Origin of the sequence: Algoriphagus ornithinivorans, from assembly GCF_900115305.1 — a bacterium.
Classification (GTDB): Bacteria; Bacteroidota; Bacteroidia; order Cytophagales; family Cyclobacteriaceae; genus Algoriphagus; species Algoriphagus ornithinivorans.
The window spans coordinates 56,505-505,365 of the sequence record NZ_FOVW01000001.1; the positions used below are offsets into that span (position 1 = coordinate 56,505).

Here is a 448,861-nt window from a genome sequence, read left to right on the forward strand (position 1 = left end):
GATGACCTCTGCCTACCGGCAGACAGGGAAGACCCAGCCACGGCCTTTAGGTTTGCAAAGTTGAATTATTTGAGAAAATCAGAGCTAATATCTTAACGATTATTAAGTGACTCAGATATTGAATAAATTAAAAAAGAATGGGGTGAACTTTCGCCTCGGCTAGGCTAGCGACCTCTTGCCAGTATCAGTCCCCATTCTTAGTTGAGTTGCCAGAACCAGTTAGAATTTTAGGCTTTAGGCCTGTTAAAGGTTTTAGTTTCCGCAACTCTCATTTGTTAAACTTCAATGTCTAAATTATGAAATTCAAATCAATTATTGGAGTCGATGTAAGTAAATCTACACTTGATGCCTATCTGAAGATCAACCAATGCCACGCAGTCTTTGAAAATAATGAGAAAGGTTACCAGGAGCTGGTGGAATGGGTAATGGAAAACTCTGGGTTAATACTCGCAGAAGAACTGCTTTTCGGATTTGAATCCACTGGGATTTATTCTTCAGAACTTGCTTTGTTTCTTGAAAAGCACTCCCTACCATTTTATATCATCTCAGGACTTGAATTAAAGCGATCCTTGGGAATAAGAAGAGGTAAGTCAGACAAGGCAGACTCTAAAGACATAGCTGAATATCTTTATGAAAAGCAGGAGAAGATTATCCCCACTGTTCTTCCCAAAAAGGTCATCCAGGATCTCAAAAAGCTGTTTAATTACAGAGAGCGACTTGTAAAAGACAGAGCAGCTTACATCACCCGTATCAAAGAATATGAAGCTGTAGTTTCAGAAATCAAATTAAAAGTCTATCAAAAATCCAATACCGAAGTAATCGCTTGTTTGGATAAGCAGATCCAAACCGTGGAGAAAGAAATAGACAAACTTTTACGCAAAGATGAACTGTTAATGAACCAATATAAGCTGATTAACTCTATCAAGGGCATAGGCCCACAGACAGCTGTTGCACTTATCGTCTTGACAGAAGGGTTTACCCTATTCGATAGCTGGAGAAAGTTTGCCAGTTATGCAGGAACAGCACCGTTTCCCAACCAGTCAGGTACATCCTATCGAGGGAGAACCAAAACCAGTCCGCTGGCGAATAAGAGAATTAAAACACTGCTGACATTATATGCAGGCACAGCCATCCAATACAGCACTGAGATGAAGACCTATTACAAGAGAAGAACCGGTGAAGGGAAAAGCAAAATGAGCACACTTAATATTATCAGAAATAAACTTATTGCAAGGGCTTTTGCTGTTGTCAACCGAAATTCCAGCTATGTAGACATACTAAAATATGCCGCATGAAAAAAAACTGAAAATCTTCTTGCTTAAACCTTAGAATACTGGCAGGCGAAGCTTCCGGATTCTGATCCTTTTAGCAGACAATAAGCCGTATTTTTGTCAATACTGGTAAGAAAGCGGATATCTATAATAATAAATAATCAAAAAGTCTAGAAACTGTTAACGTGGAAGAATCATCTAAAAAGGCTGAGTAAAGGTTTATCTTTTATTTACTCTCTACTCTCATTTGATTCTCCAAGAGCTCCTGATTTCGTATTTCAGCAGAAAGCATTTGGGCATAATTTCTACCCTTTTTTAAACCATATTGGGTGTATGCCTGAGATGCATAATCATGAGCCATGTGGAGGCTTCCTAATACTTCATAACCTACAGCAATATTGTAAAGTAATTTAGCACTGGTCTTATAATCAGCTCCAACTATCCCTTCTTCCCATGTTTGGATGGCTTCTTCCCATTTCCCAACTTCTGCAAAGCGGTTTCCATTCTCCAATGCTGGTTGAGTTTTGGACTTTCTGAAATATTCTCGGCTAATACTAATAAACATTGGAGCGATTTTATAAGCATAACCGGAGCCGGCAAGCTCTCCAACTATCCTAGTGGCATCTGCTTTTGCAATTAGCATTGCGAGAGCTTGAGTTTTGGTCTCTGCTTCAGCAGTCCAAGTATTGGTTTTTTGAAATCGTTGCTGGTCAACAATCGTTTTATTTTGAGGATCATACAGTCTAAAGCCCGCTGAGACATTAGCTACCCCTTCTAATCTCAATCCTTTTACTTCTACGGTTTGCGCATCTTTTCCCTCCCCAACTGTTTTTTTGATGATTGCTTCTTTTTCAGTGGTGATAAAATCAGAATTGAAATTTTCAAGAGCTAAAACGGCGTCAGCCTGATATTGCTCACAGAGTCTTTCTATCGTAAACCAATCCAGAGGTTGGGGGAAAACCTGCCCAAACATTCCACCTGTGAGTCTTTGGTTGGCACGTTTGATTTGATAGCGCGGGCTTGTATTCAGCTGTTGCTGTAAAGTGGCCAAAGTTGCTTCTATACTGTTTCTTACTTCAAAGGGCATTTCTCCAGTAATCAGGCCTTCAATGACATTCACCATTTCATTTTGTGGCTTAGTTCTGTCCACAATAACAATGGTCTGAACAGATGAGGGTACATTGATAGGGGCTGGTGTCAATCTTGTGAGAGTTACGCTCTTGGAGCAACTCATTGAAAGAATAGCGAGAGAAATCACTAAGAAAAAAGAGACTTGTTTGAAGCTTTTAAACATAGAGCTGGAATTTTCTGGAAAAATAGATCAAAAAAAATCCACAGAAAATAACCTGTGGATTTTATTGGGTTTAACCGATCAAATTGCCTTCATCATCCCACTGGGCGACTTTGGCTCTGTCTTCAGGTTTAAGGTAGAGAGCGCTATATTTTTCCGGATTGGAAAGGCCATGCTTGTTCAGAACTTCTTCTGGTACTCCGTCCCATACATTTGGCTGGTTACCTTTGTAGCCCATGTATTTCCAGCCTGCCTCTGTGGTAAAATACCCAGTACAGGTAAGATTTCTCAATAGGTTAAACCATTTCACTCCTCCTTCATAGGCAGGATCTGCTTTATCAGGCCAAGCTACTAATTCAACAATTTCAAGAACCTGATCTTTAGATAGCTCATTGAAAGGTTTTCCGAATTTTTCATCCGCTTCAAAGTCCAGCCACATCAATCCACCTCTCATAGGCGTCTGATAGTTGGGTTGGTCCAGCATCATGAAATCCATGAAATCTGTCACTTTAAGCTCCGTCGCAGCAGGAGATTCATTGTCAGCTGGCATTATGATGTCAATCAGCGTGTCAAGTTTTTTGCGCTCATCATCTGTGAAAAATTGATCAGCCAGTAATTTCGCGTCCCTGATTTTTTCCTCTTCAGTTCTTCCTCCAGGAGTTCCTCCTGTCAATACAGGCTCATGAGCGATGCTGCTATCTTCAGGATCACAGCCTGTCATCAGCAAGCCTGCCCCCAAAGAGCCTGTAAAGAGTAATTTTAGGTTTTCTCTTCTGTTCATGGCTTAGATATTTTTCTTTTTCAACTGATCAACTATATAATCTGATGTTCTCCATGATAGAGCCAAGATAGTCCAGGTTGGATTTTTGTCTGCCTGAGATACAAATGACCCAGCGTCTACAACAAATAAGTTTTTGCAGTCATGTGCCTGACAATTGGAATTCAACACAGATGATTTAGGATCATTCCCCATTCTGGTAGTTCCTACTTCATGGATAATTCTACCCGGAGCTGCCAAACCATACTTGCTTTCCGGTCCAGGTTTTTTGCCTAAAAGAATTGCTCCGGCATTGGTCAGGATTTCTTCAAAAGTATCCTGCATATGCTTAGCTTGTTTGATTTCCTGGTCTGTCCAATTGTAGTTGAATCTCAGTACGGGAATTCCATATTTATCCACTACGTTGGGGTCTATTTCACAGTAATTGTCATAACGAGGAACGCTTTCACCCCGTCCTGACATTCCTAAGGTAGACCCGTATATTCTTCGAATGTCTTTTTTCAATCCTTCACCATAGCCTCCATTCGGACTAGGGTTTCCAAACTCATCTTTGATATACTGTCGCATGCTATCCATACTCATGCCTGTGCCATAGGCTGGCTGACCCATGCCTCCCCAGTATTCGATATGGTAACCTCGGGCGAAGTCTAGTTTTTTGTTATCCAGCCACCATGGAGTATACATATGCATACCTCCAACGCCATCTTCATTATAGCGTTCACGATCGATCAAATCAGGCATGATACCCATGCGATCAGCTCCAGTAGAGTCATGTAGATACCTTCCTAATGCACCGGAATCAGCCCCAATCCCATTCGGATGACTTTTGGATTTGGAGTTCATCATAATTCTTGCGGATTCGCAGGCTGAAGCTCCTAATACTACTACCCGAGACTTCAACTTGTATTCCTTCATGTCCATTTTGGATACAAAGGATACTCCAGTTGCCAAACCTTGGTCATCTGTGGTAACCTTTCTAACCATGGAGTGAGTATAAAGGTCCACTTTTCCTCTTTTCATAGCTGGGTGTACCAAACAGGTACCCGCTGAGAAATCCGCATATGCCTGACAAGCCCGATTACATTGAGCGCAAAAAAAGCAAACACCCCGCTCATTATTGATAGGTCGGGTTAGCATGGAAAGTCTAGATGGGATCATCGGAATGGCAGCCTTGTCAGCCCCTTTTTTGATGAAAAGTTCATGCAGTCTAGGCTTGGGAGGAGGTAAGAAGAAACCATCAGGTTCATTATAAATGCCTTCTTTAGTCCCAAAAACTCCAATCAGCTTATCTACTTTGTCATAATATGGTTTGACATCTTCATATCCAATTGGCCAATCATCTCCCAATCCGTCAATGCTGGCTCTTTTGAAATCATTAGGTCCAAATCGCAAAGAAATTCTTCCCCAGTGATTGGTTCTACCACCTACCATTCTTGATCTAAACCAATCGAATTGGGTGCCATCTTTTCTGGTATAAGGTTCCCCTTCAATATCCCAGCCTCCGATTGCTTGGTCAAAGTCTCCAAAAGGGCGGATTCTTGTGCCCGCACCCCTTCTTGGCGATTCCCATGGCGGTCTAAGTTGGGTTCTGTCCTCGTCTTTGGCAGGGTCAAAATCTCCACCTGCTTCCACAACGGCAACGGATAATCCTGCTTCAGAGAGAACTTTGGATGCCATCCCGCCACCGGCTCCGGAACCTACGATGATCACGTCGTAAGCTTGTCCGGATTCTTTGATTTGAAAACTCATTTTCAAAAATTTTTAATGAAGTTGAAAATATAGAGCAAAAATTTCGAGTATAAAAAGGAATTATCGGAGAATCTTGAATTTGATCGACATTGTAAAAAGCCTTTTTCAATTTGTATAATGCTTAGTGCTCAATCCCCAATTAGAAAGATTCGGAACATTATGGAAAAAAAATGCTTTTATTTAAAATAGATTTTTGTTTTTTGAGCTAAAATTAAAATTCTACTCTGATTTTATTGTTTGCACCATATATCGAAATGAAGGATATGGTTTTCTATTTCTTGGTAATTAAAGGAGTATGAATGCTTCCTTTAAAATCAGAACACTTTATAAGTGATTGGATTTCAGATAATTTCAATAAAATTATAATTTTGATTAACCATCATCTAAATAGCATTGTGTATTAATGAATAATCAAATTCTAATTAATTTTTGTCCGACTGGAATGGTCCCACAAAAATCAATCACACCACATGTGCCAATTTCTCCCCAAGAAATAATAGAACAGACTCATGAAGCTTACGAGTTAGGTATTACTATTGCCCATTTGCATGCAAGGGATGAAGAGGGTATTCCTACTTATAAAAAGACAACTTATAGGGATATTTTTGAGGGGGTAAGAAAGCATTGTCCGAAACTTATAATTTGTGGCAGTAGTTCAGGCAGGAATTTCAGCGAGTTTGAAAAAAGGTCTGAGGTAATAGAGCTTCAGCCAGATATGTGTTCATTAACACTTTCTTCTTTAAATTTTTTGAAGCAAGCTTCAGTTAATGACCCAGATATGATAATTGCCTTAGCAGAAAAAATGGTGGATAATGGTGTTGTTCCTGAATTGGAGTGCTTTGACTTAGGGATGATCAATTATGGAAAATATTTAATAAAAAAAGGCATATTAAAAGGACCCTTTTATTGGAATTTGCTTTTTGGAAATATTGCTGGTTTTCAACCAAGTTTAATCCAAATTGGAACAGCGATTCAGGAAATCCCTGAGAGTCATATTTTTTCTTTAGGAGGACTGGGAGAACACCAATTGGCGGTTAATTCTATAGCTATTGCTCAAGGCTACGGTGTTAGGATAGGATTAGAGGATAATATTTGGTGGGATGAAAAAAGAACACGCCACTGTACTAATTTAGAGCTGGTTAGGCGAATTCACGACTTAATGGTAATCCACGGAAGGGAACTTCTAACCTCAGAAACTTTGAGAAAAATAGGTTTTTTTAATAAAAAGAAATTGGAGAAAATTAATTTACCAGTTTCTTCCAATTAATTAATAGTGGAATATTTAGGAGAAGAAAAACAAATTAACCAACTAATCCCCCTTGTTTCGGTCTGTGTTCCTGCATTTCAGCATGAGCCTTTTATCGAAAAATGCCTTGAAAGTATCTTAAGACAGGAAACAAGTTTTGATTATGAGATTTTGGTAGGAGAAGATTGTAGCACAGATCGAACGCGTGAAATCTGTATTGCCTTAGCTGATCGATACCCGAATAAAATTAGGTTGTTTCTAAGAGATGAGAAGGAAAAAGGCCGTAGGAAAGGAAAGTGGAAAGGAAAATACAACCATATGGCCCTTCATCGAGAAGCAAGAGGCAAATATGTTTGTATTTGTGATGGAGATGACTTTTGGACGGACCCAAAAAAGCTACAAATGCAAGTAGAGGTAATGGAAAAGTATCCGGATGCCTCGATATGTATCACCAATACCTTAATTGAGGGGGATGAGAAAGACCATATAATGGATCTCCCCTCAAATTTCACGATTTTTACACCTTCCCAATTACGCAAAAAAAACTATATGGGACATATAAGTAGTTGGATGATGAGGAATGAAATGGAGATTTTACATCAAAAGAAGGTTTTGGAAAAATCCTCCTATCTAGATATGCTCATTTTTACTTTTTACAAGATTCGAGGAAATACCATCTTTATCCCAAAAGTTACTTCCTGCTATGTGAACAACCAAAGAGGAATTTTTAGGTCAGCTTCAAAAAAGAAGAACCATTTGGAAATGTATAGGATTAATTGGCTTCTATTTTACTATTTGCATAAAGACCCTATTCATTTTCTCCGGTCTTTGTTATATCAATTAAGAAGATATTATGTCAACTTCATTAAGTCTTGAAATAAATAATTTGATTTCTAAAGAAGGTTTGATTTGGAACAGCTAATTATACTTGGTCATAGTAATGGAGGGATCCCGATTTTGATTGATCAAGCCATAGAAGTGTTAGGAGTTGAAAAGTTTATAGTAATTAAAAACCTCGATCTACCTGATATTGAATTAGAAAAGTCCGAATTCTCAATAAGCTTTCTTTCTGAAAAGGATTTTGATTTCTCTAAAATAGGCTCTCGGTCAGTTCAATTTGGGGTTCATAATTGCCCTGCAAAAAAGATCCTTTTTGATCATTTCAACAGCAAATATGGGATTGATAAATCAAGCTATATTAGTCTAATCCATCCCACTTCTTACATGGCGCAATCTGCAAAAGTTGGAACGGGAGCATTCGTCGAACCATTGACTGTTATTTCTTCTTTGGTTCAGTTAAAATTCGGAGTGACAATCAAACGTTCTGCATCCATAGGGCATCATTCTATCCTTCATGATTTTGTTTGCATTAACCCAGGTGCAGTTGTTTCTGGCTTTGTTGAGGTTGGGGAAGGAACAGTGATAGGTTCTGGTGCAGTGATTTCCAACAATATCAAAATAGGTAGTGGTAGCCTCATTGGCGCTGGAAGCGTAGTGACTAAAGATATTCCGGATGGAGTAATCGCCTTTGGAAATCCTTGCAAAGTAGTTCGAGAAAACCAAAACTGAAATTCGTTTTACTTCCAGTTAAAGCAATTAATCAATAATTGATTGAATAAAAGGCCATACTGTTTCAAATACTATTTGATGTCCTTCTTCGGTAGGGTGAATTCCATCTGGAAGATTCAAGTCTGGATTCCCGGCTACTCCTTCCAATAGGAATGGAATAAGGGTTACATTTTTTTCTTTGGCAACCGCAGGATAGATTTCTTGAAATTCTTTAGTGTATTCCTGACCCATATTAGGTGGAATCTGCATGCCAGCGAGGATGATTTTGGTTTGAGGGTATTTTTCCCTGACCTTATCTATAATGGCATTTAAGTTACTCTTGGTCTCACTCAGTTGAATTCCTCTCAAACCGTCATTACCTCCAAGTTCCAGGATGAAGATATCAGGCTGATCTTCCAAAAACCAATCTAATCTGCTTAGGCCTCCTGCGGTAGTTTCTCCACTCAGTCCTCCATTGATTACTTTATAATTTAGATTGAGACTATCTATCTGTTTTTGTACCAATCCGGCGAATGCATCTTCCTGGTCTATCCCATACCCAGCTGTCAGGCTGTTTCCAAAGAATAGAATGGTTTTTTTATCCTCTTGTTGCTGTTCTTTTTGAGATGATTCGATATCGTCCACCTTTTGAGTTTGTTTCGATTCCGAACAGGAGAAAAAGGCAAAGCTTCCAAAGGTTATAAAACTCAGGAATAAGAAGTTTAATTTTTTCATAGATCAGTTTACTTGTTCTAATTAAGGCATTTCAAAGAAAAAAGTTCGCGCTAGCAAAGGAAAAACTACCCAAGGCTGATAATTAAGCAGATTTTAACAGTTCGGAACCAAATATTACCAATCAGCAGTTTATCTCAAGTATATCCCTGCTTTTATTTTAACTTAGAAATCACTCTGTTAAAATCCATTTTAATTTAACAAAGGATCTTTTAGGATCGTTTTACTAGTTTATACCCGTTTCATCATCCAACTCTATGACCATACTTTCAATTAAGAATTTGAGTAAAACCTACCAAAGCGGAAGTCGAAAGCTGACTGTTTTGGACCAAGTAAATTTTGATATAAATTCCGGAGAAACCATCGCTATTGTTGGGCCATCCGGCAGTGGAAAAACTACCTTATTAGGACTTTGTGCGGGTTTGGACTCCTCATCAACTGGATCTGTGGTTCTCAATGGAAAAGCTCTGGAAAGTCTTTCGGAAGATCAAAGAGCTGCTGTTAGAAGCCAAGACGTTGGTTTTATTTTTCAGAATTTTCAATTGTTGCCAACTCTAACAGCCTTGGAAAATGTAATGGTTCCTCTGGAGCTCAAAAAGCGAAAGGACGCCCGGGCTAAGGCAATGGAGCTGTTAGAAAAAGTAGGCTTAAAAGATCGTGCAACCCATTATCCTACGCAGCTATCAGGTGGTGAGCAGCAGCGGGTCTCAATCGCTAGGGCTTTTGCAAATGAACCTAAAATACTTTTCGCAGATGAGCCTACCGGAAACTTGGATACAGAAACAGGTGAGATGATAGAAAAGTTGATTTTTGATCTCAATACAGAAAAAGGTACCACTTTAGTTCTAGTGACTCACGATTTGGAACTTGCCGGAAAAACTCAGCGAATCATTCATATTAAGGGCGGAAAGATACAGGAGGATGCAAATGCCTGATTTTGGATGGATAGTTAAGATGGCTTTCCGGGATTTCCGGAAAAACATCTCCCGATTACTCTTGTTCGTTTCCTCCATCGTGGTTGGAATAGCGGCGCTTGTGGCTATTAGTTCTTTTGGAGAAAATCTTACCCAGGATATTGACAATCAGGCCAAAGAGCTTTTGGGAGCTGATTTGGTTTTGGAAAATAGCAAGCCGATAGGTGATCAGCCGATTGATTCGATAGCAACTCAAACAGCTTCTGAAGTGAATTTTGCTTCCATGGTAGCCTTCCCTCAGACAGGTGCCAGCAGACTTACTCAGGTTAGAGCATTGGAAGGAGCTTTCCCCTTTTATGGATTTCTAGAAACTATTCCCGCAGAAGGAGATGCCGATTTTCGCTCTGGTGGGAAGAAAGCTCTGGTTGAAAAAACACTCATGGCGCAGTTCAACGCTGAAGTTGGCGACTTGATTAAAATAGGAGAGGTAGAATTTGAGATTGCCGGCGAACTCCAAAAAGTACCCGGCCAAACTGGAATCACGGCTACCGTTGCTCCTGCTGTCTATATTCCTCTGGAGTATTTGGAAGAAACAGGATTGGTTCAATATGGAAGTCGGGTCGAGTATAACCGGTATTTCCAGTTTACTGAAGGGACGGATGTAGAAGCACTGATTGAACCTTACAATGAACAATGGGAAATAGATCGTGTGGATGCGGATACTGTGGAGGACCGAAAAAGATCCACAGGAAGGTCTTTTGGTAATCTTTCCAACTTCCTTTCCTTAGTCGCATTTATTGCTCTTTTGCTGGGCTGTGTTGGTGTAGCCTCTGCTGTCAATGTGTTTGTTAAAGAGAAACTAGCTTCAGTGGCAGTTTTGAGATGTCTGGGAGTTTCCTCTAGGGATGTACTATATATCTATCTCTTTGAAATCAAAATCATGGGGCTAGTAGGAGCAATTTTGGGTGCTTTTTTAGGCACACTGCTTCAATTTGTACTTCCCGCAGTTTTTGCTGATTTTCTTCCTGTAGAGGTCACGGTCGGAGTCTCTTGGCTTTCAGTGGGATTTGGGATAATCACGGGGCTTTTTGTTTCCGTGTTATTTGCTATGCTCCCTTTACTGAAAGTTCGAAATGTCTCTCCAATGGCAACATTAAGACCTGAAACTGCAGATTCCGGGTTGTTGAAAGATCCTTTGAGATGGTTAGTGATAATTGGAATTCTACTTTTCATCTGGGGATTCAGTTTTTACCTGCTGAAGTCGGTGCAATTAGCCTTTGGTTTCTCGGGTTTTGTGGTCTTTGCTTTTGGGATTCTCTGGGCTGTAGGACAATTGATCATGTGGGCAGTACGGAAATTTCTACCGATATCATTGAGATATACTTTAAGGCAAGCTTTAGCCAACCTTTATAGACCCAATAATCAGACTATATCTCTGATTGCTACTATAGGCTTGGGGACTGCTATGATTAGTACCTTGTTTTTCCTACAAAACCAACTGTTAGAGGAAGCCAAGTTTGCCGATAAAGAAGATCAGCCCAATATGCTGATGTTTGACATTCAAACTCCCCAATTGGAGAATGTGAAAAGCAAACTGACTGACAGGGGTTTGAGGATTCTGCAGGATGTACCTATTGTGACAATGCAGCTCAATGAAATTAATGGGATTGATAAGCAGGAAAACGAGGAATTGTCAGAGGAAGAAGATTATTCCAGATGGTTATACAATAGGGAGTTTAGAGTTACCTACAGGGATACCTTAATATCTTCTGAGACATTGGCGCAGGGGGAGTTAATCCCAACCGGAACTAGAGGAGATTCTATTTTTGTGAGTTTCGCCAAAGATTTTGCCGAAGGAAATAATCTGAAAATCGGGGATGAGATAGAATTCAACGTGCAGGGAAGACCCATAAAAACCTATATTGGGAGTTTCAGGGACGTGAAATTCAATCAGGTTTCTACCAATTTTCTGGTTTTATTCCCAACAGGAGTCCTGGAGCAAGCACCAAAATTCCATGTCATTATCACCAAAACCAAAAATGACAGGGAGTCAGCGGATGTACAAGCTGAGATTGTGAGAGAGTTTCCGAATATTTCGGTAATAAATCTGGGAGCTATTGTAGAAACCTTGGAAGATATTCTCAATAAAATCAGTTTTGTAATTCAGTTCATGGCTTTCTTTAGTATTGCTACGGGCATTTTGGTCTTGATTAGTTCACTAATCATCAGTAAGTATCAGCGGATGAGGGAGAGTATTCTTTTAAGGACACTAGGAGCAAGTTCTTCCACTGTCCGAAAAATCAATACGATGGAATATTTCTTTTTGGGCTCCTTAGCCTCTCTATCAGGGATTATTTTATCCTTTGTCGCTACTTGGCTTTTAAGCTCCTTTGTTTTTGAAATGAGTTTCCGTCCTGCTTGGGGAGCTGGTCTGGTGCTATATTTGGCAATTACAGGATTGACCATCATTCTTGGTTGGTTGAATGGTCGAAGAATCATCAACCAGCCTCCAATGGAGATATTGAGGGGGAATGGGTAATAGTTTTTGATCAAAAGAAAAGCCTCTCAGACAAAATCTGAGAGGCTTTTTTTGGTGGAGCTGGCGAGATTCGAACTCGCGTCCAGATAAGGAAACACCGTACCGTCTACATGCTTAGTCACCGATTGGGTTTTCGACCAAACTATGCTGGGTGACACACCTGAGTTTGGCTTAGCGATTAGAACTTAAGCCTGCTTAATCGCATCGCAGGCCGCAGTCCAGTCAAGTCGACACCTCAATTCCATCCGGACCAGACAACGGATGGTGAGATGTGGCCGGGGAATCACTGTTTGTGACTCAACCCTTTAAGCGATCTATCCTAAAAGGTTAGATTAGGCAGCCATGGCGTAAGTATTTTCGCCATTTATGGTTCGTATGAATCTTTCAAGGCCGTACATACTCCAGCCTGCATGCAAGCCCGATCTTTACACTTACTGTCAAAACCGGTCAGCCCCATTTGCTATTGAGAAGACAAAAGTAATCTAAATTTGGTTCCGTTCAACGGGAACTAGGTATTATGTAAGAAGGGGAGAATGGAAGCGAGAGATGAGAGACGAGAAGCGAGAGACGAGAAGTAAGAGATTAGACGTGGGACTATGGAGTTGGGAAACGAGATGCGAGAGGCCTAGCTACTTTATCTTTCAATTTTAATTTTAAAATCATTCAATAAGATATTCTTCAATCTCAGTCCTTTATATAAAAACTTCAATTTTGCTCAAATTTGAAGAAGGCTGAATACAGAGATTTTTATATCTTGCGGTGATGGAAAATTTCGTCGTTTCGGCAAGAAAATATAGACCGGCTAATTTTAAAAGTGTCGTGGGGCAACAGCATATCACCACCACACTACAAAATGCGATCAAGAATAATCATCTTGCTCAGGCTTTCCTTTTCTGTGGACCTAGAGGGGTTGGTAAAACTACCTGTGCACGAATACTTGCCAAAACAATCAACTGCGAAAATAGAGAGGATGATCAAGAAGCCTGCGGAACCTGCGAATCCTGTGTTTCCTTCCAAAACAACTCTTCCTTCAACATATACGAGCTGGATGCGGCATCTAATAACTCGGTCGATGATATTCGAAATCTTGTAGATCAAGTTAGATATGCTCCTCAAAAAGGTCAATACAAAGTCTATATAATTGATGAGGTTCACATGCTCTCCAATCAGGCCTTCAATGCATTTTTGAAGACTTTGGAGGAACCTCCTAAGTATGCTATTTTCATTTTAGCAACTACAGAAAAGCATAAAATCATTCCTACCATTCTCTCCCGCTGTCAGATTTTTGATTTCAATAGAATTCAAATCAAGCATATTGCGGATCATTTGAAGCATATCGCAGATAAAGAAAGTGTAAGCTATGAGGATGAGGCGCTTCGCCTGATCGCCACCAAGGCGGATGGGGCATTGAGAGATGCACTTTCCATATTTGACCTGATCGTAACCTATTCGGCAGGTCAAAAAGTCACTTATAAAGAGACCATTTCTAACCTTCACATTCTGGATTACGACTACTATTTCAAAGTAGTGGATGCTTTATTAGAAGGAGATATTTCCCAGTCATTATTGATTTTTGATGAAATTCTTAAAAAAGGCTTCGATGGGCATAATTTCATCGTTGGTCTTTGCGAGCATTTCAGAGATTTGTTGGTAGTGAAAGATCCTGTGACTATAGATTTGATTGAAGTTTCCGAAAATGTCAAGGAGCGATACCTTCAACAAACCCAAGCAGCCAGTCAGTCTTTTTTACTTTCTGCTTTGAATGTTGCCAACCAATGTGACATTCATTATAAAACCAGTAAAAATCAGCGCCTTCATGTTGAGTTGGCTTTGATGAAAATGGCCAAATTACCTCAGGCATTGAACCTAGCTGCATTGGCAGTGGAGGAATCAAAAAAAAAAGCCTGAATAACGGAAAAGCGGTAGAGGAAAAACCCTCCGAAATCCCATTAGGTGCTGATTCTATTAAGGGGAAAACTACTCCTGTTCAGAAAACAATCTCGATTCCAACCAGTCTCTCTCAGACCAAAAAACTGGTCAAAGAGTTTGAACAAAAAAATACCCATGCTGCAAAACAGGCAGAGGATTTAGTAGAGTTTGTTTCTACCGTGGAGACTACTAAGCCTTTGACTCAGGAACTCCTAGATCAGCATTTACCTCAGGTTTTAGAGCATTTCAAAAAGCAAGGGAAAAGTCTGGAATTGGCCATTCTCAATCAACCAATCAAGGTAAAGGAGAATGAAATGATCTTGGAAGTGATGGGTCATGTGCAAGAAGAAAGAGCTCATTCCATGCGTCAGGAGTTAATGACCCTGATAAGAAACTTAACTGGTGCAGGAAAATTCCAGCTATCCTTGGAAGTCAAGGAAGAAATCGAAACTGCCAAAAATAAACTTTATACGAGTTCGGATAAATTCAATTATTTGTTGGAAAAGCATCCAGCTTTAAATGAGTTCAGAAAGAAGTTTGGACTGGAGACTGATTTTTAAAAATCCAGAGAGATTCCAAAATTGATCAGGTTTTGCAACTGTATAGCCTGTTTGGATGTGCCATCATCCTGCTTGATAAATACCTCCTCATCGTAGATTAGGACCGTTTCAATCCTTGTGGAAATGTATTTATTGACTTTCATTCGGATTGAAGAATTAAAGTTGACTACCATATTTCCAAATCTTTCATAATTGGAAAAGAGGTTAAGATCTGCCTTCCAATTGACATTTTCCATCAAGGAAATATCGGCGACAGAGGTGGCCAAAGACATCCCTGCTTCAGCTCTTACATTTTCTCCGGGCGTAACACCAAAAGCTCCAACATTACTGAGCGAGTCATTCATGACAATGGTAAATCGACCCGTGAAAGGTGAAAGGATGACCGATAGCTTGCCTTTGTTTGGATAGGTTTTTCTATAATTCAAACCAGTGGAAGACTGGACATATCCTGGAGAAAGCAGGTCCGATATTTTGGTTCTCAAATCGTTTTCACTTCCAGCCGGCCTGCTATACTTGAAACCTTCTAACAACTGAGTTCGGGCATCAATCTGAGTGGATAAGTAGAGTTTTTCTGAAATCTCCCGTCCGTAATTGCTGACAAATATGAAGTTGTCATTGGTCTTTCTGGTTTGAAAAGCTCTATCTGTCTGCCTGTTAAAACCTAGATTGATATTCAACTGCGTGTCCCAGACCTTTTTGTCTTTTTTGTAGTTGGCATAAAGGGAAACTCCTGTATTGAGGGCGAATGAACTCGTACCACCGGCTGCCCAGTTGCTCAAAGTAGACTGGACAATATTTAGATTGTAATTACCTCCGGTTTTCCAGAAAACTTCCTTGACAGGCTCATCAATCAATAAGGAATCACCAAGCATCAACAGTGTATCCCCGTTGATCAGAACAGTATCTGGAATGATCTGTATATCTTGAGCTAAAATCTTTCCGCTCAGGAGGAAAACCAAAAGTCCTGCTAGGAGAAGTAATCTGGGCATGAAAAAGGTCGAAATCAGGGCTTGAAGATAGTTAATTTCTGTCCAACGCTGATAATGTTCTGGCTTCCGATTTGGTTCCAAGATTTCAGCTGATCTACTGTAACGCCGTATTTTTTACTTATTGCATATAGCGTTTCTCCAGGAGATACTGTATGAGTCATTTTACTTGGCGTATTGCTGTAGCTAGGCTCAGGATCTTGGGTAGAAGAATAATTGACAGGAGCAGTCTGATTTTGAGACTGTGGCTCCGGGTCTGATTGAGCCACTCTAACAGGAGTTGATGAAGGTACAGTGACAACTGGAATTTCTTCCCCTCTTTTTCTGTGTTCCTGCAGGCTCAAGACCATTCCTGCCTTCAAATCCTCATCCCTTCTGATTCTGTTTTTTGCCTTCAAAGCTGAAAGCTTGATTCCATATTTTTGAGAAATACTCCAAAGAGTTTCTCCTGGCTGGACAATATGAGTTTCAATTTCAGCTTTAGACTTTTTCTTTTCAGTGTAATAATATTTTCCGGCTTCTACTTTTTCTTCCGGATCCAAGTCATTCAGTTTTCTGAATTTCTTCTCTTTAATTCCGATTTTATCGGCAAATTTTTCCAAGGAAGTCGTATTTGCGGCTAAAACACCATCCAACTCGTTGACAGTAATCTGATCAGGCTGAGTAGCCTTGGTGGTATTCCCTGAAATTCTAGGGTAAGAGTTGGCCTGCTTATAAGCCGGATAATATTTTTCCTCGGCTTTACTTTTTTGACTTGGTTTGGTCTGGCTAGGCTGTGACTCGATCACAGCAGGTTTGTAGTCCAATTTTCCTTCCTGGATATAAACCAAAGAAAATCCTCTGCCGGCCGGAATTTTTCCGTTGACAGCCCACTTATTCATCTCTTTTAGATGCTCTTCGGAGACCTGGTATTTTTTTGCAAGCTCCTTGAGCGAGGTGGGACCTTGTACCTGCACTTCAACCAAGCGCTGAGAGTTGCTCACCAGCATTCCTCCTATTTGGTTTTCAAACGCGACTTTGTGAGCAAGGAATTTTTTAAAATACCAGTGAGAATTTCTATCAATATCAATGATTCGCTGACTATTATATCGGTTTCCAAAATAAGCTTTAGCACCGCCTAAGCCCATTTGATAAGAAACCAAGGCACACATCCAATTATCAAAAGTGTTGTTATGCTTTTTTAAATAAAGGGCTGCTCCACGAGTGGAGTTCACTATATTTTTTCTGTCATCTATTTGGCTATCCACTCTCAAAAAGACTTCCTCTGCGGTGCCTTGCTTAAACTGCCAAAAGCCTACCGCATTGGAGGTTGAGACTGCATCAGGGATCAAACCACTTTCCTGAATCACTAGGTATTTTAGATCCAAAGGAACTCCAACGCTTCTGAGCTCCCGTTCTACGATTGGCATGTAAAGATTTACCCGCTCCAGCTTTACTTTGAAGTAGCTGGGGTTTCGGTACAAGGCATCAACATCTAATTGAATTTCTCTTCTAGCCTGAGGATTGATGCGGATAATCATGTCTGCAAATTCCATCTCCGCGGGCACCTGTGGAATCTGTGCCAGAATAGGAGTGGAAGCTAAAAGGAAGCAGGAAAAAATGAAAAATTGTAAACTTTTGAAATTCATGCTCGGTCGTCTTCTGATATCAGCCCTGCATGAGCAAAAATGATTCCCATTTTATGAAATCACAGTTTTCTTGCCATTAAGATTCCATCTCTGATGGGTAAAATACTGTTTTCTACTCGGGAATCTTGGTGAACCTTCCGATTGAAATCCAATATAGCCTCGGTGTCTTTATCTAATTTTTTTCTTCCTTCTGGCAATACTTTTCCAGACCAAAGTACATTATCTGCCAAAACGATACCCCCTGAAGGCATTTTATCGATCACCAAGTCGTAATAACTAGAATAATTGAATTTGTCAGCATCTATGAAAACCAGGTCAAATGGACCTTCCAAACTAGGAATAATATCCAGGGCGTTGCCTAATCTGTAGTCTATTTGTGAAGCAAGACCACTTTCTTCAAAAAATCCCCGGACCATGGTCTCCAGCTCATCATTGATATCAAGAGTTATCAGCTTTCCTCCTTCAGCCAGTCCTCTTGCCATACAAATTCCTGAATACCCAGTGTAAGTTCCTATTTCCAAAATCGTATTTGGACGAAGCATTTTTACAAACAGCTCCAGGATTTTTCCCTGTAAATGCCCCGAAATCATTCTAGGCATCAGGACTTTGGCCTGAGTTTCCCGGACAATTTTTTTCAAAAGAGCGTCCTCTTCTGAAGTATGGTATTCACAATAGGCTAATAATTCGGGATCTATAAACTCCATTTTAATTCGGTAAATAGGTGAGGTAGCTGAGTTGCTCTGGATTAAAAATTTCCTCGGCTATTGCTAATACCTCTTCTGCTGTGGTGCTTCTTATTTGCTCAAAGATACGTTCCAAAGGGTCTATTTTCCCATGATCGATCAGACTTTTGCCAAATACAAGCATCAACGCGGCATAATTTTCCTCTGCCATTGCCATTTGTCCAATAGCCTGCTCCTTAGCCATATGAAGTTGCATAGTCCCCAGCTTTTTGGTCCTGAGCTTATGCAATTCACGGTGGACAATCTGAGTGGATTTTTTTAAGGTCTTTTCTTCTGTACCAAAAAATATCCCAAAGAAGCCGGTATCTGAAAATGGCTGATAACTGGATTCAATGCTATACACATAGCCGTATTTTTCCCTTAAAGCCAGGTTGAGCCTGCTGTTCATGCTAGGCCCTCCCAAAATATTATTGAGAAGAAAAAGCTTATACCGGTTGGGGTCATGCTGTGAATAAGCTGGTCTGCCTAAGGCACAAAGAGATTGAGTAATGTCCCTGTTTATGGTTTTGACTTGAGGCACATAAGTGTGAAATGCACTCCTGGCATAAAGCGTCCTTTTGGGTTGGATTTCCGACAAAGGACCTTCAATTGCCTTTAATGCCTTAGAAAAGGAAATGTTTCCTACGATTGAAAAGACTACCTGTGAAGTGTCAAGCCTTGTGGATATAAAATCAAAAAAATCCTGCTGGCTGAATTTAGAAACAGTTTCTTCAGTACCAAGAATATTTCTTCCCAAGGAGTGGTTTTCAAATACCAAAGCATCCAGCTCATCCTGAATAGAGTCATCAGGAGAATCTCTATACATAGACATTTCTTCCAGGATTACTTGGCGTTCTTTCTCTATTTCTTTGGTAGGAAAAGTGCTGTTGAATGTGATGTCGAACAACAAGTCAGCTGCCTTGGAATAATGCTCTTTGAGCACCGATGCATAGAAACAGATTTTTTCTTTGGTGGTATAGGCATTCAGCTCTCCTCCCAAAGACTCCAGGCGATTGATGATGTGAAAGGTTTTCCTTTTCTTGGTTCCCTTGAAAGCCATATGCTCCCAAAAGTGGGCTAAACCTTCCTGTTCTTTGGTTTCATCCCGACTGCCTATATTTAAGACAAATCCGCAATGCACAAGTCGTGTATGTGTGACTTCCTGATGGACTATGCGGATACCGTTGGCTAGTTCTTTAATTTGATACATCTTAACTCTTTGAATTGAAGGTAGTAAAAATTCTACCTTTTAAACTCCCTACGAATAATGTTAAGTTTGTCTATCGAAGTTCAATTTTGGTTCTTATAAACAAGGAAATTCTAAAAAAGGTAATCCTTAAGAAATTAAATCTAGAGATTTTATGAAATATACACCTTTACCATCGGCTTTGTATGTAAAAAACAGGGCAAAGCTTGCAGCAAAAATGGCAAAAAATTCTGTTGCAGTTCTCAATTCCAATGACATCATGCCTACCAATGCGGATGGTACGATGAGATTTAGGCAAAACAATGATCTTTTTTACTTATCAGGGATTGATCAGGAGGAAAGTATCTTATTAATTGCCCCGGACTGCCCTAATCCTTCCATGAGGGAAGTGTTGTTTTTGCGAGAAACAAACGAGCACATAGCCATTTGGGAAGGACATAAGTACACGAAGGAAGAGGCTCAGGAAGCGTCTGGCATCGAGAATATACAGTGGCTTGCAAATTTTGATCAGGTATTTAATACAGTGATGGCTTTATCAGAGCAGATTTATTTGAATACCAATGAACATCTGAGAGCAGGAGTAGTGGTTGAGACAAGGGATGCCAGATTTATCAAAACCTGCAAGGAAAGATTTCCACTTCATGAATACGAAAGACTAGCGCCTATTATGCATGAGCTGAGAGGGGCTAAAGAACCAGCAGAAATAGATCAATTGCAGATTGCTTGTGATATCACAGAGAAGGGTTTTAGAAGAATCCTCAATTTCGTTAAACCAGGAGTAACAGAATTTGAAATTGAAGCCGAATACCTACATGAATTTGTAAGAAATAGGAGTAAGGGTTTTGCCTATGAACCCATCATAGCATCTGGTGCATCCGCTTGTGTACTTCATTACATCGAAAACAACAAAGCTTGCCAAGATGGAGACTTGTTGCTTATGGATGTCGGGGCAGAGTATGGAAACTACAATGCAGATATGACGAGAACTATACCTGTTAGTGGCCGATTTACAGAAAGGCAAAAGGCAGTGTACAATGCAGTATTAAGAGTGCAAAAGCAGGCGATGAATATGCTTAGACCTGGAGTGACTATCCAGGATTACCACAAGGAAGTTGGCTTGATCATGCAATCCGAATTGATAGGTTTGGGTTTGATTGATATGACGGATGTAAAAAATCAGGATCCGAATTGGCCTGCTTATAAAAAGTATTTTATGCACGGAACTTCCCATCATTTAGGCCTAGATGTGCATGATGTAGGTACTATGCACGGGCCTATCACTCCGAGGATGGTATTTACTGTTGAGCCTGGAATATATATTCGAGAAGAAGGAATTGGTATTCGATTGGAAAATAATATTGTGATACAGAAAGATGGATATTTCGACCTGATGCGGAATATTCCAATCGAAGCCGATGAAATTGAGGAGATAATGAATTCTTAAAAAATCTTCTGAATGATGCCCCCAAAACTTGAGACAAGTCTTGGGGGCATTTTTATTTCCTAACTTACTTCCATTGAATCTCTGCCATCACCGGAAAGTGATCGGAAGGATATTTCTTTCCATAATTGTCTGTTAATATTCCATGACGTATAACCTTAATCGGGCCATTGACGAAGATGTGGTCAATAATTCCGTCTGGCATTTTATCCCAATCAAATCCGGTAAATGTGCCAGCCGGGCCGTACGCTGGAATCTCAGAGATTAATCGGGCATCTTTCCAGCCAGAAGCAGAAGCGATGGTGGTATAGGCTGGGTTGTCAAGAGTCACATTAAAATCCCCCATCCAAATAACCGGGAGTTTTTCCTGGTTGATAGCATTGATTTGTTTCAAAACCAATTTGCTGCTTTCCTCTCTGGCTTGCTGACCGATATGATCATAGTGAATATTGAAGACATAAAAGGCCTTGCCGGATTGGTCTTTAAATTTACCCCAAGTACAAACCCGATTGAGGGCTGCGTCCCAACCTTTGCTCGGGCGCTCAGGAGTAGGGGAAAGCCAAAAAGTCCCGTGATTAAGTAGTTGATAGCGCTGAGGGTCAAAAAGAATTGCTGAAAACTCTCCCTTTTCCTCTCCGTCATCTCTTCCAACTCCTATGTAATCAAATTCCAAGTTGGACTCCAACTGCTTAACTTGATGAATCAAGCCTTCCTGAATACCGACAATTCCGATTTGATGAAATTGGATCAAAGAGACTACATGATGCAGCCTATCCTTCCATAAATTTCCCTCGTCTCCCGGGTTATCCCAGCGAATATTGAAAGTGGCAATTTGATGTTTGTTGCTTTGGGCGATGCTGGCTGAAGCACTTACAAATGCGAGAAAAAGACAAAGAATGATTGATTTTAACTTCATTTTGGAGGAACTATATGGTCAGAAAAGGTTTATCTATTAAAATTGAATCATAAATTGAAGAAATGAAAACCATTTATCCCAAAGACCTAGCCACACAGGAATTTCACGCACTTTTACAGGGTAGTATTGCACCACGGCCGATTGCTTTTGCTTCCACCATAGATAATGTGGGAAATGTAAATTTGAGTCCCTTTAGTTTTTTTAATCTATTCAGTACTAATCCGGCTATTTTGGTTTTTTCTCCTTCCAGAAGAGTGAGAGACAATACCACCAAGCATACTTTGGAGAATGTGAAAGAGGTTCCGGAAGTAGTCATCCACGTAGTTCACTATGGGATGGTAGAGCAAATGTCTTTGGCAAGTACTGAATATCCCAGAGAGGTGGATGAATTTGTCAAGGCTGGATTTACGGCAATTCCTTCCACCGAAGTTAAGCCGCCGCGTATAAAAGAGGCGAAAGTCGCTTTTGAGTGCAAGGTGAATGAGGTGATATCCTTAGGAGATCAGGGAGGGGCTGGTAATTTGGTGATTTGTGAGGTGATTGCAGTTCATGTAGACGAGGAGATTTTTGATGAAAATGGTGTAATTGACCCTAACAAAATTGATTTGGTAGCGAGACTTGGAGGGAATTGGTACTCCAGAACGAACGGAACCGCACTTTTTGAAATTCCCAAACCCTTAAGAACTATGGGGATTGGTGTTGATCAAATTCCTGAAGAAATCAGAAATAGCCCAGTTTTGACTGGTAATAATTTAGGGAGGTTAGGAAATGTAGAGCAGCTTCCTAATACTGAGGAAATCAAGGTTTTTGGAGAGAGTCCCATTCTGGAAGAAATGAGGTTGAGATTTAAAAATGATTATGATAGCTGGATCTATCATATCCATGAATTAGCCAAGCAATTATTGGAAAAGGGAGAAGTAGAAGCTGCCTGGAAAACATTGCTTCAAAAGCTTTAAAAATTCATAAAGCATAAAAAAGCTGACTCGAATGCCAATCATTTGTCAGCCTGAGCGGAGTCGAAGGATGTTTCCAGAATTAGGAATACATTTCGACTTCGCTCAATGTGACAAGGGTTCGTATAAGACAGCCAATTATGCTTATTTAATTATTATATCCTGTGGCATTCTGACTTGAATTCCCTGATAATGTTTCAGCTTATTTACTTTTTGATAAAGTCCAAAGTGTTCTCCCAATTGCGCTTGAAGGATTTTTGTTTCTACGCTTTCGCCCAGATCTGACATAATCTGCTCAAACCAAGGTTTGATCGTTGGATAATAAATAACGCGGTAATCATCTCCCGCCTCTATTTTGGCCACAGCAATTTCAATTGCTTTATCCAGTCCACCCAGTACATCCACTAAGCCTCTTTCCAAAGCTTGATTTCCAGTCCAAACTCTTCCTGAAGCAACTTCTTTCACTGCATCTGGACTCATTCCTCTTCCCTCAGCTACACGCTTGATAAAAGTGTCGTAACCATCTTCAATGGAGCTTTGTATGATTGATCTTTCTACTTCTGTCAGATCTCTTCCGGGATTCATGAAATCAGAAAGTTGCCCGGTATTGACAACATCTGTAGTGATACCCAACTTGTCATTGATTAGCTCCTGCACATTAAACCATAAGCCAAAGATCCCGATAGAACCTGTAATGGTGTTAGGTTGTGCAACAATAGTATCTGCCGGTGCGGAAATATAATATCCGCCAGATGCTGCGACTTCGCCCATGGATACGATCACAGGCTTCGCTTTTTTCGCTTCGGCCATTTCTCTCCAAATTACCTCAGAAGCTACAATTGATCCTCCGGGAGAGTTAACTCGCAGGACAATGGCTTTGATGTCATCATCTTTTCTTGCTTTCCGGATTTCCTTGGCAAATTTTTCCGAACTGATCACTCCATCAGCTTCACCTGAGACTATTTCCCCTTCGGCGATGATAACGGCGATTCTATTTTTGGAAGTAATATTCTTGGATTTTGCAACCGAACCTAAATCCGTAGCATTGATACTTGGAATGTCCTCATCCTCTTCTAAGCCTAGCTTTTCCCGAAGTTTGGCATGTACCTGATCTTCGTAGAGCAGTTCATTGACCAACTGATATTTCACCGCATCTTCCGGCTTTCTGACTAGCATCAAATCATTGATCAGGGTCATGCTGTCTAATGCCACAGATCTAGAGTTTGCTACCGCTTGAACCATCTGGTCATTGATATCATCCAAGAAATATTGGGTTTGCAGGCGGTTTGCCTCACTCATTTTATCTAAAATAAATGGCTCAACGGCACTTTTGAATTCGCCTACTCTGAATACTTCCGGCTCTATCCCTACTTTCTCGAAGAAGCCTTTTAGGAAAATTACCTCCGATGCTAATCCGTTGAAATCAATTCCTCCCAGCGGATTCAGGTAAATCTCATCTGCAACAGAAGCCAAATAGTAGCCACCTTCTGAATAAGCTTCATCATAGGCAATGATGAATTTTCCGGACTCCTTAAAGGCTTCCAGCTCTTCGCGCAATTCTAGCAAATTTGCTTGACCAGCTATAATCAAACCTGTATTAAGATAGATGCCTTTAACTTTTTCATTGGTTTTAGCTTCACGAATGGCTTTTTTCAAATTGACCAAACCTGCAGTCATTGGATTGCCAAAAGGATTGGCAAATTGGCCAAATGAAAGTTTATCATCACTGGTACGCTCCACCAATGTTCTGCCATTTAAATCGAGATGTAAAATGGTATTTTCTTTAACTGTTACTTCCTTTTCTCCAGTGGAGGCAACTATTCCTATCAATCCCAATAGGAGCAAAAAGCTTAAAATACTGAATACAAAAAGCCCTACGATGACGGCTAATACGTTTCCTAAGAATTTCATAATGAATACATTTGAAGTAGCTAAAATAGGCTAATTTGACGAGTCAATAAAGATAATTTCCTTCAGATTATGAATAATGAGGTTGTATTGATTTTGGGAGGTAATTTAGGTGATACCTTGACCTTGATTGAAGAGGCGAAAAAGCTGCTTCTTAATCTTGGAGAACTAAAAGGTAAGTCCTCTATTTATCGAACGGAGGCCTGGGGAAATGTGGCTGACCAGGATTTTTTAAATCAGGTAGTAGTGATCTCTACAGACTTGGAACCTTTGGAGTTTTTGAAGGAAATTCAAGGAATTGAAAAAGTATTGGGTAGAAAAAGGGTGGAAACTTGGGGGAATAGAACCATGGACATTGATATCCTGTATTGGAATCAAGAGGTAATTGACCATGAAAATTTAAAAGTGCCACACCCTTACTTGCAAAGAAGAAAGTTTGTGCTCATTCCTCTGGTCGAAATTTTACCGGATCAAATTCATCCAATATTAAATCAAACTAATTCCCAAATCTTGGAAGTTTGTCCAGATGAGTCTCTCGTTGAAATTTTGGAGCCATAAAAAAACTGCCTCTTATTAGGAGGCAGTTTTAGATTCTTAAAGTCCTGAAACTTGAGCTTCGGGATGAATTTTTTTAACTAAGCCCTGCAATACTTTTCCTGGTCCACATTCCACAAAATCCACAGCACCATCTTTTACCATGTTTTGTACAGATTGAGTCCATTTCACAGGAGCAGTCAACTGAGCAATCAAATTGGCTTTAATTTCAGACACATTGCTGACCGCAGTAGTACTTACATTTTGGTAAACTGGGCAGATTGGCTCGCTAAATGTAGTTTCTTCTATGGCTTTCTGTAATTTTTCTCGTGCAGGCTCCATTAATGGAGAATGAAAAGCTCCTCCAACAGGTAGGGGTAATGCTCTTTTTGCACCTGCTTCTTTCATTTTTTCACAGGCGATTTCAATTCCTTTGTTAGATCCGGAGATGACTAATTGGCCTGGACAGTTATAATTGGCAGGAACGACCACTTCGTTAGTAATTTGGCCACAGATTTCCTCTACTTTTTCGTCTGCCAATCCCAAAATTGCAGCCATGGTAGAAGGATTGATTTCGCAAGCTTCTTGCATAGCCATAGCTCGTTGATAAACTAATTTCAAGCCATCTTCAAATGCTAAAGTACCGTTGGCAACCAAAGCAGAAAATTCACCTAAAGAATGACCTGCAACCATATCAGGATTGAAGTCAGGGGTGGTTTTTGCCAAAATCACAGAATGAAGAAAAATTGCCGGTTGTGTCACTCTGGTTTGCTTCAGCTCCTCATCAGTTCCGTCAAACATGATATCGGTAATTCTGAATCCCAAAATTTCATTCGCTTTTTCAAAAAGCGCTTTTGCTTCTGGGTTTTCTTCGTAAAGTGCTTTTCCCATTCCGGGAAACTGGGCGCCTTGGCCTGGAAAAACAAATGCCTTCATGCGTTTTAATTTGTTGAGAGGGCAAATATAAGATTTTTCCTTTTGGTGGATGGTTAGTCCAATTCGTTCAACTGCTCAAAGTGATCTTGGAAAATTTTCCGCTTATTTTCACTTACCCATCGGATAAAAGCCTTCACTGCAGGGGCATGCTTTTTTTGCTTCAACCAAACCAATTTCCAGTCAGCTACAATAGGAAGTCCTTCGAATTTCAGAATGTGAATTCGCTTTTCTTTGATTTCGTTGACCATGGAGTAGGAGGATAGAATGGAAGCACCCAACCCAGCCATGATGGCTTGTTTCACGGCCTCGTTGGTAGCCAATTCCATTTTACTGTTGGTATTGATGTCCCTGTCATGAAAAAATTTCTCCATCATCACTCTTGTTCCGGATCCGCTTTCTCTCAAAATAAAGGGAATTTTATCCCATTTATTTTCACTGATTAGTTTTTGGTATTCTTCGGCTTTTTTTGGCGAGCAGGCCAAATACCATTTATTTTCCGCGATGACGATGCTTTCAAGGTTCATTTCATCCGGAGCAATCGATACTAGTGCCAAATCAGTGCTGTTTTCTTCCAAATGAGCCAACACTTTAAAGCGATTTGACACCTCCAGGTTGATTTCCACATGAGGATGGATTTTCATGAAATCAGCCATCAAATAGGGGATAATGTATTTCCCTGTTGATACAGCGGAGATTCTGATTTTTCCGGCCAATAAGCCTTTCAATTCCATCATTCGCTGTTCGATCTGATCCATTTCAGCGAAAATCCGCTCTGACATATCGACTAATTCCTGGCCAAATTCTGTGATGTGGATTTTCTTGCCAATGATTTCAGTGAGAGGTACATCAAAGTTCTCCTGTAGATTTTTCAACTGTACCGAAACAGCCGGCTGAGTCATATTCAAAGCCTTTGCTGCTTTGGTAATGCTTTGAAAGTGAGCAATGCTACTTAATGCTTTTAGCTGATTCAGAGAGATATTCATAATCAAGATTAATACAAAACTAATAAACGATAAAAAAATATTATGTTTTTGTTTTTTTTAATCTTTCTCTTTGGAATCTTTGTAGCATGGATTTCCAGATATTGATTAATAATCTCACCAACCCGAGTCTTTTGTTCTTCGTGTTGGGAATTTTAGCGGTCCGATTCAAGAGTGATCTGGAGATACCCGCAAACTCTGCCAAGTTCATTGCACTTTACCTGATGTTGTCCATCGGTTTCAAAGGTGGTCAGGAATTATCGCACAGTGAATTTGATATATCAATTGTTTGGGCCCTTTTATTTGGCCTGACACTTTCAGCAGGAGTTCCTTTTTATACCTTTTTTATTTTGAGAAAAAGATTGGGAACACCCAATGCCGCAGCGATCTCAGCAGCTTATGGCTCAATTTCAGCCGTAACATTTGTCGCCGCAGTTGCATTCTTGGATATACAAGGCACTTCTTTTGGAGGACATATGGTTGCAGTGATGGCATTGATGGAGGCTCCTGCAATTATTTCAGGGGTGATTTTATTGAGGAAATACTCTGATACCAAGCCTGAAGGAGGGATGAGACAAATTGTTAAGCATGCTTTGACCAACGCTTCAGTACTCCTGATTTTAGGAAGTTTGGTAATTGGGTTTATAGCGGATGAAAAACAAGCAGAAGGAATTAAGCCCTTTGTGACAGATATTTTCAAAGGCTTCTTGGCTGTCTTCTTATTGGATATGGGGATAAGCAGTGGTAGGAAGCTGAAATCCTTTTTCAAATACGGGTACTTCTCTACTGTATTTGCTATAGTAGTTCCTCTAATCAATGGGTGTATCGTGGCCTTTATCAGTCATTGGATTGCCCCTGAATCAGGTGACAGATTCATCTTCTCAATCTTGGCTGCTTCGGCATCCTACATTGCGGTTCCTGCTGCTATGAAATTAGCAAACCCTGAAGCCGATGAAGGACTTTATATCCCAATGGCATTGGCAATCACATTCCCATTCAATATCACCTTTGGAATGCCAGTTTACTGGATGATTATACAGTATTTCTAAATCGGGCTATTTTCCGGAGATAGAAACTTTGCCCTTTCTTCCGGTTTGGGTAATCGGCATGTGTTTTTTTTCCCAAACCATTTATACCTGTTTTTCCCAATCCAATCATAAACTGGGTCTCTCAACCATCTGGGTAAAATAATTAAGGGATAAAAAATTGGCCAAAGTCCAGCGAGATGTTTGGAGATTTTTAGTGCAGCTGTACTTCGGTAGAATACTTTTGAGTCCTGAATCAGCACCAAAGAGTCTAAATAATCTTCTTTGACATCAAATTTGGAAAGAATTTTTTTACTAAAATCATCCTGCAATGCTCCCACTAGAAACTGATTATTTTTATCATTTCTGATTATAAAATCAATGGAAGAATTGCAGAGATTGCAGACTCCATCAAAGAAGATGACGGATTTATTTTGACTCATCGAAGGATTTGAATGGTTCCTTTAAGAGTTCGCTCTCTCAAGCTTGGATCTAATACATCAAAGAATACTTTTCCGGAATAGAAGTAAGTACCAGCCGGTAAATCATTTCCATTTTTATCTCTTCCATTCCAGCGAATGAAAATATCATTCTCGTTTGACTCCAGACTATTGTAAGTAAATACTTCAGCTCCCCAACGATTGACAATCATAATCTCTACCCCAGTCACAAATCGTGGACATTGAGAGAATGGATTATCGAAAGCAGAGAATGTATCATTCAATCCATCTCCATTTGGTGTAAAGGCATTCGGTAGCACATAATTAGGGCAATTGTCTACGCAAACGATATTACTAGGCTCACTTTCATTACCAGATCTATCTATCGCAGTAATATAATAGCAACCTCTGTAATTAGGCAGATTGTTGATTCTTGTGGAAAGCTGGATAGCGGATAACTGGGCCACTAATTCAAACTGGCCTTCTTCACCATCTGGTGTGAAGTAAAGTCTATATCCTGCCAACTCGTCATCACATTCTCCTGAGAAGTCAGGCTCCCAACTTAAGTCATGAAAATAAGTGTTGGAATTACACGGTTGCTCCGCCACGTAGGCGCTACATTCCGGTCCTTCAAATGTCAAAACAGGTGGGCAAGGTAGTCTATTGTCATCCGGTTCAGCGCAGATTATTTGTGACTTATTTTCTAAAGGATATTCCAATCCATCCACGTTATAGGCACCCTTAGTGATGACATAATAACAGTATTCCAATTCCTTTTCTAAAGGAATTCCATTAAAGCTTCCATCATCCAAGTAGGTAAAACCGGCTGTGGTTACATCTACCTCCGCGATGAGTTCAAAGGTGTCTGTATCCTGTGCATTTGCATCAGTTCTATTTCTATATACCTCATGCTTAAATTCACTGACAGAATTATTCCAAGGAACTGTAAAGCTCCAGTTTAACTCAATGGCTTCATTGATGATGGTAGGTTCTAATCTTACCGATGAGGCGGAAGAAGAAGTATCAATCTTAGTATTGTTGTCTAATAATACTACACGATAATTGTAAACCAGATCCTCGGTATTCAGTCCGGTGTCAGTAAATAAGGTATCAGAGGTGATCCCTAAGCTAGTTCGGTTTTGATTTCCTGTAAAGCCTTCGCTTCTCAGCAATTCATAGGAATAAGGTCCAGGGAATTGAGTTTGATCAATATCATAAGGGGGAGTCCATTTGATAAATATCTCCCCGTCCTGAGTGTCTGTTGCCTCTACGCTTACATTGGTAATAATAGGAACGTCTACGTCAATCGTGATACAAATTTCATCAGATACTATACTTTCCCCTGATCTAGGAGCAGGGAATCCAGCTACCAATCTGTAGCAATATGTATTGCCTGGAGCTAGGCCTTCACCACCATTCAGGTCAGTGAAGCTAAAAGTCTGCATATTGGTTGTGCCAATTAGCTCATAACCTGGTCGAATACCTGTTTCGCAACTGTCTGGCTCATAGGGGTCAGAATTAATTCTTCTCCATATCTGCATTTCTGAAGCAGAATTAGCACATGCATAAGGATTCCAATTCAATTCTACAGACCTTCCCTGAAGTTGTTCCAATTCATTCCAAACAGGAGGTGGTCCGATCACTTTAATTCTCCAGGTTTTGACATCGACCAATGCCGGTCCGGACCTTGGCTGATCTGTGATTCGAACTCTCACATCATATTCTCTAGCCCGAACGTGATTGCAGACCGTTTGCCAATTGAAATTGACTATTCCAGGGCTTGGTTGGAAGGTAGAGACAGGGGCATAATTTGCTGGATTGGATATTTCCAAGGGCTCCCCGAAGACTTCTATTTTGATAGGATCTCCATCAGGATCCTGACCTTGGATTATTTCTTGGATATTGGTTCCTGCTACTACGCAGAGGTCCGGTGGTAAAATTAATTCTGGTCTTCGATTATTGGAGTTTTCAATAATGATCTGCATGTCTCGGACTACATACCCAATGCGGATCCATTTGCCATCCAGTTTTCGCCATTCTACTATCCTAAAGGCGACATTGAACTGACCTGCAGTACCTGGAGCATCCCAGATAAGATCTCCAAAAATAGGGTCCAATCTGAGGAAAGCAGGAGTAGCGCCATTTTCTTGACTGAAGCTAAATTCGCTGCTTGCAGGGCTTCTGTAATTATTTACCGGTCTTTGAAAAGCTTGCTTTGGTATATCTAATTCATATGAAAGGCTGTCCCCATCTGGATCAAAAGCTCCTGGGTTATGTATGTACCTAACATTAACAGCACCATTATCTACCGGAGGAATGGTAAGTACCGGGGAATTATTAACTCCAATAAATGGGTCTATGGTAATCTGAGTTTCTACATAAAAAGGAGTGTCAACCGAATTATCCATATTGAGGGTGAGGTCGTTTCTATTGAACTCCTGAAATCTGATTGTGTAAACTCCAGGACCCTGAAAAGTATGGCTAATTACGAATGTGTTTTTTTCAATCTGGTTTCCTAAACTTTCAACGAGAGAAAAATCACTTTGTGTATTGAGCTGTTCCACTCTTCCGTCGCCAAAGTTGATTGTTCCCGGACCGAAGACCACATTGGATCGGGTATCTGTATATCCGACTACTGTAATTCTATAGGTTAAAGTCTGTACGGAAGTTCTTTCGGCGATGATTTCTCCGGCACGAATGTGAGTAGCCCAAACAGTAACAAGGCCTAAAATGAAGTAGACGAATAAAAATCCGAGAGAAAGTTTAAGCTTCATGGTATTCCCGATTGATCCAATTTTATTTTAAAAACACTTGAAGAGACGAAAAGTTGACGCCTCGTGTTTAATTCTTCGAAATATACTTACGAAATAAAGGGAAGTAAGTAGAAATTCTCCGTAAAATCAAACAATAAAATCAAACAGCCTGTTGAATGAACTCATAGACTGGCTATTTAAAACGTTTGAACAACGATTTTATTTAGAACCTTTTAAAATAAGATAGGAGATTATGAATGGATTGTTTACTAGCTGTTCCACATGTAAATTTGGAGCAGTTATTATAAGACATTCGTTTTAAACTAATCCAAAAAAATTGTATGAGCTGGGTTACCAAAACCTTAAGTAGCACACTGGGAAGAAAATTGATCATGGGATTGACCGGTTTATTCCTCATCCTGTTTTTGACAGGGCACGTATCAGGAAATTTATTGCTTTTCAAAGGCGATGATGGTCAGGCATTTAATATTTATGCCAAATTTATGACTACTAATCCGGCAGTAAAGATCCTCTCTTATTTAACCTATATTTCTATCATTGGACACGTAATTTGGTCTATTTGGCTGACTAGACAGAATAAAGCAGCTAGACCAGTAGGTTACGCCGAGTCCAAAGCTTCTACCAATTCAACTTGGTCTTCCAGAAATATGGGGATTCTGGGTACTATCATTTTAATTTTCTTGGTAGTTCACTTACAAGGCTTTTGGTATGAAATGCACTGGGGGAATGTACCAACTGTTACCTATGAAGGAGAAGAGTACAAAGACCTTTTTAGAATAGTAACATTCGCATTTCAGAATGAATTATTGGTTGCAGGATACGTTATAGCAATGGGTTTCCTTGGCTTTCACTTATCGCATGGATTTGCAAGTGCATTCCAGACTTTAGGTTTAAGTCATAAAAAATATTCTCCTGCAATAGAAACTGTAGGTAAGATTTATTGTGTGGTGGTTCCTGCGGTATTTGCGAGCATGCCACTTTATATCTATTTCACTAGCTAATTTAATAGTCCCGTATGATACTAGATTCCAAAATACCTGCTGGTCCTTTAGCAGAAAAATGGACTAAGCACAAGTTTAACAGCAAGCTGGTCAATCCGGCAAACAAGAGAAAGTACGAGGTCATCGTAGTGGGTACAGGTTTAGCAGGAGCTTCTGCGGCAGCTTCTCTGGCAGAGTTGGGTTACAATGTCAAGGCTTTTTGTTTCCAGGATAGTCCAAGAAGAGCGCACTCTATTGCGGCTCAGGGCGGAATCAATGCTGCTAAAAACTATCAAAACGACGGCGACTCAGTATTCAGATTATTTTATGATACCGTAAAAGGTGGTGACTACCGTGCCAGAGAGGCAAATGTGTACCGCCTAGCGGAGGTATCAGTTAATATTATTGACCAATGCGTAGCTCAAGGTGTACCATTCGCACGTGAATACGGAGGTCTTTTGGCCAACCGTTCCTTCGGAGGAGCGCAGGTTTCCAGAACCTTCTACGCCCGTGGTCAAACCGGACAGCAATTGTTATTGGGAGCTTATTCAGCTTTGAGTAGACAAGTTGCTAACGGAAAAGTAAAATTATATCCTCGTACCGAGATGATGGACGTGGTGGTGATCGATGGTCAAGCCAAAGGTATTGTGACCAGAAATCTGATTACCGGGGCCATTGAAACACATGCTGCCCATGCAGTATTGCTTTGTACAGGAGGATATGGAAATGTGTTCTTCCTATCAACAAATGCAATGGGTTCCAATGTAACAGCGGCTTGGAGAGCTCACAAGCGCGGTGCTTACTTTGCGAACCCTTGCTATACTCAGATTCACCCTACCTGTATCCCAGTTTCTGGAGATCATCAGTCAAAATTGACTTTGATGTCAGAATCTTTGAGAAATGATGGTAGAGTATGGGTGCCTGCCTCCAAAGAAATGGCAGAAAAGCTGAGAAAAGGTGAGATTAAAGCAAATGATATTCCTGAGAATGAAAGGGATTATTATTTAGAGAGAAAATATCCTTCTTTCGGTAACCTTGTACCAAGAGATGTGGCTTCAAGAAATGCAAAATATGTTTGCGACGAAGGAAGAGGGGTGAATGAAACTGGTGAAGCTGTTTTCTTGGATTTCAGAGATGCAATCAAAAGAGATACTGAAGAGGTGATCAGAGCTAAATATGGTAACCTTTTCGATATGTATCAGCAAATCACCGGTGAAAACCCATACAAAGTACCTATGATGATTTATCCAGCTGTTCACTACACAATGGGTGGGCTTTGGGTAGATTACAATTTGATGACAACTGTGCCTGGTTTGTATGCATTGGGAGAGGCTAACTTCTCTGACCATGGTGCGAATAGATTAGGAGCATCTGCTTTGATGCAAGGTTTGGCGGATGGTTATTTCGTGATCCCTTACACTGTGGGAGACTACCTAGCTCAAATCGGACCAAAGCCAGTGGATACCAACCATCCGGAGTTCGAAAAGACTGCGAAAGAAGTGAAGGAGAGAATCCAAAAGCTTTTGAGCATTAAAGGGTCAAAAACCGTCGATTATTTCCATAAGAAACTTGGTAAAATCATGTGGAATGAATGCGGAATGGCTAGAACGGCTGAAGGTTTGTCAAAAGCTAAAGCTGAAATCAAAGCATTGAGAGCAGAATTCTGGAAAGACGTGAAAGTCCTTGGTGATAATGAGGAACTTAATCAGTCTTTGGAAAAAGCGCATAGAGTAGCTGACTTCCTTGAATTGGGAGAATTGATGATCGATGATGCTTTGAATAGAAATGAGTCCTGTGGAGGACACTTCAGAGAGGAATATCAAACTCCGGAAGGAGAGGCTTTGAGAGATGATGAAAACTTCGCTTACGTTGCTGCCTGGAAATACACAGGGGACAATCAGGAGGAAGAACTCTACAAAGAGCCATTGGAGTTTGAAAACGTGAAGTTGACCCAGCGCTCATATAAATAATCAAGACAAAAATTCATAGTAGTATGAAATTGACATTAAAAGTTTGGAGACAGAAAAACAACGCCGATCAAGGCAAGTTTGTCTCCTACCCTGTAGAGGGAATATCCAAAGACATGTCCTTCTTGGAAATGATGGACGTGCTCAACGAACAATTGACTGAAAAAGGAGAAGATCCTGTACATTTTGATCATGACTGTAGAGAAGGTATCTGTGGAATGTGCTCCATGTATATCAATGGTAAGCCACATGGTCCTCAGCAAACTACTACCTGTCAGTTGCACATGAGATCTTTTAACGACGGTGAGACCATCACCATCGAACCTTGGAGAGCGAAGGCTTTCCCAGTGGTAAAGGATTTAGTGGTAGACAGATCTTCATTTGACAGAATTATTCAAGCCGGGGGTTATGTATCCGTAAACACCGGTGGTGTTCCTGATGCAAACGAAATTCCTATCCCTAAGAAAATTGCAGATGAAGCGTTTGATGCGGCGACCTGTATCGGTTGTGGTGCTTGCGTAGCAGCTTGTAAAAATGCCTCGGCAATGCTTTTCACTTCGGCAAAGATCTCTCAATTGTCCATGTTGCCACAAGGGCAGGTAGAAAGAAAAGAAAGAGCAGAAAAGATGATTGCTCAAATGGATGCCGAGGGATTCGGAGCTTGTACCAATACAGGTGCCTGCGCAGCGGAGTGTCCTAAAGGTATTTCCCTAACCAATATTGCGAGAATGAATAGAGAGTATTTCTCTGCAGTGGTGAGTAGCGAAAACGTCTAAAATCCATATTTACGAAAAGAGCCAGGTTCGCCTGGCTTTTTTGTTTCTATACATTCAATTTGTGTTTTTTAAAGTGGAAATAGGACTGAAAAGTTATTTTTAACATAAAAACCCAATAAAATTTCAAATTAGAGGCTTTTTTGCTAACTTTGAAAAATTATATTTTAAAATCAATTGATACAAATCCAAAAACATAATGCATTCCATAGATCTCTTGATCTTCCTGATATACATGATCGCCATGCTAGGTGTGGGCTATTTTTTCATGAGAAAAAACACAGGACAGGAGGACTATTATGTTGGAGGCAGGAGTATAGGTAGTCTTCATATTGGATTATCAGTTGTAGCAACTGATGTAGGTGGAGGATTTTCAATTGGACTAGGGGGCTTAGGTTTCGCAATGGGGCTTTCAGGTTCCTGGATGCTTTTTACAGGATTATTGGGAGCTTGGCTTGCAGCAGTTATTTTAATTCCTAGAGTAAAGTCCGACCCGGCATTTGCCAAATTTTTCACCTTTCCTCAGATAGTAGGATATCTCTATAATTCCACCACTGCAAGAGTGGCAGCTTTGATCTGTTTTTTGGGATATTTAGGATTTACCTCTTCTCAATTATTAGCCGGTGCAAAATTGGCTTCAGGTACTTTTGAGGCTTTGGATTTGCAAACGGCTTTATTGATCATGGGTGCGATAGCAGTTGTTTACACCGTGATGGGAGGGCTTAAAGCTGTTATCTACACAGATACTATCCAATGGATTATTTTGATGCTAGGCTTGATGTTTATCGGTATACCCATGTCCTTTCATTATGTAGGTGGATGGCAGGGAATTCAATCCACCTTGCCAGCTGAATTCTTCTCCTTTTCCAATTTAACTTGGCAGGATTTATTCAATTGGGGAATTACTATTATCCCAATTTGGTTTGTAGGAATGACGCTCTATCAAAGGATTTTCGCAGCCCGAGATGTCAAAACAGCTAAAAGAGCATGGTTTATTGCCGGACTGTTTGAATGGCCAATCATGGCGCTGATGGGAGTTTCTTTGGGTTTACTTTCAAGAGTCGCGGTTGAGCAGGGTGCTTTAGAAGGTTTTACTACGGCCATGGATCCGGAAATGGGATTGCCTGTTTTGCTAAGCCAGATTTTGCCTGCGGGCATTTTAGGATTAATGATGTCTGCTTATTTTTCTGCGGTTCTTTCTACAGCTGATTCTTGCTTGATGGCTGCATCTGGAAATTTAACTACAGATTTGTTAGGCAAATATTTAAAAGGGAAATCTCACAAGTTGGAGATGAGAGTGTCCCAATTATTGACACTGCTGATTGGAATAGTAGCGATAGTAATTGCTTGGCAAATGACGGAAGTTCTAAGCTTGATGCTTTATTCCTATGCCTTCATGGTATCTGGTTTACTTGTACCAGTTGTGGCTGGGCTATTCTTTAAAAAGGATAATTCAAAAGCTGCGGTGTCTGCAATGATAATAGGAGGGGGCTTGACAGCTACCCTTACCTTCTTGGAAGTAGGGCTTCCATTTGGCTTGGATGCCAACTTATTTGGCTTAACTGCCTCTTTATTTACTTATATTAGTATTTATAAAATTGATCAAATCTTTATCCCTAGTAATAAATAATATGATAAAATTAGAAACTCTCTCCGCAATTGATAATGCAACTTTCCTTCAGAAAAATGAAATAGCAGATTTTCTGTTTGAGCATTTGGGAAAATATGGAGACCCTAAAGATGATATTATGAAGTGCTTGGATTATGCACTTGATCAGGGACTTCATGCAGGTGGCTTTGTAGTCATTGCTCGTGAAAGTGGGAAAATTGTAGGAACGCTGGTGATGAATAAGACTGGTATGTCTAGTTATATTCCTGAAAATATCCTGGTTTATATCGCTGTAGATGCTTCTCAAAGAGGAAAAGGGATCGGCGGAAAAATCATGGATATGGCTATCAAAATGGCAAATGGAGCAATTGCATTGCACGTAGAACCAGATAATCCGGCGAAAAAATTGTATGAAAGACTAGGATTTACAAACAAATACCTCGAAATGAGATTGAATAAGTAAGATGGCTTATCTCACATTAAATAAATCCAAGCTCAAAGACAACTTTGAGTTCCTTAAAAAGAAATTTAACGAAAGCGGCGTTGCATGGGGAGTAGTCTCCAAACTACTATGCGGTAATAGACTTTTTTTGCAGGAATTGATCAACCTTGGGGTTGATGAAGTTCATGACAGCCGAATCAGCAATCTTGCGATGGTCAAGAAGCTGAATCCAGAAGTTCAGACTGTTTATATCAAGCCTGTTTCCAAAAGGAATGTGGGCAAAATGGTAGAATTTGCTGATGTCTCACTCAACAGTGAATTGGAGACTATTCATTGGATCAGTGAAGAAGCTGTGCTCCAAAATAAAAAGCATAAGATCATTATTATGGTTGAAACCGGTGATCTGCGTGAAGGGGTGATGGGAGAACAGTTGGTTGATTTCTATTCGGAAGTTTTTAAGCTCCCAAATATTGAAATCATAGGTTTGGGCACGAATCTCAATTGCCTCAACGGAGTAATGCCTTCAACTGATAAGTTGATACAGCTTTCTTTGTACAAGCAAATCATCGAACTGAAATTCAATAAAAAGATTCCTTGGGTTTCGGCAGGCACTTCTGTGACTATTCCTCTGATGCTGACTCATCAACTGCCAATGGGAATTAATCACTTTAGAGTAGGGGAGACCCTATTTTTTGGAGTGGATCTGTTTGAAGAAAAAATAATCGAAGGGATGCATGGTGATGTATTCGAGCTGCATGCAGAGATCATCGAAATGCAGGAAAAACCTTTACTTCCAGTTGGGAATCTTGCAGCCAATCCTCAGGGAGAGGTGGCAGAAATTGATGAAAGCCTCTACGGACAGACCTCATATAGGGCAATTGTAGATGTAGGGCTTCTTGACGTTGACCCTAAGTATCTATTGCCAAAGGATTCCAGCATAGAAATATTAGGCGCTAGTTCAGATATGATTATCATTAATTTGGGAGAAAACCCGAATAAGTATCACGTAGGCGATGAATTGACATTTGACCTCAAATACATGGGGGCTTTGGGTATTTTGAATTCTAATTACGTGGATAAAACCGTCATATAAATAGAAAGCTGGTTAGGCTATTGGCATTAATTTTGGACTTTTGTTCGCTTACCAACTATTTTATTTATCATGAAAAAATACCTATTGATTTTAGGGTTTGGCTTATTGATGATAAGCAATGTCCAAGCTCAGTCTGGCATCGGTTTCAGAGGAGGTGTTAACTTCTTCAACTTCGGAGGAAGTGATGTTTCAGAAAATGATTACACCAATAGAGCAGGATTCCATGCAGGGATTTATGCCAATTTCTTACCGGATAGCCCTGTAAGCTTGGAGCCAGGTGTATTTTACTCTGTGAAGGGTACGCAAAATAATGATGCATTGAACAGCAGAGCAATTTTGAATTATGTTGATGTGCCTGTGCTATTACGTTTAAAGGCCGGAGATAGCTTCAATATATTTGCAGGACCTCAAGTCTCATTTTTACTAGATTCCAAATTTGAGGGAGATTTCGGGAGTTCTACGGTTTCCCTTCAGACTTCCAATGTCAGGGATTTAGACACTGGATTGGTCTTTGGAATTGGTTTTAATCCTGCCTCGGGTTTAAACCTCCAAGGTTCATATGATTTCGGAATGACTCCGGTTTTTAAGGACAGTGACGCTGATGTATACAATAGAGGGTTTAAAATTTCCTTGGGAATATCTCTTTGAAAACAATAGAAGGCAAAGAGGCTGTCCCAAAAGTGCAATTTGTCACATTGAGCGTCCCGACAATTGTCCGGGATCGAAATGTAGACCACAACGATAGAAATGGCCTTCGACTTCCTGACTGCGTCAGGCAGGCGCTCAGGCTGACACTAGAGCTAATTCTGAGACAGCCTCTTTTACTTTAAAGACAAAATCCAATCCCTAATCAGCTGAATTCCTTCTTCGTGGACAGTAGTTCTTCCAATTTCAGGCATAGCAACTCCCACCTCAGTACTTTTCATCCTGTGTAAAAGGATAGATTCATCAGGTTTCCCTGGTAAAATATCATAAGTGAATTTTCCCGCTCCTTTTCCTGCCGCTACTGGAGTTTTATTCAGCCCCAATTTTAAAGGGTCTGTTTCTTCATAATCTAAAAATAACCCTGAAGTACTGGCTGGTCCTTCTGCATTGTGACAATGAGCGCAGTTAATATCCAAATAAGCTCTTGCCCTCAGGTTAAGGGTTTGATTTTTATCCTCGTAATTAATCAGACTAGGATGTTTTTGTGGATTATCGAATCCTAATAATTTTCCTTTTTCCTGCCAAACAATTAATTGATTTTTAGGACTTGCTCCCTCAGTTTTTTCCCAATTGAGATGTTTAATTTGCGCTCCAATAGGAGCCATATGCTCATTCTTATTATGGCAAGATTTACACTGATTCTTATTGGGGATTAGATAGTCAATTACCTGTTCTTTCCCATCCAGACTTGTGAATTTTACCTTTGTTTGTCCGCCAACCACCTTGAGCTGAGCATCTGTTTGGGCTTCATTCCAGATATAAGGATAAGCTTCCCAACCCGTACTTCCTAAGATCAAAAGTCTAGTCTCAATAATTCTCTTTTTGTCCTCTGGTTTCCTGAAATCTTCCGGATAATAGAAGTTTTTGATGAATATGGTTCCCTCTGGAAAATTGATTTCCCCATCAATGATTTCAGCGATACTATCCTTAGGAATGGATACAAAACGAGACTTTAATGCATAATCAGTAAATAGGGAAGATGCAGGAGAGTACTCTAGAAGCTCTGAGTTTTGGTGTAATTTATTAAGCTCACCTTCAAAAAAGCTATAAGTAGATAACCACTTGTAGGGGAAATTTCCATCGGCATTTTCTTCTTCAACGGTAAGTTCAGCTACTGCCTCCTCCGAAGTCTCTTTTTTGCAGGAAAAAATAGCGAATAGAAGAATTCCAAAGGCGATCCAAGAAGTGAACTTATTCAAGATCATGATTATAAGCTTTGAATTACTGAAATATCAGTTGCAACAGAAACAGTGCAATTAGTAAATGGCTGGTAGTTTTTACTGGATTTAATTTCCTCTTTTCCTCCTGTCAGGTCAAAAAGTGTGAAGAAAAGTTCAGACATATTGGCTTCATCAATACAAATCTTCATGGGGTTGTTTTCAATAGTCTTGGAAAGATTTTGATCCCAGAAACCATCATAGATAATATCCTGGGTTTTGGCTTTTCCATGGGCATTATACAAACTGACCAATTGACCCAATTCCCTTGTCAAATCGGGGAATCCCTTACTTCTGTCATATTCATTGTCATGAACGTAAATATTGCTGGTATACGGAGACCAGTTTGGGGCATATGTAGGAAAACCAGTAATTTGATAGCTGGCTATGGCTATTCCGGCGGTTTTGTTTCTAAGGATTTTATTACCAAAAACTTCCACATCCTTTGCGGCTAGCAACACAATGCCTGAACCAGGAGGGATCATGGTTACGGTATTTCCGTTTGGTCCTTCTCCTATAGGCGTAGCAAAGTTCTTATGATTATTCTCTAAAATTTGGTTGTTGTAAATTTTGGTTCCTTTTCCGTCCGATTTAGGTAGGCCAGGAAGATTGAAGACCAAAATGCCGCCAGAATTATTTCTGGCAACATTATTAAAAACCTCAGCATTATCAGAATTTTCAATTTCTATTCCAGCGACATTTCCGAAGGCCAAGGAGTTTTTGACAATAATATTTTCTGACTGACCAACATATATCCCGGCATCCTTGGAATGAGATGCGACGCAATCATCAATGACTACATTTTTACACTGCACTGGGTAGATCGCATAAGTTCCATTTTTTGATTTATCCCCATTCGTCCATGTAACATTGATTTTCCGAAATACTATGCCATCCGTGTGCTGTGCTTTAATCCCATCTCCGGGAGCATCTTCTATAGTTAAATCCTCTATTTTGATATTATTCCCAACAATTTTTACACCCTCTCCACCGGTTTTAAGGCCTCTAAAAGAAAGGACTGTTTTCATCATTCCGGCTCCCTTAATGGTGACATTGGATTTATTATCCAAGATTAGCTGGGTATTCAACTCATAAAAACCTTCTGGGATCTCGATCACAGAACTATCCTCAGCCATAATAAAAGCTTCAATTATACGCTCTACTTCTTTTATACTTTTCTTAGGAAGTTTGGAAGAATCAAAAAGTTGCTCATGGTTGGATTCCGAGCATCCAATCAGTAATAGAAAAAAAACTAACAGAGCTGGGGGAAAGGCAATTTTTCTCATGTGTAGGCTAATTCTGGGTTATATCAAAATTAACCTATCCCTGATTTTTAGACCTTGATAAAAGTCAAAATTTCAAATTCTGGCTCGTATTCTACTGAGTGTTTCAATAGTCATATCCAGAAAAGAGGCGATTTGCCCCACTGAAGCCTTCTGTATAATCTTAGGCTTTTTATCCATCAATTCCAGATATCGATCCTTCGCGGATTTAAATTTGGAGAAGATTAATTGCTCCTCAAGCGCGATGTAATATTTCTCTAATATGATCCTGTAAGCCCTTTCCATTTCCGGAAATTCAACAAAACATTGTTGTAAATTCTGATGTGAAATCCGGTACAGCAATGATTTTTCCAAAGTTTCAATGGTTTCGTAGCTGGGACTTCTCGTTATAAACGAGTGCATTGCTGTAACAAATTCCCCTTCCAAAGAGAAAGAAACCGTGATATCTCTGTTTTCACGGGTATAATAGCTTCTTGCAGAGCCTTCAGAAATATAATACAAGTAGCCACTAACATGACCTTCTTGTTCCAGCTTAAAACCTTTTTCAGCTTTGATTTCTTCTAATTTTGAAATAAAACCTACTCTAGTCGCTTCACTGACAGTAGTAATATTTTCAAAGAGGCCCGTTGATTGTTTCATAGCACAAATTAAAAAAATCAACCGAATTACTTTTAAATAATGCGCTTCAGTTAGTTTTATGGAAATTTAAAACATAATGAACATATGAGAAAGGTTTTAACGCTATTCTTTGTGGTTGGATTGATTTCAGCCTCCCATGCTCAATTTGGATTGAGAGCTGGTTTTTCATCTTCCAATTTTTCAGATACTAATTATAAAGCGAATCCGGGATTCCATGGAGGGGTTTATTATACCTTGGGAACCGAGTCTTTAGCAATTGAGCCTGGAGTGCAATTTTCCCAAAGAGGCTTTGAAACTAACGCCATTCCCTCCGGAGCTGTTGTTACTGAAAGTTTGGATTATGTAGATTTCCCTCTACTGGTAAGGCTTTACATATTTCCTGTTTTGAATGTCTTTGCAGGGCCGCAATACAGTAAATTAATCTCAAGAAAAAGAGAAGAGCCGGGAGATGTGCAAACAGATATGAATGTTTTGGAGCAAAATGACTTTGCGGGAGTAGTGGGAATTAGCGCATCTCCAGTGCCCAAGTTGAATTTTCAAATCAGTTACGATATGGGGTTTTCTAATTTGAACTATTACGGGAGAAACGTTAAAAATCAGGTTCTGAAGCTTTCTGTTTCATTTGACCTTTACAGTACGTACTGATCAGTTTTCCTGCTGTCTATTTTTTAATCCTGTCAGGATTTTCTTCGATGAAGGATTTCCAGCCGGCACTTCTACCTCTTGTCTGAACTCGTCCCTCATGAAAATGATGGCATAAAGCCACAGCTAAGGCATCTGTGGCATCCAACATTTTCGGTAATTCTTCCAATTTAAAAAGGGTCTGTAGCATAGCTGCTACTTGTTCTTTGGAGGCATTACCATTTCCTGTTACTGATTGCTTGACTTTTTTCGGAGAATATTCAGTAATGGGAATTTCTCTGGCCAATGCTGCCGCCATTGCAACTCCTTGAGCTCTGCCTAATTTGAGCATGGATTGGACGTTTGCTCCGTAAAAGGGGGCTTCTAGGGCGACAGTGTCGGGTAAAAATTCATCTATGATCCCTGTGATTCTTTCAAAAATCTTCTTCAGTTTCAACTCATGCGTTTCGTACTTTTTAAGGTGGATCACGCCGTACTGCAGGAGTTTATATTGCTTTCCTTCGGTGAGAATCAACCCATAACCCATGACATTAGTCCCTGGGTCAATCCCCAAAATGATTTTTTCCTTTGATTCTTTTTTGCTTGCTTTACTCACATCCGCAAGTTAGCCCAAAAGATGCTAAGTTTTTATCTGCTTTTTGCTTGTTTCTATTTCCTAACGCTGCTGGGATTAAAGTCCTATTGGGAGCGACAAGCTCAGAACTATTCCGAACTTCGAACAGAAAACCTTTCTGCAAGCCTCTTAATCCCTTTTCGAAATGAAGCAGAAAATCTGCTTTCTCTCATATTTCAACTCAAAAAATTGAGTTATCCCAATTTGGAAATTCTCCTGATTAATGATCATAGTGAGGATAATTCATTTGAAATTCTGCTTGAGGCTTTCAGAGAAGATCATCGAGTTCAGGTGATACCTTCAATAGGAGAAGGAAAAAAAGCGGCATTAAGAACGGGAGTTAACTTGGCGGAGGGTGAATTGATTCTCACCTCAGACGCGGATTGTGTTTTTCCTGAAAATTGGGTGGAGCAAATAAGGGCAGCTTTTTCAAGTCCTCAAACTCAATTAGTAGCAGGACCAGTTCAAGTGCTGGGTAGAAATAATTTATTTAATGAATTTCAGAAGTTGGATTGGGCCAGTATTGCTTTGGTTACTCATTATTCTTTTGAAAATCAAAATCCCTTAATGTGCAGTGCTGCAAACTTAGCCTTTAGAAAATCAGCTTTTTTAGCTGTGGATGGGTATGTTGGAAATGAAAATTACCTTTCCGGCGATGATGAGTTTTTGTTGAAAAAGATACATGGTAAGTTTGGATCAGACTCCTGTATCTATTTAAAAAATCCCGAAAGCTTGGTTTTGACGCAGGCTGAGGAAAGCTGGGGAAAGTTACTTAATCAAAGAGCCAGATGGGCTTCTAAGTGGGATAAACACCAGTCTTTTTCTCACAGTATAGCGGGTTTAATCCCATTCTTAATTCAGTTGGTTTGGTTGAGTTCAGTGATTTTGCTTGTTGAAGGCTGGATGGGGATTTTGTTATTTCTTGGAATCTGGACTATCAAATATTTCACCGAATGGATGACTTTGGGAAAAGTCCTGAGTAGTTTTAAACTCCCAATTTCAAAAAGAGGAATACTTTTCACCACTTTTGCACATCCTTTTTATGTCTTATTAGTTGGAATGAAAAGTTTATCGGGAAATGGATACTGGAAAGGGAGAAAGATCATAAAGAAAAGTTTGGCTTGAATAATCATGAGCGAAGAGGAATTTGATTTATTGGATGAGCTCTACTTTGTACAGCCATTCAGTTATTTACAAGAATCTACCGGTTGGGAGGATGAATTGATCCTAAAAACCCTTCAATCCTTATATCAAAAGGGCTACATTAAGTGCTTATCCGCTCCGGATGAGGAAAGGTTTGATAAAGTAGATGTAATGAAAGAAGGATCGGAATTGCTGTACTTGGCTACCAAAGAGGGCTTAATGGCTCATAATGCATTATAAATTGATATCAGAAAATCATAAATATCAGCGTAAAGAACTGGAGCTTAAAGCGCTCTTAGAAATCACTCAAGCGATCAATGAAAATCAGCCTGAGGCGGTTTTAGGGGATATATTTAAGTTTACCTGCTTGGTTCACTTGAATATAAAATCTCTCCTTCTATATGTATCGAAGGAAGAAGGCTTTGAAAAAAAGATAGCGCATGGAGTAAAAGGTAAAGTGCCTCCATACATTCCGCGAGATCAGGTTAAAGATGAAAAAAAATCTGGGCAGCTGCGCTTAGAACTCAATGCTGAATTCTCTTTTGAAGAATTGGAAACTTACCTTCCGGTATATCATAAGGAAAAGATGCTGGCCATTCTTTTTCTGAGAAGAAAAGATAGGGAAGAGGAGCTGGATCTGAATTTTACTCAAGCACTGACTAATATTCTGGTGGTGGCTTTGGAAAATAAGCGTTTTGCAAGAAAACAACTTCAGCAGGAAGTTCTCAATCGTGAAATTTCTATCGCGTCTAAGGTTCAACAAATGCTCTTTCCTTCAAAATTGCCCGATGAGGAAAGATTAAAGGCAAAAGTGACCTATTTCCCTCACAGTATGGTAGGAGGCGACTATTATGATTTCATTCAGCAGTCTGAGGATGTGTCCTATTTCTGTATCGCGGATGTTTCGGGGAAAGGAATTGCAGCGGCTTTATTGATGTCTAATTTTCAGGCTACCTTGAGAACTCTTTTGAGAAGTGATGCCAACTTGCCGACAATTGTTAAGCAGTTGAATTACACACTTTTTGACAATACCCATGGGGAGCGATTTATCACGTTCTTTTTGGGTAAATTCAATCATAAAACCAGAAAGTTGGAATATGTCAATGCCGGACATAATCCTCCGATTTTATGTAGGGAGGATGAAAATGAAATAGAATTACTGGAAGCGGGAACCACTATTTTAGGGGCTTTTGAAGAGCTGCCATTTTTGGAAATCGGAAATAGAGACTTGTCGGCTGACTTTACGCTGCATCTCTATACAGACGGTTTGACAGAAACCTTGGACGAAGAAGAAAGAGAGTTTGGAGAAGATAGATTATCGGATTTTGTGAAGGATCATTTGTGCATTGATCCTGGAGATTTTCATGAAAAGTTTCTAGACGTTTTGAAGGCCTTCACCGGAGAAGTCCCTTTAAGGGATGATTTGACATTGTTCAGTTTGAGTTTCAAATAATGCCTTGGTTTCCCAAAACTCCCAAACTTGCTCCACTACTTTTTCCTAAAAGGATTTGGAAGAAGGATACTCCCCAAGTCTATTTGACTTTTGACGATGGACCAGTTCCCGGGGTTACGGATTTTGTGTTGAATGAGCTAGCAAAAAGAGGCCAAAAAGCTACTTTTTTTTTAGTGGGGGATAATATAAAAAAGCATACTGAACTGGCAAATAATCTCATTCAGGAAGGACATGGGATAGGAAATCACACCTTTAATCATCTTTTTGGAATCAAATATTCTACTGAAACTTATCTGGAGAATGTTCAGAAATGCGATGAGATCTTGGAGGATCGCCTAGGGGTCAAAGTTGGTTTATTCAGGCCTCCGTATGGTTGGATGACTAATACCCAAGCCCGAAAAGTTTCCCAAACACACCAAATCATCATGTGGGATGTGCTTTCTGCTGATTACGATCCTAAGCTAAGTGCTTCTCAAATATTATCTATAGCTAAAAAGCATACGGAACCGGGGTCTATCGTATTATTTCATGATCAAGAAAAAACTCGGCAAGTTTTGCCTGCTTTCCTTCCGGATTTTTTAGATTATGTGCTGGATCAAGGCTGGGAAACAGCCTCTCTCTAAATGCTCCTAGTTGCTGCCCTAATTTCCAGTTTTTTAATTCATCAATTTATAGTGGTGATCATTCGGATTAATCACTATTGGAAATCCTATGGGAATATTCAAAAGATGAAGGAATTTCCAAAAGTTTCTGTTCTTGTTGCAGCAAGAAATGAAGAACAACATTTACCCCAATTATTAGCATCTTTTGATTTGTTGGATTATCCAGAAGACCAAGTTGAATTTTTATTTGCAGATGATCAAAGCATTGATCAGACGCCTCAGTTATTAGACTCTTGGTGTCAAAAAAATAAAAATGCCAATTACCTCAGCGTTCAGGAGGTAAAATCAACTGAAAAAAATCCTAAAGCTTTTGCACTTGGGCTTTTAGCAAAAAAAGCACAAGGTGATTATTTTCTATTTACAGATGCTGACTGTAAAGTCAATCCTCAATGGATAAAGGGAATGATCTCTTCTTTTCAAGAAAAAACAGGAATAGCCCTAGGTATCACCCAAGTAGCTGGGGCCGGGATATCTTCGTTTTTTCAGGAAATTGATTGGTGGAATACTCAGGGCTTTGTCAAAGTTGCCTCTGATATCAAATTATCCACCACTGGTCTGGGGAATAATATGGCTATCAAAGCTTCTGCTTACAGAGAAAGTGGAGGGTTTTTGGAAATACCCTTCTCATTAACAGAAGATCTTGAAATCAGTAAGGCAGTCAGCAAGTTGGGCTATGAGGTGATTTCAGAAGTAAGTCCGAATACTTTGGCCTTTACCAAAGCTGAATCAAGTTTGGTGACGCTATTAGCGCAAAGAAAGCGCTGGATGTTTGGAGTAATGACCCTGCCATGGTTTTGGAAAGTGATCCTGGGATTACAGTTTTTTTATTTTCCTGCCATCATCTTTTTATACAGCTCCATAGGCTGGTGGATTTTGCTGGTTGCAGGCGCGAAATCCTTTTTCCAGGCCTTGTTTCACTATACTTTTGCAAAAAAAGCAGGGCGTAAGCTTTCATTTTGGAAGCTGTTAAGCTTTGATTTTTACTTTTTTCCTATCTCCCTCCTGACAATTCTTTATTACTTTTGGCCTTCTCCTGTAAAATGGAAATCAAGAAAATACCGATGAACCTGATTGATACTCACGCCCATATTTATTCTACCAAGTTTGATTCTGACTTAGACGCTGTTATTGAAGAAATTCGAAATAATGGTGTTGAGAAAATCTACATGCCCAACGTGGACGTAGCCACCATTGACAGAATGCTTGAATGCGAAAAGCGTTATCCTGGACTATGTATACCCATGATGGGTTTGCATCCCTGTGATGTCAAGGAAGACTTTTTAGCTCAATTGGAAGAGATGAAGGGATGGTTAGACAAAAGGCCCTTTGCAGCGGTAGGAGAGATCGGGCTCGATTTGTATTGGGACAAGACCTATTTCGAGCAGCAAAAAGAGGCGCTTCGAGTTCAAATAGCTTGGGCTAAAGAAAAGGAGCTTCCTATTGTGTTGCATTGTAGAGAGTCAATGGATGAAACCATAGAGATTGTTCGGGAAGAACATGATGGGAAATTGAAAGGGATATTTCATTGCTTTACCGGGAACTTAGTTCAGGCCAATCAGATTATCGAAATGGGTTTTTTGCTGGGAATAGGTGGGGTAAGTACTTATAAAAATGGAGGCTTGGATCAAGTTTTGCCTCACATCGCCATTGAAAATCTGGTTTTGGAAACGGATGCGCCTTACTTGGCTCCCGTTCCTTTTCGGGGAAAGAGAAATACACCTGCCTATTTGCCTTATATCGCAGAGCGAGTAGGGGATTTGTTGGAGCTTAGTAAAGAAGAAGTGGCATTAAAAACCAAACAGAATGCCCTTCGCTTATTTAAGGAATTTAGCTATGAATTATAAGATAGTTCGACTCAATACACGGATAAAGTCCAGTAGAACTTCTTCCGTCTTGATTATCTACACTGGTGGTACCTTGGGGATGGCTTATGATGAAAGTGGTTCGCTGGTGCCTTTTAATTTTGGTCAGATTCTGGAAAAAATCCCGATTCTTTCCAATATGGATATTGCCATCACGGTGATTTCTTTTCCGGAGCCCATTGATTCCTCCAATGTATCTATGCATCATTGGAAGGATATGGCTTATATCATTACAGAAAATTATGATAGCTACGATGGCTTTGTCGTATTGCATGGAACAGATACCATGGCCTATTCTGCTTCTATGCTGAGCTATATGCTTCATGGACTGAATAAGCCTGTAATTTTTACCGGTGCACAATTGCCTATTTCGGCAATGCGTTCTGATGCAAGGGAAAACTTGATGACCAGTTTGGAAATCGCAACTGCTAAGATTGATGATTATCCGATTGTTCCTGAGGTCTGTATTTTCTTTAACCACATGCTTCTCAGAGGTAATAGAGCTAAGAAGGTTCAAAGTGTGCACTTTGATGCCTTTGAGTCTGAAAACTATCCAAATTTAGCTGAATCCGGGATTGTCATCGATTATAATACGGCAGCGATCAGACCCTATGAGTCTCATCGAAAATTGGTTAATCTGAATGATTTGGATAACCGAGTGATGATCCTGAAGCTTTTTCCGGGAATTACAGAAAAAGTAATGGATGCATGCTTTGATATAGAAGGGCTGAAAGGCGTTGTTTTGGAAACCTATGGGTCTGGAAACAGTCCGAGTGAGGCTTGGTTTATGAAATCTTTAGAGCGGGCAATCAAAAAAGGCCTGATCATTTTAAATGTATCCCAATGCAATGGTGGTCGAGTCATTCAAGGGCGCTATGAGACATCGAAGGAGTTATTGAATGTGGGTGTAGTGAGTGGTGCAGATATGACTACCGAGGCTGCGATTACTAAATTGATGTTCTTATTGGGGCAGGAAAAATCCACTGAAGAAATCAGAAGGAAGCTGACCATTCCTTTGGCAGGGGAAATGACAGGCTGATAAAAATGCTGCAATTTTCGAGGTAAATTTGGAATCGGGGGGAATAATTTTTTTCTTTGCACTCCGATTCAGAAATGGATCGGGATAATCAACCTAGAGAGGTGTCCGAGTGGTTGAAGGAGCACGCCTGGAAAGCGTGTATACCCCTAAAGGGTATCGAGGGTTCGAATCCCTTCCTCTCTGCAAGTTAAAACCCTAACTATCAGAATTTTAGATAGTTAGGGTTTTTTAATTTAACCAGTTGCGAAGTCATCCGTTTTTTAAAAAGAGCCTCGGAATAAATTTTCCAGAATAGTACTCCATCTCATTTTAGAAGGCAATGAGTAGAAACAACACTTAAATGAAGTAATAGAAAGTTGAATTAAAAAATATACCCGAAAAGGTATTGTAATCATTATTTTTTAATAATTATACCCTTTTAGGTGTAATTTGGTAATATTTCTTTAAATTGTACCCAAAAGGGTATAAATAAATGACTTGGAATAGAAATAATGCCATATCAGAATTTGTTCGAAGGAGAAGAAAGGAAGCTGGGCTAACTCAATTGGAACTAGCTGATATTTCTGGTGTGGGAATACGGTTTATAAGAGAATTAGAACAAGGGAAACCGAATCTGATGGCGGATAAAATCAATCAGGTTTTATTGTTTTTTGGTCACACATTAACTCCAACTGAAATAAGTGATGAGACAAGGAGAAATTTGGGTAGCTAATCAATTGGCAGGAATTCTGGAAGAAGGTGAAGATGGGTATACATTTACCTATTCAGACAAGTACCTGAAATCAAAGAACCCATTGCCAGTTTCGCTGACATTGCCATTGCAAACAGAATCATATAAATCAGAAACTTTATTTCCTTTTTTTGACGGACTGATTCCTGAAGGATGGTTATTGGATGTTGCACATCAAAATTGGAAATTGAATCCAAGAGATAGAATGGGTTTGTTATTAAAAACTTGCAGGGATTGTATTGGGAATATTAGTGTGATTGAAATATGAATTTTTGTCTTGCATGTAATCGGGCATTGAATGGAGAATCTCAATATCATCAAAAGTGCCTCAAAGATTTTTGGAAGGAGGATGAACCTATTTTAAGTCTTAATCTGGACTTGGCTAATATTAAAGAACTTGCAAGAGAAAACATTTCTCAGAGGATAATTGTGACAGGAGTACAGCCAAAACTATCACTGGGTTTTATCGAAGAGAAAAAAGAGAAGAGATTAACGATTGTTGGAGCCTTGAATGGAAAATACATATTAAAGCCTCCATTTGATCTTTATCCTCAAATGCCGGAAATCGAGGCTTTATCGATGCTGATGGCCAAAGAGGCTGGAATAGAAACAGTTCCCTTTTTGCTAATACCTCTGCTAGGTGGTGAATTAGCCTACCTCACAAAGCGAATAGATAGAAGTCCAACCAATAAGAAGTTTCCAATGGAGGATGCCTGTCAATTTACAGGAAGACTTACCGAACATAAATACAGGGGTTCCTATGAGCAGATTGCAAAAGCCATTATCAACTTTAGTCATAACCCATTATTGGAAGTAGTGAAATTTTATCAACAGGTTATCGTCTCATTTTTGATAGGAAATAATGACATGCACTTTAAGAATTTTTCTTTGATAGCGTTTAAAAAAGGTGAATATCAATTATCTCCCGCTTATGATATGATTGCCACAAGCTTATTGATAAAAGACGATCCGGAGGAGTTAGCATTGAATCTTAATGGTAAGAAGAGAAAACTATCCAGGGAGGATTTTAATAATGCCATGTCAAAATCCAGCATTCCTGCCAAAGCAATCGAAAATCTTTGGGGTAGAGTTGAAAGTGGGATTCAAAGTTGGTCCGAGATAATCGACAAAAGTTTTTTGACCAAAACTACTAAGTTGGAATTCTCTTATTTAATTCAAGAAAGGGCGGATCGGCTGGGATTGAAATTATGATTTAAACGGTAGGCTTTTATTTTTCGCAGTTTGAATCAAAGATTCAACCAATAAGTCATTTTAAATACTAAGGCTCTTGACTTGGAGCTTCCAAACTGAATAAATCCATCAGGATTCATTTCTGCCAAATAATTGTCCGTGTAAACCAAGAAAATATCCGACACGGGAGCAAAGCGCCATTGCAATCGGGAATTGATATTTACATTCTCGATTTGGCTGTTGTATTGGACAAAGGTGGTCCAAAAAAGCTGCTTACTAAATGTAAAATCGAACCTTGGACCTATCAGGAAAAGATTGGAATCATTGTAGGGTTTGGGAAGTCTGATTCTGTTGAACTCGAAATCCAAACTGGTAAAGCCTAAAGGTTGATATCTCCACTGAACGCTTCCCTCCAAGTTGATTCTCGTTCCATTGAAATATTCGCCGGATCGAGTACCGAGATTGAAAGAAATGATTTTTCTTTCATCAGAACTGTACCGTGCAATGATCAAGTTATTGGTGTATTCGGTATTGGCCGGTAAAGCGAGTCCGTCTGACCCGCTGGGATCAAAGCCTCTGAATAGATAGGTGTATTGTCTTCGCGCCCGTAATGAAAACCGTGCGGAGGATTTCCAATTGATGTCATATAATAAATTGACATCCCAATCCAAAAATCCATAGGTCTTGTTGCCGACTACATCAAAATCGAATCCCGGTCCGTGTCGCTGAACTCCTCCAGTAGAAGGGAAGAAGCTTCGGCGATAAGTCATGGCTAATTGTCGGATGTCCGTTCTCCGAACAAAACCTACCTCCGGTGCATAGTTGGTGCCAACGGATTGGGATCGCATTTCCAAAGACCATTTTGGGACATTATATTCAAGTTCCACACCCATTGCGAAGGCACTGTCTTTTGCTACCTCATTGATGTTCTGATGATAAAAGAACTTTCCGGTAATTCGGTTATCAGCTGAAGCCAAATTATAATCCACACCGAAGGTCCTGTCATAGGCATTATACAAACTGTCAGCATATTTTTCGCGACTCTGGAAAGTTTGCTTATTGACAAGAAAGGCCGAGATATTGGATCTGGTAAATACCTTTTGCTGTAAAGAAACCATGGAATAATTATAGGATGGCAAGCTTGCAGCTTGATCATCAGAGACCTGCATGCTCAGAATTCCTACGCGGAGATTGTCATTGGCCTTTCCACTGATTCTGGCTCCAAAAGGAATGGGAGATTGAATGTTCTGTCCGGTGCTTTCATCTCTGGATACACCAATTCTTCTGCTAAAAAAAGGTCGGGTACCTCTATTTCCATAATTCGAAAATAAGTCTGCATTTTCCAGAAAAAACTGTCTTCTTTCAGGAAAGAAAATCTCGAATCTATCCAAATTGGTGACTTGCTGATCAACTTCCACCTGAGAGAAATCCGGGTTTACAGTTAAGTCAAGATTCAACCCGGGAGTGATGCCATATTTGATATCAAACCCTGCGTTGAAGCCTGTTACAGCATCAGTTTTATTTTCAAAATTCTTACTGGAGTTGCCTGATATATAGGGGATAAATGAAAGGTTTTTTCCGGATTTCTTGGTGGGTTCTTCCCATTGTGCAACACGCAATACTGCTAGATTAAAGAGCGTGAAGTTTCTGGAAATTGGTGCCCAAGTTGACCTTTCGGCACTTTCACTGTCAATTCGATAAAAATTTATATTCCACTCCTTCTGTCCTTCATTGAATCGTAAGGAATTCAGCGGAATTGCCATTTCCGCTACCCAATAGCCTCTGTATTGTTTTGCTTCACCTTTCCATACATTATCCCAATCGAGTGAAAAAGAACTCTCACCAGTTCCTCCGTTTGCGACTAAACCTTCTCTTCTTACGCCAAAAGGATTGATACCAAAAGTAAATGCATTGGTTCTATCTTGAAATGTGTCAAAAATGACTGTAAAATTATCATTTGCAGCTCCCCGAAAGTCTCGCCTTAATGAAGGGGTGACGTACTTTCTGTCCTGGTTATTGCTGTAAAGTATTCCCAGTACGTAGATATTTTTATCATCGAAAAGAACTTTGGCTACCGATTGATTAACCGCCAAAGCAGAGTCGAAAGGGAAATATTGCATCCAATTGTAGGCAGAATCCGCTAGGTTCCACGCCTCATCAATTTCCCCGTCTATTTGTATAGGTTGTTCAACCCTTTTGAAAATGATACTCTGAGCAGAAAGACCGCCTATACTCAAACTAAAAACTAAAATAAATAGAATTTTTCTTAGCATAGTGCAAAGTACAGCCGCTTAAATGGGGGGAGAATCTTATTTATATCAGCGGTACTTTCTTGTCCAAAGCTTGGGTGTTATTGTATATTATTATTGACTAGCTTCGGGCTGATATGTTATTTTTAAATCATAGCTAAAGTTTTAAACTCTAAAAAAGCAAGCTTATTCCAGCTGTGATTGAGTAGGGTAAAAGCACGAACCTCATTTTCAAAGTGAATTTGACTTTAAAAAAAATGCATCAAGGAAGAAAATATTTACTTCTCATTTCCACCTATTCTCTTTCTTCCACTTAGTTTTATTGGATGAACCCAGAAATACTGATTGATTTAGTGACCAAGAGAATGCCTTTTGGAAAATATAAGGGCCGTCTACTTTGTGATGTGCCAGAACATTACTTGGTCTGGATGCATGGACAGGGGTTTCCTGAGGGAAAATTGGGAATGTGGTTACATACCCTCTATGAAATCAGATTGAATGGGCTGGAGCAAATTTTAAGTGATCTAAAAAGGAAGTACCCTCAAAAATAAACCTGCCCAAAATATGGGCAGGTTTGATTGGGTTTTAAAGTCTTCCTCTCCTTTTGATTAGCTCGTTTCTTATTTCATTTGCCCGTTCTTCTGTGACATTATAATTCCACATCGTCACTACGGCCAGCAGAGCTGCAACTATGGGTACAATTACGTCTGCAATTCTAAGGTTAGTGAGTGTTTCCATAGTCTGAGTTGGCTGATTTTGATCCCAACCTACAAAGGATAGAATCATTCCGCTGAGGGTCAGTGCAATAGCGGACCCAATTTTTACCATCAGCCAATATACAGCTCCGAATGTACCCTCTTTTCGCGGCATTCCATTTCTCAATTCATCCAGGTCGCATAGATCGGCAGTCATACTCATCATTAAAGTGAATAAGCCCCCAATACCGAATGACATGAATGGTACTTGGATAAACATCAGCCAAGTGATCTCTGGATTGAAGCCCCACCATTTGATGCCATAGCCAATGATAGAGATAAAGGTCGAAATAATGAACGCATTCTTCTTACCATACTTGGTAGCTAGTTTGGTGATAATAGGAATTACCAAAAACATGGTGGATGCTGCTGCTAAAGTATTATACCAAGCAGGCCATTGACCGGCTACTCCATAATCTCCATTGAACATATAGTATACTATAATGAACAGTGAAAATTGAGCTACGATCTGAAAGCCATTAAATACCAAAAAAGTAGCACCGCATACTCTCAAAAATTGCTGATTGGTTAGAATCTCTTTCATCCCCTTGAAAAGATTCAGCATGTTCTTTTTGAAGTCTTTTAGGGATAGATTTGATTGACCAGTTAGATTAGTTTGGTCTATTTCTTTACAAAAAATGGAAGGAAGTATGGCGAGAATCAGACAGGCAATACCAGTAACAATGGCTACCGTTCTGACCCCCTCAGTTTGGGTTGGGAAAATATTAGGCTGTGCGATAACCCACCAAATCCAAGGGGCTATCATCCAGGCTAACTGCCCTATGATTTGAGAAGATGCCATTAGGCGAGTTCGCTCATTATAATCGGATGTCATTTCATACCCGAGCCCAATCAGAGGTGTAGCAAAAATGGTGTAACCGATATAGAATACAAATGATAGGGTCAGGATATACCAAAAATGAAAGTTGGAAGAGTCTTCTGGATTCAGCTGCCACATCATGATAAAGGTGATTCCTGCAATGAAGGAGCCTAAAAAGATATAAGGTTTTCTACGTCCCCATTTGGAGCGAGTATTGTCCGTGACATAGCCCATGATGGGATCGGTAATTGCATCCAAAAGGCGTGGTATGGATGAGAGGAGGGCAGCATCCAGTGGGTCCATTTTATAGGCAACCACCAAATAATACATAAATGCTCCCAGGGCGGCCGGGAACAACTGGTTAGCGAGGTTACCTGCGCCGAAGGCAAACTTCTGAACAAAAGGAACAATGTCCTCAGGGGCAGTTTTAAATTTTGACATGTTTTGGGTTGATGGTTAAAGGTTTTAGGGTTAATTCTGCAAAATCTGCTATTGCTTATCTACAAAAGCTTTTTTAACTATTTCAAATACTTCTTTTTTGGATCGGTCTACTCTGACTATTCCCCAATACTCTTCATTGGGAGAGCCGTCATAAGGAACTCCACTGCTATTGGGAGCCCAGCCTCCAGTATCTTGTTGGTCGGGATTACCTGCTTTCCACCATTCATCGGAAAAGGCAAATAAGGCAACCCCTGATCCAATTTCCTGGTTGTCAAAGACGGCCTTTAATATTTTCTTGGTAGCATCTGCCTGAGCTTTTTCATTACTCCCTGCCTGATACTGCTCTTTGGAAATCGTCATATAACTGTCAGCCCCAGCTTCAGAAAAATACATAGGTAAAGAACTGATTGCAGCCCATTCTTCATAAACAGTTTCTGGTTGATCCCATCGGTAAATATTCATACCCCAGACATCAATTTCAGAGCCCATGGTCAATGCCAAGGAATCCGGTAGCTCTCCGTGGGCCGTAGTCACTGGATGATAAGGGTCAGTCTCATGAATTTTTTTAGCAGCCTCATTCATGGCTTTGTACCAGTTTTTCATATCCCCCTCAAACCACTCCGGGTGATAATTATATTCATTCCCCAGCTCCCAAAGGAGAATGGCTGGATGATCCTTAAATTTTTTTACATAGTCTAAAAAGCTCCCTGATAGAATATCAAACTTTCCATTTTGATTGTATCCAAAGCCTAAGATGACTTTCAATCCAGCTTGATGAATTTGGTCCAATACCTCTTTCTCCTCAATAGGAGAGTAGACCCGGATGGTATTGATCCCGGCTTCTTTCATCAAGGTGAGATCTTCCTGAAGTCTTTTAAAAGTTCGTTCGGTCTCTCCCTTTTCAACTGGGTTATAACAAATCCCTTTGATAAAATAGACCTCATTGTCGACAATGATTTTTCGATTTTCGGTTCTCACCTGCCCGTTTGTGCAGGCAGGGAATAAGATGACCAAACTTAGTAAAGTGTAGAAAATTCTGATACTAGACTTCATGGTTGAGATTCTTTCTTTGTTGGAGGAACTAGCACATCTTTTAAAAGGGAATCCAAGTTGCCGTTATAGGTTTTTACAATTGGTCTCCCGTTTCTTGTTAGACCTTCAAATTTTCCCTCATCCACATCTTTCCAAAGTGCATATTTGGCTTGAGCATCCAAAGTGATCAGTCCGAAGTGATTTTCTGAACCCATAGGATTCTGAGCGTCTTTCCATTGCTCATCAAATGCCTCAAAATAGAAACAGGAAATTCCCGAAGCCTCTGTCCATTGTCTCATTAAATCATGATACATGGCTTGTTTATACTCATCAGTTGCTTTGGATCCTTCAGGGCCATAAAATCCATCAGAAACGGTGGCCCATCCAGTCTCTCCGATGTGAATAGGTTTATTAACTCCTATGCTTTTCATATAGGATGTGACTGAATCATATTGAGCTTTTGCAAAATCTCTGGCTCTAAGCATGGCTGCATCCACTCGCTCTAATTCTGACAGCTTAGACAAGCTGTCTGACTCCTTCCAAAAATCCGGGTTATAATGTGTGTTATGGTAAGGGTAAGTATGCATGGAGATATAATCCACGGCCTGATAAAGCGCTTCCAAATCTTCAGTATGATAGGATGCATCGCCTCCTCCCCATGATGCGAAATCATCCGAACTTGTAATCCAAAGATTTGAGGGAAGTTCGCCTTTGGATTTTAAATATTGTAAATGGTTTACCCACTTAAGGATTATATTGGGGCGTACAAAATAGCTAGCAGCCCAATTGACCATAGCTTCATTTCCGACTGCAATTACCTTCACAATATCTGGATACTCCTGAACCAATTTTACAGCCCGAGCTATCTCTCCTGCATTCTCCGGGCTTTCGGCTTCATGATTCGGGTTGTCCGTCCAGGCATTTTCGCAATCTATCCAAGCACCCAACATTACGTACATTTCGAAGGATGAATCCTCATTTTTTAGCTCTGAAATTGCCTTTAATAAATTTGGGGCTTCCATTAGCTGAACATTGTATGTTCGGAGAATTTTAATTCCCATTGCCCGAAGAATTTTTAAATCCTCCTTCAATTCAGCTATAGTAGGCTGTATATCTCTTGATTTTTCTTTGTAACCACCATAAGAAATAGCCCTGTATTCCGCATTTCCTAGAATATCAGCAGCTGTTTTTTCCGGTACTTCCTGAGTTTGTGATTGGCAATGCATCATCCCCATTGCCATGACCAAACCTAAGATCGATAAAGCCCAATTCTTCATCCTTTTAAGGTTTTTTGATATAAACATGGATTTCTGCGATTTCTCCTGTCCTCTGAAATAGCTTAGTGCTAAGTGATTCATTCAAAATGGTAGAAGGGATTTCTTTAACTTCCCCTTTTGAAAATTGCACTTTTATTTTTTCCTCTTCATGGATATGGTATACTATCGGTACCTGACAATAGGTGAAGGCTAGAGAGTTTGCGGGGATCTCCAGGGATTTTTCTTGATGATTAAGGTCGAAATAAGAAAAGCTTTGTGCTTGACTCAAAAATTCCTCTTTTCGGAGAATAGTAGTTTGGAAATAAATCTGTCCATCCTGAATCTTTATTCCTAGTTCTGTGAATCTTGTTAGAATATCTTCCTTCACCTGACCGGTCATTCCAGGTTGCTGAGCTCCTCTTCCTCCAGGAGTGTGTGAATAAGGGTCAGTTGGAAACGCTCCGTAAAGCTCTGGTGATTTATGGACTCCAATTCCCTCATTGATTTCAAAGTAATGTGTAATCAGTTTCCCAACAATTTCTTCGTTTTCTTGCTGTTCTATTGCTTGCACGCAGCATTCTTGGGCAGCAAGGGCTAGTTTGGAAACCATATGCCAATAAATTGAGCCCAAACCTTCGTATCCATAAAAAGTCCCGGATCTACCCGTAAAGGCTTTATGATTGAATACTGATTCAAAGGTTTGTAGTAAGGATTTCTTTTCCTTTTCAACTAATTCCTGATAGCTTCCATCTAATTGAGAAAGGGCTTTTTTGAGGCTTTCGGCATTGTTGAAATTCCCGTTAAAATGATAATCGCCTGAAACATCCTGCTCAATAATCTGTGTATTTCCTTTCTGTAAGAGTTTTTGAAGGAGTTTAGAATTTTTCACAGCTTCTTTCGGGACACGATTCCTATCTACAAACAGTGGACGCTGCTTATTCGGATAGAGTATATAGCTGTATTGATCCTCCCTGAATAATTCACTTTTCTTGAGTGAGTCTAAAACTTCCAAGCTCTCCTTTGGAGATAGGTACCCCGAACTCAAAACAGCTACCTGACCTTCAAGCATTTCACTCAGGTAGGAGATAGAAACCTCCTGATCATTTTCCAAAGTCATCAAGTTGTAAGCATGGTAGAGCCCATCCTTTCTTTTATTCGCTTTGATCGAATGATCTACAAATTGTAATGTAAGTTGTGTGAATTCCAGGAGCTGAGTTTTAGTCAAAGCAGCTTTTTGGGATGAAAATCCATTTTTGTAAATCACATTCCTAAATCTGCTACCTGCTTCTCCAAGTCCATCCATCACTGTCTTTCTGTCTTGATCGGAAATTTTACCTTTCAAAATTTGCTGATAGGATTTTAGAGTAGCTTCTATTTCATTGAAAAGCTTCACTAATTCTTCCGAAACGTGGGAGGATTCAAAATCTGAATTCTTAATTAACTTTTCAAAAAAGGATAAGAATCTTCTGATATAATATAAGGTCACCATGGAGACTCCATTACCTACCAAGGCGTTATTGGCGTCATTCCACTCGGGTCTTTGGGTATTCATCCAAATTCCACCTTCCGGTATGAAATTGGAAATTTTTGAAAGCAGCGTAGCTAGGAGTTTTTCCAGAAAGTTTACCTTATAAATCTCTTGATTACTCGCACTTAAAAGTGCCGCATCTGCTCCAATTTGTTCCCTTTTTTCTCTGATTTGATGGTCCAGGTCAAAATCAAAATCAATGGTATCTTTAGGGTTATCAATGATTTCCTTATAAGATTTGATCTTGTAGGGAACATTGGCATAAACAAACACATCCTTCTTGAAATTTGAGGATAATTTGTCAGCAAAGTGCTTTTCAGAAATTTCAAGGAATTTTAATAGGTAAATTATCTGGTGGTCGCCCCAATATCCAATGTAAGACCAGGGATCATCGGGCTCAATGGTTTCCCAGTCAAAACCATCTTTTGTAACCCGATAGGGATTATATCCATCGAAAGTGCTCGCATTTAAAAATTTGTGAATCATACTTTCAATGAATTCCGGGTAGGAGTAGGCTAAAGCCTCCCAGTTTTGAAAAATATCTCTCCAGTTTCCCTGATAATCCAAAACTTTGGAGCCATCAGATTCACTTTTTGTATTAATGGAAAATTTATTCCAAGGCCTACTTGGATCCCCGTGCCTTCTACTGAACTTGAGAGGTAAATACTCCAGGCAAAGTCTGCTGAAATCCTTGTCCTCACTATTCTCGGCTATTTGTTGAAGTTCGGTCTGAGGGAATTGCTCAGGGAGCAGCTCTATTTGATGTTTGTTTGCAGCAAATACTTTTTTATTCGCCTTGGCTAAGTATGGAACAAAGTCCTTTTTCTCAATAGAATAGTTATAATCAAATATTCCTCCCCGCATGATGTTGAATAAAACATTTGCAAAATGGCGGGAATTTCTTCGTTGATCGGAGCTCAGTTGTAGTCCGTCGGCAGATGCTGTAAGTGCTCTGAGGTTTTTGGTGCCGAGGGCAATATCAGCCTTGATTTCTGCTTGGAGATCTCCTGATTTTTTGATGTATTCAGATAAATTAATGACTGCAGACGGGCCTTTGTTCACGTCTGCCAGAATCATCCAACTTTTCTCTTCTTTGGGCTGAAGTTCAAGTTTTTTATGTATGAGATAAGCTCCTTTTTCAGCCCGTATATCATTTTCAGCCCGAATTTCTTCTCCTTTTCTAAAGGCATTCAACTGAAGAGAAGAAAGCAAAATTTGGGCATTTTTCAATCCTATATTCCAAGCCACATTTGCTTTGAGGGCTTCACTTGGCTCTGCTTTATCCACGATGATGGCGCTGAGAGTGAAGAGGCCTAATTGGGAATCGGATATGATTTCAGTCTTTTTATAAGCGTCAACCAGATTACTTGCTGATTGCTGCAAGTCTGGATTTACTCCAAACGGTAGCACATTTTGAATTCCGTCAATCAACTCCAGAGAAACTGGATTTTGACTTTGATTGACCAGTCTGCTGGTTTTTACAAAACCGAATTTATCGCTGAAATTCCAGGAGTAGCTAAAAAGAAGGTTGAGATCGTGATTGATTTCTTCGAAAATGATTTTGTTGCCAAACTCATTTTTGTAGAGGTTTCGGGTAAGTCGAAACACCCCTGTATATCTGTCAGAAAATGGTTCCCAAATTTTAAAAGAACCTCCCTCTTGGATTCTAAAAATGCTTTTATTGCCAGTAATTTCGTAGTACTCGGTGATTTTATCATCAGTATAATAGGGGAATAATGCATAATTGCTGTTTTTCCTACCGGCTGAAAGTCCTCCACTGCTTGAGATGAACAACCAGTGATCCGAGTCACTGACCACACTCATGAAAAATGGTCTTAAAGAATCAATATTTGGGATTTTATAATATCCTTCGTTTTCAAATTGGACGTAATCCATGTTTTATCTATAAAGGGTTTGTTTTGTCAATTGGGAAAAAGAAGGCAAAAATTCTTTGGCAAAACGCCATTTTCACTCTTTCTTCCTTCTATTTCAAATTTGAATATAATTTTTATTAGATGTGGATTGAAATTAATCAATAGATTGGCAAATGATACTTTTGAGATGTTATAGGACTTTCACAATTCTTTCACTTTTGAAAAAATAACCAATTTAATCGCTGATAAAGGCAATTTGAACGGGTATCAATGAGAAAGTGGATGGGAGGCTAATTATAAACTCTCGCTCTTTGAAAAAGCGAAGTAGGGTAGGTGACCTGATATTTTGAAAGATATTTTAATAAAAACCAAAGAATTTATTGAATACCTTTTTTGGTACAATTCTTTCGTTGAATTGTTTTTTCTTTTGGCTAAAAATGTGAACCTTTCGCCGAGTTTAGAAGAATACGGCTCTTTTTGAAGAATCAAGAAAATTCCCCGCTCGTGTAAAAATTGGCTTAATCATGCTCTAAAAGCGGAATTTTTCGAAAAAATCTAAAAGAGTCCATTGTTTTTTGAATATAAAAAATGATAACTTTAAAACTCGATTTTAGTGTAGAAACCATTTAACCTTTATCAAAAGTCTATTTAAAAATCACATTATGAGAAAGTTAATCGCTTTGTTCATGCTTGCAGGTATCCTATTCGCGCCTGTTTTCGCTAACGCACAAGAAGCAGAATCAGATTCTGCAGCACAAGAAGAAACAACCCCTGTAGCAGAACCTGCTGCAACTCCGGCCATCGTAGACGATGAGATCGTAGAGGAGGAAGTAGGCTTTCACCAAGTAGTTAAAGAAAAATTTATCGAAGGTGATCCTCTTTACATGACTCCAGTATTGATCTGTTTGATCTTAGGTCTTGCAGTGGCATTGGAAAGAATCATCACTTTGAATCTTTCTACTACCAACACTAAAAAATTGTTGGCTAAAGTTGAAGATGCTCTTTCTTCTGGAGGAGTTGAAGCAGCTAAGGACGTTACTAAAAGTACTAAGGGTCCAGTTGCCTCTATCTTTACACAAGGTCTAATGAGATACTCTGAAGGTATCGAAATGGTAGAAAAATCTATCATCTCTTACGGTTCAGTAGAAATGGGACGTTTGGAAAAAGGTCTTGTTTGGATCTCCCTATTTATCTCCCTTGCTCCGATGTTGGGTTTCATGGGTACAGTAATTGGTATGATCGGTGCATTCGACTCTATCGAAGCTGCTGGTGATATCTCTCCATCCCTTGTAGCAGGTGGTATTAAAATCGCCCTTTTGACCACAGTAGCTGGTTTGATCGTAGCGATCATCCTACAGTTGTTCTACAACTACTGCGTGGCTAAAATTGACTCTTTGGTTAATGACATGGAGGATGCTTCTATCACATTGGTAGATATCCTAGTGAAGCACAAATTGACTGGTAAGTAATAACTACCGGCATTTGCTGAATTTCAATCAATTGTTAATCCCAAAGAAGACATATTATGGATACTTATGATATTTTACTTTACGGAAGCTATCTACTCATTGCGGTAGGAGCAGTCGTATCCATCCTGATGCCTTTGATCCAATCTTTGGACAATCCAAAAAGCTTGGCAAAGACAGCCGCTGGCATCATTGGAATCGTAGTGTTGTTCTTCATTGCTTATTCTATTTCTAGCAACGAAGTACTTCCAAAATTTGAGGCAGACCCTTTTAACTTGACCCCTGCTGGTTCTCAGTTTGTAGGTGGTATGCTGATCACAACTTATATTCTCGCAATCCTTGCTCTTGTGAGCATTGTGTTTACAGAATTCAATAAAGCTATTAAGTAATTATGGCCAGAAAGAAAAATAGAATGAGCCAGGAGGTTAATGCAGGTTCGATGGCAGACATCGCCTTCCTGCTCCTAATCTTCTTTCTCGTTACTACGACGATCGCTTCGGATAAAGGTATCTTAAACGTACTTCCTCCGAAACTCGATCCTAATAATCCTCCGCCAGAAATTGATAAAAACGAGCGTAATATCTTTACGATATTGATCAACGCAAATGATCAGCTTTTGGTAGAAGGTGAATATGCTGAAGCAGACGGTTTGGATGAAAAGATTAAGCTTTTTGTCTTAAACTTTGGTCAGCCAAATGAAGAAGCTCAAGGTTTGTATAATTCGCTTCCAGCTTCTCTGAAAGCGATGTCTAGAAGAGACCCTGAATCATCTGATCATCCAGGAGAAGCGGTAGTATCTATTAAGACCAACCGTGGAACTAGCTATGATAGATATTTGGAGGTTTTTGACTTAGCAAAGAAAGCCTACTTCGAAATTTATGCGGAAAGGGTAAATCTAAGAACGGAAGAGTATCGTGCCTTAACAGGTAAAGATGAAGCTGAGCAGTCTTTGATTGACCGAGGAAAAGAAGGAATCCCAATGGCGATTTCTATTGCAGAACCTGATAAAATTGGTAGTTGATATGGCAAAGTTTAGCAAAAAGACCAAGACTTCTGAGAATATCCCAACCTCTGCCTTACCAGATATTATTTTCATGCTTCTATTCTTCTTCATGGTAACAACCGTGTTGAGGGAGCAGGAAATTTTGGTAGAGCAGAAGATACCTCAGGCTACCCAGCTTCAGAAGCTGCAGAAGAAGACATTGATTTCTTATATCTATATTGGTAAGCCGAAAAATACAGGCCTTTATGGCTCTGAACCTAGAGTTCAGGCCAATGATGCTTTGCTTACTCCTGCTGACATCGTTCAGTGGGTAAACCAAGAAAGAGATATGCTTCCAGAAGCTGATAGAAATATGATTACTATTTCTATGAAAATTGATAGAGATGTAAAAATGGGTCCGATTTCGGACGTTCAAACAGAACTAAGAGAGGCTGATGCCCGAAGGGTATTGTATGCTTCTGTGGGTAAAGTTCAAAAGGACTAAAATACCCAATATTTAAAAAAGCTGCTTCAATCATGAGGCAGCTTTTTTTTTGCCCTTTTGGTATTGCTCTTGTCTCCGATCACAAAAAATAGATTAGAATATCCTCTAATAAATTGTATTTTTCTAATTCATACCTGCGATCAATGCTAGCCAACCTGAAAAATAAAAAGAAAGTCCAAAATGCTTGGGCTATGTATGACTGGGCTAATTCTGTCTATAGTTTGGTCATTACTTCAACCATCTTTCCTGTTTATTACAATAGCGTTACCAAAGGATTGGATGATTCAGATATCGTATCTTTCTTTGGTTTTGAGATCATTAATACAGTCCTGTATTCTTATTCTATCTCTTTTTCTTTTTTGATCATTGCCATTATCTCCCCTTTACTTTCGGGTATGGCTGATTCAAGTGGAAAGAAACTTGAATTCATGAAGTTCTTTGCCTATTTAGGGTCAGCAGCTTGTGTTGGATTGTACTTTTTTGATGCAAGTAATGTGGAATGGGGAATCATCTGCAGTATCACTGCAAGTATTGGATATGCAGGAAGTATTGTGTTTTATAATGCCTATTTGCCTGAAATTTCTGAGGAGAAAGAATATGATTTACTGAGTGCCAAAGGCTTTGCCTTAGGGTATGTAGGTTCAGTAATACTTTTGGTCGTAAATCTTTTAATGATCCAAATGCCACATTTATTCGGGATCCCTGATGGAGGTGTAGCTGCAAGGTTATCTTTTTTAATCACGGGAATTTGGTGGGCTGGCTTTTCTCAAATACCGTTCAGAATTCTTCCAAAAAATCCATACAACAGGAAGTTGAAAAGGGAATTGCTATTTCATGGTTATCAGGAGATAAGAAAAGTGTTTTTTCAGATACGAGAAATTAAAGTTATGAATCGCTTCTTGGCTTCATTTTTCTTCTATTCCATGGGGGTACAAACGACTATGTATTTGGCGGCTACTTTTGGCGACAAGGAGTTGGGCTTACCAGGAGATCAATTGATCATGACTGTTCTTATCATCCAATTTGTAGCCATAATAGGTAGTTATCTGTTTGCTTTTATATCCAAAAAATATGGAAATAAGGTTAGTTTGGTGATTATGGTATTGATCTGGACAGGGATCTGTGCTGCGGCTTATCACGTGTATACAGTTTATGAGTTTTTTGCCTTGGCTTTTGTCGTTGGAATGGTCATGGGAGGAATTCAGTCTTTATCGAGATCTACTTATTCCAAGCTTATACCAAGAAATACCACTGATCACGCATCTTTTTTTAGCTTTTATGATGTGACGGAAAAAATGGCTATCGTTTTGGGTACTTTTTCTTACGGAGTCATTGAACAGCTGACTGGGAATATGAGGAACAGTGCCTTATCTTTAGGTATATTTTTCTTAGTAGGCCTAGGCTTTTTGCTATTGGTAAGTATTCCAAAGCAGGAATTGTCTCATTCAAAGGTATAGATCATGATCAAGATTTTAGCAGGAGAAAGTGTTTCCAAACTGGATCAACTCCATTGTAAGAGCGCTAATATCAGTTCCTATGAGTTGATGGAAAAAGCTGCGCAAGAATTTGAAAAATGGTTTTACCATCAAGAATTCTCAAAAGAATCTCCAATTCTAATATTCTGTGGGTCGGGAAATAATGGAGGTGACGGTTTTGCGATAGCAAGATTATTATCTCAAAAGAATCACAAGATTTTAGTAATCAAATGCTTTGGAGATAATTCAAAATTAAGTGCAGACGCCGGCAAAAATCTTGAAATGCTTCCGACTAAAGTTAAGGAAGTCTTTTTTAAGGAGTTTCAGGCACCTACAGAGCCTTGTATTATCATTGATGCATTTCTAGGCGTTGGGTTGAGCGGTCCCTTACGTGATAGCGCAAAACCAATTATAGAAAGGATGAATTCTCTTCAGGGGAAAAAAATTGCTATAGATATTCCGTCGGGCCTTCCTTCGGAAGGACTAGGTTCAGAGCTTTCTTTTCAGGCAGATGTGACAGTGAGTTTTGCTTTTCCAAAACTTGCATTGATCCTTCCTGAAAATGCGGAATCGGTAGGGGAATTGGAAGTATGTGATATTGGTATTCCAGATAAGAGGTATGAGGAGTTTGAAGGAAGCCTCTATTTTATTCAAGCGAAAGATATACCTGCTTTACATAAAAAATTCCATCGATTTTCTCATAAAGGAGACTTTGGGAAAATCCTGTTGGTAGGAGGCGGACATGGAAAAATGGGAGCCATTATTTTGGCGGCCAAGAGTGCATTACGGACAGGTTCAGGACTGGTCACTTGTCATATAGAAGAAAGTGAAAGACTCAGCATTCAGGCTGCTCTACCAGAGGCGATGTGTAATTGGGGGCTGATTCCCAATGCTGACTATTATGATGCGGTCGGGATAGGTCCAGGCTGGGGCGTAGAAAGTAGAAAGAATCAATTGGAGGCCTTGCTGAAAGACTTTCATTTCCCGATTGTTTTGGATGCAGATGGTATCAATATTTTGGCAAAATTTCCGGAATTGATTCCTTTGGTGCCCAAGAACTCAATTCTTACTCCGCATATAGGAGAGTTTCAAAGATTGGTAGGCCCAGCATCCAATCATCAGGAAAGAATGAATCAAGCCAAAGACTTTGCTATAAAGCATGAGTTGATCTTAATCCTAAAAGGTGCAAATACAGTGATTTCTATGCCTGATGGAAGGCAATTGATTAATAGCACAGGTACTCAGTTTATGGCTACAGGAGGAGCAGGTGATATTCTCACTGGAATGATTACTGGTTACTTGGGAATGGGATATAGTCCGGAATCAGCGGCAGTTTGCGGGGTTTTTCATCATGGATTGGCTGGTGAATTGGCGGGAAAACGAAAAGGTAGAGGAACCATAGCAGGTGACATCATTGAGTCGATCCCGGAAACCTATTTTTATTTGGATATTTCCTGATTTAACATAGTAAAAGCAAACTTTATTTTTTTTCTTGTGGTTCAAGGCTAAAGCAATTTTGATGAAGAAGGAAAAATTACTGCTTTGGACTTTGGCAGCTATCAATTTTATCCACATCGTGGATTTTATGATTTTGATGCCTTTAGGTCCGCAGTTGATGCGTGTGTTTGAGATATCTCCCCGGGAATTTGGACTGCTGGTATCTTCCTATACTTTTAGCGCAGGTATTTCCAGTTTTTTTGGAGCATTCTTTCTAGATCGATTCGATAGAAAAAAGATTTTGCTTTGGGTTTATGTGGGATTCTCTGTTGCTACCCTTGGCTGCGCATTGTCACCAACTTACCCGATTTTATTATCAGCAAGGATTGTTTCGGGTCTTTTTGGAGGGCTGACTTCCGCTCTGATTTTAGCAATTATTGGCGATGTTATCCCAGATGCAAGAAGGGGAAGAGCCATGGGATTGGTCATGGCGGCTTTTTCAGTTGCTTCTGTTTTAGGTGTTCCTTTAGGTTTGTTTTTAGCCAGTTTGTCGGACTGGCATACCCCATTTTATATCTTAACGGGCTTGTCTGTAATTAGCTTAGGAATGATTTTCCAATACGTTCCCAATATCACCGAGCATCTTGGAAAAGAAATTGTCAGACCTCATCCCTTGGAAGTGGTTCGCAGAGTTACAAGCAACCCCAATCAAATGCGGGCAATCACTCTTTCTGTAATGATGATGTTTGGGCAGTTTATGATCATTCCCTTTTTGAGTCCTTACACAGTGGCTAATGTTGGCTTTACGGAAATGCAGTTAACCTATATCTACATGGCTGGTGGAGCCTTTACTATTTTTACCTCTCCTTGGGTTGGGAAGATGTCTGACAAGTATGGGAAACTCCGGATTTTTACGATTTTCATGACCCTGAATGTGGTTCCAATTGCGATAATTACCAATTTGGGAGTAACGCCCATTCCTTATGTGTTATTGGTGTCGACAATGTTTTTTGTGACTTCCAATGGACGATATGTGCCCGCTGCAGCAATTATTACGGGCACCGCGCGGCCCGAAAATAGGGGGAGTTTTTTGAGCTTTAATTCAGCGATTCAACAATTGGCTACGGGTTTGGCATCTTTAATTGCAGGGCTCATTATTGGAGAAAATGCAGCAGGAGAATTGACTAATTTTAATTTGGTCGGATATATCGCTATTTTCTTCAGCCTACTGTGCATCCCTTTGGCCAGAAGAGTGAAGGTCGTGAGTTAGGAAAGCCATTGTTATTTGAATTCATGGAATAATTCGAGATATTGAAAGCTTGGGATGAATTCTATTCAATGGAAAAAGGAAAATCTTCTTGTGTCAATTGTGGAACAGAGCTTCAGGGTACTTTCTGCCATTCATGCGGAGAGAAGCAAATTGATCAAAAGGATAAAAGCTTAATTCATTTTTTGGAGGAATTTGTAGCCTCAGTTTTTTTTGCTGATGGAAAGTTTTTCAAAACGATCAAGCTTTCAATAACAAAGCCTGGTGAATTGACTCGTAGCTTTGTCGCCGGAATTCGGAAAAAATACCTTTCTCCTCTTCAGCTCTTTTTCTTCGCTAATTTGATTTATTTCATCTTTCCAGTCATCTCGACATTCAATACTACTCTGGATGTACAAATGTACCAACTTCCCTATAGCTCATCAGTGAGACCGGTTGTGGAGCAGTATTTGGAAATTAGGCAAGTCGATCCTGATGTATTCAAAGTCGAGTATGAACGAGCCTCCAATGCCAATGGTAAATTACTCTTAATAGTCTTGGTAGTACTCCAAGGCCTTTTTTTAAAACTTCTTTTCTTAAGAAAGAAAAAGCTTTATCTCATTGATTTTTTTGCCGGATCTGCATACTTCTATGGATTTTACACCTTATTTATTTTGGTGCTTTTTCCGACATTATTCAATTGGTTTTCGAGTTTATTCTCATTCGGTTTAGCATCAAGCATCAACGAATTGAGCTTATCAATAATTTTTATGCTGATCATAATAGGCTATATGTTTACAATGCTTAAAAGGGCTTATGATACTTCCAATAAAGGTGCATTATGGAGAGGGATACTCTTGGGTATATTTATTATTCCAAGTTTTATAATTTATCGATATATATTGTTTTGGGTTACTTTTTGGACTGTTACCTAATCAAATATTAAAAAAAAATCCCCGACATTTTTGCCGAGGATTTTTGTTGAAGGGTGTAGCTTTTGAATTAAAATTCTGCGTTTCCTGGAGTTCTTGGGAATGCTATCACGTCTCGGATATTTCCCATTCCTGTTACAAACTGGACCATTCTTTCAAAGCCCAATCCAAATCCTGCATGAGGTGTAGCTCCGAATCTTCTTGTATCTAAGAACCACCACATTTCCTCTTTTGGAATGTTCATTTCATCCATTCTTTGAAGAAGCACATCAAGTCTTTCTTCTCTTTGGGAACCCCCGATGATTTCCCCTATTCCTGGGAATAGAATATCCATGGCAGCAACTGTCTTTCCATCATCATTTTGACGCATGTAGAATGATTTGATTTCTTTCGGATAGTCTGTCAGAATTACAGGTTTTTTGAAATGCTTTTCTACCAAATATCGCTCATGCTCAGATTGAAGGTCAGCTCCCCAGGATTCAATCAGATATTGGAATTTCTTCTTCTTATTAGGATTGGAGTTTCTTAGAATATCTATAGCCTCAGTATATGAAATACGAACAAATTCATTGTCTACTACAAATTTCAATTTTTCCAGCAAGCTCATTTCTGAACGCTGGTCCTGCGGCTTAGATTTTTCTTCATCCAATAATCTGGATTCCAAGAATTGTAAATCTTCTTGGCAATGATCCAAAGCATATCGGATCAAATATTTAAGGAAGTCTTCGGCTAAATCTGCGTTGTCTTCTGCATCATAAAAAGCCATTTCAGGCTCAATCATCCAGAATTCAGCTAAGTGGCGGGTTGTGTTGGAATTTTCCGCTCTGAAAGTAGGACCGAAAGTGTAGATTTCAGAAAGTGCCATGGCTGCCAGCTCTCCTTCCAATTGGCCAGATACAGTCAAATTAGCTTCTCTTTCAAAGAAGTCTTGCTTGAAATCCACTTTCCCTTCTTCGGTCTTTGGAGGATTTCCAATATCCAGAGTTGTTACTTTGAATGTTTCCCCTGCACCTTCTGCATCAGAAGCGGTGATGATAGGAGTATGGATATAGAAAAAACCCTTATCATTGAAATATTGGTGCACTGCAAATGCCAAAGCATGTCTTACTCTGAAAACTGCACCAAATGTATTTGTACGCATTCTCAAGTGAGCGATTTCACGCAAGAATTCAAGGGAGTGTTTTTTAGGCTGTAAAGGATACTTCTCTGGATCCGCCTCGCCCAAAACTTCTATGCTCTTCGCATTCAATTCTGAGGATTGCCCTGCACCTTGAGATTCAACCACTGTTCCTGTGATTTTGAGACAGGCTCCTGTTGTGCATTTTTTCAGAATATCCTCCGAAATGACATTTGGATCAGCCACTACTTGGTAATTGGTAATGATAGACCCGTCATTCATGGCAATAAAGGAAACATTCTTGTTAGATCGCTTGGTACGAACCCAACCCATTAATGTGATTTCACTACCTATTAGACCCTGCTCTAGGATGGTCTTGATTTTTACCCGCTTGTTGAATGCCATGATTTCGTTTTGGTTTCAAATAAGGCTGATAGCCGAATTTTTTATAGTCTGCAAAAAAACGATTAAATAAGCTTTTTATCAAAAATTTGCTTGTTTTTCCTAACTTTGAATTCAGGGCTTTTTTTCTGAAAAAGTCCTTTTTTGAACCCAAAATGCAGGTTTTACTCAATTTCCAATGCAAAAGCTAAATCTTAGCCAGTCACTTTCACAGAAGCTTTCTCCACAGCAGATACAGTTTATCAAGCTGTTGCAGGTTCCTACAGCAGAATTGGATGCTAGAATTGAGGAAGAATTGGAGATTAACCCAGCACTGGAAGAAGGAAAAGATGAGAAGGAAGACCCAGCTCAAGACGAATATGAGGACTCTTACGATGAGGACCTTGGATCTGATGACAGAGATCTAAATCTGGATGATTATCTGGATGACGAGTATGGCGGATACAAAATGCAGGGTGATGGAAATTACAATTCAGATGAAGAAGATCGTGAGATTCCTATTTCTTCTCAGGCTTCTTTGCACGAATTATTAATTCAGCAGCTCAATTTTTTAAAGCTGGATGAGAGGCAAAAAATAATCGGGCAGCAGCTTATTGGAAGTATTGAAAATGATGGATATATCCGAAGGGATCTTGAGGCGATTATCAATGATTTGGCTTTTAGCCAAAATATAGAGACGGATATAGATGAGTTAGAGGAAATTCTGCGAAAGATTCAAACTTTTGATCCTGCCGGAATTGCTTCAAGAAATCTTCAGGAATGCCTCATTCTACAATTGGAAAGAAAAGAGCATCCTGAGGATCCCACAGTTCAGCATGCCTTACGAATCATGCATGATTGCTTTGAGGAATTTACCAAAAAGCATTACTCTAAAATCCAGAGGAAATGCGATTTGAATGAAGACGAGATCAAGGATGCTGTCAACTTGATTACAAAGTTAAATCCAAAGCCGGGAGGGGTTTCCGAGGGATTAGTTCGGACGCAGTACATTATACCGGATTTTATTTTGACCAATAATTCAGGGAAATTGGAAATAAGTTTGAACTCCAAGAACGCTCCTGAGTTAAGAATATCCAGATCATATGCGGATATGTTTGATGCCTATGATAAATCTGACAAAAAGGACAAAAAACTGAAGGAGACAGTCACTTTTGTCAAGCAGAAATTAGATGCTGCTAAATGGTTTATCGATGCGATCAAACAACGTCAAAATACTTTATTGAGAACCATGGAGGCTATTTTACAATATCAAAAAGAATTCTTTTTGGATGGGGATGAAACGAACTTACGTCCGATGATTCTGAAAGATATAGCAGAAAAAATAGACATGGATATCTCAACTGTTTCCAGAGTAGCCAACAGTAAATCCATTCAGACAGAATTTGGCGTTTATCCTTTAAAGTATTTCTTTTCTGAAGGTATTGCTACTGATAGTGGGGAAGATGTCAGCAATAGGGAGGTGAAATCTGTATTGCAGGCTATGGTAGATGAAGAGGATAAAAAGAGACCGCTTTCAGATGATAAGCTTGTGAAAATGCTGAATAAAAAAGGATATAATATAGCCAGAAGAACTGTTGCCAAATACAGAGAGCAATTACAGATTCCAGTGGCGAGACTTAGAAAAGAATTGTAGTGGGGAGAAGTCTAGCGCTGATTATTTCGGTTATTTTCCAGCCATTGATTATACCGACACTGGTTTTTGGTATGATTCTTTTTGTGGTACCCGAGGCAAGTAGTGTACCTTTTGAATTTAAAGTAAGGATCTTTTATTTGATCATGTTATCCACTTTAGCTATTCCAATGATTACGATACTTGGACTGAGACTTAGTGGTACAGTAAAGAGTCTTCATATGATCGATATCAAAGACCGACTGATTCCTTTTTGTGTGACCTCAGTATATTTTTTGATGACGGTCTATTTCATGTTTGAGATGTCTGAATTAGACCCCATATTATGGCAATCCTTGGCAGTAATTACTGCGGTTGTGGTGATCTTAACGATAGTCACCTTTTTTTGGAAGATGTCTGCTCATATGACTGGGGTAGGAGGGCTTTTAGCATTGGTAGTTGTTCTAGGAATGAATTTCCCGAATTTCACCATACTTTACCCTTTATTAGCCGCTTTATTGCTCGCTGGAGTGGTTGGTACTTCAAGATTGTTTTTGAATGCCCATAATCCCATGGAGGTTTATATTGGCTTTTTCTATGGCTTTTTTACCTGCTTTTGGGGATTTCTTTGGGTTTGGGGATAAAAAAAACCGGATTGAAAAACCCGGTTTCTTCTTATAATTTATTCAAAGCTTAGAATAGATTCACTGCAATTCCAAAACTAATTTGCTGTGATTGGTTAGCAGCTGGACCTTGTCCTTCTTGGAATAACCTGTTGAGTCCAAAATAGCTCCAAGCATAGAATCCTGGAGAACCTGCCTTTAGGGTTAGGCCATATCTCAATTTCTCTAAGCCATAATTCTGAGAGTCTTTGATTTTTCTGGTCAAACCATCCTCATCTGTGTATTTGATTTTGGAATGGGCATTATAAAGGAAGCCAATTTTTCCACCTACACTTACCCGAAATCCTTTAGTATAATTATTTCTATTGACATGGTAAGTCAGGTCAAGAGGTACTTCGAAATAGTTCAGCGAGAAAACATTCTTATCTACTGAGATATCATCCCCAAATACATCTGTCAACTCCAGGAAATCACTGGACTCAGGGCCTTTAGATGGATCATTGAAAAGATTCATCTCATCATTAAAAGCCAATTTGTCTGTGCCAATACCAAATCCAGGATCTAAAGTGAAACCGGAATTAGCACCGAATACTGAAATCGGATATTGGTAGTAGATATTGAGCGTTCGGGATCCAAAAAAACCTGTACTCATATCCTCAGGTCGGTTGTTGAGCACATTGAATCCAAATTCCACAACTAGATCTGCGGGAATATTGGGTCTTCCGCCTACAGGAACTTTTGGTTTCTGTACTGTTTCTTGAGCAAGCGCGAATGGGCCAATTGAAAATGCTAAAAGGACTATAAATAATTTTTTCATGTATTGGTTAATGTTTTTCAATAGTCACATGTAATCTTGCATGGCGGGTAGTCTTGAATGATGGTCTGACTGCCTATCTGCTCAATTGAATTAAAAGAGTGCTTAATTACAATGTATTGCGGGCAAAAATAGAAAATCCCTGAGGAATTAACCTGTTTTTGCTCTTAATAATTCTTAAGTGTCGAAATGAGTTCCTCCTCTACCTTTGTAAAAAAGCTTCAGAGAGATATTTGGAAAAAATCGATTTATAAGTACCTTTGCAAACCATTTCGGCCTCGTAGCTCAACTGAATAGAGCACTTGATTACGGCTCAAGAGGTTTCAGGTTTGAATCCTGACGAGGTCACGATAAAGCTCAACCCATCGAGGTTGGGCTTTTTTATTTCAACCTGAAGCCTTTTTATCTGGTAGGATATTTTTGATTTTTAAAGGAGGAGGTTTCAAGGTTGAATTCCCGCTTTGCGGGACAGGCTCTGACGAGGTCACGATAAAGCTCAACCCATCAAGGTTGGGCTTTTTGTTTTTAGCACTGATAAATTTTTTCAGATACCTGGAGCATCTTATTTTGGAAAGACGTGATGCGAAGCCAAGAAATTTTCAATGTGGGCAGGTTTCATAAAGCCCTTCACTGAATAGGCTATTTTCTTTTTTTCATATGTTCTACTTACTTTAGGAGTAGTTTAGTAATTATATGCGCATAGCGAGAAATTTCATTATTCTTTTAATTCTCTTTTTTTCATCTTGCGACAGCTGGCTGCAAGATATCGGCTTAAAAGATATTAAGCGAATTGACGGGCCATGTACCATTTTGTTGGTAGATGGTACTGTCATAGAAACTCCCTATAGTTTGGAAGTGACCATTCGAACTGAGGCAATCACATATCGAGATGAAAATGGAAAGCTATGGTCTCTTTTTAGAGAAGAATACGAAAGTTATTCCTGTCAATAAAAAAAAAGCAGCCCGAAGGCTGCTTTTAAATTTTAGTGTGCTGCTGTGACCGAAGGAACGTTTTTGGAGTTCTTTTGCCAGATAAATAAGACAATGAATAGCACAATTAATATGGATGGGAAAATGGTAAGCTTGAGAAGAGTTTCCTGACCGGTTGCCAATTCTAATTCAGCACCACTAAGACCCGCTGCTAAATTGGAGGCTCTTGCAGAATCAATCCAGCTACCGATGACAGGTTGCCAAATCGCAGTAGAGAACATTCCGACACCACCTATGATAGACATGCCCAAGGCCCCACTAAGAGGTACTCTTTGAGCTACTGCACCTACCATTACAGGCCAGAAGTAACATACTCCAATAGCAAAGATAAATGCCGCAAAGTAAGCCATTGGGCCAGTAACAATGCTAAATAAGTAAATACCGATAGTTGCGAAAATAGCTCCTCCTAGAAGTACTCCGGTTTGACCCAGTTTACCTACCACTGGACCTGCGAAGAATCGACCTACAGCCATTACTCCGGTTGTAAGAGCTAGAATCAACATACCGCTTGCTCCAGAGCTATCCAGTACCACATTTGCCCATTGCTGAGTTCCAAATTCAGTAATAGCTGTCAAAGCCATGCAAATGAAAAGGAAGATGTAAAGCGGGCTGATCATTGCCTTTAAGTTACTGGTAACAGAAGTAACTCCTTCGACGGTTGGTTTAGGAAAGGCTTTTCCAAAGAATAGAACGGCATAGGCAACGGTAGGCACCATCATAACCCAAATTTGAGCTTCCCAGCCAAATCCAGCATCGGTCATGAACTTTGAAATAAGAGAGCCAAGAACAATACCTCCAGGGAACCACATATGGAATCTATTCAGCATTTTATTCATAGTAACTCCAGTGTACATATCTGCAATCATTGGGTTACATGCAGCTTCTGTACATCCATTACCGAAGCCGATAAATAAAGTGGAAATCAAAAGAGTAGTATACCCATCAGCAAATATTGTCATCAGAATACCTATAGTGTGAGTTAAGAAGGCAATATTCATGATGATTTTTGGACCAACTGAGTGGTAAAATAGACCTCCAAGAATCATTGAAATAGGGAAGCCTAAGAACCACATGGAGTTGATGAAACCAAGTTGCTCGGCACTAAGCCCAAATTCCTCTCCGAGTTGCGGAAGAATTCCAGCACGGATTGCAAAGGTAAAGGCCGTGGTAATCAGCGCGAGACAGCTTGCATTGAAGAGCGCGTTACGGTTAATAGCTTGAGTCATAGAATAGGTTTTTTGGATTTAGGATTGATAATGCATTCGATTGAAACGTTTGAAAATAGGAAAAATATTGCAATCGGGCTTTTCCGCCAATAAAAATTTTAATCCTACCTATTCGATTACAAAAAGTGAGCTGGTTATTTTTTCCTCAAAACCATAAATTTTATTTCTCAAAGCAAGTACAACTGCATAGGTCCCTAACGGAACTTTATTCCCTTGCAGAGTTCTTCCATCCCAGTTAAGAATAGGTTTTTCTATTGGTATTTCATTTATGAAAGAATGAAAAATCAATTCTCCCGTTCGGTTGTAAATAAAAACCTCCGCTTCTGTTACCCCCAGGGATACTAATACCCTGAAGTCTCTGTTGGAGTCATTCAACACCATAGCATTCGGGAATACCACTTTAAAGTTACATGCGTCATAAGTCGTGAAGGTGGAGAAAAATTCGCAGCCATCAATCGTAGTAACAATTAATGAATAAGTTCCTACTTGGTCTGGTTTGTAAATCCTATTTGTTGAAACTAAATCTTCTTCAAAATACCACTCGTAGCTGGCATAATCTCCGGGATCTATACCGGGAAGATTATTTTTCTTGGAGCAAACTGTATAGACCTCTTCCAGATTAGGAGGTGTTAAAAAGGTGCTTTTTTCAACTTGAATAAAATTTCTTCCGATCTCGCAGCCTATTTTATTGAAAGCGACGGCTTCGTAGCTACCTTCTCTAGTGACTTCTATTTCAAATTGATTATGAAATTGAGGTAAATCTTCTCTATTGTCATTGATATCAAAGTAAATCCACTCAAGGCGGTTTACAGCGCTTTTTGTTGTGCTAAGAGTAATAGTTGATGTGCCCGGCTCAGGACAGATCTTAGATGCACTCAAATCCATTGGAACAGATAGGACAGGAGGTTCTATTTCGAATGCTATAGGTTCATTTGGACAACTTCCAGTTTCTAATGGTTGAACATTTAAAGTAAATTTCCCATTGGAGGTGGGGTAAAATAATTCTCCTCTTCCCACTATATCCCCAGATTCATTGAGCCAGCGGATAGACGTTTGTTCGGGTTTTAAACCTGTGATTTCGGTCTTATAAATCTTGTTCCCAAAGCAATCTTCTTCTAAAAGGATTAGATCGAAATTGATTTTAGGGATCACGTTGACCTCAAAAGTAGTTCTTTTTGGACAGCCTCCAGTGGAGCTATCTGAAGCTTTCCCCAAAAGTGAATAACTCCCACCTTTTGTGAGGATAAATGGCTCTCCCGAGTTTTTTGTGATCTCATTGCCTGAAGGGTCTGTCAGGGTAAGGATTAAATCTTCTGAAGTTTCAGGAATCAATTCGAAGCTTTCGCATATATTGATTTTTTTGGGAACGCTGAAGTTTACAAGATTTTTTGACTCGATGATTATTTCTTGGGTAGGGTAGGCACAGCCGTCAATATTTAATTCTAAAAAATATGTCCCCCCTGCTAATGTCTGTTCTACCACTTGCTGATTTTGGATAAATCCTTTTACTATGGTACCAATTCCATTAGACATTACTCTATATTCACCGTCTACATTTCCTTGGTTGAATATCAGTTTTAACTTTCCTAGGTTAACTCCAATTGCACCGCAGGTTTCAGGCTCAACTTCAATAGTTGGTTCATTGATATCAGGAACATCACCTGTGTTAATAGGGGGATCTTTAGGAGCTAGGTCTAGTAGAGTGGTTAATTTGCAACCATTGGAGTAGGCTGAAATAGTATAGATCTGAGCTTCAAGGTTTGAAAGCGAAACTACTTGATTTTCCGGCACATTAGACTGGAAGAAACCAATCTCTACCACTATCAATGAGTCTAAATCTGTTGAAGCATTAATGGTAAATGCACCATTATTTACTACACAGTTATCAGGCCTGTTTTGAATTGTAAAGTTTAGATTCGGTGATTCATTTACCGTAAATATTTTCCTTCTTTCTGATCTACAACCAGGGTAATTTGGGTCAATAGCACTAAAAATTATTGTATACTCTCCTGGACTTGAAATGTCGGTGTTGTTTAAAGGGATTTCAAAAGCCGACCCTAAATCTGTTTTATCGTTTGAGCTAGGTTTGATAATGCTCCAATCACCAGGATAAGGCGTATCTAACCCAGCAGATAGGGCTTCGCCTTGACAAATGGCACTTTTACTAAGTTGAATCTCAAAGTCGAGAGATGGTCCTACATAGGTAGTTCCGGTGATTAAACATTCTGCTGCACCAGAGGTGTTGTTGGTCAAAAATAATTCGACTTGATAAAAGCCTTCATCAAGCACAGTGACCGTGTTTTGGTCTCCAATTACTTTTCCATTAAAATCTTTCCAGATAAAAGTATAATCTGAAATAGTAGAAGTATTTGGATCAATTGCAGTTAGTTGAACAGGGGTATAGCTACAAATCAAATAATCAGGCAATAGAACTAATTCTGGTCCTTTCTTGACATTTACAGTCAAATCATCTTGGTAGATAATAGATGTAGCTCTTCTAACGCTAAGCTCTACCTTATAAAGTCCTATCTCATTGAATGCTACCTTAACGGTTTCAAACTGTGGGCCTCCACCGGTTCGGTCAAAAATCACATTTCCTTGTGGATCTGTAACCTCCCAGGAATAAACATCCTGAGGATCACCTCCTCCACTGAAAGTACCGATAACTCCACCGAAAATAATACATAGATTTTCAGGGCCTACCAAGTTGGGGTCAGCTTGATAAGCATGATTTGAAGAGTTAGGTTGAATTGCTTCAGTTATGACTTTTTTTGCGGCAAGGCCGCCTGTCATAACCAAAAACAGAATAAACAATACCCCAATCTTCCACTTAGGAAATTGAGCATTTGTTTTCACGGATTCCTTTCGTTGGGTGATATCTAATTTACTTGATTTTGAGGAAATAAGCTTAGCTTAATTCATCATTCAAAGATCAAAAATCCAACCAAAATAAGGAATACGGTTAATTGTTTCTTAAATATAAAAATCTGGAGGAGAAACTTGCCATCCTTAAAAAGATGGTAAGTAGGTTGGATTTATTCAACAACCAGCAGGGAGCCTATTGTCGTCTGATTTATATTCCTCTCTGTATTTGAATAATTTATCCGGATGGTATATGCTCCATTTGGAATCTTCCTTCCTTGGTAGGTCCCATCCCATGGACAAGTTGACTCCTCGGAAATAAGATTTTTATTTTCACAATGAAAAATTAATTCTCCCCATTGATTGAAAATCCAAACATCTAATTCGTCAATCAGATAATTGGTGTAAATCAAAAATTGCTTATCTGGGTCACTTGGTGTAAGTGCTGTAGGGAAACTTACTCTTAATTCACATTCTTCTTCTGTTGTAAAGGTAGTGGAATAGGAGCAGCCTTCTAGGCTCGTAACTGTCAGTGAATAATTTCCAATCAGATTAGGCTTGTATGTTGGGCTGGTAGAGACTAATTGTTCTCCAAAGTACCACTCGTAGGAAGCAAAGTTTCCAGGATTTAAGACAGGAGCTATTTCATATCTTGGGCATATTAGATAATTCTCCTCTAAAGCAGGTCTGACTACATCCTGACTTTTCAGAATCAAAACACTTTCCGTACCTAAAAGGCATGGGATTGAGTTGAATAGTCTTGCTTCGTAGCTGCCTTCGTTGGTTACTGAAATCTCTCTTAGATTGGTAAAGTTGCTTAATTGAGTCGATGTTCCATTAATATCTGTAAACCACCACTCAATTCTTGAAACCTCATCAAAATCTGTATCTAGCCTAATGTTTGTTGAGCTTGCATCTGGACAATAAGGGTCAGATTCAAGAGCTAGAGGCAAAGAAAGAACTGGAGGCTCAAACTCGAAAGAAATCGGTTCAATTTGGCAAGTGGTTGAATTCGCAGGTTGAACCTCTAAACTATAAGCTCCAGGGTTAGATATCTGAAGAAATTCATTTCCTCCGATAATTGTCCCATTAGCGTCTCGCCAAAAAATTTCTACCTCGTTGGCTTGATAATTTGATAAGGAGGCTTGATAAATTCGGCTTCCGGAACAATCTTCCTCAAATAATATGGGCTCAAAAACTACTGGCTCTACAATACTTACTTCAATTTCTTTTTGCTCTGGACAAAATGGAGTAGGGCTATCACTGTCAAATGCCAAGAAGGTATAAGTTCCTGGCTCGATAAGTTCAAAAGAATCGCCTGAATTTCCTTCTAGCTCTTCACCCGAAGGGGTGGTTACGAAAAATATCAGATTTTGATTAGTGGTTGGGAGAAGATCATAGCGCTCACATATGGTAATTTCCTGAGGAATGTCGAAAAGAACTTTTTCCGGAGTAAGATCTAATTCAACAGAGGATCTTCCAAGTTCGCAATTTTTGTTTATATCAGGAATAATGCTGAACACTGAAGCTTCATAAGTTCCCCCGACTCGAGTAGTAATTTCAGTTTGATTTTTTAACTCAGGTAGCTCAATAATATCTCCATTTTCATCAAATCGCCTCCATTCAATATCTGTTATTGCATCTGGAAAAGTAGTTTCCAAAGTAATCATGGCTTCAGGGCCGAATTCACAGAGCTTGGTAGTAGTTAGTGTAACATCTACCGACAAAACAGGATCTTCTATTTCAAATTCTTTGGGTGGAATAGGGCAAGCGGAGCTATTGGCAGGTTGAACTTCTAGCTTGAATGTACCGGTGCTTGTTGGATTTAGAAACTGATTATTCCCTACCACCTCGTCATTTTCATTATACCAAGTAAATATTACAGAGGTAGAGTCCCTATCATAAATTTCAGCTTTATAGGTTCTATTTCCTAAACAGTCTTCTTCGTTAAGTACCACCTCAAATTCAACAGGATCTACCAAAGTGACTCGGAAAGTTTGGGAAACAGGACATAAATCATCCTGATTTGGAAGCCGCCCTATAATCTTATAAGTCCCTTCTTCTGTAATAGTGAATGGCTCGTTTACGTTCCTGAACTCTGAATTATTGGAGGGACTGATTAACTCAAATTCTAGTGCTTGGGTAGTTTGAGGAGTGAGTTCAAAAGATTGACAGATAAAAAGATCACCTGGGATGGAATAATTAACAAGCTCTTTTCCGGGGATTTCAACAAACTCTTTTTTGGGTAGTGAGCAGGAATCTTGATTATAAAGTTCGAAGACAAATTTTCCTCCCGGAACGTCTATCAATAAATCCGATTTATCTGAAAAGGATTCATTCTTATAAATAGCTCCTTTCTCACCTAAAACTCGATAAAAACCATCTATAGGCCCATTGAGAAAGTTGACCTTGAAGCTACCATTAAGTTTTCCATCAAGTGTACATGTTTCCCCCTTTTCATCTGTTATTTGGAAATTTAGTTCGGTTGGAGGATTATCTAATGGGACAACTGAGGCATAAGAATTCCCACAATTTCCTAAAAAGCTTATCAAATTATATGCCCCTGACTCTAATCCAGATAAAGTAAATATATCCCCCGGCTCAAGGGATGGAGACACGACAGAAGTTCCTTCTACAATGACATAATCGATCTTCGTATTTGCCCTAATTTGAACTCCTCCATCGGGTATGTTACAGCCACTCGATCCAATTGAGCCTATGATTGTAAAGTCCGGGATTGGATTAAATGTGAATGTATTTTGGATTAATATTTCACAATCTACTGCATCAGGATTGATAACCTCATAGGTGACTTCGTAATCTCCAAAACCATCATTAAGTTGGTTTTGAAAAATAAAAAGAGATTCACTTGTGGTTAAAAAAGTTCTTGAGCTTTCCCCAGCTTTGTTTAAATACCAGTTTCCAACGCTACTTGGATTAGTTGAAAAAGTAATTCCTTGATCTTCACAAATAGAACTTAAACTTTGTTCAACTTTTATATCAGATGAGTTGCTAACTTCGGTCGAAAGGTTAGTGACACATTCAGATTTTCCAGAACTATTTGGGACGAATACAGTAACAAAATATTTACCTGAATTAACGACAGTTAAGTTATTCGCATTCCCAATTTCATTTCCCGATCCATCTCTCCAAATAAACTCATAAGAGGCAAAGTTTGGGGATGAAGGATTAATGGCTGTAAGATTTAATGGGTCTGTTCCACAAAGAGAATACTTAGCTTTTAAGGCAGGAGTGGGTCTGTCTTGGACTAATACATTGAGAGTTTGAAGAGGAAAGACCAAGACGCCTCTTCTCACAGAAAGTTCTACCCGATGAACTCCTCGAATTGAAAAGGTGTAATTAATTGTTTGTAGAAGAGCACCCCCAGAAATAGATAGTAATAGAGAATTGTTTGGGCCAAATATTTTCCAAGAATAAACATCAGCAGCAGGTATACCTCCCCCAGAAAAAGTTCCAATTACACTTTCTCCGCCCAGTGGAAAACATAGCGTTTCAGGACCTTGAAGATCGGGTTGATTTACTAATGGAAAATCAAATTCATCTTCTGAAAAATTAGCGCTGCTAGGTGTGAGTATAATTGAAAAAAAAAACACTCCTAACAAGAGCAAAATTGTTGCTCTATAGTTGGAGTGTAAGTCTTTCAATTTATTCAAATGCATTTTTATTGGAGTCAACCACTATTTTGGAACGTAAATCTACCAAATTCCCTGACTACCAAAAAATTAAGCCTCGATTAACTTTGAATTTAAGGTTTATTCATTTCACTATCTAACAAATACCCAATCGCCAAGATCACTCAAAGGCTCTGAGAACTCATAGCATTCTACATTAAAGGTTTTGAGATTTTCAGGATTTGTAATTCGATTTTTTATGGCAAAGTCAGTCATCAACCCTCTTGCCTGCTTTGCAAACAAGCCAATTACCTGGTATTTTCCGTCTCGATGTTCCTTGAAATGGATATTGATTACAGGCGATTTCAAGGTCTTTAAATCAACTGCCTTGAAATATTCCTGAGAGGCCAAGTTAACAACCGGTTTTCCGGCAGCTACTTGATTGATTGCTTTCGCAATTTTACTGTCCCAATACTCGTAAAGATTTTTTCCTTTTTTAGTTTCCAGTCGAGTACCCATTTCCAGCCTGTATGGCTGAATTAAGTCTAGTGGTTTCAAGAGTCCATATAACCCTGAAAGAATTCTTAAATGATTTTGAGCGAATTCGAATTCCTCTTCACTGTAATTGTCTACATCAATTTTGGTGTAAACATCTCCTTTGAATGCTAAAAGCGCTTGCTTAGAATTGTCAGGAGTAAACTCCTTTTGAAAAGTTTTAAATCTCTCTTCATTTAAGTTCGCCAAGCTATCACTTACTTTCATTAGGTCTGCGATGTCCTTCGAACTTTTCTTTTTCATTACTGATACCAAAGATTTGATATCAGAAGTGAATTCTGGTTGGCTGTATTCTTGGAAATTTGGAGTGCTGTAGTCTAAGGTTTTTGCAGGAGAAATTAGAATTAACATTACTGTATAATCGTTATTGCTTTGGTTATTTGTTCGGTTTTGTTCTGATCTATGCTAGTAAACCTTACAACTATGGCATATGTTCCGTTTGGAACGAATTTTCCATTCACAACTCCATCCCAAGGACAGAAAGGCTGAGCGGGCTCAAGATTTTGATGCTCACAATAGAAAATAAGCTCTCCCCATCGATTGAATACAAATACTTCCGCTTCATCAATATATTCATTGGCATAAAGAATGAAGTTTCTGGATGGGTCATTTAAAACAACACCTGTTGGGAAGGAGACCTTTAAAGAACAGTCTTCTAAAACCTCAAACGTTTCGACGTAAAAGCAACCCAAATTATCAGATACTGTTAATTCGTATATACCTGGTTGAGTAGGTGTGAAAATTGCATCCTGAGAAACCTCTTCTCCATTCAATACCCAAGAATAGTTGTCGTAATCTCCCGGATTAATGCTTTGGGTTACTCCTTCAATGGCGCAAATAGTAAACTCAGTAGGGACCACAGGAGGGATTATAATGGACTTTGCAACCTGAGCAGCTGCTCTGCCAAGATCACATCCCGCGGCACTTCTTAATAATACTTCATAGGTTCCTTCTTGGCTGGTTTCAATAATTGGTAGGTCGTCAAACTGGAGCAACCTTGTTCTAGTCCCACCTTGAACAGAATACCATTCAATGTTTGCAACATCACTTAGATCAGCTACAACTGTTAGGTTGGTAGATGCCTGATCTATACAGAAAGGAGTTACATCCAATTCCACATCTACAGTAAGTTCTCGGTATTCAGCTGTGAAATTAATCGGAGGCGTGGTACATAAACCTCCATTCCTAGGCTGTACTTCCAAGCTATAATCTCCATCTCTCGGTGGAGCAAAACTTTGTTGCCTTCCTACAATCACTCCGCCTGCATCTTTCCATAAAAAGATGACATCAGCTGGAACCGCGTTATTCAATTGTGCTTCATATCTAATGCCTACTTGACAATCGTCAATCGGACCTACCAATTCAAAGTCAATGGGCTGAGTTATGGTAGCATTGATGTTTATCTCCCTAGGACAATCTTCTCCACTTGGATCTTGGCCAAGAAGGGTATAAGCGCCTGTTTGAGTGATTGTGAAAGCCCCGTCTGTATCTGGTTGTATGATATTGCCACCAGGGCCAGTTAAGGTGAAGGTAAGCCCATCGGATGGGGTAGGGCTGAAGGTATAGCTTTCACAAGCCGTAAAATTGCTTGGTGCTGAGAACTGTACCAAGAATTTTTGTTCAACCGTATACAACTGAGGATCTGGAATAGCACAGTTACTAGGGTCTATAATTTCAACCGCATACTCCCCGTATGGAACTGGAATGTCCACAGAATTCACATTAGCTAAAGTTCCGGAAAAGACTTGACCATTTCCCTGTCGGGTAATTTGATAACTACCATTTACAGGAGACCCGCCAGTAAATGTGATTGAAATTAATCCTGGCTCAACTCCATTAGGCCCACATGTTTCATCGGTTGATGTCACTGAAAATTCATATCCTGCTGGAGGGTTACTGTTTTCAATGCTCACAGTGGCAATGTAAAAACAGCCGAAGGCATTTTCTGCCTCAATGGTGTATACATCCGGTAATAAATTATTTACCGCGATCACATCACCAGCATTGACATTGGTGAAAACTTCCCCGGTTTCCTGGACAGTGACTGTAGCAGCATTTGCCTGCATGGTAATTTCAAAGGACCCATCAGCAGTTGTACAATCAGTTGCCGGAGTCGTTTGAACTACGGTAAATAGCGGAAGCTCATTAACTATTAGATCAACTTTTTTCTCAACCTGACATCCTTCTAAAATCGGGTCTTCAGTCACAAAAATGATTTCATAATTTCCAGGACCAGGAAGGGTATTAACCAATAATTCCAATTCAAAAAACTCCCCTATAAGAACTCTATTTCCGTCCTGATCTCTTTCATAATACCATTCTCCGCTGATTGGCGTGTCAGGTGCAAAGTTGACAATCACATCTTCAAAGCAAACCTCTTGGGCATCCTGATTGATATCAAATTCAAAGGCAGGACCAACAAAGACCTCCGCCGTGGCAGGGCATGTTTCATAAAGGGCGATTTCATCATCACTTAATCCGTCAGGAATTCTATAGCTTACTACTACTGTGTAGATACTTTCCTCATCAACCGTAATTGTATTGGAATTTTGATCTCCAAATACCTGACCTGCTGCATTGGTCCACTGAAAATCATACAATCCTTCAGCTGGATCATAACCATCAATTGCTGTTAAAACTACTGGGGTTCCAGAACATAAAGTGGCATCAGATTCCAATGTTAAAGTTGGTGGAGCATCCACTTGAATTTGTAAGCTATCCACAAAGTAATTCTCTGTCGCACATCTGGTTACATTTAACTCTACTGTATACAAACCAGGCTCATCGAATAGTTGATCCAAATTCTGAAACTGATCTCCAGGGCCACCGAAATTATCCAAAATTACCGTGCCGTCATCTTTCGTAATCGTCCAGAAATAGGAATCAATGTCAGGTTCTCCGCCACCTTCAATCAATGCTCCAGCTCCATTCACAGGATCTAGACATAATCTCTCTGGAGCGAGTAAGGAAGGTTCAGGAATTGAACTTCCACTATTTTGGACAAAAGAAGGAAGTCCCAAATTTGCAGTCCCTGGCATGGGCTCAACAGAATTCTGGTTGAATGTACTACTGGAATTACAACCTGCGCCAACTGCAATTTGTCCAATTTGATTACTTCCTACTACAGCAACATAGATGTTGCCATCTGGACCGATTTGTAAGGCTCCCAAGTTGAGCCCGGAAGTGCCTCCTATTTGGTTTCGAGTGGAAAGAATACAAGCTTCTCTTTGAGGGCGCGTATTTGCATTACCAAAACAGGATGGACATGTGGCAGCATTAGGATCATCATTATCCACAGGTTGAATGGTGAATTCTTCCACTCCAGGTCCTCCATTTCTGTAAGACACAAAGACTTTTTCCCCGCTGTCTGAGAATTCCAAGCCATACACATCTCCATTACAGCCCAAATCGATTCGGGCATATTCTGTCATTCTGCCTGTACGAGCATTGAAATCAAAAATTTCTAATTTATTACAGCCTCCTTCTGAGATTGTGACAGCTACTTTACTCCCATCAGGGCTGAATTTCATGGCGCCAACTCCTGAGTTGAATCCATGATTACTTCCTACCGAACTGAGTACAGGTTGTCCTATTCCCTGAGAGGATACAGGATAAGCTCTAAAGGTGTTGTTCCCCAATTCATGGAAAAGTACCCAGGTAGTATCTCCGTTGTTAAAAGCTGCAGAATGCTCGGTGGAGGGGCTGAATAGGAAATTGTCCTTTGTTACCACATTACCTACTCCTGTTGGATTATCTGATTTGATGTCTACCAAGGAGAATTTTACTTGGTTACTTCCATTTGCACTTCTTTGAGTAGTGAAAAGGTAAAATAAAGTTTGTTCGTCCGGAACAGGAACAGCTATGACACCCTGACTAGATCCATTATCCCCACCAATGGCATCTCCATTAGCCATTAAATCTCCGTTTAAATCCCAGACGGACTCTCCGTCTGTATAAAACAATACCTGACCGGCTTCATCTGAAATGGTGGTTGTACCTGCCGGAATATTTTGAGGGTGCCTTTGGGCAATGGGTCTTGGAACAGGTGCATTCGGATCATTTGGATCGGGATTAAAGTCTATCCCTGCTCCATCTCCAAAATACCAGATATTATTGCTTTGATCTTGCAGGTCCCAGACCTTGACTCGGATTTCGGCATAGGCATAGCATTCTGAACCTGGCTCTCTCACCAAAACCCAGTATAGCCCTGGAAGACATACTTCATTCTCCTGCCTCGTACCCCAGCCTTCATCACGGTAATTTGACCAGAAATATTCGTATTGATCACCTCCGCCCGGAGGTGCTTCCCCGTCCTGTTGACCAGCCGAGTTTTGAGCCTCAAGAAGTGCCGCAATATCCACACATTGACCCTCGCAGATAGTGGTGTCTTGCGGCGTAAAGTTTGCCTCCAGATTATTTTCTGTCAATGGTATATCCTTGGTAACAGTCTGACTTTCCCCATCCGCAAATGTTACCGTCAATGTCACTGACACACTTTGTCCTTGAGCAGCATCAGCTGGAATCAAAAAGTGCTCTTGCGCATAATCTGCAGGTAAAGGATTGCCGTCAGAATCCGTAAGTGGAGGATTGAATTCCCAACTGAAAGAGACAGGCCTGTAATTTTCCGGCGTAATTTCGCTGGTCAGCTGAACAGGATTGTTGGCACAAGGCATATCTGGATCCCAGTCAAAGTCCACCGTTGCATCGATATCTGCGTTAGGAGCAAAAGTTGGAAAGATAGTACCACAAAAGTCAGCACCGGCAAAAGGATCAATTTCTACATTGATGTCATCAATCTCCTCTTCATTTGGATTGGTAACTTTCCCTATGAGTTGTGGTCCTCCATTGGTTTCTTCATAAATAAAATAGAGTTCTCCATCAGGCCCAACTTTCAAATCATAAACTGTTGAAGGTTGAGGATCTAAAGGAATTTCCTCTGGAGTTGCCGAGAGATCATTACTTGGAACTCTGAAAAGTTGACTTCCTCTGGAGAAATAAATGAAATTACCATCGGGAGAAAAGGTTGCTCCTTCAATAGAGTCTGTCCCTCCGGATTGGCTGATAGATGTTGGATTGCTGAAATTACCAGAGGAGGTATCAAAATCCATAATAATAATATCATCTCCGGGATTTTCTGGAATCAGAATCAATTTTCCACTATCCTTATCAAATACTATGGCTTTTGGAGTGAAAGGAAGGGGCTGAGTATCCGTTTGGGTAAAGTTGCCCGCTGTTCCTTCAATTCTCCTAGAAATTAAATTTCCTCCATTAAAGCTGATCAGGTAGGAAGGGGATGATGGCGATTTGACTACTAAAATTGCTCCCTGAGCATTCCCGATTGTTTGATCTTGCTCAATGATTTCTCCCAATGGACGCTCATTTCCTGTGGCTTGTCCTGGAGCATTCATATCAATCAAGGTGTAGAGCAATTGTCCCCCAGGGGATACATAGAATAAATAAAAGAGTTTATTTCCATCCGGCTCATATTCCAAAAAGCCAGAAGCCACTTGTTGTCTGGTATCAATTGGACCATTTAGATTTCCAACCTGGCCTTGAATGGGAGCTCCACTGTAATCATAAACGATAGAGCCATTTGAATAAAATAATGGCTGACCAGTGATGGGGTCAATCGTAACTGAGTTACTGAATTTATCCAGTATGATAGAACCGGGAAGACTTTGAACAGTCGGGCTTTGTCCTTTTCCGAAGGATAAATAATTATTTGGAGTGCCAGAACCGCAATATCCAAATATCCATTCATTGTCATTAAATCCCTGAGCAAGGGATACAGATGTATTTCCAGCCCAGAAAAATGCGCTTAAAAAGGTGAAAAAAAGGATAATATGTATGGAATGCGGTTTGCTTTTCATATTTTTCGAACTGCTATCTAAAACAACCTAGAGGAAGAAACGTTTTAGATGCTGACTGAATATTCAAATAAACGAACAAATCCTTGTTACGGTCTTCGCTGCTTATAGTTTTTTTCGGAATATTGGCTTTTGGCCTTAGCATGCCCTTGCATGCGCAGGATCCGCAATATAGCCAATATTATGCAGCGCCTTTGTATCTCAATCCAGCCATGGCAGGCGGAGAGCTTACAGGAAGGGTAGGTTTTAATTACAGAAACCAATGGCCAAGCATAGATGCTCAGTTTACTACTTTCTCAGCCTTTTACGATACTTACCTTCCTGATTACAATGCTGGAGTGGGTTTTCATGTAATGCAGGATACAGAAGGAGCAGCCAAACTTCGGTCTACGACTATTTCCGGTATTTTTTCTTATGAATTAAAACTGGGGGATAATTCCTATTTCCGACCTGGATTTCAGGCAAGCTACATTCGAAGAGAAATCGGATTTTATGAAAATTTAATATTTGCTAATCAAATCAATCCTAGTGATCCTTTCGGACCTACACTTCCTGGGTCTGATATTCCGGGTCTTGGTGATCCTGTAAGTATGCTTTCTCTTTCATTGGGAGGGATGTTTTTTACAGAAAACTTCTGGATTGGACTGGCTGCTCACCATGTTAATGAGCCGAATCAATCTTTTATCGATGGCTTAAGTCCCTTGCCAGCAAAATTTTCCCTACATGGGGGATATAGAATTGCATTGGGAGAGGGTAGTTTCCGTGGGGATTTTACTCATATCAGGAAGCAGCGATATTTGACACCAACCTTTAACTACAAAAGACAAGGGCCATTTGAGCAGTTGGATGTAGGAGCATACTTTTATGTGGAACCCTTGGTTTTTGGACTTTGGTACAGAGGACTTCCTTATAAGCCGATTAATAACCAAAGCAACCGTGATGCAGTTGTCATGATGGTGGGAGTGAATTTACTGAGTGGTTTGAATATCGGTTACAGCTTCGATTATACTGTGTCCCAGCTTGGAATACAGTCTGGAGGAGCTCACGAATTAAGCCTTTCTTGGACACTTCCGAATAACTACCAAGGCAAGCCCTCCAGAAGGGATACAATCTTGCCTTGTCCTAAATTCTAAACATTTTACATGAGTCCTGAGACTTTAAAATACCTCTTGATAGGAGTGGTGAGCTTTGGCTTATTGCTTGAGAAAATTTTAAGCTACCTGAATATCCAAAGACCTGTACCCAAAGTACCGGAAACTCTGGGGCAGTATCTCAGTTCAGAAAAGTTATTGGAAGCAAAAGCCTATCAGCGTGAAAATTACAACTTTGGCCTAGTCACAGGTATTTTTTCTTTCGCTTTAACAATCCTGTTTATCTATATGGGTTGGTTTGGCTGGATTGATGATTGGATTGGCAACTATATCAGCAATCCTCTTTTTCATTCTGTAGCCTTTTTTGCCCTCATATTTATTGGATCTGATTTGGTCAGCTTGCCTTTTGATTATTACAGCACCTTTGTCATTGAAGAAAAATACGGTTTTAATAAAACCAGTTTAGGTACTTTTTTCTCAGATAAACTGAAAGGATATATTCTTTCCTTGATCGTTGGCGGTGGCTTATTACTAGTTTTCCTATGGTTAATCCATCAGATGGGACCTCATTTTTGGTGGATTTTCTGGGCAGTGGCAGCTGTGTTCATGGTATTGGTCAATTTATTTTATACTGCTTGGATACTTCCCCTTTTTAATAAATTAACTCCTTTGGAAGATGGAGAATTGAAGCAAAAAATCATTCATTATGCCCAATCAGTTTCTTTTCCTCTGGAAAATATTCTGGTGATGGATGGAAGTAAAAGATCAGCCAAAGCCAATGCCTTTTTCTCAGGCTTTGGCAAGAGAAAAAAAGTAGTCCTGTATGACACATTATTAGAACAGCATCCACCAGATGAATTGGTCGCTGTTTTGGCTCATGAAGTTGGGCATTACAAGAAAAAGCATATCATTTTGGGCATGTTAGCCTCTGTATTGCAGGTTGGCTTACTGTTGTTTTTGCTTTCTCAATTTATTTTTTCAGAAAATATGAGCCTAGCATTAGGTGGGTCTGGGTGGTCTGCCCAATTGAATATCATAGGATTTACCATGTTATTTTCACCTATTTCCATGATAATTGGGATTGGGATGAACTGGCTCAGTAGAAAAAATGAATTTGAGGCAGATGCATTTGCTAAAGAAACTTTTGAAGGAAAGCCTTTGGCGGAAGCATTGAAAACTCTTTCAGTGAAAACGCTTACCAATATCAATCCTCATCCTTGGTATGTGTTTGTGAATTATTCCCATCCGCCTTTACTGCAGCGATTAGAAAAACTGGAAAATTGAGGGCGTAGGCTAAGAAGATAGAAATCGATACATTTTTTTTATCTTCAAATCTGCTTGAAGCCTAAAACCCATGAAAGACCTAGCCGATTTTCATTATCCACTTTCTGATCTTTTCTCACAGCCCAAATCCCAACAGGACTGGGATCAATACAGACTAAGTAAGGAACAAATTGAATTTTTTCACGAAAATGGATTTATCGCTGGGATCAAATTGCTGGATGAAAAACAAATTAAGGCTCTAAAAAAGGCCTTGGATGAGGTTATGGATCCTCAACATCCCTTACATCATTTGTTCCATGAGTTTCATAGCAATGAGTCTGGAGATCCCAATAAGGTTCTTTTTCATTCTTTAGGCCATTGGCGAATTGCTGAAGCCTTTCATGATGTAATTTGGAATCCTGCCTTTAGAATGGTTGCGAGTCAATTACTCGGAGATCGTGCAGTCCGATTTTGGCATGACCAACTCTTTTGTAAGCCTGCCCATCACGGGGGAAATGTGGCTTGGCATCAGGACTATAGCTACTGGACCCGAACTATCGAAATGCAACATTTGACTTGTTGGTGCGGACTGGATGATGCAACGGAAGAAAATGGCTGTTTGCAGTATGTACCCGGCTCGCATCGCTGGGGTTTATTGGAAAAGCCGGCACTTGCTGGGGAGATGGACGGATTGAAGCAAATGATGACAGCTGAGCAGATAGCAGAGTTCAAGCCTGTAGCTATTCCTTTGAAAGCAGGCCATGCGGCATTTCATCATCCTTTGTTAGTGCACGGAAGCTTTGCCAATTACTCTGATCGCTCCAGAAAGGCTTTTGTTCTGAATGTATTTGCGGACGGAACCATTTCAAATTCAGATGAACCGCTTTTGGAGGGAGTGCCTGTAATTCCAAAAGGGCAAAAAATGGAAGGGAAGTTTTTCCCGCTGATTTTTGATCCAGCGAATATTTAAAGACTGATTTTTTATAATTTTTTCCTAAAAGCAGTGCTTAGCTAATATTATGATTTAAAAAAACCGAATCTAAGGCAAATAGATCTCTAAAGATCGAATAAATCCAGTAAAGTATTTTGATTTTTAGGGAGTCAGACCGGGTGGAAAGTTTAACTTAGCTGATTAAAATCTGAATAAGTCTACCAATAATTCGAGATTATTGTTGCTTGCAATATTTCAGACTTCAAATTTTATCTTTCAAAATCTTAATAATGGCTTCAGGATTATTTGCCCTTCTCGATGATGTAGCTACACTGTTGGATGATGTCGCCAGCATGACCAAAGTGGCTGCTAAGAAAACAGCTGGGATTTTAGGGGATGATTTGGCGGTAAATGCCGAGAAAGCTTCTGGTTTTGTGTCCAATAGAGAGCTACCCGTACTCTGGGCGATTACCAAAGGCTCCCTTTTGAATAAAATCATCATTCTCCCATTATCTTTTTTACTGAGTGCTTTTTTACCGGTTTCTATTACAATCATTTTAATCATCGGAGGTATTTATCTTGCTTATGAAGGTGCTTTGAAAGTAATGGAGTGGATCCTTCCTGAAAAAAACAAGGAAAAAGCCAAGCTTCAACCCGAATTGAGCAAAGAGCAAATTCTCGCGCTAGAGAAAAAGAAAATTAAGTCTGCAATTACCACAGACTTTATCCTATCCGTTGAAATCATCATTATCACTTTGGGAGCGGTGGAGGGAGAGCCGTTTTTGAATCAAATTTTGGTGGTCACCTTGATCGCATTAATCGCCACAGTGGGGGTTTATGGATTAGTGGCAGTAATTGTCCGTATGGATGAAATGGGGCAGAAGTTGATCAATTGGAATGAGGAGGACGACACCCTGTCAGATAAAATTGGGATGGCCATGGTTGTTGGACTTCCTTACTTAGTAAGATTCATCAGTATTGTTGGTACCATAGCTTTATTCTTGGTTGCAGGAGGTATTTTTACCCATAAGATCGACTTCTTCCATCATATTCTCACAGGATTACCAACTATCTTGAGGGACTTTTTAATCGGTTTGATAATCGGTATGCTAGTGTGGATTCCTATCCATTTGATAAAAACCAAGGTTTCAAAGAAAAACTAATTCCCATGAAAAGATTCCTTCCCTTGATACTCTGTGCATTTTTGATTTCTTGCGGGCTTAGCGCACAGCAATACCTACAATTTGAAGGAAAAGATGGACCCGGAAAGGGAAAACACATTGTTTTGGTAGCGGGAGATGATGAGTATCGCTCAGAGGAAAGCATGCCTATGTTGGCAAAAATTCTTTCAGAGCATCATGGTTTTAAAACTACCGTATTATTCCCTATCCACCCTGAGACAGGTGATATTGTACCAAACTATCAAAACAATTTACCGGGCTTGGAACATCTTGCAGCAGCGGATTTAATGATCATATTGATCCGTTTTAGGGAATTACCGGACGAGCAGGCACAATATATTGAGGACTTTTTGAAAGCCGGAAAACCTATCATTGGATTACGCACTTCTACCCATGCTTTTGCGTATCAAAAGAATAAAGATTCTCGCTTCGCCAAATGGCACTGGATGAGTCAAGTGGAAGGTTGGGAAAGAGGTTTTGGCCAGCGGATTTTTGGAGAAACCTGGGTAAACCACCATGGAAATCATGGAAAAGAAGGGACAAGAGGACTGTTAGATGGAGTAAAGCAAGCCAATGATCATCCTGTGCTTCGTGGGGTGACTGATATATGGGGTCCTTCAGATGTGTATGGAATCAAACACTTGCCAGACGATGCCGAGGTATTAGTATATGGACAGAGCACTGCAGAGCTCGATCCCAATTCTTCCTTGGTTTGGGAAAAATCCCTCATGCCAATAGCTTGGACTAAACCTTACCAAATCGAAAATGGAAAACCCGGAATGGCTTTCGCCTCAACAATGGGAGCTTCTTTGGATTTCAAGAGTGAAGATTTAAGACGATTGATTTTGAATGCTAGCTTTTGGCTACTGGGAATGGAAGATGACATCAAACCTGATCTATCGGTTGCTTTGGTAGGGAAATACGAACCTACCATGTTTGGTTTTGATACTTTTAGAAAAGGGATGAGAGTTTCTGATTTTAAATAAGGTCTTTTACAAGACTCACCTTATCTCTTAACACGCAGTAAAAGAGATTCATACGATATTTTTATTGTGAAAATTATTAATTCAAAAGCTGAGAAAATATTTTTTCATAAAACCCTATAAAAAAGATAGGGTTTGTAGGAAATAGTATACATTTGCTGAAATTATAGCAGTATTTGAATCGGCAACTCTTCTCTCTGTTACTTGTTTTTCTACTTGTATCACCCCTTGCATTGGCTAAAAAGAATGTGGAAAAACAGCATTTGCTATGGACCAGGTATCTATTGAAAGCTAGGCTATCCGAAAATTTGTTGATTAGGCAAGAGGTGGAAGAAAGAACCTACTGGTTTCCATGGAGACAGCATCAGTTTGTTGCAAGAAGTCTGGTGGAAAGAAAGCTGGGAAAAGGCTGGTTTGTGGGCGCCGGCTTTACCTATTTCTTACATTCCCTGCCCAATAATCCTGAAATTAAAGATTATCAAAATAAGCTAGAACTCAGGCCTCAACTGGAGTTAATATATGTTCAAAGCTTAAATCCCAAACTTAGTCTACAGCATCGCTACTGGTTTGAATGGCGCTTTTTTGAGAAGGATCCGACGGGATTTGAGTTATTATCAAACAGGATTCGATACCGTTTGGAGCTCAGCTATTCTCCAATTAAAAAGTTGACGCTGAAAGCCTTTGATGAAATTCACTTACAGGTCGGCGAAAAGATTGTTTACAATGTCTTTGATCAAAATAGGGTAGGAGGCAGTGTGGTGTTTATGCCCAATCCGGATTTCGGTTTTGAGTTGGGCTACTTCAATTGGTTTCAGCAAAGAAATACCGGAAAAGACTTTTACAGTAGAAATATCACCAGAATCACCCTTCATCATACGCTTAACCTTGCCAAAAAATAAGCTTCTTTTTTATGTCAGCCTTGCTTTCTCATTTAACAATTCCCTTTCTCCTCGCCATGTTTCTTGCGATTACCATGGGAGGAAGTGGTACTGCCCCTTCGTTTTCGGCCGCTTATGGTGCCAACGTCATCAAACGAACAATGATCCCAGGATTATTTGGAGTCATGGTTCTTTTAGGGGCACTGATTGCAGGGAAAGAGGTGTCCTTAACCTTAGGCGTAGGACTCTTGGAGCAGTCTTTTTTCACTCCCATTGTCACTTCTATCATTTTATTGTCCATAGCTCTTTCTTTGCTATTTGCCAATTTGCTGGGAGTCCCTCAATCGACAAGTCAGTCTACCGTATTATCTATTTCAGGAGCTGCATTGGCTTTGGACGGGCTGAATACAAAAAAGCTTTGGTATGAGATTATTCCCACTTGGTTTATTCTACCTCTCATTTCTTTTGCTTTGATGTGGGTATTAGTTCATTGGGTGTTTCCTTTTATCAAGTCTAAAGTTTTAACAGTAGATTACGGCCATTTGGAAAGTCATAAACTACTGAAATTTGTCCTGATTGGATCTTCTCTGTATGTAGCTTTTTCGATTGGAGCCAATAATGTGGCCAATGCTGCTGCTCCGATAGCCTCTTTGACAGCAAATGAATTGGGGCCTGAAGGGGCTCAAAATTTCCTACCGATAATAATTTTGTCAGTATTAATTGTAGCTCCCTGCTTTGCAATCGGGAGTTCCTTACTGGGGCATCAGGTGACAGAAACTACGGGTAAAGAAATTGTAACAGTAACTCCACTTTATGCCACTATTATCGCTTTGATTGTAGCTAGTTTACTGCTCTTGGCTTCCTTGGTTAAGGGAATTCCAACTTCGTTAGTGCAATTAAATGGAGCGGCATTTATTGCTTTGAGTATCAGTAAAAATGGTTGGAAGGCCACATTTTCTAATAAAACAGTGAAATTATTCTTCTCGGTATGGACTGTGGCACCTGTCTTTGCCTTTTTGTTTACGTTTGGACTGATCTATTTGGCCAAATGGTTTGGACTTCAGTGACTTGAGTAAAATTTATTTGTACCGATCATTCAGCCCTTTTCCTTCCAAGATCATGGGAATGATTTTCTCCAGGCGCGAAACTTGAGTTGCTTCCCGCTTTGCTTCTGAAATATATTCTGCATACTCCTTTTGTTTATAGGGAGTAAGGAGTTCAAAGGCTTTTTTCAATTTTGAATCAGCCTTCAGTTTTTCTTTCAATAAATCTGGCAACTCCAACTCTTTTGATTTTTCTGGTTTCCAAACCAGTCCTTTCTGTTCGTTGGAAATAGCCTCCTGAACCAACTTTAAAAATACTTTTTCATCCAAATCCGCCTCAGATTCCATTCTCCATTGGCGCATAGCTTTGGTTTTTCCTTCCTGAGCATTGATCAAGACTTGATGCTGATCTTTTAGAAATACGCCATTATAAAACCAAACAGCGAAATGATGCTTCATTCCTGCAAAGCCCAACACGTTTTTCCCATCATAGGTAAACACCGGCATTCCCCATTTGACGGTTTCGGTGAGTTCCGTGGCAGACTCTATCAAATTTCTGAGTCGGTTTTCCAATTCGATCCATTGAGGGTTTTTGGGCATAGGTGATGGCTTTTGATTGAATATAAAGAAAGAGTGTAAGTTTTCTAATAAAATTATTTGGTTTCTTAGTATTCAAATTCAATTGCTATTGAACATCTGATACTTTATTTTCATGATGGTTTTTGGAATATATTCTTGGAATTAATTCTAAAAACCAATTTTCCACGGGGACATCAATACCGATTCTCCAAGCAGTTAAAGGGTCAATTGTGATTAGCTTGGAAGACCGCATGATTGTGCTTGGATATTTTTTCTTAATAAGATCATATTCCTCCTTTTCATACCCGTATAGAGGGTTGTAGTACAAGTCCCATGCTCCAAATAGGTGTAACATTTCATGGACTGTCACATATTTATTAGGTTTTCTCCAATTTTGGTCAAATTCGAAAACAGTAATATACTCAGGAATGGACCTGTCTTCTTCTCCATTGAAAAATGCTGGTGAGGCTGAACTAATACCTAACCCTTCATGGTACATAACCATTAAATAGCCTCCCTCAAAGCCTAAATATTTCTTCTCTTTGAAAAAAGGCAGATCGCTTCGAATATTTTTTGACCATAGAATGGTGGCATTAGCTTTATTAAAAGAATTAGATTTTGTGTAATGATTTTCCTCAATAGGTTTTTTGTAATCTAGCACAGAATCAATCTTAAAATCATTTTTGAGGTTGAATACTTCTAGGTGAAACTTAAAATCAATTCCATATTTAGCTAATTCTTCACCAAGATCATTAAGAGCCTTTCTGTCTCTTTTCAAAATCTTTTTCTTTTTGGAAATTTTCCAATCATTTTGAGGCCCTGAGATGAAGTGTATAATTATGCAAACTTCATAATTTGAAATATTTTTGCTGAACCTGCATTTTTACTTTCGTAATAAGAGGCTGTATCTATTAAAGTTTGACCTTTCACTGGTAAAAAGATTAGAAATTGTATAGAAAGAAAAATGGCTTTGAATATTTTGAAATTCATAAGATTCAATCTCTAGAGCTAATAGCTGTTTAATTGGAAAAATAATCGCTGAAATATCTTCTGATATTTAAATATAACTAAAAAGAAGGTTACCTCATCCAACTTAAAGACACGATCAATCCTGAGTTTGATTTTTCCTTTTTCCGCTTCATCTATAAATTCCTCAAGCAATTCTTTTGAATTTCATTAGACAATAACTGGCAAAGAAAGAAGGTACTTTTTTCTTCCAGATTTCCCAAGACTGGCTTAGTGCTTTTCCAATCCGCAGTCAGTCTTAAGCGGCCAATTTAAAAAATGGATTCTCCCTGAAGGCTACTATTATCCAATTTAGAGTCTTTGGATGCAATAGTAGAGTTGCCAATGTTTTTGATCGAATAGGGGTAATAAATTCCAGTGAATTCTTATCTATTCTCAATCATCTGCTAGGCTTTCAATTCAGAGGTTTTTGACTCAAAGGCTATAAGGTTCATAAGGAAGGTTATGCCTATAAAAAGAAGAGTCGTTGGATTCATAATTTTTTGGTTAAAAAGGATAAATACAAAACGCTGACGTATATTCTTAATTGAACTCAAAAGCTTGTTACTAACGGGTTGGGGCTTGGTGCAGTAGCGGAATTAGAAGTACTAAACTGTCAGTCTGCATTAATGCCCAATAGAGGCACTGCACTTGACTTGACGCCAAAACCAGCCATTGAGCCAAGCGCCTATTTTAGCCAGTGATTCTTGTTTTTCTCTCTTTATCCATAAAGTCATTCAAGTTCCAATTTTTTAATTCTTGAAGTTATTGCACCCCTTGTCCGCCCAAAATGTTTAGCCATATCTTTTACGTTTACTCCTTCACAATACATTACCGTTAGTTCGTTGTCAAGTTCAGGTGTCCAAGGTTTGTATGCGTCTTTATGTTTGGCTCTAACTTCTTCTACCGAATAAGCTTTTTCTGTTTTGCTTTTTGTCTTGTCGGTTTTTTGTTTTAATACTTCCTTTCTTTGTTGTTCCTTTTCTTTTTCACTCACAACTTTCATAACGTGAATTTGTGATGATTTTGGAAATTCAGAAGGCATTAAAGGTTCGGGAATATGGATACTATTTTTTGTCCGAGTGACTGCAACATAAAGCAAATTGATTTCTTCATTTAGTTTTGTGGTGTTAATACCTTCGGCTTTCTTGTCTTCTTTTAGTTTGGCTAATTTTTCCTCAGTAATAAAGTCGTTTACAAGTTGAATGGCATCATACTCCATTCCTTTGCAACGGTGAACTGTCGAGAAAATCATTTCTGCCTTTTCTTTATCGTCATTGTCAACGTGTTTTTCTTTAATGGCTTTTATGATGTCAGGAATTTTATTTCCATACTCTTTAACTATTTCAACCATCATAGCAAGCTGAACATCCTCTGTCTTTTCGATATAATCTTCTAGCTCGTTAAGGCCTTGCATTGCTTTGATTAGTTTGTCCTTAATTAAGTGATGCTTTCCGTTGTAAAGATTGAGAACATCATAGAGGGAAGCTCCTTCATCTGCGTAGGTATAGGAATTGATATTACCTTCAAAGTAAATCTGTTTTACCTTTTTCTTTTCAGTTACATATTCGATTGCTTTCAGCAATAGTCCGAAATTGGTTCTTGCAAGAACAGCTTTGGTTTTAATTTCTTTGCTGTTGCCTTTTCCTATGATTGGAATTGATTGGTGTTCGTCAAGGTGTTTTTTGAATTTTAAAACTTCCATTGCAAGATTTGCTATATCTTGACTGAACCGAAAACTTGTTGATAGATGATAGGTTTTAAAGTCAGCTTTTTCTAACGAGTTTACCGCAAATCGCCAACCATAAATTTGTTGATGAGTGTCGCCAACAATCACCTTGGTCGCTTTTTGATTGAAGAATATATCAAGCATAGCCGGGGATGCGTCTTGTCCTTCGTCAAAAAGTATGAAGTCGTAATTCAGTTTTGGGTTTGAAAGTTGAAATTTTTTTAGGTAGAAGTCGTGGGTAATTTCAATTTCTCCTTTATCCATTTTACTTAATAAAAGGCGTGATTGAGAAACGATGTAGTCGTAAAATGATGAAACAAAGGTTTTTGCTTTTGGGTCTGTAACTGTGTCAAGGTAGTTTAAGTCCTGAACTTTTTGTTTGTTGCTGTTACAGAAGTAGGCAATGAACTTGTTAATGTGATTGGCAATAACATATTCCGTGTGCTTTTCTCCATTGCCTTGCAGGTTTAGAAGCTCGGCAATTTCATTTGTCTTGTAACCTTGCGGTCTTACTTTGTATTCGTTTTTAAAAACAATGTGTCTATAAGCCAAAGAATGTGCTGTCTCAACATTCACATTGTTAAGTCCTTTTTCAGCAAATTTTTTGGCTGCTTCAAGCTTTACTGATTTGTTGAAAGCCAAATAAAGAATTTTACTTGTCGCTGGTCTTGTCTTGGCGTATTCAATTACGGTCGTAGTTTTCCCAGACCCGGCAACAGCATTTATTTTGATGTTTCCAGTCGAGTTGATGATGTCATATTGTTCTTTTGTTAACTCCATTTCTATAACAGTCATTCTGTGTCGGGTCGAATTTCAGCATTTGCTACAACTTATTTATTGTTACTATTTTTTAGTGACTATGCGCCCAATTCGGACAAGTTTGCACGACTTTATATTTTTTTTAGTCAATAGATTTTTACCTAATTCTGTCTTTTCAGACCCCTTGTCACTAAAAAGTTATGAAAAATAAGGAAGTCGTTAATCACTTGCAAGAGAGTTTTAGTCTATTAGGAAGGATTTGTTAGTTTTTTTCAAATTCAATTTTTCCAGTCTCTTTCCTTATTTTAATTCTCTCAAACCCAAAACCTATGAAAAATTTCCTATCTCTTCTTGCTTTGGCTTTTCTTTTCTCCTGCCAGCAACCCCAAAATTCTTCAGAAGTCAATGTCTCCGAAATTCATGAACCCCGAACCATCGTAACCACCGATGGAGAAATTGACGATGTGGATTCTTTCATCCGAATGTTGCTGTATGCCAATGAATTTAGAATTGAAGGCTTGATCTATTCTTCCTCCATGTGGCATTACAAAGGGGATGGGAAAGGAACTTCCTTTGTCTCCGAAATGGAGATGACCAAAAATATGTACGGAGCTCAGACAGATCTCCGATGGCCGGGAACCACTTGGATGAACCCGCTTTTGGATGCTTATGAAGAGGTTTACCCTAAGCTCAGTCAACATGCAGATGGTTTTCCCACAGCAGGCTATCTGCGTTCGGTAGTCAGAGTTGGAAATATAGATTTTGAGGGGGAAATGGAAAAGGATACTCCAGGTTCTGACTTTATAAAAGCCAAACTACTGGATGAAAATATGGAACCTTTCTATTTGCAGGTTTGGGGAGGCACAAATACCATCGCACGGGCTTTAAAATCCATAGAGGATGAATTTAAATCTAGTCCGGAATGGGAGAAAATTTATCAAAAGGTCATAGATAAAGCTATCATTTATGCCATTCTGGATCAGGATGCTACCTATAGAAAATACATTGAGCCTACCTGGCCGGATTTGAAGATTTATTACAACTCCAGTCAATTTTGGTGCTTTGCTTATCCCTGGAAAGAGGCAGTTCCTGAGTCACAGCATTATCTATTCGAGGGGGAATTTATGGGAAATGAGATCATCAATAACCACGGTCCTTTGCTTAAGCAATATTATAGCTATGGAGACGGGCAAAAGCAGGAGGGTGATGATGAGCATATTCATGGAGATCCTACTCAACTTGAAAACGCACAATGGGGATCTTTTGGGATTTTTGATTTTATCTCGGAGGGAGATTCTCCTGCCTTTTTGCACCTCATAGATGTTGGTTTGGATAATCTGAACCATCCTGAATGGGGTGGCTGGGGAGGTCGGCTGGTTCAGTCCTCCACGCAACCCAATCGCTGGGAAGACGGAGCAGCGGCACTAGATTATAGTCCTTTTAAGGATACCTTGGATCCCACTTATCCTCAAATTCGATGGATAGAGGCTATTCAGCAGGATTTTGCGGCCAGAGCAGATTGGTGCGTGAAGGATTACAAAGATGCCAATCATGCCCCTTTGGTTAAAGTAATGGGGACAGCCAGACCAAAAGCTAAGGCTGGTGCTAAACTCAATCTGGCAGTGGAAACTTCTGATCCGGATGGAGATCAGGTAGAAACCAAATTTTGGATCTATCAGGAAGTTGGAACTTACACCGGTAAGGCCAGCCTGAATGCTTCAGGGAATCAGGTAGAAGTTCAATTGGGTCCAAGCGCAACTGGTCAGCTTCACATATTCGCTGAAGTCAAAGACAATGGAATTCATCCCATGACTCGATATGCCAGGTTTGTGCTGGAAGTGGAATAGACACTAGAGATTGGATTCGAGAAGCGAGAGACTAGAGGCATGAAGTACTGCCTACTGCCCACTGCCTACTACAAACTGTTTGCTGCCCACTGCAAACTGCTCACCGCCTACTGCAAACTACTTTTCCTCCAATGCCTCCCCATCAAACTGAACGCCTTCCCAACCGGAATTCATAAAGTTTCTGATGTTTTGATGGTCTTTTCCATTAGGGTTCAGCAACACATCTTTTCTGTAATAATCTCCAAAAAGGTTAAGGGTTTCTGCCTTGGTTAATCCCTTCATTTTGGCAAAAGAAAGGATTTTACAGCTCCCGTTATTCTGCCCTGCTTCGTTGACTTCATTTCCATTGGTAAAACAGGTGGGGGTAAAAGTATAGTGCTTTTCGATAAACTCGATTACCTCAGAAAACTGGATTTGGTCAGGAGCACTTTTCAGTTGGTCTAGCATATTAAGGATTGATTTTTTCGCAAGTTGCAGTTTTTCTGATCATCAGGAAATCAAAAATTGATTGGTGAAAACTGACTTTCAATCAATGCTCTAATTCTCAGGTATATCTTTATTGTTTTCAAAAAACATATTCCAAGCCCACAAAAAAGGATCTTCCTTCGGCTGGAATAATGCCCGGACCGGGATATCCCGCAGCCCTGCGGGTGAAATATCGTTCATCACTTAGGTTATTCACTGAGGTTTCGATTTTTAGCCGTTTGATTTGGTATTGAAAAGTTAAATCCATCACCTGATAGGAGGGGATGATGCCTTCCACTGCAGAAGGAGTTCGCACAGCATTAGTTGCGTCTGTGAAATTTTGCTGTACATAATTGTATTGAAAACTCATTCTGAATTTCTCCCTGCTAAATGAAAAGCCTGGCTTAATCATAACCGGAGGAACCAACTCCAATTGATTCCCTTCCACTCCTGACTCGCCGGAGTTGATATACCTTGCCTGAATCAGGGAAATATTAGAAAATACAGAAAGCTTATACTTTTTATCATAGCCCAAAGCCTTGATCAAATTGACTTCTCCAAATGCCTCCATTCCTGCACTGTAGGCATTTGCTACATTGGTTCGAAATCTGAAAATCCTGAAATTCTCCGGATCAGTTTTCAACACTGCACCGATTCTGTCATTGTAGCGGAGATAAAATAAGCTCACATCATAATTGAAAAGATCGGCTTTATTCCCGCGAATACCTAAATCAAAGTTGTATCCGCTTTCGTCTTGAATATTTTCATCCACCACCAAATTGGGATTGTTTACCCGGATATCATTGAAATTGATGGATCTGTAGTTTTGGGAGAAATTCGCATAAACCTCCTGGTTGGGAATACCTTTAAAGCTGAGTCCGATTCCGCCAAATAAAAAGGATCTGTCTCTGATTCTGGACTCATTTACCTGAAAAGTGGAGTCTACCGCAAAGCCTGTTTGCGGATCCAGCACTTTGGTAGTTTGGGTATAATAACCTTCTGCCTGGGTTCGTATCATCTCATATCTAAGCCCTGGGGTGATGCTGAAATTTGGGCCAACATTGAATACGTTTTCTGCAAATAGCGCCACATTTCTTCCCGGAAATTCATAGTCGGAATCTTCCAGATCGCCAGGATTCAAAAATCTGAAATCAGCCTCTTTTCCTGCTGGTCCCAATCCCTGTTTTCTAAGAGTTAGTCCCTGATAATACCTTGCTCCGATCAGTAATGCCTGTTCTTGCTTTCCAATTTGGTAGTTGTAGATCAGTCTAGCTTCAGAACCGAAATTCTTAAAATCATCTACAAATAAGTTTCTCTCATCATCTGTGTCCACCCGGTCTATTCTCCCCAAATTTCCCAAGGCATCTCTTCCCCCGATCAATCCGAAATTTCTCCAGTTGAATCGAAGTTTTGATGAAAGCTTATAATCTACAAGTAGGGAAAAGAGGTTCCAATTGACCTGAAACCAGTTTCTTTCCCGAATGGACTGTCTCGCATTTTCTTCAAAAAGCGCATCTGTCAAGCCTCCAGGCTGCTGAGCCAGATAGTCCATATAGGTATATTGGCCCGTGATGCTTAAGTTTTCATTGGCTTCGAAAGTCAATGAGGTATAAGCCACTTTGGAATCAAATCCGCTATTGGGCCTCCAGCCATTTCCTCTTTTATACTGGAAAAAAGTATAGTGATTGAGCTTACCGACTTGCCCCCCAAGGCTGGAAAAGGTATTGAAAAAACCAAATGAGCCCACAGTATTTCGTAGAGTGACTTCCGCTTTCTCCTCTGGGTTCCCTTTTTTCATCTGGAAGTTCAGTAAACCGCCAAACTGAGTTCCATACTGCAAGGAGGCTGCTCCTCTTACCACTTCTATGCGTTCTACGCCTTCCAGTGATGGTGTATAATAGCTTTCAGGATAGCCTAAGGCATCGGCGCTAATATCATAACCATTTTGTCTTACATTGAAGTGGGAAGTTCTATTTGGGTCCAGGCCTCTTGCTCCAATGCCCAACTGTAATCCCGCCCCATCATTTTCGTAGATATTCAGTCCCGGTACTTTGTTATAAGTCTGCCGGCTGTTGTTAGTTGCGAGGTTAAGGGCCAGATCCTTCAGTTCTATTACCTCATTTTTCTTTCCTTCGAAAATATTACTTCCTTCAATAGCATTGAGCCTTCTAACACCAAAGGTATTGACGCGCTCATCTTGAATAGTCACATTTTCCAGTTCCTGGCTCAGTTCTTTCAGTTGAAAATCTTTTTTCAAAATTGGTTGATCGGCCCTTACTTCTATTTCTTCCTGAATGGTACCAAAGCCCGTGAAAAAGACGACAATCTTATAATTTCCTGCCGGAACCCCAACCATTTCATAATTTCCCCTAGCATTTGTAATCGCTTGATAGTTGGTCTCTTTGAGATAAACCAAAGCTCCGGGCATCCCTTCTTTGCCACTTTTTACCGATCCTCTGATGATTACCTGGCTTATGGCGAGGTGACAGGTTAGGATAAGAACTAAACTTAGGATGACTTTTTTCATTGATTTGAAAGTGGTAAAATCCAGTTTTTGGGAGCGAAACTATCTTTGATCTGGGTCAGGTCCTGATTAGGGTCCAAAAACAGCTGACTGCCTCTGCCATTCAGGGAGACATACACCTCAGCTCTAATTTCAGGTTTGGATATTCCTTGCTTTTTCAGGCTGTCCTCCAGAAAGTGAGTAAACTGAAGAATCATATCCGGTTGGGTGGACATCTGTTTTTCTTGCATGGGACTTAAATAGTCCTTTGGGTAGAGTTCCCAGCTTCTTCCTGTATCTGGATCTGTCACATGGAAGATAGCATAGCCGGCTTTTTCCATCAACATGACCCTCCAGGAAAATCTATAACCTTGCTCAGTCCAAAAAAGATTTCCGGGATAGAGCAAATATCTGAAAGGGAAAAGAATCTGAAAGCTGAAAAACAGAAAGAATAAACCTGTCAATAAGCTCAAATTCTGAGGCTTATATAGTATTTGCTCCTGTTTAGTAACTTTTTCTTTCTTGAAGAAAGCTTGAATTTTTTCATGCGTATCAGCGCTAAAAAATACAGTAGTTAAGCCTATCATAATGAAAGGAAACATGCCGATCGGGAAGAGAATCCAGGTGGTAATGTGAAAGACAATCACAGCCAAAAAAGCCAGGCTTCTGTATTTTTTCGAGAATAAAAAGAAAGGGATGCTTAAATCATAAATGGCACCAAACCAGCTAAAGAGGTATGCAACCCAGAGCTCATCTAAGAAAGGCCCAATCAATGGGAGGGAAGTATGAGGCGCTAACCATATTTTCAATGGAAGCGCTTCCATGAGCCATTCATGATTGAGCTTGGCTACACCTGCATAGAAATAAACAATCGCCAAGAGAAGCTTGACACTGAATATGAATCCATAGGGAACATGCGTGGCCAAATTGTTTTTATTTCTCAGAGAGTCGATGGAGAAACTTTTATGAGCAGGCAAAAAAATCATCACAAAAGCCAATAAGCTGACAAAATAATAGTGATTCAAATAATTGGTCAGGTCAATCAGCTCCACATAAGTGAAGGACAGAAAGAAAATCACAGCGGAGATTCTATAAAACAAACCTAGCATGATGCCGATGCTGGATAGAATCATCAGTGCAAAAAGTACATACATCCAAGCAGGGCCCGGATAGCTTACCCACTCGAAACCAAAATAGGAAAAATGGAAAATCGGCTCATTGTATTGGGTTTCTATCCATCCATAGAATACAAATCGAAGGGTACTCCAAAGCATTAAAAAGCCAAAAAGCACCCTTAAATTACTTAAGGGTGCAATGCTGCTTGGTTTGTTTAGAAATGCCAGGAATCTGTTGAGCACTTAATCTCCGTCGTTATCTTGATAGGAAATGAGAATACCTAAGGCGGAAGCCAAATCAACTTTGACAAGCACAACTGTTTTTTGAAGTTCCAAATAAGCCTCATTTGCAATGGTAGCTTGAGCTTCAATGGATCTACTGTATGGGTCAGAAATTTGATTCAGTTTGCTCAAGCTGTTCTGAAACTGTTGCTCCAAAGCGCTTGACAAGCTTCCTCCATTATACTGAGCATTCAGTTGATTGAGATATGCCAAAAGGCTTTGGGAGTTAGCTCCTTCTGAGGTTCTGGATCCTTTGAATACATCTATATAACCCTGAACATTGGATCTTGCCAAAAGCATACTATTTCCACTGTAATAAGCTTCTGAATTTTTAGGAATTAAAATTCCTTGAGATCTTTTTCCCAAAGGAATTCCCACCTTTGCATCTCTTGTAAATACCTCCAAAGACTGGGAAAGTGAGTTGATCAATTGGCCTAAAGATGAACCTACGTCAGTTCCTGTACGCTCCACAAAAGTAGAACGGTAATTTCCTTCTCCTGAATTCCAAGCCACGGATACTCTAGAAACCAAGGTTTGCATATCCTCAATGCTTGCTTTCAAATACTCTTTTCGAGTGGAGGCATTTGCATTGGTTGTGAAATCAGCAATGATATTTGCATCTGATTTATTATCTCCATAAAGCAAATAATCGATCGCAGGGAATCCCTTTTTGTTGTTATTGCTTAGAGATTGCAATTGGATATTACCTGTAGCGATGGCATTGTCTATTGCAAAATTATCTGTTGGGAAAGTGTTGACCTGTGCGCGTAGGGTCTGATCAAAAGCAGGCCCGAAGTCAAAGAATTCAACTTTTTGCCAGGCTACATAAGCTTTTATAAAGGCAGATCTAGCATTTCCCAAGGTAGCAGGGCTAGGATCATTCAAAAATGCCGTAATACTGGAATTCATGCCAGTCACCTCAGTATTCAATTGAGTATAACCTGGTATAATAACTTGGTCTGCCAAGTTTTCCAGAAGAGGTTTTCTGTCAATTTGAACCTTTGTTTCTTCAGTTGAGTCAACGCAAGAAAACAGCATGACCAAAAGGCCTGCTGTTATCATTGAAAGTACTTTAATATTGATTTTAAAGGACATCTTTGATTGGGTTTAGTTCAGGATAAGCATTGCTTAATCTTTCTTTTGCTCTATTTAGACCATCCATAGTTACTTTCCAGAAGTTGCCTCCCTCACCAAAATCTTTGGTAAGGATGTCATTGATTTCCTGGTTAGTCAATTTCTTCATTGGGCTGTATTGGATAGCCTTCACAAAACCATAAGTTTCAGAAAGTAGGTGAAGCATGTTTCCGATATCGCCAGTGCTTAGGGAATTCATGGTTCTGTTGATATAGTGAACTGTAGTAGCTGCAGTTACCAATTCATGTAGTTCGATAATTCTTTGCTTTTGAGTGTCTCTCAAAGCGTAGTCTTTCGCAACAATTGCTGCACGACCGGTGATATAAGCTTGCATTAAAGGTTCATTCACATTCAAAGCCGCGTCTCTTCCATTGGTGTACTTGGCCCAAAATATATTTTCGCTATCCTGCAGTACAGGATCTCCTGATGGGAAATCTCTCGGAACACCCCAGTATCCAAATGCTTCATCCCAATGATGCTCCATGGCAGTGTAGTTTTTACCTTCTTCTAAAAGGGTATTCTCTATATCGTTGCCAATCTTGGATTCAGAAAGGTAAACGTTCATGATTTGGTCATAGAAAACCGCGCCCATCACTCCTTTTTCAAATATCTCCTTGAATTCCCAGCCTTTTTCATTCACCAAGATGAAATTTCCGGAATTGCCTCTTTCGATCAAACCTGCTACTCCGTCTGAAGCTGTAGTTCTATTTTGAGCCATTTTGGCACTTGTAGAAGCAGCCTCACTCAATACAGACTTGATGAAATTAACCTCAGCAGGGTTGGTTTTATCTTCGAGTTTTTTGCTTGAGGCATTCAGTTCACTGCTTTCAAAAGGGCTGTTTGTATTTGAATACATGTTCAACAGCTTCGTAAGCGAGATTTCAGAACCATCATTAGCAGAAGAGATGTAGTTCTTGATTTCAGTAGTCATGTTCAAACGATCAGTTTGACCTTGATAACTCACTGTAGAAGAGCCGTTGCGCTCAAAGTTGTATGTATTAGGGATGAGGACACTTGGCTCTTCATTCGTGCTTTCACAGGCGAAAAATGGAGCCAAAAGGGAAACAAATAGTAATTTTTTGAATTTCATACTAGTTGGTGATGCTACCTTTTATTTAGACTGATTTTAATTACCCGACAAAAGTAGGGGCTCGGGTTAAAAAATCAAAGGTTAATTAGATTAATTTTAAATAAGAATAAGATAGGTAAAAAAACAAGAGGGTTGAGTCACTCAAAACTAGTTGAGCTCTAATAAATTAAAGGCAATTAAAAGTGTTTTTGGTCTATTTAAATTTTATTCCCGTAACGCTTTCACAAAGGCCTAACAACCGCTCTTGATAAATGGGATCATTTACAGCCTCATGAAAAGGTTTTATTCGTTTATGAAAAAAATAATGACCCGAAGTCATTGCTTCTTTTTCCTGACACTCGGCCAACCAAACCTGGGTTTCCATTCCTTTTTGAAGGTCGTCAGTAGCATTTTTACCGCCCATTTTGGTAGGAACCCAGCCGGGATCGACAGAATTAGAAAGTGTATTTGGATAGCGCTTTGCCAAAGCAGCAGCCAAAGTGCTCACCATTAGCTTAGTGTCAGAGTAATTGATAGAAGGTAAATCCTCTTTTCTGTAAATTGGTCTGCCGCCAAGATGCATTCCTGAACTGAGATAGATGAGCCTTTTGGGGAGTTCCATAAGTGCTGTTAAAGAATAAGGAGCTAAAACATTCACCTGAAAAAGTGTTGCCGAATCGGCAGAATAAACTCCGGCGTTATGAATGATTGCATCCATTTTTCCATGTGCATTGACCTGGTCAGCAAGATTTTTTACTTCCTCCATCTTTGATAAATCACCAACCAGAATATCAGCTGCCTCTGTAATTTGTCCGGCAAGAACTTCTTTCTTCTCGGTATTTCTAGCATGAAGGAAGACTGAATGCCCTAATTGAATTAATTTTTCAGCGGCTAGTTTACCCAAGCCATCGGATGATCCTGTTATAAATATCTTAGCCATTTCGTTTCCTTATTTCTCTATGGGATGCATTCGCAGTAATTCTTCTGCATTCCAGAACCCTTTCTTATCCTGAACCTCCTGCCTCACTTTCTTTACCAACTCAGGGGAAATAGGGGAAGCTTGATTTCCGAAAGAATTTCTCACATAAGTTAATACGGCAGCAACCTCTGTGTCATCCAACATTCCCTCATAAGGTGTCATAGGAACCTGTCCGGGGTATTGTCTTCCCGCCACCTCGATAGGGCCCATAATTCCCTTCAACACGATTTTGATTAGACGCTCCTCATTTCCAGTAACCCAAGGAGTTCCCTTGAGTGGAGGAAACTGTGAGGCAGTCAAACCATTGCCATCCAATTGATGACAAGTAGCACAAAATCCTTCTCTCGCATAGATTTCCTTTCCCAAGACAAATAATTCCCGATCTGAACCTGTCAGAGAGGACTTGATGTCTTCTTCTTTCTTTTGAGCTACCGAGAGTCCATTGATATGAGCCACGGCAGTTTCCAAAGTTCTCGGTATCCAGGTATTATCCTTGGGTTGATTTTCTGCCTCAGCTAAAATCGGCAAGCCTTTCTCCCTCGGTAACCAAGAAGCCGCAGCTATTGCTTCCATTCGCACCCTGCCATGAGGGTCTTTGACAGCCTGCATCAATAATTCAGCTTGATTTTCCACCTGATGCCCAGTATACCGAAGCACCCTTGTGGCAGCAGCTCTTACTTTATGATCTTCAGACTTTAATAAATCATTTAATAAGGACTGATTCACCTGATTGATTCCCCAAGTTACCCACAGCGCTTCCAATCTATGATGCTCATAATTTGGATCATTTTTATCCAAATTTTTGACCCATTCAGCAACAGCCTCACTGACTTGCTTTAGATCCCTCCCTCTCAACTCTCTACGGGTTCTGTAGCGGGTTCTGTATTCGGGCAATTTTAAATTTTCCAAAAGTTCAGGAATTTCTGCTCCGTCTATTTTTGCGGGAGTTACCAAGGGTCTGGAAGGGTAGGTGACCCGATAAATTCTACCATGAACATGGTCTCTGAGTGGGTCACGGGCATTGTGCTGCATATGTCCAATCAGGATATTATGCCAATCCACAATGTATAGGGATCCATCCGGCGCAAATTCCAGATCGACTGGCCTGAAATTTCTATCTGTGGAACTGACCAGATCCTGTCGATATTCGGCATGGAAACCCACCGAATCCTCTACAATTTGATGCTGCTTGGTTCCCAAAAACCCTATGGTATTATTTAGTAAAATATCTCCCTGAACTTCATCCGGAAAATGCCTGCTGGAAACAAATTCCAGACCTGAAGTAGGTCTTACCATTTGCTCCTGCTCAATCAGGTTTGGTCCTTTGAAGTTATTGTTGCCATAGCGGGGAAGCGTAGACCCCGGAAGCATCCAGTTAAGATTGGGGCCCGAAGTTTCGAGATAAAAATTTTGTCCCCAATCATCAAAGGCAATACCCCACGGATTGGGAATGGGTACTTGATTGACTCTTTCAAGTTTATGTCTTTTGGGTTCATAGCGATAAAAACCCCCATTGGTAGCTCTTACAGGCCCATAAGAAGTTTCCACATTGGTGTGCAGAAATACGCCTTCGGCCATGTAAATAGCTCCTGATTCATCAGTGGTGTAGGCTGATATCGCGTGATGGGTATCATGATCATCAAATCCTGAAAGTAGAATGGTCTTTTTATCAGCTTTATCATCCCCATTTGTGTCTTGCAATAAAACCAAATTGGGAAGCTGAGACACATAGACCCCTTCTGCAGCCAATTCAAACCCCACAGGTAAGTGTAGATCTTCAGCGAAGACGGTTTGTTTATCAGCTTTACCATCTCCGTCAGTGTCTTCCAAAATGATAAGCTTATCCTTTGGCTTGGGATCGCCTGGTTTGTAGTGGGGATAACTTGGCATCGTGGCTACCCAAAGTCTGCCTTTATTGTCAAATGAAATTTGGACAGGGTTAGCTAAGTCCGGAAAATCCTCTTCAGAAGCAAATAATTCGATTTTATATCCTTTAGCGACTTTTAAACTTTTAAGCGCTTCTTCACCATATTTATACTCCAAACTCCCATTTGCCTGAGGATTGTAATTGGTTTCCACCTCGGGAAGAGAACGGGTTCTTGCATCTGCTGCTGCCAGATCGTATTTCTTTCCTGAATTGGCATCCCAAATTGCGGAGTCGCGATTAGCAGTCATTTGCCTGATTTTCTCCAGTTCATAAGGATAATTATCCGGGCCAAAAGGGTCATAGCGACGTCCGAATACGTGAACCCCATTGGGTATTTTATAGTCATTGTGCCATAACCAGTTTTTCTCCATGACAGCTGCATGAATTTCAGCGAGATGTTGTTCAGCCTTTCTTTTTTCTTTTCCGAAAAGTTCATCTGCCAAAAAAGTAGAAAAAAGCTTGTAGCCATCCTCATTGAGCTGTGATCCGTCTATCGTTAAATCCTCCTTCTCAGAATTATACCATTTTTGGCTGGCAGTAAAAGCGTCCACAAAAACGATTTCATGTTTTTTGGCCACTTCCTCCATACCTCGGACATATGCTTCAATTAGTTCATTTTGGGATTTTCCGTCTGGGACATCTAGGTGATCGCTGAGATCTTCGATAGCTATGGGAGACACAAGGGCCAGTTGAGGGGCAGCCTTCCCATTGTACTGTTGAGCTTTGGAGTGGGTTATCCATGCCTCTAATTCTTCTTTGAAAAGTGGGAGTTTTTCCAAGCCCTGAAAGGACTCATTGAATCCAAAGAATCCAACTACAATATCTGTTTGAAGCCTAGTCAACCATTGATCTGGCTTTTCTAAAAATCCCTCGCTGTTGGAATAGGTGGCATACTCATCCTGAAAAACCTCTGCACTGGGGAAAGCCCAAGGATCATTAGTTCCAGATCTTGGTCTAAAGCCGGGAGTATCCCCTGGATCGCAAAGATTTCTGATAAATAGCGTGCTATCTGGGTAACGAACATGCATCTCTGTTTCGAACCATCCATATTCCATCATTCTTGAGCCCAGGTTATTTCCCACCAAAGTTATATGTGCGTTCTGATGTAGCTGGAGTGTCATTTTCTCCTTACAGGAAGAAAAAAAAGCGGTGAGCAGTAATAAACAGATGATTGAAAATTGCTTCATGGGTTGAGGTTATTTAGGCTGAAAGCATCCAGATTTTTTTAGGCTTTTGAAAAATCTACTCTTTCTGAATTGATATCTCTAAAATATCTCCTTTCTGTCAAAACAGTCGAATTATTCTGAAAATACTCCTGAAATAAGGATAAAGTAAGTTGAAATTTTATGTAAACGGTAGATTGATTTGCAAGAATTTAAAAGATAAAAAAACTAAATTCAGGCTTGTACTAGCCCAATTAACCTATGAAAACCTTTCAGAGTATATTTTTCATAATTCTTCTTACTGGGATCAGCTTTTCATGTGCCAAAAAAGAAGAATCAAGCCGGCAATTGACAGGGATCCCAAAAATTGACAAATTGAAACTTCCTGATGGGTTTGTTGCCGAATTACTCTATAGCCCCGGAGAAATGGATCAGGGCTCCTGGGTTGCAATGACTTTTGATGATAAGGGCAGAATGATCACCTCGGATCAGTATGGGTTTTTATATCGTTTGGAGCTGCCTCCTATTGGTTCGGATACCTCAGTAAAACCCAAAGTTGAAAAATTGATTATCGGAGATATTGCAGAACCTCAGGTAGGAATGGGGTATGCACAAGGGCTACTTTATGCCTTCAATTCACTCTATGTCATGGTTAACCATCATTCCAATGAGACTTTTACCAAGAGTACAGGGTTGTATAGAATTCAGGATTTGGATGGGGATGATCAATATGAAACTGTTTCCACCATCCGACTTTTAGAGGGTGAACCGGGAGAGCATGGACCTCATTCAATGAAGCTTTCACCTGATGGTCAATCCATAGTTTTGGCAGCAGGAAATCATGTGGATGTTCCTGAAATGGATCACTACAGGCTTCCTCGTGTTTGGAGGGAGGATAACCTTTTTCCATTGATCAAAGATCCTCGGGGACATGCCAATAACCGAGAGGCACCGGGAGGTTGGATTGCCAAAATTGATCCGGAAGGGAAAAACTGGGAGTTGATTGCAGCCGGATTCAGAAATGAATTTGACATAGCATACAATGAAGTAGGGGATCTTTTTACATATGACTCAGACATGGAGTGGGATTTTGGGATGCCTTGGTATAGACCTACCCGTATCTTGCATGTGACCAGTGGAGCTGAGTTTGGCTGGCGAACAGGTAACTCAAAGTGGTCTCCTGAATTTCCGGATAACTTACCTGCCGTATTGAATATTGGACAAGGTTCCCCAACCAATGTGATGTTTGGAACAGAAGCCAAGTTTCCAGCACAATACAAAAAAGCCTTATTCGCTTTCGACTGGAGTTTTGGGATAATTTATGCTATTCATTTGACCCCTTCTGGAGCAAGCTATGAAGCTACTGCCGAAGAGTTTATTTCGGGCTCCCCTTTACCTTTGACAGATGGAACCATAGGTCCGGATGGGGCCATGTATTTTGCCACTGGAGGAAGAAGGTTGGAGTCGGATTTATATAGAGTTTATTATAAAGGTGAACCTGAGGCCGCTGAGCCAATGGAAGTAGCAGACTTGCCTGAGGCTGCAAAGACCAGAAGAGATTTGGAGAAGTATCATTCCAAAAATGCAAGTTCAGAAGGATTGGATTTGGCCTGGGCAAATCTGGCTCATGCTGACCGCTTTGTTCAATATGCTGCCCGGCTAGTATTGGAACATCAACCCATTGAACTGTGGAAATCCAAAGCATTGAATGAATCAGATCCTGTGAAAAAGACTCAGGCAGTTTTGGCTTTGGCTAGACAGGGAAAGGATACAGATGCGGTGCCTATGCTTCGATCATTAATGGAGATTGACTATTCAAGCCTATCAGAAAAGGCAAAAGGAGACTTACTGAGAGCTTTTGAGGTGATTTTATATCGTTATGATCAGGCTGCTACACCAATCAAGGCAGACTTAGTTGCTTATCTCAATCCTAATTTTCCCGCAAAGGACAATTTGCTTAACCGTTCTCTCGCTGTCCTATTGACTCATCTGGATGCCCCTGATGCAGTGGAGAAAACTTTGGCTTTGTTGAAAAATGCCAAGGATGATGAAAATTATCAAAAAACAGTCACTTCTTCTTCGGAATTGATTTTCCGAAACCCTCAATATGGATTGGATATAGCCAATATGTTGGCCAATGTTCCTCCTGCTCAGCAAACCTATTTTGCCACTGTTTTGGGAGGTGCTAATTCAGGATGGACCGAAGAAACTAGAAAGGAGTACTTCTCTTGGATTAAGAATGCTTTGACCAATTACAAGGGAGGAAGGAGCTATGTTGGATTTTTGGACCGGGCTAGAAAGATGGCTTTGGCTAAAGTTGCGAAAGAGGACTTTGACAGATTTGATGAGCTATCAGGAGGAAAATTGTTAACGAGCAGTGGGAATGATTTGGCTGGGGAGGGGATTCAGCCTGAAGGTCCAGGGAGAAGATGGACTGTGGAGGAAGCTTTGCCTTTGGTAGACAGCCTTCAAGCTAGAGATTTTGTAAAAGGCAAAGCCATGTATGCCGCAACCCTCTGTCAATCCTGTCACAGCATGCAGGGCGAAGGAGGAGTGATTGGTCCGGATTTGACCCAATTGGGATCCAGGTTCTCTAAAAAGGATATTTTAGAAGCTACGATTAATCCTAGTCAGACTATTTCAGAGCAGTATCATGCCACGGTTTTTGAATTGAAAGAAGGTGGGTCTATAGTCGGAAGATTGACCGATGAAGATGGAGCCAATTATTATGTTTCTCAAAACCCATTTGCTCCGGACCAGTTGAGAAAGATTCCTAAAAATACGGTTGCTTTCACTAAAAATTCTGAGGTTTCAATCATGCTCCCGGGTTTGATAAACAGATTGAATGAGGAGGAGTTAAAGGATTTAATGGCCTACCTGATTTCAGGAGGAAATGAAAATCATCCGGTATTTCAAAGTAAGGCCACAGCTCAAAAATAAAATAAAGTGCATACATCATTCATTCTGAAGAATATGAAAAATATAATTTTCTATCTGGTTTTAATTGTCGGGTTAATTGGGTGTAAGAATGAATCTTCTGATTCTTTGGAATCCGGAAAAGGTGAGGAAACCATACAAATGATTCCGATCCAAACTCCTAAGGGAGAATTTAAAGTTTGGACCAAAAGGGTAGGAGACAATCCTACTATGAAAGTATTATTGCTTCATGGAGGGCCCGGAATGACTCATGAACAGTATGGTAATTTTGATGAGTATTTACCTCAGGAAGGAATAGAGTTTATTTGGTATGATCAATTGGGCTCTGCGCATTCAGATCAGCCCGAAGATTCTTCTCTATGGACAATTGAGCGCTTTGTGGATGAAGTGGAGCAAGTGAGAAAAGCCTTAGGTCTAAACAAGGATAATTTTTATTTACTCGGTCAATCATGGGGTGGTATGCTGGGGATGGAGTATGCATTCAGACATCAGGAAAACCTGAAAGGCCTTATCATCTGTAATATGATGTCAAGCTTGGATGAGTATGAAAAATACGCCAAAGAAGTGTTAGGGCCTCAGATGCCAGCAGAAGTGTTTGCTGAAATAATGGAGATCGAAAAAAATATGGACTTTGAGAATCCGAGGTATATGGAATTGCTAGAAGTTCATCATTACCCTCAGCATGTATTAAGAATGCCAGCAGGTCAGTGGCCTGAGGAAATTAACCGTATGATGACCCAGGTAAACCCCGATGTATATATTTATATGCAGGGATATAGTGAGTTTGGAATCACTCCTGGTGCAAGTTTAGAAGGTTGGGATGTAAGAGAAAAGCTAAAAACTATCACTGTTCCGACTCTTGTGGTTGGAGGATCCCATGATACTATGGATCCTAAGCATATGGAGTGGATGTCCAAACAAGTGGGAAATGGAAGATTTTTGCTTTGCCCAAATGGTAGTCATCTAAGTCAATATGATGACCCTTCCCACTTTTTTCCCGGATTAATCAAATTTATCAAAGATGTAGATTCTGGAAGTTTTTAATCTTTCAATCACAAAACCTGATACACCACAATAAAGTGGGAGAGTGTACCTAAAAGTACGAATACATGCCAAACCGTGTGAAAATAGCGTCTATTGCTCATGATGTAAAAAATCACCCCTAAGGTGTAGCTCAAACCTCCTGCAGCCAGCCAGAAAATATTTTCAGGACTTAAGTTCTGGATGATGGAATCATAAATAAACACTGAGATCCAGCCCATCAGTAGGTATAAACCCACTGACACAAATTTGAAACGGCCGGTGAAGAAGATTTTGAAGAGAGTTCCGACAAGAACAAAACTCCAGATCAATCCTAAAAAAGGCAGGGCTTCTTCCTTGGGCAACACAGCCAAAACCATGGGTGTGTATGTTCCTGCAATCAGGAAATAGATGGAAATATGATCACTCTTTTGAAGTAGAGCTTTCCATTTTTGATTGGAAACAGCATGATAAAGCGTAGAGCTAGCGTAAACCATCAGCATTCCCAAGCTGAAAGCAATAGCGGAAGCAAAAGTCCAAGAATCATTGCTTTCAAAGGCTTTCCATAACAAAAAAGGAATTCCGATCAAGGCTAGAAGAACACCAATCCCATGAGAAATTGCATTTGCAATTTCTTCCATTTTGGTTTGGGGACGTTTTGATTTTTTGCTTGCCATACTTCAATCGAGGAAAATCAGGCCAAAATAGTATGGGGAATAACAAAATGAGGCTGTCTCATATATCGGTCTAATGTCAGCCTGAGCGCCTGCCTGACGTCAGGCAGGGAGTCGAAGGCTATTTCTATTGTTTTAAGCACATTTCGATCCCGTACAGTTGTCGGGACGCTCAATGTGACAATTTTCACCTTTGAGACAGCCTCATTAAGAAGTAATACTTTTTTATTTAGAACTGGCTTTTGAACTGTTCCATTTTTTGATCTACCATAGTATCCACTGGGAAAGAAACCATTACACCTTCCCAAGCCATAGTCACAGTAGCCACCTTATTGTCTCCTGCAGAAATATGATATTGCAATCTTTCTGTATTGCCACCTCTTTTAGTGCTTGCTTTGAAAGAAACAGCGTCATCTTTAGCTACTGCCTCTTCGTCTATTTTACCGTCCTTCATGTAGGCAAAAACAGAAGCTGCCTTACTGTTTAGATGCACTGTCCAGTCGCCAGACTCAGCTGGAGTCATGAAAATAGAGTATTTACCCGCTCTAAGTGTTTTACCACCCACACTTACTGGAGTGCTGAATTCAATTACAGTTTGAGCATTTGCTCCCGCTCTCCAAGTCACTCCATACTTTTCTATTTCTCCAAAGATTTTTCTTCCTTTCACAGCAGGAGAAGAGTAATCAATGCTGATTTTAGTGAATCCTACCACCTGCGAAACAGAAGCTGCAGGGCTTAGTGCTGGGCTTTGCAACTGCGCGAAGGCTGAAAATGAGCTTGCCAACAATAGGGCTAAGGCTAAAAAAAGAGATTTTGAATTTTTCATATCTGTTTGGTTTTGGGTTTTGTTTGGAAAGCTAACAAAATTTCAACTCGGATGTTTCAATTTAAGGGTATTTCGAAAATTTCGGCGTAGGGTTAATTAGATTTATTATAATCGCGCACAAGAATAGTTTAGCTTAATTATTTCCAATCCCATAATACGATATCCCATTCCTCATATTCATCCTGAAAAGTGTGGATGGTTTGAAAGCCAATCTTTTTATGAGCGCTTAAGGAACGTAAGTTTTTCTTTGAGATTTCGGTAATGGCAAAGTCATATTCCTTGCTGAATAATTCTCTGTATGCAGCATATGCATTTGCAAATAGACCTTGTGATCTGAATTCTTTGGCCACGCAAACTTGCCCAATCGCCAGATAGCTATAGCTTGATACTTTCTTTCCTTTCCAGTTTATGTGGTCAAACTGCTCAAACATGGGTAATAGCATTGGAATAGAAGTTCTTGAAGCAGGCGGCATGGCCAAAATGTAAGCGATCACTTCTTTGTCTTGGATGGCGATGAGTTGCTTTTCAAACTCATTCAACTTTGTTAAATCTTCCAAACTGTGATATACCCGAACGAAGCCTTCTTTTTGAATAGTTTCAAGACTTAGATTTTGCAAAAGATTGGCTTGCTGTAAAGCTATTATTCCCTTGAAATCCTCACTGTTTTGTGCTGTTCTGAAGTGATAGTCCATAATTACTTAAAAATGGAAGTCTTTGTAAATTAATAAGATAGGATTGATTAATTCAGGGTTTCTGGCCGTATCTATCTTGAAAATTGAAGATAAATTGAAAATAAGTTAGTTCGAAAGAAAAAGGAAAAATAAAATATTGAAGTAGGTATGAAAAAGAAAAAAGTAAAGGTGTCTAATAGCCTTACTTCATTGTCAAGAATAAGAAGATCGATCAAAAATCAATTAATCTCCTTCACTAAGAGAAAAACTTCCATCCCCCTTAAAGGAAGTTAGAGTGATAGTGACTTGCCATATTCCTGGAGAGCCAGAGGCAGTTACACCGGAGAAAGAATCCGGTTCAGTCCCACCTCTAAGGGACCTATTTAATACTACTTTTCCATTTGAATCCTTAACCTCCATGTTGAATGTTCCAGAACTTGTGGAGGTAGTGTCGGCATTGTAATCGGCAGTTCTTAAATTATTTCTCCATAAAAAAGTTTTACTGCCACTACCTCCATTACCATTAAAATCACCATCAATATCTCCATTAAAATCACCCCTATCCTCGAAAAGCACCTGCCCATTGATTGTAATCCTTATATCCATGGAAGAATCCTCTTCTGAGGCACATCCAACCAATGATATTGCCAAAATGAAAGTGACTATTTTCAAATATTTCATAGGAATAAAGAGCTTAATTTTGGACTATCGGAAATAAAAACAAAAAGAAAGCCAGACTGTAAATAGGCTGGCTTTCATTAATAAAGGAGTAGTTCAATTACTTAGCATTGAATGTAATATTTGCTAAAATAAATGTTCCAATTTCAGCTCCACCTTGAGGCTCACTGACAATGTAGAGTTTACGTTTTTTTCCATCTGTTTGGCCCGTGACGGGAATAGTTACCTGATCGTAGATTACTGGCATACCAGGCGCCTTTTGTTGATTTTTCTGAACAAATGTACCTTTAGCCAAGACTTCTCCAGTTGGGCTATCTAATCTGATTTCGAAATCTACTCCCGTTGTCAAAGGCTCTACAGAAGCGGTAGTTAAGGTCACAGATCCAACTCCCGTCATGTCTGTGGCAGGCAGTGAGAAATGACCTTTTTGACTTGGCACCATCATGAGATTATTTCCGTCAAAAGACATGGCAGTATAGGCTTCCATATCTCCGGATCTTCCTAAATCAATGGTGTTGGCAGTCAAAACTATCGAGCTACTTCCTGACAATGGTTTGATGTTTTCTCCACCTGCGTCAGTGTAGGATGCATTGATTATTAAGGCTCCTTTTGGTGAAGGAGTTTTGCCCAATGTTGGATCTAAACTGCCTTTAGAAGCTAAGCTAGGTTTTTGTTCACCTTTTAAAGATAGTACATAGGTCACCAAAGCTTTCAAATCTGATTCTTTCAAATCTGGGTTGGCTGGCATTACCGTTTCGCCCCAGACTCCTCCGCCACCATTTTTGATTTTATTCATCAAATAGGATGCATCTCTATTTCTATACTTTTTGGCTACTTCTGTATAGGCAGGACCCACGGAAGCCTCGTTTTCTTTGTGGCAGGTTTTACAAGTAAGCGACTGTACCAGAGCTTTTCCAGTCATAGCTTCGCTCATCACTTTGTGGCCCATGTCTGCCTCTGCTTGATCCAACCCTTCGATGTAATCAGCAGCTACATACAAATTGCTCAAATCATTGGAAGCTTCAGGATGATTCTGGTCAGTTACCGTGATTTGGTAGTTTACTTTTCTTCCCGGGAAATAGAAGGATTGATTACCTTCTACTCTTATACTCACTTCAGGAGCTACATTTCCCACATATACATTTGCTTTAGGTCCTTTTCCTTCCATCCCTGCCGGATCAGAAGCCATGACCGTCACTTCATACTCACCAACTGAATCAAAAGTGGTGGTAAGTTTAGGTTCTGTGGTTTTTTCTGTTTTTCCATTTCCCAAGTCCCAGACATAGGTGATTGGGTCTTTTTCAGGATCTGATGCTTGGGCAGTAAAGGTAACAGACAATGGTGCTAATCCAGAGGACTTATCTGCAGTTACAGATTCAACTGCAGGAGGTCTATTTCCTCCGTTAAAATCTATTCTTGAAAGTCCAGCGTCAGGATTTTTGCTAAACCAGCCATTTCCATATTCCAAAATATAAATTTTGCCATCAGGCCCCATTTCCATATCTATCAAGGAGTTGAATTTGGTATTGGGCATGAAAGGCTCCATTTTGGAGAAGTCACCGTTTTCTTCCATAGTGACTACTTTAACCCAACCTCTAATCCAATCATAAATGAAGAGTTTGCCGTCGAAATAATCAGGCATTTTGCCTTCACTTTGATACAAATCGGAATAATAAACTGGTCCTGCCATCGCATTTCTACCTCCTGTTCCTACTTGTGGAAAGTCAGGCGATGCCGCATACGGATACCAAATGAATGCTGCTTGGGTGGCTGGTAATTCTTTGAGACCGGTATTATGAGGTGAATTATTGACTGGTTTTGCAGGATCAAACTTCAATCCGGATTTTCCAGCTGCATAATCATACTCAAAATAGGTGTAGTTATTTCCAATAGCATAAGGCCATCCAAAATTACCGGCTGTTCTTGCTTGATTGACTTCGTCATAGCCCCTTGGACCCTTGCTGTCTAATGAATCATTGCTAGCATCAGGACCTACTTCGCCCCAGTATAGAAAACCTGTTTTTTGATCAACGGCAATTCTATAAGGGTTTCTATTTCCTTGAACATATATCTCAGCTCTGGTATTGGAAGTGCCTTCAGGATAAAGATTGCCTGCAGGGATAGTGTAAGATCCATCATCCTGAACCTTGATTCTAAGTATTTTTCCTCTTAGATCATTGGAGTTTCCGGAGCTTCTTCTGGCATCCCATTGCTTTCTTCCCTCTCTTCCGTCCAAAGGAGCAAAGCCACTCAAGACATATTGGGAATCATTTTGATTGAATGGGGTAGAATTGTCACCAGTCGATAAATAAAGATTTCCATCCTTATCAAATGCGATGGAACCACCAGTATGACAACAAATATTTCTATCTGAAGCGACGTCTAAAATTACTTTTTCTGAACTCATATCCCAAACACCATCTTTGAAGACAAATCGGGAAAGTCTGTTTATTTCCGCATCACCTGCTGGAGAATAGTAAACAAAGACAAAATTATTGGAAGCATAGTTGGGGTCTTTCTGGATTCCCATCAATCCCTCTTCAGCATTTACTCCGGGTACTTCAGATTTCCAGTAAACATTCAGTTTGGCGACCTCTTCTAACTTCTCAGTTTCATTATTAAAATAGAGAATTTCACCTCTTCTTTGAGCCACCAAAATATCCAGGTTGGGTAAAATGGTCATTTCTGTTGGCTCGGTAAACTCACCCATGGAAAGGTAAGTCTTGGTAAAGCGATTTTCCTCAGGAGCTCTCTTACTTGTAGCTGCGGTATAATCCAATTCCAGATTTTCGCCAATTGCATATTGAATCCCTGCCAATAAGTGCTTGAGAAAGTCTTCTTCCTGATAAGACTCCTTGGTATGGCCACCACCTGTATAAAATGCTCTTCCTCCATCAAAGTCATGATACCATGCGATTGGGTGATCCCCCATGTCCATTCCTCCTTGGTAAGAAGATTCATCAAGCATCAAAAGTTTTTTGGTATCGGGATTTACCTTTTTATAGCTGTACCATTCGTCTGTTCTTTCCCATGATTCAGGAAGAAAATTGACGGAAGGGTGTTTTTCAGCAGTTCGTGTTACGATTCCCTTCTGAACATTTGGATGAGGGTCATTGATACCTGGGTGATCTGCGAAATATCCGCCGACCAATTTCCCGTACCAGCCCCATTCGTATTCCGTGTCAGCCGCTGCGTGAATTCCCACGTAGCCACCTCCTGATTGAATATATCTTTCGAAATCAGCTTCCTGATAGTGATCCAAGACATCTCCGGTAGTGCTAAGCCAGATTACCGCAGCATATTTGGCCAAGTTTTCCTCATTGATATCTTCTGCATTCTGGGTTTGATCCACATCAAAGCCATTTTCAGCTCCCAACTTCTGAATTGCTGCTATTCCATCCGGGATAGATTCATGAACAAATCCAGCTGTTTTACTGAAAATAAGGACTTTAGGGTTTCCTTCTCTTTTGTTTTTACAGGCAGAAAATGCCAGCATTATTACCAAAAAAAGGAGAAATAGGTTTTTAAGGGTTTTTGAGAAATTCATTACTGTATAATTTTAAGCAAAATAGGGAATTCTAAAATTCCGCCTGCTAAGTAATTGAATTTCGGTGATTTTCGAAGATGAATAGCTCTATTTTTTCAAATTGAGACAATAAAAAATTAAAATCTGGTAAGCATAGATTTATCAGATTAATAAGAAAGCCTTTTATGAGGCTTAAGCTTGTCTATTGGATGACTTCCTTGGTACCAAGGTGGTTTCCAAAACTATGGAAATTGGATCGTCTGAAGCTAGGCCATCCAATTGATCTAAAAGATGGCTTACTGCCAATTTTCCCATTTCATAGCCGGGTTGAGATACTGTAGTCAAAGGCGGTTCCACCACCGCCGATGTAGGGTTGTTGGTAAATCCTGCAAGGGCGATTTCCTCTGGAACTTTGAGTCCAATAGATTTCCAGTAGGTCAAGACATCTACTGCAACCGGATCTATCATGCAAAAAACCGCATCAGGACGAGATTTCATCGCTGCAATTTCTTTGGCTACTTCTATATTTCCCTCTAAGGTCAAATCGGTAACTTTGATAAAGTTAGAGTTTTCCTTAATTCCGTACTCATTTAGGGCTTTTAGATAGCCTTCTTTTCTCTTTTTAGAAATGTATAGGTCTTCAGGTCCGGAAACGAATACAATATTTCTACATCCCATTTCCAAAAGGTGATGAGTCACCTGATATGCGCCGCCTGCATCATTGAAAGTCACTTTGGACACAGGGATGTCCTCCTGAACACGATCAAAAAGGACGAAAGGGATTTCTCGGCTATAGAGCTCGTAGAGATGTTCGTAGTGATTGGTTTCTCTACTCAAAGAGATCAAAAGTGCATCTACCTGAGAGGCAACTAAGGTTCTGATATTGGCAATTTCCTGATCAATGGATTCATTGGACTGACAAATCATCACATTATATCCTCTCTTGTTGGCGTGATCCTGAATGCCGCTAATACAGGATGCAAAGAAGTGTGAGGTGATTTCAGGTACAATCACACCAAGGGTTTTGGTTCGGCTGATTCTAAGACTCTGTGCCAGAAGATTGGGTTGATAGTTCATCTCCTTAGCCATCTCCACAATCTTCCGCTTGGTTTCTGGGTGTAATTCAGGAGAATCTTTCAATGCACGAGAAATGGTGGAAACGGATACCCCCAATTTCTTCGCAATTTCCTTCATGGTAACCTGATGCCCTTTTTTCATGTGTTTAAAATCGTTTCTCAGAAGTCACATGGAATCTCGCATAAATTAAAATCGTCCTGGTGTGTGTCGGATCCGAAATGCTCGATTTCATCTGTCTCTAAATTGTCTATTTCAGTTTCAGCAAAACTTAATTTCCAAATTTATAATTGCAATCGTCAACAATTGTTTGAATTGCAATAAAATCAGTTGAAAATTTTATTCCTGATAAACTGTAAATAAAACAGTTTCTCCGACAGCTTGCAAGGATCTTGCATCAATCAGTTCCATATTATCCTGATGAGTATGGTGATATAGGCCAAAACCGTAGTCTGGAGAGAACTCAATGATGTCAATCATCGGAATTCCAGCATCCTCGTTAACAAATACATGGTCGTCCAAGATCTCTGGGGCATTTCTGTTGACAAAAAAGGCTGAATGTCCAATTTTAGCGGCATTGTCCCAGACTTTCTTTAAAATCCCTGAGGCATATTGCCGGGAGTATCCTTCTTTAAAAAATCTTGCTCCTTTAGCACCAACCAAGTCCACTAAAATGCCATAATAAGCGGTATAGTTTGCCTGATGCTTGTTTTTTGACCAATACTGCGAGCCTAAACACCACCAAATCTGTGAATTATTTCTCGCTCTGGAAGTTTCAGGCTCCCCATCATCTTCTCCGTCAAACAGGATGATATCTATGCCTACGTCCGGTTTTAATCCCTGAGCTTGAATTACCCGGGCAATTTCCAATAAAACTCCAACTCCGGAACCTCCATCGTTGGCTCCGTCAATTGGTTCATCTATCCTGTTAGTATCTTTATCAGCGATTCTTCGGGTATCCCAATGGGCGGCGAGCAATATTCTCTTTTCTGCTTCTGGCTTGAAAGAAGCGATGATATTGGTGAGGTCCCAATTGAGTCCATCATAAGTTTTTGCCTGAAAATCTTGAGTTTGTACAGACCAACCCCAATTTTCAAACTGGGAGATCAACCACTTTTTGGTGTTTTCATGCGCTGCGGTTCCTGGTACTCTCGGCCCAAAATCCACTTGTTTTTGCACAAAGGCATAAGCAGAATCTGCATTGAAGCTTGGATAAGGCTTTACAGGTTTCTCGCTGGTATTGGATTGTTGAGTACTTTTTTCTCCTGAGCAAGCTCCAAAAAGAATTAATAGTAAGAGAATCCAGATTTTATTCTTCATATGCCCAGTCAATTTTGTCTTTCATATCTTTTACTACAAATCCCATGGACTTCAAGCCTGCCCTGATTTCATCCACCTTGGCATAATCTCTAGCTTTCTTAGCTTCTCCGTACAATTGCAGCAATAAGTCAAGCATATTTTCCTGAACATCGCTTTTTTCTTCAACCAAGCCTAGTATTTGGGTCACAAAAGTGATGAAGTTATCTTTTAACTGATCAAATACCTCTTTCCCTAGGGAGGCGGATTTTAGTTGGCCTGTAAAGATGGAATTGATCTTTTTAAGCAAATTAAATAAATGTCCAATCGCCTGAGCAGTATTGAAATCATCGTCCATGGCCCTATAGGCATTAGCGATACTGGACTCAATCTGCTTGATTTGATTTTCATCCAGAGCAATACCTTCCTCTGATTGATATTCTAAATTTCTGGCAATTTTCAATCCATTGATAATCTTCTTATAGCCTTTTTGAGCAGCCTGAAGAGCTTCATTGGAGAAATCCAAGGTAGATCGGTAATGCGCAGTCAAAATAAAATAGCGAATGGTCATTGGGCTGTATGCCTGTTCCAATAAATCATGCTTACCAGTAAACAATTCCTGAAGGGTAATGAAATTCCCCAAGGATTTACCCATTTTCTGCCCATTGATGGTAATCATGTTATTATGCATCCAGTATCGGGCCGGATCTCTGTGATTGCAGGCATTTCCCTGTGCTATTTCACATTCGTGATGAGGAAACATTAAGTCCATACCGCCTCCATGTATATCAAATTGACTTCCCAGGTATTTGGAGCTCATCGCTGTACACTCTAAATGCCAGCCCGGAAAGCCCAATCCCCAAGGAGACTCCCACTTCATCAGATGCTCAGATGCAGCGTTCTTCCATAATGCAAAATCTACCGCATTTCGTTTCTCACCCTGTCCATCCAGATCTCTACTTCCGCTCATTAATTCTTCCAGCACTCTACCGGAAAGCTTCCCGTACTTATAGGTCTTATTGTATTTCAATACATCGAAATAAACAGAGCCATTCACCTCATAGGCCAAACCTTCTTTAAGAATAGCCTCAACCAAAGCGATCTGTTCTGGAATGTGGCCTGTAGCACGAGGTTCAATGTTGGGTTTCAGAGTATTCAACAAAGCCATATCTCTATGATAAGTATCCGTGTATTGCTGGGCGACTTCCATAGGTTCCAACTGCTCCAGTTTGGCTTTTTTGGCAATCTTATCTTCTCCTTCATCCGCATCACCTTGCAAGTGACCTACATCCGTGATGTTTCTGACATAGCGAACTTTATATCCTAAATGAGTCAAATATCTATTGACTGTGTCAAAGGTGATTGCAGGCCTGCCATGACCCAAGTGTGCATCCCCATATACGGTCGGACCACAAACATACATTCCCACAAATGGAGGATTGATCGGTTGGAATTCTTCTTTATCCCTGGAAAGGGTATTGTAGAGTTTGAGTTGGTGCGATTTCATAATATATACGAAGTACTAGTACAAGGTACCAAGTACAGGATGATTCCTTTATTTTATTTGAATTGCAAATTAGGAGAAAATTAAAGCAGATTAAAGGATCAATTGCAAAGTTTAAGAAGGTGAATGTTGATTGGTTCACCTGCAAAGGCTCAATCAGTTTTCCTTAGGACTTCAAAACAAAAAAGACTCTCAGTTCCGAAGCGAAACCAAGAGTCTTATTTCTTGCATCTAATATCTAGCCTCTCGCTTCTTTTTTTCTTAGATCAATGCTTAAAGTGTCTGACTCCAGTCATCACCATGCTCATGCCGTGGGCATCGCAGAAGGCAATGCTGTCTTGGTCTTTGATAGATCCCCCAGGTTGAACAACTGCCGTGATTCCTGCTTCATGTGCGATTTCCACACAATCAGGGAATGGGAAGAAAGCATCGGAGGCCATCACAGCACCTTTCAAGTCAAAACCAAATTCATTGGCTTTAATGATTGCTTGCTTCAAAGCGTCTACTCGGGAAGTTTGACCTACACCAGAGGCAAAGAGTTGATTATCATTGCTTAATACGATGGTATTGGATTTGGTGTGCTTACAAACTTTCGCAGCAAAGACCAAAGCATCCATTTCCTTTTCAGAAGGAGCTTTTTGAGTGGCTACTTTAAAATCAGCCTTGCTTTCTGTTGCTAAATCCTTGTCTTGCTCGATTACTCCATTAAGCAAGGTTTTGATCATTTTGGTGCCAGGCAAAGCCATCTTTTGGCGAAGTAGGATTCTGTTTTTCTTGCCCTTCAAAATTTCCAAAGCTTCCTCCGTAAATTCTGGTGCAATCAATACTTCGAAAAACAAAGAATGCATTTCTTCAGCCGCAGCCTTGTCTACAGTCTGGTTGGTTACCAAAACTCCTCCAAAGGCAGAAAGAGTATCAGCAGCAAATGCTTTCTGATAGGCTTCTTTTACTGTGGAGGCGGTAGCACAGCCACATGCATTGGTATGTTTTAAGATTGCGAAGGCAGTTTGATCAGGAAACTCAGCGATAAGGTTTACTGCAGCGTCTACATCTACTAGATTATTATAGGAAAGCTCTTTACCGTTTAATTGGTCAAAAAGTTGCTCCAAGTCGCCATAGAAATGAGCAGCCTGATGCGGGTTTTCACCATATCTAAGAGCTTTGGCTTTGCTTTCAGATACTTTCAAAGCCGGGATATTTTCGCTTTGGTTAAAGTAGTTGAAAATATGGGTGTCATAATTGGATGAAACCTGAAATGCCTGAGCGGCAAAATATCTTCTGTCTTCTAAGGTAGTTCCACCGTCTTGCTCAGTCAATTTTGCCTCTAATTCAGCATATTGATTCTTTGAGGCGATGATGGTCACATCTTTGAAGTTTTTGGCAGCTGCACGAATCAAAGAAATACCGCCAATGTCGATTTTTTCTATGATATCTGCCTCAGAAGCACCGGAAGCTACTGTTTCCTCAAAAGGATACAGATCCACAATCACCAAGTCAATAGCGGGAATTTCGAATTCAGCTGCCTGAGAAAGGTCTCCTTCATTTTCTCTTCTGTAAAGAATACCGCCAAATACTTTTGGGTGAAGGGTTTTCACTCTTCCTCCAAAAATAGAAGGGTAGGAGGTTAGCTCTTCTACAGGAATAACCTCAGCTCCTTGATCTTCGATGAATTTCTGGGTGCCACCGGTAGAGTAAATTGTTACTCCATGTTTTTTCAAAAGGGCAATAATAGGTTCGAGATTGTCTTTATAAAAGACTGATATAAGGGCAGATTGAATTTTTTTGACAGCCATTTTTGGAATGGGTTGGGATGAATTTCAATGAAGCTGCAAAGGTAGGAAAAATTGGCTAAAGGGCAGTTGAAATCAGCGTTTAAGCCTTAGGGAATTTTCAATTCGAGTGAAGATGAAAAATAAAAGGATAGCGAAACAATCGCCATCCTTTTATTTCATAAGTTATTTTGTTTGGTTACTTATTCAAGAATTAATCTGAACCACATATCGAAATTCATAGGATTATATATCACCCTGTTGGGTTCGTTTGACCCATCACCTGTGGTAGCTCTGAAAGTAGTTCCTCCTTCATAGACAGAACCATCAGAATTTCCATTCACATAGAAGAAGTTCAATCCTCCATTTCTTAGAACAAATGCATAATTGGTATTAGGTTTCAATTCAGGTTTAGTGGCAAAGAATCTTTCGTTGATAAACCCTCCATCGCTCCAGCCATATCCAAGTGTATTAGAGCTAGCAACCAATGTTAGGTTTTCAGTCTCGGGATCAAATTCATAAAGATCAATGGTCAATAATCCTCCGTTTGCTTCCGGCGAGAATTTTACTTGAATGGAGGAAATATTTACTGATTCAGAACCTGTGATAAAAGTTTGTCCCAATCTTCCAAATCTTGGGTCACTGACTCTATGGTAAAAAACATCGGTATCAATCAGCTGCTCACTGACAAACTCAACTAAACAATCTTCGTCGACAAGTCCATCACAATCATTATCGATTCCATCTCCACAGATTTCTTCAGCGCCTGGATTTACAGAAGCATCATTGTCATTGCAATCTGTATTATCTTCTACGAACCCTTCCAAAGGAGTACAGCTTTGCTGGGATTGGTTTGGATCTCCGAATCCGTCCCCGTCTGCATCTCTATAATATGTGGTTCCTGTATTGTCAATTAAACCATCACCATCATTGTCTTTGCCATCGCAAATTTCTGGTGCTCCTGGATATACCGTAGGGTCTAAGTCATCAAGATCACCCATTCCTTTGGGGCCTGTAAAACCACATTCGTTGAATGGAACATAGCCATCTCCATCCTGGTCATCCAATCGCACATCGCCATGTGGCTCATGACCTTTCCATCCTGGTTCTCCAAACTCAATCAAATGCCATGTATCAGTATCTGCATCATAATGGCAAACTTCGATTCTATTAACTCTTACATTTTCATTCCCGGAACTTGAATTTTCCGGATCACCTTCCACAACAGCTTCAGCAGGATCATCCATTGGAATCAAATTCATAGAGTCTTCCTGACAAGCAATAATCAGCATACTCAAGGAGAGTGTTGCAACAACACTTCCTTTCTTTAAAAGAGATGTTTTCATAATAATTTTAAAATAGTATTAAGGTTAGCCCTTTGGTTGGGGTTAGAAATAATTAAAAGTGAATTTCAAATACTTTTATTTGCTTTTCACACAACAAATATTCAAAGCTTGAGCAGGATATTTTCGTCAAATAGCTAGACTATTCCGTCAACAATCAGGACATTTCCGTCAAATGGCTGGACTTTTCCGTCAAATAAAAAATGAGTTATTAATCCTTGTCGGACGAAAGGAATACAAAAAACCAAAAATCAATATTTCAAATAATCTGAAGGGGTTTTTCCGAAGCGTTTTTTGAAACTTCTGCTAAAAAAAGCGGGGTCTTGGTAGCCTGTTTCGGCTGCAATTTTTGAAACAGTGTTATGAATTCTATTCTCAAGTAAATACCTCGCCTCATTCAGGCGAATTTCCTGAATATATTGAATGGGAGTAAGACCTATTAGCTTTTTAAGCTGCCTCAAAAAAGTAGATTCACTCATAGCAAATTCCTCTGCAATGCTTGGGATAGTCAATAAATTGGAAGAGATATTTTGTTTGATGTAATCTTCAACCTCCATAAGCCAGGTTTGATCTTCTTCTGAGGCTTGGGTAGTAACTGGGGAACCGTTATTTTCAACCTTGATTACCTCTAATCTTGAATCCTGATTTTTCAATAGGTTTTCAACTCGTATCAGCAATTCATCTTCATCAAAATTTTTGACCAGATAATCATCTACTCCGATTCTAAGTGCTTTTAATTTGTCTTTTTTATCAGCTCTGGCGGTGAGCATGATTATCGGAATAGGAGCGGTTAAACGATACGATTTGAGTTTTCCCAATAATTCGTAACCATCCATTACAGGCATCATCAAATCACTGATGATAAGATTTATTTTAGGATCATTCTGAACAAAATCCCAAGCTTCTTGCCCATTGTAGGCTTTATGAACTATATATCTATTGCTTAAAATTAATCCCAGATACTCTTGTAAGTCAGGATTGTCTTCGACTACCAAAATACTTTTTGAGTTTGCTGAATCTCCTATTAACATAGCTCCGTTTTGCTCATTCTTGGTATTTGTCTGGAGCAGCGATTTCTCTAAGATTTCCTTGTTGAGGGGATTGGTAGTCGACTCTTTTATTGGAAACCTTACTTTGAATAATGTTCCTTTTCTTGTTTTTGGATCTGGGCTTTCAACTTCAATATTTCCTTCCATCAAAGCCAAAAATGACTGCACTAGGTGTAGTCCTATTCCAGTTCCACCTTGAGAGGAAAGTGGGTGAGAGTTTACTTGATAAAATCTATCGAAAATGAAAGGAAGCTCAGTTTTAGGTATCCCGATACCGCTGTCAGATACCTCTAAAATCAAGTAATTGTCTTCTTGAAGAAGCGACGCTTTGATTTGGCCACCCGAAAGAGTGAATTTTAAAGCGTTTGAAAGTAAATTGTTAAAGATCTGCTTGAATTTTTCCTGATCAAGTAGGATAGTAGGGAAGTATTCCAAATGAGACTCGTAGCTGTAATTTATATTTTTATCCAGCGCTAAAGAGTCAAATAAAGCTGCTTGGGATTTGAAAAGCCATTCAATATCGGTTGCTGACTCCTTAAGAGTTATTTTACCCATTTCCAGCTTTCGGAAATCCAGGATTTTATTCACCAAGCTCTGTAAGTCTTTACTGCTTTGGTGAGCCATCATCAATAGACGTTCTTTTTGATCAGGAGACTTATCGCCTTTGATTAGAGAGTTGATTGGTCCTGAAATAAGCGTTAAAGGAGTTCTAAGTTCATGACTGATATTGGCATAAAACTGTGATTTTGCTTCATCCTGAACTTGAAGCTTATGGGCCTGTTCTAAATTCAATTTATTTGCAGCAGATAACCTTAAATTAAATCTCAATAACAATAGGACGAAACAAAATACGATGATGAGTCCTCCTATCAGAAGATTCCTTTTTGTTTTTTCGAGCTCAATTTCAGCCGATTGAGCCTCCAGTTCCCTTTGCTGTTTTTCTACATTGTATTTATTATCTATTTCAATGATTTGCTCATTGTTATAAGAATTTATTTCCTCCAATTGAGATTCATAACCTATCCTTAAATAAAAAATAGCGGAGTCTTTTTTGCCTAAATTTTCGAAAGCATCAGCTTTCAGTAAGAATACTCTGGATAGATGATCTATATTATTTTCATTCCTTTGAGGAAACGAAACAAGTAGAGAATCAAGAATGGAAAGTGCTTCTTGATGCCTGTTTTCTTTGATTTGAAGCTTTGCTACATTCATCTTCATATTGCTGTAGCCACTGAAATCCCCAATAAGTTGATAGTATTTAGCACCGCTTAAAAAATACCCAATTGCTTGTTCTCTATCGAAATTGGAAAAATTTAACCCTAGCAACAAGTTTCCCTCTGCTACCTTCATGTAATTATCATAAAGCTTGCCTGACCTGATGGCTTCTTTGGCAAAGTATATGGAGGAATCCCGCTGACCGAATATTCTGTGCCAGGAAGAAATGCGAACAGCGAAATTTGGGTAAATACTGTCTAATTGATGTTCTCTGATTAGAGCTCTCGCTTCGTTGAGATTATCAAAACTTTGATTAGGACGATCTACGAATTCCAGAAGACTAGCTATAATTCTGTTTGTTTCGGCTAAAATGACCCAATTTTCCTGCTCACGACTGTCATCTTTTAAGTTCCATAAAAAATCGAAGGTGGCAGTACTGGTATCAGCATGAATTAAGGCAGCTCCGTGGAAAAGCCTTGCCTTTAATCCCATCTCTGATTTGTATTGACCACCCAGCTTTATCTCCTCCAGGATTGGGCCCGATATTGAAACAGCTAAATTGCTTTGTTTGGAAATCACTAATTCGTAAATCTCCTGGAGAATCTGCTCCTGTTTATTTTTTGGGAGATTTAAAATCTTTTTGTCTAAGCTCTGCCTAGGAGCAGGCCTTTTAAAATTTTGAATTTCACTAAATGTTTCTGCTCTTGATAGGAGAGAAAAAAATAAAAAGAAACATATACCTAAACCGGTAAAAATGATTCTTTGGTAATTGAATGGAAGCGAAAAAAATCCCCTCAAATCTTTCTTCATACAATAAATGTTTGTTAGGAAATCCCCTTAAAATGAAAATTAGGTGATTATTTTTCTTGCCTTTTTAAGCTTCCTAACAAGTTGAATTTTATTTTTTAGCTTTTATGAGTTTCTAAGAAAAATATAATTTTTTTTATTTTCAAACATGAACTGAATAATTTTTTATAGAAAAAATCTAAGCAGAAAGAAATAGTAATGAAAAGCTAATTCATTTGAATTTCAGGAATATTCGTATGATAACTGCTGAAGAATTTTTATTCAAAAAATAGGCTGTAATCAGAGTAAACTTTCAATAACCTCTGGGAAATATCGATGTTCTAAGGCATGAACTTTTTGAGCGATAGTTTCTGGGCTATCCTCTTTGGAGACTGGGGTTGCGGCTTGAAAAATTATTTTTCCCTCGTCGTAGTGTTCATTGACCAAATGAATAGTGATTCCCGTCTGCTGGTCACCATTAGCCTTCACTGCTTCATGCACATGCATGCCATACATACCCTTTCCACCATAATTTGGCAGCAAGGCAGGGTGAATGTTAACCATCCTCTCTGGAAAAGCCCGAATCAACTCATCCGGGATTTTCAATAAAAAGCCTGCTAAAATGACCCAATCGATTTGTTCTTCCTGTAGCTTTTTTAAAAGCACCCCCGCTTCCATTTCTTTTTTGGAAAAGGTAAATGTGGGAACATCAAACTTCTTTGCTCTTTCTAAAACAAAGGCCTCGGATTTGTTAGAGGCAATTAGTACTACCTTTCCTTTGGTAGATTTTTGAAATTGCTCCATGATTTTTTCAGCATTGGAGCCGCTACCGGAAGCAAGGATTGCAAGTCTTTTCACAGGTTGAATATTCTATTGAAAAGTAAAAATAAAAAAGGCTTCCCGATTACCAAGAAGCCTTTCTTTTCAATGAGTTTATTTAATAAGCGGGAAACTCCTGCTGAAGGCCTTTGAAGGCATCGATCATTTCCCAAGTTGGTCTATAGAAGGTATTTATCATTCTTCCGCTGACAGTACCATTCTGAATATATTGCAGCGCTGCCGCTAATCTTAAGTCTCTGGTGTCTCCCCAAGGAACCTGAGGACTGTCGCCTACCGTGAAGTTTGCAGGGAAACCGTCAAAATAGTCTGCTCTTCCTTGAGAATTGACAGTGGCAAAGGTGATAGGTACCAATTCTACATTGTTTTCTGCGAGGACTCTGTTGAATCGTGACAGAGGGAATGATCCCACAGGCTTTCCAAAAGTCCGATCTCCGATCAAAATGATATCCATATAAGGAGTCAGGGAATTGATAACTAATTCTGAGGCAGATGCAGACCCTCTACTCGTAATGAATATGATACGTTTTAAATCCAATGAACCAAGCTTCTTGAAAATCTCTGAATCATTCAAACTGCTTTTAATGCTGTTTAGCTTATTGGTGTACATTAATTCATTGGATTTTCCAGGATCAATCAGATAATTATTGATCTGCTCAGCAACGGCTACCGAACCTCCTCCATTATATCTCAAGTCAATGATTAATTCATTGATATTTTGATTCATAAAGAAATTCATGGAGTTCTCTACTTCCTGGCTTCTGGTAGGGGTTAAGCCTGAAGTAGCTTTGAAACTCTGATAAACCCAATAGCCAACCTTCTTAGCACCGACATCATATACATTTTGAAATAATACGGAGTTGGATTGGTATTCTGCCTTGACATTGGTTCGCGTTGTGGTGGTTCCATCAGGAAGTCTGAACTTGAATGTGTTGGAGATTCCCGGGTCAGGAGGGCCTAATTTAAAATCATATCCACCACTGGATGTTTTGTAATCCACCAAAGGTTTCCCATTGATTTCAATGATTTCCCAACCTCTTTTCCAGCCATCCTTTCCTGCTGGTGCCTCATTAAATACGAATGTAAGATATAGCCTTTCTTCCGCGTCAAAAGCAAAACCAAAGCCATGACCGGCATTTCTACCTACGAAGGCATTTTGAAAAGCTTCCTGGGTAGTCAGGTAGGAAAATCTGTCTAAAGGTTTGAATAGGAGGGCATCCAAAAATTCCTCATTGCTGGAGAAATCTAAAGTGTTTACAGTTCCCGGAAGTTCTTGGTTCCAGTAGTACCATTCCTTCATTGTTTCAAATATTGCTCCTCGTACTGCATCTGCCTGAGGATTAGGATTGGGATCATCTTTAGGCTCACAAGCCCAAAAACCCAAAACAAGCAGAGCAAATATCCACTTCACATTTTTCATAGTTACTTATTTAGAATGGCAATAATAAAGTCAGAACTGTCTTAGTATGCTGATTTTTGTGTAACCTTTAAACCTTAAATTCTTTGGCTGAGATCTAATTCTTCAGAATAAATTGACAAGTCTTGAATTAAGTACGGTAAAATAAAGAAAATGGATGTTTAAATTGCTATGTCATAAACTTTTACAGTGCTCCACATAGAAGAATATTTTTCAATAAACTCTAGGTGTAATGGGTCTTTTTGATAACTCAATTGGTCCTCCAAGCTATCAAAAAACAGAGTGCATGAAACCTGCCAGGAATGATCTACCACATCTCTTTTCTCCGTGTCAGCAGGCGTACCAGCTATGAATTTTCCGACGGTCTTGCATCTTCCCAACATAGGAACAGCTTGGGTTAAAAATTCTTCTGTATTGGCTGTATCATGTAGCCAAAAATAAACTTGGTGAATCATTGGTTGTTTTGCCATTTCTTTTGCGATTGTTTGAATAGGTAAGACAGCAGCAGCACTTGCTACGCTGAGATGTTTGAGAAAGGTTCTTCTAGATTTCATATGAGAAATAAGTAAAGCGAGCTAAATATAAGGATTTATAAAATCTAGACTGGAGAAGTCCTTTGCAAATTGATCAAGAGCAGAGGATTCTTTTAGGGGGTAGATATCCTCGATTGAACCTTTCTTCTTATCACTCATTTCAGTAAATTTTGATAATTTAGTACTCTAGTTCGATCACCTAACACATAGCTATTTACTTTTATGAATTTCAGAAAACTTGGAAAAACCGGTTGGGAAGTATCAGAAATAAGTTTGGGAACATGGCAAGTTGGTGGAGGATGGGGAGGCCCTTTTGATCCTAAAATTGCAGAGCAAATACTGCACACGGCATTTGATAGGGGGATCAATTTTGTGGATACTGCGGATGTATATGATGGTGGTCTCAGCGAGGCGGCAGTAGGTAAGGCGGTTCGGGAGCGATCTGAAAAAATATATGTCGCCACTAAGTGCGGCAGGAGAATTCAGCCTCATGCCAATGAAGGATATACTCCGGAAAGGCTGAGAAAATTTGTGGAAGACAGCTTGAGTAATACAGGACTGGAGCGTTTGGATCTTATCCAACTGCATTGTCCTCCTAGTCAGGTTTATCATCGAGATGAGATTTTCGGCCTTTTTGAAGATTTGAAAAAGGAAGGGAAAATAGCGGCTTTGGGCGTCAGCGTGGAAAAAATCAATGAAGCCATGACTGCAATGAAGTATGATATTGTTTCTACTGTTCAGATTATTTTCAACATGTTTCGTCAGAGACCCTCTGAAGTATTTTTCAAACATGCCCGAGTTAATGAAGTAGGGGTGATAGTCAGGGTTCCTTTAGCTAGTGGCCTACTTACTGGAAAAATCAGTCAGGAAACCAGCTTTTCAAAAGATGATCACAGACATTTTAATAGAGAGGGAAAAGCCTTTGATAAAGGAGAGACTTTTTCAGGTGTTCCTTTGCAGGTAGCTTTTCCAGCGGTAGAAAAACTTAAGGAGGTATTTGGAGAAAACTTAGCTAAAGCTGCCTTGAAGTGGGTATTGATGTTTGAGGAGGTGAGTACAGTTATCCCTGGTGCCAGTAAAATGGAGCAAGTGATTCAAAACTTAGAAGCTGGACAGGTCAAACCATTAAGTGCACATCAGATGAAAGTAGTGGAGGAGGTATACGAGGAGTTTATCAAAAAAGAGGTACATCATCTTTGGTAAAAATAAAAAAGGGTTGCTTTCAAGTTTGCAACCCTTTTTTACTCCAAAGTAGAGAATCTTAGTTTATTCTATTTTTTACAAACTGATGATTTTCGGTAAGCATTTGGTAATTAGTGATTCCATTTCCGTCTCTCTCCATGAGAACTATGGAGTTGTCGTCATATCTAATAACTTTTAGCTGATCAGACTTTGTTCTCAAATCCCGGATTGTAACATAAATACCATCCTCTTCTCTAGTGATTTTATCTATGTTGAGGAATTTTCTCTGGGCATTTTCATTAATAACAGAGATAGAGCTCACATTAGGAGACCAACCATTTCTTTTTAAGGTGATTTTTTGAAAAGGAGTTATCTTTTGTTTGATCAAAACTTGCTCTATTTCGTCCAAGTCCAAACTTTCATTGGAAAAGGCCATTCCTGAATAGGATGTTTGAGTGCTATTTCCCGGAGTGTACTCATTTCCGTATTGATTTCCCCTTTGATACTGATTGCCTATATAGACTGCATTGGCACCTAGCATAACTGCTTCGTATTTCAATTTGGTCAATGCTCGATTATTGACATTGTTGATGCTGGAAAGAGTGGTAACTCCTGTGGCTTTTGAAAAGAGACTCCCCAAATTATGAAGTCCTAGCATTTCGTCTGGATTGAATGTGGTATACACATTCTCCACATCCAAAATATTTTTTACCGGTTTGAGAGGGGAGGTGAATTTTTCAACTCTTCCACTTTCAAACTCGACCTTGGAAACCATGAATTTATTGATCGTGTAAATTACTTCTTCTCCAGGGTAAGTGTATTTGATACTTGACTGCCCGATTTCTTTGACCTTAACCTCTTTGGTTCCATCGCTGAGGTAGATAATATCATTCTTAGATTGTGATATTCCTTTACTAATTGTAAAAAAAGCTAGGAAAACTAGTGATAGATAGCGCATAGTAATTAAAATTAAAATTTAAAGAATACACGATTAGGATGCTCTAAAAGTTTAATTCTTGTTTAAGAATTTTGTAAAAAATTGACTGCGAGGAGGAAAACTTCCGGATTGAAAGGTTATCCGACTGGCTAATTGTGATTACAGGCTGAAATAAAATAGTGAAAGGAAATACTGGAAATAAAAAGACCCCGGGATTACCGAGGTCTTAGGTCTAAACTCTTAAAGTCTAGCTTCTAACTTTAGGCTTCTTTTTTAGCCATTCTGTTTCGCTCGTTTTCATCCAAATAGATTTTTCTCATTCGGATATTCTTAGGAGTGATTTCCAAGTATTCATCTTTTTGGATGTATTCCATAGCTTCTTCCAAAGAGAATCTTTTTGGAGGAGCAATTCTCACATTGTCATCAGAACCGGAAGCACGCATGTTGGTTAGTTTTTTGCCTTTCTGCACATTTACCACCAAGTCATTGTCTCTGGAATGCTCACCAATTACCTGTCCAGTGTAAAGCTCATCTCCAGGCTCGATAAAGAATACACCTCTATCCTGCAATTTATCAATAGCATAGGCAGTACACTGACCACCTTCCATAGAAATCAAAGAACCGTTGATTCTTCCAGGGATTGTGCCTTTAAAAGGCTCGTAAGCTGAGAATCGGTGATTCATGATCGCTTCACCCTGAGTAGCTGTCAAAACGTTGTTTCTCAAGCCAATCAAACCTCTGGATGGGATTTTGAATTCCAGGTGCTGCAAGTCGCCTTTTGGCTCCATGATCAACAATTCACCTTTTCTTTGAGTAGCCAATTCGATTACCTTACCCGAACTCTCCTGTGGTACATCTACAACCAATGTTTCGATTGGTTCGCATTGTACTCCATCGATTTCTTTGAAAATAACCTGAGGCTGTCCTACCTGCAATTCATACCCCTCTCTTCTCATGGTTTCGATCAACACTGACAAGTGAAGGATACCACGTCCATAGACTAGGAATCTATCTTCAGAATCAGTTGGCTCTACGCGTAGGGCCAGGTTTTTCTCTGTTTCCTTCATCAAACGATCTCTCAAGTGACGGGAAGTCACAAATTTTCCTTCTTTTCCGAAGAATGGAGAGTTGTTGATTGTAAAGAGCATATTCATAGTAGGCTCATCGATAGAGATTCTTGGAAGTGGTTCCGGATTCTCTACGTCAGCTACTGTATCTCCAATTTCGAAGTCTTCCAAACCTGTAATGGCACAGATATCACCTGCCTGAACGGTTTGCACTTTATTTTTACCAAGACCTTCGAAAGTATGAAGTTCCTTCACACGCATTTTCTTAATGCTTCCATCAGCCTTGCAAAGTGCAATCTGCTGGTTTTCGGAAACAGTGCCTCTTTTTACTCTACCGATGGCGATACGGCCTACGAAGTTGGAGTAATCCAAAGAGGTAATTTGCATTTGAAGTGTTCCTTCATCAATTTTAGGTGCTGGGATATGTTCCAAAATAGCATCCAACAAAGGAAGAATAGAATCAGTTGGGTTTTTCCAATCCGGTCCCATCCAGTTTTGCTTGGCAGAACCATATAAAGTATGGAATTCCAATTGCTCTTCTGTAGCGTCCAAGTTGAACATCAACTCAAATACGGCTTCATGCACCTCATCTGGTCTACAGTTTTCCTTGTCCACCTTATTGACCACTACAATAGGAGTTAGTCCCAGAGATAGTGCTTTACCCAATACAAATCGGGTTTGAGGCATAGGTCCTTCGAAAGCATCCACCAATAGGATTACTCCGTCAGCCATTTTCAAAACTCGTTCTACCTCTCCTCCAAAGTCGGCGTGACCAGGAGTGTCAATGATATTGATTTTGGTGTCTTTGTATCGTACTGATACGTTTTTGGAAAGAATGGTAATACCTCTTTCACGCTCCAAATCATTGTTGTCTAGAATCAAGTCGTCAAACTGCTGATTCTCTCTGAAGATTTTGGAAGCATGGATGATTTTGTCCACGAGGGTAGTTTTCCCGTGGTCAACGTGTGCGATAATCGCGATATTTCTGATATTCTGCATGATCTGCGTTTTTCAAGCCGCAAAGGTAGGGAAAAATAATGGGATCAAGGTTATGGGTGGATGAAGTTAAATGAGATAGGAAAGAATAGAGGGGAGAAGTGAGATATTAGAAGCGTGAGGCTAGAGTTTAGAAGCGAGAAGCTAGAGGGCAGAAGGCTAGAAATAGATACTAGAATTGAGAGATTAGAAGCTAGACTAGGAGATAAGACCTGATTTGGCTTTTTGCAAAAGGTTAAAAAAATTCAGGTTTCATAAAGTGTTTTTAACTTTTGGGTTTCTGCAATGGATTTCTCAAGTAATCTAGGGAGGATAAATAAGCTAAGTGAATACCAGATAAGCACAAGAATAATCGCCCCCTTGAATAAGTAAGTAAAAAGTAAACTGGTATCTTCAGTGTTTTTGTAAACAAATTGATAGGAATATACTGCGCAGAGGGTTCCCAGATTAATGATTTGGAAAATATGGGTTGAGCCAATGTAGGAGGCATAGCTTTTATATGCTTGATGGCTTTTCCAATAGCGGATAACAAAAATTGAAGTTCCCAAAATTAGAAATCCTGCTAAAAACAGTACCCAAGCTTGAGGATCATTGAGAAAGAGGGTGGCTTGATAAATGAGTAAGCCTAGCAAAATCGGATAAAATATTCTGAAGCTTTTAAGAAGGAGCGTTAATTCTTGCCAATAACTTTTCCGTATTCGCTTTTCAATGGCTTTTTTATAGGATTCCTCTAAAGTAGAAAATCCGAAAATCCCAAAGCTTGAATGAACCTTGCGGAATGCATCATCCAAACCCAACTTGGAATTTTCATCTAATAAAGCTTCCACTTTGCAGGCTACATGATCCAAAATCTCGTACTGCACATCGATCTCGGGGTAGCCTTTGTAAGAAATTAGTTTTTTAAGTTGATCGATTTGATCTCTTGTCAATTTCATATAAATGCTGTTTTGGATTTGATCTTCCAAGCCTCAGAAATACTAAGAGAATGAAGCACTATGATGAAGCAAAAAGTCACTGAAAGAAAATTTATCAGATAATCCGGTATAATTTGATGCAAACCAAAAACTCTAGGCAGATTGAGGAAGAGATTAAAAAAGTTAAGTGGGATTGCTAAGTGAATGAGAAAATGACTGCTGTAAGAAGAACTAACCTTTGAATAAGGAGTGTTGAAAAGTTTTCGAATTTGCTTGGTTTTCATTCTAGTCCGAACCAGTATAAAGACCATAAAAACCGCTATAAAAACTAAAGGAATTCCAAAGAATACGAGCACCTGCATTTTCCATGCGAGCATGTCTACGAGAATCGTTAAAATTCCTATCAAGGTAAGAGTGAAAACCATTCTAGGCCATGTGAAATAGCTTTTGATTAAAGCCCACTGTAAGGTTCGGATAGACTTATTAATGTTTTTGCTTAAGTCATGTTGGAGTTTGTGGCAATAGGAATAAGTCCATTTTTGGTCTAGGGCTTCTAGTTGCTCAATAAAATTTCCTTCTGGGAAATTCTCAAGGTGGCTGATGTAATGATCATAGATCTCTGCTAAAAGTTCAGCTGTCTGGACCCCTTTTTTTTGTATGGAATTTTCAATTTGCACTAGTTCATTATTGCTTAGTTCTCTCATAAAAAAATCAAAGCTAAAATTTCAAGGACGGATTTATATTAGGATTTATTATGCGTTGCATGTTTTCAACAAATGCTTGTAGCTCGGCCATTTTGGTACTGACTTCTTTTTTTCCGGACTTAGTTAAACTGTAGTATTTCCTAACCCGATTGTCCACCTGCTGAACTTCAGTTGTCAAAAGTCCCTCAGCTTCCAATTTGTGCAAAGCAGGATAAAGAGCACCTTCGGTAATTTTGATTTCTCCCGCTGTAAGCTCCTTTACTTTTTGGGTCATTTCGTAACCATACATTTTATCATTCTCCTCGAGTAGTTTGAGTATGATTGTTTGTAGACTCCCTTTTATCAAATTTGAGTTGGACATGGGGATTTGTTTTCTACGAATATATCAATTCTTTATATACATAAGAAAATTATGTATAGTGAATTTTTTATGAATATGATCGGTTGTGAAATTCTGCGGGGTTTAGATCTTTTGCATAGAATTTTAAAAAAGGATTAAAAGCTTTTCTGTCAGTAACCAAAAAAGGGCTCATTTTAAGCTTTGAGGGTAGGAACTCGGAAGCTTCTGTTATCGTTTGTCTGCACTCGGTGAAGTCTAAGTATTCAGTCTGCCAAACAAAGGGAATTTGGCAATTGAGAAGATTAGGGATTATTAGATTAAATTAATTTCATCAAATGGATTACCAAGAACTCATAGAAGAAGTTTATCAAGAAGTACAGGAAGAGAATCTCAGAGGAAAAGTTGCGAATTATATCCCGGAACTCGCCACTGTGGATCCTCATCAATTCGGGATTGCCCTGGTCGACCTCAAAGGCAATGTCTATGGTGTGGGTGATTATCAAAATCCTTTTTCAATTCAAAGTATCAGCAAGGTGCATACTTTAACCATGGTTTTTCCAAAATTTGATACGCAGCTATGGTCTCGAGTTAATGTGGAACCCAGCGGTAACCCCTTTAACTCCATTGCTCAGCTGGAATATGAAAAGGGTATCCCTCGAAATCCCTTTATAAATGCAGGTGCTTTGGTAATCACGGATGCGCTTTGCAGTAAATTTGAAAAGCCTGTCTCGCAGATATCTGATTTCATCAATGAATTAGCAGGTGAAAACTGTGTTGAAATCAATCAGGCTGTCATGAAATCTGAAAAGAACCATGCCGCAAGAAATACTGCTCTTGCCTATTTTCTCAAATCATACAAGAACTTTGATAATTCGATTGATGAAGTATTAGATGTTTATTTTTCCCACTGTGCTATCGCAATGAATTGCGTGGATTTAGCCAAATCCTTTTCATTTCTTGCCAATGATGGTTATTCCATTTTTGCCAATAAAGAGATTTTGACTGAGAGTCATGCTAGAAGAGTCAATGCGATTATGTTGACCTGTGGATTCTACGATGAGGCAGGAGAGTTTGCCTATAGAGTGGGATTACCCGGAAAAAGTGGGGTAGGAGGTGGAGTTGCTGCAGTAATGCCGCATAAGTTCAGCATTGCAGTATGGAGTCCTGAATTGAACGAGAAGGGAAACTCTGTCAAGGCGATCCGAGCTTTGGAATTGTTGACAAATAAGTTATCCTTCTCGCTATTTTAAATTCGAAGCCAGACTTTCCATTGGAATAGTAGTAAAAGCAGGCTAGATATCTTCTTTCGCGATTTTTGAATGCAGGTCAAAAAGTAAAGGTAAGGCAGCAGAGCCATACCATTCTTTCAGTTCCATTTTCAGTACACCAGCCTTGATAGAAGGGTCGGATTCCGTTAATGCCTGTGCCTCTTCTATACTCTGCACATCAAAAAAGAAGAGCCCTCTCAAATCCTCATTTCCGAAGAATGGGCCTGCTAAAACCATTTTGCCTTCTTCAGCCAACCTTGAAATATTGGCCATGTGTCCTTTTTGCAGCTCAGCTCTTTCTTCAGCGCTATATTCATTGAGCCGATCTCCCCGATATAAGAAAGCGATGACATATTTCTTCATACCATAGGGATCAGCTCCTACTTTGTCTGCCAGCTCCTGATCAAATTTCTCCTGAGCCTGGCTCAATCCGCTAATACCAAATAAAAGAGCCAGGGTGATGATGATATTTTTCATAGCGAGGTTTTTTTAATAAAGAATCAAAGCAACGGTATCTGACTTGGTCCTGAGCTTTAGCCATTCGATAAATTTATCCCTTTCAGCTCTTGGAGGCTTAGAAACAAACTCAGCATAGGCAACCAATAAGGTGTCTGCTTTCTTTTTTTCCAGATCGGTTACTAAGGATCGGTTCAAAGTGAATTTACGCAAATTCGGATGGTTGATTTTTGCCTCCTGGGCAATTTCTCCTCCGAGTGCTCTTACTTGCGCATAATTTGCAACTTCATTTTCCAGAATAGCGATACGCTGGTCCTTGTCTTGGATGACTTGTTCATTTCGCTCGTAAAGATCTTTAAGGATATCTGATCGAAGTACGTTGAGGTCTGTTCCACCATTTCCACTTTGATGTATGACTACCTCAGTCTGATCCAAACCATACTCTTTAGCTTTTTCCTTGGTGATCTCTATCAGGTCAGAGTCCAGTTCTTCTCCAATTAGATTCACCTGAATTCTTCTCGGCTCTGTGGAGTAATCAAAATCCGAATTCAATATCTGAGTCCTCGGAAAAACCATTTCAATTTTTACATACCTTTTGGCTTGCTCTTCCCAAATCGAACGAAGCACAATGCCATAAGCAAGGTAAATAGAAGGTACTATGGTGATGATGGTAAAGATGGTGATATAGGTCTGAACCTGCTTCTCTTTTTTATGATCCAAGAATTCTTTCTTGGGGTATTTCATAAATCGAACGATCAGATAAGTTGAAAGACTGATGAAAACTGAGTTGATAAAAAAGAGGTAAAATGCACCGAAGAAATAATAGAAATTGAAGGTGGCTAAACCATATCCAGCAGTACACAAAGGAGGCATCAAAGCGGTAGCAATTGCCACCCCTGGAATGGCATTACTCTTCTCTTTTCTGGAGCCTGCCACAATCCCGGCGAGACCTCCAAACAGAGCGATCAACACATCCCAAACGGTGGGTTCGGTCCGAGCCAAAAGTTCGGACTGAGGACCATCAAGAGGGGAGAAGTAAAAGTAAATTGTAGAGGTTAAAATGGAGATGAAAACTGCTACTCCTAGGTTCCTTAGAGAGCGCTTCAAAAGTTCAAAATCATTGATGCCCGCTGCCATCCCAATACCCATGATTGGACCCATCAATGGAGAGATCAACATGGCTCCAATAATAACCGCGGTAGAGTTGACATTTAGCCCTACGGAGGCCACGAAAATAGCGAAGATCAGAATCCATAAATTGGCTCCTTTGAAGTCCACATTTTTGCGAACATACTCGATAGTTTCTAGCTCGTCTTCTTTCCCTTCATGTAGATCAAATCGATCTTTCAAGTAGAGTAAAAATCGGATAAACTGATTCCTTTTTCTTGGCTTAGGAGGGTTTGATGTCATAGAGTTGAATTGAAAATCAATGGGCCAAAATAAGTATTAAAAGGCTATTTATTGATTCAAAGGTCAAAAATATAGCTGGCTCGATCCTTGAGTAGAGTATTACGGATAGAAAAGATTAAGGGTATCAAAGCTTAAAAATTTTATTAATTCATTACTTATTAAGTAATACCTTAAATAATTGATTTATAATTAATTATAAGATATTTAGTCCTAGCAAAATTAAGTTAGGCTAAATTTTTTAGATTAAACTAAAAATATGAAAACATCATTTATTGACGTTTTTTGAGGAATTAGCTATAATTTTAGGAATTGATTTTGATTCTTGGAGTCCACGACACGGCAAGCTTAGATTTAGAAAGTAAAAAGTATTCATGGCATCAATTATTTATTTAGACGACGATTTGATTCAGCATATGCTGATGAAAAAACTTTTAAAAATACACATCCCCGGAAGCATTACAGAGTTCTTTCATGAGCCTGAAAAACTCAAAGTTTGGCTTCAGGAAAACAAGGCAGATTTGATACTTTCTGATCTGAATTTGGAGGGAGAATCCGGTTGGGATTTAGTGGAAGATTTTACCAAAATTTCTGACGCCCCAATTGTGTTTATCACGGGACATGCCTCCCCCGATGACAAGAAAAAAGCAAAGAATTTTCCTCAGGTAAAACAGCTTTTGGAGAAACCTTTGGAGAAGGAAGATTGGGAGAAAATCGCGAGTTTGATTTGATCATTTTAAAGGGGAATTTTCCTCCAGGGTTCGATTTTTTTAAAACTAAATCTGAACCCTATCACATCACCGTAATTTACCTTTCAAAACCACTAAATGGATAAGAAAAAGTTAGAAGGAATCCCTTTGGAATATTTTGACTAATTTCGGGCATTCGAAGAGAAATTATGGCTGAAAAATCAGATGAAAGAAAGCCTTTGCTTTCGAAGAAAATAGATAAGTTTTTTACGGGTCTAGCAGACGCCTGGAATTTCGTTAGGCGATTTTTTCAGGAAGTGTTTTTGCCACCCTATGAATTCAAAGAGGTAGTCCATCAATGTTATAGAATTGGTGTTGAGTCATTGCCTTTGATCTCCTTGACAGGGTTTATAGTTGGGATTGTATTTACCAATCAGTCCCGTCCATCTCTGTCAGAATTTGGAGCTTCATCCTGGCTACCTTCATTGATCTCTATCGCAGTGGTGAGAGCGATGGGGCCTTTAGTTACAGCCTTAATTGCTGCGGGTAAAGTTGGTTCCAGTATTGGTGCTGAGATTGGTTCCATGAAAGTAACCGAGCAGATAGATGCGATGGAAGTTTCTGCAACCAACCCTTTCAAATTTTTGGTTGTCACAAGGGTATTAGCGACTACATTCATGATTCCTATACTTGTCATGTACACAGATTTTGTGGCCTTGATGGGATCATTTCTGAATGTAAATTCCAATGAATTGGTCAGCCTTTCTACCTTCTTTGTTCAGGTATTTGAATCCATTTCATTCTTGGATATCTGGTCCTCTGTTCTCAAATCACTACTCTTTGGATTTACCATTGGGATAGTAGGATGCTACAAAGGTTACAATTCATCGAAAGGAACAGAAGGTGTGGGTAGGGCTGCAAACTCAGCGGTGGTTATCTCTATGTTCCTGATCTTTATTGAAGAGCTATTGGTTCTCCAAGTCGTCAACGCAATTAGAGGAATGTAATCATGGCAGAAAAAGTTGTTGAAATAAGAGGGTTAAAAAAGTCTTTTGGAGATCTGAAAGTACTTCAGGGAGTTGACTTGGACCTATTCAAGGAAGAAAACTTGGTGGTTTTGGGTAAATCAGGCTCCGGAAAATCTGTTTTGATCAAAATAATGGTAGGCTTGCTCAAGCAGGATGCAGGTACTATGCATGTATTTGGCAAAGAGGTTTCCCGATTAAACTCCAAGCAGTTAAATGAATTAAGGCTGAAAATTGGCTTTTCTTTTCAAAATTCGGCCTTGTACGACAGTATGACCGTGAAGGAAAACCTAGAGTTTCCTTTGGTTAGAAATGTCAAAAACCTCACCAAAGGGGAAATACAAAAGAAAATTGAGGGTTTGTTGGATTCTGTAGGATTGCCGCAGACAATCAATCAAATGCCTTCAGAGTTGTCCGGAGGTCAAAAGAAGCGGATTGGAGTGGCACGTACACTGATATTGGATCCAGAAATCATGCTTTATGATGAACCTACGGCAGGTTTGGATCCCATCACCTGTATGGATATCAATAATTTGATCAATGAGGTTAGGGAACAGTTTAAAACCACATCCATTGTCATTACGCACGATTTGACCTGTGCTAAAGTAACCGGTGATAGAATGGCCGTATTATTGGACGGTCAGTTTAAGGCTGTAGGTTCTTTCAATGAAGTGTTTGCGCATGCAGACGACCAAAGAGTGAAATCATTCTACGATTATAATTTTATAGAATCATGAGAGGTGAAAACAAGAGATCAGTCATTGTAGGCATTTTTGTCTTTTTGGGGATCGCCATATTGGTAGCCGGTGTATTGACACTGGGTGGCCAGCAAAAGAAATTTGTTAAAGCAATTCATCTGAAGGCTGTTTTCGATGATATCGGAGGTCTTCAGACTGGAAATAATATCTGGTTTTCAGGGGTGAAAATCGGAACAGTACGCAAAATCAATTTCTATGGAGATTCTCAGGTGGAGATTGAGATGAATGTAGAAAAATCAGTAGCTGAGTTTATCCGAAAGGATTCTAAAGCCACCATCAGTTCAGATGGTTTAATCGGTAACAAAATCATCGTGATCTACGGTGGAACTACTCTAGCGCCTCCTGTAGAGGACGGGGATAGACTAGAGGCTGTAATGCCTTTAGATACTGATAAAATGATGGAAACCCTTCAGGAAAACAATAAAAACCTGGTAGATATCACTAATGATCTCAAATTGCTCACCGGAAAATTAGCTAATGGAGAAGGTATAGTAGGAGCAGTGATGACTGATTCTGTATTGGCTGATAACTTCCGTTCCATCTTGAATAACTTAAATAGAGCCTCTATCAACAGCAATAAAATGTTGACAGATTTGACGAAGTTTTCTTCCAAATTGAATGCTGAAGGAAGTTTATTCAATGATTTGGCCACAGATACTACCATGGTGACCGATTTGAAGGCAACCTTGGAAAGCTTCCGTTCCTCAGCAAACAATACCGAGGCGCTAACTGCTAAACTGAATGAAATTTCTGCAAAGCTGGATGATCCAAACAATTCCTTGGGTCTATTGCTAAATGATCCGGAGTTTGCTCAAACCTTGAAAAGAACGCTGGAGAATACGGATTCTGCGACTTATAATTTGAATAGAGGGCTAGAAGCACTGGAATATACCTGGCCATTCCGAAAAGGCTTTAAGCGAAAAGCTAAAGCCGAAGAAGAAGGTAATTAATCGTTTTGGATATCCGCTTTCTTACCAGTATTGACAAAAATACGGCTTATTGTCTGCTAAAAAGATCAGAATCCGGAAGCTTCGGTCTTCGGTCATCGGTCTTCCAACCAGTCAAGCAAAGAAAATAAGGCAACTGGCATGATTGCGGATAATCAGATTAATCTTAATCGAGCCCGTTGGAAATTTTCTGACGGGCTTCTTTTTTTTCGTCCCCGTTTGCCTGAAGTGTGTCGGTCGTGTTTCTTTTTGTTAAGACTGCCTTCAAACTGATCGGAAAATGGTCAGAGCCTATCCCTGGTAAGACTTTAAGCTCAGAAAGCCCAAACTCCTTAGATAAAAAGATGTGGTCAAGAGGCCACCTAAAAATGGGTATTTTCGCGTGAAAGGTATTGTATGTGCCTCGACCTCTTCTGGGATCAGCCATTTCTGATATTTTTAGAAATAGTTCAGTAGTATAACTCCAAGCCACATCGTTCAAATCTCCGATTACCAAAGAAGGAAGTGGGTTTGCTTTAGATTTTTTCCCGACTATAAGTATTTCAGCGTCTCTTTCTGTACTAACCGAATTCTCACCTGGCACTGGAGGAGTAGGATGGATGGCATAAATAGTAATTTTTTGACCATCGTTCAATATTATATCCAGCTCTAAGGATGGAATCTCAGAATCAATCAGATAATGGGTTTCTTGTCTGTCGATTTTAAGGTTTGTATACAAAAGCAGTCCATAGGTGTTGTCAAGGGGTATTTTGATGCATTCCGAATATTTAAATTCCAATTCCTTCATTGCATCAGCCCATGCTTGGTCAGTTTCTACAATAAACACCAAATCTGGGCTTTCCTTTTCCACTAAGCGAAGTATTTTATGATACTGCCTATTGTATTGATATACGTTAGCCACTATCAAATGAATTCCTGAACGCTGGTCAAAATTCACTTTTTGTATCATTTTCTTTCCCAATGGGGTGAAGGGAATCACTTTCCGAATTAAGAAAGCTTCGCATGAAAGCAATAGTGCTACCCAAATCCAAAATTCAACATTGAATTGAGAAAAGAAAGTAACCCATCCTATTAAAAGCACTAGGTTGATTAGGAACTTCTGGATTCTGGGGTAATCAAAAACCCGAATCCACCAATGATCCCATTTAATCAAAGGGAGAAAAGTGGCGAGGATAAAGAACCCACTAAAAATTCGCAGTAAAATCATGATGAATAAGAGGGAAATAATGGTGAATGTAGAATTTTTAGCAAGGAAATGTTCTCAAAATTCTCAAAAAATAAATACCTTTTACATATATGGGGAATCCAAATGCCCCGATTCTGGTTAGTTTAATAGAAATTGTTTTTATACTCTAATACCTTTTTACCATGAACTTAGATCCATTTAAAATCAAATCCCAGCTCAAAACTTCAAGCGGAGAGTATACCTATTGGAGTTTGGAAAAGTTGGAAGCGGCTGGCAAGAAAGTAAAACACCTACCTTTTTCCATCCGAATCTTATTGGAAAATGCCCTTCGAAACTTCGATAATTTCGCAATTACACCAGAGCATTTAGAAACTATTTTAAACTGGTCTCCTAGCCCTTCTGATAAAGATATTCCTTATAAACCTGCCCGTGTGCTAATGCAGGATTTTACAGGTGTACCAGCAGTAGTTGATATTGCTTCACTTAGATCAGAAGCTAAAAGGAAGGGTAAAGATCCTTCAAAAATTAATCCTCTGATCCCGGTAGACTTGGTAATCGACCACTCTGTTCAGGTTGATTTTTTTGGAACGAATTACAGCTATCAGAAGAACGTAGAGGTAGAATATGAGCGAAACAGAGAAAGATATCAGTTCTTAAAGTGGGCTCAAAAGTCCTTTAATAATTTTTCAGTTGTTCCTCCCGGAATGGGAATCTGCCATCAGGTCAATCTGGAGTACCTCGCTCAGGGTGTAATTACCAGAGACGGAAATGCTTTTCCGGATACTTTGGTGGGAACGGATTCTCATACGCCAATGGTCAACGGTATAGGTGTTGTTGGATGGGGTGTCGGTGGAATAGAAGCGGAAGCAGCTCTTTTGGGACAGCCGATTTATTTTATTATGCCAGAAGTGGTTGGATTGAAATTGACAGGAAAGTTGCCTGCAGGAACTACTGCAACGGACATGGTTTTGACTATTACAGAATTATTGAGAAAGCACGGAGTGGTCGGAAAGTTTGTCGAAGTCTTCGGTCCAGGATTGGATCACCTTTCTGTGCCTGACAGAGCCACCATCTCAAATATGTCTCCTGAATTTGGATGTACTGTGACTTATTTCCCTATTGATGATAGAACCTTAGATTACATGGGAAAAACCAATAGAAGTGAGGAGCAGATCAAATTGGTGGAGGATTATTGCAAAGCGAACTTACTATGGAGAAAAGATGAAGATTTGATCCAGTACTCGTCTTTGGTCGAACTGGATTTGGGTACTGTAGAAGCAACTGTCTCAGGCCCAAAAAGACCACAGGATAAAATTCTAGTAAGAGATTTTAAGCCCAAATTCCAAGAATTACTAAAATCTGCTCATGGAAGAGAATACATTCCTATAGATAAACGTGAAGTTTCCCGCTGGTATGCAGAGGGAGGAGGACAAGCAGGTGCAGAAAATACGGCAGTCCAAACAGACGTGAATTATGAGACTAAAGTAAAAAATGGTCTCAAAACTGTTACAGTAGATCTTCACAATGAAAAATTCGAGCTATATGACGGTTCAATTGTTATTGCAGCAATAACCTCCTGTACAAACACATCCAACCCTTCGGTAATGCTTGGAGCAGGTTTGGTTGCCCGAAAAGCTAGAGAAAAAGGATTAGACGTTAAACCCTGGGTCAAAACCTCTTTGGCTCCCGGATCTAAGGTAGTCACTGACTATTTGGAAAAAGCAGGACTGATGGATGATCTGGAGGCTTTGAAATTCCATACCGTAGGTTATGGTTGTACCTCTTGTATCGGTAACTCAGGACCACTTCCTCGCCATATTGCAGCTGCAGTGGAGGATAATGATTTGATTGTGGCATCGGTTCTTTCCGGGAATAGGAACTTTGAAGCGAGAGTTCACCCTCAAGTGAAAATGAACTACCTCATGTCTCCAATGCTAGTGGTGGTTTATGCTTTGACTGGTCGCGTGGATGTGGACTTATATAATGAACCTGTAGGATACGATCCGAATCTTGAGCCGGTTTATTTGAAAGATATCTGGCCAAGTAGGGAAGAGATTGATGAAATTGCCAGACAGGTACTTTCTCCGGGAGACTACCAAAAAAGCTATGGAGAAATCTTTGAAGGCAATGACATTTGGAAAAATTTGGAATCTGGTGAAGGGGAGATTTACCCATGGGACGATGAGTCTACTTATATCAAAGAAGCGCCTTTCTTTAAGGGTATTTCAGTGGATGTGCCAGAACCAAAGGATATCAATGGAGCCCATGTTTTACTCAAATTAGGGGACTCTATTACCACAGACCATATTTCTCCGGCAGGTTCTTTTAGAGAAAATTCCCCAGCAGGAAAATACCTTATCAATAGGGGGGTTCAAAGGCCTGATTTTAATTCTTATGGCTCACGACGTGGAAATGATGAGGTGATGGTGAGAGGAACCTTTGCCAATGTCAGAATCAAAAACCAATTAGCTACTCAGGAAGGTGGTTTTACCACATATATTCCAAGTGGTGAGGAGATGAGTGTATTTGAGGCATCCACTCAATACCAATCTGCCGGAACTCCATTGATTGTGTTGGCAGGCAAAGAATATGGTTCCGGTTCTTCAAGAGACTGGGCTGCCAAAGGGACCAATTTATTGGGAATCAAAGCGGTCATTGCGGAGAGCTATGAGAGAATTCACCGTTCAAACTTAGTTGGTATGGGAGTAATGCCATTACAGTTTCTAGATGGAGAAAATGCCTCTTCTCTGGGATTAAGCGGGAAAGAGCAGTTTACCATTTCAGGAATTGAAGCAGGGTTGACCCCGGGTCAAGAGCTTGATGTTATTGCAAAATCTGACGAGGGTGAGAAAAAATTCAAAGTTAAGTCTAGGTTGGATTCAGAAGTTGAAATCGCTTATTACAAGCATGGAGGTATTCTGAATTATGTACTTCGAGATTTTCTGAAGAGTTAAATAATAAATAAGCAATTCTCCTGTTGAAATTCTTCAATAGAAACCTATCAAACTCTGGCGAGTGTCGAAATTTCCTGATACCTAAAAGGAAATTTCGACTTCGCTCAGTAGGTATTGGTGCTTCTGAGTCAGATTAAATTATTTAGGCCGAAGACTAATTTAACGGATAAACTGAAGTGGGATATAGAGCCATTTTTCAATTGGATTTCCAAAAGGGTCAAGGGCGGGCAGATAATTATCACCCCATTTTAAGATGAGTTCTAAGGCTTTCTGCTCAAAATAATCCTCCACTTGGTGAGGGTTTGCAACTTCAATTTCTTTTCTATTGCCATTCTCATCAATTAAAACCGCTATTAAGGCATATTGAAAATCCTCTTTGATTCTCATCCCGTTTACCTTGAAATTGCGGTTGAAAAATTTACCCCATTCTTCTTTTGAAGCATTCAATTGAGGAGTGAAATTGTTTTTCTCCAATTGCTGAGGTGAATTTTCCCCATTTCGTATTACCCTGTAATTTCCGTTTCCTTCATAAATTGATTGAGCGACTTGTTTTCCATCGAAATAATAAGTTGTGATAGAAAGTTGATTTTCTAAGTTTTGGATATGGAGTGAAACCAAATCTCCAAGGCTGTCATATTCTTGAACAGTTTTTTCTCGATAACCTCCTTCAGAATTAAATCCGATAGTTTCCTTTTTGATTATACGGTTTGATAAATCGTAATACCGGATGATTTTCAGACTATCGCTTAACTCGGTGCTGATTTTCAAAAATGCGACGTTAACTGAATCTTCTGGGGCTATATTGATAAAATGCCGATTTAATGGCTCGATTGATCTTGTTTGAGCCTGAACAGCAGGAGCGATTATTAATAAGCTGCTTATTAGGAGAAAAGGCTGAAAATAAATAGAAATTTTAAAAAGCATGAGTAGATTTTGAATACTAAACATCTAAGTAAAAAGGTTTTTCTCTTGAAGCAAAATCCAAGCAGTTCTTTTCCTATCGGGGATTAATCTTAATTTTGTTCCTCATTCCTAAAAACCTATACATGAAGGCAATCAACCCAACCTCCACTTCAGCTTGGGGGAGACTACTTGACTTAGCTACCAAATACAAAACACTGCAGATCCAATCTCTTTTTGAGGAAAAGGGGCGCTTTGATAGATATAGTATTTCTTTGGAAGATATCCTTGTTGATTTTTCAAAAAACCGCGTAAATAATGAAATCAGAAGCGCTTTATTGGATTTAGCGAAAGAAACTGAGCTTCGTCAGGCGATCGAGTCTATGTTTGGCGGGCAACCAATCAATGAAACTGAAAATAGGGCTGTTTTGCATACTGCCTTGAGAAATCGTTCCAATAGAGCTGTGATTGTAGATGGCAAAGATGTTATGCCAGATGTAAATGCTGTTCTGGAAAAAATGAAATCCTTTGCTGATAAGGTGAATCAGGGCAAATGGCTAGGCTACACAGGGAAACCCATCACAAGCTTGATTAATATAGGAATCGGAGGATCTGATTTAGGTCCTGTGATGGTTACAGAGGCTTTAAAGCCATACCAAGCCGAAAACCTTGAAATCTTTTTTGTATCCAATGTGGATGGAACTCACATTGCCGAAACTTTGAAAAAAGTTGATCCGGAAACTACCCTATTCTTCATCGCTTCCAAGACCTTTACGACTCAGGAAACCATGACCAATGCGCATTCTGCAAGGAATTGGTTTTTGGATCATGCCAAAGACGAGTCAGCTGTTGCGAAGCATTTTGTGGCTCTATCTACCAACCTCAAAGGAGTTGAGGCCTTCGGAATTGACCCCGCCAATATGTTTGAGTTTTGGGATTGGGTAGGAGGAAGGTACTCACTGTGGTCTGCCATCGGTCTGCCTATTGCCTGCGCTATTGGATTTGAAAATTTTGAAAAGTTACTTTCCGGAGCTTATGCCATGGATGAGCATTTCCGAACATCTGATTTTGATCAAAATATTCCGGTGCTTTTAGCCTTAATAGGCATTTGGAATACCAATTTCTTGGGAGCGGCATCTGAGGCTATTTTGCCTTATGATCAATATTTACATCGCTTTGCAGCATACTTCCAGCAAGGCAATATGGAAAGCAATGGAAAATATGTGTCAAGATCAGGTGAGAAAGTTAATTATTCTACTGGTCCGATCATTTGGGGAGAGCCAGGAACCAACGGTCAGCATGCTTTCTATCAACTCATCCATCAAGGAACTCAGTTGATCCCTTGTGACTTCATAGCTCCGGCTATATCACATAATCCTCTTGGAGATCACCATCCCAAACTGCTATCTAATTTCTTCGCCCAAACCGAGGCCTTAATGAAAGGGAAGTCTTTGGAAGAAGTAAGAAGTGAAATGAATAAGGCGGGGAAATCTGTGGAGGAAATTGATAAAATTGCCCCTCATAGAGTATTCGAAGGAAATAGGCCTACCAACTCTATTTTGGTTAAGCAAATCACTCCATATACCCTCGGAATGCTGATTGCCATGTACGAGCATAAGATCTTTGTTCAGGGGGCGATTTGGAACATTTTCAGTTTTGATCAATGGGGGGTTGAGCTTGGAAAAGTGCTGGCAAATGGAATTCTTCCGGAATTACAAAATGAAGAAGAAATCAATTCTCACGATGGATCAACCAATGGCTTGATCAATGCCTATAAAAAAATGAGAAGTTAAAAAAATGAGGCTGTCTCAGAATAAGCCCTATTGTCAGCCTGAGCGCCTGCCTGACGCAGGCAGGGAGTCGAAGGCCATTTCTATCGTTTTGGCCTACATTTCGATCCCGTACAGTTGTCGGGACGCTCAATGTGACAAATTTCACTTTTGAGCCAGCCTCATTTTTATTTTAAAATTTTGATTCCTGCAGACTCAATCCCAGGTAAATTTTCCTGACGCATATATTGTAGCAAGACGATTGATTGTGTTCCTTCCTTCAATTGGAAAGGCATGGTATCAAACTTAGTATAAGTGCTCCCAAATCCAGTTCCCAATGGTTCGCCTGACTTGGAATCAAATAAGGGAATATTGATTAGGCGATTTTCTGTAATCTGACCGGTAGAATCCTTGGAAATCACCCTCATATAAAAGTTAGAGAAAGGGTAGTTTTCTGTAAACCGGATTCCAATAATTGGTTTTTTGTCCTGAATAGGTAAATCTCCGATTACAAAACTTAAGCTATCATATTGATTCCAGCCTGAAGTTTCATTGACAGAAATGTAATCTTCATATAGTCTGTCTCCAGAGCAGGAATACAGACAGAGGGATAAACCGAGAAAACAAAGAATTCGCAAGCTATTCATTACCCGAGTTGTTGTTTGGATTTTGGTTTTTTCTAGGTGGAAAGCGTCTCTTATTTTCTTTTTTTGCAGGCCCTTGCTGGTTATTACCTCCTTGATTATCCGGCTTAGCTTGTGGATTAGCAGGATTTGGAGCCTGATTTTGTGGATTTCTAGGCTTCTTTCTATTCTTATTTCTTCTCTTTCTATTTTCCGGATTTCCCCCATCTTGCTTAGGACCAGCCTCAGGATTTCTAGGTCCTTTGTTCCTGTTCTCCCTGTTTTCTGAAGCTGGTCTTGGACTTGCTGCCTGGGGACTATTGGAAGTTTGCTGTTCTCTGCTTCTATTTCTAGGTTTTTTCTTCTTTTTCTTCTTAGCAAATTTCTTATCCAGCAACTCTAGCTCTCTGGTAGATTGAGCTGCCAAATCTTCCAATTCAGAGGATTCATTGTGTTGCAAATTGAAAACCTTGACGCCTTTTGCATTGAGTTCCTGAATTTCTTTTACCCTTTCACAAGTGATACTGTGCCAATCATTATCATTATTGTAACTGAACCACATCAACTTCCTGAAAATATCTGTTTTCTGAAGTTTGGCGATTCCAGCTTCAGTTTGAAGGGGCTTGTCTACCTCAGGGATATCCTTAATGGCATCCATATAGGTATCCAATTCATAGTTTAAGCAGCATTTCAATCTTCCACATTGGCCGCTTAACTTACTTGGGTTCAAAGAGAGATTTTGATATCTGGCGGCAGAGGTACTGACGTTCTTGAAGTCAACAAGCCAAGTAGAGCAGCAAAGCTCTCTACCACAAACTCCAATTCCTCCCAATCTGCCAGCCTCTTGTCTCAGGCTGATCTGCCTCATTTCTACCCGGATTCTGAACTCACCCGCCAGAACTTTGATCAGTTCACGGAAGTCCACCCGTTCATCGGCGGAGTAATAAAAGGTGGCCTTAGAATTATCCGCCTGATATTCTACATCAGACATTTTCATCTTAAGCCCTAATTCCTCCACAATTTGTCTACATCTGTATAAGGTGGGAATTTCTCGGTTTTTGGCTTCCTCCCATTTTTCAATGTCCTTCTGGTTTGCAATCCGATAAATTCTCAGGATATTATCATCATCCCGAACTTTCCTTTTTTGCATTTGAAGGCGAACCAACTCCCCTTGCAGGGAAACATAGCCAATATGATGTCCGCTGGGCACATCTACTACCACAGGATCTCCTGTTGTCAAGCTTAAGTAGTCTACATTTCGAAAGTATTCCTTTCTACCGCCTTTAAACTTAACCTCAACAATATCAAAATTATCAACTTGAGGAATTCCCATATGGCTTAGCCAATCAAAGGAATTCATTTTATTACAATCGCTCGTTCCGCAGGTGCCGTTGTTTTGACAGCCTCCGGTACCTCCAGTGGAGGTGGAGCAGCTACTACATCCAGACATATATCTATAAAGGCTTTCGCCCTGAATTTTTGGGTTTATTTAATCAATTTGAGAATATCCTGACCAATATCCTTACGGTGGTAGGCCTTATTCCATTTGATTTGATTAACGGCGGCATAAGAGTTTTTTAGAGCCGTTTCCAAATCTTTTCCTCTCCCAGTCACAGCTAATACTCTTCCACCTTGATTTACTAATTTGCCTTCTGAGTTGCTGGAAGTTCCCGCATGAAAAATCGTAGCCCCTTCAACTGAAGTAGGAAGAGAAATTTCAAATCCTTTTTCGTAAGAACCCGGATATCCTCCGCTTACCATCACAACGGTTGTAGCATAATCAGGAGAAATAGAAAGCTCATAATCCTTCAGGTTACCCGTTCCAATGGCCCAAAGTAACTCAAGAAAATCGCTTTCAATTCGTGGTAAAACCGCTTCGGTCTCTGGATCACCCATCCGCACATTGTATTCAATCACATATGGATTTCCATTATTATTCATCAAGCCAATGAATAAAAACCCTTTGTAAGGAATATCTTCTGCTGCAAGACCGGCGACAGTTGGCTGAACGATCAGCTCTTCCACCTTATCCATGAAAGCTTTATCTGCGAAAACAACAGGAGTAACAGCTCCCATGCCACCGGTATTCAGACCAGTATCACCTTCCCCAATTCTCTTGTAATCTTTTGCCTCAGGTAATATTTTATAACTTTTGCCATCCGTGGCAACAAAGACCGAAAGCTCTATTCCTGTCAGGAATTCTTCAATCACTACTTTGGAAGAGGCTTCGCCAAATTTTTGATCCTGAAGCATTTCCTTCAAAGAAGCCTTAGCATCTTCTAATGTCTCACAAATCAATACACCTTTACCGGCTGCTAGACCATCGGCTTTGATTACGATCGGAAGACTTTGCTTTTCTAAATATGCTAAACCTTCTTCCAACTGATGAACGGAAAAGGTTTCATAGGCAGCTGTAGGGATATTATTCCGCTGCATAAAGCGCTTGGAAAAATCCTTACTACCTTCTAAAGTCGCACCTAATTGGGGAGGTCCGACTACAGGAATTGTTTTGGTCTCATCGAAGGAAAGAAGATAATCTACCAAACCCTCCACTAAAGGAGCTTCTGGTCCGACTACCACCAAATCAATCTTTTTATCAAGGATAGCAGCCTTAATCGCTTCAAAGTCTGTAACGCCTATGGAAAGGTTGATTGCTATTTCAGAAGTCCCGGCATTACCCGGTGCAACATAAAGCTGACTGCATTTTGGGCTTTGTACTATTTTCCAAGCAAAGGCATGTTCGCGGCCTCCGCTACCCAATAGAAGTATATTCATTGAATTAATTCAGTTTAATTGGCATGCTCTGAGATAAACTTGATTCGATAAACACGGAGTTCGTCTTCTGCAAAATCCTCATCTTCAAGTTCGTCAAGCGCTGCCTTTATACTATCGTTTTCCGCATTCATAAAGTAATCATGAAGAATATCTTCTCTTTCCTCATCCATGATGTGATGAATGTAGTAATCGATATTTAGTTTAGTTCCGCTATAGATGATTTGCTCTATTTCCTGAAGCAACTCACCCATACTCATATTCAAATTTTCTGCGATTTCATCCAGATCAATCTTGCGGTCGATTTGCTGGATTATTGAAATCTTCACTTTTGATCTTGTTCCCGAGGATTTGACAACAACATCTGAAGCTGTTTCGATTTCATTTTCCTCCACATAGGAAGCGATCAATTTCAGAAAAGATGACCCAAATTTAGCCACTTTTCCCATTCCTACCCCGTTGATTTGAGCTAATTCCTCTCGGGTGGTTGGATAAACCGTTGCCATTTCCTCCAAAGATGGATCTTGGAAAATCACATAGGGAGGGAGGTTTTTCTGTCGGGCTACTTTTTTTCGCTCGGCTTTAAGTAACTCAAAAAGTTTTTCATCATAAGCTACTCCACCTGAGGAAACCTCAACCTCCGGTTGTTCATTTTCCAGCTCTTTTTCGAAATCGTGATCGTTATGCAGCTGTACTGAGTAAGGCTCATTCAGAAATTCCTGGCCTTTTTTGGTCAGTTTCAGAACACCGTAATTCTCGATGTCTTTCTCCAAGAGATTCATGACCAAAGCCTGTCGGAAAACAGATGTCCAAAGCTTTTCTGTTTGGTCTTGTCCTTTTGCAAAGACTTCTAATTTGTCGTGCTTATAGCTTGTGACGTAATCTGTTTTTTCGCCTATCAGGACCTTTACCAAGTGCTCCAAACCAAATCGCTGATTGGTAAGCTTGGTAGTTTGTAAGGCCAGGGTGAGAAAATCCATTCCCTCGAAAGTTTCTCTAACGCGCTTACAGTTATCGCAGAAACCACAGTCTTCCTCCATGGTTTCTCCAAAGTAGTTGAGGATAAATTTTCTGCGACAAACTCCCGTTTCTGCATAGGCTGCCATTTCCTGAAGTAGGACTTTGGCATTTTCTCTTTCTGTAACGGCTTTATCTTTATTGAACTTATCCAGTTTCAGGATGTCCTCATATCGGTAAAACATGAGACAATGGCCTTCCAAACCATCTCTACCTGCACGGCCGGTTTCCTGATAATATCCCTCAAGAGACTTCGGTACATCGTAGTGGATGACATATCGCACGTCCGGTTTATCAATCCCCATTCCGAAAGCGATGGTTGCTACAATCACATCCAGTTCCTCATTGAGGAAATCATCTTGGTTTTTGATTCTAACGGAAGAGTCCAAGCCTGCGTGATAAGGAGCAGCGTTGATTTGATTTACTTTGAGAAGATCAGCTATTTCCTCCACCTTTTTTCGGCTAAGGCAATAGATGATACCTGATTTCCCCTTGTGGGATTTGATAAACTTGATTAGTTGTTTTTTGGACTCATTCTTTACTTTTGGCCTAACCTCATAAAATAGGTTGGTCCGGTTGAATGAGGACTTAAACAAATCCGCCTCTTCCATCTGTAAATTTCGCTGAATGTCCTGCTGAACTTTAGGCGTAGCAGTGGCAGTCAATGCGATAATTGGCAGATTGGGAGCAATCTGAGCGACAATAGATTTGATTTTTCTGTATTCCGGGCGGAAATCATGTCCCCACTCAGAAATACAATGCGCCTCATCTATTGCTACAAAACTCAGGTGAGCTTCCTTCAAAAAGGCTATGTTCTCTTCTTTGGTCAGTGACTCAGGGGCCACGTAAAGAAGTTTAGTATTTTTCTTTAATACTTCGGACTTAACCCGATTAGACTCAGACTTACTGAGCGTTGAGTTCAGAAAATAGGCATTGATTCCAATTGCATTCAATTGGTCAACCTGATTTTTCATCAAGGCAATCAGAGGAGAAATGACTATCGCGGTTCCTTCCTTCACCACAGCCGGTAATTGGTAGCACAGCGATTTGCCGGCTCCGGTTGGCATGATGACAAAAGTATTACGCTGCTTGAGCAGGTTGTCAACTATGAGTTCCTGATTCCCTCGAAAATGACTGAATCCGAATATGTGCTTAAGATCTGCTTTTACTTTTTCTTCCACTTGAACAGGGGCTTTAAGGGTACGTAAAGCTGTAAACAGGAATGATTTATTACTTTTATACCTTTGTACAAAATTAGTGATTAACACAGGTAAAATTGAATTTAGCTAAAAATATTAAAAATACAGCGGCTAGGGTCCTGCAAAATGAATCAGAGGCTATTCTTAGGCTTATTGATTATTTAGACGGGGATTTTGAGGCCTGTGTGGAAAGGATTCTGACAGGAAAAGGTCGCGTTGTCATTACTGGAATTGGTAAAAGCGCCATTATCGCCAATAAAATTGTAGCAACCTTAAATTCCACCGGAACTCCCGCAGTTTTCATGCATGCAGCAGATGCTATTCATGGGGATTTGGGCATGGTGCTGGAAGAAGATGTAGTCATCTGTATTTCCAAGAGTGGTAATACTTCAGAGATCAAAGTTTTGGTCCCCTTGTTGAAAAAGCTCGGCTCAGTGTTGGTCGCTTTGGTTAGCAATCCCAATAGTTATTTGGCAGATCATGCTGATTATGTGCTGAATGCTTCCATAGGAGAGGAGGCTTGCCCGCATAATCTTGCGCCTACTACAAGTACTACCGCTCATCTAGCTTTGGGAGATGCATTGGCCGTTTGTCTTTTGGAAGCCAGAGGATTTAGTTCAGATGATTTTGCAAAATATCATCCGGGAGGTTCCTTGGGTAAGCAGCTTTACCTGAGAGTTGATGACCTGCTTAGCTCGGAGCAGATTCCTAAAGTAAAAGAAGATGCTGGCCTTGCAGAAGTCATTGTAGAAATTTCTGGGAAAAGATTGGGAGCCACCGCTGTAACAGACGAGAATGATCAACTTTTAGGGATTATTACCGATGGAGATTTGAGAAGGATGCTTCAAAAAACACTGGATATCCAAAATCTTCAGGCAAAAGATATTATGACTCGAAATCCAAAGACTATTTCAAAGGATGAATACGCCATTCGTGCCTTGAATATGATGCGTAATCATAATATTACTCAATTAGTGGCCATGGATGGGGAAAAAATCGCAGGATTTATCCATATTCATGAATTAATGAAAGAAGGTATAGTTTAACGAATTAATGCAGGAAAAACCCTACATCATCATCATGGCGGGGGGAATTGGCACCCGCTTTTGGCCTCATAGTAGAAGAAAGAGGCCGAAGCAATTTTTGGATATTCTCGGGACTGGAAGGTCACTTCTTCAAATGACCTATGATAGATTTTTGGAAGTTGCGGACAAGGATCGATTCTTCGTGATTACCTATAAAAAGTACGTCAACCTGGTAAAAGAGCAGTTGCCGGAATTGGAAGATCATCAAATCCTAAGTGAGCCAAATAGAAAAAATACGGCTACCTGCATCGCTTATGCATGCTACAAAGTAAACTCTATAGATCCAGGAGCCAGTATGATTGTTACCCCGGCTGATCATTTGATTTTGCAGGAGGGAAAATTCGTTAAAACCATTCAGAAAGCCTTAAAAGAAGCGACTATTGAAGGAAGGCTTATTACAGTAGGAATTAAGCCTAATAGACCTGAAACCGGATATGGATATATCCAATATCTGGAATCCAAAAACTCTGAAGAGGCCCTGAAGGTCAAAACCTTTACGGAAAAACCTAATAGCAAACTGGCAAAGACATTTATAGAAAGTGGAGATTTTGTCTGGAACTCCGGAATTTTTGTCTGGAAATGCAGCAGTCTACTGAGTTCATTTCAAAAGCATATGCCTGACGTGGCAGAAATTTTTGACGAAGGCAAAGAGTTCTTCGGCAAGGATGCAGAACTTGATTTTGTGAGTAAGGCATATTTACAGGTGAAAAATATTTCCATTGATTATGGCCTGATGGAAAAATCCAGCGATGTCTACGTGATTTTGGGCGATTTCGGATGGTCTGATCTTGGGTCTTGGTACAGCCTACATGAGTTGAGAGAAAAGGATGAGCACAACAATGTGGTGGAGGCCAATGCTATGTTGTATGACACTGAAAACAGCTTTATCAAAGTGGACAGTGAAAAATTGGTTGTAGTGGAAGGACTCAAAAATTACCTAATCAATGAAACAGAGAATGTTCTTTTGATTTGTCCTTTGGATGGGGAAAAGAAGTTTAGGGACTTTGTTTCCAATGCCCGGAAAAAAGGAGAGGACTTCATTTGAAGTCCTCTTTTTTTATGCTTTTCTCTGTCTTATTGCCTCGTATATCGCTACACCGGCAGAAACTGAGACATTTAAACTTTCAATGTTTCCTGCCATAGGGATTTTGACTTTGTCATCTACGATTCCGAAAATTTCCTGAGAGATTCCATCTTCCTCTGAACCCATTACCATAGCAACAGGACTTGAAAAATCTGCCTCATACATGGATTTTTCAGTCTTTTCAGTGATGGCGATGAGACTTAAGCCCATTTTTTGTAAATCCCTGCAAGTGTAAAATAGATTTCTTACTCTCACCACGGGAAGGAAGTTTAAAGCTCCGGCTGAAGTCTTGATGGCATCTGAGTTGATCTGAGCACTTCCCTTTTCAGGGATAACTATTGCATCTACTCCCGCACATTCTGCTGTTCTGGCGATGGCTCCGAAGTTTCTCACATCAGTGATATGATCCAAGACCAAAATCAAGGGAGACTTTCCAACTGCATAACAATTATCAATCACATGGTCCAAAGAAGCATAAGCGATGGCCGATGTTTGTGCTATGACTCCCTGATGATTTTTACGGGTGATGCGGTTCAATTTAGCTTCAGGAACCCTCACCACAGGTAGGCCTGAGCCTTTGCATAGCTGAAGTAATTCCTTGATCAGGTCATTGTTCAGTTCCTTCTGAACCAATACCTTATCTAGTTCTTTGCCAGCATGGATAGCTTCCATGACTGCACGTGTTCCAAAAATAAAATCTTTGTCTTGAGCTCCTTTTTCTATTAGAAAGCCATCTTTCCGCTTCTCCATTGGGATATGTTTTTAAACCAGATCGGCTGATAGGCCCTGGATCGGTTTAAGGTGTAATAATGTGGGTTGAGAATATTTTTTACGCGGGCAAAGGTAAATCTAATTTTCGAACTCTCGTCCAATCCTTGATAGCTCCATACTTCACGGTCTAGATAAAAGTTGACTTCTTGCGGTGGACCCATGACGATATACACCATCCCTTTGTCTGTTTTCCAACCTTCTTTGAAGTCTGTGAACAAAATATTAGCAAACTCAACTTGTCTAAAATACTCCCGAATGAGTTCTTTGGCGATCTCTGGATTTCTGGTCAAATTCAACCAATATTGATCCAACGCTCTTTTTTTATCCTCCGCTATCAATAGAGATTCATGCTCCCTTCTAGTAGAAATATATGTCACCATGTCCACCATTTCATCCCAATCTTTCACTTTAGGATAAGCATCATGGGTGGTTCGGATCAAAAGGCCAGTGGACTTACTCGTATCCTGCTGGAAAAAGAAATATCCCTTTTCATCAAGTTCATGAGGAACATTGGAAAGAAAATCCCCTTTGTCTTTGACTTCTAATTCCCTTGGAACCGGTGCCGGTTTGGTTTCCATGGGTGGATAAGGTATTTCAAAATCCATAGGATAAAAGAAACTATGGATGCTAGGCCCTGCTAAGCTTTTAAATAGCAGCGCTTCACCAGCGGGTAAGTAGTTTTGATCAAAAGGAACTCCATTGGCATAGTATGCACCAAAACTGGGGTGATCAAATACAAATGGACTTTTGAGATCTATATGATAATTATATTCATCTCCCTGACGGGTGTCTAAGGCAGTGAAAAGCAAAATGGCCTGTTCTTGACTCTCAGGAATCTGGATTTCTTTCTCAAATACCCAATGCCTGTCGGTGTCATATTTCAAATCTTCAGCAATGAGAATATTTACTTCCTCAGGTTTGATTGCTGTTTGGTAGCCATCAGCCAAGGCATATGAAAAGCTGTAAGTATTAAAGTTGGGTTGATCTTCAATTTTCTCCACTATCATCTGAGCCAAAAAAGTGGAGGAACTCTTTTTTTGAGGGATGATTTTCAAAGCCAACCTTGAATATCTGGAATATCGAAGGGCTTGATTATAATCGGCTAATCTTTTCTGGGAAAATGAGGGAAGCGCACATAGAAATGCCAGTGCGAAAAAAATTGAAAGTTGAATGGTCTTTTGCTTCATTGGGTGTTATCTCTGGTTTTAAAAATTAACCTTACTTTTGCCAAAATAGTAAAATTTTACATGGCTACCTATACAACGGAAATCGCCTCGGACAAGTTGGTTAGCGATAATCCTATTCACCAACGATTATTGAAGGCATACATTGCAGCAAAACCCTGGATCAGTGGAAATCTCTTAGAAATAGGCTGTGGAGAGGGCAGAGGAGTTGAAACTTTATTGCCCATGGCTGACAGTTATGTTGGCTTGGATAAGATAGGTGAAGTGATCGCAGACTTGCAAAAGAAATTTCCCGGAGTTGATTTTAGGCAGGCAGTTATTCCCCCTTTTGAAGGATTTGAGGATGAGTCTTTTGATACAATTGTAAGCTTTCAGGTGATAGAGCATATCCAGAATGACCGGTTGTTTTTACAGGAAATTTACCGAATGCTAAAGTCTGGAGGTAAAGCCATAATTTCAACTCCTAATAATACCCATACACTTTCCAGAAATCCATGGCATATCAGAGAATATGTTCCTCAGCAACTCATTGATTTAAGTGCTGGAATATTTGACAAAGTGGAGGCAAAAGGAATTGGTGGCAATGAGAAAGTTTGGACCTATCATGAAGCCAACCGTCAATCTGTACAGAAAATCATGCGTTTTGATATTTTTGATCTCCAATACAAATTACCTACATGGATACTTCGAATGCCTTATGAAATCCTCAATAGGATGAATCGCAATAAATTGCATCAACAACAAGGTGATTCAGTAGTGCAAATCACCCATAAGGATTATCCTCTGGTGGATGATCCTAAAAAAGGGTTGGATCTCTTCTATATTCTGTGGAAAAAATAAAAATGGCCGGGATCTTTAAAATACCCGGCCATTTTTTTTAATCTCTTCGCTGCAGTCTGCTAGGACCTTGACTTTCGGTTCCCAACAAAGAGTTAAGTCTTAAACTCAATTCTTGAGCTTTATCCTGATAGCCTCTTTCCTCCAATAAAGGAATAAAGTACTTGACCATCTCAATAGAGATCATCATCTCTCTATCATAATCTCTATTTTCCGCAGTATAGTATTCTATCATGTCCAGAGATCGGTTGGAAATCTTATCGATAATATCCAGAGCTTTCTCTTCTTCTCCTACTTCAAAGAACAAAGGAACAGACTGCCCACTGGATAGATCGTATGGAATTGCTTCATTTGGCATGACTTCCAATCCATAATTCAGAAGATTAGCAGCTTTTTCCATATCATCCTGATCCAATAAGGCCATGACAATACTGTTGATGGCACTTCTATGGTTGGAGGCAAATCTTCTATATTCTTCATCCAAATAAGCATTTGGATTATTCATGCCACGGAAGGCAAACTCGTTCATGTAATTTTCATAAGCCAAATCAGCGTTGACCAATTCCTCTCTTACATAGCCAGGCTTGCGTATAGGCAGTAGACGATAGGTCAAACCTTCCATCACTACATGTTCTTCCAAGTTAACTCCAATTGTAGCCAAGGAGGTATTGTTGAAATAAATCGGGCGTTCCCAATTATTGGTAACGATCAGATCAATCAACATCATAGTTCCTTTGGTTACATAGTTTCCTTTGACCTGAAGATTAATCTGCGGAGCGAATAAAGGTTCGAATTGCTCTGGAATGATATCCTTGCTGAATACGGAGGCACTATCCACTTCCAAAATCAAATTTCTGGATGGAACCATGTTGACTTGGCTTTTTCCTCCTGTCTTCATTTTCAGAAGGTCAGAACCTGAGTTCAAAAGTTTGAGATATTCTCTCGCACTGATAGCATCCAGTCCATCTCTTTCCATGACAAATAGCACATCATTGGTTCCTTTTTGGTATCGCTCTGGAGCGAGTGAGAAAGGTAGGGCATCAGACTCATTGACCGGACGGTTCATTTGGTCCACATACCAGTCAGTATCGAAGTAACTCAATACGATGACTCTGACATCAGTTCTAAAGCCTTCCACTTCCTGCACATACCAAAGCGGGAAGGTGTCATTATCTCCACCAGTAAATAAAATCGCGTTTGGAGCACAGGAAGCCAAGAAGTTTCTTGCTGCATCCACAGAGAAATAACGTCCTTGTCTGTTATGGTCATCCCAGTTTTCTACAGCCATCAAGCCCGCAACTGGGAGGGTAATCAAGGTTGCGATTATTCCAGCAGTTGCCAGATTTTTGGTGAATTTGCCGATTCCATGAGCAATGGCTAATACTCCCATTCCAGCCCAAATAGCAAAAGCATAAAAGCTACCCACATAGATATAATCTCTTTCACGAGGCTCTACTGGTGGGGAATTCAGGTAGAGTACCAATACTACCCCCATCATCAGGAATAGCATAAGGTTGACATAAAAGGATTTAGGATCCGCTTTTGCCTGGAAAAATAATCCTATGATTCCCAGTAAGAGCGGGAGCATTAAGTAATTATTATGTGCTTTGTTTTCTGTGATGTATTCCGGGAATTTATCAGAAAATGCATCAGTGATCCCTATCCAAGGAGCATCCGTAAAGTCACTTTCTCTTCCGGAAAAATTCCACATGAAATAGCGGAAATACATATGTCCCAGCTGATGGCTGAGCATAAAGTAAATATTGTCTCCGAATGTAGGTTGTTGACCTTCTCTAAGCCCAAGTTTTTGTCTATAAATTCTTTTGTGGTTTTCCTGAGTAGAGTAAATCCTAGGCAGAATGGTTGTCTTTTCAGGGTTATAAGTGTTTTTCAACTCATAATCAGCTATCTCATATTTGTCTTTGCCTTTTCTGTATACTGGGGCTCCTTCTTCCTGATCGATTAGCTCAGCAGTAAAATATTGTCCGTGAATCAAAGGTCTATAGCCGTATTGCTCTCGCTTGAGATAAGAAACGTAGCTAATAATATCTTTTGGAGCATTTTCATTAATCACTGGATCCTGATTAGCCCGGATTACAATCAAAGCATAGGAACTATAGCCGATGAGGATAAATATTAATGAAAGCAAAATGGTATTTAACCCTGCTAGAACCTTGTTTCTAGAGTATCGATAAGCCACAAAAAGGATAGCGAAGAAGGCTAAGGAAAAGAAAATGATTCCTGAACCGAAAGGAAGACCTAGGCTATTGACAAAAAAGATCTCAGTGGAACCTGCTAAGCTAGGAAGCCCGGGTATGATAAAATTATTAATTACTACCAATGCTACACCGCCGAAAAAGAACGCAATCACAGCCCCCTTCAAATTTGGCTTTTCGTATTTTTTGAAATAGTAAATCAATGCCAAAGCCGGTAGTGTCACCAAGTTAAGCAAGTGGACCCCGATTGAAAGACCTACTAGATAGGCGATCAAAATCATCCATTTGTTCTCCTCACGAGGATCTTTGACCACATCCCACTTCAATACAGCCCAAATTACAATCGCCGTGAAAAAGGATGACATGGCATAAACTTCTGCTTCTACTGCTGAAAACCAGAAACTGTCTGAAAATGTGTAAATAAGAGAACCTACGATACCTGCACCCATCAAGCTGATGGTTTCCCCTTTAGACTCTTGACCTTCCTGTATTTTGAAAAGTTTTCTTCCAAATAGCGTAATAGACCAAAACAAGAATAAAATGGTGAAACCTGAGAATACAGCACTTCCCACATTCATCCAGTAAGCAATTTCCAGTTCGTTACCGAATGCCAAAAAGCTGAACATTCTATAAACCAGAAGGAAAAAAGGAGCTCCTGGAGGATGGGGAACCTGAAGCTTGTAGGATACAGCTATAAATTCTCCCGGATCCCAAAAACTTGCCGTCTCCTCGACGGTCAACACGTAGACCAAAGTGGCTACCAAAAAAACCACCCAGCCGGTGACATTATTGATTTGCTTGAAATTGAGCATTAATAAGGTAATTTTGACGGACGAAAATATAAAATTTATTCCCAAGTCAGGGTTTTTTAGCACTTTTTAAAAGTCTGACCTGTTTCTTCTAAGTGATAAACATTACCGACTTTGACAAAGCGGTCATTTTATCTTTGTTTAGAAATTTAAAATAGCGCTGATATGACAAGCAAACCAAAGACATTTCAGGAATTAATCAATGGAGAAACTCCTGTTTTAGTGGATTTTTTCGCTACTTGGTGTGGTCCTTGTAAAATGATGCAACCCATCTTAGAAGTTACAGCCAAGCAAGTGGGAGAAAAAGTGAAAATAATTAAAGTAGATGTGGACAAAAATCCTCTTGCAGCCAGTTCTTATCAGGTAAGAGGTGTTCCCACTTTGATCCTATTCCAAAAAGGCCAAATCCTTTGGAGGGAATCTGGAGTAGTTCCTGCCCACCAATTGACTCAAATTATTGAAAAAAATGTCACAAAAACTGCCTAAGCCAGTGTGACAAAAGTCATTTTATACCCATGATTGGATCTCTAATTTTGATCCATCATTTGAAAAAAGAACAAAAATAAAATTATGAAAATAGAACAGATTTATACCGGATGTCTAGCCCAAGGGGCTTACTATATCGAATCTGATGGTGAAGCAGCTGTGATAGATCCATTGAGAGAAGTTCAGCCCTATATCGAAAAAGCCGAGCGCAGAAATGCTAAAATCAAATATGTTTTCGAAACACACTTTCATGCTGATTTTGTTTCGGGACATAAGGATTTAGCTGCTAAAACAGGAGCCAAAATCGTCTATGGTCCAACGCCTATGAAAATGGGTTTTGAAGCTATTATTGCGGAAGACAATCAGGAATTTCAGATTGGGAAGGCAAAAATTAAAGTTATTCATACTCCGGGTCATACAATGGAGTCCTCCTGCTATTTACTATTCAACGAGGAAGGTAAGCCGGAAGCTATTTTTACAGGAGATACCTTATTTATTGGTGACGTAGGAAGACCTGATCTCGCTCAAAAAGTTGTGGAGGATTTAACTCAGGACAAGCTGGCAGGACACCTTTATGAATCTTTGAGAAATAAAATCATGCCACTACCGGATGATTTGATTGTTTATCCCGCTCATGGGGCCGGATCTGCCTGTGGCAAGAATATGAGTAAAGAAACATCTGATACCTTGGGAAATCAAAAGAAGACCAATTATGCGCTTCAAGAAATGACCAAAGAGGAATTTATCAAAGAGGTTATTACTGGCTTGACTCCGCCGCCTGCCTATTTCCCTCAAAATGTGATGTTGAATATACAGGGCTACGACAGTATTGATGAGGTATTGGAAAGAGGTGTTAAGCCACTTTCTCCAGAGGAGTTTGAGACTGTGGCAAACGAGACAGGAGCATTGATTTTGGATACAAGAGCTCCACAGGTGTTTAACAAAGGATTTATCCCCAACTCAATTAATATTGGAATAGATGGTTCATTCGCTGTATGGGTTGGTGCCATGATTCCTGATGTTAAACAGGAGATCCTGGTAGTTGCGGAAGAGGGCAGAGAAGAAGAAGTAATCACTAGACTGGCAAGAGTAGGCTATGATTATTCTTTAGGATACTTAAATGGCGGATTTGCCAGCTGGAAAAAATCCGGTAAAGAAATAGATAGCATCACTTCCATCAGCGCAGCTGAATTGGCAAAAATCCAAGAAGCTGACCCTAATGTCCCTATTCTGGATGTGAGAAAGAATTCCGAATTCCTTTCAGAGCATATCAAAGGTGCTGAAAATGCTCCTTTAGATTATATCAATGAGAGCATGCTGAAAGTAGATAAGAATAAAACCTATTACGTGCACTGCGCAGGAGGTTATAGATCTATGGTATTCAACTCTATTTTGAGAGCTAGAGGGTATGATAATCTGATTGATGTGGATGGTGGTTTTAAAGCTATCAAGGAATCAGGAAAATTTGAAGTAACAGACTATGTTTGCCCAACTACCTTGTTGTAAACCAGTCTTTCTTCCAAAGAAAATGGCAAGCCTTCGAGCTTGCCATTTTTCATTTAAAGGAAACCCATGTGATCAAAGTCACTGATATATGTTAAGGTTACTTACCACATTTGTACTGGTTTTATTCTTGGGTCTTCATGCATTTGAGTTAAAGGCTCAACATGAAACTCCATCGGTTGAAACTGAAAAAACAGATCAAAAGCTATTTGGGCAAATCCTGAAGAGTGGCTCTTTTGAATTTCATTTGAGGTCTTTTTACATGACCACAATCAATCAAGGGGCATTGACAGACTATTCAACCTGGGGTACAGGAGCTGGGCTGGGTTATTTCTCGCCTCGATGGAAAGGATTTGGAATTGGATTTAGTGGGTTTTTCGTCTTTAGACATTTCGAAAATAATATCATTGCCAAGGACCCACTAACTGGAAAGTCAAATCGATATGAACTGCTCCTCTATGATGTGCACCATCCAGAAAACCACAAGGATATGGATAGATTGGAAGAGTTCTACCTTTCTTTCGAAAAAGAAAATATCTCTGCATGGTTTGGAAGACATCACTTTGAAAGTCCATTATTAAATGCTTCAGATAATATAATGAGACCCAATTTGTTCAGTGGACTTTCAGTGGATTGGAAAGTAAATAATTGGAAAGTCAGTGGAGCTTGGTTCTCTCATGTGATATCGAGAGGATCTTTGGAATGGCTGCCAGTAGAAGAGTCCTTTGGATTTTTCGATTCAGGTAGGCATCCATTGGAGTCTGTGAAAGAGTATGACCAAGAGGTGGATTCAAAAGGAATTGGCGTTTTGGGGGTTGAATATGAGGGAAGAACCTGGTCCGTAGAGTCTTGGAATTATCTTTCTGAGAATGTGTTTGGGCTCACTATGTTACAATTGAATGGTAAATCCCCATCCCATCATGGATGGAACTGGATTTGGGGTGTTCAAGCCTTTTATCAGGAAGCGATCAATGATGGGGGGAATCCTGATCCCGATCTTACATACATATTGCCAAATGAAAATTCTTCAGGATTTGGGGCGAGAGCGGGAATGAATTGGCCAAATACAAGTGTTTCCATTAATTATCTGGGAATCTCTAATTCTGGAAGATTTCTTTTCCCTAGAGAATGGGGGAGGGAACAATTCTTTGTTACGCTTCAAAGAGAAAGATTTGAAGGCCTGGGAGGTGCAAATGCAGTAATGTTACAGCTTGATAAGGAGGTGGTGAAAGATAAATTTAAAATGAGCTTTGGGGCATCACATGTCAAAACTCCTGGGATTGACAACCTTGCTTTAAACAAATATGGAATCCCAAATTACATCCATTTCACAGGCTTATTGGACTATAAGTTTGACGGCTTCTTTCAAGGTTTGGACTTACAGTTTCTAGTTGCTTTGAAGAAGGAAAATTCTGAAAAGGAAATCCCCTTAGAATATGTGATCAATCGGATTAATATGGCGAATTTGAACTTGATTTTGGATTATAGGTTTTAATAAAAAATAGATAAAATGAATGAATTTATAGAATGGGTTTCACAACCTTGGCCTTGGTACGTGGCAGGTCCTTTAATAGGATTGACAGTGCCCGCCTTACTTATTTTGGGGAATAAAACCTTTGGGATTTCTTCCTCATTGCGTCACGTCTGTGCAATGTGTGTACCTGCGGGAATTCCCTTCTTTACCTACAATTGGAAGAAAGAAATCTGGAATCTACTCTTTGTGATTGGGATATTAATAGGAGGCTTTGTAGCCACTTCTTATTTATCCAATCCGGAAATCATCAAAATCTCTGAGGCTACACAGTCAGACTTGGCTGCTTTGGGTATTACAGATTATTCCAGCCTCTTGCCTGTGGAGATCTTTTCTTGGCAGAATCTCTTTACGGCCAAAGGCTTGGTGTTCTTTGTTATTGGAGGGTTTCTAGTAGGTTTTGGAACTCGCTATGCGGGTGGATGCACCTCCGGACATGCAATTATGGGAATCAGTTCCCTGCAATGGCCTTCATTGGTAGCTACTATTTTCTTTATGATTGGTGGATTTTTGATGACTCATTTATTACTGGAGCCATTGATGAAAATTGTAGGATTTTAATTGAAAAAAGACATGAAAGTTATAGATAAGAAAACTGTAGTAGAGGATCCAAATTGTGTAGCACCAAATCTACGAGAGGATCATGATAAGGGGTTAGAATTACTGAAATATGTGATTTTAGGGGTGTTATTTGGGATTGTTTTTGTCAAGGCTGAAATCATTTCTTGGTTTAGAATTCAGGAAATGTTTAGGCTTCAGTCCTTTCATATGTATGGAGTGATTGGCTCAGCGATTGTCACTGGAATCATATCTATCCAGATTATCAAGCGATTCGGGATCAAAACCATTCATGGAGAAAAAATCAATATTCCAACCAAGGAGTTTAGAAAGGGACAAATTATCGGAGGTTTTATCTTCGGTTTAGGCTGGGCTATTACAGGAGCATGTCCAGGGCCATTATTCGCACAGATTGGTAGTGGATTTACAGTAGTAGGTATTACCCTGATTTCGGCAATTGCAGGAACTTGGGTTTATGGAAAGTTTGCTGATAAGCTACCTAACTAAGCCCTATATAAATATTAAAAGCCGTGGGAATTGATGTCTCCACGGCTTTTTTGTGTCCTATAACTTTCAATTAGTTCTATTTATAAGACCCTTTAATAGCGTATAATTTTATAGGTTTTAGGAGTAATACAGATTTGATATCCGGTAAAATTTTCAATCGAATACTTTTTTAATAATAAACCGAATCATCAATATTATACAGGCTAGGATCGACCCCACTATTACAAATTCCATACAACAGATTTTCACTTAAAACCAAGCAAATCCTAAATAGTTTTTCCGCTCCTAGGGTTTCCACAAGTTTATTTCTTTGAAACTTCTTTACTTTGGGATGCCTATTCAACTTATTTCAACTCATGAACCCATTGGTTAAACGTAGAATCGCCCTGGGAAGCCTTTTCTTTTTTATAGGGCTTTGCTTTGCTAGTTGGGCAGCAAGGATTCCCGACATCCAAGCAAAATTTGATCTTTCTGAAGGACAGTTAGGGACTTTGTTGTTGTTTTTGCCCATAGGTTCCATTTTGGGATTGCCTATCGCCGGTTGGTCAGTACATGAGTTTGGAAGCAGAAGAGTGATTTTAACCGGAAGCTTTATTTACGCTATTTCTCTTCCATTAATAGGATTAAGTCCCACCACCTGGATTTTAGTGATGGTATTGATTCTGTTTGGCCTAATGGGAAATATCATGAATATAGCTTTGAATACTCAGGCTTTAGACTTGGAAGATCAGATGGGAAAAAGCATCCTGGCTTCTTTTCATGGCCTCTGGAGCTTGGCTGGATTTACCGGTGCAGGAATTGGAGCCGCCATGATATTTCTTGATTTCAATCCTACTCAACATTACCTGCTGGTAATGACTCTATCATTTGTCATTATTTTCTTGGCTCATAGTTATGTGGTCAAAGAGAAAAAACGGGATGATTCAGGCGGATTAGTTCTAAAAAAGCCAGATAATCTACTATTAAGAATTGGCTTGATAGCCTTCCTTGGTATGATGACCGAGGGCTGTATGTTTGACTGGAGCGGAGTTTATTTTAAAAAAGTACTGGTTGCGGATCCGAGTTTGGTGAGCTTGGGATATGTGGCTTTTATGGGGACTATGGCCTCTGGTAGATTTATTTCAGATAGGCTGGTTCAACGCTTTGGAAAAGTGCCTGTAATTAGAGTTAGTGGCTTGTTGATATTTCTAGGTCTCCTACTTTCCGTCTCGATCCCGACATTGCCTTTTGCTACGCTTGGATTCTTTATAGTTGGATTCGGAGTTTCCTCTATCATTCCTGTTTCCTATAGCATAGCAGGAAGGTCCAAGCAGTTTGCTCCCAGTGTCGCTTTGGCCTTGGTTTCTACGATTTCGTTTTTCGGATTTTTGATAGGGCCTCCAATGATTGGATTTATTGCGGATTTATTCAGCCTGAAAATCTCATTTGCTCTCATAGCAATGAATGGATTAGGAATCGCGCTCTTGGCATCCATTCGAAAAGATGTTTTTTATCCTTCTCAAGTAAGCGAAACGCTATGAGTTACCCCGAGAATTTTCAATTCAGAAAGGAATTTGAAATCAACTCCTTCATGGTCAGCCCCAATGGTACGCTTCGTGTTAAATCCTTGGCAGATTTACTTCAGGAGATCGCTTGGAAGCATGCTGATTCTGAAGATTTTGGGAGAAATCTCATGGAGAGTCAGCAAATGTGGGCCTTATCCAGGTTTGAATTTAAAATTTTCAAGCTGCCCAAATGGGGAGATGAAATTGAAGTATTCACAGGTGGAAGAGGGGTTGAAAAGTTTTTTGCCTTTCGGGAATTCTTAGTAAGAGATAAATCCGGGAATATTTTGGTTCGAGCTATGAGTTCCTGGCTGCTTTTAGATCTGCGAACCAAAAGGATACAAAGGCCCGATCAGGTTTTGCCAGCTCAAGTATTTGATCCGCAGTTAAAGCCGGATTGGCAGCCTCCAAAAATACTAGTGGAAGGAGAGGAGATTTTCTCTTGCTCTCTTCAGGTAAAGCACTCTGATTTAGACTTATATAATCATGTGAATAATACCAGCTATATCCGTTGGGTGGAGGATTGTTGTCTGGAATTAGGGATGCAAATTATCGAGGAGCTTAGCATCAATTATCAATCGGAGTGTAAACTTGGGGATCAGTTGAATCTCATGGTTTACGAATTTTCAGGAGAGTTTTTATTGAAAGCCGTACTAGAAGATAAAGTCTGTTTCACAGCGAAGTGTAAGGGAAAGAGAAAATGAGAGGTGTTTTTCAATTCCTTTGCTTAACTTGATTTGGATGTGATGCAAGTCACAGGAATTCAGTGGATAAATCCTGCATTTTTGTAAAGAATCAAGCATCTTATGAATCAGTTAGGAAAACCTTTTTTACAAATCATTTCTCTGTTGTTAGGCTTATTGGCATTGGCTACTGCTTTGGTAGCAATGGTTGGAGGTATTGTTTTAATTTCTTCAGCAGGAATTCAACTACCATCTCTGAAAAACACGAATCCTGAAACTTCCTTGCAGACTGAAGTTGCTGAAGTCAAACCCAAGTATTTAGAAGATCCAGCAGGAATGTGGGTGGCTCCTGATTGGTCTAAGGTAGAATTAGAGCCAAATGCTGAAGAAATCAAGTACGGCAGGGATTTGATCGCAAATACTGCTGAGTATTTAGGGCCCAACGGGAAGGTGAGAAAAATGTCCAATGGACTCAATTGTCAAAACTGCCACCTACAGGCTGGTACGGTTCCCTTAGGAAATAACTATTCAGCCGTGGCATCTACTTATCCAAAAGTCAGATCACGCTCCGGAAAATCAGAGGATATTCCCAAGAGGATCAATGATTGTTTTGAGCGCAGTTTGAATGGAGGCACATTGGAATCAGACTCCAAGGAAATGATTGCTATGGTAGCATATATGAATTGGGTAGGGAAGGATGTTCCAAAAGGAGAGAAGCCCAAAGGGGTTGGTTTGTATGAGGTTCCTTTGTTGGACAGAGCAGCAGATCCGGAAAAAGGGAAAAGTATTTACATCAATCAATGTCAAAGCTGCCATGGCCCAGAGGGTCAAGGTTTGGCTAAGCAAGATGGCAGTGGATATATCTATCCTCCTTTATGGGGTTCGAATAGCTACAATCAGGGAGCAGGATTATTTCGACTCTCTAGGTTTGCGGGTTATGTCAGAGCCAATATGCCCTTGGGAGCAACTTTTGAAAACCCGCTTATATCAGATGAAGAAGCCTGGGATGTGGCAGCCTATGTCAATAGCATGGAAAGGCCATCCAAAGATTTAAGTCAAGATTGGCCTGATATTTCCAAAAAACCTATGGATCATCCATTTGGACCATATAGTGACAGTTTCCCTGAAGTGCAACATAAATTTGGTCCGTTCAAACCTATCACTGAAGCAAAGTCCAAGTCGGAATGAAACTGACCACATTGGTTTTATTTTGGATTCTTCCATTAGGACTGAATGCGCAAGATTCTACCCAAAAGCTGAGTTTTCAGCCAACTATTCATGTTCGAAGTTTTTGGATGAGTACTTCTTACCAAAAAGACTTCAAAGATGATTTTGCATGGGGTAATTCTCTGAGTCTGGGCATAAAGTCCAATTATCTTCAAAAATGGTATTTCCGAGCATCTATCAGAGGTTTTTTGAATACTTGGAGCTCGGATATATATGCCAATGATCCCTTGACCAATAGAGATAACCGATATGAAACTGGATTATTTGATCTATTAAATAGGGGAGATAAAGCCTTTTTATCTTTTGAAAATCTATCCTTAGCTTATAAGTCTACCAAATGGGAGATTGAAATCGGAAGGATGGGAGTCAATACTCCATGGATCAACCCTCAAGATGGTCGATTGGCACCTACTCTGATGGAAGGTTTAAGGCTTGGTTTCAATCCAAGTTCCGATTGGAAAGTTTCTGGCTGGTTTATTCATAGATTGAGAGTTCGTGGAACTAAGGACTGGTTAAGGCCGGGAGAAACTGTCGGTATTTTCCCAGTTGCCCGAGATGTGAATGGTCTTCCGTCTCAATATTTCAATAACACGGAGAGCCGGTCTATACTCATCTCAGAGGTAGAAAAAGAATCCGAATGGGGTACTTTTAATTTTTCGAATACCTGGGCTGCTCATTTATTCTCTACTTATTGGTTCCAATGGGAAAGGGATTGGAATCGAGAGGAAAAGACTTCCTTTTTTTTCACTGGCTTACAGCTAGGTTTCCAACATGGAATCCGAAATGGGGGGAATGATAATCCCTTATTGGCATTCAAAGATCCTTCTGACCAAAATTGGGTCGTTTCTACGAGAGTTGGATGGAAGAATTCCAAAGTAGAAGCACATTTGAATACAAGCATCCTGAGAGGTAAAGGGAGGTGGCTTAGTCCAAGAGAGTGGGGGAAGGATGCCTGGTATACATTTATACCCAGAGAAAGAAATGAAGGCTATGAGAGTTTGGAGGCATTGACAGCTTATTTTTCATTTCAATATCGAAGAAATATCCAACTATTCGGCCATATGGGCTTTCACTGGCTTCCAGATATTGGTGATCCATTAGCTAATAAATACGCTTTTCCTTCCTATAGGCAAGTGAACTTGGGAGTCAAATTCCATCCTAAAAATTACCAAAAATTGGATTTTCAGATATTGGTCATGAATAAAGAAGCTTTGGGGTCACAAAACCTCAGCCCTACCCAACGCTATAATAAGGTTGAAATGATTCACCTAAATATCATAGCAAATTGGAGTTTAAACTGAATTAAGGTCTGTTCCGGTCAAAAAAACTGAATATCAATATTTTGGAGGATTCTACCCAATTGGATGTTTTTCTAATAAATTAGGAAATACCGAAACTTCTCCTCACCTTTGATGCGGATTCAAAAAAGGGACAAGCCCTTTAGAATTCAAAAAAATAATTTAGCGTTGATATTCAACCTGCTTAAGTAGCAAATTTCAGAGTTCCTCCCTTGCAAAGGTTTTAATTCTCTTCTTTCTACTTTTTTAATGGACGGTCATAGGACCGATAAATTAAAACCTGCAGCGAAATTCCCCCGGGAACAACTTTACCTTCTTAATTAACAGTTTATTAAAACAGTAAGATTCTCAGAGTCAGTTTTATCTGAATTCTCCAAAACCCTTCGAAAAAGAGTTTATAACCATTTTGAAACTACCCAGCAGTCCAAATACGGAAATGCTGAGATGGTATTTAAAACCGTTTTTTTACTCTCTCTCTACATTGTGCCCATCGCATTAGTGATTTTGGGCGTTGCTCAAACCACCTTTCAACTTTACGCTTGCTTTGTTTTAGCAGGATTAGGGATGGCAGGTGTAGGAATGGGAGTGATGCATGATGCCAATCATGGTTCTTATTCCAAAAACCCTACCGTCAACAAATGGGTAGGTTACACTTTAAACTTGGTAGGAGCTAGCTCCACAGTTTGGAAAATCCAGCATAATGTTTTGCATCATAGCTTTACCAATATTGACGAGCATGATGACGACATCAATGCACCCTTTTTCCTAAGATTTTCTCCAAGCGCGAAGAAAAATTTCCTGCATAAATTCCAGCATTTATATGCTTGGATCTTTTATTCTCTATCCACCATATCTTGGGTTACCGCCAAAGATTTCATTAGACTGACTCGTTATCACAAAATGGGACTGGTTAAGGGAGAGAATGCGTATAGAAACAATATATTCAAATTGATCGCCTGGAAATTGGGCTATTTCATTGTAGCCTTGGGATTACCCTTGTTATTTGCTCCGTTCTCTGCAGGTCAAATCATATTAGCATACATCGTAATGCACGCTGTGACAGGTTTTGTAATTACCATGGTTTTTCAAACTGCTCATATTGTACCTGAAGTGGAATTCCCTCTTCCTAATAGTGAAGGAATCGTGGAAGGTGAGCGTATGCTACATCAATTGGCTACTACCTGTAATTTCGCCCCAAATTCCAGAGTTTTGGAATGGTTTATAGGTGGACTCAATTATCAAGTCGAACATCATTTATTCCCTGATATCTGCCATGTGCATTATCGGGATATTTCAAAAATTGTAAAAGCAACGGCTGAGGAATACCAGATTCCTTACTATTCAAAGCCTAATTTTTTTGGGGCAGTATATGATCATTTTAGAATGCTTTATCTCTTGGGGAATAGCCCTGAGTTAGAGCCAGTAAAAGCCTAACATTATGAATCCGAATAACAGACCAAAACCAAATAGGGACAAGAGCAGAAATGCACGTCCTGTCGGTAGAACATCGCCTAAACAAGGCAAGCAGGCCAAAGTGTCCAAATTGGATCCAAGGCTATTGGTGAAGACAGCTTCACCGAGCAGTAAAACAGATTTTAAATCTGAAACCACTTTCTCTGATCTACCTATCGGTGCTCAGTTGAAGAAAAACCTGACCTTGAAAGGGTATACAACCTTGACAAAAATTCAGGATCAGTCTCTACTTCCACTTTTGGAAAAAAGAGATTTAATGGGAATATCTAATACAGGTTCGGGTAAAACCTGCGCTTTCTTAATACCTATCATTGAGCATGCTTTAGCAAACCCTCATGATTTCAAGGCATTGATCGTGACTCCGACTAGAGAGTTGGCGCTTCAGATTGAGGAAGAGTTTAAGAGCCTGACCAAAGGCATGAATTTGAGATCTGCCACCTTCATTGGAGGCACAAATATTAATTCTGACGAAAAATCCTTGCATAGACATCCGCAGATTATTGTGGGTACTCCTGGAAGATTGTTGGATTTATATGGTAGAAGATTACTCAAGCTCAACATGGTCAAAACACTCGTCTTGGATGAGTTTGACAGAATGTTGGATATGGGTTTCGTAAACGATGTGAAGAAGTTGGTAGCGCCTATGAATCAAAGGAGCCAGACTATGCTTTTCAGTGCGACTCTAGACCCTGATCAATCAGTATTGATCAAAAGCCTTTTGAATAATCCAGTTGAAGTAAAAGTAAATAGTGGAGGCAACTCCAGCGAGAATGTAGATCAGGAAATTGTCCATTTGAAAGATGGTCAAGATAAGTTTACTGTTTTGCAAAATATGTTTCAAAGTGCAGAGTTGGAGCGGGTGATCATTTTCACCGAAACCAAAAGATTGGCTGATAGACTGAGTAAAAAATTAAATCAGGCAGGGATTCAATCCGGTCTGATCCACGGCAATAAATCCCAGAACTTCCGCAATAGGACTATTGAGGAATTCAAAAACGGAACCACCAGAGTATTGGTAGCCACCGACGTGGCGGCCAGAGGTATAGACGTGGCTGATGTGACCCATGTGATCAATTATCAGCTTCCCATGTCTATGGATAGTTATATCCACAGAATAGGCCGGACAGGGCGCGCCGGAAAAGCCGGTCGTGCCATCACATTTGTCAACTAAAAATTCTATATGTCAAAAAATCAAAATGCATTCATCAAAAAACAAAAAGCAGAACTTAAAAGAAGAAAACAAAAAGAAAAATTAGAGAAAAAATTAGCCCGCAAAGAACAGCCTAAAAGCGGGGATTTAGAAGACATGATGGCTTATGTCGATGAGTTTGGAAACATATCCGAAACTCCTCCGGAACCGGAGCCACCAAAAAAAGAAAGACCTAAAAATCAATATTTCAATAACAAACAACAAAGTAAAAATTAGTAATCATGAATGAAGGAACAGTAAAATTCTTTAACACAACCAAAGGTTTTGGTTTCATTACACCAGCAGACAACAGTGAAGATGTATTCGTACACCACTCAGGTCTAGTACACGAAATCCGTGAAAATGACAAAGTTACTTTTGACGTAGTTCAAGGTAAAAAAGGTGTTAACGCAGTGAACGTTAAAGTAGTAGGTTAATTCCTCCTGCTTTCAAAATAGAATCCCTGGGGCTATGCTTCAGGGATTTTTTTTTTGGAAAAATCGATCAGAAAAGGAAACTGGGAGTTTACTTCAAAGCAATCTGATTGTCTAGCCTTTCTCCTTTTTCGAATTGAGTAATATTGTCTAGGGTAGTTTTGGCTATTTGTGCCAAAGCTTCATGAGTCAAGAATGCCTGATGGCCTGTAATCAAGACATTGGGGAACGTCATCAACCTGGAGATTTGCTCATCTTCCAAAATTTGCTCAGAAAGATTTCTGAAAAATAAGTCTTCTTCCTGCTCATATACATCTATGCCCAAATAGCCTAGTTCCCGGGATTTTAAAGCCTGAATTACCGCCTTGGTTTCGATCAAAGCTCCTCTCGAGGTATTGATTAGCATGCAGTTGTTTTTCATCTGAGAGAGAGCAGTTTTGTTGATCAAGTGCTTTGTGTCGGGAGTTAAGGGGCAGTGAAGGGAAATGATATCAGACTGGGAGAATAAATCCTCTAAACTGACATATTTTACCCCTAAGTCCTTCATTTCTTCATTTTGAAATACATCAAAGGCTACAACTTCACATCCAAAACCCAATGCTATCTTACAGAAAGCCCTACCAATGGCCCCGGTGCCAATGACCCCGATAGTTTTTTTGTATAAATTAAATCCAGTGAGCCCCTCCAGAGAAAAGTTGGATTCCCTGATCCTGTTGTATGCTTTATGTGTCTTTCTACTTAGTGTCAGAATCAAGGCAAAGGCGTGTTCAGCAACTGCCTCAGGGCTGTAGACTGGTACTCTAACTACAGGAAGGTCTAAAGAACTCGCAGCTTCTAAATCTACCTGATTGTAACCGGCACAACGAAGAGCTATTAACTGAACTCCATTTTCTTTGAGGAGAGTAAGAGTATTTTTATCCAAACTATCATTTACAAACGCACAGACAGCTTCATATCCTTTTGCTAAAGGAGCTGAAAATTGGTCAAGCTTCGTCTCAAAATAGGTGATCTCGTGATGATAGTTTGCCAAGATGGAGCCAAAGCTATCTTCATCATATGACTTGGTACTAAAAAATGCAATTTTCATATGTTTATAATTTGTTTTCAAAGGTCACTACCTGTCCCGAAAATCGGGATGGAATCCCTGCCTGCCGCAGGCAGGTCGCACAGTTTCCCCGATATATCGGGGCATGCTAATGTGTTTCGTTCTCCTCGTGCTCGATTTCATGCTTTTATATTTTTACCTGATAAATTGAAAAACGCGTAACTTCTTCCTCAATTTCTGAATTTTCAGGCTCTTGAACCAAAAATTTTCCATTTCCCATTCCAAATAAAATAGTTCCGGGCACAGATGGAAGTTCTTGATTCAATTGCTTCTTATTTTTAATTAAGATCAATCTCTTTTCATTAAGGTCTGAAATAGGGCTATAAAGAGGATCTTCCGCTTTTCGATTATCATATTCAGAGGGTGTAATTCCCGTGAAATAAGAAATCAAATAAAGATCCTCATCGATTTGAATCAGGGAGATATTCCTTCCAGCCATCATTCTAAGTTGGGTGATCCTTTCATCGCTTTGTTCGATTTCGATTGGGACCGAATTATAAGTTAGAAACTCCTCATGTTTCAGGGGAATACTTCCTTTGTAATTCAAACCCGTAAGATCATAAACTTCAATTTCATCCTCTAGACCGTGTAAAACCAATAATTCGGAAGTCTTCCGGTTAATTTGAAAGGATTTGGTCATCAATTCAGGATAAAATCCTTCCGTTTGTCTGTAGACCGATTGCGCTCTATATGGGACCACAGATTTCATCTCTCCCGACTCCAGATGCAGTTTGTAGAAATTCTTTAATGTATCCCTGCCTTCCTCGTTTCTGATCAGATAATGGGCAGATAAATAATTGCTGGGGCCCACTAAAAAAAAGGTACTGTCATTTGACTCGAAATATTGAGTTTTTCCGAGAGGACCGAATGCACGGATAGGTAATGGAGACTGGATTCGTTGCTGAAATTGGGTTTGATAAGTGGAATCAAAGGCAAATAATGCAAAGGGCAATTCAGCAATCCTTAATCCATCCGGACCAAAACTCATTCCGATAGGATTCCAATTACCATAATTACCCGGACCATCTCCTTTCTTTTTAGCTCTTTGAATAATATTTCCATCCAAATCTATTTCCAGAATTTCATCTTCTACCGTTGCGTAGCCCAAATACGTTTTTTCCTGCTCGGAATAATCACTGATAATTACCCTTGTGAGATTGTTGACTTCAAAGGAGTCTATTTTCTCTATTTGAAAATCATTTTCTGAAGATTTTTCCTGTTGATTATCAGACGAACAAGCCTGCAAACCCAGTAAAACAAGAAAAATCCATAAGATATATTTGGGAGATAGAGTGGGATATTTCATTATTTAAAATATAGTTTTTCTACTTATTTATCGTTGAATTTACAATCAATTCTTGACTTTCCCAGCTAATCTTCTTTTTTCCTAATTCTGTCAAGAGTTGCTAACTTAAGCATTCCAAACTCAATCCTAATTCTATGAGAAAAAATCTGCTGTTTTGCTTGTTTATCCTAGTGTTTTCCTGTGCGGAAAAGAAAGAGGAAGTAAAAGAAATTGAAAAAGAAGTTTATAAAGAAATTACCATGGACCCTCAACCCGACTCTGTTTTAAGGCATGTTGTTTTGTTTGCTTTCAAGGAAAGTAGCAGTCCGGCCGATATCAATCAAATCATCGAGGCATTTGAAAATCTTCAGAATGAAATTCCTGAAATCAAGTCATTTGAATGGGGGCTCAACAATAGTCCGGAAAATTTGAATAAAGGCCTTACTCATGCCTTTTTTCTGACATTTCATTCAGAAGCAGACCGAGACACCTATTTGCCTCATCCATCCCATCAGAAATTCGGGGAATTGATCGGCCCTCATCTCAAAGATGTAACGGTGGTGGATTATTGGACTAAATAAGATAATCTTAATTGTAGGGGAGGCCGGATGAATTCCCCATCTTGCTTTCTCCTACAGTTAGAACCTCGGTAACCACAAAATTACTGGCTCCTCTCCAAGGGAGCATCCCATTGTATTCTTTATAGCGTAGCTCCACAAATTTGCCTGAGGCTCTTTCCAATTTTTCAGCAACTTCGGGGTCAGTTACACTAAACCTAAACTCATTGCTTTGGAGTCCGCCTGCAGTTGGACTTTGGAATCCTTCCTGTACCACACGTCCTTCGTAGGTTTTAAACAGGACTCCCTTTTTCACAAAATAATTCAATGAGCCAGCTTTTACACCTTCACCGAAGACAAATAAAAACTTGTACCAAAAGATAGCTCCTAATATGAGAACAAGGATTAATCCGAAAATCCACCCGAATTTTTTCATAATATTTAATTTTCAACTTCTAATATAAGCAGTGATTTTATCTAAAAAATAGAAAGACAAAATAAAACCTAGCAAGTGTTTTCGTGTTTTTAAATCATGCAGGAAGATTTATTTCAAAAAAGTGGACAAAATTTATTACCCTTTCAAGGTGAGGTAAGGTACTATCCTGACTTTATTCGATGGGAGAAGGCTTCTGAATTGTACCGGCGCTTGGAAAAAGAAATCGAATGGAAACAAGAGCCTATTCGCCTTTTTGGGAAAACAATCCTACAGCCAAGATTAACTGCCTTGTATGGAGATCCCGAAAAATCATATAGTTATTCTGGGATTACCATGAATCCAATTCCGTGGAATAATACCCTTCGTGAAATTAAGTTTCAGATTGAAAAATTAAGTATGGAATCTTTCACACATGTGCTGCTTAATTTTTATCGGGATGGAAAAGACAGCATGGGTTGGCATAGGGATAATGAGGCCAGTTTGGGACGAAATCCGACCATAGCCTCAATCAGTTTGGGGGAAACTAGGAATTTTCAGCTGAGGCATTACGAGGATAAAAAAATAAAATTGAATATCCCTTTAAATTCCGGAAGCTTATTGATCATGGGAGGGGAGAGTCAACATTTTTGGGAGCATCAAATTCCCAAAAGTAAAAAAGTAAGTAAAGGAAGAATTAACCTGACCTTTCGAAAATTAATTTAAAATATTACTTGTTCTTTCAACATGTTGAGATATTCAAACGGAAGTGGCTTTTCGATATAATCTATCACGCTTGAATATTCCATGGCTTTATTTTTATCAGCTACATTGACAGATGAGCTAATCAAAATCACCTTTATTTTTTCTGGAATATTTTTGTTTTCAATGAAATCCAAAACACCCCATCCATCAATTGTTTTCATGTAAATATCCAAGAACAGAAGGTGGTTTTTATCCATGTTTTCTTCCAAGAAACGGATTGCGTCATATCCATCTTCAAATTTCAAAGGGGTTTGATGGAAGTCGGATTTCTTTGCCAAGACATCATGGATGAACAAGAAGTTAGGGTCGTCATCTACGATTATTAAGTTAAAATTGGCCATCAAATGGGTAAGTAGTGAAAGGTCGGAGTTGGGTTCCGTGGTGATATTAATAAGATTTATTTATTCAAATAATAAATTATGAAAAATAATTCCGAATTATTCATCAAAAATATAAAAAAAAAGCCCCGATTTGAACGGGGCTGAAGATTAATTAACTAGCCAAATAAATTCGCCATATCCCTCTTTTTCCATTTGGGACTTGGGGATAAACTTCATCGCTGCAGAATTCATACAGTATCTCAATCCGGTAGGCTCTGGTCCATCATAGAAAACATGTCCTAAATGGCTATTGCCTAACTTGCTTCGAACTTCCACCCGAATCATTCCCAAGGTCTTATCAACTGGTTTGTCTATAATCCTAGCATCGATTGGTTTGGTGAAGCTTGGCCATCCTGAACCTGACTCATATTTGTCCTTAGAACTGAATAAAGGAGCTCCTGATACTATGCATACATAAATCCCAGCCTCCTTATTTCCATTGTACTCATTTTGGAAAGCATATTCAGTTGCATCTTCCATAGTCACCTCATACTGTAAATCAGTTAATGTAGCTTTCAGCTCTTCTTTTGATTTAGCTGGGTATTCTTCTTGGCTTAATTCTGGCCAATGCTTTTTGATAAAAGCATCCCTGCCACTTCCTGTTCTGTAGGAATAATAATCCTGAGGCTTTTTCTTATAATAATCTTGATGATATTCTTCTGCTTCGTAGAAGTTGGTGTATTTGATAATGGGAGTTGCGATAGGCTTGTCAAATTTCCCAGACTGATCCAAAAGCTTTTTGGATTCTTCGGCTACCTTTTTTTGCTCAGCATCATGAAAGAAGATTGCAGATTCATATTGGGAACCTCTATCATAAAAGGATCCACCTACATCTGTAGGGTCAAAAGTTTGCCAAAAAATATCAACCAACTCTGAATAACTGATCACTTCCGGGTCAAAAGTAATTTGAACTGACTCACGGTGAGAGGTTTTTCCTGAACTTACCTCCCCGTAGGTTGGATTTTTTTCTTTTCCTCCAGCATATCCGGATACAACGGATAATACACCGTCAATTCCTTCAAAAGGGGCTTCTACGCACCAGAAACATCCTCCTGCAAAAGTTGCAAGCTCTGTTTTACCGGAGAATGAAGTGACTGGATCTGCCTGTTTTTCTGTTTCTTGGTTAGCTGAACCTTGCTCGGATGGAGCACTACAGGCCATCAGTAGGCCTAGTATAAAGCTGAACATAATTGTAAATGATTTTTTAGGTGAAGACATATTGGATGTTTTTTTCACAGCTAAGTGATTTTGGTCTCGTATTTGAAACTGATTTATAAACACTTCAGTTCGCGATCTGTTTGAGTTCCATTCCAATTACGTACTCAGATCCAAAAAAAGATGATTTGTGATTACAACTGAAGTGGCAGGATCGACCAAAACTAAAAAGAGAGAGTTATGAAAAGTTTTCAGCAGCTATTTTACCTGGTTTTTTTCTTTCTGATTTCTTACCCGATGGCTTTGGCACAACAGGGCTCCGGTTTAGGAGTCAAGTTTGGAACAAATTATAATACCTCTGGCAAATATTTTAAAGATGCCGAATCAGTTTGGAAAGATCCATTAGGAGGTGTAGGGTATCATGCAGGGATATTTTACAAAATGAGCTCTTATGATATCTATCTTCGTCCTGAGCTAGTATTTACTGAAAGCAGGTTTCAAACCTCTTTTGGAGAAGCGAATGCACAAAGAATTGACGCTCCTATTTTGGGTGGAATACAGCTTTTCAAAATAATCAATGTCTTCGCAGGTCCTTCATTTCATTATACTCTCAATGATAATTATCTGACAGGAAGTTCTTCCGATTTCAACAAACGGCTTAGAATGGGTTACCAGTTCGGGATGGGAATTTCTATAGGTCCATTGGGACTGGATCTCCGTTATGAACGAGAGTTCAATGATCAGAAATTCACCATGGATCGTGTTTTAGGAGGGAATCAGGATTTTCGCCATCAGCAGATTTTGCTAGCGCTTTCTTTGAGAATTTTCGGGCCTTAATCAATTTTTCAAAAAAGGTCTAAATGCCTCAGACCAGAGTTTGTATCCTTCAGCATTGAGATGGAGTTGATCTTGGATATAGAGTTCTGGTCGAGGGTTTCCATTTTCGTCCAAGAGGACATCCCAAACAGACAAAAATTCCACTTGCTCTTTGCTTTGGGCATATTGCGCCATCATTTGATTTAAAATGACATAGCTTTCCTTTTTGGACCAGCGACTTGGGCTGGGTTTGGCACTGATCAATACCACCTCTGTATAAGGATTAATCACCTGAATTCTGGAAATAATATTGTCCAATGACTCCATGATTTGCGATACATTAACGTCTGCCCAGATATCATTATCACCTTCATAAATGAAGACTTTTTTGGGTTCAAAACGGATGACAAGAGGAAATAGATGTTTCTCCAAATCTGAAGCCTTAGATCCACCAAATCCGGTATTGATGATGTTTCGATTTGGAAATTCCTCTACTAAACTTTGCCAAAAACGAATACTGGAACTTCCGGTGAAAACAATTCCTCCCGGTTCCCAACCTGCATTGTCTATTCTTTCTGAGATTGCCTTTACTTCTTGGTCAAAAGGAACAACTTGGGCAAAAAGCACTTCGGCTTTTACAAAGAATGCCAAAAAGAATAAGAAGAGAATCTGGCTTATTTTCATGGGTTTTAAAATTGTGGGTGGGAATGAATTGTGAAATCTTTCAAATCTGAAATAAACACTTCAAAATTGATCTTTTTTATAGAATAAACATACGGGGAAAATTCACATGCTCAAAACCGTTCACCAAGTGGACGATTCCGCACAGAGCGAACGAACCCGAGTTCTGTCCTGTAATTTTGTACAGAGGATTAAAATATGGCTTTCTATCCCATTTTAGGGGATTTCTGTCACAGGTAAGCTTTTGACCATCCCTGATTTTCCTATTCACTTACTTTTGGAGTGGTTTCTGCGTTTAAAAAGAGAACTCAAGCAATCATTCCTATCATGCAGCAACTCACCCGTTTTTTCTGGTTTTGTAGCGGAGCTAATTTCTCCATTCTCAAACGAACTCCCACTGAATCAAATAAATATGTAGGAATTGGCGCCACTGTCTTTTTTACAGGAGTGTTGGCGGCTTTGGCTGCAGGCTATGCTTTGTTCACGGTTTTTCAGTCCATTTGGCCTGCCATCGGGTTCGGATTCCTTTGGGGTTTGATGATTTTTAATTTGGATAGGTTTATCGTGTCCAGTATGCGTAAAAAACAAAATGCCTGGGCTGAATGGAAGTTGGCGATTCCCCGATTAGTATTAGCAGTATTATTGGCCTTAGTCATTTCCAAACCTCTTGAACTGAAGATGTTTGAAAGGGAAATAAACCGGAAATTGGATGAGAAAAAAATTGAGTTTATCGCTGAGTCCAAAGCCAATTTGGCTAAAGGTTTTCCGGAGATTCAGGAATTGGAAGCAAAAATTGATACATTAAAGTCTGAGGTTGCTTCAGCTGAGTCTTTTCGGGATCAGTTGCAAAAAGAGTACGATGCTGAGCGCTTTGGTGAAAAAACAAGCGGTACCAGTGGGATAGTAGGACTGGGAACCAATGCCAAGAAAAAAGAGCAGCAGTTGGATGCAGCCCAGGAGGCTTTAAATAGTTTGAGGGCAAGGAATCAAATTCGTATCGATACTATCGAAGCTCAAATTCGAGAATTTATGGCTTTGCGACAGCAGGAATTTGAAAAGCAACAACCTGGAATTGAGAATTTTGATGGTTTGGCTGCCCGAATGGATGCTTTATCCCAACTGACTGAAGAAAGTCAAGCCATGGCCACTGCCAATATCTTTATTATGCTATTGTTCATTGCAATCGAGACTGCTCCAATTTTTGTGAAATTGATTTCCAATAGAGGCCCATATGATGAAATTCTGGAATTGCACGAGGATAAGGTGATCCTGTTTAAAGGGGAGAAATGGACCTTTGCCAAAGGAGAATCAGATGCCAGAGTAGATTACTTTCAGGGCACTCATACCTTTGCAAATGAGTTAAGAAAAGAACAAACTAACAGGAAAAATAAAGCACTCCTGGATACTGATTGATTACGACTTAAAAGGCACTTCTACAGGAAAAACTTTTCCAACACATCCCCTACATAAAAAGCAACTACAGCTGCTAAAAGACCCAACGACACGGTTTCGCTAATACTTCGCAAGGCCGATGTTTGATTGACTATGCCTTTTAGCCAACCCACTATGACAAAGGCTAAGCCTGTCAAAATGCTGGTCCAGAGAAAGATGTCTTGATCTATGGGTATGAAAAAATCCCACAGATAAACCATCAAAGGAATAAAACCCACCAGTATAAATGAAAGTAGGGTAGCCAGACCTATTTTGAAAGGGCTTTTACTTTCTTTCATCATGCCCAGCTCATCTTTCATCATCTCTGCCACCCAAAGGTCTTTATCAGAGCAGATATGGTTCACAATTTTGTCCAAAAGCTCTCCTTTGAATCCTTTTTCCCGATAAATCTCTGCAATTTCCTCTCGTTCTAAATCAGGGAGATTTTCAATTTCCCAATATTCGATTTTCTCGTGTTTGGTAAAATTATCTCTCTCACTTTTCGCTGAGAGATAAGCGCCCACAGACATGGAAAAGCCGTCTGCAAACAAATTTGCGAAGCCAAGAATAATCAAGATTCCCGCATCCAAATTCGCTCCGTATCCACCGGCCACGACGGCAAAAGTGGTGACTGCACCATCGATTCCTCCGTAGACAAATTCCCTTAAATACTCCTGTAGTTTGCCGAATTTTCTGTTTTGATGATGGATTACTTTTTCCATATTATCTGAGATTCTTTAAGAAAAACTCTTTGACATTTTCGCCCATAACTGCCCTAATTTCAGTTTTGGTAAATCCTTCTTTCAACAGGCCCTCTACTATCAAGGGCAAGCCTGTAATATCAAAAGGAACCGCAACAGAACCATCATAATCAGAGCCTAAGGCCACGTATTCAATACCCACCAAATCTCTGATATGCTTGATCGAGGCAATAATATTGGGGAGCTCAGGCTCTCCAACTGCCATGTCAAAAAATGCAACGCCTATAATCCCTCCCTTTTCCGCTATTTTTTTGATTTGTTCATCACTGAGATTTCGTTGTGAGTCTAAGACGGCCCGTACACCGGTGTGGGATACAATAACCGGCTGTGTGCTAATAGCCAATACGTCATCAGCGATGGCAGGAGAGGAGTGAGCCAGATCGACAAATATTCCCAAGTCATTCATCCTTCTAACAGCCGCCTTTCCAAACTCGGTTAAACCGTCCCCGCTCTCGCCGTGGGCAGAGCCTCCTAATTCATTGTCAAAGAAATGAGTTGGTCCTATCATGCGAACTCCTGCTTCAAATACCCGATCGATATTTAAAAGATCGCCCTCCAAAGCATGAGCCCCTTCTATCCCTAGCATGGCTCCAATGGTGTTTTTATCCTCAGCTCTTAGGGTTATGAGTTTTTGTAAATCAGCTTTTGATTGGATGAAAATTGTCCTTCCATCTTTACTGATAAAATCATTTAAATCACTGCTTTGAGATAAAGTCCTATTGATTAAGCTAAACCAATTGAAGGGGCTTTCACCTTTGACAATGGTTAATGGAGTAATATTATCAAAAGTCTCAGCACTGTTTTGCTGCATATTTTGACCTGATGGGGACTTGGAGACTATGGTAAACATTTCAAAGGCCACATTAGCCTCTCGCATTCTTGGGAAATCCACGTGCCCCCTGTCGCCTCTTTCGGTAAGATCCCTTCCCCAAAGCAAAGCATCACAATGGAGGTCTGCGATAAAATCCAAGCTATCATAGAATGCCTGAGCTTCATCTGAAACTCGATAAGGCCCACTGGATTTTACCGGGTTTCTTTCATTTTCTATGTAGGATGGGATAGTGGAGATTGCGATTACATAAAGTAAAAAGAGAGCAAGTAGGGCGATCAGTATTTTTTTCATAGTTGTTGGGGAATCCTTTATTAAGATACTAAAAATTAATCCTTTGAAAGAAGCGAATGAAATCCGTTAATTCTACTTCTCTTATTTCAATTCTAATTCATTTCAATTTTTATTCACATGGGACCAGAAATATAATTTGTAGACGGGCAACCAAGTATATTCAAAAAAAAATGAAAAATTTTTTACTGATTTTGTGCCAGATATTTAAATTTTATTAAGTTTAAGAAATTTTGGTATTCATAAAAGTTACTCAACCCAGCTGTTTACCAAAGTTTATTTGGTTTTACTTAATCAACAATAGACCCTGATTGAGAGCTTGTTTTCGAACAAGCTCTCTTTTTTTTAACTAGTTCTAAACCACATTTTGTTGAGATTTAAAAAACAGGTTTAAAAATTAAGCTTTGCCTCTTGTTTTTTTGTAAAAGTTGAAAAAATCGGTTTCTCACTCTAAGATTTCGTCAAGAAATATATTCTTTTGTTTTTGATCGGTTAAAAAGAAAAACCTTCTCAAATATTTCGAGAAGGTCTTTACATAGATAACCCTTTAATCCAATGAATTTTGAAAAACTCTCCTGAAGAGATAATCATCTCCATTCATTCTTAAATTTGCATAATCTCCAATTCACTATCAGTGATTCAAGTCACCAGGCTTTATGACAATTAAGGCCTTGGTAAGTTTTTCTTGCCGTAGTTGATAGCTGAAAAAATCTAGAATTCTCTTACGCGCAAGAATAGATTTTTCTTTTGGGTCTTCCTGTAAAAATTGAGAAAGTAGGTCTTCCAGCAAGGTCAAGTCTTTTTTTGGCAAAACCAAGCCGGTAAAATCAATAATTTCTGGAATTGCACCTACTGCGCTGCCTATGGGTACGCAGCCACATGCCATGGCTTCTCCCAGCGAGTTGGGAAATCCTTCAGAAGTGGATAATTGAAGGTAATATCGATGGGTGTTGAAGGCTTCTAGCAGGTCTTGTGCTTTCATTTTGCCAAAGACCTTGATATTGGGCAATGAACTATTGTATTTTGAGTCTCCAATTAAAGTGAAGCTCCATTCTGGATGATTTTTGGCTAGTTCTTCTATCAAATCATAGCCTTTGACAATTGCTCGAGAAGGATTGGAAGTGCCTGTAGCTACTGAAATAAAGCTGAAAGGTTCTCTTGTTTTCCCAAAGTCCCTCCAACATTCGGTGTTGAAACCATTCGGGATCACTTGAATGGGGGTCTGAAGATCTGGAATCAGGTTCAATAGGCCTTGTTTGGGGCCTATTTTAGAATCGTAGCTATAGTCTTGCCTAACCAATGCTTCAGCTACTGGCAAAATCAGCGAGCAGTTTTTAAAGGAATAAGTTGTAGCCTTTCTTAACCACTTTTTTCTAAAATTACCATAACCTATTTCAGGCATGTTAATACAATCCATTCCTCCTGCCTGAATGATGCATCTTTTCCCAAATATTTTCCCAAACCATACGGGTAGTACAGAATGATATCCACCGAAAAAGCATAAATACTTACTGGTTTTTGGTAAAAACCATAACAATTGAAAAAACTGAATGATGAAGTAGAAGGGGAGTTTAATTGGGCTTTGAGTAAATTCCAAGGCTTTGATTCGGGAATTTGGACTGATCATCTCCAAGTCACGGTCTATAAAAGCTGTGTGGACAGGAAAAGTGTAAATGATCATTTTTCCTCCAAAAGTTTTTTGACTTCTTTCTTTAAGACTGGAAAGTTCTCATTGATGACCTTTACTATAGTCTCATAAGTTATTGCTCCATATTCATGGGCAATATAATTTCTAGCACTGATTATTTTCCTTGTATCCGAAATGGCAATTGAAGGCGATATTTTAATAAGTTTTTTCGTCGCTTCACCGATGATTTCTAACTCTCGCTCTACTGCTCGAATAGTTTTTGTATCTTCTAACAAGGATTCTAAAGTCACTACTTTTCCTTCAAAAAATTGTTCTACCTCCTCAATACAAGTAAGAATGTCAAAAAGGTAGGTTTTTATTTTTCTATCCATAGATCAATTCTTTGGTTTCATCCACCTCATCTCTAAAATATGGATTTCGGATAGCGTCATATTCAATTAAATCAACTTCTCTCTCAAGAAGGTCTTCTAATGCGAATTGCAATTCGAAATAGTTGCTAGCAAAATCCGAAATATCATGTCTCTCAAACTCTACCAAAAAATCCACATCACTTTCTTCATTGAAACCTGAATTAAGAGCCGAGCCAAAAGCATAAAGCTTTGCTACTTTGTGTTTTTGACAAAGGTTTATAATGGCTTCGATATTTGCTTCTAAAAGCTCCATTAATCAAATATAGTCTTATTACGTTTAAACAAAAAAAGACTCAAATTTAGATTTTGAGTCCTTTTATTTAGTGTTTATGGCGACTTAGATCACCAAATTCACAATCTTACCAGGAACAACGATGATCTTTTTCGGGGTTTTACCATCCAGCCATTTTTGAATTGTCTCATCCGCCAAAGCCTCTTTTTCAATAGCTTCTTTGCTGAGGTCTAAAGATAGGTTGATCTTGGCACGCATCTTTCCATTGATCATTACAGGATATTCAAAGCTGCTTTCAACCAAAAACTCCTCTTTAAACTCAGGGAAATTGGCTTCGGTAATCGATCCAGCATGACCTAGTAATGACCAGAGTTCCTCGGCAATGTGAGGAGCGTACGGCGAAACCAAAATATCCAAAGGTTCTAATATTTCACGCTTATTGCATTTCAGTGATGTCAATTCATTGACACAGATCATGAAGCTGGATACGGAAGTGTTAAAGGAGAAATTAGCCATATCCTCTTCCATCTTCTTGATGGTTTTGTGCAAGGTTTTCAGCTCTTCCTTACTGGCTTTTGCATCAGACACTTCAAATTCGCCTTTTCCATTGTGGTAAAGGTTCCAGAGTTTTCTCAAGAACTTAAATACCCCGTCAATACCGTTGGTATTCCAAGGCTTGAACTGCTCTAAAGGCCCCAAGAACATCTCATACAGCCTTAAGGTATCGGCTCCATAACGCTCAATGATATCATCCGGGTTGACCACATTGTACTTGGATTTGGACATTTTCTCCACTTCAGCTCCGCAGAGGTATTTGCCGTCTTCCAAGATAAACTCAGCATCTGCCAAATCTGGCCTCCAGGCCTTGAATTTATCCAAGTTTAATTGGTCATTATGTACAATATTGACATCCACATGCATGGCTGATGTGTCATATTGATCCTTCAATCCATGGGAAACAAAAGTATTGCTTCCTTTCAACCTGTAAACAAAATTGGATCTACCTTGAATCATCCCTTGGTTAATCATTTTCTGGAAGGGTTCGTCTATGCTTACTACCCCTAAATCAAACAAGAACTTGGTCCAGAATCTTGAATACAAAAGGTGTCCTGTGGCATGCTCTGATCCTCCTATATACAGGTCTACTGATCCCCAATAGTCAGTCTTGCTTTTATCAGCAAAAACCGCATCATTTTTTGGGTCCATGTATCGGAAAAAATACCAGCTTGAGCCAGCCCAACCAGGCATGGTCGAAAGCTCTAGCGGATATTCTCCATCTGCGGTTTTATAAGTCCAATCTTTGGCTCTACCCAAAGGCGGCTCTCCATCTTCTGTTGGTAAATACTTATCTACTTCAGGCAGAACTAAAGGAAGGTCCTTTTCATCAATTAAGTAGGGAAGTCCGTCTTTGAAATAAACAGGAAGTGGCTCTCCCCAATAGCGTTGACGGGTAAAAATTGCATCCCGCATTCTGTATTGGATTTTTCCTTTTCCGATTCCTTTTTCTTCCAAAAAGGCGATGGCTTTTTCCATAGCATCTTTCATATACAATCCAGAAATGAATCCAGAATTGATAATCAAGCCTCCTTTTCCGGGGAAAGATCCGTTTTCCATGGAACCCTCAATTACTTGACGGATTTCCAAGCCAAAATGCTTAGCGAAGTTGTAATCTCGCTCATCATGAGCAGGTACTGCCATGACAGCGCCCGTTCCATAACCTGCCAAAACATAGTCTGCCACCCAAATTTGGATTTCTTCTCCATTGAAAGGGTTGATAGCATAGGAACCCGTAAAGGCACCTGATATAGTTTTGACATCACTCATTCGCTCTCGCTCAGAGCGATTTTTTGCTACTTGAATATAGGCTTCAGCAGTTTCGCGCTGATCTTCAGTAATCAGCTCAGCTGCCAAATCAGATTCAGGTGCCAAAGCCAAATAAGTTACCCCATAAATGGTATCTACGCGGGTTGTAAAAACCTTGATTTGATGATCAGATCCTTTGACTTGAAAAAGCACTTCCGCACCGATGGATTTTCCAATCCAATTTCTTTGCATTTCTTTGATGGGTTCTGCCCAGTCTACTTTCTCCAATCCCTGCAATAATCTATCTGCATAAGCAGTGATTCGCATGGACCACTGCATCATCTTTTTTCGCTCTACGGGGTGACCGCCCCTTTCAGAAAAACCATCCTTTACTTCATCATTTGAAAGTACGGTTCCTAAAGCAGGACACCAGTTGACGGTAGTCTCTGCCAAGAATGTTAGTCTGTATTTAAGCAGAACTTCTTGTTTCTCTTTTTCTGAAAAAGCAGCCCAATCAGAAGCTGAAAAAGTAGGAGTATCCTCATCGCATACAGCAGATACCTGGGTGTTTCCTTCTTTTTCAAATTGGGATATCAAAGAATCAATAGAAAGTGCTTTATCAGCTTTCAGATCATAATAGCTATTGAAAAGCTGCATAAAAATCCACTGAGTCCATTTGTAATAGGATGGATCAGAAGTACGAAATTCTCTTTCCCAGTCAAAAGCGAAGCCAATATTTTTTAGCTGTTCGGTATATCGGGCGATGTTCTGCTCGGTTGTGATAGCCGGATGTTGACCTGTTTGGATTGCATATTGTTCGGCTGGTAATCCGAAAGAATCATAGCCCATAGGATGCAGGACATTGAATCCTTTCAGCATCTTAAATCTGCTGACAATGTCTGAAGCGATGTAACCCAATGGATGGCCTACATGCAAGCCTGCACCTGAAGGATAAGGAAACATATCCAGAGAATAGAATTTGGGACGATTGGGATCGACTTCTGCATGAAAGGTTCCTTTTTCTTTCCAGAAGCCTTGCCACTTCTGCTCTATTTCCCTGAAATTATACTCCGCCATGATTAATTATTTCTTGATTTTTTAGCTAAACGCCTGCAAAAATAGAAAATTCAGGCGGGTTTGGTAATCAATTTTCTAATTCCTCTTGCACTTATCATTTTCCATCCGTCAATTTTTTGATAGAGAGTTTCCTGTTTTTATTAATTTCAGCAAGCTAACCATCAACCTTATGAAATGCCCATGAGGAAAAATCTCACACAGGGAGATGATTATCCTGGGCATTCCATCTGACCTCTAAAAAACAAATTAAAAACAGATGAAAAGTAAATTATTGATAATGTCCGCTGCATTGATCTTTTGCAGCCAGATAACTTTTGCACAAAAGAAATATTCTCAAAAACAAATCGATGCCCTTAAAGCTGAAGTAAGCCAATTGGTACAGGAAAATCATAAAATGAGCCAAGTAATGGTGGATAAGATTTTCAGTTTTGCCGAATTAGGCTTTCATGAAGTGGAATCGTCCAAATACTTAACCAGTATTTTGGAAGAAAATGGATTTACCATAGAAAAAGGAGTGAGTGGGATACCTACTGCTTGGTTTGCAACATGGAAAAATGGGGAAGGCCCGGTTATCGCCTTGGGTTCAGACGTAGACTGTATTCCAAAAGCCTCTCAATTCCCCGGAGTAGCTTATCATAAGCCCATGGTGGAGGGGGCTCCAGGCCATGGAGAGGGACACAATGCAGGAATTCCTTTAAATATTACTGCTGCTCTGGCGGTGAAGAAAATCATGGAGCGTGAAAAAATTGGAGGAACTTTAATCTTATGGCCCGGAATTGCTGAAGAGCTGGTTGCAGCCAAAGCTTGGTATACCAGAGATGGCTTATTTGATAATGTAGACCTATGTATTTTCACACACGTTGGCAATAATTTGGGAGTAAGTTGGGGACAATCCTCAGGTACTGGATTAATCTCTGTGGAATATACTTTTTCAGGTGAAGCAGCTCATTCTGCCGGCTCTCCTTGGAGAGGCAGAAGTGCCTTGGATGCAGCCGAATTGATGAATATTGGTTGGAATTACAAAAGAGAGCATTTACATCCTTTAAAAAGATCTCATTCCATTTTTACGGATGGAGGAGATCAACCTAATGTAGTGCCTTCCAAGGCTTCTATTTGGTACTATTTCCGCGATGTGACTTATGAAGGAATTATGGAAATGTATGAAACGGCTAATAAAATGGCTGAGGGTGCCGCATTGATGACTGAAACGGAAGTTAGCAGTAAGATTTTGGGTACTGCTTGGCCGAGGCATTTCAATAAGGTGATTGCAGAACAGATGTACCAAAATATTTTGAAAGTAGGATTGCCTCAATGGTCAGAGGAGGATCAAATGCTGGCTAAGGCTGTTCAGGAAGAAGTTGGATCCTCCAGAGAAAATGGATTGCCTACAAAGCTGGATACTTTGGGTTTACCTGTGACCCAACCTGTTTCTGGTGGTTCAGATGATATTGGGGATGTGTCATGGGTGGTGCCTACTGTTACATTGAGATTTCCATCCAATATTCCGGGACTTCAAGGACATCATTGGAGTAATGCCATAGCTATGGCTACGCCGATTGCTCACAAAGGGGTGACTCAAGGGGCAAAAGCTGAGGCAATGACTATTTTGGATTTCCTTCTTAAGCCAGAATTGGTGGATCAAGCTTGGGATTATTTTAAAAATGTCCAGACAAAGGAGACTCAATACAAGCCGATGATTACTGCTGATGATGCTCCTCCAATTTATCTGAATACAGAAATCATGAATCGTTTCAAGCCTGAGTTGCAAAAGTTTTATTACGACGAGACCAAATTTGATACTTATCTGGAGCAATTAGGTGTTAAGTACCCTACAGTGAAGAGAGACTGAGAAATTTCTTATCTGAGAAATAACAAATCCCAGCTATTGATTGAAAATATGTTTTGAAAAAATGCTAATTTAATAGTGTAATTAGCTGATAATCCATGGATTCAGAACATCATTCGATAGTAATTCGTGAGGCCTCATTGGAAGAAATTCTTTCGGTTCATCGTGAGATACCAGAATTTCAGGGTGAGGTCTCATTGGATTTTTATAAAAATAGATTGGCTAATAAGTCTTATTTAGCCTTGGTAGCAGAATTGGAAGGGGAACTATTAGGATTCAAAATTGGCTACGAGGGAGAGACTCCAAAAATATTTTATTCCTGGATGGGAGGAGTGAAGCCAGAGTTTAGAAAAATGAGAATCGCTGAATCTTTGGCAGATTATCAGGAAAAATGGGCTCTTGAAAAAGGGTTTGATACCGTGTATTTCAAAACAAGAAACCGCTTTTCAGACATGATCAATTTCGCTTTTAAAAGAGGTTTTCAGATAGTAGATTTTTTTAGAAAAGGGGACGTGGAAGATTTCAGGATTGTGATGATGAAAAAACTGGATGGTTCAAAGATTGAATTTTAGTAGTCTTCTCCATCATATTCAAAACTTAGCTATACCTTTGTGAGATAATTCACCAGCGGTCGAATCACCCGCTTTACCAAAAATTCAAATGACTACTCAAGAATTAGTGGCCTCAGGCCTACAGCTTCCAGTCATGGAAGCTTTTTACACTATCCAAGGAGAAGGACGATTTACCGGAACACCCGCATATTTTATCAGACTGGGAGGTTGTGATGTGGGCTGCGTTTGGTGCGATGTTAAGGAATCATGGGAAGCAGGGAAATGGCCGATATTAGCTATTGAAGAAATAGTAGAAGAGGCTGTAAAATATCCCGGAAGATTAGTGGTGATTACCGGAGGAGAGCCATTGATGTATGATTTAGATCCTTTGACCCGTCTTTTGAAAGAAAATGGCTTTACTACCAATATTGAGACATCAGGGGCGCATCCTTTTTCAGGAGATTTTGACTGGGTATGTTTTTCTCCTAAGAAATTTAAGAAGCCTCACCCATCCATTTATTCAGAGGCCGATGAACTGAAAGTGGTAATTTTTCATCAAAGTGATTTCAAATTTGCAGAAGAACATGCTGCATTGGTGAATAAAAGTTGCGAGTTAAGGCTACAACCAGAGTGGAGTAAGGCCGAAAAATTCACTTCTGAGATCATAAACTATGTGAAAAATCATCCAACTTGGAATATTTCCCTACAAACTCATAAATTTATGGATATTCCATAAGTTCATGCGCCCTGTTTTAGTAGGAATTCTTCTTTTGTTATTGACTTCCCATGCATTTGCACAGGATTTTTCCATTATTGATGGGCGGGCAATTCGTTTTTACAAGGAAGGAGAGCAGCTAATTTTGGAAAGGAGATATGATGCTGCCTTAGAAAAATTCAAGGATGCGATCAATCGAGAGGCATCTTTTTTGGAAGCCTACGTCAAAATGTCCCAGCTCTTGATTACCATGGGGAATTTGGAAGAGGCTGAAAGAGTAGCTGAGTCGGGAAGATCTAGGTTAAGTGGGAAAAATGCAACGCCTAAGCACAGTGCTGACATTGGCTGGGTTTTCTCCAACATTTATTTACAAAAAGGAGAATTCGAAAAAGCCTACAAGCAGTTTGAAGCCATAGATCCTTTATTGGATGATTCCTTTCGCTCTCATGTCTACTATAAGGATATGAAAACCCAGATGGAATTTCTCAAAACTCAATTGGGAAAATCAATGTCCATAGAAAAGGAAAAACTCGAGGCTCCTCTAAACCAATTTCAATTGCAATACTTTCCTGTCTTAACTGCGGATGGGAAGCAGATTCTTTTTACCAAAAGAGATGGTACGGGCAATTATGATAAAGAAGATATTTTTACCTCCTTTTTAAGCGAGTCAGATGAATGGTCTGTTCCGAGGAGTATTGCTTCTACGATCAACTCACAATACAATGAGGGAACTTGTTCGGTAACCGCAGACGGAAATATTCTAATTTACACTTCATGTGATGCGCCTGATTCTGAAGGCAGCTGTGATTTATATGTAGCCTATAAGGTCAATGGAACTTGGCAGAGGCCCAGAAATATGGGTAAAAAGGTGAATTCAAGGTCCTGGGATTCCCAGCCATCCCTGTCGGCCGATGGTCGAATCCTGTTTTTCTCTTCCAATAGAAAAGGTGGCTATGGAGGAAACGATATATGGTATTCAGTCAGATTAGCTGATGGGAGTTGGGCAGAAGCCAAAAATCTTGGGGAAATTGTCAACACAGCAAAGGATGAGATTTCACCTTTTATGTTTTTCAATAATGAAATCTTGTTTTTTGCTTCCGACGGTCATCAGGGTTTTGGAGGGATGGACATATTCTTATCCAGAGTAAAGGATGGGAAGTTTACCAAACCGGAAAATCTAGGTCTTCCTATCAATGATCAACTAGATCAAGTTGCCTTGTTTATTACTGCTCAAAAAGACTATGCCTACTTTACGGAGCTAGCGAGTTCAGAAAATGGGAGAGATCGGTCCTTATTGTATAGATTCAAATTCCCGAAGGATATATATTTAGGAGAAAATCTGACTGTCACAGGCGGGAGAGTATTTAACTCTAAAACAGGGGATCCAATAGATGCGACCCTCTCTTTGGTTTCTCTTACGAATGACAGCACCCTTTATCAATTTAAAGCTGATGGTAAAACGGGTGAGTTTATGATGCTTTACCCGGAAAAGTCAATTTCTGGTCTTTATGTGGAGAAGAAAGGGTACCTGCCGAAGATTTATAATGTAGAAAGAGACAAACTTCAGAATGTAAAGGATTTGGAGGTACAATTGACTCCGGTAGCTTCAGGTGAGGAGTTTGTATTTGAAAATGTATTTTTTGATTTCGATAAATATAATCTGAAGCAAGAGTCCATGTCTTCCCTGAAGCGATTGGTGAAGTTTCTCAATGAAAACCCCAATGTAAACATCATGGTTACAGGTCATACAGACAACGTGGGTTCTTCAGCATACAATCAAACACTCAGCTTGCAAAGGGCTAAGAGTGTACAAGATTATTTGATCCAAAATGGTATGCATCCGGGTAGGGTTTTAGTGGAAGGAAAAGGAGATAAAGAACCGATGGTTCCAAATACAAACTCTCAAAATCAAGCCTTAAACAGGAGGATTACTATACGCGTTTTGTGATTTTTTGAATCGTATAGGCCTAAGTTGATTTGCTCGTAATTGCAGAATAAAATTCTGTATTAGCGAGAAAAAACAAATACTATTTATCAGCTTAAAAATACTGTATTAGCTATATTTTTCATTTATTATAATATGCAATTTTTAATATTTAATAAACCTTATTTCATATCTAAATAATTTTGCAAAAAATTAAAAAAGGGCAATAAAAATTGGAATTGTATTTTTTTTCTTAAATTTTTTAGACAAATTTAAGATTTAGTATTAAAAATTAACTTTTGTTAACATTGAGATAATGTGTCTAATTCAGAATTAAATATCACATACAGTATTTATTCCAAAATTAATTCTGAAAATGTCTTTTTTATCAAATTTTGAACGTAGTTTTTCTTATAAACAATTCGAATTTTTATGGGTAGTGCTCTTGGGATATTCAAAGATATCGGATATCATTGAACTTATTTTAAACCATAATCAAACCAAATATGAGGAAAGTTTTACTTCTAGGACTCATGCTGTTTTTGGGAAGTGCAGTAGCATTTGCCCAAAATCGTGTGATTACTGGTACTGTTACCTCAACCGAGGATAACTTGGGAGTACCAGGAGCGACTGTTCTGGTAAAGGGAACTACGATTGGTACTGCCACCGACTTGGATGGTAATTATTCAATCAGCGTTCCAGCCGGAAGCAATGTTTTGGTCTTTAGCTTTGTAGGCTTAAGACAGCAGGAAGTGAGCATCGGAAACAGAACTACTATCAATGTAGCTTTGGAGCCAGATGTTCAAGCTCTTTCTGAATTCGTGATCACATCATACGGTGATCAGTCAAAAAGAGAAATTACAGGTGCAATTGCGTCTGTAAAAGGTGAGGTTTTCGAAAACCTGCCTGTTCAATCATTTGACCGTGCTATGCAGGGTCGTATTGCGGGTGTTCAGGTAACTTCAACTTCTGGTGCTCCAGGAGGTACTTTGAACGTTCGAATTCGAGGTGTAGGTTCGATCAACGCAGGAAATGATCCACTTTATATCGTTGACGGTGTGCAGGTGGCTTCAGGATCCTTGTCTGGTCAGGGACCTCAAAACGCATTAGCATCTATTAACCCAAATGACATCGAGTCAATTGAGGTATTGAAAGATGCGGCTGCTGCTTCTATCTATGGAGCTCAGGCAGCAAACGGTGTAGTTTTGATTACCACTAAAAAAGGTAAAAAAGGTACTACCAAAACAAAAATCACTGCTCAGGAAGGTATTGTTCAGCCTTTGAACTTGTACGAAGTGATGAATGCTACTCAGTTGGCAACCATCAAGCGTGACGCTTTTCTAAATGCGGGATTGAATCCAGCAAATGCAGCTGCTACTTATGGAAACCCTGAAGATCCAAACTTACAGTCTTATGACTGGGTAGACGAGTTGTACAGACAAGGAAGACTTTCTGTATATGACGTTTCAGTATCAGGAGGTGATGAAAAGACTAACTTCTATCTTTCTGGATCTTACACTAACCAAGAAGGTCAAATTATAGAATCTAGCTATGAGAGAGCAACTGGTCGTTTGAATGTGACTCACAGACCAAACAAAAAGTTGACTGTTGCGGCTAACCTTTCTTTGGCATACCAAAGAACTTTGGGAACTATTGCAAACGGTAACTTCGTAAACGGTCCGTTCTCTGCTGGTTTCACTATGAGACCAAATGTGCCTATTTACAATGAAGATGGTTCATTCAAAGCTGATTATCCATCTAACCATAACTTCGGTTACAACATCGTACAAGGTGTTTATGAAGAATTGAGAAGAGGTACTTCAGTTCAGACTGTTTCTAACTTACAAGCGAATTACCAGATCACTCCTTGGTTGAGCTGGACATCATATTTTGGTTTGGACTTCTCTGACAACAGAGACGAAAACAACAGACCATCTACTATTCCAGTATTCTCCTCTTTTGGTGGTCAGTCTTTCTATGCTGATAGAAGAAACAATAACTTCAACACTAACCACAACTTGAATTTCAACAAGAAATTCGGTGATGTACATACCATTACTGGTTTGGCTGGTTATGAATACAAAGGATTCCAGTCTGAAGAAACTACAGCGACTGGTCGTGGATTTGCTAACCCAACTTTAAGATACCTTCAAAATGCAGCGACTCCTTTCGCAGTAGGAGGTTTCTTTACTGAATTCAAAAGAATCGGTGTATTTGGAAACGTGAAGTATAACTACGATGACAGATACGATGCTGAATTCACAATCAGAAGAGACGGTCACTCTAGATTTGGTGCTCAAAACCAGTGGGGTACATTTGGTGCTGCTTCAGTAGGATGGAGAGTTTCTTCTGAGTCTTTCATGCAAGATTTGACTTGGTTGGACAACTTAAGAGTTAGAGCATCTTTCGGTATCACAGGTAACTCTGACATCGCAAACTTCGCTTCAAGAACTCTAGTTGGAAACACCGGACAGTATTTAGGTTCAGGTTCCTTAGGTCTTTCTCAGTTGGGTAACGATCTATTGACTTGGGAAGAGTCCAAGACTATCAACTTGGGTGTTGACTGGACTATTTTCAATGGTAGATTGATCGGTACAGTTGACTTCTGGAGAAAAGACTCTGAATCATTGTTGTTCAACACTCCTCTTCCAATTGACTCAGGTTTCGGTGGTATCACTAGAAATACTGGTTCTGTAAGAAACCAAGGTATCGACATTGATTTGCAGACTGTGAACGTAGTATCTGGTAAATTCCAGTGGAATACGGGATTCAACATCACTTTCTTGGAGAACGAATTAACTGAATTATATGACGGACTGGATAGAATTGGAAACAGCCTAATCGTTGGAAGACCAATTTCATTCTGGTATACTCATAGATTCTTGGGTGTTAATCCATCAAATGGTAGAGCAATGTACGATGATGCGAATGGTGGATATACTTACATTGTAGGTGAATCAACTCTTCAATACATCGGAAGTGGATTGCCAACTAGCTATGGTGGTTTATCAAATACCTTCTCTTATGGTCCGGTTTCTTTGGAAGTATTCTTCCAAGGTCAATTTGGAAACTTAGCTGGAAACCAGGATATGTTTAACCTTGAAGATTGGGGAGCATCTACTGGTAACTTAAGAACTAACCAGTTGAGCTATTGGAAGCAGCCAGGTGATATCACTACTGTAGGTCGTCCTTACGAGGGTGGTCAGGCTCCAGGAACATCAAACATTGATACTTTCTCAACTCGTTTCTTGAGTGATGGTGGATATGTAAGATTGAAGCAAGTGACATTGAACTATGTACTTCCAAGTGCTACTGCACAGAAAATCGGTATGCAAGGTTTAAGTGCCTTCGTTCAAGGTTTGAACTTGGCCACATTTACTAAGTACACTGGTCAAGATCCAGAAGTTGTGGGTATTGCTGAATTTGTATCAATTGGACGTTTCCCGAATGCAAGACAGTTCTCAGCAGGTTTAACCTTAACCTTCTAATTTGAATACAGCTATGAAAAATATATTTAGAATAATGGTATTTGGTGGTGCTCTAGTAGCGGCATCTTGTACTGATCTAGAAACACAACCAAGACAAAGCTTAACTCCAGAAGTTGCTTTCGCTGATGTTGATGGAATGGAAGCACTTGGCTTTTCCACTTATGGTGTAGCGAGAGCATTCAACCAATATGGACAGCAGATGATGATCGCACCGGAGATTATGGCTGATAACTTGAGAATTATTGCTAATACTGGTAGATATATCGGTCAGGAGCAAAATGCTGATAGAGCTCATATGAACCTTTGGACCACCCAGTTTTGGTCCGGCATCAACACTGCTAACATTGTTTTGGCGCAGGTTGATGATGTTCCGGGTGATGCTACAAAGAAAAATAGAGTAAAAGGTGAAGCTCATTTTATGAGAGCCTTGTTCTATTTCGATTTGGCAAGAGTATATGGCTATGAGCCAGGTAAAGAAGTAAATGGTTGGGATAAAGCAGTTATTTTGAGAACTGAGCCTACCTTAGGTTTTTCCAATGCTGACTTCAGAGCTAGAGCAACTAACCGTCAGATTTATGATCAGATCATCTCTGATTTGCAGGCTGCTATCAACTTGTTGCCTACTGCGACAAAAGGTACTGCTTCGGTTTACAGAGCAAGTAGAGGTTCTGCTCAGGCTTTGTTGGCGAGAGTTTACTTATATGACTCTAAATTCGCTGAAGCTGCTGCTTCTGCATCAGCTGCAATGGCTTCTTTCGGAATCGCTGATGACGGAACAGGTCTTGCAACTCCAGCGAACTACATCGCAGGATTCTCAACTGCTCCAAATCCAGAGTCTTTGTTTGAAGTAGAGATTCGTTCCAATGACTGGTCTACAGTAGACGGAGTAAACAATTCTGTTTGTTCTTTGACTGCTAATGTATTCGCCAGTGCTCAGTTTATTGCTACAGCTACAGACGAATTGATCGAGTCTTATGAAGAAGGGGATGTAAGAAGAAATGCTTGGGTTGCTACCACAAGATCAGGTGCTTCTGGTACTGTATATAGATCTGCTAAGTGGTTAGGCCACAAAGGTGATTTCTTGGAAAATCTTCCAATCATCCGTGCTGCTGAATTGTTCTTAATCCGTGCTGAGGCAAGATATAGAACAAATGATGCTGCAGGTGCTAGAGCTGATTTGAATGCTTTAAGATCCAAAAGAGGGTTGGGAGAAGTTGAGGCTGGACTTTCAGGTCAAGCTTTGTTCGACCAGATCATGTTGGAAAGAAGACAAGAATTCGCATTGGAAGGTCACAGATGGTTTGACTTAAAGAGAAATGGATTGCCAATTACTAAAGCAGACCGTTTCGAGGTTATTCCTTACAACGATTACAGACTTCTTGCTCCGCTACCTACTGCTGAACTTCAATTGAATGATCAGTTGGAGCAGAACCCTGGTTATAACTAAAAAACAGAAAACTAATTATGAAAAAGTTATATATCTTATTCGCAGTTGCATTCGCCTCATTGGCAATGACTTCCTGCTTTGATGATCCGGGGCGCGAAGTGTTCTTTGACGGAAACGTTGTAGAATTTCAGGACGGAAATCTTCCTAATGGATTCACTACAACTAAAGTTAGAAGAAACGCAACTCAAACTGATCAAGTCGATATTCAAGTAAATAGAGTATCAACAAATGCTAGTGGTGCTATCACCGTTAATATTGCAGTGGATCCAACTTCAACCGCTGTTCAAGGCGTTCATGTGGACTTTACTGGAACTACTGTAACAATTCCTGCGGGACAGTTTGTTGCAACCTTTCCTGTAACTGTCCTTACTGGAAACATTGATCCATCTGAATCACCTGTTTTGAAATTAGTGATGCAATCTGCTACAGGTGCTGAAATTTCAAGTAACTATGGTGATCTTAACTTGAACATCAATGTGATTTGTGAGTCTAAAATCTCTACAGCAGCTGACACTTGGACTGCAACCAGTAATTCAAGATTCGGAACATTTACTTCAGATGTAACTGTTACTCCTGTTTCTGGTGCTGTTGGAGAATATGTTGTTTCTGATATTTCTGCGGGATTATATGCAGCTTTTGGATTCAGCACTACTCAGCAGGCAATTTATGGTGATAATTGTAATGTATTGACTTTCTTAAGACCTGGTCAAAGACAGTTTAATATTTCTGCACCAAGAGTCGATCCTAAGGTTGGTTCTTTTGACCCAGCTACTAATACAATTGTAGTTTATTGGAGTGATCCAAATAATAACATTGACGGCAAAACCACTTTGGTTAAAAAGTAATAGAATTTGATTCAAATTAAAAAAGGAGGGTTTCCCTCCTTTTTTTTGCTTTTAATTATATAAACGGGATTATTAATAGTTGGCATTGAATTAAATTGAACCTTCTTTGAATTATTTCCTGTTAAAATTTATAAACCCAAGCAGTTGAATAACAGTTTGATGTTATAATGAGGCGTGATATGAGATTATTAGTGATAATTGCTCTTGTGATGTTGGGCGGAACACTCCATGCACAAGATACCGAGGATAAAAAAAGACTTTTAGAACAAGCACGGATTCAAGTGAAATCCGACTTTCAAAAGCATTTAGACAAACTGAGCTTTTCTGGGAGTTTGTCGAGTCAGAAATATAATTTTTTGAATTCAGAAGGTAATTTAAACCTGGAAGATGGATTTCAGTCTAAGGTTCAATATTTGGATGAGTCTGGGTTCCCAGTATTTTATGCCCCCATGAACCTAAATGCCGCAAAGACGACCGGCGCAAATTCATTACAACCTGGAGGAAGTTTGGGACTCAATTTGACAGGAAAGGGACTAACTGTTGGGATATTTGATCAAACCCGTCCCAAGCCTGACCATGTTGAGTTTGGTAATAGACTTACTCAAATAGATGGATCTTCAGAGCAATTAAGCACACATGCCACGCACGTTACTGGTACCGTATTAGGTTCAGGTGTAAACGCACAGGCAAAAGGCATGGCCTATGAAGCTACTGGCTGGTCTTTCAACTGGGACTCTGATATCTCGAAAATGAATGCCAATGCTTATGATCCTGACACAAAATCCAATGGAATGTTAATTTCCAACCACTCCTATGGGATTGTATTAGGCTGGAGAATTAGTAATGGTAGCTGGACTTGGTTTGGTAACCCTAGTGTTGATCCCAAAAGAGATTGGAGATTTGGATTTTACTCCACCAAAAGCCAGGCTATAGATGAATTATTATTTACCAAACCTTACTACAGTGTGGTTTGGTCAGCGGGTAATGATAGAGATGACGTAGGGGACGGAACCAGGGATCCAGATGGACCTGACGATACAATTGGTCCGGAAGGTGTTGCAAAAAATAATTTTACCATAGGTGCTGTCGAGCAGGTTTTGAATTATACTGTTCCTGAAGATGTCAAAATGAGTAATTTTTCTTCTTGGGGTCCAGTTGACGACGGCCGAATAAAGCCAGACTTGGTAGCGATGGGTGTTAATGTATTTAGCGCTTCGATCAATTCAGGAGGACAAGATGGATATGCTAGTCAAAGTGGAACTTCTATGGCAGCTCCTAATGCAACCGGATCCATGTTTTTATTGCAGCAATTATATTCCAATAGAAATTCTGGTCGGTTTTTGCTTTCTTCTGCACTGAAAGCCTTGACTATTCATACTACCAAAGAAGCAGGTCCTGCTCCTGGACCAGACTATATGTACGGCTGGGGCTTGTTAGATGTGAATGCTGCTGCTAAAATTATTTTAAATGAAGATGGAAGCTCTTCTTTTATCAGAGAAGAAATTTTAGGTAATCAAGAAGTTCAGGAATTTGAATTTGTTTCTGATGGAGTGACTCCTATTCGTGCGACTGTTGCTTGGACAGATCCAGCAGGAACACCTCCAGGAACAGCCAATAATCCAACTAACCTGATGTTGGTCAATGATCTGGACTTAAGAATATTTGATGAGGATGGAAAAGAATTTTTCCCATGGACATTAGATCCATCCCAAAGAGCAGGTGCTAGAGGAGACAGAACGAAAGATAATTTCCGGGACAATGTCGAGCAAGTATATATTGAATCCCCACAAGCAAAGAAATATAGAGTGAGAATTTCTCATAAGGGAGATTTGAAATTCAATGTTCAACAATATTCTCTAGTATTCACAGCGGGAGTGATTGATGGTTCTGATGAAACATTATACTGGATCGGGGGCACCTCAGGTGACTGGAACAGCGGAGCAAATTGGTCCACTTCAGTAGACGGTCCCGCAGTGGGGAGGGTTCCTAAAGCATCTACCCGAGTAGTTTTTGAAGGTTCAAATGCGGGTAATACTACCGTCTCTTTGGGTTCCAATGTAGATATCTTCAGTCTTAATTTCTTTGGAAATCAGATTGTAACTCTAGACTTAAAAGGAAATCAAATTGACGCTTCCGGGGGCCTTCGAATCAGTAATCAGATTACGACCATCAAAAATGGAGAAATTAACTTCTCTGCTGTCAACTCCAACCCTAAACTGGTTGAATTGAGTCAGGCTTCCTTTGAAAATGTTAAAATCAATTTCTTGGAAGGTAATTGGAAAGTGTTATCTGGAGAGTTATTGGATGATATTATTATCGATAATGCAAAAGTGGAATTTGATTATAGTCAGGTTCGCGTGAATTCATTTGCAATCCTAGGTACAGGGGAGTTGAAAGGAAGCTTTGATACCTTTACTTTCAAAAAGGATTTCATTGTGGAAAGCTCCGGTACTATCAAGTCTGGAGTTAATGCGGTTTTCTCTGGAACCGAGGGGATCTTCAATAATTTAGCAACTCAAGCTGTCAAATCTTTATTTGCAAGCTCCGGTAAACTGACTATCTCCAGCGGTGGAATAGATGAGCTTGGTGCTTCCAGCGGAGAAATAATTTTGAATAAAGATCAACTCACAATCGGTAAATTAAAGATAGGACCTGCATCTGTGATCAATTTAGGGATCAGTTCAGAGTTAGTAATTACGGATAGTGTCTCCTCTACCGCAACCCTGACCCAAAAAGCAAGAATTCAAGCTTCGAGTAAAGGGAAGATTATTCATGATATTTATAGAAAATATTGCTTCGAACATATTTCTGTATCTAATGTCGATGTGTCAGGTGACGCAATTATTAATTTGGGAGTAGGAGCAGAGCTTACAAATTCCTCTGGATGGCTTCAGCAAAATTGTGGTGAAGTGTTATTCGCGAACTTCAAATCCACTTTTCCTTGTGCCGGAGCGGCAGTCAATTTTGAAAATCTAAGTGAAGGTAATATTTCTACCTATTTATGGGATTTTGGCGGATTAGGAGAATCAAGTTTGCAGAATCCGTTTTTCGTATTTGACAATACGGGTGAATACTTAATAAAGCTCACCGTTTCCAATGCGGAAGGTTCGACAACTTTCGAAAGAAGTATTCAAATAGGTGAAAACACCCTTCAAAAGCCTGCGATTGTAGTAAATGGAACAACGCTCACCTCCCAAACGCCTGGTAGCTCGTACCAGTGGTATTTGAATGGAGAAAAAATAGCTGGTGCAACAAACCGATCTTTGGAAGCTTCAGGAGATGGATCCTATCAAGTTGCGATTTTTGGTGAAGCATGTAATAGAGTTTCTGACCCGGTGGTTATTTCTGCCATTCCAGACCAAGAAGTAGAGTTAAGCAGATTTGGTATTTTCGTTGGCCCAATTCCATCTGAGGATCAGCTGACAGTTACATTCACCAATGGCTATACAGGACCAATTACCCTGTCAATTCTGGATATGGCAGGTAGAGTATTCAGAAATATTGAAATAGGAAAAAATACAGAGTCCGTGGAAGTTGATATGAATCTTCCTGCCAACAACGGGCTATACATACTAAGAATAAAAACCGACAATTTAACTTTACACAAAAAAGTAATTAAACAATGAAGAAGTTTTTCGTGGTAGTTGCACTACTCGTATCAAACCTGTCTTTTGGGCAGATTAGCAATGTGGATTTGAACGGCTCACCAGCCCGTCTTTCCACTTATTCAGAAATAGATGGCTCTCCTTATTTATTTGAAGATTGGGCAAGAGCAGACATTTCACTTTCCAACGCAGGATTGAAGGAAAATGTAGCTTATAAGTTCAATATTTATGAAAATGAGTTAGAGGTGATCAATGAGGCTGGAAATAAAATCTATTTGAACAAAGCCTATATTGAATATGCTATGTTGGAACGTCCGTCTATTATCATTGCGAATGGAAGTAATGAAGGGATGCTTACCAAGCTACTGTTTAAAAAAGGGTATGGAATGATTAGTGGAGTTAAGGATACCGATTTAGTCAATGTGATTGCAGAAGGAAAGAAGTATACCTTGGTCAGAAAGTTTCAGACAGATTTGGTAACACCGCCGAAGAATAGCTATTCTCCAACTCCAGGAAGAATGTTTGTGTTTGAGCAGAGTTTCTACCTGATTGATTCAAATAATGAGGTGAACTCGGTTAGAAACAGGACTAATAATATTGTGAAGTCTCTGGCTGATGATGATCAGGCTGAGGCAAAGCAAATCATCAAGGATAATAAGCTTGACTTAAGCAGGGAAGATCATATGGTGATCTTTTTTCAGAAGCTGAACCAAGAGGCTTAAAAATAATTTAAAATGAATTCAAACCCGGACGCAAGTCCGGGTTTTTTTGTTAGTGGTTGATTTGGCTTTAAAAAACACAATAAATATTGGGTTATATGCCTTGAATTCCCGCTAGTCCAAATTGTAAAAATGGAAGTTTGATGAAATTATTCTTATTTCCATTCTGAGTCAAATTTTGAACTGATATTCTTTAATTACTTCAACTGTAACTGAGAAAAAGGTAATTAATTTTTTAGGGATTTTGGTCAAAATAAAATTTTGGACAAATCTCATTTATTGAATTAATAATCTACCAGAGATACATTTAAGTCTATTTATATATTATAGATATATATAAATCAGTATAAACTTTTTATATAATATATAAATAAGGACTCGTAAAACTGCTTTCTATAGTTCAATACATATAAATTAATTGTATTTTTTTTTAAAAAAAATTGAATTTTTCCTATGCTAATAATTTATAAAAAAATTACTGACTAGTATTTATTTTGTCCTAATTAATAAAAATGTTAAAAAAATTTAATTTGGATTTAAGTAAAAAATAATAGTAAAAAATTAATTAAGTGAATTAAAATTAATATTGGCAGAATAAAATTCTGAAAAAATAAATTATATATTAATATTATTGTATTTTAAACTTAAAGAAAATTTATACCTTTTGTATTATACTGCTTTGTTAATTGAATATTTCGGAATATCATTGATATTAAATTAAACCAAATTCTAACTTAATATGAGGAAAGTTTTACTTCTAGGACTCATGCTATTTTTGGGAAGTGCTATTGCATTTGCCCAAAGTCGTGTGATCACAGGTACAGTTACTTCTGCCGAGGACGGTATGGGTGTACCAGGAGCGACAATTCTCGTGAAAGGTACTCAGATTGGTGTTGCTACTGATATTGATGGCAAATACTCAATCAACGTTCCTTCCGGGAGTAATGTGCTCGTTTATAGTTTTGTGGGTCTTTTGACTCAGGAGGTTTCGATTGGTAACAAGAGCGTTATCGATGTTACTTTACAATCTGATGTAACTGCCTTGGGAGAGGTGATTGTTACAGGTTACGGTACTCAACCAAAAAGAGAGGTTACCGGTGCTGTTTCTTCTGTTAGAGGAGAGGCTATTCAAAATTTGCCTTTACAATCATTTGACCGTGCTTTACAGGGCCGTGCATCAGGTGTGCAGGTAAGGTCTTCAAATGGCCTACCTGGTGGTGCTGTGAATATTCGTATTCGAGGTGTAGGTTCAATTAACGCTGGTAATGAGCCTCTTTTTATTGTTGATGGTGTTCAGTTGAACAATCAATCTAATGCAGCATTTACTCAGTCTAACCCATTGGCATTCCTTAATCCAAATGATATTGAATCCATGGAAATCTTGAAGGATGCTGCTTCTGCTGCTATCTATGGCTCTCAAGCTGCAAATGGTGTAGTTATTATCACCACTAAAAAAGGTAAACAAGGAAAAGCCAGGTTTGAATTTAATGCTTTTGGTGGCCAGACTCAGCCTTTAAGGTACTTAGATGTTTTAGGTGGTGCTGAGTGGTATGAGATGAGAAGAGATGCTTATATCAATTCTGGTAATACTCTTCCACAAGCGAATGCTTTGAACAACATGGGGCGCCTACCATCCAATTGGCAACAGTTAACGCCTCAAGATTTAGATCAAATTGGTTTGGACCTTCCAACTTTTGATTGGCAAAGAGCTGTTATGGGAACAGGAAACCTTCAAAATTACGAGCTATCTGTTTCAGGAGGAGATGAAAAAACAACTTTCTTCCTTTCTGGATCCTATAACTATCAAGAGTCTTCTTTTAAACCTGTGGATTTCGAAAGAGGAACTGTGAAAATTGCCCTCTCTCATCAGGCTAATAGCAGATTGAATATTGAGACTAATGTCAATTTATCTACATTCCAACAAAATATTCCTTTTGCGGTTTCTGGAGCATTTTTAGGAAACCCAGCTTTCTCAGCCTCTGCTGTTTTGCCTCATAATCCAATCTTTAATGAAGATGGAACATTTAATACTTCTATTGGAGGTGTATTGGGACAAAACGTTGTATTAGTTAATGAATATAACTCTGGTTTACAGCGTAACAATGCTGTTGTGGGGAACTTAGTAGGTACCTATAAGATCTTGAATAATCTATCCTTTAGATCACTTTATGGATTGGATTATAGATTACTTCAAGGCGAGTCTTACAGAGATCCACGAACTCCAGACGGAGCAGGTGTGAGAGGTAGAGCTTCTGTTCAGCAAGACTGGAGAACAAGATTTATTACTACTCAGACTTTGAATTGGAATAAATCATTTAACGGAGTTCACAATGTGTCTGCAATTTTGGGATTTGAGTTTTTATCTGAAACCAGAGAAGGCCTATCAGGAGCTGGAATTGGTTTCCCTACTTTCCAGTTTAGAACTATTCAGTCAGCTGCTACTCCAGAAAGTATCACAGGTTTTTGGACTGGATATAGAAGAATTTCTGGCTTTGCTTCAGCAAACTATGATTACAAGAAAAAGTACCTAGCAACAGTGACTGCTCGATACGACGGTTCTTCTAGGTTTGGAGCAAATAATAGATTTGGTGTGTTCCCTTCTATCCGAGTGGGCTGGAGTATGGTTGAAGAAGAATTCCTAAAAGAATCAACTGCGGTTTCTGAATTGAAGCTTAGAGCATCTTTTGGGGTTACAGGAAATGACCAGATCGGGAATTTTGCAGCAAGAGGTCTTTACGGAGGCGCTGGAAATTATTCGGGAAGTGCTGGTATTCGACCAAGCAGCTTGGCTAATTTAAACTTGGGTTGGGAAACTAACCAGACTTTAAACTTTGGTGTAGACTATGGATTCGTGAATAATAGAATCACTGGTTCCATAGATGTATTTGACAGAAGAACTAAGGATCTTTTGTTAGATCAGCCGATTCTTTGGACCAATGGTTTTGGTGACATTGCCAATAATGTTGGAGAATTGCAAAATAGAGGTATCGAGTTTGAGCTAAGTACTGTAAATATTGATAGAGGTGGATTTAGATGGAATACTACTTTCAATTTCACCACTATTGAGAATAAAGTAATAAGCCTTTATGACGGATTAGAAGCGTTACCGGCAAATCCTGGTATTGCGGTTGGCCAACCTGTTGGTAACCCTGCCGGTGTAGGTGATACTGCTCCTGGTTCTTGGTTTGTAGCGAAGTATGCTGGAGTAAATCCTGCGACCGGGCGACCAATGTGGTTTGATATCAATGGCAACATTACTTATTTGCCACTAGCTGCTGATAGACAATATTTTGGATCAAATTTGGCAACTATTTACGGAGGTCTAAACAATTCAATTTCATATAAAGGATTTGAGTTGACCGCATTTTTCACGTATGAATACGGCGCTATTGTATCCGACGGTCAGTACAATTTCTTAAGAGAAAATGGTACAAGATTAACCTTGAATGCATTAAGAGAAGTCAATGATAGAGCTTGGACTACTCCAGGACAGATCACTGACATTCCTAGAAACTTAACGACTAATGCTGGAAACGAAACAAGAGGTGCAGGAAGAAACTCTGGGTCTGCAAACTTATTGAAGGCAGATTTTATCAGACTGTCTCAATTGACTTTAGGTTATACTTTCAAGTCATCTTTGGTGAGCCAGATTGGATTAACAAAAGCCAGAGTTTATGTTCAAGGCTTAAACCTTTGGACATACACAGATTATCCTGGTTATGATCCTGAATTCACTGGAGCTGGAACAGGTCAAATCCCATTGACTAAAAACTATACCGTAGGTGTACAAATAGGCTTCTAATTACCTAAATCAATGAAAAAAATGAAATTTATAAATAAACTGGCTCTTTCAGTTGTCTTTTCAGGTTTATTCCTGCTAGGATCCTGTGAGTCTGCCTTAGAGATTGATCCTAGACAATCCATCGATGCTAACGGGGCTTTGAATACCCCTGATGCCGTTGATGCAGCGTTGAATTCAGTCTATGCTAGACTAAGATCTGTAAGAAATTACGGTCGTGATCTATTGGCGCTTTCCGACGCATTGGCTGATGTTGGTCAAACGACAAGTAATTCTGGTCGATTAATTGGAGAAAATAATAATCAACCAAACGCTCACTTTCAGGCTGGATTTTGGCAAAATTCATATTTTGCTATTAATGAAGCGAATTTGATTTTGGCTGGTTTACAGGGAGTGGAAGGTGCTTCTCAAGCTCAAAGAGATCGCTGGGAAGGCGAAGCAAAGTTTTTGAGAGCTCTTTATTATTTTGACTTGGTAAAGGTTTACTCTTATATACCAACTGCAATTTATCAGCCTGGTGTAATTGATCAGGGTGGTATTCCATTGGTTACAGAAGGAGTAATTACTTCAGATGCAGCTTTTAATAGAAGTCCGGCCAGAGCGACAATCGATGAAGTATACAATCAGATTTACGCTGATTTGGAAGATGCCAAAAGACTATTGACATCCAGAGGAGTTCAATATGGTTCTTCTGGGGCTGCTTCCGCACTTTTATCTAGAGTCGCTTTGTATAAAGGGGACTGGACTAAAGCAGTGGCGGAATCAACGCTTGCTTTAGATAGTAACGTAGGAACCGTATTATCCGGAGAGGCTTATGTAAGTGGATGGAGAGCCACAATCAACCCTGAATCTATGTTTGAAGTGAGATTCGCTTTGGCTGAAGAATCCATCGGAGTAAATGAATCATTACAATCCTCCTATACGGCTCTTTTGAATCTAGATAATAAAAATGCTCAAGGTGGATGGGGTGATTTCATTCCAAACGCGAGAGTTAGAGGATTCTTTGGTCTTACTCAGATTCAAACTGGCAACCCAGCATCAAATAACAATAACTGGGATGTAACGCGAAATGATGATATCAGAGGCTTCTTGTATACCACAGGAAATACAGTAAGAAATGCTGGACGCCAAATTGAATGTATCAAATTCTTGGCGAAAAGTGGATTTGCTTATGCTGATAACGTTCCAGTGATTAGAAAATCTGAGATGCATCTGAATAGAGCAGAAGCTAATTACCATTTAGGAAATGTAGCAGAAGCTTTAGCAGAATTAAATGCATTCAAAGATTTGAGAGGATTATCTGAAGTTTCTTTGTCAGGTGCAGATCTTTTAGACGAAATTTTATTGGAAAGATTCAAAGAGTTTGCGTTTGAAGGTCACCGTTTCTTCGATTTAAAAAGATATGGAAGAGCTATCGTTAAAACGACACCTAACGTGAATGTTCAATTTGACGATTTTAGAATTTTACCTCCAATTCCTCAAAGAGAAGTAGATGGTAATACCAATCTTAACCAAAATAGAGGCTACTAAAATAGAAATTATGAAAAAGATATTATCATTATTATCCTTAGTCGTAGTTCTTGCCTTTAGCTCTTGTATTGATCAGGAATATCCTTTATGGGATGGTTCATTGGTAGAATTTCAAGATGCAGTAGTAAGAACTCCTGTGGCAGGACAAAACTATCCTAGGATTACTGTAAACAATAAAGTTGGCACAGTAAGTTTACAGGTCAACTTGGTAGCTCCGCAAAGAGCTAGTGATGAAACAATCAACTATACCGTAGTACCTGAAGGAACTACTGCTGTGTCTGGAACAGATTATTCGGTGTCTGGATCTCTGGTAATACCAGCTAATTCAAGTACGGGTACTCTAACCGTTAATGTAGTTGATACTGGTGCATTAGGCGGATCAGTTGATTTACTTCTAAGACTTGATGGAAATGCCTCAATTTCTCCGAGTGAGAATTATAAGCAAGTACAAATAAGAATAACTAGATAATCTAGCGTAACTATAATTAAAAAGACCGGGAATAATCCCCGGTCTTTTTTTTCTTAAAATGTCTGAAACTATGAAAATAATCAAATTACTCACTGTTTGCATTTTATTTCCTGGTGTGGCGTTGGCTCAATTATCAGTTTTGAGAGATACTGGGACGGGTCAGCCTATCATGTCCAGTCCATATAAGGAAGTGAAAGGCACTCCCTACATCAATGAATTCAATGAGGGAACAATAATTCTGTTGGGAGGTCAGGTTGTGGAAGGAATTCAAATTGCTCTGAATGGATACGAACAAACTTTGGAGTACAAGTTGGATGGGAATTTATTTGCCTATTCTCCTGAAAACTTAAAGGGCTTCTTTTATCGTGATCAATCTGAGGAATTGGTTCAGTTCACTTCAGATTTTGAAATACCCTCTATTTCAAAGAAAAGATTTTTGCAGGAGCTGGAAACAGGTAAATATCACCTTTTAAAATATTCATATAAGATTATGGCAGATGATGTTACAGCTGCCTACGGTTCCCAGTCAATGAAAGTATTTCAAATGGAAGAGGAGTTTCTAATTGGAATAGATGGCAAGGCTTTTATCTTGAAAAAGAATACCAAAAACTTTCAAGAAATATTTGGAGAAGAAGAGGCTAAGGCCTTGAGAATTATCAAGGAGAATAAACTTTCTTTAAAATCAGAGACAGATATAAGAAAGTTAGTACAACTCATGAATGAGAAATAAATATCAAATTGACTACTTCAGTCCCTAGATTTTCAATCAGGGACTTTTTTTATACTTTTGTGCTCACATAAGGAGGAGCATGATTTACGTTTGCCGAAAAGAACATTTCAACGCCGCACATAAGCTTTGGAATCCCAAGTGGTCTGATGAGAAAAACTTTGAAGTCTTTGGACCTTGTGCCAATGTGAATTGGCATGGTCACAACTTTGAGTTGATCGTTACTGTGAAGGGATTGCCTGATCCGGAGACAGGCTTTGTTGTGGATCTGAAAGAGTTGAGCACCCTAATCAAAAAGTTGGTAATCGATAAGGTAGACCATAAAAACCTGAATATGGACGTGGACTTCATGGAAGGGAAAATGGCTAGTTGCGAAATTCTGGTAATGGAGTTCTGGAAAATCTTGGAACCTGCTGTTAAAGAAATAACCCCTAATGGAGGCTTGCATAAGCTTACGCTATATGAAACTCCGAGGAATTTCGTGGAGTATTTCGGATAATCTTTTTCTTACCACAGAGGACACAGAGAATCTGAGGTTTGTTTATTGATAAATTTTTATTTTTACACTAGACTAATTTTTTATGAGTGATTTTGATTTAACACAACAAATAATTGGTGAGGCCATTTATGTCCATAAAAGTCTGGGACCGGGATTATTAGAAAGTACTTACAAAAACTGTCTTTATTATAGGCTAAAAACCAAAGGATTAAAGGTCGAAAAAGAAAAATCCCTGCCGGTGGTTTTTGATGGACAATTTTTAGAATGTGGCTATAGGCTTGATCTTGTAGTAGAAGATCAAGTCATTATTGAATTAAAAAGTGTGAAAAAGCTGAGAGATATTCACAAGGCCCAAATGATTACTTATTTGAAATTAAGTGGATATAGAATAGGTTTATTGTTAAACTTCAATGTATTGAAATTAGTCGACGGCTTAATTAGACTAAAATATTGATAATCCTCTGTGTCCTCTGTGGTGAAAAACAAAAAAATTTACATCATTTCCGGTGAGCGTTCTGGCGATTTGCATGCCTCTAATTTGATTCAGGCTTTGAAAGTCACCGACTCATCTATTCAATTTAGAGGAATGGGTGGTTCATATTCTAAAGAAGCTGGCCTGGATTTAGCCGTGGATTATTCAGAAGTGGCTTTGATGGGCTTTATTGAGGTGGTTTTGGGTTTTAGAAAAGTAATTAAATATCTCAACCTAGTTAAAAAGGATTTACTTAATTACAAGCCGGATATTTTAGTTTTGGTGGATTATGGTGGCTTCAACATGAAAATAGCCCAATTTGCAAAAGCCAATCATATTCCTGTTCACTATTATATTCCACCAAAAGTATGGGCTTGGAATCAAAAAAGAGCCCTAAAACTGAAAGCCTTTACTGATAAGGTTTATAGTATACTTCCATTCGAACCTGATTTTTTCAAGAAGTATGACATGGAGGTGAAATATGTTGGAAATCCTTTGTTGGATGAAATCAAAAAATTCAAAGCTCATGATTTTTTCTTTCAAAAAAATGAGCTCAGTTATGCTCCTATTATTGCATTACTTCCGGGAAGCAGAACACAGGAAGTACTTGCCATGCTCAATAAGATGATAGCCTTAGTTCCGAAGTTTCCCAACGCCCAGTTTGTAATTGCAGGTGTCGATGGTTTGAATCCAAACCTCTATAAACCTGCTAAAGAGGCTGGAATCAAACTTGTTTTTAATCAGACGTATGATCTTCTTTCCCATGCCACAGCCGCAGTGGTAACCTCCGGAACAGCTACCTTGGAAACGGCTCTTTTTAGAGTTCCACAGATTGTAGTATACCGTACATCACCTATTTCTTACCACATTGCCAAAAGGCTTATTCGAATTCCATATATCTCTTTGGTCAATTTAATTGCGGATCAGACTGTAGTGAAAGAATTGATTCAGGATGATTTTTCTATCGAAAACCTGGAGAAGGAACTACTCTTGATTTTAGGAAATCCTATTTACAAGGGTCAAATGCTTCAGGGCTATGATTTGATCCGAGAGAGATTAGGAGATCAGGAGGCTTCCAATGCGGTAGCATCAAGTATTCTTCAAGAATTGCTTCCTGACAATAAGGAGCTTTAAAGATGTTATCGGTCAGCGGGAAAGTAGAATAATTAAATGCTTCCTGTATTAATACTGGGTAATTATTTGGAAAAGGCTTAATTTATCCGAATAAATATCCCAAAAATGACCAAATTCAAATTCTTCTTCCTGTTCTTTTTTCTAGGACTTATTCAGTCCTTTGCTCAATCTGTTCCTGGAATTATTTCAGATCGAGTATCCAAATTGGATGCTATGCTGGATGAGGCAATAAAAAATCAACAGGTTCCTGGCCTGGTAGCCATGATTCTCAAAGACGGGAAAGTGGTCTATCATGAAGCAAAAGGTTTTGCGGATGTGCCAAGCAATAGGCTGATGAAAAAAGATGATATTTTTAGAATAGCCTCTCAAACAAAAGCTATTACGTCCACTGCGGTTATGATGCTTTGGGAGGAGGGGAAATTTAGATTGGATGATCCGATATCTATGTATATCCCTGAATTCAAAAATCCTCAGGTTCTTTCCAATTTTCGTTATGCTGATACAAGCTATACTACCAAGCCTTCATCTAAAGAGATCACCATCCGACATCTTTTGACCCATACTTCTGGCTTGGGTTATGGAGTGATAGACGGGGATGAACGCATGCGGATGATCTATTCTAAAGCTGGTATCACTGACTTATTTACAACGGAAAACATCAGCATTGAAGAGAGTGTGAAAAAGTTGGCAAAGCTTCCACTGCATCATGAGCCTGGAAGTAAATATACATACAGCGAGGGACTGGATGTATTAGGGTATTTGATTGAAGTTGTCTCCGGAATTCCATTCGACCGCTTTCTTCAAGAGCGGATATTTGATCCTTTGGGAATGAAGGACACTCGGTTTTACCTCTCTGATAGCCAGGCTCCAAGGTTAGTTACTGTACATACTTTTAATCAGGGCAAATGGAACCCATATCCAGTCACTTTTTACGATCCCGAATATCCCAGAAAAGGAGCTAAACGCTTTTTTTCAGGTGGAGCTGGCTTATCCAGTACGACAGCAGATTATGCTAAATTCCTTCAGATGTACCTCAATGGAGGAGTTTTAAATGGGAAAAGAATTTTGAGCTCTCACACGATTGAAACCATGATGAAAAATCAGGTTGGTGATTTGTGGAATGGAGACAAATTTTATGGGCTTGCATTTGGAGTTGTCACCGAACAAGGAGTTGCAACTGGGGGATTAGGTAGCGAGGGAACCTTCGATTGGGGAGGTTATTTTAATACCCAATACTTTGCAGATCCTCAGGAAAACATCATCGGATTGATCTTCAAACAAACTTCCGGAGCAGGTAATGGAGATCAGACAGGTTGGAAATTTAGGCAAATGGTTTTCACCTTAATCGAGTAATTGAATAGCTGAAATTCTGAACTGTCTAAAGTTTGAGGAGTTGTAGATTGGTCAATTGCTGATGATTATGTTGTTCTCTCTTGCAGACTTTCTCCGTCCTTGTAATGGAGCTTTCTAAATACAAAAGCAGAGAAAATGGTCAATCCTCCTATAACCAAGAAGGTAAACCGGAAGGCATTGTGAATTTCGTGATCTATTAAACCGGCATCCCCTTCAAAAAGCTTCAAAACGATCAAGCCGAATGCTACCCCGAATCCTATTGCAAGTTGCTGATTAACGGACAATAAAGAATTGCCGCTACTGGTGTGATAGGGTCGCAAATTTGCAATGGCGATGGAATTCATTGAAGTAAACTGGATAGAATTGAAAAATCCCAAAATTGCGATAATTGGAAGGTGCCAATAAATTGAGCTCTGAAGACTTGGAATCGCAAATGCACAAATCAAAAGCCCAATTAAAAAGGTGTTGAACATCAATGTAGTTCTGTATCCAAGCTTTTGAAGAATTTTCATGACTACTGACTTACCTAGCATGGCTGTTAAAGCCATAGGAGCTACAATCCAACCTGAAATCACTGCGGATTTTCCGTAGGCTATCTGTATCATCAGAGGCAAAAGCAAAGGGACAGAACTGATTCCTAGCCTTGTCGCCAAGTTTCCTATAATTCCAACTCTAAAGGTTCGAACTTGGAATAAATCCAAAGGGAATAGTGGAGTCTCTCTTTTTTTAGCATGCCGATAGTAAAAATAGAACAATAAAAAACCGAAGAATAATCCGACCAGTAGGGGAGTGGTCTGAACAGAATTCCCTAATAGTTCTAAGGAAACGGAAAGGACAAAGGTGGCAGCTGCAAAAATCAAAAATCCCTTTAAATCAAAATCTGAAGGGCTGGAATAGTAATCGGGTAAATACTTGATGCTAAGAATAATTCCAGCCACTGCAATAGGAAGATTGATCAGGAATATCCAATGCCAGGAGAGATAATCCACCATGTATCCACCCACCAATGGACCTAAAATAGGCCCTATCAAAGCTGGAATGATGGCATAATTCATAGCTCTTACAACTTCGTTTTTTGGAAAAGCCTTGATTAAGGTCAGTCTACCTACAGGAGTCATCATACTGCCTCCTACACCTTGTATCACTCTGGATATGACCAATTGGTTTAGGCTTTGGGATAAAGAACAGAACAAAGAGCCCAAAGCAAACAAGGCTAATGAAAAAATGAATACTCTTTTGGTTCCAAAACGATCTGCTACAAATCCACTAATTGGCATCAAAAGAGCCACTGTCAAAACATAACTGATAATTGCATTTTGCATGTTGAGAGGTGACTCGTTCAGATCCTCTGCAATGGCAGGTAATGATGTATTCAAGATAGTGGAATCCAACATCAGCATAAAAATGGCTGTTGCCAGGATGATTGGAAGTACTTTTTTTATTTGGGAATCAGAAAGAGCTTGCCCCATAAATTAAATGATATTCTATCGTTTTATCATTGATGAAAAATTCACTTTACCTATTCGAAACAGGTTCATAATTAGATAGGTTCCTCTAAGATAAACCAAAAAAAAGCGCAAAGGATTGGATTTCTTTGCGCTTCTAATTTTATAACTGATCAACTGCGACCTTGTAAGTGGGGTCTTCCATTACATTAACATCAATAATGGAGTCAGCTTTATCAATTAATCGTCTACAGTCAGGGCTTAAATGTCTCAGGTGGACCCTTTTTCCGACTTTCAAATATCGTTCGGTAATTTTGTTTAGCGCTTCAATAGCAGACATATCGACAATTCTACTTTCTTTAAAGTCAATGATGACCTCTTCTGGATCATTGAGTACATCGAATTTATCATTGAAGGCTGAAATTGAACCGAAAAACAATGGACCATACATTTCATAGTGTTTTACGCCATTTTCATCAACATGCTTTCTTGCGCGAATTCTTTTAGCATTATCCCAAGCAAAAAACAGAGCCGCCAAGATCACTCCAATCAATACGGCTAATGCCAAATTATGCAATACCGCAGTTACCAAAGTAACCAAGACCATCAGAAACACATCTGACTTAGGCATTTTGGTGAAGGTTCTCAAGCTTGCCCACTCAAAGGTTCCAATAGATACCATGATCATTAGACCTGTTAATGCTGCCATTGGGACCTGCTCGATTAGGCTGGACCCAAACATGATAAATACCAAAAGCATTACGGAAGCAACGATTCCCGAGAGTCTTGCTCTTGCACCTGATGAGACATTAATCAAACTCTGCCCGATCATAGCACAACCACCCATTCCAGAGAAAAATCCGGATAGAATGTTGGCTGTTCCTTGTGCCACAGCTTCTTTATTTCCTCTTCCTCTTGTCTCAGTTATCTCATCTATGATATTCAAAGTCAATAAACTTTCAATCAATCCCACGCCTGCAACAATAGCTGCATAAGGAAAAATTAGCTGAAGAGTTTCTAGATTGAATGGAATAGCTGGAATATGAAAAGGAGGGAAGCCACCTTTAATAGAGGCAATATCACCCACTGTTTTTGTGTCAATATCTAAAAATGTTACGATCGCAAAGACTGATAAAATAGCGGTCAGGGATGCAGGAATAGCTTTTGTCAGTTTTGGGAGACCCCAAATAATCAGCATAGTCAACAATACTAAACCCAGTAGAATGTAAAGAGTAGAACCGCTCAACCAATTTCCATCTTCTCCTTTAAACTGATCCAACTGTGACATGAAAATGATGATTGCCAAACCATTGACAAAGCCAAAAATCACAGGATGCGGCACCAGTCTCATCAATTTCCCAAGTCTTAGTGTACCCGCAGCGATTTGTAAAATACCGGCTAAAATGACCGTAGCAAAAATATACTCCACTCCATGGGAAGCTGCCAAGGTTACCAATACAACTGCAATGGCTCCTGTTGCTCCAGAAATCATCCCTGGTCTACCTCCTAAAATGGAAGTGACCAATCCCATCATAAAAGCAGCATACAACCCGGTCAAGGGAGATAATCCTGCAATAAGGGCAAATGCCACTGCTTCAGGAATTAAAGCCATGGCTACCGTTAGCCCGGAAAGAATTTCAATTTTGTAATCTACTTTTTGAGAAAAGTCGAATAGGTTCAAATACTTTTTCATAAATAGGTTTGATTAGCAGAGTTTTAAAAGAAAATTTTTCTCTATCGTGACTGCCTTGGTTTGAAAGGAAGCGCAAAGGTACAAAAAATGAGTCAAACCAAATATTATTCTGAGAACAAGGTTGTTTCTATTGGAAGGAAACCTTTTTCCTTAATTCCTCTGCCAATTCCAAAGCGCAACCCCAAGCTACGGTAAAGCCAGCACCTCCATGTCCATAATTATGAAAAATTCTAGGATATTGGGGATCAAATTGAAATCGGACGGCACTTCTTTTTGGTCTTAATCCTACTAAAATTTCCAAAACTTTTGGAGGAGTACTGACTCCAAAAGCTTTCAATCTGTTTAAAATAAGGTCAGTATCTCTAGCGTCCTCGTTCTCATTCCAATCATTGTCATAATCAGTCCCACCAATGACAGCATCCTGACTTCTATTGATTATGTAAGAAAGAGCTCCTTTTTTGGTGGGATCAGCGAAAGAGGAAACTCCCATTTTTTCGGTTCGTAAGATCTGACCTCTCATGGGATGCAGGTCCTTGTCTTTACAGAGAGCTCTTGCGCCTAAACCTGTACAGTTTATTACAAAAGATCCCAGTTGATTCATTTCCTCCAAACTATCAAAAGTACGCAGCTCAAACTCTCCTCCAACGTCAATGAATTTTTCAAAAAGATAAGGGAGATATAAAGGAGGTTCGGCAAGTGGTACTTCGGCAATGAGTCCTTTTTCCATGCCTTTAGGAAGCTCTTTTTCTGTGGCTTCTCTCACTGTTCCAGGAGGTAAGTGCTTGACCCATTCTTCTTCCTTCAGGTCATTATAAGCATTCAAAAATGGAATCATGCTTACTCCTTTGGCAAAGGAGGATTCTTTTAGGTAGCGCGCATAACTTACGCCTGCCCAACGGTCGGTTTTAATTTTGGGCTCGATGGAATAAGGAAACCAAACTGCCCCGACTTTATTAGAAAGAGTCTGATCAAATTTTTTGTCAGCAAAGATTTTAACTCGAAATCCAGCTTCCTGCAATGCTATTGCAGAGGTTAAGCCGATGATACCGGCACCAATTACCGAAACGCTATTTTTTGTTTGATTTGGTGATTTCAATGGAAAAATTGAGCAATTGGTTAAATCAAGCTTGTCTTAGGATCTTCTCCATTTTCTTTCCTTTGGCTAATTCATCCACCAACTTGTCCAAATATCTGACCTTTTGAGATAATGGATTTTCTATATTTTCCACTCTGATGCCACAAATGACCCCAGTAATTAAATGAGCATTGGGATTTAAATTAGCCTGTTGAAAGAATTCCTGAAAATTGGCTTTTTCATTAATCAAGGTCTGAATTTTTTTATCATCAAATCCAGTCAACCATTTGATTACTTCCAGTAATTCTTCTTCAGTTCTTCCTTTCTTTTCCACTTTTGTAACATAATGTGGATAAACAGAAGAAAATGTCATGGATGCTATTCGTTCGTCTTGATTATTCATGGCATCGATCTTTGATGAAATTGAATTTAACCAAAAAATAATAAAAGATTCTTTGGTTCTTGATTAATGCCGATTAATTAATCACCGCATTTATTTTTTCCCAAAGTGCCTGATCAAAGCCTGAAAGGGCAAAGCTAGGCCTTGTAGGATCTGAGGCTCTTCCCATCCTTACAATGACCATTTTTTTGCTTGGAATCACGTAAATTCTTTGATCTTCTGCCCCCATGGCGGCAAACATATCAGCTGGAGCAATAGGGATTAGTTGTCCCGGGAAAATATTTTGGCTACCCGGCAACATAGCCTGAGATTTACCATTAAGCCACCATAGATAGCCGTAAGCAGGATTAATCGTCTGTGAAGTTGAAGTGCTTTCTTTGAAATAATCCTCTTTAATTATTTGCTGATCAGCCCACTCCCCTTGATTCAGGGCTAAAAGTCCAAATCGCCCCATACTTCTGGTCGTGCTATGATAAATTGTAAAGACAATTCCGGTATTCCAAAAACCTTCCATTCCAATCTTACTCTCAAGCTTGGAATCAAAATAAGATTCAAAACTCTGGCCACTTGCAGATGATACTACATCCATCAGTTTTTGAAATACATTGTGATAGGACCATCTTGTTCCTGCGTCAGCCAAATAAGTGAGATTAGATTTGATATTCAGTTCACTTTCATCATTGATTCCCGAAGTCATGGTCAATAGAGATCTGGGGGTAATCAAATTTTCCTTATTTAATGGCATATTAGTCCAGCCTTGTCCAAGATAAAGGGAAACTGGTCTATTGATATCAATCAAGCCTTCCATTTGAGCGATTCCGGTGGTAGCTGTAACTAGTGTTTTCCCGGCGCTATTCCATTGCCACATGGTATTTGCGGTGTGGCCATCAAAATATTCTTCCAATGCTATTTTTCCATTTACCAGTATTAGAAAGGATTTGGTGTTTTTTGTCCTTAGAAAATCCAGCAGAGACGGCAATTCACTTTGTTTCCAACCTAGTTCTGAATTATTGACTGTTTCCCAGCTTGATCCTTGGATGGGCGGGAAATACATCTCAGAAATAGATGGGCTAGGCTCGACTTTTTCACAAGAAAAAATCAGAAAAGAAGCCAAAATCAAAAGTGAAGGTCTAATTTTCATAGAAGAAAATTTAATGATTTGACTCTGCCCAAGGCAAAAGGTTTAATCAATGACATTTGAGCTTTTTTGAACTCCACTACAGTCTACTTGCCTCCAAAATATTTTATCAAATCACTCTCCGCCGCTATGTATCCAAAAGAAGCAAAGGAATTGGTTTGAATGAGCTCTTCCATCATCATTTTGGCGGTCAGGGTATCTCCATTATATAAATACCAATTTGCCACTCCATAGCGAATAGCATCATTGGAAGGGTTCCCGCCTGGTCCTGCTTGAATCAAAGAATCTACAGGCAACCATCCCTTGTAAAGCGCACATAAATCTGCATAGCTCTGGTTTTCGATTACTGTTGAATCCGCATGGATCGGAGCTAAAAGTGAATCGGCCTTGCTTGGGTTCCCCAAACGTTGCTGTATCATAAATAGCCAGTGAGTACTGGAAACTATATTATCATAAAGGTCACCACTTTCCCTGCATAGCAGGTAAGCTTCATAGGCTTTCTCATAATCATGTTTGAGATAATATGCCAATCCTAAATGATAATAGATATTTCCGTGTAAAGTACTTACAGGGATATTTTGTGCATTGGGCATACCATCTGGCTCAATTTCATTTTCTGTGCCTTGAATCAGAGTGGCTGCTTTTTCCAAATCTTCAATCGCTTTGTCAAATTCGCGGATGCTGATATATCTATGGCCTCTATGTCTGTATAATTTGGGTTCATTGGGAAATTTTTCAATCCCTTTAGAATAAATTTCTATGGCCTGACAATATTGTCCCAAGTAGGCTGTCCTTCTTCCATACCAAATCAAAGCTTCTACATCATCCGGGTTTGCTTCATAAGTAGCTTTTGCTTCCTCAAATTGATTGAGCATTTTTTCACTCGGGCTAGCAATAGTATAGGTTTTCCCAAGGGGCGTGGTAAATACAGAATCAGCATCTGAAAGTATCCAGTCTGATTCTTCTGATATGTCATTCTTTCTGCAGGATAAAAGGGAAAGGGTTATAGCTAAAAAGAAGAGAAAGCGTTGGTTGATCATGTTTTTTCGATAAAAGATTGAATGCTGCTATCAAGTTAGCTCTAATTGAGCTCGATTGAAAATACAGTTTTTGGTAGGCTCCATTCCTTTCAAAATCGATAAAGTATTATTCACCGTCATCACACACATTTGAGTATAGGTCGATTTGGTCAAACTGCCTACATGTGCTGTGATTAAAGTATTTGGGTGGGAAATTAAAGGTTCATTTTGGGAAGGGGGCTCTTCAGTTAAGACGTCTGCTGCGAATCCCCCCAATTTTCCAGACTCCAAAGCATCGTTTAAGGCTTTTTGATCAATGATAGGTCCCCTTGCTGTATTGATAAGCAATGCTCCTTCTTTCATTTTTCCAATTGCTTCTGCATTGATTAGATTGGAAGTCTGAGGAGTTAGTGGCAAGTGTAAACTGAGTACTTCCGAATTTTTCAAAACCTCTTCAAATGACAGCATGGGGTAGGGAACATCTTCTTTTTCTGCACTCCAATAACAAACCTGCAATCCCAAAGCATCTGCAATACGGGCTACTTTTTTCCCAATATTGCCCATGCCCAAAATCCCTAAAGTTTTCCCGTTTAGCTCATCTCCGGCATAGGTTCCCCGATCATTCCATCTGCCTTCTTTAACCATTGTAAAAGCGCTGTAAAGCTTTCTTTGCAAATTCAACATCAACGCAATGGTATGCTCTGCAATGGTGTTTGCATTGCTATTGGGGGCATTGACGACTTTGATTTTTCTCCGGGTAGCTTCTTCTACATCAATGTTATCCAAACCAACACCACAGCGAGCAATGATTTGAAGCTGGGGTAATTGGTCCATCAATTCAGCTCTTACCTGGCCTTTCCCTCTGGTGATGATTGCCGAAATATTCCCATTTCCAATTGCTTCTTGAAGGGATTTTTCATCCAGTGTCAAAACCGTTTCAAATTCCTTTGTATCCAAAAGGATTTTCATAGCCTCTTCTGCTACGGTTTCCAAAAGCAAAATCACTTGCTTCATTTCTTCTTGTGATAAAGCGTAGCATCCTTGGACTTGTATCCTCTGAAATCATTTCTTCCTGATACATAAATCCCAGCTTTGAAAAGTTCGTCTTCAAATATGTTGGGATCTATTTTAGTCTCAGGGGATGAGGAGAGTTCAATCAAGTTGCCGGATGGGTCACGAACAAACATCTGAATAGGGCCATCCGGAAGCTGTCTGACATTTCCCCAAGGCTTGATATCGATGATACCCAGTTCTTTCATTCTCCAAAAAATCGTATTGATATCATCTACTTGAAGACAAATATGTCCACGGAAGGAAAAAACATCTTCCCATTCTGTTAAGTGTAATTGTTGATCCTCATTGATCTTAAAGAAAGCTGTAGGATAGTCGAATAGGAAAGCTGGGATAGGTTCTAAGCCCAATTCATGCTCATAAAATTCGCAAGCCTTCTCTAAGTTGCTGACCACTAAGGCTACATGATTGATTTGTATTGCTTTTGCCATGGCTGCTATTGTTTAAATTCTTTTACAAAATCCCAATTTGGAGTCAATCCTAAACCGGGGCTAGTAGGTTTTGGTAAATTTCCATCTTGGTCCACGGTGATTTGTTCTTTGACCAAGTCATACATCATGGGATTTCCTCCCAATGAAAACTCAATAACATTGGCTGAAGGAGAAGCAAAGGCTACGGACAGTCCTGCCATAAATGAAAAAGCCGAACCCCAGCAATGCGGTGCCAATTCCAGTTGGTAGGTATGTGCGAGCTGTGAAACTCGCATTGCTTCAGTGATTCCGCCTATGATAGCACAATCCGGCTGAATGACATCCAGTGCTTTTTCAGCGATAAGGTCCCGAATATCAAAAGCTGTATATTCACTTTCTCCTGCTGCAATTGGAATGAAAGTAGAAGCCCTCACTTCAGCAGTACCGATTTTATTATCTGGACTGATGGGCTCTTCAAACCAATATAAATTGCAATCTTCCACACCTTTACAGAATTGCTTGGCTTCTGGAACACTGAAAGTGCCATGTGCATCAGCCATCAATTTGATGTGATCGGGGAGTGCTTCTCTCGCAGCTTTAACGCGTTTGATACTTTCTGCCACGGATTCATCCATGACACCAACGCGCATTTTTACTCCTGAAAAGCCCTTAGAAGTATAGCTCTTCAACTGCTCGCCAATCTTTTCTGCATTAGCCCAACCGCCACTAGCATAGGCTGGCATTTTATCTCTGCAACTGCCACCTAAAAGATCTACTACAGGAACACCCAGCATTTTTCCTTTTATGTCCCAAAGCGCCGTGTCTATTCCACTCAAAGCAGAAATAGTCAAGCCTCTTCTTCCCAAAATCGGGAATTTTCTACCTCTGGATAGCGCATAATGGTCTCTTGTTCCATTATATACAATCTCCCAAATCCGGGTGATCTCACTGGCATCTTTTCCAATTAAAATGGGTTTGAGCTCATTTTCAATGCAACTTACAATGCTCGCACAGGATCCCGAGGATCCAACCGCTGCTTTTGCTTCACCAAATCCCTGAAGTCCCGAATCAGTGGTGACTACTACCAAAGTCATATCAAAATTGGTTAGTAATCCATAATCAGAACGATGCTGCTTTTCTGTTGGGATTGGGCAACGAAGCCAAAATGCCTCAATATTTGTGATAATCATTTCAGATAAGGCTTAAGTTTTTCGGCGGATTTTTGAGTAAGCATGGTGTAAAATTCATCTGTAATTGCGGTACTGCCATGGTCTTGTAAAAACTTCAATTGCTCTTTACTCAATCCTTCTGGAGCTTCGTCAATTGAATTTGGAAATGGATTGGCGGGAGTTCTATCAAGAGGTGCGCAAAACTCCACTGAGATCACCTCATTGTAGCCAATCTCTGACAAAGTGTTCATGATTTTTTCCCAATTCAGTTTTCCCATACCGGGAGCCATTCGATTGTTATCTGCCACATGAAAGTTCACCAGTCTTTTTCCAACTTTTCGGATGGTCTCAAAAAGATCAATCTCTTCAATATTCATGTGAAAAGTATCCAAGCAAACCCCGCAATTTGGTCCTACAGCCTCAGCCAAAGCTAGTGCCTGTTCTCCACGGTTGATAAAGTAAGTTTCAAAACGATTGATAGGCTCTATTCCTATTTTCAGACCATTTGCTTCGGTATAAGCGTAAATCTCTTTAACTCCTTCCACCGCCCATTGCCATTCTTCTTCGGGCCTTGCGTCTGGTACAATTTTTCCCACAGTAGCCGGAACCAGAGAGATTACCTTGCCTCCCAAGTCTTTGACCATTTTGGCCAAATCCAATACATATTGCACGGATTTTTTACGCTGATTGGGATCTTTGGCAAGTAGGTTTCTATCCTCTAACATGAGGGTTACGGAGCCCCAGCACTGAATATTGTATTTTTCCAGTAGGCTTTTGACTTCTTGGGTATCATATTGTTCCGGCGCTCCCTGAATCTCAAGATGAGTATAACCTAAAGCAGAAATACGCTTGAGGGTACTTTCCAGGGATTCTGCTCTCATCCAATTGTGAATGGCTAATTGCATACAAAAATTTCATTGATTAGTGATGCTTTAAGTTAATCGAAATTTTTCAAAAAGTATGCGGAGTCCCGCCTGCTAAGTCAAGCATTTAACAGGCGGTTGGATGAGGTGCTAAGTGGAGAATTTATTTCCAGTCCAGATAGTTTCTCCAGTTATGTTGCTCTTTGAAGCCCAAAACTTCCTTGATTTTCTTGTTGGAAAATAAAGCCTCGTGTTCTTCCAAATCACGTTTAAGAGGAACTCCGGGGAAGAATCTTTCTGCTAATTCCTTACTCGGAATGACAGCTCCATTATGATCATTTCCAGCATTAAAAACCTGAAATCCCAAGCCATCTTTCTGGATGCACAAATCCACTATCTGTCCTAAATCCCTTGCGTCTATGTAACAAAATGCATTTCTGCGGCGGACTTCAGGGTTTTTCAAATAGTGTGGGAAAAGCTCTTGATATTCATGAGGTTCAATAACATTTCCTATTCGCAATGCATAAATATCAAAACCTGATCTTCTCTGAAATGCTCTTGCGGTTTTTTCATTGACCACTTTGGAAAGGCCGTAGCTATCCATGGGATTGATATCATATTCCTCATCCAATGGTAGGTAATCAGGATCTGTTTTTCCGTCCGAAAAACAAATTCCGTAGGTGGTTTCAGAAGAGGCAATGATGATTTTTTTGATTCCTAATTTGACTGCTGCTTCGATTACATTATAAGTACCTACAGTGTTGACTCGAAAAGTTTCATTATCCGGCTTTATTAAAATCCTTGGAACAGCAGCAAAATGAACCACAGCTTCGAAGGGTGGAACTCCATTTCCAGGTTCTAATTCATCCAGGCCCGCATAAGAACTCATGGCATTAAACATTTGTCCGGAATCCGTGATATCAGCATGAAGATTATCTACTCCAGGAATGTTGAGCGGGGTAAGGTCTACATTCAAAACCCGATAACCTTGATTGAGGAGATATGGGATTACATGCTTTCCGGCTTTCCCGGATCCTCCGGTGAAGAGTATTCTTTTTTGGGTCATGGCTTGAGTTTTATTGCTTATAAATCCAATGTTATAGCTTGAATTTCTAATACACCTAAAATGGGCTGGGTTAGTCAGGAGTCGAAATTACAAATTGAAATAAGTTTCAGAAACCAAGAAGTCCAAGGATAATTACTTGACTCCCTCAAAAAAAGGAAGGATGGTATAGAAAATCACCTTCCACAGTCCATTTTCTATCCAACTCATATTGGAAAGGGACTCGTTTTTATGGATGATTTCTAATTTCTAAATAAGAAAGATGAAATTGAAGTAACTTATTTTTTCACCTCAATCAATTGAAATCTCATAAAATCCTCTGATAATTCAGGGTTTTCAGGATGATCGGTAGATATCCAAATTCCTTCTTTGGTTCCGAAAATGTATTGCCCATTGTATTGATTTGGCTCCAAAGTGATTTCTCCAACCTTTTTATAATCAGTATCCAGAAACACCAAGCCCCATTGAGAAGCTAAAAAGGTGGCATCTGCGGTGCTTTCCGGAATGTCTTCAAATTTTGCCGCCCGGACGAGCAATTCTTGTTCTGGCAAATAAAATAGATCAGTGTAGATGTCCACATTGTTGATCATCTTCATGATTTCATTCATGTCTTCAAACATGTTAGACATGGAAGAGGTGGTTGGTTCCTCGGGGAATTCGGAATGAGCTGCCGAATGAGCTTGAACTTCCCCATTTTTCACTTGGTATAAGTTTCGGAAATTCAAATTGATAACTGGCTCCTGATCAGGTCCGAGTGATAGGAGAGGGAAGATTGCTTTGTTTAGATTATTTCCCACAAACTCCTCAGGGAAATAACTCACAGGGGTAAATGATCCAGCTAGGCTATCAAATTTGAGAAGATTCGGAATTTTGGTCAATTCCTCCGGGCTCAAAGAAGTCCATTCAAAAACCATAGGAAAGGCTGCAAAGTAAATTCCATCATTGGCGATAGTGAAAATATTGGAAAAAAGACTGACTCCATCTTTCTCTAAATCTCCGGTATCCATCTGAATTTTTTGAAGAATTTGGCCATTTCCGTCAACTTTAAATAGGGTGTTTGTACCGGCTGTTAAATAAATTTCATCTAGACTTTTTGCAAAAAATCCTGCTACATACTTTCCGATCCCATTTGGTCCCTCTTGCTCAAGCTGGATTGTCTTGATCAGTGCTCCATCTTCCTTGGAGTAGATGAGAACTTGAAATGATTTATAATCAAAAAACAGGAGATATTGATCTTCTACTGATTGAAAGGCATGATTGAAGTGCCCAACCCCAATAGGTAGGGGGAGGTTCTTGATTGTATTAGTGATGTTTAATTGGAGCTCAGATTTTGATTCTGATTTGTCAGCTGAATTACATCCAAAAAGGAGAAATAAAAGTCCAGAGAATAGGATTAGTTTCTTCATAAAATATCTTTAAACTATTAAGATAATAGAAGAATTAAGAAAAATTAGAGGGTTGGCTAATTTTTTGGTTTTAAGAAGGTAGAAATATTCTAAAGATGATTTGATTACACCCTTCAAACCAGTAAGTAAATAACTCGGTGAATAATCAATCTAAGGGTGCAGTAAACTTGAGTTGTCTTTATTTTGAAGAAGGAAGGAGGATTTCAATCTATATGGCAAGGTAAATATCGCCCTTTCAAGACTTCTGATTTAAAGATGGTTATAATCCTATTTCAGTTGAAATCTATTACCTCTGCTTTTGCAGAAATGGTTTTTTCTGGCATACGGTAAGTGAAAAAAGTTTCCTCTCCTGCCTGAAGAAACGGTATCTGCATTCCTGTAATATCTTGGGTTTTTGAATATTCTAAAGTGTCAATTTCAAGAATTGCTCGATCTGCTGAATAATAGGTAATCTCGAAAGAAATTGTGTTTATATCCTGTTCCATGTTGTTTTCAACTGTGAATAGGATCAAGTTTCCTTGAAATTCTTTAAACTTTACTTCTATTGGATCACTGCTACAAGAAAGCAATGCTGTTCCTATGAAAAAGCTAATTAGGATGATTCTTAACCTTGATTTCATTACCCTTCGATTTTGATAAACGGTAAGAAAAAAGTAATTGTTTTTTACTTAAATGTCAATTTTAGCAATTGCCTAATCTATTATGTGTTAAGGATTTAATATTGTTGCTGAACAATTTTTGACTTTAATATTCGGTAACCGATTAACGGGAGCTTTTATTTTTTAACTAGAAAAAAATCCCCATACAGTGACAATGAGCAGAATGATACAAAAGAATAATACTCCAGCCCAGGCAGGTTGGTGGTAGCGATGTTTCCAATTATTTCTGAAAGAAGGGATAATAAAAACCAGTCCGACGAATATCAATCCAAATACAAAAGCACCAATGCAATTTTCAAAAATGCCTATCAGTCCCTGAACTGAAAAGAATCCATGCTCAGCAGATTCTCCTGAATACTTTGCAACGATCATCCATCCCAGATATTCCACTAGGCTCATCACTAGAAGAGTGATAACTCCCATCCAAATAAGGTGACTCTTGTATTTCAAAGGATTTGAATTTTATGGATAAAATTAAACTCAGTATTTTAATTCTATTTCAGAACCCTTACTACTCCAAGCAGATTAATCTCCAAACGCATTTGGTTGCAATAAATCAAGTGCTATAGAAGCGACACAGCGCAATTGAAAACTGCAATAATTGGATTGTTTTAAGTAGAACACTAAAGAGTCAACGCTGGTCCAAATGAAATCATCTGTTAAATTGAAGTCATTGATTTCTATCAATTGATACTCGCTGTCGTTTTGAAAAAATCTTCCCCCTTCATCGCATTGAATTATTTTTCTTTTTAACCTTCCATTGGTTATTGGTTTACTAGAATTTGGATTTTCAGGACTTGACATATAGGTTGGGTAAAATGCAAACTCAGTTGAGATTCCCCATTCATGATCTTTTTTGATTAAAAATTCAATACTATCACCCATTACTCTGTAGGCTAATTGAATTAAACCTTGGCTCGGTAATTTATATAAAGGTTGAGACCAAGCTTTTACTTCTCTATTTGTTGCTGAAAAATGAAAAAATCCGATCGTCGGAAGTGCTGGGTTTAATGCACTTATTCCATTTTTAGTAATACTCCAATTTTTCAATTGATCTACAGGAATCATTTTGTAATTCCCTAATGTGCTATTATTAGGCTGATCAATTTCAATTTTTTTTCTATCCTTTTTATCCTCCAACAATAGGCTGTCCCAGTCAAAAACAGCTAAAAGAGATCTAAGGTCTGCGTTTAAAAAATTATCTTTTAATAAGACTCCCTTAATTGCTTTTAAAGAAGCCCAAACCATATTTTCTTTGGTTTCAATTAAATCTTCAGAGAGTAGGTAGTGATGAGTTTTACTTTTTTGGAAATATTTGGAACCTAGGTCATGCTGCATGGAGTGAGTAATCAGATTACATCCAGGTACAAAACTTGTAAAATACTCAATGTATGCAGTTGCTTTCCCGCCATGAAGTCTCAGGTAATTTGCAGGTGTACTTTGGATAGTAGGGCCAAATTGAATTACTCCTGTATTTCCAGGTTCTACACGCGCTTGAAGTAAAACGTATATTTCATTTTGTTGTCTTGAAATTATCAAACCTGTTAATGCACTTTGGGGCTGATATAGCATTAATTTTTGATCATGCAGCCCGGTAGTGGTTTCCACACCTACAACTTGAAAAAAACCTTTAGACGAGTGAGATAATGCTCCGTCTGAAAAATTCCATTGATTTTGGGATTCAAAATCAATTTCCTTCAAATTAAAGGCAGATCTTTCTTTCGTCTCGTTTAAAAAATCGATTAAGTATTGTTCCGAATCAACAATGGTTAGGGATCTTTGTATTTCTCGTTCCATTTAAAATAGATCTTATTGTTTCAAAGTTTAATCTTGGTGATTTCTCCCCATGGTGGGGAATTTCGTAAAATTTGTGACCACAACATCTTGCCAAAATAGGCTGAGCAGCTTTGTTAATGAGTCCACTACTAGCTTGCATTATAACGGTGGAGTTGCTTGGCATCCAAAACATGTTAAATAAATCTGCTCCTCTAATTGCAATTAAAGTTTTTGAGCGATAATGTACACTTATTTGTTCCTTCAAATTGTGGTCTCCAGAGGCAAAAATAAAAGGATTATAGTCTCTTTTTTCTAATTCATGATACAGGGAATCGATGCCTAAGAGTTGCCTTCTTTCAGAACCATAACCCTTAAGCCATCTTTTTTCAATAGATTTTTTCCCTAAGGTAGAGGTGGGAGGATCAGACCTTTTTAAAATCAATGTATAAGCTCCACTAGTTTCTTTATTCTGTGAATCTGCCCAATCGATTAAGCTTTCTCTTATGCTCATGATTTGGGATTCGTAAGCTTTTGGGAAGGTGCCAATAAGCTCTAAATAAACATCCCATCGTGGAATAATAATAGAGTCTTTTTTTTCAAGAAATTCATGGAAAATAAATAATGAAGCCTTTGTGTCTCTGAGTTTTATTTCAAGTTTCAAAAGGCGCCTTTTTAGCTTTTCTCTGTAGGACTTCCAGTACTTTTTTGAAATCTCCAATTTCTTTTCAGATAGTTGTTTCATTTCGTAGGAAAATAAACTTTCCTTCAAAAATTCTTCAAGAATTCTATCCGTCATTGGGTTGCAACTATCGATAATCAGTTTTTTATCTTTTAAATAGTCTGAGTTTTTCTCCAGCCAAACCAAAAACGGCAAAAAGAAGCCTAACATGTAATGCCAATAATTGCCTAGATCACCGCCCTTAGTAGGATCCGCTATTATCTTGATTTCCTTCATTTCACAAACAAAACCCCAACTCCAGCTTCTTTTGCCTTTTGATTAAAGTCCTGAACAGCGCTATCAATCAATCTTTCCCCTTCAGCTTTTAAAGGCTTCCATTGCTCCATCAATCGGGCATATTCTGCCCTAGTTCCTTCATTTACTTTCGGGATACTGCTCTCTCCATGATTAAGCATAAAAAGGAAGTTAGCTGTAAACTTATTCGGGAAGTTCTCCACATCATCATATGCGGTGGATCTTCTCTGAATCATTTCTTCATCCCAAGCCTTAAGCTCTTTGAGAAGGGCCTCTCCCGCAGCCTTGATTTCTTTATACTCAGCTTTTCCTTCCAATCTTTTCAATAAGGAAGCAAGCTGATCTTGATAATCTTTAGCGGTGTTTACCATATTATGCATAGTGCTTACCTCAGCTTCCAATTTGCTCATCCACTCATGATAAGCTTGGTAATCAGTCGCAGTAAGTTTATAGGCAGGAATATCCTTTATTTCAGCTTTGGCTTCCGAACTCACACCCATTCCGCTCAAGCGAATGGTATACATGCCCGGAATAGCTTTATGTCCTCGATAACTTGACTCAATATAAGCTCCCGGGATTCCAGGTATAGTTGGGTAGCGCAAATCCCAAACAAATCGATTCAATCCTTTTCTGGTAGAAATGGTGGGTTCCAGCGGTGGTCCACCAGCCCAGCTTTTTGCCTCAGGATTTCTTTTTGAAGAAATTTTCCGAACCAAATTGCCTTTTGCATCCAGAATTTCCAAGGTCATCTCAGTAGAATCTGTCGCTGATTCTGGCAGTGAATAATGGATGACCATTCCATTTGCAGGATTAATTCCTTCAAAGGGATGAGTGCCTTTAAACTCATCCAAATTCCCTCCATTCATACTGGAATACCAGTTTCCTAAAAGTGCATTTTCAGGACTGTAGAGTGTGGGTTGATCTACCTTTTCTTTTACTTCCCGTACCACATTCAACTCGTCTAAAATCCAGAATGAACGTCCTGAGGTTGCTACAATCAAATCATCATGCGCTACTTTCAAGTCAGTGATTGGGGTGACAGGTAGATTCAACTGAAATGAAGTCCAGTTTGCTCCTCCGTCTCTGGAAATGTAAACCCCTTGCTCTGTTCCCGCATAAAGCAGACCTTTCTTTTTGCTGTCTTCTCGAACTACTCGTGTAAATGCTCCATATGGAATTCCTTTGGAAATATTGGTCCAGGTCTTTCCGTAATCTGTGGTTTTATATATCGCCGGAGTGTAATCATTGAATTTATAGCGGGTAGTGGCAATATAGGCCGTGGCAGGATCATGGGGAGACACTTCAATAGCATTGATCAAAGTCTCCTGCAATCCCTTTGGAGTTACATTGGTCCAAGTTTTTGCACCATCTCTAGTAAGGTGCACCAGCCCATCATCGCTTCCTGTCCAGATTACACCAGCTTCATGTGGACTTTCGATGACATAGGCAATCGTGCCATAATTCTCAGCTCCCACAGCTTCATTGGTATAGGGTACCCCAGGAGTGCCTTGCTTTTCTTTTTCATTCCTCGTCAAATCGTGAGATACTTCTGTCCAAGTTTGTCCCATATCCTGTGTCTTCAATAAGACCTGCGAAGCATGGTAAAAAGTATTGGGCTCATGCTGAGACCAGATTATAGGTGCGTTCCAATTGAAGCGGTATTTCATGTCTTTGGCATCCATCCCCAAGTATTGGATGGGAGCCGCCATGATATTGGTTGAACCTTGGGTTTCCATGTCCAAAACCTCGATAGTTCCCTGATAGCTTCCTCCTAATACATAGCGGGGATTATCCGGGTCGAATGCTAAAAATGCGGATTCACCTCCTGCCGAATAGTTCCAGTTTTCACGGGAAATTCCACTTCTCCCCAAAGCCAAACTGGAAATCACAACAGAAGTATTGTCCTGTTGGCCCCCATAAATTCTATAAGGGAATTGATTGTCGGTATTGATCCTGTAAAACTGGGCGGTTGGCATATTATCTTGAGTGGACCAGGTTTTTCCTCCATCGAAGGAAATAGAACCTCCTCCATCATCAGCCAAAATCATGTTTTTGGAATTTTTGGGATTGAACCATAAATCATGGTAGTCTCCATGAGCCCCGTCTACTGCCTCAAAGCTTTTACCCCCATCGTATGACATGAGCATGGGAGCACTTTGAACCCAAACCGTATTTTCATCATTGGGATCTGCGAAAACTTCAATGTAATACCAAGCGCGTTGGGTTAAGCGATTGTCCTTATTAACCAGCTCCCAGCTTTCACCTGCATCATTGGAAACAAACAGCCCACCTAAGTCTTTGTAGGTGTCACTTTCAACCAAAGCATACACTTTATTGGAATTGGCTCTGGAAACAGAAACGGCCATTTTACCTTTTTCCTTTGGTAATCCATTTTCAATTTTTTTCCAGGTTTTTCCTGCATCTGTAGATTTATACATGCCTGAACCCGGTCCGCCTGAAATCACCTGCCAAGGTTTGCGTTGGTGCTCCCACATGGCGGCATAAAGCACCTCCGGAGTATTCATGTCCATGGAAAGTTCCACCGCTCCGGTTTTAGTATCTACAAAAAGTACTTTTTCCCAAGTCTCTCCACCGTTGACAGATTTATAAACCCCTCTCTCAGGGTTTGGTACATTCAAAGCACCCTGAGCTGCTACATAGACGATATCTGGATTGCTTGGGTGAATTTGGATTCTGGAGATATGTTCTGTCTTTTCCAGTCCGAGTTTTTTCCAGGTTTTTCCGGCATCTGTGGATTTATATACTCCATCACCGTAGGAAGTCATAACTCCTCTGGGTGCATGTTCGCCCATTCCTACATAAACGATATTTGGGTTGGATTCTGAAACCGCAATGGCTCCAACAGATCCTGTTGAAAAGTATCCGTCAGAAATATTGACCCAATGCTGACCAGCATCACTGGTTTTCCAGACACCACCACCCGTGGTTCCGAAATAATAGGTCAATGGATCACCGACTACCCCAGTGGCAGTAACTGAACGGCCACCCCGAAAAGGCCCTATATTTCGGTATTTGATGGGGATGGAAGAATCATAAATGCTTTGTGCAGGGCTTTCAAAAACTAAAAAGATCAATAAAACAAATAGATATTTTTTCATATTGGAATTGGTGAATTCAATCCAAAAGATAGAAAAAATATAGCTTTTCTAGTCTGTTGAAATAAAAAACGCGGCTTTTAAAACCGCGCTCTTTACATTTTTATAAGGATACTCTTATCAATCAATTTTGATTTATTCGACTTGAAAGATGGGCTGAAGTCCAATTAAAGCAAACATCGGTCATCGGTCATCGAACTTATTATCCAAAGTTAGTTGATAGGTAGACTATTTTTGACTCATCAAATAGTTTCATTCCTTGTCAATTATTCCTAGAATTTCCTCTAGATGAACTTCCTCTTGTACTTCCTGAAGAAGATCTGTTGGAGGAAGACCTGGACTCTACTTTTGCCCCTGTGCTTTTGGTATTGGAGCTAGGTCTTTGAACCCTTGAACCGGCAGGACTTGAGCTGCTTCTACTTGGAGCGCTTGAGCGTGTATTCACTTGCGGAGTACTTCTTCTCGAGGCATCAGGCCTTACTGACTCTTGTCTGCTAGGTGCTGGTTGAGTTCTCACATTGGATTGTCTACTTGGCTGAGTTCTGACATCAGACTGTCTGCTAGGTGCTGAAGGCCTTCTGACATCTGCCTCTCTAGAAGTATTTGGAGAATTACGAACTTCACCTTGTCTCGAAGGAGCAGGGGAGCTGCCTCTTCTATTTTCTTGATAAGGTCTCATCTCGAAGTTTGCATCTCTACCTCTGCTCGGCTCGGCAGTTCTTACCCTGCTATCATTCGAGCTTCTAGAAGGGCTACTTTCATAGCGGGAGTTTTGTCCTCCTCTAGAAGGATAGGCAGATCTCTCATCTGATCGTATTTCTGAATTTCTTCCACCTGCATTTGTCGTACCTGCGCTTCTGGTGCTTCTCACCTGATCAGGACTTGATACTCTGGAGGGTCTTGCGTCCACAGTTCTGCCTCTTGAAGAAGCTTGCAGATCAGGCCTGTAGATATCTACTGAATTTCTGGATACAGAAGCTCTTCCTGGGTTACTGCTTTGTCTTACCTGATATACTGGAACTGTTCTTCTGATAGTTCTCTCTACCTCTCTTCTGCTAGGACCTGTGATATAGGTATTGTTATTATAAATTACCGTGTTATTGATGATTTTGGTTCGGTTGATAATCTTAACCCTATGATTGTATGGCGCATAGTATCGATAAGAATATCTGTCATAAATCCTGTTGCAAGGCAAGAAAACCCAATGATAAGTAGGAATGTTGATCCTTACATTGACAGAAAAAGCCGGGCCTAATGGAGCCCAACCATAATAACCACCCCCACTTCTCCAACTTACCCAGGCCGGTCCCCAATCATAACCCGGTATCCAAGCCCAGCTTTGGAAGTAGTCATCGAAGTACCACCTTCCATAGTGAAATGGTGCCCAGCCCCAATCATAATAAGACACCCAGGTATTGCCATATTCAGTCATCACCCAATGGCCGTTGGTTCGGTAAGGATGAAAATCTCCCTGAACAGCAGGCAACCAAATGTATCCATGTCGAGCGTCTTTGATCCAGTCTCCATAAGGCTGTAATTCATCATAGAATACCTGAAATGAAACTCCATTCCAATCTTCTGCTTTGGAAGGTTGAGTGAATAAGATCCCTAAGAATACTATTCCAGCGAGTATGGACCGGTGCCAGTAATTTGAGAGTAGCTTTTTCATTTGTTTGTGGTTTAAAGTGGGAAATCTGGATTTTCCGGCTGGTTGGTTTTAATTTATAGATGCATCTTTCTCTGTAAAGGTTGCATTCTAATAGAAACTAAAATCAAGCCAATCTTTCGAACTTTCATGAAAATCCAAATGGTTTATTGGTATTATCGTAAAAAATTAATAGAAGGTTCGGTGATTATATTTCATTTTAATGAAAAATACTTTTAAAAAATATATACTTATTTAAAAAAATTAAATAATTATTATTTTTAGGAACAAAAGTTTTTCCAAAGCAAATAAGCTTCCTATAAAAACTAGCCTGAAAATGGGCATTTTATCAGAAATTGAGATTGATAGAAAAAATTGAAATTTTCTTAGATTTTTTTTGAAGTCAACAGATCCATTGCCCAGTTTGCTTTGGAAGCGGTAATTCCTGTGCTTGGGCAGCTGCCTTTTCCAAGTAATTGCGATACAATGCTTTCTATAAGAGGTTGCTGAATATGCTTGGGTAGATCTACTTGATAGTGGTAAGGTTCTTTCCCGTCTTTAAAAACTGTGAACTCTCCTTTACCAAAGGTTTCCACTTTGATTTGACCTTTGCTTCCGTCTATGACGATTTCATCCTTTTCCGCTGACTTGGAACTGGTGAAGCACCAGTTTCCGGTTCCCAAAACTCCGTTTTCAAAGGCAAAAGACCCGACAACAATATCCTCAGCTTCATAGGCTTGCGCTTGGTTGCTACAAAGCCCATTGGCAAAAATGATATCTCCAAAAAAGAAAGCCAGCAGGTCCAATTGATGGGAAGCCAAATCAAAGAAGTAGCCACCTCCTGATATTTCCGGTTGAATTCTCCAGTTGTTTTCCAACTGAGCAATAATTTCAGGCTCAACCACCTGTTTCATATTGATATGAACAGTGCGTATATCTCCAATATGTTCTTCATTTAATAACTCTTTGATTTTGACAAAATGAGGGAGCGTTCTTCGATAATAGGCAACAAATAAAGGCACCTCATGCTTTTCACATACCTGGATCATTTCCAGACATTCTGCATAATTTCTGGCCATGGGTTTTTCCACATACACCGGTTTTCCGGCCTCTGCAGCCAATTTGCATAGTTCCAGGTGTACATGTGGAGGTGTGGCTATGTAGACTGCATTGACTTTGGGATCATGAATCAGTTGTTGCGCATCCGTATACCAAGTATCTATTTCATGTCTTTGGGCATAATCCTTCACTTTTTCTTCTGATCTGCGCATGACAGCTATAATCTTGCTATTTGGGATTTTGTCCATGGCAGGAGCTGATTTGACCTCACATACATCTCCAACTCCGATAATACCCCAGCGAACTTCCGAATGATTAAACTTCTTCATGCTTAAAAATAGGGGGAGAATAATTCAAATAAAAATATTATATAACATAGCTCCTATCTATCAAATATATATTATGTTTTAATCTGTATATATTCGTAACATTTATTATATATTCACGTTATATATAATGTAAGTCAATTAAAGATTTATAATAATTTGTTTCATCTTAAATTTTAACCAATTATGAAGTTATTTAATTTTAAAAATATATTTAGTTTAATATTCGCTAATTTTCTCCTTGTTGGCTTTGCGTTGAGTCAGACAGTCTATACCGATAAAAGAGAAGGTGCTGATTTGTCTGAATATCAAACCTATAATTGGGTTTTTGAAAAAGACATGATTCCAAACGATCAAATGCTAGTAAGTGATGATATGGTATTAGTCTATAACAATATGACAGCCAGAAGTCATTTGAAAGAAGCTATCGAAACTCAAATGAAAGCTAGAGGATTTATCTTGGATGAAAAAAATCCTGACATGTTAGTCAACTTTCAGATTTTGGAAGAAGACACAGAATTGAGAACCTACACTATGACAAATGGTCAAGATTATTTAGGATTTGGTCCAAGATCAGTATCCACTAAAATGGTACCTGTAAAAGAAGGAACTGTAATAGTTAACTTTATGGATGCTACTACAGGGAACCAATTATGGCAGGGATTTGCCTCAGGTGTCTTCAATGAAACTGACATGAAAAATTTGTCAGTATTGGATGCTAAAGTGGTTTCAATATTTAATGATTTCAACTTTGACCTATTTGGAGAATAATATAATTAGTTAATTAAAAAGAGAGACTGGTATCAGCCTCTCTTTTTTTTTAGTTTCTTTTTCGAACCAAACTGTCAGCAGGGTAGGTAGCTTGCAAATAAGCCATTTGCTCTTTGGCCCAGTTTATTAAAATTTCCCTCTCTTCGTCTGATAAATTTGCTTCGGGATGTAATCCGAAATTGGTATAGGAATCTAATGGCATTTCCTTTTCTTCCATTACTTCGACTACCTCCTCCAATTTATGATATTGAATTGCCAATGGACGATTGGTAAATTCAGAAAAATTCAGGTGTCGCTTGCCATCTGTTACATGACTATTCAACCAATAGCCCACAGGTTCGATCTGACTATACCAAGGATAAATGGTTTGATTGGTGTGGCAATCATTACAGGCATTTTTAAAGATGGTCTGCACATTGTCTGGAATGTTATAGCTTTTTGAAATATCAAACTCGTAATTGGCAGACTCATTTTTTTCATAAGAAATGAATTGAATAGCAATGAGTATAATCAAAATTGCTATGCTGATTTTCTTAATCATGGTGTTGGGTGTTTTAATTTTTCAGAAATATAAGACTATGAAGCATTCATTTCGAAGATTTTGGATGAAATCTCAATCCGTCAATCACTAAACAGAGCCCTGCTTGAAATACAATTAGAGCAGCGGTTCCATACCAAAACCATTCATTTCCGGAAAGCTTTTGCAATCCTGCATCAATAGCCATTGAGAGACCAGTTCCCGTGAGAAGCAGACCCAATACAGATTGGATTAACCAGCGAGTATTTCTTTTCATAGAGTTAATTAATTCTTTTTAGGAATAAAATATTGGTTTGTTTGAAGCTTGATTCCCCCATTGATTTTTTCCTGAATCACTCGATCAATTATTTGAATGCCGGTTTTTGCCATATTTTCGAAAGTATCAATACCCTCATTAGGGAATCCTCCGCGGGTTCTGTGAATATTAAATTTATTCGAGAATTTTTGACCAAACTCTTTTTCGATTCCCTCTTTACCAATCAAAAATCCAAGCAGCCCTCCCCAGGTAGCAGTGGGATTATCAGAATCCCAACCTGCTAAAGCTCCTATTTTTATGGTTTCTTTAAAATCTCCCTCACCGTAAAGAAGGCTAATGATTCCTGCACCAAAATTGATTCCTGCAGCAAAGCAACCATTGCAAACTTGGTCCTGATAATACCAATTATTTCCAGCTTTTTGTTGGATTTGATATAGGTGATGTAAGCTGTCCCGAGTTTCTTCCCAAGGAATTCCCTGATGATAATTATCCCATACAAAATCAAACATACTTGCTACTACTGAACCTTCTGGCAGGTATGCTCGGGCTTCTTGAGCTAATCCAAATACTTGTTCTTTTTGACTTTTGTTAGTATCGACCACAGGTGCCAAAGAATGCATGACCACATAAAACTGAGATGCCCATTCGGCATTGTTTCGGGCTGTCGTTTGAATAGGTAGAGTAGCTATTTCCAGCGCGATGTCTGGTCTGCCCGGTGCGAAAAGCCCAAAAATTTCTGTGGTCAATTGGGAATCAATCATTTCGTAGTCAGGATTATTTTCAGAGTCTCCTGTGGCAGGAGGCAACAATCCTTCACGCATCAAATCATGAGCCCTTTGGTTGGACACCCAGAGATAATTTTCAGGTGTTTTTCCATCTTTTCCTATGAAAGGAGTGTTTTGGTCAGAATAAATATGTTTCAGCCATCCATCTCTAATTTGCTGTGGAGTTAATTTGCTGGCTTGATGCTCATACATCAAGGACTGATAAATGTATTCAATATCTGTGTCATCATCTGCCCCCCAAGTTCCTTGTTCTCCGATTAAGACGAAGTCTATTTTTCTACCTGGTTCTGGAACTGAATCTTCCCAAATAGCAGGTTGATCCAAACCACCCCAATCATTTCTCGTGTAAAACCCAGCTCCCTTTCCGTTTAAACCATCTCCTCCAATTTTATCCATTTCAGTAATTAAGCCTGTCCAATTTGCTATACATTGGCCTAGCCAAAATCCATACAGTTGATTCTCATATTTTTCCCTGGAAATTATGATTTCATTTCCCTTGGCCTTATAATCTGAATACTCCAAATGAGGATTGATAGTAATGGTTTGATTTTCTGTTAATTTTTCTTCGCAGGAGAAAAATACAAAAGGAAGGAAAAGGAATATTCCAATCGAAAAAAATCTGGAGAGGATGGTTTCCATTTTATTAGGTTTTATCATTTATCTGAATAAAAAAAGCCCTTTCGAATGCTGTCGAAAGGGCTTAAATAGACTTGAAATCTAAACTTCAAATCCTTTTCTATACTGTCTGCCAACAAATTGATTGGCTTCCTCCAGATTTGTGATTCGCATATTTTCGCCGTCCCAGAGTAGTTTTTTTCTTGCAAAAAACTCCATTCTACCCTGGCTGTTTTCCTTTCGAAGCATATAGCTTCGGATGGCCAAATTACCCATCAATACTGTTTCTGTCATAGGACCTGCATAGTCAAAGGATGAAGTCAAACCTTGGTGTTCTTTGCTGCCAAACCCAGCTTTACAGGCTTCTACCCATAGTCTCTGGTGTCCATATTCTCTTTCAAAACCTTCTTCAGACTGTGGTCCCATTTCTGTGGTTCCGTCATTCAGGTAGAGTTTCGGCATCAATGGGGATGAATCATTGATATTGGTGGAAATGATTCCTTTTTCACCAATAATTAATACTCCATTTGCAGAATTTGCTCCTCCAATATCCTCATTGGCAGGAATGATGTCAGGATGAGAAGGGCGGATACCCCCGTCGCTCCAAGTCATTTCAATTTTTGACTTACTTTTTGGAGTAGCGTCAAAATGCAAGGTGATGAAAGAGGACGCAGGGCATCCCTCAGGATGGTAATCCGGAGTCCACATTTGACTAAATACAGAGCCTACACTACATTCTGCATCAGTCGGGTATTTCAATCCTAAAGTTCTGAACGGAATATCAATCAAATGACATCCTACATCGCCCAGTGCACCTGTTCCGTAATCCCACCAACCTCTCCAATTGAATGGATGAAGGTTAGGTGTAAATGGAATCTCAGGAGCTGGTCCTAACCATAAATCCCAATTAAGGGCATCTGGTTTTGCTCCTGGCTCTGCTTTGGGGAAAGCTCCGCCTTGTGGCCAAACAGGTCTGTTTGTCCAAACCTGAACTTTGGAAATAGTACCGATTTTATCTTCATCTATCCATTGCTGCACCAGCTTCAATAGGGGGTTGGAACCACCTTGATTTCCCATTTGGGTAACTACCTTCTGGCTTCTTGCCATTTCTGTCAGCATTCTGGCCTCACGGATATTATGTGTCATGGGCTTCTGCACGTACACATGCTTATTTCTCTCCATCGCATATTTGGCTGCAGGGCCATGCACATGATCTGGGGTAGAAATGGTCACAGCGTCTATTTCAGGCATCTTATCCAACATTTCCCTGTAGTCGGCAAAGAGCTTGGCTTTGGGGAAATTGTCTACTGAACGTTTGGCTGAGCCTGCAAAATCTACGTCACAAAGAGCGATGACTCTTTCTCTTCCTCCTACCGAAGCAAGTTCTATATCGCTGGCACCTTTTCCTCCGGCACCTATTGCTGCCAATACCAATTGATCAGAAGGAGCTGTAAATCCAACTCCTCCCAGTACATTTCTAGGTACTATAAAAAAAGAAGAGGCAATGGCTGCATTTTTAATAAACTCTCGCCGGGACTGTCCAGAACCGGTTTTTTTAGGGTCTTTCATGGGTTGGTTAATTGAGGTTTAATAGTTTAAAATTGATTGGAGAATCTGAATTTAAGGCTTCTTGAATATTATTGGCAAAGTTTATTGTTAATCGGTTAAATTTTGGGTTGGGATTTTATTCCGCTGCGGTAGCCTTCCTTTTGGGAGTAAAGGCCTCATAGGGGTAGGTTCTCGGTAAAACTTCTACTCCGGAAGACACTTTGAGGGGACTCTTACCTGTATAAGTTAGCTCTACAAAATACGCTCTAAACCCTTCATTCGGCTCCTTCATCATAACTTCCAATTTTCCCGAAGCAGGCATGCTGATTTCTTCGGCTACCCAATTAGGCCCGAATTCATCTATTCTAAAATCTCTGGAAAGGGGATTGAATGCTGACCAAAGTTTTACCGAAGTTGGTAAATAGGTACTGTCAGTTTGAATGAGGATCTTATCCTCCTGAACCTCCCAGCTATAAGTGGGTCTAGGTGTTTGGTTCAAAACTGAGGAATAGAAAGAAATCAAATTCGGCAAGGCATCAGATTCAGATAAGTCATGGCCGAAATTGGGAACATATTGCACGTGCTTTTCTCCTTTCAAGTCATTCCAATAAAACTCCCAACTGTCAGGCTGAAAAAACTGATCGCCAGCCGCATTGATTAATAGTTTTGGAATAGTCAGTTCATCGATGAATGAATAAGGTTCTGTCAGCTCCAAAAGCCTTCCAAATTCCGGAGTACCCATCCAATCCATGATTCCTTCCCGCACATAATCATTGACAGCCGGTGCCCAATAGCCATAATTTCTCCAGTGATGTGCAAAGGAGGGCTCCAAGTTCAGTAGATCTATCACAACCGGTGCTATGGCAATTACTCTTGAATCCGTGGCAGCCGTTGTCCAGGTGGTCCATCCTCTTTTAGATGCTCCAGCTACAAAATAGTTATTTATTTCCTGTTGATAGGTATTTTTTGCCACTTCAGATACAGCATCCATAGCCAATTTTACTGCTTTTGTCATGGGAAATCTGGCCAGCCAAATAGCATCTTCATCTTTAGCTCCACCCTCCAAAAATTTCCTCCAACCGTATGCAATAATTGCATCTTCATATCGCTCTCCAAATGAATCATTCGCGAAGGTCAGCGGCTGAAAGGGGATGTTGTGAATTTGCGCTGTGATGGAGTTTGTTTGCTTTGCTGCTTCCAAAATAAGTGGAGGAGCTTTGGTGGGCAGAGGAGTATCTCTTGCCCCGCCACCTATCCACATCATGCCCGTTTGATGTTCTACCTTTTTTGGAACCACAATAGACACCCAATGCCACCATTCAGTTTCATCGACTATGCTATCAGCCAACCAATGCTGGGAGTACATTTTTAAGACATGGTAATCATGGTCTGATTCAGAGCTGCTATGGACGATTTCGTATCTAAAAGTTGGATCAGGAGCTTGAACATAATCCCGAAGTAAATTTCCTGAAGAAATCGGACTTGATTTCTCCTCTTCCTTGGGACTTTGACAGGAAGCTAAAATGAGGCTTGTCAAGAAAAGTATGGAGAAAAAGCCTGGTACTCGTAAAGTGCAGATTTTCATAGATGTAGGCTATAGGGTTTTGTTTCAAAATCTAATAATTTAATGGCATTGCTACAATGGCAAGGGGATAAATCCTTTATTTGTAGGCTTAAATTTTATGTTGTTATGCTTAAAAAATCAACCTTCCTGCTACTTGCAGGATTCTTTATTTCGCTTTTTGTTGAGGCACAGGTACTCAGGTCTCCCGACGGGAATTTCCAAATGGAATTTTCTCTTACCAATAAGGGAGAACCTAGCTATCAGCTCAATTTCAAAAATAAGCCAGTGGTTCTTTCCAGTCTTTTGGGCTTTGATTTGAAAAATGATGAGATCGACTTGTTGGAGGGATTTCAGGTCAAAAACTCAGAGACCTCATCCAAAGATGAAATTTGGAATCCAGTTTGGGGAGAAGAAAACCAAATCAGAAATCATTACAATGAATTTTTGGTAGAGTTAAAGCAGGTAGAAACAGGCAGAATAATCAAAATCAGATTTAGACTTTTTGATACTGGACTGGGCTTTCGCTATGAGTTTCCTGTTCAGGAAAACATGGGACACTTTGTTGTTCAGGAGGAAAGAACACAGTTTGCTATGGCGGGAGATCATACGGCTTTTTGGATTCCTGGAGATTATGATACCCAGGAATACGATTACATGGAGTCCAAGTTGACGGAAATCAGATCTTTGATGGAAGAAGCCATTACCCCAAATGCTTCCCAAACTCCATTTTCAGATACAGGGGTACAGACAGCCTTGATGATGAAATCAGCGGATGGTTTGTATATCAATATTCATGAGGCAGCTTTGATAGATTACCCTGCTATGCACTTGGATCTAAACGATCAAGACTTGGTTTTTGAAAGCCACTTGACGCCCGACTCTCAAGGCAATAAAGGTTTTTTGGTCACTCCGGTTCAAAGCCCTTGGCGAACAGTTATTGTGGGTGAAAATGCTGCAAAAATTCTGGAATCCCGCATCACTTATAATTTGAATGAACCTTCCAAAATCGAAAATACATCCTGGATCAAGCCTATGAAATATGTGGGTGTTTGGTGGGAAATGATTACCGGACAAAGTAGCTGGGCCTATACCGATGAGTTAAAAGCGGTCAAATTGGGTGTAACTGATTACACTCAGGTAAAACCCAATGGCAAACATGGTGCTACCACTGCAAATGTTAAAAAGTACATTGATTTTGCAGCAAAACATGGTTTTGATGGAGTACTTGTAGAAGGCTGGAATGTAGGATGGGAAGATTGGTTTGGCAATTCCAAGGACTATGTGTTCGATTTTTTAACTCCCTATCCAGACTTTGATATAGATGCTGTGAGGGATTATGCAAAAGCGAAAGGTGTGCAGATGATCATGCATCATGAGACCTCTTCTTCCGTCAGAAATTATGAGCGACATATGGATGAAGCATATCAGTTGATGAAAGACTATGGATATCTGGCGGTGAAGAGTGGCTATGTGGGAGATATCATTCCAAGAGGAGAATATCATTATTCCCAATGGATAGTTAATCATTACCAATATGCCATAGAAAAAGCTGCTGAATACCAAATTATGGTCAATGCGCATGAGGCCGTAAGACCGACAGGGGTAGCGAGAACCTGGCCTAACTTGATTGCCAACGAATCAGCCAGAGGAACAGAATATCAGGCATTTGGCGGTAGCAAGGCAAATCATGTGACCATTTTACCATTTACAAGACAGATTGGAGGGCCTATGGATTACACTCCGGGTATTTTTGAAATGGATGTTTTCAATGGATCCCATGTCAATAGTACTTTGGCTAATCAACTAGCCTTATACGTGACCATGTATTCACCGCTTCAAATGGCAGCAGATTATCCTGAAAATTATGACCGTTTCCCTGATGCATTTCAGTTTATCAAAGACGTGGCTATAGACTGGGAGAAAAGTTTGTATTTGGAGGCAGAACCTGGCTATTACTTGACTATTGCTAGGAAAGCGAAGGATTCCGGCGATTGGTTTGTCGGAAATGTCAATGGAATGGCCGGAAGAACAGGGCAGGTAAGTTTCAATTTTCTGGACCCATCCAAATCTTATATAGCGGTAATTTATGCAGATAAAGCAGATGCCCATTTCAAAAGCAATCCACAGGCTTATGAAATTAAAAAGTTTGCAGTGGATGCTAAATCAGTTCTCAAACAATTTTCCGCACCGGGTGGAGGGTATGCTGTTCACATCAAAGAAGCTACCAAAGAGGAGTTGAAAGGGTTGAAAAAGTTGAAGTGAAAAAATAATGGCCGTTCACCGGTATTTTGAATCAAATATTATATAAAAGCGCGAATTCAGTTCGTGCTTTTTTGTTTTCGAGACCACTTTGTATAAAGAGAGTTCCAACTAATAATTATTTGATAAAGCTATGAACAAGTGTTATCTTTCATAAAAAGATGGATTTTTAAACATGAAAAGGCAATACATTAATTTTACCCTTGTCCTAGTTGTTTTGATTTCATGCAAAAAGGACGAAGAAACAGAACCGATAGGCCTTCCTTTGGTAAGTTGGGAGGTTAAGGAAGTAGATGTTAATTATTCAGGTCCATATTCAGATTATCTATTTTTGAATGAGAAGAATTTCTTTTTTTTAAGTAATTCACTTTTAAAGTCTACAGACGGAGGAAGAAATTTCTCCCAGCTAACAGGTAATTTAACTTCGGTGAATAGGAGAGAATTAGCAGTTCTGGATGAGAATCATATTTGGGTGGCCTTGGATAGTTTGGATGAGGTAAATAGAGAGGTGGTTACTAATTTTTTACGGAGTACCGATTCTGGTGAAAATTGGGAAAAATGGACTGTAAGGAATATCCGATTGGATGAAATCTCTTTTATTTCACCTACCAAAGGCTTTGCATTTGGAGTTCAATTTATACCTGGACAAAATGAAGGAATTAATCAATTATTCGAAACAAAAGATTCTGGAAAAACCTGGTTAAATGTGGAGGAGGTTGAACTGAAAACCAACCTGTCAAAGATCGTTTGGGAAAATTCAAATACAGGTTATCTTGTTGATTTGTCTGCTCCTATTTACATTACGGAGGATGCCGGTGAGACTTGGGGGTTTTTAGGAAGGATTGCGGAACCTACAGATGTTTTCAATTATGCGATAAATGAAAATCAGTTTTTTGTCTTTAGAAATAATGAAACCCTTCGCCTGGATAGATTAACGGGTAAAATTCAGAAAGTTGCAGATCATCCTCTACAAATAATCAGTCATAGAGGAGATGATTTATTAGGGGTATTGCTATTCGATGCCTGCATGATTGTTAGCCCATGTACCAGAAGGTGGGTGACTTCAAATGATTCAGGAAGAACATGGTCAAAAAAAATAATTGCACCCTACGAGATAGGTTATAACTTTTCATCACAACAATTGGGGCCTGGAAAGGCAGTATTTCTAACCCCTAGTTTTACCAGTCCATTGATATTTGTTACTAAAAGGTAGTTTTAAGATTTACTTTTTTCGAAATCTTTTAAAAAGCACTTAAAAGAAGAGGGAAGGATTTCGATAGGTTAATTCAATGATTATTTTTCTTTAGATTATTTCTAAATAGCTTGTTTAGAATTAGTCTAATTAATAGGTTTGTGTCGTTAAATTAAAATCAACAGCATGAACCATAAATTTGTACTCAGTTTTAGTCTGGTTTGCCTGATGGTAATCAGTGCTTTAGGACAAACAGCTACTATCAAAGGGAAGGTTACCACCTCAGATAACCAAGGTGTAGAATTTGTCAATGTTGGAATTAAAGGTAAGTCCAAGGGGGCAAGTACCGATCGTTTTGGAAACTTTGAAATCAAAGGAATAGAGCCTGGAAGGCTGACTGTGTTTGCTTCTTTTGTAGGTGCAGAAAAGCAGGAAAAAACAATAGAATTAAGTGCCGATCAGGTTTTAACCTTGAACTTTCAGCTTCAGCAAAGCTCTACTGATCTGGATGAAATAGTAGTCTCTGATCAATTTTCGAATCGATTTTATGAGGATAGTGCATTTACAATAGCCAAGCTTCCACTCAAGGACTTGGAAAATCCCCAGGTTTATAATTCAATATCCTCCAAGCTTCTCAAAGAGCAAGTTGCTACCAGCGTGAATGAAGCGATGAAAAATGCTACAGGTGTGACCCGACTTTGGGAATCAACCGGTAGAGGGGGCGATGGTGCCGAGTATTATAGCATGAGAGGATTTTCTGTTCAACCTACTATGGTCAATGGACTACCAAGCGTGAATAATGGAAGTTTAGACCCTGCTAATATAGAATCTGTAGATGTGATCAAGGGGCCATCCGGTACGCTATTTGGAAGTCCTTTGATTTCTTATGGAGGTCTGATAAACATTACCACCAAAAAGCCCATGGATCAATTCAAGGGAGAATTAGGGTTTATAACGGGAAGTTTTGGGTTAAACAGGTTAACTGGTGATGTCAATATTCCTTTGACAACTGATGCTGCGATGAGAGTTAATACTGCTTATCAATCTCAAAATTCATTTCAGGATGCAGGAGGAAGAAAATCATTTTTTATAGCTCCTTCTTTCCGATTAAAGGCAAGCGAAAAGCTTACATTTTTAATTAATACTGAGTTCTTAAATGCTGAATCAGTCAATGCGCCCATGATATTCTTAAATCGAAATGCCCCATTATCATTTGAGAATATTGATCTTTTTGAGCAAAATTATTTCCGCTCTTTTACCAGCAATGAATTGTCCATCAGAAATACATCTTATGCCATTCAGGCACAGGCCTTCTATGAGCTTTCACCTAACTGGACTTCCCAAACTGTGCTTTCCAGAAGTTCCACCAAGACGGATGGGTACTATCACTATCTCTGGGATCAGACCAATGGAAATGACTTTGTTCGTTTTATTTCAGATCGAAATGGGCAAACCATCACCACAGATGTGCAGCAAAATTTCATAGGGGAATTCAACCTTGGCAGTTTTAAAAACAAAACGGTAATTGGTCTGGATTACTTTCAATCCAATGTCTTGGACGGAAGCACTGCCTGGAGAGCCAATGGAATGATTTCTCTGGCAGAAGGAGCCGATACGGGTGATTTAACCCGTGCTGGAGTAGATGATATTTTGAAAGGAACTTTTGTAGGAAATTCCTCTGCTCAAAACCAGGTCATCAGTGCCTACATTTCCAATGTCACAGAACTGCTGCCTCGCTTATCAGTAATGACCAGTTTGAGAGTTGATAGATTCAGTGATCAGACTGAAGGGGTTTCGGAGGAGGAAAGAAATGAACAAACCGCACTTTCTCCCAAATTTGGGATCGTGTATCAACCCATAAAGGATAAGGTTTCCATTTTCGGAAACTATATGAATGGCTTTGTCAATGTCGCGCCCGCACAAGTGAGTGATGCGGACGGTTCTAATCCGAGAATACGGACTTTTGACCCAGAACAAGCCAATCAGTTGGAATTCGGCGTGAAGACCAACCTGTATCAAAATAAGATTTCAGCCACTGCCAGCTATTATAATATCCTGGTTAAAAACCGGGTAATGGCTGACCCAAACAATATTAATAACTCTATTCAAGGAGGGGAAGTGGTAAGTAGAGGCTTTGAATTCAGCTTGATTGCCAATCCTCTGAGAGGCCTGAACTTGGTGGCAGGTTTTGCAAAAAACCATTCCGAAGTAACAGCAGACAATCCTGAAAACGGCTATTTGGGCTTAAGACCTGAGCAGGCTGGACCTGACCAGTTGGTGAACTTTTGGGCCAGCTATACTTTGACACAAGGATCTTTGAAAGGATTAGGACTAGGATTCGGAGGAAATGCTGCCAGTGAGCATTTGACACTGAATAGAGCCAACACCGGAACCTTTGCACTTCCAGCATACCAAGTGTTGGATGCATCCATCTCTTATACAGGTTCTCAATACTTGTTAGCCTTGAAAGTCAATAATCTGACTAATCAAAAATACTATACAGGTTGGTCAACAGTGACTCCTCAAAGTCCGAGAAATATTTCTTTAAGCTTGAATTATAGATTCTAATGCATCTTAAAAAATGGATTGGTAAAATTCACCTCTGGCTCGGATTATCTTCCGGGCTAGTGGTGTTTATAGTTGCGGTCACAGGCTGTATTTATGCCTTTCAATCTGAAATTCAGGATTTGACCCAGGACTATCGATTTGTAGAGCCTCAAGATAAACCGGTATTATATCCTACCGAAATCTGGGAAAAGGCTGATCAGGCATTACCGGGAAAGCATCTTCATGCAGTGCTTTATCCAACTGCAGATAGAGCTGCCCAGGCTATTTATTATAGTTTTGAAGAGCATTACTATTACTTTGTTTATGTCAACCCTTACACTGGAGAGGTATTAAAAGTAAAGGATGAGTTTGCAGATTTCTTTAGGATAGTGCTTGATGGACACTTTTACTTATGGCTTCCGCCAGAAATCGGTCAACCAGTGGTTGCTGGGTTTACTTTGATTTTTTTAGTCATGTGTATTTCCGGCTTAATCCTTTGGTGGCCTAAATCGAAACAGAAAAAATCCCAAAAATTCAGTATTAGATGGGGTGCCAGATGGAGAAGAAAGAATTATGACCTACATCAAGTGCTTGGGTTTTACGTCTTGACTTTTGCCCTAGTTTTTGCATTGACTGGACTGGTTTGGGGATATACATGGTTTAGAGATGCAGTTTATTTTGCCAGCACAGGTGGTAAAGATTATCAAGAGTATTATACCCCAGTGTCTGACTCCACACAGGTTGCCACAGATTCCCTTCCTGCATTGGATAGAGCTTGGCTCAAAATGAGAGCACTTTATCCCAATGCTGAATGGATTGAGGTTCACCCTCCTGAATTTGAGCATGCTTCCATTGCAACCAATGCAAATCCCGATGCCAGCACTTATTGGAAAATGGATTACAGGTATTTTGACCAATACACTATGGAAGAACTTCCGGTTGATCATATTTGGAACCGCTTTCCGGAAGCATCATTTGGCGATAAGTTGGCGAGGATGAATTATGATATTCACGTGGGAGCAATAGGAGGCTTGGCTGGAAAAATCTTAGCCTTTTGCCTCAGTGCAATCATAGCTTCTTTGCCAGTTACAGGATGTCTAATTTGGTGGGGGAGAAAAAATAAGAAGACGAAAAAAGCCAAACCGATTAATAAAGAAGATGCAGTAATGGCTTAGAAATTTGGGCTCCAAGCCAAAATTTTAAAGATTATTTCCTGATACTGATTTCTCTCATAGAGTATGCCCAGCTTTTTTTGATCGAGTTTTACCAGATCTGAATAAGCTGTCCAAGGTAGTAGAGCAGAATCTCCGGTGTAGTCGACAGGAATGATATGGTCCCAAGTTTGGCCTTCATCATAACTGATTTTGATAGTCAAATAATTGCGTTCTTCCGTATCTGCGGCGTTTGAATGTGCTAAAATGGTTTTACCTTCTATTTCACCTATAGACAAAATAGATGCCTGACAAACGGGATCTGGCAACTGATCTTCAAAATGCACATTCTCCCATGTTTGCCCTCCGTCTGAGGAATAGGCCAGAATCCTCTGCCGGATATCACCACGTTGATTTCGGATGCTCATGATCATCCGTCCATCGCTTATTTCTGCTGCGATAGATTCATTTGAACCGGGAATATCTATGGATTCAGATAATGAAAAACTTTTACCGTGATCATCTGTGAAAAAACCGTGGGCTTGATACTCTGAAAAATTATCTTGCGGGTCTCCTTTGGAATGATTGGCTGCTACAAAGATTCTTCCCTTGTAAGGCCCTTCTTGAAACTGAAATGCATGCCCCGGAGTGTTGGCATAATGTCTCCAATCTTCTGGGTTTTGATAGGCAGGATTGAAACTTGGATTATTGGGTTTGTGAACTTGCAGGGTAATATTTTCTGGAGTTTCCCAAGTTCTTCCCAAATCGAAAGATTTCATCATCCAAACTTCCCTCACACCTTTATTCATCCGAATATCATATTCATGATTATTTCCGGTATTGTAAAAAAGGATGATGACGCCATTAGGGTAATTGGGATCAAACAAGTCTACAACCGGAGCGGGGTTTCCAGCCTGTAAGCTGTCATAATCCACCAATGTTTGAATAGGAGACCAGGTATGTCCACCATCCAAGCTTCTTTTCATGACCAGGTTGATATCCCCAAAGTCATCAGTTCCATTCACTCTGCCTTCTGCAAAGGCCAATAAATCTCCATTTGGCAAAGAAATAATGGCAGGAATACGGTAGACGGCATGACCTTCTTGACCTGCCACGAAAACCGGGATTTCCTGACAAAATACATATTGAATAAAAAATGAGAGAAAAAGAAAAAGAGCAGTTTTCTTCACAATCTAGGCTGTTTTGGGTGAGTCAAATTTAAATGAATTTACGAGATAGAACTGTCCAAGGTAAGCCATGGCCTCTTCTTTTAAGTCATCGTGTTAAATTTTATACGCTGTAAATGAAAGTATTACGATTAATTCACAATCTTTATTTAGATTTTTTCCAAATAAGTATTGCTTGAGATTTCGGCTGCATTTACATTTGCATCATTATTTTAAATCAATCTAGATAAAGATAGGAGATGAGGTTCGTTTACAGTTTATTGATTTGCAGTTTGCTGTTTTCTACAGAGCTTTTCGCACAGAAAAACTTGATCAAAGGAAGGATTTCTGACGAAAATGGAAATCCGGTTCGTGGTGCTTCAATTGTTTTGGAAGGAACAGTGAGAGGGGTTCAGTCTGATTTAAATGGCAGATATGAGCTGAAAGATTTTCCGAAAGGAAATTACACCCTTATGGTGAGTTTAGTGGGATTTCAAACTTGGTCTGAAGAATTCTCAATTGGAGAGCAGGAGACCAAAGAGTTTGATATCACGCTTCAAGAGGGCGATTTGCTTTTATCAGAAGTTAATGTTTCCGCAAGCAGGGGGATCTTAGGTCAAGAGAATCTTCCTGAAGTTTCTGACTTCAGAATCAATGCGGGAAAGAAGAATGAAGTCATTAAAATAGGAGAGATCAATGCCAATTTGGCGATGAACAATAGCCGTCAGATTTTTGGTAAAACTCCGGGAATGTCCATCTGGGAAAATGACGGATCAGGTATTCAGTTGGGGGTAGCCTCCCGAGGGTTAAGCCCTAATAGATCTTGGGAATTCAATGTCAGAATGAATGGCTATGATATTACCCCTGATCCTATGGGATATCCTGAGGCTTATTTTACACCTCCTATGGAAGTGGTAGAGCAGATTGAGATCATCCGAGGTGCATCTTCTTTACAATATGGCCCTCAGTTTGGTGGCTTGATGAATTTTGTCTTAAGAAAGCCGGATAAATCTACCCGTTTCACTGCTGAGTCAATTAATACAGTTGGAAGCTATGGGCTTTTCAGTTCTTTCAACTACATAGGAGGAACCGAAGGAAAATGGAATTACACAGCTTATTATCAAAAAAGAAGGGGTGATGGCTGGAGAGAAAATGGATTTTTCAATACAGATCATGCTCACTTAGAGGTTAATTATGCTGCCAGCAACCGTCTGAAGTTGGGTTATGAAATGACCTATATGACCACAGAGACCCAGCAACCCGGAGGTGTTACTGATGCACAATTCGAGGAAGATTCCCGTCAAAGCACCAGAAGTAGAAATTGGTTCAATACTCCTTGGTTCATTCCTTCCCTTTCCGCAGAATACATCGTGTCACCTAGCACCAAGTTAAATTGGAAGGCATTTGGAACATTTGCTGAAAGAAATTCCGTAGGCTTTATGCGTCCGATAAATCAGGAGGACGATTTGGGTAACCGCCAGGTGGATAGAGATTTCTACACTACCTACGGAACCGAATTGAGAATGAGTACCAACTATGAGCTGTTTGGCCAGGAACAGACTTTGATCACAGGATTCCGATATTTCAATGGTGCAATTGACAGAAGGCAGCTAGGAACAGGCACTGCTGGCTTTGAAATGGATTTCTCCGTACGAGAGGGAGACTTCAGAAGACAACTGGACTTCAATAACATCAATACAGCTGCATTTGCAGAAAATGTATTCAGGTTCAATGATAAGTTTCTCTTGACTGCCGGTCTACGCTATGAAAATATCCGCTCTAATATGGAAGGTCAGCTGAATTTGACCAACGGAGTTCCTCAAACTTTAGAGCCGATTACCAGAACCCGAAACTTTGTATTGTTGGGTTTGGGAGCGGAATACCATGTCACTAAGACTACAGAGTTTTACACCAACTTCTCTCAGGCATATAGGCCGGTATTGATTTCAGATTTGACTCCTCCGGCTACAACGGATGTGATTGATCCAAATTTGCAGGACTCCAGAGGATATAATTTTGATTTTGGATACAGAGGTTCAATTTTCCCTTATGTCAAATTTGACTTGGGCTATTTCCAACTCAACTATCAGGACAGAATCGGAACAATTGCCCAAAGCAGACAAGATGGAAGTATCTATCAATTCAGAACCAATCTTGGAAATTCAATCAGCCGTGGATTTGAAGGCTATGTGGAATTTGATCCCGTGACGGCAATTTTTGAAAGTTCTCGATTTGGATACCTACACCTTTTCGCTTCCTTGGCCTTTATTGATGCCACTTACGGAGATTTTGAAGTGACATCTGTCAGCAATGGAGAGATTGTGACAAGAAATCTGGAAGGAAACCAAGTAGAAAATGCGCCGAGAAAAATCAATCGATTTGGTGCAACCTACAATCTGGGTAAGTTCTCCATGACTTGGCAGTTGAGCGATGTTGGAGAAGCTTTCTCTGATGCATCCAATACGGTTGAACCCAACGCGACTGCTACTGTGGGCTTGATTCCAGCATATCAGGTTCAGGACTTATCTGCATCTTGGAATGTTTGGAAGCAGCATTCAATCAAAGCGGGAGTTAATAATCTAACAGATGAAAGATATTTTACCCGAAGAGCGGGGGGATATCCAGGGCCAGGTATTATGCCGGCAGACGGTAGAACCTTTTACTTGACTTTGGGATTGAAATTCTAAATTTAATTTCATGTTCTTTCATTGCCACTCTGGGTAACCGGAGTGGCTTTTTTATTTAAATGGAGAGTTATCTGCGAATAAGTTTTTTAGATTTATAATTCAACAATGAACCCAGCATTGAATTTTATGAAACAGCTCCAACCCTCCTTTTACTTTCTTTTAATCCTGATTTGTATCTGTTCTTGCAAGACTGAAGAAGAACAAAAAGACCCTCCCAATATTGTCTTCATCATGTCAGACGATCATGCTTATCAGGCTATTTCAGCCTATAGCGATCATTTGATTGAAACTCCAAATATTGACAGGATAGCTAAAATGGGGATGCTTTTCACTAATGCCACGGTGACGAATTCCATCTGCGCACCAAGCAGGGCTACTATACTGACAGGCTTGCATTCCCATTTAAATGGAAAAGTTGATAATTACTTTCCCTTCGATACCACGAATGTAACCTTTCCTCAACTCTTCCAGGAAGCAGGTTATCAAACTGCCATGTTTGGAAAGCTTCATTTTGGGAATAATCCAAAAGGATTTGATCAGTTTAAAATTCTACCCGGACAGGGAGTTTATTACAATCCAACCTTTATTACGAAAAACGAGGGTAGGATAGAAGTGGAAGGCTATGTTACCGATGTAATCACTGACATGACCTTAGATTGGCTTCAGAATGAAAGAAAGGCCAATCAACCCTTTATGTTGATGTATTTGCATAAAGCTCCTCACAGAGAATGGGCTCCTGCGGAAAGGCATTTGGAAGAGTTTACTCAAAGGACTTTCCCGGAGCCGGCTACTTTGTTTGATGACTACTCTGGAAGAGGGAGGGCTGCAAAAGAAGCAGAAATGAATTTGCTCAAGCACATGAACTGGGCAGGTGACTCTAAGATTTATCCGGAAGTATTGAAAGAACTGGGTATTCCACCGACTTCGGACTGGGACTGGAGAGCATTGGAAAATGAAATTGGAAGAATGAATCCTGAGCAAAGAGCAACTTGGGATAAATACTATAGACCTATCGCTGACTCCCTTAAAAAGACCTATGCATCCATGTCACAGGAAGATTTGATGAGATGGAGATATCAGCGTTATATGCAGGATTACTTGGCTACCATCAAAGCTGTTGATGAAAACGTAGGTCGAGTTTTGGATTATTTGGAAGAGAATGGCTTGATGGAAAATACCATCGTCGTTTACACTTCAGATCAGGGCTTTTATCTAGGAGAGCATGGTTGGTTTGATAAGCGATTTGTCTATGATGAGTCTTTCAAAACTCCATTGTTGGTGGCTTGGCCGGGAAAAGTAAAGCCAGGAACCAAATCAGATGAGATGGTTCAAAATCTAGACTTTGCTCAAACCCTACTCGAAGCAGCAGGAATTCCGGCTCCTTCACATATGCAAGGTGAAAGTCTGCTTCCTTTACTCAAGGGTGAAAATGAAAAATGGACCAGAGATGCAGTGTATTATCATTATTATGAATACCCATCTGTGCATATGGTTAAAAGGCATTATGCGGTAGTAACCAAGGAGTACAAACTGACGCACTATTATTATGATGTGGACGAATGGGAGTTGGTTGACAGGATCAAAGATCCTAAAGAACTCCAGAATGTCTATGATGATCCAGCTTATGCTCAAGTGAAAAAGGAGCTGCATCAAAAGCTAGAAGATTTGAGAAAAAAATATGGAGATAACTCTGAGATTTCTCAGCGATATCTGAATGAATACTTGGATCACCTGGAAAAGACCCAACAGTTTGGTGGGGGAAATAAAGAGGTGACTAAGCAATTGTTGGAAAATAGGAAAAAATGAAATTCCATTCTTAGACTTTAAATACTTAAATATTAATAAGCCCAGAACTTAATTTATCTGGGCTTTTTCTTTTTTCCTGAAAAGGGGAGCTGCTTTTTTGGCTATTTGCTTTGAAAAATTCTATATCCCCTCAGTTAAACTGAAAATTCAAAAAAGTAAGGCAGTTTCTTAATCCATAAAAGTAGCTCCCAAATAAAATATTATTATGCTTCCTCAAATTGATTTTCAATTAATTTCTGGAAGGATTATTAAAAAAGACAGCTTATTGAAGAATGATTAGCCTCCTAATCAATTAAAATTGCATGATTTTCGGGTGGCCTACTCGATGAAAATCAAATTATATTTCCCAAATGGGTTTGGCCCTTGATCACTTCTACGGCAAGGTGTTTGAGACTCTTTGAGGTTAGCATAATATCAATTTCTTTACGGACCTTTACTACTTCGAAATGAAGTGGGCAGGGATTTTTTTCTGAGCATTTATGAAGCCCCAAGCTACATCCCGAAAATAGCTGATCTCCATCCACGATTTTGACCACGTCTTTCAAATTGAAATTTGCATGGGATTCATCTGCAAAAAAGCCTCCATTAGGGCCTTTGATTGATCCCACAATCTTGGCTTTTGTGAGATTCTGTAAAATTTTGGCAGTAAACGCCTCAGGAGCACCTATTTTTTGGCCAATTTCCTTAGCACTAACCTTCCTGTCTTCTAGACTTTGAGTCCAAATGTAAATCACGGACTTAATAGCGTACTTAGTTGCTTGGGAGAACATATTGGATAATTTTATCCGAAATATAACCTTCACTTATTAAAGGAAAAAAGCCGGAAGTAGCAAAACCCCGGCCTTTCAAGAAAAACCCTAACAAAATTCTTAAATAGTCTCCTATTTTGGAAGTAGGACTTGGTCAATGACGTGGATGATACCATTGGATGCGGTGACAGTGCCGATAATTTTTGCTCCATTAATGGTAACCGTTCCATCTTCGGCAACAGTGACGGTGACTGATCGGCCATCTGCTGTTCCAAGATTCCTGGCATTTACAAAATCACCGGGTTTGTAAACTCCCAGTAAAACATGGTATTCGAGGATGTCCCGGAGTTTTCGTTGATTCTCTGGTTTGACTAGATCATCTAGAGTACCGGCGGGTAATTCATCAAACGCGGTGTTGGTGGGAGCAAAGACTGTAAATGGTCCAACATTGGTCAAAGCATCTACATAGTCTGCGGCTTTCAATGCCGCGACAAGTGTGCTGTGATCTGCAGAGCTAATGGCTACTTGTACCACATTAGGATTGGAAACATCGTCCACAACAGCAGATTGTCCAGGCCCCGGAGCAGACTCAGCGGTAGAAGTTGTGATATCTGTGGCCTGACCGCCACAAGACCAGGCGGCCAGGGCCAGAAACAAAGAAGGGAGATAAAGCAACTTTTTCATAGTGAAGAGAGATAAGAATTTGGATCTTTTTGAAAGTTGAATGCTTAAGGTTATTGAATCATCAGTTAAATGTAAATCCCATAAAAATAAAAGACAAATAAATCCTTTATTATTTTTAAAAAATCTTAAGAAAATTTATCTCAATATATATAAGGCTATTTTAGCGAGATAATTTTATCCTATTTAATAGGTTGATTTGCTAGTATTCTAGTAAGAAAATGCATTCAGAAATTAATTTATTAGCTTATTTTTTAAATGATTGAGTAAGACAATCCTCGATCCTCGGGGCGACTATTTAAATTGAGATCTTTTGAAATCGAGCAAAAGAGGGTGATAACTTCTTGATGTGAAAAAACTTGATGTCCTAAATCCCGGATTCCCTAGAGTAGTTTGAAAATAAATCATTTACCTTCTGAAAACTTGGTTTGCGACTTGGGATCTTGAAAATAAGCTCAATGAAGTATCTTTTTCCTGCCTTCTCTGTAAATTTTATTCCCAGATTGGCTGGAAGTACCACCTTTCCTTATTTTCCCGATAATGATTCCTGCCATCAGCACTAACTGAATCAAAATCAAGTATCCATTCGCTACTCCTAATACTTTGCGCAGCTCATATTCACCTAGGATACTAGCCACAATCCTTCCAAAAAGACTAAGCTGAAAACCGATCCAAGTGATCCAAAGAACCGGATGATAAGGGGTCTCCCGGATCCCAAAAATTGTAGGGAAAATAATCGGAGCATGTGCCCAAATCATGGAAAAAGTAAATCCCAAAAAGAAGGTGTGAAGCATCAAGTCGTAGTATAAGGTGTGATTTTCCATTCCCATCAAAATCAAGCCATGGATCCCCAGCCATAAATATCCGACCTGTAATCCAATCCCGATATAGCGGAATTGGGCAGCTTGGCGGGAAGCCACCTTTGCCATGTCAAAAACCAATAACCATGCAGCAATCAATAGGGCTGAAATTCCCATAATCTCATTGCCCCAAGCGTGAAAGGGAACGATCAAGCCCACCGTGAATAGGGCAAGGAGGGATTTTAAGGCGTTTTGTGACCAGGATGGGACTGGTAAAAACTGGCTCAATTCAAGCCGTTCGCCCACAATAGTAAACAGGAGGAAGCCAATCCACCAAGTACTTCCCGCTGCAATCAATCCGGTCTGCCATGCAAGAAAATTGCCGATAAACCAGGAGACAGCGCCTCCATACAGCAACGCGGAGTGGAATTTTGGATGCTTCAGAGTTTGCAGGTGCATAATCAAGCTTAGCCCGAGAGACCCTGTGGTCAATAGGAGCAAACCAACTTCAAAGAGACCAAGGAGAAAAACGAAAACTGAAATCCCGGTAAGGAAAGGAATCAAAAGCCATGTTTTTTTTGCCATGACCATGGCCCGCTCCAGAGAAATCAAAGTTCCCAAGAATCCACCCGTCATAATCAATCCATGTTGACTTGCGGCTTCGATAAGGGGGATCGCGGGGTAGCCAAGCCTGATCCAGCCTCCGGATATCCCGACCACCAAACCCAAAAGAATAAAGGGGAGCAGGTAGAAGGCCTTGAATGAGGAGGGAATCATTTCTTTCAATCAGTTTATGCTCTGGCCAGGCTTCAAGGAAATGGCTTCGGGGAATAAGATATTATGCTCCAAGTGCATATGCTTCTGAAGATTTACATCAAATTCCTGAAGTAATGCAAAGGCTACTTTGTAGGTATTGCAGGCATAGGAGGGAGGATTGTAATCATTTGAAAGTCTCCGGATCTTTTCCAAACACGCTCCTTCTTGAGCATGATCCTCCATTAATTGGTAGATCAATTCTCGGATTTTCTGGAAATTTGGGCTCAAAAGCAGTTTTTTTCTCTCTTCGTCTGTGCAAATCTTGCGGATGAACGGAAAAACTATCAGCTCTTCCTGTTGTAAATGTCTTTTTAAATCTTCGGTGGAATCTTCAAAAAGGGCTTTGATTTTTTTGAGCTGAGGTTCATGGGCGCCGTGAACCTTGACGACTCGCTTTAGGAATTTCCGGATTAGTGGAATCCGTTCCCGGAGCATGGCGTGATGCTTATTTTCAATATAGTTCGCCAATAGGGTTAAAGGCCAACTTTTGTAATCGAAGTGATCCTCAGCAGGTTGGGTGAATGCTTCAACAAGTTTTTCAAACAAAAGCTGGGGGTCTATCTTTTTCTGAGTGCATGCCTCCTGAATTGTCTGATCTCCTTTGCAACAAAAATCTATTCCGAAAGTCCGGAATACCAGAGCAGCTCTGTAATCCCTTGAGACTATTTCGCTTATGGGTAGTTCTGCGATATTTTTCATATAATAAAGGATATTATTGTCCTCTTTTTAAAGTTAAGAAAAGGGACGATGTCCCGAGTTCATTTGTAAAGTTACAAATCTATTAAAAAAAGATAAAAAAGTCCTTTAATAATTTTCTCAACTTTTTATCTCTAAGACTTAGGATCAATGGATTTCTCTTGAGAGATAACTTTTTAATTTTGCAGGTGAAAAATCATTCTGAATTCATTAGCATATAAAATTCTAGGTATTTTTTTTGAAAATAGTCATTTAAGACTAAAATAAAAGCTTTTTGATTAGCCAACTTCATAGGGTAACCAATTTATTTTTTCAAAAATGAATTGAGGGTACCTTGTTTCGATAAAAATTAATGATAAATATCATGCTGGGATCTGAGGAATATTAGTTCAGATTTTTTTCAGTTGGCTCGCTTTTTATTCAATATTAAAGGATAAAATAATCCCTTAATAAGATGAAATATGGAACAATATGTAATCAAAAGAAATGGAGAATATGAGCCCTTTGCTTCCTTTAAGATTGAAGACGCCCTGAAAAAAGGCTTTCATAGTGTATCCGAAGTCTATGATTCGGTAGTTTTTGATCGAATTCTCAGAAATTTAGCTTCCAAGACCACTTGGGCGGTTGAAGAGATTCAGGATTTGATCGAAAAGGAGCTTTTTCAGTCGGGTTACTTTCAGGTCATGCGGTCCTTTATGCTCTACCGTCATACCCGAAAACTTCAGCGTGAACATGTGGCTGGACTCAACGATGACACCACCTATGTGGACAGTACCCAGACAATCGAAGAATATATCCAGCAGACTGACTGGCGGATCAATGCCAACGCCAATACTTCCTACTCCAATGCCGGCTTGGTCAACAATGTGGCCGGAAAGATCATCGCCAACTATTGGTTGGACAAGGTTTACAATAAGGAGGAAGGCTATGCTCATCGCAATGGGGACCTACATATTCATGATCTTGATTGCTTGACGGGCTATTGTGCAGGGTGGAGCTTGAGGGGCTTACTCAATGAAGGATTTAATGGAGTCCGGGGTCGGGTTGAAAGCCGTCCACCCTCGCATTTTCGTGAAGCCCTGGGGCAAATGGCTAATTTTCTGGGTATCCTCCAAAGTGAATGGGCAGGAGCACAGGCGTTCAGTTCTTTTGATACCTATTTGGCACCTTATGTATTCAAGGACCAGCTCAATTATAAGGAGATCGAGAAAGCCATTCGTTCTTTTGTCTATAATCTCAATGTTCCAGCGAGATGGGGTCAATCGCCTTTCACCAATGTGACACTGGACTGGGTAGTTCCCGAGGATCTGAAAGACCAGATGCCGACCAAGAGTGACCTGCATCTATTCCAGGGGATCGATTCTGATTTGTTGATGGAAAAGGCGAGAAAGCGGGGAGTGAATTCCCTGGAAGAACTTACTTACATGCATTTCCAACCCGAAATGGAGCTGATCAACAAGGCTTACTACAGGATTATGACCGAAGGAGATGCGAATGGGCAGCCTTTCACTTTCCCTATTCCTACGGTTAATATCACCGAAGACTTTGATTGGTACGGACCCAATACGGATTTGCTGTTTGAAAATACGGCCAAAATAGGCTCTTCTTATTTTCAAAATTTCATAGGCAGTCAATATACGGTGGATGAGAATGGTCAAAAGATAGAAAACCCCAATGCCTACAAGCCCAATGCTGTTCGGTCGATGTGCTGTCGCCTTCAACTCGATTTACGGGAGTTGCTGAAGCGTGGAAATGGGCTCTTTGGAAGTGCCGAGATGACCGGAAGTATCGGGGTGGTGACGATCAATATGGCACGCTTGGGTTATTTATTCTCCGGAAATAAGGCTGGACTTTATGAGCGATTGGACTACCTGATGCAGATTTCCAAATCCACTTTGGAAAAAAAGCGGGTTTTCATCCAAGAAATGTACAACCGTGGGCTCTATCCTTACACTCAACGATATCTGAAGCATTTCCGAAATCACTTTTCGACCATCGGGGTGAATGGTTTGAATGAAATGATTCTGAATTATTCCCAGGGAAAAGAAGATATCACCGGCCACTTCGGACAAAATTTTGCCGCTGAGCTCCTCGAATACATTCGAAATCGCATGAAAGAATTCCAGGAAGAAACCGGCAACCTTTATAATCTCGAGGCTACTCCGGCAGAAGGTACCACTTACCGATTTGCGAAAGAGGATAAGAAACGCTTCCCCGAAATCATCCAAGCTGGAATGGAGGAAAACATTTATTACACCAACAGCTCCCAAATCCCGGTAGACTATACCGATGATCCTTTTGAAGCCCTGTTGCTACAGGACGAACTCCAATGCAAGTACACCGGAGGTACCGTGCTGCACCTGTACATGAGGGAAAAAATCTCTTCGCCTGAGGCTTGTCGCCGCTTGGTGAAAAAGGTGCTTTCCAACTTCAAGTTGCCTTACATCACCGTCACTCCGGTATTCAGTATTTGCCCGGTACATGGATACCTCAACGGCGAACATGAATACTGCCCGCATTGCGATGAAGATCTACTCAATTTACTTAACCAAAAACCAATAAACTATGCAGACCAGCACTGAACCGATCCAAACCAAAGCGCTCCTCGATCAGCATGAAGAAAAGCGCACCAAATGTCTCGTGTACACCCGCGTGATGGGCTATCACCGTCCCGTGGAGAGTTTTAACATCGGAAAAAAAGGTGAACACAAGCAGCGTACCCATTTCGTCGAATAGGCTGGAAAAGGGGAGACCTGTCTTCAGTATCTCCCCTTTCACTATGCTGGATTTTCCGGATCGCACAGCTTGCATCCTTTGGTTTGCCGGCTGCAACATGCGCTGCGGCTACTGCTACAATCCTGAGATCGTTCTTGGCAAAGGCAAGCTGAGTTGGGCTCATGTCAGGGAATTTCTACAAAGCCGTCGTCACTTGCTGGATGGGGTGGTGTTCAGCGGAGGCGAATGCACGATTCATTCTCAGTTGATTGCATTTGTCAGGGAGGTGAAAAAGATGGGGTTTGAGGTGAAAATCGACACCAACGGCAGTCGGCCTGAGGTAATTGGACAGCTAATTACCGAAGATTTGCTGGACTATGTGGCCCTTGATTTTAAATCTTTACCGGAAAAGTATTGGGAAGTTACCCGCTCTGATTTGTTTTTGGCTTTCGAGAAAACATTGGAAATCATGGTCTCTTCTTCTGTTCCCTTTGAGGTTCGGACTACAGTTCATTCGGAGCAATTGAGGACATCCCACCTTGATGCCATGAACACCTGGCTAAGGGGGAAAGGCTATTTCGGGAGCTATTACTTACAGCCTTTTCGGGGAGATAAGCAGACACTTGGCAATTTGGGGGAGAGCAAAAAGCCAAGTTTAAAAAGTAGGGTGGGGGTGTGGAGGAATTGAATGATGGATTTATGAAGAGATGCCAGATGAGCAGCATTCATAAAAATACCTGCCTTTTTTTATTCACTTGGTAGTATGATCGCTTCAAATATTGTAATGTTTTCCGCAATTCCTTCCCGCTCCTAACTTTTAAAAGATGTTTTTAATAATGATGGGGCACATACAAATGAGTTGAAATTCAAGTAATAACTTTTTAAACCAAATTTCCAATAAAAAAATAATACAGGATATTTTTATCTTTTATTATTTTTCCATTACATTTGATTCATCAATTAGCGCAAAGATGTTTTCCAAAGCCTGTAAATACGCAATCAATTCCATGGTTTTTCTGGCCACTTTACCGGATGGCAAGGAGCGTGCTGGCATCAAGGACATTGCTTTTGCAATAAATTCTCCGGAAGCTTTTACTGCTAAAATCCTCCAAACTTTGGTAAGAGAAAACTTACTCCTCTCTATAAAAGGTCCAAATGGAGGATTTGAAATCAGCGATTTAGGTAAAAAATCAACTCTTTATAGGATTGTGCAAGTCATTGACGGGGATTCGATCTTCGTGGGCTGTGCACTGGGATTACAGGAGTGTTCAGAGTCACATCCCTGCGCGGTGCATCATAAGTTCAAAGCTATCCGGGATCACCTGACCGGTATGATGATGACCACTACGCTTCGGGATATGGCACTTGGGATTCAAACTGGGGTAAGCTTCTTGAAAACTTAAAAAATTTACTTATAAAAAAGATAAAAAGATCCTTTAAAATTAAATCAAATGGCAACTATCATAGACAAAAAAGTAGGCAAAATTGTAGCAGAGAATTTCCGGACTGCCAAGGTATTTACAGAATATGGAATAGACTTCTGCTGTAAAGGAGGAGTCAAACTATCCGATGCCTGCAGCACAAGAGGGCTTAACCTGGAAGAGGTGGTCGAAAAGCTCGAAGTAATCATGCAAGTAGCGGATCAGAGCCCCTATCAGGAAATGTCTCTCAGCCAATTGATTGACCATATTTTGAGTGTCCATCATAAGTATGTGGAAGAGACTCTTCCAGCTTTGAAATTTTATCTCGATAAAATAGAGCGGGTTCATGGCGACCGCCATCCGGAATTGAGTTCAATCCGGAAGGAGTTTTTCGAAGCTGCAGATGCGCTAACCATCCATATGAAGAAGGAGGAATTTGTGCTTTTCCCTTACATCAAAGCAATGGAAGATGCCAAATCCAACAGCTTCCCGCTTTCAAAGCCACATTTTGGACATATCGAAAACCCGATATCTACGATGGAAGAAGAGCATGACACAGAAGGGGAGCGTTTTCGAAGAATTGACTCCTTGACACAGGGTTTTACTTCTCCTGCGGATGCCTGTCAAACTTACCGGGTAGCATTTTCTATGCTGCAGGAGTTTGAGCAGGATTTACATAACCATATCCACTTGGAAAACAATGTTTTATTTCCAAAAGCTATGGTGCTTTATTCAGAATTAAACGCTTCATAAACAAAGTTCTATTAGTTCAAATATCATGAGGATTTCACAACCAAACGAGCTCTTTATTCGCATCTGGAACCGATGGGCGGTAGGATTTTTCCTGATCGCTGCGCTTTTAGGGATGACCATGAGAGCATTTTACATCGTGGAAATCCCTGTTCTCGAATACCGTCATATTCTCCATACCCATTCTCATATAGCCCTCTTGGGATGGGGATTTATGATGCTGATTGGAACCATGATATTTGAGCTGGAAGGAAAGGAAAACTTTGGAAAAAAATACGGAGGGCTATTCATCGCCTTGCTGGTTTCCCTGCTCGGAATGTTGTTCTCCTTCCCAGTGCAGGGCTATGGAGTGGTGAGTATTTCCTTTTCCACCTTGTTTGTGCTCCTTTCCTATGCATTCATCTTCAAGCTTTGGAAGACCCTTGGACAAAGAGAAAACACACTCGGCATTCGGCTGATTCGATGGTCTCTAATCGGGTATCTGATCTCAACCTTTGGCCTATGGGCTTTGGGGCCTGTGACGGCTACTTTGGGAAGAATGCATGAAATGTATTTCATGACCATTCAGTGGTTTTTGCACTTCCAGCTCAATGCTTGGTTTGTACTCGGTACGCTCGGCTTAATCGTTTTTTTTGCCGAAAAAAGAGGTATTAAGATCTTAATTTCCAGCATTCAACAAGGGCTTTTAATAGGTTCTGTATTCTTGACTTTTGCCTTGGCAATTACCTGGGCGGAACCATCGCCAATCTTCTTCTGGATCAATTCCTTGGCGGTTTTGATTCAAGCCTTGGCTTACTACCTTCTTCTTCAAAAAATCATAAAGATTCTTCCCGGGCTTTTCCTTCAGCCCTTTCCCAAAATGCTGATTGTTCTTGCTTTGGTAAGCTTGGTTGCAAAGGCAATTCTTCAGGTTCTTCTGGTATTTCCGGAGGTTGCTGTGATTTCTTATACCATCCGACTGTATGTCATCGGCTTCCTTCATCTGGTTATGCTGGGAGCAATGACTTTCGGAATAGGGGGCTTAGCCCTGGAAGAAGGCAGACTTCCTGCTACGCTATCTTCCAAAATTGGATGGAGCCTCATTTTGGGAGGATTTCTGGGGACCGAACTTCTGCTCTTTGGGCAAGGCACTATGGTCTGGATGCAGTGGGGATACCTTTCGTGGTATCACTTGGGACTGTTTGTTTTTTCCGCCCTCTTCCCTTTAGGTCTTGCCTTGTCCTTTATCAGTCTGTTTTCTGAAAAATATGTCCAACCTCAATCAATCTTAAAGTATCCCAACTCTAATCAACTCAATGTCGAAACTATGAAAAAAGTAATGATTTGGTCAATGGGCATCATAGCGATGCTGATGACCTCCTGTGGTGGCGGAAGCGAATCTCAGTCTTCCTCTTCCGAATCGGGTTCCCCTGCTGAAGCCGCTGCGCCCGCTGCCGATCCCAAAGGGATAGGCGAAATAAAATCTGTTGATCTCGGATCGGGCGTCGACGCCTCCTTGGCTGACCAGGGAAAGGCTATCGTGGACATGAAGTGCACCGCCTGTCACCAGCTCAATGACAAGCGACTGGTCGGTCCAGGATTCCAAGGAGTGACCAACCGACGTCGTCCGGAATGGATCATGAATATGATTACCAATGTGGACGTGATGCTGGACCAAGACCCCGAAGCACAAAAGCTTCTGGAAGAATGTCTTACCAGAATGCCAAATCAAAATATCTCCATGGATGATGCAAGAGGTATTCTGGAGTTTATGAGAAAAAATGACGAAGAAAAAGCAGGCCAGCGCGATGCTGCTGTGAAATAACCCAGTTAAACTAAAATCCAAATGAAAACAAACAAATGGCTACTTGCTGCAGGTCTGATTGCGGCAGCAATAGCGCCCGGATGTAAGCCCAAAGGAGCCCAAAGTGCCATCACAGGTGATGCGGCTGCTAAGGTCTATGTAGCGCCAGGACAGCATGATGAGTTTTACAACATTGTCTCTGGTGGTTTTAATGGTCAAATGTCCGTCGTAGGTCTTCCCTCCGGTCGGGTATTGAAAATCCTCCCTGTTTTTTCCGTTCACCCGGAAAACGGCTGGGGATATTCGGAACAATCCAAGCCCATGCTCAACACCTCTCTGGGATTCGTACCCTGGGATGATTTGCACCACATCGCTATTTCTACCACCAATGCAGAACATGATGCTAGATGGGCATTTGGAAATGCAAACAATACCCCTCGGATTGCAAGGGTAGATTTGAACAGCTTCAAGACGGTGGAGATCATAGAAATCCCTAATTCTGCGGGTAATCACTCATCTCCGTTTATTACTCAAAACACCGAGTATGTAGTGGCAGGTACTCGTTTCTCTGTGCCCGTTGGGGATAATCAGGACGTGTCCATTGACTCCTACAAGGAGAACTTCAAAGGGTATATATCCTTTATCGGGGTGAATCAGGAGACAGGAGAAATGAATCTTTCATTCCAGATTGAAGCACCTCCTTTCAATTTTGACTTGGCCCGAGCCGGTAAAAATAAATCTCATGGGTGGTTCTTCTTCTCCACCTACAATACCGAAATGGCCCATACGCTTTTGGAAGTGAATGCTTCTCAAAAGGATAAGGACTTTATCATGGCGGTCAACTGGAAAAAAGCAGAAGAATATGTGAAGGCGGGAAAAGGGACCAAGAAAAAAGCAAGGTATGCACATAACAAATGGAATGAGGAAACCCATTCTGCTACCTCCACGATGATGGAGGAGGTGTTAACTTTGGACCCAACTGTGTTGAAAGACATTGTTTATTTCATCCCATGTCCAAAGTCTCCACATGGTACTGATACCGACCCAACTGGAGAATACATCATCGGTTCAGGTAAGTTGGCAGCGATCATTCCAGTTTTCTCATTCACCAAAATGCTGGCCGCAATCGAAAAGAAAGATTTTGAAGGAGATATCCAGGGCATGCCGGTTTTGAAATATGAATCAGTACTACATGGCGAAGTCCAAAAACCAGGTTTAGGTCCTTTGCACACGGAATTTGATGGAAAAGGAAATGCCTACACATCCATGTTTGTGTCCTCAGAGATCGTGAAATGGAATATCGAAACCCTTGAAGTGCTGGATAGAGCGCCTACCTATTATTCAGTAGGTCACTTGAGTATCCCAGGAGGACCTACCGGAAAACCTCATGGTAAGTATCTGGTGGCTTACAACAAAATCACCAAAGACAGATACCTACCTACAGGTCCCGAACTGGCCCATTCAGCTCAGCTCTACGATATCTCGGGAGATAAAATGCAGTTGCTTCTCGACTTTCCAACCATTGGTGAGCCTCACTATGCAGAAGCCTTTCCTGCCTCTTTGATCAAAGACCGTCAGGTGAAATTCTATCCCATCGAAAAAAATCACAGCCCTTATGCCCTCAAAGGAATTAATGACGCCCGAGTGGAGCGAAAAGGCAATCAGGTACACGTGTATATGACTTCCATCCGATCCAACTTCCGACCTGATAATATCGAAGGGGTACAGGTAGGGGATGAGGTTTACTTCCATGTCACCAACTTGGAGCAAGACTGGGATGTGCCTCACGGATTTGCAATCAAAGGAGCCAATACTGCGGAGCTCTTGATTATGCCGGGAGAGACTTCTACGCTGAAATGGATACCCGATCGCGTAGGGGTGTTCCCATTCTACTGTACCGACTTCTGTTCTGCACTTCACCAAGAGATGCAAGGCTATCTGAGAGTTTCGCCTAAAGGGTCGAATGTCTCGCTGAAATACTCCACCGGAGACTCTGAATAAAACTATCCACTTTCGCCGGTGGAGATTCCACCGGCGATTTTCACAAATTGATTATGAAATCCCTTAGCCTCACCAATCGGATATTGCTTTTACTGGCGGTATTGACTTTGATTCCTGCGTATTTCACTCCACTTTGGCAGATTAGCCTCTGGGCTCCTCAATATCCTGAGGGTCTGAATATGAAGATTTGGATCGACCAGCTTAGTGGTAATGTGGACCAGATCAATGGCGTCAACCACTACATCGGAATGAAGCATATCGGGGTAGAGATGTTTCCTGAATTCACTTACCTAAAGTATGTGATTGGTGCGATGATCGGACTAGGTCTGATCTTTTTCTTAGTGGGAAAAAGATGGTCGATTTACTCCTTTCTGGGGCTTCTTTCCGCCTTTGGTATTGCTATTCTGGTGGATATGTACCTCTGGGGCTATGAGTATGGCCATGAGCTTGACCCAAAGGCAGCTATCAAAGTAGAGGGAATGAGCTACCAGCCACCTCTAATTGGTTATAAACAACTTCTAAACTTCTTGGCGTATTCCGGTCCTGATACCGGTAGCTGGATATTGATAGGAGGAATGGGCCTCTTGGTATTGGCTGTTTACCTGGATTGGAAAGGAAAATAAACCTCATCCACCTGCTGAATTAAAAACTTTCATTTAACCCAACTGATCATGAAACGAATATTGATTGCTCTGATCCCAATTCTGATACTGATGGCTTGCAATGCAGACCCGCGTCCGATTGTACTAGGGCAGGACGCTTGTCACCATTGCAAAATGACCCTGATGGATCCAAAGTTTGGGGCAGAATTGGTTACAGAAAAAGGGAAAATATTCATTTTCGACGATGTCAACTGTATGCTTGGCTATATGGATTCTGAGGAGGGAAAAGGCCAGGTGTTTAAACATATACTCGTTATGGACTACCTGAATCCAGGCACCTTACTGGATGCCAATTTCGCCCATTACCTCAAATCTCCCGAATTTAAAACTCCCATGGCTTCTGAAGTGGTTGCTTTCCCGGACTACCAATTATTAAAAGAATATAAAGTCAAAAATGGTGGGGTGTACCTCGCCTGGGGAGAATTAACCACTCAATTTAAGTGATGCTCAAACTCAGAAAAGCTATGAACCGAATCTTTCCATTTATTTTGATTTTGTGCCTGTACGCCATCCATGCAGAGGCAGGCAAGATCATTCTCAAGCCCGGACAATCCATTCAAGCTGCGGTAGATCGCTCAGCTGCAGGGGATACTTTGATTTTCTCCCCCGGAACCTATCAAGCTTCGGCAGTGAAAATACGAAAGCCTTTGAGTTTAATCGGAAATAATCACCCGGTCATGGACGGTGAGAATAAAGGCAATATTTTTCTGGTAGCTTCCGAAAATGTACTGATTCGGGGCCTGAAATTTATCCGAACCGGGAAATCCAACATGGACGACTCTGCGGCAATCAAGTTCTTCGATTCCAAAAATTGCGTCATTGAAAATAATATTTTGGTGGATACTTTTTTTGGATTACACTTTTCCAACTCCTCAAATCTGACCATCCGAAAAAATAAAGTGAATGCATCGGCCAGTCGGGAATTTGAAGTAGGAAACGGTATTCATCTCTGGAAATGCAAGGACAGCCTGATAGAGAAAAATGAGGTCTCTGGTCATCGAGATGGTATTTACCTCGAGTTTGTGACCAATACTCTAGCAAAGGAAAACTTCATCCAAGGCAATATGCGCTATGGGCTTCACTTTATGTTTGCTCATGACAATACCTATCTGAAAAACACCTTCAAAAGAAATGGAGCCGGTGTTGCGGTCATGTATACTAAAAACGTCACAATGCAGGAAAACCGATTTGAAGAAAACTGGGGAAGCAGTGCCTATGGAATTTTGTTGAAAGATATATCAGACAGCAAAGTGATCGGCAATGTCTTTCTGAAAAACACAGTTGGGATCTACATGGAAGGCAGCAGTCGAATCGATTTTAAAGAAAATACTTTCAAAGAAAACGGTTGGGCACTCAAGCTGATGGCGAGCTGTGACCAAAATCTATTCCAAGCCAACAACTTCACAAGAAACACCTTTGATATCAGTACGAATGGCAACTTAGTACTCAACCAACTTAATGAAAACTACTGGGACAAATACGAAGGTTATGATCTCAATCGAGACAGAATCGGTGATGTGCCTTTTCGTCCTATTAATCTTTATAGTGTGATTGTGGAAAAAATTCCTGCATCAGTTATGCTTTGGAGGAGTTTTCTGGTGACCTTATTAGATAGGATGGAAAAAATCCTTCCTACCATGACCCCAGATGAAATGATTGATCATTCACCCAAAATGAGACCCTATGATTTCGGTACATAACATATCCAAAAAATTTGGCAAACTGCAAGTGCTCAATGACTTCAATCTAGAATTTGAGCTTGGCAATAGCTATGCACTTATGGGGCCAAATGGTTCCGGCAAAACGACACTGATTAAAACCATCCTCGGTATGGTGATTCCTGACAGTGGGGATATTACCGTAGGAAGTCAGTCCATCAAAGGGGATGTATCCTACCGAAAGCAGATTGGGTACATGCCTCAGATCGGGCACTATCCAGCCAACATAAAAATCGGGCAGCTATTTTCCATGATGAAAGACATGCGTCCTGAGATCAAAAATTACGATTTGGAACTTGTGGAGGCCTTTGGCTTGGAGGAAATGAAAAATAAAGCAATGGGGACTCTTTCGGGCGGTACTCGACAAAAAGTCTCTGCAGCCTTGGCTTTTCTTTTCCACCCAAGCATTCTCATCCTGGATGAGCCTACCGCTGGACTAGATCCTATCGCGGTGGAACTGCTTAAGACCAAAATCAAAAAGGAACGGGCCCGCGGAAAGCTGATCCTGATTACTTCCCATATCCTTAGTGATTTGGAGGAGCTGACCAACCGTGCGATTTACATTTATGAAGGGGAGGTGTTTTTCTCCAACACCATCGAAGAGCTAAAGGAAATCACCGGAGAGTGCAAGTTTTCTCCTGCCATTGCCAAGCTGATGGAGTGGACCCTGAAAAAGAAGTCAAAAAAAACGATACTGAATCATGTTTAAGTTACTCAAATACGCGCTATACGATATTCTGAAATCACGCTTTGCCATCATTTATACTGTGTTTTTGGCTCTGGTGGCGATTTCGATCTATCAGGTTTCGGACGATCTGAGCAAAGTCTCTCTGAGTCTGATGAACATCATGATCTTATTTATTCCGTTGATTTCGGCGGTTTTTGCTACTACCCATTTTTACAATAATCTGGAGTTTATCGAATTAATGCTGGCTCAGCCGGTAAAGCGGATTCATGTGTTTCTCAGCCAACTCCTGGCCGTTGTGATTATGTTGAGTTTATCTATTTTGCTAGGATTTGGACTTCCTATGCTACTTTGGGGCGCTGATAGCAGCTTAATCACGCTACTGGTTGTTGGAGTAGTGCTAAGCTCAGTCTTTGCAGGATTTGCATTTTTGGCGAGCGTACTTACTAGGGACAAAGCCAAAGCCATCGGTATAAGTTTGGCACTGTGGATTTACTTTTCCTTGGTCTATGATGGTTTAGTCTTGTACATCATTTACAGTTTTGCCGATTATCCTCTGGAAAAAGCCACCTTGGCATTGGTTATGTTAAATCCTGTTGACCTGGGAAGAATACTCATGTTGATGCAGTTGGATATTTCGGCCTTAATGGGTTATACAGGGGCATTTTTCCAACAGTTCTTTTCCAGTGGATCAGGCATTTTTATTGCCACATTTGCATTGTTGATATGGATGCTTGTTCCGAATTATCTTGCTACTCGGATTTTTAGAAAAAGGGATTTTTGATCTAATAGCTTAAAATTAAAACTCAACTTGTTATAAGTTGGGTTGTCTTATACTTTAAGTTTTTAGGAATTTGTTTTCAATTCGAAGGATGTTTTTCGGATGGACAATGCTTTCAATCATTAGTTTGTACATTTTTTTCATCTCCAATTCTCAACCTTCAAAGGTTTTTCTTACTAAAAGAGTTGATAATACATTTTTTTATCAACTGAGATGGGTTTGCGTTTGATCCATCATTAGATCAATTTGAAAAAAATATGGAGATAACTCTGAGATTTCTCAGCGATATCTGAATGAATACTTGGATCACCTGGAAAAGACCCAACAGTTTGGTGGGGGAAATAAGGAGGTGACTAAGCAATTGTTGGAAAATAGAAAGTCGGAGATGGAATAATCTATTATTTCACTCCCAAGAGTCGAAATGGAAGCATAAAAATGCCTCGGACAAAGTCAAATGAAATATCTATGGCAAGTCCCAGCAGTTTGAATGGAAGCAAAAGCAACCAGACAAATGGGTAGAGAATTAAAGCTATGATCGCAATAGGCCAGCATAGGACAAGCAAGATTAACCAAAGTAGAAAGTTGAGCATACTTTTATTCTATCAAGGAAAGTGCCTTTTATCTTAATGTATTGAATTTCATCTAATTATGTTGATTAATTCTTAACTGGATGTTTCAAAATCGAACACAAAATTGTTCGATATCCCATAATCAAGGAACAAATAAAAAAGAGGTTCTGTAAAGAACCTCTTCCGATTGAAAAAGAAGGACACCCGACGATGAAAGGGCGTCCATTCTTTTTTATTGAACCAGGAGTTTAGCCGTAATCATTTCCAATGTGGAGGATAACTTCAACACATATAGTCCTTCCTTCATTGCCGGTCCCAAAACCAATTCCTGTTGATTGGATCCTGCCTTGGTTTCAATGATTTGGCTAAACATCAGCTTCCCTGAGTCCAAGCTGTAAACACCTAACTGCATTTCTCCGCCAAACTTGGAGTCAAACATTACGTTTGTTTGACCTTGGAATGGATTAGGATAAACCAATGCTTTTTGATTGGCAGCTAGGGTAATTTCTTTTTGATTTGAAAATCGAATTCCGCTTAAGTTCACTTCTACAATACCCTTGTTTTCAGCAGTAAAAGACACAATCACAAGGTCTTTGAGATTTGCTGATTCCGAAAATTCACTGGATCGAAATCCCTCTATGGGTAAGCTGAAAGTATTCATCTCTGAATTTAAGTCTACCGAATAAGTGTAATGCGACTCGAATTTCTCTACAGACTTTTTGATCAGTCTGATTGTTAATTTTCCTGTTCCTGAAGCTTTGAAATTCAAATATGAATAGGAGCTAAGATCTGCAGGGACACCACCACCTTCCATGGTTTTGTAAACAGTAGCATAATCGGTTCCATTGGCACTGAAGGATACATTTCTCCAAACTGGACGCTCATCTTCTCCAAATTGAATATTCGGATCATTGTTTACCTGATAGCTGCTTACCTGTCCCTCTTCCGGAATGTAATAAGACCAGATTCCATCGCTTTGATAGAGGTAGTCTTTTTTGGAATTTTGATCCAATAAATCAATTGCTAATTCAGCATAGTCCCTGGCATCAATCTCCACAGTAGAAACACTCATGGGCTCTAGATTGATGGGTAGGTTACTAACTAGCGGGCTCTCTGAAACTTCATTGGCTTTGGCAGTCACCTGAATAGTGGCAGAAGTTTCAAATGTTCTGTTCCAAACGGTTAATTCTACTTTACTTGGGTCCTCTGTTTTTCTTTTTGTTTTAGAAACAAAGATTCCGGGCTGGGTTTTAGCTACTGTTTGAGTAAGCTTGCCCATTCCTTCAAATTGATGGATTACATCCTTGACCATGGCCTCTAAAACCTTTCCGTCTGCACTCCAGAACTGAAAATTATAGAATGTTTCCTCAGGTAAATATTCATCCAATAGCCAAGCAGATTGGAGATGAAAATCCTGACTATTTTCTTTCGTTCCTACTGAAAAGGAAATCGCGTATTCTTTCAAACCTACTACAGGTTTTAGAAGACTTCGGATTAAATAGTAACCCTCAACTTCAATGCTGTCGATACTTAGGATTTCAGCTCCTTTTAATCGATCACAAACATATTTTGAATGCTCATACACTTGACCCGAGGTTTGAGTGGCAAAGAAGGTTGCCAGATTCTTTCCTTGATTTAGAAAATCCACTGAAACTACGTTTTCAGCATTTGTAATAGAAATAAGTTCTGTGGGACTAGTCACATATCCTGTAAATTCTGAACCCAATGATTCTTCTTCAGGAATAAATGAATCAAGTTCCAAACCAGTCGTTCTGGCATTTTTATAAGCCTTTACTGATTCTTTTTTTCTATAGTCCAAAGCAGTGTTTCCATCTGAATACCGCTTAAAAATTTGTTTCACTACGGCTGAACCCAAACTTTTACTTTCTAATCCGCCCTCGCTTCCGGAGCTTACCCGGAAATTTTGCTCCTCTATCAACATCACGTCAGTTGAGCCTCCGTTAGTAAGAGGATAGGAACAAACGCATATAGGTAAATCATCATTGGGATCAGAGAACTCAACAGTAATAATTCCAGCAGTTGGGAGATTGTTATTGTGGAAATTATAAGAAACCTCATTTCCAACTGGAATCCCTGGGGGATTAAATGGACTTCCAGTTGAGTTATTTCCAAATGACCAATTGAGGCTAGAATTTCCAAGCTCATCTGTGATCCAGATTTTGGTTACAACCGGAGGAAAAACAATGGGAGCTTCCCATCCAAATGTGAAGGTACCCTGATAGCTTTTTGTCAATGCGCTCAGGTAATAGATACTTACCGGACTGATGTTTGGTGCAAATTCGGTGATCCTTTGGCCGTTTCCATTATTCCTTTTGTAAAGTGTAGGACATCTTTTGTTATCTACTTCCTGAGCAATGGCATAATAGCTCAAGCTCGTTAATATCGTGTAGATCAATAAGAAGCGAAGGAATGAAAGTATATTTTTGATCATGACTTTGGTGTTTCTCGTGCCAAAGTCTTTTCAATTATAAGTCCAATTCATAAATACCTGAAAATCAATACATTAAAAAATAAGTATATTCCTAAATTTGGAAAAATAATCTAGTAATTCCAATTATTGGAAAGTATCAGGATTTTTTAAAAGTAAAATACTTCTGCAGCAGGAAGTTGACCGTCAATACAATGACGGTAGAAATAATTTTGGCAACAGTCGGTTCCATGGAGAAAAAAACTATTAATCCTTTTAAAATAAGGTAGTCACTTCCTAAACCTTGAGAGACGACAAGTACATATTTGAAGAGTTGCTTACCCGTTTTTTTCTTGCCAACATCTACGGATTTAAAAGCAAAGTTTTTACTGAGCCAAAAGCCGGTGGGGATAGTCGCAAAGAATGAAATAATCAAAGCTAAGGTATAAGAGGCAATGTTATAAGACCCAATATCTAATCCACTTTTGGGCAATATAAACTCATACAAAACAGCAAACAGGAAGATATTCAGTGCTGTATTGATAGCGCCAACTGCGAGATAAGCATACACATCATAAGCCAACCATTTTTTAAAAATTGGATAGAAGAACTGAAGGAAACCTTCAATTCCTCTGCTTAGAGAAAGCTTCATGACTTTTTGCTTAGAAGTTGATTGATATGACTGAGATACCATTGGGCCAGCTCATTCATAGGCAGGCCTTTTGCGGCTTTGAAGTTCTGATCTTCAATTTTCTTTCTTTCTTCCGGGTCATCAATCAAGCTACTAACTGCATTGGCTAAGCTTTCTGCATTCTCAGGTTCAAAATATGCTCCTCCGTATCCTTCTTCTTCTACCACTCTTTCCAAATCATCGATTTTTGGAAGTATGCAGGCACGACCATAGCTTCCTGCTTGGTGCAAAATGCCGGAGCTTCCCGTTGTCGTGGTATAAGGGAATATAACAAAGGTGCTGTCCCAAAATATTTTTGAGACCATTTCTTCAGGGATGTAACCCGTATATTCCACATTTTGAAGATGGGAATATTTGGTTTTTAAGCTGTCTATATAACCCTTGACATTGGGGTTATCTGTTCCGGCGACCGTTGATTTGAACTTAAGGTTTAGATACTTTTTTTGAAGGATTTCCATGGCGTCTATCATTACCTCAGCTTTTTTGTAAGTACCAAACTTTCCGAAAGCCATCAGATTGATTTCTGTGAGATTTTCGGCTAGATAATTTCTTTCGGGAAGTTCAAAGTTTCCATGAGGCAGAAGCACCACATTCTGTGCTTTGTACTTTTCTTTTAAAATGGTCACGTATTGAGATATGGTTACGCCTACCAAATCTGCTTTTAATATGAATTTGGTCAATTGCTCCCCAATCCAAAGGAATAATTTCCCCTTGAATTTGCTATCCGCCATTCCGATTGTATCCAATTTGACAGTCTCGGTAATATTATGAAGGATCACGATAGAGGGAATTCCCAGGAGTTTACACATCCATGGAGTTAATAGGCCTAATGCTGCAGGAATTTTCCCTGAGCCAAAAGTCATAAACTGCAAGTTGAGAACAACAGCGTCGGGCTTGAGCTCTTTTAATTTTTTGCGGAGGTCAAGCACTGTGAACCAGCTATTAAATTTCCAACAAGGAATAATATCCAAGCCTTCTTCATCATATCTTGAATATTGAGAATTGTCCTCCAGATGGTCAGTGAGAATATAGATTTTCTCCATCCCCTTTTTCCCTAAAAAGCTTCTGGTTAAATGATACCCATATTCATTCAGTGTGACCTGGCTGGGTGGGTAAGGAGTGATAAAGGCAAGTTTCATAGCTTAGGGTTTTAATGGTTTTTCTTCGATAATTTTCATGGCATCCAGTCTCCAGTTATCTCCCTGAAAGTATAGAGCCATTGCGATGATGGCTTGAGTTTGAAGGCTGTCACCGGATGGAAGTTTATAATTCAAGACAGCCGCAGAATCAATCACATGACAGGCCAAGCCATCTCGGGACCAATTTTGTACAAAGACCTCATGGCTAATGTCATTTCGTTCTACTGCTCCTTTGATTGGTTCAGTGTAGGATTCTGCTAGATTTTCATAAAATCTTTCAGTAAATCTATCTTTCCCGGGCTTCAAATCATTGGTATAATGAATATAATTCAGATGGGCCCAGATCGCTAAATAATCCTCCTCAAACACCTTTAATTGCTCCTCTGTGGGAGGGAAAGTAGAAACTACCTCAATGTCTATTTCTGCGGAATGTTGGAAAGTAATCTGGTCAAATCTTAGGAAGTAAGGGGGCTCCATTTGATAGCTTTGAATACTGGCCATTGAAATCAACAGGACAGCCACCAGTGCAAAAAAACTTAAGAAAATGTATCTAGTCATGGCTGCTTGAGTTGAAGGGTTTCAGAAAACACTTGGGCAATATTCGCCTGAATCAATCCACCGGAAAATTTTGATGCATCTAAATGGAGGCGTACATATCCTTCTCTGCTAACTTCTTCAATGATCCAAGTCTTCTCATCGATCTTGACCGAAAAGGTAAGCAATGTTCCATTCGGGGTTTGATTTTCATAAATATCCTGGAGAGGTCCTGCCTGTACCCTATACTTATTTTCTACTTCGTCATATTGAATAGATAAAGGAATAGAGCTAGGCGTTCCTGCTGCGATGTAAAAGCTGGAAAGCTGAGTATCGGAATCGCCGGGAAATGTCCCTGTAGTAGGAGTTTGCTGCAGGTAATTTTCCTGAAATACCAAACCGCTATCATTGGGAACTAAATTTCCTCCCTTGCCAAATCTGTATAAAAGTTGTTGCTGAACCAGGCTACTGTCAGTATTGATTGTTTTCGGACTTCTGATATCTTCTAGCTTCCCGTTTCCAGAATCTACCTTAAGAGTAATAGGGTAGGAGAAACTTGCTCCCGTTTGCTCCAATAGAATAAAGGCCATTCCTTCTACCACGGCTTTTTCTGTAGGATAGGGAATAGTTAGCTCCCCTTTGGAAATAGTAAAATCTGTCAAAATAGGTTGAGAACTGGTTTGAATTTTGACTTTCCACTCTCCGTCGCCCACCTGAAATTTTAAAGGCTCGTCCTGCTCAGCCCATTCTTTCGTGGGGTTGAGCCATAGAGGTTCTTCTATGGGAGGGCTCTGACAAGAATAGACCAGAAGAAGCAGAAAAATACCAAGCGCCTTTTTCATTGCAGATAGATTTCAGGTGAAACATAGCAATGTGGGAGGATTTGAATCCTTTCGGTATTATTCCAGGTCTTTTCTACCAAAGATCGGTCTTGCCCGTTGATTTTAAGGAAAATCGGAATGTTCTCAATCACTTTGCTAACTCCGGCTTTCTTTGGAAGTGAGATAAGGAAACTTGTGCCAAGTCCACTCCGGATGGATCTTGGATGCGTCTGAAGCTCTACATGGATTACTCTTCCCAAGCTATCTCTTTCTGAGACCAATACTCCAGGAATGGTGATTTCTGTAGTCAATGGATTTTCTATTTCAATTTCCAACTGATAGGACTCAGAATTTTCATTGACAAGCTCGAAGGCTGTTCTCACTCCCCGGATGTAGCCTCTTTCTGTGACATCAGTCTCTGCTTTCAGGGTGATGCTTTTGATTGGATATACTTCAGCAGCATTTTTTGCCAGCGGAATCTCGTAAAAGGTCAAGGCTTTTGGTGCCTGATTGAAGTGCATTTTCCGCTCGGGATAGAAAGTCACCATACTGTCGTTTTGGAAAATGACCTCGGCTTTCAGAGAAATGGTAATTGGGTTATTATCCGCATTGATCAATTCACCAGTCAAAGCTGGCAAACCATCCTTTTCTATCAGATTGGCTTGGTAAAAAGCTGCAAATGGTTTTTTGATTCTATCGTCTTTAACAGTTGGGAAGGCTGAAATGACTCTTTTCCCCATTTTTTTGAAAAGCGTGTAATCATAGGATATGACCTGATTTTCGGGGATTTCCAGGTCCAATTTGGGAGGGATGATAAACCAGTGCTTGCCGGATTTTTCCAGCCTAAACTCTTCCGTGAGTTCTCTTGGCCCCAGTGAGGTTCTCCAGCTGCTCCAAACTTCATATTTGATATAAGCCTCTCCCATTTCCAAGGTGTCGATTTTCAAACTATTGAGCTTTGCGTAAGAGGGGAGTAGGCCTCCGTCTTTGACTGATTTTTCTAATAAATATTGATCCAGGCTATATTCTGGTCCTGTTTTAAAGTAGGAAAAAGCCTCTTCGAATCGCTGGAAATCTAAATTTTCGTAATAGGAATAAATGGTAGTTTCGGGATCTTTTTTGGTATCTATAAGAAGCATTTCATAGATCAAATAGGTCAAAAAGCCTGAAAATATCAGAAAAGGCATCCAGGCGGAAAAGAAAATAATAGGTTTGGGATAGCTTTCCGGTGATTCAGGAGAAACCAACTCCTCCTGAGACTTTTTAAAGTGGAAGAGGTAAACGAAGGTGAGTATCAGTGCTATGAATACTGTGCTTAAAGGTAAAATTCCCCAAGCTTTTTTCAGCATAGGGTGGATTTCTTTAGGCTTTATGGGTTGGATGGTGGATATGTTGCCTTTTTCCCAAACCATGATGCCATTTTCCAGTCGGATAGTTCGGTTCCAACCAGTATAAAAAAGTAAGGGATCATAATATTGATCATTGCTGAAGATATACTTCAGTTGGTATTTTTCTGCGTCAGTCAGAAAATCGGTTAAGCTGGCCATTCCCTCTTCAAAGAGGTATTTAGCATTTTCTAAACGCTCTACCGCCCGTGTAGTCATCTCGGGTAGCCTTCTGGCTGAATGATAATTGCCATCAATCGTGGCAGCAAGGGTATTGGCACTTAGCCAGGCCATTTGATCGCCAAACCCTAAAGTGAGATACCTCCATCTCATGTGGTCATCTCGGTTGAGGAAGTTAAGAATGGGTTCAATTTTCACCTCATTCGGCTGAAGGGGTCGAAAGCTCGCCAGATGAAAGATGTAAATGATAAAGAGGAAATATGAAAACCCACTGAGTCCGGATAATAGGAAATGGGAAGTTTCCCCAAATTTTTTGACCCAATAATCCCGGATTGGCCCGCCTAGAAAGGAGACCAAAAAATGACTCATATAAGGTATGGCAATGATAGAAGCCCAGAAGCCAAAGCGATCTAGTGTTAGGATGTTAAATGCTGTTTCACCCAGCATCATTTTAGGGAGAGGGGTTGTCCCCCCGCTTCCCAGAAGTAAGCAAAGGAAAAAAGAAACGGCCCAGCCCAAGTGCCTTTTATGCCGAGTTATCAAAAATGATATGGCAGGTAATAAGGCGATAATTAATAGAAGAGGGATGACATAGAATACTAATCCGGAACTAGTTACTTCCAGGAAATTATCACGAGATCCATGAGGTATGGACACCTGACTGATAGGGTCTGTTCTACTCCAATACCAGTAAGGAAATATCAAACTGATGGTCAAAACAATAGCGATAATCCCAAAAAGAAGGATTTCTACTTTTTTTTGCCAGGCAGCTACCAAAAGCTGCGGGATGAATTTTTTGAAGAGGCCTTCTTCTGCGAGGCCTTTTTTCCAATCTACCAGTGCCATCAACATAGTTGGGGCGATAAAAAACACCATCCCGAATATGGCTGTGACATGATGTGAACTGACAACAACCGCGATGAAGGCTAGGGAAAGGATCAAAAAGCGATGATCTGAGCTTTTGATATACTGGTAAAGGAAAGGAATAGCATTGAGTAGAAGGGCTAAACCGGTTAAAGTGGGCACTTGGCCATAAACATGAAGTGTCTCTACCAAAGAGCTAAGTATTACAGCTAAAATTGCTGCTACGCCGGCAGTTTTTTTATCATAAAAAATTTTGGTAAAGCGATAAACCCCAATGATTAAGGCCTCATAGACAATGATAGCAAAGATTGCAAAGGCGATTTTAAATGGGAATAGTTTACCTAAAAGTGCAACTGCCTGGTGGACTAAAGGAGGGTAACTGATGGTAAGAAAACCCGTGTACCAACGATATTCCCAGGGTTCAAACCAAAACCGGGAATAGTGGTCTGCAAAAAAGATATGCACAAAGGCATCATATGTTTGGGGGAGGGTGAAGTAAACGATGATTCCGTGAGTCAGGAGTCCCAGAGAAAGGGCGACTAAGAGTAGCCTTTTCCCTAGGAAATCTTCCCAAAGTCTAGGATCGTTTGAATTCATTCGTTTTTTGAAGTAATTAAATATAAAGTTCTCGTTTGATTTCTTTTGCATTTATGGCATAATCTTTCTTACTCCGCAAATAATCCTTTTTACAAACCAAGATTGTTTCGGGAGTTTCAATAATGACCATATTTTCTAATTCTACGATCTCCATCTTTTTTGCATCTGCATCGCTTTTGGAATTTTTTGGAAGCTGATAGGCAAATGCATAATTCTCCTGGGAGTAACTTTCCCAGGCGCGTGTCCAGGTTCCGAGATCATTCCATTCAAATTTGGAGGGAATGATATATACATTGTTGGCTTTTTCCATGAGAGCGTAATCAATGGAAATACTTCTGCAGTTGGTGTAGACGTATTCAATTACCTCTGCCTCTTTTTCTGTATTTAGGAATTCATATACATCTCTGAACAAATCATAAATATGTGAGGCATGTATCCAAAAGGCATCTGCCAAATCAGCTGCCCGGCCAATTAAAATTCCTGAGTTCCAATAAACATTATCTTCTTCTAGAAATTTCTCTGCTTGGGATTTTTCAGGCTTTTCAGTGAATTGTATGGCTTTAAAAACTCCATCTTCAGTTCTCTGATAGCCTCTTCTAATATAACCATAAGCTGAGCTGGCATGATCAGGCTCTATTCCTAGCGTGACAAATGCATCTTGCTGTTCTGTGAATTCCAATGCTTTAAAACAGCTCTCCACAAAGATTTCTTGGTCTCTGATCAAATGATCGCTAGGCGCAATGATCAGGTTGGCTTTTGGATTAAGTTTTTTCAGTTTGAATGAAATGTATGCAACTGAGGCTGCGGTGTTCTTCCTTTCTGGTTCTGCTACGATATTTTCCAATGGCAAATTCGGAAGCTGCTCTTGAACCAGCGAAACATATTCACGGGAGGTGACAATATAGATATGATCTTTGGGGATAAAACCTCTAAATCTTTCAAAAGTAGACTGTAATAAGGTTTTTCCGGTATTGAAAATATCGCGAAACTGCTGAGGCTTATGTTCTTTACCCATAGGATAAAATTTAGAGCCTATTCCTCCAGCCAAAATGGCCACATAATTATTGCTTTGTCTTGAATTTTCCATGGTATGTAGGGTTTTTGGGTGATCTCTTAGTTAAGGCTTATAGCAGTTTTGGAAGTTTGAACTCCCAATGCCATTGTTTTAGGCTTACTCTTAATTTGATATTGATAATAGAGCTTCATCAATTGGAAGGGGATACGAATGGTATCCTTCAATTTGAGTCTGCTGTTTCCGATTTCAGTCCAGTGCATTAGCGGGTATTCCAAAACTCCTTTTTGTAAAGTGGTTTTTCCGAATTTTTCCTGAAGTCTTAAGAAAATCTCCACATCAAAAAGCCATGGAGTATTGAATTGCTTTTGAAATAAAAATGGAACCAAGCTTCTCTGAAAGATCTTTGCGCCACATTGGGTATCCTGAAAGTTAGCTCTCAAGATTTTTTTGATGAGTTTCTTGATCATGCTGCTCGCAAATGATCTGCTGTCATCCCGATTGATATCAGCTCCAAGTCTTAGGATTCTACTTCCAACTACTGCTCCGAATTTGGGATTGTTCTCTTTATACTTAGCCATCTGCAGCCACTCATCAGGCAGGGTAGCCAAGTCAGCATCTAGAAAACCAATAAGCTTCGCCGCATAATTTTCATGCACATACAGCATTCCCTGTCTAACTGCCTCTGACTTACCGCCATTTTGTGGCATATCAAAAACGGCAACATTTGATGGGCAAGTCACTTGAAGCCCTCTCAAAACTGCAAGGGTTTTATCTTTACTTCCATCATTTACTAAGCAAAGCAAAACCTCAGGGTGCTTCTCTGCGAATTTTTCAAATTCTACAAATGGAAATCTTTGCTCTTCATTATAACAAGGGATCACAATTGCATAAGCATGTTTTCCGGGAGCTTTAATTCCTAATTGAGTATGGTTGTTTTTCATCGAAGTATTCATCGTCATTGTTTTTAGCTGTGCCAACATCTTTTCAAAACCCTGTCCAAACACATAAAACATTGAAAATCAATTAAATAAGTATTTTTCAATATGTGGAAATTTCCATTTTTTGGAATTTATTCCAGATTTTGAGCTAGGAATAGAAGATTTTTGCTTAAATTTTAATTTCAGATAAAGAGAACCCGTTATGGCTCAATACAAAATCCTGATTGTTGAAGATGACCCCTGGTATGGTCAGCTATTACATTACCACTTAAGCTTGAATCCCGATTATGAGGTGGAGTTAGCTGAAAGTGGAAAAGAGTGTATGGAAAAAATGAAGGCGAAACCGGACTTGATAACGGTAGACTTTTCCCTTCCGGATATTTCAGGGGATAAACTTTTTGAAAAAATCCGGGCCATGAATCCGGAGGTCCCGGTTGTGGTCATCAGTTCTCAGGAAGATATCAGTGTGGCCGTGAATCTTCTTAAAGCAGGTGTGAATGATTACCTGGTTAAAGATGAGGTAACCAAAGATCTCTTATGGAATAGCATCATTCGGATTAGAGAGAATCAGTCCTTGAAAAAAGAGGTGGAGGAGCTGAAAGAAGAATTGGGTCAAAAATTCTCTTTTGAAAAAACGCTTCTTGGAAATAGCCCATCTTTGAAGAAAGTCTTTCTATTAATAGAGAAAGCAATCAAAACCAATATCAATGTTTCTGTAACCGGTGAGACTGGAACCGGTAAAGAGTTGGTTGCAAAGGCGATCCATTATAATAGTGATAGAAAAAAGAAGCCCTTTGTGGCAGTTAATATGGCAGCAGTTCCCAAAGACTTGATCGAAAGTGAGTTGTTTGGTCATGAGAAAGGTGCTTTCACAGGAGCTTTGGCTAGGAAAAAAGGAAAGTTTGAAGAAGCTGAAGGGGGAACCATATTCTTAGATGAAGTGGCTGAGATGGATTTGAATCTTCAGACTAAGCTCCTGAGAGTATTGCAAGAGCGGGAAGTCAGCAGAGTGGGGGGTAATGAAGTTGTGAAGTTGGATGTAAGAGTGATCACAGCGACTCATAAAAATCTAGGAGAAGAAGTGAGAAAAGGGAATTTTCGAGAAGACCTCTTTTTCAGAGTAATGGGTCTACCAATTGAATTGCCTCCATTAAGAGAAAGAGGAGATGATGTATTGCTTTTGGCTAAGCATTTCGCTGATGAATTTGCCAAGGTAAATAAACTCAGCAAAGTGACTTTTACCGAGGATGCCAAGAAAAAGTTAATGCAATATCCATTTCCGGGGAATGTCAGGGAGCTGAAAGCAGTGATAGAGCTTTCGGTGGTCATGTCTGACGGAAAGGAATTAAAAGCAGAGGATCTGAGCTTCTTCTCGGTTCAGAAAGACCATGTGTTTTTGTTTGAGCAAAAAACACTACGACAGCATACCTGCGATATTGTAGATTATTACCTCAAGAAAAATAACGGCGATATACTGGAGACTGCAAGAGTGCTGGATATAGGGAAAAGCACGATTTATAAGATGATCAAAGAAGGAGAATTGGTTGTAGAAAATTCCAAATAGTGGAAAAATTTTCCAAATCATGGAAAATTGATCAATCCAGTTACCTCGAAATAATGCATTTTAGCCAATTGGGGAAGGTTTTCGTAAGTGGCGCAGTTTTGAATAATAGAAGTAATAACCCAAAAACTCAAGCACTATGTATGGATTAGTAAACCGCGCAATTCAGGACCTGATCACCCAGAACTTTGGTCCTGAAACCTGGGAAAATGTCAAAGCCAAATCTGAAATTGATATTGATTATTTTATCAGTACCCAGCCCTATGATGATTCTGTTACCTACAAGCTCGCAACTGCTGCATCTGAAGAATTGAAAATTTCTGTAGGAGAGGTATTATTCGCTTTTGGTGAATGGTGGATCTTAAAAACCGGCATGGAAAAGTATGGAGGCTTGATGAAGGCCGGAGGTTCAAACTTAAAGCAGTTTTTAATTAACCTTCCTTTGTTTCATGATAGGATCATGTTGATTTATCCAAAATTAAGGCCGCCTGAATTCAAGGTGACAGAAATCAACGAAAATGATCTCGTTTTACACTATTTCTCTGAGCGGGAAGGTTTGGTTGATTTCGTGAGAGGTTTAATTTCTGGATTAGGTAAAATGTTTGAAACGGCTGTAGAAATTGAACATGTTTCTAGTAAATTAGGTGGAGATGACCACGAATCTTTTAAAATAAGCTGGTGAAAAAATCTGATTTCCAAGTAGTAGTATCCAAATCCCACCTGGATTCTGTTTTTCCATTCCATTTTGCTTTTGGAAAGGATTTTAAAATTCAGGTTGAGGGTCCTAGTTTATCCAAACTACTTGGTGACATCAAAGGGAAAAGCTTCAAAGAGTTATTTCTCATAGATCGGCCTAGAAAAGATATTCCTCCTTACGAGGAACTGAAATCTATGCTCGATCAAACCTTTATTCTTTATTCCAAGGGGGAAAGAAAAATGCGATTTAGGGGACAGTTTGTTTCTTTTGAGGAACTGGACCATGTAGTTTTTTTAGGGACACCTTGGTTTAGTTCTATCGAGCAAGTGGTCGAAAATGACTTGGCTATTTCGGATTTCGCGCCTTTGGATCCCATGGTGGATCTGCTGCATTTGATCAAGAATCAGGAGTTGGCAGCGGAAGACCTAAAGCACCTTATAGATACGGTCAATGATCAGAAAAAGAATCTGGAGAAACTTTCCTATGTGGCTAGTGCCAATAGGAATGGTATTTTATTTACGGATCAAGAGGGACACATCACCTATGCAAATGAAGGATATCAAAATCAGACTGGTTACAAACTCAAAGAAATTATCGGGAATACCCCGCTTTCTTTAGGACATGGACCAGAAACCGATAAGGAAGAAGTAAAAAAAATGCTGGAGGCTTTTTATGCCAAACAGCCTTTTAAACTTGAGTTAAAGCATTACCGAAAAAATGGATCCTGGTTTTGGTGTAGGTTAATTGGTCAGTTGATCTCAGACAAATCAGGGAAATTCCTGCATTATTTTACACTTCTTGAAGACGTTACCCTAGAAAAAGAATCTAAGGAGAAAGTTGCTGCTTTCGAGAAAACTTTTCGTCAGGTACTGGAATTTTCAGGAGACAATGTTTGGGAACATGATTTCCGAACAGAAAAAACAGTCTTTTCCAATCAAATTAATAATTTCTTGGGATTAGATTTTGATGAAAAAACCGATTTGGCTAAGGTCTGGTTTCAAAAAATTTACCCCGAGGATTTGCCTCTCGTGCGGGAGAACGACAGAAAATATAGATCTGGTGAAATTAATAGCCATCAATTGGAATATAGGTTATTTCATGCAGATGGATCTTTAAAGTGGGTAATGGATAGAGGTATTGTCATTGAAAAGGATGACAATGGCTTACCTCTCAAAATTATTGGAACTCATTCTGATATTACTCATCAAAAAGCCTCTGAAGAAGAGTTGAAGGAGGTAAATAAGAAACTGGGAAGCGTACTCAATGAGTTGAAAGATGTGATTTGGTCAGTGAAATATCCTACTTTCGAGACCTTGTTTTTCACTCCTTCGGCTGAAGAACTTTTTGAGCTGGATATGGATGTAATGGTGAATACCACCGATTGGTGGGGCAAGGTTGTGCATCCGGAAGATTTACACGTGTTGGATGAGATTTTTGAGGAGGTCGAAATAAATAAAGAATATGTCAAGGAATATAGGCTAAAGACCTCCTCAGGGAAAGTTAAATGGGTTCAAAATAAAGGGAAGCTCATCTATGAAAACGGAAGACCTGATCGTCTCAATGGCATCCTGATTGATATTTCTGAGCGAAAGAAAACAGAGGATCTTCTGGAGGCTCAGGAGAAATTAAAGAACGTATTGATTGAGATCAGCTCCACCTATATCAATATGGATTTGTTGGAAGTCGATCAAAAAATTCAATCTTCTCTAGAGCAGCTTGGTCAGTTTGTGAATGCTGATCGAGCCTATATTTTCTCCTATGATTTCGAGGCTGATACCTGTAGCTGTACTTTCGAATGGTGTGGTGAGGAAGTTCCTTCCGAATTTGAAAGAATTCAGAAGGTGCCACTTCATTATTTGGAAAAATGGGTTGAGTCCCATCAAAAAGGAGAACCATTTAGAATCAGAAATGTAGATGAACTGGAAGGGGAAGAATGGGAGGAGATCAAAGGTAAACTGAGTAAAAGAGGGATCAAAAGCCTGATTACCTTACCGATGATACATGGGAAAGATTTGCTTGGGTTTGTAGGTTTCGATTCCATAAAAGTTCATCATGAATACACCCAAAAAGAAATAGAATTACTTTTTGTCTTTACTCAAATGCTGGTCAACGTGCAGAAAAGACAGCAATTTGAGGCCTTATTGTATAGGCAGGAAGAGAAATTCAGAAATATCATTTCCAATATGAGTTTGGGACTACTGGAAGTGGATAATGAGGAAACAGTACTTCATGCCAATCAGACTTTCTGTGATATGGCTGGGTACAAGATGGATGAGTTAATCGGTTCCAAAGCCACTGATTTATTATTGACCGAGGAATCTAAAAAGACAATTTTAAAAAAATCTGAATCCCGAAAATTCGGTCATACAGACTCCTATGAGCTCCAGTATAGAAGGCCTAATGGGGAACTGAGATGGTGGCTGATAAGCGGTGCCCCTAATTATAATGACAATGGCCAATTAACAGGCTCCATTGGAATTCATTTAGATATTACTGCTCAGAAGAAACTGGAGGAAGAATTAATCCGTCAGCGGGAAGAAGCTGAAAAATCCAAAAGAGCGAAGGAGCTGTTTTTCGCCAATATGAGCCATGAGATTAGAACTCCAATGAATGCGATTGTTGGTATGGGAGAGCAATTGGGCAAAACTGATTTGGAGCCTAAGCAAGAGAAATACCTGGGTGTAATTCAAGCCTCAGCTAAGCATTTGATGGTGGTTTTAAAAGATATTTTGGACCTGTCTAAATTGGAAGCAGGTAAAATGTCAATCGAATCGATTGGATTTAAACCAAAAGAAGTGATGGAGCGAATCATCGAAATGATGGGGCCAAAAGCAGAGGAAAAGCGATTGGACTTTAAAATTTCATTTTTCGATCCTAAAATCAATCCTGTACTGATAGGGGACCCATATAGAATCAATCAGATTTTACTGAACCTGCTCTCCAATTCCATCAAATTTACAGAGAAAGGGGAAGTTAGTCTATCATGCCAATTAGAATCAGACCTTTCTGCCTCTCAGGTTTTAAAGATTCAGGTAAAGGATACAGGTATCGGGATGGATCAGTCTTTCATTTCAGGAAATTTTGAGAAGTATTCACAGGAAGATTCTTCCATTACCAGAAAGTATGGAGGAACAGGATTAGGGCTTAGTATTACCACTGAGCTACTTCGATTGATGGGTGGTAGAATGGAGATAGATTCTGAAAAAGGAGTTGGAACGACCATTTCTATCATTTTACCATTGCAGAAAGGTTCTGAAAAAGATGTTCCGGTAGAAGAGGTTAAATCTGTTGATACAAGTGCTTTGCAAGATTGCTCTATACTGGTAGTGGATGATAATGAGTTTAACAGAATGGTGGCGATTACTATTCTTGAACAGAATGGTATCAAAGCTGAAACAGCTACCAATGGAAAAGAGGCTGTTGAAACTTATAAGAATGGACAGTTTGACTTGATTTTAATGGACGTGCAGATGCCAGTAATGGATGGGATTCAGGCTACAAAAATTATCAGAGAAGAATTGAAGTCGAAAGTGCCAATAGTTGCTTTAACTGCTTTTGCTATGAAAGGAGATGAGGCGCATTATCTGAGTAAGGGTATGGATTCCTACCTTTCCAAGCCTTTTCAGGAAGAGGATTTATTACAGGTTATATCACGATTCCTCAGTAATGACCCCTTGGAGATAAAGTCCAAAAAAGTGAAAAAAGCTGCTAAAACCAGATACTCACTAGAGGAATTGGAAGCAATAGGAAAAGGAAACCGATCTTTCGTAGATAAGATGCTCAGTTTATTTATTCAAAATGCGGAGGAAGGAATAAAAGGGCTACAGGTTCTTTTTGATAAAAGTGATTTTGAAGGAGTAAGAAAATTAGCGCATAGAATCAAGCCATCAGTGAAAATGATGAAAATCCATGAAATCAGCGATGAAGTAAGAGAGCTGGAAATGGAAATCAATAATCAGGGAAATTCCGAAAGGATGCAATATTTAATCAATCACATTTTAGAAGTACTACAGGATGTAGTCATAGAAATCAAAGAAAATGAACATGAACAAGTCGACTGAAATTTTTGAAAAAGCAGAAAGACTGATGGATGAATTGGGCTTCGATATCATCAAATCAGACAGCAGCAGACCTTGGGGAGGATTTTTGGTAATCAATGAAAACCAAGCAAAAAAGTTTGCCAAGCAATTCTTTCCGGAAGAGGATTTTGAGGCGTTGAAGCTTTCCGATAAACTGAGTCCGAAAATCTTGTTGGTAGCTCCTGGAAAAAGGCTAAGCTGGCAATATCATTTTAGAAGAGCTGAGATCTGGCGTTGTATTGATGGTCAAGTCAATGTGGCTACAAGTATGACGGACGAACAAAAAGATATCACGACTCTCAAAAAAGGAGATAAAATCAAATTGCAGCAAGGAGAAAGACATAGGCTAATCGGAATGGAAGACTGGGGAGTAGTTGCGGAAATCTGGCAACATACAGATGCAAAAAATCCATCAGATGAGGATGATATTGTCAGGCTTCAAGATGATTTTGGAAGATAAAGACTCAATAGTTAGTCTATATTATAGAAAAATTTCCAAAATATAGAAAAATCAAATTTGAAAAAGCGCCTTAGGGATTACCTGAGGCGCTTTTTTTATTTGGCAGTTCTTTGGCATAAGTAGAATCAAAAGAAACAATATGAAATCGAGCTTTTTGCATACAACCTACAAAAGAGTAGCTATCAAAGAAGCGAGATCATATCAGTCCTTCAAAAATTTCAACACAAATCCCATGAAAAACATCAAAACTCAAAACGTATTTATCGTCGATGACGATCCATTTTGGACCGGAATCTTATCTCAGACTTTAGAAGAGATTGGGTTCAATGCGATTCAGTCTTTCGAAAATGAAAAAGACTTTTTGAACAGACTAGCTGAGCAGCATCCAGATTTGATCTTTTTAGATTATCAATTGGAAGATACCGATGGTCTACAGTTGCTTCAGAAAATCAAAGCTGTAAACGAAAATATCCACGTAGTCTTCTGTACAGCTTTAGAAGATTTGGGAGTAGCAATTTCAGCGATAGAATTTGGTTCGGCCGAATATCTTCTGAAATCAAATGCTTCGGAAGAAGTAGTCTCTAAAATCATCGATTCCTTTCAATTTTCAAAAGTAGCCTAATCCATTTTATAATGCCTTTTACATTTTCACATTCAGCAGCAGTTTTACCAGGAGTATCCAAGAAGAGATTTTCTCAGACAGGATTAATTCTTGGCAGCATTGTTCCTGATTTGGAGTTTTATTTCAGCTTGAGACTCGATGAAAATATTGGGCATAAAATGATCGGAATATTCCTTTTGGATTTTCCTTTAGCCTTCCTTTTAGCTTTCATATTCCATCAGTGGGTGAAAATACCCTTGATGAATTCTAGTCCACTTTGGATACAGGAGCGAGTTCAGTCTTATTCTCAATTGGATTGGAAGTCGTATTTCCATACCAATAGCTGGAAAGTGATACTTTCTATCTTTTTGGGAATCGGGACTCATTTGTTTTTGGATGCCTTCACTCATGTGGATGGTTTCATGGTAAATCTGATTCCTGCTTTAGCTGCAGACCTCCATTTCGCATCAATTCAAATCCCAGTCTATGATTTCTTGCAGATCAGTCTGAGCGTGATCGGACTTGTGTTGGTGGCTATTGCATTTCTTAATTTAAAAAGGATTCCTGCTTCTCCTGAACGTCCTGAACTAGCTCAGGAATTTTGGGCACTGACATCCATGATCTCCTTGATCATTATATTGATCAGATGGTCACTATCTCCGGAATTCACTTCCTTCTGGGATGGATTTGTCATGCTGGTGGGGGCAATGTTTTATGCGATATTCCTTTCTTCCCTGATTTTGAAAAAATTGGGGTACAAGTTCTCAGGGAGTCACAGCAAGTTTCATAAACTTATCAATACCGGAAGTTTCAATCCAGGATTCAAAAGCAGAGCCTTTGCGGTAGAGGAGAATAAATTCCTTAGAATATTCAGCAAGGGTGTAATGAAGGTGAATAATTTCATTCACAAAGCCCAAATCATTATCACTGACTTTGCGAACATCCAGGTAATACCTGCTGGCCGGATTTTCAAGAAGATGGGGCAGAGATTCACGGAGCTTTTCAATATTGCTTCCTTTGGCTTCTCCTTCCAGTTCGATTTTAACGGCGGGTTTATCCAGACCCTCCACAGCAAATTCAGTAATCGTTACAGTCATGTTATTCAGAATTTAAGGGAATATATCAATAGTACTTTACTTCTAGTAGCAATTTCATTAATTATTTTCTTGATCCCTCTGGAGGCTAAAGCGCAGAATTCAGGTGTGGCTTTATCTCCTGAAAAGAGAGAAGCTCATATTCAAGCAGCTTCTAAACTGCGTTCTGAAGAACAATACTTTCAGGCTATCAGTCACTTGGATAGCATCCTGAATGCAAATCCCGTGGATGCTCAAATCTTATTATTCAAAGGGGATTTACTACTTCAAAGTCAACAATTTGCCGAGGCAGTTAATGTTTACAACAGCTTAATCCCCTTGGATTATGAGACTACTGTAGCAAGAGTAAACATGTCCTATGCTTTGTTTATGGATAAAAAGCCGGCAAAAGCATTGGAGGCTGCTAAAGAGGCATGGAAAAAAGATGCTGAAAATAAGTCTGCGATTGTCAATTATTTCAATGCTCAACTTTGGAACATCAAAACTCAATCTGCCGGTACTTTCCTTCAGGAAAATCAAAAACTTCTCTTGGATGATCAGATTTTGGTAATGAATGCCAGACTATGGACTACTTCCGGGAATTATAAAAAAGGACTTGCCTATTATGATAGCCTAGTTACCCGTTTTCCTCAGTCTTACTATATCCAAGAGTATGCAGAAGTTCTGATCGGAAAAAAGCAATGGGAGCAAGCAAATCAATTATTGGCACTAAGAAAAGATTCCCTTTCAGTTTCACAACAAGATAAACTGAATGATCTTCTCGACGCATCCAAAAAGCAAACTGCTGGAATTGAAGGAGGATATTTCGAAGATATTGCTGGAAATATTCGCATAGAACAAGCTGCTTTTTGGCAAAATGAGACAAACTCTGATTTGCAGGTAGGTTTGAGAGTTGGAGCCAGTCAGGTTTCTTCAGCGGAAGGGCAGAAGACCAAAGCGAATTTCTTTGCTTTAAACTTAGGTCATAGATGGACTCAGGCACTGGAAAGCAAAGCTGAGTTGGTAGGCCAGCAGATCAATCCCGACCAAGGAGAATCCTTTAGAGGAATAACCGGTAAGGTGGAGACAACATTCCAGCCGAACGACCGAAGAATGTTTGGACTTTACTATAGCTCTGATCTACTGAATTTTACGGCTGATCTTTTAGGAAAGAACATTAGAAGTAATAATCTGGGAGCACTCGCTCATGTCATGTTGGATGGGAAGACAGGAATATTTTCTCAGGGAAGCTATGGGATGCTAAATGACGGAAATACCAGAATTCAGTTTTTTGGATCCATTTATAGATTAATCAGAACTGAACCAACCTTAAAGACTGGTTTGAACTTCTCAGCTCTTTCATTCAGCGATTCAGAGACCAACCTGTATTTCGCTCCGGAGCAATTTATGAGTACCGAATTATTTGTGGATTACAGTAGTCCCATGCCTTTGATTTCTAAAGTGGCTTTGAAGATTCAGGCTGCAGCAGGAGTCCAGAAAATCAATGAATTGAATTGGGAGCCTACTTATAGAGCAAACGCAGAATTGAATTATAGAATCTCAGGGTTTGACCTGGGATTGAACGGGCAGTTTTCAAATGTGGCAGCTGCCTCTGGCACAGGGTACAGATTTCATGCTGTGACCTTGAAAGTCAACAAGAAATTTTGATAAAAAAGTGTAGTTGAAAAGTGGTTGTTGATCACCCCAGAAGTCCCGGACCTACCTTCATCTAATGATTGGTAGGCCGGGCTTCGCTTTTATAAACTCTCTAAATCAATATTCAATATTTTTTATTGTATAGTTCGGGAATATGCGATACAAAAAAATTTAATTTCGTTTAGTTATATTTTTTAAAGAGAAAAATATAAATTTAATAAGACCAAACACCTTGCACTATGAAAATCCTAAAGTATGTGGGACTTATAGTCCTAATTATTATTGCGATTCCCTTGATTTCTGCTCTTTTCATCTCAAGGGATTATGGAGTCGTTGAAAAGCTCATTATCGAAAGACCGATTGCCGAAGTTTACGAGTTTACCAAGTATCTGAAAAATCAGGATCAATTCAGCAAATGGGCGCTGATGGATCCAGATATGGAAAAGTATTATGAGGGTGAAGACGGAACGGTAGGTTTTGTTGCAGGATGGAAAAGTGAGAACCCTGATGTAGGCCATGGAGAGCAGGAGATTTTAGCAATCAAAGAGATGGAGAGGATAGACTATGAGCTAAGATTCATTGAGCCTTTTGAAAGTACAGACAAAGCTTATTTGGCTTATGAATCTCTAGGTCCTAATCAAACAGAGGTGACTTGGGGATTTGAGGGACACATGAGTTACCCCATGAATGTCATGATTCCCTTGATGAATATAGAAAATATGCTGGCTGATGATTTTCAAACTGGTTTATCCAACCTTAAAAAGATTATGGAGAAATAGGTTGAACAGTGATAAGAAATGAAAGCTCAAGTCCATGAAGGATTTGAGCTTTTTATTTTGAGAGCTCAACCAGTCTGCCTACCATGATTCCGGATTGAGTTCTATTTCCTTGAAGATAATCATGTAGGGGAAGCGTAGAGATTTCCACTTCTTTATTTTTGGAGCTGGCATGTAAAAGATGAATTCTTCCATTTTTTTCAATGGCAAAACCCACATGCACCATATCCAAATTGGGGATTGTAGTGGTGATGGCAATGATGTCTCCTGACTGAATTTTTTCTTCCACTGAGTGGATTTGGTCCTTGGGAATAAAATAATAAGACCTTTTTACTATTGCAGATTCTATTATGCGCAATTGATCAACATTTTCTTTTTGACTCAATTGGGGATAAAACTGTGGGTTTTCAGTCATAAATGAAGGCTTGTTGGTATAAGAAATCCCACCTATTGCCTGAGTCATATCCATGACAATTCCTTTTTGCTCATTGTCATGAATCCAATCTGAGAAATAATGAAGTCTACTGGTATAGCCTTTGTTTTCTCCCTGTCTGTATCGAATCTTCTTTAATTCCTCTTCAAAGTCCTTCATGCTGAATTTCCCCATTTGACTTATTCGGGTGAGCCCAAGGACAGTTTCCACAAATGTAGTGCAATCCACACCCATTAGATTGATAACCAATTGCTCAGGACCTGGAACCTCCAATGTTTTCTCCACATAGGGAGTTTTTAAAAAAGACTGACCTATCTCAATAGCTTGGAGATGGATTGGGTTGTTTGGGTTATTTTCTTGAGAGAGGTTTTCAAGTGTGCTTTCTAATTTTTTCCTGCTTTGAAGGTCGCAGACAGTCTGAGCAGAGAGTTTAAATGATAGAATGAAAAAAAGTATAAAAAAGCGTTTCATTAGGAAAAGAAGTTTAGAATTATTGAATTGACCAGATTTGAATAGGCACTGTGCATTGAAGGTACAAAGTATTTTTTTGACCACTTTTAATAGGAATTAGAATTTAGATCGACTTTGTGTTCCTTGAAATTCAAATAGCTCGTTTTCTATGACTTAAAGTGAAAGCTTAAAGCCCCCATTGATTACAAATCCATCTACAGGAGCATAAATGTCCCTGAATTGGGGATCACTGATATTTCCTGTGAAAATGGTGTCAAATCTGGTTTGTCGAGTATCTAAGAAGTTTTCGAAATTGAGAAATAAGGAAAAGGATTCTCCCAATTTTTTTTCTGTCATCAGTCCCATAATCCAAAATGATTTGCCTGTTTCACCATCGTTCAAAAGCTGTGGACTGTAGTAATAAGCTTCCAATCCTATCCAAAAATTATCATGCTTCTCATACATCAACACATTATTCAGTCTATGCTTGGCTACTAGGGGATAGGGGCTGCTTTGATTTTGGAAGCTCTGGATTACATCTGCAAAGGTATAACCCGTAAATAGCTTCAAATCCTTGTAATTCCATTTTAAATTCAGCTCCAGACCTTGGGTTCGGAAGTAGCCGCCATTTTGTTGAAATTCGAATACAGCGCCATTTCTGACTAGCAATAATGGGTCTTGAATTCGGGTATAAAATAGCAAGCTGTTCATCACCAGGGATAGTTCTTCACCTAATGAAACCTTGTAGTTAATATCAAAATTTGCTCCTCCAGACCTTTCAGCTTCCAGTTCCCTTGGATTAATTGGAAGAATATTTCTGAATTGGAGACGCTCAGCATCTTCCGTAAAGACTGTCGGGGACTTGTAACCTAATCCTCCTCCTAAGCGAAAAGTCCATGCATTTGAGGGTTCGTACATGAATGAAATCTTTGGAAGGGGAAAAACGCCATAGTCTTTTTGATAATCCAATCTGAACCCGGATTCAATGGTCCATTTTTCAGATGTATTCCAAATGTTCTGAACAAATGCCCCTACAGTATTTAGCGTGTAATCGAGATTTTGATTCAAATTCCCTTGCTGTTGTGTGAAACGGTCTGTCCAGAGGTTTAGACCGGTAATCCATTCAGTTTTAGAGTTGGCAGTGCTAAGATTGATCTCGCTGAAGGATAGCATTTGCCTCCCGGAAAATTGATAATCTGGAATGAAAATGCTCCTATCATAAAAGCTAAAAGTGTTTTTAAAAGTTAGCCTGGAGTTATCAGCGAATTGATTAAAATATTTCAGTTCGGTGGATATTCTTTCAGTCTGATTTTCTTCGAAATAAGGGTTTGCTACAGATTCGCCTTGGATAAAGTCTACATTTCCACCCAGTCGTTTCTCAGTCATCAAATTCAGTCCGGCTACGATTTCAGACTGTTCATTGACCTCCCAAAATAATTTTGGATTGAGCGTAAATCTATCAAATTTCGGAATTGCTGTCAGGCCAATATCTGCAGGATCATAGGCTGTACCCTTGTTGTAAGAAGTGAAAATAGTGGTCCCGAATTTTTCACCTTTGGCCGAATAAAAGGCGCTTGCATCCAGGCCAAGCGCAGAGGTTCCATTCAGCATCAAAGAAAGTTCTGGACTCTCTCCTGGGGTTTTTGAAATTAGGTTCACTAGCCCGGCAATAGCTCCTCCTCCGTAAAGGGTGGAAGCAGATCCTTTGATGACTTCCACCTGTGCCAAGTCCAAAGGCGCAATTTGCATAAGACTCAAGCCTCCGGAATAGCCTGAATAAAGCGGTAATCCATCTCTCAGCAGTTGGGTGTATTTTCCGTCCAAACCTTGGATCCGTATGCTGGAATTATAGCTGGTGGCAGATGTTTGCTGGGTTTGTATACCTGTACTTTCATTGAGAAGCATACGAATATCTCCGGGTTTCATATTGCCCTTTTCAGACAGTTCTTCGCCGGCGATAATCTCTACCCGGGTGGGTACATCTTCTATTACTCTACTGCTACGATTAGACTGAACGACCAATTCCTCCAGTTCTTCATCTGCATGTTTGAGGAAAAATATTTCCGGAGCATTTCCTGCCTCCAGTGGAATTGATCGCTTGATTTGGATGGGTTGGTAACCTAAAAATCTGATTTCAAGTAAATAGGTGCCATCAGGAATATTGTCAATCTGAACCATCCCGGACTCATCTGAAATGTCTCCAATCCCTAAGGATAGAATTGAAATACTTGCTCCAGGGAGAGGGGCTTTTGTTTCGTAGTCTTTGATTTGAGCTCTAAAGCTATGTTGCGCCAGTGCCTGAGTTATGCAGAAAAAAGTAATAGCTAGGGTTAGTAGTTTCATGCTTCAAATGTATCAATCCTGAGCCTGAGAAAATTGAATTTTTCCAAAAAGGGAGAAAATTAACTCTGATCAGTCTACCGCTAAGAGTGAAGGATAATTTGACGGAATTTTATATGTTATAACTAATTTTCTTAAACATTTTAGGTGTAAAAGGCTTTAATAAGTAAACCAACGTATTGATTTTAACATGAAAAGATTCACATTTTTATTTGTTTTTATGATGGCATGGGTGCTGGAAGTCAACGGACAAACAGCCACTACTGTTAAACTTCAGGAAACTTTGGAAGACCTGGTTAGCCTAGATAGATTGGTGAGACAGGTTCACTGGAATGCACGAGGAACTGCTGCCTATTCCTTACACGAGCTAACAGGCGAGTTTCATGCGGAACTGGATTCACAGCAGGATATTTTCGCTGAGCAACTTTCAATATTGGGTGTTGATCCTGTAGTCTCTTTTGAGAAGTTGACCCAAAACGTACACGCAGTTCCCAATGCCAATCAAAAGCATATGAGAAAAGCCGGAATTGATTTATTGATTAAGCACTACCAACAAATGATTAATCAAGTCAAGGAAAGAATGAAAGGAATTGATGATCTGGTGGTTGAAGATCATTTTATCGGCTTAAGAGCCATGCTGGAATTACAGCAATGGAAACTGAAACTGGAACAAGAGATTTAAAAAAAAGCTGCCATTTGGCAGCTTTTTTTATGTTTAATTCTCAATGGTCACTATCAATTTTTAAATAAAAAATTATGGGTATCCTCTTTCTTTCCAATATTAACAAAAATACGGCTTATTGTCTGCTAAAAGGATCAGAATCCGGAAGCTTCGGTCTTCGGTCTTCCAACCAGCCAAGCAAAGAAAATAAGGTAACTGGCGCGATTGCGGATAATCAGATAACAAATAACTCAATAACTAATACCTATTCACTAATAACAAATAACTATTCACAAATAACTAACCCCTGTTTTATAGATTCTCAATAGCCTCCAGAATCGGCTGCTCACCTTCTAAAATTTCAAAAGAAGAATTATTTGCTACCTCGAGGCTTAAAGCATGAATCATTGTTTCAGCCACATCTTCTCTGGAAATCTTTCCTCTTTTATTGAGAGCATAAGCCGCTTGAATTTTTCCCTTTCCAGCATCATCGGTTAAACCACCAGGCCTGACTATGCTGTAGGAGATACCGGATTTTTTCAAATACTCATCTGCCTCATGCTTTGCCTCCAAATAAAAATGAATAGGGGAGTCCGGGTCAGGATTACCGGCACCCATAGAGCTCAGCATCACATATTTTTCAATTCCGTTTTCTAGAGCTAAATCCACACTTTTTTTAGCGCCTTCCTGATCTACTGCAATGGTTTTATCTTTTCCTGTTGAAGAACCTGAACCTGCTGCGAATACCACAAAGTTCATGTCCTTGTAGGCACTGGAAAAGTCCTTCTCCAAATCTCCCATTACTGTAGGAACTCCCAGTTTTTCAAAAAACTCCTTCTGAGATTCTTTTCGGATCATGGCTGTTGGCTGATAGTCCTGTGAGTTTGCTAATTTTTCGCAAATCAGCCTTCCTGTAATTCCATTAGCTCCGATAATTAATACATTCTTTTTTGGCATGTTAAAAAGGTTTAAGATTAGAAAATTGGTTTTATAGGATTTTATCTGCTTGAACAGAATTAGCTTAAAAGCGAAAACCCCAAAAGCTTAAATACATTTACTAAACCTACAAGAAGAGGAAAAGTTACTTTTTTTCGTTCTGATAGGCTTTTTCATATTGATTGTGAATCACCATGATCACCAGGCCAAAACAAATAGCTGCCAGAATCAGAAAATTATTCATCAATCCTTCCACAGAAAAAGAAAGGCGAATCAATATGGTCGACACGATGAAACCGGAGTTTCTCATGACTTTGTGAAACTCATCCGTATAATAAAAAGAGGCCAGTAGAAGTATGACATCTACTATAATCAATATCATAAAGAATTCGTCAAAAAATATGGCATTGATATTTTTGAATGAAGTGCCCAAACTGCTTTCAGGGAATAAAATATAAGTACTCCAGCTTCCCAAGGTATAAATCGCAATGCCCAATAAAATAGGAACCAAAATGGTTGCAGTTAATTTCTTGAATTGAATGAAAGCTTTCAGTTCTGCTGATGGGGCTGTTTTGACACCTTCCGTTTCTTGCTTTTTACTGTTTTTGTAAAAGAGCAAAAGCAAAAAGAACAGAGCTACCGATGTCAGAAGGTCATAGGTGAATTGCAGATCATCTTTGATTTGAAACCAATCGGAAGAAAGCTCCAAAGTGGCTAGGTCCTTAAATAGCCTACGGATTATGATGAGAGAAATAATCTCATACTGTTTGCCGATGTAGGTAGTGAATGACTTGGGTAAAAAATAGACGAGTAGATAAACTTCATAGACCAGAATAAAGGAGAAAGGGGTATAAATCGCTGAGATTGGATTCTCGAAGAGCTCGGACTCAACTTCATAAAATCCTAAATCTGCCAAAAAAATTAAGATTAAATGGATGATAAAACTTCCAATAGCTATTCCTAAAATCCAACCTTCCCCTTTAGCCTTAGTCTTTTCAGAAAGTAGCTTGGTGTATAGACTATGAAAAAAACTTGGTATTCGCATGTATGAAGGTTTTATGCCATTGACATAGACTTAATACGAAACTGGATGAATTGTTTAATAGTTTGACATTAAGCAGATTGACAATTGATCATGGTCCTTCTCAAAATGAATATGCGATTTTATAATTTCGAGAAAATAACTGTTTGCTTTCTTGCTAATCAAAATAACTCCCGATAGCTTTACCTCTTGTAATGAATAAGATGCTCCGATTTTTATTGGCCTTCGTAATTTTCCTATCCCTCGGAATAGGTCAAGTTGCATCTATATTTCTTATTCCCGAGCATCAGGAATATTCCTATATTGAGGAAGGAGTTCAATTGGATGAACCCATACTTCCTTTGTCAGATCAGGCCATTTGGTTGGTACCTGATTCTTCCATAGAAAGAGGAAGTTTAAATCTGACTTCTGAGACAGTGGAAGAAGAAACGGAGGATAAAAACTCCCATTTCTTTTTACTGATTCAAGTTGCTCTTTCTTCTCTTTTCTTTTTCTTATTAATCGGAAGCTTCCGAGCTTATTTGACCAAGTTCTTGTTGTTTAATAAGAACTTCTCATTCACCCTTCCTTGTAGAATACACCTGTCAAACAGTGTTTTGACGATATAGGATTTTTCGTCAATTGAGCAAACCTTGCTCAATTAGAGCATACCTCTATTGGAAATCAGAAACAATAAACCCTTGTGTCATTCCTTGGCATTGACTTGGGCTTAGTCTCATGTTTATGCGCGGAGTGGAATTTCCATCACTCAATTACTTACGAAAAATCATCATGAATAATCATAGATTAACTTTGATTGTGGGCTTGTTTGCGCTTTTATTTCAAACAGCCTGCGATTCACATCATCAATCCAAAGAAGAAGAATCAACTTTTTTGGTTACCAGTCCTATTATAAAGGACACAGTTATTTACAAAGAATATGTCAGCCAAATTCATTCTATACAGCATATAGAATTAAGAGCTTTAGAAAGAGGTTACCTTCAAAATATTTATGTAGATGAAGGTCAATTTGTAAAAAAAGGGCAATTGATGTTCCGCATCATGCCATCTATCTACAAAGCTGAAGCACAACGTGCGAAGGCCGAGGCTAATTTTGCAGAAATTGAATATCTCAATACTAAAAGCCTGGCAGATAATAATGTGGTTTCAACCAATGAGTTGGCCTTGGCACAGGCAAAATTTGAAAAAGCAAAAGCAGAACTGAATCTGGCTGAAACACATCTTGGATTTACAGAGATTAGAGCTCCATTTGATGGCATTATGGGGCGTTTTCTGGTAAGACAGGGTAGTTTACTGGATGAAGGAGAGCTCCTGACCACACTATCAGACAACAATCAGATGTGGGTTTATTTCAATGTGCCTGAAGCCGAATATCTCAATTATGTTTCCTCTAATACGCTGGAAAAGTTACCCAATGTGATTTTGCAGATGGCTAACAACAAGGAGTTTGAGGAAAAAGGAAAAATTGAAACTATTGAGGCAGATTTCAATAATGAAACAGGAAATATTGCCTTCCGGGCTACTTTCCCGAATTCCAAGAAAATCCTTAGACATGGAGAAACAGGGAATATCAAAATGCCTGTTATTTATGAGGATGCCTTAATAATACCCCAAAAGGCTACTTTCGAAATTTTGGATAAAAAGTTTGTTTTTGTTGTGGATCAGGATGGTCTGGTTAATTCCAAACAAATAAGGATTTTGACCGAGCTACCTCATCTTTATATCATTGCTCCGGATTTAGGGGAAGATGATAAAATTCTGATCGAAGGGCTCCGAAAAGTAGAGAACAAACAGCGGATCAAATTTGATTTCGTCCATCAGGAGAAGGTTCTAGCCGAGCTAAACGGATTACATGCTGAGTAAAGCAAAAATTTAATCACAGGTAAAATGTTTAGCAAATTTATACAGAGACCGGTATTGGCGATAGCCATATCGCTCGCCATCGTATTTCTGGGTATTCTGGCCATCGCTACCAGACCCATTTCCCAGTTTCCTGAAATTGCACCTCCCCGGGTAAATATATTCATCGCCTATCCAGGATCAAGTGCAGATGTTTTGGTTCAGTCTACGCTTATCCCCTTGGAAAGAGCGATCAATGGAGTTCAGGGTATGCAATATCTGATTTCGGATGCTACCAGTGCCGGAGAGGCAACTATTCAGATTGTTTTTGAACCCGGAACTGATCCCAATGCGGCTGTAGTCAATGTCAAAACGAGGGTGGACCAAGTAATGAATAATCTCCCGCCTTTAGTGCAGCGGGAAGGAGTAATTATTACCCCTATTCAGCCAAGTATGCTGATGTATGTAAACCTTTTCAGTACAGATAAAAATGCCGACGAGAAGTTTTTGTACAACTATGCCAATGTGCACATACTACCAGAACTGCAAAGAATCAGCGGCATGGGTAGGGCTCAAATCCTAGGAAGTAGACAATATGCAATGAGGGTTTGGCTTAAGCCTGACCGAATGAGAGCTTACAATATTTCTACCGAAGAGGTATTGGCCTCCATAGATGAGCAAAGTGTGATCGGTAGACCGGGCCGCTTGGGTCAAGCATCCGGAAAAACGGCTCAATCTCTGGAATATGTTCTAACCTATAAAGGCAGATTCAATAAACCTGAGGAATACGAAGAGATTATTGTAAAAGCGAATCCTGAAGGCGAAATCATCAAACTGAAGGATATAGCCGAAGTAGAGCTTGGCAGTGAGTTTTTCGATATCTATTCCAATAAGGATGGTTACCCAGCTGCCTCCATCGTATTAAAGCAAAATATCGGAAGTAATGCCAGCAAAGTTATTGAGCAGGTGAAAAGCAAACTGGAGGAAATGGAATCTGACTTTCCTCCGGGGATGAGCTATGAGATTAATTATGATGTGTCCAAATTTGTTAATGCATCCATTGATAAAGTGATGCATACCCTGGTGGAGGCCTTCATATTGGTTGCCTTGGTAGTCTTTTTATTCTTGGGGGACTGGAGGTCCACCTTGATTCCAGCAATTGCAGTTCCCGTTTCCCTGATCGGAGCCTTTGTGTTTATGCAGCTTTTTGGTTTGACGATTAATTTGATCACCCTTTTTGCATTGGTATTGGCTATCGGAATTGTGGTTGATGATGCCATCGTTGTAGTGGAGGCGGTACATGCGAAAATGGAAGAAGAACACCTATCTCCCTACAAGGCTGTGAAAAAAGTGTTGGGAGAAATCAGCGGTGCAATCATTGCCATCACCCTCATCATGACTGCGGTATTCGTGCCAGTGGCCTTTATGACTGGACCGGTAGGTGTCTTTTATAGGCAGTTTTCCATTACCATGGCCAGCTCCATTGTGCTATCAGGTGTGGTTGCTTTGACTCTAACTCCGGTTTTATGCGCGATGATCTTAAAAAACAATCATGGCAAAGCAAGAAGAAAATCTCCTGTTGATCGCTTCTTGGATTGGTTCAATAGAAAATTTGAAAAACTTACCGGAAGATACGTTTCATTACTTCGCCTGATTGTGAATAGGAGAGTTGTGACTTGGGGAATTCTAATAGCATTTGGATTGGGAATTTTTGCAGTCAATGAAAAACTTCCTTCTGGATTCATCCCTAATGAGGATCAGGGGATGATTTATGCCATTATTCAAACTCCTCCGGGATCTACCTTGGAGAGAACCAATGAGGTTTCCAGAAAGCTTCAGGAAATTGCAGAAGAGGTGGATGGAATTCAATCTGTTTCCTCATTGGCAGGATATGAAATCTTAACCGAGGGAAGAGGTTCCAATGCAGGTACTTGTTTGATCAACTTGAAAGATTGGTCTCAGAGACATCATTCTGTTAGGGAAATTATTCATGAACTGGAAGAGAAAACCAAAGATTTGGGAGCTGTAATCGAATATTTCGAACCGCCTGCTGTTCCCGGATACGGTTCATCTGATGGTTTTTCTCTGAGAATGCTAGACAAAAACAGCACGGTGGATTATCAAGAGTTTGATCAGGTTAATACGGAGTTTATGACAGAATTGAAAAAAAGGCCTGAGCTCTCAGGGCTCTTCACTTTTTTTGCTGCCAATTATCCTCAGTATGAGCTGATTATTGATAATGAATTAGCCATGCAAAAGGGAGTGTCAATAGGTAAGGCCATGGAAAACCTTGATGTTTTGATTGGTAGTACCTATGAACAGGGATTTATCCGTTTTGGAAATTTCTTCAAGGTATATACCCAATCAGCTCCTGAGTACAGAAAGTTTCCCAGTGATATTCTGAATCTTTTCATCAAGAGCGAGCATGGAGAAATGGTGCCTTACTCAGCCTTTATGAAAATGGAGAAAAAGCAAGGACCTAATGAGATCACTCGATTCAACCTCTATACTTCTTCCTCTATCAAGGGAGTTCCTGCTCCAGGATACACCAGTGGGGATGCGATACAGGCCATTCAGGAAGTGGCGGAAAAAACTCTGCCAAATGGGTATGATATAGCTTGGGAAGGACTTTCCTACGATGAGGCTAGAAGAGGAAATGAAGCACTCTATATTTTTATTGTAGTACTGATTTTCGTGTACTTGGTATTAGCAGCGCAGTACGAAAGCTTCATAATTCCTTTGGCTGTAATATTCTCCCTTCCTGTGGGGGTATTTGGATCTTTCTTACTCCTGAAAATGATGGGTTTGGCGAATGATATTTATGCACAGATTGGCCTTATCATGCTAGTGGGCTTGCTAGGTAAAAATGCCGTCTTGATAGTGGAGTTTGCGGTGCAGAAGCATCAACAGGGATCATCGGTTTTAGAAGCGGCGATAGAAGGCGCTAAAGTCAGGTTTAGACCTATTTTGATGACCTCCTTTGCCTTTATAGCAGGTCTGATTCCTTTGGTGATAGCTACCGGTCCTGGAGCTATCGGAAATAGGACAATCGGCTCCTCCGCCATGGGAGGGATGTTGTTTGGGACAATTTTCGGGGTGCTCATTGTACCCGGACTCTACTTCTTATTTGGCAGCTTGGCCGAAGGTAGAAAGCTAATCCGGGATGAGGATGAAAACCCATTGAGTGAGGATTTTGTGGGTTCTGGAACACGCAACTCTATGCTGAAGAAAATCAAAAAATTACTGTCTAAAAACAATGTCAATCATGAAGAAGTCTAATTTCATTCAATTGTGGGCAGTCGTTTTTGTACTGCTCCTGAGTTTTGCCTGCAAAGTTCCGGAAGCAGCTTTGAGGCAAGAAAATAAGGAACTTCCTCTTGCTTACAATGCATCAGGAGACTCCATCAATTCAGCTCAAATTCCATGGAGATCTTTTTTTGAGGACCCCAATCTGAAAGCTTTGATCGATTCTGCTTTAAGCAGAAATCAGGAGTTGAATATTTTCCTGCAGGAAATTCAAATCGCCAATAATGAGATAAAGGCCAGAAAAGGAGAGTATCTCCCATTCGTCTCAATTCAAGGGGGAGCAGGTGTGGATAAAGTGGGCAGATATACCCGTTTTGGTGCACTGGAAGCTACGACCGAAATCAAAGATGGGAAAGAGTTTCCAGAGCCATTTACAGATTTGATGGTAGGAGCTTTTGCTTCTTGGGAATTGGATGTTTGGAAAAAACTCAGGAATTCCAAAAAGTCAGCTGTCTTTGAATATTTAGCAACTGTGGAAGGGAGAAATTTCCTGATTACCAATTTGGTGTCTGAAATCGCCAGTTCTTATTATGAATTGATGGCTTTGGATAATCAACTGGAAATAATCAGACAGACCATAGAAATCCAGAAAAATGCCTATGAGACTGTCAAACTTCAAAAAGAAGCTGCAAAGGCCACAGAATTGGCGGTAAAGAGGTTTGAAGCCGAATTGGCTAAAAACAGAAGTTTGATTTACGCTATTCAACAGGAAATCACAGAAACTGAAAACCGGATTAATTTCTTAACAGGTAGATTTCCTCAGCCCATTCGGAGAAGTTCAGCTTCGTTTTCCGAGTCCAGTCCTAAGCTGGTGCAGGCTGGGATTCCTTCTCAGTTATTGATCAATAGACCGGATATCAGGCAGGCTGAACTGGAATTAGCTGCAGCCAAATTGGACGTGAAAGTAGCGAGAGCCAATTTCTATCCTTCTTTCAGAATAACAGCAGGTATGGGTTTTCAAGCCTTCAATACCAGGTATTTACTGACAAGTCCCGAGTCCATGCTTTACGGATTAGCGGGTGATTTGATGGCTCCTTTAGTCAATAGAAATGCTATCAAAGCTCAATACCAAACTGCAAATTCAAAGCAACTACAAGCAGTCTACGAATACGAGCAGCGTATTTTAAATGGATATTACGAGGTCTCCAATCAGATAGCAAAAATTTCCAATTTGGAGCAAAGTGCCAATTTGAAAGCCAGTCAGGTACAAGCTTTAACGGAGTCCATAGCAATTTCTTCTAGCCTTTTCCGATCAGCTAGGGCGGATTATATGGAGGTGCTGCTCACTCAACGAGACGCATTGGAGTCCAAAATGGAATTGATTGAAACCAAAGCCCAGCAAATGAATGCTATGGTGCATTTATATCAGGCTCTGGGTGGAGGATGGAATTAGGTTGATAAAGATGCTTGGCGAAAGCATAACTGAGTGATGATTTATTCTTAATTCAAAAACCGTCCTGCAGCGTTGTGGGATGGTTTTTCTTTTTTTATTACTCTGCAAAAATCTTTCTCCCTATGACTTAGCCAGTTGATTGATAAGTTGTGAAAAAACATTTTTGAGCATAGAAATTGTTTGATTCCGCTTTGCCTAGGAAATTTAGAAAGTCCGGGTATCAATTAAGCTAAATATTTAAATTGAATCGAATTTGTAATTCCAAACACCCTTGATTTTTAATCGGAATGAGTAAAGTTTTTATTCTTCTACAATCAACCTATCAAATAATTACTGTCATCAGTATCATTATTTCTTTGGGCTTTTTGATTAAGCTAAGGATGGTTCGGAAGCGATCTTCATTTAAGACCAAGCTGGAACTTCTGATTTTTGCGGTCATATTTCTTCAGTCCTTTGAGTTGCTCTGCAGGGTGGCAACTGAAGAAGCCATCATCAATCAATTTCATGATTTCTTTTATTTTTTCATCCTGTTTGTAGGTTATCTCTGCTATGATTTGGTTTATGCGCTGCTCTATAAAAACTCCGCTATTTACAACACGCTCAAAGTATCCTTGATCGTGGGGACAGTTCTTATAGCATTTTTATGTGTGAAATACGATGTGAAGGATTACTATATCTATACTGATTCTTACGGTTTTGTGACTGATTTTGAGGGCAATCCCATGGCGAAAATCTCTAGATTATGGATAGGAGTGGGCTTTCTTCTGGCGGTTTACATGTTTTACCAGGAATTTCTAAAGAAACCCCACTTAAAGCAGGATTTTAGAAATTTTTTCATTGGCTTGGTGATCACAGGAAGCCTGGGATTTGTCGGACAAATTGTGCTCCCATTGCTTGTCGGGTTTGAGATTCCCATGATCTCTATTTCAGTTCCTATTTTCATTTACTTTTCCTATTCCCTGCTTTCTAATAATATCCTGGTAAAGCTCAACCTCAGAGAATCTTCCAGTACCATTTTTGATTCCATCAATGCCTATATCTCTTTCATTGATAAGGATTATTCTATTTTATATTTCAACAAAAACTTCGCTTCTCTATTTGGTGGGGTGACTGTAGGAGATTCCTTGAATCAGAAAGAAGAGTTTGGGGCCTTGATTTCTGAATTGGAAGAAAATCAGGGGCCTCAATTCAACGTGGTCCATTTGGCAGTGGATGAAGTTCATTTGGGAATAAGGATTTCTCCTATTTATGAAAAAAGGCAATTAAAAGGATACTTTCTGTTCGGGATCAATGTGTCCCATATGGTGGATCAGTTTAATAAATCCAAGGTATCCTTACAGCAACTGTTGGAGTTCAGCAAAAACCAGAAATCCTATATTTTGGAATATTATCCTTCCAAAAAACTTTTCCAGATCAGTTCAAGGCTCTCTGTTTATCTGAACCTCGGTATGGATACGCTAGCCCCTCAAAGTCTGCTATTTTATCTCCGAAAGCACCTAGCTTTTTCAGATTTGCAGAAGCTGGTTACCTTTCTTCGGACTCCTGATTTTTCTAAAGATTTTAAAATCACTTTCAAGGATGAAAATTCAGGCCAATATGACTTTAGGATTACTTCTTATGAGAATGAGTTCAGCAAGCATTTAGTCTTCTTTTTATTGGAAGAAAATCAATGCGAGGAAATGAAAAATTGGTATCAACAGGATGTTTCCTGGATCATTTCCCACATTTTCAGAAAAAATGTTGCAAATGCCTTGGGGCTATTGGATTATCTCAAAGAAAATGATGAGCTCAATTCCAACCCTGTATATACCGACAAGGAATTGATCAAGCTCATCAATAAGGAGATTGAAGAATTGGATAATAATTTAATCGCTTATTCGAGGTTGAAATAAAGGCCTTCAAAATTCCACCCACGAATAGCCGAATCTATTCCTCATAGTGAAATATTTCCTCAATGGAGAGTTCAAATAGCTTGGATAGCTTGAAGGCAGTTGGCAAACTGGGGTCAAACTTTTCTTTTTCTATCGCATTGATCGTCTGTCTGGAAACCCCAATAATTTCAGCCAAATCCTCTTGAGTCATATTTTTAACGACTCTTAATTCCCGGATACGATTTTTCATAGATACCGCTTTCTATTGATCACCAAAGCAATCATGTAAGTGATACCAATAAACATGACCAGATATCCTATCTCAGCATCAAAAGGGATGATATCCTTTTGGTCTAAAAGTGAAAATGTCAGTCCTACTACAACTGCCAAACCCAGAGTGATTCCCATGGCTTCCAAATGAATTTTGCGTTCGAGTTCATCAAAATGATTGAATAAATCCCTGTTCGCTAAAATCATTAATACTCCATTTGCGAGGTTGACTACAATGGCAAAAGGAGTGAGGAAGGGGTGATTATCCCAGATAAACTCAGGTCCGAAGGTGGCGATAGCCATAGTTGCTACCCAGGTCCAAGTCCAAATTGCCAGTTTTTTGACTCGTTTGTTTCTTTCAAGTTTCATTGATTCCATGATTTTTATGTAAAGTTGACTTTACAAATGTAAAGTAAGTTTTACAAAAGTCAAGTTTTATTTACATTTAATTTATGATCTTTAGCGAATTACTTCTTTTGAAACCGATAATTTCCTTCTTAGAAGTTATTAGATGATGACTTTATTAAAGATTAATTGAAAGAAGTAGAGTAGATTTTGACAATGTGGCAGGCGACCCACAGAACTGAGGATGAGAAGATAAGAGCTCAGTTGGACCTTGGTTATTCCCTAGAAAATAAGCTACATTAGAAGTTTCTCTTAAGAAAAAGTACTCCACCTATACCAATAAACCTATGAACCTCACTAAAAATTTTATTCTGGGATTATTCCTCTTTTATGTCTCTTCTGCTGTGGCTCAAGATGGAACCATTTATCCGCTAAAGGCTCCTGCCGAACCCAATGCCATTCCTCTTGGCACTGGAGGTGTAGCTGACCAACCTTCCACAGAGACATGGTTTCTCCAATGGGGCGACCCCATGGCTAGAAACATTACTACTGCAACCCTAACTCCATTTCTACCTGAACCGGGAAAAGGGAATGGTGCGGCAGTTATAGTTGCACCGGGAGGAGGTTATAGATGGCTTTCTATGGGAAATGAAGGCTGGGAAGTAGCAGAAGCACTAGCTAAGCAGGGAATCGCTGCTTTTGTACTTAAGTACAGGCTTTTTCCTACTCCAGAATCTCTGGATGACTTCACGGCATGGATGAATCGTCCCCGATCTGCACCAGCTCCCCCTTCTGATACAAATCAAAATAATGAAACTCCAAGACTACCCCAGATGGATCTTTCAAACCAGCTTGAAGATGCCGAGGCTGCTTATGCCATGATTATTAGTAGGGCTAAGGAGTGGGGAGTCGATACAGACAGAATAGGAATGATAGGTTTTTCAGCCGGTGCTGGCCTCACTATGCACTCCACGTTAAACTCACAAACCATGAAACTTGCATTTATAGGTCCGATTTATGGGGGAATGGGGCCTGTTGAAGTGCCGAAAGATGCTCCTCCAATGTTTAATGTAATAGCTACGGATGATTTTCTTTTTAGAGGGCAGTTTGGAATAATCGAGTCCTGGTACAAGGCAGGCATTCCTGTTGAATTACATCTTTACCAAAATGGCGGTCATGGCTTCGGCTTGGGAAATCCAAATAGAACAAGCAATCGTTGGTTTGATGCCTTTATTCACTGGCTTGATGTCAATGGCTTTCTTAAAGCTGATTCCGGAAATAGGTAAAAATAGACTCTAAGTCTGCATCTTTTTTATATTAAAAGTTCATGTTTTGAAACAGTAAAAGCCACTCAGAAATGAGTGGCTTTTTTCATCTTATTTGAATTAACTCAACTTGAAGCCAAACTATTTTGCTAAGGTTAATTACTAATATTAAAATGAGAATGAATTGCAATTGGAAAAAATTTAGGAAAATCAATCCATAGCAAATAAACCTAGCCAGATTTTTACCTGATGACTTGGCTTTTTGGTGCTTTTGAAAATCGCATAGTCTTAAATTAATCTAATGTATGTCCCCATTATAAGTATTCTAATACCTTAAAAACTTTCTGGATGAGAAAAAACTTGAAGTAGACAAGCTTAAAGGCGAATTTCAAGATCAGTGAAATTAAATGAGGTGTTAAAAGTTGAGAGTAGCTATTTTAAAGGGTGGGATTTTTTTTAGGCAATAAATTCATGGAAAATTTAAGTGCCTCTAAGGCCAAGATTTGCTAGCTCATACCTGTTTTTCAAAGGGGATTTTAATGTAACTCTTACGTAAAAAAGAGAGTTTAATAAACATGCCCTAGATACATAGGTAGGTAACTTTTATTTAAATAACTCAAAGAAACGACCATGCAGAAGCCTTTTCTCCTTATGCTTATACTTATCAGCTCCTTTACCTACCTCTCTCATGCACAAAGTGTAGGTGGTGTGCCACTCGAAGATATTAAATCAACTTATATTCATCTTTCAAGAGTAGGATTTACTTTCAAATCAAAAATTAGAGTTAGTGTTGATTTTGGTCAGAGAGTAAGTGGTGAAAGGTTAAATGAATCTTTCATATCAGACTCAGATGGAAGATCGATTGAATTCAACTCTATGATAGATGCTCTGAATCTTTTTGATCTTCTAGGCTATGAATATATCGATTCCAATTGTGTTGATGAAGATTGGCCAGGTCAGTATTTACTTCGAAAAAAAAAGCCAGAATTGGTTAGGGAAGAGGAGTGAGATTAGGCAGCGAATTTTATAACAAGTAGCCTTTTGGGCTAATCAATGTCCATTAAAGATTGGATTAAATGATTCCGTGCTTGTTTTGGCCATACTTCTACTGACATCATAACTTTTGGTATTTTTAATAAGGATATCCGCTTTCTAACCAGGATTGATAAAAATACGGCTTATTGTCAGCTACAAGGATCAGAATCCGGAAGCTTCGCCTGCCAACCATAGCTGGGTCTTCCCTGTCTGCCGGTAAGCAGGGGTCTTGGGTCGCCTGTACTGAGCGAAGTCGAAGTATCCAACCAGTCAAGCAAAGAAAATAAGGCAACTGGCATGATTGCGGATAATCAGATTTTTTAAACTATGTGACTTATAATTTCTATGTGGTTTAAAAAATTTTTCTCCGTGATATCCTTAGCGGTCTTTGCAGCTCAGCGGTGAAAAATAATTTAAAGTTTAAAAATTAGCCCCATTTTCCAGTTTGATTGCCAAGCTCCGAAGGAGCAGGATTTCTTAGAAATTAGCAATTAAAACTAGTGTTTGTTTCAGCTCCAAAGGAGCGAGATATAAAAAGTTTCAAGGTTAAATAGGCCATAAATAATCGAATTTTTCGAATTCAAGTATCAAACCACCCTAGCGGTGGTTTTTTTATGCTCAAAAAATCCGACAATGGTGTCTTTTTCCATGGAAAATTGAAGTTTCCCCAATTTCATTTCGAGTCAATCGAGAAGGAATGATGAGACCTAATATGTCTTCCAATTTTTCACTTAATCTCATCAGCTTTGATTAAATTAACCTAGAAATCGTCCCAGTCTTAATTTCTCACTTAAATTTCCATGACACCTAAAAAAATCATCATTTCTTCCCTTATTTCTGCTCCCATAAAAAAAGTTTGGGATTATTATACCGACCCTGCTCATATCATCAATTGGAATTTTGCAGATCCTAGCTGGCATTGTCCCCATGCCGAAAATGATTTGAGGGTAGGAGGTAGGTACCTAGCTAAAATGGAAGCTAAAGACAATAGTTTCGGATTTGACTTTGATGCAAATTATATTGAAGTAAATCTAGGTAGAGACTTTACTTATCAATTTGGTGATAGGCTTGCATCCGTCTCATTCCAGATAATTGATGGGAAAACCGAAGTCACTATTGCTTTTGATCCAGAAACAGAGAATTCAATCGAATTGCAGAGGAATGGCTGGCAGGCAATCCTGAATAATTTTAAAAAGTATACAGAGGAAAATTAATGTTATTTATAACTGATTTGCTGCCTAAAAGTCTATAATACAGCTTACTACCAGCCTAAATAAACTGTTTGGAGAGTTTGAAGTCTCTCGTCGTAGCATAGCGAATCAGCGTTTTTGCCTTCTGCAAATAGAGGAAGTGGAAAAGGAATGGGGGCAAAGTTTAAAATGGATAGTTGATTTTTAGGTTTATTAATCAGCTCCAAAGGAGCAGGATTTCTTAGAAATTTGAGGCTAAAACTAGTATTTGTTTCAGCTCTGAATGAGCGGAATAAAAAAAGTTTAAAGTAATGCAGCTAAGCTTTATTAGACGCCACTTAAAGCAATCCTATCTAATTTAAATTTACCTTCATTTTGTTTAAAGGCTTTCAGAATTGAATCTTATTGCTTTTAAAGCTCCCTCTTTTGGTCCTCCCAATATCAATGGCTTCGCTCATTCAAAGGGATAGCAAATCTGTCGCAGACAGGGCTTCTCGCTCAGAGATGTATAAATGAAAAAAGCCGATAAAAATATCGGCTTTTCTAATTTGGCTCCCCCTCTTGGGCTCGAACCAAGGACCCCATGATTAACAGTCATGTGCTCTAACCAGCTGAGCTAAGGAGGAATTTTTACTGGTTGCGCTATCCCTTTCGGTTAACGTGTTGCAAATGTAGAGGCATCTTTGATTTTTTCCAAACCTAGAAATAAAAAATGTTTGATTTTTTGAGCCTATTGCCCTTTCTGATTCTTTCTCAGGGACTTATTTTTTTGCTATTTCCTGTGTTGCTTTCCATTCCCGTTAATGAAATCAGAATTTGACAGCAGTTCAACACTCTGAATCATCCAAATGCCATTTTTTTGATTGAAAAGATGAGAAGGAATGCTGTGGCTCCTGATTTTACATAAAAAAGTTTAATGAATTAGAACCACAATTCCATAAATTAAGAGGAATATCCGCTTACTTACCATATAAGAAGAAGAATACGGCTTAGAATTAGCCATAAGGACCAGAATCCCCAAAGCTTCGGTCATCGGTCATCGGTCTTCCCAGCGGCCAAACAAAGAAAATATGTTGACTGGGAAAATTGCTGATAATAATTTAAATTAATCTCAACCTGAAAAAAAACATTGCCATGCCTACTTATAATCTGACAATCAATGGGGAACAAAAATCGGTTGAAGCCCTAGAGGATATGCCCTTGCTTTGGGTAATTCGCGATTTGCTGGACCTCAAAGGAACCAAATTTGGCTGTGGTCAAGCGCTTTGTGGAGCCTGTACCGTTCACCTGGATGGTACAGCTATTCGCTCCTGCTCATTGCCTATTTCTGAAGTAGGAAATGCCCAAATCACCACTATTGAAGGGCTTTCGGAAAATGGAGGTCATCCCCTGCAACAAGCCTGGGTTGAGCATATCGTACCCCAATGCGGCTATTGCCAAACCGGTCAGATCATGAATGCAGCTTCTCTGCTTCAATCAAACCCCAATCCATCCGAAGAAGAAATCGAACAAAGTATGGCGGGGAATTTATGCCGTTGTGGAACCTACAATCGTATCAAGACAGCCATTCAGTCAGCCGCCAAGAACTTATAATCATCCCTCCAAAACGCTTCTAAGATGTTTCCCAAACTTCCTTTTCTCAAAAAGAACCCAAAAGACCAAAGTCAGGTTTTTATCCCCTCCAGAAGAGATTTTTTAAAACTCAGCACCTTAGCTACCGGGGGCTTTGTATTGGGTGTGAATTTCCAGTGTTCAGGTCCCAAGGGAGAGTTACTTACTTTCGCTCCTAATGCCTATATCTCCATCAGCTCAGATAATCAAGTCACTTTGGTAGCTCATAGATCTGAAATGGGAACTGGTATCCGAACTTCCCTTCCTCAGATTATGGCCGATGAATTGGGAGCTGACTGGTCAAGTATAAAAATTATCCAAGCAGAAGGAGACGAGGAAAAATATGGAAACCAAAATACGGATGGATCCTTTTCGGTTCGAATGTTTTATGAACCCATGCGGAAAGCCGGGGCTACGGCCAGAACCATGCTTATTGCTGCTGCGTCCAGCAAATGGGGAGTTGATCCAAAAGAATGTGATACTCAACAAGGGAAAGTCATCCATAGCGTAAGCGGAAAGGAAATTCCATTTGGGGATCTAGTAGAAAGCCTTCAGAATGCAAGTCTGCCAGCCCCTGAATCCATTCAACTCCGAGAGTTTTCCAATTACCAATTGATTGGAAAGGATGTACCCATTTATGATCTAAAAGATATAACACAAGGCAAGGCCGTTTTTGGAGCAGATGTAAACCTACCGGATATGAAAATCGCGGTAGTGCTCAGAGGCCCGGTGATTGGAGCAAAAGTAGTATCATTTTCGGATGAGAAAGCCTTGGCTGTACCGGGAGTAGAACAAGTAGTGAAGATTTCAGGCCCCAGTTTTCCTCCAGGTCTGGACAAGGCCTTGGAAGGTGTCGCCGTCATCGCCAGCAATACCTGGTCTGCTATCAAAGGAAGAGAAGCTTTGGAAGTGAGCTGGGATTTGGGTGAAAACCAAAACTACAATTCTGAGGCTCAGTTGGCGGAAATGGTAAAAAGTACCAGCCAAAATGGAAAAGTGAGAAGGGAGAGAGGAAATTTTGCTCAGGCAAAAAGTTCAGCAGCTCGGATTATAGAGCGAACTTACGAAGCGCCCTTTTATGCTCATGCCACCCTTGAGCCACCAGCGGCAATTGCCCATGTGAAATCTGACGGTTCCTGTGAAGTATGGTCTCCATCACAACATCCTCAATGGGCGAGGGAAGCTATAGCTTCTGCGCTGGATATAGATGTTTCCTTAGTAAAAGTAAATGTAACCCTTCTGGGAGGTGGTTTTGGACGTAAATCCAAGCCTGACTTTGTGGTTGAAGCGGTCTTACTTTCGAAGGCGGCCCAAGCGCCGGTTCGGGTTCAATGGACTAGAGAAGATGATCTTCATTTTGATTTTTACCATTCTCATAGTGCTCAGCGTATCATTGCTTCCTTAGATTCTTCGAATGCCTTATCAGGGTGGAATCATCACACTGTTTTTCCTGCCATTGGCTCCACCGGTAGTAAGGATGAGTTGCATCCTTCAGATGGGGAGATGGGCCTAGGATGTGTGGATTTTCCCTTTGATGTACCAAATATCCGAATTGAATCCCATGAATCCACGGGGCATGTGCGAGTGGGTTGGCTTCGCTCTGTAAGTAACATCCATCATGCATTTGCTATGCATTGTATGCTAGATGAATTGGCTGAAGCTAGAGGAATGGACCCGATTGAGCATGCTTTGTCTCTTTTGGGAGAAGACAGAGAGATTACTTTTCAAAGTGAAATGGTGGGAGGAGAATACGGGAATTATGGAGAGCCAATCGATGCTTATCCATGGAATACCGGAAGGATGAAAGCTGTGATCCGAGAAGTAGCAGAAAAATCTAACTGGAAGCAATCCAAGGCAAATGGCAAAATCATGGGTTTTGCAGCGCATAAAAGCTTTTTGACCTATGTGGCCTGTGTGGTTAGCCTCGAAAAAGACAGTTCAGGTAAGCTCCGTGTAGAAGATGTCTATTATACGGTGGATTGCGGTATTGCAGTAAATACCGATCGAGTTAGATCCCAATTTGAAGGTGGGTCACAGTTTGCTCATAGTTTGGCGACTACTTCGGCTATCACCTTTGAAAATGGAGTTGCTCAGCAGCATAATTTTGACAGCTACAAAATCATCCGAATGCCGGAAGCTCCCAGAAACATCCACGTGCATATCATGGAAAGTATGGAGAAACCAACAGGGGTGGGAGAGCCGCCAGTTCCACCTTACATTCCTGCACTGGCCAATGCCATGTATCAAGCCAATGGAAAGAGAATTTATAAATTACCTTTCCAGATTTAGGAGCGACGTAGGTTTGGGTGTGAATTATAGGATCATTGGTCCTTGGTGCTGAATTTTCGAGTGAGAGTTTTGATAAATTTGGTATTTCTAAATCGTAAGGCTGACCAGTCTTCATTGATGGCGATTTGCCTCACACCTTCGAAATCATACTTTCCTAATATTCCCCAGCCAGTATCTCTGTTGATTTTCACTTGATACCGCTTGCTACTTCCTTTGGGATAGGCCATCCAAAGCAATTCATCCTCTTGGGCTAATTTTTCCATTTCTGGAAAAATCCGCTCTATCTCTTCCTGACTTTTGACAAAAGCCAATAAAAATGCTGCTTCCTCATTTGCAGAAGCTAAATAACCGGCAGCCTTCCATTCCTGCTCTAACTTCTCAAGTTCTGAAGGAAGATTCCAAATCTTGATTTTCATCCCATCCTTCCAATTCATTTTCTTTAAAAGTGGATCCATCTTGACTTTTGACTTTGTTTCCTAACTAAAATACCGATTTCCCTGCTTTTTCCTGCCTTTTTGGCTAATTTCGACCTTCTTATGGGTACACGCATTACTATTTTCTTTCTTTTTTTACTGGGATTAAGCCATAGCCTTTTCGCTCAGGAAATTCCTGTTTCTGAACGCTATTTTAGCATGGGTATTCCCGTAGACACACTTAAAAATCCCCGTTTGGAAGAAGTCAGCGGGATTGCATTTTCTCATATTCACCCTAATCTCATTTATGTTCATACCGATAGCGGGGGAGAGGCGGCAGTTTATATGTTGGATTCCCTAGGCAAAGAGATTGGAAAAATCATATTGAAAGGTCTCAAAAATAGGGACTGGGAAGATATTGCTGTTGGATTGGGGCCTGATGGAAAATCCTATATCTACATAGCTGAAATAGGAGATAATTTAGCTCGATATTCCTCTGTGTATGTTCATAGAATTCCAGAACCTAGAGTCATCCAAGCTTTGATTGAGGAAAAGGCTGTCTCAGTAGAACTCAATTATCCTGGAGGAGCTAGGGATGCGGAAACCTTGATGCTCGATCCCTTGGATAAAAGACTGTATATAGTTTCCAAAAGGGATAAGAAGAATAATCTGTACAGTTTTTCTTGGGATCAATTTGGGAACAAGGAGGAAATCAAGTTAGACAAGCATCTGGAATTTCCTTTTTCATCCTCCGTGGCAGGAGATATTTCAAAAGATGGCTGTCATATTTTGATTAAAAATTACTTTGCTGTCTACTATTGGATCAGGAAGGAAGGGGAGTCTTTAACTGAAACACTGGCTAGAACTCCCATCAGTTTACCCTATGTTCCCGAGCCTCAAGGAGAGGCAATCGCATTTTCATTTTCTATGAAAAGCTACTTTACCATTAGTGAAAAGAGATTCAATATTCTCCCGGTTCTTTATCGATATCCTTCAAAAAAATAAGCCATGCAAACCTCTTCTACTATTTTGATGGTGCGTCCCGCCAACTTTGGTTTCAATCCGGAGACAGCTGAGAATAATTTCTATCAGCAGCAAGATGGGCGAAGTTCTGAAGAAATCAAGGCCTTGGCTCAACAGGAGTTTGACAGCTTTGTCGCCTTATTGAAAGATCAGGGAGTGAAGGTATTGGTCATAGAGGATACAGAAAAGCCAATTAAAACAGACGCTGTGTTTCCCAACAATTGGTTTAGTACACATCCTGATGGAAAATTGATTCTCTATCCCATGTATTCACCAAACCGCCGATTGGAGCGGAGGAAAGATTTGATAGAGCAATTGATGGGACTGGGGTTTAAAGTGGATGAAATTATTGATTTAAGCTTTTTTGAGCAGGATGGACAGTTTTTGGAAGGAACTGGCAGCATGGTAATGGACCATGATTCAAAAATGATTTATGCCTGTTATTCTGAACGAACCCATTGCGTGCCTTTAGATTATTTGGCGAAAATACTGGGCTATCAAGTGATTGCTTTTGAAGCTCAGCAGGAAATTGACGGAAAGATGAGCCCTATTTATCATACCAATGTAATGATGCATATAGGCTCTGATTTGGCTGTGGTTTGTTTGGAAAGTATAGTCAAAGCTGCCGATAGAAGGAAAGTACAGGAGACCTTGACTTCAGCAGGTAAAAAAGTGATTCCCATTACGGCCAAGCAGAAATTTAATTTTGCCGGAAATATGCTGGAAGTAGGGAATGATGGAGGAGAGAAGTTTACAGTTATGTCCCAAACGGCTTATGATTCTTTAAACGTGGGGCAAATTCAGCTAATTGAGAAATATACTACGATTATCAGTCCTCAGATTCCTACCATAGAAAAACTGGGTGGAGGAAGCGCTAGGTGCATGATTGCGGAGATTTTTTTACCAGAAAGTTAGAAAGAAGTGGTTTGGAGATGAGGAATTTCTTTTAACCACAGAGAGCACGGAGGATAATAGGAGAATTTAAGATTTTTGATTTACGAAGGGCAGAGAAACATTAAATGTTTTTCAGTCACTGAATCTTTTTTATTTCCCGCAGATTTCCACAGAAAAAGTCACAGATCTGCACAGATTTCACAGAACAAATCAGATCAACTTCTTTGCGTCTTTTATTCTTTGCGGGAGAATTAAACTCTGCGTCACTGCGCCACTGCGAGCTTTATTAACCACAAAGATCACGGAGAACCACGGAGTTTTAATGAAGAGGCCAGTCGTTTTTGTCAGGCTTATTTCAGACTTCTCACTTTAAATTTCAGCCTTTATGAGACCGCTTCGTTCCTCGCGGTGACGACTTTATTTATGGCTCGTAACTTCCCGAAACTGCCGACTGCCAACTGCCTACTGCCAACTGCTTCTGCCTACTTTTCTTTGCCTCTTGAATCCTTTGCGGGAGAATTAAACTCTGGGCCTCTGCTTCGCTGTGAGCTTTTTTGAAGCTACCTAGATTAAGAGGCGATTCCTTTCAGATTTCTGACTTCAGCTTTCACACTTTTAAATCCCCGTGTAATTAAACGGCGTAATTTTCTTCAATTCTGCTTTTAATTCATCAGCAATAGGCAAGCCATCCACAAAATCCGCTATGGAAGTTTGGGTGATTTTAGTATTGGTTCGGGTAAGATCTTTCAGTGCCTCGTATGGTTTTGGGAAGCCTTCTCTTCGAAGAATCGTTTGGATCGCTTCCGCAACTACTGCCCAGTTTTCTTCCAAATCAGCATCAATGGCAGCTCTATTCAGCTCCAATTTACCCAATCCCTTTTTCAAAGACTCCAAAGATATTAGCATATGTGCCAATGGAACTCCGATTACCCTTAGTACCGTGCTATCTGTCAAATCACGCTGCAACCTGGAAATAGGAAGTTTGGCAGCTAAATGCTCCAGCAAAGCATTGGCAATTCCTAAATTACCCTCTGCGTTTTCAAAATCTATTGGATTGACCTTATGTGGCATTGCAGAAGATCCTACTTCTCCGGCTTTGATTTTCTGCTTGAAATAATTCATAGCCACGTATTGCCACACGTCTTTAGAAAGGTCCAGCAATACAGTATTGATTCTTTTTAAGCCATCAAATACGGCAGCCAAATTGTCGTAATGCTCGATTTGAGTAGTAGGATAACTTCTTTCTAAGCCTAAATACTTAGATACAAAGTTGAATGCAAAGTCATTCCAAGCTAATTCTGGATAAGCTACATGATGCGCATTCATATTTCCGGTTGCCCCACCAAATTTGGCAGAAAATGGAACCTGCTTTATTAGCTCCAATTGCCTCTCAACTCTGACAACAAACACCTCAATCTCCTTCCCCAAACGAGTAGGGGAAGCTGGCTGTCCATGGGTTTTGGCCAACATTGAAACATCCTTCCAATCAGAAGCATAGCTCTTTAGCTTGGTTAGAACCTTTTCCAATTCAGGATAAATCACCTGCTCCAATCCTTCTTTCAGCATCAATGGAGTTGCAGTATTGTTAATATCCTGAGAGGTGAGTCCAAAATGGATAAACTCCTTATATGCCTCTAGCCCTAAAGCATCAAATTTCTCTTTCAGAAAGTACTCTACAGCCTTCACATCATGGTTGGTCACCTTTTCAGTGTCCTTAATGCTTTGAGCATCTTTCTCTGAAAATTCAGTAACAATAGCCCGTAACTTGCTGAAAAATCCGTGATCAAATTCTTTCAACTGAGGTAGGGGTAACTCGCAAAGCGCGATGAAATATTCTACCTCTACATGCACTCGATATTTGATCAGGGCAAATTCTGAAAAATAAGCTCTCAAGGAAGCCGTTTTTCCGGCATATCTTCCATCTACTGAACTGACAGCGGTCAGGGCATTCAATTCCATGTCTGTTGGTTTTGGGGTTGTTCCAAAATTTTGAAGGCGCAATTTAGCTCATTACCTTCAAAATAGCCCTTCCTAATTTATAATTATCGAATTTCTCCAAACTTACTTTCACGATTTGGAGTTTTCTTAATGAATTTCTCAGGGATTAGGACAATTATGATTTCTGAGCGTTTAATTTTGCACCCGAATACAAAGAATCCACATCTCGAATGTTCAATTTATTTAAGAAGAAAAAAGAGGAAGTTAAAAAAAGCAATTATCTCCCTCTGAAGGTACGTGAAGTTGTCAGGGAAACTCCCGATACAGTGAGTATTTATTTTGAGCAGCCAGAACCATTTCTGGATTACAAGCCGGGTCAGTTTTTGACTCTGGTCATGGACTTTGATGGAAAAGAGCAAAGAAGATCTTACAGTCTTTGCACCTCCCCATTTGTGGACCCCTTTCCAGGAATTTCTGTTAAAAGGGTCGAGGGAGGACTTTTCTCCAATTATCTGAATGAAAAAGTAAACCCCGGTAAAACTATCAATGTGCTAAAGCCATTGGGGAATTTTACCACCGACTTTCATTCCAAAAATCAGAGACATTTTATCATGGTGGCTGGAGGCAGTGGAATCACGCCAATCATGGGTATTCTTAAATCTGTCTTGGTCAATGAGCCTAACTCCATCATCACGCTGATATATTGTAGCCGAAGTGAGGAGCAGATAATTTTCAAAAGACAATTGGACCTTTTGGAAAAAGCCAATCCAGATCGATTGAAAGTAATTCATAATCTGAGTCAACCTTCAGAAGACTGGAAAGGTCCAAAAGGTAGATTGAACCGAGATTCTTTCAAGGAGTTTGTTTCCCAAGCGGAATATGAGCAGCGTTATGAGGAGATATATTTCCTTTGTGGGCCTGACGGAATCATGGATACGGCGGAGAATGTCTTGGAGGAACTTGGGATCCCTGAAGAGAGAATTCATAGAGAAAGCTTTTTCTCAGCGGCAGCTCAACAGGCACATGACAATGCCATGGCTGGAATCAACTCCGGAATTCTCACCCGAGATGTGAAAATCATGTTGGAAGGGGAAGAGTTTGATGTGACCGTTAATCCTGAACAAACTGTCCTTGAAGCCGGACTGGAGCAGGGCTTGAATATGCCTTATTCTTGTCAGAGTGGCTTATGTACAGCTTGTAGAGGTAGACTTTTGAGCGGAAAGGTGAAGATGGATGAGGATGCAGGCTTGAGCGAGAAGGAAATAGCGGCTGGATATGTGCTTTGCTGCGTGTCCCGACCACTGACTGATGATATCAAAATCACCATTGAATAAGTTAGCCTCTTGAACTACAACCAGCTTAAAAAAGACTACAAAAGCCTGGAAATATTGGTATTGATCCTGATGGTGATCAGTTTGCCATTATTTGGCTTTGTGTATTTGTATTATAATTCAGGTAATTTGAATTTCGACCTGCCTGAGCTTCCAGACTTTGTCAATGGTTTGTTGATTGGATTAGCTATAGGTTTACTGATTGGTCAATATGTGATCTTTCATAGAAAACTGAAATTATCCTTTGAATATGAGGAGCTGTTTGATAAAGTTCAGATTTATATTCAGGCAACTAGGCAGCGATTTTATTCTTTATTTTTGATTTCGATTCTCAGCACTCTAGGATTGCTATTTTATGAAAATGCGACTTACGTTGTGATTTTCGCATTGACTTTGATTTTTTATTCCTTAGCAAAACCTACACCGGATAGAATAAAACGGCTTCTTAAACTGAATAAAGAGCAGGCTGAAATTGTAAGACAGGCATCGAGGCCGGAGTAGGGGGAAGTTAGAAATGTGAAGTGAGAAGGCTGAAAATTGTCACTTCGAGCGTAACGGTATAATTCTCCCGCAAAGAATTCAAGAGGCAAAGAATTTTTTGTTCAAAATGCACATTTGCAATTCTAGGAAACCTTTCATTTTGTACTCAAATTGATATTGCACTAAACCTAAAATGGAAAGTCGTTCTCAATTCCCCTTTGGAGTAGTTGTATTGAAAGGAAGAAGAATCTTAAACAAAGGGGGCAAGGGGGATTTTAGAAGAATCTACGCATATATGTTCACAAAGACGCGGCGGAAATTCTCTCGCGAAGAAAGGTAGGCAGTGGCAGTAGGTAGTAGGCAATTTGCAGTTTCCAGAAGTTGAGAGCCATGAATAAAGCCGTCACCGCGGGGAACGAAGCGGTCTCACAAAGGCTGAAATTTAAAGTGAGAAGTCTGAAATTAGCCTGAAAATACGACATGCCTCTTCATTAAAACTCCCTGGTCCTAAAGTGGTGAAAAAAGCTCGCGGCGACGCGAAGGCGCAGTGCTTAATTTGCTCTTGAAAAAAAGAAGCAAAGATATTTTCAAATCATTTATCAAATCGCACCTCTGGTGCTCTGAGTTCATTTATCACCTATTTTTCTACAATCATACCGCACCGCTGGTGCTCTTGAGCGACTAGATTATTTGAAAGCCTCGGAGAGGCGTTTTGATTGTAGCGTCTGGAATGACAAGTATATAAGAGCTTCGTAGAAGCGATTTGATTTTTATTATTCTCTCACAGAAGAATCAAAAGGTAAAGTGTTTATGAAGCTATGTTTTCTATGCTTTCTATGAGGTCAAAAGTTGCTAAAAGTCTAAGACTAGTAAATAGTAATTGGTTTTTGGGCTCTTATTCCAGTCTGGGATCAATATTAACCAAATCTATGTTTACTACTGTGCCTATGTGGTAAAAAAAAGCTCGCAGCGACGCAGCGGTTTTCATTTCCCGCAAAGAGTGGAAGAGGCAAAGAAGATTTTGGAGTGGTTTGCGAAAAGGGCTTCGCCTCCCTGACTTGCCGTCAGGCAGGCGCTCAGCCTGACAATACTTTCGACTCTCTGACTAGCCGTCAGGCAGGCGCTCAGCCAGACAAAAGCGACAGGTCACTTAATAAAAATTCCGTGGTTCTCCATGTAATTCTCTGTGCCCTCTGTGGTTAAATTAATCATAGCGAGATTTTACCCAACTATTAAAAGTGAACCGCAGAGCATAAAAAGAGGACTGAATTTCAGTCCTCCTTTTGATTAAAAATCCTATAAACATCAATTCTCAATGGTAATATTCCCGGAGCTAATCTGACCTTTGATAGTCGAGGAGGCTCCGTTATTGATTTCCAAAGTCTTTCCTTTACTGCTTTTTCCCACCTTTAAATTCCCTGAAGATGCCTTCAATTCATAATTGTATGCATTCAGATTTGATGGTGTCTGCACTCTAAAATTACCTGAAGTACCCGAAAAAGAGGTATTCGGTCCAAGCCCAGCATTCTCCGCACGGATGTTTCCTGAGGTAAACTTCAAAGCTCCTAACTGACCTACATTGGATAGTTTGGCGTTTCCTGATGTAAGACTTACACTCAATTCTCCTTCCACATTATTTGCGTCTAATGAACCGCTGGTGGACTTGTACTGCAAATCTCCTTTTACATTGAAAATATCTGCATTTCCAGAAGTCATACCGGCCATTACATTGCCATTCACCCCATCAACCCTGATATTTCCTGATGTAGCATTGACCATTAGATCTCCTCTGATTTGATTTGCCTGAATCTTGCCTGAGCTTACTTTGAGGTTAGTTTCATCAGAGCTAACACGGCTTACCTGCAAATCCCCGGAACTGTTTCGGATTGATAATTTGATGGATTCAGGCCCTGTCATTTTGATCCAGCCTTTGGATTTGCTATTCCATGAATTCATCTGGGAAGATCTTTTGTAGGAAATTTTCAAAACATCACCAATTGTCACGAAGACGATGTCTTGATTTTCATTTTCTGATTCTAGATAAGCTTCTACATCTACGGATGAAGAGCTTCCTCCATCATAGCTGACATCCAGCCAGCCTCCTTCTACTTCAATGGATCGGATCCCAGGGTAGGATTTCTGGGTGTCTACCAACACTTTCTGAGCAAAAGCATAGCTCTGCACCAATAAGAGTGCAAACAATAGATAAAGTCGGGTTAAGCTTTTCATGAGTTGAAGTTTTTAAGTTTTAATAAAGGATTGCGTGCAGCTTAATTGATGATAATTCCAAAGCTGATAGCATTTGTTTCAGGACCTCTGCCTTCTTCGAAAAAGGAATTCAAGTCATAATTGAAATACAAGTCAAAGTCTCCAATTCCAATTTCTGCACGAGCTCCATATCTGAGGTTATTTGCATAAATATTGGACTTTTCGAAAATTTTATTTTTGTCTCCATCATTGTCCTCATAGACGAATTTCCCTCTGCCGCCAATTCGTAAACCAGCATATCCTCCAAGTCCGATTCTTACTTTTTGATTGCTGGTCATCAAAGTAGGAACCAAGGAAAGATTTGCATAGGATGCAGCCAACTTGGATTTTGTGCCTACGCCGTTTGTAAACTCATTGAATTCTATTCCGTTAGGAGATTTTTCAATGATGAGGTTTCGGTTTTCCAGTTTGTAATTATACCAAGAAACGCCTATTCCGGTTTTTAGGTGAAAGTTTTTAGCCGCTTTCCAATCTCCAACCCAGTTGAGTCCTACATTCCAGGAACCCCAAGCTTTGGTAGCGGGAAGATCATCTGAGGGAGTCCAAACATTAATACCCAGATCAATATTCAAATCCGAGTCAAACTTGGAAGGCTTAGGCTTCACATAGGTTTTGGTTTCTTGGTCATTTTCAAAATTCCACTCTTTGGTACCATCTTCAAATTTATTCATGGTCCACTCCAGTCCAAGCATGGAAAATTCTTTGGTTTTAACAATGGATTTTGATTCGGTTTCTTGGGCAAAGGCCCAGCCAGATGCCATGAAAATGGCAAGTATTGTAGCTAGAAAATTTTTCATAATAAGTAGTTGGTTAGGTAATTGGGGGAGATGACTCTCCCCCTGATTAAAAGACTATTCCGAATGAAATTGGATTCAGTTCAGGACCTTTCTGATCCTGGAAAAGCGTATTTAAGTCGTAAGTGGTAAAGAAAGTTACTCTTCCTACACCGATCTCTCCCCGGATACCGTATCGGAAGTTTTGAAGATAAAGACCGGTATCCTGTTTGTCTTTTTTCCTTCCCGAACCGTCAAGCTCTCGGTAAATGAATTTAGATCTACCTCCTAATCTATAGCCTGCATAAGGTCCTGCAGCAATGCGTAGGCCTTTTTTGCCATTGTCATTCATTTTTCCAAAATCCAGCTCCAGCATGGTCATGGCTGTGATATAGGATGCGGAAATCTTGCTTTTGAATCCATCCACATCATTTCTTTGGATAAATTCAATCATTTCATCCCCGCGAACAGCCTGGAAGTCCTTGTTTTCAAACTTGAAATTGTAGAATTGAAAACCTAATCCGAAATCCCAGTAGAAACCTTTTGAAATTCGCTGGGCAGCCATCCAGTTCAAACCCACATTCCAGCTTCCCCAGCCTTTGACTGCATAGGGATTGTCAGATGTTGGAAACCCTCCATCTGGGCTGAGATAGTTGCTGACACCGAGATCAATGTTAAAGTTGGTTTTGAAAGATGGGTCAACTGTTTTCTTAGCTCCGGATTCAATTTTCACCTTGGTATTTTGACCAGATTCATCCACAAGTACCCTCATCCGTCCGATGTTTACTTCAGTTTCAGCACCTTCTTCCCTTACTTTCACCACATCTTTGGTGCTGCCGTCTTTTTTCTGGATCTGAACGATGGTTAACTCTCCGGTCTCTTTGTTTTCCTGTAAGTCTAAGCTTTTGATGATTTCATCAATATTCATCATTTTAAGCTTTTCGAAGTCTTCTTTGCTTTCTACAATGATGACTATCTTTCCAGCTTTTCCGAATTCTACGATGACAGAGTCCTTATTGATTTCTGTATCAAGGGATGGCAGTTTAGCTGCAAAAGCGACTTGAACCATGGCCATCAGGCAAAATAATAGCAGATACTTTTTCATAGTTTTATTGTCTTTAAGCGATCTTTTGGATTCTCGGTACCGCTGCCTGATGCAGCGGCTTTGTTTCCGAGGACTCCATTGCTCTTTGTTAAATAATAGGTTGGTTTTTAATCATGGCTTTTCGGTCACTTTTTCTTTTTTGTTCGTCAGGGAGGTGAATAAGCTGTTTTTGGCATCTTGTAAGGTGGCAAATCCTTCATCCACTTTTCCCAATATTCCTTCTACCTGATCCACTTTTTTTCCAATTCCGGAAATCAGGTTTTTGTCTTCTTTAATTCCATTAGAAACAATGGTCACTTTATAAGCAGGAGCTTCCTCAGTAGTAGGTTGAAGTTCTGCTACACTTGCATTCAGATCTAAAGGTTTGATTTGGGGAATCTCAGCCTCCAAACCTTTTAATGGTTCAGCAATTGGCTTTTCAATGATTGCTTCTCTTTCAGGAGAAGTTTCGTTTTGAGCGATCAATTGCTTGTTGGGGTCTAATTGCTTCTGATAAGATGAATTGTTTTTCTTTTTGGGTTGAGCCTCTCTTTTAGGACTTTCATCAACTTTAGCTGACTCTTTTTCTTCAATGATTTCAATTGAATTCTCAGTCGTTTCAATCTCGACAGGAACTTGGTTAGTTGTTTCCTCTTCATTTGAAGAAGATTCCACTTTTTCCGCCAGAATTTCTTCTTCTAAAGGATTTTGAGCTGGCCAGAACAGGGAACCCACCGTAAATAAGAGAAGGATTGCTGCTGCAGCAGCCCACCAATAGGTAGAAAGCTTGGTTTTGCTTTGAGGGAGCTGGTTTTCCAGTCTCTCCCAAGCTAGCTTACTCGGTTTTACCTGGTGATTTTCCAGTTTATCCCGAAATAGCTGATCCATATTTTCTGTTTTCTTAGCCATTGATTCTCCTTTCTTTGAGTTGTTGGGTGGCAATTTTTTCTTTCAACACATTCCTTGCTCTATTCAGTTGTGACTTGGAAGTACTTTCACTGATGCCTAGCAGCTCGGCAATTTCCTGATGTGCATAGCCCTCAATTGCATAAAGGTTGAAGACGGTTCGATAGCCTACCGGTAGGCTTTCTACTAATTCCATCAGATCTTGAGCTTCCAGATGCTTGGTTTCATAATGGTGATGTTCGTACTCCACATCCTCTTCCACATGAACTTCCATCATCAGATGACGATTGCTTCTCAAAGTCATCAAAGCCTGAGTGACTACAATTCGCTTCATCCAACCTTCAAAACTTCCCTTGGCTTGATACTGGGGTAGTTTTTCGAATATCTTCATAAAGCTCTCAATCATCACATCTTCGGCATGTTCCCGATTTTTAAGATATCGGATGCAGATGGCCAGAAACTTTCCGGAGTACACATCATAAAGATGTCGCTGGGCTGACCGATCACCCTTGAGGCATGCTTTAATCAATGTTGGTTCGTCTGAAAAGTTGGTTCTACTGAACATTCCAAATAGCTTTCAAATAGGTAGATGTAGAGATGTTAAAAAACGTTGCATCAAGTTTGAAAAAAAATCAGATTTTTTTTCGATTTATGTTTAAAAATATGATTTACAGTTAGTTATAAAATTGACCCAAACGGTCAACGTTATTTAGGGATATACACTCTTCAGACTTCTCGGCTCTCGCTTCTTGCTTCTCGCTTCCATCCTCCACACCTTCTAACTTCAAATTTCCAACTTTCAAAAAACTGCTTTATAATTAATCACAATATCCAGCAAGGTCCATTCTCCTTTTTTTACGGTAACAGGCTGAATATTTCCATCCCCATCAAAAATATTAGCAAAGAGGCCATCTTCTTCCCGTGTGAAGATGGAATATCGACCTGGAGCCAACTCTAAAAGGTAGCGTCCTTCTTCATCGGTAGTTACCGTGGTGATTGGTTCTCCAGAAATGGATTGAAATAGGGTTCCTTCCACTTTGGCATCAGCCAAATTTGTCAGTGGATAAATAATCAAGGTTCTTTGTACCGGGACGCCTTGGGGATTTACTTCGGGTTTTTCGCCGTCTTCAACAATCATTGGCATTTGATTCCCTTCCAACCAAGTCACTTTTCCTGTGATTCCCTCACCCTCTGGTTTGATGGGTTTGCAAAATGCAAGTATTACTAAAAGCATGATAAAAAGGCTGGATAACATTTTATTTTTCATCTTTCTATGATTTGTTTCTCAAAGGTCACTACCTGTCCCGAAAATCGGGATGGAATCCCTGCCTTCGGCAGGCAGATCGTATATTTTCACCGATAAATCGGCCCATCCCAGTGTTTATCGACTCCAGCATGCTCGATTTCATCAGTTTAAAATTGTTTTTTATGGATACCCGCTTTCTTACAAGTAACAATAAAATATGGCTTATTGTCAGCTAAATGGATCAGAATCCCGAAGCTTCGGTCACCGGTCTTCCAACTGTCAAGCAAAGAAAATATGTTAAGTGGCAAGATTGCGGATAATGATATAGGTTTAAATGCCTTCAAACAAAACTACAGATTCCAGATAATTCGGTATAGTTGTATTCCAGCTTAATTCATTTTTCAATTTATCAGCCAAAACTTCGGCACTCTTCTCTTCACCATGAATGATAAATGTCATTTTGGGTCTTTCTGTGAACCCCTCGGCCCATTCCATGAGTTCTTCCTGGTCGGCATGTGCAGATAATCCGTCGATTTGGTAAACTTTTGCATTGACCGGAACCTGATTTCCGTAAATGGTGATGTATTTTTCTCCTTCAACCAATCTTCTTCCCCTTGTTCCTTCCGCCTGAAATCCCACAAAAATGACCCCATTTCTCTCATGAGGAAGGTGATGATGTAGGTGGTGTAAGACTCTTCCCCCAGTTGCCATTCCGGATGCTGAGACAATAATCGCATTTCCTCTGTATTCGTTGAGTGACATGGATTGCTCTTGTTTTTGGAAGTAGCGTAACTGCCGGTGATTAAAAGGATGCTGATCCTCTTCCAATGCAGCAGTTAATTGATGGTCTGTGGAAAAATCCAGGTAGAGTTTGGTGGCATCAATAGCCATGGGTGAGTCCAGGAAAATCGGAACCTTTGGAATTTTCCCTTTTTCCTTCAATTTAAACAGGTAATACAAGACTAATTGGGTTCGACCTACAGCAAATGAAGGTATAATAACCAATCCACCGCGATCAAAAGTATCACGAATTGCCGACCCTAATTCTTCTTCAGGCTTGACCTTAGGTGCTATTCTATCCCCATAAGTCGATTCTATCCAGAGAATATCGGCTTTAGGGATGAGCGTAGGAGGGAAAAGTAGTGGGTCATGAAATCGTCCTAAATCTCCGGAGAATACCAACCTTTTCTCCTGACTGTTACCTTTAATAAGAATTTTGGTGATTGCTGCCCCTAAAATATGCCCTGCATGAAAATAAGTGACTTTCACCTTTGGATGGATCTCAAAGGCTTGGTCAAAAGGCTTGGGAACCAAGAGAGGAAATACAGCCTCAGCATCTTCTACCGTATATAATGGTTGAGGATTATCATGTCTGGAATAGCCTTTTTTTCTGGCAAATTCCGCTTCTTCTTCCTGCAGTTTCCCGGAATCCAGTAACAGAATTTTAATTAGCTCTGAGGAAGCCTCAGTGCAATAGATTGGACCTTTAAATCCTTGCTTGACCAGTCTAGGGAGATAGCCTACATGATCCAAATGAGCATGGGTGATGATTACTGCCTCGAGTTGTTCTAAAGGCATGGGGAATTTATCCCAATTTCTTTCCCGAAGTTCTCGTCTCCCCTGAAAGAGTCCACAGTCCACCAAAAATTCAAATTCTCCTAAGTCAATTAAATATTTTGAGCCGGTTACGGATCCGGCACCTCCCAAAAATTTTACAGTTACATCCATGGGTTGATTGTTTAGTTGTGAGAAGTTACAAAAAAAAGAGGCATCTGTTGGGATGCCTCTCTTAAATAATTAATGATTTTATTCATTGTTTTGAAGAAACTTTGCTTTGGAAATACTATCCAATTTTGCTCGGGTCAGGGAGTCAGCAACTTACTTTTCTTCCTCAAATAACTCGTCCTCTGACTCATTATTTTCCTTGCAGGTAAGGCAGACAAGTCCAGCTTCATTAAATGCCCAAACTGTATTGGACCTTACATCTGAGGATCTATAGCCATTTCTGTTTATGGTATTTCTGATGATTTCCAAAATGGATCTCTCGATAATAAATGGCTTATCATAAGGGATTTTCAATACTAGCCTTAATTTTTGATCTCTGAATTTATCCAAATTGCTGATGTCAAATCCCTCACTGAAAGTTAAAACTGAATCCATCACCTGCACTTGGTAAGGGAAAGCCTTTGCATTTTCCATTGCTTCTGCTTTCGTTCTTCCACGGGAGAAATATTCCTGATCCAACACCAGAAGAGAATCAGAAGTACCTTCCAATTTCAGAGAAACTTCATTGAAAGTTGCCTCTTCACTCAAGGGATCAAGTTGGAGTATCAAAATTCCCGGACTTGGATTCAAAGCCTCAGAGGTTTTATACCAGTTCTCTTCTTTGAATTGAGCAACAATTCTAGGGATTTGGAAGGCACATACTCCAACGCAGAATATCCAAGCCGCAAAGGCTACCAATCCAAATCTGTTTCCAATCAGATTCTTTTTCACCAAGACACTCAGGCCTGAAAGGATCAGAAGAATGCCTGGAATAATCAGTAGGAAAGATGCACCCACAACCAACCACACAGGAATTACATTAGAGATCAATTCTATGGGAAGATTATCCATCATGATCTGATATTCATCTGTGGTGAATACTCCCAGATACACTGACATGGCGATGATAGGAGCAATAGTCAGGGATAATCCTATGAAGAATACGATCAAACCGAAAATCACTCGGATCACAGCCAGAAAGAATAATCCCAATGGGCCTAAAGCTTTGCCCAGCGCATCAATCACTTGGCCTAATACCCGAAATGGGGCCAAGAGAATCTTTCTGGTTTGAGATTCAGGTTTGGGTGGCTGCGGGTTCAGGTTTTCCTTTATTGTAGAATCAATGTTATCCAAAGTAATTTCTCCACCTTTCATCCTGATTCTTTCAGTGATCGATGTTGCTACTGGAGTAATGATCCATAGAATCAAATAAATCAATACGCCAGATCCTCCTGCCAAGGTTAGGACTACAAAAGCCAATCTAGTCCAGATGACTTCTACGCCAAAGTAGGCTGCCAATCCACTGGCTACCCCACCCAAAGCTTTATCATCTGGGTTTCTATAGAGTTTTTTGATGTTTTTATCCTCCTCTACATCGTAGGAAACTGGGAGGATAATCCACAATACTATGTAAGCAACAATGGCGAAAAAGCCCAGACCTAAGTTAAATCTGAAATTATCCCATGGGAAAATATCAAAGGCATCGAATCTTAAATTAAGATTTCCTGAAAACAGCAAAAGGATAGCTATCAATCGAGTCCAAAGGGGGTCGATTGAGAAATAATTTGCTAATCCGGCGCAAACTCCACCCAAAATTTTCTTGGGCTCATTTCTCATGAGTTTCTTATAGCCTTTCTTTTCTGCATTCGGAGGAGTTACATATTTGTAAAAATCCTCCTGCTTGGAAGATTCCTTTTCCTCATCTTCTTCTTCCAATGTTTCCTCCACTGATACGAAATCAGCTATAGTTCCCATTTTTTCGATGAGATTATCTACGTTCTCCGCCGTGATTACCTGCTTATTGTTTTTCAGGTTGCTTAAGAAAATCTCCGCAATTCGGTTTTCTATATCCGAGATGATTTCCTGATTGTCTTTGTAAGAAGAGAAATGTTTATTGATTGCGTCCAGGTATTTTCTGAGCGTATCATATCCGTCTTCTTCTATGTGGAAAAGGATTCCACTAATATTGATGCTGATGGTCTTTTTCATTGTCTTTTCAATTTAGGGTCTGCTGATCGGTGCAAAACTTTAATCAATTCTTGGAGGTGATTTCTTGGGTTGAATTGACTAGAGATGCCCAAGTTTCGGTGAGTGTTTGGAGAAAGTCTTTTCCTTTTTCTGTGATGGAATAATACTTTCTGGGCGGGCCGGATTCTGACTCCACCCAACGATACTCTACCAAAGCAGCAGTTTTGAGCCGATTGAGTAGGGGATACAGGGTTCCTTCCACCACGATCATTTGAGCTTGGGTAAGCTCATCGATCAGGTCAGAAGTGTAAACTTCCCCTCTGGAAATTATATGAAGAACACATAACTCCAGAAGTCCCTTTCGCATTTGAATTTGTGTGTTGGCGACGTTCATGATTAGTGGTTTTTTTCGGGAATTCATTCTCCCGACACTTTTATATGAATGAAAAATGATACCAATCTTTTCTAAGCTACCTTGTATAACCTAATTCCTTGCTTTATTGATGCCCTAGGTGATGCATTATTGAAATAAAACATCGATTTTGAGCTGTATAAGCGAATTTTTAATTAATCTTTTAAGTTGAAAAAAAATAAATTATTTTCGGACGATGATTTTAAGATTATTTGATTTGTTAATATGCGTACATTTATGTGTCCGACTGCGAACAGATATAGGACATTTGTATGCTTATTTTCCAGGACTATAAGCTTCTAAAAGAATTTGGTTATTTTGGGATTGTGAAAGGAGATAGTACTATTCAATTTATTTTTTTCTTCCTGCTTCTGGCAATCAGTTGTCAGAGTGAAATGGCGTTCTCCCAAGACCTCACCCCCAAATATTCCAATGAATTTTTGAACATAGGAGTAGGAGCCAGAGCATTGGGCATGGGTGGAGCACAAGTGTCTGCCACCAGAGATGTGACAGCAGCTTATTGGAATCCCGCAGGATTGATGGGTGTCACTCATCAATATGAGGCTATGCTCATGCATGCTGAATATTTTGCAGGAATTGCCCAATATGATTATCTGGCTTTCACAACACCCCTCAAGAATGATAGTCAATTAGCAATTTCTTTGATCAGGTTTGGAGTGGATGATATTCCTGATACCCGTTTCCTTTATGATGCTAATGGAGCGCTGAATTATAATAATATTCAGTTTTTTAATGCAGCGGATTATGCTTTGCTCCTGACTTATGCGAGGGATTTATCTGATCATTTCAAAGTCGGCGCCAATGCAAAAGTGATTCATAGAAATGTAGGAAAATTCGCAAATGCCTGGGGCTTTGGTTTGGATTTGGGTGGAATGTATGTGAAAAAGAACCTGACTTTAGGTTTAATGCTGAGGGATATCACTACGACATTTAATGCCTGGTCCCATAATGCGGAATTGGTGAGAGACATTTACTCCCAGACCAATAATGAGATTCCTGTGAATTCAGTCGAGCTTACCTTGCCTCGAGCAATTAGTAGCTTTACCTATAGTTTTGCTGTTGGGAAACAGTTCAGCCTCTTAACTGCCGTGGATTTGGACATGACCTTTGATGGGCAGAGAAATACGCTAATCTCTACCTCTCTTTTGAGCATAGATCCAAAGATGGGTTTGGAATTAGGCTATAAAAAGCTGGCATTCTTGCGAGCGGGTGTCAGCAACTTTCAGTATATCAAAGATTTTGATGGTGAAAAGTCTATGAGCATGATGCCAAGTGCAGGTTTGGGAGTTTTGCTGAGTGAAAAATTCCAAATTGACTATGCGCTTTCTGATATAGGAAATGTTTCAGAGACACCTTATTCTCATGTATTTTCCGTAAAAGTTTCCCTGGAAAAAATGAAGGACGATTTTCGAAAATTTAAAGGATGGACCTATTGAAAAAGCTGTTCCTTACATATCTCCTGAGTTGCCTGGCATTGGGACTTTTTGCGCAGCAGGGTATCTGGTACTCTTATGATCAAGTCTATTATAAGATTCCGACTGCAAAGGATGGAATTTACAGAATCAACCCTTCAGCACTTCAAAGTGCAGGATTAAATCTTAGCACCACAGACCCACGAAACATCCGGATGTTTCATCGTGGAAAAGAAGTGGCAATTTATATAGAAGGTGAGCAGGACGGAAGACTCAATGAGGGAGACTATATTGATTTTTATGGGATTAGAAATGATGCTAAGCTAGATTCCATCCTTTATAGAGATGTTAAGCCTATCCCTAATCCGTATTTTAACACCCATACAGATACTACCGCTTACTTTTTGACTGTTGCTAATTCGCCAGGTAAGCGAATGGCTGTAAGGGGGACTCCAGCAGCAACTGCACCACAAATTCAGTCTTATCAATCTGAAAGACTTCAGGTATTCAGCGATCAGTATTCTCTCGGAATCAGTTATACCTTGGGCTTTCGCCTTTCTAGCTATGATCAGGGTCAAGGCTGGATGAGCTCAGTGATTTCAAAAGGAGCTACCCGCCAGGTTCCTTTTGGGGAATTGGGCGTCCCAGCATCATCAGGAGATCCTTATTTGGAAATTGGTTTGACAGGAAGATCGGCAAATGCTCATCGGGCCAGAATAACGGCAGGAGTTAGCGGGACCAGTCAGAGGCAGGTTGGTGTTCAGGACTTTTCTGGATTTAATACTGTTTTTACCAGAATTCCACTCAGAATGACGGATTTCAATGCCAACGGGAGTATCGTAATTTCCGTAAATCCGATTGGTTCTGAAGCTGCGGATAATATATCTATTACTTATGCTAAAATTCGCTATTCCAAAAACAAAGGAACTGGTGATTTTGGATCAGAGTTGCTAATCAATCCTGCAGGAAATCAGCAAATTCAATATTCTTCTATTGCCGGGAATTATGCGGCAGTTGAAATATCCGATCCTTCCAATCCGGTTAGGGTTTCCTTATCGAAAAATTCAGGAAACCTAAGTTTACAAGCTGCTGTAGAAGGAAAAGAAAGTAAAATCTGGCTTGAAAACGAAGATGTGATCCAGAAAGTAACTGAGGTAAAACCTATCAAATTCAGAGACTACCTTGGTCAAGCCGCTGATTATATTTTGGTAGGGAGTAAAGCTTTACAAAGACCTTCCAAGAATTTTCAAAATCCCTTAAAGGCATACGCGGAACATAGAGCTTCCCCTCAAGGCGGTGCTTATGATACCCTAACCTTAATTATGGAGGATATCTACGATCAATTTGGTTATGGTGAAAGATCTCCGATTGCACTTTATGAATTTTTGAAGGCCTACTATCCCGTACATAAACCTACCCATATCTTGATGGCGGGAAGAGGTTTGGCTATCTACAGTACTGCTCGTGTGGGTGGTATTACCTATTTCTATCGAAATAACCCGGCAGTGTTTACTCAGCAAGATTTAGTGCCGGTAGGTGGTTATCCTTTTTCTGATGTGGTCTTTACACTCAATTTAGATCCAGCTAATCCTGAGCTCCCGGCCATGGCAATTGGGAGAATACCTGCGAAGGACTCTCAACAGCTGGAAGATTATTTTTATAAAGCGATTGAAAAGGACTTGCTGGGCTTGGAGGCTCCATGGCAAAAAGAAATACTTCATTTAGGTGGAGGGGTTTCTGAGTTCGAATTGAACCGATATTTTAATTTTTTGAACGGGTTTAAAGGAATTGCTGAAGGACCATTTCTAGGAGGAAATGTGACCACTTATAGAAAGCGATCCAATAGTGTAGTGGAGGTCATAGATATCACGGGAGATTTGAATGAGGGAAGGTCTTTGGTGACTTTCTTTGGACATGGATCTCCAACCATTTTGGATATTGATATTGGCTTCGCTTCTGACCCTACAATCAATTATCAGAATAAAGGAAAATATCCTGTAATGCTGTTCAATGGCTGTGATTACGGTAGTGCCTTTGGAACTAATTATACTCAGGGTGAAGATTGGGTCATCACTCCTAATAAAGGAGCTTCTAATATCATGGCGAATTCAGCCATCGGGGTGGATGTGTATTTAAGAAGGTATTCTGATGCCTTTTATTTGAATGCCTTTGCCGATAGTACCAAGATCTACCGTTCTGTAGGAGAAATAAAAATGGAGGCGGAAAGGTTTTTTGTGAGCAGGTATGGTACAGCTCCGCTAAACTATTCTCACATGGAACAAATGATTCTGATGGGAGATCCAGCATTGCGCTTATTTCCGGCGGATAAACCTGATTATTTTGTCACGGAATCTGAGGCTAGAATTGAAAGTTTTGACAATGATCCCATATCGGCCCTTTCTGATAGTCTGAAATTGAATTTTGTATTAAGAAATATAGGAATCGTCGGTTTTGATTCCATTTCTTATCAAGTTCGAAGAAGACTTCCATCCGGAGAAGAAATTACTTATCCAATAGTAAAAACTTCCGCTGTTAGTAGGGTGGACAGTCTTTCCTTTTCTATCCCTAACATAGGGGTAGCTTCTGCCGGTGAAAACACCATTATCTTAGAAATTAATCCTTCCAGAGAAGTGGAGGAAATGTCTTTTTCCAATAATCAGATTACCATTTCTCAATTTGTTCCTTTGAGTGGAACCCTCAATCTGTACCCTCTGGAATATGGGATTGTCAATCAAAAATCCATTGATTTAATCACACAGTTGCCGGGTAATAATCCTACCGACCGGACCGTAATCATGCAAATGGATACGACCTCTAATTTCAACTCGGCTTACCGCAAAGAGATTAGATTGAGTTCTAAGGGTTTGGCAACTTGGAAAGTTGACCTTTTGCCGGGAGCTGATTCAGTCACTTATTTTTGGAGAACAAAATTCCAAGAGCCACGACCGGGAGAAACCGATTCTTGGAGCAGCTCCAGCTTTTCCTTTATTTCAAATGGGCCAGAAGGCTGGACGCAAAGAACCTTCCAGCAAATCGCAGAAAACCAGTTGAGTAATCTAAACATCGATGAAGCTGAAAGAAAATTGGTTTACAAGGATGTAAATCTTGGAGTAGAAGTATTTACAGTTGGTTCTGCTGTTGACACCCTATCTTTTAGAAATACGCAGTTTTATCTGAATAACGTTCCTCAGATTATTGATAACGTCAATAATGCGAATAGTCGACTTTGCCCGAATGGATCCCTCGGCTTAGTGACCTTCCAGCAAAAAACACTTCAACCATACCTGCCTATTCCAGTTCCTGGATTTGATATTTTGGACGGTCGCTCTTGTGGAAGACCACCTCAATTGATTCAAAGTATTCAAAATGCCTGGATTACCTCACCTGGGCAAACTATTTTAAGAGAGTTTACCAATAATGTGGAGCAGGGAGATTTCGTCATCATTTTCTCCGTTGGAAATGTGACATTCGATAGTTGGCCGGAGGAGGCTTATCAATTGATCAAGCAATTCGGTGCAAGTGAAGCTACACTTCGTGCCCTCAAGACTGGTGATCCCTATATCCTTTATGGAAGAAAGGGGATGAAACCAGGGGAAGCTTTGGAAATAGTTGGGAATCCAAATATGGAAGTGCCATCCAATAAGCAGACTCTTTCTTTCAAATCTCAGCTGAAAGGCTATCTGACGGAAGGCTATATTTTCACACCTAGAATTGGACCCGCCAGTTCTTGGGAAAACTTTTTCCAGGCAGTGAAGGATAGACCTTGGATCAACGAGCAGGAGAAGACCTATTTTGATATTTTGGGAGTCAAAGAAAACGGCGAAGAAGAGGTGTTAATCAGCAATGAGAATTCCTCGCAATTAGATCTTTCTTTTATCAATTCCCAGTCTTATCCATATTTGCGCTTGCGGTATGAGATGAATGATCCAAGTTCAACTGCTCCAGCCGACCTAAAAAGATGGCAGGTGAATTATCAGGGCGTACCTGAAGGAGCGCTAATCTTGAAAAATAACCAAGATCGAGTAAATCTTAGAGAAGGAGAATCAGGTAGTTTTAATTTCGAGTTTAAAAATGTTTCTATTCACGACTTCCCGGATTCCATTCAAGTGGACTGGAAGCTGACCAATCTAAAATCTAGGAAGGTTGAATCCTTTTCTAAAAAGTTTGCCGCTTTGAAGGCAGGAGAAAGTTTTACTCATACCATAGAATTCAACTCTATAGGAAAAGGTGGGGAGAATACTTTGGAGATTTTTGCCAATCCTAGAATTCTTCGAGAACAAACTTATAGAAACAATCAAATCGAGGTGGGAACATACTTTGTTGTTCAGGAAGATGATTCTCAGTCCTTGCTGGATGTGAATTTTGACGGGATATATATCATGGATGGGGACATTGTATCTCCGACTGTTTTGATCAATGCGATATTGAAAAACGACCAATCGTTTTTGCATAAAACAGACACGGTGGGACTGGATATTTTCCTGAAAAAGAATTGTGATACCTGTGATTTTACCAGAATTAATTTCTCCAATCCTAACTTGACTTGGACTCCAGCCAGTGATGAAAACGACTTTAGAGTTTCTTTCCAACCAGGTCCTTTAGAAGATGGAGTCTATACCCTCAAAGTTCAGAATCAGGACTCACCTATGCCTTATGAGGTTACTTTTGAAGTTGTTAATGATTCACAGATTTCAAACTTCTATCCTTATCCAAACCCATTCAGTACCAGTGTCCGGTTTGTGTTTACTGTGACTGGTTCGGAAGTTCCTGATCAAATCAAAATTCAAATCATGACTGTGACCGGAAAGGTAGTCAGGGAGATTTTGCAGGATGAGTTAGGGCCCATCCGAATCGGGAATAATATCACTGAATATGCCTGGGATGGGAAAGATGAATTTGGAGATCAATTAGCAAATGGCGTGTATATTTATAGGGTTTTGATACGAAAAAATGGACAATTCATGGAGCACAGACCTACTGCTGGTGATCGTGGATTTACCAAGGGTTATGGCAAAATGTACTTGCTTCGTTAAGCTTTAGATTTTTTCCAATTCACCCAAATTCCCCAAATACTGATTAGGAGAAAAAGGAGGACAAAGCCTATTTGAATGGGATCATTCAGCTTTTCTCTCGCTCCTAAGAAGTCATTGGCTAAAATTCCTGCCAAAAAAGCCAATATGGTCCTAGGAAGCATTCCTGGAATCCCATAAATCAACACTTTTCGAAGGGGGACCTGAAGTGAGGCAAATAAGAAATTAGAAATGGCGAATGGAATCAAAGGACTGATTCGAATGAAGAAAATCAATTTGCCCTCATTGCTTTTCCTTTTTTCTAATTCGTTTAAGAATTCAGGGTTTTTGGCCTCTATTAGTTCCATGAGACCGGAATTAAATAGTCTGCCTAAAAAGTAGCCTATGACATTCGCCATGGAATATGCGAGGATAATGGCTGGTAATCCAGTCCAGCCCAATAGGAAACCGCTGATGACAGCACTTAGAGTAGTAGGTAAAAGAGCCAGTCCCATTACCAAACTTGCAATCAAGATAAAGAGTAGATAAGCAATCCAGGAAAGGGAATCAAAGGCTAGCAGCAGTTGGTAATTTTTGAGGATCCAGGCGCTACCCAAAGCAGGACAAACTACCACCCATAACCAGCTTAAAGTTGCTAAAGGATAAATTTTTAGGTAATCGGGAAAGAAGTTGAAAATACTGCCCTTTTTTGTCATATTTGGTTACCCTTAATGAGAGTTATCTCACATCAGTACAAGTATACAGTAAGGAATTTATTAAAGCCTAAGCCTGTTCGGATATTGTATCAATGAATAAAAATAATTTAATGAAATTCGGTACCAAAGCCATTCATTCCGGTGTGGAGCCTGATTCCTCTACCGGTGCTATAATGACTCCTATTTATCAGACCTCTACCTATGTGCAGCGGTCTCCCGGCGATCATCAGGGATATGAGTATTCTCGTACACATAATCCTACGCGAACAGCCCTTCAAAATAATTTAGCGGCATTAGAAAATGGAAAACATGGAATTTGTTTTTCTTCCGGATTAGGGGCAATTGATGCTGTAATCAAGCTGTTTAATCCAGGGGATGAAATTATCAGTACCAGTGATTTGTATGGCGGAACTTACCGCTTGTTTACCAAGGTTTATGAAAAGTATGGGATCAAATTTCACTTTGTACCCATGACAAATGTTGATTTGGTCGCCGAAAAAATTAATGAGAATACCAAGATGATTTGGGCTGAGACTCCCACCAATCCCATGATGAATATTGTGGATTTGAGAGCACTGTCCAAGTTGGCCAAAGGGAATAATTTGTTATTGGGTGTGGACAATACTTTCGCTTCCCCGTTTTTGCAAAACCCACTGGACTTGGGAGCTGATATCGTAATGCATTCCGTTACCAAATACTTGGGAGGTCACTCTGATGTAGTGATGGGAGCCTTAGTGGTGAATGAGGATGAATTAGCTCAGAGATTAATTTTTATCCAAAATGCATGTGGTGCCGTTCCTGGACCTCAAGATTGTTTTCTGGTATTGAGAGGAATCAAAACTTTGCATATCAGAATGGAGCGACATTCTCAGAATGGAAAAACTATTGCAGCTTATTTAAAAAATCATCCGAAAGTAGAAAAAGTATATTGGCCTGGATTTGAAGATCATCCTAATCATGATATCGCAAAAAGCCAAATGAGAGATTTTGGAGGTATGATTTCATTTTCACTTAAAGGCAATAAACTGGAAGACGCCAGAAAAGTGATGGAAAGCTTCAAGCTTTTTTCTCTAGCAGAATCACTGGGAGGAGTAGAGTCTTTATGTGGTCATCCTGCAACCATGACCCATGCAAGCATTCCCAAAGAGGAAAGAGAAAAAGTAGGACTGGTGGATTCTTTAATTCGTTTAAGTGTGGGAATTGAAGATGCTGAAGATCTGAAAAATGACTTGGCTTTTGCCTTGTCTAGAATCTGATTAAGCTAAAATTTTCTGAAACAAGCTTTGAGCCTGCTTTTCAACTTTGGAAGTCAGGCTCTTTTTTTCTGCGTGGAGGTCTTTCACCCATGCAACATATTTTTTGGACACATCTTCTTTATCTGAGAGAAAATGAGTCAGGGATTGTAACTCCAAGTGGTTGGCATACCAGGGTTTGAGATTTTCTTTCAATCCTTCCATCTCCGCATGAATACTGTCTATAAAAATGGAATTGAAGCCCAAATACAGTAATAGATTCTCCAGCATGATGATTTTTCTCAAGCCTTCAAAAAGATCTCTTAATGCCTTGCTGTCCAGTCTTTGTCTTTGATTGATGTGGAAAAACTCCAACTCTTCCTCAATTAACTGATTGATAGCAGTATTGATGGTCAAAGGCTTGATTTGTTTACTGGCTTCTTGAGATTTCGCCAAAAACTCATCCCAGACTTTCAGGGAACTGCCAACTACCATATCAAAGGTTTCGGAATAAAGTCCCTTTTTGTGCTTGTCAACAAATGTAGAATAAGAATTATAGGTCAGATCTTGATTCAATTCTCTTTGCCTTAATCCTTTTTCAACCAGCTTTAAATGATTGATTTTTCTCAGGTTCTTTTGAAGCTTGCTGAAGGGTGCGAAAAAATCGAACTGCAGGCTTTCCTTTTCAAAATGGATTTTAGCCAAAAGATCTCCATACACTTCCAGAAAACTTAATTTCCCGTAAAGTTCTATGGCTTTCTTGGACTTAATTTGTTTTCCAAGCGTCAGAAATAGCTCCTTAGCCTCGGCATGTTGCTGCTCAAAAGCCTGGAAAATAGGAGAGATTTTCACCTGCATGAATTAGGAAATTCTTACTAAAGTTGCTCCGTAACCCCACTGATCTTTCTGTGTGTCTTGAAAGTACTTAATATTTCCCAATTGACTCAATCGCTTATGAATTTCTTTTCTCAAGACCCCATTTCCTATTCCATGAATAAAGGTGATTTCATCCATTCCGGATTGAATAGCTTGATCCAATTTCCTTTCGAATGTTTCAAGCTGAATCCGTAATTTCTCCGAATTACTCATGGATTGATGATCTTCCACCAGCTCTTCAATATGAAGGTCAATGCTTCTTGCAGGCTTCTTTACAGGTTTTTCCTCCGGCTTGGGATTAAGTTGCTCCAACTCGTAGTTCAAAGACCGAATATCCAATTCTTTGGTAGTCTGTTCCAAGTGGAACAAATAAGCGGATTTATTCAAAAAAGGAGCTGTACTTAAATGCTTGAAAAATTGGGTTGGCTTGATTTTTAACTGCCTTTCAAAAGGAGGAATCCCTTTTTCCAGTCTTTGTTGAATGGGAATAAAACGCAGCAAAAAAGCTGGCCATTCATCCATTTCTTTCAACAGTCTATCGTCAAATTTTTTGGCAATCCCAGGTTTGACTTGTTCTGCCAAAAGAGTTCTCTGATTGTTGCCGAATACCTCAGACACATGAACCAAATAATCTTGCTTCGAGTCATTGATCAGATATAAGCTGAGGTTTTGATCATTGACGGGAACAAATGCTAAATAAATTCCCTGGTCTTTGGGAGCGGAAATAGCCTGAGGAATTTCCGAAAAATCTTCCTGAACTTTACTCTCACCGAAATAGGATTTTTCTACTTCGGAAATGACGACCGCTTCAGATTTCATGGCGGGAATTACAAAACCATCCTCAATTTCTACCTCTATTCTCCCACTTGAGGATATTTTTCTGATTATCCCTTCTTCTTTGCCATGTAGTAATCTTACTCGGTCTCCGATATTCATTGATCCAATGCTTTTTTATAAGTGTCCAGTGCTCTTTGCCTGGCAAATTTATGGTCTACAATCGGATTTGGATACTTATCAGTTCCAAATTCCGGTACCCATTCTTTAATATACTTCAAATCTTTATCAAACTTTTCAGTTTGCGACTCCGGATTGAATACCCTGAAATAAGGCTGTGCATCTGTTCCGGTTCCTGCAGCCCATTGCCAGCCCCCATTATTAGAAGCCAATTCATAATCCAATAATTTGGCAGCAAAGTAAGCCTCACCCCATCTCCAGTCAATCAACAAATGTTTGGTCAGGAAAGATGCCACAATCATTCGCACCCTATTGTGCATGTAGCCTGTTTGATTCAATTCCCTCATTCCGGCATCGACAATAGGATATCCGGTTTTCCCCTCACACCAGGCCTTAAATTCTTCCTCGTTATTTCTCCATGGAATTTGATCATAAGCGGGTTTGAATGCTTTATCAACCACCTGAGGATTATAGGCCAAAATAGTCATATAAAACTCTCTCCAAATCAATTCATTGAGATAGGTATCATTTAGCTTGGCAGCATCCAAAGCCAGCTTTCGAATAGAAATAGTCCCAAAACGAAGATGAATTCCCAGTCTACTGGTACCATCCTTTGCCGGAAAGTTTCGGGTTTTGTCGTATTCAGAAATCAAATCCTTATCAACAGTATTGGACGGAATTGGGATGTCAGTTTTTTCAAAACCTATATCTTCCAAACTCGGAAGCGAAAACGGTTTTGTTTCATAGAGATTTTTCCAGTGAAAATAGGAGAGAGGTTCTATTTTCTGTTTTTTGAATTCCTCCAGCCAAACTTTGCTGTAGGGAGTAAAGACTTTATAAAACTCTCCCGATCCATTTAAAACCTCCCCGGGTTCAAAGATCATTTGATCCTTGAATGTGTAAAATTCTATGTCTTTTTCCTTCAAAAATTTCTCCACCTCCTGATCGCGTTCCTTAGCATAAGGTTCATAATCCCGGTTGGTATATACAGAGGAAATCGAATATTCCTTGCAAAGCTCTTGATATACCTCTAATGGCTTCCCATGTTTTACCAAAATGGAGCTTCCTTTGTCCTTTAATTCATCGTGAATTGAGGTGATTTGCTCATGGATAAATTGAACACGGGCATCTTTTTTATCTTCAAGCTTGTCTAAAATATTGCTGTCAAAAATGAAAAGGGGCAATACATTTTCTTCCTGCTGCAAAGCATAATACAAGCCTGTATTGTCTTCGAGTCTCAGGTCTCTACGAAACCAGAAAATTGTGATTTTTTGCATGGATGTACTTTTTTAGAAAAGTAAGTCTGAGGGGAAATTGTTTATTGATCCTCCTCTTCTTTTCTGAAATATTGCTTAGTTCTGTCTTCTTTCAAAGAATCAAGTCGCTCTTCAATATTGTCTAAATTGATGGGTTTCCAGTTTTCCTCCGAATCTTGATTATATCTCAAATAATTGTCAGAATCCTCATATAAGGGATCTGCTTTCTGCTTTTTTCGGGTGATTTTTTGAAATAATTCAGAGAAGGAGTTGAAGGAGACGTTTTGGGAAATTGAAACACCATAAGTATTCACGTTCCTGGAAAGGGACAGTGAGGTAAAGGTGTTGAAATTATTCCGGTTGAAAATTCTGATTCTATAGACCCCATCATCTGTCAATAAGTATTCAGCTTGCCAATCTCCAATAATAGAAGCAGCATCTGCATTTCCTGTATTGTCCGTAAATCCGCCGTCTCGAGATACTCGAAGTCTTCCGTCGAGGAAAGTATAAGCAACGCTCAATTGGAATGTTTCCAGCGCATTTTGATCTAAGGATGCCAAATCAAAATTGACTTCCAAGTTTTTGTCTACCTGACCCAAGAATGAGTTGAGTTGGGAGGAAAGTAATTGTCCCAAGCTATTGGAGAATGAATTAACACCGGCGAACTGGCCTTCAGGAGAGAAAGAACGGGTCATAATCACAGAGAAAACCTGACGGTTCATCTCCTGCTCATCGTTGTTGATCCTTGACTGAAATGATGAAATTGCTGTTTGTACGTCTCCCGTGTTAGGGAACTGTGAAAAGTCAAACCCAAAATTGATATCCGGTGAAAGAAGCTCTCCATTTAGATTCATGATTACCTCTACCGGAAATCTTCTATTGCTCGTGCTTTGCTGATCCTGAAGGGAGTTTCTGGTTAAAAGAGGAGCGATAGATACAGTCTCCGTATATTTTGCTTTAAGGTTCATGACGCCTTCATATGGATCTCCATACCAAGTGATTCTTCCGCCCGGTTCTACGGTAAACTCCTTTTTCAAAACATTGTAAAGGGAGAAATTATAGGTTGCTTCAGTAATCTCATAACTTCCACTCAAAGAGAAATTCCCTTGTGTATCAATATTCATGGTTAGAAGCCCTCTTCCTCTACCGGAGATTTTTTCTTCTGTCCTTGGGTCAATGATGATTTCAGTGTAAGCATCAGGAGTTACATCCAGCACAAAATTCATTCGGACATTTTCTATATTCAGTCTATTAATGTCATCGGATAAACCCTGCATTCTTACAGTATCCCGAATATTGATAATGTGGATATACTCTTCACTCACTTGCTCATTGCTACTGGTCAGAGGAATGAAAATTCGTGTATTGGGTTGACTGGTCGCTCTCGCATTGATATCCAGATTGGAAGTTGAACCCAGAATATCTATGGTACCGCTCACATAGGCTGTTCCATAAAACACCTCATTATCTCTTGAAGTAGTATTCAATACTTGGAAATTATTGAGTCTGGCATTGATGTCCAGCGTGATATTATTGAGGCTTTGGTATTTAAGACCTCCGTTTAGATTGGCAGTGTTGCCATTCACATCCCTTGCCACCAAACGGTCAAAACTCACTTCTCCCGGTTCGAAAATGATGCTTCCATCCAGTTGATAAAGAGCGTTGAGATAATTTACACGTAGTTTGCCCTGATTAATTCTTCCCTGCCCCAAAAGCCTAGGTTTGGTGACGTTTCCGGTTAATTGGATATCTCCCGAAACTGTCCCACCCATATTGGATAAATAATTGGATAAGAAGGGTTCGAAAATCGCTAATTCAGCATTTCGTAATTCCCCCGCCAAATCAAACTCTTGAGAGTCCAGATCAACTGTACCGCTCATTTGAATTGATTTTTTCTTACTTAAGTAATTTTCCAAAGTAAGATTGAGGATATTCTGCTGCAGATCTGCACTGGCTACAAAATCACCTACTATTATTTCATTGATGCTTAAAGAATCAATTTCAATTTGGGCTTTCAAAGTCCTATCAAATTCCTCACTCGCAGAGATAGTAACCGATCCATTGATGGCTCCTTCGTAAGCTTGGGGAGTTAAGGTGTTGAGGATATTGGCATTTACATTTGAGATAGTTAGATAAAATTCATCTTCAGGATTTGAGCTGAATATACCTTCCAAATCTATTTCTTGATTTCCAGACTGTATCCTTACATTATCAAAAGCGATTTTTTCTGATTCAATCCTGATCTCATTATTGGGGTCAAATTTCCATTCACTATCCAGCACTATTAGCTGAGATGGTTCAAAATTGATACTTGTCTGGGTAGGAGTAAATTGAGCCAAGGCTTTGATTCTAGCCTTGCTCCGGGTTGAGTCCTGATCTAAGGCAAAGTCCAAATTCAAAGCTTCATTACTCCAAATTGCCTCGAATCCAAAATTGCTGAAATCTAGAGACTGCCCAATTTTCTGGGATTTAGAAAAAACGTAGAAGGAGGCCAACACATCCTCGCTATTGATAAGTTTGGATGTATTGAAGTCAATATTGACATTTCTGGCTATGTTGTTTTTGTATTGAATCGTGTCAATACTGGTAAAAAAGTTGAAAATCGTATTCTCCGGTGTTTGATAAAACGCTCCTTCAATCAGCGTGTTTTTGGAGATTCTGTAGTCCGGTTGAAAGAGTTTTAAAAGGGGATTAATATCGATTAAACGAATATTCAAATCCAGTTTATACTCCTTGTTGAAGTATTCTTCAATATCTGCAACGGGAGGCTTTTGCTTGAAAAGTATAGCTAAATATTGGTTAAAAAGGACCGGTAAATCTTTTGCCATTTGCTCCAATTCAAATCTTCCAGAAGCACCAGCCACAATGTAATCTGAGTTGAGAGACATGGTTCGCGTACCTCCCGCAAATAAGGATTGAAAGAAAAAGTCGCCTAATTCCAGAGATCTGCCATCATACCCTATAGCTATATCTTTAAAGCGCATGATTCCCGTCAAAACATCAATATTGATCCCTCTGGTATCAATTTCAAAATCCCCGGATAAGGAAGTTGCTACGTCTGTAAGACGCATTTGGTCCAAATTCGCGGTGTCCAGCTGCATTCGGATGTTGATTGCCTCAGAGGTATCTCTGAGATTGATAGTTCCTGAAGCTTTCAGTTTCAAATTTGGATCGGATATGGATAAGTTTCCCTCAAAAAGGTCCAATCCATAATTCGCATCTGTTCGAATATTGGAATAGGTGTATCCATTAATTCCCAATTTTGAAATCACCGCATCCAAGCCGATCAGGATATCCTCTTTGCTTTTACCCTTTAGATTGACATTCCCCTCTAAGCTGATTTTTTGCAGCAATTCCGGATTTTCAGCCAAGACACCCAGATCTAGATTTTTGATGGAAACTTTTGAGACGATCGAGTTTACTCCGTCTTTTTGATCAAAATTGACACGTCCGTTTAATTCCCCTATGCCAGTACGAAACTGTCCATTCGTTGTGAATCTGCTTGGCAAACCTGCAAAATCAGCACTGAGTCTGATCGTTTTAAATTTGCGAATCTCTTTTTCAATTTCAGGGCTTAAATAGGGTCCTAAATCGCTGGCTTCGATAGTGGAGTTTTGTAGAGAAAGATTGATGTAGGTTTCCTCAAAATTGGGCAGACCGTCCAATCGGAAGGATCCAAATATTTCCGTTTTCTTTCCCAATCTTAGGAGGAATTCCTCGGATCTTATATCTGAAACAGGTCCTTGTACCTCTCCTGTTAGGATGATGGCATCCTCAATATCTGGAAGTGTGGGTGCAAAAAAACGCAAATCCTCCAGACTGAGTACTGTTTCTTTCATTCTGGTGATGGCGACTACCTTATTGATGAAATCCGAGAAAGCACTTGGACTAGCATATTCGAATCTTAAAAAATCCTTGATATGACTTTGGTTGGTAATCAGATTTAATTTATCAAACTCAAGAAACTCGGAAGAATAAGTGAGCTGAGTTTGCAATTCTTTGATCGTCAATCCTGAGCCTTGCTCTACACCTGTCAGAAGACCTATATCAACTCCAATTTCATCTCCATCCACATAAAAATCAGAGGCACTGATGGCAATATCAGCGAAGCGCATGTGGTTATAGTCCAGCCCTTTTTCTATGACTGGTAAGTTGTAATTGACCAATGAAAACCTGGAGTTCCTTAGGTCAATCTGGCCAATTCCAAATTTGGTAGATCCTCCGCTTTTTCCTGACCCGAAGAGTTCATTTAATTCTTTGATCCATGAATTGATATTCATAGATGAGTCTCCCTCATGGGTAAAGAATTGTACTGTAGCTCTTTCCAATCTTACCTCATCCAAAGAGGGATTGTTTGGAGGAAGCAAGGACTGCAGTTGAAAATCAATAAATGCGCGATCTGCAGAGAGCATGATGCTGTCTCGGTGGTCTTTTACTTCTAAACCGGATATTTCTAAGGCGTCCCACCAATTCAGGTCAATCCTATCAATATTGGTGGTGAACTGGGAATTTTTATTGAGATATCCTGTTAATTTATCTACAGCCCAATTTTGAAACTTGGGGGTTTGGAGAAGCAAAGCCAGTGCTATTACACTGATCACCAGCATTAAGATTACCCAAAGGAGTATTCGAAAGGCTTTGTATAAAAAATCCGTAACTTTCGCGTTCTTTTCCAATGGATACCAACGATATTTCTATTCTAGCAATTGAGTCCTCGTGTGACGAGACTTCTGCCTCTATAATCTTAAATGGCAAAGTACTTAATAATATTGTGGCCACACAATCAGTCCACGAAAAATATGGGGGTGTTGTTCCCGAATTAGCCTCTAGAGCGCATCAGGAGAATATTATTCCTGTGGTGCACGAGGCTTTGGAGTCTTCCGGGATTAGAAAGAATGATCTCAGTGCAATTGCCTTTACCAGAGGACCGGGCCTCATGGGAGCTTTGCTTGTGGGAGTAAGTTTCGCCAAATCCATGGCTTATGCTTTGAAGATTCCGCTGATTGAAATCAATCATATGCAGGCTCACGTATTGGCGCATTTCATAGAGGACCCTAAGCCTAATTTCCCTTTTATTTGTCTGACAGTCAGTGGAGGGCACACGCAGTTGGTCTTAGTCAAAGATTATCTGGATATGCAGGTCATTGGAGAGACAAGGGATGATGCGGTTGGGGAGGCATTTGACAAAACAGCCAAATTGCTAGGTTTACCTTATCCGGGAGGGCCTTTGATCGATAAATATGCCCAGTCAGGTAATCCAAAAGCTTTTGAGTTTCCAATCACTCGAATGCCTGAATTGGATTATTCTTTTAGCGGAATAAAAACTGCGGTTTTATATTTCTTGAGAGATCAACTGCAGCAGAATCCTACCTTCATTGAGGAAAACCTGAATGATCTATGCGCCAGTATACAGCATAGTCTTATTGAAATGTTGCTGATCAAATTGAAGGTAGCCGTCAAACAATATGGCGTGAAGGATGTAGCTATAGCAGGGGGCGTATCTGCAAATTCAGGTCTGAGAAATGCTTTGACAGATTTGGCCACAAAAAGAGGCTGGAATATTTTTATTCCGAAATTTGAATATTGTACGGATAATGCAGCCATGATTGCCATGGCAGCCCATTACAAATACTTAAAAGGAGATTTTTCATCCATGGATGTCACTCCTTTAGCAAAAATGAAAATCTAATATGGCTACCAAAGTCAATAAATTTGAGAAGCATATCAATATCAAAAACCGAAAGGCTAGCTTTCAGTTTGAGTTTATAGATACCTACGTTGCGGGAATGGTGCTGAAAGGCACTGAGATTAAGTCCATCCGAGAGAGTAAGGTGTCTTTGACTGAGGCCTTTTGTATTTTTTTGGATGGGGAGCTGTACGTGAGACAAATGCATATTGCCCCATATTCTATGGCTTCAAGCTATAATCATGAGGCTGTGAGAGATAGAAAGTTGCTTTTAAGTAAAAAAGAACTGGAAAAACTCGAAACTAAGTCGCAGGAAAAAGGTCTTACTATCATTCCGGTTCGTATATTTATCAACGACCGTGGAAAAGCAAAAATGGAAATTGCTTTGGGTCGAGGTAAAAAATTACACGACAAGAGACAGGATCTGAAGGAAAAAGATGCCAAAAGAGAACTCCAGCGAATGGCCCTTAAATGATATATTCGGAATTTGCCGGCAAACCATCTTGCCGGTTTATCGAAAACCTACAGTAGACTCAGCACTCCAAACCCAATTGCTTTTTGGTGAGTGCTATCAGGTGTTGGCAGTGAATTCTGGCCGAACTTGGTATCGTATTTTTCATGAAGATTCCCGAATGGGTGGCTGGATTAGCGCCAAATCATTAAAAGAAATTTCAGGAGGTGATTATCAGAATTTCCTCAATCAGGATTATCAAATTGTAACTAGCCCCATAGCTGCCATTGAGTATCTGGGCACAAACCTATATCTACTTCCCGGAAGCAGGCTCCATTTTTCTGATTTGGAATTATTCAATTGGCAGGATCATATTGGCTTTACCGGAACCACCAGGAGTCATGCTTTGAAAGCAGATCGGGAACAGTTGATAGATATTGCCTTGAAGTATGTCAATGCTCCTTGGCAAGCAGGAGGGAGAAGTATTTTTGGGCTCGATGAGATGCTGGGCTTTGCATTAATTTATTCCATAGGTGGGTATAACTGGTATTCAGACCATTTACCTGGAAGAATCATCCCATTTAATCATGCGATGCCGGGAGATTTATTTATTTTTCATGATGAAAAAACTGCCAAAGACTCATTTGCAATTTACTTGGGAATGGAAGAAGTCCTTTGGATGGATAATCGGATTAAAGTTTCTGATTTGGACGAGTGGCAGGCTTTTTTGAAAAACAATCAATCTCATCAAGTGGTTTTGGAGGCAAGAACGGTAGTTGTTTAGGTATGGAAAAGCGAGTTTTGGTGTTGAATTTGGATCATTCTCCCGTTGCGGTGGTAACTGTGCAAAAAGCATTGGTGTTAACCCTTTTGGAAAAGGCAAATGTACTTTCAACCTATGAACTCCTGGAAATCCGGACGGTAAGTCGCTCCTTTGCCTATCCTGCTGTCATTCGGCTAAATCAATATAAAAATATTCCCTACCGTGGGGTTTTATTAAATAGAGCCAATCTCTTTAGAAGGGATAGAGGGGAGTGTCAATATTGTGGAAGTCAGCGCCACCTTACAATTGACCATGTAATTCCAAAATCCAAGGGAGGGAAAACCAATTGGACCAATCTGGTAACGGCCTGTAATCGCTGTAATGTCAACAAAGGAGACAAGACTCCGGATCAGGCAGGTTTGACCTTGAAAACCACTCCATTTAAGCCTACACTAGCTTATTTTTTGGCAGATTACGCAGAGCGACAAGCTTCCGAATGGATTCCATTTTTAAATGTTAATGTGCCTCAATAGGACAAAATTTAATTTTGGCAACAAAATTGTACGAATGAAGACATGAATAGTCTTACCCTGATCCCTGCATTGATTCTTTCTTTTTTTCTGAATTTCAATCAAATCCAAATACAGGAGCTCCTTGGAAAGTGGCAGTTGGTTTATTTTGATGGAATAGAAAGAATTAGAAAATCCCCACAATTTTTAAATGCAGACTCGGCAACTCAAGCCAATATGCAATACAGAATTCAGTATAGACTTGAAAGCACTGTTTACCAGTTTTCTGCTGGTGACTCATTGAAATTTACAGATTTTGAAAATCAGCAATTGGTACTTAAAAAGGCCAAAGTCAAATTGGATGATCAAAATATCCTGACAATCTATGAGGGTAATGAAGTTAGGCAGGCAAAAATTGTAGAGTTTGACGCCAATAAGCTGGTGCTTCAGCCCATCAGTCAAAATCCAGGAGCAGGTAAATTAGTCTTCGAACGAATTATAGAGAAAAAAGAAAAGTAAAATCACCCTTAAAATAAATAAAGCCAGCAGTTTCTGATTGCTGGCTTTTTCTTTTCATTGGAGTCCCAAATCCAATTGTCTGGGTAGTAGTTGGAAACTTTTTCTATGCCAAGGACTGATTCCATGCTTTTGGATTCCTTCTCTGTGTGTCTTGGTTGGATATCCTACGTTGCTTTCCCACCCATAATGAGGAAATGAGGTTGCTAAGTCTTCCATTAATTGATCACGATGAACTTTCGCCAAAATAGATGCAGCTGCAATACTGGCGAATTTGCCATCCCCCTTAATGATGCATGAGTAAGAGTATTCCAATTTAGATTTCCATCTGTTGCCGTCAATAAGTAAATGTTCAGGCTTTATCTTCAGCATTTCTATTGCACGACTCATCGCAAGAAAAGAGGCATTCAAAATATTGATCTGATCTATTTCGGCGACGGTTGCTTCTGCAATAGCCCAGTCTAAGGACTTGTATTTGATTTCCTCAATCAATTCCTCCCTTTGGGATTTTCCCAGTTTTTTGGAATCATTGATCCAAGGATTTTCATAATCAGCAGGTAAAATTACCGCTGCAGCTACAACTGGACCAGCCAAACACCCTCTTCCCACTTCATCGCAACCCGCTTCTATTCTATTAGCTTCTAAATAGGGTAGCAGCGCCATATTTTATTGGTGTTTTCTCTTTATAAAATTTATGGATCATCTCCGCAACTAATCCTGTCCAGCCTGTTTGATGGGATGCTCCCAGTCCTTTTCCATTGTCTCCATGGAAGTACTCATAAAACAGGATATAATCTTTGAAATGAGGATCGTTTTGGAATTTCTGCTGATTGCCATACACTGGTCGGTGCCCGTTTTCATCTTTGGTAAAGATCTTGATACAGCGCATGGAAAGTTCCTTGGCTATCAAATCCATGGTCATGAAATTCCCTGAACCAGTTGGATATTCAATGGAAAAGTCACCTCCATAATAGAAGTCAAACTTTTTCAAGGACTCTATGATTAGGTAGTTGATCGGAAACCAGATCGGACCTCTCCAATTGGAATTACCTCCAAACATTCGGGTATCCGATTCTCCCGGAGTGTATTTGATTGAGAAAGTATCCCCATTGATTTTCATGGTATATGGATGCCTTTGATGGAATTTAGATAGAGATCTAATTCCAAATTCGCTCAAAAACTCCTCTGAGTCCAGCATCTTATGAAGAACGCTCTTCATTCTGTGTCCTCTCAATAGGGAGAAAAGCCTTCGCTTATCGTATCCAGGTTGGATCCAGCTAGAAACCAAGGCTGCTAGCTTGGGTTTTTCCCTTAAAAAAAAGTCTAGTCTTTTCTTAAACTCCGGTAATTGATCGAAGAGATCTTCGCGGATAGGTTCAACTGCAAATAATGGAATTAAGCCTACTATAGAGCGAACCTTCATCTTTTTGGATTCCTTACCAGGCACGTGGAAAATATCATAAAAGAAGCTGTCATCATCATCCCATAAGGATATATGTTCAGCGGAGATATTATTCATTGCCCCTGCTATATAAAGAAAGTGCTCTAGAAATTTGGTGGCAGTAAACTGGTACACCTTGTTGAATTCGCACAGGTCCAAAGAAATACGGAGCATGTTAAGCGAAAACATAGCCATCCAAGAAGTGGCATCAGCCTGCTCTAATTTTCCCTGATAGTGTTGGGCGTGGCTTCTATCAAAAAGGGAGATATTGTCCAATCCCAAGAAGCCTCCTTCGAAGATGTTTTTTCCGTCGGAGTCCTTTTGATTGACCCACCAGGTAAAATTCAGCATCAGCTTGTGGAGGGCTCGCTCCAAGAATTCCTGATCTCCCTTGCCTCCGTTGGCTTTTTTATCAATCTGGTATACCCGCTGTACCGCATAAGCATGCACAGGAGGGTTTACGTCTGAGAAATTCCATTCATAAGCAGGAATTTGACCATTGGGATGCATGTACCATTCATTCAGCAGCAGGAGTAGCTGATCTTTGGCAAACTCTGGGTCAATTCTAGCAATGGGAATACAGTGGAAAGCCAAGTCCCAAGCAGCGTACCAAGGGTACTCCCATTTATCAGGCATGGAGATAATATCATAGTTTTGAAGGTGCCTCCAATGATGATTTCTCCCTTTTTTTCGTTCTTTTGGCGGAACATACCTTCCGGGATCGCCTTCCAGCCAGCGCTCCACATCGTAATAGTAAAATTGTTTGGACCACATCATCCCAGCAAAAGCCTGACGTTGAATTCTTTTAAGATCCGGATCAGTTACACGATGCTGAAGCTTTGAATAGAATTCATCCGCTTCCTTTTTTCTTTGTTCCAAGCAGGGATCACAGGCTTCTAATGGATTATCATCTAGCTGATGCTGCATGCGTAAATTCACCACGGCACTTTCTCCTGCAGGTATCTCCAGTTTGTAAATGGCTGCTGCCTTGGTGCCATGGAAAGCTGGATTCAGTTTGCTTTCATCACCATTGACCACAAAGTCATTGATAGCGTCCTTAGTGAAATTCCTTTCATTCGGAATTCCATATAAGCGCTCCCGGTTGGTTTCATTATCACAAAAACGGATATCTGGATTTCCCTCGAAGGAAACAGAGTAGTTTCCTGATTTGGGGCTAAAGGCCTTGATTCTGTTAGATTTGGTCAAGCTGATTTTAGGCATGAAGGGTTCATGCCCGGTAAACCAGGTTTTTCTAAACCAGAAGGTAGGCATCACCCAAATGGTAGCTTTTTCCGGACCTCTGTTGTGGATGGTAGCTTTAGCAATAATATCCTCAAAATCATGTTTGGCATATTCGATAAATATATCGAAGTACCTATCATCGTCGAATACGCCAGTATCTATAAGTTCAAATTCAGGGTCAGTTTTGCCCCTTCTTTTACTTTCTTCAATGAGTTTTTGATAGGGAAATTCTGCTTGAGGATACTTATAAAGCATCTTCATGTAAGAATGAGTAGGAGTTGAATCAAGGTAATAGTAAATCTCCTTGACATCTTCTCCGTGATTTCCCTGATTTCCGGTAAGTCCAAAAAGGCGTTCTTTTATAAAAGGATCTTTGCCATTCCAAAAAGCCCAGGCAAGACAAAGCTTCTGCTTGTAATCGGAGATTCCGGCTATCCCTTCTTCTCCCCAGCGATAGGCTTTACTTCGGGCATCATCGTGGGTCACGTTTTCCCAGGCAGATCCATCGGGACTGTAATCTTCCCGAACGGTTCCCCACTGCCTCTCAGTGAGATAGGGTCCCCACTTTTTCCAATGCTTTATAAAATCCCTATCCTCTTTTAATCGTTTATGTTCGGCTGACATGTAAGTTCTCTAGGTTGAGCAAGTTTCGAAATTAGAATAATTCAGAGACTTAATTTCAAATTTAGCTTTTCTGTTTTGTATCTGGTAGTTGAATTGATTTTTCTGAGAAAGTCCAAGCACTACTTCCTTTCAAATTCAATTCAATTAGCTACTGTAAGCCAAATGTTTTTAAAAATAAAAGCGAAAGTAATTCTAGACAGATTAGCTTTTCATCAAGCAGCAATTCTACAAAAATTAATGTAGTCCCTGCTGTTCAAAGCAATGAAGTCAGAAGCTATTTGAGACTTTATAGCGAGTATCAAGCTATGGCTAATGAGAATCGGATTTTTGCAAATTGGACTTACTCGAAGATTCAGCAGATGGAAACCAAGTTTAAAGAACTAGAAGCTCGATACATGGGGCTTTCCATCATTGAAAGAAGAGGTATTAATCGTGCTAATTTTCCTTTCATAAGGCTTCAGAAGGACGGAATGACTATTTATAAAAGACCCGAAGATTTAAGTGCTGAAGAAAGAAAAAATTTAGCTTGTTAGGAAATTATCCATATGCATGATTTGAGTTAGGGAAGGAGCCTTCAGGCCAGATAACCTGAGAGCTCCTTTTTTCTAATGTCAAATCCTCAATAATCCCAGACCAGCTTTCCACCCAGCTTTGATATTTTTTCACAGCTTCCTTATCCTTAATTCCTGTTTTTTCTAAAAGCTTGAAATTAAACTCTGATGCGGCTATCCCTATCTTTCTTTCTTGAATTTCAATGGCATTGCAAGCTTGTTCGTATTGACCTTCTACTGGGATGACCATGATTTGCTTCCCGAGGTACAATGCTTCGCAAATTGACTCAAATCCAGCTGTGCATACCAAACCTTTGCAAGCTGCCATATCCTCCAAAAACTTCTGATCATTTACCTGTTGAAGGCTGAGATTAGGGCTGGGATGGATAATTTCATTTTCTCCTTTCTTATCCCAATAGGCCTTTATTTTGATTTGAGAATTGCTCCTTGCAAATGCGATCAAGTCTTCAGCATAGCCGGGGTTTACCATGTAAGCAAGGTAAAAGTCACCTGGATATGGGTTCAAATACTTTAACTCTCTTCGTAGAAGCGGGGGAACAACTGTGATTTTACCTTCTGCTTCCAGTGGTTCAAAAGACAAGGCTAGAATTTTATTGGCTGTCCAAGCACTTAAACTGGTGTTGAATTGGTATAGCAGCCGTTCTATTTTTCTTTTTTTGGGAAAGAGATAATTACTATGATTGATCAAATATTGATGGCCAATTACCCAAAACTCAGCTTTTGGTCTAAAAAATCCGGTATACAGTCCCCCCAATAAGTCATAAAAATTTAGAATCACATCCGGCTGATGCCTTTGATTGATCAAATGGATCTCGCGAAGGCTATTTATGAAAATCGGTGCTTTCAAAAAGTTTTTTCGAAGGGTTTTAGAAAGGCTGATTTTTTTATTTCCCCCATCCGTTTCAAAGTTTGGGCTGGGAATCCAGTGGATAGGGACATTAATTTCTCTTTTAAAAAAATCCGGTATGGCTCTCCGCTTGCTTTTTCCTAGGATCACAGCGCAAACTTCATGGCCTTGGGATCTGATAAGCTGAGAAAATGAGATAGCCTGAGTCATATGGCCGCGACCTTCTCCCTGAACGATGAATAGAAATTTCATGATCGAAATGCGGGTGGGTTTAGGTCGTCTTTTTTATTCTCAAAGGAAACTTGCCTAAGCGGAATAATGCCTTCTTCACTTCCACCTTCGAAAAAGCTGATAATTTGATGATCTCTGATTTCTTTGAAATCTATTTCGTTATAGTAGATCAACTGCCAATTCCCCTCATGATCCTCTGCCAGAGCTGACATTGTCTCAACCCAATCACCGGAATTCAGGTAATGAACTTTATCAATTTCCCGATTCTCAGCCTTATGAATATGACCGCATATAATGCCATCGCAGCCTTTAGCCCTGGCCATTTTGGCAAGCTCTTTTTCATATTCATCGATGTAAGAAACTGCAGACTTTACCTTGGATTTGACATATTGAGAAAGTGAAAAGTAGGGTAGACCTCTTTTGAATCTATAATGATTGACAATTCGGTTAAGCCATAGCAAAAAGGTATATCCCACATCACCCAAATAGGCAATCCATCTGAGATTGGTCGTTATGCTGTCAAAAATATCTCCATGGGTGATAAAATATTTTTTCCCCTGGCTTTCATAAATCATATCCGTTTGGATCGATAAATTCCCAATCTGCAAGGGGAGAATTTGATCCAAAAAATCATCGTGATTACCCCTTAGGTAGTACACCTTGGTTTGATGATTTTCTATCATTTTAAGGATTCTATTAAAAAATCGCGTGTGTTTTCTTTTCCATGTTCCTGATTTTTTAAGCTGCCAACCATCTATGATGTCTCCATTAAGTATGAGATTTTCACAGCGGTATTGCTTAAGAAATCTCGCTATTTCTTTGGCTTTGGATCCTCTGGTACCCAAATGCACATCGGATACAACAATGGTTTTGAAATGGGTCTTCACGCTTTTGTTTTGATCGAAAGGTAGTCTCCCAAATTGAATCCAGCATGTTTAGGTTGTTAAGTATTTACTATGAATCCAGAAGATTATTTGGCGAATATGAAGTGCCCGTTAAGTGAATATGAATTATCTGTATGACTGAAGCTCAGAGAGATCAAAAGGCTTTTCTTTCCCCTTTTTACGCAAGCGGTAAAGTAGCTTAAAGTCCTGTTTTTTAGTTTCGTCAGAAAATAAACTATAGAGATTATGCGTAGAATTTTACTCGCCTTTGGGTTCTTTTTGGCTTTTGCCACAAGTCATGCCCAAGAGCCTGTTTACTCTGGTAATTATGAATTGGCATCTCGTTTTTCCCCTGAGAAGCTAAAGAAGATGATCTTTTCCACCAGTGTTAACCCACATTGGATGAAAAAATCAGATCGTTTTTGGTACGAATACGAAACCAGCGAAGGAAAGCGCTGGTATGTGGTGGATCCGGTTAGAAGAAGTAAGTCCGAAATGTTTGACAGGGATAAGCTTGCAGCTGAGATCACCCGTGCGGTGAAGGATCCTTTTGATGGGCAGCATTTAAAATTGGATGATTTGAAACTGATGGATGATGAAAACACCATCCGATTCAAAGTAAAAAGTACAGCGGATGTCCTCAAATCAGACTGGGCTGAAATCAAGGAAAAGAACAAAAATTCCAAGGACTCCTTGGAGAAAAAAGTGCACACTTTTCTGTATAATATTTCAACTCAGCAGTTGACGGAAATTGAAACGGAAAAAGATCCGAAAAGGCTTTCATGGGCTAATATTTCACCTGATTCCTCCAAAGTGGTGTATATGAAAAATTACAACCTCTACTGGATGGATAAGGAAAATTTCCTCAAAGCGGTGAAAGATGAAAAAGATTCAACAATAGTTGAAAATCAATTGACTGAAGACGGAGAGAAGGATTATGAATACGGCTGGGGTGGTCGTGGGGATGACAATGTAGAAGAGGAAAAATCCAAAGATGACCGCAAAAGGGCAGGTGTACTTTGGAGCTCTGACAGCAAGCAGTTTGTAATGACTCGAACAGATCAAAGAGATGTAAAAGACCTTTGGGTAATTCATAACACCCGAAATCCTCGTCCTACCTTGGAGACCTATAAGTATGCTATGCCTGGAGAAAAGGAACAGCCTCAAACTGAGCTTTTGCATTTCTCCTTTGATCAGATGGAAATGAAGAAACTTCCAATTTCCACCTTCAAGGATCAGACTGTTTCACTTTGGTCTACTACTCCTCCGGCAAATACCAGAGATGATGATTTCAGACCAGCGACATGGTTGGGTAATCTCAACGAGTTTTACTTTGCTATCACTTCCCGGGATTTGAAAAAAGTGGATGTGGTAAGATGGAACTTAGCTTCCAATCAGAAAGAAGTAGTGATTGAGGAAAGAAGCAATACCTACATTGATTTTGAAAAGCTGGAATTGGTAGGAAATGAATTGATTTGGTGGTCTGAACGTGATGGTTGGGGACACTTTTACCTGTATGGAAAAGACGGAACTTTGAAGAGACAATTGACTTCCGGTCCTTACCATACCGCTGGTGCAGCACGAGTTGATGCCAAAAACAGAAAACTCTACTTTGTAGCCAATGGACGCGAGAAAGGTGAAGATCCTTACTACGAGCATCTTTATTCCGTGAGCTTGGATGGTGGTGCAGTGAGCCTTTTAAATGCCGGTGATTTCAATCATGATATCGACATCAATGACAATGCAAGCTTCTTTGTAAATACTTATTCCCGTGTGAATACTACGCCGGTTTCTGTGTTGAAAGATAGAAATGGGAACAAGGTGATGGATCTTGAAACAGCAGATTTAAGTCAATTATTCGCAGCGGGCTATCAGTTTCCTGAGCCTTTCAAATTCAAGGCAGATGATGGAATTACTGATTTGTATGGTGTCATGTATAAGCCTTTCGATTTTGACTCAACCCGCAAGTATCCGATCATAGAATATGTGTATCCTGGACCTCAGACAGAAGCAGTGAATAAGTCTTTCGGCAGAAGTATGGATAGAACAGATAGGTTGGCCCAATTTGGTTTTGTGGTAGTTACATTAGGTAATAGAGGAGGACATCCAGCACGCTCTAAGTGGTACCACAATTATGGCTATGGAAACCTGAGAGATTATGGTTTGGCTGATAAAAAAGCGGCCGTAGAGCAATTGGCAGACCGTCATGACTTTATTGATAGAAGCAAAGTAGGTATCCATGGGCATTCAGGTGGAGGCTTTATGTCTACAGCCGCCATGCTGGTTTACCCAGATGTATTCAAAGTGGCTGTTTCTTCGGCTGGAAATCATGAGAATAATATCTATAACCGTTGGTGGTCAGAGAAACATCATGGAGTGAAAGAACAAATTTCACCTAAAGGTGATACTACCTTTGTTTATCAGATTGAAAAGAATCCTGACTTGGCTAAAAACTTGAAGGGGCATCTGATGCTCTCAACCGGTGATGTGGATAATAATGTGCATCCTGCGGGCACTATCCGCATGGCTAATGCTTTGATCAAAGCCGGAAAGCGTTTTGAATTTGTGATTCTACCTGGTCAGAGACATGGCTATGGAGACATGACTGAGTATTTCTTCTGGAAAATGGGAGATTACTTCGTTCGCCATCTATTGGGTGATAATACTCCACCACCGGTGGACATGATAGAAATGCAAAGAGATAAACCTAAGGATAAGTGAGAAAGCTGAAATAAGAAAGCTAATAAATGGCTTAGAGATTAGTGGTGTTTGTTGCGGGTTGATTGCAGCAGGCACCACTTTTTTTGTATTGATACTTTTTAAGAAAAATATAAAAGTTTGACCCCTTAAGGTCAGGATGGTCTAGTCGTGCTGTTTGCTTTCCACGGGTTGCAACGTGGTTATTGGGATGTTCAATCCGTTCAGGATTGTTTCTTTAGGATGGTATTGGTCAAATGATTAAATAACCACGAGGTGGTTCAACTCCTCAATAGCCGTCAGTGAAACTGGGGACCAAATGAGCCTATTATTGTGGCCCCCAACTCTGAAGGAGTTTAACTCTAAAGTTTGACCCCTTAAGGTCAGAAAGGTCAAATCGTGTTGCTTGCTTTTCTCGGGTTGAACCTGCCTACCAGCAAAGGCAGGCCCGTGGTTATTATAGAGTTCAATCCGTTCAGGATTATTTTCTATTGATATAGCTTACATGGATGCTAAAATCATAAGCTGTCGAACTTCTATAAAAGTCTGTATCATATCATAACCACGAAGTGGTTTAACTCTTTAATAGCCCCCAGTGAAACTGGGGGCCTAAGGAGTCATCCTTTAGTGCGCCACAACTCTGAAGGAGTTGAACTCAAAGATTAAGCTATTATTAGACAGTTTATTCAATCGGTTTAACCCCCGGATCAAATACTCCACGAACCCAAGGTTTTGATTGACTTCTGCCATTTGGATTGACATTTGTTGGTAAAAAATACCCTATATCTATCGTGGATCTCATTTTATTGACTTGATCTAAAGTGAAACTATTATGGACACTTGGGAAGTAGTCCATCACGTTAGTTGGGTAAAAATATTCTCCATCACAGTTTGTCTTAAATAGGCTCTTGGTTTTCTTTGTATCGTCGTTATAAGAATCTGTATCCATAAACCCATCTCCATTCAAACAGTATTTTCCAACAGAAAAGGGATGAGGCAAACCCAAAAAGTGTCCTGCCTCATGAATCATAGTAAAAGTATTTAAACGCTTTGTGATAACAAATCCGTAAAACCTAGAAAGCTTTTCATCTGATAAAGGTGGATAAAATGCAAACCCACCAGCGCCGTCAACGTTCATTACAAACACATTGACATAATTATTTGGGTCCCACATGTTATCAAATAAGTATTTATAAGTTTTTTCATCTCCATATAGGTATGAATTTTTTTCCGAAAAAACCCGATTGATTCCTGGTTCAGGCAAAGGAAAACCATCTGGTCCAATTAAGGCTGGAAAGAACTCTAAATTGGGGTCCACCTGATTATGTCCTTTCCTCAACTGAGAACTTTTTCTGCCTTGTAGCCATTCATTTGTTTCATGCAAAAGCTCGATAATTTTTTCTTGTGAGGGATTTTCTGTAGTTCCTTTTTCTTGTCCTGAATGGATAATATGGAAAATGATTGGTAAAGAATATTTCCTGGAAAGGTCAGGCAGTTCTCGGGAGAAAAGTATTTCAACTTCACTTTTTTTATCCCCAATTTCTACCCAAAACGGGATTTCACCTGACCTTAAAACTGGAACCCTATGGAGGCTCTCCAAGACCTTACCATCAAAAAAGAATTTATAATCAGGCTTTTCATTTTCAGGAAATTCCTTTCCCCTGTAATCATAAATGCTCGCATTGAAATCCACAAAAGATCTACCGGAAATTGCATATGGAGCCTTTGTGGAATCAGCCATAGAAGCCTTAAACTTTGAAACATAAGTCTTTGGGTCAACATCAATTACTCTGATTTTTAAGGTTTTACTCTTTATTCGACCGATTTTCCCATAAAGTTCAAATTCTTTTTCTTGATGAAGTGGTATTCTTGGAGGGTTTGAACTTTTTTTTCCATCAATGAAATATTGAATTGAAGGATTAAATTCCAAAGTTATTTCATCTCCAAATGCTCCAAAAAACTTTGGTGTAAGGTTCAATTCGTGAGTTCCCTGCCAAATCACGAAAACCGAGTCATATGGTATTAATTCAAAGTCGGTAACAAAGTCAAAACCTTCAGGAAGAGGATCCTCTTTTTCTCCGCATGAATTCAGAAATAACAGCCCCAAAGAAATAAAAACCCCGAAAATGATTTTTTGAATTTTTCGGAAATAGAAGAAAAAATCTAATTGGCGAATCATAAAAATGAATAGTTTGTGTTCAAAATTCAAACTAAGAAAAAATTTAATTTAATCTTATAATTTATCTGATTTTTTAATAGAGCAAATTCATGAATTTAGATATATAGGCTCTGTAATATCAAAATCTCGACCTTGTCTTCAATTTCAATAAAGAGGCTTTATTAGTAGTGTCGGATTTTCTGAATAATCTAATTTCTGAAGTGGCATCTTGCTATTGATGTCAGGTAATGGAACAGCCAGCAATGAAAAATTCATTTGGGGCATTGGGTTTTCACTATACACTATGATTCTTTGAGTGGGGTCTTTAGAATAAAATTTAGGCTTTTTTACTAAATCAAATTCCTCAACTTGGAAATCAAGATAGCTATTGGAAGTTTTTTTATTCAATCCATAGCCAAAGGTTGAAAATGGCTCAATTGGAACTCCTAAATCAATATTGTTTCGAATCTTGAAAGATTCAAAATCTTGAGTCTGTCCATTATGGTCCTGTCCGTTTCGGGCTTGTCCGTTTTGGGCATGGTTATCTTGTGCCTTTCCAAAATTCACTAAAAATAGAAAGCTTGCAATGAAGGCTAATATTGGTTTCATAGTTTACTTTTTTAGACCTATGAAAAATAATTTAATAAGCAGTTGATTACTAATTTTTTAACATCTTTTCATGGTTGGCTATTTCCTAAAAAAGTATTTGCTCATAAAGGGTTACTTCGAATAAGATAGTGCTCAAAATATTATTGGGAATGCCCATTGTAAGCTTCAGTCTTCTTTCTTCCAGCCTACTAATGGAAAAAGATTTGGTTAAGGTAGATGAGATTCAGGTTTATCAAATTTCAATTCTCTTCTCTTTCCCACATTTTTTTCTCTTCCCTTATCTCTTCTTCCAAGATTGGGTTGACAGGGATTTTAGCTCCTCGAAGATAGTGTACAGTCGTTCCTTTCTCTCGTGCTAAGGGATGATTGACTTTACCAATCAATCTATGTTCCTCAAAAAAATTGATCTCTTCCTCAGTTAGTTTTTCAAAATCACTTCTCACCAAAATCAGATGATCCACCGGCTCTTCCAAATCAAACCAATACAAATAATCCGCATTCATAGTAAAGGCTTTTAACCCTAGTGTTTGGGTATAAAAATTAATCGCTCCAGCCTGTCCGTAATTGGTGCAAATCACCATTGTCCGACCTTTTTCAGGCATTTGAGCAAAAGCTTCATCTACCAAGGTGGCCATCTCCTTCCATCCCAGCATATCGGCAAAATCCTGAGGTAAAGGATACTCTTTTCCATCTTCCCATCGGTTGAGACCAAGCTTGGAATAAGCAGGAGGAGAGTTAAGAACTCTTTCAGGAGAGTAAAAAGGATGGATCAGGGGAACAGCTGGAACAAATAAGCCAATTGGTAAGATAAGGAGAGCTGAACGAAGTAAGTTTTGTCTGATAGCTTGTTTAAATAAGGATGAATTTCGGATAAATTCAGATAGCTGAAATGCTCCAAAAGCAACGATTACAGGATAAAGCCCGATGGCATAATAGGCTTTGGCTTTGAAGAAGGTAAATAGGGCTAGGGTCAAGACAAAAGTCCATGGGATAAGTCTGTAATCCCTGTATTTTTTTGAAAATGCCAATGCTCCAAATCCGATGATCCAGATAAAAAGTGATGGATAAAAAAACAGCAATTGCTCCATCAAAAAGCCAATTCTGGAATTGTTGGCCAATTGATACCGACTGAGATAGTCCATATGGGTGAGTACAGGCCAGCCATTCTTCCATTGCCAAAGGAGGTTTGGAGAAATAAGAAGTATGAAAATTAATATGGCAAATAAGACCTGCTTGCTGATGAGCAATTTTCTTTGGGGAGTGGCTAGGATTCCTAAGAGAAGCCCCAAACCTAAAAAGGCAATGGAATATTTATTCAGAAAGCCAAAAGCAAAACTGAGAGCTATTCCATACCAGTTTTTAGGATCCTGATCTCGGATTAACTTTACCAAAAAGTAAAATACCAAAGTCCAGCAAAGAATATCTACCGAATTAGGCTGATAGAGGATGTTGAGTCGGATCAGAGCCGAACAAAGTAAGGCCACAGCACTGAGACTTTTGGCGAAAAGATCTCCTCCTAATTTCCCGACCAACTTCCAAATCACCCAAATAGTCAATGCCCCATAAAGTGCGGGAAAAAATCGAACCCAAAATTCTGTATTTCCTAACCATCGAATCAGTAAAGAATTCCAAGAAGTGAAAGGCGGAACGGAAAGGTAGCCCCAAGCCAAATGATCCGCTTGATCCAAGTGCAAAAATTCATCGCGGTGGAGCTCAAAATCCGGATGAACTACCAGCCATTGGAGGATGAATTTCAAACAAATAAAAAATGATAATATCAGGTAATCCCTTCTCATTCAGATATTTGAAATATTTTTTACTAACTTAATAAATGGTGAGTGATTTTTGGAAAAGTTAATTTAAAAAACTCTTTAATCGTGGATCAATCAATCAACCGTTATTCTCATACCCATCTTTGGCTTCTTATTCCATTTTTTATTACCGTTTTAGGGTTTAGCCGATATTGGCTAGGTTTCACTGAAGCGCCATTACATTGGCATTTACACGGTTTAAGCGCCATGACTTGGTATGTGATTTTGATCATTCAACCTTATCTGATTTCAAGAAAAAAAATCTCTGGCCATCGAAAGCTTGGAATATTCGGCGTTTTTGTAGCTGGAGCGGTATTTATTTCAGCCATTCAGGTCATTTCTGGAAATATGAATATCAATGAAGGACCTAGAGTAGCAATCAAATACAGTACTTCCTTATCCGAATTGATGACCATGATCGGCTTTGCATTTGCCGTTTTAGCCGGTATTTATTCGGTCAGAAAAACTGATTTACATGCAGCCTGGATGATTTCAACTGTATTTTGGGTACTTCCACCTGCAACAGTCCGACTCATGTTTCTTGTCTTGATGAAGATCTATAAAAGCCCTGAAAATCTACCTTTACCACCGGTTATTTTGAATGTTCTAAACATCGGACTCCTCCTTTTAATTATTTGCTTTTTGATTTTCAGGCATTACAGAAAGCAAAAAGTTATTTTAATACCCTATGTGGTCGTGGCATTTTTTTCTGTTCTGAGGTTATTTATAATTTTTGGATTGAAAGATTCTCCTTGGGTAGAGTCCTTTATAAAGAGAATTTTTGAAAGTTAATTATCCAATCTCGGCATCAAACCTACCTGATCCAATACCACTACTCCAGCTTCTGATTGATCGAAAATAAAGTGGATTTCCTGAAGTTTTGAAGGGTCAAATAAGGGATTTTTTGAAGCATATTTATTAAGGTCAAACTGATAAAACTGAAATATACTTTCTGTCTCATCCTCTTTATCCAAAAACTGGATTTTCAATACTCTAGACTTGATCAATCGCTGTAAAGGAGAATAATTACTCAAAAGAAACCTGATTTTTTCTCCTTCGCTATCAATCAATTCAATACCGAAATCCAATGGTTGAAGTGGTTTCTCATCATCCTTTTCTTCTTCCTCGTCCTCATCTTCTAGATCAGTTTCTTCACTATTTTCTTCATTATTCTGATTTTCATCGTTTGATTCATTTTTTATCCATTTACCGGAGCTTTTGGGATTGGAACTCTCATCTGATTCTGCCAATGAGAAAATCAAAACCGAGCTGGAATCCGGCCGGAAGCTGTTTTGATCCAAAATCAAAGAATAAACCGAAAGTACAGAGTCAGGAAGTATAGGCTTTACAGAGCCTTCCCAATCCAAAGTATCCCCACCAAATTCTTCATAGTTCCAGCCTAAAAATACCGCTCTCGTGCCCTTCAGACCATATTTAGGGATAACTTCTCCTTCTCTCCACACGCTTAGATTTTTACCAACAGCTTGCCTTCCTTTTGTAAGGGTCTTCACTTCAAAATCCTCATCATAGCCAGCCCAAAATCGACTCCTTGAATCTTCAAATTGGCTCAAATAAATACTTTCAGGCAACCAATTTCTTCCCTTTCTAGCATCTGCAAAAATTGGTAAATATTCCATTTTTTGATTTAGGGTAGTTTCTAAAAAAGCAGAGATAAACACCTCAGCTACCAGCTCCTGATCTTTAACATCCATCAATTGCTTCTTATTCAAGATACCTGAATAAGTAGCTAGAATATCATTGTCTCCCCAGCTACTATTGAACTGGCCGTGATTAGCTCCAGAGATATAGATGCCTGCTTTAAATCGATAAGCCGAATCCGTAAATGAAATGCGCTCATATTGTTTGGCTCCATCGAATGATTCTACATCTGCATCCTGTGCACCGTGAATTCCCAAATAGCTCACATTTTCAAACTTGGTCAAGCTGCTACCAGGCTTGTATTGCCCATCTACCGGAGCTATTGCAATGATGGACTGGATATTGAAATGATAGTCCAATTTGATGCTGGCATCATCAGGATAATAGTCTAGCTGATTTAACATTGCAGCATGGCCCACTGCCTCTCCACCTCTGGAATGCCCAATCAAGGCCAACTTATCTAAATCTACTTTTTGATATAGCTCATGCTGAGGATCTGTGGACCAATCCCTCCATTGTCTTAGATGCTCAAGTAAGATCCACCCTCTTGCATCATTTTCTTTATCCAATCCCTTAGGAAAGTCGGACCAGGATCCATTTAGGAAATTTTCGTCAATTGAAACCAAAATAAAACCTCGGGAAGCCAATAATTCCCCTAAATAATCATAACCCGGATCAGAAAAATCCTGCATGGGATGATTACCATGCACTACCAAAACCAGTGGGAATGGGCCATCTCCTTCAGGCATCCAAACTCTTCCGTTGAGTGGTAATTCCTTAAAATCAAAGCCCCAATAATGAGTTCTGTACTTGCCTGAAATTCCCTCCCAATTGTCCAGAAAGGCCGTCCCATCCACGGACTCAGTTTGATAGCTCACCCCTTCTGCAAATTCTTCTCTCCTAATATCCTTTCCCGAACCATAGGTGAAATAGTTAACTCCATATTCGCCTTTTTCAGCTGGTGGAGGTGCTTCGATTACCGAGATGTTTTCTTCAGCAAGCTTCCCGGCATTGATAATAGGTTTCATTTCCAAACCACGGATACTCAGGAAATAAATAAATGCAATTGCTCCCGCTAAGCCCACAATAGTGCCCAAAAAAACGACCACTTTCTTGGGAGTACTAAGTTTGGGAAAATAACCTTTTTTCAAACTCGCCAATCCTGCACCCAAAAGAGTGAAAATCAGTATTAAGAATAAAAGAATCCTATCATCGCCAAGTCTGGTAACCAGTAAAAGAGGGGCAGCGATGAAAAGTCCAATTTTGAAAAGGCGGGGAAGTTCATTCCATTTATTAAGTAACCAGTTCGAAAGGAAAGCAGCTAAAGTTGCAGCTAAAATGATCACTAAACCCAGTAATAAGATCCAAGGATCCCTGAAATTTAAAACCATCCCGACTGTTTCTATCAGGAAAAAAATCAGTGAACCAAAGATCAATCCTATCCCTGCTCCTTTGAAGGCATGATCTCCAGGGCTTATTTTTTTGAGTTGTTTGAGAATCCAGTTTTTCGCGATTAAAAAATAGGCCTTGGTTTTGGATAGCATATTTGAAAATATTGGGTTATTAGAGATATATTTTAGGGGGGGATATTTTTAAAATGATCCAAGCTGCCAAGCCTGTTTCAATAAGACTCAATGGAATAGCAAAGGGCAAAATCTTTAGTGGAAGCACCAGCATATTTCCTGTGACAATCCACATCAATACAAAACCACCCAGCCAGGATATCCATAAGGTTTGAAGAAGTGAATATTTTCGGCTTATAAAAAATATAAAGCATGCAAATGCTATAGACCAAATTCCCCAAATAGCTCCATTGATGGGTTCATCTGGGAAATTAAGCCCCAAGCCTTCATAGTGACTTGTCCAAATGCCTTTCAAAAGGTATTCGTTTCTAAAAAACTCAGAAATACTAATCCAAACACTGGCTGACAATATGGCAATGATGGCGTTTTTCAATGCGCTTTTCTGTTAAATTCCAAGGCTTTATTTACCCAAAAATCCAAGCCCTCCTCAGAGTCAATTCCTTCTGCATCTACAAACAAGAACCCTTTCATAGCCTTGCCGGTGAAATCCATTTCCCGAGCTTCTTTTTTTTGTAAGAGTTGCTCGTATTCTTCATTTCCCACCTTGACCATTAATTGATCCTCTTCTGTTTCTTTATTGGTGAGAATGCCGATACACATCTTATGATTGACCATAAAGGCCAATCCTCCCATCATTTTGATTTCTCCAGTGACGGGTGAATTTCTGAGCCTTTGTCTGACTCTATCAGCCAAATGTTCGCTGTAGGCCATAATAGATTTGCTGGGTGCACTATAATTTAGAAAAAATACTTCAATTCGCGTATTTATTCATTTGATTATCCATTGAATATCAGTTTGAAGACTGTTCCTTCTCCGATTGTAGAACGAACCTGAATATTGCCCTTATGTCTCCTCATAATCTGCTTGGAGAGGGAGAGACCAATGCCCGAGCCTTTCTTTTTGGTAGTGAAAAATGGAATAAAAATTTTACCCAGGGCTTCTTCTTCGATTCCTTTTCCAGTGTCACAGACCTCAATAATTATTTTTCCTGCCTCATCTATAAATGCCCTGAGACGGATAATTTTCTCATCCGAATCCTCAACTGCCTGTATGGCATTTTGAGTCAAATTGATCATTACCTGCTCGATTTGGGTTTGATCTCCAAATAGAATTAATTCTTCAGGATCAATTTCTTTGATAAGATGGATTTCGCCTGCCTGTATTTGATGGTGAAGCAGGGTTTCCAATTGCTCAAAAAGGTTAGAAATTCTAATGCTGGAAAATTTCGGGGGCGGGATATGAGCCAAGCTTCTAAAGTCCGAAACAAAGCTAATCAATCCCTCTGAGCGCTTTTCGATGGTAGTGATTCCCATCAGGTAATCTTCCAGATCAGAAGGGTTCAAACCCTCATTTTTTTCCAATTGATTTTCCAATTCGCCCTTAAGTGTTCCGGCTAAGGAAGAAATAGGAGCGATGGAATTCATGATTTCATGAGTTAGAATCTTGACCAAATTCTGCCATGCTTCCATTTCCTTTTCTTCCAATTCAGATTGAATGTTTTGAAGGGAAACCAACTTGAATTTTTCTCCCCGCATCAAAAGTTCAATCACATAAACAGACAGCTGCATGATCCCATCGGGATGAGCGATTTTGATCAATTCACTTCCTCCAGTACGCAAACTTTTAATCGCCAGAAAAAGCTCTTTATTGAGGTTTTCTATTTGATCAACGTTTTTGAGCTCATCCACATTCAAAATCCTCTTGGCGGAGGTATTCATGATTTGGATTTCACCATTTTCACCAAAAGTGATCAAGCCAATGCTGAGATGCTTGAAGACTGAGCGGAAGTATTGATAATTTGCCTCTTTTTCTGCCTGATCTTCCTTGAGTTTGGCCAAAATCGCATTGAATTCAATGTGAAGGTCATCAGTTTCAGTTCCGTCAAATTTTACTGGATAAACCTGGGAATACTTATCCTGCTTAATGTTGTCCAAAAAAGTCCTTACTTTTTTGAATGAACTCTCAGAATATCGAAGTAAAAAAATGATTTGAATAATCACCATAATGATGAAAAGGGAAATCATGAAGACTCCCCATTCATCAATAATGGTATAGGCTAAAAAAAAGAGTGATCCGGCTAAAAGGGCGATTCGCCCCAGTAAGCCAACTTTATAATCCATATTTTTCTAATCGTCTGTACAAAGATGCACGGGTCAAGCCCAGCTCTTTTGCTGCTTTGGAAATATTACCTCCGTTTTTATCAATTGCACGCTGAATCGTACTTCTTTCCATATCATCCAGATTCAGGGTATTGGAAACTGGAGCTTTTTCTGAAGCAGGCTTGGCAGAAAGGAAGAAGAAATCTCTTGAGTCTAATTGATTTCCTTCTGCCATAATGATAGCCCTTTCTATGGCATGCTGAAGTTCCCGAATATTACCAGGCCAAGGATAGCGCTGAAGTAACTCCATAGCAGAGGAAGTAAAGCTGCTAAACTCCTTTCTATACTTTTGACTGTATTGCTTTAGGAAGTGATTAGCTAATTGTGGTATATCATCCTGTCTTTCTCTCAAAGGCGGAAGGAAAATTTCAACTGTATTGATCCGGTACAGCAAATCCTGTCTGAAAGTATTCTCCATGACCATTTCATGCACATGCATATTGGTAGCACAAATGAGACGGATATCAACTGGAATGGCCTTGTTGGTTCCAATTCTAGTCACCTCTCTTTTTTGCAATACAGTCAATAATTTAGACTGAAGGGGCATGGATAAATTCCCGATTTCATCCAGGAAAAGAGTGCCTTTATCCGCAATCTCGAATCTACCTGCTCTATCATCTTTTGCATCCGTAAATGCGCCCCTTTTGTGACCGAAAAGCTCGGATTCAAACAAGGTTTCTGTGATTGCTCCCATGTCTACTCCAACGAAGATTTCGTCCTTTCTCAGAGATCTTTCGTGAATGGCTCTGGCAATCAATTCTTTACCAGTACCGTTTTCGCCTAAGATCAAGACATTGGCATCAGTTTGTGCTACCTTATCTATGATGGAAAAGATGTTTTTCATCGAAGCACTGCTCCCGATGATATCTGTGTAAGGTTTTTTGAGATCGGACTGAAGCTGCTTTTGCTTTTTCTGAAGCTTGTCTACTTCATTGTAAGATTCTTTCAACCTAACCGCTGCAGAAAGTGTGGCCAAGAGTTTTTCATTTTGCCAGGGCTTCAAGATAAAATCCGTAGCACCTTCTTTGAGTGCCTGAACAGCCATTTCCACATCGCCAAATGCCGTGATTAAAATTACGACAGCTTTTGGGTCTATTTCTTTGATTTGACTTAGCCAGAAAAATCCCTCTTTTCCAGAAGTGGTGTCCTCCCGAAAATTCATGTCCAAAAGAATTACATCGTAGTTGTTATTATTGATCAAAAATGGAATTCTTCTCGGATCCTTTTCAATAGTCACTTCCTTTGCATGCTTTTTCAAAAGCATTTTGGCAGCAAATAATAAGTCCTCGTTATCGTCAATAATTAATATTTTGCCAAGATCTTGATTCTCCATGATTGTCTGTTTTGCCATGTAATAGGGGAAAATGATGCCAATACGCTTCTAAGCCTAATTTCAGCATTTTTCATTAAAAAGTGTTCGCAAGTGTACATATTTATAATGATTTCGGACACTATGCTTCGGAACTGTTCGGTTTTCCTTCCCCAACTATAATTTGTACCTTTGTCTTTTAACAAAAACAATAAATTATCATGCAAGCAAAAAAAGGTGACAATGTGCAAGTGCACTACACCGGAAAACTAGAAGACGGGAGTGTGTTTGATTCTTCAGTTCAGAGAGAGCCACTTGGCTTTACTGTAGGTGGAGGACAAATGATTCAAGGATTCGATGCGGCTGTTCACGGGATGGCTGTGGGTGATAAAAAAACTGTAACTATTCCTGCCGCTGAAGCTTATGGCGAGCGTAGAGATGATATGATGATTGATGTGCCAAAAACTCAGGTGCCTGCTGATATCAAACCGGAAATTGGAATGCAGTTAAGCCTACAGGGGCCTAACGGTCAACCAATGCCAGTGATTGTAACTCACGTAGATGAGGAGAAAATCACATTGGACGCGAACCATCAATTGGCTGGAAAAGATTTAATCTTTGATATTGAATTGGTGAAAATCGGATAATTATATCCCACCAAATCCAAAAAAATCCCCTTAGAGCTATTCTTTGGGGATTTTTTATTGCTTTTGTTTAAGTTCTTGTGGTACTCGGAAGACCTGAATCCTGTTTTTATGAGTCAAAGTCATAAATTCTTGTCCAATCTGTATACCTTCAAATTCAGCATTTGGTATTTGAACTGCCGGTCTTTTCTCTAAAGTCTGTAGGTTTAAAGTCCAAATAAAGCCATCTTCCAACCAAAGCAACTGTTCCTGAAAGTAGCAGAGTCTTTCCTGATTTTTTAAATCAAATTTCTTGATAAAATTCCCTTGATTATCAAAAACGTATACGCCCGAACTGGGAATATTCATGAAAAGGCGATTCTTAAATTCTCTGATTTCGGTGACAGATAAGCTTTCCGAATTGAGAATTAGGTTTAAAGGCTGGGAATCTAGTATGGTATTTCTCAGGTAGTCTAATCTCTTTAAGCTAAAATCAGATTCATCCCAAATCCATATCACATTGTTATTTCCTAAAGTTGCTGCTTTGGCTAAGGTGACGTTGACTTGCAAAAAACCATTTTCAGCCAAGGGATTTAAAAACCTATCTAGGATTCTATACTGCTGCAAGTCTGAAGAAAAGGTGAAAATATTCACAGTCCAAGCAGCTTCGAGTTGATGCAGTTGTCCCTGATGAGGAGGAGAAAAGTAATTTTTTTCTATTCCTTTCGAATCAAAAAGGAAAATATCTCCTTGAATATTGCTTGCAAAAATCTGATCCTTGGTATCAAAGGAAACCAAACTCAATTGATTGACTTCCCAATCGGCTATCGGGCTGGATAATACTGCCTCCTGAGCAAACAATCTCAGAGGTAATAGAAAAAAAACTATCCAGCAATATTTCATGGCTTACCCTATTTCAATGCAATTTCAGGAATTTAGCATGCTTTACTCAAAAACTAATATTCTGCAGGTGCTTTGAATTTTTTTAGCTCAGCCTTTCTACCGTCAAACTCAAGATAGGTGAACTGGCTGACCCATTCTCCTAAGTTGAAATATGTCGCATGATCGCCAACTTCTAGTTCTAAAGGAAGATGCCTATGTCCAAAGATGTAAAGATCATGATGTCTCTTGGATTCCAAGTCTTTGCAGTATTGCCAAAGCCATTCTTCTTCTCCCAAAAACCGATCTTCCCCTTTTTCAGAATTGGTTATCCTGCTTTTTCCTGACCAGGCTTTTGCAAGCTTGATTCCCAGATCAGGATGAATCCATCTAAAGAGCCATTGTGCAACAGGATTGACAAATATCTTTTTTAAGAATTTATACGAATGATCTCCCGGTCCCAATCCATCACCATGACCTACCAATAGGGTCTTATCATTGACCATGAGCTCAATGGGGTGATGATAAACGGGGATTCCAAGTTCCTCCGTAAAATAGTCCTTCATCCATAAGTCATGATTCCCTGTGAAAAACAGGATAGGTATTCCAGCTTCTCTCAGTTGTTGGATTTTTGAAATGAAGGGGATAAAGCCTTTGGGAACGACTTCTTTGTACTCGAACCAAAAATCAAAAATATCACCTACCAGAAAAATAGCAGCAGCATCTGATTGAATGGAATCAAGCCATTGAATAATCTTTTTTTCACGGCTTTTGCTTGCTTCAGAAGACGGTGCTCCCAAATGAAAATCAGAGGCGAAATAGATTTTTTTCTCTTTTAGGGAAAAATTCTGCAGATGGGAAAACATTCGGAAAGATAGATTTCAGAAACAAAAATAAAAAGCCCCGTCTAAAACGGGGCTTTTGTTGGAAATCATTTTTCAGTTTTTGTATCCGTTTCGGAAACTGTGACTGAATCTGTTTCATTTGATTCTTTTTCCTCTGATTCTTTTTCCTCCGATTCAGAAGCTTTGACTTTAGGTTCGGAATCTTTGCTTTCAGGAGCTACCACATCTTTTTTATTGGTGTAAGCCTGATAGGTAGTTTCTTTGGCAAATGGTCTCTTTCCGATTAGTTTTTCAAGATCAGACTGGAATAAGATTTCCTTTTCCAAAAGTTCTTTAGCCAAAGTCTCCAATTCGCCTTTCTTCTCTCTCAATAATTCCAAAGTACGCTGATAAGCAAATTCAATCAGTTTGTGCACTTCCTGATCAATCATCTCAGCAGTAGCTTCAGAATAAGGTTTAGTCATTTTATAGCCATCACTCTTGCTATCGTAGAATGAAATATTTCCTAATTTCTCATTCATTCCATAAACTGAAACGATAGAATAAGCCATTTTGGTGATTCTCTCCAAATCGCTCAAAGCTCCAGTAGAGATCTTTCCGAATATGATTTCTTCTGCAGCTCTACCTCCCAAAGTCATACACATCTCATCAATGAGTTGCTCGGTTTGGTATAGGAACTGCTCCTTAGGAAGGTATTGTGCATAGCCTAAAGCAGCTACACCTCTTGGAACGATACTTACCTTCACCAATGGGTCTGCATGCTCTAAGAACCAGCCTGCAACAGCATGACCAGCCTCGTGATATGCCACAATTTTCTTCTCTTCCGGAGAGATAATTTTATTCTTTTTCTCCAAACCGCCGATTACACGATCCACTGCATCCTGGAAATCCTGCATGTCTACTGCAGTTTTATTCCTTCTTGCGGCGATCAAGGCAGCCTCATTACAAACGTTGGCGATTTCTGCTCCGGCAAAGCCCGGAGTCTGAGCAGCCAGTTTTTTAGGATCCACATCATCGGATGTTTTGATAGGCTTCAGGTGAACTTTGAAAATCGCCTCTCTACCTACAATATCCGGCTTATCAATGGAGATTTGTCTGTCAAATCGTCCAGGTCTCAATAAGGCGCTATCCAATACATCCGGTCTGTTGGTTGCTGCCACAACGATTACTCCTGTGTCAGTTCCAAAACCATCCATCTCCACCAATAGGGAGTTCAAGGTATTTTCTCGCTCGTCATTCGAACCTGGCATTTGACCCTTTCCTCTGGATCTACCGATTGCGTCGATTTCATCTATGAAAATGATACATGGTGCCTTTTCTTTGGCTTGCTTAAATAAGTCTCTAACTCTAGCTGCACCCACACCGACGAACATTTCGACAAAGTCAGAACCAGACAATGTAAAGAAAGGAACACCAGCCTCACCTGCTACGGCTTTTGCTAATAATGTCTTACCGGTTCCAGGAGGTCCTACCAATAAAGCACCTTTAGGAATCTTACCCCCGAGTTTGGTGAATTTGGAAGGGTTTTTTAGAAATTCTACAATCTCCTGAACCTCTTCTTTGGCCTCATCCAGTCCTGCCACATTATCAAATGTGATTTTGACTTTATTCTCTGCATCAAAAAGTTGTGCTTTGGATTTTCCAACATTGAAAATCTGTCCACCCGGTCCTGATGGTCCAGCCATTCTTCGCATCATAAACCAGAAGAAAACGAATAAAAGAATGAGAAAGCCGAAGCTTCCAAACCAACTACTCCAGTTCTCTTCCGTAGTGACTGAGTATCCAATTCGCTCCTCGTCCGGTCTCTGCTCTTCCATGGCACCAAAGTCAGTAGCAAACTTATCCCAAGAAACAACCTGTAGGGAATAATGAGGCCCGTTTGGATTGAAAAAAGTGGAATTCGATTCTAGTTCACCTTTATATTTTTCTTTAGACAAAGCGGCTGGCTTCAGGGTAATATCTACTCTGTCCATATTTTTGACGATCATGACCTTGGCTACGTCACCAGCCGTGTACATGTCTTCAAAACGCTTTTGAGTGATGTCCACCATAGCACCTCTTTGATTGATCCAAGTAAGTCCAATCAGCACCATGACTGCCACCACAATTAACCAAAGCTGAAAGTTTGGCTTCTGAGGCGGTTTGGGGACAAATTTTTTGCTTTTATTATTTTCGCTCATTGATTGATAAGTAATTCTCTAAACTTAAGGTAAAACGGTTTGATCTGGTTAAAGTTTGAGGGATTTTAACCAACTCGGGTAACTTTCGCATCTCCCCATAATTCCTCCAGACCATAATACTCTCTTTTGTCCTTCAGAAATATGTGAGCTACTACGTCCACATAGTCCATCAAAATCCATTGTTTACCACTTTTGCCTTCCACTCTGAAAGGGCTGGATTCTCCCGCTTTGAAAGCCATTTCTTCGATAGAATCGGAAATTGCCTCGATTTGAGTGTCTGAGTTGCCGGAGCAAATCACAAAAAAATCGCTTACGGTATTCTTAATTTTTCTTAGATCCATCACCACGATATTGGAGGCCTTTTTTTCCTCCATACCTTTGACGATGATTTTGCTCAGCTGTTCTGCTGTCATATTTATATTTTAATTTTGCAATGCCTGTAAATCTAATCGGTATCAGGCAAACCAAAAACATATGTATAAAATTCTTGCCAATACCATTTTTTTGGGAAAAGATGTTCATTTCCTGTCAGACTGTCACTCAACCAATGACATTGCATTCCAATTAGTCAGGGAAGGCAAAGCCAAAGAAGGGAGTATAGTCATCTGTGAAAACCAAACACAAGGGAAAGGACAAAGGGGAAATATCTGGAAGGTGGAGCCGGGTAAAAACCTGACTTTTTCTCTCGTTTTATGCCCAAATTTTATGGATGTTTCGGAACAATTTTTTCTAAATATGGCTGTTTCAAATGGGATTAGGCAAGTTTTAAGTGAGTATTTGCCTCTTATTCAAATCAAATGGCCCAACGACTTCATTGTACCTGGAGAAGGTAAAATAGGAGGGATGTTGATTGAAAACTCTTATAGTGGAAAAGGATGGGAGTTTGCAGTGGTTGGGGTAGGTTTGAATATCAATCAATTGAACTTTGATATATCTGGCCCTAGCTCCTTGAGAAAAATTACGGGGTCAGAATTTAATCTGGAGGAGATTTTTAGGCTATTGATCACTCAAATAGAGCAGTCTTACATAGCCTTAAAAAAGAGAAAGTGGGCTGAATTGAAAACAGAATATTTAAACCATCTGTTTCTATTTCAAGAGAAAGCAGTTTTCAACCATAAAAATGACTCTTTCTCAGGAAAAATTGTCAATGTGCGGCCAAACGGGCAGTTGGAAATGGAGTTGGAAAATGGTGAAAATCAATATTTTGATTTCAAAGAAATTCAATTTCCGGTTTATCATACCTAATTTTAATTTCCGGGTTTTAAGCGGTACCTTTGCAAAAGTTTTTGAAAACGTCTTGTATTAAATAACTATATCACTATGTCAGAAATTAAGTCTGAAAAATTTATTCAGTATAAAGTAAAAGACATTTCTCTTGCCGATTGGGGGAGAAAAGAGATCAAATTAGCGGAAGCTGAAATGCCTGGTTTGATGGCATTGAGAGAAGAATTCGGTGCTTCCCAGCCATTGAAAGGAGCTAGAATTGCAGGTTGTCTTCACATGACAATCCAAACCGCTGTCTTGATCGAGACTTTGGTTGCTCTAGGAGCTGAAGTTACTTGGTCTTCTTGTAACATTTTTTCTACTCAGGATCATGCTGCAGCGGCAATCGCAGCGGCTGGAATCCAAGTTTATGCTTGGAAAGGAATGACTGCTGAGGAATTCGATTGGTGTATCGAGCAGACTCTTTTCTTCGGAGAAGATCGACAGCCATTGAATATGATCTTAGATGATGGAGGCGATTTGACCAACATGGTGTTGGATCAATATCCTGAGCTAGTAGCTGGTATCAGAGGTCTATCTGAAGAAACCACTACAGGTGTTCACAGATTGTATGAAAGAATGAAGAATGGTACTCTTCCAATGCCTGCGATCAATGTCAATGACTCTGTTACTAAGTCTAAATTTGATAACAAATATGGCTGTAAGGAATCATTGGTAGATGCTATCAGAAGAGCAACTGATGTGATGATGGCTGGAAAAGTAGCTGTTGTTGCTGGATACGGAGACGTAGGAAAAGGTTCTGCTGCTTCTTTGAGAGGTGCTGGAGCAAGAGTTATTGTAACTGAAATCGACCCGATCTGTGCGCTTCAGGCTGCTATGGATGGTTATGCTGTGAAGAAAATGGTTGACGCTGTGAAAGAAGCAGATATCGTTGTAACAGCTACCGGTAACAAGGATATTATCACGGGCGAGCACTTCAAAGCAATGAAGGATAAGGCTATCGTTTGTAACATTGGCCACTTCGATAATGAGATCGACATGGCTTGGATGAATAAAAACTATGGTCACACAAAAAATGTGATCAAGCCTCAGGTAGACCTTTATGATTTGGATGGAAAAGAATTGATCATTTTGGCTGAAGGCCGATTGGTGAATTTGGGATGTGCTACTGGACACCCTTCTTTTGTGATGTCCAATTCTTTCACAAACCAAACCTTAGCTCAGTTGGAGCTTTGGGAAAAGCATGAAGAATATAAGCCTGGTGTTTATGTGCTTCCTAAGCATTTGGATGAGAAAGTAGCTGCATTGCACCTTTCCAAATTGGGTGTTGAACTCGATACTCTTTCTGAAGATCAAGCCAAATATATTGGTGTTGAAGTAGAAGGGCCATTCAAGCCTGAATACTATAGATATTAATTCGTTAAGAATTAAAGTATCAAAGCCCCGAAGTGATTCGGGGCTTTTTTTATGGATTGAGAAGTAATTTTCTTCCGTCGGAGAGCTGAGCAAAGGCATCTACTTTGCAACTGTCTTTTGCCACATATTCCAAAGAGTGAAGAACTGATTTGCCGGGTTCTCTACTGATTCTCCAAGATTCTTTTCCAGCACGGGGATAAACTTTTCCTGACCTGATACAGGTCGCTTCCAATTTTCTAGGAGAATCCACAAACAGTTGGATAGATCGACCTACGGGGTTTATTCCTGTAACTTCCCCCGTACTATTGATGGTATTGATTCCAAAAAGTGTCCTTGAAATTTGATGAGTTAAGTTTCCATTGATGGTTGTTCCTGCTTCATTTTTTGAAATAATTCTGAGACCTTCAAAGGATTCTTGAATTTCTATTAAACTTTTGGGAGTAAAGGTCCTGATTCCCTGAATTTTAAACTCTCCAAACTGATAATCCTGATAAGTTAGTGTCCAGCTTGAGCTAGGTGAATTGAGTCCGTATTGAAGAATGATTTTCCCTTTTCGCTCTACTTGATTTTTGATTTCACAAGCGACTTTTGTGTCGAAGTTGAGGGTAACAGTTCTGGTGGATTCAGTGAAAGTAACTGTTGGACACCCTGGAATAATCGTATTGGGAGACTGGTAATCTCCATATCGCAGGATAGCAAAAAAAAGAGACTCGCTGATATTGAGGGAATTATCTAGTAATTGCCTCGCTTCCACTGGAAGATTGGTTTGGATAGTTCTATCCACATCATCCTGACAGGAGCTTAATCCAATACTTGCAAATAACGCCCAGAAAAGAATTCGTTTCATCAGTTTATTATTTGTTTTTAAGCTTTAGCCTATTTTCATAGCTTGAGATACTTTCTGATTCTTAAACTAGAAAATGATCAAAGGCTCAGTCAAACTTTTTAAATCATCTTAAAATTTAATTCGCATCGGCCTTAATATTCTTTCAATTACCAGGCCGAGTCTTTATCTTGGAGAAAGATAAATCCAAAATTTCTATGATTTTAAACGAAGGCATGCTCAAGGAAGGGGCATTAAAAGGTAAAAATATTTTGATCACAGGAGGGGGTACCGGATTGGGACGCTCTATGGGTGAGTATTTTTTGGAACTAGGAGCAAATCTCATTATCACCTCAAGAAAACTGGATGTTTTAAATGCAACAGCTGAGGAGATGATGAAGGAGAAAGGAGGGAAGGTTCTTCCGCTAGCCTGTGACGTCAGGGAAATTGATCAGGTGGAGAAAATGTGGGAAGATGCTACCAAAGAGTTTGGGCAAATCCATGTAGTATTAAATAATGCCGCGGGTAATTTTATCAGTCCAACGGAGCGGCTTTCCACCAATGCTTTCAATACGGTTTTGGATATAGTTCTTAAAGGTACATCACAAGTCACTTTAACTGCAGGAAAGGACTGGATCGCCAAAAAGCAGAATGGAACATTTTTGAATATTGTAACCACCTATGCATGGACTGGATCAGGTTACGTGGTGCCTTCAGCAGCTGCCAAAGCCGGAGTATTGGCTATGACAAGGTCTTTGGCCGTAGAGTGGGCCAAGTATGGAATCAGATCCAATGCTATTGCCCCGGGACCATTTCCTACAGAGGGTGCATGGAGTAGACTTCTTCCAGGGGATTTGGTGAAAAAGTTTGATCCTGCCAAGAAAGTGCCGGTGGGAAGAGTTGGAGAACATCAGGAACTGGCAAATTTGGCTGCTTATCTAGTTTCAGATTTTAGCTCCTTTGTCAATGGAGAAGTAATGACCATAGATGGTGGAGAATGGTTGAAAGGAGCTGGAGAATTTAATAATCTGGATCAGATTCCTCAAGAAATGTGGGATATGCTTGAAGCGAGTAGAGGAAAAAAAGCATGAGCCCCAAAGTGATTTGGGGCTACCTCAAAGCAAAATGGAAAATAAGGAATCTCTAATCCAAGTCTAAAGAGGAAGAGATTCCCTCTTTTTCAAATGTTTTGTTTTGATTGACGGACTCTTTGATACTTTTCTTTAATGCTTGATCGAGCTTCTGAGTCTCTTTCTTGATGATTTCGACAATTCTTTTGGACTCAATGGATTGTTGCTCTATGTCCAACACATCTAATAGCCCCATGATGTTGGCCACTTTAGCTCTTAGGGTGTGAGATTGCTGAAATGCCAAGTCCTTGAGGAAATAATGGTGCTCTTTTAACCAAAGCTCTTGCTTTTTCTTTTCTGTAATATCCAAAATTACTCCCTGAACTTTCTTAGGAAGATGCTCTTTGGTCCACTGAATAGTCCGACCAAAAGCCATGATCCAGATAGTTTGATTTCTTTTGGAAATCAACCTGAATTCCCGTTTGAAAGGGATGTTACCAAAACTTTTGAAATGCTTGGTTAAATCAATGGTTAACTGTTTGAAATCTTCCGGATGAATGTGTTTTTCCCATGAGATTTTTTCAGATGACAAAATTTCTTCTTCTGAATATCCCAGCGTTTGAGCTAGTCCTGAAGAGATGGTATTTGATTTTTCAAAAGGGTTGAACTCCCAAAATCCCAATAGTCTATCTTCAAGGATAGTATCCATGATTTCATTGGCGGAGTCCTCACTGTCCATGAAATCACCCAAACCGATGTTATATGGTTTTTGAGTTTCAATTGGATGCCCTATTCCAAGACAGGTTCCTATCTCTGAGCTTAAAAAGAAAAATTCCCATTTGGTCTTAATTAAATTCCCTGATGGGTAAGAGATTTTCTGAAGATCCACCACAAAAGATTGATGGTGGTTTTGCCATGCTTTTAAGCGGTTATTTTCATATTTTACCCAATCAGAAGAAAGAAAGCAGTCTGCAAATTGAATGGGTCTGTCTTTTTTCTCGAAAAGCGATGGGGTAGGTCCCAGTCCTGAATCTGAATTCAATACAATCCCATTTTTATCCAAGGTTACTTGCATCAAGTAATCTGACCTTATGGCAAATTGAGCCAAGTAGTGGATGGATTTGGGGTGATTCATTTTCAAAAATACATAAAAAACAAATCAAATTACATAAAATATATTATAAAATACATTAAAAAGTATATGAAATGAATAATTCTGCAATGAATTTAAATAGAACTGAGTTTGGAGATCCTCAAAACAGCGGAAATGTGATTTCCGAAAATGAGGCATTTGAACTTTTGCATGCATGGGTAGAAAATGAAAAACTAATTGCTCATATGAGGCAGGTAGGACATTTGATGCGCTCTTATGCAAAAGAAAAAGCCTATTCAGAGGATGTTCAGCATAAATGGTTTTTGGCTGGATTACTCCATGATGCGGACTGGGAAAAGTGGCCCGAAACGCATTGTAATAAGATTGTGGAGGAATTAGAGGATAGAAATATTGATCCTGAAATCATCAGAGCTATTGCATCCCATGGTCCTAAATACTTTGGTGTAGATCCAAAAACAGAAATGGATAAAATGCTCTATGCCTTTGATGAATTGAGTGGTTTGATTCATGCTTACTCCCTGATGAGACCCAATGGCTATGAAGGAATGGAAGTCAAAGGAGTGAAAAAGCGACTCAAGGATAAAACTTTCGCAGCACAGGTAAGTAGAGAAGATATTGCTGATGCTTGTGAGCGAGCTGAGATTTCATTGGATGATTTAATCCAATTTATTGTAAGGCATCAAATTGATGCTCTTTCTTAAATAAAAAAATAAATCCCCCAGAGGCAGGCTTTGGGGGATTTGTAAGAGAGTTTTTAATCTTCTTCCTCAGCTTCTTGTTCCAGAGGTTTGAAATTTCCCGGAGGCAAAGCCAGTTCCTCATCTTTTTCGTAAGGGAAGACTTCTACAATTGGGCTTTCAGTGATGTCAGGCACTCGGAAACTTACCAGCATATTGCTGAGACTTTCCTGAATTCTATCGAATGCTTGTTTGACATCTTCGGCAGTGACTATCATGTATTGTGTCACCTTTTTTTCTTTGCCACTTTCTCCATCTGCTACCAAGTAGGTGATTTTGCATTTGTGCCATAGATCTGCATCCTCGTAGAAGAACACATCCACTATATTACTCTTGCTAATTCCAGTCACCTGAAAGTCTCCACGAATCTGAGAGCCAAGTCTATCGTATAAAATTGCTTCAGCTTCAGTAAAAGACACTGCATCTACCAAGTACTGCTCGGATATATTTTTGAGCAAGCCCTGCTCATTTTCTTTTGCATATTTTACTTTGCACAAAAACCAAGTTCTCATATCATTCTAATTTGAGCCTGAAGGTAAAAGTTATAGATCGAAAGGCCATATTCGGAAAGGAGAAAATAAATGGCTTTGAGAAAGTAGAATTTTAATACATTGATATTCAATAGGCTGAGTTTTAATTTTTTTCCCTTTTAAGAAAAAACGTATCTTTTATCAGTCATATGAAAGATAAATTCTGGAATAGTCTTCCCATCCAACTTTTCTTGTTGCACCTCAAGAAAAATCTGGCCTTAATCCTGGTTTGGGTCCTGCTATTGGCAATTACCTTTGAAGGTTTTGGAGTGGTATTGGGTATCCCGTTTTTATTCTTGGATCCAGAATACTTGCATGAGGTTTCTTGGTTGAGCTTTATGTTGATGGGGATTGGATTTGCAGTCTTTACCATGGCCTATCACATGACAACATATATTATTGATAGCCGGGAGTTTCCTTTTTTAGCAGTTATCAATAAGCCTTTTATTCATTTCTGCGTCAATAATTCCATTGTTCCCACCATTTTCTATGCCTGCTATTGCTTTAGGTTTGTGGAGTTCCAACTTCAGAATAATCTTCAAACAGAATGGCAGGTTGCCGGGTATTTTGGTGGTTTTACCTTAGGAAGTATCCTTTCCTATAGTTTGATTTTCGGATACATTGCCTTTACCAATAAAGATTTTTTTATTCTGTTCGCCGGTTCAGTGGATAAGCGCTTGAGAAAGGTAAGACTTACCCGTGCAAATGTCCTGAGTAGATATAAAGACCTTAAATCCAAAAAAGGTCAAGTACACTATTATCTCAATCTCAAATTAAGACTGGTTCCTGTACGACCGGATATTGCAAGGTTTGAAAGTGGGAAATTACTAAGGGTATTTGATCAGAATCATCTCAATCTATTTCTGATTCAGATTTTTCTAATAATCTTCGTTTTATTCTTAGGCTTTTTCAAAGAAGAACCCATACTTCAATTACCTGCAGCCACGTCAGCAACTTTGTTACTTGCAATTTTGGTGATGTTGGTAGGAGCGGTCAGTTTTTGGCTGAGGAGTTGGGCTACAGTAATTGTTTTTTCAGTTATTTTATTAGTCAATTATTTCTCAAACTTTCCTTTCCTAAATCGACCTCATGAAGCTTTTGGGATGAATTATCAGACAGAAAAAGCTTCCTACACGCTGGATAAACTCAATGAAATCCTGCATCCAGACACGGTTCTAAAAGATAGGCTTAACACAGAAAAAATCCTTGATAATTGGAAAGGAAAACTAGTAGAAGAAAAACCAAAAATGGTTTTGATTGCTGCTAGCGGTGGAGGTCAGCGAGCTGCACTTTGGACATTATCAGTCTTGCAAAATTTATATGCTATCAATGATGGTGAAGTAATTAAACATACAGAGTTATTCACAGGTGCTTCTGGCGGGGTTCTAGGAGAGGCTTTTTTCAGAGAAATTTACCTCAGGTCCTTGGACGATCCTTCCGTCAACCCCACAGATTCTTTGTATCTGGATCAAATGTCAGCTGATAACCTCAACCCAATTATCTTTTCCTTACTAGTCAATGATCTTTTGATCAGAAATCAATATTTCAAATATAATGATAGGCGTTATCTGAAGGATAGGGGGTATGCTTTTGAAAATCAGTTGAATATCAATACTGATGGCATCATGGATAAACCGCTGCATGCCTATAAGGAACCCGAAGAAAGTGGAAAAATCCCTCTCTTACCAGTCACTTCCCTGATTACCAATGATGGAAGAAAGCTAGTTATTTCTCCTCATTCCATGTCTTATTTGGGTACTTCCATGATGGGCAAGTTGGGTTTGGATGAGAAAAAACAAAGCATAGATTTCTTGCGATTTTTCAGAGAGCAGGATGCAGAAGACATACGCTTTCTTTCTGCATTGAGAATGAGCGCTACCTTTCCCTTTATTACTCCCAATGTGCAATTGCCTTCTGAGCCTGTTATGGAGACAATGGATACAGGATTATCAGATAACTTTGGGGTTCAGGATGCCTTGAGATTTACTTATGTTTTTCAAAAATGGATTGCTGAAAATACCTCTGGTGTAGTATTGATTACAATCAGGGATTCAGAAAAATCAACCGAGATTCCAGAAAGTCCTGTCCCTCGAATTTTTGAGAAGGTATTTAACCCATTGAAAAATATTTACTCCAACTGGGACAATGTTCAAACCATTCAAAATGAGGTTCTATTCAATTATATGGCAGAGTCTATGACTTTTCCATTGGAAAAAATTGAGTTTGAATATGCCCCGGAATTGGTTCAGGCCGAAGAACTCACAGGCAGTCAACAAACCATGCAAAGGGCTTCCCTGAACTGGAGACTAACTGCGAGAGAGAAGCAATCCATTTTGTTAAGTATTTACTCTCCAAAAAATCAGAATTCACTTCAGCGTGTCAGTGAGATTTTCTCTAAAAAATAAAAAGGAGTTTTTAGCTCCTTTTTTGCTTTCAAATCAATAGGCTAAGCCTAATTTTTTATAAATAAAATGCATTAACCAAGCGGGGCCTATCATTAGAAATTGAACATCTTTCAGAAAAGATGGCTTTTTTCCTTCTACTTTATGTCCATAAAACTGAAAAATCCAGGCGATAACGAATATACCCAAACTGATCATCCAGAGCTTGCCGGGGAATAAGATGTCTAGAAAGTTGGCCAAAGCCAGGCACAGAGCCGAGAAAAATAACATTCCTAATGATAGTGGTGCTGATAGTGTTACATAATAAACCAATACCAAGAAAAGGATAATGGTTGCCCAATTAGCAAAATTTCCCAATAATGGAAGGTACTCGGGAAGGGGACCCTCAGGTATGCTGAAAATCAACCCAACTATGCTGAAAAATATAGCCGGAACACAAATCCAGTGAATTAATTTATTGGTAGGATTCTGATGGCTAAGGCCATATTCATGCAGGAGTTCATCAATTTTTCTCATAGCTATTTGGGTTTTTCCTCATCTTTGATTTTAAATTACAAATTCTCTATTTCAAAATTTATAAACTGAACCAAAATGTTTAGCTATTGGGAGTCAAAAAACTTTTTTAATCATGATCTGATTGTGGTGGGGGCAGGATTTGTGGGCCTTTCTACTGCTATTCATTTCAAGCGTAAAAATCCGAAAGCCAGTGTTTTGATTTTGGAAAGAGGAATTTTTCCAGTTGGAGCCAGTACCAAAAATGCTGGTTTTGCATGTTTTGGGTCCCTAACAGAAATATTGGATGATTTTTGGAGTATGACCCAAGATGAGGTGGTGGAGTTGGTGAATAGAAGATATAAAGGACTTCAAAAGATCAGGAAAGAATTTGGGGATAAGGCCTTGGCGTATAAGCATAATGGAGGTTTTGAACTAATAGAAGAGGATCAGCTTGGGGCAGTTGAACAGATTCCTGAAATCAATCAACTTCTAGAAAAAAGCTTTGGAGGAAAAGTTTTCTCCAAGGTCAAGAAGTTTGAGAAAATGGGTTTCTCAGATAAAATCAAGATGGTGGTGAAAAATAAATTCGAAGGTGAGTTGGATCCTGCCAAATATCTGAGTTGCCTTTGGAACTTAGCTGGTGAATTGGGAGTCAAAATCGTAACTGGAGTAGAGGTACTGGAAATTGAAAAAGACACAGGAAGAATATTGGCTACCGATAAGTCTGAAAATCCATTTTTTGAATTTTTCGGAGGTCAGGTTGCTATTTGCTCCAATGCATTTACCAAAAAAATCTGGAAAGAGTCTGAAATGGAACCTGGAAGAGGCTTGGTGATGGTTTCTAAACCTTTAGAGTTTGAAATTCCTTGGAAGGGATGTTTTCATTTGGACAAGGGTTACGTGTATTTTAGGGCAGTAGATAGAAGACTCTTGCTGGGAGGCGCCAGAAATGTAGATTTTGAAGGAGAAAAAACAACCGAAAATAAAGTAAATCCCAAAATCAAGCAGCATTTGATAAAATTGGCAGAAGAGGTGATTTTTCCTGGAAAAACTATTGAATGGGATAGAGAATGGACAGGAATCATGGCTTTTGGAGCCAAAAAGTCTCCATTGATACAGCAAGTAGGACTTAAAACAGCAGCCGGGGTAAGACTTGGAGGAATGGGAGTAGCCTTAGGATGGCAGGCAGGAAAAGAACTTAGCGACCTTTTGAGAAAAGGGAATTGATTTTTTTTGGTTAGATTCAAGACTTCAATCACCAATTACTGATTAATGCAAGAGAATATTCGAGCTCCCAAAGTGCTGGATGCACTGATTCCACTCATTTTTTTGATAGTTCTGCTGGTTCTCAATATCCGTGTTTTTGGTACGGATGGACTGTCAGGTTCCAATCAAATTGTCTTGATTTTATCTGCTGGAGTTGCTGCCTTAGTAGCTATTTACAGACTTGGATTCCATTGGGAAACTTTGCAAGATGGCATGGTAAAAAGCATTAGCTCGGCCATGTCTAGTATTCTGATTTTGTTTCTTATTGGTGCACTAGCCGGTACTTGGCTGCTATCAGGAATTGTTCCTGCGATGATTTATTATGGTCTTCAGGTCCTAAATCCAACCATATTTTTATTTGCTGCCTGTATAGTCAGTGCTGTTGTTTCAGTTTCTACCGGGAGTTCCTGGACTACTGTTGCCACTGTAGGTGTAGCGCTTTTAGGAATTGGCAAGGCCCTGGGTTTTGAGGAAGGAATTATTGCGGGCGCCATTATATCTGGTGCTTATTTTGGTGATAAAATGTCGCCGCTTTCCGATACAACCAATCTTGCTCCAGCAATGGCTGGTACGGATTTATTTACCCATATCAAGCATATGGCCAAAACAACGGTTCCATCCATCACCATTACTTTTATTATTTTCATCATTATAGGCTTCAATTATGAAACAAATGGATCTGTCGATGATGTGAAGGCAATTTCTCAGGTAATTCAGGAAAACTTTAATATCAACGGCTGGTTATTCATCGTGCCCTTGGTGGTTTTGGTTTTAATCGTGAAAAAAGTACCTGCAATTCCTGCTCTATTGGTTGGAGCTCTACTAGGAGGAGTGTTTGCAATTATATTTCAACCTGAAATAATCGCCTTGATTGCTGATGAAGGTGGCTCGTACGCTTATTTGAGTTTTAAGGCAGTGATGATGTCGCTTTACGGAGAGATATCTGTTGTGACAAGTAATGATGTAGTGAATGAATTATTGGTGACCAGAGGAATGGGAGGGATGCTTAATACCATTTGGTTGATTATCTGTGCGATGATCTTTGGAGGTATTATGGAAGTAAGTGGCATGCTACGGGTTTTGGCTGAGGCTGTAATTCAGAAAGTTCATCGTGTAGGGTCTTTGATTGCTTCCACCGCCGCAACTTGTGTGTTCTTTAATATTACGACTTCAGATCAGTATTTGGCGATCTTGGTTCCGGGTAGAATGTATGCAGATGTGTATAAAAAGAGAGGATTGAAACCTGAAAACCTGAGCAGAACATTGGAGGATTCAGCAACAGTAACCTCTGTGTTGGTTCCATGGAATACTTGTGGAGCAACTCAGGCTTCGGTATTGGGAGTGGCAACATTAGTGTATGCTCCTTATTGTTTTTTCAACATTATTAGCCCATTTATGACCATTCTTTATGGGTATTTGAACATTGGTATTAATTATTACGAGGAGGAAGAAGTTTAGTGGCATGATTCCATTTCGGATTAGCAAAGATGAAGTAAACGCTCTTCCTTTAGGGCAGTTTGAAGGCGAAATTTACCTGATTGACCAGGCAGATGATGTGCAGGAGGTAGTCGATTTTCTCGAGGATCAACCTATGTTGGGTTTTGATACCGAGACCAAGCCATCCTTCAAAAAAGGTATCATCAATCAAGTTTCCCTATTGCAGCTTTCCACGCCAGAGCAGGCATTTCTATTTCGTTTGAATGAGGTGGGCTTTCCGGACTCGGTCAGAAATCTTTTGGAAAAGGAAAATATCGTCAAAATTGGTGCTGCTGTGCATGATGACATCAAAGCATTGGGCAAGTTGACTGATTCTTTTTATCCCAATTCATTTTTCGATTTGAACGATGAACTCAAGAAAGTGGGCTTTCACAATGTGGGGGTAAGAAATCTTTGCGCTATGGTCTTGGGAATGAGAATATCTAAATCAGAGCAGGTTTCGAATTGGGAAGCAGTGGAACTGACCGAGAGGCAACAGAGATATGCAGCTACAGATGCCTGGGCATGTTTGGAGATATTCAAAAAGCTAAGAAAGGATGGGTATTTGGACGCTTTATTCAAGTCCTAAAATTTCAATATCCTGACTATCCTCTAAAAATTCTAATACAGAGGGCCTGAGCTTTTCCCGAAATTCTAAAGTCATTTCGCAGTCTAATTCCATTTTTTGGTGTAAAATCTCCAAGTCCAATCTCTTGACCAGCTTCATCACTTCGTTCATAGCTGGATAGGGAAATTTGATTTGAACCTGCTCTTTTACAAGTTCTTCTATGATTTCATTTTCTTCTATAGCCAGACTGGCAGAGGTCTTATAAGCTTGGATCAACCCGCTTACTCCTAGTTTGGTTCCTCCAAAATACCGAACCACAACGATCAAAATATTGGTTAGATTGTTGGATCTTATTTGCCCAAGGATAGGATCTCCAGCGCTATGATTGGGTTCTCCATCGTCCGAGGCCCTGAAAATATCTCCATCACGCCCCAGTACATAGGCAAAACAATGGTGTCTGGCATCGTAGTACTTTTTTCTCAACTCAGCCTGTTGCTCTTTGATTTCCTCCTCGGTTTTAACAGGAAAAGCATAGTAATGGAATTTGCTGTTTTTATCCTTGTATAGCCCGGAGGAAATCTTGGCAATGGTCAAAAAACTGTCTTTTTCTAAATTCTCTTCCAAGGTTCTAAATTATTCGAGACTTCGAAATTAGAAAATTAATGCATTGTAATCCCTTTTCCCTTTGAATTGTCTTAATTTTAGATCTCTTGAACAGAGCAATGCAATTACATATCAATAAGGAAAAAGTACAAATTCTCGATTTAGGAGGAAAGGTGAACCTAGGGGGGCAATTGCATTTTTGGGAAAAAAACGACCTATTCCCAAAAGGAATTCAGCGATGCTTTTGGATTACTGCTGTTCCTGAAAATGAAAGTCGGGGTAATCATGCGCATTGGAAAGAGTCTCAGGTATTGGTAGCATTGCATGGGGTTATTCAGGTAGAAGTACATCAACCTGGGCAACAAGCTCAATCCTTTACATTGGATCAACCTGGGAAAGGGCTTTTCGTGCCACCTATGCATTGGGTAAAAACTTTATTTAGCACTGATGCAGTTTTACTTGGCATGTCTGATCGAGAGTTCTCTGAGTCTGATTACATTCGTGACCTAGCATATTTTGAAAGTCTTGGATCAGGATAGAACAAAGCATGTGATATTTCAGCGTGAGGCTGTACAAATTGAATCCAAAGATTATTTTTTGGCAGGAGAGGTATTAGCCGATTTTCTTGAAGCCTTCGATTTTACTATTTATAAAAAAGAAAAGCTAAAGGGTTGGATTTCATTCCGGATTACTCCTGATTACCATGCTATTTCCTTGCCTAAAGCTCCCATGGGTGGCTTTTGGCTTGAAAGAGGATTAGACTCTCAAGTGATTGAAGAGTTTATTGCCTACGTTTTGGAAGAGCTGAAGAGCCTTGGTGTTAAGCATGTCAAAATTATTCAAGCCCCCAAACCTTACTCAGAAGATGCAGACCTAATCAATTATCTTCTATATCATTCAGGATTTGTCCAAGAAAAGCTTCAGGCTCATCATTTTTTCTGTGGAACCAAAAGAATGAAAAAATTCATTCAGTCTGAGTCAAGCCCATTTTCAAAGAAGTTGAAGAATCAGAAATTAGAGCTTTGCATAAGTTCTATTCAAAACTTTAATTTCTTACAAGAGATTGTTTCTTGGAATAAAAGAAGAGGCTATCAAGTAAATTTGGAAGAGTCCCGACTGATTCAGCAAGTCTCAAGTTTCCCTGAAAGATATTTCTTGATTTCCTTAAAAAATGAAGGGATCGCCCAAGCACATTCTTTGGCTGTCAAACTGAGTAGCAATAGTATGTATTATTATCTCTCGGCTGTAGATCCCAATACTAAATTCAAGCATTTAGGCGACTTGCTTCTTTGGGGTCTATTTCAATTGGCTGTTGATGAAAAGGTGGAATTTATTGATCTTGGATCCTCGGAAACAGATTCAGGAGCCAATCATAGCCTGATGTTCTTTAAAGCAAAATTTTCAAATGATGTATTCAATAAAATAATCTGGATTAAGGACATATGAAGATGAGTAAATCTGGAAAAGTTGTCATCATTTGTATTGCTTACAACCATGAAGACTGGATCAAGGAGAGCTTAGAAAGCGTCGCCATGCAGGACTATTATAACAAAGAACTGCTGATTATAGATAATGGAAGTAAGGATCAAACCAAGAAGAAAATTCAGGAATGGGTAGCCCAATACACTGGTTTATTCCCTGTAAACACCTTATATCTTGATGAAAGTAAGCCTTATTGTGCCTTATTTAACAAGGTTCTTTTCCAAACAGATGCGGAATATGTGGTAGACCTGGCAGGAGATGATGTTTTTTATCCTGACCATATTTCCAACTCTATCCAGGAATTAGAAAAAGATCCCTATGCAGCCTTTGTATTTTCAGATGCCTATATTTTGGAGCCCGGAGGGGCCATACATACATTTTATAAAAGGAATAATTTTGGCGAACTCTCAGAAGTAATTGAATTGGGGATTATTTATGAGACGCTTTTACAAAGAAGTTTTATCTGTGCGCCTACGGTAGTATTCAATGCAGCTATTTTAAAAAAGGAGGGAGGCTATGATCCTGATCTCTATTATGAAGATTTTGACATCCAATTGAGATTAGCCAGAAAATATAATCTGGTGTTTTCTGATCATATAGGTGTATTGAAAAGAAAGTTATACAATTCCATGTCTGGAAATCAATACCAGCGCTATGGTTCTAAGATGTTGCCCAGCACTTTGAAAGTTTGTGAAAAAGCTTTGGAAATGAATAGGACTCCATCTGAAAATAAAGCTTTGGGAAAAAGATTGCAGTATGAATTGAAACACGCCCTCTGGTCAGGAAACTTCCAAGTAGCAGAAGGTCTTGTTCAATTGGGTGAAAAGACAGGACTAAAGACGCCTATTTTCAGTATCTACAAGCTTTGGACAAAAGTAAAATTAGATCTTTCCTGGCTGTACGTTAGGGCAACCTAGCCTACAATTACTTGGGTGAGCTGTTGATCCTTGAAATACTTTTGACCGATTTTCAGGATATCCTCTGCCGTAAATTTCTTCAAGAAGCTTAATTTTTGTTGGTAAAAATCTAAGTCTAGGCTGGAGTGATGAACTGCTCTAAACCTATCCATCAAATCAAAAGCAGAACTGAATCTAGAAAGCATTTGTCCGATTTGGTAGTTTCGTACAATCTCCAATTCATCCTGATCCAATGGCTCCCGACACAATAATTGCACTTCGTGTTCGATTTCCCGGATCACCTCATCGGTGAATGCCTTCTGTACATCCGCTGCAATTACAAAGTAATTGATATCTCCAATTTCAGCGAGACTGGAATAAATCCCATAAGTATGACCCTTGTCTTCCCGGATATTTTTGATCAGTCTTGATCCGAAATATCCCCCCAAAATGGTGTTGAAAACTGACAAAGGAATAAAATCGGGATGCGTTTTTGGGATCGAAAATTTTCCAACCCGGATACTGCTCTGTACAGCACTTTCTCTGATTTCATGAAAACTGTCAATCGGTTCAGGTTGAGGTAGTAAAACGGGTTCCAATCCTTTTCTATTCGGAATTTGCTCCAAGAACTCTATTAACTTTTCCCATTCTGAACTCGAGAAGTTTCCGGTAACAAATATTTCCAAGTTCTGCCAAAGAAGCTGTGAGGAATAGAAGTAAAGTTGCTCTTGCTTGATTTCATCTACATGTTCGAAATAAATCTCCACTCCATAAGGGTGGTTTTTTCCGAAAAGTGATTGCCTAAACAATTGACTAGCTCGGGATGCAGTTTTTTCTTTCTCCAGTTGAATACTCAATCTTCTCTGAGATTTTCTTTTTGCCAGCATTTCCAAAGGGAAAGTTGGAGTCTCTATCATTTCCAAGAAAAGAGGAAGTATTTCGAAAATATGGAGTTTAGTGCTCAAGATGCTCATACCTTCATGCCCGAAAGTAAGAATAGGAGAGATCTCACTGGCATGAAAATCCAAAAAGTTAGCGATTTGTTCAGCATCTCTTTTTTGAGTGCCTTCAGCCAACATTTGAAGTGTAAAGGAAGGCAACAATGTTTGAGAAAGGGGAAGATTTGCTCTCTGTCCTTTACCAATTACTTCGATTTTCACCGCATCCAAATTAGGCGTAGGCATATGAAAAACATTGGCTCCTGATTGGAGAATGTGTTTTTCAGGCTCTATCAAATCAAAATCATCCGGAATTCTAAACTCCGGAGCAAGACTTCTGTCTAGCATCACAAATTAATTGTTGGGAATAGTGTAAAGTAGAGAGAATCTTAACGTCTCTGCCAATGGATGGTTTTGAGTCTGTGGGACTAAATACGAAAAATCAAAGCCGAGTTTATTCAAGTCAAATCCAACCCCCATGGTGAAATATCTTCTTCCTCCTTTAGTTGGATTTTCATAAAAATACCCTGTACGAAGAGAAAACTTATCATTATAAGTGTATTCAGCACCGAAAGAAACGGTTACTTCCTGCATTTCTTCGGAAAAACCATCTGGAGCATCTGCAAAGGATCCAAACATTCCTGAGATCAAAGCCCTATTTGGGTCTTTACCTCTGGAAATGATCAGATTTCCATTCTCATCAGTGGCTAGAGAACCGTCTGGATTGGTTTGATATACAGGCGGAGTAGGTACTAAAAGCTTGTTGAAATCCAATGCGAATGTGATTGAATTCATTTCGTTAATATCTATGCTGTATGCCGTACCAATTCTCAAGTTGGTAGGGATATAATCTAGATCATCTGCACTGTTATAGGTGATTTTAGGACCAATATTGGAAATGTTAACTCCCCATGACCAAGTGCCTTCTTTAGAGCCTGCAAGAATAGGCTTGCTGTAGTATAAACCTACATCAGTTCCAACGCTGACTCCAGGCCTACTTTCACTGCCTCCAACTGAAGATATACTGCCAGATAGATTGGAATGAATAAATCGAGCTGAAATACCCAAACCCAAATTGGCAGAAAGTTTTCTTGAGTAAGTTGCGCCTAAAGCAATATCTCTTGGGTTAAATTCACCTAGCTCATTTCCTCTTCCATCAGTCAACTGGATGTCACCCATGTTGAAATAGCGAAGGTCAAATCCGAATGCTGAGTTTTCATCAATTTTAAAAAAACCGGTTAGATAGCTCAAGGACATATCATTCACCAATTTACCCAGCCAAGGAGAATAAGAGAGTGAAAAACCCATTTGATCTTCTACGAAGGCAAGTTTACCACTATTCCAGTGAGCTGAATTAGCATCAGGACGCGTTGCTACACCCACATCCCCCATAGCAGAATGTCGGGAATCCGGAGCAAAATTTAAAAATGGAACTGCTGTAGTAATCACTCTCCGATCTGGGTCTTGGCCGGAAATGACAACAGAATTCTGTGCTTGAGCTGAATATCCCATTAACACGAACGCTCCCGCGAGTAATCCAATCTGCTTCCTAATGGCTTCTAATTTCATTCAATAACAATTTTACCGCTTGTAAAGTCCATAGAACCGTCAAGCTCTGACTGAAGCGTTACTCTGTAAATATAAGTTCCTTTTGCTGGATATTTGGTTTGATTTTGTAAAAAAATCCAAGTCAAATCCCCAATAATCTGTTTGGCTTCCACTAAACGCTGATTTTCTGCGAATAGTATCCTTCCTTCTAAATTTATTATTTCCAGCCTAACAAGCAGGTTTTCGCCTGCCCGATTATGCTTTATTTCAAAGTTAGTTAAAGTTTTAGCCGGATTCGGAAAAACTTTTTGATCCAAGATTTGAAGTTTGTTACTTCCTTCGACCAGCACCTCTATTATCTCAGTGCTTCCGTTCCCTGCCAAGTCAAAGGCTTTGATTTCTAGACTGTTTTTTCCTTCTTTCAATCCAGAAATTTCCATTACGACCTCTCCCTTTGTATAGCTACCAGATAGGCTATGAAAGAGCCTGTTTAGGGAAATCTCCTGCTCATCATTAATAACTAAGAGTAATTGCTTTCCTTCTCTTAATCCTGTTATGTCAATCCCCGAACTATCTGTAAAACTGAAATTTGCGGATAAAGTTGTAGATGCAAAACGAAATGGAGCTTGGGACTGATTTTCTAGCTGTATTTCTATTTGGGGTCCCTCTTCATCTTGAAGTTCATTCGCTTGCCCTCCGCTCTCCACTTTTTCAATCCCCCAGGCATCTGTCCCGCTTTCTTCATCTTTTGCGTAAATACGGAGATTACTGCTTTCGAAGTTTTCGGCCAAGAGGGGAGGCAGTAGTAATTTTCCCTGAATTTTACCATTTCTAACTTGTCCTTTCCCTTTGAAATAAATCAGACTTTCTTCCGGGAATTCAAGAGGAGAACTTTCATCTCCCAGCGTTTTGATTGCCTGCTGGGGACCTCTGTAGTCAATTTCAAACTCACCACTAAAGTCCGAAACCAGCTGCTGAGAAGAATTGATGATCTCTGCCTCATAGCTGACTTCCTGAAGGGGTGCTATTTGTTCTATGTCATTTCCTGCCTTATCCTTTAATGAAACAAGCCGGATAGAATGATTGGGTCTCGCCAGCCTCATACTGGGATCTCCAAGTAGTGAGAAATTTCTATTGAGAGCTCCATTCAAACTCTGATTTTTGGTGTTTTTGAAAATGGTACCCAAGTCTTGAAATTCCTCATTCTCTTTTCTAAAAACTTCTTGAATAAAGACTTGATTGAGAGAAAAATTAACACTGCTAAAAACCGGTCGGCCTGTAGTCAATAATCCGATTGCCCCTTTGCCTCTGGCAATTAAGAGTTCCTCAGCCGATGAACGCAAAAATGGACTATCATGCCTTCCAAATTCACAAGTAGCAGTAATCCAAAGTGGCAAATGCTTCATTTGAGGCCAGTTTGCGATATCTTCTACCCGAAAGACTTCTTCAGCAGTTAAGGTTGTTTCATTCCCATGCCCTATATAATTCAGAAATAAGGTTCCTTCGTCCAATGTTTTTTTCAGGGCTTCTTTGGCTTTGGGAGATCTTTGGGTAGTTCCATTTCTTACCTGCTCAAACCTGTCTAAGTAGATCTTATTTTGAAAATAAGCCGGATGATTCTGCTTGAGAAAACTAGCATGGGATTCCGCATCTCTCAAATGGATGTTGTTATCTGCATCATCCGCCATAAAAGAGATGTTTCTATGCCAGTCGCCTAACAGAGGCTGCGATTCATATTGGATGATTTTATTGATTAGCACAGAGGCCTCCTGGAGATTGATCACAGGTAACCTCCCAATTCCTATCTGCATAGGTTCATCTCCTTCACGGCTCTCCTCCCAGACTCCTTGCCCCATTTCCAATAGGCCGAAAAAATCATCAGAGCTATAGGTGGTCAATGGATTGAGGCTATTCCTACTACTGTAAGTGGGGACTAAATTCGGTCTTCCACCCAGTTTGGATTTGTAGTCAAAGGTACCCTTGCCTAGGAAAAGTACATTTTTTAAGTTGCCTCCTTTATGATAATGATAAGCTATAAAATCTCTAATGGCCACCACATCCCTATTTCCATATCCGAAGGAATCATAAATATCTTTGGTGATCACCACCTCTACCAAAACACCCATACTCAATTTATGAGTTCTGAGTCTTTCAGCTTCCGAGTAAAAGGCTTCGGATGTGATGATCAGTAATTCGGGCCAAAATGTATCAGCTCGAAGTTCGGATGAAATAGGACTAACCTTGTCAATCGAAGGAATTTCAGTTGAACTTGCTACGGCAATTTTTTTGGAGGTAATTGTTCGGGTTGAGCTGGAGGCAAAGGATTTGGGTTGGAAAAAATCACTGACATCCCAGACTAACAAGTTGGCATCAGAAATAGTGTAAGAAGATTCTTCTAAGGAAAAATAAACTCCCGATTTCAAATTGGAAGTGGAAAAAGGTACTCCGATTTGAATATGCTCGAAGTAGGCTCTTGCATTTGGATCTGAACTGGTTAATCCAAGTTCAATGGTTCTCAGCTCATTTCCTGCGGGCCTTAATTCGGATTTAAAAGCCTTTTCTCTGCCTTTGATTCCATAAGTTGTATTGGGAATGGGATCTATTTGTGTAGAGAAAAAGCTTTGTCCACTTTCAGATAATCTAAGCTCGGAGCTGGATAATGATTGGGCCATGATAACCCCATTTATTTTCCAAACCGCATTCGTATTGCCTGATTTCCTGATCGGAATAGATCGAATATTCCCGGTAGAAACTGGGGCTGAATACCAGGTTCTACCTGAATTGAGAAGATTATTTTCTTCTCCTTTGACAGCAGACCATTGATAAAGAGTAGAAGCTGAAACTTCTGAACTGCTGGCGGAAAGAGACTCTACTCGTTTAGGGCTTGTCTTTTTTCCTATCAAATAAGAAAGTGTGTCACGGTAAATATGATGCTGGTAAGAAGGATTATTTTCCGGATCAATAAAAAAACCATGTGGGCCTTGCAGATAGACTAGCAGTTCATTTCCTGCAAGTAACGTTGGGATTTCCCTTAGTGAAAGCGATTCATCGTTTAATTGCTGAGGTAAGGAGCCAGGATATCCATATATCGCCACTTCAGATAAATTTGCTGCTCCAATCTGAGTAAGGAGAGAAGGGTTTATTTTATAAATCCCTTCTTTAGTGACTTCAAATTTGAATAAAGGGCTTTGGGCAAAAAGTATTTGCGGTAAACTGCATACTAGCAGCTGGAAGAAAAAAAATATTCTGGAATTTAAATTCATTAAGTCTTCAACGCATTTTCCGCCAAGGAGAGTCCTAAGTATGCAAGAATAATGATCGGAATTCCTCCCAATCCAAGCCAAGCGATACAAATAATTCCCAATCCAATCAACACAAACCTAAATACATTATCCGAGAGCGAAAAGTTCTTGAATTTCAGGGCAATCAGTGGAATTTCACTCACTAATAAAATCGAAAACACCCATGCAATAATGATCAAAGTCCAGGGATTGGAAAGTGAGTTTTCTATCAAAAACCATTTCTTAGCTAGGTAGGGCAGAGTACTGATAAACAAAGCATTTGCCGGAGTAGGAAGTCCTATGAAGCGATCACTTTGTCTGGTGTCTATATTAAATTTTGCTAAGCGCATGGCTGACATCAAGGGAATGATCAAGGTCAGATATGGCAAGTAAGTGCTGTTGGTAGCCTCAGAAGTAAGTTGAAACAAAATGAAACCTGGCAATACTCCAAATGATACACAGTCCGCTAGGGAGTCTAATTGTTTTCCCAGTTCGCCTGAAACTTTTAATAAGCGAGCAGCAAACCCATCGAAAAAGTCGAAAACAGCGGATAAGACTATGAAATATGCACCGGAAAGGACATTTCCGTTTAAGACGAAGCTAATCCCAATCACTCCCGAAAGGAGATTCAAAAGGGTTAAGCCATTAGGAATATGATTCAAAAATTTCAATAGCTCGCGTTTTTGCCCACAAAAGGGTTGTAAATCTTTTCAAATTCTATGGAGGTTTCAGGTCCGTGACCTGGATATACGATGGTATCATCCGGCAGGCTGAAAAGCTCACTTTTAATTTTCTCCAAGAGTAAATCATGATCTCCTCCCGGAAGGTCGGTTCTTCCAATGCTTCCTCTAAAAAGTGTATCGCCTGCAATACAGATTTTGCTGGTAGGATGATAAAACACCACGTGACCGGGAGCATGTCCAGGAACGAATAATACTTGTAATTCTTCCTGTCCAACCGAAATTTCCTTTCCCGGACTCATATATCCATCTGGTTCAATTCCCCTGTAGGCAGGAAATCCGTAATTGGGTGCAAGAACCTTGGCCGAATTTAAAACAGGGATTTCATTTTCATGAATCAATAATGGAATGCTGTACGTTTGCTCAACCCACTCATTTCCCAAGACATGGTCTACATGGCAATGGGTATTTAGTAACAGTTCAGGTTTTAAATTCTCCTGAATAATAAAGTCATATAATTCTTTTTTCTCTTCAGGTTCGTAGCAGCCAGGATCTATAATGGCAGCGGAGCCTTTTTCATCATAGATGATATAGGTGTTTTCCTGAAAAGGATTGAATGTGAAGCGCTTAATTTTCAACATGGTTTTTGTATTTCCATTTGAAACAAATTAAGGAATAAAACCTTTATTTTGGGTTATGGAAATAGATTTTTTGCTCATAGGTCAAGGTTTAGCAGGTTCTGCATTAGGATATAGACTAAAGAAAGCCGGATTTAAAATCAAGCTTTTGGATCAGCCTGATTTAAATCAATCTACCAAAATTGCTGCCGGCCTATACAATCCCGTTACGGGGAGAAAAATGGTTAAAACATGGAATGCCGACCAGTTATTTCCAGAGATTGAACCTTTTTATCAGGAGTTGGAGCAGGTTACTAAAAAAAGCTTTCTTCGCCCAATCAATATCTACCGACCTTTCCTTTCTATAGAAGAACAGAATGAATGGATGGGAAATAGTGCAGATCCAGGTTTTTCCAAATACATCCAAAAAATATATCAAGAATCCCAGTCTGAATTTTTAAAGGATCCATACGGTGGGGTTTTGCTGAAAAATTCAGGTTGGCTGGATAGTAAAGCCTTCATGGAGGCCATGAGCGAATATTTTGGGGAGGACCTCATTTTGGATTATTTACAGGAGGATCAACTCCAATTTCAAGAAGGATTTTGGAATTATGGAGACCTTAAGACCAGATCTGTGATTTATTGCAGTGGGGTGGCGGCCAATCAGTCTAAATTTTTCGGTTTTCTACCTTTTGCTCCGGTGAAAGGAGAAATTTTAGAGGTGAAGCAAGATTTTTGCCCGGATTACATCGTAAATAGAGGTGTGTTTAGGGTTCACTTAGGCGATGGAATTCACAGAGTGGGTTCTACCTACACTTGGCATGACTTGGATCAAGGGCCAACTGAACGGGCAAAAAATGAATTGACTGAGCGCCTAGCTGGATTAGTTCAGCTGCCAGTTGAAGAATATGTCAGCCACAAGACAGGAATTAGGCCGGCGACGAAGGATAGAAAACCTTTTTTAGGAAAACATCCTGACTTGCAGAGCGTTTACATATTTAATGGTTTTGGTGCTAAAGGAGTGTCATTGATCCCTTTTTACAGTCAAGTCATGGTGAATCACCTTACACGATCCACTCCTATTCCAAGTGAGGTAGCGATCACTAGGTATTTTAATTATATTTAGACATTATCTGGGTATAGAATGCAAATAAAGTTGACGCGATTAATTCTTTTTTTAGGCCTCTGGCTAAGCGCCGGAATGGCTTTAGCACAATTTGACCAAGAGCGCTTCGGGAAAAACCGAGTGCAGCATAAGGAATTCGAATGGTACTTTTATTCCTCCAATAATTTTGAGGTTTATTATTACGATCGTGGAGGCGCCAATGCCAAAATGGCTATTGAATATTTGGAGTCAGAGTTCCAGCGACTTACTCAAATGATCGGATATGTAGCCTATACCAAGCCTAAAATTTACATTTACAATACTCCGGAAGAACTACTGCAAAGCAACCTTAATTTGAATAAGCAGGAGTTTAGCGAGGAGGGGCAAACTAACTTCAGTCGATTAATTGCAGAAGTAGCATACAAAGGAGAAGTGGATCTTTTTAAAGAAGACCTGATATACGCTACTTCCAAAGTTATTATCCAAGAAATGTTGTATGGTGCATCTGTAGCTGATGCATTTCAGTCTAATTTGATGAATGCCTTTCCGGAATGGTATGTAGAAGGTATTTCTTTATACTTGGCGAAAGGATGGAGTAGGGAAATGGATGATTATATCAGACATTATCTCAGAGAGGAAGAAAATCCGAAAATTCTCAAATTGACTGATATCGAGGCGGCTTTGGTAGGTCAATCCGTTTGGAACTACATAGCGGAACGCTATGGAAGAAGGTATATTTCAAGCATACTCAATCTTTCCAGAATTAACAGAAATGAGGAAAATAGTATAGCCAATACAGTAGGTTTGAACTACAAAACATTCAAAGAAGATTGGCGAAAGTATTACATCACTATCAATGAGCAGGTAACCCAAACCTTCCAGGATATATCTAGCAACTCGGCAATTGCTGAAACCTCTCCGAGAATAGAAGGTGTCATCAATGATATTAAATTCAGTCCGGATGGATTGAACTTGGCTTACGTGATCAATAATGGCGGAAAATTTAAAGTTCAGGTAAGAGAAGTTACCTCTGGACTCGAGCGAACTCTTTTTACAGGTGGGGCGGTCTATGAAGATCAGGACCCTAACTTCCGAGCTCCAGTCATAGCTTGGAGAGATTCAGCTAACCTAGCCATAGCATCTTTCAAAAGAGGATTGACCACATTGAGACTGCGCTCCATTGACGGAAGCACCCAAGACAAGATTTTCCTCAGAAATATCAACCAGATTTTGAGCTTGGATTTCAACAGTACAGGAAGAAATATGGTGCTTTCAGCCATTTCTAATGGAAAAACAGATATTTACACACTTAATACCAGAGGACAGGGAAGAAGGTTGACAAACGATGAGTTTGATGATTTGACCCCTATGTTTTTGAATGATTCGACCATTATTTATTCTTCTAATTTCACCGAAAAGTCTGATTCCACTGCAGAGCAAAGAACTAACCTGAAGGATTTTCCAGATAGTTATAATCTATTTTTATTGGAAGTAAGAGACACGATTCGAATTAGCAGACTGACCAATGCCTTGAGTAAGAATGTGAGACCTAGAAAAGTCAATAGCAATTCAGTGGTATTTTTATCAGACCTAAGTGGTATTAATAACTTGATGAGACTCAATGTAGGAAATCAGGTTGCAAGCCAGATTTCAGGTTATGATAAAAGTTTAGAGTCTTTCGATGTCAATTCAAGAATGAATAAAATAGCATTCTCGGTTCGGGATGGAAAAGAGAGCTTCCTAATCTTGCAAAATTACAGTGGCTCTGATCGCTTTACTCCAAGTACTCCGAGAGTACAGTTGGAGCAGGCAAAAAGCTTGAACGAAAGAATAGCTGCGAGACGGCTATTAGAGACTCCTAAGGAAGATACGACCCGAGTTCAGCGAACAGCTCCGCTAACTGTTCCTAAGCCAGCGGAGGAAGTGAAAATGGACACAGTGGCCAGCAACACAACTTCCTCAATTAATCTGGATAGGTTAAGATTCCAAAAAGGGAATGGGGTAAATACAGAGAATTATACATTTGACTCATTGCCTAGTCCTCAGCAAGGTTTGGAGCAAGCCAATGCCCAGGAAAACAGAGTCAATCTGCTTGAATCTTTTAGAAAGCAAAGTCTTCAAAAAAGGGTGACTGGGCCTAGAAAAATGGAGCCACAATTCTTTACGAATAATATCAATACCCGATTTATTGTCGATCCATTAAGGGGTTTTGGAATAAGCCTTCATGGAAAAATGACCGATTTATTGGATAATCATTCTTTTCAGGGTGGGGTAACTCAAGCTTTGGATTTTAGGTCTGGAGGGGATTTGTACTTCGAATATGAATATTTGAAAAGTAGACTTGATTTCCGAGGAAGGTTTGATAGAAGATCTATCCGCATCACAGAAGGGGATATCACTTTCCAAAAGTATATTCTTTCCAAAGTGGAGACAGGAGTTGCTTATCCTTTAAATGTCAACGCCAGAGTATACGTTGCTCCTTTCCTTGCAAAAACTCAGTATTTCAATTTGAATTCTGATTCCCTGATTTTGGGTTCCAATTCACCAGCAAATCGCTTTGATGTAAATTATGCTGGTGCAAAGGCGGAATTCGTTTATGATAAGACCCAGCAAATCGGTTTGTATTCTCAAACTGGTCTGAAGGGTAAAGTTGGTTTCATGCACTATCAAGGCTTGAATAATTCCTCCAGAAGCTTCAGTAATTTTTACTTGGATATTAGGAATTACCAAAGAATCCATAAGAATATCGTATTGGCTTCCAGATTGTATGCAGGGTCATTCTTTGGCAATAATCCTCAAACCTATTTGGTCGGAGGAATGGATAACTGGCTCTTCAATGAATTCTATAGACCGCCTTCCAATAGACCTGAGGCATCGCCTGTAAGAAATCCGAACGGGGTAGAAAATTCCAATATTCTATTTGCGGATTTTGTGGATTTGAGAGGATACGATTACGATGAAATCAGAGGAAATAAGGTGATTACTTTTACCACAGAGCTTCGAATCCCTGTTTTCTCTTATCTCACCAGAGGAAATATTACATCCAACTTCATCAGGAACTTCCAGCTTGTTGGATTCTATGATATAGGTTCAGCTTGGAACCAGTCTGCTCCATGGGAGCGGGTAAATGATCAGAATACCGAAGTGATCAACACTGAGGGTTCGCCTTTTACTATAGTTTTGAATAATTTTAATAACCCATGGTTGCAAAGTTATGGAGCTGGACTACGCACTGTGCTCCTTAATTACTATGTCAAACTAGATGTAGCGCGACCTATCAGAAATTATGAGGCTGAAGATTTAAAGTTCTATGTAACTTTAGGCTATAATTTCTAAAACCACCACACATGATTAAATCTATGACCGGCTTCGGAAATGCCGGATGGGAGAATGAGGAGTTTATGATTCACGTTGAGGTTAAGTCTCTCAATTCAAAATTTCTAGACTTGTCTATTCGGAGTCCCCGTCAGTTTTCAGATAAAGAATTGGAAATTCGAAATCTGACTCAAGCCGTCCTGGAAAGAGGTAAAGTAGGTATCTCAATTGAGTTTTTAGCTAAAAATACTTCTGATATCCCTGTCAGTATCAACGAAGAGCTTTTTAAGGCTTATTATTCCAAGTTCCAGAATCTTTCTGAAACAGTGAGAGCAAATACTGCGGAGGTATTCAAACTAGCATTACAGGCTCCTTCTGTAATCACAAATACCAATACCGATGAAAGTGACACTGAGGCTGAATGGGCATTGGTGAAAAAAGTGATCGAAGAGGCATTGGCAAAATGTGATGAATTTAGATCTGATGAAGGCAAGGTGCTAGAGCAAAAATTGTTGGAAAACATAGAAGCTATTGCATCAGGGCTTGAAAAAGTGAAAGCAGAGGAGGGGCAGAGAAAAGAAAAAATCAAACAGCGAATTCGCGGACACTTCCAAGAATGGTTGGATGAAAATGACTTCGATAAAAATCGTTTTGAGCAGGAGTTGATCTACTATTTTGAGAAACTGGATATCAATGAGGAAATAGTAAGATTAGATACGCATCTCAAATATTTCAGAAAAAGCCTAAAAGAAGAATCCAATCAGGGTAAAAAATTAGGGTTCATCAGTCAGGAAATAGGAAGAGAAATCAATACTATTGGTTCCAAAGCGAATGATGCAGGCATACAGCAATACGTCATATTGATGAAGGATGAACTTGAAAAAATTAAGGAACAATCCATGAATGTATTATAATAAAGGGCTGAAAAGCCCTTTTTTTATGAGTTCGATTTGTTTAATTCTCGATATCTTCTCTAATGGAAATATAGAGAAAATACAGTTCAGTTTATTCTCAAAGTATAAGGTCAGGCTACCCTCTGTCTTCTGTTTTCCATCGGTCTCGGGTATGAAACGTAGGGCATTTCGATGCTATTAACTGTCCGCCCGAAACGAACTTGATTAAGTGCCCAAAACTTGCGGAAACCACTGTCCGCCCTATGTTTTATACCCATTATTATAGGCTGGCTTTTATTTTCCTTTTTCAGCAAACTCTTTAAATGCAACCAAATATTTCATTGATTGCTTTTTAAAAGCACTTGGCATCAAGAAACCCATTAGTTTCATAAATCCCTTGAATTGAAATTCATTTTCTGCTATATATTTCGTTCTATTTTCGGAAAGTTTAACAAACCTGTTTCTCACAATATTGAAAACACCTTTTGCTTCATAAGTCCCACTAAATTCACCAGGTAGATTGCGAGTCGTTATTGTTTCGATCATTTCAATTTCACGATTACCCATTTTAAATTTCAATTTGGATTTTGCTCCTGGCTGTCCTGGAGTACCACTAATTGGTTCAAAACTTTTCAATCCGTCCATCCATTTGTCCATATTGTCAGGATTATCGAAAAGGGAAATGACTTCGTCAATTGGTCTTTCTATCTCTATTTCTTGAGTGAATTTCATTTTACTTATTTGATTTGAATTTCAACATTTCGAGCAAGGGTTTTAAATCTCACTCCGTTTTCTTGAACAACAGTGATTGTTACATTTCCACCTTTACTGGTGTTAATGTCTCTTACTATTCCTGACTTTCCCTTGTGGGTCCCCCCCACAACTTTGCAGGTTGCTCCATCTTTCAAGTTTGCTGATACTTTTTCCATTTGTATTCATTTTTGTTTTTTTGCTTGCCTATAACTCAATTATAAAGGAAGAAATAATTTCTATCGGTACCCCAGAAAGCGATATTAATCCATCCTATTCTTTCTCAGAATTTTCCCGGGTCTGATGTCTTGAAACTCACCTTGATCGACTATAAGTCGACCGTTGACCAAAACAAATTGAACTCCAGTAGGATATTGATGCGGGTCAGTAAATGTAGAGCGATCAATAATCTTTTCAGGATCGAAAATGGTTAAATCTGCAAAATTGCCTTTTTTGATAATTCCCCGGTCTTGAATCCCCAGTCTCTGAGCAGAAAGTCCGGTCATTTTATGGATTGCAGTAGGGAGGTCTAAAATGTTTTTTTCCCTTACATAGTATCCCAAAATCCTTGGGAAGGTTCCATAGGCTCTTGGGTGAGGATGTCCGTCTCCAGGCTGTGAAAGCCTCCCATCCGAACCAATCATCGTCATAGGATGCTTCATGATTCGTTCGACGTCGGCGTCGTCCATTGCATGGTAAATGGTACCGGTTCCACCGTTTAGTTGGGCCTGAATGACCAGTTCAGCTCCATTTTCCACAGTGGGCTCCATTCCTTCCAATATTGCCCAATCATGTAGAGTTTTACCCTCCAATTCTTTTCTCCAAGATACTCTTGAAAATTGGATCCTTCTCAAATCATTCCCTCCACGGTCATTCAGGATATTGAATATGATTCCCGATTTGATACTGTCTTTTAAGATGGGGTCTTGCACTCTATTGGAAAATTCGCTTCCCTCCAAGGCCCAGCTAGGAATCAATACACTGATTCCGGTATGGGAAGCTGCATAAGGATACTGATCCATCATTATATCCAATCCTTCCTTTCTAGCGGAATCCACCAAGCTCAGTGTTTTCACGCTTGCCCCCCACATTTTGACTCCAATGGCTTTATGGTGGGTTAGTACAACAGGGATTTCAGCTTCTTTCGAAATCAAAATCGCTTCTTGTACAGCATCAATCAGTCCTAATCCTTCTTCTCTAAGGTGTGAAGTATAAATACCTTGATAGGAAGAAGCCACTTTGGAAAGACTGATGATCTCATCCACTTTAGCAAATGTGCCCGGTAAATATTTTAAACCGGTGGATATTCCGAATGCACCTTCTTTCATCGCCATCTCTACGTAGTTTTTCATAGAGTCCATTTGAGAAAGAGTAGGGGCTTGGTCGACATTTCCCATTACCTCTCTTCGAATGGTATTATGCCCGATTAGATAAGCTAAATTTGGCCCTGTTCCTAGTCGCTCTAATGAATCCAGATATGAACCGAATGGCCAAGGCCCTCCTCCATCTGGCCCACCTAATGCAAGCGTAACACCCTGCATAATCAAACTTTTGGCATCCGGCATTTCCATGATAGGTTCCAAGTGCGTATGCATATCAATAAAGCCAGGACTTACCACCATCCCTGAGGCATCTATGATAGTTTTTGCTTCTGCATTTTTCAGGTTACCGATTTCTACAATTCGTTCATCTAGTATACCAATATCGGCTTGAAAGGAATCCGAACCGGTTCCATCCAGAATGGTACCATTGATGATGATAAGATCATACTTATCAGATTTACAAGATATCAGGGAAAGAAAAAAGAGAAGGATGAGACAGTTTTTCATGGGCTTAAATTGTATTCATCCTGAAAATAAGGGAAATAAAAAATAAAATATGCCCTTTCATCATTTTTGAAAAAAGTAAAAGGGCCGAAGCCCCTTTTTTAATTCAGTCTGAATTTGATTGGCATAACCATTCTTGAGCGAACAGGCAAACCTCCCATCTTTCCGGGATTCCAATTCGGTGAACCCTCGATTACTTTGATAGCCTCTTCATCACAACCTCCACCAATTGATCTCATGATTTCTACATCCTGAACAGAACCATCCTTGTTGATTACAAAGCGCACCAAAACAGTTCCTTCAATGCCCATTCTCCTCGCTTGTGGAGGATATTTCAAATTGTCTCGTAGGTATTTGTACCAGGCTTCCATCCCACCTTTGAATGAGGCTTGAACTTCTGTAAAGTCTCGAATTTCATCCGCCTCGTCTATTATTGGCGGTCCCTCAGATAAAATGACATCAGGGATTTTATCAGTTTCCTGAGTATTGATATCTATGGGAATTTGGAGGTCTTCAATTTCGATGTCATTGGGTTGCTCCTTCAAAACAGGCGGTGCCTTGGGCGGGGGAGGAGGAGGTGTTTGTATGGTAAGTGGGATATCTATTAATTCCCAGGCCTGTTGAGTATTGGGAATTTCTTTGATAGGTCCACCTTGGTTGCTTTTCCATTCAAATGCTGCGAGAGCCAGACCTATGCTAGTTGCCAAGCCAAAATTCAGCAAAGTTCCAGACCACCTTTTGACGTCTGCTTTGGGGTTCTTTTTCAGTTCCATGTGTAATATGATTTGTGGTTAAAAATGAATTACCAAAGAATTTACACATTAAAAGGCTGGCATTTAGCAATTTAAGAGAAATTAACTATGTTAAAAGTTATAAAAAATTGGCAATAAAAAAGCCCAGACAATGCTGGGCTTTCTTAATATATTTAATTGATTAGCTCAATTTAAATCTAATAGGTAGTCTCATACGAGTTCTTACCGGACGACCTCTTTGCTTACCTGGAGTCCATTTAGGTGCGTTTTTCACAACCTCAACAGCTTCCTCATCGCAACCGCCCCCGATTCCTCTCAAAACTTCAACGTCTTGGATTGAACCGTCAGTATTAATAACGAACACTACGATAACTGTACCTTCGATACCCATTCTTCTTGCTTGAGTTGGGTACTTTAGATTTTTGGATAGATACTGATTCCAGCCTGACATACCACCTGGTGGCTGAGGCTGAGTTTCTACCACGTCAAAGATTTCGTCTGCTTTTTCCTCTACTGGAGCTTCAGCAATAACAACCTCTTTGATTACAGTTTGCTCTTTAACGTCAACGTCAAAGTTTACCTCAATTTTTTCCTCGATTTCAACCTCATCAGGAATTTCCTGGATGATAGGCTGCTCCACTGGTGGTGGAGGTGGTGGAGGTGGTTGTTCGGTAATAGGAATATCGAGCAGCTCTTCAAAGTTGTCATCTGTCATGCCTAGATCTTTCAAGGCACCATCATCAAATGACTTCCATTCGAAAGCAGCAAGTGTTGCTCCTACAGCCAATGCCAAACCCAAATTCAGGAACATTCCTGTCTTTTTGGTTAAATCAGCACTGGGAGTCTTTTTTGCTTCCATGTTGAGTTTGATTATATAGGTTAAATGATTTCTTATTCAGTCTAACAATTGTAAGGATAATGATGCACTAATCCAAGCGATTTTGTATGGAGAGAGTCTTAAAATATGCTAATATTCCCAATAAAACCCCTATTTGATTGACAATCAAGTCAAATACATCAAAGGATCGGTTGGGAACAAACAACTGCCCCAGTTCAAAAGCAAAGGATGGTAATACCACAAAACCCAATACAATTGGGATATTTAGTTTCTGAAATCCTTGTTTTTTCTTTTGAAATCTAATGCCAGCCCAAAGGAAAGCTAAAATCGCAAATGAAAGTACATGAATTAATTTGTCCTGAAAATCGAAAGCATCTATTTCAGGGAATTTATCTCCCGGTGTCAGCATGGCAACTGCCAAAATCAATAACCAGGAAATAGCAAAAACTAAACGCAAAATTGAGAATTAATTTTTCCCAACTAATTCTGAGTATTCCTCGCTGCTCATCAAATCAGAAGGCAGGTCACCACTGATTTTCACCTTGACCATCCAGCCATTTTCATAAGGTGATTCGTTCACCAACTCAGGAGAGCTTTCAAGTTCTTCATTGAACTCAAGGATTTCACCACTCAATGGCATAAATAGATCAGAAACAGTTTTTACAGCTTCCACTGTTCCAAAAACCTCTCCTGCTTCTATTGTCTCTCCTACAGTTTCAACTTCTACATAGACAATATCGCCCAACTCGGACTGTGCAAATTCTGTGATTCCGATGATAGCAACATCACCATCTATTTTCACCCACTCGTGATCTTTGGTGTACTTTAATTCTTGAGGAAAATTCATGTTCGGTAAATTTTTTATAAGGGAGTCCAAAAATAAGATGATTCCCTTCTTTAAAAAATCTATTGAGATAAATTAAATCTTAATTGTCCACCAAAGGCTGTAGAAGCTCTCTTAAATGCAGTGGTTACACGTGGATCATTGATAGTTCGGTCAAAATAAATAGTCAGATTCAGGTTTTGGTTGATGACATAGCCAATCGTCGGTCTGATCTGAATGTTCAAGTTTCCATTTGTGACAGTGCTGCTCTCTTCAATTTTTCTTTGCACCTGTCTCGTGTCCACAACTTTCATATCCATTCTTAGCGTCAAATCATTTTTGAGGATAGTTTCTCTTCCCTGTATTTTAAATGGAATCTTCATTCCTGATTTGATATAGCCTATGTTGATACCAAAATCATTGGAACGCTGCTCTGTGACTTGCGCGTTGGAGAAGTTCAAACCTAAATTCCGCTCCTTATTATAGTTGACTGTAATGTTCAATCTGTTTTTGGTTAGCAAGTCAACTCCAATCAATGGGGCAAATCTTTCTGAAAGCACTACCTGATTGAGGACATAGATTGGGATAAATAGTCCTTCATCATTGATCTCGTTAGGTAATCTGGTTTGCTGTAAACTGTTAAATAATTCCAGTCCTTGCTGATATTGCAATGAATTGGAGAAGTTGCTGGCATCATAAGTAGATGCATAGCCGTGGGAAATATTGATGCTGCTGAAAATATCGCTTAGGCCTTTCAGTCTTGACAAACCGGTATAATTGACTCTCCAGTTAGGGACAGGGATTTTCGGGAATGGATTCAAATCAAACTCATTTGGATCTTTTCCTTTATAGGCAGCCAAGAAAGAAGGCACTAATACATCCTGACCATTAATTCCATACTCTCCAGCAGCAGGATTGGCAGCATCCAGTCTGGATTTGAAAATAGCTCTATTGGATTCGAACTGACTGAAAATAGCTGAGTTGTTTCGCTCATCATCTCTTGCGAAGCTAGTCCCAAGAAGTATAGTAGTCACAGAATAAGACTGCATGTTTCTGGTAGGACTAATGGATAAATATTCCCCCGGATTCTCCATGGAGTTCCTGAATATTTCTTGGTAATCCCCAACTTCCCGTTTATCAGCATTCAATGTAATCGTGAAATCTCGTACAGGCCTTACCAAAGCACCATACCTCATGTTCACAGCTCTATTTTGCTTGAAGGTTTGGGTTAATTCGGCGCTTGGAGCCATGACTCCCCGCATGGCTAATTCTGTTCTGATTCTAGGGTCTTGGCTTCCAAAAAGGAAGGCTAATCCAGGATTGGTAAAGGCTCTGTCCATTCCCAATAATCCTGTGTTGGGAAGATATCCTGGGAGGAAGGTTCCTTCAATCACCCCGTAATTGAAAGTTACTTCCTTCACCATCATCAATAACTTCAATATTTTATTGGTGAATGGGGTTCCGATCGTATCCTCAGCATTAACAGTAGTTCTGCCCGGAATTCTCGGTCTCGCAGGAGCATTCAGTGCTGAAAGTTTTTTGTTTTTATTATATAGCCTTACTAAATCCAATTTCCCATTGATAGTTTGCTCACGGGTGTTTTGAATAGTATTTCCCAAGGTATCCCTTTGGCCTATGGCTCCTGTAAGCCAAGAATAAGTGGTATTGTATCGGTAATCTGAGCGAACCCAATCTAGAGCAGGGATTTTCGAGAATGGAATGGTGTAGTTTAGATTGACAGTATGATTATAATTTGTCCTTCTTCCAAAATTCCAAAAATTGGTTCGGACTGAGTCAATCTTTTCCTGTGTGTCCAAATCCCCTTGGGGTTCATCGATGACAGCCATCACAGTTCCGGTATAATCTACCCTTAGATTTTTGGTTAAATCCCAATTCAAGGTGTAGAACCTATTCATGAAAAATGACTTTTGGAATAAAGGATCCACTCCACTGGTACTCAATTGATCATTTCTGTATTGTGATCTCAGGAATCTTCTATCTACATCCAGCCTTGCAAGTATCAGACTTGGGGAAAGGTTCAGATTGAAATCTTTGATCAATGATAAGTAAGGTTTGTTGAGAGCCCCTGAGCTTTTGAAAGGCTCGAAATTCAGAGGTTTAGGTGAATAAGAATAGGTGACATTCCCCCTGTTGGTCTTGAAATCATATTGCTGGATTTGGGCATTGGTTTGAGTGACTGTTCCTACAGCGTATGAAAAAGAGAAATTACTGATATCATAAAAACGTGCCGGAGCTTCAGGATTGGATTTGAGTTTTCGGACATTGTTGAAACTGATATTTTTTCGATTCAACTGATCCAAAGCAATCTGCCTATACTCCTCGCGTTCACTATCGGTTTCAAATTTACTAAGGGCCAATTCAAATGGAACATCTGGGTTTAAAGGATCATATTCAGGTCGGGTGGTAGAATTTTCTACACTGAAATACATGGGAATGCTAACTCCCAATTGCTCTGGAAGAAGCTTGTCTACATTGACATTGGTGGAAATATCATATTGAGTAGTGGCCTGTCTAGCTCTTTGAGAAAGACGGGTTTCCAGCCCTCCAAAGCCAATGCTGTTATGTCTAATGGATGCCGAAACTACAGCCAAGTCAGCGATCTTGGCATTGATATAAGCATTGGCAGCCCAGCCATTGGATTTGGTAAATCCTGTTACTCTCAATTCATTGGCCCAAATACATACACTTCTACTTCCTCCCACTCCGGTACCTGGATTCCTCACCCCAATCATGCTGCCTTGAGTTTGATTCAGTTCAGGTCGACCTACCACAGTCACTTTATATTGTCTTACTGTTTTAGAGTAGGGCAGGTTGAGCGGAACTCTCATGTTATCCCGCTCAATTTTTACGTCCACGATTTCTTGAATGGCGATGTCAATCTCGTTTTCCAGTGGCCAAATCTGCCTTGGATCTCTCGTTCCCTTTGGAGTGATAATCAAAGGGACTTCTATCTCATAATAGTTATCAGTATAATCTGTTCCAATTCTCAGGAATGCCGTCAGTTCACCATCCAAAGCATCTTCACTGTCCGCATGGAAGAACATTTTGATTCGCTCAAACTGAACCAAATCCAAAGTGACATTTTTGAATACAGCGCGGGCATCTCGGGCAGCTAAATCTTCCACGCAAACTCTCAAAGACTGCTCATTCAATCTCCTCTCCACAGTGGAAGTATTGTCTCTGTCTCTGACAATTCCTGGAGGAAGTACATAAGGGCTTTGAGTATCACTTCCCTGAGAGTTTTCCTCAATACCTACCACATCCACAGTGACATTAGAATTGTCTGGCTCAGGAATTTCAAAAAATCCTCTCTCAAAAAGAGATTCCTGGAATACCCTCCATTGACTTCCAATCATTCTAAAATTAGCCATACGCAATACAACTGGCTGACTAAATCCTGTCATATAGGTTCGCATCCATCGAATAGACTTGAAACCTGTGATATCACCCTGTGTGCGGTCAGGCTGGCGAACCGGAATTCTAAAGAGGTACCAATTCACAGTTTCTCCAGCCTCAGTATGGGTTACTTTGTCTACGATATAGTTTTGACCTACTTCCAGATTTCCTGGTCTCAAGTCTATTTCGTACTCGTAATAATTTTCAAGTTCGTTGATGGTATTATCGGTATTCAAATCCTCGTTGTCAGGGTTATTGGAACCTGAAGGAGTGTAAGGTAAATTTTGGTTGGCGGTAACTGGAGAGTTGCCTTCCATACCATTAAATTTTTTGTAACGTTCCAGAATTTTGACATTGTTTTGGTCAAACTGCTCGTCCAAATAGTACTGGAAAAGATCTCCTGAAACGTCCTGTCTGATTTGATTCAAAGCCTGTGGACTTACATTCAACCTATCCAAAAATCTGGATTGGAAAAATACAGCTTCATCTTCATTCTTTAAGCCATCCAATCCTACATCCTGATTTTGTCTAGCTGTTTCAGAGTTATCAAATGCAGGAAGTAAAAACTGTTTTCTTGTAATTCTACCCCATTCATTGATTCGGGTTTCTGAAGGATCTCCATCTGCAGGCAATCCATTTTCAAAGGCATGGCTTCCATCTTTCATGATGTCCTCAGAAATATCACCTAAATTCAGGAATAGCTTTCCTCCCGTGGTGTTATTGGTATTGAAAATTCCATCCAGAACCCGACCATTTTCACCTTGAATAAAAGGATCCAAAAGCCAGAATTCAACATATTCTATATTGGTTCTGTCAAAATCCACCTCCGTGGTAATTGCCCTCGTTACCCCTCCGTAATTCAGTTCCGGATTAGGTAAAAGTCCATCTGCAGTTAAGTTAGGGTTGTAATTATACATCCCTCTTTCACTTGGGAAAAATGCCATTTCAAAAAGCGGCTCAGGTGTGATGATCACATCTCTATCCTGTTGAGGGAAAATTTCCTGAGGAACTACTCTTCTGACATAGTGGTTTCGGCGATCTTCCCGAGTGATGTTGGAAGGGACTCCCGGTCCATTTTCTCTGTAGAAAATATTGTCAATATTATACCAAGCCACTCTTGCTCTTCTATAAGCAGCTCCGAGATTATCTTCAGTTTGATTGCTTAAATCAAATCTATTGTCCGGAGTAGCAGGAGTGGAGGCTAGTTTCCAGTTTTGGTTCGCTGCACCGCCCAAATTGAATGGAGTGATTGCTGCTTCGAAATCGTCAATATATGATGCTTGTTCTCCATTGACTCTATTGGATGTACCCGGAATCAAATGCGCAAACTCACCGCTGATTTGAACCAAGGATGTTTCTTTGGTATCAGTAAATGGCAATGCATCAGCCAGCTTGGTCAAGAATCTTGACTCATCGGAGAAATTGGCATCCAATCCCCAAAGGCTATTCCTCAGAGTCTCATTACCGGTAGCTATTCTGGTGACATTAGGCCTTTCATTAAGATAAAGGAATGTACCGCCAACATTGAACTTGTCATTGAACAGGTAATCCAATCGGGTACCGAGCAAACTTCGTGTCTGGAATGAAACCAAATCTGCCTTTTCAAAGCTGATATTTAATTGCTTTCCGGATTCTAAAATCGCATTATTGATGATAACAAGTCGACCTACATTGTAATCAATAGTAAAGTCTACTCCCTCGGTTAGAGGAATATTACCAGCCATGACTATAACTGATCCAGGAGAAATATTCAGGCCCGGTAACTGAATTTCACTGGCCGAACCTGCAGTCAATCTACCTTTGATAAAGTATTTATTCAGTCTGGTAACTAGCTCGGCGTCTGCTTGGGTGGTAGCGTAAAGCGTATCGTAAACATACTTTTCCCTCAAAACTGCCTCGCTCGGAAGGAATTGGGAGGCAAGATTGGAGCCGAAAGGTTCCAGTTTGGGGAATATCAAAAGTCCCCGACTTGAAATCATCGTCAGTCCTTCTACAAAATCAAAGTTTCCATCTGGAGCTGGGTCATTTTGTGGATTGAGATTATCCAAGCCCGTCAATCGAATCAGTGGGATATCTTTTACATTTTGGCCTTCTAACAAGGAAGGGTTGTCCAAGCCTGTTCTATCATCTCTATAGATCACCTGAAGTTGGAAGCCATCTCTCAAAATTTGACTGGCATTGAGGCTATAGACGTTTTTCATCATCAAATCCCAAGTTGGAACTCGGGTATTGATTCTTGCAGGTCTTAATAATTTGAGGAAAATCAACTCATCTTCCTGCCTGTTCTGGTAATCTTCTGTTAGTTCTCCGACTTTATAAACCTGTCCATTATAGGTGTATTCGTAAGAAACAGCCAAGACTTCGTCATTTTGAAGTCTTCTGAATAGGGAAAGATATCCTAGTTGCGGATTGAAAAAATACTCTGATTGTTCCAGTCTTCTGGCACCGTTGATTTGCTCGAAGTCAACACCTTTTCTCAGCCCCAATGAACTTTCAATAGCTCGGGAACCAGTGTCAAAAGGTCTAAAGGATGGATTGTTTGCGATATTTCCAAAAAGCTGATTAGCTCTATTTCCTGCCGGAGCATTAGGTTCTCCCGGGCCAACGTTTGGATTATTAGGACTTAAAAGTCTGCGTCCCTCGCCTAAATCCATGAAAGCAGCGAAATTCCTCAGGGTTTCAGTATTGGCCGCCCGGTTCATGATATACACCTCAATTCTGGTAATATTTACTCCCGATAAGACCTGAGGCAATCCTCTCAACCAGCGCTCATAATTATCTCTGAAAAAGTGAGATAGGAAAAAGTGTCGGTTTTCATCATAGCGGGAGGCCTGAATTTCAAAGGACCTTCCCTGACCATTTGCGTCGATCACCAGATTATCCCTTCTCCCTCTTTGAGTGGATGCTACAGCAGTGACGTTTAGCCTACCAAATTGCATTTGGGTTTTAACACCAAATAGATTTTGAGCTCCCTGAATTAGTCTATTTTGAACCGGCATAGAAACGTTACCGATTTCTATGGACTGGATGATATCTTCTTCAAAGCCGTTGAACTCTAATTTCATTTGATTTTGGAAATCAAAGGAATTGTTTGAGTCAAAATTTGCGGCGATTTTCATCTTTTCACCCAAAGAGCCATTGACAGCCATTTGGATTTGCTGATCAAAATTGAATCCCCCATTACGCTGCTGCCTGATTGGAAGTGTAGGGTTATCTATTCTTCTGAATATGGCTCCAAAATCCAGATTGACGTAACCTGTAGGAGTGATGTTGATTTCACTGCCACCAAAAATTCGGTCAAAGTTAGGGCTTACTGTCAGGGGAGGTATCAATCCTCTTCCTTCTACAGCACTTTCTCCATCTCCACCTCTGGCACGGCTTCTCCAATAATCTTGTCTGACTTTGTATTCCTGAATTTTTGAGAATTGGTCAAAATCGTACTCTTGTTCATTTCCTACACGGGTACTGTCAAGTTCATCTACAATATTGTATCTCAGGGTAGAGTCAATTTTGACCTCTACATTTTGATTGATGATAGGGCTCGGTAAAAAAGGAGAGGAGGGACGTAAATAAGGGTTCCTACTGGGGAATAAAGGATTGGTCCTCATGTTTTGCCAAAGCAAAAATGAGGGAGACATTCGTCTCTTGTTGAGTGAGTCGATTCGAGTCTGTGTCGTGTCGGCCTCTGTTTGTTGGGCCTGAGTGGGTGATAAACTCAGAAACAATCCAAACAGGATGAAGCAAACAGGCCAACTGCCTCGAGACCTTCCCCTGCAAAAAGTCAGTATCCTCCGAAAGTTCAATCCAAGTTTAAATTATGTGGTCTTTAAAGATGCTTTAATTAAATCTTCTAAAGAAATTTCTCCAGTGGTTTTTTTGAGCACCTGAGTGATATTTTTCTCCGCAGCCGCTTTTGGAAAACCTAAAGTAATTAAGGCTTGTAACGCCTCCTCACGTAATTTATTGCTTGATTTTAAAAATCCCAAAGAACTAGTAGAAACATCTGATCCGGATTTGCTGACTTTGTCTTTCAACTCAAGAATAATCCGCTGAGCGGTCTTAGCACCAATTCCTTTGACATGTTGAATAGTAGCTACATCACCAGCTAAAATTGCCTGTTCGATTTCTTCGGAGCTCAAAGATGACAGAATCATCAAGCCAGTATTTGGACCTACTCCGTTGATAGAAATCAGCAATAAAAAAAGACGCTTTTCATCCTCTTCTTTAAATCCGTAGAGAGTGTGAGCGTCTTCCTTAATATGTAAAAAGGTGAGGAGCCTGATTTGCTCCTCATCCTTGATTTTACTGTATGTCTGAAGGGAAATTTTGACATGATATCCAATTCCTCCTACGTCAATGATCACATAGGTAGGGTCTTTGAAAACCAATTTTCCTCTCAAATAATCTATCATGGTCTACCTGCAATTTGTGCATCCACTACCGCTATTGCCACCATGTTGACTATCTCTCTGATGGAACTTCCCAACTGAAGAATATGTACAGGCTTGTTCATACCCAACAAAATCGGTCCAATTGCTTCAGCATTTCCTAGTTCAGCCAAAAGCTTGTATGCGATATTTCCAGATCCCAAATCCGGGAAAATCAGGGTGTTGGCCTTTTTGTTGATCAATTGGGAGAATGGATAAACTTCTCTTTGGATCTCTTCATTCAAAGCCACGTTTGCCTGCATTTCACCTTCTATGATCAAGCCTGGGAATCTTTGTTTTGCCATGGCTGTTGCTTTTGCCATTTTCTCAGCGATTTCTCCTTTAGCTGATCCAAAATTGGAGTATGATAAAACAGCAACTCTAGGCTCAATATTGAAGAATCTAACCGCGTCTGCAGTCAATCCAATGATTTCCACCAATTCTTCCGCTGTAGGATTCAGGTTTACTGTTGCATCCGCAAAGAAGTAAGGGCCTTTATCGGTATTCATAATATACATACCGGCCACCCTCTTGGTTTTGTCCTTTACTCCAATTGTATGAAGCGATGGAAGAATAGTCTTTGGATAATCTCTAGTCAAACCAGAGATGAATGCATCCGCCAAGCCAGTTTCCACCATCATGGCACCAAAGTAGTTTCTTTGAGTTACCAGTCTGGAAGCGTCAGCCAAGGTCATACCTTTTCTCTGACGTTTTTTATACAGAATATCTGCAAACTGAGAAAGCTTCTCGCTTTCCTCCAATGGATCAATGATGGTTACATTTTGCAGATCTAATGAGTTTTCCTCGATCAAAGTCAAGATTTTAGCTCTGTTACCAAGTAATATTGGGTTGGCTATTTTCTCATCCCGAATGATCTGGGCAGCCTTCAATATTTTGCGGTTATCGGCTTCTGCGAATACGACTTTCTTAGGATCTTTCTTAGCTCTGGAAATAACCACTGACATCAATCTCTGATCGATACCAATTCTTTCCTGTAGTTCCAGTTCGTAAGCAGCCCAATCTTTAATTGGATTCTTAGCAACTCCTGAGTCCATTGCCGCCTTTGCTACTGCCGGAGCAATAGTCGTGATTAGTCTTGGATCAAGTGGTTTTGGAATCAAATAGAATCGACCAAACCCTAGTTTACTTTCACCATAAGCTTTGTTAACGATATCTGGAACTGGCTCCTTCGCCAACTTGGCAATTGCTTTGGCAGCTGCCAATTTCATTTCTTCATTGATGGCGGTAGACCTTACATCCAGGGCTCCTCTGAAGATATATGGGAATCCCAATACGTTATTTACCTGATTAGGATGGTCAGATCGGCCGGTAGCCATAATCACATCCTCTCTAGCTTCAATTGCCAAATCATAGGCAATTTCCGGATCAGGGTTGGCTAGGGCAAATACAATTGGATTTGCTGCCATCAATTTGATTTGGTCCTGGGACACAATATTACCTGCCGAAAGACCTAAAAATACATCTGCTCCTGCAAGTGCGTCACTCAAAGTGCGCAAGTCTCTATGGGTAGCAAATTCTTTCTTGATATCATCCAATTCTGGTCTATCCTGACGGATTACACCTTCTTTGTCACACATCACCAAGTTTTCACGCTTCACGCCCAGTGACATGTAGAATCGGGTACAGGAAACAGCTGATGCTCCAGCACCATTTACTACCAACTTGATTTCGGAAATATCTTTTTCAACTATTTCCAAAGCGTTGAGAAGTGCAGCTCCGGAAATAATTGCTGTTCCATGCTGATCATCGTGCATGACAGGAATATTCATTTCCCGCTTAAGAGTCTGCTCGATTTCAAAGCATTCAGGAGCCTTGATATCTTCCAGGTTGACTCCTCCGAAAGTAGGCTCCAAGGATCGAATAATTTCGATTAATTTTTTTGGATCCTTTTCATTGATCTCTATGTCAAAAACGTCAATTCCTGCGAATTTTTTGAAAAGAACGCCTTTTCCTTCCATTACGGGTTTGGAAGCTTCTGGTCCTATATCTCCCAATCCCAGCACTGCAGTACCGTTTGAGATGACAGCGACAAGATTTCCTTTAGCCGTGTATTTGTAGACATTTTCTACATCAGCCTCAATTTCCTTACATGGTTCAGCTACTCCTGGAGAATAAGCCAAAGCCAAGTCCATTTGACTGGAAAGGGGTTTGGACGGGATTACTTCAATTTTCCCGGGAGAACCTTGAGTGTGATAATTTAGTGCGTCCTCCTTGCGAATTTTAATTGCCATATAAGCCGAATTATTTGGGTTTTAGGCCCCTTGATCCGGAATCCAGCTTACATCTGTATTGAGCAAAATGGTTTCAATTTCACGAAGGGCGTCCCGATGAACTTCATTGGGATAAAATACAAAGCCTTCAATGTAGTATAATTTACCCTTTTTCTCATCAACCATGAGATAACCCAGGTAAGAACCGCCCATACTGATGTTGTTGGTCTTCCAAGAAGCCCTTATTTCGGTGGTAAAATTATCATTTATCACCATGTTTCGGAAAGCTGGAACGATTTGTTTTTCAGTTACTACATAAGAGGTAGGATCATCAGGATCACCGAAAATATGGTTTCTTGCTACTGAGTCTCTGATTTTCAGGATGTTTTCCGGAAAAGTCTGCTCTTCTGAGACATAATCTTCTACATGAAAAAACAGGCTGATATCTGCACGATTGGCGGTAGGGGTTGGCTGTCTTACCCATAAAAAGTTAGGAACAGACTTGGCAACTTGGTAAGAAGCGGGAATATTAATCTGTATTCCTAAGTTTTTCTCTGCCTCAGCATTGGCAGCTGTATTTTTTCTGGCTAGTATGATTTTTTCCAATCTGCCTCTTTCTCTTACCTCGAAAAGGTTCTGCAATCTATCTCCGTTCTTTTTGAGATTTTTCACCAGTTGCTCCTCCGTATTTCCAAAAAGGTATAATACCTCCTGACCAACTGCATATTCATCCTCAACTCTTAAGGAGTATAATGAAGGGTCATTTAATGCTTTTTCTTTGGACTCTTTGGAAAACTGGGCATTGATTACCTGAGAAGATGAGCCTCTGTCATCAAAAGTGGTTACATAAATGAGGTTAGTGGACATTTTGAGCATTCTGGTCATTGCTCGTGGATCCACAGTGTTTACTTTGAACTTGCTCTCAGATCTGACCATACCTGGCAAGTCTGCCTCAAAAATATCTTTTAATGCATCTCCAACAGGTCCTGCATACTTGGCAGAATCTATTACTAAGATGATTTCCCCGATAGAACCCCGGGCTTTAGGTTTGGTACTGTTGGAATTGCTTCCTTCGCTTGAGCAGGAAATCAATAAAGTTCCTAGCAAAAGAATTCCTATAATTTGTGAAAGGGTTTTCATTCAGATTTGGTTTGATTCTTGGGAGATTCAAAATAAATACTTTCCAATCGGAAACCTGAATGCAAGCCCATCTTTTGGCCTTTGTTAAAAAAAATTAACAGTTTCCGGAGCTTTCAAGCCGCAGATCTCGAAATTGTATTATCCGATGATGAGTTTTTGACCTGGCTTGATGTTGTTTGAATTCAAATTATTCAAGCGTTTGAGCTGCTCCACAGTGAGGTTTGCATGTCTCTTGGAAATAATCCAAAGGGAATCTCCAGGCTGCACTGTGTAAGTTCTTTGTCCATTTGAATTGGTTCTTGCCTGTGCTATTCCACCTGAGTTGGAACCCGAAGAGGTGTAGAGTGTAAGGGTTTGTCCGACGCGGATCAAGTTGCCGGAAATCCCATTCCAAGCTCGGATTTGAGATACTGTCACTCCGTGTCTGCTGGCAATTGTTCCTAAAACATCTCCAGATCTTACTCGATAGGTAATTCCATTTCTCTGGATTTCCTCTGCTATAGATTCCACAGACTGTACTATAAGTTTATCTCCAGCGGCCAAATCTAGGGGTGCATTACCCAAAGAATCACTGATCCAAGCCAGATTTTCCTTTACAAAAAGGGCTTTCGATTTTGGGATTCTGATCGCCATGCTTCTATTGGCTTCCGGAATTTGTCTGGTTTTGATGGAAGGATTCAACTTCTCCAAATCTGGGATACAGAGGTTGGTCAATTCAGCCAGCTTATCCAATGTCATTACTCGATCAAATCTGATTTTTTCATATGCAGGGGAGTAGGTAGGCTCTTCAAGATGAAAGTTATGTTCTTCCAAATGATTTAAGATGTACAGCATTGCCTGAAACTGCGGTACGTATCCACGAGTTTCTCTTGGTAGGTAATTGTAAATTTCCCAGAATGTCTTTTTCCCTCCTGATCGTCTGATGGCTTTTCTTACGTTGCCGGGACCACAATTGTAAGCAGCCATGGCTACTTCCCAATCTCCAAACATTCTATACAAGGACTTCAAGTATTTTGCTGCTGCATCAGTGGACATTTCAGGGTCCATGCGATCATCCACATAAGGATTGACGTCCATCCCATACATTCTTCCAGTGGCTGGCATAAATTGCCACAAGCCCATGGCTCCAACTCTAGATCTAATCTGAGGATCCAAACCCGATTCTATGATGGAGAGGTATTTTATTTCTTCAGGCATATCATGCTTACGCATGGTTGCATCAAAAAGTGGGAAAAATAGATCTTTTCTGGCCAAAACCATTTTGGTGTAATCTCTATTTCTAACCGTGAAATATTGGATAAATGAAAAAATTCTATCATTCAGCTCAAAAGGCATATCGGTTTTCATTGCCTTAATTCGCTTATCTATCTGATCGTATGTGAAGTCAGGGATGTACTCGTAATGATAATTTGGCTGCACATCATCTCCTGAAAAGGGAGCAGCAGCGATAAGCTCATCGTCCTGTGAATAAGCATTTGTCAGGAAAATCAAACAAGAAAAAACTGAAAGTGTGATTGTTCTGAGCAAAGTCTTTTTCATCATGAAAATGGATTTAGTCGGTTAATTGAGTTAGATAATTACTAAAAGCATAGAGCTCCGCTTCTTTAAACGAATTTGCAATGACTTGTAGTCCAATTGGCATGCCATTTTTATCTTTTCCATTTGGAATGGAGATAGCCGGAACACCTGACACGGATGCTTGCACAGTAAATAAGTCTTCTAAATACATGGCAACAGGATCATCACTATGCTCACCAAATTTGAAAGCAGTAGATGGCGTAGTAGGCAACAAAATATAATCAAAATCCTGCAAAAGATTTTCAGTATATTCTTTAATTAATCTTCTGACTTTCTGAGCTTTAGTGAAGTACGCATCATAATAACTGGCGCTGAGGACAAAAGTTCCCAACATGATCCGTCTTTTTACTTCTTCCCCGAATCCTTCTGTCCTCGTCAGCTTATACATGCTTTCCAAATTATGAGCATTGGGACTTCGGTAACCGTATTTTACCCCATCAAAACGGGAAAGATTGGAACTGGCTTCCGCGGTAGTCAAAATATAATAAGTAGGAAGAATGTAGTCTAGCAATGGGAAGCTAACCTCTTCTACCTCATGGCCTTCTTCTCTAAGTTGATCCAGCACTTTGAGAGTTTGCTCTTTAATTTCCGGTTGTAGGGCTGGTGACTCAATAGTCTCTTTCAAATAAGCTACTTTAGCCTTTTTCTCGAAATGTAATAATTGAGAGTAAGGGAAAATCGGTTTTCTCGAGGAAGTACTGTCAAACTCATCATGGCCGGCAATGACTTCCATGATCAAGGCATTGTCTTTCACAGACTTTGAAAAAATACCAATTGTATCGAAAGAGGAGGCATAAGCAATCAAACCCCATCTTGAAATTCTGGAATAGGTAGGCTTCATGCCTATAACTCCTGTGAACGCTGCTGGTTGACGAACGGAGCCGCCGGTATCTGTTCCCAGTGAAGCTGTGCATAAATTAGCCTGTACAGCTACTGCAGATCCCCCTGAGGATCCTCCCGGTACGCGGGATTCGTCTTGAGCATTGAGAACTTTGCCATGGACAGAGTTTTCATTGGAACTTCCCATTCCAAATTCATCACAATTGAGACGGCCTATGATGATGGCGTCTTCCTGTATGAGTCTCTGAACAGCAGTGGAGGTAAATTGGGCTTCGTAACCCTTGAGTATTGCTGAGGAAGCATTGGATTCATGTCCTTCATAGCACAATACATCTTTGATACCGATTACCATACCAGCAAGTTTACCCGCTTTTCCTAAGGCAATTTTCTCATCGATTTGCTTGGCTTTTTCTAAAGAGGATTGCTCATAAACTTCGACGAAGGCGTTGAGATGCGCCTTCGTCTGAATGTTTTGTAGATAATGACTGACAATCGTTTGACAGTCAGTCTCTTTTTTATCGAGCGATTTTTTGATTTCCTCGAATGAAATGAATCGTTCCAAAGCTTATTGGCTTAAGGGATTACTTTTTCTTGTCTTTCAGTCCCTCTTCGAGATCGTTTTGAATATCCTTGGTAGCATCTTTGAATTCTCTGATTCCGCGGCCAAGGCCTCTTGCTAATTCAGGGATTCTTTTTGCTCCAAATAATAGGAGGATGACCAAGATGATCAAGATGATCGAGCCACCGCCCATGTTTTGAATAAAACCCAATGTTGTCATGATTAATTTGTTTAGGGTAAATGTGGTCACAAAGATATAACTGTCATCGGCTTAGACAAAGAAGCTTTGCGACTCTATGAATCTTTTTCTTGAATATACGAATTTTATAGCTATTTCGATGTGATCCAGGTGGCTGGATCCATTTTTTGAAGACCTTTCCAAGTCTGGAAATGAACCTCAGCTTCGCCGTTTGCATCGGTAGCTACAGTTCCAATTACGTCTTTTGCTTTGACAGTTTGACCTGATTTTACAGAAACGGACTTAAGCTTGCTATATAAGGTATAATACTCTCCGTGCTTGATCAATACCGTTTCCCCATAGCCAGGCATAGAGGCTACTTTGGCTACTGTTCCATCGAATACCGTTCTTACATTGGAGTTGGGTTGGGTACGAATGTTCAAACCATCACTCGGCACTGTGATACCTTTCAAAGTCGGGTGGGGATTATCGCCAAATGTCTGGGTTACAAATCCTGTTTCTACAGGCCATGGAAGTCTGCCTTTATTTCCTGCAAAAGAACTGGAAAGTGCAGCTACTTCCGGAGTCATCGGCATGCTGCTTCCAGCTGATTTGGTTGCTTTGCTGTTTTCTTTTTTGGCAGCAGCTTCTGCAAGTCGGATTTCATCCTCAATGGCCTTTCTGATCATGGATTCCAACTGCTGTTGCTGCTTTTTGGTAGCAGTTATCTGCCTCTTGATAGAAGTTTCTTTCCTAGTCAGTGTATTGACCATAGTCTGCTGTTCCTTTCGGAGTTCCTCTAGTTTGGCTCTTTCCAGCCTTTCCTCAGCCAATACTTTTTCTTTATCTGATTTTCTCAGATCCAATTCAACTCTGATTTCCGCCAGTTCTGCTGCTACTTTTTGAATTTGTTCGGCCTGTTGTTTTCTGCTATCAGAATATTGCTTGAGGTATTTCAATCGCATATACAGTTGATTGAAACTTGAGGAACTGAAAACGAAAGCTACAATGGATAAGCTTCTATTCAACTTGGAAGCATTGTAGACCATTCTTCCATATTCGGCTTTAAGATCTTTGAGTTGCTGTTCTAAGCTGGCAATTCTGTTTTCTGTGGTGGAGATTTCCTGATTTAGGAGTTTTACTTCCCGGTCTAGTGTATTGACCAAGCGGTTTTGGGTCTGAAACTGCTGCGTGATGGCGTTTAACTCACCAATCGTATTCTTTTTAGTAGCTGCGGTTTGCTTAAGAATTGCATCAAACTCCCGCAATTTGGCCTGAACTTCGGCTTTTTCCCTTTCCAATTCCTCCCGGGTTTTGCTCGTTTGAGCTAGAGCCTCCAATGAGATAAAGGCTAAAAGAATAAGAGTAATTACTACAACGAACTGCTGACGCATGCTGATTCTAAAATCTAAATGGGAAACTCAAAGGTTCTGACTGTGGGTTGATGGACACCCATTCCAAATTTATGATGGTGTTCTGACTTCCTTCCGGAAGCTTGTAAGCCAATTTATAAAGTACTTCCGATGGAAAAGCCTGACCATTTACATCCTGAAAAGAAGCATAGCTAGCCAGTAAACTTCCCCTGTCATCCAAGGAATTGCTAACCAATTCAGAAACCTTGGCGACATTCACGTCCACTTTACTAAAGTAGCGGACCTGTTCTCGTACCTGAGTCAACTCAAAGGACTTTCCAACTCGAACTAATCGATCCTGGTAATCAAAAGGATGAGGGGGATTTGCCCAAAACATGTTTTGAAATAAATCCAGTGATAGACTCAGTCCGTAGAAATTTTCAAATTCCGCGAAAGTCAAATTAATATCTTCTTTTCCAATTCGGTCTTTGATCTGAATTTTATCTTTGGTAATTAATCCCCGAACTGCTTCCATGCCCATTCCCGGAGAAATTGTAAACCAAAGCACACTGTCCTTTTTTGCTCTCAAGCTTAAAGTACCCCGGGTGATTTTTCCGGATTCTTCTTCGATGATGACCTTTGCCTTGGCATTGATAAAATCATATTCAGCATAGGATGGAGCGAATTCACTCATTTTTCCATCTGACTCAAAAGGAATGACCTTTTTGGAACAGGCATTCAAAAAAATCACTGCCATTCCCAGAAAAAAGATTTTCAAAAGTCTACTCATGGTATTTTCCTTCTTTTATTTTCAAAGGTAATTTTTCTGAAGCCTCCGGACTATCGGCTGCTTTTTTCCAAAATGAAATCGCTTCGTTTTTGTCTCCTAAATGGTAGAGAATATCTCCATAATGCTCCAACATAACTCCGCTAGGCTTGCTTTCGAATTCTAAGGCTTGAGCCATGTATTTCTTAGCTCCCTCATAATCCCCTAATTGAAACAATACCCATGCGTACGTATCCAAAAAAGTGCCATTGTCTGGAAATTTCTTAATTACTTTTTCAGACATGGTCTTGGCCTTTTCCAAATCCTTTTTTTCCAAGGAGAGAAAATAGGCGTAATTATTTAGGACTTGTTCGTCATTGGGGTTGAGCACTAAGGCTTTTTCAAAAAACTGAAATGCTGAATCCTTTTTCCCAAGGTTATAAAGGGAGCTAGCCAAGGAGCCAAAAGCTACCTGATCCAATTGAGGATTTTTGTTGGCATTAAGTTCAATGGCTTTATTCAAAGATTCAACGGCAGCGGAATCCTTTTTCACAGCAGATTTTACTATCCCGTCGTAAAACCAGAATTCAGGATTTTTAGGAAATTCATCCACACCCATGGTAGTGTATTTTTCAGCCTCCTGGAAATCCGGGTTTTCTCCAAAAGAACCGAGGATGATTTGCTCGAGGAGTTTGGCATTCTTTGCGTTGAGATCTAAGGAGCGCTTAAAGTAATTTCTTGCTTCTTCCTGCTTTCCGTTTTTTGCCTCTCTTTCTCCCAAAGCTTCAAATATTGTAGCGTTTGCGGGCTCTGTTTTGATCATAAAACCAGCTAAGCTATCAAGCAAGATTTCTCTTTCAGGAGTTTTGAATTCATTGAGGAGAGAAACGAAAGCCCTGGATTTTACTTCAGGATCCAAGTCTGGACTGGCAAAAGCGCGAATGAGATATTCATTTGATTTTTGAATCTGACCTTTCTCTTTTAACAAAGAATGGGCAGCCATTTGTAATTCTGGCTGATTGGGATATTTGCTGATTTCCTCATTGACCAGATTTAGCGCATCATCTACCAGATTGTTATTGTAAAGAATTTCTACCAAGCCTAAGACATAATTTGGATTTCCTGGTCTGGCCTCAATCAGACGTTCACCTTCTTCTATTGCCTTTGCTAAATTGTTGTTTCTGAGGTAGATTCTTTGTTTTTGAACCGTAATAGGCTCCATGATTCCATAATATTCCTCAGCTCTGTCCAATACTACCAATGCTCTGTCGAATTCACCGGCATTCAATAGAATGGAGGCTAAATCCAAGTTATACTGCTGGTTGCTCTCCCCATCGGCAGTCAGCCTGTCCAAGATATCAGCAGCTTTTAAAGGTTGCTTAAGGTTGGTGTAGATTTCAGCAACCATCAAGGCATAGTACTTATTTTCATCGTCCAGTTCCACAGCCTTTAGAGCAAATGGAAGAGCCTTTTCTGGCTGATTTGCTCTAGTATAAACCTCTGCAATTTTATAGTTGATTGCAGGCTCATCCGGACTCAATTCCTCGGATTTTTGCAGGTAAAAAAAGGCTTTTTCCAAATCACCCAGATTCATCTGCTTGGTGCCTTCGATAAAATATCTACTGGCCAAAGCTTCGTTTTTTTGCTGCTTGCGCTCTTTTTTGGAGAGCTTTTGCTGGCTAAAGCCATCCCAAGCAAACAGGGATAGGGAAATATATAGAATTAGGAATTTCTTGGAACTCACGGATAATAGGATAATGGGATCAAAACACAAACATAATGCCTTTTACGAAAAGGCTTAAGAGAAAGCGGGTTTTCTCTGGATTTCTCTTGTCAAACAAATTTTTGCAAAAAATGATCCCGAATTTTCTAGCCTCTCCTTTTTACAAGGTTTTTTAACGTTTCTTTTTCCCAAATGAAAATTAATACTGCAAATGGGATGATGAGGGCATTTTTGATGAAAAAGTCTAAAACCGAGTTGTCTGTGCTCAGATAGAATCCTCCGTAACTTAGGCCGAAAGCCAATATTAGGTAAAAGAGTCCTTTACCCGTTTGATAGGGGATGGGGTAATATTTCTGCCCAAAATAAAAGCAAAGAATACACATCAGAAGGTAGCAGAGTAGGGTACTCATTGCTCCGCCCATGTACCCATAAATAGGAACGAAAATCCAAACCACCAAAATGCTGACCAAGGCTCCAGCCAGAGTGATCCAAAAGCTGTACTTGGTTTGATCAGTGACTTTAAACCAAATGGACAAGTTGAAGTAAATGCCCAGCAACAAGTAGCCCATCAATAAAATAGGTACAATAAATAAACCTGCTTCATAGCCTGAGCTTCGAAGCACCATTGGGCCGAGCCAGAATAAATTCACAGAAATAGCAATCATCAGCAGGCTGCAGAAAATAATGAAGGCATGCATCACTTTTGCATAGATGACTGGAGAGTTTTTGTTTTCTGATTCTTTAAAGAAAAATGGTTCCGCCGCATATTTGAAGGCCTGGATCACCAAGTTCATCAGGATCGCTAATTTGAAATTCGCTCCAAAAACACCCCCAGCTCCCCGGCTGCTCAATCCAGGGTAGAAATTTTCCGGTAGTATGTATTCAAACAATAATCGGGAAACGAGTTCATTGGTTACTCCCGCCAAACCCATGAAAAGTAAGGGCAAGGCGTAAGTCCACATGGGTTGAAGTATTGTTTTTTCTAGTCTAAAAGAAAAAAGACCCGCTTTCCACCAAACAAAGGGAATAATCAATCCATTGGCAAAGAGATTGGCGAGCAGAATATATTCCACTCCCCAGTCCAACCTATATCCTAAGAACCCATCGGAAATCAGCCCCGATTCGATCCATTGAGGAAATAAGATGATAAGGACAATGTTGAGCGCAACATTGAGAAATATATTGATCAGCTTAGCAGAGGCGAAGGAAATAGCTTTGTTGTCCAACCGAAGTTTGGCAAATGGAATAGCCAAAATCGCATCGAAGGATAAAATCAAGGCAGTCCATCTGAATAAATAGGCTTGCCCATGATAGTCCATCCAATCAGCTAAGAAAGGAGCCAATAAATAAAGCCCCGAACCCAATAATAAGGTGGATAAAATGAGTAAAGATTGGCTGTTGGAATAAACCCGATGGGAATCCAGATTTTTTCCTGTGGCAAATCGAAAAAAGCTCGTTTCCATTCCGTAAGTGAAAACGATATTCATAAAACCGATTAGCGCATAGATGCTTGTAAATGAACCCAGTGATTCCTTGCTGAGATACTGGGTGTATACGATGATCAGTAAAAAATTAATGGACCGGCCCAAAATGCTGCTCAGTCCATAAATCGCGGTTTGCCCGGCCAGTTTTTTTAAATTACTCATGAGGAGTCAGGGAATTACTCTCCCTTAAACACAGGCTTTCTTTTTTCTAAAAACGCGCTTGTTCCTTCTTTGTAATCGCCTGATTTGACACATCTGGCAAAACTATTTGCCTCAGTTTGGTAGCCATTTTCCTCAGCTAAATAAACCGCATTCACGCAGTCTACAATCATTCCGATTGCCAAAGGAGCTTTAGACATAATTTTACCGATGATTTCTTCGGCTTTAGCCATTGCATCATTTTTGGTTGGGAGCACATGGTTGACAAGTTTGAGACTCAGGGCCTCGTCTGCACCTATCATATCTCCCGTCATCATCAATTCATTGGCTTTGCCTCTGCCTATCAAAATGGTCATTCTTTGTGTACCTCCGTATCCTGGGATGATTCCCAAGTTCACTTCAGGTTGGCCGAATTTGGCATTGGCAGTAGCAATTCTCATATGACAAGCCATAGCCAATTCACAGCCACCACCCAAGGTATATCCGTTGGTTACAGCAATTACCGGCTTGTGGCAATTTTCTATCATGGAAAAAATTTCCTGACCGTTTTCCGCAAATTTTCTGGCATTTACCTCATTCAATTCGGCTATTTCGCTGATGTCAGCGCCTGCTACGAAGGCCTTTTCTCCAGCGCCCGTCAAGATGACTGCTTTGATGCTTTTGTCATCGATGACCTGGTCAAAAATCTCTCTCAACTCTTCCAAGGTGGCAAAGTTGAGGGCATTCATTTTATCCTCTCTATTGATGGTAAGGTAAAGAACTCCTTCTTTTTCCTCGGTCAGAATATTTCGATAATCTCCCATAAATTATTTTTTGAGTAGCAAACAAATATACGAGCAGGGTACTCAATCCCAAATTCCCTTTGGGAAATTTCCTGGCTCAAGATCTGATTCCAAATTGATTTTATGGATATCATCAATCTAATTTAGTCATTTTCAAAGGCCCATCCGCCATTTTTTATTTACTTTTGCACTGGTAAAATAAAAACTAAATCCACAATATATATGTCTTCAAAAAAGAAAATCACCGTAGCCTATGGTGATGGTATTGGGCCAGAAATCATGAAAGCAACACTGAATATCCTGGATGCAGCAGGTGCGCAACTGGAATATGATGTGATTGAAATCGGTGAACAAGTATACTTAAAGGGGATTTCCTCTGGTATGGAACCTAAATCATTTGATTCACTTCGTGAGACCAAAGTATTTTTGAAGTCACCAATCACCACTCCTCAAGGTGGTGGATTTAAGTCCCTGAATGTGACTACCAGAAAGTCATTCGGGCTATATGCCAACGTAAGACCTTGTAAGGCATATTCTCCATTTATTAAAACCCACTTCCCAAAAACAGACTTGGTAATCATTCGTGAGAATGAAGAAGATTTGTACGCGGGAATCGAGCATAGACAGACTCAGGAGGTTTACCAAACTTTGAAATTGGTATCCGAGCCGGGTTCCGAGAAAATCATCCGTTACGCTTTTGAATACGCTAAAAAGTATGGCAGAAAGAAAGTGACTTGTATGACCAAGGACAATATCATGAAATTGGCCGATGGTCTTTTCCACAAGAAATTTGACGAGGTAGCCAAGGAATATCCTGAGATCCAAACTGAACACAAAATCATCGATATCGGAACAGCTTTGATTGCTGAAAGACCGGAAATTTTTGATGTGATCGTGACCTTAAACTTGTATGGAGATATTATTTCCGACGTAGCAGCTCAGGTTACAGGTTCTGTAGGGCTAGGCGGATCTGCTAACGTTGGTGCGGAAGTAGCCATGTTCGAAGCGATCCACGGTTCTGCTCCTGATATCGCAGGAATGGGCATCGCCAACCCTTCAGGTTTGTTGAATGGTGCTATCATGATGCTGGTTCACATCGGCCAACCTGAAATTGCTGAGAAGATTTCTAACGCTTGGATGAGAACTTTGGAGGATGGAATCCATACAGGAGATATTTATCAGGAAGGTTTGTCAAGCAAAAAAGCAAGTACTCAAGAGTTTGCTCAGGCGGTAATCGAAAGATTGGGTCAGAAGCCTCAGAAGATGGCTGAAGCTTCTTTCGACAAAGAAGCGACTGAACCAATGAACATCAAATTGAGTCCAAAAACTAAGTCAAAGAAAGAATTGATCGGGGTGGACGTATTCATCGATTGGGATGAGGACAACAGAGACCCTAATGTAATTGGAGAAAGATTGAGAAAAGCGAATGCTGATGGTCTTCAGTTGCAATTGATCACCAACAGAGGAGTGAAAGTATTCCCTGAGGGAATGAAGGAAACCTTCTGTACTGATCACTGGAGATGTAGATTTAAGACTGCTGATCAAAGAGTAATTTCTCATGACACAGTGTTGGAATTGTTGAAGCAAATCCAAGGGTTAGGCTTTGACTTTATCAAAACCGAGCATCTATACACATTTGATGGTGCGAGAGGTTATTCTTTGGCACAAGGAGAATAATCATCATCAAGTACATATTTTAATTTTGAAAGGGGGAGGATTTCTTCCCCTTTCTTTTTGTCCTATAATTTTTCCAATTTCGGATTCCTATGGATCAAAAACTTTCCAAACGAGTTTTAATTATCACTTATTATTGGCCGCCTAGTGCCGGTTCTGGAGTTCAGCGTTGGTTGAAATTTGCTAAGTACCTTCCGGATTCAGGATGGGAACCTGTCATTTTTACTCCCGAAAACCCCGATTTTGATCTGAAAGATGAATCTCTCCTAAAGGAAATCCCAGAATCACTGGAAGTGATGAAGTTTCCGATTTGGGAACCTTATTCCTTACTGGATAAACTCCGGGGAAAGGGGAAAACGCATCCAGCCAGAATTATGGAGCAGAAGAAAAAGGGAATGCTGGAAAAGGCCGCAATCTGGTTAAGAGCCAATTTTCTAGTACCTGATCCTAGAGTTTTTTGGGTAAAGCCCTCAGTGAAATTTCTCTCAGAATTAGTCAAGGGAGGGCAGTTTGAGGCAATCATTACGACAGGACCTCCGCACTCCATGCATTTGATTGGGAGAGATTTAAAACGGAAGACAGGAGTTAAATGGGTTGCTGATTTCAGAGATCCTTGGTCGGAATGGGAGTTTTTGGATACCATGCCGATGAGCCCAAACATTCGGAAAAAGCACCAAAAGCTGGAAGAGTCTGTATTGAAAGAAGCAGACGAGGTTTTGACCATTTCGCCTACTTTTCAGAAGGACTTGGAGCGGCTTTCAAAAAGAAAAGTAAGATTACTTACCAATGGATTTGATCCTGCCGATTTACCGGAAGGATTTCAGCCCAAGCAGAAGAAAGAAGGGGAACTTCATTTGGTCTATACTGGAATTATCGATGCGATCAGAAATCCACTTCCTTTATTTAAAGCTTTGAAAGAGGAATTTTCCACCACAGAGGACAAGGTGAAATTTACCTTTGTGGGGAAAGTAAGCGAGCAAGTGAAAAAATTTGTGGAGGCAGACACTTGGCTAAGATCCATTGTAGATTTTGCAGGTTATGTTTCCCATCAAAAGGTGTTTGAATTTTATGCCCAAGCAGACGCTTTGGTTTTGATTCTAACCGATACTAAAAATGCCAAAGGCAATATTCCCGGAAAATTATTTGAATATTTAGCGATCGGAGTTCCAGTTTTGGCTTTGGGTGATCCAAAAGGAGATTCGGCAGCAATACTTCAAAATACAGGAATGGCTCAGGTAGTTTCCCATGAGGATCATGTTCAAATACAAATAGCCTTACGGAAATTGATGGATGAAAACATGCAGTCTGAATCCGAAGGCATGCCCAATCAATATTCCAGAAAATATCTTTCCGCTCAATTAGCAGAGATTTTAGATGAAAATACCCTTTCTAGATTTAAGTAAGATTCCGAATGAAATTCAACTGAAGCTGCAAGAGAAGTTTGCTAAGCTTTTGAAAAGAGGAGTTTATTCTTTCGGTCAGGAGGTGGAGAGTTTTGAATTTGAAGTCAAAGACTTTTTAAATACCTTTCATGCGATAAGCTGTGCCAATGGAACCGACGCTTTGGAATTGGCACTTCGGGCATTGAATATAGGTTCGGGGGATGAGGTGATCCTTCCCGCCATGACATGGGTAAGTACAGCGGAAGCCGTGATTATGGTAGGGGCAAAACCCATTTTTTGGGATACGGATGAAAATGGACTCTTGGCTAAGGACTGGACAAAGGCCGTCACCTCAAAGACCAAAGCTGTGATCCCGGTTCATTTATATGGCCAAATGCTGGAGATGAATAATTTGATGGTAAAAGCCAAACACCATCATTTGAAAGTTATTGAAGATGCAGCCCAAGCATTTGGATCTTTCTACGATGGGAGCTTTGCCGGAACTTGGGGTGATGTAGGATGCCTGAGTTTTTATCCGACAAAAAATCTGGGTGCTTTAGGTGAGGCGGGGATGTGTTTATGTCAAGATGCTGGTTTGGCGGAGCGGATAAGGTTGATCAGCAATCACGGGCAACCAGAAAGAGATCAGCATAATTTGGTTGGAAGAAACAGTCGGATGGATACTTTGCAGGCTGCCTTTTTGAGAATTTTTCTGGAGGATTTTTTCAAGCATCAGCAATTGAGAAAGGAATTTGCGGGAATTTACTGCGAAGAACTATCAGGTTTACCAGACCTTGAATTGCCTTTTAATTCCCAAGACCCAAGTTCGAATATGCATTTATTTGTGATCAAGTCTCCAAGAAGAGATTCTTTGAAGCAATACTTGGAAGAGCATGGGGTAGGAACAGCTATTCATTATCCTACTATTTTGCCTGATATGGTTCCTTACGAACATCAGGGTAATTATATGAATGCAAGAAAATTAAGTAAAGAATGTCTTTCCTTGCCTTTGAACCCCTGGATGAAAAAAGAGGAGGTTTACAGGGTTTGCAAATTGATTAAAGACTTTTTTTAAAGTAAACCTAAGCAAGATCAACATGCACCGCTCTTTATAATTCCATATTAAAATCTGGTTTTGCCAATTAGTTGAAAATCGGCTTATTATCAGCCTAAAGGATTAGATTCCGGAAGCTTCGGTCTTCGGTCATCTGTCTTCCAGCCAGATCATCAAAGCAAAAATGGCGAATGGAATTATATTGAATAACCAGATAATCTAACCCCGAATTTGCAAAGGGTTCTGAAAATTCCAATTCAATTTCCTATTTTCAAAAATGCCTTTTAATCAAAACCCGCTCTTTGTCGCAGGAGCGCTTTGTGTTGCTGTTTTTTTTGCAATCTGGTTAACCCGATTTTCATGGGGAAAAACCATAGGAACTCCCATATTGGTGATTTTAATCTGTGCCATTTTATCCAATGTAGGTATCATTCCCAGTGCCATGGGTGGTCATGTGGTTTACAATGGAGTTTTCAATTATTTGGCACCATTAGGGATTTTTATCGCTCTTTTGGAAGTCGATTTGAAAAGCATCAAGAAAGCTGGATTACCTCTTTTAATGATGTTTGGTTTGGGCACACTAGGAACAGTCATTGGAGTATTTGTAGCCTGGTTTGTGGTTCAGCCTCAATCCGAAATAGGAGATATGGCTTCTGCTGTGGCGGGCATGTTTACGGGCACTTACATAGGCGGAAGTATCAATTTCAATGCGGTAGCCCTCAGCTATGGAGTCAATGAAAACGGAACTTTGTATGCTGCAACTACCGTAGTGGATAACTTAATCGGAACTCCTTGGATCATTGCCACTTTGATATTGCCGAGGTATCTACAAAAACTTTTCCCTCGAAAAAAGCTGCAATCTGCCAAGCAGGCTCAGCAAATTCCAAGTGTAGAATATATTTCACTTTCCTCCTTGGCTTCGATTTTAGCCTTAGGCTTTTTGGCTATGGCTATTAGTCGAGTTTTGGAATATTATATTCCCCAAATTCCGGAAATCATCACTTTAACGACCATTGCCTTGATCCTCGCACAGTTTCCCTCAGTGCAGCAGTTGCACGGGAAGCATACTTTGGGATTTTTCTTTATTCTGGTTTTTCTCGCTGTAATAGGAACTCTCTGTGATGTGGGGGCACTTTCGGGAGTAGGATCTTTAGCAGGTACTCTAATCTTGTTTGTGGGCTTACTAGTGCTGATTCATGGTGTCGTGATTTTCGGTTTGGGAGCCTTATTCAAAATGGATTGGGATGTAATAGCTGTGGCCTCTCAAGCAAATGTGGGAGGGAATACTACCGCCATTGCAGCTGCGGAAAGTTTGGACAGGCCTGACCTGCTGATTCCTGGTGTTTTGGTAGGAAGCTTAGGAAATGCCTTGGGAACCTATTTAGGTTTTATGGTGGCGGGGATATTGTAGGATATTAATTAAACAGCTGAATCTGTCCAGGCTTGGAAAACTGCTGAATGCCTTCCAGTCTGAGAAGTTTCTTCTTGGCTTCCAATCCTCCTGCATAACCTACCAAACTTCCATCTGAACCTATAATTCTATGACAAGGCACAATGATGGATATTGCATTAGCTCCATTGGCTGAGGCAACAGCCCGAATGGCATCCGGGTTTTGGAGTTGTTGGGATAAGGCTAAATAGCTTTTGGTTTCTCCAAAAGGAATCTGAACCAAGGCATTCCAAACCGATTTTTGAAATACAGACCCGACAAAATGCAAGGGAAGATCGAAAGTTTTTCTCTCGGAGTTGAAGTATTCATTTAACTGGACTACTGCTTTTTCCAAAACAGGATGACTCCCTTCCTGGTATGCTGCATTTAATCCGCTTTGAATTCGCTGATCTATAGCCTGACGCATTTTTCTGTATTTCCAGTCGCAAAGGCAAAGTTGATCCCCGAAAACTCCCAAGAGAAGCTCTCCCACAGGAGATTGATAGGTTTGAGTAATGATTGTTTTCATCTTAAGGTCTTCTATATGCTTGGCGAGCCAAAAGTTTCCATTCCCCTTCTTCCTTTACCCAAACCAGCATCACTCCTAAATTGAGTTTCCTAAGTTCCCCATCAACCCAGATGGATCCATTGACCAAGTGTCTAACAATACCCAAATCTTCTGAGGCATAGCTGATTTCCTGTTCGCTTATGTCCCAAGTTTCATAATCGTTAATTTTCTCTTCGAATATTTTCAGAAATGCCTTTTGACTCTCAATTACCCCACCGCTATGTCCATAACTCAGTTGGGGAGAGGTGAGAGCTCGGAGTTTTTCCACGTTTTCTGAGAGTAGTGCCTGCGTCAGCTCATTCATTTTCCCCTCCAATTCGGTTTTGGATTGAGCGAATAATGGTGCATTACAGCAATATATAATAGCGAAAATCAGCAGGCATTTTTTCATAGGGAGTATGTTTTTTAGGTTTTATGATGATCCTCAATTTTAGCAGAATATAATGTAAGGATTCATTTTGCTTATTATGAATCCTGATACTTTCCCAAATCCATTTAGATTTTTCAATACAGAAACTAATATGTTCAAAAACATAAAAGTCAAAAATCTTAATAATGGAGAATTATTAGGGTCACCCTGAGCGCCTGCCTGACGTCAGGCAGGGAGTCGAAGGGCCCTCGACTCTGCTCGGACTGACCTAAACTTCATATCAACAATTAAAATTTCAATTGGGATGATAGCTCCCAAGTAAATAAACTCCCAGTCATAAGAGATAAAGACTTTTTTACTGAACGACAGCTTCTGCCTCAATTTCTACCAGATATTCATCTCCAATCAATTCTGCTCTAACCATGGTATTGGCAGGTTGGATCTCTGCAAAGCGTTCTCCGTGAGCTCTGGCCACTGCTTCCCAATCTGAGATATTTCTGATGAAAATTCTGGTTCTGATCACATCTTCCAATTTTCCTCCCAAAGCCTGAATAGCCCCTTCCAATTTGTCAATGATAAAATGTGTTTGGGCAGCAGGATCAGAGCCTCCCATGGCAAATGAGCCATGAGTAGCGGTGGTACCTGAAACAGAGATTTGATTTCCTTTTCTCACAGCTCTGCTAAAGCCTGCAATATCCTCCCATATCGTTCCGCTAAGAGCTTTGGTTCTTCCATCGTTTCCTTTCACAGTAGGATAGGGGGCAGGAAAAGACTCTACATGATGGCTTAAGTCTCCCGAAGCAGTCAAAAAAGGAGGTTTTCTATACTCGTCCCCACAATCTCCAGGGATAGGATCAAAGGTATTCAAGATCTCCTTGATTTTTTTCTTGTCCTGATCTTCGATTTGTAGTTTAAAAAGCTTTTGATTGTCCTCAATATGAGCACTTTTTCCAAGTCTGGCTCCGATGATGACTCCTCCTACGGCCGGCTGATCCATCATATATCTGCTGGCCACATTAGCAATGCCTACCTCCTGTTTCTTTGCAACTTGGTCTAAGACCTGAAGTAATTCCTGGAGTTTATTCCAGCCACCGATCTGATCTACAAATCGCTTGTACTTCATCTGAGACCAAGTCAGCTCCTCATTCAACAAAGGCTCTTCTTTTCCCAGCCATTTTTCTGAAAGAAATCCACCTCCAACGGTTCCAAAGGCCAATAATTTGATTCCATGCTGCAAGCAAAGTTCGGTCATCTTCCCTGCAGCTCTTTGATCCAAAAGAGAATAACAAACCTGATTGGAAACCACCTTGATGCCTGAATTAACCACAATATTCAGATGTGCGGTGTCAAAATTGGTCAATCCCAAATGCTTGATCAGTCCTTCTTCTTTCAGCTCCTGCAACCAAAAAAGACAATCCACCCATGAAGGATGCGAATATTGCCAGGCGTGAAATTGCATCAGATCGATTTGCTCAGAATGCATTCTTGTTAAAGCTCGTCCTACTGCTTCCCTTACCTGATCTTTGCTTATGTTTCCGGGAGAGGGTACCCACTTGGTGAAGAATTGGGCATTTTCTTTTCCGTATGTTTGAATGTAAGTGCCGGTGATTTCCTCCGCTGAACCGTAATGATCCGCCATGTCAAAAGTGGTAAAACCAGCATCTGCATAGGACTTCATAGCTTTTGCAGCTTCATAGGGATTTACCTTGTTTCCATCTCTTTCCAGATCGGCAATTTGCCATAATCCAGTCAAAACAGGACATATATTCAACCCAGGAGCCAGTTCTACAGTGTAATTTTCTTTGCTCATAATTTTTAAAGGACTTAATCAGGTAATTCTGAGAATCGTTTTGCTACATCTACTCCTGACTTTTTCAGTTGTGCCCATTGGTAGAAGAATAAGAGAGATGCGATTAGCAAAACCAAAAGGTAGACCCAAGTACTATGGAAGTACCAATCGCTTACCTGAGCATTTAGATCTTTTGAAATATGGATAATGAGGAATGTTGCCAAAAACAGCATGCCTAAAATGGCCAATATTCTTTGAAACTTTCGGTTTTTGATGGTTTTGATTTCTCCAGCCAAAGTTGGATTTCGAAAGGGCAAGAAAAACAGGGAGCAACTCATCAGCAAGAAATTGATCAGCATGGAAGTTACCATAATGTCTATTCCCAAAAAGAAATCTCCCGCAAAATGACTTCCCAATACTCCAATACTTGCCATAATTCCGCTGAGAATTAAGGCTGCATAAGGCGTTTGGAATTGTGAGTGGATCAGTGAAAGTTTATTGGGAAATATGCCGTCCTCTGCCCAGGAAAAAACCAGTCTGGAAACGGATAAAATCATAGCCGGTAAATCATTCAATAAGGCTATGGCGGCCCCGGCGAGAATCAGGATACCGACAGTTGGGTTGAGTACATAACTCAGAACACCTGCTGCCGAAATATCTTTTTGCAGGGCTTCTTCAGCTACAAACTGCCAAGGCACCGTATGGTAGACTGCATAAGTAAATGCGATGTAGAAAATTCCTACGCCCAATATGGCCAATGCAATGGCTTTAGGAAGATTTTTGGAAGGGTTTTTTGCCTCCCCTCCGGCTTGGGCTATGGAATCAAAGCCAATGAAGCTCGAAAATAAAAGAGCAGCAGCAGTTAAAAATGTACCCCAACTGAATTCCGCATCGATCAGGGAAATGCTTCTATTTTCTTTTTCTGAAAGTGCTTGCAGAAAATCCTGATGATCAAAACTCAAACCTGAGAAAATAACAACAGCACCCAAAGCAAACATTAATAACATCAAGGGGATGAGAGTTCTCTCATAAAACTTAAGTCCTCGGATATTGATTAAGGTGAAAAACCAAATCAGAAATAGGGCTAAGCTAACCCTAACTATTCCGATTTCCAGAAAACCTGCAACTGAAGTCCAAGCCAAAGCCAATACAACATCCCGAAAAAAAGGGATGACTACATAAGCAATGACCCCAATTACGATAGATAGCCCAAACCATTGGGAAAAACTGGCGATAAAACCAAGATAGGGGTGTAAAGATCTGCTGGCATACAAGTAGGAACCACCTGCTCTAGGCATGGCCGTACTGAGTATGGCATAGGCAAAAGCAGCTAAAAGTGCTGGAATGGCAGCAAATAAGAATGCAGGAATTACATAAGGCCCGATACCCGGTACATTCCTTTGAATCATAAAGGGTACTACATAGATAGATGCTCCTATCATGGAGCAAATTCCTGTAGCTGCTAAGCCCAACAAACCCAGCTGTCTTTTGAGGTGATTTTCCATAGGTGAATTGATTCCGAAAATAGGAGAAGAATCAAGGAATCAAAAATGGAATGGTTTAAAAGGTAGGTCAAAGATAGAAGAGGGGAGACGGAAGACAGAAGACCGAATGACCTTGCCTGATTTTGGTTGTCACAATTCCGTCTTGTGGATTGTTAATTTGTTTACATTTTGAGGTACTCTTTTTCTTGGTTGTTCAGGATTTCTGGGCTTCAATTTCAAGGTATATGCTATTGAAGGTTGAGTTTGCAACATCGATTTATATTGGAGGGGAGAAAGTCCATTGAGTACTTTCTTTCTTCTTTTCTTGTTGTGGTCAGCGACTGCTTTTTTCTGACATTTTCTCAATTCTTCAAGTTTCTTTGGCTTCCAGTAATTCAAGTATCCACTATTTATCAGATCGTTTGTTTTCTCTGCATAGGGGTTCTCGTAAGAATACATGCACATACTTTGAAGAATTCCGTGTCGATTACACAACTCCTTGTATACCTCGCTCTCATACTGCTTGCCTCCATCGCTATGATGAATCATCCCTTTGAGTTTTACTCCATTGCCCACGGCTCTGCTGATTGCTTTTCGCATCACTGCTCTATAATTGAGTGCATGATTGGAATCATAAGCTCCATAGCCTACGATTTCTTGGTTGTACACATCGGTGATATAGATCGTGTAAAGCTTAGTGTCTCCGTATAGATAATGGGCCATATCTGCCTGCCAGACTTGATTTACTCCATTCACATCTTTCTGAACCAGCAGGTTAGAAAACTCCCGGGTACCTGATTGTGTGGCTCTCCCATAACGTTTGGGATATTTGACACGGTAACCCAACT

360 protein-coding genes, 3 tRNA genes and 1 other RNA gene are annotated in these 448,861 nt (G+C 39.8%); 170 read left to right on the forward strand and 194 right to left on the reverse strand.

The genetic code is table 11. The features are described from left to right. Nucleotides 1-296: 296 nt before the first annotated feature. A complete protein-coding gene (locus tag BM073_RS00310; protein ID WP_091648676.1) occupies nt 297-1,295 on the forward strand; it encodes an IS110 family RNA-guided transposase in 999 nt (332 codons plus the stop codon). Between the two features lie 202 nt (nt 1,296-1,497). Here BM073_RS00310 and BM073_RS00315 read toward each other — a convergent pair whose 3' ends face one another. The 3 genes from BM073_RS00315 to BM073_RS00325 all read right to left on the reverse strand — a co-directional run bounded on the left by BM073_RS00315 (nt 1,498) and on the right by BM073_RS00325 (nt 5,089). Beyond that, entirely contained in the window at nt 1,498-2,565 is a 1,068-nt protein-coding gene (locus tag BM073_RS00315; RefSeq protein WP_175557816.1) for a DUF6340 family protein, read from the reverse strand. Between the two features lie 70 nt (nt 2,566-2,635). Then, nucleotides 2,636-3,343, reverse strand: coding sequence for a gluconate 2-dehydrogenase subunit 3 family protein (locus tag BM073_RS00320; RefSeq protein WP_091648678.1), 708 nt, complete (start codon nt 3,341-3,343; stop codon nt 2,636-2,638). A gap of 3 nt (nt 3,344-3,346) precedes the next feature. Continuing rightward, nucleotides 3,347-5,089 (reverse strand): GMC family oxidoreductase, encoded by a 1,743-nt coding sequence (locus BM073_RS00325; RefSeq protein ID WP_091648680.1) that lies wholly within the window; start codon nt 5,087-5,089, stop codon nt 3,347-3,349. A 403-nt stretch (nt 5,090-5,492) separates the two neighbouring features. Between BM073_RS00325 and BM073_RS00330 the strand changes: the two genes are divergently transcribed. From BM073_RS00330 to BM073_RS00340, 3 genes are read left to right on the forward strand one after another with little or no spacing between them, the layout of a single operon-like run. Further along, nucleotides 5,493-6,356, forward strand: coding sequence for a beta-keto acid cleavage family enzyme (locus tag BM073_RS00330; RefSeq protein WP_091648683.1), 864 nt, complete (start codon nt 5,493-5,495; stop codon nt 6,354-6,356). Between the two features lie 6 nt (nt 6,357-6,362). Continuing rightward, complete coding sequence (locus BM073_RS00335; protein ID WP_175557817.1) at nt 6,363-7,211, forward strand: glycosyltransferase family 2 protein; 849 nt, start codon at nt 6,363-6,365, stop codon at nt 7,209-7,211. 33 nt (nt 7,212-7,244) lie between these two features. Continuing rightward, entirely contained in the window at nt 7,245-7,904 is a 660-nt protein-coding gene (locus tag BM073_RS00340; RefSeq protein WP_091648688.1) for an LbetaH domain-containing protein, read from the forward strand. A gap of 27 nt (nt 7,905-7,931) precedes the next feature. Here BM073_RS00340 and BM073_RS00345 read toward each other — a convergent pair whose 3' ends face one another. Then, nucleotides 7,932-8,618 carry an arylesterase gene (locus tag BM073_RS00345; protein ID WP_091648691.1) on the reverse strand — a complete coding sequence of 229 codons (687 nt, stop codon included), beginning with the start codon at nt 8,616-8,618 and terminating at the stop codon, nt 7,932-7,934. 254 nt (nt 8,619-8,872) lie between these two features. On the opposite strand from BM073_RS00345, the gene BM073_RS00350 reads away from it, so the two are divergent. Together BM073_RS00350 and BM073_RS00355 are read left to right on the forward strand one after the other, a co-directional pair. Next, complete coding sequence (locus BM073_RS00350; protein WP_091648694.1) at nt 8,873-9,550, forward strand: ABC transporter ATP-binding protein; 678 nt, start codon at nt 8,873-8,875, stop codon at nt 9,548-9,550. Further along, nucleotides 9,543-12,068 (forward strand): ABC transporter permease, encoded by a 2,526-nt coding sequence (locus BM073_RS00355; RefSeq protein WP_091648696.1) that lies wholly within the window; start codon nt 9,543-9,545, stop codon nt 12,066-12,068. The genes BM073_RS00350 and BM073_RS00355 overlap by 8 nt, the downstream gene beginning before the upstream one ends. 52 nt (nt 12,069-12,120) lie before the next feature. Here the strand turns inward: BM073_RS00355 and ssrA are convergent. Further along, nucleotides 12,121-12,523: a transfer-messenger RNA gene (gene ssrA / locus BM073_RS00360) on the reverse strand. A 307-nt stretch (nt 12,524-12,830) separates the two neighbouring features. Here ssrA and BM073_RS00365 point away from each other — a divergent pair. Next, nucleotides 12,831-13,976, forward strand: coding sequence for a DNA polymerase III subunit gamma/tau (locus BM073_RS00365; RefSeq protein WP_091648699.1), 1,146 nt, complete (start codon nt 12,831-12,833; stop codon nt 13,974-13,976). A 200-nt stretch (nt 13,977-14,176) separates the two neighbouring features. Further along, nucleotides 14,177-14,557, forward strand: coding sequence for a DUF8493 domain-containing protein (locus BM073_RS00370; RefSeq protein ID WP_091648701.1), 381 nt, complete (start codon nt 14,177-14,179; stop codon nt 14,555-14,557). On the opposite strand, the gene BM073_RS00375 is transcribed toward BM073_RS00370, so the two are convergent. From BM073_RS00375 to BM073_RS00390, 4 genes are read right to left on the reverse strand one after another with little or no spacing between them, the layout of a single operon-like run. After that, the gene (locus BM073_RS00375; RefSeq protein ID WP_091648704.1) at nt 14,554-15,546 is read right to left on the reverse strand and encodes a DUF3078 domain-containing protein; all 993 of its coding nucleotides are present in this window, start codon (nt 15,544-15,546) and stop codon (nt 14,554-14,556) included. The genes BM073_RS00370 and BM073_RS00375 overlap by 4 nt on opposite strands. Nucleotides 15,547-15,560: 14 nt before the next feature. Beyond that, a complete protein-coding gene (locus BM073_RS00380; protein WP_091648708.1) occupies nt 15,561-17,171 on the reverse strand; it encodes a LysM peptidoglycan-binding domain-containing protein in 1,611 nt (536 codons plus the stop codon). A gap of 59 nt (nt 17,172-17,230) precedes the next feature. Further along, nucleotides 17,231-17,875, reverse strand: coding sequence for an O-methyltransferase (locus tag BM073_RS00385; RefSeq protein ID WP_091648711.1), 645 nt, complete (start codon nt 17,873-17,875; stop codon nt 17,231-17,233). A gap of 1 nt (nt 17,876) precedes the next feature. Continuing rightward, nucleotides 17,877-19,103 carry a M16 family metallopeptidase gene (locus tag BM073_RS00390; protein ID WP_091648714.1) on the reverse strand — a complete coding sequence of 409 codons (1,227 nt, stop codon included), beginning with the start codon at nt 19,101-19,103 and terminating at the stop codon, nt 17,877-17,879. A 151-nt stretch (nt 19,104-19,254) separates the two neighbouring features. Here BM073_RS00390 and BM073_RS00395 point away from each other — a divergent pair, with 151 nt between their 5' ends. Continuing rightward, the gene (locus tag BM073_RS00395) at nt 19,255-20,544 is read left to right on the forward strand and encodes an aminopeptidase P family protein (protein ID WP_091648715.1); all 1,290 of its coding nucleotides are present in this window, start codon (nt 19,255-19,257) and stop codon (nt 20,542-20,544) included. 64 nt (nt 20,545-20,608) lie between these two features. Here the strand turns inward: BM073_RS00395 and BM073_RS00400 are convergent, their stop codons facing one another. Next, complete coding sequence (locus BM073_RS00400; RefSeq protein WP_091648716.1) at nt 20,609-21,457, reverse strand: endonuclease/exonuclease/phosphatase family protein; 849 nt, start codon at nt 21,455-21,457, stop codon at nt 20,609-20,611. Between the two features lie 62 nt (nt 21,458-21,519). Between BM073_RS00400 and BM073_RS00405 the strand changes: the two genes are divergently transcribed. Further along, nucleotides 21,520-22,413 carry a flavin reductase family protein gene (locus tag BM073_RS00405; RefSeq protein ID WP_091648719.1) on the forward strand — a complete coding sequence of 298 codons (894 nt, stop codon included), beginning with the start codon at nt 21,520-21,522 and terminating at the stop codon, nt 22,411-22,413. Between the two features lie 141 nt (nt 22,414-22,554). Here BM073_RS00405 and sppA read toward each other — a convergent pair whose 3' ends face one another. Then, the gene (sppA, locus tag BM073_RS00410) at nt 22,555-24,321 is read right to left on the reverse strand and encodes a signal peptide peptidase SppA (protein WP_091648721.1); all 1,767 of its coding nucleotides are present in this window, start codon (nt 24,319-24,321) and stop codon (nt 22,555-22,557) included. Between the two features lie 69 nt (nt 24,322-24,390). Here sppA and folK point away from each other — a divergent pair, with 69 nt between their 5' ends. Beyond that, nucleotides 24,391-24,876: a 2-amino-4-hydroxy-6-hydroxymethyldihydropteridine diphosphokinase gene (gene folK / locus BM073_RS00415; RefSeq protein ID WP_091648724.1), complete on the forward strand. Its 486-nt coding sequence runs from the start codon at nt 24,391-24,393 to the stop codon at nt 24,874-24,876. A 36-nt stretch (nt 24,877-24,912) separates the two neighbouring features. On the opposite strand, the gene fabD is transcribed toward folK, so the two are convergent. Continuing rightward, nucleotides 24,913-25,788 carry an ACP S-malonyltransferase gene (gene fabD, locus BM073_RS00420; protein WP_091648727.1) on the reverse strand — a complete coding sequence of 292 codons (876 nt, stop codon included), beginning with the start codon at nt 25,786-25,788 and terminating at the stop codon, nt 24,913-24,915. Nucleotides 25,789-25,841: 53 nt separating this feature from the next. Next, nucleotides 25,842-26,771, reverse strand: coding sequence for a LysR family transcriptional regulator (locus BM073_RS00425; protein ID WP_091648731.1), 930 nt, complete (start codon nt 26,769-26,771; stop codon nt 25,842-25,844). 86 nt (nt 26,772-26,857) lie between these two features. Here BM073_RS00425 and BM073_RS00430 point away from each other — a divergent pair, with 86 nt between their 5' ends. Continuing rightward, nucleotides 26,858-27,817 carry a sodium-dependent bicarbonate transport family permease gene (locus BM073_RS00430; protein ID WP_091648734.1) on the forward strand — a complete coding sequence of 320 codons (960 nt, stop codon included), beginning with the start codon at nt 26,858-26,860 and terminating at the stop codon, nt 27,815-27,817. On the opposite strand, the gene BM073_RS00435 is transcribed toward BM073_RS00430, so the two are convergent. Beyond that, on the reverse strand, nt 27,814-28,236 hold the full coding sequence (locus BM073_RS00435; protein ID WP_091648736.1) for a thiol-disulfide oxidoreductase DCC family protein: 423 nt from the start codon (nt 28,234-28,236) through the stop codon (nt 27,814-27,816). The genes BM073_RS00430 and BM073_RS00435 overlap by 4 nt on opposite strands. After that, entirely contained in the window at nt 28,233-31,007 is a 2,775-nt protein-coding gene (locus tag BM073_RS00440; RefSeq protein WP_091648738.1) for a T9SS type B sorting domain-containing protein, read from the reverse strand. Before BM073_RS00440 ends, BM073_RS00435 begins: the two co-directional genes overlap by 4 nt. 320 nt (nt 31,008-31,327) lie before the next feature. Between BM073_RS00440 and BM073_RS00445 the strand changes: the two genes are divergently transcribed. From BM073_RS00445 to BM073_RS00475, 7 genes are all read left to right on the forward strand, one after another. Then, nucleotides 31,328-32,008: a succinate dehydrogenase cytochrome b subunit gene (locus BM073_RS00445; protein WP_091648741.1), complete on the forward strand. Its 681-nt coding sequence runs from the start codon at nt 31,328-31,330 to the stop codon at nt 32,006-32,008. Nucleotides 32,009-32,022: 14 nt separating this feature from the next. Continuing rightward, nucleotides 32,023-33,957: a fumarate reductase/succinate dehydrogenase flavoprotein subunit gene (locus BM073_RS00450; protein WP_091648743.1), complete on the forward strand. Its 1,935-nt coding sequence runs from the start codon at nt 32,023-32,025 to the stop codon at nt 33,955-33,957. Nucleotides 33,958-33,980: 23 nt separating this feature from the next. After that, the gene (locus tag BM073_RS00455) at nt 33,981-34,730 is read left to right on the forward strand and encodes a succinate dehydrogenase/fumarate reductase iron-sulfur subunit (RefSeq protein WP_091648745.1); all 750 of its coding nucleotides are present in this window, start codon (nt 33,981-33,983) and stop codon (nt 34,728-34,730) included. A 196-nt stretch (nt 34,731-34,926) separates the two neighbouring features. Beyond that, nucleotides 34,927-36,357: a sodium:solute symporter family protein gene (locus tag BM073_RS00460; protein ID WP_091648748.1), complete on the forward strand. Its 1,431-nt coding sequence runs from the start codon at nt 34,927-34,929 to the stop codon at nt 36,355-36,357. 1 nt (nt 36,358) lies between these two features. Continuing rightward, a complete protein-coding gene (locus BM073_RS00465; protein ID WP_091648750.1) occupies nt 36,359-36,799 on the forward strand; it encodes a GNAT family N-acetyltransferase in 441 nt (146 codons plus the stop codon). A gap of 1 nt (nt 36,800) precedes the next feature. After that, the gene (locus tag BM073_RS00470) at nt 36,801-37,871 is read left to right on the forward strand and encodes an alanine racemase (RefSeq protein ID WP_091648753.1); all 1,071 of its coding nucleotides are present in this window, start codon (nt 36,801-36,803) and stop codon (nt 37,869-37,871) included. 69 nt (nt 37,872-37,940) lie between these two features. Continuing rightward, nucleotides 37,941-38,519 carry a porin family protein gene (locus BM073_RS00475; RefSeq protein WP_091648755.1) on the forward strand — a complete coding sequence of 193 codons (579 nt, stop codon included), beginning with the start codon at nt 37,941-37,943 and terminating at the stop codon, nt 38,517-38,519. A gap of 173 nt (nt 38,520-38,692) precedes the next feature. Here BM073_RS00475 and BM073_RS00485 read toward each other — a convergent pair whose 3' ends face one another. The 3 genes from BM073_RS00485 to BM073_RS00495 all read right to left on the reverse strand — a co-directional run bounded on the left by BM073_RS00485 (nt 38,693) and on the right by BM073_RS00495 (nt 41,715). Beyond that, entirely contained in the window at nt 38,693-39,781 is a 1,089-nt protein-coding gene (locus BM073_RS00485) for an SO2930 family diheme c-type cytochrome (protein WP_091648760.1), read from the reverse strand. 2 nt (nt 39,782-39,783) lie between these two features. Then, a complete protein-coding gene (locus tag BM073_RS00490) occupies nt 39,784-41,079 on the reverse strand; it encodes a parallel beta-helix domain-containing protein (protein WP_091648763.1) in 1,296 nt (431 codons plus the stop codon). 72 nt (nt 41,080-41,151) lie between these two features. Then, complete coding sequence (locus BM073_RS00495) at nt 41,152-41,715, reverse strand: Crp/Fnr family transcriptional regulator (RefSeq protein ID WP_091648766.1); 564 nt, start codon at nt 41,713-41,715, stop codon at nt 41,152-41,154. Nucleotides 41,716-41,799: 84 nt separating this feature from the next. Between BM073_RS00495 and BM073_RS00500 the strand changes: the two genes are divergently transcribed. Next, entirely contained in the window at nt 41,800-42,360 is a 561-nt protein-coding gene (locus BM073_RS00500; RefSeq protein ID WP_091648769.1) for a porin family protein, read from the forward strand. Nucleotides 42,361-42,376: 16 nt separating this feature from the next. Here the strand turns inward: BM073_RS00500 and ruvC are convergent, their stop codons facing one another. Beyond that, complete coding sequence (gene ruvC / locus BM073_RS00505; protein WP_091648771.1) at nt 42,377-42,952, reverse strand: crossover junction endodeoxyribonuclease RuvC; 576 nt, start codon at nt 42,950-42,952, stop codon at nt 42,377-42,379. Nucleotides 42,953-42,973: 21 nt separating this feature from the next. On the opposite strand from ruvC, the gene BM073_RS00510 reads away from it, so the two are divergent. The 11 genes from BM073_RS00510 (at nt 42,974) to BM073_RS00560 (ending at nt 51,071) form a co-directional block, all read left to right on the forward strand. Further along, nucleotides 42,974-44,095 carry a glycosyltransferase gene (locus BM073_RS00510; protein WP_091648775.1) on the forward strand — a complete coding sequence of 374 codons (1,122 nt, stop codon included), beginning with the start codon at nt 42,974-42,976 and terminating at the stop codon, nt 44,093-44,095. A gap of 6 nt (nt 44,096-44,101) precedes the next feature. After that, nucleotides 44,102-44,353 (forward strand): hypothetical protein, encoded by a 252-nt coding sequence (locus BM073_RS00515; RefSeq protein ID WP_091648779.1) that lies wholly within the window; start codon nt 44,102-44,104, stop codon nt 44,351-44,353. Then, the gene (locus BM073_RS00520) at nt 44,343-45,566 is read left to right on the forward strand and encodes a PP2C family protein-serine/threonine phosphatase (RefSeq protein WP_245756333.1); all 1,224 of its coding nucleotides are present in this window, start codon (nt 44,343-44,345) and stop codon (nt 45,564-45,566) included. The genes BM073_RS00515 and BM073_RS00520 overlap by 11 nt, the downstream gene beginning before the upstream one ends. After that, the gene (locus BM073_RS00525) at nt 45,566-46,189 is read left to right on the forward strand and encodes a polysaccharide deacetylase family protein (RefSeq protein ID WP_091648782.1); all 624 of its coding nucleotides are present in this window, start codon (nt 45,566-45,568) and stop codon (nt 46,187-46,189) included. The genes BM073_RS00520 and BM073_RS00525 overlap by 1 nt, the downstream gene beginning before the upstream one ends. Next, nucleotides 46,190-47,293 carry a glycosyltransferase gene (locus BM073_RS00530; RefSeq protein WP_091648786.1) on the forward strand — a complete coding sequence of 368 codons (1,104 nt, stop codon included), beginning with the start codon at nt 46,190-46,192 and terminating at the stop codon, nt 47,291-47,293. Then, on the forward strand, nt 47,290-48,072 hold the full coding sequence (locus BM073_RS00535) for a TatD family hydrolase (RefSeq protein WP_091649644.1): 783 nt from the start codon (nt 47,290-47,292) through the stop codon (nt 48,070-48,072). The genes BM073_RS00530 and BM073_RS00535 overlap by 4 nt, the downstream gene beginning before the upstream one ends. Next, nucleotides 48,062-49,129, forward strand: a complete 1,068-nt coding sequence (locus BM073_RS00540; protein WP_091648789.1) for an asparaginase — start codon at nt 48,062-48,064, stop codon at nt 49,127-49,129. Before BM073_RS00535 ends, BM073_RS00540 begins: the two co-directional genes overlap by 11 nt. A 95-nt stretch (nt 49,130-49,224) precedes the next feature. Next, nucleotides 49,225-49,312 (forward strand) — tRNA-Ser (locus BM073_RS00545). Nucleotides 49,313-49,601: 289 nt separating this feature from the next. After that, a complete protein-coding gene (locus BM073_RS00550) occupies nt 49,602-49,841 on the forward strand; it encodes a helix-turn-helix transcriptional regulator (RefSeq protein ID WP_091648791.1) in 240 nt (79 codons plus the stop codon). Continuing rightward, complete coding sequence (locus BM073_RS00555) at nt 49,813-50,127, forward strand: HipA N-terminal domain-containing protein (RefSeq protein ID WP_091648795.1); 315 nt, start codon at nt 49,813-49,815, stop codon at nt 50,125-50,127. Before BM073_RS00550 ends, BM073_RS00555 begins: the two co-directional genes overlap by 29 nt. After that, nucleotides 50,124-51,071, forward strand: coding sequence for a HipA domain-containing protein (locus BM073_RS00560; protein ID WP_091648798.1), 948 nt, complete (start codon nt 50,124-50,126; stop codon nt 51,069-51,071). Before BM073_RS00555 ends, BM073_RS00560 begins: the two co-directional genes overlap by 4 nt. Nucleotides 51,072-51,106: 35 nt before the next feature. Here BM073_RS00560 and BM073_RS00565 read toward each other — a convergent pair whose 3' ends face one another. Beyond that, entirely contained in the window at nt 51,107-53,323 is a 2,217-nt protein-coding gene (locus tag BM073_RS00565) for a carbohydrate binding family 9 domain-containing protein (RefSeq protein WP_091648801.1), read from the reverse strand. 302 nt (nt 53,324-53,625) lie between these two features. Between BM073_RS00565 and BM073_RS00570 the strand changes: the two genes are divergently transcribed. Then, the gene (locus tag BM073_RS00570; RefSeq protein ID WP_091648804.1) at nt 53,626-53,850 is read left to right on the forward strand and encodes a DUF3820 family protein; all 225 of its coding nucleotides are present in this window, start codon (nt 53,626-53,628) and stop codon (nt 53,848-53,850) included. 34 nt (nt 53,851-53,884) lie between these two features. Here BM073_RS00570 and BM073_RS00575 read toward each other — a convergent pair whose 3' ends face one another. The 4 genes from BM073_RS00575 to BM073_RS00590 are packed head-to-tail and all read right to left on the reverse strand — an operon-like array spanning nt 53,885 to nt 61,027. Beyond that, the gene (locus BM073_RS00575; protein ID WP_091648807.1) at nt 53,885-55,315 is read right to left on the reverse strand and encodes an MFS transporter; all 1,431 of its coding nucleotides are present in this window, start codon (nt 55,313-55,315) and stop codon (nt 53,885-53,887) included. A gap of 48 nt (nt 55,316-55,363) precedes the next feature. After that, nucleotides 55,364-56,368, reverse strand: coding sequence for a glycoside hydrolase family 2 TIM barrel-domain containing protein (locus tag BM073_RS00580; protein WP_139217408.1), 1,005 nt, complete (start codon nt 56,366-56,368; stop codon nt 55,364-55,366). Continuing rightward, the gene (locus tag BM073_RS00585) at nt 56,365-57,624 is read right to left on the reverse strand and encodes a glycosyl hydrolase family 17 protein (protein WP_091649649.1); all 1,260 of its coding nucleotides are present in this window, start codon (nt 57,622-57,624) and stop codon (nt 56,365-56,367) included. Before BM073_RS00585 ends, BM073_RS00580 begins: the two co-directional genes overlap by 4 nt. 4 nt (nt 57,625-57,628) lie before the next feature. Next, a complete protein-coding gene (locus BM073_RS00590; protein ID WP_091648810.1) occupies nt 57,629-61,027 on the reverse strand; it encodes a 1,3-beta-D-glucan phosphorylase, GH149 family in 3,399 nt (1,132 codons plus the stop codon). A gap of 640 nt (nt 61,028-61,667) precedes the next feature. Between BM073_RS00590 and BM073_RS00595 the strand changes: the two genes are divergently transcribed. The 8 genes from BM073_RS00595 (at nt 61,668) to BM073_RS00630 (ending at nt 69,051) form a co-directional block, all read left to right on the forward strand. Then, entirely contained in the window at nt 61,668-62,474 is an 807-nt protein-coding gene (locus BM073_RS00595) for a MotA/TolQ/ExbB proton channel family protein (RefSeq protein WP_091648814.1), read from the forward strand. Between the two features lie 56 nt (nt 62,475-62,530). Beyond that, nucleotides 62,531-62,860, forward strand: coding sequence for a hypothetical protein (locus BM073_RS00600; protein WP_091648817.1), 330 nt, complete (start codon nt 62,531-62,533; stop codon nt 62,858-62,860). A gap of 2 nt (nt 62,861-62,862) precedes the next feature. Next, nucleotides 62,863-63,492, forward strand: coding sequence for an ExbD/TolR family protein (locus BM073_RS00605; RefSeq protein ID WP_091648820.1), 630 nt, complete (start codon nt 62,863-62,865; stop codon nt 63,490-63,492). Nucleotide 63,493: 1 nt separating this feature from the next. After that, nucleotides 63,494-63,958, forward strand: coding sequence for an ExbD/TolR family protein (locus BM073_RS00610; protein WP_091648824.1), 465 nt, complete (start codon nt 63,494-63,496; stop codon nt 63,956-63,958). Nucleotides 63,959-64,101: 143 nt separating this feature from the next. After that, nucleotides 64,102-65,415 carry an MFS transporter gene (locus tag BM073_RS00615; RefSeq protein WP_091648829.1) on the forward strand — a complete coding sequence of 438 codons (1,314 nt, stop codon included), beginning with the start codon at nt 64,102-64,104 and terminating at the stop codon, nt 65,413-65,415. 3 nt (nt 65,416-65,418) lie between these two features. Further along, nucleotides 65,419-66,891 (forward strand): NAD(P)H-hydrate dehydratase, encoded by a 1,473-nt coding sequence (locus BM073_RS00620; protein ID WP_091648833.1) that lies wholly within the window; start codon nt 65,419-65,421, stop codon nt 66,889-66,891. 61 nt (nt 66,892-66,952) lie between these two features. Beyond that, nucleotides 66,953-68,140, forward strand: coding sequence for an MFS transporter (locus BM073_RS00625; protein WP_091649653.1), 1,188 nt, complete (start codon nt 66,953-66,955; stop codon nt 68,138-68,140). 68 nt (nt 68,141-68,208) lie between these two features. Next, entirely contained in the window at nt 68,209-69,051 is an 843-nt protein-coding gene (locus BM073_RS00630; protein ID WP_139217410.1) for a DUF3667 domain-containing protein, read from the forward strand. 67 nt (nt 69,052-69,118) lie between these two features. On the opposite strand, the gene asnS is transcribed toward BM073_RS00630, so the two are convergent. Next, nucleotides 69,119-70,570 carry an asparagine--tRNA ligase gene (gene asnS / locus BM073_RS00635; protein WP_091648841.1) on the reverse strand — a complete coding sequence of 484 codons (1,452 nt, stop codon included), beginning with the start codon at nt 70,568-70,570 and terminating at the stop codon, nt 69,119-69,121. A 175-nt stretch (nt 70,571-70,745) separates the two neighbouring features. Between asnS and rpoN the strand changes: the two genes are divergently transcribed. Next, the gene (gene rpoN, locus BM073_RS00645; protein WP_091648850.1) at nt 70,746-72,200 is read left to right on the forward strand and encodes an RNA polymerase factor sigma-54; all 1,455 of its coding nucleotides are present in this window, start codon (nt 70,746-70,748) and stop codon (nt 72,198-72,200) included. Nucleotides 72,201-72,343: 143 nt separating this feature from the next. Beyond that, nucleotides 72,344-72,820: a phosphatase PAP2 family protein gene (locus BM073_RS00650; protein WP_245756334.1), complete on the forward strand. Its 477-nt coding sequence runs from the start codon at nt 72,344-72,346 to the stop codon at nt 72,818-72,820. Nucleotides 72,821-72,869: 49 nt separating this feature from the next. On the opposite strand, the gene BM073_RS00655 is transcribed toward BM073_RS00650, so the two are convergent. Beyond that, nucleotides 72,870-73,616, reverse strand: a complete 747-nt coding sequence (locus tag BM073_RS00655) for a porin family protein (RefSeq protein WP_091648859.1) — start codon at nt 73,614-73,616, stop codon at nt 72,870-72,872. A 271-nt stretch (nt 73,617-73,887) separates the two neighbouring features. Between BM073_RS00655 and BM073_RS00660 the strand changes: the two genes are divergently transcribed. After that, a tRNA-Arg gene (locus BM073_RS00660) sits at nt 73,888-73,961 on the forward strand. Nucleotides 73,962-74,306: 345 nt separating this feature from the next. Further along, entirely contained in the window at nt 74,307-74,564 is a 258-nt protein-coding gene (locus BM073_RS00670) for a hypothetical protein (RefSeq protein WP_091648865.1), read from the forward strand. A 32-nt stretch (nt 74,565-74,596) separates the two neighbouring features. Here BM073_RS00670 and BM073_RS00675 read toward each other — a convergent pair whose 3' ends face one another. The 5 genes from BM073_RS00675 to BM073_RS00695 all read right to left on the reverse strand — a co-directional run bounded on the left by BM073_RS00675 (nt 74,597) and on the right by BM073_RS00695 (nt 88,748). Further along, nucleotides 74,597-75,829: an MFS transporter gene (locus tag BM073_RS00675; RefSeq protein WP_091648868.1), complete on the reverse strand. Its 1,233-nt coding sequence runs from the start codon at nt 75,827-75,829 to the stop codon at nt 74,597-74,599. 108 nt (nt 75,830-75,937) lie between these two features. Further along, nucleotides 75,938-78,685, reverse strand: a complete 2,748-nt coding sequence (locus BM073_RS00680) for a hypothetical protein (protein ID WP_139217412.1) — start codon at nt 78,683-78,685, stop codon at nt 75,938-75,940. A 179-nt stretch (nt 78,686-78,864) separates the two neighbouring features. After that, on the reverse strand, nt 78,865-82,371 hold the full coding sequence (locus tag BM073_RS00685; RefSeq protein ID WP_091648873.1) for a gliding motility-associated C-terminal domain-containing protein: 3,507 nt from the start codon (nt 82,369-82,371) through the stop codon (nt 78,865-78,867). A 105-nt stretch (nt 82,372-82,476) separates the two neighbouring features. Further along, on the reverse strand, nt 82,477-83,229 hold the full coding sequence (yaaA, locus tag BM073_RS00690) for a peroxide stress protein YaaA (protein WP_091648876.1): 753 nt from the start codon (nt 83,227-83,229) through the stop codon (nt 82,477-82,479). Further along, nucleotides 83,229-88,748, reverse strand: coding sequence for a T9SS type B sorting domain-containing protein (locus BM073_RS00695; protein WP_091648877.1), 5,520 nt, complete (start codon nt 88,746-88,748; stop codon nt 83,229-83,231). Before BM073_RS00695 ends, yaaA begins: the two co-directional genes overlap by 1 nt. Before the next feature lie 83 nt (nt 88,749-88,831). Here BM073_RS00695 and BM073_RS00700 point away from each other — a divergent pair, with 83 nt between their 5' ends. The 7 genes from BM073_RS00700 (at nt 88,832) to BM073_RS00730 (ending at nt 96,139) form a co-directional block, all read left to right on the forward strand. Beyond that, on the forward strand, nt 88,832-89,878 hold the full coding sequence (locus BM073_RS00700; RefSeq protein ID WP_091648880.1) for a PorP/SprF family type IX secretion system membrane protein: 1,047 nt from the start codon (nt 88,832-88,834) through the stop codon (nt 89,876-89,878). Nucleotides 89,879-89,887: 9 nt separating this feature from the next. Next, complete coding sequence (locus BM073_RS00705) at nt 89,888-91,120, forward strand: M48 family metallopeptidase (RefSeq protein WP_091648883.1); 1,233 nt, start codon at nt 89,888-89,890, stop codon at nt 91,118-91,120. 70 nt (nt 91,121-91,190) lie between these two features. Further along, nucleotides 91,191-92,069: a phytanoyl-CoA dioxygenase family protein gene (locus BM073_RS00710; RefSeq protein WP_091648887.1), complete on the forward strand. Its 879-nt coding sequence runs from the start codon at nt 91,191-91,193 to the stop codon at nt 92,067-92,069. Nucleotides 92,070-92,320: 251 nt separating this feature from the next. Continuing rightward, on the forward strand, nt 92,321-93,193 hold the full coding sequence (locus BM073_RS00715; RefSeq protein ID WP_091648889.1) for a DUF808 domain-containing protein: 873 nt from the start codon (nt 92,321-92,323) through the stop codon (nt 93,191-93,193). A 5-nt stretch (nt 93,194-93,198) separates the two neighbouring features. Further along, entirely contained in the window at nt 93,199-94,197 is a 999-nt protein-coding gene (locus tag BM073_RS00720; RefSeq protein WP_091649656.1) for a ThuA domain-containing protein, read from the forward strand. 245 nt (nt 94,198-94,442) lie between these two features. Next, the gene (locus tag BM073_RS00725; protein ID WP_175557818.1) at nt 94,443-95,093 is read left to right on the forward strand and encodes a DUF2490 domain-containing protein; all 651 of its coding nucleotides are present in this window, start codon (nt 94,443-94,445) and stop codon (nt 95,091-95,093) included. A gap of 11 nt (nt 95,094-95,104) precedes the next feature. Next, nucleotides 95,105-96,139, forward strand: coding sequence for an inorganic phosphate transporter (locus BM073_RS00730; RefSeq protein ID WP_091648899.1), 1,035 nt, complete (start codon nt 95,105-95,107; stop codon nt 96,137-96,139). 12 nt (nt 96,140-96,151) lie between these two features. On the opposite strand, the gene BM073_RS00735 is transcribed toward BM073_RS00730, so the two are convergent. From BM073_RS00735 to BM073_RS00745, 3 genes are all read right to left on the reverse strand, one after another. Next, entirely contained in the window at nt 96,152-96,715 is a 564-nt protein-coding gene (locus BM073_RS00735) for a YdeI/OmpD-associated family protein (protein ID WP_091648901.1), read from the reverse strand. Nucleotides 96,716-96,800: 85 nt separating this feature from the next. Continuing rightward, nucleotides 96,801-97,472, reverse strand: a complete 672-nt coding sequence (locus tag BM073_RS00740; protein ID WP_091648904.1) for a hypothetical protein — start codon at nt 97,470-97,472, stop codon at nt 96,801-96,803. Between the two features lie 960 nt (nt 97,473-98,432). Continuing rightward, entirely contained in the window at nt 98,433-100,223 is a 1,791-nt protein-coding gene (locus tag BM073_RS00745; protein ID WP_245756335.1) for a UvrD-helicase domain-containing protein, read from the reverse strand. 293 nt (nt 100,224-100,516) lie between these two features. Here BM073_RS00745 and BM073_RS00750 point away from each other — a divergent pair, with 293 nt between their 5' ends. Then, nucleotides 100,517-102,034, forward strand: a complete 1,518-nt coding sequence (locus BM073_RS00750; RefSeq protein ID WP_091648907.1) for a DUF1593 domain-containing protein — start codon at nt 100,517-100,519, stop codon at nt 102,032-102,034. 117 nt (nt 102,035-102,151) lie between these two features. Here the strand turns inward: BM073_RS00750 and BM073_RS00755 are convergent, their stop codons facing one another. From BM073_RS00755 to BM073_RS00785, 7 genes are all read right to left on the reverse strand, one after another. Then, nucleotides 102,152-102,481 carry a HopJ type III effector protein gene (locus tag BM073_RS00755; RefSeq protein WP_091648910.1) on the reverse strand — a complete coding sequence of 110 codons (330 nt, stop codon included), beginning with the start codon at nt 102,479-102,481 and terminating at the stop codon, nt 102,152-102,154. 118 nt (nt 102,482-102,599) lie between these two features. Beyond that, on the reverse strand, nt 102,600-105,026 hold the full coding sequence (locus tag BM073_RS00760) for a TonB-dependent receptor (RefSeq protein ID WP_091648913.1): 2,427 nt from the start codon (nt 105,024-105,026) through the stop codon (nt 102,600-102,602). Then, the gene (locus BM073_RS00765) at nt 105,023-106,360 is read right to left on the reverse strand and encodes an HTTM domain-containing protein (protein WP_245756336.1); all 1,338 of its coding nucleotides are present in this window, start codon (nt 106,358-106,360) and stop codon (nt 105,023-105,025) included. The genes BM073_RS00760 and BM073_RS00765 overlap by 4 nt, the downstream gene beginning before the upstream one ends. Continuing rightward, nucleotides 106,361-107,494 (reverse strand): imelysin family protein, encoded by a 1,134-nt coding sequence (locus tag BM073_RS00770; protein WP_091648919.1) that lies wholly within the window; start codon nt 107,492-107,494, stop codon nt 106,361-106,363. Next, nucleotides 107,484-108,623: a DUF4856 domain-containing protein gene (locus tag BM073_RS00775; protein ID WP_091648922.1), complete on the reverse strand. Its 1,140-nt coding sequence runs from the start codon at nt 108,621-108,623 to the stop codon at nt 107,484-107,486. The genes BM073_RS00770 and BM073_RS00775 overlap by 11 nt, the downstream gene beginning before the upstream one ends. Nucleotides 108,624-108,816: 193 nt before the next feature. Further along, nucleotides 108,817-109,542: an SDR family NAD(P)-dependent oxidoreductase gene (locus BM073_RS00780; protein ID WP_091648924.1), complete on the reverse strand. Its 726-nt coding sequence runs from the start codon at nt 109,540-109,542 to the stop codon at nt 108,817-108,819. Between the two features lie 9 nt (nt 109,543-109,551). Next, a complete protein-coding gene (locus tag BM073_RS00785) occupies nt 109,552-112,695 on the reverse strand; it encodes a PVC-type heme-binding CxxCH protein (protein WP_091648927.1) in 3,144 nt (1,047 codons plus the stop codon). Between the two features lie 237 nt (nt 112,696-112,932). Here BM073_RS00785 and BM073_RS00790 point away from each other — a divergent pair, with 237 nt between their 5' ends. Together BM073_RS00790 and BM073_RS00795 are read left to right on the forward strand one after the other, a co-directional pair. After that, nucleotides 112,933-115,611 (forward strand): c-type cytochrome, encoded by a 2,679-nt coding sequence (locus BM073_RS00790; protein WP_091648930.1) that lies wholly within the window; start codon nt 112,933-112,935, stop codon nt 115,609-115,611. 33 nt (nt 115,612-115,644) lie between these two features. Continuing rightward, nucleotides 115,645-116,652, forward strand: a complete 1,008-nt coding sequence (locus BM073_RS00795; protein WP_091648932.1) for a proline iminopeptidase-family hydrolase — start codon at nt 115,645-115,647, stop codon at nt 116,650-116,652. Between the two features lie 8 nt (nt 116,653-116,660). Here the strand turns inward: BM073_RS00795 and trhA are convergent, their stop codons facing one another. The 14 genes from trhA to BM073_RS00865 form a co-directional block, all read right to left on the reverse strand. After that, a complete protein-coding gene (gene trhA / locus BM073_RS00800; RefSeq protein WP_175557819.1) occupies nt 116,661-117,269 on the reverse strand; it encodes a PAQR family membrane homeostasis protein TrhA in 609 nt (202 codons plus the stop codon). A 262-nt stretch (nt 117,270-117,531) separates the two neighbouring features. Continuing rightward, nucleotides 117,532-118,128: a DUF2911 domain-containing protein gene (locus tag BM073_RS00805; RefSeq protein ID WP_091648937.1), complete on the reverse strand. Its 597-nt coding sequence runs from the start codon at nt 118,126-118,128 to the stop codon at nt 117,532-117,534. Between the two features lie 137 nt (nt 118,129-118,265). Then, a complete protein-coding gene (locus BM073_RS00810; protein ID WP_091648939.1) occupies nt 118,266-118,820 on the reverse strand; it encodes a GNAT family N-acetyltransferase in 555 nt (184 codons plus the stop codon). 222 nt (nt 118,821-119,042) lie between these two features. Beyond that, on the reverse strand, nt 119,043-119,480 hold the full coding sequence (locus BM073_RS00815; RefSeq protein WP_091648942.1) for a hypothetical protein: 438 nt from the start codon (nt 119,478-119,480) through the stop codon (nt 119,043-119,045). 97 nt (nt 119,481-119,577) lie between these two features. After that, nucleotides 119,578-123,024: a ThuA domain-containing protein gene (locus BM073_RS00820; protein ID WP_091648944.1), complete on the reverse strand. Its 3,447-nt coding sequence runs from the start codon at nt 123,022-123,024 to the stop codon at nt 119,578-119,580. Nucleotides 123,025-123,195: 171 nt separating this feature from the next. Beyond that, nucleotides 123,196-124,221 (reverse strand): LacI family DNA-binding transcriptional regulator, encoded by a 1,026-nt coding sequence (locus tag BM073_RS00825; protein ID WP_091648947.1) that lies wholly within the window; start codon nt 124,219-124,221, stop codon nt 123,196-123,198. Between the two features lie 195 nt (nt 124,222-124,416). After that, a complete protein-coding gene (locus BM073_RS00830; protein ID WP_091648950.1) occupies nt 124,417-125,397 on the reverse strand; it encodes a M28 family peptidase in 981 nt (326 codons plus the stop codon). After that, nucleotides 125,387-126,880: a cysteine--tRNA ligase gene (cysS, locus tag BM073_RS00835; protein WP_091648953.1), complete on the reverse strand. Its 1,494-nt coding sequence runs from the start codon at nt 126,878-126,880 to the stop codon at nt 125,387-125,389. Before cysS ends, BM073_RS00830 begins: the two co-directional genes overlap by 11 nt. A 263-nt stretch (nt 126,881-127,143) precedes the next feature. After that, nucleotides 127,144-128,670: a bifunctional phosphoribosylaminoimidazolecarboxamide formyltransferase/IMP cyclohydrolase gene (gene purH, locus BM073_RS00840; protein ID WP_091648955.1), complete on the reverse strand. Its 1,527-nt coding sequence runs from the start codon at nt 128,668-128,670 to the stop codon at nt 127,144-127,146. A gap of 179 nt (nt 128,671-128,849) precedes the next feature. Continuing rightward, nucleotides 128,850-129,992 carry a putative metal-binding motif-containing protein gene (locus BM073_RS00845; protein WP_091648958.1) on the reverse strand — a complete coding sequence of 381 codons (1,143 nt, stop codon included), beginning with the start codon at nt 129,990-129,992 and terminating at the stop codon, nt 128,850-128,852. A gap of 248 nt (nt 129,993-130,240) precedes the next feature. After that, entirely contained in the window at nt 130,241-133,063 is a 2,823-nt protein-coding gene (locus BM073_RS00850; RefSeq protein ID WP_091648961.1) for a hybrid sensor histidine kinase/response regulator transcription factor, read from the reverse strand. A 276-nt stretch (nt 133,064-133,339) separates the two neighbouring features. Further along, nucleotides 133,340-133,897, reverse strand: coding sequence for a phosphoribosylglycinamide formyltransferase (purN, locus tag BM073_RS00855; protein WP_091648964.1), 558 nt, complete (start codon nt 133,895-133,897; stop codon nt 133,340-133,342). Nucleotides 133,898-133,976: 79 nt separating this feature from the next. Then, entirely contained in the window at nt 133,977-135,296 is a 1,320-nt protein-coding gene (locus BM073_RS00860) for a S41 family peptidase (protein WP_091648968.1), read from the reverse strand. Nucleotides 135,297-135,454: 158 nt separating this feature from the next. Continuing rightward, on the reverse strand, nt 135,455-135,847 hold the full coding sequence (locus BM073_RS00865; RefSeq protein ID WP_091648971.1) for a Dabb family protein: 393 nt from the start codon (nt 135,845-135,847) through the stop codon (nt 135,455-135,457). Between the two features lie 201 nt (nt 135,848-136,048). Here BM073_RS00865 and BM073_RS00870 point away from each other — a divergent pair, with 201 nt between their 5' ends. Next, the gene (locus tag BM073_RS00870; protein WP_091648974.1) at nt 136,049-137,029 is read left to right on the forward strand and encodes an aldo/keto reductase; all 981 of its coding nucleotides are present in this window, start codon (nt 136,049-136,051) and stop codon (nt 137,027-137,029) included. Nucleotides 137,030-137,087: 58 nt separating this feature from the next. Here the strand turns inward: BM073_RS00870 and BM073_RS00875 are convergent, their stop codons facing one another. The 5 genes from BM073_RS00875 to BM073_RS00895 form a co-directional block, all read right to left on the reverse strand. Beyond that, nucleotides 137,088-137,966 carry a hypothetical protein gene (locus tag BM073_RS00875; RefSeq protein ID WP_091648980.1) on the reverse strand — a complete coding sequence of 293 codons (879 nt, stop codon included), beginning with the start codon at nt 137,964-137,966 and terminating at the stop codon, nt 137,088-137,090. 239 nt (nt 137,967-138,205) lie between these two features. Beyond that, nucleotides 138,206-140,011 carry a translational GTPase TypA gene (gene typA / locus BM073_RS00880; RefSeq protein WP_091648985.1) on the reverse strand — a complete coding sequence of 602 codons (1,806 nt, stop codon included), beginning with the start codon at nt 140,009-140,011 and terminating at the stop codon, nt 138,206-138,208. A 242-nt stretch (nt 140,012-140,253) separates the two neighbouring features. After that, complete coding sequence (locus BM073_RS00885; protein ID WP_091649661.1) at nt 140,254-140,943, reverse strand: hypothetical protein; 690 nt, start codon at nt 140,941-140,943, stop codon at nt 140,254-140,256. Then, complete coding sequence (locus BM073_RS00890) at nt 140,940-141,626, reverse strand: hypothetical protein (RefSeq protein ID WP_091648987.1); 687 nt, start codon at nt 141,624-141,626, stop codon at nt 140,940-140,942. Before BM073_RS00890 ends, BM073_RS00885 begins: the two co-directional genes overlap by 4 nt. A gap of 13 nt (nt 141,627-141,639) precedes the next feature. Then, nucleotides 141,640-141,987, reverse strand: coding sequence for a PadR family transcriptional regulator (locus BM073_RS00895; RefSeq protein ID WP_091648990.1), 348 nt, complete (start codon nt 141,985-141,987; stop codon nt 141,640-141,642). 314 nt (nt 141,988-142,301) lie between these two features. On the opposite strand from BM073_RS00895, the gene BM073_RS00900 reads away from it, so the two are divergent. Further along, the gene (locus BM073_RS00900) at nt 142,302-143,216 is read left to right on the forward strand and encodes a glutaminase (protein WP_091648991.1); all 915 of its coding nucleotides are present in this window, start codon (nt 142,302-142,304) and stop codon (nt 143,214-143,216) included. Between the two features lie 42 nt (nt 143,217-143,258). Here the strand turns inward: BM073_RS00900 and BM073_RS00905 are convergent, their stop codons facing one another. Next, nucleotides 143,259-143,711 carry a YciI family protein gene (locus tag BM073_RS00905; protein ID WP_091648994.1) on the reverse strand — a complete coding sequence of 151 codons (453 nt, stop codon included), beginning with the start codon at nt 143,709-143,711 and terminating at the stop codon, nt 143,259-143,261. 12 nt (nt 143,712-143,723) lie between these two features. Next, the gene (locus BM073_RS00910; protein WP_091648996.1) at nt 143,724-145,100 is read right to left on the reverse strand and encodes a TIGR00341 family protein; all 1,377 of its coding nucleotides are present in this window, start codon (nt 145,098-145,100) and stop codon (nt 143,724-143,726) included. Nucleotides 145,101-145,471: 371 nt separating this feature from the next. Here BM073_RS00910 and BM073_RS00915 point away from each other — a divergent pair, with 371 nt between their 5' ends. The 4 genes from BM073_RS00915 (at nt 145,472) to BM073_RS00930 (ending at nt 148,519) form a co-directional block, all read left to right on the forward strand. Further along, nucleotides 145,472-145,828, forward strand: a complete 357-nt coding sequence (locus BM073_RS00915) for a response regulator (protein WP_091648999.1) — start codon at nt 145,472-145,474, stop codon at nt 145,826-145,828. Between the two features lie 167 nt (nt 145,829-145,995). Beyond that, the gene (locus tag BM073_RS00920) at nt 145,996-146,793 is read left to right on the forward strand and encodes an MlaE family ABC transporter permease (RefSeq protein WP_091649002.1); all 798 of its coding nucleotides are present in this window, start codon (nt 145,996-145,998) and stop codon (nt 146,791-146,793) included. A gap of 2 nt (nt 146,794-146,795) precedes the next feature. Further along, a complete protein-coding gene (locus tag BM073_RS00925) occupies nt 146,796-147,548 on the forward strand; it encodes an ABC transporter ATP-binding protein (RefSeq protein ID WP_091649003.1) in 753 nt (250 codons plus the stop codon). Beyond that, entirely contained in the window at nt 147,545-148,519 is a 975-nt protein-coding gene (locus BM073_RS00930) for an MlaD family protein (protein ID WP_091649006.1), read from the forward strand. The genes BM073_RS00925 and BM073_RS00930 overlap by 4 nt, the downstream gene beginning before the upstream one ends. 163 nt (nt 148,520-148,682) lie before the next feature. Here the strand turns inward: BM073_RS00930 and BM073_RS00935 are convergent, their stop codons facing one another. Next, the gene (locus BM073_RS00935; RefSeq protein ID WP_091649008.1) at nt 148,683-149,723 is read right to left on the reverse strand and encodes an endonuclease/exonuclease/phosphatase family protein; all 1,041 of its coding nucleotides are present in this window, start codon (nt 149,721-149,723) and stop codon (nt 148,683-148,685) included. Between the two features lie 161 nt (nt 149,724-149,884). On the opposite strand from BM073_RS00935, the gene acnA reads away from it, so the two are divergent. Continuing rightward, nucleotides 149,885-152,656, forward strand: coding sequence for an aconitate hydratase AcnA (acnA, locus tag BM073_RS00940; RefSeq protein WP_091649011.1), 2,772 nt, complete (start codon nt 149,885-149,887; stop codon nt 152,654-152,656). Between the two features lie 159 nt (nt 152,657-152,815). On the opposite strand, the gene BM073_RS00945 is transcribed toward acnA, so the two are convergent. Further along, a complete protein-coding gene (locus tag BM073_RS00945) occupies nt 152,816-153,580 on the reverse strand; it encodes a hypothetical protein (protein WP_091649015.1) in 765 nt (254 codons plus the stop codon). Nucleotides 153,581-153,702: 122 nt separating this feature from the next. Here BM073_RS00945 and pgi point away from each other — a divergent pair, with 122 nt between their 5' ends. Next, on the forward strand, nt 153,703-155,349 hold the full coding sequence (gene pgi / locus BM073_RS00950; protein WP_091649018.1) for a glucose-6-phosphate isomerase: 1,647 nt from the start codon (nt 153,703-153,705) through the stop codon (nt 155,347-155,349). Between the two features lie 164 nt (nt 155,350-155,513). On the opposite strand, the gene BM073_RS00955 is transcribed toward pgi, so the two are convergent. The 4 genes from BM073_RS00955 to recQ all read right to left on the reverse strand — a co-directional run bounded on the left by BM073_RS00955 (nt 155,514) and on the right by recQ (nt 160,918). After that, nucleotides 155,514-155,972: a gliding motility lipoprotein GldH gene (locus BM073_RS00955; RefSeq protein ID WP_091649021.1), complete on the reverse strand. Its 459-nt coding sequence runs from the start codon at nt 155,970-155,972 to the stop codon at nt 155,514-155,516. Then, on the reverse strand, nt 155,965-157,308 hold the full coding sequence (ricT, locus tag BM073_RS00960) for a regulatory iron-sulfur-containing complex subunit RicT (protein ID WP_091649664.1): 1,344 nt from the start codon (nt 157,306-157,308) through the stop codon (nt 155,965-155,967). Before ricT ends, BM073_RS00955 begins: the two co-directional genes overlap by 8 nt. A gap of 125 nt (nt 157,309-157,433) precedes the next feature. Next, nucleotides 157,434-158,723 (reverse strand): phosphoribosylamine--glycine ligase, encoded by a 1,290-nt coding sequence (gene purD / locus BM073_RS00965; protein ID WP_091649024.1) that lies wholly within the window; start codon nt 158,721-158,723, stop codon nt 157,434-157,436. Nucleotides 158,724-158,737: 14 nt separating this feature from the next. Beyond that, complete coding sequence (recQ, locus tag BM073_RS00970; RefSeq protein ID WP_091649667.1) at nt 158,738-160,918, reverse strand: DNA helicase RecQ; 2,181 nt, start codon at nt 160,916-160,918, stop codon at nt 158,738-158,740. Nucleotides 160,919-161,013: 95 nt separating this feature from the next. Between recQ and BM073_RS00975 the strand changes: the two genes are divergently transcribed. Further along, complete coding sequence (locus BM073_RS00975) at nt 161,014-161,982, forward strand: KpsF/GutQ family sugar-phosphate isomerase (protein ID WP_091649027.1); 969 nt, start codon at nt 161,014-161,016, stop codon at nt 161,980-161,982. 7 nt (nt 161,983-161,989) lie between these two features. Further along, nucleotides 161,990-163,066, forward strand: coding sequence for a mannose-1-phosphate guanylyltransferase (locus BM073_RS00980; protein ID WP_091649032.1), 1,077 nt, complete (start codon nt 161,990-161,992; stop codon nt 163,064-163,066). Nucleotides 163,067-163,078: 12 nt separating this feature from the next. Here the strand turns inward: BM073_RS00980 and rlmB are convergent, their stop codons facing one another. Beyond that, a complete protein-coding gene (gene rlmB / locus BM073_RS00985) occupies nt 163,079-163,855 on the reverse strand; it encodes a 23S rRNA (guanosine(2251)-2'-O)-methyltransferase RlmB (protein WP_091649035.1) in 777 nt (258 codons plus the stop codon). Then, nucleotides 163,828-165,063: a GWxTD domain-containing protein gene (locus tag BM073_RS00990; protein ID WP_091649037.1), complete on the reverse strand. Its 1,236-nt coding sequence runs from the start codon at nt 165,061-165,063 to the stop codon at nt 163,828-163,830. The genes rlmB and BM073_RS00990 overlap by 28 nt, the downstream gene beginning before the upstream one ends. 60 nt (nt 165,064-165,123) lie before the next feature. Between BM073_RS00990 and BM073_RS00995 the strand changes: the two genes are divergently transcribed. Further along, on the forward strand, nt 165,124-165,900 hold the full coding sequence (locus BM073_RS00995) for a class I SAM-dependent methyltransferase (RefSeq protein ID WP_091649038.1): 777 nt from the start codon (nt 165,124-165,126) through the stop codon (nt 165,898-165,900). Nucleotides 165,901-165,937: 37 nt separating this feature from the next. On the opposite strand, the gene BM073_RS01000 is transcribed toward BM073_RS00995, so the two are convergent. Beyond that, entirely contained in the window at nt 165,938-168,925 is a 2,988-nt protein-coding gene (locus BM073_RS01000; protein WP_091649041.1) for a glycosyltransferase family 117 protein, read from the reverse strand. 162 nt (nt 168,926-169,087) lie between these two features. Here BM073_RS01000 and trxA point away from each other — a divergent pair, with 162 nt between their 5' ends. The 13 genes from trxA to BM073_RS01065 all read left to right on the forward strand — a co-directional run bounded on the left by trxA (nt 169,088) and on the right by BM073_RS01065 (nt 181,358). Further along, complete coding sequence (gene trxA / locus BM073_RS01005) at nt 169,088-169,408, forward strand: thioredoxin (protein ID WP_091649042.1); 321 nt, start codon at nt 169,088-169,090, stop codon at nt 169,406-169,408. Between the two features lie 84 nt (nt 169,409-169,492). After that, complete coding sequence (locus BM073_RS01010; RefSeq protein ID WP_091649043.1) at nt 169,493-170,914, forward strand: MBL fold metallo-hydrolase; 1,422 nt, start codon at nt 169,493-169,495, stop codon at nt 170,912-170,914. Nucleotides 170,915-171,002: 88 nt separating this feature from the next. Continuing rightward, nucleotides 171,003-172,406: a hypothetical protein gene (locus tag BM073_RS01015; RefSeq protein ID WP_091649045.1), complete on the forward strand. Its 1,404-nt coding sequence runs from the start codon at nt 171,003-171,005 to the stop codon at nt 172,404-172,406. 15 nt (nt 172,407-172,421) lie between these two features. Beyond that, nucleotides 172,422-173,003, forward strand: coding sequence for a YeeE/YedE family protein (locus BM073_RS01020; RefSeq protein ID WP_091649048.1), 582 nt, complete (start codon nt 172,422-172,424; stop codon nt 173,001-173,003). 12 nt (nt 173,004-173,015) lie between these two features. Beyond that, nucleotides 173,016-173,507, forward strand: coding sequence for a DUF6691 family protein (locus BM073_RS01025; protein ID WP_091649670.1), 492 nt, complete (start codon nt 173,016-173,018; stop codon nt 173,505-173,507). Between the two features lie 356 nt (nt 173,508-173,863). After that, entirely contained in the window at nt 173,864-175,027 is a 1,164-nt protein-coding gene (locus tag BM073_RS01030; RefSeq protein WP_091649051.1) for an MFS transporter, read from the forward strand. Then, on the forward strand, nt 175,024-175,755 hold the full coding sequence (locus BM073_RS01035; protein ID WP_091649055.1) for an acyl-[acyl-carrier-protein] thioesterase: 732 nt from the start codon (nt 175,024-175,026) through the stop codon (nt 175,753-175,755). The genes BM073_RS01030 and BM073_RS01035 overlap by 4 nt, the downstream gene beginning before the upstream one ends. Before the next feature lie 102 nt (nt 175,756-175,857). Further along, the gene (locus tag BM073_RS01040) at nt 175,858-176,922 is read left to right on the forward strand and encodes a c-type cytochrome (RefSeq protein ID WP_091649057.1); all 1,065 of its coding nucleotides are present in this window, start codon (nt 175,858-175,860) and stop codon (nt 176,920-176,922) included. Further along, nucleotides 176,919-178,262, forward strand: a complete 1,344-nt coding sequence (locus BM073_RS01045; RefSeq protein ID WP_091649060.1) for a hypothetical protein — start codon at nt 176,919-176,921, stop codon at nt 178,260-178,262. The genes BM073_RS01040 and BM073_RS01045 overlap by 4 nt, the downstream gene beginning before the upstream one ends. Nucleotides 178,263-178,742: 480 nt before the next feature. Then, the gene (locus tag BM073_RS01050) at nt 178,743-179,693 is read left to right on the forward strand and encodes a fatty acid desaturase family protein (protein WP_245756337.1); all 951 of its coding nucleotides are present in this window, start codon (nt 178,743-178,745) and stop codon (nt 179,691-179,693) included. A gap of 4 nt (nt 179,694-179,697) precedes the next feature. Continuing rightward, complete coding sequence (locus BM073_RS01055) at nt 179,698-180,903, forward strand: DEAD/DEAH box helicase (protein WP_091649066.1); 1,206 nt, start codon at nt 179,698-179,700, stop codon at nt 180,901-180,903. Nucleotides 180,904-180,912: 9 nt separating this feature from the next. Continuing rightward, nucleotides 180,913-181,158 carry a cold-shock protein gene (locus tag BM073_RS01060; protein ID WP_091649069.1) on the forward strand — a complete coding sequence of 82 codons (246 nt, stop codon included), beginning with the start codon at nt 180,913-180,915 and terminating at the stop codon, nt 181,156-181,158. Nucleotides 181,159-181,163: 5 nt separating this feature from the next. Continuing rightward, nucleotides 181,164-181,358 (forward strand): cold-shock protein, encoded by a 195-nt coding sequence (locus tag BM073_RS01065; protein ID WP_091649072.1) that lies wholly within the window; start codon nt 181,164-181,166, stop codon nt 181,356-181,358. An 88-nt stretch (nt 181,359-181,446) separates the two neighbouring features. On the opposite strand, the gene BM073_RS01070 is transcribed toward BM073_RS01065, so the two are convergent. Together BM073_RS01070 and BM073_RS01075 are read right to left on the reverse strand one after the other, a co-directional pair. Further along, nucleotides 181,447-182,442, reverse strand: a complete 996-nt coding sequence (locus BM073_RS01070) for a 2-hydroxyacid dehydrogenase (protein WP_091649074.1) — start codon at nt 182,440-182,442, stop codon at nt 181,447-181,449. Nucleotides 182,443-182,587: 145 nt separating this feature from the next. Then, nucleotides 182,588-183,766 (reverse strand): hypothetical protein, encoded by a 1,179-nt coding sequence (locus BM073_RS01075; RefSeq protein WP_091649077.1) that lies wholly within the window; start codon nt 183,764-183,766, stop codon nt 182,588-182,590. Nucleotides 183,767-183,900: 134 nt separating this feature from the next. Here BM073_RS01075 and BM073_RS01080 point away from each other — a divergent pair, with 134 nt between their 5' ends. Beyond that, a complete protein-coding gene (locus BM073_RS01080) occupies nt 183,901-184,326 on the forward strand; it encodes a Dabb family protein (protein WP_091649080.1) in 426 nt (141 codons plus the stop codon). Between the two features lie 7 nt (nt 184,327-184,333). Here the strand turns inward: BM073_RS01080 and BM073_RS01085 are convergent, their stop codons facing one another. Continuing rightward, nucleotides 184,334-184,738, reverse strand: coding sequence for a hypothetical protein (locus tag BM073_RS01085; protein ID WP_091649083.1), 405 nt, complete (start codon nt 184,736-184,738; stop codon nt 184,334-184,336). A gap of 96 nt (nt 184,739-184,834) precedes the next feature. Here BM073_RS01085 and BM073_RS01090 point away from each other — a divergent pair, with 96 nt between their 5' ends. Then, a complete protein-coding gene (locus BM073_RS01090) occupies nt 184,835-185,440 on the forward strand; it encodes an alpha-ketoglutarate-dependent dioxygenase AlkB family protein (protein ID WP_091649086.1) in 606 nt (201 codons plus the stop codon). Here BM073_RS01090 and BM073_RS01095 read toward each other — a convergent pair. Together BM073_RS01095 and msrA are read right to left on the reverse strand one after the other, a co-directional pair. Continuing rightward, on the reverse strand, nt 185,437-185,820 hold the full coding sequence (locus BM073_RS01095; RefSeq protein ID WP_091649089.1) for a response regulator: 384 nt from the start codon (nt 185,818-185,820) through the stop codon (nt 185,437-185,439). The genes BM073_RS01090 and BM073_RS01095 overlap by 4 nt on opposite strands. A 147-nt stretch (nt 185,821-185,967) precedes the next feature. Next, the gene (gene msrA, locus BM073_RS01100; RefSeq protein WP_091649093.1) at nt 185,968-187,047 is read right to left on the reverse strand and encodes a peptide-methionine (S)-S-oxide reductase MsrA; all 1,080 of its coding nucleotides are present in this window, start codon (nt 187,045-187,047) and stop codon (nt 185,968-185,970) included. A gap of 207 nt (nt 187,048-187,254) precedes the next feature. On the opposite strand from msrA, the gene BM073_RS01105 reads away from it, so the two are divergent. Further along, complete coding sequence (locus BM073_RS01105) at nt 187,255-187,851, forward strand: outer membrane beta-barrel protein (RefSeq protein WP_217643079.1); 597 nt, start codon at nt 187,255-187,257, stop codon at nt 187,849-187,851. Here the strand turns inward: BM073_RS01105 and BM073_RS01110 are convergent, their stop codons facing one another. Continuing rightward, nucleotides 187,852-188,514, reverse strand: a complete 663-nt coding sequence (locus BM073_RS01110) for a GDSL-type esterase/lipase family protein (RefSeq protein ID WP_091649099.1) — start codon at nt 188,512-188,514, stop codon at nt 187,852-187,854. A 324-nt stretch (nt 188,515-188,838) separates the two neighbouring features. On the opposite strand from BM073_RS01110, the gene BM073_RS01115 reads away from it, so the two are divergent. Beyond that, nucleotides 188,839-189,924: a DUF4407 domain-containing protein gene (locus tag BM073_RS01115; protein WP_091649674.1), complete on the forward strand. Its 1,086-nt coding sequence runs from the start codon at nt 188,839-188,841 to the stop codon at nt 189,922-189,924. A gap of 20 nt (nt 189,925-189,944) precedes the next feature. On the opposite strand, the gene BM073_RS01120 is transcribed toward BM073_RS01115, so the two are convergent. From BM073_RS01120 to leuS, 6 genes are all read right to left on the reverse strand, one after another. Further along, nucleotides 189,945-190,664: a VIT1/CCC1 transporter family protein gene (locus BM073_RS01120; RefSeq protein WP_091649102.1), complete on the reverse strand. Its 720-nt coding sequence runs from the start codon at nt 190,662-190,664 to the stop codon at nt 189,945-189,947. Nucleotide 190,665: 1 nt separating this feature from the next. Then, the gene (locus BM073_RS01125) at nt 190,666-191,826 is read right to left on the reverse strand and encodes a dipeptidase (protein WP_091649105.1); all 1,161 of its coding nucleotides are present in this window, start codon (nt 191,824-191,826) and stop codon (nt 190,666-190,668) included. Between the two features lie 628 nt (nt 191,827-192,454). Beyond that, nucleotides 192,455-193,504, reverse strand: coding sequence for a glycosyltransferase family 4 protein (locus BM073_RS01130; RefSeq protein ID WP_091649107.1), 1,050 nt, complete (start codon nt 193,502-193,504; stop codon nt 192,455-192,457). After that, complete coding sequence (locus BM073_RS01135; RefSeq protein ID WP_091649109.1) at nt 193,501-193,842, reverse strand: HepT-like ribonuclease domain-containing protein; 342 nt, start codon at nt 193,840-193,842, stop codon at nt 193,501-193,503. Before BM073_RS01135 ends, BM073_RS01130 begins: the two co-directional genes overlap by 4 nt. Beyond that, the gene (locus BM073_RS01140; RefSeq protein ID WP_091649112.1) at nt 193,835-194,134 is read right to left on the reverse strand and encodes a nucleotidyltransferase family protein; all 300 of its coding nucleotides are present in this window, start codon (nt 194,132-194,134) and stop codon (nt 193,835-193,837) included. Before BM073_RS01140 ends, BM073_RS01135 begins: the two co-directional genes overlap by 8 nt. 84 nt (nt 194,135-194,218) lie before the next feature. After that, a complete protein-coding gene (gene leuS, locus BM073_RS01145; protein WP_091649115.1) occupies nt 194,219-196,993 on the reverse strand; it encodes a leucine--tRNA ligase in 2,775 nt (924 codons plus the stop codon). Between the two features lie 256 nt (nt 196,994-197,249). Between leuS and BM073_RS01150 the strand changes: the two genes are divergently transcribed. From BM073_RS01150 to BM073_RS01230, 17 genes are all read left to right on the forward strand, one after another. Next, the gene (locus BM073_RS01150; protein ID WP_091649117.1) at nt 197,250-198,842 is read left to right on the forward strand and encodes an amidohydrolase; all 1,593 of its coding nucleotides are present in this window, start codon (nt 197,250-197,252) and stop codon (nt 198,840-198,842) included. Between the two features lie 95 nt (nt 198,843-198,937). After that, nucleotides 198,938-199,411, forward strand: coding sequence for a GNAT family N-acetyltransferase (locus tag BM073_RS01155; RefSeq protein ID WP_091649120.1), 474 nt, complete (start codon nt 198,938-198,940; stop codon nt 199,409-199,411). Between the two features lie 88 nt (nt 199,412-199,499). Continuing rightward, nucleotides 199,500-200,126 carry a 7-carboxy-7-deazaguanine synthase QueE gene (locus tag BM073_RS01160; protein WP_091649124.1) on the forward strand — a complete coding sequence of 209 codons (627 nt, stop codon included), beginning with the start codon at nt 199,500-199,502 and terminating at the stop codon, nt 200,124-200,126. 4 nt (nt 200,127-200,130) lie between these two features. Further along, nucleotides 200,131-202,053, forward strand: a complete 1,923-nt coding sequence (locus tag BM073_RS01165; protein ID WP_091649127.1) for an OmpA family protein — start codon at nt 200,131-200,133, stop codon at nt 202,051-202,053. Between the two features lie 482 nt (nt 202,054-202,535). Next, nucleotides 202,536-205,517 (forward strand): SusC/RagA family TonB-linked outer membrane protein, encoded by a 2,982-nt coding sequence (locus BM073_RS01170; RefSeq protein WP_091649130.1) that lies wholly within the window; start codon nt 202,536-202,538, stop codon nt 205,515-205,517. Between the two features lie 13 nt (nt 205,518-205,530). After that, nucleotides 205,531-206,964 carry a RagB/SusD family nutrient uptake outer membrane protein gene (locus BM073_RS01175; protein WP_091649132.1) on the forward strand — a complete coding sequence of 478 codons (1,434 nt, stop codon included), beginning with the start codon at nt 205,531-205,533 and terminating at the stop codon, nt 206,962-206,964. Between the two features lie 17 nt (nt 206,965-206,981). Beyond that, nucleotides 206,982-207,809, forward strand: a complete 828-nt coding sequence (locus BM073_RS01180; protein ID WP_091649135.1) for a hypothetical protein — start codon at nt 206,982-206,984, stop codon at nt 207,807-207,809. 179 nt (nt 207,810-207,988) lie between these two features. Then, a complete protein-coding gene (locus BM073_RS01185; protein WP_175557821.1) occupies nt 207,989-211,435 on the forward strand; it encodes a S8 family serine peptidase in 3,447 nt (1,148 codons plus the stop codon). After that, a complete protein-coding gene (locus tag BM073_RS01190) occupies nt 211,432-212,136 on the forward strand; it encodes a hypothetical protein (protein WP_091649139.1) in 705 nt (234 codons plus the stop codon). The genes BM073_RS01185 and BM073_RS01190 overlap by 4 nt, the downstream gene beginning before the upstream one ends. A gap of 736 nt (nt 212,137-212,872) precedes the next feature. Continuing rightward, complete coding sequence (locus BM073_RS01195; protein WP_091649142.1) at nt 212,873-215,935, forward strand: SusC/RagA family TonB-linked outer membrane protein; 3,063 nt, start codon at nt 212,873-212,875, stop codon at nt 215,933-215,935. Nucleotides 215,936-215,956: 21 nt separating this feature from the next. Next, entirely contained in the window at nt 215,957-217,462 is a 1,506-nt protein-coding gene (locus tag BM073_RS01200) for a RagB/SusD family nutrient uptake outer membrane protein (protein ID WP_245756338.1), read from the forward strand. Nucleotides 217,463-217,472: 10 nt separating this feature from the next. Next, complete coding sequence (locus BM073_RS01205; RefSeq protein ID WP_091649678.1) at nt 217,473-217,931, forward strand: DUF4843 domain-containing protein; 459 nt, start codon at nt 217,473-217,475, stop codon at nt 217,929-217,931. Between the two features lie 70 nt (nt 217,932-218,001). Beyond that, nucleotides 218,002-218,661: a hypothetical protein gene (locus BM073_RS01210; protein ID WP_139217414.1), complete on the forward strand. Its 660-nt coding sequence runs from the start codon at nt 218,002-218,004 to the stop codon at nt 218,659-218,661. A gap of 79 nt (nt 218,662-218,740) precedes the next feature. Further along, the gene (locus tag BM073_RS01215; RefSeq protein ID WP_091649148.1) at nt 218,741-219,157 is read left to right on the forward strand and encodes a 6-pyruvoyl trahydropterin synthase family protein; all 417 of its coding nucleotides are present in this window, start codon (nt 218,741-218,743) and stop codon (nt 219,155-219,157) included. An 82-nt stretch (nt 219,158-219,239) separates the two neighbouring features. Then, a complete protein-coding gene (locus tag BM073_RS01220) occupies nt 219,240-219,611 on the forward strand; it encodes a GxxExxY protein (RefSeq protein WP_091649151.1) in 372 nt (123 codons plus the stop codon). 18 nt (nt 219,612-219,629) lie between these two features. Beyond that, nucleotides 219,630-220,763: a lipid-A-disaccharide synthase gene (gene lpxB / locus BM073_RS01225; protein ID WP_091649681.1), complete on the forward strand. Its 1,134-nt coding sequence runs from the start codon at nt 219,630-219,632 to the stop codon at nt 220,761-220,763. Between the two features lie 105 nt (nt 220,764-220,868). Continuing rightward, nucleotides 220,869-222,116: a serine hydrolase domain-containing protein gene (locus BM073_RS01230; RefSeq protein ID WP_245756339.1), complete on the forward strand. Its 1,248-nt coding sequence runs from the start codon at nt 220,869-220,871 to the stop codon at nt 222,114-222,116. Nucleotides 222,117-222,181: 65 nt separating this feature from the next. Here the strand turns inward: BM073_RS01230 and BM073_RS01235 are convergent, their stop codons facing one another. From BM073_RS01235 to BM073_RS01325, 19 genes are all read right to left on the reverse strand, one after another. Beyond that, the gene (locus BM073_RS01235) at nt 222,182-223,585 is read right to left on the reverse strand and encodes an MFS transporter (protein WP_091649154.1); all 1,404 of its coding nucleotides are present in this window, start codon (nt 223,583-223,585) and stop codon (nt 222,182-222,184) included. 139 nt (nt 223,586-223,724) lie between these two features. After that, nucleotides 223,725-225,254 carry a SulP family inorganic anion transporter gene (locus BM073_RS01240; protein ID WP_091649157.1) on the reverse strand — a complete coding sequence of 510 codons (1,530 nt, stop codon included), beginning with the start codon at nt 225,252-225,254 and terminating at the stop codon, nt 223,725-223,727. A gap of 127 nt (nt 225,255-225,381) precedes the next feature. After that, nucleotides 225,382-226,350 carry an FAD-dependent oxidoreductase gene (locus tag BM073_RS01245; protein ID WP_091649160.1) on the reverse strand — a complete coding sequence of 323 codons (969 nt, stop codon included), beginning with the start codon at nt 226,348-226,350 and terminating at the stop codon, nt 225,382-225,384. Nucleotides 226,351-226,375: 25 nt separating this feature from the next. Further along, nucleotides 226,376-226,732 (reverse strand): DUF2200 domain-containing protein, encoded by a 357-nt coding sequence (locus tag BM073_RS01250; protein WP_091649162.1) that lies wholly within the window; start codon nt 226,730-226,732, stop codon nt 226,376-226,378. 73 nt (nt 226,733-226,805) lie between these two features. Next, complete coding sequence (locus tag BM073_RS01255; protein WP_217643080.1) at nt 226,806-227,870, reverse strand: serine hydrolase domain-containing protein; 1,065 nt, start codon at nt 227,868-227,870, stop codon at nt 226,806-226,808. Between the two features lie 83 nt (nt 227,871-227,953). Further along, nucleotides 227,954-228,907 (reverse strand): tetratricopeptide repeat protein, encoded by a 954-nt coding sequence (locus BM073_RS01260; protein ID WP_091649164.1) that lies wholly within the window; start codon nt 228,905-228,907, stop codon nt 227,954-227,956. A gap of 30 nt (nt 228,908-228,937) precedes the next feature. Next, nucleotides 228,938-229,900, reverse strand: a complete 963-nt coding sequence (locus tag BM073_RS01265) for a 2-hydroxyacid dehydrogenase (protein WP_091649167.1) — start codon at nt 229,898-229,900, stop codon at nt 228,938-228,940. Beyond that, nucleotides 229,897-230,388, reverse strand: a complete 492-nt coding sequence (locus BM073_RS01270) for a VOC family protein (RefSeq protein WP_091649170.1) — start codon at nt 230,386-230,388, stop codon at nt 229,897-229,899. The genes BM073_RS01265 and BM073_RS01270 overlap by 4 nt, the downstream gene beginning before the upstream one ends. Before the next feature lie 5 nt (nt 230,389-230,393). Next, nucleotides 230,394-231,557, reverse strand: a complete 1,164-nt coding sequence (locus tag BM073_RS01275) for a mandelate racemase/muconate lactonizing enzyme family protein (RefSeq protein ID WP_091649174.1) — start codon at nt 231,555-231,557, stop codon at nt 230,394-230,396. Next, nucleotides 231,554-232,441, reverse strand: coding sequence for a sugar phosphate isomerase/epimerase family protein (locus tag BM073_RS01280; RefSeq protein WP_091649175.1), 888 nt, complete (start codon nt 232,439-232,441; stop codon nt 231,554-231,556). Before BM073_RS01280 ends, BM073_RS01275 begins: the two co-directional genes overlap by 4 nt. A gap of 121 nt (nt 232,442-232,562) precedes the next feature. Next, the gene (locus BM073_RS01285; protein ID WP_091649178.1) at nt 232,563-233,465 is read right to left on the reverse strand and encodes an NAD-dependent epimerase/dehydratase family protein; all 903 of its coding nucleotides are present in this window, start codon (nt 233,463-233,465) and stop codon (nt 232,563-232,565) included. Between the two features lie 275 nt (nt 233,466-233,740). Next, complete coding sequence (locus BM073_RS01290) at nt 233,741-234,868, reverse strand: DUF4221 family protein (RefSeq protein ID WP_091649183.1); 1,128 nt, start codon at nt 234,866-234,868, stop codon at nt 233,741-233,743. Nucleotides 234,869-235,140: 272 nt separating this feature from the next. Next, the gene (locus BM073_RS01295; protein ID WP_091649187.1) at nt 235,141-235,488 is read right to left on the reverse strand and encodes a hypothetical protein; all 348 of its coding nucleotides are present in this window, start codon (nt 235,486-235,488) and stop codon (nt 235,141-235,143) included. 162 nt (nt 235,489-235,650) lie between these two features. Beyond that, nucleotides 235,651-235,977 carry a hypothetical protein gene (locus tag BM073_RS01300; protein ID WP_139217415.1) on the reverse strand — a complete coding sequence of 109 codons (327 nt, stop codon included), beginning with the start codon at nt 235,975-235,977 and terminating at the stop codon, nt 235,651-235,653. 75 nt (nt 235,978-236,052) lie between these two features. Continuing rightward, nucleotides 236,053-237,324: an NDP-hexose 2,3-dehydratase family protein gene (locus BM073_RS01305; RefSeq protein ID WP_091649192.1), complete on the reverse strand. Its 1,272-nt coding sequence runs from the start codon at nt 237,322-237,324 to the stop codon at nt 236,053-236,055. Then, nucleotides 237,287-238,258: a glycosyltransferase 61 family protein gene (locus BM073_RS01310; RefSeq protein WP_091649195.1), complete on the reverse strand. Its 972-nt coding sequence runs from the start codon at nt 238,256-238,258 to the stop codon at nt 237,287-237,289. Before BM073_RS01310 ends, BM073_RS01305 begins: the two co-directional genes overlap by 38 nt. Next, nucleotides 238,255-241,395 carry a WD40/YVTN/BNR-like repeat-containing protein gene (locus BM073_RS01315; protein ID WP_091649199.1) on the reverse strand — a complete coding sequence of 1,047 codons (3,141 nt, stop codon included), beginning with the start codon at nt 241,393-241,395 and terminating at the stop codon, nt 238,255-238,257. The genes BM073_RS01310 and BM073_RS01315 overlap by 4 nt, the downstream gene beginning before the upstream one ends. A gap of 259 nt (nt 241,396-241,654) precedes the next feature. Next, nucleotides 241,655-243,061, reverse strand: coding sequence for a DUF6600 domain-containing protein (locus BM073_RS01320; RefSeq protein WP_091649202.1), 1,407 nt, complete (start codon nt 243,059-243,061; stop codon nt 241,655-241,657). 362 nt (nt 243,062-243,423) lie between these two features. Further along, complete coding sequence (locus BM073_RS01325; protein ID WP_091649204.1) at nt 243,424-244,425, reverse strand: Gfo/Idh/MocA family protein; 1,002 nt, start codon at nt 244,423-244,425, stop codon at nt 243,424-243,426. A 183-nt stretch (nt 244,426-244,608) separates the two neighbouring features. Here BM073_RS01325 and BM073_RS01330 point away from each other — a divergent pair, with 183 nt between their 5' ends. Next, complete coding sequence (locus BM073_RS01330) at nt 244,609-245,193, forward strand: DUF4136 domain-containing protein (RefSeq protein WP_091649207.1); 585 nt, start codon at nt 244,609-244,611, stop codon at nt 245,191-245,193. Between the two features lie 49 nt (nt 245,194-245,242). Here the strand turns inward: BM073_RS01330 and BM073_RS01335 are convergent, their stop codons facing one another. From BM073_RS01335 to BM073_RS01355, 5 genes are all read right to left on the reverse strand, one after another. Then, the gene (locus tag BM073_RS01335; RefSeq protein ID WP_091649209.1) at nt 245,243-245,734 is read right to left on the reverse strand and encodes a heme-binding domain-containing protein; all 492 of its coding nucleotides are present in this window, start codon (nt 245,732-245,734) and stop codon (nt 245,243-245,245) included. 46 nt (nt 245,735-245,780) lie between these two features. Further along, nucleotides 245,781-245,987, reverse strand: coding sequence for a hypothetical protein (locus tag BM073_RS01340; RefSeq protein ID WP_091649212.1), 207 nt, complete (start codon nt 245,985-245,987; stop codon nt 245,781-245,783). Nucleotides 245,988-245,995: 8 nt separating this feature from the next. Continuing rightward, nucleotides 245,996-247,411, reverse strand: coding sequence for an ADP-ribosylglycohydrolase family protein (locus BM073_RS01345; RefSeq protein WP_217643081.1), 1,416 nt, complete (start codon nt 247,409-247,411; stop codon nt 245,996-245,998). A 78-nt stretch (nt 247,412-247,489) separates the two neighbouring features. Continuing rightward, nucleotides 247,490-248,956 carry a Gfo/Idh/MocA family protein gene (locus BM073_RS01350; protein WP_091649217.1) on the reverse strand — a complete coding sequence of 489 codons (1,467 nt, stop codon included), beginning with the start codon at nt 248,954-248,956 and terminating at the stop codon, nt 247,490-247,492. Between the two features lie 115 nt (nt 248,957-249,071). After that, nucleotides 249,072-250,520: a PhoPQ-activated pathogenicity-related family protein gene (locus BM073_RS01355; protein ID WP_091649221.1), complete on the reverse strand. Its 1,449-nt coding sequence runs from the start codon at nt 250,518-250,520 to the stop codon at nt 249,072-249,074. 105 nt (nt 250,521-250,625) lie between these two features. On the opposite strand from BM073_RS01355, the gene BM073_RS01360 reads away from it, so the two are divergent. The 4 genes from BM073_RS01360 (at nt 250,626) to BM073_RS01375 (ending at nt 257,672) form a co-directional block, all read left to right on the forward strand. Next, nucleotides 250,626-252,761 carry a glycoside hydrolase family 97 protein gene (locus BM073_RS01360; protein WP_091649224.1) on the forward strand — a complete coding sequence of 712 codons (2,136 nt, stop codon included), beginning with the start codon at nt 250,626-250,628 and terminating at the stop codon, nt 252,759-252,761. A 172-nt stretch (nt 252,762-252,933) separates the two neighbouring features. Then, nucleotides 252,934-253,971 (forward strand): hypothetical protein, encoded by a 1,038-nt coding sequence (locus BM073_RS01365; RefSeq protein ID WP_091649226.1) that lies wholly within the window; start codon nt 252,934-252,936, stop codon nt 253,969-253,971. A gap of 165 nt (nt 253,972-254,136) precedes the next feature. Continuing rightward, nucleotides 254,137-256,518 carry a TonB-dependent receptor gene (locus BM073_RS01370; protein WP_091649229.1) on the forward strand — a complete coding sequence of 794 codons (2,382 nt, stop codon included), beginning with the start codon at nt 254,137-254,139 and terminating at the stop codon, nt 256,516-256,518. After that, on the forward strand, nt 256,518-257,672 hold the full coding sequence (locus BM073_RS01375; RefSeq protein WP_091649231.1) for a PepSY-associated TM helix domain-containing protein: 1,155 nt from the start codon (nt 256,518-256,520) through the stop codon (nt 257,670-257,672). Before BM073_RS01370 ends, BM073_RS01375 begins: the two co-directional genes overlap by 1 nt. On the opposite strand, the gene BM073_RS01380 is transcribed toward BM073_RS01375, so the two are convergent. Further along, nucleotides 257,669-258,838 carry a sialidase family protein gene (locus BM073_RS01380; protein WP_091649233.1) on the reverse strand — a complete coding sequence of 390 codons (1,170 nt, stop codon included), beginning with the start codon at nt 258,836-258,838 and terminating at the stop codon, nt 257,669-257,671. The two genes, BM073_RS01375 and BM073_RS01380, sit on opposite strands and share 4 nt — an antisense overlap. A 236-nt stretch (nt 258,839-259,074) precedes the next feature. On the opposite strand from BM073_RS01380, the gene BM073_RS01385 reads away from it, so the two are divergent. Together BM073_RS01385 and BM073_RS01390 are read left to right on the forward strand one after the other, a co-directional pair. Next, nucleotides 259,075-261,501, forward strand: coding sequence for a TonB-dependent receptor (locus BM073_RS01385; protein ID WP_091649236.1), 2,427 nt, complete (start codon nt 259,075-259,077; stop codon nt 261,499-261,501). A 126-nt stretch (nt 261,502-261,627) separates the two neighbouring features. After that, entirely contained in the window at nt 261,628-263,307 is a 1,680-nt protein-coding gene (locus tag BM073_RS01390) for a sulfatase family protein (protein WP_091649691.1), read from the forward strand. 332 nt (nt 263,308-263,639) lie between these two features. Here the strand turns inward: BM073_RS01390 and BM073_RS01395 are convergent, their stop codons facing one another. From BM073_RS01395 to ric (BM073_RS01410), 4 genes are all read right to left on the reverse strand, one after another. After that, on the reverse strand, nt 263,640-264,077 hold the full coding sequence (locus tag BM073_RS01395) for an RrF2 family transcriptional regulator (RefSeq protein WP_091649239.1): 438 nt from the start codon (nt 264,075-264,077) through the stop codon (nt 263,640-263,642). 111 nt (nt 264,078-264,188) lie between these two features. Next, nucleotides 264,189-264,740, reverse strand: a complete 552-nt coding sequence (locus BM073_RS01400) for a fasciclin domain-containing protein (protein WP_091649241.1) — start codon at nt 264,738-264,740, stop codon at nt 264,189-264,191. Nucleotides 264,741-265,192: 452 nt separating this feature from the next. Beyond that, on the reverse strand, nt 265,193-266,314 hold the full coding sequence (locus BM073_RS01405) for a DUF8744 domain-containing protein (RefSeq protein WP_139217416.1): 1,122 nt from the start codon (nt 266,312-266,314) through the stop codon (nt 265,193-265,195). Nucleotides 266,315-266,323: 9 nt separating this feature from the next. Next, nucleotides 266,324-267,052, reverse strand: a complete 729-nt coding sequence (ric, locus tag BM073_RS01410) for an iron-sulfur cluster repair di-iron protein (protein ID WP_091649247.1) — start codon at nt 267,050-267,052, stop codon at nt 266,324-266,326. 458 nt (nt 267,053-267,510) lie between these two features. On the opposite strand from ric (BM073_RS01410), the gene BM073_RS01415 reads away from it, so the two are divergent. From BM073_RS01415 to BM073_RS01465, 12 genes are all read left to right on the forward strand, one after another. Then, entirely contained in the window at nt 267,511-269,631 is a 2,121-nt protein-coding gene (locus BM073_RS01415) for a ribonucleoside triphosphate reductase (RefSeq protein WP_091649249.1), read from the forward strand. Further along, the gene (gene nrdD / locus BM073_RS18275; RefSeq protein WP_139217417.1) at nt 269,615-269,785 is read left to right on the forward strand and encodes an anaerobic ribonucleoside-triphosphate reductase; all 171 of its coding nucleotides are present in this window, start codon (nt 269,615-269,617) and stop codon (nt 269,783-269,785) included. Before BM073_RS01415 ends, nrdD begins: the two co-directional genes overlap by 17 nt. Then, complete coding sequence (locus BM073_RS01420) at nt 269,751-270,452, forward strand: anaerobic ribonucleoside-triphosphate reductase activating protein (RefSeq protein WP_245756341.1); 702 nt, start codon at nt 269,751-269,753, stop codon at nt 270,450-270,452. The genes nrdD and BM073_RS01420 overlap by 35 nt, the downstream gene beginning before the upstream one ends. A gap of 283 nt (nt 270,453-270,735) precedes the next feature. Then, nucleotides 270,736-271,167, forward strand: a complete 432-nt coding sequence (locus BM073_RS01425) for an RrF2 family transcriptional regulator (RefSeq protein ID WP_091649252.1) — start codon at nt 270,736-270,738, stop codon at nt 271,165-271,167. Between the two features lie 48 nt (nt 271,168-271,215). After that, on the forward strand, nt 271,216-271,938 hold the full coding sequence (gene ric / locus BM073_RS01430; protein ID WP_091649256.1) for an iron-sulfur cluster repair di-iron protein: 723 nt from the start codon (nt 271,216-271,218) through the stop codon (nt 271,936-271,938). 25 nt (nt 271,939-271,963) lie between these two features. Continuing rightward, nucleotides 271,964-273,739: a c-type cytochrome gene (locus BM073_RS18170; protein ID WP_091649259.1), complete on the forward strand. Its 1,776-nt coding sequence runs from the start codon at nt 271,964-271,966 to the stop codon at nt 273,737-273,739. Between the two features lie 21 nt (nt 273,740-273,760). Then, nucleotides 273,761-275,719, forward strand: coding sequence for a Sec-dependent nitrous-oxide reductase (gene nosZ / locus BM073_RS01440; protein WP_091649262.1), 1,959 nt, complete (start codon nt 273,761-273,763; stop codon nt 275,717-275,719). 53 nt (nt 275,720-275,772) lie between these two features. Further along, the gene (locus BM073_RS01445; RefSeq protein WP_091649265.1) at nt 275,773-276,342 is read left to right on the forward strand and encodes a hypothetical protein; all 570 of its coding nucleotides are present in this window, start codon (nt 275,773-275,775) and stop codon (nt 276,340-276,342) included. Nucleotides 276,343-276,390: 48 nt separating this feature from the next. Beyond that, on the forward strand, nt 276,391-276,825 hold the full coding sequence (locus BM073_RS01450) for a nitrous oxide reductase accessory protein NosL (RefSeq protein WP_091649268.1): 435 nt from the start codon (nt 276,391-276,393) through the stop codon (nt 276,823-276,825). 20 nt (nt 276,826-276,845) lie between these two features. Further along, complete coding sequence (locus BM073_RS01455) at nt 276,846-278,081, forward strand: nitrous oxide reductase family maturation protein NosD (RefSeq protein WP_091649698.1); 1,236 nt, start codon at nt 276,846-276,848, stop codon at nt 278,079-278,081. Further along, a complete protein-coding gene (locus BM073_RS01460) occupies nt 278,065-278,808 on the forward strand; it encodes an ABC transporter ATP-binding protein (RefSeq protein WP_091649271.1) in 744 nt (247 codons plus the stop codon). The genes BM073_RS01455 and BM073_RS01460 overlap by 17 nt, the downstream gene beginning before the upstream one ends. Further along, nucleotides 278,801-279,568: an ABC transporter permease subunit gene (locus tag BM073_RS01465; RefSeq protein WP_091649275.1), complete on the forward strand. Its 768-nt coding sequence runs from the start codon at nt 278,801-278,803 to the stop codon at nt 279,566-279,568. Before BM073_RS01460 ends, BM073_RS01465 begins: the two co-directional genes overlap by 8 nt. A gap of 798 nt (nt 279,569-280,366) precedes the next feature. Here the strand turns inward: BM073_RS01465 and BM073_RS01475 are convergent. From BM073_RS01475 to BM073_RS01510, 8 genes are all read right to left on the reverse strand, one after another. Then, nucleotides 280,367-282,586: a T9SS type A sorting domain-containing protein gene (locus BM073_RS01475; protein ID WP_091649282.1), complete on the reverse strand. Its 2,220-nt coding sequence runs from the start codon at nt 282,584-282,586 to the stop codon at nt 280,367-280,369. Between the two features lie 136 nt (nt 282,587-282,722). Then, a complete protein-coding gene (locus BM073_RS01480) occupies nt 282,723-283,214 on the reverse strand; it encodes a GtrA family protein (RefSeq protein ID WP_091649285.1) in 492 nt (163 codons plus the stop codon). Continuing rightward, nucleotides 283,211-284,392 carry a glycosyltransferase gene (locus BM073_RS01485; protein ID WP_091649287.1) on the reverse strand — a complete coding sequence of 394 codons (1,182 nt, stop codon included), beginning with the start codon at nt 284,390-284,392 and terminating at the stop codon, nt 283,211-283,213. Before BM073_RS01485 ends, BM073_RS01480 begins: the two co-directional genes overlap by 4 nt. Nucleotides 284,393-284,395: 3 nt before the next feature. Beyond that, complete coding sequence (locus tag BM073_RS01490; RefSeq protein WP_091649289.1) at nt 284,396-284,950, reverse strand: hypothetical protein; 555 nt, start codon at nt 284,948-284,950, stop codon at nt 284,396-284,398. Next, the gene (locus BM073_RS01495) at nt 284,947-285,768 is read right to left on the reverse strand and encodes a hypothetical protein (protein ID WP_091649291.1); all 822 of its coding nucleotides are present in this window, start codon (nt 285,766-285,768) and stop codon (nt 284,947-284,949) included. The genes BM073_RS01490 and BM073_RS01495 overlap by 4 nt, the downstream gene beginning before the upstream one ends. Next, nucleotides 285,765-288,773 (reverse strand): putative glycosyltransferase family protein, encoded by a 3,009-nt coding sequence (locus tag BM073_RS01500; protein ID WP_091649702.1) that lies wholly within the window; start codon nt 288,771-288,773, stop codon nt 285,765-285,767. Before BM073_RS01500 ends, BM073_RS01495 begins: the two co-directional genes overlap by 4 nt. A gap of 16 nt (nt 288,774-288,789) precedes the next feature. Continuing rightward, nucleotides 288,790-289,860, reverse strand: a complete 1,071-nt coding sequence (locus BM073_RS01505; protein ID WP_091649296.1) for a mannose-1-phosphate guanylyltransferase — start codon at nt 289,858-289,860, stop codon at nt 288,790-288,792. A 26-nt stretch (nt 289,861-289,886) separates the two neighbouring features. After that, nucleotides 289,887-290,801, reverse strand: a complete 915-nt coding sequence (locus BM073_RS01510) for a glycosyltransferase (protein ID WP_091649299.1) — start codon at nt 290,799-290,801, stop codon at nt 289,887-289,889. Between the two features lie 127 nt (nt 290,802-290,928). On the opposite strand from BM073_RS01510, the gene BM073_RS01515 reads away from it, so the two are divergent. From BM073_RS01515 to BM073_RS01545, 7 genes are all read left to right on the forward strand, one after another. Then, nucleotides 290,929-292,290 carry a sigma-54-dependent transcriptional regulator gene (locus BM073_RS01515; RefSeq protein ID WP_091649302.1) on the forward strand — a complete coding sequence of 454 codons (1,362 nt, stop codon included), beginning with the start codon at nt 290,929-290,931 and terminating at the stop codon, nt 292,288-292,290. A gap of 136 nt (nt 292,291-292,426) precedes the next feature. Beyond that, a complete protein-coding gene (locus tag BM073_RS01520) occupies nt 292,427-292,969 on the forward strand; it encodes a heme NO-binding domain-containing protein (RefSeq protein WP_091649305.1) in 543 nt (180 codons plus the stop codon). Next, nucleotides 292,966-297,045, forward strand: coding sequence for a PAS domain S-box protein (locus BM073_RS01525; protein ID WP_091649308.1), 4,080 nt, complete (start codon nt 292,966-292,968; stop codon nt 297,043-297,045). Before BM073_RS01520 ends, BM073_RS01525 begins: the two co-directional genes overlap by 4 nt. Further along, nucleotides 297,029-297,523, forward strand: coding sequence for a cupin domain-containing protein (locus BM073_RS01530; protein WP_091649310.1), 495 nt, complete (start codon nt 297,029-297,031; stop codon nt 297,521-297,523). The genes BM073_RS01525 and BM073_RS01530 overlap by 17 nt, the downstream gene beginning before the upstream one ends. A gap of 139 nt (nt 297,524-297,662) precedes the next feature. After that, the gene (locus BM073_RS01535) at nt 297,663-298,145 is read left to right on the forward strand and encodes a response regulator (protein ID WP_245756342.1); all 483 of its coding nucleotides are present in this window, start codon (nt 297,663-297,665) and stop codon (nt 298,143-298,145) included. 11 nt (nt 298,146-298,156) lie between these two features. Further along, nucleotides 298,157-300,865, forward strand: coding sequence for a DUF4184 family protein (locus BM073_RS01540; protein WP_091649312.1), 2,709 nt, complete (start codon nt 298,157-298,159; stop codon nt 300,863-300,865). 227 nt (nt 300,866-301,092) lie between these two features. After that, entirely contained in the window at nt 301,093-301,632 is a 540-nt protein-coding gene (locus BM073_RS01545) for an SRPBCC family protein (protein ID WP_091649315.1), read from the forward strand. Nucleotides 301,633-301,684: 52 nt separating this feature from the next. Here BM073_RS01545 and BM073_RS01550 read toward each other — a convergent pair whose 3' ends face one another. Both BM073_RS01550 and BM073_RS01555 read right to left on the reverse strand, forming a co-directional pair. Further along, nucleotides 301,685-302,533: an N-acetylmuramoyl-L-alanine amidase-like domain-containing protein gene (locus BM073_RS01550; RefSeq protein WP_091649316.1), complete on the reverse strand. Its 849-nt coding sequence runs from the start codon at nt 302,531-302,533 to the stop codon at nt 301,685-301,687. Between the two features lie 153 nt (nt 302,534-302,686). Then, a complete protein-coding gene (locus tag BM073_RS01555; protein WP_091649318.1) occupies nt 302,687-304,855 on the reverse strand; it encodes a TonB-dependent receptor in 2,169 nt (722 codons plus the stop codon). A 187-nt stretch (nt 304,856-305,042) separates the two neighbouring features. Here BM073_RS01555 and BM073_RS01560 point away from each other — a divergent pair, with 187 nt between their 5' ends. Further along, nucleotides 305,043-305,534: a ferritin-like domain-containing protein gene (locus BM073_RS01560; RefSeq protein WP_091649322.1), complete on the forward strand. Its 492-nt coding sequence runs from the start codon at nt 305,043-305,045 to the stop codon at nt 305,532-305,534. A gap of 291 nt (nt 305,535-305,825) precedes the next feature. Here the strand turns inward: BM073_RS01560 and BM073_RS01570 are convergent, their stop codons facing one another. After that, complete coding sequence (locus tag BM073_RS01570) at nt 305,826-306,470, reverse strand: SDR family oxidoreductase (RefSeq protein WP_091649326.1); 645 nt, start codon at nt 306,468-306,470, stop codon at nt 305,826-305,828. A 124-nt stretch (nt 306,471-306,594) separates the two neighbouring features. Further along, a complete protein-coding gene (locus BM073_RS01575) occupies nt 306,595-307,494 on the reverse strand; it encodes a hypothetical protein (protein WP_091649329.1) in 900 nt (299 codons plus the stop codon). A gap of 191 nt (nt 307,495-307,685) precedes the next feature. On the opposite strand from BM073_RS01575, the gene BM073_RS01580 reads away from it, so the two are divergent. The 5 genes from BM073_RS01580 (at nt 307,686) to BM073_RS01600 (ending at nt 315,921) form a co-directional block, all read left to right on the forward strand. Beyond that, nucleotides 307,686-308,099 (forward strand): hypothetical protein, encoded by a 414-nt coding sequence (locus BM073_RS01580; protein WP_139217418.1) that lies wholly within the window; start codon nt 307,686-307,688, stop codon nt 308,097-308,099. Between the two features lie 163 nt (nt 308,100-308,262). Then, nucleotides 308,263-309,354, forward strand: a complete 1,092-nt coding sequence (locus BM073_RS01585; protein WP_091649707.1) for an efflux RND transporter periplasmic adaptor subunit — start codon at nt 308,263-308,265, stop codon at nt 309,352-309,354. Nucleotides 309,355-309,378: 24 nt separating this feature from the next. Continuing rightward, nucleotides 309,379-312,609 (forward strand): efflux RND transporter permease subunit, encoded by a 3,231-nt coding sequence (locus tag BM073_RS01590; protein ID WP_091649334.1) that lies wholly within the window; start codon nt 309,379-309,381, stop codon nt 312,607-312,609. After that, nucleotides 312,596-314,029: a TolC family protein gene (locus BM073_RS01595; RefSeq protein ID WP_217643082.1), complete on the forward strand. Its 1,434-nt coding sequence runs from the start codon at nt 312,596-312,598 to the stop codon at nt 314,027-314,029. The genes BM073_RS01590 and BM073_RS01595 overlap by 14 nt, the downstream gene beginning before the upstream one ends. A 287-nt stretch (nt 314,030-314,316) precedes the next feature. Continuing rightward, nucleotides 314,317-315,921, forward strand: coding sequence for a transcriptional regulator (locus BM073_RS01600; protein WP_091649339.1), 1,605 nt, complete (start codon nt 314,317-314,319; stop codon nt 315,919-315,921). A gap of 34 nt (nt 315,922-315,955) precedes the next feature. On the opposite strand, the gene BM073_RS01605 is transcribed toward BM073_RS01600, so the two are convergent. Further along, nucleotides 315,956-316,150 carry a helix-turn-helix transcriptional regulator gene (locus BM073_RS01605; RefSeq protein WP_091649342.1) on the reverse strand — a complete coding sequence of 65 codons (195 nt, stop codon included), beginning with the start codon at nt 316,148-316,150 and terminating at the stop codon, nt 315,956-315,958. Beyond that, nucleotides 316,147-316,539, reverse strand: a complete 393-nt coding sequence (locus BM073_RS01610; RefSeq protein WP_245756343.1) for a hypothetical protein — start codon at nt 316,537-316,539, stop codon at nt 316,147-316,149. The genes BM073_RS01605 and BM073_RS01610 overlap by 4 nt, the downstream gene beginning before the upstream one ends. Nucleotides 316,540-316,862: 323 nt before the next feature. Here BM073_RS01610 and BM073_RS01615 point away from each other — a divergent pair, with 323 nt between their 5' ends. Together BM073_RS01615 and BM073_RS01620 are read left to right on the forward strand one after the other, a co-directional pair. Then, nucleotides 316,863-317,801, forward strand: a complete 939-nt coding sequence (locus tag BM073_RS01615) for an alpha/beta hydrolase (protein WP_091649347.1) — start codon at nt 316,863-316,865, stop codon at nt 317,799-317,801. A gap of 630 nt (nt 317,802-318,431) precedes the next feature. Next, on the forward strand, nt 318,432-318,788 hold the full coding sequence (locus BM073_RS01620) for a hypothetical protein (RefSeq protein ID WP_139217419.1): 357 nt from the start codon (nt 318,432-318,434) through the stop codon (nt 318,786-318,788). A 176-nt stretch (nt 318,789-318,964) separates the two neighbouring features. On the opposite strand, the gene BM073_RS18010 is transcribed toward BM073_RS01620, so the two are convergent. Next, nucleotides 318,965-319,114 (reverse strand): hypothetical protein, encoded by a 150-nt coding sequence (locus tag BM073_RS18010; RefSeq protein ID WP_175557823.1) that lies wholly within the window; start codon nt 319,112-319,114, stop codon nt 318,965-318,967. 501 nt (nt 319,115-319,615) lie between these two features. Here BM073_RS18010 and BM073_RS01625 point away from each other — a divergent pair. Further along, nucleotides 319,616-320,029, forward strand: coding sequence for an SRPBCC domain-containing protein (locus BM073_RS01625; RefSeq protein WP_091649351.1), 414 nt, complete (start codon nt 319,616-319,618; stop codon nt 320,027-320,029). A gap of 525 nt (nt 320,030-320,554) precedes the next feature. Here BM073_RS01625 and BM073_RS01630 read toward each other — a convergent pair. After that, nucleotides 320,555-320,631, reverse strand: a tRNA-Asn gene (locus BM073_RS01630). Between the two features lie 508 nt (nt 320,632-321,139). On the opposite strand from BM073_RS01630, the gene BM073_RS01635 reads away from it, so the two are divergent. Together BM073_RS01635 and BM073_RS01640 are read left to right on the forward strand one after the other, a co-directional pair. Further along, nucleotides 321,140-321,598 carry a (2Fe-2S)-binding protein gene (locus BM073_RS01635; protein WP_091649354.1) on the forward strand — a complete coding sequence of 153 codons (459 nt, stop codon included), beginning with the start codon at nt 321,140-321,142 and terminating at the stop codon, nt 321,596-321,598. A 24-nt stretch (nt 321,599-321,622) separates the two neighbouring features. Beyond that, entirely contained in the window at nt 321,623-323,905 is a 2,283-nt protein-coding gene (locus BM073_RS01640) for a xanthine dehydrogenase family protein molybdopterin-binding subunit (RefSeq protein ID WP_091649357.1), read from the forward strand. Between the two features lie 32 nt (nt 323,906-323,937). On the opposite strand, the gene BM073_RS01645 is transcribed toward BM073_RS01640, so the two are convergent. Next, nucleotides 323,938-324,360, reverse strand: coding sequence for a hypothetical protein (locus BM073_RS01645; RefSeq protein WP_091649360.1), 423 nt, complete (start codon nt 324,358-324,360; stop codon nt 323,938-323,940). An 81-nt stretch (nt 324,361-324,441) separates the two neighbouring features. On the opposite strand from BM073_RS01645, the gene BM073_RS01650 reads away from it, so the two are divergent. After that, nucleotides 324,442-325,323, forward strand: coding sequence for a YjiK family protein (locus tag BM073_RS01650; protein ID WP_091649362.1), 882 nt, complete (start codon nt 324,442-324,444; stop codon nt 325,321-325,323). Between the two features lie 3 nt (nt 325,324-325,326). Continuing rightward, entirely contained in the window at nt 325,327-326,256 is a 930-nt protein-coding gene (gene ctlX / locus BM073_RS01655) for a citrulline utilization hydrolase CtlX (RefSeq protein WP_245756344.1), read from the forward strand. A gap of 594 nt (nt 326,257-326,850) precedes the next feature. Here the strand turns inward: ctlX and purB are convergent. Next, entirely contained in the window at nt 326,851-328,194 is a 1,344-nt protein-coding gene (gene purB, locus BM073_RS01660; protein ID WP_091649366.1) for an adenylosuccinate lyase, read from the reverse strand. A gap of 209 nt (nt 328,195-328,403) precedes the next feature. Between purB and BM073_RS01665 the strand changes: the two genes are divergently transcribed. Further along, nucleotides 328,404-329,507 (forward strand): ferredoxin--NADP reductase, encoded by a 1,104-nt coding sequence (locus tag BM073_RS01665; protein WP_091649368.1) that lies wholly within the window; start codon nt 328,404-328,406, stop codon nt 329,505-329,507. 9 nt (nt 329,508-329,516) lie between these two features. Then, nucleotides 329,517-330,005: a hypothetical protein gene (locus tag BM073_RS01670; RefSeq protein WP_091649371.1), complete on the forward strand. Its 489-nt coding sequence runs from the start codon at nt 329,517-329,519 to the stop codon at nt 330,003-330,005. Nucleotides 330,006-331,289: 1,284 nt separating this feature from the next. Here BM073_RS01670 and BM073_RS01675 read toward each other — a convergent pair. From BM073_RS01675 to BM073_RS01715, 9 genes are all read right to left on the reverse strand, one after another. Then, a complete protein-coding gene (locus BM073_RS01675; protein WP_091649374.1) occupies nt 331,290-332,213 on the reverse strand; it encodes a DUF4097 family beta strand repeat-containing protein in 924 nt (307 codons plus the stop codon). Between the two features lie 41 nt (nt 332,214-332,254). Then, the gene (locus BM073_RS01680; protein WP_139217420.1) at nt 332,255-333,049 is read right to left on the reverse strand and encodes a hypothetical protein; all 795 of its coding nucleotides are present in this window, start codon (nt 333,047-333,049) and stop codon (nt 332,255-332,257) included. A gap of 46 nt (nt 333,050-333,095) precedes the next feature. Further along, nucleotides 333,096-334,130 carry a porin family protein gene (locus BM073_RS01685; RefSeq protein ID WP_091649380.1) on the reverse strand — a complete coding sequence of 345 codons (1,035 nt, stop codon included), beginning with the start codon at nt 334,128-334,130 and terminating at the stop codon, nt 333,096-333,098. Nucleotides 334,131-334,241: 111 nt separating this feature from the next. Continuing rightward, nucleotides 334,242-334,997 carry a hypothetical protein gene (locus BM073_RS01690; RefSeq protein WP_217643083.1) on the reverse strand — a complete coding sequence of 252 codons (756 nt, stop codon included), beginning with the start codon at nt 334,995-334,997 and terminating at the stop codon, nt 334,242-334,244. A 13-nt stretch (nt 334,998-335,010) separates the two neighbouring features. Beyond that, nucleotides 335,011-335,580, reverse strand: a complete 570-nt coding sequence (locus BM073_RS01695; protein WP_091649385.1) for an RNA polymerase sigma factor — start codon at nt 335,578-335,580, stop codon at nt 335,011-335,013. Nucleotides 335,581-335,814: 234 nt separating this feature from the next. Beyond that, complete coding sequence (locus BM073_RS01700) at nt 335,815-336,282, reverse strand: carboxypeptidase regulatory-like domain-containing protein (RefSeq protein ID WP_245756345.1); 468 nt, start codon at nt 336,280-336,282, stop codon at nt 335,815-335,817. Nucleotides 336,283-336,591: 309 nt separating this feature from the next. Then, on the reverse strand, nt 336,592-337,989 hold the full coding sequence (locus tag BM073_RS01705; protein ID WP_091649388.1) for an MBL fold metallo-hydrolase RNA specificity domain-containing protein: 1,398 nt from the start codon (nt 337,987-337,989) through the stop codon (nt 336,592-336,594). Nucleotides 337,990-338,139: 150 nt separating this feature from the next. Further along, nucleotides 338,140-340,014 carry a PspC domain-containing protein gene (locus BM073_RS01710; RefSeq protein ID WP_091649393.1) on the reverse strand — a complete coding sequence of 625 codons (1,875 nt, stop codon included), beginning with the start codon at nt 340,012-340,014 and terminating at the stop codon, nt 338,140-338,142. Between the two features lie 43 nt (nt 340,015-340,057). Continuing rightward, nucleotides 340,058-340,387 carry a PadR family transcriptional regulator gene (locus BM073_RS01715; RefSeq protein WP_091649714.1) on the reverse strand — a complete coding sequence of 110 codons (330 nt, stop codon included), beginning with the start codon at nt 340,385-340,387 and terminating at the stop codon, nt 340,058-340,060. Nucleotides 340,388-340,749: 362 nt separating this feature from the next. Here BM073_RS01715 and BM073_RS01720 point away from each other — a divergent pair, with 362 nt between their 5' ends. Together BM073_RS01720 and porU2 are read left to right on the forward strand one after the other, a co-directional pair. Next, complete coding sequence (locus tag BM073_RS01720) at nt 340,750-341,862, forward strand: putative type IX sorting system protein PorV2 (protein WP_456151153.1); 1,113 nt, start codon at nt 340,750-340,752, stop codon at nt 341,860-341,862. After that, on the forward strand, nt 341,850-346,871 hold the full coding sequence (gene porU2 / locus BM073_RS01725) for a putative type IX secretion system sortase PorU2 (protein ID WP_091649396.1): 5,022 nt from the start codon (nt 341,850-341,852) through the stop codon (nt 346,869-346,871). The genes BM073_RS01720 and porU2 overlap by 13 nt, the downstream gene beginning before the upstream one ends. On the opposite strand, the gene BM073_RS01730 is transcribed toward porU2, so the two are convergent. Next, nucleotides 346,868-347,563: a TVP38/TMEM64 family protein gene (locus BM073_RS01730; protein WP_091649398.1), complete on the reverse strand. Its 696-nt coding sequence runs from the start codon at nt 347,561-347,563 to the stop codon at nt 346,868-346,870. The genes porU2 and BM073_RS01730 overlap by 4 nt on opposite strands. 92 nt (nt 347,564-347,655) lie before the next feature. On the opposite strand from BM073_RS01730, the gene BM073_RS01735 reads away from it, so the two are divergent. Beyond that, nucleotides 347,656-348,819 (forward strand): cystathionine gamma-synthase, encoded by a 1,164-nt coding sequence (locus tag BM073_RS01735; protein ID WP_262481184.1) that lies wholly within the window; start codon nt 347,656-347,658, stop codon nt 348,817-348,819. Here BM073_RS01735 and BM073_RS01740 read toward each other — a convergent pair whose 3' ends face one another. From BM073_RS01740 to BM073_RS01755, 4 genes are read right to left on the reverse strand one after another with little or no spacing between them, the layout of a single operon-like run. Next, complete coding sequence (locus tag BM073_RS01740; protein ID WP_091649401.1) at nt 348,820-349,653, reverse strand: hypothetical protein; 834 nt, start codon at nt 349,651-349,653, stop codon at nt 348,820-348,822. It abuts the gene before it with no gap. A gap of 3 nt (nt 349,654-349,656) precedes the next feature. Next, nucleotides 349,657-350,607: a Smr/MutS family protein gene (locus tag BM073_RS01745; RefSeq protein ID WP_091649405.1), complete on the reverse strand. Its 951-nt coding sequence runs from the start codon at nt 350,605-350,607 to the stop codon at nt 349,657-349,659. Continuing rightward, nucleotides 350,604-351,902, reverse strand: coding sequence for a cryptochrome/photolyase family protein (locus BM073_RS01750; RefSeq protein WP_091649407.1), 1,299 nt, complete (start codon nt 351,900-351,902; stop codon nt 350,604-350,606). Before BM073_RS01750 ends, BM073_RS01745 begins: the two co-directional genes overlap by 4 nt. Nucleotides 351,903-351,943: 41 nt before the next feature. Beyond that, nucleotides 351,944-356,482, reverse strand: a complete 4,539-nt coding sequence (locus BM073_RS01755) for a translocation/assembly module TamB domain-containing protein (RefSeq protein WP_175557824.1) — start codon at nt 356,480-356,482, stop codon at nt 351,944-351,946. Nucleotides 356,483-356,556: 74 nt separating this feature from the next. Here BM073_RS01755 and tsaD point away from each other — a divergent pair, with 74 nt between their 5' ends. Genes tsaD through BM073_RS01780 form a run of 5 tightly spaced genes read left to right on the forward strand, consistent with a single transcriptional unit; the run spans nt 356,557 to nt 359,809 of the window. Further along, complete coding sequence (gene tsaD, locus BM073_RS01760; protein WP_091649413.1) at nt 356,557-357,570, forward strand: tRNA (adenosine(37)-N6)-threonylcarbamoyltransferase complex transferase subunit TsaD; 1,014 nt, start codon at nt 356,557-356,559, stop codon at nt 357,568-357,570. 1 nt (nt 357,571) lies between these two features. Beyond that, entirely contained in the window at nt 357,572-358,042 is a 471-nt protein-coding gene (smpB, locus tag BM073_RS01765; RefSeq protein WP_091649416.1) for an SsrA-binding protein, read from the forward strand. A gap of 28 nt (nt 358,043-358,070) precedes the next feature. Continuing rightward, nucleotides 358,071-358,802 carry a hypothetical protein gene (locus BM073_RS01770; protein ID WP_091649419.1) on the forward strand — a complete coding sequence of 244 codons (732 nt, stop codon included), beginning with the start codon at nt 358,071-358,073 and terminating at the stop codon, nt 358,800-358,802. A 2-nt stretch (nt 358,803-358,804) separates the two neighbouring features. After that, on the forward strand, nt 358,805-359,314 hold the full coding sequence (locus tag BM073_RS01775) for an HNH endonuclease (protein ID WP_091649421.1): 510 nt from the start codon (nt 358,805-358,807) through the stop codon (nt 359,312-359,314). 42 nt (nt 359,315-359,356) lie between these two features. Further along, a complete protein-coding gene (locus BM073_RS01780; protein WP_091649424.1) occupies nt 359,357-359,809 on the forward strand; it encodes a hypothetical protein in 453 nt (150 codons plus the stop codon). Between the two features lie 54 nt (nt 359,810-359,863). On the opposite strand, the gene BM073_RS01785 is transcribed toward BM073_RS01780, so the two are convergent. Both BM073_RS01785 and BM073_RS01790 read right to left on the reverse strand, forming a co-directional pair. Then, nucleotides 359,864-360,469: a ribonuclease HII gene (locus BM073_RS01785; RefSeq protein ID WP_091649427.1), complete on the reverse strand. Its 606-nt coding sequence runs from the start codon at nt 360,467-360,469 to the stop codon at nt 359,864-359,866. Beyond that, nucleotides 360,441-363,113, reverse strand: a complete 2,673-nt coding sequence (locus BM073_RS01790) for an MGH1-like glycoside hydrolase domain-containing protein (protein ID WP_091649430.1) — start codon at nt 363,111-363,113, stop codon at nt 360,441-360,443. The genes BM073_RS01785 and BM073_RS01790 overlap by 29 nt, the downstream gene beginning before the upstream one ends. Before the next feature lie 278 nt (nt 363,114-363,391). Between BM073_RS01790 and BM073_RS01795 the strand changes: the two genes are divergently transcribed. Further along, nucleotides 363,392-363,646 (forward strand): hypothetical protein, encoded by a 255-nt coding sequence (locus BM073_RS01795; RefSeq protein ID WP_139217421.1) that lies wholly within the window; start codon nt 363,392-363,394, stop codon nt 363,644-363,646. Nucleotides 363,647-363,650: 4 nt separating this feature from the next. Here BM073_RS01795 and BM073_RS01800 read toward each other — a convergent pair whose 3' ends face one another. Beyond that, nucleotides 363,651-364,784: a glycosyltransferase family protein gene (locus BM073_RS01800; RefSeq protein WP_091649436.1), complete on the reverse strand. Its 1,134-nt coding sequence runs from the start codon at nt 364,782-364,784 to the stop codon at nt 363,651-363,653. Then, nucleotides 364,781-365,650: a UDP-2,3-diacylglucosamine diphosphatase gene (locus tag BM073_RS01805; RefSeq protein WP_091649439.1), complete on the reverse strand. Its 870-nt coding sequence runs from the start codon at nt 365,648-365,650 to the stop codon at nt 364,781-364,783. Before BM073_RS01805 ends, BM073_RS01800 begins: the two co-directional genes overlap by 4 nt. Before the next feature lie 243 nt (nt 365,651-365,893). On the opposite strand from BM073_RS01805, the gene BM073_RS01810 reads away from it, so the two are divergent. After that, a complete protein-coding gene (locus BM073_RS01810) occupies nt 365,894-368,368 on the forward strand; it encodes a S9 family peptidase (protein ID WP_091649443.1) in 2,475 nt (824 codons plus the stop codon). Between the two features lie 658 nt (nt 368,369-369,026). Here the strand turns inward: BM073_RS01810 and BM073_RS01815 are convergent. From BM073_RS01815 to BM073_RS01825, 3 genes are all read right to left on the reverse strand, one after another. Continuing rightward, complete coding sequence (locus tag BM073_RS01815) at nt 369,027-370,523, reverse strand: M43 family zinc metalloprotease (RefSeq protein WP_091649446.1); 1,497 nt, start codon at nt 370,521-370,523, stop codon at nt 369,027-369,029. 144 nt (nt 370,524-370,667) lie between these two features. Beyond that, nucleotides 370,668-371,111: a hypothetical protein gene (locus BM073_RS01820; protein WP_091649448.1), complete on the reverse strand. Its 444-nt coding sequence runs from the start codon at nt 371,109-371,111 to the stop codon at nt 370,668-370,670. Between the two features lie 239 nt (nt 371,112-371,350). Then, the gene (locus BM073_RS01825) at nt 371,351-372,868 is read right to left on the reverse strand and encodes an ArnT family glycosyltransferase (protein WP_245756346.1); all 1,518 of its coding nucleotides are present in this window, start codon (nt 372,866-372,868) and stop codon (nt 371,351-371,353) included. A gap of 120 nt (nt 372,869-372,988) precedes the next feature. On the opposite strand from BM073_RS01825, the gene BM073_RS01830 reads away from it, so the two are divergent. Next, complete coding sequence (locus BM073_RS01830; protein WP_139217422.1) at nt 372,989-373,714, forward strand: hypothetical protein; 726 nt, start codon at nt 372,989-372,991, stop codon at nt 373,712-373,714. Here BM073_RS01830 and BM073_RS01835 read toward each other — a convergent pair. The 5 genes from BM073_RS01835 to BM073_RS01855 form a co-directional block, all read right to left on the reverse strand. After that, nucleotides 373,711-376,125: an alpha/beta hydrolase gene (locus tag BM073_RS01835; RefSeq protein WP_091649455.1), complete on the reverse strand. Its 2,415-nt coding sequence runs from the start codon at nt 376,123-376,125 to the stop codon at nt 373,711-373,713. The two genes, BM073_RS01830 and BM073_RS01835, sit on opposite strands and share 4 nt — an antisense overlap. A 19-nt stretch (nt 376,126-376,144) precedes the next feature. Further along, the gene (locus BM073_RS01840; RefSeq protein WP_091649458.1) at nt 376,145-376,537 is read right to left on the reverse strand and encodes a hypothetical protein; all 393 of its coding nucleotides are present in this window, start codon (nt 376,535-376,537) and stop codon (nt 376,145-376,147) included. Then, entirely contained in the window at nt 376,534-376,875 is a 342-nt protein-coding gene (locus tag BM073_RS01845; protein ID WP_091649461.1) for a TfoX/Sxy family protein, read from the reverse strand. Before BM073_RS01845 ends, BM073_RS01840 begins: the two co-directional genes overlap by 4 nt. A 65-nt stretch (nt 376,876-376,940) precedes the next feature. Continuing rightward, the gene (locus BM073_RS01850) at nt 376,941-378,284 is read right to left on the reverse strand and encodes a sensor histidine kinase (protein WP_091649464.1); all 1,344 of its coding nucleotides are present in this window, start codon (nt 378,282-378,284) and stop codon (nt 376,941-376,943) included. Continuing rightward, nucleotides 378,274-379,656, reverse strand: coding sequence for a sigma-54-dependent transcriptional regulator (locus tag BM073_RS01855; protein WP_091649723.1), 1,383 nt, complete (start codon nt 379,654-379,656; stop codon nt 378,274-378,276). The genes BM073_RS01850 and BM073_RS01855 overlap by 11 nt, the downstream gene beginning before the upstream one ends. Nucleotides 379,657-379,850: 194 nt before the next feature. Here BM073_RS01855 and BM073_RS01860 point away from each other — a divergent pair, with 194 nt between their 5' ends. Further along, entirely contained in the window at nt 379,851-380,279 is a 429-nt protein-coding gene (locus tag BM073_RS01860; RefSeq protein WP_091649466.1) for an FKBP-type peptidyl-prolyl cis-trans isomerase, read from the forward strand. Nucleotides 380,280-380,333: 54 nt separating this feature from the next. Here the strand turns inward: BM073_RS01860 and BM073_RS01865 are convergent, their stop codons facing one another. The 4 genes from BM073_RS01865 to rsfS form a co-directional block, all read right to left on the reverse strand. Next, complete coding sequence (locus BM073_RS01865; protein WP_139217423.1) at nt 380,334-381,158, reverse strand: hypothetical protein; 825 nt, start codon at nt 381,156-381,158, stop codon at nt 380,334-380,336. Nucleotides 381,159-381,211: 53 nt separating this feature from the next. Then, entirely contained in the window at nt 381,212-382,000 is a 789-nt protein-coding gene (locus tag BM073_RS01870) for a UDP-2,3-diacylglucosamine diphosphatase (protein WP_091649472.1), read from the reverse strand. Nucleotides 382,001-382,065: 65 nt separating this feature from the next. Further along, complete coding sequence (ftsH, locus tag BM073_RS01875) at nt 382,066-384,159, reverse strand: ATP-dependent zinc metalloprotease FtsH (RefSeq protein ID WP_091649475.1); 2,094 nt, start codon at nt 384,157-384,159, stop codon at nt 382,066-382,068. A gap of 65 nt (nt 384,160-384,224) precedes the next feature. After that, nucleotides 384,225-384,572: a ribosome silencing factor gene (gene rsfS / locus BM073_RS01880; RefSeq protein WP_091649477.1), complete on the reverse strand. Its 348-nt coding sequence runs from the start codon at nt 384,570-384,572 to the stop codon at nt 384,225-384,227. Between the two features lie 61 nt (nt 384,573-384,633). Here rsfS and BM073_RS01885 point away from each other — a divergent pair, with 61 nt between their 5' ends. Both BM073_RS01885 and ahcY read left to right on the forward strand, forming a co-directional pair. Next, entirely contained in the window at nt 384,634-385,404 is a 771-nt protein-coding gene (locus BM073_RS01885; RefSeq protein ID WP_091649480.1) for a biotin--[acetyl-CoA-carboxylase] ligase, read from the forward strand. A 75-nt stretch (nt 385,405-385,479) separates the two neighbouring features. Next, complete coding sequence (gene ahcY / locus BM073_RS01890) at nt 385,480-386,799, forward strand: adenosylhomocysteinase (RefSeq protein WP_091649483.1); 1,320 nt, start codon at nt 385,480-385,482, stop codon at nt 386,797-386,799. A 49-nt stretch (nt 386,800-386,848) separates the two neighbouring features. Here ahcY and BM073_RS01895 read toward each other — a convergent pair whose 3' ends face one another. After that, on the reverse strand, nt 386,849-387,646 hold the full coding sequence (locus BM073_RS01895; RefSeq protein WP_091649485.1) for a hypothetical protein: 798 nt from the start codon (nt 387,644-387,646) through the stop codon (nt 386,849-386,851). A gap of 194 nt (nt 387,647-387,840) precedes the next feature. Here BM073_RS01895 and BM073_RS01900 point away from each other — a divergent pair, with 194 nt between their 5' ends. Next, nucleotides 387,841-388,713 carry an SDR family oxidoreductase gene (locus BM073_RS01900; protein WP_091649725.1) on the forward strand — a complete coding sequence of 291 codons (873 nt, stop codon included), beginning with the start codon at nt 387,841-387,843 and terminating at the stop codon, nt 388,711-388,713. Between the two features lie 52 nt (nt 388,714-388,765). Here the strand turns inward: BM073_RS01900 and BM073_RS01905 are convergent, their stop codons facing one another. Continuing rightward, nucleotides 388,766-389,827, reverse strand: a complete 1,062-nt coding sequence (locus BM073_RS01905; RefSeq protein WP_091649488.1) for a PAS domain-containing protein — start codon at nt 389,825-389,827, stop codon at nt 388,766-388,768. Between the two features lie 71 nt (nt 389,828-389,898). On the opposite strand from BM073_RS01905, the gene BM073_RS01910 reads away from it, so the two are divergent. Further along, entirely contained in the window at nt 389,899-390,507 is a 609-nt protein-coding gene (locus BM073_RS01910) for an HD domain-containing protein (protein WP_091649491.1), read from the forward strand. A gap of 53 nt (nt 390,508-390,560) precedes the next feature. On the opposite strand, the gene BM073_RS01915 is transcribed toward BM073_RS01910, so the two are convergent. Next, nucleotides 390,561-391,055, reverse strand: a complete 495-nt coding sequence (locus tag BM073_RS01915) for a DUF4494 domain-containing protein (protein ID WP_091649493.1) — start codon at nt 391,053-391,055, stop codon at nt 390,561-390,563. Nucleotides 391,056-391,222: 167 nt separating this feature from the next. On the opposite strand from BM073_RS01915, the gene BM073_RS01920 reads away from it, so the two are divergent. After that, nucleotides 391,223-393,478: a patatin-like phospholipase family protein gene (locus tag BM073_RS01920; RefSeq protein ID WP_091649496.1), complete on the forward strand. Its 2,256-nt coding sequence runs from the start codon at nt 391,223-391,225 to the stop codon at nt 393,476-393,478. A 33-nt stretch (nt 393,479-393,511) separates the two neighbouring features. Here BM073_RS01920 and BM073_RS01925 read toward each other — a convergent pair whose 3' ends face one another. Further along, nucleotides 393,512-393,991, reverse strand: coding sequence for an Mpo1 family 2-hydroxy fatty acid dioxygenase (locus BM073_RS01925; protein ID WP_091649499.1), 480 nt, complete (start codon nt 393,989-393,991; stop codon nt 393,512-393,514). A 75-nt stretch (nt 393,992-394,066) separates the two neighbouring features. Between BM073_RS01925 and BM073_RS01930 the strand changes: the two genes are divergently transcribed. Genes BM073_RS01930 through BM073_RS01940 form a run of 3 tightly spaced genes read left to right on the forward strand, consistent with a single transcriptional unit; the run spans nt 394,067 to nt 397,301 of the window. Beyond that, on the forward strand, nt 394,067-395,197 hold the full coding sequence (locus tag BM073_RS01930; protein ID WP_091649502.1) for an NAD(P)/FAD-dependent oxidoreductase: 1,131 nt from the start codon (nt 394,067-394,069) through the stop codon (nt 395,195-395,197). Nucleotides 395,198-395,242: 45 nt separating this feature from the next. Further along, nucleotides 395,243-396,694, forward strand: coding sequence for a Na+/H+ antiporter NhaC (gene nhaC / locus BM073_RS01935; protein ID WP_091649504.1), 1,452 nt, complete (start codon nt 395,243-395,245; stop codon nt 396,692-396,694). A gap of 4 nt (nt 396,695-396,698) precedes the next feature. Then, entirely contained in the window at nt 396,699-397,301 is a 603-nt protein-coding gene (locus BM073_RS01940; RefSeq protein WP_091649505.1) for a 3'-5' exonuclease, read from the forward strand. Here the strand turns inward: BM073_RS01940 and BM073_RS01945 are convergent. Further along, the gene (locus tag BM073_RS01945) at nt 397,287-397,904 is read right to left on the reverse strand and encodes an IMPACT family protein (RefSeq protein WP_091649508.1); all 618 of its coding nucleotides are present in this window, start codon (nt 397,902-397,904) and stop codon (nt 397,287-397,289) included. The genes BM073_RS01940 and BM073_RS01945 overlap by 15 nt on opposite strands. 86 nt (nt 397,905-397,990) lie before the next feature. Between BM073_RS01945 and BM073_RS01950 the strand changes: the two genes are divergently transcribed. The 3 genes from BM073_RS01950 to BM073_RS01960 are packed head-to-tail and all read left to right on the forward strand — an operon-like array spanning nt 397,991 to nt 400,282. Continuing rightward, nucleotides 397,991-398,422, forward strand: coding sequence for a sugar 3,4-ketoisomerase (locus BM073_RS01950; protein ID WP_139217424.1), 432 nt, complete (start codon nt 397,991-397,993; stop codon nt 398,420-398,422). Further along, nucleotides 398,409-399,329: a GNAT family protein gene (locus tag BM073_RS01955; RefSeq protein ID WP_091649514.1), complete on the forward strand. Its 921-nt coding sequence runs from the start codon at nt 398,409-398,411 to the stop codon at nt 399,327-399,329. The genes BM073_RS01950 and BM073_RS01955 overlap by 14 nt, the downstream gene beginning before the upstream one ends. Beyond that, nucleotides 399,326-400,282: a glycosyltransferase family A protein gene (locus BM073_RS01960; protein ID WP_091649516.1), complete on the forward strand. Its 957-nt coding sequence runs from the start codon at nt 399,326-399,328 to the stop codon at nt 400,280-400,282. Before BM073_RS01955 ends, BM073_RS01960 begins: the two co-directional genes overlap by 4 nt. Here BM073_RS01960 and BM073_RS01965 read toward each other — a convergent pair. From BM073_RS01965 to BM073_RS01985, 5 genes are read right to left on the reverse strand one after another with little or no spacing between them, the layout of a single operon-like run. Continuing rightward, nucleotides 400,279-401,547, reverse strand: coding sequence for a M16 family metallopeptidase (locus BM073_RS01965; RefSeq protein ID WP_245756347.1), 1,269 nt, complete (start codon nt 401,545-401,547; stop codon nt 400,279-400,281). The two genes, BM073_RS01960 and BM073_RS01965, sit on opposite strands and share 4 nt — an antisense overlap. A gap of 6 nt (nt 401,548-401,553) precedes the next feature. Then, nucleotides 401,554-402,711, reverse strand: coding sequence for a type IX secretion system outer membrane channel protein PorV (porV, locus tag BM073_RS01970; RefSeq protein ID WP_370627671.1), 1,158 nt, complete (start codon nt 402,709-402,711; stop codon nt 401,554-401,556). A 53-nt stretch (nt 402,712-402,764) separates the two neighbouring features. After that, a complete protein-coding gene (gene porU / locus BM073_RS01975; RefSeq protein WP_091649526.1) occupies nt 402,765-406,010 on the reverse strand; it encodes a type IX secretion system sortase PorU in 3,246 nt (1,081 codons plus the stop codon). After that, nucleotides 406,010-406,699 (reverse strand): CDP-diacylglycerol--serine O-phosphatidyltransferase, encoded by a 690-nt coding sequence (pssA, locus tag BM073_RS01980; protein ID WP_091649529.1) that lies wholly within the window; start codon nt 406,697-406,699, stop codon nt 406,010-406,012. Before pssA ends, porU begins: the two co-directional genes overlap by 1 nt. Next, the gene (locus tag BM073_RS01985) at nt 406,696-407,349 is read right to left on the reverse strand and encodes an MBL fold metallo-hydrolase (protein ID WP_091649532.1); all 654 of its coding nucleotides are present in this window, start codon (nt 407,347-407,349) and stop codon (nt 406,696-406,698) included. Before BM073_RS01985 ends, pssA begins: the two co-directional genes overlap by 4 nt. 55 nt (nt 407,350-407,404) lie before the next feature. Here BM073_RS01985 and BM073_RS01990 point away from each other — a divergent pair, with 55 nt between their 5' ends. The 3 genes from BM073_RS01990 to BM073_RS02000 are packed head-to-tail and all read left to right on the forward strand — an operon-like array spanning nt 407,405 to nt 412,659. Next, nucleotides 407,405-408,451 (forward strand): NAD(P)/FAD-dependent oxidoreductase, encoded by a 1,047-nt coding sequence (locus BM073_RS01990; protein ID WP_091649535.1) that lies wholly within the window; start codon nt 407,405-407,407, stop codon nt 408,449-408,451. 18 nt (nt 408,452-408,469) lie between these two features. Then, nucleotides 408,470-411,766, forward strand: a complete 3,297-nt coding sequence (locus BM073_RS01995; protein ID WP_091649537.1) for a biopolymer transporter Tol — start codon at nt 408,470-408,472, stop codon at nt 411,764-411,766. 11 nt (nt 411,767-411,777) lie between these two features. Beyond that, nucleotides 411,778-412,659, forward strand: coding sequence for a YicC/YloC family endoribonuclease (locus BM073_RS02000; protein ID WP_091649540.1), 882 nt, complete (start codon nt 411,778-411,780; stop codon nt 412,657-412,659). 273 nt (nt 412,660-412,932) lie between these two features. Here the strand turns inward: BM073_RS02000 and BM073_RS02005 are convergent, their stop codons facing one another. The 19 genes from BM073_RS02005 to BM073_RS02095 form a co-directional block, all read right to left on the reverse strand. Beyond that, nucleotides 412,933-413,370 (reverse strand): SRPBCC family protein, encoded by a 438-nt coding sequence (locus tag BM073_RS02005; protein ID WP_091649543.1) that lies wholly within the window; start codon nt 413,368-413,370, stop codon nt 412,933-412,935. A gap of 5 nt (nt 413,371-413,375) precedes the next feature. Further along, nucleotides 413,376-413,567 carry a KOW motif-containing protein gene (locus BM073_RS02010; protein WP_091649546.1) on the reverse strand — a complete coding sequence of 64 codons (192 nt, stop codon included), beginning with the start codon at nt 413,565-413,567 and terminating at the stop codon, nt 413,376-413,378. An 84-nt stretch (nt 413,568-413,651) separates the two neighbouring features. Continuing rightward, nucleotides 413,652-415,217 (reverse strand): N-acyl-D-amino-acid deacylase family protein, encoded by a 1,566-nt coding sequence (locus tag BM073_RS02015; RefSeq protein ID WP_091649549.1) that lies wholly within the window; start codon nt 415,215-415,217, stop codon nt 413,652-413,654. A gap of 98 nt (nt 415,218-415,315) precedes the next feature. After that, nucleotides 415,316-415,987 (reverse strand): energy transducer TonB, encoded by a 672-nt coding sequence (locus tag BM073_RS02020; protein WP_091649553.1) that lies wholly within the window; start codon nt 415,985-415,987, stop codon nt 415,316-415,318. Between the two features lie 160 nt (nt 415,988-416,147). After that, nucleotides 416,148-416,825, reverse strand: a complete 678-nt coding sequence (locus BM073_RS02025) for an energy transducer TonB (protein ID WP_091649556.1) — start codon at nt 416,823-416,825, stop codon at nt 416,148-416,150. A 67-nt stretch (nt 416,826-416,892) separates the two neighbouring features. After that, on the reverse strand, nt 416,893-417,261 hold the full coding sequence (locus BM073_RS02030; RefSeq protein ID WP_139217425.1) for a VanZ family protein: 369 nt from the start codon (nt 417,259-417,261) through the stop codon (nt 416,893-416,895). Between the two features lie 9 nt (nt 417,262-417,270). Beyond that, nucleotides 417,271-417,651: a glycine cleavage system protein GcvH gene (gene gcvH / locus BM073_RS02035; protein WP_091649561.1), complete on the reverse strand. Its 381-nt coding sequence runs from the start codon at nt 417,649-417,651 to the stop codon at nt 417,271-417,273. A 59-nt stretch (nt 417,652-417,710) separates the two neighbouring features. Further along, nucleotides 417,711-424,652 carry a T9SS outer membrane translocon Sov/SprA gene (gene sov, locus BM073_RS02040; protein WP_245756348.1) on the reverse strand — a complete coding sequence of 2,314 codons (6,942 nt, stop codon included), beginning with the start codon at nt 424,650-424,652 and terminating at the stop codon, nt 417,711-417,713. 207 nt (nt 424,653-424,859) lie between these two features. Next, nucleotides 424,860-425,456 carry a Holliday junction branch migration protein RuvA gene (gene ruvA / locus BM073_RS02045; protein ID WP_091649564.1) on the reverse strand — a complete coding sequence of 199 codons (597 nt, stop codon included), beginning with the start codon at nt 425,454-425,456 and terminating at the stop codon, nt 424,860-424,862. Beyond that, a complete protein-coding gene (locus tag BM073_RS02050) occupies nt 425,453-427,723 on the reverse strand; it encodes an NADP-dependent malic enzyme (protein ID WP_091649567.1) in 2,271 nt (756 codons plus the stop codon). Before BM073_RS02050 ends, ruvA begins: the two co-directional genes overlap by 4 nt. Nucleotides 427,724-427,744: 21 nt before the next feature. After that, nucleotides 427,745-428,842, reverse strand: a complete 1,098-nt coding sequence (locus BM073_RS02055; RefSeq protein WP_091649569.1) for a DUF4837 family protein — start codon at nt 428,840-428,842, stop codon at nt 427,745-427,747. Between the two features lie 138 nt (nt 428,843-428,980). After that, entirely contained in the window at nt 428,981-430,384 is a 1,404-nt protein-coding gene (locus BM073_RS02060; protein WP_245756349.1) for a LysM peptidoglycan-binding domain-containing protein, read from the reverse strand. Nucleotides 430,385-430,394: 10 nt separating this feature from the next. Next, on the reverse strand, nt 430,395-431,822 hold the full coding sequence (gene gatA / locus BM073_RS02065) for an Asp-tRNA(Asn)/Glu-tRNA(Gln) amidotransferase subunit GatA (RefSeq protein WP_091649573.1): 1,428 nt from the start codon (nt 431,820-431,822) through the stop codon (nt 430,395-430,397). Nucleotides 431,823-431,841: 19 nt separating this feature from the next. Next, nucleotides 431,842-432,039, reverse strand: a complete 198-nt coding sequence (tatA, locus tag BM073_RS02070) for a twin-arginine translocase TatA/TatE family subunit (protein WP_091649576.1) — start codon at nt 432,037-432,039, stop codon at nt 431,842-431,844. A 110-nt stretch (nt 432,040-432,149) separates the two neighbouring features. Beyond that, on the reverse strand, nt 432,150-433,391 hold the full coding sequence (locus tag BM073_RS02075; RefSeq protein WP_091649580.1) for a murein hydrolase activator EnvC family protein: 1,242 nt from the start codon (nt 433,389-433,391) through the stop codon (nt 432,150-432,152). A gap of 7 nt (nt 433,392-433,398) precedes the next feature. After that, on the reverse strand, nt 433,399-434,139 hold the full coding sequence (locus tag BM073_RS02080; protein ID WP_091649582.1) for a lipoprotein insertase outer membrane protein LolB1: 741 nt from the start codon (nt 434,137-434,139) through the stop codon (nt 433,399-433,401). Then, nucleotides 434,132-435,859: a tetratricopeptide repeat protein gene (locus BM073_RS02085; RefSeq protein ID WP_091649585.1), complete on the reverse strand. Its 1,728-nt coding sequence runs from the start codon at nt 435,857-435,859 to the stop codon at nt 434,132-434,134. The genes BM073_RS02080 and BM073_RS02085 overlap by 8 nt, the downstream gene beginning before the upstream one ends. A 125-nt stretch (nt 435,860-435,984) precedes the next feature. Beyond that, nucleotides 435,985-437,484 (reverse strand): lipopolysaccharide biosynthesis protein, encoded by a 1,500-nt coding sequence (locus tag BM073_RS02090; protein ID WP_091649588.1) that lies wholly within the window; start codon nt 437,482-437,484, stop codon nt 435,985-435,987. Nucleotides 437,485-437,498: 14 nt separating this feature from the next. After that, nucleotides 437,499-438,284 carry an enoyl-CoA hydratase/isomerase family protein gene (locus BM073_RS02095; RefSeq protein WP_091649590.1) on the reverse strand — a complete coding sequence of 262 codons (786 nt, stop codon included), beginning with the start codon at nt 438,282-438,284 and terminating at the stop codon, nt 437,499-437,501. Nucleotides 438,285-438,485: 201 nt separating this feature from the next. Between BM073_RS02095 and BM073_RS02100 the strand changes: the two genes are divergently transcribed. From BM073_RS02100 to BM073_RS02115, 4 genes are all read left to right on the forward strand, one after another. After that, nucleotides 438,486-439,940, forward strand: coding sequence for an NADP-dependent isocitrate dehydrogenase (locus BM073_RS02100; RefSeq protein WP_091649593.1), 1,455 nt, complete (start codon nt 438,486-438,488; stop codon nt 439,938-439,940). An 89-nt stretch (nt 439,941-440,029) separates the two neighbouring features. Beyond that, the gene (locus BM073_RS02105; RefSeq protein WP_091649596.1) at nt 440,030-441,340 is read left to right on the forward strand and encodes a glycosyltransferase family 4 protein; all 1,311 of its coding nucleotides are present in this window, start codon (nt 440,030-440,032) and stop codon (nt 441,338-441,340) included. Further along, nucleotides 441,312-442,394: a DegT/DnrJ/EryC1/StrS family aminotransferase gene (locus BM073_RS02110; protein WP_091649599.1), complete on the forward strand. Its 1,083-nt coding sequence runs from the start codon at nt 441,312-441,314 to the stop codon at nt 442,392-442,394. The genes BM073_RS02105 and BM073_RS02110 overlap by 29 nt, the downstream gene beginning before the upstream one ends. A gap of 256 nt (nt 442,395-442,650) precedes the next feature. After that, entirely contained in the window at nt 442,651-443,784 is a 1,134-nt protein-coding gene (locus BM073_RS02115) for a DUF819 family protein (protein WP_091649608.1), read from the forward strand. 4 nt (nt 443,785-443,788) lie between these two features. Here the strand turns inward: BM073_RS02115 and BM073_RS02120 are convergent, their stop codons facing one another. The 5 genes from BM073_RS02120 to BM073_RS02140 form a co-directional block, all read right to left on the reverse strand. Continuing rightward, nucleotides 443,789-444,331 carry a methylated-DNA--[protein]-cysteine S-methyltransferase gene (locus BM073_RS02120; RefSeq protein WP_091649611.1) on the reverse strand — a complete coding sequence of 181 codons (543 nt, stop codon included), beginning with the start codon at nt 444,329-444,331 and terminating at the stop codon, nt 443,789-443,791. A gap of 1 nt (nt 444,332) precedes the next feature. After that, nucleotides 444,333-444,761, reverse strand: coding sequence for a nuclear transport factor 2 family protein (locus tag BM073_RS02125; protein WP_091649614.1), 429 nt, complete (start codon nt 444,759-444,761; stop codon nt 444,333-444,335). A gap of 334 nt (nt 444,762-445,095) precedes the next feature. Beyond that, on the reverse strand, nt 445,096-446,550 hold the full coding sequence (locus BM073_RS02130) for an aldo/keto reductase (RefSeq protein WP_091649616.1): 1,455 nt from the start codon (nt 446,548-446,550) through the stop codon (nt 445,096-445,098). Nucleotides 446,551-446,564: 14 nt separating this feature from the next. Beyond that, on the reverse strand, nt 446,565-448,034 hold the full coding sequence (locus BM073_RS02135) for an APC family permease (protein ID WP_091649619.1): 1,470 nt from the start codon (nt 448,032-448,034) through the stop codon (nt 446,565-446,567). Between the two features lie 129 nt (nt 448,035-448,163). After that, the coding region (locus BM073_RS02140; RefSeq protein ID WP_175557827.1) for a DDE-type integrase/transposase/recombinase at nt 448,164-448,861 on the reverse strand (698 nt) is incomplete at its 5' end.

Coding starts and splice junctions, on each gene's coding strand:
- BM073_RS00395 (WP_091648715.1), top strand. CDS start 19,255: ATGAAATATACACCTTTACCATCGGCTTTGTATGTAAAAAACAGGGCA.
- tatA (WP_091649576.1), bottom strand. CDS start 432,039: ATGACAACATTGGGTTTTATTCAAAACATGGGCGGTGGCTCGATCATC.
- BM073_RS01200 (WP_245756338.1), top strand. CDS start 215,957: ATGAAATTTATAAATAAACTGGCTCTTTCAGTTGTCTTTTCAGGTTTA.
- BM073_RS01870 (WP_091649472.1), bottom strand. CDS start 382,000: ATGTTTTCCCATCTGCAGAATTTTTCCCTAAAAGAGAAAAAAATCTAT.
- BM073_RS00435 (WP_091648736.1), bottom strand. CDS start 28,236: ATGAGTCAAAATAAATCCGTCATCTTCTTTGATGGAGTCTGCAATCTC.
- BM073_RS01290 (WP_091649183.1), bottom strand. CDS start 234,868: ATGAAGAAACTAATCCTATTCTCTGGACTTTTATTTCTCCTTTTTGGA.
- BM073_RS01085 (WP_091649083.1), bottom strand. CDS start 184,738: ATGAAAAAATTCGGGTGGATTTTCGGATTAATCCTTGTTCTCATATTA.
- BM073_RS02025 (WP_091649556.1), bottom strand. CDS start 416,825: ATGGAAGCAAAAAAGACTCCCAGTGCTGATTTAACCAAAAAGACAGGA.
- BM073_RS00460 (WP_091648748.1), top strand. CDS start 34,927: ATGCATTCCATAGATCTCTTGATCTTCCTGATATACATGATCGCCATG.
- BM073_RS00445 (WP_091648741.1), top strand. CDS start 31,328: ATGAGCTGGGTTACCAAAACCTTAAGTAGCACACTGGGAAGAAAATTG.
- BM073_RS00865 (WP_091648971.1), bottom strand. CDS start 135,847: ATGAAATCTAGAAGAACCTTTCTCAAACATCTCAGCGTAGCAAGTGCT.
- BM073_RS01015 (WP_091649045.1), top strand. CDS start 171,003: ATGTTAAGGTTACTTACCACATTTGTACTGGTTTTATTCTTGGGTCTT.
- BM073_RS01350 (WP_091649217.1), bottom strand. CDS start 248,956: ATGAAAGACCCTAAAAAAACCGGTTCTGGACAGTCCCGGCGAGAGTTT.
- BM073_RS00785 (WP_091648927.1), bottom strand. CDS start 112,695: ATGAAGCAATTTTCAATCATCTGTTTATTACTGCTCACCGCTTTTTTT.
- BM073_RS00790 (WP_091648930.1), top strand. CDS start 112,933: ATGAAAACCTTTCAGAGTATATTTTTCATAATTCTTCTTACTGGGATC.
- BM073_RS00440 (WP_091648738.1), bottom strand. CDS start 31,007: ATGAAGCTTAAACTTTCTCTCGGATTTTTATTCGTCTACTTCATTTTA.
- BM073_RS01930 (WP_091649502.1), top strand. CDS start 394,067: ATGTTTAGCTATTGGGAGTCAAAAAACTTTTTTAATCATGATCTGATT.
- BM073_RS01545 (WP_091649315.1), top strand. CDS start 301,093: ATGAAAATCCTAAAGTATGTGGGACTTATAGTCCTAATTATTATTGCG.
- BM073_RS01600 (WP_091649339.1), top strand. CDS start 314,317: ATGAGTAAAGTTTTTATTCTTCTACAATCAACCTATCAAATAATTACT.
- BM073_RS01450 (WP_091649268.1), top strand. CDS start 276,391: ATGAAACGAATATTGATTGCTCTGATCCCAATTCTGATACTGATGGCT.
- BM073_RS00650 (WP_245756334.1), top strand. CDS start 72,344: ATGTTATCCACTTTAGCTATTCCAATGATTACGATACTTGGACTGAGA.
- ctlX (WP_245756344.1), top strand. CDS start 325,327: ATGCAAACCTCTTCTACTATTTTGATGGTGCGTCCCGCCAACTTTGGT.
- BM073_RS01175 (WP_091649132.1), top strand. CDS start 205,531: ATGAAAAATATATTTAGAATAATGGTATTTGGTGGTGCTCTAGTAGCG.
- BM073_RS01310 (WP_091649195.1), bottom strand. CDS start 238,258: ATGAAGGAAATCAAGATAATAGCGGATCCTACTAAGGGCGGTGATCTA.
- ruvA (WP_091649564.1), bottom strand. CDS start 425,456: ATGATAGATTATTTGAGAGGAAAATTGGTTTTCAAAGACCCTACCTAT.
- BM073_RS01865 (WP_139217423.1), bottom strand. CDS start 381,158: ATGAAATATTGCTGGATAGTTTTTTTTCTATTACCTCTGAGATTGTTT.
- BM073_RS00355 (WP_091648696.1), top strand. CDS start 9,543: ATGCCTGATTTTGGATGGATAGTTAAGATGGCTTTCCGGGATTTCCGG.
- BM073_RS00675 (WP_091648868.1), bottom strand. CDS start 75,829: ATGACTCAAGCTATTAACCGTAACGCGCTCTTCAATGCAAGCTGTCTC.
- BM073_RS01475 (WP_091649282.1), bottom strand. CDS start 282,586: ATGATCAAAAATATACTTTCATTCCTTCGCTTCTTATTGATCTACACG.
- BM073_RS00910 (WP_091648996.1), bottom strand. CDS start 145,100: ATGACATCAAACCCTCCTAAGCCAAGAAAAAGGAATCAGTTTATCCGA.
- BM073_RS01855 (WP_091649723.1), bottom strand. CDS start 379,656: ATGGAGAATCAAGATCTTGGCAAAATATTAATTATTGACGATAACGAG.
- BM073_RS01595 (WP_217643082.1), top strand. CDS start 312,596: ATGAAGAAGTCTAATTTCATTCAATTGTGGGCAGTCGTTTTTGTACTG.
- BM073_RS00770 (WP_091648919.1), bottom strand. CDS start 107,494: ATGTCCTTTAAAATCAATATTAAAGTACTTTCAATGATAACAGCAGGC.
- BM073_RS01665 (WP_091649368.1), top strand. CDS start 328,404: ATGTTCAATTTATTTAAGAAGAAAAAAGAGGAAGTTAAAAAAAGCAAT.
- typA (WP_091648985.1), bottom strand. CDS start 140,011: ATGCAGAATATCAGAAATATCGCGATTATCGCACACGTTGACCACGGG.
- BM073_RS01295 (WP_091649187.1), bottom strand. CDS start 235,488: ATGAAATCAAGGTTAAGAATCATCCTAATTAGCTTTTTCATAGGAACA.
- BM073_RS01750 (WP_091649407.1), bottom strand. CDS start 351,902: ATGCAAAAAATCACAATTTTCTGGTTTCGTAGAGACCTGAGACTCGAA.
- BM073_RS01530 (WP_091649310.1), top strand. CDS start 297,029: ATGAACAAGTCGACTGAAATTTTTGAAAAAGCAGAAAGACTGATGGAT.
- BM073_RS01605 (WP_091649342.1), bottom strand. CDS start 316,150: ATGAAAAATCGTATCCGGGAATTAAGAGTCGTTAAAAATATGACTCAA.
- BM073_RS02010 (WP_091649546.1), bottom strand. CDS start 413,567: ATGGAAAAAGTATCAGCAAACTTGAAAGATGGAGCAACCTGCAAAGTT.
- BM073_RS01465 (WP_091649275.1), top strand. CDS start 278,801: ATGTTTAAGTTACTCAAATACGCGCTATACGATATTCTGAAATCACGC.
- BM073_RS00590 (WP_091648810.1), bottom strand. CDS start 61,027: ATGGATTACGTCCAATTTGAAAACGAAGGATATTATAAAATCCCAAAT.
- BM073_RS01335 (WP_091649209.1), bottom strand. CDS start 245,734: ATGATTAAGAAAATCAGCATAGCAATTTTGATTATACTCATTGCTATT.
- rlmB (WP_091649035.1), bottom strand. CDS start 163,855: ATGGAGAAGCGGAAAGATGGCTTTCTAATAGAAAAAGGAGCTCAAGAC.
- BM073_RS01060 (WP_091649069.1), top strand. CDS start 180,913: ATGTCAAAAAATCAAAATGCATTCATCAAAAAACAAAAAGCAGAACTT.
- BM073_RS00385 (WP_091648711.1), bottom strand. CDS start 17,875: ATGGAGTTTATAGATCCCGAATTATTAGCCTATTGTGAATACCATACT.
- BM073_RS00745 (WP_245756335.1), bottom strand. CDS start 100,223: ATGACTGTTATAGAAATGGAGTTAACAAAAGAACAATATGACATCATC.
- BM073_RS01455 (WP_091649698.1), top strand. CDS start 276,846: ATGAACCGAATCTTTCCATTTATTTTGATTTTGTGCCTGTACGCCATC.
- BM073_RS00630 (WP_139217410.1), top strand. CDS start 68,209: ATGGAAAAAGGAAAATCTTCTTGTGTCAATTGTGGAACAGAGCTTCAG.
- rpoN (WP_091648850.1), top strand. CDS start 70,746: ATGCAAAAGCTAAATCTTAGCCAGTCACTTTCACAGAAGCTTTCTCCA.
- BM073_RS00345 (WP_091648691.1), bottom strand. CDS start 8,618: ATGAAAAAATTAAACTTCTTATTCCTGAGTTTTATAACCTTTGGAAGC.
- BM073_RS01735 (WP_262481184.1), top strand. CDS start 347,656: ATGAATAAAAATAATTTAATGAAATTCGGTACCAAAGCCATTCATTCC.
- BM073_RS01205 (WP_091649678.1), top strand. CDS start 217,473: ATGAAAAAGATATTATCATTATTATCCTTAGTCGTAGTTCTTGCCTTT.
- BM073_RS01325 (WP_091649204.1), bottom strand. CDS start 244,425: ATGAAGAAGTTTAATCATTCGGAAGTTCGCTGGGGTATTATCGGAGTT.
- BM073_RS01045 (WP_091649060.1), top strand. CDS start 176,919: ATGAAACTGACCACATTGGTTTTATTTTGGATTCTTCCATTAGGACTG.
- BM073_RS01710 (WP_091649393.1), bottom strand. CDS start 340,014: ATGAAAAAGACCATCAGCATCAATATTAGTGGAATCCTTTTCCACATA.
- BM073_RS00995 (WP_091649038.1), top strand. CDS start 165,124: ATGGCTACCTATACAACGGAAATCGCCTCGGACAAGTTGGTTAGCGAT.
- BM073_RS00585 (WP_091649649.1), bottom strand. CDS start 57,624: ATGAAGAATTGGGCTTTATCGATCTTAGGTTTGGTCATGGCAATGGGG.
- BM073_RS00710 (WP_091648887.1), top strand. CDS start 91,191: ATGAAAGACCTAGCCGATTTTCATTATCCACTTTCTGATCTTTTCTCA.
- BM073_RS01370 (WP_091649229.1), top strand. CDS start 254,137: ATGAACCATAAATTTGTACTCAGTTTTAGTCTGGTTTGCCTGATGGTA.
- BM073_RS01120 (WP_091649102.1), bottom strand. CDS start 190,664: ATGGAAAAAGTAATCCATCATCAAAACAGAAAATTCGGCAAACTACAG.
- BM073_RS00560 (WP_091648798.1), top strand. CDS start 50,124: ATGAATTTTTGTCTTGCATGTAATCGGGCATTGAATGGAGAATCTCAA.
- BM073_RS01115 (WP_091649674.1), top strand. CDS start 188,839: ATGCAGCAACTCACCCGTTTTTTCTGGTTTTGTAGCGGAGCTAATTTC.
- BM073_RS00695 (WP_091648877.1), bottom strand. CDS start 88,748: ATGAAAAGCAAACCGCATTCCATACATATTATCCTTTTTTTCACCTTT.
- BM073_RS00805 (WP_091648937.1), bottom strand. CDS start 118,128: ATGAAAAATTCAAAATCTCTTTTTTTAGCCTTAGCCCTATTGTTGGCA.
- BM073_RS01740 (WP_091649401.1), bottom strand. CDS start 349,653: ATGCAGGTGAAAATCTCTCCTATTTTCCAGGCTTTTGAGCAGCAACAT.
- BM073_RS00330 (WP_091648683.1), top strand. CDS start 5,493: ATGAATAATCAAATTCTAATTAATTTTTGTCCGACTGGAATGGTCCCA.
- BM073_RS01090 (WP_091649086.1), top strand. CDS start 184,835: ATGCAGGAAGATTTATTTCAAAAAAGTGGACAAAATTTATTACCCTTT.
- BM073_RS01000 (WP_091649041.1), bottom strand. CDS start 168,925: ATGCTCAATTTCAAGCAAATCAATAATGTCACCGGCTGGGTGGTTTTT.
- BM073_RS01055 (WP_091649066.1), top strand. CDS start 179,698: ATGAATCCGAATAACAGACCAAAACCAAATAGGGACAAGAGCAGAAAT.
- BM073_RS00430 (WP_091648734.1), top strand. CDS start 26,858: ATGGATTTCCAGATATTGATTAATAATCTCACCAACCCGAGTCTTTTG.
- BM073_RS00620 (WP_091648833.1), top strand. CDS start 65,419: ATGATCAAGATTTTAGCAGGAGAAAGTGTTTCCAAACTGGATCAACTC.
- BM073_RS01535 (WP_245756342.1), top strand. CDS start 297,663: ATGAAATCGAGCTTTTTGCATACAACCTACAAAAGAGTAGCTATCAAA.
- BM073_RS01415 (WP_091649249.1), top strand. CDS start 267,511: ATGGAACAATATGTAATCAAAAGAAATGGAGAATATGAGCCCTTTGCT.
- BM073_RS00405 (WP_091648719.1), top strand. CDS start 21,520: ATGAAAACCATTTATCCCAAAGACCTAGCCACACAGGAATTTCACGCA.
- BM073_RS01965 (WP_245756347.1), bottom strand. CDS start 401,547: ATGCTAGACAGAAGTCTTGCTCCGGAGTTTAGAATTCCGGATGATTTT.
- BM073_RS01785 (WP_091649427.1), bottom strand. CDS start 360,469: ATGGCGCTGCTACCCTATTTAGAAGCTAATAGAATAGAAGCGGGTTGC.
- BM073_RS01330 (WP_091649207.1), top strand. CDS start 244,609: ATGAAGTTATTTAATTTTAAAAATATATTTAGTTTAATATTCGCTAAT.
- BM073_RS00980 (WP_091649032.1), top strand. CDS start 161,990: ATGCAGGAAAAACCCTACATCATCATCATGGCGGGGGGAATTGGCACC.
- BM073_RS00925 (WP_091649003.1), top strand. CDS start 146,796: ATGGCAGAAAAAGTTGTTGAAATAAGAGGGTTAAAAAAGTCTTTTGGA.
- BM073_RS00795 (WP_091648932.1), top strand. CDS start 115,645: ATGAAAAATATAATTTTCTATCTGGTTTTAATTGTCGGGTTAATTGGG.
- BM073_RS00580 (WP_139217408.1), bottom strand. CDS start 56,368: ATGAAGTCTAGTATCAGAATTTTCTACACTTTACTAAGTTTGGTCATC.
- BM073_RS01425 (WP_091649252.1), top strand. CDS start 270,736: ATGTTTTCCAAAGCCTGTAAATACGCAATCAATTCCATGGTTTTTCTG.
- BM073_RS00830 (WP_091648950.1), bottom strand. CDS start 125,397: ATGAAGAATAAAATCTGGATTCTCTTACTATTAATTCTTTTTGGAGCT.
- fabD (WP_091648727.1), bottom strand. CDS start 25,788: ATGAAGGCATTTGTTTTTCCAGGCCAAGGCGCCCAGTTTCCCGGAATG.
- BM073_RS00465 (WP_091648750.1), top strand. CDS start 36,359: ATGATAAAATTAGAAACTCTCTCCGCAATTGATAATGCAACTTTCCTT.
- BM073_RS00810 (WP_091648939.1), bottom strand. CDS start 118,820: ATGGACTATCACTTCAGAACAGCACAAAACAGTGAGGATTTCAAGGGA.
- BM073_RS01030 (WP_091649051.1), top strand. CDS start 173,864: ATGAACCCATTGGTTAAACGTAGAATCGCCCTGGGAAGCCTTTTCTTT.
- BM073_RS02130 (WP_091649616.1), bottom strand. CDS start 446,550: ATGAGCAAAGAAAATTACACTGTAGAACTGGCTCCTGGGTTGAATATA.
- BM073_RS00530 (WP_091648786.1), top strand. CDS start 46,190: ATGCTCCTAGTTGCTGCCCTAATTTCCAGTTTTTTAATTCATCAATTT.
- BM073_RS01010 (WP_091649043.1), top strand. CDS start 169,493: ATGAAAATAGAACAGATTTATACCGGATGTCTAGCCCAAGGGGCTTAC.
- BM073_RS01680 (WP_139217420.1), bottom strand. CDS start 333,049: ATGAAAAATTTTCTAGCTACAATACTTGCCATTTTCATGGCATCTGGC.
- BM073_RS01265 (WP_091649167.1), bottom strand. CDS start 229,900: ATGAAGCAAGTGATTTTGCTTTTGGAAACCGTAGCAGAAGAGGCTATG.
- BM073_RS01705 (WP_091649388.1), bottom strand. CDS start 337,989: ATGGATGTAACTGTAAAATTTTTGGGAGGTGCCGGATCCGTAACCGGC.
- BM073_RS00390 (WP_091648714.1), bottom strand. CDS start 19,103: ATGTATCAAATTAAAGAACTAGCCAACGGTATCCGCATAGTCCATCAG.
- BM073_RS00365 (WP_091648699.1), top strand. CDS start 12,831: ATGGAAAATTTCGTCGTTTCGGCAAGAAAATATAGACCGGCTAATTTT.
- BM073_RS01850 (WP_091649464.1), bottom strand. CDS start 378,284: ATGGATTATAAAGTTGGCTTACTGGGGCGAATCGCCCTTTTAGCCGGA.
- BM073_RS01345 (WP_217643081.1), bottom strand. CDS start 247,411: ATGGAAACCATCCTCTCCAGATTTTTTTCGATTGGAATATTCCTTTTC.
- BM073_RS01155 (WP_091649120.1), top strand. CDS start 198,938: ATGGATTCAGAACATCATTCGATAGTAATTCGTGAGGCCTCATTGGAA.
- BM073_RS00325 (WP_091648680.1), bottom strand. CDS start 5,089: ATGAGTTTTCAAATCAAAGAATCCGGACAAGCTTACGACGTGATCATC.
- BM073_RS00760 (WP_091648913.1), bottom strand. CDS start 105,026: ATGAAAAAAGTCATCCTAAGTTTAGTTCTTATCCTAACCTGTCACCTC.
- BM073_RS00425 (WP_091648731.1), bottom strand. CDS start 26,771: ATGAATATCTCTCTGAATCAGCTAAAAGCATTAAGTAGCATTGCTCAC.
- BM073_RS01130 (WP_091649107.1), bottom strand. CDS start 193,504: ATGATCATTTACACTTTTCCTGTCCACACAGCTTTTATAGACCGTGAC.
- BM073_RS00990 (WP_091649037.1), bottom strand. CDS start 165,063: ATGAAGCAAAAGACCATTCAACTTTCAATTTTTTTCGCACTGGCATTT.
- BM073_RS00375 (WP_091648704.1), bottom strand. CDS start 15,546: ATGCCCAGATTACTTCTCCTAGCAGGACTTTTGGTTTTCCTCCTGAGC.
- BM073_RS00845 (WP_091648958.1), bottom strand. CDS start 129,992: ATGAAAACATCTCTTTTAAAGAAAGGAAGTGTTGTTGCAACACTCTCC.
- BM073_RS01570 (WP_091649326.1), bottom strand. CDS start 306,470: ATGCCAAAAAAGAATGTATTAATTATCGGAGCTAATGGAATTACAGGA.
- BM073_RS01635 (WP_091649354.1), top strand. CDS start 321,140: ATGCCTACTTATAATCTGACAATCAATGGGGAACAAAAATCGGTTGAA.
- BM073_RS00575 (WP_091648807.1), bottom strand. CDS start 55,315: ATGTCAAAATTTAAAACTGCCCCTGAGGACATTGTTCCTTTTGTTCAG.
- BM073_RS00825 (WP_091648947.1), bottom strand. CDS start 124,221: ATGAAAAAAGGGCATCAGGTTACCATGAAGGAAATTGCGAAGAAATTG.
- BM073_RS00400 (WP_091648716.1), bottom strand. CDS start 21,457: ATGAAGTTAAAATCAATCATTCTTTGTCTTTTTCTCGCATTTGTAAGT.
- rsfS (WP_091649477.1), bottom strand. CDS start 384,572: ATGACAGCAGAACAGCTGAGCAAAATCATCGTCAAAGGTATGGAGGAA.
- BM073_RS01270 (WP_091649170.1), bottom strand. CDS start 230,388: ATGGCAAAAGCAATACAAATCAATCATGTAGCCTTAGTGGTCAGCAAC.
- BM073_RS01285 (WP_091649178.1), bottom strand. CDS start 233,465: ATGACCCAAAAAAGAATACTCTTCACCGGAGGATCCGGGAAAGCCGGA.
- BM073_RS01685 (WP_091649380.1), bottom strand. CDS start 334,130: ATGAAAAAGTATCTGCTATTATTTTGCCTGATGGCCATGGTTCAAGTC.
- BM073_RS00875 (WP_091648980.1), bottom strand. CDS start 137,966: ATGCGCTATCTATCACTAGTTTTCCTAGCTTTTTTTACAATTAGTAAA.
- BM073_RS01315 (WP_091649199.1), bottom strand. CDS start 241,395: ATGAAAAAATATCTATTTGTTTTATTGATCTTTTTAGTTTTTGAAAGC.
- purH (WP_091648955.1), bottom strand. CDS start 128,670: ATGGCTGTCAAAAAAATTCAATCTGCCCTTATATCAGTCTTTTATAAA.
- BM073_RS01280 (WP_091649175.1), bottom strand. CDS start 232,441: ATGCAATTAGCCATTCACAATTGGATGAGAGCAGAATCCCTGGAAAGT.
- BM073_RS01895 (WP_091649485.1), bottom strand. CDS start 387,646: ATGAAACGAATTCTTTTCTGGGCGTTATTTGCAAGTATTGGATTAAGC.
- BM073_RS01390 (WP_091649691.1), top strand. CDS start 261,628: ATGAAACAGCTCCAACCCTCCTTTTACTTTCTTTTAATCCTGATTTGT.
- BM073_RS01625 (WP_091649351.1), top strand. CDS start 319,616: ATGACACCTAAAAAAATCATCATTTCTTCCCTTATTTCTGCTCCCATA.
- BM073_RS00540 (WP_091648789.1), top strand. CDS start 48,062: ATGAATTATAAGATAGTTCGACTCAATACACGGATAAAGTCCAGTAGA.
- BM073_RS00900 (WP_091648991.1), top strand. CDS start 142,302: ATGGATTACCAAGAACTCATAGAAGAAGTTTATCAAGAAGTACAGGAA.
- porV (WP_370627671.1), bottom strand. CDS start 402,711: ATGGGATATTCAGCTCAAGCACAGAATTCTGTTGTCATTTCCGGCCAA.
- BM073_RS01495 (WP_091649291.1), bottom strand. CDS start 285,768: ATGAAAAAGGCGCTTGGTATTTTTCTGCTTCTTCTGGTCTATTCTTGT.
- BM073_RS02135 (WP_091649619.1), bottom strand. CDS start 448,034: ATGGAAAATCACCTCAAAAGACAGCTGGGTTTGTTGGGCTTAGCAGCT.
- BM073_RS00655 (WP_091648859.1), bottom strand. CDS start 73,616: ATGAAAAAATTATTTATAGTCCTTTTAGCATTTTCAATTGGCCCATTC.
- BM073_RS01355 (WP_091649221.1), bottom strand. CDS start 250,520: ATGAAAATCTGCACTTTACGAGTACCAGGCTTTTTCTCCATACTTTTC.
- BM073_RS01555 (WP_091649318.1), bottom strand. CDS start 304,855: ATGAAACTACTAACCCTAGCTATTACTTTTTTCTGCATAACTCAGGCA.
- BM073_RS01990 (WP_091649535.1), top strand. CDS start 407,405: ATGGAAATAGATTTTTTGCTCATAGGTCAAGGTTTAGCAGGTTCTGCA.
- BM073_RS00705 (WP_091648883.1), top strand. CDS start 89,888: ATGAGTCCTGAGACTTTAAAATACCTCTTGATAGGAGTGGTGAGCTTT.
- BM073_RS00515 (WP_091648779.1), top strand. CDS start 44,102: ATGAGCGAAGAGGAATTTGATTTATTGGATGAGCTCTACTTTGTACAG.
- BM073_RS18010 (WP_175557823.1), bottom strand. CDS start 319,114: ATGCCAGTTGCCTTATTTTCTTTGCTTGACTGGTTGGATACTTCGACT.
- BM073_RS02020 (WP_091649553.1), bottom strand. CDS start 415,987: ATGGAACTGAAAAAGAACCCCAAAGCAGACGTCAAAAGGTGGTCTGGA.
- BM073_RS00625 (WP_091649653.1), top strand. CDS start 66,953: ATGAAGAAGGAAAAATTACTGCTTTGGACTTTGGCAGCTATCAATTTT.
- BM073_RS01250 (WP_091649162.1), bottom strand. CDS start 226,732: ATGAATAATCAAGACGAACGAATAGCATCCATGACATTTTCTTCTGTT.
- purB (WP_091649366.1), bottom strand. CDS start 328,194: ATGGAATTGAATGCCCTGACCGCTGTCAGTTCAGTAGATGGAAGATAT.
- BM073_RS00670 (WP_091648865.1), top strand. CDS start 74,307: ATGCGCATAGCGAGAAATTTCATTATTCTTTTAATTCTCTTTTTTTCA.
- BM073_RS01675 (WP_091649374.1), bottom strand. CDS start 332,213: ATGAAAAGCTTAACCCGACTTTATCTATTGTTTGCACTCTTATTGGTG.
- BM073_RS00600 (WP_091648817.1), top strand. CDS start 62,531: ATGGATACTTATGATATTTTACTTTACGGAAGCTATCTACTCATTGCG.
- BM073_RS01560 (WP_091649322.1), top strand. CDS start 305,043: ATGAAAAGATTCACATTTTTATTTGTTTTTATGATGGCATGGGTGCTG.
- BM073_RS01135 (WP_091649109.1), bottom strand. CDS start 193,842: ATGGATAGAAAAATAAAAACCTACCTTTTTGACATTCTTACTTGTATT.
- BM073_RS02095 (WP_091649590.1), bottom strand. CDS start 438,284: ATGGGAGATTATCGAAATATTCTGACCGAGGAAAAAGAAGGAGTTCTT.
- BM073_RS00860 (WP_091648968.1), bottom strand. CDS start 135,296: ATGAAAAATGTGAAGTGGATATTTGCTCTGCTTGTTTTGGGTTTTTGG.
- BM073_RS02080 (WP_091649582.1), bottom strand. CDS start 434,139: ATGAGTAGACTTTTGAAAATCTTTTTTCTGGGAATGGCAGTGATTTTT.
- BM073_RS01220 (WP_091649151.1), top strand. CDS start 219,240: ATGAGTGATTTTGATTTAACACAACAAATAATTGGTGAGGCCATTTAT.
- asnS (WP_091648841.1), bottom strand. CDS start 70,570: ATGGCATTCAACAAGCGGGTAAAAATCAAGACCATCCTAGAGCAGGGT.
- BM073_RS01210 (WP_139217414.1), top strand. CDS start 218,002: ATGAAAATAATCAAATTACTCACTGTTTGCATTTTATTTCCTGGTGTG.
- sov (WP_245756348.1), bottom strand. CDS start 424,652: ATGAGGACCAATCCTTTATTCCCCAGTAGGAACCCTTATTTACGTCCC.
- BM073_RS01180 (WP_091649135.1), top strand. CDS start 206,982: ATGAAAAAGTTATATATCTTATTCGCAGTTGCATTCGCCTCATTGGCA.
- BM073_RS01235 (WP_091649154.1), bottom strand. CDS start 223,585: ATGGGGCAAGCTCTTTCTGATTCCCAAATAAAAAAAGTACTTCCAATC.
- BM073_RS01790 (WP_091649430.1), bottom strand. CDS start 363,113: ATGTCAGCCGAACATAAACGATTAAAAGAGGATAGGGATTTTATAAAG.
- BM073_RS01915 (WP_091649493.1), bottom strand. CDS start 391,055: ATGAGAACTTGGTTTTTGTGCAAAGTAAAATATGCAAAAGAAAATGAG.
- BM073_RS01020 (WP_091649048.1), top strand. CDS start 172,422: ATGAATGAATTTATAGAATGGGTTTCACAACCTTGGCCTTGGTACGTG.
- BM073_RS01240 (WP_091649157.1), bottom strand. CDS start 225,254: ATGAAAAAGTATTTGAACCTATTCGACTTTTCTCAAAAAGTAGATTAC.
- BM073_RS00685 (WP_091648873.1), bottom strand. CDS start 82,371: ATGCATTTGAATAAATTGAAAGACTTACACTCCAACTATAGAGCAACA.
- folK (WP_091648724.1), top strand. CDS start 24,391: ATGAATAATGAGGTTGTATTGATTTTGGGAGGTAATTTAGGTGATACC.
- BM073_RS02115 (WP_091649608.1), top strand. CDS start 442,651: ATGCCTTTTAATCAAAACCCGCTCTTTGTCGCAGGAGCGCTTTGTGTT.
- BM073_RS02105 (WP_091649596.1), top strand. CDS start 440,030: ATGGATCAAAAACTTTCCAAACGAGTTTTAATTATCACTTATTATTGG.
- BM073_RS01995 (WP_091649537.1), top strand. CDS start 408,470: ATGCAAATAAAGTTGACGCGATTAATTCTTTTTTTAGGCCTCTGGCTA.
- BM073_RS00935 (WP_091649008.1), bottom strand. CDS start 149,723: ATGATTTTACTGCGAATTTTTAGTGGGTTCTTTATCCTCGCCACTTTT.
- BM073_RS01960 (WP_091649516.1), top strand. CDS start 399,326: ATGAAGATGAGTAAATCTGGAAAAGTTGTCATCATTTGTATTGCTTAC.
- BM073_RS00895 (WP_091648990.1), bottom strand. CDS start 141,987: ATGTCCAACTCAAATTTGATAAAAGGGAGTCTACAAACAATCATACTC.
- pgi (WP_091649018.1), top strand. CDS start 153,703: ATGAAGGCAATCAACCCAACCTCCACTTCAGCTTGGGGGAGACTACTT.
- BM073_RS02060 (WP_245756349.1), bottom strand. CDS start 430,384: ATGATGAAAAAGACTTTGCTCAGAACAATCACACTTTCAGTTTTTTCT.
- BM073_RS01340 (WP_091649212.1), bottom strand. CDS start 245,987: ATGAAAAGAAATACTCGCTGGTTAATCCAATCTGTATTGGGTCTGCTT.
- nrdD (WP_139217417.1), top strand. CDS start 269,615: ATGCAGACCAGCACTGAACCGATCCAAACCAAAGCGCTCCTCGATCAG.
- BM073_RS01835 (WP_091649455.1), bottom strand. CDS start 376,125: ATGCTATCCAAAACCAAGGCCTATTTTTTAATCGCGAAAAACTGGATT.
- BM073_RS00565 (WP_091648801.1), bottom strand. CDS start 53,323: ATGCTAAGAAAAATTCTATTTATTTTAGTTTTTAGTTTGAGTATAGGC.
- BM073_RS18170 (WP_091649259.1), top strand. CDS start 271,964: ATGAGGATTTCACAACCAAACGAGCTCTTTATTCGCATCTGGAACCGA.
- BM073_RS01065 (WP_091649072.1), top strand. CDS start 181,164: ATGAATGAAGGAACAGTAAAATTCTTTAACACAACCAAAGGTTTTGGT.
- BM073_RS02055 (WP_091649569.1), bottom strand. CDS start 428,842: ATGAAAACCCTTTCACAAATTATAGGAATTCTTTTGCTAGGAACTTTA.
- BM073_RS01585 (WP_091649707.1), top strand. CDS start 308,263: ATGAATAATCATAGATTAACTTTGATTGTGGGCTTGTTTGCGCTTTTA.
- BM073_RS01230 (WP_245756339.1), top strand. CDS start 220,869: ATGACCAAATTCAAATTCTTCTTCCTGTTCTTTTTTCTAGGACTTATT.
- cysS (WP_091648953.1), bottom strand. CDS start 126,880: ATGAAATCGCACCAACTCAAACTCTACAATACCCTTTCCAGGGATAAA.
- BM073_RS01885 (WP_091649480.1), top strand. CDS start 384,634: ATGTATAAAATTCTTGCCAATACCATTTTTTTGGGAAAAGATGTTCAT.
- BM073_RS01305 (WP_091649192.1), bottom strand. CDS start 237,324: ATGGAACGAGAAATACAAAGATCCCTAACCATTGTTGATTCGGAACAA.
- ftsH (WP_091649475.1), bottom strand. CDS start 384,159: ATGAGCGAAAATAATAAAAGCAAAAAATTTGTCCCCAAACCGCCTCAG.
- BM073_RS00930 (WP_091649006.1), top strand. CDS start 147,545: ATGAGAGGTGAAAACAAGAGATCAGTCATTGTAGGCATTTTTGTCTTT.
- BM073_RS01520 (WP_091649305.1), top strand. CDS start 292,427: ATGTATGGATTAGTAAACCGCGCAATTCAGGACCTGATCACCCAGAAC.
- BM073_RS02000 (WP_091649540.1), top strand. CDS start 411,778: ATGATTAAATCTATGACCGGCTTCGGAAATGCCGGATGGGAGAATGAG.
- ahcY (WP_091649483.1), top strand. CDS start 385,480: ATGTCAGAAATTAAGTCTGAAAAATTTATTCAGTATAAAGTAAAAGAC.
- yaaA (WP_091648876.1), bottom strand. CDS start 83,229: ATGTTAATTCTAATTTCTCCTGCAAAAACCTTAGACTACAGCACTCCA.
- BM073_RS00320 (WP_091648678.1), bottom strand. CDS start 3,343: ATGAACAGAAGAGAAAACCTAAAATTACTCTTTACAGGCTCTTTGGGG.
- BM073_RS00720 (WP_091649656.1), top strand. CDS start 93,199: ATGAAAAGATTCCTTCCCTTGATACTCTGTGCATTTTTGATTTCTTGC.
- BM073_RS01815 (WP_091649446.1), bottom strand. CDS start 370,523: ATGATTCGCCAATTAGATTTTTTCTTCTATTTCCGAAAAATTCAAAAA.
- BM073_RS01590 (WP_091649334.1), top strand. CDS start 309,379: ATGTTTAGCAAATTTATACAGAGACCGGTATTGGCGATAGCCATATCG.
- BM073_RS01920 (WP_091649496.1), top strand. CDS start 391,223: ATGAAAGATAAATTCTGGAATAGTCTTCCCATCCAACTTTTCTTGTTG.
- BM073_RS01485 (WP_091649287.1), bottom strand. CDS start 284,392: ATGAAACTTGCCTTTATCACTCCTTACCCACCCAGCCAGGTCACACTG.
- BM073_RS01575 (WP_091649329.1), bottom strand. CDS start 307,494: ATGCGAATACCAAGTTTTTTTCATAGTCTATACACCAAGCTACTTTCT.
- BM073_RS01140 (WP_091649112.1), bottom strand. CDS start 194,134: ATGGAGCTTTTAGAAGCAAATATCGAAGCCATTATAAACCTTTGTCAA.
- BM073_RS01385 (WP_091649236.1), top strand. CDS start 259,075: ATGAGGTTCGTTTACAGTTTATTGATTTGCAGTTTGCTGTTTTCTACA.
- BM073_RS01185 (WP_175557821.1), top strand. CDS start 207,989: ATGAGATTATTAGTGATAATTGCTCTTGTGATGTTGGGCGGAACACTC.
- BM073_RS01610 (WP_245756343.1), bottom strand. CDS start 316,539: ATGAAACTTGAAAGAAACAAACGAGTCAAAAAACTGGCAATTTGGACT.
- BM073_RS01170 (WP_091649130.1), top strand. CDS start 202,536: ATGAGGAAAGTTTTACTTCTAGGACTCATGCTGTTTTTGGGAAGTGCA.
- BM073_RS01275 (WP_091649174.1), bottom strand. CDS start 231,557: ATGATTATCACAAATATTGAGGCATTTTGGCTTCGTTGCCCAATCCCA.
- nosZ (WP_091649262.1), top strand. CDS start 273,761: ATGAAAACAAACAAATGGCTACTTGCTGCAGGTCTGATTGCGGCAGCA.
- BM073_RS01165 (WP_091649127.1), top strand. CDS start 200,131: ATGCGCCCTGTTTTAGTAGGAATTCTTCTTTTGTTATTGACTTCCCAT.
- BM073_RS01035 (WP_091649055.1), top strand. CDS start 175,024: ATGAGTTACCCCGAGAATTTTCAATTCAGAAAGGAATTTGAAATCAAC.
- BM073_RS00955 (WP_091649021.1), bottom strand. CDS start 155,972: ATGAATAGCTTGCGAATTCTTTGTTTTCTCGGTTTATCCCTCTGTCTG.
- BM073_RS01105 (WP_217643079.1), top strand. CDS start 187,255: ATGAAAAGTTTTCAGCAGCTATTTTACCTGGTTTTTTTCTTTCTGATT.
- BM073_RS00870 (WP_091648974.1), top strand. CDS start 136,049: ATGAATTTCAGAAAACTTGGAAAAACCGGTTGGGAAGTATCAGAAATA.
- BM073_RS00525 (WP_091648782.1), top strand. CDS start 45,566: ATGCCTTGGTTTCCCAAAACTCCCAAACTTGCTCCACTACTTTTTCCT.
- BM073_RS01730 (WP_091649398.1), bottom strand. CDS start 347,563: ATGACAAAAAAGGGCAGTATTTTCAACTTCTTTCCCGATTACCTAAAA.
- BM073_RS01615 (WP_091649347.1), top strand. CDS start 316,863: ATGAACCTCACTAAAAATTTTATTCTGGGATTATTCCTCTTTTATGTC.
- BM073_RS00890 (WP_091648987.1), bottom strand. CDS start 141,626: ATGAGAGAACTAAGCAATAATGAACTAGTGCAAATTGAAAATTCCATA.
- gcvH (WP_091649561.1), bottom strand. CDS start 417,651: ATGAATTTTCCTCAAGAATTAAAGTACACCAAAGATCACGAGTGGGTG.
- BM073_RS00815 (WP_091648942.1), bottom strand. CDS start 119,480: ATGAAATATTTGAAAATAGTCACTTTCATTTTGGCAATATCATTGGTT.
- BM073_RS00500 (WP_091648769.1), top strand. CDS start 41,800: ATGAGAAAGGTTTTAACGCTATTCTTTGTGGTTGGATTGATTTCAGCC.
- BM073_RS00920 (WP_091649002.1), top strand. CDS start 145,996: ATGGCTGAAAAATCAGATGAAAGAAAGCCTTTGCTTTCGAAGAAAATA.
- BM073_RS00850 (WP_091648961.1), bottom strand. CDS start 133,063: ATGAAGAAAGATTTGAGGGGATTTTTTTCGCTTCCATTCAATTACCAA.
- BM073_RS00455 (WP_091648745.1), top strand. CDS start 33,981: ATGAAATTGACATTAAAAGTTTGGAGACAGAAAAACAACGCCGATCAA.
- BM073_RS01580 (WP_139217418.1), top strand. CDS start 307,686: ATGAATAAGATGCTCCGATTTTTATTGGCCTTCGTAATTTTCCTATCC.
- BM073_RS01445 (WP_091649265.1), top strand. CDS start 275,773: ATGAAATCCCTTAGCCTCACCAATCGGATATTGCTTTTACTGGCGGTA.
- BM073_RS00735 (WP_091648901.1), bottom strand. CDS start 96,715: ATGCCCAAAAACCCTCAATGGATCGAATTGGAAAACCGACTCAGAAAT.
- BM073_RS01150 (WP_091649117.1), top strand. CDS start 197,250: ATGAAAAGTAAATTATTGATAATGTCCGCTGCATTGATCTTTTGCAGC.
- BM073_RS01645 (WP_091649360.1), bottom strand. CDS start 324,360: ATGGATCCACTTTTAAAGAAAATGAATTGGAAGGATGGGATGAAAATC.
- BM073_RS00945 (WP_091649015.1), bottom strand. CDS start 153,580: ATGCTTTTTAAAATTTCTATTTATTTTCAGCCTTTTCTCCTAATAAGC.
- BM073_RS01550 (WP_091649316.1), bottom strand. CDS start 302,533: ATGAAACGCTTTTTTATACTTTTTTTCATTCTATCATTTAAACTCTCT.
- BM073_RS01025 (WP_091649670.1), top strand. CDS start 173,016: ATGAAAGTTATAGATAAGAAAACTGTAGTAGAGGATCCAAATTGTGTA.
- trxA (WP_091649042.1), top strand. CDS start 169,088: ATGACAAGCAAACCAAAGACATTTCAGGAATTAATCAATGGAGAAACT.
- acnA (WP_091649011.1), top strand. CDS start 149,885: ATGAACTTAGATCCATTTAAAATCAAATCCCAGCTCAAAACTTCAAGC.
- BM073_RS02125 (WP_091649614.1), bottom strand. CDS start 444,761: ATGAAAAAATGCCTGCTGATTTTCGCTATTATATATTGCTGTAATGCA.
- nhaC (WP_091649504.1), top strand. CDS start 395,243: ATGCAAGAGAATATTCGAGCTCCCAAAGTGCTGGATGCACTGATTCCA.
- BM073_RS02075 (WP_091649580.1), bottom strand. CDS start 433,391: ATGCGTCAGCAGTTCGTTGTAGTAATTACTCTTATTCTTTTAGCCTTT.
- BM073_RS01365 (WP_091649226.1), top strand. CDS start 252,934: ATGAAAAGGCAATACATTAATTTTACCCTTGTCCTAGTTGTTTTGATT.
- BM073_RS01405 (WP_139217416.1), bottom strand. CDS start 266,314: ATGATTCCCTCCTCATTCAAGGCCTTCTACCTGCTCCCCTTTATTCTT.
- BM073_RS01320 (WP_091649202.1), bottom strand. CDS start 243,061: ATGAAAAAGCTACTCTCAAATTACTGGCACCGGTCCATACTCGCTGGA.
- BM073_RS00755 (WP_091648910.1), bottom strand. CDS start 102,481: ATGCTAGACCAACTGAAAAGTGCTCCTGACCAAATCCAGTTTTCTGAG.
- BM073_RS01540 (WP_091649312.1), top strand. CDS start 298,157: ATGCCTTTTACATTTTCACATTCAGCAGCAGTTTTACCAGGAGTATCC.
- BM073_RS00485 (WP_091648760.1), bottom strand. CDS start 39,781: ATGATCTTGAATAAGTTCACTTCTTGGATCGCCTTTGGAATTCTTCTA.
- porU (WP_091649526.1), bottom strand. CDS start 406,010: ATGAATTTAAATTCCAGAATATTTTTTTTCTTCCAGCTGCTAGTATGC.
- BM073_RS01745 (WP_091649405.1), bottom strand. CDS start 350,607: ATGAATATCGGAGACCGAGTAAGATTACTACATGGCAAAGAAGAAGGG.
- BM073_RS01510 (WP_091649299.1), bottom strand. CDS start 290,801: ATGTTTTATGTGTTTGGACAGGGTTTTGAAAAGATGTTGGCACAGCTA.
- BM073_RS01905 (WP_091649488.1), bottom strand. CDS start 389,827: ATGAATCACCCCAAATCCATCCACTACTTGGCTCAATTTGCCATAAGG.
- BM073_RS02110 (WP_091649599.1), top strand. CDS start 441,312: ATGAAAATACCCTTTCTAGATTTAAGTAAGATTCCGAATGAAATTCAA.
- leuS (WP_091649115.1), bottom strand. CDS start 196,993: ATGGCGGAGTATAATTTCAGGGAAATAGAGCAGAAGTGGCAAGGCTTC.
- BM073_RS00310 (WP_091648676.1), top strand. CDS start 297: ATGAAATTCAAATCAATTATTGGAGTCGATGTAAGTAAATCTACACTT.
- BM073_RS00715 (WP_091648889.1), top strand. CDS start 92,321: ATGGCTTCAGGATTATTTGCCCTTCTCGATGATGTAGCTACACTGTTG.
- BM073_RS01195 (WP_091649142.1), top strand. CDS start 212,873: ATGAGGAAAGTTTTACTTCTAGGACTCATGCTATTTTTGGGAAGTGCT.
- BM073_RS01505 (WP_091649296.1), bottom strand. CDS start 289,860: ATGGAAAATTCAAGACAAAGCAATAATTATGTGGCCATTTTGGCTGGA.
- BM073_RS00470 (WP_091648753.1), top strand. CDS start 36,801: ATGGCTTATCTCACATTAAATAAATCCAAGCTCAAAGACAACTTTGAG.
- BM073_RS00490 (WP_091648763.1), bottom strand. CDS start 41,079: ATGAGAAAAATTGCCTTTCCCCCAGCTCTGTTAGTTTTTTTTCTATTA.
- BM073_RS01620 (WP_139217419.1), top strand. CDS start 318,432: ATGCTTATACTTATCAGCTCCTTTACCTACCTCTCTCATGCACAAAGT.
- BM073_RS01700 (WP_245756345.1), bottom strand. CDS start 336,282: ATGAAAAATAAAATGTTATCCAGCCTTTTTATCATGCTTTTAGTAATA.
- BM073_RS01820 (WP_091649448.1), bottom strand. CDS start 371,111: ATGAAACCAATATTAGCCTTCATTGCAAGCTTTCTATTTTTAGTGAAT.
- BM073_RS01395 (WP_091649239.1), bottom strand. CDS start 264,077: ATGTTCTCCCAAGCAACTAAGTACGCTATTAAGTCCGTGATTTACATT.
- BM073_RS00615 (WP_091648829.1), top strand. CDS start 64,102: ATGCTAGCCAACCTGAAAAATAAAAAGAAAGTCCAAAATGCTTGGGCT.
- BM073_RS01900 (WP_091649725.1), top strand. CDS start 387,841: ATGATTTTAAACGAAGGCATGCTCAAGGAAGGGGCATTAAAAGGTAAA.
- ric (WP_091649256.1), top strand. CDS start 271,216: ATGGCAACTATCATAGACAAAAAAGTAGGCAAAATTGTAGCAGAGAAT.
- BM073_RS01190 (WP_091649139.1), top strand. CDS start 211,432: ATGAAGAAGTTTTTCGTGGTAGTTGCACTACTCGTATCAAACCTGTCT.
- BM073_RS00520 (WP_245756333.1), top strand. CDS start 44,343: ATGCATTATAAATTGATATCAGAAAATCATAAATATCAGCGTAAAGAA.
- BM073_RS01715 (WP_091649714.1), bottom strand. CDS start 340,387: ATGAACGTCGCCAACACACAAATTCAAATGCGAAAGGGACTTCTGGAG.
- BM073_RS01515 (WP_091649302.1), top strand. CDS start 290,929: ATGGCTCAATACAAAATCCTGATTGTTGAAGATGACCCCTGGTATGGT.
- BM073_RS01775 (WP_091649421.1), top strand. CDS start 358,805: ATGGAAAAGCGAGTTTTGGTGTTGAATTTGGATCATTCTCCCGTTGCG.
- BM073_RS00380 (WP_091648708.1), bottom strand. CDS start 17,171: ATGAATTTCAAAAGTTTACAATTTTTCATTTTTTCCTGCTTCCTTTTA.
- BM073_RS01780 (WP_091649424.1), top strand. CDS start 359,357: ATGAATAGTCTTACCCTGATCCCTGCATTGATTCTTTCTTTTTTTCTG.
- BM073_RS00730 (WP_091648899.1), top strand. CDS start 95,105: ATGTCAGCCTTGCTTTCTCATTTAACAATTCCCTTTCTCCTCGCCATG.
- BM073_RS00885 (WP_091649661.1), bottom strand. CDS start 140,943: ATGAAATTGACAAGAGATCAAATCGATCAACTTAAAAAACTAATTTCT.
- BM073_RS01490 (WP_091649289.1), bottom strand. CDS start 284,950: ATGACTAGATACATTTTCTTAAGTTTTTTTGCACTGGTGGCTGTCCTG.
- BM073_RS01500 (WP_091649702.1), bottom strand. CDS start 288,773: ATGAATTCAAACGATCCTAGACTTTGGGAAGATTTCCTAGGGAAAAGG.
- BM073_RS00610 (WP_091648824.1), top strand. CDS start 63,494: ATGGCAAAGTTTAGCAAAAAGACCAAGACTTCTGAGAATATCCCAACC.
- BM073_RS00915 (WP_091648999.1), top strand. CDS start 145,472: ATGGCATCAATTATTTATTTAGACGACGATTTGATTCAGCATATGCTG.
- BM073_RS01400 (WP_091649241.1), bottom strand. CDS start 264,740: ATGAAAAAGTTGCTTTATCTCCCTTCTTTGTTTCTGGCCCTGGCCGCC.
- BM073_RS02120 (WP_091649611.1), bottom strand. CDS start 444,331: ATGAAAACAATCATTACTCAAACCTATCAATCTCCTGTGGGAGAGCTT.
- BM073_RS01985 (WP_091649532.1), bottom strand. CDS start 407,349: ATGTTGAAAATTAAGCGCTTCACATTCAATCCTTTTCAGGAAAACACC.
- porU2 (WP_091649396.1), top strand. CDS start 341,850: ATGGACCTATTGAAAAAGCTGTTCCTTACATATCTCCTGAGTTGCCTG.
- BM073_RS00510 (WP_091648775.1), top strand. CDS start 42,974: ATGCTAAGTTTTTATCTGCTTTTTGCTTGTTTCTATTTCCTAACGCTG.
- BM073_RS01845 (WP_091649461.1), bottom strand. CDS start 376,875: ATGGCCTACAGCGAACATTTGGCTGATAGAGTCAGACAAAGGCTCAGA.
- BM073_RS01215 (WP_091649148.1), top strand. CDS start 218,741: ATGATTTACGTTTGCCGAAAAGAACATTTCAACGCCGCACATAAGCTT.
- BM073_RS01160 (WP_091649124.1), top strand. CDS start 199,500: ATGACTACTCAAGAATTAGTGGCCTCAGGCCTACAGCTTCCAGTCATG.
- BM073_RS01260 (WP_091649164.1), bottom strand. CDS start 228,907: ATGATCAACCAACGCTTTCTCTTCTTTTTAGCTATAACCCTTTCCCTT.
- BM073_RS00775 (WP_091648922.1), bottom strand. CDS start 108,623: ATGAAATTCAAAAAATTACTATTTGTTTCCCTTTTGGCTCCATTTTTC.
- BM073_RS00450 (WP_091648743.1), top strand. CDS start 32,023: ATGATACTAGATTCCAAAATACCTGCTGGTCCTTTAGCAGAAAAATGG.
- BM073_RS02050 (WP_091649567.1), bottom strand. CDS start 427,723: ATGGCAATTAAAATTCGCAAGGAGGACGCACTAAATTATCACACTCAA.
- trhA (WP_175557819.1), bottom strand. CDS start 117,269: ATGGAAGAAATTGCAAATGCAATTTCTCATGGGATTGGTGTTCTTCTA.
- smpB (WP_091649416.1), top strand. CDS start 357,572: ATGGCTACCAAAGTCAATAAATTTGAGAAGCATATCAATATCAAAAAC.
- BM073_RS00820 (WP_091648944.1), bottom strand. CDS start 123,024: ATGAATTTCTCAAAAACCCTTAAAAACCTATTTCTCCTTTTTTTGGTA.
- BM073_RS01800 (WP_091649436.1), bottom strand. CDS start 364,784: ATGAAATTTCTATTCATCGTTCAGGGAGAAGGTCGCGGCCATATGACT.
- BM073_RS02090 (WP_091649588.1), bottom strand. CDS start 437,484: ATGAGTAATTTAAAAAAACTGGCCGGGCAAACCGCGATTTATGGACTG.
- BM073_RS00605 (WP_091648820.1), top strand. CDS start 62,863: ATGGCCAGAAAGAAAAATAGAATGAGCCAGGAGGTTAATGCAGGTTCG.
- msrA (WP_091649093.1), bottom strand. CDS start 187,047: ATGTTCAGCTTTATACTAGGCCTACTGATGGCCTGTAGTGCTCCATCC.
- BM073_RS01910 (WP_091649491.1), top strand. CDS start 389,899: ATGAATAATTCTGCAATGAATTTAAATAGAACTGAGTTTGGAGATCCT.
- BM073_RS00750 (WP_091648907.1), top strand. CDS start 100,517: ATGAAAAATTTCCTATCTCTTCTTGCTTTGGCTTTTCTTTTCTCCTGC.
- BM073_RS01255 (WP_217643080.1), bottom strand. CDS start 227,870: ATGAAAATTAGACCTTCACTTTTGATTTTGGCTTCTTTTCTGATTTTT.
- BM073_RS01095 (WP_091649089.1), bottom strand. CDS start 185,820: ATGGCCAATTTTAACTTAATAATCGTAGATGACGACCCTAACTTCTTG.
- BM073_RS00350 (WP_091648694.1), top strand. CDS start 8,873: ATGACCATACTTTCAATTAAGAATTTGAGTAAAACCTACCAAAGCGGA.
- BM073_RS00570 (WP_091648804.1), top strand. CDS start 53,626: ATGAACCCAGAAATACTGATTGATTTAGTGACCAAGAGAATGCCTTTT.
- BM073_RS00595 (WP_091648814.1), top strand. CDS start 61,668: ATGAGAAAGTTAATCGCTTTGTTCATGCTTGCAGGTATCCTATTCGCG.
- ric (WP_091649247.1), bottom strand. CDS start 267,052: ATGAAAAATATCGCAGAACTACCCATAAGCGAAATAGTCTCAAGGGAT.
- BM073_RS00495 (WP_091648766.1), bottom strand. CDS start 41,715: ATGAAACAATCAACGGGCCTCTTTGAAAATATTACTACTGTCAGTGAA.
- purD (WP_091649024.1), bottom strand. CDS start 158,723: ATGAATATACTTCTATTGGGTAGCGGAGGCCGCGAACATGCCTTTGCT.
- ricT (WP_091649664.1), bottom strand. CDS start 157,308: ATGAATTCCTTTGATTGGCTAAGCCATATGGGAATTCCTCAAGTTGAT.
- BM073_RS00780 (WP_091648924.1), bottom strand. CDS start 109,542: ATGGCTAAGATATTTATAACAGGATCATCCGATGGCTTGGGTAAACTA.
- BM073_RS00905 (WP_091648994.1), bottom strand. CDS start 143,711: ATGAAAAATATCATCATCACCCTGGCTCTTTTATTTGGTATTAGCGGA.
- BM073_RS01695 (WP_091649385.1), bottom strand. CDS start 335,580: ATGTTCAGTAGAACCAACTTTTCAGACGAACCAACATTGATTAAAGCA.
- tsaD (WP_091649413.1), top strand. CDS start 356,557: ATGGATACCAACGATATTTCTATTCTAGCAATTGAGTCCTCGTGTGAC.
- BM073_RS01080 (WP_091649080.1), top strand. CDS start 183,901: ATGAGAAAAAATCTGCTGTTTTGCTTGTTTATCCTAGTGTTTTCCTGT.
- BM073_RS01375 (WP_091649231.1), top strand. CDS start 256,518: ATGCATCTTAAAAAATGGATTGGTAAAATTCACCTCTGGCTCGGATTA.
- BM073_RS01810 (WP_091649443.1), top strand. CDS start 365,894: ATGCGTAGAATTTTACTCGCCTTTGGGTTCTTTTTGGCTTTTGCCACA.
- BM073_RS00550 (WP_091648791.1), top strand. CDS start 49,602: ATGACTTGGAATAGAAATAATGCCATATCAGAATTTGTTCGAAGGAGA.
- BM073_RS01940 (WP_091649505.1), top strand. CDS start 396,699: ATGATTCCATTTCGGATTAGCAAAGATGAAGTAAACGCTCTTCCTTTA.
- BM073_RS01480 (WP_091649285.1), bottom strand. CDS start 283,214: ATGAAGCTTTCTCTAAGCAGAGGAATTGAAGGTTTCCTTCAGTTCTTC.
- sppA (WP_091648721.1), bottom strand. CDS start 24,321: ATGAAATTCTTAGGAAACGTATTAGCCGTCATCGTAGGGCTTTTTGTA.
- BM073_RS01640 (WP_091649357.1), top strand. CDS start 321,623: ATGTTTCCCAAACTTCCTTTTCTCAAAAAGAACCCAAAAGACCAAAGT.
- BM073_RS01070 (WP_091649074.1), bottom strand. CDS start 182,442: ATGAAAATTGCATTTTTTAGTACCAAGTCATATGATGAAGATAGCTTT.
- BM073_RS01650 (WP_091649362.1), top strand. CDS start 324,442: ATGGGTACACGCATTACTATTTTCTTTCTTTTTTTACTGGGATTAAGC.
- BM073_RS01125 (WP_091649105.1), bottom strand. CDS start 191,826: ATGAAAAAAATACTGATCGCCCTACTTGCTCTCTTTTTACTTTATGTA.
- BM073_RS00555 (WP_091648795.1), top strand. CDS start 49,813: ATGAGACAAGGAGAAATTTGGGTAGCTAATCAATTGGCAGGAATTCTG.
- BM073_RS01040 (WP_091649057.1), top strand. CDS start 175,858: ATGAATCAGTTAGGAAAACCTTTTTTACAAATCATTTCTCTGTTGTTA.
- BM073_RS01925 (WP_091649499.1), bottom strand. CDS start 393,991: ATGAGAAAAATTGATGAACTCCTGCATGAATATGGCCTTAGCCATCAG.
- BM073_RS02100 (WP_091649593.1), top strand. CDS start 438,486: ATGTCTTCAAAAAAGAAAATCACCGTAGCCTATGGTGATGGTATTGGG.
- BM073_RS01690 (WP_217643083.1), bottom strand. CDS start 334,997: ATGGATCAGCTATTTCGGGATAAACTGGAAAATCACCAGGTAAAACCG.
- BM073_RS00475 (WP_091648755.1), top strand. CDS start 37,941: ATGAAAAAATACCTATTGATTTTAGGGTTTGGCTTATTGATGATAAGC.
- BM073_RS01360 (WP_091649224.1), top strand. CDS start 250,626: ATGCTTAAAAAATCAACCTTCCTGCTACTTGCAGGATTCTTTATTTCG.
- BM073_RS02005 (WP_091649543.1), bottom strand. CDS start 413,370: ATGAAATTCACTCAAGAAATAGAGATAGAAAGACCAATTGACGAAGTC.
- BM073_RS01110 (WP_091649099.1), bottom strand. CDS start 188,514: ATGAAAATAAGCCAGATTCTCTTCTTATTCTTTTTGGCATTCTTTGTA.
- BM073_RS02015 (WP_091649549.1), bottom strand. CDS start 415,217: ATGAAAAACTGTCTCATCCTTCTCTTTTTTCTTTCCCTGATATCTTGT.
- BM073_RS00315 (WP_175557816.1), bottom strand. CDS start 2,565: ATGTTTAAAAGCTTCAAACAAGTCTCTTTTTTCTTAGTGATTTCTCTC.
- BM073_RS01460 (WP_091649271.1), top strand. CDS start 278,065: ATGATTTCGGTACATAACATATCCAAAAAATTTGGCAAACTGCAAGTG.
- BM073_RS00535 (WP_091649644.1), top strand. CDS start 47,290: ATGAACCTGATTGATACTCACGCCCATATTTATTCTACCAAGTTTGAT.
- BM073_RS01075 (WP_091649077.1), bottom strand. CDS start 183,766: ATGAAATATCCCACTCTATCTCCCAAATATATCTTATGGATTTTTCTT.